351 protein-coding genes, 9 tRNA genes, 1 other RNA gene and 6 pseudogenes (2 of these 367 only partly in view) are annotated in these 461,373 nt (G+C 67.2%); 179 read left to right on the forward strand and 188 right to left on the reverse strand.

The genetic code is table 11. The annotated features are described in order from the left end of the window. The 3 genes from K8O92_08570 to K8O92_08580 form a co-directional block, all read right to left on the reverse strand. Positions 1-55, reverse strand: partial view of a peptidase M13 gene (locus tag K8O92_08570; GenBank protein ID UAK33943.1) — the start only. Its footprint begins 1,964 nt before the window's first position; only the first 55 of its 2,019 coding nucleotides appear in the window; it begins with the start codon at positions 53-55; its stop codon lies beyond the left edge, outside the window. A 73-nt stretch (positions 56-128) separates the two neighbouring features. Further along, a complete protein-coding gene (locus tag K8O92_08575) occupies positions 129-503 on the reverse strand; it encodes a DUF397 domain-containing protein (protein ID UAK33944.1) in 375 nt (124 codons plus the stop codon). 10 nt (positions 504-513) lie between these two features. Beyond that, entirely contained in the window at positions 514-1,365 is an 852-nt protein-coding gene (locus tag K8O92_08580; protein ID UAK33945.1) for a Scr1 family TA system antitoxin-like transcriptional regulator, read from the reverse strand. Between the two features lie 135 nt (positions 1,366-1,500). On the opposite strand from K8O92_08580, the gene K8O92_08585 reads away from it, so the two are divergent. Next, positions 1,501-2,025: a hypothetical protein gene (locus tag K8O92_08585; protein ID UAK33946.1), complete on the forward strand. Its 525-nt coding sequence runs from the start codon at positions 1,501-1,503 to the stop codon at positions 2,023-2,025. Here the strand turns inward: K8O92_08585 and K8O92_08590 are convergent. Together K8O92_08590 and K8O92_08595 are read right to left on the reverse strand one after the other, a co-directional pair. Continuing rightward, positions 1,994-2,497 (reverse strand): DUF4190 domain-containing protein, encoded by a 504-nt coding sequence (locus tag K8O92_08590; protein UAK33947.1) that lies wholly within the window; start codon positions 2,495-2,497, stop codon positions 1,994-1,996. The two genes, K8O92_08585 and K8O92_08590, sit on opposite strands and share 32 nt — an antisense overlap. 114 nt (positions 2,498-2,611) lie before the next feature. Further along, positions 2,612-3,397, reverse strand: coding sequence for a pirin family protein (locus K8O92_08595; GenBank protein ID UAK35540.1), 786 nt, complete (start codon positions 3,395-3,397; stop codon positions 2,612-2,614). A gap of 199 nt (positions 3,398-3,596) precedes the next feature. Here K8O92_08595 and K8O92_08600 point away from each other — a divergent pair, with 199 nt between their 5' ends. Together K8O92_08600 and K8O92_08605 are read left to right on the forward strand one after the other, a co-directional pair. Next, entirely contained in the window at positions 3,597-4,097 is a 501-nt protein-coding gene (locus K8O92_08600) for an NUDIX domain-containing protein (protein ID UAK33948.1), read from the forward strand. 127 nt (positions 4,098-4,224) lie between these two features. Next, positions 4,225-5,517 carry a hypothetical protein gene (locus tag K8O92_08605; GenBank protein UAK35541.1) on the forward strand — a complete coding sequence of 431 codons (1,293 nt, stop codon included), beginning with the start codon at positions 4,225-4,227 and terminating at the stop codon, positions 5,515-5,517. Here the strand turns inward: K8O92_08605 and K8O92_08610 are convergent. Continuing rightward, positions 5,510-5,995, reverse strand: a complete 486-nt coding sequence (locus tag K8O92_08610; GenBank protein UAK33949.1) for a hypothetical protein — start codon at positions 5,993-5,995, stop codon at positions 5,510-5,512. The two genes, K8O92_08605 and K8O92_08610, sit on opposite strands and share 8 nt — an antisense overlap. A gap of 242 nt (positions 5,996-6,237) precedes the next feature. On the opposite strand from K8O92_08610, the gene K8O92_08615 reads away from it, so the two are divergent. After that, positions 6,238-7,917: a DUF4185 domain-containing protein gene (locus tag K8O92_08615; GenBank protein ID UAK33950.1), complete on the forward strand. Its 1,680-nt coding sequence runs from the start codon at positions 6,238-6,240 to the stop codon at positions 7,915-7,917. Here K8O92_08615 and K8O92_08620 read toward each other — a convergent pair. Genes K8O92_08620 through K8O92_08630 form a run of 3 tightly spaced genes read right to left on the reverse strand, consistent with a single transcriptional unit; the run spans position 7,887 to position 10,213 of the window. Further along, positions 7,887-8,744, reverse strand: coding sequence for a biotin-dependent carboxyltransferase family protein (locus tag K8O92_08620; protein ID UAK33951.1), 858 nt, complete (start codon positions 8,742-8,744; stop codon positions 7,887-7,889). The genes K8O92_08615 and K8O92_08620 overlap by 31 nt on opposite strands. Then, positions 8,741-9,448 (reverse strand): allophanate hydrolase subunit 1, encoded by a 708-nt coding sequence (locus tag K8O92_08625; protein ID UAK33952.1) that lies wholly within the window; start codon positions 9,446-9,448, stop codon positions 8,741-8,743. The genes K8O92_08620 and K8O92_08625 overlap by 4 nt, the downstream gene beginning before the upstream one ends. Positions 9,449-9,457: 9 nt before the next feature. Beyond that, a complete protein-coding gene (locus K8O92_08630) occupies positions 9,458-10,213 on the reverse strand; it encodes a LamB/YcsF family protein (GenBank protein UAK33953.1) in 756 nt (251 codons plus the stop codon). A 142-nt stretch (positions 10,214-10,355) separates the two neighbouring features. Here K8O92_08630 and K8O92_08635 point away from each other — a divergent pair, with 142 nt between their 5' ends. Further along, positions 10,356-11,171, forward strand: coding sequence for a hypothetical protein (locus tag K8O92_08635; protein UAK33954.1), 816 nt, complete (start codon positions 10,356-10,358; stop codon positions 11,169-11,171). Between the two features lie 5 nt (positions 11,172-11,176). On the opposite strand, the gene K8O92_08640 is transcribed toward K8O92_08635, so the two are convergent. After that, positions 11,177-12,607 carry a CCA tRNA nucleotidyltransferase gene (locus K8O92_08640; GenBank protein ID UAK35542.1) on the reverse strand — a complete coding sequence of 477 codons (1,431 nt, stop codon included), beginning with the start codon at positions 12,605-12,607 and terminating at the stop codon, positions 11,177-11,179. Positions 12,608-12,864: 257 nt separating this feature from the next. On the opposite strand from K8O92_08640, the gene K8O92_08645 reads away from it, so the two are divergent. The 8 genes from K8O92_08645 to K8O92_08680 all read left to right on the forward strand — a co-directional run bounded on the left by K8O92_08645 (position 12,865) and on the right by K8O92_08680 (position 25,313). Then, positions 12,865-13,401: an NUDIX hydrolase gene (locus K8O92_08645; GenBank protein ID UAK33955.1), complete on the forward strand. Its 537-nt coding sequence runs from the start codon at positions 12,865-12,867 to the stop codon at positions 13,399-13,401. Beyond that, positions 13,398-15,986 (forward strand): DUF6049 family protein, encoded by a 2,589-nt coding sequence (locus K8O92_08650; protein UAK33956.1) that lies wholly within the window; start codon positions 13,398-13,400, stop codon positions 15,984-15,986. Before K8O92_08645 ends, K8O92_08650 begins: the two co-directional genes overlap by 4 nt. Before the next feature lie 838 nt (positions 15,987-16,824). Then, positions 16,825-20,661: a peptidoglycan biosynthesis protein MviN gene (locus K8O92_08655; protein ID UAK35543.1), complete on the forward strand. Its 3,837-nt coding sequence runs from the start codon at positions 16,825-16,827 to the stop codon at positions 20,659-20,661. 260 nt (positions 20,662-20,921) lie between these two features. Then, positions 20,922-21,542 (forward strand): RNA polymerase sigma factor SigM, encoded by a 621-nt coding sequence (gene sigM / locus K8O92_08660; protein ID UAK35544.1) that lies wholly within the window; start codon positions 20,922-20,924, stop codon positions 21,540-21,542. Between the two features lie 102 nt (positions 21,543-21,644). Then, complete coding sequence (locus K8O92_08665) at positions 21,645-22,433, forward strand: hypothetical protein (protein UAK33957.1); 789 nt, start codon at positions 21,645-21,647, stop codon at positions 22,431-22,433. 119 nt (positions 22,434-22,552) lie between these two features. Further along, positions 22,553-23,569: a thioredoxin-disulfide reductase gene (gene trxB / locus K8O92_08670; GenBank protein UAK33958.1), complete on the forward strand. Its 1,017-nt coding sequence runs from the start codon at positions 22,553-22,555 to the stop codon at positions 23,567-23,569. A gap of 58 nt (positions 23,570-23,627) precedes the next feature. Further along, positions 23,628-23,960, forward strand: coding sequence for a thioredoxin (gene trxA, locus K8O92_08675; protein ID UAK33959.1), 333 nt, complete (start codon positions 23,628-23,630; stop codon positions 23,958-23,960). A 159-nt stretch (positions 23,961-24,119) separates the two neighbouring features. Next, positions 24,120-25,313, forward strand: coding sequence for an N-acetylmuramoyl-L-alanine amidase (locus tag K8O92_08680; protein UAK33960.1), 1,194 nt, complete (start codon positions 24,120-24,122; stop codon positions 25,311-25,313). A 71-nt stretch (positions 25,314-25,384) separates the two neighbouring features. Here K8O92_08680 and K8O92_08685 read toward each other — a convergent pair whose 3' ends face one another. From K8O92_08685 to rpmH, 9 genes are all read right to left on the reverse strand, one after another. After that, complete coding sequence (locus K8O92_08685) at positions 25,385-26,110, reverse strand: GNAT family N-acetyltransferase (GenBank protein ID UAK33961.1); 726 nt, start codon at positions 26,108-26,110, stop codon at positions 25,385-25,387. A gap of 243 nt (positions 26,111-26,353) precedes the next feature. Further along, complete coding sequence (locus K8O92_08690) at positions 26,354-27,376, reverse strand: ParB/RepB/Spo0J family partition protein (GenBank protein ID UAK33962.1); 1,023 nt, start codon at positions 27,374-27,376, stop codon at positions 26,354-26,356. A gap of 67 nt (positions 27,377-27,443) precedes the next feature. Then, complete coding sequence (locus tag K8O92_08695; GenBank protein UAK35545.1) at positions 27,444-28,268, reverse strand: AAA family ATPase; 825 nt, start codon at positions 28,266-28,268, stop codon at positions 27,444-27,446. Positions 28,269-30,430: 2,162 nt separating this feature from the next. Beyond that, entirely contained in the window at positions 30,431-31,228 is a 798-nt protein-coding gene (gene rsmG / locus K8O92_08700) for a 16S rRNA (guanine(527)-N(7))-methyltransferase RsmG (protein UAK33963.1), read from the reverse strand. Positions 31,229-31,367: 139 nt separating this feature from the next. Next, positions 31,368-31,874 (reverse strand): protein jag, encoded by a 507-nt coding sequence (locus K8O92_08705; protein UAK35546.1) that lies wholly within the window; start codon positions 31,872-31,874, stop codon positions 31,368-31,370. Positions 31,875-32,034: 160 nt separating this feature from the next. Further along, positions 32,035-33,117: a membrane protein insertase YidC gene (yidC, locus tag K8O92_08710; GenBank protein ID UAK33964.1), complete on the reverse strand. Its 1,083-nt coding sequence runs from the start codon at positions 33,115-33,117 to the stop codon at positions 32,035-32,037. A 4-nt stretch (positions 33,118-33,121) separates the two neighbouring features. Continuing rightward, positions 33,122-33,520: a membrane protein insertion efficiency factor YidD gene (gene yidD, locus K8O92_08715; GenBank protein ID UAK33965.1), complete on the reverse strand. Its 399-nt coding sequence runs from the start codon at positions 33,518-33,520 to the stop codon at positions 33,122-33,124. Further along, positions 33,517-33,948: a ribonuclease P protein component gene (gene rnpA, locus K8O92_08720; protein ID UAK33966.1), complete on the reverse strand. Its 432-nt coding sequence runs from the start codon at positions 33,946-33,948 to the stop codon at positions 33,517-33,519. Before rnpA ends, yidD begins: the two co-directional genes overlap by 4 nt. A gap of 21 nt (positions 33,949-33,969) precedes the next feature. Beyond that, positions 33,970-34,113 (reverse strand): 50S ribosomal protein L34, encoded by a 144-nt coding sequence (gene rpmH / locus K8O92_08725; GenBank protein UAK35547.1) that lies wholly within the window; start codon positions 34,111-34,113, stop codon positions 33,970-33,972. A 632-nt stretch (positions 34,114-34,745) separates the two neighbouring features. Between rpmH and dnaA the strand changes: the two genes are divergently transcribed. The 7 genes from dnaA (at position 34,746) to gyrA (ending at position 47,224) form a co-directional block, all read left to right on the forward strand. Then, positions 34,746-36,683 carry a chromosomal replication initiator protein DnaA gene (gene dnaA / locus K8O92_08730; GenBank protein ID UAK33967.1) on the forward strand — a complete coding sequence of 646 codons (1,938 nt, stop codon included), beginning with the start codon at positions 34,746-34,748 and terminating at the stop codon, positions 36,681-36,683. Positions 36,684-37,583: 900 nt separating this feature from the next. Continuing rightward, complete coding sequence (gene dnaN, locus K8O92_08735) at positions 37,584-38,759, forward strand: DNA polymerase III subunit beta (GenBank protein ID UAK33968.1); 1,176 nt, start codon at positions 37,584-37,586, stop codon at positions 38,757-38,759. Positions 38,760-39,002: 243 nt separating this feature from the next. Beyond that, on the forward strand, positions 39,003-40,283 hold the full coding sequence (gene recF, locus K8O92_08740; GenBank protein UAK33969.1) for a DNA replication/repair protein RecF: 1,281 nt from the start codon (positions 39,003-39,005) through the stop codon (positions 40,281-40,283). Positions 40,284-40,636: 353 nt separating this feature from the next. After that, positions 40,637-41,197 (forward strand): DUF721 family protein, encoded by a 561-nt coding sequence (locus tag K8O92_08745; protein UAK33970.1) that lies wholly within the window; start codon positions 40,637-40,639, stop codon positions 41,195-41,197. A gap of 133 nt (positions 41,198-41,330) precedes the next feature. Next, positions 41,331-42,242: an alpha/beta fold hydrolase gene (locus tag K8O92_08750; GenBank protein UAK33971.1), complete on the forward strand. Its 912-nt coding sequence runs from the start codon at positions 41,331-41,333 to the stop codon at positions 42,240-42,242. A gap of 313 nt (positions 42,243-42,555) precedes the next feature. Further along, positions 42,556-44,601 carry a DNA topoisomerase (ATP-hydrolyzing) subunit B gene (gyrB, locus tag K8O92_08755; GenBank protein ID UAK33972.1) on the forward strand — a complete coding sequence of 682 codons (2,046 nt, stop codon included), beginning with the start codon at positions 42,556-42,558 and terminating at the stop codon, positions 44,599-44,601. A 109-nt stretch (positions 44,602-44,710) separates the two neighbouring features. Further along, on the forward strand, positions 44,711-47,224 hold the full coding sequence (gene gyrA / locus K8O92_08760) for a DNA gyrase subunit A (GenBank protein UAK33973.1): 2,514 nt from the start codon (positions 44,711-44,713) through the stop codon (positions 47,222-47,224). A gap of 108 nt (positions 47,225-47,332) precedes the next feature. On the opposite strand, the gene K8O92_08765 is transcribed toward gyrA, so the two are convergent. Further along, a complete protein-coding gene (locus K8O92_08765; GenBank protein ID UAK33974.1) occupies positions 47,333-47,587 on the reverse strand; it encodes a hypothetical protein in 255 nt (84 codons plus the stop codon). A 21-nt stretch (positions 47,588-47,608) separates the two neighbouring features. On the opposite strand from K8O92_08765, the gene K8O92_08770 reads away from it, so the two are divergent. After that, the gene (locus K8O92_08770; GenBank protein ID UAK33975.1) at positions 47,609-48,517 is read left to right on the forward strand and encodes a DUF3566 domain-containing protein; all 909 of its coding nucleotides are present in this window, start codon (positions 47,609-47,611) and stop codon (positions 48,515-48,517) included. 225 nt (positions 48,518-48,742) lie between these two features. Further along, positions 48,743-48,819 (forward strand) — tRNA-Ile (locus tag K8O92_08775). A 314-nt stretch (positions 48,820-49,133) separates the two neighbouring features. On the opposite strand, the gene K8O92_08780 is transcribed toward K8O92_08775, so the two are convergent. Genes K8O92_08780 through K8O92_08800 form a run of 5 tightly spaced genes read right to left on the reverse strand, consistent with a single transcriptional unit; the run spans position 49,134 to position 51,871 of the window. Further along, complete coding sequence (locus K8O92_08780) at positions 49,134-49,568, reverse strand: YbaB/EbfC family nucleoid-associated protein (protein UAK33976.1); 435 nt, start codon at positions 49,566-49,568, stop codon at positions 49,134-49,136. Then, positions 49,565-49,849 (reverse strand): hypothetical protein, encoded by a 285-nt coding sequence (locus K8O92_08785; GenBank protein UAK33977.1) that lies wholly within the window; start codon positions 49,847-49,849, stop codon positions 49,565-49,567. The genes K8O92_08780 and K8O92_08785 overlap by 4 nt, the downstream gene beginning before the upstream one ends. Further along, positions 49,846-51,255 (reverse strand): hypothetical protein, encoded by a 1,410-nt coding sequence (locus tag K8O92_08790; protein ID UAK33978.1) that lies wholly within the window; start codon positions 51,253-51,255, stop codon positions 49,846-49,848. Before K8O92_08790 ends, K8O92_08785 begins: the two co-directional genes overlap by 4 nt. After that, complete coding sequence (locus K8O92_08795; GenBank protein UAK33979.1) at positions 51,255-51,554, reverse strand: WXG100 family type VII secretion target; 300 nt, start codon at positions 51,552-51,554, stop codon at positions 51,255-51,257. Before K8O92_08795 ends, K8O92_08790 begins: the two co-directional genes overlap by 1 nt. A gap of 2 nt (positions 51,555-51,556) precedes the next feature. Continuing rightward, entirely contained in the window at positions 51,557-51,871 is a 315-nt protein-coding gene (locus K8O92_08800; protein UAK33980.1) for a WXG100 family type VII secretion target, read from the reverse strand. A 661-nt stretch (positions 51,872-52,532) separates the two neighbouring features. On the opposite strand from K8O92_08800, the gene K8O92_08805 reads away from it, so the two are divergent. From K8O92_08805 to K8O92_08815, 3 genes are all read left to right on the forward strand, one after another. Further along, positions 52,533-52,739, forward strand: a complete 207-nt coding sequence (locus K8O92_08805; protein UAK33981.1) for a hypothetical protein — start codon at positions 52,533-52,535, stop codon at positions 52,737-52,739. Next, entirely contained in the window at positions 52,736-55,042 is a 2,307-nt protein-coding gene (locus K8O92_08810) for an N-6 DNA methylase (protein UAK33982.1), read from the forward strand. Before K8O92_08805 ends, K8O92_08810 begins: the two co-directional genes overlap by 4 nt. Positions 55,043-55,423: 381 nt before the next feature. Further along, positions 55,424-56,629: a tyrosine-type recombinase/integrase gene (locus K8O92_08815; protein UAK33983.1), complete on the forward strand. Its 1,206-nt coding sequence runs from the start codon at positions 55,424-55,426 to the stop codon at positions 56,627-56,629. A 670-nt stretch (positions 56,630-57,299) separates the two neighbouring features. Here the strand turns inward: K8O92_08815 and K8O92_08820 are convergent. After that, positions 57,300-57,992, reverse strand: a complete 693-nt coding sequence (locus K8O92_08820; GenBank protein ID UAK33984.1) for a helix-turn-helix domain-containing protein — start codon at positions 57,990-57,992, stop codon at positions 57,300-57,302. Positions 57,993-58,290: 298 nt separating this feature from the next. Between K8O92_08820 and K8O92_08825 the strand changes: the two genes are divergently transcribed. Beyond that, the gene (locus K8O92_08825; protein ID UAK33985.1) at positions 58,291-58,707 is read left to right on the forward strand and encodes a hypothetical protein; all 417 of its coding nucleotides are present in this window, start codon (positions 58,291-58,293) and stop codon (positions 58,705-58,707) included. 54 nt (positions 58,708-58,761) lie between these two features. Next, positions 58,762-59,307 (forward strand): GTP cyclohydrolase I FolE, encoded by a 546-nt coding sequence (gene folE / locus K8O92_08830; protein ID UAK35548.1) that lies wholly within the window; start codon positions 58,762-58,764, stop codon positions 59,305-59,307. 73 nt (positions 59,308-59,380) lie between these two features. Here the strand turns inward: folE and K8O92_08835 are convergent, their stop codons facing one another. Then, entirely contained in the window at positions 59,381-60,184 is an 804-nt protein-coding gene (locus K8O92_08835) for a MerR family transcriptional regulator (protein UAK33986.1), read from the reverse strand. Further along, complete coding sequence (locus K8O92_08840) at positions 60,177-60,713, reverse strand: VOC family protein (protein ID UAK33987.1); 537 nt, start codon at positions 60,711-60,713, stop codon at positions 60,177-60,179. Before K8O92_08840 ends, K8O92_08835 begins: the two co-directional genes overlap by 8 nt. Positions 60,714-61,133: 420 nt before the next feature. Here K8O92_08840 and K8O92_08845 point away from each other — a divergent pair, with 420 nt between their 5' ends. Further along, positions 61,134-61,778 carry a DUF4097 domain-containing protein gene (locus K8O92_08845; protein ID UAK33988.1) on the forward strand — a complete coding sequence of 215 codons (645 nt, stop codon included), beginning with the start codon at positions 61,134-61,136 and terminating at the stop codon, positions 61,776-61,778. A gap of 215 nt (positions 61,779-61,993) precedes the next feature. Here the strand turns inward: K8O92_08845 and K8O92_08850 are convergent, their stop codons facing one another. From K8O92_08850 to K8O92_08860, 3 genes are all read right to left on the reverse strand, one after another. Then, the gene (locus K8O92_08850; GenBank protein UAK33989.1) at positions 61,994-62,362 is read right to left on the reverse strand and encodes a VOC family protein; all 369 of its coding nucleotides are present in this window, start codon (positions 62,360-62,362) and stop codon (positions 61,994-61,996) included. Positions 62,363-62,364: 2 nt separating this feature from the next. Continuing rightward, positions 62,365-62,760 (reverse strand): VOC family protein, encoded by a 396-nt coding sequence (locus tag K8O92_08855; protein UAK33990.1) that lies wholly within the window; start codon positions 62,758-62,760, stop codon positions 62,365-62,367. A 202-nt stretch (positions 62,761-62,962) separates the two neighbouring features. Then, positions 62,963-63,035 (reverse strand) — tRNA-Ala (locus K8O92_08860). A gap of 200 nt (positions 63,036-63,235) precedes the next feature. On the opposite strand from K8O92_08860, the pseudogene K8O92_08865 reads away from it, so the two are divergent. Beyond that, positions 63,236-65,436, forward strand: a pseudogene (locus tag K8O92_08865) (MMPL family transporter). A 19-nt stretch (positions 65,437-65,455) separates the two neighbouring features. Here K8O92_08865 and K8O92_08870 read toward each other — a convergent pair. Beyond that, the gene (locus K8O92_08870) at positions 65,456-66,118 is read right to left on the reverse strand and encodes a TetR/AcrR family transcriptional regulator (GenBank protein UAK33991.1); all 663 of its coding nucleotides are present in this window, start codon (positions 66,116-66,118) and stop codon (positions 65,456-65,458) included. Positions 66,119-66,250: 132 nt separating this feature from the next. Between K8O92_08870 and K8O92_08875 the strand changes: the two genes are divergently transcribed. From K8O92_08875 to K8O92_08910, 8 genes and pseudogenes are all read left to right on the forward strand, one after another. Continuing rightward, on the forward strand, positions 66,251-67,384 hold the full coding sequence (locus tag K8O92_08875) for a VOC family protein (GenBank protein ID UAK33992.1): 1,134 nt from the start codon (positions 66,251-66,253) through the stop codon (positions 67,382-67,384). Next, positions 67,381-68,316, forward strand: a complete 936-nt coding sequence (locus K8O92_08880) for a fumarylacetoacetate hydrolase family protein (GenBank protein ID UAK33993.1) — start codon at positions 67,381-67,383, stop codon at positions 68,314-68,316. The genes K8O92_08875 and K8O92_08880 overlap by 4 nt, the downstream gene beginning before the upstream one ends. Positions 68,317-68,409: 93 nt before the next feature. Next, entirely contained in the window at positions 68,410-69,939 is a 1,530-nt protein-coding gene (locus K8O92_08885; GenBank protein UAK33994.1) for a bifunctional 3-(3-hydroxy-phenyl)propionate/3-hydroxycinnamic acid hydroxylase, read from the forward strand. A 249-nt stretch (positions 69,940-70,188) separates the two neighbouring features. Then, positions 70,189-70,261 (forward strand) — tRNA-Ala (locus tag K8O92_08890). A 176-nt stretch (positions 70,262-70,437) separates the two neighbouring features. Beyond that, complete coding sequence (locus tag K8O92_08895) at positions 70,438-71,193, forward strand: ParA family protein (GenBank protein ID UAK35549.1); 756 nt, start codon at positions 70,438-70,440, stop codon at positions 71,191-71,193. Next, a complete protein-coding gene (locus K8O92_08900) occupies positions 71,193-71,984 on the forward strand; it encodes a hypothetical protein (protein ID UAK33995.1) in 792 nt (263 codons plus the stop codon). Before K8O92_08895 ends, K8O92_08900 begins: the two co-directional genes overlap by 1 nt. Before the next feature lie 434 nt (positions 71,985-72,418). Beyond that, a pseudogene (locus K8O92_08905) lies at positions 72,419-72,505 on the forward strand (hydrolase). Between the two features lie 180 nt (positions 72,506-72,685). After that, a complete protein-coding gene (locus tag K8O92_08910) occupies positions 72,686-73,162 on the forward strand; it encodes a C40 family peptidase (GenBank protein UAK35550.1) in 477 nt (158 codons plus the stop codon). A 23-nt stretch (positions 73,163-73,185) separates the two neighbouring features. Here the strand turns inward: K8O92_08910 and K8O92_08915 are convergent, their stop codons facing one another. From K8O92_08915 to K8O92_08925, 3 genes are all read right to left on the reverse strand, one after another. Beyond that, a complete protein-coding gene (locus K8O92_08915) occupies positions 73,186-73,743 on the reverse strand; it encodes a DUF5706 domain-containing protein (GenBank protein ID UAK33996.1) in 558 nt (185 codons plus the stop codon). Beyond that, complete coding sequence (locus tag K8O92_08920) at positions 73,740-74,018, reverse strand: hypothetical protein (GenBank protein UAK33997.1); 279 nt, start codon at positions 74,016-74,018, stop codon at positions 73,740-73,742. The genes K8O92_08915 and K8O92_08920 overlap by 4 nt, the downstream gene beginning before the upstream one ends. A 265-nt stretch (positions 74,019-74,283) precedes the next feature. Beyond that, complete coding sequence (locus K8O92_08925) at positions 74,284-74,979, reverse strand: DUF1275 domain-containing protein (GenBank protein ID UAK35551.1); 696 nt, start codon at positions 74,977-74,979, stop codon at positions 74,284-74,286. Positions 74,980-75,269: 290 nt separating this feature from the next. Here K8O92_08925 and K8O92_08930 point away from each other — a divergent pair, with 290 nt between their 5' ends. The 5 genes from K8O92_08930 (at position 75,270) to K8O92_08950 (ending at position 80,166) form a co-directional block, all read left to right on the forward strand. Beyond that, a complete protein-coding gene (locus tag K8O92_08930) occupies positions 75,270-76,001 on the forward strand; it encodes an SDR family oxidoreductase (GenBank protein ID UAK35552.1) in 732 nt (243 codons plus the stop codon). Beyond that, the gene (locus tag K8O92_08935; protein UAK33998.1) at positions 75,998-76,483 is read left to right on the forward strand and encodes a pyridoxamine 5'-phosphate oxidase family protein; all 486 of its coding nucleotides are present in this window, start codon (positions 75,998-76,000) and stop codon (positions 76,481-76,483) included. The genes K8O92_08930 and K8O92_08935 overlap by 4 nt, the downstream gene beginning before the upstream one ends. 59 nt (positions 76,484-76,542) lie before the next feature. Beyond that, positions 76,543-77,472: an acyl-CoA dehydrogenase family protein gene (locus K8O92_08940; protein ID UAK33999.1), complete on the forward strand. Its 930-nt coding sequence runs from the start codon at positions 76,543-76,545 to the stop codon at positions 77,470-77,472. An 847-nt stretch (positions 77,473-78,319) separates the two neighbouring features. Continuing rightward, complete coding sequence (locus K8O92_08945; protein ID UAK34000.1) at positions 78,320-79,321, forward strand: ATP-binding cassette domain-containing protein; 1,002 nt, start codon at positions 78,320-78,322, stop codon at positions 79,319-79,321. Next, entirely contained in the window at positions 79,318-80,166 is an 849-nt protein-coding gene (locus tag K8O92_08950; protein UAK34001.1) for an ABC transporter permease, read from the forward strand. The genes K8O92_08945 and K8O92_08950 overlap by 4 nt, the downstream gene beginning before the upstream one ends. Positions 80,167-80,194: 28 nt before the next feature. On the opposite strand, the gene K8O92_08955 is transcribed toward K8O92_08950, so the two are convergent. Continuing rightward, positions 80,195-80,407 (reverse strand): hypothetical protein, encoded by a 213-nt coding sequence (locus K8O92_08955; protein UAK34002.1) that lies wholly within the window; start codon positions 80,405-80,407, stop codon positions 80,195-80,197. 97 nt (positions 80,408-80,504) lie between these two features. Between K8O92_08955 and K8O92_08960 the strand changes: the two genes are divergently transcribed. Further along, positions 80,505-81,041 (forward strand): peptidylprolyl isomerase, encoded by a 537-nt coding sequence (locus K8O92_08960; GenBank protein UAK34003.1) that lies wholly within the window; start codon positions 80,505-80,507, stop codon positions 81,039-81,041. A 4-nt stretch (positions 81,042-81,045) separates the two neighbouring features. Continuing rightward, the gene (locus K8O92_08965; GenBank protein ID UAK34004.1) at positions 81,046-81,918 is read left to right on the forward strand and encodes a rhomboid family intramembrane serine protease; all 873 of its coding nucleotides are present in this window, start codon (positions 81,046-81,048) and stop codon (positions 81,916-81,918) included. A 72-nt stretch (positions 81,919-81,990) separates the two neighbouring features. Here K8O92_08965 and K8O92_08970 read toward each other — a convergent pair whose 3' ends face one another. Further along, positions 81,991-82,476, reverse strand: a complete 486-nt coding sequence (locus K8O92_08970; protein UAK34005.1) for a PH domain-containing protein — start codon at positions 82,474-82,476, stop codon at positions 81,991-81,993. 92 nt (positions 82,477-82,568) lie between these two features. Continuing rightward, complete coding sequence (crgA, locus tag K8O92_08975) at positions 82,569-82,832, reverse strand: cell division protein CrgA (GenBank protein UAK34006.1); 264 nt, start codon at positions 82,830-82,832, stop codon at positions 82,569-82,571. A 97-nt stretch (positions 82,833-82,929) separates the two neighbouring features. Between crgA and K8O92_08980 the strand changes: the two genes are divergently transcribed. Continuing rightward, positions 82,930-83,574 (forward strand): aminodeoxychorismate/anthranilate synthase component II, encoded by a 645-nt coding sequence (locus tag K8O92_08980; protein UAK34007.1) that lies wholly within the window; start codon positions 82,930-82,932, stop codon positions 83,572-83,574. Then, positions 83,571-84,251, forward strand: coding sequence for a dihydrofolate reductase family protein (locus K8O92_08985; GenBank protein UAK34008.1), 681 nt, complete (start codon positions 83,571-83,573; stop codon positions 84,249-84,251). The genes K8O92_08980 and K8O92_08985 overlap by 4 nt, the downstream gene beginning before the upstream one ends. Before the next feature lie 184 nt (positions 84,252-84,435). Here the strand turns inward: K8O92_08985 and K8O92_08990 are convergent, their stop codons facing one another. The 8 genes from K8O92_08990 to K8O92_09025 form a co-directional block, all read right to left on the reverse strand. Beyond that, the gene (locus tag K8O92_08990; protein ID UAK34009.1) at positions 84,436-84,855 is read right to left on the reverse strand and encodes a CBS domain-containing protein; all 420 of its coding nucleotides are present in this window, start codon (positions 84,853-84,855) and stop codon (positions 84,436-84,438) included. A 107-nt stretch (positions 84,856-84,962) separates the two neighbouring features. After that, a complete protein-coding gene (gene pknB / locus K8O92_08995) occupies positions 84,963-86,864 on the reverse strand; it encodes a Stk1 family PASTA domain-containing Ser/Thr kinase (GenBank protein ID UAK34010.1) in 1,902 nt (633 codons plus the stop codon). Continuing rightward, on the reverse strand, positions 86,861-88,381 hold the full coding sequence (locus K8O92_09000; GenBank protein UAK34011.1) for a protein kinase: 1,521 nt from the start codon (positions 88,379-88,381) through the stop codon (positions 86,861-86,863). The genes pknB and K8O92_09000 overlap by 4 nt, the downstream gene beginning before the upstream one ends. 37 nt (positions 88,382-88,418) lie before the next feature. Next, the gene (locus K8O92_09005; protein ID UAK34012.1) at positions 88,419-89,885 is read right to left on the reverse strand and encodes a penicillin-binding protein 2; all 1,467 of its coding nucleotides are present in this window, start codon (positions 89,883-89,885) and stop codon (positions 88,419-88,421) included. Next, positions 89,882-91,366 (reverse strand): FtsW/RodA/SpoVE family cell cycle protein, encoded by a 1,485-nt coding sequence (locus tag K8O92_09010; GenBank protein ID UAK34013.1) that lies wholly within the window; start codon positions 91,364-91,366, stop codon positions 89,882-89,884. The genes K8O92_09005 and K8O92_09010 overlap by 4 nt, the downstream gene beginning before the upstream one ends. Then, positions 91,366-92,865 (reverse strand): protein phosphatase 2C domain-containing protein, encoded by a 1,500-nt coding sequence (locus tag K8O92_09015; GenBank protein ID UAK34014.1) that lies wholly within the window; start codon positions 92,863-92,865, stop codon positions 91,366-91,368. Before K8O92_09015 ends, K8O92_09010 begins: the two co-directional genes overlap by 1 nt. After that, positions 92,862-93,329 carry an FHA domain-containing protein gene (locus tag K8O92_09020; GenBank protein ID UAK34015.1) on the reverse strand — a complete coding sequence of 156 codons (468 nt, stop codon included), beginning with the start codon at positions 93,327-93,329 and terminating at the stop codon, positions 92,862-92,864. The genes K8O92_09015 and K8O92_09020 overlap by 4 nt, the downstream gene beginning before the upstream one ends. 205 nt (positions 93,330-93,534) lie before the next feature. Further along, on the reverse strand, positions 93,535-94,926 hold the full coding sequence (locus K8O92_09025) for a DUF3662 domain-containing protein (GenBank protein UAK34016.1): 1,392 nt from the start codon (positions 94,924-94,926) through the stop codon (positions 93,535-93,537). A 225-nt stretch (positions 94,927-95,151) separates the two neighbouring features. Here K8O92_09025 and K8O92_09030 point away from each other — a divergent pair. Then, positions 95,152-95,234, forward strand: a tRNA-Leu gene (locus tag K8O92_09030). A gap of 106 nt (positions 95,235-95,340) precedes the next feature. On the opposite strand, the gene K8O92_09035 is transcribed toward K8O92_09030, so the two are convergent. The 6 genes from K8O92_09035 to K8O92_09060 form a co-directional block, all read right to left on the reverse strand. After that, on the reverse strand, positions 95,341-95,769 hold the full coding sequence (locus K8O92_09035) for an ester cyclase (GenBank protein UAK34017.1): 429 nt from the start codon (positions 95,767-95,769) through the stop codon (positions 95,341-95,343). A 152-nt stretch (positions 95,770-95,921) separates the two neighbouring features. Beyond that, positions 95,922-97,328, reverse strand: coding sequence for a hypothetical protein (locus tag K8O92_09040; protein UAK34018.1), 1,407 nt, complete (start codon positions 97,326-97,328; stop codon positions 95,922-95,924). Positions 97,329-97,487: 159 nt separating this feature from the next. After that, a complete protein-coding gene (locus K8O92_09045; protein UAK34019.1) occupies positions 97,488-139,667 on the reverse strand; it encodes an alpha/beta fold hydrolase in 42,180 nt (14,059 codons plus the stop codon). After that, a complete protein-coding gene (locus K8O92_09050) occupies positions 139,667-141,364 on the reverse strand; it encodes a hypothetical protein (protein UAK34020.1) in 1,698 nt (565 codons plus the stop codon). The genes K8O92_09045 and K8O92_09050 overlap by 1 nt, the downstream gene beginning before the upstream one ends. Before the next feature lie 125 nt (positions 141,365-141,489). Beyond that, the gene (locus tag K8O92_09055) at positions 141,490-142,098 is read right to left on the reverse strand and encodes a hypothetical protein (protein ID UAK34021.1); all 609 of its coding nucleotides are present in this window, start codon (positions 142,096-142,098) and stop codon (positions 141,490-141,492) included. 287 nt (positions 142,099-142,385) lie between these two features. Next, positions 142,386-142,718 (reverse strand): hypothetical protein, encoded by a 333-nt coding sequence (locus K8O92_09060; GenBank protein ID UAK34022.1) that lies wholly within the window; start codon positions 142,716-142,718, stop codon positions 142,386-142,388. A gap of 647 nt (positions 142,719-143,365) precedes the next feature. On the opposite strand from K8O92_09060, the gene K8O92_09065 reads away from it, so the two are divergent. Genes K8O92_09065 through K8O92_09080 form a run of 4 tightly spaced genes read left to right on the forward strand, consistent with a single transcriptional unit; the run spans position 143,366 to position 147,618 of the window. Further along, positions 143,366-144,415 carry a helix-turn-helix transcriptional regulator gene (locus tag K8O92_09065; GenBank protein UAK34023.1) on the forward strand — a complete coding sequence of 350 codons (1,050 nt, stop codon included), beginning with the start codon at positions 143,366-143,368 and terminating at the stop codon, positions 144,413-144,415. After that, positions 144,412-145,851 (forward strand): pyridoxal phosphate-dependent aminotransferase, encoded by a 1,440-nt coding sequence (locus tag K8O92_09070; protein UAK34024.1) that lies wholly within the window; start codon positions 144,412-144,414, stop codon positions 145,849-145,851. Before K8O92_09065 ends, K8O92_09070 begins: the two co-directional genes overlap by 4 nt. Before the next feature lie 41 nt (positions 145,852-145,892). Beyond that, positions 145,893-146,819 carry a hypothetical protein gene (locus tag K8O92_09075; GenBank protein ID UAK34025.1) on the forward strand — a complete coding sequence of 309 codons (927 nt, stop codon included), beginning with the start codon at positions 145,893-145,895 and terminating at the stop codon, positions 146,817-146,819. A gap of 31 nt (positions 146,820-146,850) precedes the next feature. Beyond that, positions 146,851-147,618, forward strand: coding sequence for an SDR family oxidoreductase (locus tag K8O92_09080; protein ID UAK34026.1), 768 nt, complete (start codon positions 146,851-146,853; stop codon positions 147,616-147,618). On the opposite strand, the gene K8O92_09085 is transcribed toward K8O92_09080, so the two are convergent. Then, a complete protein-coding gene (locus tag K8O92_09085) occupies positions 147,619-148,257 on the reverse strand; it encodes a methyltransferase domain-containing protein (protein ID UAK34027.1) in 639 nt (212 codons plus the stop codon). Between the two features lie 78 nt (positions 148,258-148,335). Between K8O92_09085 and K8O92_09090 the strand changes: the two genes are divergently transcribed. Further along, positions 148,336-149,751, forward strand: a complete 1,416-nt coding sequence (locus K8O92_09090; GenBank protein ID UAK34028.1) for a hypothetical protein — start codon at positions 148,336-148,338, stop codon at positions 149,749-149,751. 812 nt (positions 149,752-150,563) lie between these two features. Here K8O92_09090 and K8O92_09095 read toward each other — a convergent pair. Next, the gene (locus K8O92_09095) at positions 150,564-151,580 is read right to left on the reverse strand and encodes a stage II sporulation protein M (protein UAK34029.1); all 1,017 of its coding nucleotides are present in this window, start codon (positions 151,578-151,580) and stop codon (positions 150,564-150,566) included. Positions 151,581-151,623: 43 nt separating this feature from the next. Here K8O92_09095 and K8O92_09100 point away from each other — a divergent pair, with 43 nt between their 5' ends. Beyond that, a complete protein-coding gene (locus tag K8O92_09100) occupies positions 151,624-152,427 on the forward strand; it encodes an RDD family protein (protein ID UAK34030.1) in 804 nt (267 codons plus the stop codon). Here K8O92_09100 and add read toward each other — a convergent pair. The 6 genes from add to K8O92_09130 all read right to left on the reverse strand — a co-directional run bounded on the left by add (position 152,406) and on the right by K8O92_09130 (position 158,301). Beyond that, positions 152,406-153,425, reverse strand: coding sequence for an adenosine deaminase (add, locus tag K8O92_09105; GenBank protein ID UAK34031.1), 1,020 nt, complete (start codon positions 153,423-153,425; stop codon positions 152,406-152,408). The genes K8O92_09100 and add overlap by 22 nt on opposite strands. A gap of 15 nt (positions 153,426-153,440) precedes the next feature. Continuing rightward, the gene (locus K8O92_09110; GenBank protein ID UAK34032.1) at positions 153,441-154,736 is read right to left on the reverse strand and encodes a DUF58 domain-containing protein; all 1,296 of its coding nucleotides are present in this window, start codon (positions 154,734-154,736) and stop codon (positions 153,441-153,443) included. Positions 154,737-154,739: 3 nt separating this feature from the next. After that, entirely contained in the window at positions 154,740-155,717 is a 978-nt protein-coding gene (locus K8O92_09115) for a MoxR family ATPase (protein UAK34033.1), read from the reverse strand. Positions 155,718-155,784: 67 nt separating this feature from the next. Beyond that, a complete protein-coding gene (locus K8O92_09120; GenBank protein UAK34034.1) occupies positions 155,785-156,876 on the reverse strand; it encodes a DUF4129 domain-containing protein in 1,092 nt (363 codons plus the stop codon). After that, the gene (locus tag K8O92_09125) at positions 156,873-157,655 is read right to left on the reverse strand and encodes a hypothetical protein (protein ID UAK35553.1); all 783 of its coding nucleotides are present in this window, start codon (positions 157,653-157,655) and stop codon (positions 156,873-156,875) included. Before K8O92_09125 ends, K8O92_09120 begins: the two co-directional genes overlap by 4 nt. Before the next feature lie 106 nt (positions 157,656-157,761). Beyond that, entirely contained in the window at positions 157,762-158,301 is a 540-nt protein-coding gene (locus K8O92_09130) for a TetR/AcrR family transcriptional regulator (GenBank protein UAK34035.1), read from the reverse strand. A gap of 87 nt (positions 158,302-158,388) precedes the next feature. Between K8O92_09130 and K8O92_09135 the strand changes: the two genes are divergently transcribed. Further along, on the forward strand, positions 158,389-159,924 hold the full coding sequence (locus K8O92_09135) for an MFS transporter (GenBank protein UAK34036.1): 1,536 nt from the start codon (positions 158,389-158,391) through the stop codon (positions 159,922-159,924). A gap of 41 nt (positions 159,925-159,965) precedes the next feature. On the opposite strand, the gene K8O92_09140 is transcribed toward K8O92_09135, so the two are convergent. After that, on the reverse strand, positions 159,966-161,579 hold the full coding sequence (locus K8O92_09140; protein ID UAK34037.1) for a HAMP domain-containing protein: 1,614 nt from the start codon (positions 161,577-161,579) through the stop codon (positions 159,966-159,968). A 352-nt stretch (positions 161,580-161,931) separates the two neighbouring features. Further along, entirely contained in the window at positions 161,932-163,617 is a 1,686-nt protein-coding gene (locus tag K8O92_09145; protein UAK34038.1) for a DUF4407 domain-containing protein, read from the reverse strand. Between the two features lie 224 nt (positions 163,618-163,841). Between K8O92_09145 and K8O92_09150 the strand changes: the two genes are divergently transcribed. From K8O92_09150 to K8O92_09165, 4 genes are all read left to right on the forward strand, one after another. Beyond that, complete coding sequence (locus tag K8O92_09150; protein UAK34039.1) at positions 163,842-164,417, forward strand: chorismate mutase; 576 nt, start codon at positions 163,842-163,844, stop codon at positions 164,415-164,417. 739 nt (positions 164,418-165,156) lie between these two features. Then, positions 165,157-169,845: a glutamate synthase large subunit gene (gene gltB, locus K8O92_09155; protein UAK34040.1), complete on the forward strand. Its 4,689-nt coding sequence runs from the start codon at positions 165,157-165,159 to the stop codon at positions 169,843-169,845. Next, positions 169,838-171,307 carry a glutamate synthase subunit beta gene (locus K8O92_09160; GenBank protein ID UAK34041.1) on the forward strand — a complete coding sequence of 490 codons (1,470 nt, stop codon included), beginning with the start codon at positions 169,838-169,840 and terminating at the stop codon, positions 171,305-171,307. Before gltB ends, K8O92_09160 begins: the two co-directional genes overlap by 8 nt. Before the next feature lie 326 nt (positions 171,308-171,633). After that, positions 171,634-172,533, forward strand: a complete 900-nt coding sequence (locus K8O92_09165; GenBank protein ID UAK34042.1) for a cutinase family protein — start codon at positions 171,634-171,636, stop codon at positions 172,531-172,533. Between the two features lie 65 nt (positions 172,534-172,598). Here K8O92_09165 and K8O92_09170 read toward each other — a convergent pair whose 3' ends face one another. Together K8O92_09170 and K8O92_09175 are read right to left on the reverse strand one after the other, a co-directional pair. Further along, complete coding sequence (locus K8O92_09170) at positions 172,599-172,904, reverse strand: hypothetical protein (GenBank protein ID UAK34043.1); 306 nt, start codon at positions 172,902-172,904, stop codon at positions 172,599-172,601. Between the two features lie 115 nt (positions 172,905-173,019). Beyond that, on the reverse strand, positions 173,020-173,634 hold the full coding sequence (locus tag K8O92_09175) for a histidine phosphatase family protein (GenBank protein ID UAK34044.1): 615 nt from the start codon (positions 173,632-173,634) through the stop codon (positions 173,020-173,022). A gap of 87 nt (positions 173,635-173,721) precedes the next feature. Between K8O92_09175 and K8O92_09180 the strand changes: the two genes are divergently transcribed. After that, positions 173,722-174,300: a Uma2 family endonuclease gene (locus K8O92_09180; protein UAK34045.1), complete on the forward strand. Its 579-nt coding sequence runs from the start codon at positions 173,722-173,724 to the stop codon at positions 174,298-174,300. Positions 174,301-174,454: 154 nt separating this feature from the next. Here K8O92_09180 and K8O92_09185 read toward each other — a convergent pair whose 3' ends face one another. Together K8O92_09185 and lysX are read right to left on the reverse strand one after the other, a co-directional pair. Further along, the gene (locus tag K8O92_09185) at positions 174,455-174,664 is read right to left on the reverse strand and encodes a hypothetical protein (protein UAK34046.1); all 210 of its coding nucleotides are present in this window, start codon (positions 174,662-174,664) and stop codon (positions 174,455-174,457) included. 101 nt (positions 174,665-174,765) lie between these two features. Beyond that, positions 174,766-178,089 (reverse strand): bifunctional lysylphosphatidylglycerol synthetase/lysine--tRNA ligase LysX, encoded by a 3,324-nt coding sequence (gene lysX / locus K8O92_09190; protein UAK34047.1) that lies wholly within the window; start codon positions 178,087-178,089, stop codon positions 174,766-174,768. A gap of 304 nt (positions 178,090-178,393) precedes the next feature. Here lysX and K8O92_09195 point away from each other — a divergent pair, with 304 nt between their 5' ends. After that, entirely contained in the window at positions 178,394-178,612 is a 219-nt protein-coding gene (locus K8O92_09195) for an RNA-binding S4 domain-containing protein (protein ID UAK34048.1), read from the forward strand. A gap of 53 nt (positions 178,613-178,665) precedes the next feature. Here the strand turns inward: K8O92_09195 and rraA are convergent, their stop codons facing one another. The 9 genes from rraA to K8O92_09240 all read right to left on the reverse strand — a co-directional run bounded on the left by rraA (position 178,666) and on the right by K8O92_09240 (position 184,028). Next, positions 178,666-179,154 (reverse strand): ribonuclease E activity regulator RraA, encoded by a 489-nt coding sequence (gene rraA, locus K8O92_09200; protein ID UAK34049.1) that lies wholly within the window; start codon positions 179,152-179,154, stop codon positions 178,666-178,668. 173 nt (positions 179,155-179,327) lie between these two features. Continuing rightward, positions 179,328-179,693, reverse strand: a complete 366-nt coding sequence (locus tag K8O92_09205) for a DUF5313 domain-containing protein (protein UAK34050.1) — start codon at positions 179,691-179,693, stop codon at positions 179,328-179,330. A gap of 50 nt (positions 179,694-179,743) precedes the next feature. Further along, positions 179,744-180,121, reverse strand: a complete 378-nt coding sequence (locus K8O92_09210; protein ID UAK34051.1) for a DUF5313 domain-containing protein — start codon at positions 180,119-180,121, stop codon at positions 179,744-179,746. Between the two features lie 36 nt (positions 180,122-180,157). Beyond that, positions 180,158-180,610, reverse strand: a complete 453-nt coding sequence (locus K8O92_09215) for an SRPBCC family protein (protein UAK34052.1) — start codon at positions 180,608-180,610, stop codon at positions 180,158-180,160. A gap of 31 nt (positions 180,611-180,641) precedes the next feature. After that, complete coding sequence (locus tag K8O92_09220; protein ID UAK35554.1) at positions 180,642-181,589, reverse strand: CopD family protein; 948 nt, start codon at positions 181,587-181,589, stop codon at positions 180,642-180,644. 11 nt (positions 181,590-181,600) lie between these two features. Then, positions 181,601-182,140 (reverse strand): copper resistance protein CopC, encoded by a 540-nt coding sequence (locus K8O92_09225; protein ID UAK34053.1) that lies wholly within the window; start codon positions 182,138-182,140, stop codon positions 181,601-181,603. Beyond that, positions 182,137-182,793 (reverse strand): YcnI family protein, encoded by a 657-nt coding sequence (locus K8O92_09230; GenBank protein ID UAK34054.1) that lies wholly within the window; start codon positions 182,791-182,793, stop codon positions 182,137-182,139. The genes K8O92_09225 and K8O92_09230 overlap by 4 nt, the downstream gene beginning before the upstream one ends. A 39-nt stretch (positions 182,794-182,832) precedes the next feature. Then, entirely contained in the window at positions 182,833-183,369 is a 537-nt protein-coding gene (locus K8O92_09235; GenBank protein ID UAK34055.1) for a hypothetical protein, read from the reverse strand. 14 nt (positions 183,370-183,383) lie between these two features. Then, on the reverse strand, positions 183,384-184,028 hold the full coding sequence (locus tag K8O92_09240) for a DUF6474 family protein (GenBank protein ID UAK34056.1): 645 nt from the start codon (positions 184,026-184,028) through the stop codon (positions 183,384-183,386). A gap of 245 nt (positions 184,029-184,273) precedes the next feature. On the opposite strand from K8O92_09240, the gene K8O92_09245 reads away from it, so the two are divergent. From K8O92_09245 to K8O92_09255, 3 genes are all read left to right on the forward strand, one after another. Then, complete coding sequence (locus K8O92_09245) at positions 184,274-185,938, forward strand: TM0106 family RecB-like putative nuclease (GenBank protein ID UAK35555.1); 1,665 nt, start codon at positions 184,274-184,276, stop codon at positions 185,936-185,938. A gap of 26 nt (positions 185,939-185,964) precedes the next feature. Then, complete coding sequence (htpG, locus tag K8O92_09250) at positions 185,965-187,923, forward strand: molecular chaperone HtpG (protein ID UAK34057.1); 1,959 nt, start codon at positions 185,965-185,967, stop codon at positions 187,921-187,923. A gap of 167 nt (positions 187,924-188,090) precedes the next feature. Next, entirely contained in the window at positions 188,091-188,909 is an 819-nt protein-coding gene (locus K8O92_09255) for a methyltransferase domain-containing protein (GenBank protein UAK34058.1), read from the forward strand. A 63-nt stretch (positions 188,910-188,972) separates the two neighbouring features. Here K8O92_09255 and K8O92_09260 read toward each other — a convergent pair whose 3' ends face one another. Next, positions 188,973-189,740 (reverse strand): SDR family NAD(P)-dependent oxidoreductase, encoded by a 768-nt coding sequence (locus K8O92_09260; GenBank protein UAK34059.1) that lies wholly within the window; start codon positions 189,738-189,740, stop codon positions 188,973-188,975. A 209-nt stretch (positions 189,741-189,949) separates the two neighbouring features. On the opposite strand from K8O92_09260, the pseudogene K8O92_09265 reads away from it, so the two are divergent. Then, positions 189,950-190,591 (forward strand): annotated as a pseudogene (locus K8O92_09265) (TetR/AcrR family transcriptional regulator). On the opposite strand, the gene K8O92_09270 reads toward K8O92_09265, so the two are convergent. The 3 genes from K8O92_09270 to K8O92_09280 all read right to left on the reverse strand — a co-directional run bounded on the left by K8O92_09270 (position 190,488) and on the right by K8O92_09280 (position 193,018). Next, complete coding sequence (locus K8O92_09270) at positions 190,488-191,264, reverse strand: TMEM165/GDT1 family protein (GenBank protein ID UAK34060.1); 777 nt, start codon at positions 191,262-191,264, stop codon at positions 190,488-190,490. The pseudogene K8O92_09265 and the gene K8O92_09270 overlap by 104 nt on opposite strands. 293 nt (positions 191,265-191,557) lie before the next feature. Further along, positions 191,558-192,085: a peptidase gene (locus K8O92_09275; GenBank protein ID UAK34061.1), complete on the reverse strand. Its 528-nt coding sequence runs from the start codon at positions 192,083-192,085 to the stop codon at positions 191,558-191,560. A 309-nt stretch (positions 192,086-192,394) separates the two neighbouring features. After that, positions 192,395-193,018, reverse strand: coding sequence for a superoxide dismutase (locus K8O92_09280; protein ID UAK34062.1), 624 nt, complete (start codon positions 193,016-193,018; stop codon positions 192,395-192,397). Positions 193,019-193,209: 191 nt separating this feature from the next. On the opposite strand from K8O92_09280, the gene msrA reads away from it, so the two are divergent. Then, positions 193,210-193,890 (forward strand): peptide-methionine (S)-S-oxide reductase MsrA, encoded by a 681-nt coding sequence (gene msrA, locus K8O92_09285; GenBank protein UAK34063.1) that lies wholly within the window; start codon positions 193,210-193,212, stop codon positions 193,888-193,890. Positions 193,891-193,962: 72 nt separating this feature from the next. Here the strand turns inward: msrA and K8O92_09290 are convergent, their stop codons facing one another. Continuing rightward, positions 193,963-194,544 (reverse strand): hypothetical protein, encoded by a 582-nt coding sequence (locus tag K8O92_09290; protein ID UAK35556.1) that lies wholly within the window; start codon positions 194,542-194,544, stop codon positions 193,963-193,965. 384 nt (positions 194,545-194,928) lie between these two features. Here K8O92_09290 and K8O92_09295 point away from each other — a divergent pair, with 384 nt between their 5' ends. The 4 genes from K8O92_09295 (at position 194,929) to K8O92_09310 (ending at position 198,418) form a co-directional block, all read left to right on the forward strand. Then, positions 194,929-195,459: a rhodanese-like domain-containing protein gene (locus tag K8O92_09295; protein UAK34064.1), complete on the forward strand. Its 531-nt coding sequence runs from the start codon at positions 194,929-194,931 to the stop codon at positions 195,457-195,459. 83 nt (positions 195,460-195,542) lie between these two features. After that, on the forward strand, positions 195,543-196,538 hold the full coding sequence (locus K8O92_09300; protein ID UAK34065.1) for a DUF4328 domain-containing protein: 996 nt from the start codon (positions 195,543-195,545) through the stop codon (positions 196,536-196,538). After that, positions 196,535-197,302 (forward strand): glycerophosphodiester phosphodiesterase, encoded by a 768-nt coding sequence (locus K8O92_09305; protein ID UAK34066.1) that lies wholly within the window; start codon positions 196,535-196,537, stop codon positions 197,300-197,302. Before K8O92_09300 ends, K8O92_09305 begins: the two co-directional genes overlap by 4 nt. Positions 197,303-197,497: 195 nt before the next feature. After that, positions 197,498-198,418: a DUF5926 family protein gene (locus tag K8O92_09310; protein ID UAK34067.1), complete on the forward strand. Its 921-nt coding sequence runs from the start codon at positions 197,498-197,500 to the stop codon at positions 198,416-198,418. Between the two features lie 232 nt (positions 198,419-198,650). Here the strand turns inward: K8O92_09310 and K8O92_09315 are convergent, their stop codons facing one another. The 5 genes from K8O92_09315 to K8O92_09335 all read right to left on the reverse strand — a co-directional run bounded on the left by K8O92_09315 (position 198,651) and on the right by K8O92_09335 (position 203,449). Beyond that, entirely contained in the window at positions 198,651-199,199 is a 549-nt protein-coding gene (locus K8O92_09315; GenBank protein UAK34068.1) for a ferritin, read from the reverse strand. Positions 199,200-199,270: 71 nt separating this feature from the next. Then, a complete protein-coding gene (locus K8O92_09320) occupies positions 199,271-199,822 on the reverse strand; it encodes a ferritin (protein UAK34069.1) in 552 nt (183 codons plus the stop codon). A gap of 10 nt (positions 199,823-199,832) precedes the next feature. Continuing rightward, a complete protein-coding gene (locus K8O92_09325) occupies positions 199,833-201,200 on the reverse strand; it encodes an LCP family protein (GenBank protein ID UAK34070.1) in 1,368 nt (455 codons plus the stop codon). A 128-nt stretch (positions 201,201-201,328) separates the two neighbouring features. Continuing rightward, entirely contained in the window at positions 201,329-202,123 is a 795-nt protein-coding gene (locus tag K8O92_09330) for a CPBP family intramembrane metalloprotease (GenBank protein ID UAK34071.1), read from the reverse strand. A 42-nt stretch (positions 202,124-202,165) separates the two neighbouring features. Beyond that, entirely contained in the window at positions 202,166-203,449 is a 1,284-nt protein-coding gene (locus K8O92_09335) for a DUF2236 domain-containing protein (protein ID UAK34072.1), read from the reverse strand. 61 nt (positions 203,450-203,510) lie between these two features. Between K8O92_09335 and K8O92_09340 the strand changes: the two genes are divergently transcribed. Beyond that, complete coding sequence (locus K8O92_09340) at positions 203,511-204,119, forward strand: TetR/AcrR family transcriptional regulator (GenBank protein ID UAK34073.1); 609 nt, start codon at positions 203,511-203,513, stop codon at positions 204,117-204,119. Positions 204,120-204,128: 9 nt separating this feature from the next. Here K8O92_09340 and K8O92_09345 read toward each other — a convergent pair whose 3' ends face one another. Next, on the reverse strand, positions 204,129-204,896 hold the full coding sequence (locus K8O92_09345) for a DUF2470 domain-containing protein (GenBank protein UAK34074.1): 768 nt from the start codon (positions 204,894-204,896) through the stop codon (positions 204,129-204,131). Between the two features lie 188 nt (positions 204,897-205,084). Between K8O92_09345 and K8O92_09350 the strand changes: the two genes are divergently transcribed. The 3 genes from K8O92_09350 (at position 205,085) to K8O92_09360 (ending at position 207,134) form a co-directional block, all read left to right on the forward strand. After that, complete coding sequence (locus tag K8O92_09350) at positions 205,085-205,459, forward strand: hypothetical protein (protein ID UAK35557.1); 375 nt, start codon at positions 205,085-205,087, stop codon at positions 205,457-205,459. Positions 205,460-205,554: 95 nt separating this feature from the next. Then, complete coding sequence (pheA, locus tag K8O92_09355) at positions 205,555-206,469, forward strand: prephenate dehydratase (protein UAK34075.1); 915 nt, start codon at positions 205,555-205,557, stop codon at positions 206,467-206,469. Next, complete coding sequence (locus K8O92_09360) at positions 206,466-207,134, forward strand: histidine phosphatase family protein (protein UAK34076.1); 669 nt, start codon at positions 206,466-206,468, stop codon at positions 207,132-207,134. The genes pheA and K8O92_09360 overlap by 4 nt, the downstream gene beginning before the upstream one ends. Positions 207,135-207,152: 18 nt before the next feature. Here the strand turns inward: K8O92_09360 and K8O92_09365 are convergent, their stop codons facing one another. The 6 genes from K8O92_09365 to K8O92_09390 form a co-directional block, all read right to left on the reverse strand. Then, positions 207,153-207,980, reverse strand: coding sequence for an ESX secretion-associated protein EspG (locus K8O92_09365; protein UAK34077.1), 828 nt, complete (start codon positions 207,978-207,980; stop codon positions 207,153-207,155). Continuing rightward, positions 207,977-209,149 carry a PPE family protein gene (locus K8O92_09370; protein UAK34078.1) on the reverse strand — a complete coding sequence of 391 codons (1,173 nt, stop codon included), beginning with the start codon at positions 209,147-209,149 and terminating at the stop codon, positions 207,977-207,979. Before K8O92_09370 ends, K8O92_09365 begins: the two co-directional genes overlap by 4 nt. Positions 209,150-209,194: 45 nt before the next feature. Then, positions 209,195-209,506 (reverse strand): PE domain-containing protein, encoded by a 312-nt coding sequence (locus K8O92_09375; protein ID UAK34079.1) that lies wholly within the window; start codon positions 209,504-209,506, stop codon positions 209,195-209,197. 163 nt (positions 209,507-209,669) lie between these two features. Beyond that, positions 209,670-210,020 carry a metallopeptidase family protein gene (locus K8O92_09380; GenBank protein ID UAK34080.1) on the reverse strand — a complete coding sequence of 117 codons (351 nt, stop codon included), beginning with the start codon at positions 210,018-210,020 and terminating at the stop codon, positions 209,670-209,672. A gap of 10 nt (positions 210,021-210,030) precedes the next feature. Further along, the gene (locus tag K8O92_09385; GenBank protein ID UAK34081.1) at positions 210,031-211,170 is read right to left on the reverse strand and encodes a septum formation family protein; all 1,140 of its coding nucleotides are present in this window, start codon (positions 211,168-211,170) and stop codon (positions 210,031-210,033) included. A gap of 74 nt (positions 211,171-211,244) precedes the next feature. After that, on the reverse strand, positions 211,245-212,945 hold the full coding sequence (locus K8O92_09390) for an aldehyde dehydrogenase family protein (protein UAK34082.1): 1,701 nt from the start codon (positions 212,943-212,945) through the stop codon (positions 211,245-211,247). Between the two features lie 92 nt (positions 212,946-213,037). Between K8O92_09390 and serS the strand changes: the two genes are divergently transcribed. From serS to K8O92_09420, 6 genes are all read left to right on the forward strand, one after another. Further along, complete coding sequence (gene serS, locus K8O92_09395) at positions 213,038-214,300, forward strand: serine--tRNA ligase (GenBank protein UAK34083.1); 1,263 nt, start codon at positions 213,038-213,040, stop codon at positions 214,298-214,300. Between the two features lie 169 nt (positions 214,301-214,469). After that, a complete protein-coding gene (locus tag K8O92_09400) occupies positions 214,470-216,263 on the forward strand; it encodes a bifunctional diguanylate cyclase/phosphodiesterase (GenBank protein UAK34084.1) in 1,794 nt (597 codons plus the stop codon). Positions 216,264-216,383: 120 nt separating this feature from the next. Next, positions 216,384-217,733 carry an MFS transporter gene (locus K8O92_09405; GenBank protein ID UAK35558.1) on the forward strand — a complete coding sequence of 450 codons (1,350 nt, stop codon included), beginning with the start codon at positions 216,384-216,386 and terminating at the stop codon, positions 217,731-217,733. Between the two features lie 63 nt (positions 217,734-217,796). After that, on the forward strand, positions 217,797-218,753 hold the full coding sequence (locus K8O92_09410; protein ID UAK34085.1) for a DMT family transporter: 957 nt from the start codon (positions 217,797-217,799) through the stop codon (positions 218,751-218,753). Positions 218,754-218,807: 54 nt separating this feature from the next. Continuing rightward, the gene (locus tag K8O92_09415) at positions 218,808-219,827 is read left to right on the forward strand and encodes a redoxin domain-containing protein (GenBank protein UAK34086.1); all 1,020 of its coding nucleotides are present in this window, start codon (positions 218,808-218,810) and stop codon (positions 219,825-219,827) included. A gap of 166 nt (positions 219,828-219,993) precedes the next feature. Beyond that, positions 219,994-220,335: a calmodulin gene (locus K8O92_09420; protein UAK34087.1), complete on the forward strand. Its 342-nt coding sequence runs from the start codon at positions 219,994-219,996 to the stop codon at positions 220,333-220,335. 56 nt (positions 220,336-220,391) lie between these two features. Here K8O92_09420 and K8O92_09425 read toward each other — a convergent pair whose 3' ends face one another. Both K8O92_09425 and K8O92_09430 read right to left on the reverse strand, forming a co-directional pair. After that, positions 220,392-221,930, reverse strand: a complete 1,539-nt coding sequence (locus K8O92_09425; GenBank protein ID UAK34088.1) for a Rieske 2Fe-2S domain-containing protein — start codon at positions 221,928-221,930, stop codon at positions 220,392-220,394. Between the two features lie 41 nt (positions 221,931-221,971). After that, on the reverse strand, positions 221,972-222,790 hold the full coding sequence (locus tag K8O92_09430) for a hypothetical protein (GenBank protein UAK34089.1): 819 nt from the start codon (positions 222,788-222,790) through the stop codon (positions 221,972-221,974). A 224-nt stretch (positions 222,791-223,014) separates the two neighbouring features. Between K8O92_09430 and K8O92_09435 the strand changes: the two genes are divergently transcribed. Both K8O92_09435 and K8O92_09440 read left to right on the forward strand, forming a co-directional pair. Next, a complete protein-coding gene (locus K8O92_09435; protein ID UAK34090.1) occupies positions 223,015-223,764 on the forward strand; it encodes a 1-acyl-sn-glycerol-3-phosphate acyltransferase in 750 nt (249 codons plus the stop codon). An 11-nt stretch (positions 223,765-223,775) separates the two neighbouring features. Further along, positions 223,776-224,519 carry a 1-acyl-sn-glycerol-3-phosphate acyltransferase gene (locus K8O92_09440; GenBank protein UAK34091.1) on the forward strand — a complete coding sequence of 248 codons (744 nt, stop codon included), beginning with the start codon at positions 223,776-223,778 and terminating at the stop codon, positions 224,517-224,519. A gap of 196 nt (positions 224,520-224,715) precedes the next feature. Here the strand turns inward: K8O92_09440 and K8O92_09445 are convergent, their stop codons facing one another. From K8O92_09445 to K8O92_09470, 6 genes are all read right to left on the reverse strand, one after another. Then, complete coding sequence (locus K8O92_09445; GenBank protein ID UAK34092.1) at positions 224,716-225,321, reverse strand: hypothetical protein; 606 nt, start codon at positions 225,319-225,321, stop codon at positions 224,716-224,718. Positions 225,322-225,325: 4 nt separating this feature from the next. Beyond that, positions 225,326-225,865, reverse strand: a complete 540-nt coding sequence (gene dcd / locus K8O92_09450; GenBank protein UAK34093.1) for a dCTP deaminase — start codon at positions 225,863-225,865, stop codon at positions 225,326-225,328. Further along, on the reverse strand, positions 225,862-226,401 hold the full coding sequence (locus K8O92_09455) for a hypothetical protein (protein UAK34094.1): 540 nt from the start codon (positions 226,399-226,401) through the stop codon (positions 225,862-225,864). The genes dcd and K8O92_09455 overlap by 4 nt, the downstream gene beginning before the upstream one ends. Then, positions 226,398-227,003, reverse strand: coding sequence for a hypothetical protein (locus tag K8O92_09460; protein UAK34095.1), 606 nt, complete (start codon positions 227,001-227,003; stop codon positions 226,398-226,400). Before K8O92_09460 ends, K8O92_09455 begins: the two co-directional genes overlap by 4 nt. Continuing rightward, a complete protein-coding gene (locus K8O92_09465) occupies positions 227,000-228,994 on the reverse strand; it encodes a TIR domain-containing protein (protein ID UAK34096.1) in 1,995 nt (664 codons plus the stop codon). The genes K8O92_09460 and K8O92_09465 overlap by 4 nt, the downstream gene beginning before the upstream one ends. Before the next feature lie 1,240 nt (positions 228,995-230,234). Then, positions 230,235-231,104: a helix-turn-helix domain-containing protein gene (locus K8O92_09470; GenBank protein UAK34097.1), complete on the reverse strand. Its 870-nt coding sequence runs from the start codon at positions 231,102-231,104 to the stop codon at positions 230,235-230,237. Between the two features lie 86 nt (positions 231,105-231,190). On the opposite strand from K8O92_09470, the gene K8O92_09475 reads away from it, so the two are divergent. After that, complete coding sequence (locus K8O92_09475; protein UAK34098.1) at positions 231,191-232,054, forward strand: NAD(P)H-binding protein; 864 nt, start codon at positions 231,191-231,193, stop codon at positions 232,052-232,054. Between the two features lie 120 nt (positions 232,055-232,174). Then, the gene (locus K8O92_09480) at positions 232,175-232,504 is read left to right on the forward strand and encodes a hypothetical protein (GenBank protein UAK34099.1); all 330 of its coding nucleotides are present in this window, start codon (positions 232,175-232,177) and stop codon (positions 232,502-232,504) included. A 254-nt stretch (positions 232,505-232,758) separates the two neighbouring features. Here K8O92_09480 and K8O92_09485 read toward each other — a convergent pair whose 3' ends face one another. From K8O92_09485 to K8O92_09505, 5 genes are all read right to left on the reverse strand, one after another. Continuing rightward, positions 232,759-235,008, reverse strand: a complete 2,250-nt coding sequence (locus K8O92_09485; GenBank protein UAK34100.1) for a heavy metal translocating P-type ATPase — start codon at positions 235,006-235,008, stop codon at positions 232,759-232,761. 45 nt (positions 235,009-235,053) lie between these two features. Then, positions 235,054-235,830 (reverse strand): hypothetical protein, encoded by a 777-nt coding sequence (locus K8O92_09490; GenBank protein ID UAK35559.1) that lies wholly within the window; start codon positions 235,828-235,830, stop codon positions 235,054-235,056. 199 nt (positions 235,831-236,029) lie between these two features. Then, positions 236,030-236,239 (reverse strand): heavy-metal-associated domain-containing protein, encoded by a 210-nt coding sequence (locus K8O92_09495; protein ID UAK34101.1) that lies wholly within the window; start codon positions 236,237-236,239, stop codon positions 236,030-236,032. Positions 236,240-236,593: 354 nt separating this feature from the next. Then, positions 236,594-237,310, reverse strand: coding sequence for a sterol desaturase family protein (locus K8O92_09500; protein ID UAK34102.1), 717 nt, complete (start codon positions 237,308-237,310; stop codon positions 236,594-236,596). Between the two features lie 8 nt (positions 237,311-237,318). Continuing rightward, positions 237,319-238,056, reverse strand: a complete 738-nt coding sequence (locus tag K8O92_09505; protein ID UAK34103.1) for a GntR family transcriptional regulator — start codon at positions 238,054-238,056, stop codon at positions 237,319-237,321. Between the two features lie 97 nt (positions 238,057-238,153). On the opposite strand from K8O92_09505, the gene K8O92_09510 reads away from it, so the two are divergent. Next, entirely contained in the window at positions 238,154-238,669 is a 516-nt protein-coding gene (locus K8O92_09510; GenBank protein ID UAK34104.1) for a DUF4240 domain-containing protein, read from the forward strand. A gap of 13 nt (positions 238,670-238,682) precedes the next feature. On the opposite strand, the gene K8O92_09515 is transcribed toward K8O92_09510, so the two are convergent. From K8O92_09515 to K8O92_09540, 6 genes are read right to left on the reverse strand one after another with little or no spacing between them, the layout of a single operon-like run. Further along, positions 238,683-239,300, reverse strand: a complete 618-nt coding sequence (locus tag K8O92_09515) for a hypothetical protein (protein UAK35560.1) — start codon at positions 239,298-239,300, stop codon at positions 238,683-238,685. Between the two features lie 38 nt (positions 239,301-239,338). Beyond that, a complete protein-coding gene (locus K8O92_09520) occupies positions 239,339-241,018 on the reverse strand; it encodes an ABC transporter family substrate-binding protein (GenBank protein UAK34105.1) in 1,680 nt (559 codons plus the stop codon). Positions 241,019-241,050: 32 nt separating this feature from the next. Then, positions 241,051-242,751: an ABC transporter family substrate-binding protein gene (locus tag K8O92_09525; GenBank protein UAK34106.1), complete on the reverse strand. Its 1,701-nt coding sequence runs from the start codon at positions 242,749-242,751 to the stop codon at positions 241,051-241,053. A gap of 13 nt (positions 242,752-242,764) precedes the next feature. Beyond that, on the reverse strand, positions 242,765-244,642 hold the full coding sequence (locus tag K8O92_09530) for an ABC transporter ATP-binding protein (protein UAK34107.1): 1,878 nt from the start codon (positions 244,640-244,642) through the stop codon (positions 242,765-242,767). Further along, on the reverse strand, positions 244,639-245,562 hold the full coding sequence (locus K8O92_09535; GenBank protein UAK34108.1) for an ABC transporter permease: 924 nt from the start codon (positions 245,560-245,562) through the stop codon (positions 244,639-244,641). Before K8O92_09535 ends, K8O92_09530 begins: the two co-directional genes overlap by 4 nt. Positions 245,563-245,587: 25 nt before the next feature. Further along, positions 245,588-246,565: an ABC transporter permease gene (locus K8O92_09540; protein ID UAK34109.1), complete on the reverse strand. Its 978-nt coding sequence runs from the start codon at positions 246,563-246,565 to the stop codon at positions 245,588-245,590. A gap of 155 nt (positions 246,566-246,720) precedes the next feature. Here K8O92_09540 and K8O92_09545 point away from each other — a divergent pair, with 155 nt between their 5' ends. Further along, a complete protein-coding gene (locus K8O92_09545; protein ID UAK34110.1) occupies positions 246,721-247,560 on the forward strand; it encodes an HAD family hydrolase in 840 nt (279 codons plus the stop codon). A gap of 129 nt (positions 247,561-247,689) precedes the next feature. On the opposite strand, the gene K8O92_09550 is transcribed toward K8O92_09545, so the two are convergent. Further along, positions 247,690-250,266: an N-acetylmuramoyl-L-alanine amidase gene (locus K8O92_09550; protein ID UAK34111.1), complete on the reverse strand. Its 2,577-nt coding sequence runs from the start codon at positions 250,264-250,266 to the stop codon at positions 247,690-247,692. Positions 250,267-250,598: 332 nt separating this feature from the next. Between K8O92_09550 and K8O92_09555 the strand changes: the two genes are divergently transcribed. Then, a complete protein-coding gene (locus K8O92_09555; GenBank protein UAK35561.1) occupies positions 250,599-252,128 on the forward strand; it encodes a SpoIID/LytB domain-containing protein in 1,530 nt (509 codons plus the stop codon). A gap of 316 nt (positions 252,129-252,444) precedes the next feature. Next, on the forward strand, positions 252,445-253,203 hold the full coding sequence (locus K8O92_09560) for a MerR family transcriptional regulator (protein UAK34112.1): 759 nt from the start codon (positions 252,445-252,447) through the stop codon (positions 253,201-253,203). 49 nt (positions 253,204-253,252) lie between these two features. Here the strand turns inward: K8O92_09560 and K8O92_09565 are convergent, their stop codons facing one another. Further along, positions 253,253-253,897 (reverse strand): TetR/AcrR family transcriptional regulator, encoded by a 645-nt coding sequence (locus K8O92_09565; GenBank protein ID UAK34113.1) that lies wholly within the window; start codon positions 253,895-253,897, stop codon positions 253,253-253,255. Positions 253,898-254,004: 107 nt separating this feature from the next. Between K8O92_09565 and K8O92_09570 the strand changes: the two genes are divergently transcribed. The 16 genes from K8O92_09570 (at position 254,005) to K8O92_09645 (ending at position 280,239) form a co-directional block, all read left to right on the forward strand. Further along, positions 254,005-254,727 (forward strand): SDR family oxidoreductase, encoded by a 723-nt coding sequence (locus tag K8O92_09570; GenBank protein UAK34114.1) that lies wholly within the window; start codon positions 254,005-254,007, stop codon positions 254,725-254,727. Between the two features lie 263 nt (positions 254,728-254,990). Continuing rightward, on the forward strand, positions 254,991-256,217 hold the full coding sequence (gene glf / locus K8O92_09575) for a UDP-galactopyranose mutase (GenBank protein UAK34115.1): 1,227 nt from the start codon (positions 254,991-254,993) through the stop codon (positions 256,215-256,217). Positions 256,218-256,224: 7 nt separating this feature from the next. Then, entirely contained in the window at positions 256,225-258,159 is a 1,935-nt protein-coding gene (locus K8O92_09580; protein ID UAK34116.1) for a glycosyltransferase, read from the forward strand. Positions 258,160-258,248: 89 nt separating this feature from the next. Continuing rightward, positions 258,249-258,800, forward strand: coding sequence for a phosphatase PAP2 family protein (locus K8O92_09585; protein UAK35562.1), 552 nt, complete (start codon positions 258,249-258,251; stop codon positions 258,798-258,800). Between the two features lies 1 nt (position 258,801). Continuing rightward, positions 258,802-259,728, forward strand: a complete 927-nt coding sequence (locus tag K8O92_09590; protein ID UAK34117.1) for a decaprenyl-phosphate phosphoribosyltransferase — start codon at positions 258,802-258,804, stop codon at positions 259,726-259,728. Between the two features lie 112 nt (positions 259,729-259,840). Further along, positions 259,841-261,661 (forward strand): hypothetical protein, encoded by a 1,821-nt coding sequence (locus K8O92_09595; GenBank protein ID UAK35563.1) that lies wholly within the window; start codon positions 259,841-259,843, stop codon positions 261,659-261,661. Positions 261,662-261,888: 227 nt separating this feature from the next. Further along, positions 261,889-262,956: an esterase family protein gene (locus K8O92_09600; protein UAK35564.1), complete on the forward strand. Its 1,068-nt coding sequence runs from the start codon at positions 261,889-261,891 to the stop codon at positions 262,954-262,956. A 306-nt stretch (positions 262,957-263,262) separates the two neighbouring features. Continuing rightward, on the forward strand, positions 263,263-264,324 hold the full coding sequence (locus K8O92_09605; protein UAK34118.1) for an esterase family protein: 1,062 nt from the start codon (positions 263,263-263,265) through the stop codon (positions 264,322-264,324). A 965-nt stretch (positions 264,325-265,289) separates the two neighbouring features. Then, positions 265,290-266,252, forward strand: coding sequence for an esterase family protein (locus K8O92_09610; GenBank protein UAK35565.1), 963 nt, complete (start codon positions 265,290-265,292; stop codon positions 266,250-266,252). A gap of 222 nt (positions 266,253-266,474) precedes the next feature. Further along, a complete protein-coding gene (locus K8O92_09615) occupies positions 266,475-268,274 on the forward strand; it encodes an esterase (protein UAK34119.1) in 1,800 nt (599 codons plus the stop codon). A 173-nt stretch (positions 268,275-268,447) separates the two neighbouring features. Beyond that, positions 268,448-268,975 carry a DUF732 domain-containing protein gene (locus K8O92_09620; GenBank protein UAK34120.1) on the forward strand — a complete coding sequence of 176 codons (528 nt, stop codon included), beginning with the start codon at positions 268,448-268,450 and terminating at the stop codon, positions 268,973-268,975. Then, positions 268,972-269,958, forward strand: a complete 987-nt coding sequence (locus K8O92_09625; protein ID UAK34121.1) for a cutinase family protein — start codon at positions 268,972-268,974, stop codon at positions 269,956-269,958. The genes K8O92_09620 and K8O92_09625 overlap by 4 nt, the downstream gene beginning before the upstream one ends. Positions 269,959-270,182: 224 nt before the next feature. Beyond that, the gene (locus K8O92_09630) at positions 270,183-271,172 is read left to right on the forward strand and encodes an LLM class F420-dependent oxidoreductase (protein UAK35566.1); all 990 of its coding nucleotides are present in this window, start codon (positions 270,183-270,185) and stop codon (positions 271,170-271,172) included. 189 nt (positions 271,173-271,361) lie between these two features. After that, the gene (locus K8O92_09635) at positions 271,362-273,278 is read left to right on the forward strand and encodes an AMP-binding protein (GenBank protein UAK34122.1); all 1,917 of its coding nucleotides are present in this window, start codon (positions 271,362-271,364) and stop codon (positions 273,276-273,278) included. Positions 273,279-273,388: 110 nt separating this feature from the next. Continuing rightward, on the forward strand, positions 273,389-278,698 hold the full coding sequence (locus K8O92_09640; protein ID UAK34123.1) for a type I polyketide synthase: 5,310 nt from the start codon (positions 273,389-273,391) through the stop codon (positions 278,696-278,698). After that, complete coding sequence (locus tag K8O92_09645; protein UAK34124.1) at positions 278,695-280,239, forward strand: acyl-CoA carboxylase subunit beta; 1,545 nt, start codon at positions 278,695-278,697, stop codon at positions 280,237-280,239. Before K8O92_09640 ends, K8O92_09645 begins: the two co-directional genes overlap by 4 nt. Before the next feature lie 69 nt (positions 280,240-280,308). Here the strand turns inward: K8O92_09645 and K8O92_09650 are convergent, their stop codons facing one another. Next, the gene (locus K8O92_09650; protein UAK34125.1) at positions 280,309-280,806 is read right to left on the reverse strand and encodes a peptidyl-prolyl cis-trans isomerase; all 498 of its coding nucleotides are present in this window, start codon (positions 280,804-280,806) and stop codon (positions 280,309-280,311) included. A 196-nt stretch (positions 280,807-281,002) separates the two neighbouring features. On the opposite strand from K8O92_09650, the gene K8O92_09655 reads away from it, so the two are divergent. After that, entirely contained in the window at positions 281,003-284,368 is a 3,366-nt protein-coding gene (locus K8O92_09655; protein ID UAK34126.1) for an arabinosyltransferase domain-containing protein, read from the forward strand. A 519-nt stretch (positions 284,369-284,887) separates the two neighbouring features. Here the strand turns inward: K8O92_09655 and K8O92_09660 are convergent. Both K8O92_09660 and K8O92_09665 read right to left on the reverse strand, forming a co-directional pair. Continuing rightward, on the reverse strand, positions 284,888-285,097 hold the full coding sequence (locus tag K8O92_09660) for a hypothetical protein (protein ID UAK36117.1): 210 nt from the start codon (positions 285,095-285,097) through the stop codon (positions 284,888-284,890). A 35-nt stretch (positions 285,098-285,132) separates the two neighbouring features. Continuing rightward, entirely contained in the window at positions 285,133-285,534 is a 402-nt protein-coding gene (locus tag K8O92_09665; GenBank protein ID UAK34127.1) for a helix-turn-helix transcriptional regulator, read from the reverse strand. A gap of 98 nt (positions 285,535-285,632) precedes the next feature. Between K8O92_09665 and K8O92_09670 the strand changes: the two genes are divergently transcribed. Further along, on the forward strand, positions 285,633-286,556 hold the full coding sequence (locus K8O92_09670; GenBank protein UAK34128.1) for an NADP-dependent oxidoreductase: 924 nt from the start codon (positions 285,633-285,635) through the stop codon (positions 286,554-286,556). Positions 286,557-286,650: 94 nt separating this feature from the next. On the opposite strand, the gene K8O92_09675 is transcribed toward K8O92_09670, so the two are convergent. From K8O92_09675 to K8O92_09695, 5 genes are all read right to left on the reverse strand, one after another. Next, positions 286,651-289,998 (reverse strand): arabinosyltransferase domain-containing protein, encoded by a 3,348-nt coding sequence (locus K8O92_09675; GenBank protein UAK34129.1) that lies wholly within the window; start codon positions 289,996-289,998, stop codon positions 286,651-286,653. Between the two features lie 11 nt (positions 289,999-290,009). Beyond that, positions 290,010-291,911 carry a glycosyl transferase gene (locus K8O92_09680; GenBank protein ID UAK34130.1) on the reverse strand — a complete coding sequence of 634 codons (1,902 nt, stop codon included), beginning with the start codon at positions 291,909-291,911 and terminating at the stop codon, positions 290,010-290,012. Between the two features lie 124 nt (positions 291,912-292,035). Then, on the reverse strand, positions 292,036-294,072 hold the full coding sequence (locus K8O92_09685) for a galactan 5-O-arabinofuranosyltransferase (GenBank protein UAK35567.1): 2,037 nt from the start codon (positions 294,070-294,072) through the stop codon (positions 292,036-292,038). A gap of 143 nt (positions 294,073-294,215) precedes the next feature. Next, a complete protein-coding gene (locus K8O92_09690) occupies positions 294,216-294,977 on the reverse strand; it encodes a decaprenylphospho-beta-D-erythro-pentofuranosid-2-ulose 2-reductase (GenBank protein UAK34131.1) in 762 nt (253 codons plus the stop codon). Beyond that, positions 294,974-296,338, reverse strand: coding sequence for an FAD-binding oxidoreductase (locus tag K8O92_09695; GenBank protein ID UAK35568.1), 1,365 nt, complete (start codon positions 296,336-296,338; stop codon positions 294,974-294,976). Before K8O92_09695 ends, K8O92_09690 begins: the two co-directional genes overlap by 4 nt. 240 nt (positions 296,339-296,578) lie before the next feature. Between K8O92_09695 and K8O92_09700 the strand changes: the two genes are divergently transcribed. Beyond that, positions 296,579-297,106 (forward strand): GtrA family protein, encoded by a 528-nt coding sequence (locus K8O92_09700; GenBank protein ID UAK34132.1) that lies wholly within the window; start codon positions 296,579-296,581, stop codon positions 297,104-297,106. 257 nt (positions 297,107-297,363) lie between these two features. Continuing rightward, the gene (locus tag K8O92_09705) at positions 297,364-297,669 is read left to right on the forward strand and encodes a helix-turn-helix domain-containing protein (protein UAK35569.1); all 306 of its coding nucleotides are present in this window, start codon (positions 297,364-297,366) and stop codon (positions 297,667-297,669) included. 363 nt (positions 297,670-298,032) lie between these two features. On the opposite strand, the gene K8O92_09710 is transcribed toward K8O92_09705, so the two are convergent. From K8O92_09710 to K8O92_09735, 6 genes are all read right to left on the reverse strand, one after another. Beyond that, complete coding sequence (locus K8O92_09710) at positions 298,033-298,956, reverse strand: RNA polymerase sigma-70 factor (GenBank protein ID UAK34133.1); 924 nt, start codon at positions 298,954-298,956, stop codon at positions 298,033-298,035. Between the two features lie 79 nt (positions 298,957-299,035). Then, positions 299,036-299,803 (reverse strand): SDR family oxidoreductase, encoded by a 768-nt coding sequence (locus tag K8O92_09715; protein ID UAK34134.1) that lies wholly within the window; start codon positions 299,801-299,803, stop codon positions 299,036-299,038. A 292-nt stretch (positions 299,804-300,095) separates the two neighbouring features. Beyond that, a complete protein-coding gene (locus K8O92_09720; GenBank protein UAK35570.1) occupies positions 300,096-300,656 on the reverse strand; it encodes a GNAT family N-acetyltransferase in 561 nt (186 codons plus the stop codon). Positions 300,657-300,847: 191 nt separating this feature from the next. Then, complete coding sequence (locus K8O92_09725) at positions 300,848-301,054, reverse strand: DUF397 domain-containing protein (protein UAK34135.1); 207 nt, start codon at positions 301,052-301,054, stop codon at positions 300,848-300,850. A gap of 74 nt (positions 301,055-301,128) precedes the next feature. After that, positions 301,129-301,335 (reverse strand): DUF397 domain-containing protein, encoded by a 207-nt coding sequence (locus tag K8O92_09730; protein ID UAK34136.1) that lies wholly within the window; start codon positions 301,333-301,335, stop codon positions 301,129-301,131. Continuing rightward, positions 301,332-302,225 carry a helix-turn-helix domain-containing protein gene (locus tag K8O92_09735; GenBank protein UAK34137.1) on the reverse strand — a complete coding sequence of 298 codons (894 nt, stop codon included), beginning with the start codon at positions 302,223-302,225 and terminating at the stop codon, positions 301,332-301,334. The genes K8O92_09730 and K8O92_09735 overlap by 4 nt, the downstream gene beginning before the upstream one ends. Positions 302,226-302,518: 293 nt before the next feature. Between K8O92_09735 and K8O92_09740 the strand changes: the two are divergent. The 3 genes and pseudogenes from K8O92_09740 (at position 302,519) to K8O92_09750 (ending at position 304,130) form a co-directional block, all read left to right on the forward strand. Continuing rightward, positions 302,519-302,959, forward strand: a pseudogene (locus K8O92_09740) (DNA-directed RNA polymerase subunit beta). Positions 302,960-303,036: 77 nt separating this feature from the next. Next, positions 303,037-303,252: a hypothetical protein gene (locus tag K8O92_09745; protein UAK34138.1), complete on the forward strand. Its 216-nt coding sequence runs from the start codon at positions 303,037-303,039 to the stop codon at positions 303,250-303,252. Beyond that, the gene (locus K8O92_09750; protein ID UAK34139.1) at positions 303,249-304,130 is read left to right on the forward strand and encodes an SAM-dependent methyltransferase; all 882 of its coding nucleotides are present in this window, start codon (positions 303,249-303,251) and stop codon (positions 304,128-304,130) included. Before K8O92_09745 ends, K8O92_09750 begins: the two co-directional genes overlap by 4 nt. Here K8O92_09750 and K8O92_09755 read toward each other — a convergent pair. From K8O92_09755 to K8O92_09765, 3 genes are all read right to left on the reverse strand, one after another. Then, positions 304,117-304,749, reverse strand: a complete 633-nt coding sequence (locus K8O92_09755; protein UAK35571.1) for a pyridoxamine 5'-phosphate oxidase family protein — start codon at positions 304,747-304,749, stop codon at positions 304,117-304,119. The two genes, K8O92_09750 and K8O92_09755, sit on opposite strands and share 14 nt — an antisense overlap. Positions 304,750-304,981: 232 nt before the next feature. Continuing rightward, the gene (locus K8O92_09760; GenBank protein UAK34140.1) at positions 304,982-307,168 is read right to left on the reverse strand and encodes a molybdopterin-dependent oxidoreductase; all 2,187 of its coding nucleotides are present in this window, start codon (positions 307,166-307,168) and stop codon (positions 304,982-304,984) included. Between the two features lie 189 nt (positions 307,169-307,357). Then, complete coding sequence (locus tag K8O92_09765; protein UAK35572.1) at positions 307,358-307,849, reverse strand: hypothetical protein; 492 nt, start codon at positions 307,847-307,849, stop codon at positions 307,358-307,360. A 563-nt stretch (positions 307,850-308,412) separates the two neighbouring features. On the opposite strand from K8O92_09765, the gene K8O92_09770 reads away from it, so the two are divergent. Beyond that, entirely contained in the window at positions 308,413-308,991 is a 579-nt protein-coding gene (locus tag K8O92_09770) for a DUF4282 domain-containing protein (protein ID UAK34141.1), read from the forward strand. Positions 308,992-309,200: 209 nt separating this feature from the next. Continuing rightward, entirely contained in the window at positions 309,201-310,076 is an 876-nt protein-coding gene (locus tag K8O92_09775) for a helix-turn-helix domain-containing protein (protein ID UAK34142.1), read from the forward strand. A gap of 23 nt (positions 310,077-310,099) precedes the next feature. Here K8O92_09775 and K8O92_09780 read toward each other — a convergent pair whose 3' ends face one another. Beyond that, positions 310,100-310,528 (reverse strand): MarR family transcriptional regulator, encoded by a 429-nt coding sequence (locus K8O92_09780; protein UAK34143.1) that lies wholly within the window; start codon positions 310,526-310,528, stop codon positions 310,100-310,102. 85 nt (positions 310,529-310,613) lie between these two features. Between K8O92_09780 and K8O92_09785 the strand changes: the two genes are divergently transcribed. Continuing rightward, entirely contained in the window at positions 310,614-312,080 is a 1,467-nt protein-coding gene (locus K8O92_09785) for an MFS transporter (protein ID UAK34144.1), read from the forward strand. A 117-nt stretch (positions 312,081-312,197) separates the two neighbouring features. Here K8O92_09785 and K8O92_09790 read toward each other — a convergent pair whose 3' ends face one another. Beyond that, positions 312,198-312,746 carry a dTDP-4-dehydrorhamnose 3,5-epimerase gene (locus K8O92_09790; protein UAK35573.1) on the reverse strand — a complete coding sequence of 183 codons (549 nt, stop codon included), beginning with the start codon at positions 312,744-312,746 and terminating at the stop codon, positions 312,198-312,200. A gap of 2 nt (positions 312,747-312,748) precedes the next feature. Continuing rightward, positions 312,749-313,621, reverse strand: coding sequence for a glucose-1-phosphate thymidylyltransferase RfbA (gene rfbA / locus K8O92_09795; protein UAK34145.1), 873 nt, complete (start codon positions 313,619-313,621; stop codon positions 312,749-312,751). Positions 313,622-313,849: 228 nt separating this feature from the next. On the opposite strand from rfbA, the gene K8O92_09800 reads away from it, so the two are divergent. After that, entirely contained in the window at positions 313,850-314,839 is a 990-nt protein-coding gene (locus K8O92_09800; protein UAK34146.1) for an alpha/beta hydrolase, read from the forward strand. A gap of 284 nt (positions 314,840-315,123) precedes the next feature. Here K8O92_09800 and K8O92_09805 read toward each other — a convergent pair whose 3' ends face one another. Further along, positions 315,124-315,834 (reverse strand): hypothetical protein, encoded by a 711-nt coding sequence (locus K8O92_09805; GenBank protein UAK34147.1) that lies wholly within the window; start codon positions 315,832-315,834, stop codon positions 315,124-315,126. Between the two features lie 307 nt (positions 315,835-316,141). Between K8O92_09805 and rfbB the strand changes: the two genes are divergently transcribed. Next, positions 316,142-317,158, forward strand: a complete 1,017-nt coding sequence (gene rfbB, locus K8O92_09810) for a dTDP-glucose 4,6-dehydratase (GenBank protein UAK34148.1) — start codon at positions 316,142-316,144, stop codon at positions 317,156-317,158. 58 nt (positions 317,159-317,216) lie between these two features. On the opposite strand, the gene K8O92_09815 is transcribed toward rfbB, so the two are convergent. Both K8O92_09815 and K8O92_09820 read right to left on the reverse strand, forming a co-directional pair. Then, the gene (locus tag K8O92_09815; protein ID UAK35574.1) at positions 317,217-318,647 is read right to left on the reverse strand and encodes a DUF2142 domain-containing protein; all 1,431 of its coding nucleotides are present in this window, start codon (positions 318,645-318,647) and stop codon (positions 317,217-317,219) included. Positions 318,648-318,808: 161 nt separating this feature from the next. Next, entirely contained in the window at positions 318,809-319,801 is a 993-nt protein-coding gene (locus K8O92_09820) for a glycosyltransferase (GenBank protein UAK34149.1), read from the reverse strand. 147 nt (positions 319,802-319,948) lie between these two features. Between K8O92_09820 and K8O92_09825 the strand changes: the two genes are divergently transcribed. Together K8O92_09825 and K8O92_09830 are read left to right on the forward strand one after the other, a co-directional pair. Next, the gene (locus tag K8O92_09825) at positions 319,949-320,485 is read left to right on the forward strand and encodes a GtrA family protein (GenBank protein ID UAK34150.1); all 537 of its coding nucleotides are present in this window, start codon (positions 319,949-319,951) and stop codon (positions 320,483-320,485) included. A gap of 134 nt (positions 320,486-320,619) precedes the next feature. After that, positions 320,620-322,533: a glycosyltransferase gene (locus K8O92_09830; GenBank protein UAK34151.1), complete on the forward strand. Its 1,914-nt coding sequence runs from the start codon at positions 320,620-320,622 to the stop codon at positions 322,531-322,533. Between the two features lie 94 nt (positions 322,534-322,627). Here the strand turns inward: K8O92_09830 and K8O92_09835 are convergent, their stop codons facing one another. The 7 genes from K8O92_09835 to K8O92_09865 all read right to left on the reverse strand — a co-directional run bounded on the left by K8O92_09835 (position 322,628) and on the right by K8O92_09865 (position 329,424). Beyond that, entirely contained in the window at positions 322,628-323,479 is an 852-nt protein-coding gene (locus K8O92_09835; protein ID UAK34152.1) for an NAD(P)-dependent oxidoreductase, read from the reverse strand. Positions 323,480-323,623: 144 nt separating this feature from the next. Next, positions 323,624-323,986: a hypothetical protein gene (locus K8O92_09840; protein ID UAK35575.1), complete on the reverse strand. Its 363-nt coding sequence runs from the start codon at positions 323,984-323,986 to the stop codon at positions 323,624-323,626. 389 nt (positions 323,987-324,375) lie between these two features. Then, positions 324,376-325,422, reverse strand: coding sequence for a ribosome small subunit-dependent GTPase A (gene rsgA, locus K8O92_09845; GenBank protein ID UAK34153.1), 1,047 nt, complete (start codon positions 325,420-325,422; stop codon positions 324,376-324,378). 280 nt (positions 325,423-325,702) lie between these two features. Then, on the reverse strand, positions 325,703-326,581 hold the full coding sequence (locus K8O92_09850) for a glycosyltransferase family 2 protein (GenBank protein UAK35576.1): 879 nt from the start codon (positions 326,579-326,581) through the stop codon (positions 325,703-325,705). Positions 326,582-326,843: 262 nt separating this feature from the next. Next, positions 326,844-327,701, reverse strand: coding sequence for an ABC transporter ATP-binding protein (locus K8O92_09855; protein UAK34154.1), 858 nt, complete (start codon positions 327,699-327,701; stop codon positions 326,844-326,846). Between the two features lie 10 nt (positions 327,702-327,711). After that, on the reverse strand, positions 327,712-328,593 hold the full coding sequence (locus K8O92_09860) for an ABC transporter permease (protein UAK34155.1): 882 nt from the start codon (positions 328,591-328,593) through the stop codon (positions 327,712-327,714). A 225-nt stretch (positions 328,594-328,818) separates the two neighbouring features. Next, positions 328,819-329,424, reverse strand: a complete 606-nt coding sequence (locus K8O92_09865; protein UAK34156.1) for a bacterial proteasome activator family protein — start codon at positions 329,422-329,424, stop codon at positions 328,819-328,821. 252 nt (positions 329,425-329,676) lie between these two features. Here K8O92_09865 and K8O92_09870 point away from each other — a divergent pair, with 252 nt between their 5' ends. Then, on the forward strand, positions 329,677-330,879 hold the full coding sequence (locus tag K8O92_09870; GenBank protein ID UAK34157.1) for a cysteine desulfurase-like protein: 1,203 nt from the start codon (positions 329,677-329,679) through the stop codon (positions 330,877-330,879). 15 nt (positions 330,880-330,894) lie between these two features. Here K8O92_09870 and K8O92_09875 read toward each other — a convergent pair whose 3' ends face one another. After that, the gene (locus tag K8O92_09875; protein ID UAK34158.1) at positions 330,895-331,899 is read right to left on the reverse strand and encodes an NAD(P)H-quinone oxidoreductase; all 1,005 of its coding nucleotides are present in this window, start codon (positions 331,897-331,899) and stop codon (positions 330,895-330,897) included. Between the two features lie 156 nt (positions 331,900-332,055). Between K8O92_09875 and K8O92_09880 the strand changes: the two genes are divergently transcribed. From K8O92_09880 to K8O92_09890, 3 genes are all read left to right on the forward strand, one after another. Then, positions 332,056-333,234 carry a lactate 2-monooxygenase gene (locus K8O92_09880; protein UAK34159.1) on the forward strand — a complete coding sequence of 393 codons (1,179 nt, stop codon included), beginning with the start codon at positions 332,056-332,058 and terminating at the stop codon, positions 333,232-333,234. Positions 333,235-333,365: 131 nt separating this feature from the next. After that, entirely contained in the window at positions 333,366-333,776 is a 411-nt protein-coding gene (locus K8O92_09885) for a MarR family transcriptional regulator (protein UAK35577.1), read from the forward strand. A gap of 24 nt (positions 333,777-333,800) precedes the next feature. Then, positions 333,801-333,885, forward strand: a tRNA-Ser gene (locus tag K8O92_09890). Positions 333,886-333,946: 61 nt separating this feature from the next. Here K8O92_09890 and K8O92_09895 read toward each other — a convergent pair. Further along, positions 333,947-335,020, reverse strand: a complete 1,074-nt coding sequence (locus K8O92_09895) for a nitric oxide synthase oxygenase (GenBank protein UAK35578.1) — start codon at positions 335,018-335,020, stop codon at positions 333,947-333,949. A 527-nt stretch (positions 335,021-335,547) separates the two neighbouring features. Between K8O92_09895 and K8O92_09900 the strand changes: the two genes are divergently transcribed. Together K8O92_09900 and K8O92_09905 are read left to right on the forward strand one after the other, a co-directional pair. Then, positions 335,548-336,579, forward strand: a complete 1,032-nt coding sequence (locus K8O92_09900) for a HoxN/HupN/NixA family nickel/cobalt transporter (GenBank protein ID UAK35579.1) — start codon at positions 335,548-335,550, stop codon at positions 336,577-336,579. 71 nt (positions 336,580-336,650) lie between these two features. Next, positions 336,651-337,724: an esterase family protein gene (locus K8O92_09905; GenBank protein UAK34160.1), complete on the forward strand. Its 1,074-nt coding sequence runs from the start codon at positions 336,651-336,653 to the stop codon at positions 337,722-337,724. Here K8O92_09905 and hisC read toward each other — a convergent pair. Further along, entirely contained in the window at positions 337,721-338,794 is a 1,074-nt protein-coding gene (gene hisC / locus K8O92_09910) for a histidinol-phosphate transaminase (GenBank protein UAK34161.1), read from the reverse strand. The two genes, K8O92_09905 and hisC, sit on opposite strands and share 4 nt — an antisense overlap. A 117-nt stretch (positions 338,795-338,911) precedes the next feature. Here hisC and K8O92_09915 point away from each other — a divergent pair, with 117 nt between their 5' ends. The 5 genes from K8O92_09915 to K8O92_09935 all read left to right on the forward strand — a co-directional run bounded on the left by K8O92_09915 (position 338,912) and on the right by K8O92_09935 (position 341,466). Further along, entirely contained in the window at positions 338,912-339,619 is a 708-nt protein-coding gene (locus tag K8O92_09915) for a dienelactone hydrolase family protein (GenBank protein UAK34162.1), read from the forward strand. Between the two features lie 88 nt (positions 339,620-339,707). Next, positions 339,708-339,797: transfer RNA gene (locus K8O92_09920), tRNA-Ser, on the forward strand. A 34-nt stretch (positions 339,798-339,831) separates the two neighbouring features. Then, positions 339,832-339,904 (forward strand) — tRNA-Arg (locus K8O92_09925). Positions 339,905-340,075: 171 nt separating this feature from the next. Continuing rightward, on the forward strand, positions 340,076-340,822 hold the full coding sequence (locus tag K8O92_09930) for a transposase (GenBank protein ID UAK34163.1): 747 nt from the start codon (positions 340,076-340,078) through the stop codon (positions 340,820-340,822). A 188-nt stretch (positions 340,823-341,010) separates the two neighbouring features. Beyond that, positions 341,011-341,466, forward strand: a complete 456-nt coding sequence (locus K8O92_09935) for a DUF6228 family protein (GenBank protein UAK34164.1) — start codon at positions 341,011-341,013, stop codon at positions 341,464-341,466. Positions 341,467-341,513: 47 nt separating this feature from the next. Here K8O92_09935 and K8O92_09940 read toward each other — a convergent pair whose 3' ends face one another. From K8O92_09940 to dcm, 5 genes are all read right to left on the reverse strand, one after another. Continuing rightward, complete coding sequence (locus K8O92_09940; protein UAK34165.1) at positions 341,514-342,239, reverse strand: maleylpyruvate isomerase family mycothiol-dependent enzyme; 726 nt, start codon at positions 342,237-342,239, stop codon at positions 341,514-341,516. Between the two features lie 71 nt (positions 342,240-342,310). Further along, positions 342,311-342,703 carry a RidA family protein gene (locus K8O92_09945; protein ID UAK34166.1) on the reverse strand — a complete coding sequence of 131 codons (393 nt, stop codon included), beginning with the start codon at positions 342,701-342,703 and terminating at the stop codon, positions 342,311-342,313. Positions 342,704-342,837: 134 nt separating this feature from the next. Continuing rightward, entirely contained in the window at positions 342,838-343,593 is a 756-nt protein-coding gene (locus K8O92_09950) for a DUF998 domain-containing protein (GenBank protein ID UAK35580.1), read from the reverse strand. A 162-nt stretch (positions 343,594-343,755) separates the two neighbouring features. After that, the gene (locus K8O92_09955) at positions 343,756-344,184 is read right to left on the reverse strand and encodes a very short patch repair endonuclease (protein UAK34167.1); all 429 of its coding nucleotides are present in this window, start codon (positions 344,182-344,184) and stop codon (positions 343,756-343,758) included. Next, positions 344,181-345,314, reverse strand: coding sequence for a DNA (cytosine-5-)-methyltransferase (dcm, locus tag K8O92_09960; protein UAK35581.1), 1,134 nt, complete (start codon positions 345,312-345,314; stop codon positions 344,181-344,183). Before dcm ends, K8O92_09955 begins: the two co-directional genes overlap by 4 nt. Before the next feature lie 327 nt (positions 345,315-345,641). Between dcm and K8O92_09965 the strand changes: the two genes are divergently transcribed. From K8O92_09965 to K8O92_09985, 5 genes are all read left to right on the forward strand, one after another. Further along, positions 345,642-346,892, forward strand: coding sequence for a beta-ketoacyl-ACP synthase (locus K8O92_09965; GenBank protein ID UAK35582.1), 1,251 nt, complete (start codon positions 345,642-345,644; stop codon positions 346,890-346,892). Positions 346,893-347,000: 108 nt separating this feature from the next. Continuing rightward, a complete protein-coding gene (locus tag K8O92_09970) occupies positions 347,001-348,929 on the forward strand; it encodes an AMP-binding protein (protein ID UAK34168.1) in 1,929 nt (642 codons plus the stop codon). A gap of 236 nt (positions 348,930-349,165) precedes the next feature. Beyond that, positions 349,166-351,037: an ABC transporter ATP-binding protein/permease gene (locus tag K8O92_09975; GenBank protein ID UAK34169.1), complete on the forward strand. Its 1,872-nt coding sequence runs from the start codon at positions 349,166-349,168 to the stop codon at positions 351,035-351,037. Continuing rightward, a complete protein-coding gene (locus tag K8O92_09980; protein ID UAK34170.1) occupies positions 351,034-353,040 on the forward strand; it encodes an ABC transporter ATP-binding protein/permease in 2,007 nt (668 codons plus the stop codon). The genes K8O92_09975 and K8O92_09980 overlap by 4 nt, the downstream gene beginning before the upstream one ends. A 49-nt stretch (positions 353,041-353,089) precedes the next feature. Then, positions 353,090-353,704 (forward strand): putative glycolipid-binding domain-containing protein, encoded by a 615-nt coding sequence (locus K8O92_09985; protein UAK34171.1) that lies wholly within the window; start codon positions 353,090-353,092, stop codon positions 353,702-353,704. Positions 353,705-353,726: 22 nt separating this feature from the next. Here K8O92_09985 and K8O92_09990 read toward each other — a convergent pair whose 3' ends face one another. Further along, entirely contained in the window at positions 353,727-354,677 is a 951-nt protein-coding gene (locus K8O92_09990; GenBank protein ID UAK34172.1) for a prephenate dehydrogenase, read from the reverse strand. A 58-nt stretch (positions 354,678-354,735) separates the two neighbouring features. Between K8O92_09990 and K8O92_09995 the strand changes: the two genes are divergently transcribed. From K8O92_09995 to K8O92_10005, 3 genes are all read left to right on the forward strand, one after another. Then, positions 354,736-355,275, forward strand: coding sequence for a tRNA adenosine deaminase-associated protein (locus K8O92_09995; protein UAK34173.1), 540 nt, complete (start codon positions 354,736-354,738; stop codon positions 355,273-355,275). 43 nt (positions 355,276-355,318) lie between these two features. Beyond that, positions 355,319-355,753: a nucleoside deaminase gene (locus K8O92_10000; protein UAK35583.1), complete on the forward strand. Its 435-nt coding sequence runs from the start codon at positions 355,319-355,321 to the stop codon at positions 355,751-355,753. A 50-nt stretch (positions 355,754-355,803) separates the two neighbouring features. Further along, positions 355,804-355,891 (forward strand) — tRNA-Ser (locus K8O92_10005). A 39-nt stretch (positions 355,892-355,930) separates the two neighbouring features. Here K8O92_10005 and K8O92_10010 read toward each other — a convergent pair. Next, positions 355,931-357,118: a site-specific integrase gene (locus tag K8O92_10010; GenBank protein ID UAK35584.1), complete on the reverse strand. Its 1,188-nt coding sequence runs from the start codon at positions 357,116-357,118 to the stop codon at positions 355,931-355,933. Beyond that, positions 357,105-357,674, reverse strand: a complete 570-nt coding sequence (locus K8O92_10015) for a helix-turn-helix domain-containing protein (protein ID UAK34174.1) — start codon at positions 357,672-357,674, stop codon at positions 357,105-357,107. The genes K8O92_10010 and K8O92_10015 overlap by 14 nt, the downstream gene beginning before the upstream one ends. Before the next feature lie 121 nt (positions 357,675-357,795). On the opposite strand from K8O92_10015, the gene K8O92_10020 reads away from it, so the two are divergent. The 10 genes from K8O92_10020 (at position 357,796) to K8O92_10065 (ending at position 363,503) form a co-directional block, all read left to right on the forward strand. Then, positions 357,796-357,990 (forward strand): DNA-binding protein, encoded by a 195-nt coding sequence (locus tag K8O92_10020; GenBank protein ID UAK34175.1) that lies wholly within the window; start codon positions 357,796-357,798, stop codon positions 357,988-357,990. A 94-nt stretch (positions 357,991-358,084) separates the two neighbouring features. Then, complete coding sequence (locus K8O92_10025; GenBank protein UAK34176.1) at positions 358,085-358,657, forward strand: hypothetical protein; 573 nt, start codon at positions 358,085-358,087, stop codon at positions 358,655-358,657. A gap of 35 nt (positions 358,658-358,692) precedes the next feature. Next, positions 358,693-359,052: a hypothetical protein gene (locus K8O92_10030; GenBank protein ID UAK34177.1), complete on the forward strand. Its 360-nt coding sequence runs from the start codon at positions 358,693-358,695 to the stop codon at positions 359,050-359,052. Positions 359,053-359,063: 11 nt separating this feature from the next. Continuing rightward, positions 359,064-359,294 carry a DUF6011 domain-containing protein gene (locus tag K8O92_10035; protein UAK35585.1) on the forward strand — a complete coding sequence of 77 codons (231 nt, stop codon included), beginning with the start codon at positions 359,064-359,066 and terminating at the stop codon, positions 359,292-359,294. Next, entirely contained in the window at positions 359,291-361,318 is a 2,028-nt protein-coding gene (locus tag K8O92_10040) for an AAA family ATPase (GenBank protein ID UAK34178.1), read from the forward strand. The genes K8O92_10035 and K8O92_10040 overlap by 4 nt, the downstream gene beginning before the upstream one ends. Before the next feature lie 106 nt (positions 361,319-361,424). Then, positions 361,425-361,799, forward strand: coding sequence for a helix-turn-helix domain-containing protein (locus tag K8O92_10045; protein UAK34179.1), 375 nt, complete (start codon positions 361,425-361,427; stop codon positions 361,797-361,799). Continuing rightward, complete coding sequence (locus K8O92_10050) at positions 361,763-361,984, forward strand: hypothetical protein (GenBank protein ID UAK34180.1); 222 nt, start codon at positions 361,763-361,765, stop codon at positions 361,982-361,984. Before K8O92_10045 ends, K8O92_10050 begins: the two co-directional genes overlap by 37 nt. Beyond that, positions 361,981-362,820 (forward strand): hypothetical protein, encoded by an 840-nt coding sequence (locus K8O92_10055; GenBank protein ID UAK34181.1) that lies wholly within the window; start codon positions 361,981-361,983, stop codon positions 362,818-362,820. The genes K8O92_10050 and K8O92_10055 overlap by 4 nt, the downstream gene beginning before the upstream one ends. A 102-nt stretch (positions 362,821-362,922) precedes the next feature. Continuing rightward, positions 362,923-363,177 carry a hypothetical protein gene (locus K8O92_10060; GenBank protein ID UAK34182.1) on the forward strand — a complete coding sequence of 85 codons (255 nt, stop codon included), beginning with the start codon at positions 362,923-362,925 and terminating at the stop codon, positions 363,175-363,177. A gap of 26 nt (positions 363,178-363,203) precedes the next feature. Then, positions 363,204-363,503 carry a hypothetical protein gene (locus K8O92_10065; GenBank protein ID UAK35586.1) on the forward strand — a complete coding sequence of 100 codons (300 nt, stop codon included), beginning with the start codon at positions 363,204-363,206 and terminating at the stop codon, positions 363,501-363,503. A gap of 275 nt (positions 363,504-363,778) precedes the next feature. On the opposite strand, the gene K8O92_10070 is transcribed toward K8O92_10065, so the two are convergent. Continuing rightward, positions 363,779-363,964, reverse strand: coding sequence for a hypothetical protein (locus tag K8O92_10070; GenBank protein ID UAK34183.1), 186 nt, complete (start codon positions 363,962-363,964; stop codon positions 363,779-363,781). Beyond that, positions 363,961-364,272, reverse strand: a complete 312-nt coding sequence (locus tag K8O92_10075) for a hypothetical protein (GenBank protein UAK34184.1) — start codon at positions 364,270-364,272, stop codon at positions 363,961-363,963. The genes K8O92_10070 and K8O92_10075 overlap by 4 nt, the downstream gene beginning before the upstream one ends. 162 nt (positions 364,273-364,434) lie before the next feature. Here K8O92_10075 and K8O92_10080 point away from each other — a divergent pair, with 162 nt between their 5' ends. Both K8O92_10080 and K8O92_10085 read left to right on the forward strand, forming a co-directional pair. Beyond that, complete coding sequence (locus K8O92_10080) at positions 364,435-365,595, forward strand: helix-turn-helix transcriptional regulator (protein ID UAK34185.1); 1,161 nt, start codon at positions 364,435-364,437, stop codon at positions 365,593-365,595. A 262-nt stretch (positions 365,596-365,857) separates the two neighbouring features. After that, positions 365,858-366,286: a dCMP deaminase gene (locus K8O92_10085; protein ID UAK35587.1), complete on the forward strand. Its 429-nt coding sequence runs from the start codon at positions 365,858-365,860 to the stop codon at positions 366,284-366,286. 5 nt (positions 366,287-366,291) lie between these two features. On the opposite strand, the gene K8O92_10090 is transcribed toward K8O92_10085, so the two are convergent. From K8O92_10090 to K8O92_10110, 5 genes are all read right to left on the reverse strand, one after another. Continuing rightward, positions 366,292-367,242, reverse strand: a complete 951-nt coding sequence (locus K8O92_10090; GenBank protein ID UAK34186.1) for an antibiotic biosynthesis monooxygenase — start codon at positions 367,240-367,242, stop codon at positions 366,292-366,294. A 6-nt stretch (positions 367,243-367,248) separates the two neighbouring features. Next, positions 367,249-368,655, reverse strand: a complete 1,407-nt coding sequence (locus tag K8O92_10095) for an amidohydrolase family protein (protein UAK34187.1) — start codon at positions 368,653-368,655, stop codon at positions 367,249-367,251. 53 nt (positions 368,656-368,708) lie between these two features. Further along, complete coding sequence (locus K8O92_10100; protein ID UAK34188.1) at positions 368,709-369,266, reverse strand: hypothetical protein; 558 nt, start codon at positions 369,264-369,266, stop codon at positions 368,709-368,711. Between the two features lie 64 nt (positions 369,267-369,330). Beyond that, on the reverse strand, positions 369,331-369,639 hold the full coding sequence (locus K8O92_10105) for a hypothetical protein (GenBank protein UAK34189.1): 309 nt from the start codon (positions 369,637-369,639) through the stop codon (positions 369,331-369,333). A 66-nt stretch (positions 369,640-369,705) separates the two neighbouring features. Then, on the reverse strand, positions 369,706-369,990 hold the full coding sequence (locus tag K8O92_10110) for a DUF6191 domain-containing protein (GenBank protein ID UAK34190.1): 285 nt from the start codon (positions 369,988-369,990) through the stop codon (positions 369,706-369,708). 184 nt (positions 369,991-370,174) lie between these two features. Here K8O92_10110 and K8O92_10115 point away from each other — a divergent pair, with 184 nt between their 5' ends. Together K8O92_10115 and K8O92_10120 are read left to right on the forward strand one after the other, a co-directional pair. Beyond that, entirely contained in the window at positions 370,175-370,375 is a 201-nt protein-coding gene (locus tag K8O92_10115) for a hypothetical protein (protein UAK34191.1), read from the forward strand. Positions 370,376-370,649: 274 nt separating this feature from the next. Further along, complete coding sequence (locus K8O92_10120; protein UAK35588.1) at positions 370,650-370,847, forward strand: hypothetical protein; 198 nt, start codon at positions 370,650-370,652, stop codon at positions 370,845-370,847. A gap of 59 nt (positions 370,848-370,906) precedes the next feature. Here K8O92_10120 and K8O92_10125 read toward each other — a convergent pair whose 3' ends face one another. Continuing rightward, complete coding sequence (locus K8O92_10125) at positions 370,907-373,201, reverse strand: MMPL family transporter (protein ID UAK34192.1); 2,295 nt, start codon at positions 373,199-373,201, stop codon at positions 370,907-370,909. Between the two features lie 206 nt (positions 373,202-373,407). Between K8O92_10125 and K8O92_10130 the strand changes: the two genes are divergently transcribed. The 5 genes from K8O92_10130 to tgt all read left to right on the forward strand — a co-directional run bounded on the left by K8O92_10130 (position 373,408) and on the right by tgt (position 379,578). Then, positions 373,408-374,001 carry a TetR/AcrR family transcriptional regulator gene (locus tag K8O92_10130; protein UAK34193.1) on the forward strand — a complete coding sequence of 198 codons (594 nt, stop codon included), beginning with the start codon at positions 373,408-373,410 and terminating at the stop codon, positions 373,999-374,001. Positions 374,002-374,039: 38 nt separating this feature from the next. Further along, on the forward strand, positions 374,040-374,543 hold the full coding sequence (locus K8O92_10135; GenBank protein ID UAK34194.1) for an Rrf2 family transcriptional regulator: 504 nt from the start codon (positions 374,040-374,042) through the stop codon (positions 374,541-374,543). An 89-nt stretch (positions 374,544-374,632) separates the two neighbouring features. Beyond that, on the forward strand, positions 374,633-376,366 hold the full coding sequence (locus tag K8O92_10140; protein UAK34195.1) for an ABC transporter ATP-binding protein/permease: 1,734 nt from the start codon (positions 374,633-374,635) through the stop codon (positions 376,364-376,366). Then, a complete protein-coding gene (locus tag K8O92_10145; GenBank protein UAK34196.1) occupies positions 376,363-378,267 on the forward strand; it encodes an ABC transporter ATP-binding protein/permease in 1,905 nt (634 codons plus the stop codon). Before K8O92_10140 ends, K8O92_10145 begins: the two co-directional genes overlap by 4 nt. Before the next feature lie 66 nt (positions 378,268-378,333). Further along, positions 378,334-379,578: a tRNA guanosine(34) transglycosylase Tgt gene (gene tgt, locus K8O92_10150; GenBank protein UAK34197.1), complete on the forward strand. Its 1,245-nt coding sequence runs from the start codon at positions 378,334-378,336 to the stop codon at positions 379,576-379,578. A 5-nt stretch (positions 379,579-379,583) separates the two neighbouring features. Here tgt and K8O92_10155 read toward each other — a convergent pair whose 3' ends face one another. Continuing rightward, on the reverse strand, positions 379,584-380,363 hold the full coding sequence (locus K8O92_10155) for a queuosine precursor transporter (protein ID UAK34198.1): 780 nt from the start codon (positions 380,361-380,363) through the stop codon (positions 379,584-379,586). 29 nt (positions 380,364-380,392) lie between these two features. Here K8O92_10155 and K8O92_10160 point away from each other — a divergent pair, with 29 nt between their 5' ends. Next, positions 380,393-380,905: a DUF4190 domain-containing protein gene (locus K8O92_10160; protein ID UAK34199.1), complete on the forward strand. Its 513-nt coding sequence runs from the start codon at positions 380,393-380,395 to the stop codon at positions 380,903-380,905. 75 nt (positions 380,906-380,980) lie between these two features. Here the strand turns inward: K8O92_10160 and K8O92_10165 are convergent, their stop codons facing one another. The 3 genes from K8O92_10165 to K8O92_10175 are packed head-to-tail and all read right to left on the reverse strand — an operon-like array spanning position 380,981 to position 383,140. Beyond that, a complete protein-coding gene (locus K8O92_10165; GenBank protein UAK34200.1) occupies positions 380,981-381,637 on the reverse strand; it encodes an RDD family protein in 657 nt (218 codons plus the stop codon). A gap of 46 nt (positions 381,638-381,683) precedes the next feature. Further along, positions 381,684-382,601 carry a tRNA glutamyl-Q(34) synthetase GluQRS gene (gene gluQRS / locus K8O92_10170; GenBank protein ID UAK34201.1) on the reverse strand — a complete coding sequence of 306 codons (918 nt, stop codon included), beginning with the start codon at positions 382,599-382,601 and terminating at the stop codon, positions 381,684-381,686. A gap of 56 nt (positions 382,602-382,657) precedes the next feature. Beyond that, the gene (locus K8O92_10175; GenBank protein UAK34202.1) at positions 382,658-383,140 is read right to left on the reverse strand and encodes a DUF309 domain-containing protein; all 483 of its coding nucleotides are present in this window, start codon (positions 383,138-383,140) and stop codon (positions 382,658-382,660) included. A gap of 424 nt (positions 383,141-383,564) precedes the next feature. Here K8O92_10175 and K8O92_10180 point away from each other — a divergent pair, with 424 nt between their 5' ends. After that, positions 383,565-383,774 carry a DUF397 domain-containing protein gene (locus K8O92_10180; GenBank protein ID UAK34203.1) on the forward strand — a complete coding sequence of 70 codons (210 nt, stop codon included), beginning with the start codon at positions 383,565-383,567 and terminating at the stop codon, positions 383,772-383,774. 97 nt (positions 383,775-383,871) lie between these two features. On the opposite strand, the gene K8O92_10185 is transcribed toward K8O92_10180, so the two are convergent. Next, entirely contained in the window at positions 383,872-385,512 is a 1,641-nt protein-coding gene (locus K8O92_10185) for a cytochrome bc complex cytochrome b subunit (GenBank protein ID UAK34204.1), read from the reverse strand. 168 nt (positions 385,513-385,680) lie between these two features. Between K8O92_10185 and K8O92_10190 the strand changes: the two genes are divergently transcribed. After that, complete coding sequence (locus K8O92_10190) at positions 385,681-387,267, forward strand: WSD1 family O-acyltransferase (GenBank protein ID UAK34205.1); 1,587 nt, start codon at positions 385,681-385,683, stop codon at positions 387,265-387,267. A gap of 10 nt (positions 387,268-387,277) precedes the next feature. Here K8O92_10190 and K8O92_10195 read toward each other — a convergent pair whose 3' ends face one another. Further along, complete coding sequence (locus tag K8O92_10195; GenBank protein UAK34206.1) at positions 387,278-387,916, reverse strand: hypothetical protein; 639 nt, start codon at positions 387,914-387,916, stop codon at positions 387,278-387,280. A gap of 474 nt (positions 387,917-388,390) precedes the next feature. Between K8O92_10195 and K8O92_10200 the strand changes: the two genes are divergently transcribed. Next, complete coding sequence (locus tag K8O92_10200; protein ID UAK34207.1) at positions 388,391-388,615, forward strand: hypothetical protein; 225 nt, start codon at positions 388,391-388,393, stop codon at positions 388,613-388,615. A 302-nt stretch (positions 388,616-388,917) separates the two neighbouring features. On the opposite strand, the gene K8O92_10205 is transcribed toward K8O92_10200, so the two are convergent. Further along, a tRNA-Ser gene (locus K8O92_10205) sits at positions 388,918-389,002 on the reverse strand. A 127-nt stretch (positions 389,003-389,129) separates the two neighbouring features. Here K8O92_10205 and ffs point away from each other — a divergent pair. Together ffs and K8O92_10215 are read left to right on the forward strand one after the other, a co-directional pair. Further along, positions 389,130-389,224: signal recognition particle sRNA small type (gene ffs, locus K8O92_10210), an RNA gene on the forward strand. A gap of 222 nt (positions 389,225-389,446) precedes the next feature. Further along, a complete protein-coding gene (locus K8O92_10215) occupies positions 389,447-390,736 on the forward strand; it encodes an aminotransferase class I/II-fold pyridoxal phosphate-dependent enzyme (GenBank protein ID UAK34208.1) in 1,290 nt (429 codons plus the stop codon). Between the two features lie 115 nt (positions 390,737-390,851). On the opposite strand, the gene K8O92_10220 is transcribed toward K8O92_10215, so the two are convergent. From K8O92_10220 to K8O92_10230, 3 genes are all read right to left on the reverse strand, one after another. Beyond that, on the reverse strand, positions 390,852-391,292 hold the full coding sequence (locus K8O92_10220) for an SRPBCC family protein (protein UAK34209.1): 441 nt from the start codon (positions 391,290-391,292) through the stop codon (positions 390,852-390,854). 8 nt (positions 391,293-391,300) lie between these two features. Continuing rightward, positions 391,301-392,107, reverse strand: coding sequence for a methyltransferase domain-containing protein (locus tag K8O92_10225; GenBank protein UAK35589.1), 807 nt, complete (start codon positions 392,105-392,107; stop codon positions 391,301-391,303). Positions 392,108-392,225: 118 nt separating this feature from the next. After that, complete coding sequence (locus K8O92_10230; GenBank protein ID UAK34210.1) at positions 392,226-392,426, reverse strand: hypothetical protein; 201 nt, start codon at positions 392,424-392,426, stop codon at positions 392,226-392,228. A gap of 418 nt (positions 392,427-392,844) precedes the next feature. Here K8O92_10230 and K8O92_10235 point away from each other — a divergent pair, with 418 nt between their 5' ends. Next, entirely contained in the window at positions 392,845-393,261 is a 417-nt protein-coding gene (locus K8O92_10235) for a hypothetical protein (GenBank protein UAK34211.1), read from the forward strand. A 281-nt stretch (positions 393,262-393,542) separates the two neighbouring features. On the opposite strand, the gene K8O92_10240 is transcribed toward K8O92_10235, so the two are convergent. After that, on the reverse strand, positions 393,543-416,519 hold the full coding sequence (locus K8O92_10240) for a hypothetical protein (GenBank protein UAK34212.1): 22,977 nt from the start codon (positions 416,517-416,519) through the stop codon (positions 393,543-393,545). A gap of 4,146 nt (positions 416,520-420,665) precedes the next feature. Between K8O92_10240 and K8O92_10245 the strand changes: the two genes are divergently transcribed. Then, the gene (locus K8O92_10245) at positions 420,666-421,115 is read left to right on the forward strand and encodes a hypothetical protein (protein ID UAK34213.1); all 450 of its coding nucleotides are present in this window, start codon (positions 420,666-420,668) and stop codon (positions 421,113-421,115) included. A gap of 445 nt (positions 421,116-421,560) precedes the next feature. On the opposite strand, the gene K8O92_10250 is transcribed toward K8O92_10245, so the two are convergent. Further along, positions 421,561-422,940: a hypothetical protein gene (locus K8O92_10250; GenBank protein UAK35590.1), complete on the reverse strand. Its 1,380-nt coding sequence runs from the start codon at positions 422,938-422,940 to the stop codon at positions 421,561-421,563. Between the two features lie 86 nt (positions 422,941-423,026). Further along, complete coding sequence (locus K8O92_10255) at positions 423,027-424,874, reverse strand: hypothetical protein (protein UAK34214.1); 1,848 nt, start codon at positions 424,872-424,874, stop codon at positions 423,027-423,029. A 973-nt stretch (positions 424,875-425,847) separates the two neighbouring features. On the opposite strand from K8O92_10255, the gene K8O92_10260 reads away from it, so the two are divergent. The 3 genes from K8O92_10260 to K8O92_10270 all read left to right on the forward strand — a co-directional run bounded on the left by K8O92_10260 (position 425,848) and on the right by K8O92_10270 (position 428,875). Further along, on the forward strand, positions 425,848-426,423 hold the full coding sequence (locus K8O92_10260) for a Fe-S cluster assembly protein HesB (protein ID UAK34215.1): 576 nt from the start codon (positions 425,848-425,850) through the stop codon (positions 426,421-426,423). Positions 426,424-426,547: 124 nt separating this feature from the next. Further along, positions 426,548-427,258 (forward strand): hypothetical protein, encoded by a 711-nt coding sequence (locus K8O92_10265; GenBank protein UAK34216.1) that lies wholly within the window; start codon positions 426,548-426,550, stop codon positions 427,256-427,258. Positions 427,259-427,600: 342 nt separating this feature from the next. Beyond that, a complete protein-coding gene (locus K8O92_10270) occupies positions 427,601-428,875 on the forward strand; it encodes an ROK family protein (protein UAK34217.1) in 1,275 nt (424 codons plus the stop codon). A gap of 61 nt (positions 428,876-428,936) precedes the next feature. Here the strand turns inward: K8O92_10270 and K8O92_10275 are convergent, their stop codons facing one another. Next, positions 428,937-430,565: a DUF2207 domain-containing protein gene (locus K8O92_10275; GenBank protein UAK34218.1), complete on the reverse strand. Its 1,629-nt coding sequence runs from the start codon at positions 430,563-430,565 to the stop codon at positions 428,937-428,939. Between the two features lie 286 nt (positions 430,566-430,851). On the opposite strand from K8O92_10275, the gene K8O92_10280 reads away from it, so the two are divergent. Beyond that, positions 430,852-431,766, forward strand: a complete 915-nt coding sequence (locus tag K8O92_10280) for a neutral zinc metallopeptidase (GenBank protein ID UAK34219.1) — start codon at positions 430,852-430,854, stop codon at positions 431,764-431,766. A gap of 49 nt (positions 431,767-431,815) precedes the next feature. Here K8O92_10280 and K8O92_10285 read toward each other — a convergent pair whose 3' ends face one another. From K8O92_10285 to K8O92_10295, 3 genes are all read right to left on the reverse strand, one after another. Then, positions 431,816-432,505: a TetR/AcrR family transcriptional regulator gene (locus K8O92_10285; GenBank protein UAK34220.1), complete on the reverse strand. Its 690-nt coding sequence runs from the start codon at positions 432,503-432,505 to the stop codon at positions 431,816-431,818. Next, positions 432,502-434,748, reverse strand: a complete 2,247-nt coding sequence (locus K8O92_10290) for an MMPL family transporter (protein UAK34221.1) — start codon at positions 434,746-434,748, stop codon at positions 432,502-432,504. The genes K8O92_10285 and K8O92_10290 overlap by 4 nt, the downstream gene beginning before the upstream one ends. Positions 434,749-434,829: 81 nt before the next feature. Next, the gene (locus tag K8O92_10295) at positions 434,830-435,648 is read right to left on the reverse strand and encodes a hypothetical protein (protein UAK35591.1); all 819 of its coding nucleotides are present in this window, start codon (positions 435,646-435,648) and stop codon (positions 434,830-434,832) included. A gap of 453 nt (positions 435,649-436,101) precedes the next feature. Between K8O92_10295 and K8O92_10300 the strand changes: the two are divergent. The 6 genes and pseudogenes from K8O92_10300 (at position 436,102) to K8O92_10325 (ending at position 447,635) form a co-directional block, all read left to right on the forward strand. Continuing rightward, positions 436,102-437,446, forward strand: a pseudogene (locus K8O92_10300) (DNA polymerase III subunit gamma and tau). Positions 437,447-437,883: 437 nt separating this feature from the next. Beyond that, positions 437,884-438,810: a hypothetical protein gene (locus K8O92_10305; protein UAK34222.1), complete on the forward strand. Its 927-nt coding sequence runs from the start codon at positions 437,884-437,886 to the stop codon at positions 438,808-438,810. A gap of 292 nt (positions 438,811-439,102) precedes the next feature. Next, positions 439,103-440,317: an acetyl-CoA C-acetyltransferase gene (locus tag K8O92_10310; protein ID UAK35592.1), complete on the forward strand. Its 1,215-nt coding sequence runs from the start codon at positions 439,103-439,105 to the stop codon at positions 440,315-440,317. A 129-nt stretch (positions 440,318-440,446) separates the two neighbouring features. Continuing rightward, complete coding sequence (locus K8O92_10315; GenBank protein UAK35593.1) at positions 440,447-442,582, forward strand: enoyl-CoA hydratase/isomerase family protein; 2,136 nt, start codon at positions 440,447-440,449, stop codon at positions 442,580-442,582. 100 nt (positions 442,583-442,682) lie between these two features. Then, positions 442,683-443,792: an esterase-like activity of phytase family protein gene (locus K8O92_10320; protein ID UAK34223.1), complete on the forward strand. Its 1,110-nt coding sequence runs from the start codon at positions 442,683-442,685 to the stop codon at positions 443,790-443,792. A gap of 264 nt (positions 443,793-444,056) precedes the next feature. Continuing rightward, positions 444,057-447,635: a protein kinase gene (locus K8O92_10325; protein UAK34224.1), complete on the forward strand. Its 3,579-nt coding sequence runs from the start codon at positions 444,057-444,059 to the stop codon at positions 447,633-447,635. A 10-nt stretch (positions 447,636-447,645) separates the two neighbouring features. Here the strand turns inward: K8O92_10325 and K8O92_10330 are convergent, their stop codons facing one another. Together K8O92_10330 and K8O92_10335 are read right to left on the reverse strand one after the other, a co-directional pair. Continuing rightward, the gene (locus tag K8O92_10330; protein ID UAK34225.1) at positions 447,646-448,962 is read right to left on the reverse strand and encodes a class I SAM-dependent methyltransferase; all 1,317 of its coding nucleotides are present in this window, start codon (positions 448,960-448,962) and stop codon (positions 447,646-447,648) included. Then, positions 448,959-450,401 (reverse strand): FAD-binding oxidoreductase, encoded by a 1,443-nt coding sequence (locus tag K8O92_10335; GenBank protein UAK35594.1) that lies wholly within the window; start codon positions 450,399-450,401, stop codon positions 448,959-448,961. Before K8O92_10335 ends, K8O92_10330 begins: the two co-directional genes overlap by 4 nt. A 205-nt stretch (positions 450,402-450,606) precedes the next feature. Here K8O92_10335 and K8O92_10340 point away from each other — a divergent pair, with 205 nt between their 5' ends. After that, entirely contained in the window at positions 450,607-451,041 is a 435-nt protein-coding gene (locus K8O92_10340) for an SRPBCC family protein (GenBank protein UAK34226.1), read from the forward strand. Between the two features lie 74 nt (positions 451,042-451,115). On the opposite strand, the gene K8O92_10345 is transcribed toward K8O92_10340, so the two are convergent. From K8O92_10345 to K8O92_10355, 3 genes and pseudogenes are all read right to left on the reverse strand, one after another. Then, the gene (locus K8O92_10345) at positions 451,116-451,466 is read right to left on the reverse strand and encodes a VOC family protein (protein ID UAK34227.1); all 351 of its coding nucleotides are present in this window, start codon (positions 451,464-451,466) and stop codon (positions 451,116-451,118) included. Positions 451,467-451,481: 15 nt separating this feature from the next. Further along, on the reverse strand, positions 451,482-452,294 hold the full coding sequence (locus K8O92_10350) for a MerR family transcriptional regulator (protein UAK34228.1): 813 nt from the start codon (positions 452,292-452,294) through the stop codon (positions 451,482-451,484). A gap of 50 nt (positions 452,295-452,344) precedes the next feature. Continuing rightward, positions 452,345-452,806 (reverse strand): annotated as a pseudogene (locus tag K8O92_10355) (hypothetical protein). A 523-nt stretch (positions 452,807-453,329) separates the two neighbouring features. Here K8O92_10355 and K8O92_10360 point away from each other — a divergent pair. The 3 genes from K8O92_10360 to K8O92_10370 all read left to right on the forward strand — a co-directional run bounded on the left by K8O92_10360 (position 453,330) and on the right by K8O92_10370 (position 455,008). Further along, the gene (locus tag K8O92_10360; GenBank protein UAK34229.1) at positions 453,330-453,662 is read left to right on the forward strand and encodes a YbaB/EbfC family nucleoid-associated protein; all 333 of its coding nucleotides are present in this window, start codon (positions 453,330-453,332) and stop codon (positions 453,660-453,662) included. Between the two features lie 13 nt (positions 453,663-453,675). After that, positions 453,676-454,284 carry a recombination mediator RecR gene (gene recR / locus K8O92_10365; protein UAK34230.1) on the forward strand — a complete coding sequence of 203 codons (609 nt, stop codon included), beginning with the start codon at positions 453,676-453,678 and terminating at the stop codon, positions 454,282-454,284. Between the two features lie 106 nt (positions 454,285-454,390). After that, the gene (locus K8O92_10370; protein UAK34231.1) at positions 454,391-455,008 is read left to right on the forward strand and encodes a LysE family translocator; all 618 of its coding nucleotides are present in this window, start codon (positions 454,391-454,393) and stop codon (positions 455,006-455,008) included. 6 nt (positions 455,009-455,014) lie between these two features. On the opposite strand, the gene K8O92_10375 is transcribed toward K8O92_10370, so the two are convergent. After that, positions 455,015-455,659 carry a hypothetical protein gene (locus K8O92_10375; GenBank protein UAK34232.1) on the reverse strand — a complete coding sequence of 215 codons (645 nt, stop codon included), beginning with the start codon at positions 455,657-455,659 and terminating at the stop codon, positions 455,015-455,017. Between the two features lie 21 nt (positions 455,660-455,680). Then, the gene (locus K8O92_10380; protein UAK34233.1) at positions 455,681-455,887 is read right to left on the reverse strand and encodes a hypothetical protein; all 207 of its coding nucleotides are present in this window, start codon (positions 455,885-455,887) and stop codon (positions 455,681-455,683) included. 455 nt (positions 455,888-456,342) lie between these two features. Here K8O92_10380 and K8O92_10385 point away from each other — a divergent pair, with 455 nt between their 5' ends. Together K8O92_10385 and K8O92_10390 are read left to right on the forward strand one after the other, a co-directional pair. Next, positions 456,343-459,009, forward strand: coding sequence for a circularly permuted type 2 ATP-grasp protein (locus K8O92_10385; GenBank protein UAK35595.1), 2,667 nt, complete (start codon positions 456,343-456,345; stop codon positions 459,007-459,009). After that, positions 459,006-459,920 carry a transglutaminase family protein gene (locus K8O92_10390; protein ID UAK34234.1) on the forward strand — a complete coding sequence of 305 codons (915 nt, stop codon included), beginning with the start codon at positions 459,006-459,008 and terminating at the stop codon, positions 459,918-459,920. Before K8O92_10385 ends, K8O92_10390 begins: the two co-directional genes overlap by 4 nt. A gap of 271 nt (positions 459,921-460,191) precedes the next feature. On the opposite strand, the gene K8O92_10395 is transcribed toward K8O92_10390, so the two are convergent. Together K8O92_10395 and K8O92_10400 are read right to left on the reverse strand one after the other, a co-directional pair. Further along, positions 460,192-460,902 carry a glutamine amidotransferase gene (locus tag K8O92_10395; protein ID UAK34235.1) on the reverse strand — a complete coding sequence of 237 codons (711 nt, stop codon included), beginning with the start codon at positions 460,900-460,902 and terminating at the stop codon, positions 460,192-460,194. Further along, positions 460,899-461,373, reverse strand: the 3' portion of a protein-coding gene (locus tag K8O92_10400) for a MurT ligase domain-containing protein (GenBank protein ID UAK34236.1). The gene runs 764 nt beyond the window's last position; the window shows 475 of its 1,239 coding nt (coding positions 765-1,239); its start codon lies off the right edge, out of view; the stop codon is at positions 460,899-460,901. Before K8O92_10400 ends, K8O92_10395 begins: the two co-directional genes overlap by 4 nt.

Genomic DNA, 461,373 nt, shown 5'->3' on the forward strand with positions numbered 1-461,373 from the left:
CCTGGTCGAGGTAGGACAGATCGATACCGGAAGGACGGGTCGGTTCGGAAGTCACGGTCTCCAGTATGCCGATGTGGGGGATGAGTCGGCCCCCGGCCGCAGCCGACCGGGGGCGTCGAACAGGGAAATCAGGCAGGCAAGACGATGCAATCGAATTCGCCGTCGTAGGCGCCGAGCAGGAAGGCGTCCCACTCCTCGGGGGTGTAGACGAGGGTGCTTCCGCCGTGACGCAGAGTGGTGTGACCGTTGGCGGCGGTGTGTGCGCGCAGTTCGCCATTCGATCGCCCGCGGGTGCGCAGGGTATCGAGGAACGCGGTCCATTCGGCTGCGGTAACGGTGATGACGGGCTCTTCGGCGGGGCGGTTCGCCGGGTCGCGGCGATATTTGCTGTCACGGATGAGCACCGCATCACCATCGAACCGGACCTCGACGCATTGGTTGCCATTGTTCGATCTGGTCGATGTGAACCAGCCGGTACGTACCGGCCGCGCGGTGATGGCCATGGGCAGGATTTTACACGCCGGAATAGCGTCTGATCAGGGCCAATGAGTCCAACCGTGACAACGATTGGTCCACCGCGCGCAGGTAGGCGAAGCGTAGATCGCGGACCAGATCCGGGTCCTCGACGGCCCCGCCGAACACCGCGCTCTCCACCCAGCCGAAGGTGGGCAGTTGCTCGCCGGCGAAGTCGATGAGGTGGAAGCTGGACCCGCCGAGTACCGCGCCCGCGGTGGCCGCGAACGGGATCACGCGCACCTCGACGGTGTCCAGTTCTTCGATCAGATCGGCCAGGTAGCGCAACTGTCCCCGCAATACGTCCGGGCCGCCGGTCTGCTGGAGCAGAGTGCCCTCACCGAACACCGCGGTCAACTCGACCGGGTCCGCGCCGCGCAGCCGCTCTTGGCGCCGCATCCGGATCGCCACCAGCTGCTCGACCTGGACAGGCCGGATCATCACGTCGGCGCTGATCAACGCGCGAGCGTAGTCCTCGGTCTGCAGCAGCCCCGGAACGACGAGGCTGTCGTAGCTGCGGATGCTCTGCGCACCGTATTCCATGCCGTAGAGCCGCTGCAGCTCCGGTCCGATCAACGCCGAGGACCTCGCCCACCATCCGCGCTGCTTGCTGGCCTCGAGCAAGGCGAGCAGCTCCGCGCGCTCCTCGGCTTCCACCTCCAGCAGTTCGAGCACCGGGCCGATGGTCTCGGTGGTCAGTACGCGCCTGCCTTTCTCCACGTGCGACCAGTTGGCCGGCGTGAAGCCCACCCGCCTGGCGAAGCCCGCGGAGTCGAACCCGCGCTGTTCACGCAGTTCCCGCAGCCGAAGCACCAGTTCCCAGCGGGCAACGGTGGGCGAGACGGGTGCCATGTGTGGGGATGCTACGCCCACTCCGCCGCGCGGTCGTGGTGACTATTGTCAAGTGACTTGCCCAGGACTAGGGTCGGGTCCAGCGATCGATTCTTCCGAGCACGCGTCCACCACAGCGAGGCGAGGTTGTTCGTCATGAGTACATCGCGCATCCAGTCGGGCAGGCATCTGGCGTCCACGGATTTCCCGTCGATCCAGGACGCGTTCGCTCGCTGCCGTCGCTACCGCGATGACAACGGGCTCTACGGTCTCGTTGACCCGCTCCTCGGTCGCATCATGCTGGAAGTGGGCTCGGTCGGCGCGGTCGTGATGCCGAGCGGGTTCGGCCGACAGGTGCGCGAGCGGCTGGCCGCGGGGCCCGAGGCCCGGCCGGGGCCGATCATCGCGCATCCGCGCGCGGATCGCTGGACTTTCCTGACCGGGCCTACAGACAACTCGTACCTGGATACCGGACTGTTCACCGACCTTTTCCGGGTCTGCGCCTCGATCGGGTTGCCGGGCAGCCATATCGTGCTGCCCTCACCCGCCGACGAGCACAGCGGCTACCGAACCTGGGTCGCGGCGCCCGACGGCGACTTCCGCCGTGATTTCGCCGAGGTGATCGCCACGACCCGGGCGTGCGCGGCGGCTACCGGGGCGTCGGCGCGGGCGGTGGAGTGAGCGTGATGCTGAACTTGTCTTCCAGCTTCTGATTCCACTCGCGCTCGCACCGCTCGATCTCGGCCTGGTCGTTGCCCGCCTTGTTCACACAGTCCACGAAGTCTTTTCCGCCCGAGTCGACGAAGAAGCTGTAACCCACGATGGTGAGCAAGATGGCGCCGACGATGCCCAGCGCGCCGAGGACCACACCGGTGATCGCCATCCCCATGCCTCCGGCGGTGCCCGCACGGGCCTTGAACACCGCGACGATCCCGAGGATGACGGCCAAGATGCCGAAGAGATAGCCGCCGACGACCGTCCAGAAGAACAGCAGCGCGAGGATGCCGAGCACCAGCGCGGTGATCGCCAGGCCCCTGCCTTTCGGCGATTCCTGCCAGTAGGCGGGGCCGCCCGGGTACTGGCCGCCCGGCGGCTGCGGATATTGCCCGGGCGGCGGGTACTGGCCGGGCGGCGGGGGCGGATATTGCGACATGGACTTCCTCTCCGTCGGTGCCTCGCGATGCTCGGTCCGGACGAGGTGGTCCGGAGGTGCGCGGCGGTCGCCTACTGATCGCGCTCCCCGCGGACGGATGTTAATGCGAAACGGCTACTGGGCGCCCAGCCTCGCGTGCATCTCCCAAACCAAGATTTCCGAAGGCCTGCGCGCCACCACACGTTGGCCCCCCGACCTGGTCAAACGCACCGCGTCCCCCTCGTAGAGCGGGCCGACACCCTCCATGTCCACCTCCCCGCGCGCCACGAACAAATGCAAGTACGGCGCATCGGGCAGATCGATCACCTGCTCGCCCGACTCCGCGCCGGCCATCCGCGCCACATGCAGCGCCGAATGGCTGCTGTTGATGGCGATGGCAGTCCGATCGCGGTACCGGGGCAGTCCCGAGGCGACCGTCACCAGGCCACCGCCTGCCAGTTCGTCATCGATTTCGAGCTGCTCGTAGCCGGGGGTGAGACCCGGTTCGTCGGGCACGACCCACATCTGCACGAAATGCACGGGCTCGTCGTGTTCGGGGGCTCGGCCGTCCAACCGCCACGCGTCGTTCTTCTCCGAATGCAGGATGCCGGTGCCCGCGCTCATACGCTGGGCCAGCCCCGGATAGATGACGCCGCTGTGGCCCAGGGAATCCTGGTGCACCAGACTGCCCCCTAGCACCCAGGTGACGATCTCCATGTCCCGATGCGGGTGGGTGTCGAAACCCTGGCCCGGGGAGACGACGTCTTCGTTGTTGACCAGCAGCAGGCCGTGGTGGGTGTTGTCGGGATCGTAGTGCTCCCCGAAGGAGAACGAATGCTTCGAATCCAGCCAGGAGACCCGCGTCTTCATGCGGTCGCCGCCACGGTGGACATCGATGTGTGGTGTCGTGAGTGTGGACATCATGGTCCTCCTCTCGGGACCGTGCACCGATCGCCATTCAGGGTAGGAGCACTTCCACCGCGGTACTCCACATTCCTAGTAAATTGTGCCGCACTCGGCATTTTACGCGAGCGACCGGAAGGTGAACGGGAGGCGAGCAGAACCAACCGGTACGTCGAAACGTCGGGCCACCTCGTCGGATATCGCGGTCCGGTCCCGATTGCCAAGCGCCGCAACGCCGCCCGGAGGTAACGACGTGCTCCAGCCCGATGACCTCGCCCGGATCGAGCGGCAACTCCGCAGCGAAGCGCGTCGCGATGGCATCGCGCATTTCGTGGTAGGCGTCGCCGTGTTCCGCGAAAACCGGCTCCTGGTGGTGCGCCGAGTCGCGGACGACTATCACGGCGGTATGTACGAACTGCCCGGAGGAGGTGTCGAATCGGGGGAGACATTCGCCGAGTGCGTCGAGCGGGAATTGCTGGAGGAAACGGGGTTGCGGATGCGCGCCGTCACCGACTTCCTCGACGGATTCGATTACGCGACCCGGACCAAGTCGAAAGTGCGGAAATATTGCTTCGTCGTGGAGGCGGAGCCAGGCGATGTCGCCCTCGCGCCAGGGGAGCACGACGCGTTCGCGTGGATCGACGCTACCGCGCTCGACGAGCTGCCGATGGCGCCGGATATGCGGCGGATGGTGAGCATGCTGGTCGACCGGGTCTGACTCGCGCGCCGCGTCCTTCGCGCCCGACGCGCGAGCGTGCGGCGACGTCGGCGAACGCAGTACGCTCGCGGACGTGTCGACTGGTCCCGCCGAAGGCCTCACTCCCGCGGAGCAACGGCCGGGTGGACTGCGCGCCACACTTCGGGCAAGCCCGGGCGTGTCGCGGCTGGCCGTTGTGCGTTTCGCCGGGCAGTTCGGCGACGGGATGTTCCAGGCGGCGCTGTCGGGCGCGATCCTGTTCAATCCGGAGCGGCAGACCGATCCGACGGCCATCGCGGCGGGCTTCGCGGTACTTCTGCTGCCGTATTCGCTGATCGGCCCGTACGCGGGCGCGCTGCTGGATCGTTGGGACCGGCGCACCGTGCTGCTGGTGGCCAACGTACTGCGCGCCGTTCTGATCGCGCTGGTGAGCGCGGGCCTGCTGGCCGGGGTCGGCGAGACGCCGCTGCTGCTGGCTTTGGCTGTGGTCGGCGTCAGCCGTTTCGTCCTGGCGGGGGTCTCGGCGGCGCTGCCGCGGATACTGCCGCAGGAGTGGCTGGTGCCGATGAACTCGGTGCTGGCCACGGTCGCGTCCGGATGCGCCGGATTGGGCGCGGCCGTGGCGGTGGGAATCATCGGGCTGATCGGGGCGGGAGACTGGGCCTCGGCGGTCGCGGTCACCATCAGCGGCGCCGGGTCGGTGCTCGGTGCGGCCTTGGCGGCGGGGTTCCGGCCGCGGGCGCTCGGTCCCGCGCCGGACGCGGCGAAGGGTGACAACACCGTGCACGCGATCGCCACCGGTCTGCGTACCGGCGCGACGGCGGTGTGGGAGTCCAGAGCGGTCACGACCGCGATGCTGGGCATCGGCACGCATCGGATCGTCTTCGGCGTCAATACGCTGATCATGGTGCTGGTGTTACGCCAGACTCCGATCGACGGCTCCGGACTCAGCGGGGGCTTGGTCGGCTTCGGCGTCGCGATCGCCGCCACCGCGGCGGGCATGCTGGTGGCCGCCGGCGTCGCGCCACTGCTCATCCCCCGGCTGGGACGGGCGCGCACCGTGGTCGTCGGCCTGATCACCGCGATGCTGGTGCAACTGACGCTGGTCACGCCGATCGCGTTCGCAGACTCGGGCGCCGCGGTGGAGCGTGCGCACCAACTTCTCCTGGCCGGCGCCTTCCTCCTCGGACTCGCCGGACAGACGATCAAGCTGACCGGTGACGCGACCATGCAGATCGATATCGACGACGCCCGCCGCGGTCAGGTGTTCGCGCTGCAGGACACCGTCTTCAACGTCGCGTTCGTGCTGGCGATCGCGGCCGCGGCCCTGATCGTTCCGGCCGACGGCCGATCGGCGGGGGTGGTGCTGGCCGGCGCCGCGATCTACGCCGCGGGCATCGTGGCCATCGCGTTGAACACGCGACGCGGCGCGGTCAGCTGAAAGACGGTTCGTCGCCGGATTTTCGCTCGTCTTCGCGGCTCAGCCAGTGCGCGAGGTGCTCGGGCAGCGCGTCTGGCACCGCGCCGCCGGGCCGTGCGGCCGCACGATCGGAATCCGGTAGTCGAGTGTCGCCGAGCAGACGATCCGGCACGTCCGCGTCGGTGCGGACGATCCAGTCGAGCGGCTCGCTGTCCGCATCGCCGGGCAGACCCGTGATCTCGTGGTTCCACGTGCCGAGGCCGGTGGGATCGGTGAAGAAATGGTCGAGCACACCGTCGTCGTCGAGATCCAGCGCCGCGATGTCGGCGCGGCCCGAGCCTGCCGTGTCCCACAGCGCGTCGTCGGCGATGCCGTCGCCGTCGAAATCCAGCCGCACCGCGTCGGCCGCGCCCGTATTGCCGAGTTCCAGATCGGCCTCGCTGGTCCAGACGTGCACGGGTCCGTCACCGGTACCGAACACGTACTCGATCTCGTTCATATGTCTTTGGACGCGCCCGCCGCGACGCCGGTTCCATCACGTGGGCTTTTTCGATTCGCCGTCCCCCGTTCGCGGGCCTTGTTCCGGTAAGTTGACCTGTCAGCGGCCGACCGACAGGAGTCCACACGACATGGGTTTTCCGGTGCACGACCCCGACGCGGTACGACAACTGCTGGGCGCGTGGAAGACTCGGTCCGCCACCGGGCGTCCGACCACCGGATAGCCGCGGCCGGGCGGACCTGATGCGCGAATCCGGAATCAAATCCCCCTGTGCACCGGCCCTGTTCGGCGCACTGCTCGTCGGCGCCCTCACCGTGCCGATGCCCGCCGCGCAGGCCGCACCGTTCCCCTGGGCGCCCCCGCCGGTGAACAGCTGCGGCGAGATCGGATTCGACCCGCTCAACCGCGAGCCGGATCCCGCGCAACCCCCGCCGCCGCCGCTGCCCCCGCAGATCAACATCCCGGTGCCGATTCCGGAACTCACGCCGGTTCCCGTGCCCGATCCGCCGCAGGACAACACACGGATCGTGCCCGACCCGTTGCCCGCGAATCCGTGCGACAACCCGTGCCCGGACATCAGGGACAACCCGAAGCACCCCGAGCCGGATCCCGATCCGAGCCCGACGCCCGAGACCGGGGCCGACGAGGGGACCGGTTCGAGTTCCGGCTCCTCCGGCTCCGCGTCGGGATCCGGTTCGGGCAGTGGTCCAGGCACCGGTTCCAGCTCGGGTTCCGGCGAGCCGGTCAAACTGCCGCGCATCGAATTCGAGCCGGAGGTCGAGCCGATCCCGGTCCCGGTGCCCGGCGGTCCCGGCGAGGAGCCCCAGCCCGCTCCACCGCATGTGGTGCATCCGACCGAACCGGGCCCGCTCGCGGCCCCGGTGGCCGCGCCGATGGTCGAGTCGGTGCGGCTGGTCGAGCAGGTGACCGGGCACGGCTCGCAGAACCGCACCGACATGCGCTGGCAGGTCGACGGAACCGACCTGGGGCTGATGTGGGAGACGGAACCCGGCGAGGTCGCCGTGGTCTTCGGCGACACCTTCGGTAAAGGCTGGGGCGGTGGCGGCGCGGGCAACGACGACCAGGACTGGCGCAGCAACGTCATCGGTTTCAGCACCGACAGCGATCTGTCCGACGGCTTGACGCTCGATACCTTCGCGCAGGACAGCCGGTGCCACGCCGCGGAGATCCTGGGCAGCCGCAAGATCAAGAACTGGGAGACCACCACCATCCCCACCTCCGGTTTCGCCGTCGGGAACCGGCAGTACCTCAGCTACATGTCGGTGAACAGGTGGAGCCGCATCCCCGGCCTGTGGTGGACCAACTACGGCGGCATCGCCTACTCCGACGATCGTGGGCGCACCTGGAAGAAAGACCAGCATGCCAAGTGGGAGAACTTCTTCGGTCTGGGCAGGTTCCAGGTCGCGGCGATGGTGCCTCACGGCGAGCACGTCTACATGTTCGGCACGCCCAACGGACGCATCGGCGTGATCGGCTTGGCCCGCGTGCCCAAGCGCCACATCCTGAACAAGTCCGCCTATCAGTACTGGGTAGGTGGCAGTTGGGCTCCCGCCGCCGAGAACCAGGCCACCCCATTGGTGCTCGGCATGGCCAGTGAGCTGTCGGTGCGCTACGACCAGGAGACCGAGCAGTGGCAGATGGTCTACCTGGATTCGGCGCGGGGCGCGATCGTTCTGCGTACCGCGGCAAGCCCGCAGGGGGCCTGGACGGACGCGATCGCGCTGGTGTCCACCGCCGACTATCCGAAGTCCTACGGCGGGTTCATCCATCCGTGGTCGACCAGCGAGGACCTGTACTTTCTCCTCTCGGAGTGGGACAGCTACAACGTATATCTCATGCACGCCCGGCTGAATCCGAGCGCGAGCCGGATTCAGCCGGCACGCTCGAACCGCACGGGCTGACCCGGGCGCGCCTGCGCGACCGCGTCCACGTCGGCGTCGACGACCACCGCGATCACCGGATACCCGCCCGTGACCGGATGATCGGCGAGGAAGACGACCGGCTGTCCGCTCGGCGGCACCTGGATCGAGCCGAGGGCCATGCCTTCGGTCGGCAGTTCACGAGTGACAGCGCGGGTCAGCGGCTGCCCGGCCCGGCGATCCAACCGTGCGCCGACCCGGTCGGTATCGGCGGAGACCTCCCATTCGCCGTGGAACAAGGCGGTGGCGTCGGTGAACCAATCGTCGCGCGGACCGAGTACGGCGCGCACGGTGAGGACGTCAGCGGGCAAATCGGCGACAGGGGCGAGGTCCACCACCGGAATGGTGCGCGGAGAAGGCCCGACCGGCAGACGATCGCCCTTCGCCAAAGGCTCCGGCCCCAGTCCGGCCAGGGTGTCGCGGCTGCGAGACCCGAGCGTCTTCGGCACATCGATGCCGCCACGCACCGCGATGTAGCTACGCAGTCCGGTGGACGCGTAACCGAGCCGCAGCGCCTGCCCCGGCTCGAGTTCCAGCACGCTCGCGTGGCCGACGGGCCTGCCGTCGACGGTAGCGGGCGCGGGCGCGCCGGTGACGGCCAACATGACGTGCTCCTCGGCGTGCAGGGCGAGCCCGCCGAGCAGCACCTCGATGACCGCGTGACCCTCCGGATTGCCGACCAGCCGATTGGCCAACCGCAACGACCCGCGATCGGCCGCCCCAGCGGGACCGACACCGGAATCGAACCAGCCCGGCCGCCCGAGATCCTGGATGGTCGCGAGCGGCCCCACTTGCTCGACGACGATCATCCGCCACCCCCCGCGTCGACGAACCGGACCGTGACGCCCGCGCGAATCAACGCGGGCGGATCGCGCTCGGCATCCCACATCCTGAGGTCGGTGGTCCCGATCAGCTGCCATCCGCCGGGTGTGCTGCGTGGATACACGGCGCTGTATCCACCGGCGAGTGCTACCGCACCCGCCGGAATCGACGTACGCGCCTGGGCTCTGCGCGGAACCGACAGCCTGCCGTCGGGCGATTCCAGGTAGCCGAAGCCCGGCGCGAATCCGACGAAAGCACACCGCCACACCGTGCCGGTGTGCGCGGCCACCACTTCCGCGGTCGTGAGTTCCAATGCCCGGGCGACGTCATCGAGGTCGGCGCCGTCGTAGCGCACCGGAATCGACACCGGGTCGGCACCGAATGCCAGATCCGGCAATGTTCCACGGGAAACACCGGGCGACTGCTCGGCGTGGAGCGCGACCAGCAGCGTTGTCAACACCCTGCGGACGGCTTCGGCGTCACGGGGTGAATCGAGCGTGAGCAGTACCGTTTCCGCGGCGGGGAGCAGGTCCTGCACGCCGGGCACCGGGCGGTCCCGCAGCGCGGTGACGAGTGCCGCGACCACCTCGCGCCGCTGCGGCGTGATCAGCAGCGCCCGATCACCCGCCGCGCGGATCGCGTCCTCCGCCGCCTTCCGCTCCGCGTGGGTTCCCGCGCCCTTCGTCGTCATATCCAGGCCTCAGCCGAACGGCTCCACTGGCACGCCGACCTCGTCCAGCGCGGTGCGGATGTGCCGCGCCATCTCCACCGCGGCGGGCGAATCACCGTGCACGCAGATGCTCGCGGCACGCACCGCGACCTCCCTGGAGCCATCGGCCGTCCGCACGGCGCCGGACTTGGCGATCGAGACCGCCTGGGCGACGGCCTCCCGCGGACCCAACACCGCCCCGGCCGCACCGCGTGCGGCCAGCGAGCCATCGGGCGTGTAGGCCCGGTCGGCGAAACCTTCGCCGACGAATCGCACTCCGGCTGCCTGGGCCGCCGACTCCAACTGGGTGCCCGCCGGGCCCAGCAGGGCCAGCCGCGGGTCGTACTCCGCGATCGCGGCCAGCACCGCGTCGGCCAGCTGCCGATCTCGCGCGGCCGAGTGATAGAGCGCCCCATGCGGTTTCACGTAGCGGACCCGGTCGCCCGCGGCCTTCGCGAAAGCGTCCAGGCCGCCGATCTGATACAGCACCTCGTCGCGCAGCTCACCGGGCGCGACCGCGATCTCTCGCCGCCCGAAACCGGCCAGGTCGCGATAACCGACGTGGGCGCCGATCCGAACACCCTTCTCGACCGCGAGAGCGCAGGTCCTGCGCATGATCGCAGGGTCGCCCGCGTGGAATCCGCAGGCGATGTTCGCACTGGTGACGATGTCGAGCATGGCGGCGTCGTCGCCCATCGTCCACGGACCGAAGCCCTCGCCGAGATCACTGTTCAGGTCCAGCGCCATGTGCGTCCTCCCAGCAGTGTGTCGCAGGCGGCCTTCCGATTCTCGTGCCCGAGCGTGGCCCTCGGCAAGGACGTCCGGTCCGCGCGAGGTGGATCACAACGCGCGGGTCCGGACCGCCGCGCCAAGTACGCTCAGTCCAATCATGGCCACGTATTTCGATCCGAAGTCCTGGTCGCCCATGCGGGCCGTCGACCTCGGAAAGCGCCTGTTCGATCAATCCTGGCTGGAGCAGTGGGTCGCGCTCAGCACCGCCTGGGTGGATCCGGTCGCCGACCTCGGCGCGGGCACCGTCACGGCGCTGCTGCCGGACGTGCTGATGACCATGCTCAGCGAGGGCATCCTGAGCCGGTTCGGCGGGCAGGAGGTCAGCGCGACCCTGCTGGGTCACGATCTGCACGCCACCTTGCAAGTGCTGAAGGTGCGTCGCCGCGGCGCGCACTTCCAGACCAAGACGGTGCTGTCGCGGCTGCGCTGGGACGATCACCCGATCGAGGCCGTGACCGTCATCGCACACGGCGTCCGCCTGATTCCGGGCGTGCCGACAAAGATCCGTACCGCCCGGCTCGACCTCGACGGCACCGTCACCACCGCGGCGCTGGTCGGATGGCTCAACACCCAGCCACTGGACTGGGCCCTGGACGTGCACCCGAGCGGACTGATCCGAGCCCGGCACCGCCGACGGCTGCTGACCGCCCTGGTGGACGCGTCGATCAGGGACAACCGACTGGCCATCGACGTACGCGCTGCGAGCTGGTTCGGCGTCCGGATACCGCGACGGATGATCGACGTTCCCGCCGTTCCGCTCGAGCACCTGCCCAAGGACGCGCGGATCGCGCGTGCCGATCGGGAGGGCGACCTGATCCGTTTCCGCGTCGAACTGCCGGAGATCACCGGGTCGTTCGACCTGGCCCAGATGCGCTCGGCGATCTTGGCGGGTACCACCCTGATCGTGTTCTGACCCGATCAGCTCTGCGACTTCCACCACTCGAGCAGCGCCGCCTCGGCCTCGTCCCGGCTGAGCGGACCACGGTCGAGGCGAAGCTCCTTCAGGAAGCGCCAAGCCCGGCCGACTTCGGGGCCCGGCGGCACACCGAGCAGTTCCATGATCGCGTTGCCGTCCAGATCCGGACGTACCTTGGCCAGGTCCTCCTGCTCCCGCAACCGCTCGATCCGCGCCTCCAACTCGTCGTAGGTGGCCCGCAGCGCGGCGGCCCTGCGCTTGTTGCGGGTGGTGCAGTCGGCGCGGACAAGTTTGTGCAGGCGGGGGAGCAGCTCGGCGGCGTCGGTGACATAGCGGCGCACCGCGGAATCGGTCCACTGACCTTTGCCGTAACCGTGGAAGCGCAGATGCAGGAACACCAGCCGGGCCACGTCCTCGGTGAACTGCTTCGGGTATTTCAGCGCCCGCATCCGTTTGCGCACCATCTTCGCACCGACCACCTCGTGGTGATGGAAGCTGACGCCGCCGCCCGGCTCGTTGCGCTTGGTGTCGGGCTTGCCGATGTCGTGCAGCAGCGCGGCCCAGCGCAGCACCAGATCGGGGTCGCCCTCCTCCTGGTCGATGGCCTGCTCCAGCACGGTGAGCGAATGCCAGTAGACGTCCTTGTGCTGGTGATGTTCGTCGATTTCCAGCTTCATCGCGGGCACCTCGGGCAGCACCCGCTGCGCAAGCCCGGTCTCGCACATGACGTTGATGCCGTCGATCGGGTGCGCGCCCGCGATGAGCTTGTCCAGTTCGACCCGCACCCGCTCGGCGGTGATGCGATCGATCTGGTCGGCCATCGCGGTGATCGCGGCCCGCACCCGGGGAAGCGGCTCGAAGCCCAGTTGGGAGACGAACCGTGCGGCGCGCAGCATGCGCAGCGGGTCGTCGTTGAACGAATCCTCCGGCGCCGCAGGCGTATCCAGCACACCCTCGAGCAGGGCGTTCATGCCGTCGAGCGGGTCGACGAATTCCAGCGCGCCGTCCGCGCCGATCTTCACGGCCATCGCGTTCACCGTGAAGTCCCGGCGCACCAGGTCTTCCTCGAGCGAGTCACCGAAGGTCACCTGGGGATTGCGGGAGACCCGGTCGTAGCTGTCGGCGCGGAACGTGGTGATCTCCAGCTGGTGACCGGCCTTGGCCGCGCTGACCGTGCCGAACGCCAGACCACCGGTATCCCACAGATGGTCGGCCCACCCGCGCAGGACGTCCTGCACGACTTCCGGCCGCGCGTCGGTGGTGAAGTCCAGATCCGTCCCCAGCCGGCCGAGCACCGCGTCCCGCACGCTCCCACCGACCAAGTACAGCTCGTGCCCCCGCGCCGCGAACATCTCGCCGAGGGGCGTCAGCACATCCGACAGCCCCCCGAGTGTCACCGCCGCGGCGGCCAGCAGTCGGGTACGTCTATCCAGCGCAGCGTCCTTGGACTTCGGCGAAACCACGAATGAGCAGCTTACCGAGCCGCGCGAACGGATATCGCGCCGCAGGCCCACGCAGCAGCCCAGATATATAAGGACACCGGCATCTACCCAGCCAGCAGCCTCCGCACACCCAGGGAGTCACCTGCCCGCCATTCCGCGCTTCACGCGATCCACCGCAGCCCGCAGTGCTGAAGACCACAACACGCCGCGACGCAGGCGGGACAAATTCAACACAGTAGGATTGCCAGGTGTCTCCGGCCGATCGTGCGAACAGTCGACGCCGCCAGCCTCGGCGCCGCGGTTCGGCCGCCAATGCCGCGAAGCCACGGATGCGCACGGTCCGGGAGACCTCGGCGGGCGGGCTGGTCGTCGACGGCTTGGACGGTCCTCGGGAATCACGCAGCGCCGCGCTCATCGGACGCACCGATCGCCGCGGGCGGTTACTGTGGTCGCTGCCGAAAGGACATATCGAAGAAGGTGAGACCGCCGAGCAGACCGCGATCCGCGAGGTCGCCGAGGAGACCGGCATCAACGGCGTGGTGGTCGCCGAACTCGGCAGCATCGATTACTGGTTCGTGACCGACGGTCGGCGGGTACACAAAACGGTGCATCATTATCTGCTGCGTTCGGTCGGTGGCGAACTGTCCGACGCCGACGTGGAAGTGACCCAGGTCGCCTGGGTTCCCTTGACTGAACTGGATTCTCGGCTGGCCTATGCCGACGAGCGGCGGCTTGCGGAGATGGCGAACAAGCTGATCGACCGGATGGAGACCGGCAAGCGATGACGCGTGGACTGTTCCGGATCTTCGTGGCGGTCCTGACCATCCTCGGCCCGGTGACGACGCTGCCACTGCTCGATTCCGCGTCGGCCGTGGCGCAACCGACCGGGTCCGGCGCCACGTCGAATCCCAGATTCCTGAAGCTGTCGCTCGATTCGGTGACGCCGACCACGGTGACCACCACCAGCGATTCGGTGCTCACGGTCGCGGGCACGGTCACCAATATCGGCGATCGCGTGGTGGACGACGTCAGCATCCGCATCCAGCGTGCGGCGGCGATCACGGCGCCGGTGGGGTTGCGCGCCACTTTGCGCCTCGACGAAGTCAATTACGACGTCAACGGCGAGTTCGAGGATGTCGCGCAGCGGCTGAATCCCGGGCAACGCAAGCAGTTCACACTGAGCATCCCGTTGCGCTCCGAGACCGGCGCCACGTCGCTGCGCATCACGGAGCCGGGTGTCTACCCGCTGCTGCTGAACGTGAACGGTGAACCGGCCTACGGCACGCAGGCCAGGCTCGACGACGCCCGGTTCTTGCTCCCGGTGCTCGGCGTGCCGCCCGCGCCCAGCGACGGCGCCGCCTCCGCCGCCCCGCCGGTGTCCGCGCCCACCGACGCGCCGGTGGCGACGACATTGCTGTGGCCGCTGGCCGACCGGCCGCGGCTCGTCGCGGGCCATCCGGGCAGCGTCGACGGCAAGGTGGAACTGACCGACGACGAACTGGCCGCTTCGCTCGGCAAGGGCGGCCGTCTCGATCAGTTGTTGGCCGCGCTGGAGGGAATGTCCGGTCCGGATGCGGTCCGTGACGCCGAACTGGCTTCGGCCGTGTGCGTCGCCATCGATCCCGACCTGCTGCTCACGGTGCGTGCGATGACCAACGGTTATCGCGTGCTCGCCAGCCCGTCCGATCCCGACGGGGCGACGCGGGCGGGCGCGGGCGCCGAACAGGCGCAGATCTGGCTGGACCGGTTGCGCGCGCTGTCCGGGTCGATGTGCACGGTGGCGCTGCCGTTCGCGCAGGTCGATCTCACCGCGCTCGCCGCGGTCGAAGATCCGGCGCTGTCCGCGCGCGCGATCAACGAACCGGCCGAGGTCGTCGACTCGATCCTGGCCACCCGCTCGGTGCGCGGGGTCAGCCTGCCGGATTCCGGCAGCATCGACGCGGGGGCGGGCCAGCTGTTGCGCGACCATGGTTTCGACACCGCTGTGCTCGCCGCGACGGCGGCCGTTCCACAGGGAAGCATGGACTGGGCGCAGTCCAGCAGTGACAGCGGACACACCACAAGCGGTTCGAGCGAGGACGTGACGACCCCGGACCCGGCCATCCCGGAAGTGGTTCGGCTGCCCGAAATCACCGCGAGTCGGCCGCCCGCACCCGCGCCGCCGACGCCGCCGGTCGCGGGCAACCCCGCACCACCTGCCGCGAGTCCACCCATCCCGCCCGCCGACCCCGCGCTGCGCGCGGTGACGTTCGACATCTGGTCCGCGACGGCGCTCGCCGCGCTGGGCTCGAATCCGCCCACCCCGCCGTTCACCCCGTCCCGGGTCCGCTACGACGTCACCAACGACTCGCGCGCGGCACGCTTGCAGGACGCGCTCGGGGCGATCTCGTGGAGCGCGCTGCATCCGGAGACGAACCGGCCGCGTTCGCTGTTACTCGTCCCGCCACAGCAGTGGGGTGCGAACAAGGACGAGGCGACCGCTTTGCTGCGCCAAGTCGACCTGCTGCTGCGCGGCAACCTCGCCACCGCACGTCCGTTCCCTGAGCTGGTGGCGCTGCCGCCGGACTCACAGCCCTACGAGCTGGACTACCTCCCGCAGGCGGCGCAGGACGCGGTCCCGGACCGGTTCGTGCTGCCCGTGCGCGACCAGGGCCGTGGGATCACCGAGATGATGCGCGCGCTGGTGGACGTGCCGGAGGCCGAGCCGACGCCACACGATTTCCTGACGCCGCTGCGCGACGACCTGTTGCGCGTGCTGACCCTCTCGGATCGGCGTACGGGCGACGCCGCGCCGGCGGACACGTTCGCTCAGCGCCGACTGGACCAGAACACGCGGACGATGGACAAGCTCTATCGCTCGGTCACCGTGCTTCCACCGGGCGGGGTGTACACCCTCGCTTCCGAGCAGAGTCCTTTGCTGCTGGTCGCACGCAATGATCTGCCGGTGGCCATCCGCGTCAGGTTCCGGATCGAGGCGCCTGCGGAGACGGAGATCACCGATCCCGGCGAACAGCAGCTCCCGGCGAACGGATCGCGGTCGTTCCAGATTCCGACGGAGGTCAGCGACAGCCGGAACCTGGTCATTCCGATCTCGCTCACCACACCGGAGGGTGTCGCGCTCGGCAATCCCACGCAGGTCTCGGTGCGTTCGAACGCCTATGGTCAGGCCTTGGCGATAATTACGGGATGCGCCGCACTCCTGCTGCTTCTGCTGGCCGGTCGCCGTTTGTGGCGCCGGTTCCGCGGGCAGCCCGATCCGGCGGACGAGGGCTTCGATCCGGGCACCAGACGCCGGGTCAACCGGTACCGGCGCGCGCGCAGGCGGATGCTGCGGGAGCAGGAGCAGGAGCAGCTTCAGGAGACGCGGTGACCGATCCCGCTTCGACGGGGCCGCGCACATTGCGTCTACCTGCGTCGATGTGGTGTACCGCGGTGGGGTGTGGCACGGTGGAGGACAATTACGGTGTTCCCGGGCCCGCCCGGTCCGGGAGGGAACCACTGACAGAATGTTCGCCGATCACGGCGGACCGTTGCGGCGGGCCGCGGCTCACCGCACCGATGGGGGTGCGGATATCCCGGCGGGTACAGGAGGCATGATGAGCGACGATGACATATCGGCTCATCGCCCTCGACCAGGCGAGCGCCTCGACGGGCCGCCGGTTCGCCGAGCTCCCGCCGCTCCGTGGGAACGCGGCCCGGCACAGCCCGATGCGGAGAATCCCGGCGTGAACGGCGGCCCGTACCACGACGGACCGCCGCCTCGGGTACCGCAGGTGAGTCGTCCTCCGGCCGCGCCGCAGCCGCGGCCTGGTCAGCGCATGCCTCCGCCACCGCCGCCACCGCCTGCCGCCCAGCCGCGGCCGCCCGTGCCGCCACCGCCGCGCCCCGGCCCCGCGCCACACCCGAACCAACGGCAATATCCTGCCCCGCCGGCGGGCCCGGCCGGGGGTCCCGCACAACCGCGACCGGTACCGCCTGCCTCCGCTCGTCCAGCGCCCGCCGGCCCATCAGCCGGCGCCCCGAGGCAAGCGCCGCCGCCCGTGCCGCCACGCGCGCCGCGGTCCGGCGGGATTCCGGTCGCACCGCGTCCGCCTCGGCCCGGTGGCATTCCGGCTGTGCCCCGGCCCCCGCAGTCGGGTCCGATCCCCGCCGCGCAGCGGCCACCACACTCCGGGCCGATCCCGGCCGCCGCGCCGGAATCCGATCGAGTGCCGCCGCCCCGCTACGCCCCGCCGCAGCCGCAGCAGTTCCCGCCCCCGCCACGGCAACGACCGGCTGCCCCGGTCCGGCGCGAGCCCGCCGAACCGGGTCGCCCGCGGACCAGGGAGTGGCCCACCGCCACCGCCACCGCGGAGCCGAAGGCGGACGATTCGAAGCAGAGCTCGAGTTCCCGGCTGCTCAGCGATTCGGGATCGATCGCCTTCGCGACGTTGATCAGCAGGATCACCGGGTTCGGCAAGCAACTGCTGCTGCTGACCGTGCTCGGCCCCGCCATCGCCAGTGCGTTCACCGTCGCCAGCCAGATCCCGAACATGATCGCGGAACTGGTGCTCGGCGCGGTGCTCACGGCGATCGTGGTGCCGACACTGGTGCGCGCGGAGCAGGAGGATCCGGATCGCGGAGCCGCGTTCGTCCGGCGTCTGGTGACCGCCGCTTTCGTGGTTCTGGCCACCGCCGCGCTGTTGGCGACGGCCGCGGCGCCGGTACTGACCACCCACGTCTTCCTTTCCGACGACGGCAAGGTCAACACCGCGCTCACTACGGCGCTGGCCTTCCTGCTGTTGCCAGCGATCTTGTTCTACGGCATGTCGGCGCTGCTCACGGCGATCCTCAACACCCAGCAGATGTTCAAGCCCGGCGCATGGGCCCCGGTGTTGAACAACCTCGTGGTGCTCACCGTGCTGGGCTTGTACGTCCTGATGCCGGGAGAGATCACGCTGGACCCGGTCCGCATGAGCGACCCGAAGCTGCTGGTGCTCGGCGTCGGCGTCACGATCGGCGTGGTGGTACAGGCGGTCAGTCTCATCCCGGCGATCCGCAGGGCAGGCATCGACCTGCGCCCCCTCTGGGGCATCGACGACCGCCTCAAGCAGTTCGGCGGCATGGGCGCGGCCATCATCCTGTACGTCCTGATCAGCCAGGCGGGCTTCGTGTTCGCCACGCGGATTTCCTCGCATGCCGACGCGGCGGGCCCGGCGATCTACAACAACGCCTGGCTGCTGCTGCAACTGCCGTACGGCGTACTCGGTGTCACAGTGCTCACCGCGATCATGCCTCGGCTGAGCCGCAACGCCGCCGCCGACGACACGCCCGCGGTGGTCGACGATCTTTCCGCCGCCACCCGGTTGACCATGATCGCGCTGGTCCCGGTGGTCACCTTCCTCACGCTGGCCGGTCCGCAGGTCGGGCAGGCGCTCTACGGCTACGGCAACTTCGGATCCGACGCCGAACGACTCGGGCTCGCGGTCAGCTGGTCGGCGTTCGCGCTGATCCCGTACTCGCTCGTGCTGATCCACCTGCGCGTGTTCTACGCCAGGGAGCAGGCATGGATTCCGACCTGGATCATTCTCGGCATCACCGCCGCCAAGATCGTCTTCTCGGCGCTGGCTCCGGTGCTCACCGACGCCGAGCACGTGGTGATCGCGCTCGGCGTCGCGAACGGCCTCGGCTTCGCGGTGGGCGCCGTGGTGGGCGGTTACCTCTTGCACCGCAGTCTCGGTGATCTTCGGATGGCCAACGTCGGCCGCACAGTGACACGTGTCGTGCTCGCGTCACTCGCGGGCGGGGCGGTGATGTGGATCGTGGACCGGGTACTCGGTCTGGATCGGCTGACCGCGGCATTCCACGGACCGGGTTCGCTGATCCGGGTGGCGATCACCGCGATCGTCATGTTCGCGGTGGCCTTCGGCTTGATGCGACTGGCCGGTATCCCGGAGATCGTCGCCATAACCGTGTCCATCTCCCGGCGTCTCGGCTGGACGCCGCCCGCGCCGGAGCTGGATCTGGAGAGCCCGGCCGAAGACCCGTACGTCACACAGGTACTCCGCAGGCCGGACCCCTACTTGGCGTACCCGCGGTTCGATCCGTACATGGACGCCCAGACCATGGTGCTGCCTGTGATCAGACCCGACGCCGTTGACCGCACCGGCATGGGTGAGTTCCCGTACCCTGTTCGGCAGACAAGCACAAGTGGCGAATTCGCCGGAACCTCGACATATCAGGGCGAAGGAGGACCGAGGGTGAGCGACGACGCGGTGGGCGGCGTCCCAGCCGCCGATTCTTCTGCGACCACGCCCGGCGGACTGTCCACCGATGTACCGCCGACCGCGGGGGAGCCGTTGGATCCCGCGTACGCGAGCAAGGAGCCGGGCACGGCTCCGCCGGATCAGGACGCGCCGAGATCGCAGGAGAACCAATTGCCTGCGCGCGATCCGATGTACGACACCGGGATGATCCCGATCGGATCGCCGGAAATGCCGCCGATGGGTGGCGAGAACCTGGGCGCGCGGCGAGTCCCGCGCGGCCCCAAGCTGATTCCGGGCGCTTCGGTGGCCGGCGGGCGCTATCGCCTGCTGGCCAGTCACGGCGGCGCCCGCGGCTTGAAGTTCTGGCAGGCGCTGGACATCAAACTCGATCGCGAGGTCGCGCTGACCTTCGTCGACGCCGACCAGAAGGCGACCGAGAACTCCGGCCAGGACGGCCCCCAGGCGATCCTGTCGCGGACGCTGCGCCTCGGCCGGATCAACTCGCCGGGTCTGGCCCGCGTCTTGGACGTCGTGCGCGGCAGCTCCGGCGGCATCGTGGTGGCGGAGTGGACACCGGGCCGCTCGCTGCGCGAGATGGCCGAGACGGTGCCCTCGCCGATCGGCGCGGCGCGTGCCATCCGCGCCCTCGCTTCGGCGGCCGAGCTGGCTCACCGCGGCGGTGGGTCGCTGTCCATCGATCATCCCGACCGGGTGCGTATCAGCGCCTCCGGTGACGCGGTGCTCGCCTTCCCCGGCACCTTGTCCGACTCCGACGCGCAATCCGACGTGCGCGGTCTCGGCGCGATGCTCTACGCGCTGATCACGGCGCGCTGGCCGATCCGCTCCGGGGGTGTCACGGGCGCCGCCGCAACGGTCGGCGGGCTCCGGCTGGCCGACCTCGGCCCGGATGGCACGCCGGTGGAACCGCGACAGATCCGTCCCGAGGTACCGTTCGAGATCTCCGCGGTCGCCGTGCGCTCGCTGGAGTCGAACAAGGGCGTGCGCACCGCCGCGACGGTTCAGCATGTGCTGGAGCAGGCGTCGGTGGTCGATCAGAAGACCGATTTCATTCCGGTGCTGCGGCTCGGGCAGCGCGCGCCGGCGAACATGGACGACTCGCTCGCCGATCCGGAACTGCTCGCGGCCGAACGCGAACGCTCGCAGCGCATGATGTGGATCATGGTCGGCCTCGGCATCCTCGCCGCGCTGGTCGTCGGCATCGTGATCTGGTGGATGGTCAGCGTGTTCGCGCCGGGCGCTTCCGATGCGCCGCTGAACGAACAACGCAACATCGGTCTGACGACCAACAACCAGCCCGTGCCGACGCCCGCTGCCGCGGGCCCGAACCTCAATTCGAACGGTGTGCCGGTCCCGGTGACCGGCGTGTCGGTGTTCTCGCCGGAGGGCACCGCCGACGGCGTCGCCAACGTGCAGGCGGTGCTGGACGACGACCCGGCCACCCAGTGGCGCACCGATCAGTACTTCCAGCAGTTCCCGGCGCTCAAGAAGGGGGTCGGGCTGCTGGCGACGCTCCCCGCTCCCGCCAAGCTCACGAACGTCTCGATCAACTCGCCCAGCGCGGGCACGTCGGTGGAGATCCGCACCTCGCCCACCGGTTCGCCGACGCTGGATCAGACCCAGCTGATCGGTTCCGCCCGGCTCGACGACGGCGTCACCGACATCCCGGTGCGGGCCGACCAAGCCGCCCGCTACGTTCTCGTCTGGATCACCGGACTCGGCAACTCCGGAGGACAGTTCCAGACCGCGATCGCCGATATTCGTCTCGACGCCGCACCCTAGCCCGGCTCCGCTTCCGCCGCACACACTCGTTCGTGCAGGCCATTCGTAGCGCAACGCAGAGCGTCGCGTCTTGCTCCGTACCCGGCTCGATCACTTGGTTGCTGCCAAATCGTTACGGACGATATGATCTTCGGGCGCTCTCAGCAGGGGAGCTTCCCAGGTTCCGTGTTTCGATCCTGGATGCTGCGAATCTCGGTGATGGTCAACACTGCCCGTTGCCGCCGTGAGGGCCGTCCAAGGGGTTGGCATTGTCATCCGAAGTGAACGAGGAGTTCGGCGGGGGGTCGTCGCGACCGGTGGTATGTCACGAACGTTCCTTCGTACCCGGTGAATGCACCGATGTGGAGTTGTTGCGGGCGCATGTTCGTGGTCAGCGGCACGCGTTCGCCGAGCTGCTGCGCCGGCACAACGATCATCTGTGGCAGACCGCGCTACGCACGTCCTACACACGTGAGGACGCGGCGGATTCGCTTCAGGACGCGCTGTTGTCGGCACATCGCACGGCTGCCTCCTTCCGCGCGGAGGCGGAGGTCCGCAGCTGGTTGCACGCCATCGTGGTGAACGCCTGCCTGGGCCGGATCCGCCGCAACAAGACCAGGTACGCGTTGTCGCTGTCGCCGGAAACGATGCCCGAGCCCAAGGACACCCGCGACGAGATGGCCGAGGTGGAGATGTCCATGGTCATCGATCGCGCTCTGTTCTCGTTGCCGCCGGACCAGCGGACCGCGCTCGTCGCGGTCGATGTGGAGGGGTATAGCGTGGCCGAGGCAGCCGCGTTGCTCGGTGTGCCCGAAGGAACGATCAAAAGCCGGTGCGCCCGCGCACGGCAGCGTTTGAAAGAGCGATTGGATTTTCTGCGTGATCCGGGGAACCGGAGGTAGTTGGGATGCGTCATTAACAGTGACGAACCACTGAACGATCCAGAGGCCGTCCCCGATGATGAGGGGATCCCCGCGATGTCAGATGCGAACAACGGAGGTGCGATGGCGACCCGGTCCGTACCGCAGCCCCCGTTCACGTCCGAATTGCTGGCCGACCTGCATGCCGGCAATGTGTCACCGGCACAGCGCGAGCAGTTGTGGCCGATGGTCTCGCGAGATCCGGAAGCGATGCGCTACCTGCGCTCCCTCGACAACGTCAGCGCCGAGTTGCGTGCCCTCGGCCGGGACGAGCGCGTCATCCATCGGATGCCCGAGGACGTAGCGGCCCGGCTCGCGCTGTTCGCCGACGAGCTGGAACCGCCCGAGGATGCGCCGGCGCGGGCCGCCACGGTTCATGAGCTGCCGCGCCCGTCGGCGGATGAGATCCCCGACTCGTCAAGGGCTTCCGATTCCGCACCGGTCGCTCTCGACGACCGGCGCCGTAGCAGGCTGCGCTGGTTCGCCGCGGCCGCCGCGGCCATCGTCACCGTGGCGTGCGCGAGTGTCTTCGTTACGACGATGCGCGACGGCGACGCCCCCGCACCCACCGCGCAGCCCACCACCGGCAACGAGGATGTGGGCGACGACCTCACCGCCACGGTCGCCCTCAGCGCGCTCGGCCGCAACAACGTCACCGGATCGCTGGCCCGGCCGGGCGCACTCGAGCGTTGTATCCAGGCGAACGGGCTCGACCGCACGGTACTCGGTTCCACGGACATCAGGTTCCGCGGCGGCAACGCGGTGCTCATCCTGCTCAACGGCCCCCACCCGCCCAAGATCACCGCGCTGGTCGTCGGGACCGGTTGCGCTACAGGCGATCCACAGCGCAGAGCTTTGCAGGACATCGGCTGAGGCGATCCGGCTCCTGCGATCTGGACCACGTGCACGGTGTGACCCCGGTGACGCGGGAACAACAGCCATTACCCTGTTGTTGACCGACACGTCCCAACGAATCCTCCCGGAAGGGCCCCATGAGCGAGCGTAGCGAGCGAACAAGCGACACCGGCGCGCCAGTTCGCGACCTGATCATCATCGGCTCCGGACCTGCCGGCTACACCGCCGCCGTCTACGCGGGTCGCGCCGAGCTCCAGCCGCTGCAGTTCGAGGGGACCCAGTTCGGTGGTGCGCTGATGACCACCACCGAAGTCGAGAACTTCCCCGGCTTCCGCGGGGGCATCATGGGCCCTGATCTCATGGAGGAGATGCGCGAGCAAGCCAAACGATTCGGCGCGGACATCCGCACCGAAGACGTGGATGCCGTCGACCTGACCGGCCCGATCAAGAAGGTCGTCGTCGGCGGGGAGACTTTCGAGGCCTACGCCGTCATCCTCGCCATGGGGTCGGCCGCGCGGTACCTGAACGTCCCGGGTGAGCAGCGGTTGCTCGGCCGCGGTGTCAGCGCCTGCGCCACCTGCGACGGCTTCTTCTTCAAGGGCCAGGACATCGTGGTGGCCGGCGGCGGCGACTCCGCGATGGAAGAGGCGACATTCCTGACCAAGTTCGCCTCCAGCGTCACCATCGTGCACCGCCGCGAGGAATTCCGTGCCTCCCGCATCATGCTGGAGCGCGCGAAGGCGAACGAGAAGATCAAGTTCGTGCTCAACGCGGAAGTGGTCGAGGTGCACGGTGACAACAGCGTCACCCATCTGACCTTGCGCGACACCCGAACCGGTGAGACCTCCGACTTGCCCGCCACCGGCCTGTTCGTCGCGATCGGTCACGACCCGCGCAGCGAACTCGTCAAAGGCCAGGTCGCACTGGACGAGGAGGGATACGTGCTGGTGCAGCACCCGACGACCGCGACCGACATCGCGGGCGTCTTCGCCGCGGGCGATCTCGTCGACCACACCTACCGTCAGGCGATCACCGCCGCGGGCACCGGCTGCCGAGCAGCCATCGACGCCGAGCGCTGGTTGGCCGAGCAGGGCGACATCACCTCGAACACCCTCGCCCACGCGGGCGGGTCGGTGAGCCTCCCCGCCAACTGAGCTCGAGTCCATCGAGCCCGCCCAGCTTTCGTCTCGCTGTATCGCAAGGAGAATATTCATGTCCAAGTCCGTCAACACGGTCGTCGTCACCGACGCGTCCTTCGCCGACGATGTGCTGTTGAGTGAGAAGCCCGTCCTCGTCGATTTCTGGGCCGACTGGTGCGGGCCGTGCAAGATGGTCGCGCCCGTCCTGGAGGAGATCGCGGGCACCCACGCGGACAAGCTGACCATCGCGAAGCTGGACGTGGACGCCAACCCGAGCACCGCCCGCGATTATCAGATCCTTTCGCTGCCCACTATGATGCTGTTCCGCGGTGGTAAGCCGGTCAAGCAGATCGTCGGAGCGAAGGGCAAAGCGGCCCTTCTGCGCGAACTCGAAGACGTCATCTGACGACACGATCCGACGACTCGCCGTAGGATGCCTGGACCCGGGGATTGTCGAAACCCGGTCCAGGTCTGAGACAATCGACCGACGCTCCGGTCGTGCGAAGGTGTATCCCATCGCATGAGTGGGTACCCGCGGGTTGACGGAAGGAAAGGGCTCTCACGCATGCACCGACTTCGTCACGGCGATTCCGGTCCAGCCGTAGCAGAGGTTCGGAGCACCCTGGCAAGCCTCGGGTTCCTACACGCGCACGTCGGTACCGGTAACGCGGACGCACGCGAGTACTGGAAGGACACCGAGGTGTACTTCGACCACCACCTCGACTCCGCGGTACGCGCGTTCCAGCAGCATCGCGGCTTGCTCGTCGACGGAGTGGTTGGTCCGGCGACCTACCGGGCACTGAAGGAAGCGTCCTACCGGCTCGGCGCGCGCACGCTGATCTATCAGCTGTCCGCGCCGCTGTACGGCGACGACGTGGCCACGCTCCAGCGCAGGTTGCAGGACCTCGGTTTCTACGTGCACCGCGTCGACGGCTACTTCGGTCCACACACCCATGACGCGCTGACCGCGTTCCAGCGGGAGATCGGGCTGTCGGCCGACGGCATCTGCGGTCCCGACACGCTGCGCTCGCTCGACCTGCTCGGCGCGCGCGTGACCGGCGGCAATCCCCACCGGATCGCCGAAGAAGAGGTGGTGCACCGAGCGGGTCCGCAGCTGACCGGCAAGCGGATCGTCATCGATCCGGGTCTCGGCGGTCCGGACAAGGGCTGGGCCGTACCGACCGAGTACGGCGACGTCTACGAGTCGGAAATCCTCTGGGACCTGGCAAGCCGTCTGGAGGGGCGGATGGCGGCCACGGGTATGGAGACCTTCCTGTCGCGTCCGTGGGGCGCCAACCCCACCGACGCCGAACGCGCGGACACCTCCAACGCCTTCGACGCGGATCTGATGATCTCGCTGCGCTGCGCCACCAACCCCAGCCCGCTGGCCAACGGCGTCGCCGGGTTCTACTTCGGCAACTCGCACGGCTCGGTCTCCATGATCGGACAGGTCCTGGCGGGCTTCATCCAGCGGGAAGTCGTCGCACGAACCTCATTGCAGGACTGCCGTACTCATGCGCGTACCTGGGACCTGTTGCGCCTCACCAAGATGCCGACCGTGCAGGTCGACATCGGTTACCTGACAAACGGATACGACGCCTCGGTGCTCACCAACCCGCGCATGCGCGACGTGATCGCCGAAGCCATTCTGATCTCGGTGAAGCGGCTGTACCTGCTCGGCCAGGACGATCAGCCCACGGGCACCTATACTTTCGCGGAGTTGCTGGCCGAAGAACTTGCCGCCGCGGATCGCATGTAGCCCCGTACTCTCCGTAACGCGAAGCGCCCCCTGTCCTTTCGAATCCGACAGGGGGCGCTGCTACGTCTGTCTCAGCGTGCCCCGATGCGGGTCGGCGCGGTCATCGATGCCGCCGCGAGCAGCTGATCCAGCGCCCGTTCGACGTCTTCCTTCCAGCCGTGGTCGGAGTCGAGCTCCAACCGCAGACGCGGGAAGCGGTGATGCGGGGCCACCACCTCGAAGCCGACATCCTCCAAGAAGTCGGCTTCGATCATGCACCCCTCGGGTGAGCATTCGGTCGCCGCGCTCGCGCTCGCTCCCTTGATCGGAGCGACGATTCGCTCCAGCAGAGTCATCGAGCCGAAACGCTCCGACAGCGCCTGCGACGACGGTTCGGTGCGGATGCCGAACGCCTCCAGTGCGCGCACACCGCGGCGCACCAGATCGGCTACCACAGCCTGTATCAGGAGATGGGCCACATCGGCATCCTGATAGGGAGATTCGGTCCGCAGCGTGGTCAGCAGGACCGCGTCCGGGCTTACGGGGGAGGTGGGGAAGAGCGTGGCCCGCGGTACCGCGCTCGGGGGTGCGTAGAGGGCACAGCCGGCGACGTTGCCGTCGACATTCGCTACCTGTCCGCACGAACCCCACTCCAGCAGGACCGTGGACAGCCAGGCTTCTTTCTCGAAGACCGGGTCGCTGAAGTTACGCGAGTCCTCCGCCACCGCGGGGTCCATCTCCCAGAAGACACAGCGGCGCGCATGCGCGGGAAGTTTTTCCAGTCCGCCGAGGGTTAGTGCTGTGACGCTGGTCGACACCGCTCTGCTCAGCCTCCAGCTGTCCGATTCATCCACGCTCACGTCGCATCAAAGTTTGCTCGCCAGCAAGAATAAGCGATCAAGGGAAACCCGCCTCATTCCATGTCGCTGTGCTGTTGGTCAGAAGAACTTGTGTTGCTGCGCCGGGGAGCGGCTCACGCTCCACGGCCGCGCGAACCCGAGCCGTCACAGTGACGTTTCGGCCGGGAAGCCGCACCTATTGGAACCACAAGTTACAATTCGTCACTTCTGTCGCACATCGGGTGTGTTCTGCTCCATCAGGGCGACGATTCGTTCGAGGTCTTCGACCGACCCGAACTCGACGACGATCTTGCCTTTGCGCTTACCCATGCTCACGAGTACCCGGGTGTCGAAGGAGCCGGACAACCGATCGGCCACGGCCTTCAGACCCGGCATCTCGATCGGCTTACGACGGGCGACGGGGGAGGGCGCGGCCGCGGCCTGCTCTCGGTTCGCCAGCATGACGGCTTCCTCGGTAGCCCGGACCGAGAGACCCTCGGCGACGATTCGGGTGGCGAGCGCCTCTTGAGCCTCCGCACCTGCCTCGAGACCGAGCAGTGCTCGCGCGTGCCCGGCGGACAGTACGCCCGCCGCGACCCGGCGCTGCACCAGGATCGGCAACTTCAGTAGACGGATCATATTCGTCACAACCGGGCGAGAGCGACCGATTCGGGCTGCCAATTCCTCGTGCGTGACATCGAATTCTTCCAGCAGCTGCTGGTAGGCTGCCGCCTCTTCGAGCGGATTCAGCTGCACCCGGTGGATGTTCTCCAGCAGGGCGTCGCGCAGCATCGATTCGTCCGCGGTCTCCCGGACGATCGCGGGAATGGTCGCCAGGCCGGCCTCCTGACAGGCCCGCCAGCGCCGCTCTCCCATTACCAGTTGATATCGGTCCACGCCCGGTTCGGTGCGTCGTACCACGATCGGCTGCATCAGACCGAATTCGCGGATCGAATGCACCAGCTCGGCCAGTGCGTCCTCTTCGAAGATCGTCCGTGGCTGCTTCGGATTCGGCTCTATCAGGTCCGGCGGGATCTCGCGGTAGACCGCGCCGCCTGCCTCGAGTTCGGCATTCTCGGCGGGATCGGGTACCCGATGCAGGTAGGTGGAGGGGGGCTGCGGCCCGACCGGATCCAAACCGATGACACTCGCGGCAGCACTGCTGAGGCCCGGTGATGCCGTCGGTGCCGTCGGGATCAGCGCGGCGAGTCCGCGCCCGAGCCCACCCTTCTTCGCCTGACTCATCGGTCTACCGACCCCTTCCTCGTTCCGCCAAACCGGACTGTGCCGAGCATCGACTCGGCCGGCCGAGTCACTCCGCCGACTTCGTAGCGGCGGCGTGCGGGGCCACCGCACGGGCCGCCATCTCGCGTCCGGCATCCAGGTAGCTCATCGCGCCCCGGGAGCCTGGATCATAATCGAGCACCGTCATGCCGTAACCCGGCGCCTCGGACACCTTGACACTGCGCGGAATCACCGACCGCAACACGACGTCACCGAAGTGTCCGCGGACTTCCTCGGCAACCTGGTCAGCCAGCTTGGTGCGCCCGTCGTACATCGTGAGGATCACGGTCGAGACATGGAGTTCCGGATTCAAGTGCGCCTGCACCAAGCCGATGTTGCGAAGCAACTGCCCGACGCCTTCCAGCGCGTAGTACTCGCACTGGATCGGAATCAGCACCTCCTTCGCCGCGACGAGTGCGTTGACCGTCAGCAGCCCCAACGAAGGTGGGCAATCGATCATCACGTAATCGATGTCGTATCCGGCGATATTCGCCTCTTGGATCGCGGCTTTCAGCCGCCCTTCCCTGGCCACCATCGACACCAGTTCGATCTCGGCGCCTGCCAGGTCGATGGTCGCGGGGATGCACAGGAGTCGCTCGCTGTGCGGACTCGTCTTGATCGCGTCCTTGACCGAGACCTCGCCGATGAGCAACTCGTAACTGGAGGGGACGCCAGAATGGTGTTCGATCCCCAGAGCGGTACTGGCGTTGCCCTGCGGATCGAGATCGATCACGAGAACCGTCATCCCCTGATGCGCCAGGGCGGCCGCCAGATTCACGGCGGTGGTTGTCTTGCCGACGCCGCCTTTCTGATTGGCGATCGTGATGATGCGTTGCTCGTGCGGTTTCGGCACAGTCACCTTTCCTGGATGGAGGACTTGACTTGCACGCTGGGCTTCGGCGGCTATCGGGGTCTCACTAGGCGAGATGTGCCCGAACGGTGTGCTTCCGAATGCCTCCGTGTCGAAATTGCTGGAGTCCAGCATCCCCGGCACGCGCGACGCCGTTTCCCGTGAAACATTCGCCGGACCGCTCGACATAGACAGCTCCTAACCCGAGAAACTTTCAGAACACGTGCGCGCGAGGGACGGGTCGGCGCCGTGTCTGCAACAGCCTTTGTCGGATCGAACACGATGCACAACCGGGTTCGCAGCGCCCGATCGACCGAGCGGAGCTCCTCGCCTCTGTGACAACCAGATTCCTCCGTGGCATCTACGCTCACGCCCGACGCACACTAGCTTGCCAGCACTGAGCGCTTTAAGAAAGCTGAATCGCGGCGAGGCGCAGAGCGACACGCAAATCCGCATGAATTCACCTCGCCGCGCCCGTTGTTTCACATGAAACATCGCCCTGAACCGACAGGAACCGACAGTCCGGGCCGGTTGATTACACAGCCCTGCACGGTTTCCAGGCGTGCGGCGGTTCCCGAACGTAGAAGGCGACGTTCGTGATTCTCTTGGCTGTCCTTGCCGTCAGCCACCGCGTGAGCTGTACTGCGCCGGACGCGACTCCTGTTCGTCATCTGCGACGCGACCGAGTCCGGTGCCCACGAGCAATGACGGAAAGCATGAACCGGAGGTGCATATGACTGCCGACCAAACCGCCATTCCCCGTAGCTATCCGGTATCCGACGCGCGGGGACACCGAGAGCTCGTCCTGGCACGGCAGCTGCCGAGCGTCAGGGCAGAGGTGTGGCGGCCTTTGATCAGGAACACGACCCAGGGATGTTTCACGTGAATCATGCAATGCGCGAACTGGCTCCCAGCCCAGCGGCGCTCACCTTCCCGGCCCTGCTTACACAGTCACGCGCGGCCCGAACGCCTACATCGCCGCACGCCTACATCGCCGCGTGCATCGCCGGGCGCGGCTTCACTTCGCACCCCACGCTTTACAGCTACGGCGCACACAATCACCAATCTGCCCCTATCCGGCCTGCTCGCAGCTCGTATGCCGGCGGCCGTGGGCCGTGGGCCGCGGGCCGCGGGGCCGCGGGGCCGTGGGGCCGCGGGGCCGTGGGGCCGTGGGGCCGTGGGGCCGACGAGACTACCGACCTACTTCCTAGCCCGGTGCCCATCGTTCGTTGTCAAGCAGAACGGTGATTCGACACCCACGACGGGAGCTTGATTCACGTGAAGCATGCGGCATTCCCGGCAGGTAGGCGCTCACATCCAGAAGTGCCTCTCTGCCGACGATGGGTCTCAGTCCGCGCGCGCGGCGCATCCCGAGATAGAGCTCTGAGTGCTCGCTGCTGCCCACGTAAGCCGGGGGCGTTGATTCACGTGAAACGTTGAATGGCAGCGGCGCCGCGGCCGCAGGGGCGAGCCCCTTCGCTCCGCACCAGAACCAAGCAAGCGGCGCTTCCGCACGCCTCAACCCGCTGCCGAATCTCCTCGTCACCCGAGTGGCTTGTACGGCATCTTCAGTACCGCGTGAGGCCCGCGCGGGCAGCAGATCGAGATTTCCTCAATCACAGGTGATTGACGGCGAGCGACCTCGCCGGTGCAGTGCGCGTCACTGTGCGGCACGTCCGCAGCGCGGGGGTCAGGGGGCGACGCGCAGGAAAGATGGGTGCGCCGCGCTCCGACTCCAGGCGAGAGTGCGCGGAGAAGTAGATAGGCGAGTTTCTGAGTTCGACTGAAAATCGCGGCAGATAGACGCTGAACCGATTCACGTGAAACAAGACGCTGCGGGGAACCGTCGCTACCGCACCCCGGATGTCCCCCGGATGTCCCCGGATGTGAGCTCCGCTGCGCCGCAGTGGTCCTGAAGCGGAATGCGCGGAATGCACGGAATGCTCGGCGGGGCGCATCACCTACCCTCGCTAGTTCAGCTCCACAGCGGCGGCAACCATCTCGCGACAGGATTCGACCAACACTCATCACCGACGTGGGTTGGAAACCGGATTCGTCAGCGCTCGGCGATTACCGTTCCACCGCGTCCCGCTCACCATTCCGTCAGAGTGACGAAACGACTACGGGTCCCAAGGTCCAATCCTCGAGCCTGCTCGGACGAGCTGCTATTTGGACTTACGAGTGGCACGCTTGGTACGCCCACGCTCCGTCGCCGCGGTTTCACCCGTCGTCTTCGCTCTGCGCTCTACCGCTCGCTCGGCGCGCCGACGGGAAGTCCGCTCGGCGCGAGGGAGCCGCTCGGCGCTGATCACCATGGTGGGCGGGGACACCAGCCCGACGCCACATTCCAATACCACCGCATTGCCCGCTCCGGCTTTCGCCAGTGCGTCGCCATCGCGTTCCAATTCCTCTGTTGCGCTGGCGCCCTTGAGCGCGAGCATGTGCCCGTGGTCGCGGAGGAGGGGGAGCGACCACTGGGCTAGCTTCCCGAGTGGGGCCACCGCGCGCGACGTGACCACGTCCGATCCACCAGCTTCCTTCATCACCCCGGATTGTTCGGCGCGCCCGCGCACGACGGTCACGTCCAATCCGATCGACTCGATGAACTCGCTCAAGAAGATGGTTCGGCGCAGCAGTGGTTCCACCAGGGTGATCCGGAGGTCCGGTCGCGCGATCGCAAGCGGGATACCGGGCAAGCCCGCGCCACTGCCGATATCCACCACAGAGGCGCCCTCGGCGATCAACTCTCCGAGAACCGCGCAGTTGAGGATGTGGCGGTCCCAGAGGCGAGGCACCTCACGTGGGCCGATGAGTCCCCGCTCTACGCCCGCGGTCGCGAGCGCCGTGCAATATCGACGCGCGAGATCGAGTCGGTCGCCGAAAACGGTGGCCGCCGACGCGGGTGGCTCCGGTTCCGCGGGCACCGCGGCCGTTCCACCGAGATCTCGTTCCACGTGAAACATCCTTCCGAACTCGGGTCGATCTACGAGCGAGCAATCGGGCTTCGGACACGAACAAGGCCCCCGGTCCGAAAGACCAGAGGCCCTATCCAACCACTACCCATCCGGGCAGCGAAACACACCGTCCGCTTCGAGCAGACGCTCAGCCGGGAACGACCACCACGTGCCGATTCGGTTCCACGCCTTCGCTCTCGCTGCTCACGCCCGCCACGGCGGCCACCGCGTCGTGCACGATCTTGCGTTCGAAGGGGGTCATGGGCGCCAGCGACTCCGGCTCACCGGATTCGAGCACTCGCTGCGCCGCAGCCGCGCCGAGTTCGCTCAGCTCCGATCGCCGCTTGGCCCGCCAGCCCGCCACGTCCAGCATCAGCCGGCTGCGCACTCCGGTCGCCTGCTGGACGGCGAGGCGAGTCAGCTCCTGCAAGGCGTCGAGCACCTCGCCATCGCGTCCGACGAGTTTCGTCAAGTCGCGCCCGCCGTCGATGCTCACGACAGCGCGGTCGCCTTCCACGTCGAGATCGATGTCACCGTCGAAGTCGAGGACGTCGAGCAATTGCTCGAGGTAGTCGCCGGCGATCTCGCCTTCCTCGATCAGCGCCTCCTCGGTATCACTCACGACATCGCCGGTGTCCGCTCCGTCATTCGCCATCGTCGTCGCCACGGTGGCGTCCCCTCCGTCGGTCTCAACAGTCATTTGATTTCCTTCATCTGCTCATCGCGCGCGCCGGGCAATCGCCGCCGGGCGGTACTCGCGATCAAGGGGGTTGCTCAGCGATCGAGGTGGGCGGCTCGAGCCACCCATCGTGTGGTCAGCGCCTGCGCTTCTGATTCGCCCTGCCCCGGTTGCCCGGTCGTTTCTGGCCTGCCGGACGGCGTGGGCCTGCGGCCTGCTTGGACGGCTTAGCGGTGCCATTCGTCGACGGGGCGGCACTGTCGTCGTCCGACGCGGTGTCAGCAGCGGCGGTAGGAGCGGGCTTCTTCTTCACGTTGACGGGTTTGGCGCCGGGCTTCGGCGCGTTCTGCGCGCGCTGCTCCAGCTTCGCCTGCTTCTTGGCTTCGTCTTCCTTCTCCATGCGCCCGAAGACGAGGTGCTGCTGCCCGTAAGTCCAGATGTTGTTGGCGACCCAGTAGAGCAGGATGGCGATCGGCAGGAACGGACCACCGACGAGCACGCCGAGCGGGAACACCCACAGCGCGAGCTTGTTCATCATCGCAGCCTGCGGGTTGGCCGCCGCTTCCGGCGTCTGCCGCGCCACGGAAGCGCGTGCGTTGAAGTGGGTGGCCAGACCGGCGATGACCATCAAGGGGATCGCGACGAGCGCGATGCTCAACCGGCTCGGCACACCGCCGTAGTCGGCGAAGGCCTGCAACTCGGCGACCGGTGTGGTGATGAACGCCGAGATCGGCGCGCCGAAGATGCGGGCGCTCAGGAAAGACTGGACGTCGGCGGCGCTGAACACATAGTTCGCGGTGTTCGCGTTCTGCTCGGGCGTCAGGCCCAGCTGTCCGAAGCCGTGGCCGGTCCGGTTGAACGACCGCAGCACGTGGAAGAGTCCGAGGAAGACCGGTACCTGCGCAAGGATCGGCAAGCAACCCATGAGCGGGTTGAAGCCGTTTTCCTTCTGCAGCTTCTGCATCTCGAGCGCCATCTTCTGGCGGTCGTTCTTGTACTTCTTCTGCAGCTCTTTGATCTGCGGCTGCAGCTCCTGCATCTGCCTGGTGGTGCGCACCTGCTTGACGAACGGCTTGTAGAGCACCAGACGGAGGGTGAACACCAGGAACACCACGGCCAGCGCCCAGGTGAGACCGTTGTCCGCGCCGAACGCGAACCCGAAGACTCGATGCCAGAACCAGAGGATCCAGGACACCGGGTAATAAATGAAGTCGAGCACGGCTCTATGCACTCCCGTCGTTCGTGTCGCCGATCACCGCGTGCGGCGATCCTTTACAAGCGTTCGGCTCCGACCGTGGTCCGGCGGGCAGGCTGGATTCCTGCGCCGCCACATCGGTCGCTGCCCCGTCCGCCGGCTCGGCGCGCAGTGTGCTCCGCTTCCGCTCCGGGACGGGGTCCCACCCACCAGGGTGCCAGGGCGCGCATTTCGCCAAGCGCACGACCGTCAATACCAGCCCGATGAACAGGCCCCGACTGCGCAAGGCGGTAACGGCGTACTCGCTACAGGTCGGGGTGAATCGGCACACCGGCATGCGGGTGGGGGAGACGTAGATCCGATACAGCTCGATCAAAAAGATCAGCGCGTTCGCGGGCAGTCGGGCGAGCTTCGCCGAGAGGCTCATGCCGGACCACCCGTCGGCACGCCCGCCTCGGCGCCGACGCGGAGCTTGCGCAGTGCGGTGCGCAGCTGGCGCAGCAGGTCCTCCGACGACGACGTAGCTGCGCCAGGGAGCGCCCGGATCACAACATCGGTTCCGGGTGGCACTTCGTCCACCACCTGGGCGCACATATGACGCAGGCGGCGGGCCACGCGGTGTCGAATCACCGCGTTGCCCACCGCCTTGCTGACGATCAACCCGAAACGGGGTCCGCCTACGCGGACCAGCACATCGTCCGGGACCTGATCGTGTCGTCCATTCGCGCCCACGACTCCGTCATACCCGTGTGCGAGCGCATGCACGACCAGATCACGCCTCCCGATTCGCTGGCCGCGGCGCACCGTCCGGGAGAAGTCGGCACGATGATGCAACCGATACGGCTCAGGCAACACCCGAGCGTCCGAGAGCGAGGATCAGGCAGTGAGGGAAGCGCGGCCCTTGCGGCGACGCGCCGAGACGATGGCGCGACCCGCACGGGTACGCATCCGGAGGCGGAAGCCGTGAACCCGCGCCCGACGACGGTTGTTCGGCTGGAACGTCCGCTTGCCCTTGGCCACGGTCAACACTCCTCGAGTAGGCGGGCACCAGGTAGTGCCCGAAGCTTGTCGGTGATACGTGTATTGCGCAATGAATCGCAAGTCTGGTCATCATCGGCGCGTGTCGGTCCTGGCGCACAGTCGGTCGATCACGACCTAAACGCGGTCAGCACAGGACCGCCACCGCACCAAGGGGTGACTGTACGAGGGTACTGATCGGCCCGTGACGGGTCAAACTCGCCCCACCTTTCGCGCCGGAGCCGATGACCAGGCAGAATCGGCGCGGTCCGGTCAGGCGTACTCCCATGACCGTGAGTTCGTCCACACCCCTAGCCATCGCACACCTCGGCCACCAGGGTATGTAGCCAGACGATTGCTACAGAAGCGCAGGTCGCGGCGTTGCCGCCCTCCCGCGTATACGCGTTCTCCGGTTCCCCAGGGTTCTCCACATCTGTGGATAATTGTGTGGAAAGACCCCTGGAGTGGCATATTCGTAGGGCCGACGGTGCCGAGCCGCTGTCCAGATGGGGGACCCGGGCAGCGTCCGAACCGGTTACGGACGTACGCAGGATCACGGGACCGACCCCCGAGAATCACACTTCATGCGTGCCCCGGCCGTCTGCTCCCATCGACCTACTCCGGGGAGGAACTGCATGGACGACGAGCAGAACGTGCTGGCCACCGTATGGCCCGAGGTTGTCACCGAGCTGACCACCGGCTCATCGGACGGTGCCATTCCGCCGGTGACCCGAGCACAGCAGGCTTGGCTGAAGCTGGTCAAGCCGCTGACAGTCGCACAGGGGTTCGCCCTGCTCTCGGTACCTTCGTCGTTGGCCCAAGAGGCCATCGAACGCGATCTGCGCGAGCCCATCCTCCGTTCCCTGGCTCGTCGGCTCGGCCCCCAGGTGGAAGGACTCGGCGTCCGCATCGCCGCCCCGACCACCCCCACCGTCGACCGGCAGAGCAACACTCCCCGGCACGCGCGGATGACGAGCAGGCCCGAGCGCCCACGCGAAGGCCGGGCGCCCGCCGCCTACCCGGGTTCGGACTTCCCCGGCCGCGACGCCTACCCGGGGCCGCGTTATGCACAGCCCGCCGACTTCACGCCCGCATCCGCGTATAACGACGGCTCGGATTACCCGAGCTCCGACTACGGGCAGGACTTCGCGCCGCCGGAGGAGTACCGCCAGTCGGAGTACGCCCATGCCGACTACCCTCCGCGCGGCGAGTATTCCCAGACCGGCGAGTTGCCCACGATGTCCCCGCCGGACGTCGCACCGCGCCGAGAACCCGGACTTCCGCCGCGACGAGAGCCTGCCACCCCGCCGGGGCAGGAGTCGCTGTTCAATCCCGAACCGTCCCCGGGCGCTATGCGCGGCCCCCATCGGGCCCCTGTGCGCGAAACCCTCGACGACGACACCGGCCTGGCACACGATTCGGTGCGCGAGCCGGTCGGTGACCACCAGCGCGGCGATCACGACGACGAGCCCGTGGTGAACGTGCGCAACTCCTGGCCCACCTACTTCGCCAAGTCGCAGGAGTCGCCCGCTCCGTCGACGTCCTCGGCCAGCTTGAACGCGAAGTACACCTTCGAAACGTTCGTCATCGGCGCGTCCAATCGCTTCGCGCACGCAGCGGCCGTCGCCATCGCCGAAGCACCTGCCCGCGCGTACAACCCGCTGTTCGTCTGGGGGGCCTCTGGCTTGGGCAAGACGCACCTGCTGCACGCGGCCGGCCACTACGCACAGCGGCTCTTCCCGGGTATGCGGGTCAAGTACGTTTCGACCGAAGAGTTCACCAACGACTTCATCAACAGCCTGCGCGACGACCGGAAGGTCGCGTTCAAGCGGCGTTACCGCGAGACCGACATCCTGCTGGTCGACGACATCCAGTTCATCGAAGGCAAGGAAGGCATCCAAGAGGAGTTCTTCCACACCTTCAACACCCTGCACAACGCGAACAAACAGATCGTCGTCTCCTCGGATCGTCCGCCCAAACAGTTGGCCACACTGGAGGAGCGGCTGCGGACGCGGTTCGAATGGGGACTGATCACCGACGTACAGCCGCCGGAGCTGGAGACACGCATCGCCATCCTGCGCAAGAAGGCGCGGATGGACCGGCTCGATGTGCCGCACGACGTGCTGGAGCTGATCGCCAGCCGGGTAGAGCGCAACATCCGGGAGTTGGAGGGCGCGCTGATCCGGGTGACCGCGTTCGCCTCGTTGAACGGTCAGCCGCTGGATCTTCCGCTGGCCGAGGTGGTGCTACGCGATCTGATGCCGGATACCGCGGCGCTGGAGATCAATGCCGCCACGATCATGGCGGTCACGGCGGAGTACTTCAACACCACCCTGGAAGAACTCACCGGTCCCGGCAAAGCGCGGCCGCTGGCCCAGGCCAGGCAGATCGCCATGTACCTGTGCCGCGAACTCACCGACCTGTCGCTGCCGAAGATCGGGCAGGCGTTCGGCCGCGACCACACCACGGTGATGTACGCGGAGAAGAAGGTGCGCAAGGAGATGACCGAGCGACGCCGCGTCTACGACCAGGTGCAGGAACTCACAGCCCGAATCAAACAGCGCTCCCGCTGAGCGGTATCCACACCCCAGCGCCGCCCCTGACCTGGGGCGGTGCTTTTTTGTGGGCTGTGGATTCCTCGAGGAATCCTTGTGGAGTCCTCGAGGAAACGCTGGTTTGTCCACCGATTCGCTCACAGGCCGGGGCGAGCGCGTGCTCGAGTTTCCTCACAGCCCGTTATGAACAGTTTCCCCAGGCTGGTTTGCACACACCCGCTGACCAGCAGGTGTCCGGATCTGGCCTTGTGGAATCCTCGAGGAGTCCGTGTGGAGTCCTCGAGGATTCCTCGAGCTGTCCACGGTTTCGTGCACATGTGTGAACAACTGGGTGAATCCGGTGGAACAACTCGAGGAGCGCTCGAGGATGACTCGAGGACAACCGAGAAGCCTCCACAGACGCCGGGTGTTCATCCTCGAGACACCCCCTGGCCATCCCCACGGCACCACGCACCCTGAGCAGCGGATTCGGCCGCAGTCCACAGAATCCACAGTGCCTACTACTACTTCAGTTCTTCTCATTAGAGATCTCTCTTCAAAACAGGGTGTGTGGAAAGTCGATCGAGCGACGCACGTTCCGAGCCACCCCGGATTCCCGCAAGGACGACAGCGGCACGAGACTCGGTCCTGTCTGTCCCACAGGGCGATCGGGGGTATGGACACCACTTCGCGAGATACCCGCCACTTCGCGAGATACCCGCCGCCTCCCGCTGTCACCGGCCTCTCCGGCGGTGCTCAGGACGCGGCCATTCGTGGCGCCGGAGGGTCGGGCTAGGTGCACGCCCCGCGCGCGGGTACGGTTTGATGTCGGTCGCCTGTGCCAGACTGCGAAGGCGGCCGATTCGGCAGGACCCTTTCGAGCACCGACACTGACGAGCCGACAACAGATCACGGAACCGGGAGAGGACAGATCGGGCGATGGAGCTTGCAAGCATGAAGTTTCGGGTCGCCCGCGAGGATTTCGCCGACTCCGTCGCCTGGGTGGCGCGCAGTCTTCCGTCCAGGCCTCCGGTTCCGGTGCTCGGCGGTGTGCTGCTGGTCGCCGATGAGGACGGTCTGACCGTCTCCGGCTTCGACTACGAGGTCTCCGCGCAGGTGCGGGTCGCGGCCGAGGTCGCGGGGCCCGGCAAGGTGCTCGTCTCCGGTCGTCTGCTTGCCGACATCACCAAGGCGCTGTCCAACAAGCCCGTCGACGTCTCGGTGGACGGCACCCGCGTACTGATCGCCTGTGGCAGCGCGAAGTTCTCGCTGCCGACCATGCCGGTCGAGGACTATCCCCAGTTGCCCGAGGTGCCGCAGCAGACCGGTGAGCTGAGTGTGGATGTCTTCGCCGAAGCCGTCGGCCAGGTCGCCGTCGCAGCGGGCCGCGACGACACCCTCCCCATGCTGACCGGTATCCGGGTGGAGATCGAGGGATCGCAGGTCGTGCTCGCGGCCACCGACCGGTTCCGCCTCGCCGTCCGGCACATCGAATGGCAGCCCGCGCGCGCCGACATCGAGACTTCGGTGCTCATACCGGCCAGGACGCTCTCGGAAGCCGCCAAGACGCTCGGACCCTCCGACGCGCCCGTCCAGCTGTCCCTGGGCACCGGTGCGGGGGCGGACGGCCTGCTCGGCATCGTGAACGCGGGCCGCCGGACCACCACCCGGCTGCTCGATGCGGAATTCCCCAAGTTCCGCCAGTTGCTTCCCAAGGAACACACCTCGATCGCCACCCTCGCCGTCGCCACGCTGACCGACGCGATCAAGCGCGTCGCGCTGGTCGCCGAACGGGGCGCTCAGGTGCGGCTGGAGTTCTCTTCCGACGGCCTGCTGTTGTCCGCGGGCGGAGACGACGCGGGCCGGGCCGAAGAGTGGTTGGAGGCCGATTTCCGCGGTGAATCGCTCACCATCGCGTTCAACCCCGGTTATCTCGTCGACGGCTTGTCCGCACTGCATGCCGACCGGGTCACCTTCGGATTCACCACGCCGAGCAGGCCCGCCGTGCTGCTGCCTGCGTCCGAAGACGAGCCCGAGGTGCTCGACTCCGGGACGTTCGCGGCGCTGTCGAGCCCGTACATCTATCTGCTGATGCCGGTCCGGCTGCCGGGCTGATCGCCTGTGCATGATCGGATATCGTGCGGATCCGCGCCGCGTGGTCCGGCGCGGGTGCGCGACCATGCCGCCGGAAAATCCCCAGCGACGTCGCGGAGTTCTGTTCCCGCGCAGCTGGGGTCACGCTTTATCCACAGGTGTTCCACAAGGAGACCGCACGCCGCACGAACAGTGACCGGCGCGGTCGCGATGTACCGATCGGCGGAAATGTCCGCTTCGGCCCAGGCAGGGGCGCGATAGCGGATGTTCGTCCGGGCTCTGTCGCTGCGTGACTTCCGCTCGTGGGAGCATGCGGAACTCGAATTATCCCCAGGTTGCACCGTCTTCTTGGGATCGAATGGCAACGGTAAGACAAACCTGCTGGAAGCGATCGGCTACCTGGCCACCCTCGGGTCACATCGTGTCGCCACGGAGGCGCCGCTGATCCGGACCGGTACCGCGCGGGCTCGGATCGGCGCCACGGTGGTCAACACCGGCCGCGAACTGCGCATCGATATCGAGCTGAATCAGGGCAGCGCCAATCGCGCACAGATCAACCGCTCGCCGGTCCGCCGGACCAGGGAAATACTGGGGATCCTGCAAACGGTGCTGTTCGCGCCCGAGGATCTCGCACTGGTCCGCGGTGATCCCGGAGAGCGCCGCCGGTTCATGGACGAGTTGTGCACAACCCGCCTGCCCAGACTGGCCGCCGTCCGCGGCGACTACGACCGGGTACTGCGCCAACGGTCGGCGCTGCTGAAAACCGCCGGTCGGCAAGCCAGGTCGAAGACGGATCTGAGCACCCTCGACGTGTGGGACGGACACCTCGCCGCACATGCCTCCGTTCTACTTGCCCAGCGGCTGCGCCTGGTGCACGATCTCGCGCCGTATCTCACCCATTCCTATGCTTCGATCGCTCCCGAGTCGCGGCCCGCCTCGATCGCCTATCGCAGCGCAGCGCTGCCCCCGGAGTTCCTGGATCCGGCGAGACCACCGGGCCCGGAGGACGCTGGGGAACTGGAGGCGATCCTGCTGCGCGAACTCGCCGCCGCCCGGCCGAGGGAACTCGACCGCGGGGTGTGCCTGGTCGGCCCGCATCGCGACGAATTGGACCTCCTGCTCGGGGATTCCCCCGCGAAGGGGTTCGCCAGTCACGGCGAGTCCTGGTCGTTCGCGCTGGCCCTGCGGTTGAGTGCGTTCGAACTGCTGCGCGCGACCGGCGCCGAACCGGTGCTGCTGCTCGATGACGTGTTCGCCGAGCTCGATCGTCGTCGCCGCGCTGCCCTGGCGGCCGTCGCCGCGGGCGCGGAGCAAGTGCTGATCACGGCGGCCGTACCGGAGGACGTGCCGGCCGAGCTGGCCGCCGTGCCGCTGCGAGTCGAAACCGCCGGCGCTCCCGAAGGCCGTGTGTCCCGGATACTCGCGCAAGACTCGCCCGGCAGCGGCGATCTCGGTGGCGAACAGCCGAACGACGAGGCCGCGTGGCCGACATCCGAGAGGCAAGATGATCCGGTCACCGGCTCGACCGAATCCCGGCCGCCGTAGCTATCCACAGGCGGAATGGACAGGCGATCCGCGCCTCCGCATCCGCCGCCCAGGTCCACTACAGTGACCACTCGTCGGGAACGACGAGGTTGTCAACAGCTGAAACCGATTCCCCAACACCTGTGGAAAACTCGTCCGACCCTGGTGGGCGATGCCGCCGCACTCGATTCAGCAACTGTCAAGCAAGTAGCCGATCTAGTGGAGGAATTCGCCCTTCTGGGCGGCGAGAAGGTGGTCTCGTCAGCCATCTCGGCGCTTCGTGCAGAGATTTCTCGCCCCCGGCAACCTTCGGCGCAGGCTGGGGACAACTTGATCGAAGCTGGGGACAAGGTAGTGCCGCGAAGGGAGAGGCGATGAGCGATCAGCCCGTGGAGTCCGAATCCGCAGGTTCGGAACCCGAATTGCGCGGAATCGACCTGGCGCGGCGTGCCCTGGAGGAAGCGCGCGCCGCGGCACGGGCGAGTGGTAAAGCTGTCGGTCAGGGTCGTTCCTCACCCCAGCGTAGGTTGCGGCCCGGCGCGCGCAGGCGCACCGGATGGTCGGGCGCGGGCCCGGACGACCGCGATCCACAGCCGTTGTCCAAGCTGGCCGGCTCCATCGCCAAGAACCGTGGATGGTCGAACAAGGTGGCCGAGGGCATGGTCTTCGGTCGCTGGTCGAAGGTGGTCGGTGAGGACATCGCCGCGCACGCCACACCCGTCACCTTGAAGGAGGGCGTCCTGAGCATCTCCGCCGAGTCGACCGCGTGGGCGACCCAGCTGCGGATGCTGCAGGGCCAGATCCTCGCGAAGATCAACGCCGCGGTCGGACAGGGCGTGGTGACGTCTCTGAAGATCTCGGGGCCCGCCGCGCCGAGCTGGCGCAAGGGCGAGCGGCATATCAGAGGCCGAGGACCGCGCGACACCTACGGATGACCTATCCGAGAAGTATCTGATACCTGGTGTTACGTTTATCCGAAATCGGCGTTTCACGTGGAACGTTTCGGCACGACGTCGCGCCTCCGGGTTCGCGGCACCGGGGCCGAATCGTCCGGGCGGAAGGGTTTCCATGGCGATCACCACATCGGTCGGACCATTTTCGGCTGCCGCGACCCGGTCGGTTCGCCGGGGCGACGTCGAACTCGCGGTCTACGAGTGCGGCAATCCGGAGGGGGTGCCGGTGCTGCTGATCCATGGTTGGCCCGACACTCATCTGTTGTGGAGCCGGGTCGCGGCCCTGCTCGGCGGTCGGCACCGCGTGATCGCCTTCGACAACCGGGGTGTAGGTGACAGTTCGGCGCCGACAGCGGTCGAGGCGTATCGGATCGAAGAGCTCGCGGCGGATGTTCGTGCGGTCATAGACGCGGTCGCGCCGGGCGAGCGAGTGCACGTACTCGGACACGACTGGGGCTCGGTGATCGGATGGGAGGCGGCCGCCGCCGCTGACGCCGCTTCCGTGATCGCGTCGTTCACCTCGGTCTCCGGGCCGAATCTGGACTTCCTCGGCGCTTATCTGCGTGGCCCGCTCACCCCGGCGCGGCTGCGTGGCGCTCTCGCCCAAGCCGCTGCCTCTGCATACACCGTTGCGTTCCAGATCCCGAGAGTGCCGGATCCGGTGCTGCGGCTGCTGTCCGGCCGCTGGCCGCGCTTCCTCGCATTCTTCGACGGCCTGGATCCCGCGCTGGTGGAGACGGCGCCGACGCTGCGCACCGATATGATCAACAGCCTGAAGCTCTACCGCGCGAATATATGGCCCCACCTGCGTCATCCGCGGCCGCGTCCGATCGAAGTGCCCGTCCAGCTGATCGTCGCCACCGGTGACCGTGCCGTGCGGCCGGTGGCGAACGCCGAAGCCGACCGGTGGGTACGACGTTTGACCCGGGTCGAGATTCCGGCGCGGCACTGGTCGCCGATCTCGCACCCGGCGGAGCTGGCGCGCCGCACCGCCGCCTTCATCGATCGGATCGACGCCGCGTGCTGATCCGCGACGGCCGCCGACAGGGGACCCCGCCAACGCATCTCTCAGCCCAATTCTGATGGATCAAAACCGCCGGAAGGCGGAACCGAGTCGCCGGGATCCGATTTCTCGCATCCACGGCGCTGTGAGGGGTGTCGGAGGTGGGTTGTAAGTTGGGTGTACCAGTAGGATGGTGACGTAACTAGCGGCGATACCTTCGGCGCGTTCCGCACAGTCCGCGCGTGGACCCTATCTCTCGAGCAGACATGATCAGGGCTCACGTGCGCTGTCCGATCGCTCTATGCCGGGATCAGCAAGTAAGGAGAGCTACCGACCAGTGGCTGCCAAAGACTCCAACGCATCGGGTTCGACCAGAGCGACCGGGAAGCAGGACTACGGTGCCTCCTCCATTACGGTTCTCGAGGGGCTCGAGGCGGTCCGCAAGCGTCCGGGCATGTACATCGGCTCCACCGGCGAGCGTGGTCTGCACCACCTGATCTGGGAGGTCGTCGACAACTCCGTCGATGAGGCGATGGCCGGGTACGCGACGAAGGTCGAGGTCACCCTGCTGGCCGACGGCGGCGTCGAAGTGGTCGACGACGGTCGTGGCATCCCCGTGGCGATGCACGCCCAGGGTGTCCCGACCATCGAGGTCGTCATGACCCAACTGCACGCGGGTGGCAAGTTCGACTCGGATTCCTACGCGGTATCCGGTGGTCTGCACGGCGTCGGTATCTCCGTGGTCAACGCGCTGTCGACCCGCTTGGAAGCGGAGATCGACCGGGACGGGTACCACTGGAGCCAGACCTACAAGGACGCCATCCCCGGCAAGCTGACCCAGGGTGAGCCGACCAAGCAGACCGGCACGACCATCCGTTTCTGGGCGGATCCCGAGATCTTCGAGACCACGACCTTCAACTTCGAGACGGTGGCCCGCAGGCTGCAGGAGATGGCGTTCCTGAACAAGGGGCTGACCATCAAGCTCACCGACGAACGCGTCAGTGACTCCGAGGTCATCGACGAGGTGGTCAGCGAAACCGCCGATGCGCCCAAGCACGCCGCGGAGAGCGGTGCGCCCGTCGAGCACAAGGTGAAGACCAGGACCTACCACTACCCGGGTGGTCTGGAGGACTTCGTCCGTCACATCAATCGGACCAAGCAGCCGATCCACAATTCGGTCGTCGGGTTCACCGGTAAAGGCACCGGCCACGAACTCGAGGTGGCGATGCAGTGGAACTCCGGTTACTCGGAGTCGGTGCACACCTTCGCCAACACCATCAACACCCATGAGGGCGGCACGCACGAAGAGGGTTTCCGCGCGGCGTTGACCACGGTGGTCAACAAGTACGCCAAGGACAAGAAGCTCATCAAGGAGAAGGACGGCAACCTCACCGGTGACGACATCCGTGAGGGCTTGGCCGCCATCGTGAGCGTCAAGGTCGGCGAGCCGCAGTTCGAGGGCCAGACCAAGACCAAGCTCGGCAACACCGAGGTGAAGTCGTTCGTGCAGCGCACCTGCAACGAGCACCTCACCCACTGGTTCGAGGCCAACCCGGCCGACGCGAAGACCATCGTGAACAAGGCGGTCTCCTCGGCGCAGGCCCGCGTCGCCGCGCGGAAGGCTCGCGAACTGGTGCGGCGCAAGTCCGCGACCGACCTGGGCGGTCTGCCCGGCAAGCTGGCCGACTGCCGGTCCAAGGACCCGAGCAAGTCCGAGATCTACATCGTCGAGGGTGACTCCGCCGGCGGCTCGGCGAAGTCCGGTCGTGACTCGATGTACCAGGCGATCCTGCCGATCCGCGGCAAGATCATCAACGTCGAGAAGGCGCGGATCGACAAGGTCCTCAAGAACAACGAGGTCCAGTCGATCATCACCGCCTTCGGCACCGGTATCCACGACGAGTTCGACATCAGCAAGCTGCGGTATCACAAGATCGTGCTGATGGCCGACGCCGACGTCGACGGTCAGCACATCTCGACGCTGCTGCTCACGCTGCTGTTCCGGTTCATGCGCCCGCTGGTCGAACACGGTCACGTCTACCTGGCGCAGCCGCCGCTGTACAAGCTGAAGTGGCAGCGCACCGAGCCGGAGTTCGCCTACTCCGACCGCGAGCGCGACGGTCTGCTGGAAGCCGGTCTCGCGGCGGGCAAGAAGATCAACAAGGACGACGGTGTGCAGCGCTACAAGGGTCTCGGCGAGATGAACCCGAAGGAGCTGTGGGAGACCACCATGGATCCGGCGGTGCGGCTGTTGCGTCAAGTGACGTTGGACGACGCGGCCGCGGCCGACGAACTGTTCAGCGTCCTGATGGGCGAGGACGTCGAGGCGCGGCGCAGCTTCATCACCCGCAACGCCAAGGATGTCCGCTTCCTCGATCTGTGAGCCCGTGCACGTCTCGTGACGCGCGAACCCACGATCCCGCACTACACCATCTTGCGGCGCTCATGACGCCCGGCGGACGCCCGAGCAGCCGCAAGACACAGGAGACCTCATGACCGACACCACCCTGCCCCCGACCGGCGGCGAGCGCATCGAGCCGGTCGATATCCAGCAGGAGATGCAGAACAGCTACATCGATTACGCGATGAGCGTGATCGTCGGCCGCGCGCTGCCCGATGTGCGCGACGGCCTGAAGCCGGTGCACCGGCGCATCCTCTACGCGATGCACGACAACGGGTACCGGCCCGACCGCGGTTACGTGAAGTCCGCGCGCCCGGTGGCCGAGACCATGGGTAACTACCACCCGCACGGCGACGTACCGATCTACGACACCCTGGTGCGCATGGCGCAGCCGTGGTCGCTGCGTTACCCGCTGGTGGATCCGCAGGGAAACTTCGGTTCTCGTGGCAACGACGGCCCGGCGGCCATGCGGTACACCGAGTGCAGGCTCACGCCCATCGCGATGGAGATGTTGCGCGAGATCGACCACGAGACGGTCGATTTCGTGCCGAACTACGACGGCCGCTCGCAGGAACCGGTGGTTCTGCCGTCCCGGGTGCCCAACCTCCTGATCAACGGCTCGGGCGGTATCGCGGTCGGCATGGCGACCAACATTCCGCCGCACAACCTCAGGGAAGTCGCCGAGGCGATCTACTGGGCGCTGGAGCATTACGACGCCGACGAGGAAGCCACGCTGGCCGCGTGTATGGAGCGGGTCAAGGGCCCCGACTTCCCGACCGACGGCTTGATCGTGGGCAGCCAGGGCATCCACGACGCCTACTCCACCGGCCGCGGCTCGATCCGCATGCGCGGCGTGGTCGAGATCGAGGAGGACAACAAGGGCCGCACCACGATCGTGATCACCGAGCTGCCCTACCAGGTCAACCCGGACAACCTCATCTCCTCGATCGCCGAGCAGGTGCGCGACGGCAAGATCGCGGGCATCTCCGACATCCACGACGAGTCCTCCGACCGCGCCGGTCTGCGCATCGTGGTCACCGTCAAGCGCGATGCCGTGGCCAAGGTGGTGCTGAACAACCTCTACAAGCACACCCAGCTGCAGACCAGCTTCGGTGCGAACATGCTGTCCATCGTCGACGGGGTGCCGCGCACCCTGCGGCTGGACCAGATGATCCGGCACTACGTCAACCACCAGCTCGACGTGATCGTGCGGCGCACCCGCTACTTGCTGCGCAAGGCCGAGGAACGGGCCCACATCCTGCGCGGCCTGGTCAAGGCGCTGGACGCGTTGGACGAGGTCATCGCGCTGATCCGCCGTTCGGCCGACACCGAGACCGCGCGCACCGGCCTCATGCGGTTGCTGGACATCGACGAGATCCAGGCGACCGCGATCCTCGACATGCAGCTGCGGCGCCTTTCGGCGTTGGAGCGGCAGAAGATCGTCGACGAGCTCGCCAAGATCGAGCTCGAGATCGCCGACCTCAAGGACATTCTGGACAAGCCGGAGCGCCAGCGCGCGATCGTCCGCGACGAGCTGCGGGAGATCGTCGACAAGTACGGCGACGATCGGCGCACGAAGATCATCGCGGCGGACGGCGACGTGGCCGACGAGGATCTGATCGCGCGCGAGGACGTGGTCGTCACGATCACCGAGACCGGCTACGCCAAGCGCACCAAGACCGATCTCTACCGCAGCCAGAAGCGCGGCGGCAAGGGCGTACAGGGCGCCGGCCTCAAGCAGGACGACATCGTCAAGCACTTCTTCGTCTCCTCGACGCACGACTGGCTGCTGTTCTTCACGAACAAGGGACGGGTCTACCGTGCCAAGGCCTACGAGCTGCCCGAGGCCAACCGCACCGCCCGCGGCCAGCACGTGGCGAACCTGCTGGCCTTCCAGCCGGACGAGAAGATCGCCCAGATCATCCAGATCAAGTCCTACAACGACGCGCCGTATCTGGTGCTCGCCACCAAGAATGGCCTGGTGAAGAAGTCGAAGCTGACCGATTTCGACTCCAACCGCAGCGGCGGCATCGTCGCGGTGAACCTGCGCGACGAGGACGAATTGGTCGGCGCCGTGCTCTGCTCGGCCGAAGAGGACCTGCTCCTGGTTTCCGCGCTGGGCCAGTCGATCCGCTTCTCGGCCACCGACGAAGCGCTGCGTCCGATGGGGCGCGCCACCTCCGGCGTGCAGGGCATGCGGTTCAACGACAGCGATGAACTGTTGTCGCTCAATGTGGTTCGAGACGGCACATATCTGCTGGTCGCCACGTCCGGCGGTTACGCCAAGCGGACCGCCATCGAGGAATACACTCCGCAGGGCCGCGGTGGTAAAGGCGTATTGACCATCCAGTTCGACGCGAAACGTGGCACCCTGGTCGGGGCGCTCATCGTCGACGACGAAGATGAGTTGTACGCGATCACCTCCGGTGGCGGCGTCATCCGGACGGCGGCCAAGCAGGTTCGTAAGGCTGGACGACAGACCAAGGGCGTGCGATTGATGAACCTCGCGGAGGGCGATACCTTGCTTGCGATCGCGCGCAATGCCGATGAGCCCGATCCCGATCAAATCGTCGGCGGCGGCGACACCGGCTCCTCCGAGAAGTAACCCAACAGCGGCGGCAACGAACGGATCTAAGGATTCCCATTGACCACTCCGAATCAGCCGAATGACGAGCGGCACCAGACGAACGGTGTGACCGAGCGGATCGCACCGTCACCGATCCCGCCGCGGCCGATCCCACGGCCGGTCGCCTCGGCCGAGAACGGTCAGCCCGGCGGCGGCCCGCAAAGCGGCGGTCAGCCTGGCGGGCACCCTGGCGCCGGGCAGCCCGGCGGCCATCCGGGCGGCCCGCAGCCGGGTGGGCTCCAGGGCCAGCCGAATGGGCCGCAGTCCGGCGGGCACCCGAACGGGCCGCAGCCCGGCGGGCACCCGGGTGGGCAGCCGGCCAACCAGGCCGGTGGCAACCAACCGAACACCCAGCCGCCCGAGATGCGTGATCAGCAGGGCGATTTCGCGCCGCAGCAAGGTGCGCCGGACCAGGGGCCCGGTGGTGACGGCCAGGACCGTTTCGACCAGAAGACGGCGCGGATCAACAATCAAGCCCCGCAGTCCGCGCCCGAGAGCGAGGACAAGCAACCGGTCGGTGCCGCGAACGGCGGGCAGCAGTCGCCGTACCAGGACGGGTGGTCGCAGCTGCCGCAGCGGGAGCCGCAGTCCAACCTGTACCGCCCTGGTCAGGCGCCGGTAACCGGACGCCCGAACTCGGCGGGCGGCGGATCGGTCGGTCTCGGTGGCGGGGCGTCCAACGCCCGCACCACCGCCGACCTGGCGGCCAAGGCGGCACGCAAGGAAGCGGCGATGGTGAAGTCCGTCGGCATCGACGGGCCCACCCGCAGCATCGCGCGGCCGGAGCTGATCAAGGACATGCCCGACCTGTCCGAGATCCGGCATCCGCTGCCGCCGAGCGAAGCCCCCGGTCCGCAGTCCGGGCCGGTTTCGCCCGCGGTTCCGGTCGCGGTCGCCGCCGTCGCCTCCGGCGAGCCCCTGCGGGCCACGGTGCAGATCCGCCGCATCGATCCCTGGTCGACACTGAAGATCTCGCTGGTCATCAGCGTGGCGATGTTCTTCGTATGGATGCTGGCGGTCGGCCTGCTGTACATCGTGCTCGAGGGCATGGGCGTATGGGAGCGCCTGAACAACACCTTCACCGACATGGTGTCCCAGGACAGCGGCTCGGTGGGGCTGATCGACGCGGGCACGGTCTTCGGCTACGCGGGCGTGATCGGCCTGATCAACGTTGTGCTGTTCACCGCGCTCGGCACTGTCGGCACCTTCATCTACAACCAGTGCTGCGATCTCGTCGGCGGCATCCAGGTCACCTTGGCCGACCCCGACTGATCACAGATCGTTCCGGACGGCCGGTACCCGCTCTCACGGCGCGGGTACCGGCCGTTTCCGTTGGTGCTGTCCAGTGCGGCCGACGCTGCCGCCGGGCGCGCCTCGACCGACGCTGCCCCCACTGCCGCGAGCGACGGGCAGTAGGGCCTCTACCAGCCGTTTTGGTTGAGTGAAGAGGTGTTGTGTAGTCTCTACACGTTGTTGTTCACGCGACGACATCGGTACGGGCCTATAGCTCAGGCGGTTAGAGCGCTTCGCTGATAACGAAGAGGTCGGAGGTTCAAGTCCTCCTAGGCCCACCATGTGATTTGGCTATAACACCAGCTGGAATGCTGTTTCTTGTCGGTTCGCTGTCTTTTTTGTCCTGATTTTCTGGTGACATTGTCACCAAACAACCGGTGACGGTCGGCCGAGTGAGCCTTTCCACCTGCTCTTTCACCACGATGGGGTCGGAGGGGCGGGTTCTCCGACCCCCCTGTTCATGGCCGAGGAGTATTCCCCAAGTCCTTGTTTCGTGCGCGAGTATTGGCGCTCAAGAGGGGCTTCGGAACTGCGCGCGAGGGAGTCTGAAAGCCTCATTCGAGGCTGCCGCAGCCTTGGCGACGGTTCAATACCATCACGTGCTCCAGCCGTGTCGGTTCATGCGTTCGAAGTACGCGTCGTCGGCGGCTTGGATCTCCTTTTCAGTCAGAGGAGGTCGGTGTGGCTTTGTCGGTTCGGGCGCGGCCATGTTCCGCAGTTGCTGTAGCTCGGCAGTGATCCGCGGATCGACTGTGCGGGCGGCTTTGCTTGCTCTGGACGCTGCGTCCGCCTGTGCCTGGCGGTGGCATTCCAGGAGTGCATTGGTCAGCTGTGTGCTGGACCATTTCATGGCGCCTGGGGCGATGTGCAGGGTGGTGATGTCGCCGTTGGCGTTGACTTCTATGGTGATGCCGCGGGTTTCGCTGCGGCCGCGCACGGCTTGGATGGCTTTGGCTGCTCGTTGGCTGTTGCGGCGGATTTCGGCGAGTTCGTGCTGGAGGTGCTGTTCCCACTGCGGCAGGTCGGTCATCGGTTCTCCGTGCCGGGTGCGGTCGGGGTGGTTGGGTTGATGAGGCGTTGGCCGATTCGCACGTGGTCGGTGTCGCGGCGGTCGATGACGAGGGTGAATTCTTCGGGTTCACGGCTGCCGTGTAGCTCGAGGCCGAGTATCCGCACTGTTTCGCCGCTGGCTGAGTCTTGGAGGATGTCTCCGGGTCCGATGGTGCCGGAGGTGAGGCGGCCGGTGACCAGCAGGCCGCCGCGGTGGGGGAGGTCCCAGAGGTGGGTGACTGTGAAGTCGACTGGAGTCATCGTTGTGCTCCTCTGAATCGGGCGAGGGGGCCGGCTTCGCTTGCGTAGGCTTCGGCTTCGACGTCGCGGAGTGTCTGGGAGTTGATGGTCAGTCCTTCGCGGATTTGTCGGGTGTGGGTGACTTCGTGGGCGATGGTGGCGACCATGGTTTCCTCGTCCATGAATGAAGCTGGGCCGAAGATGATTTGGCGGCCGCCGAGTTCGTGCGGGGTTTGGGCGCATGCGTCCCAGTAGTCGAAGTAGCGGGCGGTTTCGGCGTCCCTGGCGACGACGATCTCTACTCCGGTCAGGTCGATCCCTGCCCGTTCGGCGAGGGATCTGATGGCGTCCTCGGTCATCGGGACGAGGTTGTCGCCCTTTTCCAGGACTTCGATGTTGTTGCGTGCGGCTCGGCGGGAGAAGAGTTGGGGTGCGGCGTCACCGCTTCGCCAGATCTTGGCCACGGCTTGGTCGAGCCAGCGCCCGAGTCGGGAGAATATAGCTTTGAGCGTGGTGCCGATGACACCGGTCACGCGGCGAGCGATGGCGGTGGTTTTGGTGACCAGTTCGGTGATGATTCTGCCGATCCGCGCGGTGTACATGCTGATGCGTGCGACGACACCGACGTTGCCCAGCTCGGACAGTCCGGCGGTGAAGAACGCGCCGACCTGGATGGCCGCTTCGACCGCCGCGGTTTCGATGAGCATCTTGCGGAGCTCGTCGAGGATCTGATGGTGGGCGTCATCGAGGTGTTGGGCGTACTCGCCGCAGGCATCGCCGATCGACCGGAAGGAGGCTGCCAGCTGGCCGAGGTCGATACCCATCTCGTTGCAGGTTCGGACAGCGTTGGGGATTTCCGGTGATTGCTGGTTCTCCAGCATGTCCACTGCGCCGGGGATCGCAGCGGAGGAGTCGCCGAGCGCGGCGGCAGCGTCGTACCACACTGTTTTGGCGGCTCTGAGCTGGTCTTGGTGACCGTCGGGCCACACCAGCCCGGACACCGCATTGACCAGCGACCACCCGAAAGGCTCGGGCCCGGCCGCGCCGGAGGCGGATGGGACGAACAGCGCCAGACACGGCTCAAAACCCAAGGTCGGTGTCGGGGGCGCAGCGACGGAGGAAGGGTTGGCCGCAGCCTCGCCGGAAGCGTGGTTGTAGGCGCCCGCGGTGAGAAGATCACCGGTGCGTCCACACGCCGAGACCAGTTTGGCCGAGGTTTGCAACGCCAGTCCCGCGGCCTCGTCATAGGCTTTGGCCCATTCGCGGCCCGCGTTGTCGGTGCCGGCCATCCCGCCGTAGCCGGTGAGTGTGCGAACCAGCGCGGCGTGGACCTCGGTGCCGCCGTCTCGGACCGACGCGAAAGCCTCTCCGGCCGAGTGATATTCCCGGTGACGGCAAACGATGATCGGGAATGTGGTAGGGGCCATCAGGGCCACATCCCGAGGTTCGTTTCAGCGACTCCGGTGTAGCTGGTGTGGGCGCGGCGCGCTACCTCACGTAGTTCATCGAGGTTTTCGCGCATCTCCGCCGCGCCGGCCATCCAGCGGTCGTGGGCGGTTCTCTGAGCTTGCGCTGCCGGGCTCGACCAGGACAGCTGTAGATCGGCGATGTGCTGGTCGACCTCTTGCAGCCAGCCCTCGACGTCTTTTCCGAACTTTTCCATCGTCGTGATCGCGTCATCGAGCTGCTGTAGGTCGACTCGGTAGCTGTAGTCGTCGTCAGCCATGGTTACAGCTGGTTTCCCAGTTGGGTGATCGCGTCGCGGTTGGTGGTATCGCGTAGTTCGTACCGGTTGGCGGCATCAGCGAGATTCGCGGCCGAGGTTTCGAGCGCGGCGACGATATCGTCGGCGCCTTGCTTCCATTCGATCCATGACTCGTCGTAGGCCGATGCCGCGCTACCACGCCAGCCGTCGGCGAGGAGTTCTTTGCCTATCGTGTTGTCCAGCTGGGCAACACGATCACAGACGAGCTGGGCTTTATCGGCGATGAACCGCGAGGCATCGCGCAGCCGCTCGACTTCGACCTGGAGTTCATCGGACATGCCGTCTCCCCTCGTAGCGCACTCCACAGATCGCCTACGAACTATAGGACGCATCAGGCGCGCAACAGGTTCCGTTGCCGCCCATCCGTCGTACGGCGGACCGCAGTGATGTAGTCGGCAGACGCGCCTCACGCGATCGGCGGTTGGTGGGAGGACAACCAAGCCAGAATGGATCGGCCGGTCGTATGACCACAGCCCTCGCTGGGGTTCCGTTTTTTCTTGGTGCGCGGACGACGTCCTCAGCGATCGCGCCCGCCGCCGGAGGTTGCGCAGCGGTCACCCTCGTAGGGCTGGAAGACGAGCACACCGGATGCTTTGTGCAGCGGCTCCAGAGCACATCTCAGCGCAGCTTCCTGGGGCTGGCCGATACGTCGAGGCCCGCCTCCGCTCTGCGAGGTCCAGCACTACTCGCGAAGCAAAATGGCATGGAATAGTTCCGCGCACTGTCGGTGCGCAGCTATGCGGTGCAGCGGCAGAGCGGTGTGGAGGTTCAGCTCAAGTGCCAGGAAATGCGAGTTTACCTCGGGTTTTTCGCCTTGAGAGCATCGCGGATTCAGCTGTAACGGTCATCGCGGTTTGAACGGTCTGTCAAGCGTCGTGTCGACTAGTGAGGTTGAAGGCTCTAGTTTGGACGTCGATCCGAACCGAGAGGATAACGACGATGTTCGACATGCTGGCCGGCGGCAAGGCGGCGGTAACTTGTGTACTCGTGTGGTGGGCGTTGGTCACCAGTGTGGTGTTCCTGTTGGCGATTGGCGTCAACTTGTTCCATCCCGATCCGAAACGAAGGCGGGACGCTCACGGCCTTCTGGTATTCCTTCGAGACAGTGTTCGCAGCATGTTCCGTCGAGAGCGCGGCGAGCAGTGAACGATCCCATGTTCACTACGTCGCTGATCAGCCGATCAGAACTCGCTGAACTCGCGGGAGTCAACAGCGCGACATTCAAAATCTGGGAGAACCGCCACCCCGACTTTCCCGGCCCCGTAGCCACCGATGACCGAGGGCGTCAGTACTACGATCTCGCCCGCACGCTCGAGTGGTTGGGCCGACGTCCCATCCCGAGCGGCTTGCGTGACGGCGAGCATGAGGGTTTCACCTACGGGATGCGCGTGCGGCGGGAGCTGGCGGCACAGCAACGCCGTCGTCTGGCCGAGATCGAAGAGCCAGACGATTCCCAAAAGCTTTCCACCGTGGTGCGCGACCTCCTGGAGCTGCTGCGCAAATGGGGTCGGGGCAGCTCCTCATCGAACACCGATCGCATCACTGCGGCGATGTGCATGATCTTCCTGCGCGTCTGCGATCCGGAATCGTGGGAAGAACTCAAGAGACTGGCTCAGACGCCTTCAACTCAACCCCAAGTGCTCACTCGACTCGGGCGGCATCTCGATGCCGCTGTCCGGCGATACGGGATCGCGGTGAACATGTCACCCATCCTCGGCTCCCTACGTCCGCAGCCGTCTGCCGAGGTGAAGCGGTTGTTCGAGATAATTCAGGTGCTCGGACCGCGGGCTGTCGCCTACCTGGTTCAGCGATACGACGCGGAGGCGGAGCTCGGTAGCACGGAGTACTTCACGCCACCCGCCGTGGTCGACCTGATGGTCGGTGCTGTCGTTGACCCGACCGCCGACAGCGCCGTTTTGTACGATCCCCATATCCGCGGTGGGGAACTGCTGCGATCCGCAGCGGGCAGATACCAGCCTGGATGCCTCATTACTGCCCATGGAAGCAGCCCGAATTCCGATTTGCTGCGCCTCGCCGGATTAAGCCTTGCAACTGTCGGCACTGCCGCGACCCTGCGACCCGGCACCTCGGCACCATGGATCACCGATGACAGCGCAGTACACCTCGCCGACGTGGTCATCACCAATCCACCGTTCAACCTCAAGTCCGAGTACCGCGACGACAACACCTCCGTCGCATGGCCTTTCGGCGATCCACCACCGCACAACGACAACTACGCCTGGCTACAGCACGCCATTTCCAAACTGCGGCCGACAGGTCGAGCGGCAGTGCTCATGCCCGCTAGAGCGGGTCTGTCGAGCAATCGCAGCGAGCGCGAGATCCGTCAGCGAATGGTGGAAGCCGGCGCTGTGCAAGCGATCATCGCGCTGCCGGACAGGCTGTTTCGCGGAACCGACCTCGCCGGGACGATCTGGGTGCTGCAACATCCGAAGGGCTCAGCGACGGCAGTAACGTTCATCGACGCTCGGTTGGCGGGAGTCGCGGCCAGTGGAGGCCGCAACCGACTGCCACAGGACGTGGTCGCCGCCGTCATCGAACAGCTCGACGCGGCAGATGCTCTGCCGCCGGGGCCGACTCGTATGTTAATTCCCAACTGCCATGCGATCGTGGTAACCCCCCGGGGGATTCGTGCCGCCGAGTATGCACTCGATCCATCCAGCTATCGTCAGTCGTCCGAGCGACGGCATCAAGGTGAACTGCTCCGGATGGCGAAGGAAGCGCGGACGGTAGCGCACACCTCGGCCGACGTTGTCGCGCGGGCCACAAAACGGATCGATCGAATTGAACTGCGACCGTGGCTGCCGTCGGAATGGCAGGTTCGTCGGTTGGAGGATGTGTGTGACATCCAGCCGGGCCCTTCACCAAGCCACGTTCGGAAGGAGCACCGCACAGCGGAGGGAATCCCGATCATCCTCAACAAGCACCTCCGGGACCGACGTATCGTGCTCGATGAATTCGACTGCCTAGGCCAAGACCAGATGCGTCAGATGGAGCAGTTCATCTTGCACGTTGGCGACATCGTCGTGGTTCGAACCGGTACGGTCGGCGACCCGGTCATCGTCACCCAAGAACACGCGGGCGCGCTACTCGGGCCGAACCTGATTCGGCTGAGAGTACGCGAACCAGATCTCGACCCGCACTACCTGTTGTCCTTCTTATCCCGCCCAGGAATCTTGCGATGGATGCAAGGGCGATCCAGCGGCAGCGTGGTCTACTCGATCACCGCTAAGGCGCTGGGAAAGTTGGAAATGACGATCCCACCGATCGCCGAGCAACAAGCCACCGGGTCAGCGCTCAGCGCCTACGACGAGCAGATCGCGGCGTATCACGATGCGCTCGAGGCGGCCAAGAAGGCCCGCGCTGCGGTAGCCGAAGGCCTCATCGCCGGCGAAATCGGGGTAAGGGAACAGCCCCGAGGCTCCGAATAACCTCCGTGAAAGGTGGACGCTCGAGGAGTTCTCCCGAGCCGAACGGCCGTGAGTGGATGTAGCACGAGGGCCAGGACGCCGACGGCGCGTTGCCGTGGCAGGCCGAAGCCCGATCCACTCGACACCGATCTACCCCGCCCGCAACCGACCTCGAACGGGGGGATCTATGCTGTCGCGGAATCACCACGACTCCCATGGACTACTGCTGCACCCTGGGAGATTCCCCCACTCGCACGCCGAACATGACCGCAACAAGCACGTTGTGGCTGCCGTGATCGTTGCGGTGGGTGACAGCCTGTATCCGACAGTGATGCCTTTCGATCGGACCGGAGGTAACGGATAGTGCGTACTGCTCGTCCTCGTCCGCGCAAGGACGGGACCGTGGCTTGGCAAGTGCCGTTCAGCGTCGATGTCGGCGGTCGTCGGCGCCAGTCGGCTGAGACGTTCGACGACTACGAGGAAGCATCGCGGTGGGCGGCGCTGCTCGCCCGGGTCGGCGTCGAAGTGGCACGGAAGGTACTCGAAGCCCAGCGCGGTAGCCGTCCTGAACACATCACCTTGTCCCAATGGCTGCGTCACTACACCGACCGGCTCACCGGGATCCAGGAAGATGTTCGCCGCAAGTACCACGGCTACATCCGCAACGACATCGACGAGTTCATGGGGCATCTGCCGATCGCGGCAATCACGCAGGACACTGATGCGGCGTGGGTGGTGTATCTGGAGCAGGACAAGGGCAACGCGCCGAAGACAATCCAGAACAAGCACGGATTCCTGTGTGCGGGGATGCGGGCGGCCGCGGAGCAGCGCCCGCAACCGCTGATCCCGTTCAACCCGTGTACGGGCACTCGCCTGCCGCGTCATGATACGCCGGAGATCGACATCTTCGACAACGATGAGTGGGAGTTGTTCGAGCAGTTGATGGCGCCGCGGTGGCGTCCGCAGGCAGAGTTCGGGTTGGTGTCGATGGCGCGACCGAGTGAAGTCGGGGCGTTGCTGGTGCGGGATATCAATCGCAGGACCGGCGCGGTGCGGATCAACAAGGCGTGGAAAGACGCAGGCAGCAAGCTGAAGCTGGGCAGACCGAAGAGCAAGCGGGGTGTGCGGACGGTGAACGTGCCGTTGGAGACCCTCGACCGGCTGAACCTCACGCGTCGTGGCGAGGAGTTGCTGTTCCACACGGTGATCGGCACGCCCATCACCGCGGCCGTCTTCTACAAGGACGCATGGCAACCAGCCCTGCGGCGCCTGGACGCACTCGCGTGCGGCGACTTCTCCCTGTTCACACGCAAGTCGCGCTGGCAGGGCGGCGACCCAGAAGAGTTGCTGGAGCGGTTCGCGTCCACCATCGACAGTCTGCGCGTGAAGCGGTTGACGCCCTACACACTGCGGCACACCGGCATATCGTGGAAGCTGCAGGACGGGGTGCCGCTCTTCGTCGTGTCCCGCGACGCCGGACACGAATCGGTGACTACAACCGATCGCCGATACGGTCACAACGACCGCGCCGCAAGTGAGTCCGCAGCACAGGTAATCGCCAGCAGACTACCGCGAGTGCGATCAGAGATGCTCACGCTGACGGCGTGATTTGCAGCCCCGCTGGTCTGGTTCAGGCTGGTGACGCCGTCACCAACCCTCGCTCCCCACTCGGCGAAATCCCTGGTGACGCTGTCACCACAAATGTGTAAGGTCGGGTACCGAAACGTAACCAAACGTCCTGAGATGTACGTCAGAACCACTGGTGAGCTTGCGAATCAGGGTCTTGACCAGCAGTTTTTACGGGCATGAGGCCTAGGGTTCAAGTCCTCCTAGGCCCACCCATAGAACGCCAAGTCAAGAGCGCGTTCGCCGCAGTAGGCATCGATTTCATGTCACCCTGTTGCCGATAGACGGTTCTCGATCCGCATTCCGAAGTGTTTCCGACGGAGGGAACACCTTCACATGCTCGCCCCACGCCCCCAGGCACCGCACCGACGGCTCCATCGCCTGGCAGGTTCAGTTCCAGTCATACGACAGCGACCGCGTCCGTCACCGCGCCGTGGCGCCGGAGGCTTCCGCCTGACCGACCGGCTGACCCGCCCCACCGGACAGCTGTGGGGCGGCTTCGATCCCGTTCGACGCAAGTAGTACGCCCACATCGGCAACGACATCGAGCCGTTCTTCGGCGACATACCGGCAACGCCGCCACGCTCCGATGTGCCCCCGCGGTCGGCGGAAAGCGGCGCGGCATCCGGTCGAACTGCGGATCGGCGGTGGTTCAGGTTGTCGCGCGCACTTCGACACAGCATTCGCCCTCCCGTGGTGCGAGTACCGCGTGCACGCTGTCGGTGCCGAGACCGGTCAGTATGCCGGAGCAGAAGGCATGGTTCAGACTGCACACCAACTCGGGGGCGGTCGTCGCCAGCGGGTGAAAAGGGCAGTTGCGCAGTCGCACGCAGGTCGGCGCTTCGCGGCTGGGTTCGAAGCCGTGTTCGGCGAGCATGCCCTGCATCAGGGTCAGAGCGCGCTCGACCCCCAGTCGGCCGGGCCTGGTTCGTTCCCGTTCGGCGCCGCCGAGTTCCTCGCCGCGTCGCTGCGCTACCCGCATCGCCGCCTCGCGCGCTGTTTCCTCGTCGCGCTCGCTCAGCACGGCACCCATCAGGATTTCGGCAAGCACCTCGTAGCGGCGATCGGGAATGCTCACCCGGACATCGGCGTCGGTGGGCTCGTAGACCTTCGGGGTTCGCCCGACGCGGCGAACGCCCCCAGGTGCCTCGTACCGAGCGCGCAGCAGTCCGGCGTCGACCAGCTTGTCCAGATGGAACGCGGCCAGTTTGCGGGAGATCCCGACCTCGGCCGCGGCTTCGTCCCGGGTGACGGGCCGACGGGCTCGCCGGATGAACCAGTACATCCCGCGCCGCGAGTCGTCATCGAGAACCGCGACGGCGCCGATCGCCGCTTCGTTGGTCACTAGACCATGATAACGGATATCAGAGTAGGCGAAAATGCCAGTTCCTGCCCAGAATGAGTGATGGGTTGACTGACGTAGTAATTTCGCCAATAATTTTTGGTATTAATGGACCGATGCGGAGGTGCGATGAGCGGCGAACCGCAACAGGGCAAGCAGCCGGTGAGCCCGGCGCTGGCAGTCTGCGGCTATCTCGGCGGAAACTCGCCTACCGCTACGGCGTCCGCGTGGCCGACGAAACCACCCGGGCCGCCGGATTTCGGCACTGCACCATTCGATCCGAACTTCCGAGGAGCAGATCATGGGCATCGCGGCATTGATCACCTGGTTGTCGACAGCCGCCGGTGGGTTCGTCCTGCTGGGCACGTGGATCACCAAGGGCGGAACACGGCAATCGGCTACCACCCATTTGCCACCGCCAGTGGTGTTCGGTCATTTCCTGCTCGCCGTCGCCGGGCTCGTCGTCTGGATCGCGTATCTGGTCGCCGACACCGACGCGCTGGCCTGGACCGCGTTCGCACTGCTGGTGCCGGTCGCCTTGCTCGGTTTCACCATGCTGGCACGGTGGCTTCCGGTCTACCGCGACCGTGCCACCCCAGCGCAGGATTCTCCGGCCGAACGGCATTTCCCCGTCGCGATCGTCGGTGGGCACGGTGTGTTCGCTGTCGCCACCGTCGTGCTGGTGCTGTTGACCGCTCTCGGCGTCGGTGGGAGCTAGCCCGTGTCACGCCCCGCGCTACGCGTTGTCCATGAACCGGTCCACACCATCGACATGCCTGCCGCCGAACGTGCTGCCGGTGAGTTCCTCACCGCGCTCGGTATCGGACTCGACGACGAACATCTGCGTGCCACTCCCGGGCGGATGGCCCGCGCCTACGCCGAACTGTTCACCCCACGGCCGTTCGACCTGACAACCTTTCCCAACGAAGAGGGCTATGACGAACTCGTCCTCGCCCGCCGCATCCCGTTGCGCTCGGTATGTGAACACCACCTGCTGCCGTTCGTCGGGGTCGCCCACGTCGGTTATCTGCCCGGCGACCGCATCCTCGGACTATCCAAACTCGCCCGCATCGTCGAGCACTTCTCCCACCGCCCCCAAGTCCAGGAACGACTCACCAAACAGATCGCAGACTGGCTCGCCGAACACCTGCAACCACAAGGCGTCGGCGTCGTCATCGAAGCCGAACACACATGCATGACCCTGCGCGGCGTCCAAGCCACCGGCGCCACCACCGTTACCTCGACCTTGCTGGGCACCCTGCGGGAAGACGCCCGCTCCCGCCAAGAATTCCTCTCCCTCACCGGAATCACACCCTGATGCCCACCCCCCCCACATGGCCGCGAGCACAAGATCACGGGCATGCCGGGGTGCGGGCTTCCGGACCCGCGCTCTACTGCCAGCTCGCGGTGTCGGGGTCGATGCCGTGGGCGCGGGCGCTGGCGTCGATGATTCGACGCAACCACGTGCCAAGGCCGGCGCGGATGCCGTCGTAATGGGCAGCGAACCCCGGATCGGCTTCGAACATGCGGCCGAGACAGACCTGCATCTGCCTGGTGAGGGGAAAGTACGAAGCGAAAACTTCGCGGTGCCACTCGACGAGTCGATTCGCTTCTGGGCTACCAGGTGTGACGCCGGCGTCCATCGCATCCCCGAGTGCGCGTTCGAGGCCGGCGACGGCGTCGGCGATGGCCTGCCATTCCTCCGGACCGCGAGAGGCTGAGCGTTCGGCGTACTGCTGCCATTGCGTCGTGTCTCCGTAGCGCTGACGGGCTTGGGCGGGCCAGTCCGGGTTCCACTGGGGGCCGAAGATCGCGGCCTGCTGCTCGACGGTGAGCAGCAGGCCGCGCTCGTGGGCATCGATCATCCGATCCAGCCCGGCGCTGAGCTGCTGGAGGCGGTCGATCCGTGCCGCGACCTGGGTGCGCTGCGCGCGCAATGCGCCGGGCACGTCTGCGGTCGAGTCGTCCAAGATGGCCTGAATCCTGTCCAGGCCGAGACCGATCTCGCGGTAGACGACGATGCGGTGTAGGCGTTCCAGATCACCAGCGGTGTAGAGCCGGTATCCGGCGGCCGTGCGCAGCGACGGTCGCGCCAGACCGATCTCATCCCAGTGGTGCAGCGCGCGGACTGTCACGCCCAGACGCGTCCAGACCTGACCGACGGTCAGGCCATCGGCGTCAATGGCATCAGGCATGCTCCGCATTGTCGCCGCGACCGACGCCCGGTGGGGTGATCCCGACGGCTTCAAGGTCGCGTGCCTCCTGACTTGCCGGATCGAAGGGCTTGGCCGCGGTGAGAACGATCCGTGCGTTCTCGGGGGTGATCACCGCCACATCGCGGGTGTTCCAGGAAGTATCCCGTGGGCCATCGACCGAGTTCGGGCGCAAGGCACGACAAGCCTCGACAAGGGAATCGACCTGGTCGAGCACGCACGCGAAACTGAAGCTGATCTCTGGTGTCTGCTCCGGAACGCTCGCCGCCGCGATGAGCAGTACGTCTTGAAACGCCCACCGGCGCAGGTGCACAACCTTGCCGGGAATGCTGAAAAGTTCGATGAACCCGAGCCCACGAATCCAGAAGTCCACCGACTCCGCCAAATCGCTCGTGGGGATCGTCACGAACGCGGGCATTCCATAGATGCCACGGAACGGCTCCGGCGCCACCGCATCCGGGCCGGGAGCGGGCACGGGACTCATCTCGAACGCGTTGTAGTAGTCACTCATGCACCCACCCTGGAGCCTCACGCAGCGTGAGGGTCAACCCCGATTTGTGAATCGCGCCCGACCTCAACGATGTGACCAACGCTGGACGGGTACACCTGGGCTCCGCCGCTCCTCGGAAGCCTTCGGTTTTCGCAGCCGCGGAATGCTGGGCCGAACTCGTGGAGCGCATCGGCCTCGCTGTCGAGCATCATGCTGTCGACGATGCCTTGTTGATACCCAGGCCGGTGCCTTCTCGTCACCTTTATCCACTGTGACCAGGCCGAACTCCGTGTCAGATGGCATGTCAGGTCGGCGTCAGGCCGGTGTCAGCCGGGCTGGCGACAGTATTCATGTGAGCGGCACAGCAAGCGCAGCTCACCGGCTGGGTCCGCTGACCCGCCGTCCGGTTCACAAGCCAACTCGCGCTGAAGGAGAACAGCCATGCCCGCATTCGAGACACCGGAACCGATCGCCGTCACCGTCGAGGTGCTGTCCGGCAACGTCACGGTCATCGCCTCGGACCGTACCGACACCGTCGTCGAGGTCAGGCCGGCCGATGCGTCCAAGACCGGTGACGTGCGTGCCGCCGAGCAGACAGAGGTCGATTTCGCCGCAGGCACACTGACGGTCAAGACGCCGAAAGGATGGCGCACGTACACCCCCTTCGGTGGCAACCCGTCGGTCGAGGTGACCATCGAGGTGCCCACCGGCTCCCGGCTGAAGGGCACCGCCGCTGTGGGCCGATTGCTGGGTAGCGGTGAACTCGGCCAGTGCGACCTGGAGATCTCCGCAGGCGACATCATCATCGAGCGCCCACACGGTTCGGTGACCGCGAAAACCGCGAAAGGCGACATCCGCATCGGCGAAGCGTCGCGCGGCGTGCTCCGGCTGGAGACATCGATGGGCGAGCTGGAAGTAGGTATCCGCCCGGGCAGTGCGGCACATCTGGAGGTCAACGCCCAGTACGGCACCGTGCAGAACCAGATGCAACCGGTCGGCCGGCCGCAGGACAACGAGGAAACCGTGCAGGTGTACGCACGCAACTCCTACGGCAACATCGTCATCCGGCACGCCACCGCCGCCTAGCGCAGCCAGCTCCCATCGACCCAGAGTCGCTCGGCGAGCTGTTCGACCGCGCGACATGCTCCCGGTCATCCGCAGCAAGGTCTTCGGGTGAGCGGGGGCACGCCGCCTGCGGTCACGCTGCCGATCGGGGCGGCCGGCAGCGTGACCGCGCCGGCGGCCGCTGCCGGGCAGGATCTTTCGCAGCTGGATGCGGGACGTGCGCTTCGTCTGGTGGGTTACTGCTGGAGGACGGATAAGACGTTGCCCGCGGGGTCGGTGAACCAGGCGATCAGGGGACCACCTCCGCGGTGTATGCCTTTCTCGTCCTGTTCGGCGAACTCATAGCGCTCGAAACGGACATTGCGGCGGGTGAGCTCATCGACGGCAGCCTCGATGTCGGGGACCGGAAAGTTCAATACCGTGAACGTCGCGGGACTGTGATCGGGTTTCGGGTACACCAGCACCGTGCCCCCGCCGCCGAGGTGCAGCTGGAGCATCCCGTTCTCCTCGGAGACCCGTATCCCCAATGTATCGGCGTAGAAGGTCTTGGCCGCCTCGATATCGTTCACCGAAAACCCGCTGAACGCGCTGCTGTCGGCAAGCATCACTAGCCCCTCTCGGTCATCTCGGCCCGATGCTGCGGGCTCAGCTGGATAAGTTGGACGTAGTTCCCATCAGGGTCTATCGCGGTGGCGAACAGGCTGCCGTCGCGATCATCGAGCTCGGCCAGCCACCGCCCTCCGAGGTCGTCGATCCGCCCGGCTATCGCCCGCGCATCGTCCACGTCGACGTTCAGGATCAGGCGGCCCGGCTCGGGGTTCGTGGGCCCGATGTCGTCGCGGCTGTCGATCAGAACATAGAAACCGCCGAAGTCCAGGACATCGTAGCCAGGCTCGCCCGGCGTGCGGTCCACCTTCAGGTCGAACGCCGCCGCATACCAGTCACGCAGGCGGACCGGGTCGGTGCTGGACAACAACAAACTGCCGATCGTGGGTGTAGTCATATCGGTGCAGACGGCACGAGGCCGACGAACTCATCGGTGCGGACCGACGGTCCGCCCGTCCTCCGCTGACTCGCTATCCGGAGCATCGCAGAGGGGTGCCGATTCCGGAACACGTCGACGAGGCGGCGACGGTCGGCCCGCGTACGGGGAGGGCGGGAAACAAGAAGGCGAGTGCTCTTATGAGCACCCGCCTTCGATTGTGTGGAGCCTAGGGGAATCGAACCCCTAACCCCTGCCTTGCAAAGGCAGTGCTCTGCCAATTGAGCTAAGGCCCCGTCACGGCTTCCGACGTACAGACGCCTCGAAAACGGTACCTTCTCGCCGTTGACGTGGTCAAAACGGCAGGATGGCGCGGCCACAGGAGGGCGATATCGCGGCGATGTCGCCGTGCGGGCCGGTAGGGCCATTTATGGTGGTCGCAGCGTCATGATCCGGCCTTTCGATGTGTCGTCGGTTGCTCGATGAGAGGACCCGCATGTCTCGGTATCTGTTCGCCCTCGGCCGCACGGTCGCTCGTCTGCGTTGGTGGGTGGCGGTGGTGTGGCTGGTCCTGCTCGCCTGTGCGATCGGATTCGCCGCGCTCAGTGGCGGCAAGACCACCGACAACTTCACCATCCCGAACACCGAGTCGCAGGATGCCGTGTCCCTGCTGAAACAGCGGATGCCCGCCTACAGCGGCGCCCAGATGCAGGTGGTGTTCGCCACCCCTGGCCTGGCCAAGGTCACCGACCAGCAACCCGCTGCTCGGATTCAGCAGGTCATGGCCGGTATGCGAGAGCTGTCGCAGGTTGCCACGGTGGTCGACCCGTTCCAGGCCCAGGCGGTATCACCTGATCAGCGGGTCGCGCTGGGAAGCGTGCAGTTCTCGGCGCCGGTGGGGGAGGTCACCGAGGAGACTTTGCACGAGGTCGACCGCATCGCCGCGCCCGTGCGCGAGGCGGGCATCGAGGTGGAGTTCTCCGGAGCCGTGTACCCGGGCTTCACCGCGGAGGTGCCCGAAACGCCGGAAATCCTCGGTATCGCCGCGGCGTTCGTCATCCTGCTGATCACATTCGGGGCGGTGGTCGCCGCGGGGCTGCCGATCGTCACGGCGTTGGTCGGCGTCGCCATCGGTATGACCGGAATCCTCGGTATGGCGGCTTTCGTCGACGTGCCCGCGGCCGCGACTTCCTTGGCGTTGATGCTGGGGTTGTCGTGCGGAATCGATTACGCGCTGTTCATCCTGTCCCGGCATCGCCACAACATCGTGCTGGGGCTGTCCGCGGAGGAGTCGATACCGCTGGCCGTCGGCACCGCGGGCAGTTCGGTCGTCTTCGCCGCGATGACCGTCATCATCGCCCTGTGCGGCCTGGCGGTTGCCGGTATTCCCTTCCTGACGGTCATGGGGTTGACGGCGGCGGGCGCTGTGTTGGTGGCGATGCTGGTCGCCTTGACGTTGCTGCCCGCCCTCCTCGGATTCGCCGGCGACGCGGTCGCGCGCTTCATCTCGCCGCCGCTTCATCCCGGACGTCCTGAGGAGGTGGCGCGGATCGCGGCCTACGAACCGGAGCGCACGATGGGCCACAGCTGGGGCCGGTTCGTCACGCGCTACCGCCTGCCCTTGATCGTGATCGGCGTCGCGGCGCTGGCCGTCTTGGCGGTCCCGGTCGCGCGAATCCATCTCGGGTTGCCGAGTGGGCAGTCGCAACCGGAATCGAACACCGCGCACAAGGCCTACGACCTGGTCAGTGCTTCGTTCGGTCCTGGCTTCAACGGACCGCTGCTGATGGTGACCGATCTGTCCGAGGCCAGGGCCCGGACGTCCCGCAGACCTTGATGGACCGGTTGCGCGCCGAACCCGACGTCGCCGCGGTCACGCCGGTGGGCAGCGGTAACGACCTGTTGCTCATCCAGGTCGTGCCGAAGACCGGGCCGGACGACGAGGCGACCGCCGGGCTGGTCTCCCGGCTACGCGACAACCGCGACCGCATCGAGGCGAACACCGGCGCAACCTTCCTGATCGGCGGTACGACCGCCGCGAACATCGACACCTCCGACCGGCTGGCCGACGCGCTGCCGGTCTTCCTCCTGGTTGTCGTCGGCTTGGCGCTGGTGCTGCTGACAATCGCTTTCCGAACCGTGCTGGTGCCGTTGTCCTCGATCGCCGGTTTCATCCTGTCGGTCTTCGCTGCGCTCGGCGTCCAGGTCGCGGTGTTCCAATGGGGATGGGGAGCGGAGTTCTTCGGCGTGACGAAGGCGCAGACGCTGAGTTTTCTGCCGATCATCATCCTGGCGATCATCTTCGGGCTCTCCAGCGACTACCAGATCTTCGTCGTATCCCGGATCAAGGAGGAATACAGCCGAACCGGAAACGCGATCGGGTCGGTGCAGTCCGGGGTCGCGTATTCGGCGCGGGTGGTGAGCGCGGCGGCGCTGATCATGTTCGCTGTCTTCGTGGCTTTCACGTGGGTCGACAATCCAGTGGTCAAGCCACTGGCGTTCACGCTGGCGGTCGGCGTCGTCCTCGATGCCTTCGTCGTGCGGCTGACGTTGGTGCCCGCCGTCATGGCCGTGGTCGGCGAGCGGATGTGGTACCACCCGCGCTGGTTCGGTCGTTACGTTCCGGATCTCGACATCGAGGGCGCTGAACTGGAAAAAGAGTTCACCTGGAGTGGCGCAGGTAGCACGACTGCCTGACTGCTGAACGCCCGCGCGGTCAGGCGGCGTCGTCGCGCCGCGGCAGCGCGTCGAGGGACAGCAGGGGAAGCGAGCAGATCTCGCGCGCCTCCTCGGCGGGGACGCCGAACATCCGCAGCAGGTCCTGGGTGACCTGATCGGTGGCGGCCGCGTCGTCGCGCTCGGGCTGATCGTGCAGCAACTGGCCCAGGCACAGGGCCGCACCGGCCACTATCGTCATGGCCAATTCCGCGTCGCTCGTCTGGAATCGGCCTGCGCGGGCCGCGGCCTCGATATCGCGACGAGCGCGCGGTGCGAGCCCTTTCTCGGAGGCGGTGAGGGCGAGTCCGTTGTTCAGCAGCACCTTGCTGAGGGTCGGGTTCTTCCGGTGCATGCGTCCGGTCAACCGGAAACTCTGCGCGAAAACTTCGGCCGGGTCATCGATGCCTTCGGTCAGGATGTCGAGGACGGCGCCGTGCTGGTCGAGCGCCTCCTCGACTGCCGCATGGAACAGCTCTTCCCGGCTCTGGAAGTGGTTGTAGAACGACCCCATGCCCACGTCGGCGGCTTGGGTGATCTCCAGGATCGGCGCGTTCAGTCTTCCGTTCGCGATGAACGACTGCGCCGCCGTCACGAGGGCGGCGCGGGTACGGGCTTTGCGGCGCTGCAAGCGGTTGGGTTCCGCACCGGTCTGATCGGTCATGCGCGCTCCTGTCCCTGTCGGTCGTCCGACCATGGTAGCCGCCGCGGCTCACTTATGACGAATTCATCAGAGCTTGTTGACTGAATATCGAGTCGCATGTGACGATATCGTCAGACACGGAGGGAGGGGTCGATGCTCGACCATCACGACCCACACACCGGATTGCACAGCGAGGACGGCGCGGTGGCGGGCGAACATCCGGGCCGAGCGCTCGATCCGATCGTGAAAGTGCACGATCTGGCGTGGCTGGAGTTCGAGAAGCCGGACCTGGCGCGCGCGGAGGTCTTCGCGCGCGCGTTCGGTTTCGCGACCTCGCTGCGCACGGCGGACGAGCTGTACTTGCGCGGTACGGACCCGCAGTCTCCCTGCGTGGTGATTCGCCGGGGCAGGCGCTCGCGGTTCATCGGCCCGGCCTTCCGCGCGGCCGACACCACCGACCTGCTCCGGCTGGCGAACGCCGGTGGAGGCACGGTGGTGAACCTGCCGGAAAGCCTCGGCGGGTCGGCGATCGATCTGACCGACCCGACCGGATTGCGGGTGCGGGTTGTCGCCGATACCCACAAACTTCCCGCCCTCCCCGCGCAAACACCTCACACACTCAACTTCGGACACGAGGTGGCTCGCGCGAATCGGACACAGCGGCCGCCTCGCGAGCCGGCACGGGTGCAGCGGCTCGGGCATGTGGTGGTGCAGACCACCAAGTACCGCGAAACGCTGGATTGGTACCTGCGGCGTCTGGGGCTGATCGTCAGCGACTTCCTCTACTACCCGGGCCAACGCGAGCGCGGTCCGGTGATGAGCTTCATCCGCTGCGATCGCGGCCGGACGCCGGCGGACCATCACACATTGGCGTTGGTGCTCGGGCCGGCGAACCGGTACGTCCATTCGGCCTACCAGGTGGCAGACCTGGATGCTCTGGCCGTGGGCGGCGAGTACCTGCGTGATCGCGGTTACCACCGGTCGTGGGGGATCGGCAGGCACATCCAGGGCAGCCAGATCTTCGACTACTGGCGTGATCCGGACGGGTTGCTGGTCGAGCACTTCAGCGACGGCGACATGTTCGACTGCACGGTGGAACCCGGGTGGGCACCGTTCACCGCCTCCGGGCTTGCGCAATGGGGGCCGCCGGCCAGCAGAGACTTCCTCGGCATAAGACCGGGCCGAGAATCCGTTCGCGAGCTGCGCGCGATGGTCGACGCGCTGCGCGAGGACAACGAATTCGATCTCCGCCGCTTGCGCGGCCTGTTGAAAGTAGCCGGCTCATGAGCATTTCCGTTCTCCGCACCGCCGACGCCTGGTGGGTGGCAACACCAGCGGGCGCCGCCGAGGTCGATACCGCCGCGACCACCACCGGGCAACTGCTGGCCGACCGTCCGGCGATCCGCGCGGCATCCGCGAGCAGCGAGGTCGTGCCGGTCGAGAGCCTGTCGCTGGTCTCGCCGGTGACCGCGCCGTGCCGGGTGGTCGCGCAGATGACGAATTTCGCCTCGCACGTCACCGATTCCGGCGGTGATCCGGAAAAGGTGCCGCTGACGTTCTTCCGCAAGACCTCGGGGTCGATCAGCGGCCCGCACGACGACGTCATCCGGCCCGCGCACGTGCGGCTGCTGGATTACGAGGTCGAGATCGGGCTGGTGTTCGGCCGCGAGATGCCGGTCGGATCGACGATCACAAGCGAGAACCTCGCCGACTACATCGCCGGTCTGGTCGTCACCAACGACATCTCCGCCCGCGACCTCCAGCTGCCGAAAACCCAGTTCTACGAGGCGAAGTCCTATCCGACATTCACCCCGGTCGGGCCCGCTCTGGTGCTGCTGGAGGCAGACGAACTGAAGCGGTTCACCGACCTGCGGTTGCGGTTGTGGGTCAACGGCGGGCTGCGGCAGGACATGACCGTCGCCGACATGATCTACCAGCCGCTGGAAACCCTGCGCGTGTTGACCGGTTTCCAGCGCATGGACGCCGGTGACCTGTTGCTCACCGGAACACCCGTCGGCACGGCGATCAGTGCCCCGCCCAAGCCGGTCGAGATCATCGGCTCGCTGCTGCCGCCCGCGGTGAAGTGGAAGCTTTTCTTCAAAGGCCAGGCGAAGAATATGAAGTACCTGCACGACGGTGACGTCATCGAGGCAACGGTGTCCACCGACGACGGCGCCATCGACCTGGGCCGCCAGCGCACCACGGTGAGGCACCGGTGACCGAGAACGTGCCGACCCTGGACCCGCTGTGGCCACTATCGTGACTCGCCTCGTCACGGTCGTGTCTCTCGAGACGCTGTTCGGAACCGCCCGATGAGCGTTCCGGTCGTGATCGTCGGCGCCGGGCCGACCGGGATCACCGCGGCTGTCCTGCTCGCCCGATACGGTGTCGAGTCGCTGGTGCTGGAACGGTGGGAAGGCATCTACCCGCAACCGCGCGCGGTTCACCTGGACGGGGAGATCCGCAGGGTCTTGGCGAGGATGGGCGTCGAGGAGGCATTCGACGCCATCTCAAGGCCCGCACTCGGCCTGCGCCTGCTCGACCGGAACCTGCGGGTGATGGCCGAATTCCATCGCGATCCGGCGGGCAGCCGCAACGGTTACCCGGACGCGAACATGTTCGACCAACCGGAGCTGGAGGGGATACTGCGGGCCGCCGCGCGTCGCCACCCGGCGGTGACTGTTCGAGGCGATGTCGAAGTCACCGCGGTGACCGTGGAAACCGACGGCGTCCGAGTCGAGTTCACCGATCGGACCACCGGCGCGACGGCGCCGGTTCACGCACGGTACGTATTGGGCTGCGACGGCGCCAACAGCGTGGTCCGCGCCGCCATCGGCGCCGAGATGCGGGATCTGAGTTTCGAGCAACGGTGGCTGGTCGTCGACGTGGCCACCACGGTCGAACTCGGCGCGTGGGACGGCGTACATCAGGTGTGCGATCCGGTCCGCGCCGCGACCTACATGCGCATCGGAAAGGCACGCCACCGTTGGGAGTTCCGGCTGCGTCCCGGTGAGACAGCGGCCCACTACGGCGAGATCGGTCGGATACACGCCCTGATCCGACCGTGGACCGGTGACGTTCCGATCGAGGAACTCCAGTTGCTCCGAGTGGCCGAGTACACCTTCCGCGCCCAGCTCGCCGACCGCTGGCGGGCGGGACCGGTCTTCCTGCTGGGCGACGCGGCTCATCTCACGCCACCCTTCATCGGTCAGGGCATGGGCGCCGGACTGCGCGACGCGGCCAACCTCACCTGGAAGCTGGCCGGAGTGCTCGCCGGAGACCTGCCCGAGCAGGTGCTGGACTCCTACGAGACCGAACGAAAACCGCACACCCGGACGATGATCCGGCTGGCCAAGGTCACCGGGATGGCCATGACCGACGGCGGTGAACTGGGCAACCTGGTGCGCCGACTCCTCGCTCCGCAACTGCGTCGCCTGCCTGGCTTCCACGCTCTGGTCGCCAGCGGGGAGACGCCGCCGCTGCGCCGATCCGAGCTCGTCACGCGGCCGCGTCTGGGTCGTGGCCGGGCGGGGCATTTGATTCCCAATGTGGTCCTGGACGACGGCCGTCGCTACGACGATGTGGCCGCGGGCCGCTATACGATCGTCACCACGATTCAGCCGTCGTCTTTGCAGCGCACCCGGATCATCGAACGCGGCGCGGCAGTGGTGGTCGCGAGTCCCGGAAGCGAACTGCGGCGCTGGCTGCGCCGAGGCGGTACCCGTGCCGCGCTCGTCCGGCCCGACGGCGCTGTCCAGTGCTGCGCCATGGACTTGGAGGCGCTCTGCGCAGTCATGCCTCGATTCGGCCCTGGTTCGCGCCATAGAGGTGAACGTGAATGACTGACGTCTGGATCATGGCTGACGAAATATTCATTCCGAGATCTCGAGGCAGATCGACGGAACGCCGTGTTCGATCCGGGACTCCCGGCTCGAGTCCCCTGGGCGGGCTCTCGGCAGCACAGTAGGGTGGAAACCATGAAAATTCTCCTCACCGCCGGTGTGGTGGTTCTGGTCCTCTTCGGCATCTCCAAGCTGCGCCGGCGTGGCGACGCGGACATGTGGCACGAGGTGACCACCCGCTGATCCCCCGGGGCCTTAGCTCAATTGGCAGAGCACTGCCTTTGCAAGGCAGGGGTTAGGGGTTCGATTCCCCTAGGCTCCACTGGAACGCTGCTTGATTACCGGTTCGGGATGTAAGCGGCAAGTGCGCTACCCGAAAACCGAATCAGCTGAAATTTTGTGTCCAATTGGACACAGAGCGGTGACGCCACAGTCGCTACCAGGCCGGGCAATCAGACGAAATCAGACGTTTCTGTGCCAAACTGGCCTCGCACAGTAATGCACTCCTCACCCTCCGGAGGACCGTCTATGACGAATTCTGTTGCGCCACTCGAATTGCCCGAACCCCTCGTCATCACGCTGGGGAATCTGAAGGGCGGTGTCGGCAAAACGACATCAGCGTTCTTCTTGGCGAGCTACTTCGCTTCGGTTCACGAACTGCGGGTGCTGGTGATCGACGCCGACCCGCTCAGCCAGACCGGATACTCCTGGTACCGCAGGCTGGTCAAGGGGGGCATCGAGGTGCCGTTCGACCTGGTTGCGTTCCCTTCCCGGCATGTCGACGACTGCATCACCGACAATGCCGCCGATTTCGACGTCATCATCGTGGACGCCGGGGGTGAGTCCGCCGAGATCTTCAAGGCCGCGATACCGAAAAGCGATGAGCTCTTGTTGTTGACGAGTGTGAGCCCATCCGAAGTCAAACGAGTGCCGAGTACATTCAAGGCCGCCGAGGAGGCGGCGGCGGGCAGTGACCGTGAAATCCGGGTGCGGGTGCTGATGACCAAAGTTCCGGTGATCATGAAGAAAGGCGTGAACGTCTCCACCGAATACCGGGCGCAGCGGGGGCACCTGGAGAGCGCGGGCTACGACGTATTCAACTCCTATTTGAGCGCTTGGAAATGGTATCGGGAGGCGGCCGATGGGGAGGTCGGTGAGGGCGCCGAGAATCCGATCGAGAATTTGGGGGAGTACCAGCAGGTGGGCGACGAGCTGGTGCGCTCGTACCGGGCACTGATGGAGGTGCCGGCCTGATGCCTCCACAACGCAGGAAAGCCTCTATCGGCGGCGCCAACCCGCTCTCCGACGGCGCCGAGCACACGCCACCGGTCTCGCCGCTGCGCGATGCCGAATGGCGGCGGTCGAAGCCGGCCGTGAGCCCGAACGTCTTGACCATGCCGGTCCCCGATGCGGGCGACGGGCCGCTGAGCGACCGCGAGCGGGCACAGTTGACGGTGTGCGAGTCGTCGATCGATACGCTGCGCATCGCATTCTGGGCGGCAGGGCGCGCACTGCAGATCGTGCGTGACGGCCGGCTCTATCGCGACAGCCACGAGACGTTCGACGAGTACGTGGAACAGCGCTGGGATATGCAACGGTCCTACGCCCACAAGCTGATTCGCGCCTGGCCGCTGGCCGCTCGGTTGCATCCGATAGCGCCCGCGATCAACGAGGGACAAGTTCGCGAATTGCTACCGGTGGTGGCCGAGTACGGCGAAGACGCGGCGGTCACCGTGTACACCACCGTGGCCGCGGGCGCCGATGTCAAGGTCACCGCGGGAAAGCTGCGGCAAGCGGTCGCACTGCTTCCCGAACGCTATGACGAGCAAGAGGTGGTGGAGCGGCTGCGGGCGTGGTTGCGCGGTGAGTTGCCGGACGGCCAGAACGACCGCGCGGCAGACATCTTCACCGCCATGGAGTCTCGGCTCGCCGCGCTGACCAGACGAGTCGTCAAGGGCTCGAGCGGCGACCCCCGCGCCGCACGGGAATTCGCCGCGAAGCTCAGGACGATCGCGAAGCAGATCGAGGAACAGATCATTGTGTGATGCCGGTGAACCAGCGGTGGCCCCGCAGCGGGACGGATTCCCCTGTGGGGCCATTGCGTCGTGGCACAGAATTCCGGGAAGGGAAAGTTCATATTCACGAATGCACGGTATGAACGAGTTATTGTTTCGTTATGAATTTATGGCGTGTTGTGCTTTGCGTGTTGTGCATGATGCCGAAAGGTGAATGCTCGGATCGGATCCGCTGGGACTGAAGAAGCACCGTGATGGTTTTCGAATCAATTCGAGGTCTTCGGTGAAGCCAATCGCGCCGCGAATCGCGGCGTCGTACGGCTCTCCGGAGAACGGCGATATGAGCATCGGAGGACCGCATCATGGCATCAAAGACCGACGTCCGATATACCCGCTACCTGCGACGTGCTGTTTACTGGGTACTCGCCGCCGGGGCGGCCGTACTGCTGGGCATGTTGTTCAACGCCGCGGAGGCATCCGCACAGCCGGTAACCATCCCGGGCGTGGGAACGATCGAGCTTCCCGCCGAAATTCCGCTTCCCGAAGCGCCAGAAGAATTGCTGCGGCACAACGCAATACTTCCGGTCACCGATACGCCGGTGAAGGCCGCGATCTCGGAAATAGAGCACACTGCCGCTATGACGGTCCCGGAAATCGAGATCGCGCCCGCGACTCTCGGCCCGGCGGTCGAATTCCCGGTCTCGGTGGTCGTTCCCGTGATCGAGCTGCATATGCCGACGGTCCTTCCGGCGATCGAAATTCCGCTGCTGGGCGTACTGCCGGAAATCGAGCTGCCCTTCCTCGCCGGGTTCCCGGAGATCATGCCCAGGGCGCCTACCCCGCCCGCGACGGTGGTACCGCAGAAGAGCGCCGGCGAGATGGCAGTCGACGCGGCGCTGACCAAACTCGGCTCGGACTACAGCTACGGCGCGGTCGGCCCCGACTCCTTCGATTGCTCGGGACTGGTGCAGTGGTCCTACGAGCAGGCCGGTATAGACCTGCCACGCACCAGCTACGACCAGCTCGCCGCCGGAACGCCGGTGCCGCTCGAAGACCTGCGGCCAGGCGATATGGTCTCCTACTACGGTGGAAGCCACTCCGCCCTCTACGCCGGCGACGGCAAAGTCATCCACGCGTCCACCTACGGCATAGGGGTGACCACCTCCCCCCTCTCCTCGATGCCGGTAACCGGCGCCCGCCGATTCTGAGACCAATCACCCGACTCAGGCCATCACCGGTTCAGCAGCGACAAGCAAGCGGCCCCAGCCAAGCTCACCATCGCTGCCAGCAGCCACCCGATGGCGAGGTTCGCGTATCTGAACTTTCGACGAGCCACCGCGGCGTTTTCCCAGACCTGCTCGGCCAGCTGATCGATGAGCGCATCGGGATCGCCGGTCAACTCGGCGAGCGCGCGTACGTAGCGATCCCGTGTGAATCCATAGTGCGAGGTAGCGTGATTGAAGTACAACAGGTTCGCCGTCGACCCACGGCTACCGAACTTCGGCCACAGCGCGCAGCCAGCGCAGATGCCGGCCCCCGCTACGCAACCCGCGCACACGCCCGCGCAGACCCACAACACGGCTCCTGCTTTGGTCGTAGACGCTCGAAGCAGCACGAAAAGCACCTCTCCCAGCACGCCCGCGGTAGCCAGCGCGGCGACAGATTTGGTCTCGGCATGCTTGACCAAGCCGATGACCAGCTCCAGGGCTCGCCAGGCAGCGTGAATGCGCTGATTGTCCCGGCCGACCAAGTGGGGCATCCTTCGCCAGTGCCGCGCGGTCCAGCTCATCCGGCAATCCCCCTCTTCCGCAGACGGTTCGCCAGTGTGGTGATCCGGTCGCGCCGGTCGATCTCACGCTGCGCCCGATCGTCCCGATCCGCCTCGTTGATCTTCTCGAGCTCGTTGTGCAGCCACCTTTCCGTGCGACGAGTATCGAGATCTTTCGCGGCGATGTCCTGACTTTCGCGCTTGCTCACGTACCGCTCATGCAGATTCGTTCCGGCCTGTGTCCGGCGGTAAACGCGTTCGTCATAGGCAGTCCTGCCGCTCAGCACCTTGGCCAAGGCAGGCAGAGCTGGTCGCCCACCCGGCAGACGAGTGCCTCATGAGCGCTCGGCTCGAGCAGTTCACCGATTTCCCGCGAACGCCTGTGAAATTTGCGTTTGCGTACGTCGTCGAGGTTGCGTTGCGCGACGATCGGAAAACGGCGGCTTCGGTTCGGCCAGGCTCTGGACCTCGGGCTCTAGCGAATTTCGTATTTCCGGGGTGGAAAGGTCCGGAATCGGGGGAGGCCGGTCAGGTCGGCGACCGCATGGCCGCGGCCTAGGCCTACTGCCTGAGGGGACCGTGCCGGTCCAGGTGCAAGTAGGTGTAACCGGTGACGAGCAGGCACACGACGGTCGCGGTGATCAGCATGGCCCAGCCTGCGACCAGCAGGCTCAGCAAGCCGCCGATCAGCGCGCCGAGCGCGAAGCTCGCGTAGAGCAGGAAATACCCGAGCCAGTCCGCGTAGTCGCCGCCACTGATATGGCGTTCGATGCCTTGGCCCAGCTTGACCAGTGTCCCCGTGACATAACTCAGCGGCACCGACACCTCGCCGTTCTGCACGAACGACGTGTTGAGCGCTCCGACTCCGAAGGCGACGAACATGATCGGCAGCAGGCCGATCGGCTCGGTGGCCGTCTGGTACTCGAGTATGTCGATGACCGAGGCGAGCGCGAGGCAGACGGTGGTGAGCAGGGTGGCTCCGTGCGGGTGGCCGGACCAGTAGCGTCTGCGGCACCACGAGGCCACTACGACACCGGACAGGAACGAGGTCAGCAATCCGGCGGCAGCCAACGCCATGTCCGGCTCGTCATGGAAGTACCCGAGGACGGCCCGTTCGGTATTGCCCGTCATGAAGGTGACGAAGTAGCCGGCCGTGTGCATGAACGCCGCCGCACCGATCAACCCGGCGAGCGCGGCCAGCACCCAGGACAGTCTGGCCTCGGAGTCGAAAAGTGCCTGTTTACGAATTTCTTTCAGTTCCGGCACGGTCGAACTCCTTCCGGTGCGGCGATGCCTCAGTGAACCAGGCCCCTGAGAGGAATACGCCCACGCAGCGCCGAGGGTTGCTCATTGATCGCCGGTACTTCGAACGCGTGCGGTCGCCGGTTGGTTCCCGCGTGGTAACCGAGTGACTTGGAAGTGCCGTCTTCCCTGGTCCGCCCCGGTGACGCAAGATCATGTCGGTTACGAAAAGTAACTGACCGAGAAAGGGATCTCCGATCGTGAACGCAGGAAAGACGGCCGTGGTCACCGGCGGGACGCACGGCATGGGGCTGGCCATCGTCGAGGCATTGCTCGCCGAGGGGGTCGAGGTGGTGGCGACCGGGCGCAACAAGCACACGCTCGAGCAAGCTCGGGCCAGACTGTCCGGCCGGGCTGCCCATGTCGTGCGGTCGGACGCGGTCAGCGCGACGGATATCGAGGCGCTGGGCGACCTCGTCGAACAGCGTCTCGGCAGCATCGACGCGCTGTTCGTCAACCACGGCACGGCCGAATTCCAGACACTGGAACTCGCCACCGGGGAATCGTTCGACCGCCAATTCGCCGTCAACACCAAGGGCGCGTTCTTCACCGTTCAACGACTGGCTCCACTCCTGGTCGCGGGTGGCTCGATCGTCTTCACCACCGTCGCCAACGACGTCGTGTTTCCCGGACTCAGCGCCTATTCCGGTTCGAAGGAAGCGCTGCGGGCGATCGCCCAGGTGCTGGCGGCCGAGTTGCTGCCGCGCCGGATCAGGGTGAACTCGGTGGCGCCGGGGTTCATCGAGACGCCGACGATGGGCGTGGTCGGGCTGACCGAGCAGCAGCGAGCCGAGTTCTTGGAACAAGGTGAGCGCAGTACGCCGTTACGGCGCAACGGAACCATCGAGGAGGTCGCGAAGGCCGCGCTGTTCCTTGCTTTCGACGCCACATTCACTACCGGAGTCGAATTTCCCGTCGACGGCGGCTGGGGGCAGGGGCTCGGGGTGACCGGGTCGGTAGCAGAGGCGGCGGCATGACGCAGAAGGTGGCGACGTTCGCGGAGATCGAGGCGGAATTCGACGCCTACGTCGGGCGCATCGTCTACGCGACCATGGTGACGGTGGACAAACGGAATCGGCCGCGCACCAGGGTGCTGATCCCCATCTGGGAAAACGTGGGCGGGCGCCCGCTCGGCTGGCTGGGGACCTATCGGACGCCGGTCAAGGAAGCTCACATCGCGAACAATCCGCATGTCAACTTCTCCTATTGGGCGCAGGGCACCAACAACTCGGTCGCGGTCGACGCGACCGCGCAGTGGGTGGATACTCCCGACATCCGGGAGCGGGTATGGGAGCTGTACCGCAAGACGAGTCCGCGCGGCGCGGGCTACGACCTGGGACAGTTCTGGCGGTCGCCGAACGATCCCCAATTGCAGATCCTCCGCTTGGAGCCGTGGCGCATCCAGGTGATCCGCGGCATGGATCTGCGGAGCCGGATCTGGCAGGCGCCCCCCGGATAGCGGCGGAGACGCTCGACCGGGCCCGCCCCGAGAAGTCGCTGCTCGGTTACCGTGCTGAGGTGGATACTCTGCTCGACTTCCTGCTGACCGAGCCGGTGGCGGCGGCGCCGCTGGACGATGTCGCCGCGGCGTGGACGCGACATCGCGTGGCGGCGAACAGATTCGACCAGCCGGTGGAGGTGGCGGTCGCGGGCGGCTTCGGGGCCGACCGGCTGGGGTTCGCTTTCCTGTCCGGCTATCAGGAGGCGCTGCGGACGCTGATTCCCCAGCTGCCGGATGACGAGCTGGTGGCGATGTGCGCGACCGAGGAGGGCGGCGCTCATCCCGCCGCGATCCAGACCACGCTCACCGAGCGAGATGGCCTCTGGCTGGTCGACGGCGCGAAGTCGTTCGCGACCATGGGCACGTTCGCGCGAAAGCTGGTGGTGATCGCCAGCGTCGGCACGGGGTCCGACGGGCGAAACCTACTGCGCGCGTGCATGATCGACGCTCGAGCAGCCGGGGTGTGCTTGACCGATCGCGCCGCTCTCCCTTTCGCGCCCGAGGTTCCCCACGCCTCGGTCGTGCTGAGCGGCGTACCCGCGCGAGTACTGCCCGGCGACGGATATCTGGACTACCTCAAACCGTTCCGCACGATCGAGGACATCCATGTGCTCGCCGCCACTCTGGGCTGGTTGACGCGAGTGGCCCGAGCGTCGGACTGGCCGCGGGCGAGCAGGCAACGACTGCTGACCGCCGTGGCCGCCGTGCGCGGACTGGACATCGCCGCGGCGAGTTCTCCGGGCGTTCACATCGCGCTCGGCGGCGTCTTCGAGCTGTTCGGTGGACTGCTGGCGGAACTCGATCCGTTGTGGGAATCCGCGGACCCGGTGACACGCCGGAGGTGGGAGCGCGACCGGCCACTGCTCGCCACCGCCGGGCGCGTGCGCGGGCAACGGCTCAGCGCCGCGTGGCAGGCGGTGGAACCAGACGTCGATCAGCCGGAATAAGCGTCCGAACCGGCCCGGAAATGGGGAGCGGGCCTCGGCGAAGGGGGGGAGTTAGCCGAGGCCCGCGTAGGGTCGGCCCGGGGGGGAGGGGCCGACTTGAACGATGCTACTCGATGATCCGCGATTGTGTGTGCGCGAGGACGTCCACGTTCTCGAGATTTTTCGGGTTGGCTTACCTCCGGGGAGTTCGACCCTCACTGTCGCCGACCGATCGTCTCTCCGTGCCGTTCCTGACCATTGGCCGGGTGTTTGCCAAAACCCTTGGACGACAAGTGGTTCGGTGCTCCGCTGGCGACATGACCTGCCGCGGCGTCAGGTGCCGCAAAGCATGCCGACCAATCGCCACGCGACGAATCGAGGGGGCTTTACGGGGTGTCGATCACGTCGGAACCGGTCGGTCCGCGTGTCGCCGGACTGCGCGTGCCGCCCGAACTTGTCGTACCCCGATGCGAACATGTGTTCGTGTCCACCGACTCGACAACCCGTCCGGCCCATACCCACTCGACGGTACGGTCCGCGTTCCGGCGTTCGCTGTCCGAGTACCGGTCTTCCCCGATTCGGGTAGTCCGCTACGCGCGCTTCGATGCCCGACCGCGCGGGACCATCGAGCAGGTCGCATTCCGATCCGGTACCCCCGAGCACGTACTGGATCGGAATGCGGCCTTCTCGCGCTGGGGCGTCGCTGGATCATTGCCCGGCCATTCGAAACAAATCGGGTGAATCTGTCGGTCGGCGGGACAATACTGACTCGGGTATCGGCCGGTCATCCGACCGGCGAATTGATCGGCGCCCGGGAATCCCGGCCGTCGCAGGCAACCACATCGAACTCATAGATCTCAGGAGAATCATGCCCGACGCAATAGTCGCCGAGGGTCTGGTCAAACGATACGGCCAGCTGGTGGCCCTCGATGGACTCGACTTGAACGTCCCGGAGGGGACCGTCACCGCACTGCTCGGTCCCAACGGCGCAGGTAAGACCACCGCCGTACGTGTGCTCACCACCCTGTTGGTGCCGGATGCCGGGCGCGCGACGGTCGCGGGCATCGACGTGCTGCGCGATCCACAGGCGCTGCGCTCCCGCATCGGGGCGTCGGGCCAGTACGCCGCGGTCGACGAATACCTCACCGGATTCGAGAATTTGGAAATGGTGGGACGTCTCTATCACATGGGCGTGCAGCGGAGTAAGGAACGTGCGCGCGAATTGCTCGAACGATTCCGGCTCACCGACGCCGCCGACCGGCCGGTCAAAGGATACTCCGGCGGTATGCGCCGCCGCCTCGACCTGGCCGGCGCACTGGTCGCGAATCCCCCCGTCCTGTTTCTCGACGAGCCGACCACCGGTCTCGATCCCCGTGCGCGCCTGGACCTTTGGGACGTCATCGAGGAACTGGTCGCCGGTGGGACCACGTTGCTGCTCACCACGCAGTACATGGAAGAGGCGGACCGGCTCGCCGACTCCATCGCGGTGATCGATCACGGCAAGGTGATCGCCAAGGGCACCGCGGACGAACTGAAGACCATGGTCGGCGGCGACCGCATCGAGCTGACCGTCGATCGTGTGGAAAACCTCGCGACGGCCGAGGCCGCGCTGAAGAGCCTGGCCGACGGCGAGATCCATCTCGAGCCCGGATTGCGCAGGATCATCGTCCCGGTCGCCGACGGATCGCAGGCTCTGGTGGAGGCGGTCGGGCGGCTGGCCGAGCACAGCGTGCAGATTCACGATGTCGGTCTGCGGCGCCCGTCGCTGGATGACGTCTTCCTCACCCTCACCGGCCATGAAGCGGCGCGGGCCGCCGACGGCGACAAGAAGATCGGCAAGCTGGAAGCTACGGAAGGAACGACCCGATGACCGCGACGGCCCCTGCCCTGACCAGGCCCTCGTTGGGCGAGCGGCTATCCATAGTGGTCAGCGACAGTGTGACCATCGCGAAACGCAACGTCATCAAGATCAAGCGGGTACCCGACGTCCTGATCTTCTCCACGCTCTCGCCGATCATGTTCGTGCTGCTGTTCGCCTACGTCTTCGGCGCGGCCATCGACGTGCCCGGACTCTCCGGCGGCTATCGCGAGTTCCTCATCGCGGGCATCTTCGCGCAGACCGTGGTGTTCGGCGCGACCTTCACCGGTGCGGGCCTGGCCGAGGACATGCAGAAGGGCATCATCGACCGATTCCGCTCCCTGCCGATGGCAACGTCGGCGGTGCTGGTCGGCCGCACGATCAGCGACGTGGTGATCAACGTGGTCAGCCTGACGGTCATGTCGCTGACCGGCCTGGCTGTCGGCTGGCGGATACGCGGTTCGTTCCTGGACGCGGTGCTGGCTTACATCCTGCTGCTGCTGTTCGCCTACGCGGTGTCCTGGATCATGGCCGTGGTCGGACTGCTGGTGCGGGCGCCCGAGGTGTTCAACAACGCCAGCTTCATGGTGATCTTTCCGCTCACCTTCATCGCCAACACCTTCGTCCCGAGCGAGAAGCTGCCCACCGTACTGCGGGTGATCGCGGAATGGAACCCGGTGTCGGCACTCACTCAGGCGACTCGTGACCTGTTCGGCAACACCAGCCCCCTGGCACCGACGCCGGACGCTTGGTCGTTGCAGCACCCGGTCATCACGTCCCTGGTCTGGGTGGTGGTGATCCTGGTGGTGTTCGTGCCGCTGGCCCTGCGTCAGTACAAGAAGACGGTCAGTCGCTGACCTGCGGTCGCTGACCTGCGAGCCCGTGTCAGCGATCGTGTTCCGCGCCGGCTCCCGCGACGTGGGTCGGCGCGGAGCCGTTGCGGGAGTATCCGATGCGCGGCGGCGCGGGGGCGGGTTCCGGCTGCTGCGGCCGCCGGGCGCGGACCAGATAGGCCACGCCGCCCGCCAGCGCGACGGCGGCCGCGACGATGAGCCGGTTACGTGAACGCGAAGAGACATGCAGGCGCCCCGAGGTCATTGGACCACTCTATGCACAGCCCGGCGATTCGCGCAGGAGGCCCAGCTCACAGCGTGGTGCGGCCCAGTTCGGCGGTCTCGGCGCCGACCGTGGCACGATGGGCGGCGTGACCTCACCGAATCAGACATCCGTGGCAACGCTGCACACGAATCACGGCGATATCAAGCTCGCGCTTTTCGGTAACCACGCGCCCAAGACGGTCCGCAATTTTCTAACTCTCGCCGACGGTTCGGCGCCGTACACCACCGCGAACGCCAGCGGAGGCAACACCGGCCCGTTCTATGACGGCGCCCTGTTCCATCGTGTGATGGCGGGCTTCATGATCCAGGGGGGCGATCCCACCGGTACCGGTCGCGGCGGCCCGGGCTACGAATTCGGCGACGAGTTCCACCCGGAGTTGCGGTTCGACCGCGGCTACCTGTTGGCGATGGCCAACGCGGGCCCTGGTACCAACGGCTCGCAATTCTTCATCACGGTCGGCCCGCAGCCGCACCTCAACCGCAAGCACACGATCTTCGGTGAAGTCGTGGATCCGGACTCCCGCAAGGTCGTCGACGCGATCGCGACCGCCAGGACCGATCGCAACGACCGGCCCATCGAACCCGTAGTCATCACCAAGATCACGATCGAATGAGCTCATGAATCCCCAGCCGCCCGCACCTTCCTGCGTCCGCCACCCGAATCGTCCGACCGGCCTGGCCTGCACGCGGTGCGGGCGGCCGTCTTGTGCCGAGTGCCTGCGTCCGGCGGCCGTCGGCCAGCACTGTGTCGACTGCCTGCGTTCGGATCAGCGCAGCGTCGCGCCGGTGCGCACCGTTTCCGGCGCGGCGGCTGCTCGCACGGCCGCGCCGTACGTGACCTACGCGCTGATCGCGTTGAATGTAGTGGTCTACGCGATCACCGCGGCCCAGGCGAAGAGCCTGATGGACAACCAGCGTGGCTCTGCCCTGTTCTTGGACTGGGTGCTGTACGCGCCCGCGGTCGCGGAGGGCGAATGGTGGCGAGTGCTCGGTTCCGGCTTTCTGCACTACGGGCCGATCCATCTGCTGCTGAACATGTTCGCCCTGTACGTCGTGGGCCGGGACGCCGAACTGGTGCTCGGCCGGCTCCGCTATCTCGCCGTGTATCTGGTCTCGCTGCTCGGCGGGTCCGCCGGGGTGATGTTGTTCGCGCAGAACAGTCTCACGGCCGGTGCGTCCGGCGCGGTGTACGGCATGTTCGGCGCGATCACGGTCATCCTGATCCGGCTGCGGCAGAACCCGAATCAGATGCTCATCATCATCGGCATCAACGTCTTCATCAGTCTGTCGCTGCCCGGAATCTCGCTGTGGGGGCATCTCGGTGGTCTGGCCGCGGGGACACTCGCGACGCTCGGCATCCTGTTCCTGCCCGGTTGGTTGCAAGTGAAGACGCCTGAGACGGCGCGGGCGATCGGCTGGGTGGCGGTAGCGGTCGTCGCGATCGCGGCCCTGGCGACGGTGACTGTGAGTGCCCTCACTTTGGCTGCCTGACAGCGGGATTCGCTTCACGTGAAACATTCGGCGTCCGGCCGCCTCGGATTGCTCGAGGTCCCGGACGCGGAGTCAGCGGGCCTTGTTTTCGGTGAGCCGTAGCGCTTCGACCAAGTCGCGGTAGACGAACTCCGGGTTGGCGCCCAGATCCCAGCGGCCGAAGATCAGCAGTCGATCCGAGCCGTCGCGCTCGACGTCGATCTCCAGCATCGGCATCTTGCGCCCCAATCGCCGGTAGCTCACCACCCGCGCGCGAATGATCTGATCGGGGACGTACTCGTCCGGTCCCGTCAGTGTGCGGACTACCAAGCGAGGGTGTGCCCCGGACACGACGGAGAGGCGAGGGCGTTGCCGGAACCCGAGTCCGGCCAAGGCGAGGAGTCCGACGGCTGCCAGTCCCACGAGCAGACGACTGGGCGCGTCGGTGGTCACGACCGCGGCAACGGCCAGGACGATGCCGCCCACCGTGACCGCGACGAGCGCGGCTGTGGGCGTGGTCCAGGCCAGGCTCGGTTCATCGCGGTCCCGCGGGCCGGGGACCGGGGGCTCCGGATTCACAGCACTCCTCAATCGCTCCTCGAGTTGTCCACAGGCTCATCCACAGGTGTGCATGAATGACACGTCTGTAATCCGTCTTGACGCGGCGGAGCTCAGCGCCAGCGCATCGTCATGATCAGGCCGACCACCATCAGGCCGAAACCGATCAGGAAGTTCCATGCGTTGAGGTCGTTCATCCAGCTGATCTGCTCGGCCGCCAAGTAGTAGACGAGCAGCCACACCAGACCGGCGAGCATGAACCCGAGCATGATGGCGACATACCAGACCGGAGACGGCCCAGCCTTCACCTTCACCGGGGTCCGGCTGGCAGGGTTGATCGTATAGTCGGTCTTCTTACGGACCTTCGACTTGGGCATGACGTCCTCGTATTCGGCGTGCAGGTCGTGGTCTCTAGGCTATCCCAACAGGTAATGGATGCGACGCCGCGCCGGGCAGGGACGTAATCTCGATGCCATGCGTGTTCTGGTCGTCGACAATTACGACAGCTTCGTCTTCAACCTGGTGCAGTACCTCGGTCAACTGGGTGTCGATGCCGTCGTCTGGCGTAACGACGATCCGAACCTGGCCGACGTAGACGCGGTCGTGCGCGACTTCGACGGCATCCTGATCAGCCCCGGTCCCGGTACTCCCGACCGTGCGGGCGCGAGCATCCCGTTGGTGCGCGCGTGCGCCGAACAGGCTGTTCCGCTGCTCGGCGTGTGTCTCGGCCATCAAGCGATCGGCGAGGCGTTCGGCGCCACCGTCACCAGGGCTCCGGAGTTGCTGCACGGGAAGACGAGCGAGGTCTTCCACATCGGCGCCGGCGTGCTGGCCGGTATGCCCGACCCGTTCACCGCCACGCGGTACCACTCGCTCACCGTGGTCGAGGACACCCTGCCGGAGGAGATCGAGGTGCTCGGACGCACCGAGAGCGGGATCGTGATGGCCATGCGACATCACACGTTGCCCATTCACGGCGTGCAGTTCCATCCGGAATCGGTGCTGACCCAGGGTGGGCACCGGATGCTGGCGAACTGGCTCGGCGTGTGCGGGAAGCGTCCCGCCGAAGGTTTGGTGCGGACGCTGGAGGCGGAGGTCGCCGCGCTGGTGCTGCAGTGACCCGTCCGCATGTGCTGCTGTCGGTCGCGGTGAGCCTCGACGGGTACATCGATGACGCGAGCCCCGAGCGGCTGCGCTTGTCCGACGCGGCGGACTTCGATCGCGTGGATCAGGTCCGCGCGGAATCGGACGCGATCCTGGTCGGCGCGCAGACCTTGCGCAGCGACAATCCGCGCTTGCTCGTCGACAGCGCCGAACGCAGGGCGGCCCGCGTCGCGGCGGGTAAACCGGAGTATCCACTGAAGGTGACGGTCTCGGCTGGCGGTGACTTGGATCCTGAGCTGCGGTTCTGGCACCACGGCGGCGACAAGCTCGTGTACACCACGACGGCAGGCGCGCCGGAACTCGCCGCCCGGCTGACCGGACTGGCCGAGATCGTGGATCTCGGTCGCGAACTCGATTTCGGCGCACTGCTGGACGATTTGGGCGGACGCGGCGTCGATCGCCTCATGGTGGAGGGCGGCACCCGCATCCACACCGCGTTCCTCGCCGCCGATCTGGCCGACGAACTGCACCTGGCGGTCGCTCCCGTCCTGGTGGGCGACGCCGCGGCGCCACGCTTTCTCGGCCCGGCCGACTTCCCGGGGGCGCCGCACCGCAGGATGCGACTCGCGGGCGTGACCCAGGTCGGTGATGTCGCCGTGCTGCGATATCTGCCGAAAACCGACCAAGCCTGACGCCGGAGTCGCACGCCGAATATCGCGTGCTGGAGCACGCGCCGACGCGCGGCCGCCCGTGGTCGGCATCAGCTCGCAGCGCATCGACCGGGCGCCGACGAGGCAGTCACGCCGACCGAAAGCGGCGACGGGAGTGACGCGAGGAGGCAGTTTCGCTGAACCGCCCCCTGCGCCGGTCCGAAAGCTAAGGACGCCCGTATACGGCGGTCACGAACTCGCCGAGCTGGTTGTCGTCCAGGTGCCTGGCCAGGTCCGCCTCACTGATCATGCCGACCAGCCGTTTGTTCTCGATCACCGGCATGCGCTTGACCCGGTTGCTTTCCATCTCATCGAGAACGACCTCGATGTCGGCGTTGGCGTCGACCCACCGTGGCGTCGCTTCGCACAGTTCAGACACCCTGCAGGCCGATGGCGACTTGCCCTGGGCGATGCACTTCACGACGATGTCGCGGTCGGTGACGATGCCGCACATCCGCTCGTTCTCGTCCGAGATGATCAAGGACCCGACATCGAGTTCGGCCATGGTGCGTGCGGCCTGCTCGATGGTCGTGTCCTTCTGGATCCACTGAACGCCGGGCTTCATGATGTCCTTGGCAGTGGTCATGAGCTACCTCCTCGTGCTCAGCTGCGCTGATTGGGATGGAGCAGCATCATTCTCCCGCAATTCACACCGGGTGGTCTCGTTTTCTCGATACCCGCGACCGCGGCCGGTCACGGCGGCCCGAGCACCCCCACGCCGACCAGGATGGCACTGTTCTTCTGGATCGAACTGCCCGCCGACGGTTGCTGGCTGAGGATGCGGCCGACATTGCCCGCGTCGAAGGTGCCCTGCGGAGACTGGCTGATCTGACTGGTGCTACCGGTCCAGCCTTCGGCGCGCAGCTTCTCCACGGCCTGCGAGACGGTGAGACCGAGCAGCGACGGCATCTTGAGATCACCCGCGGACACCTGGACGGTGACCGTGGAGCCCTTCTCCGCGTTGCTGCCGCCCGCCGGACTGGAAGCGACCACTTCGCCTTTGGGCTTCGAAGACTGCACCTCTTGGATGACGACCTTGAATCCGTTGCCCTCGATGTTCGGTTGCGCCACGTCGATCGACTGGCCGACGACGTACGGGACGCGGACCGCCTCGGGGCCGGTGCCGATCGTGACGACGACCTCCCAGTCGACGTCGACCTTCGAGCCCGGTGACGGATTCTGCTCGATCACCTGATCCTTCTCGGCGGTGCTCGACGGTATGCGCTCGACGTTCGGGTTCATCCGCAGGCCCTTGGAGTTCAACTCCTGCTCGGCCTGCTGCTGGGTGAGACCGGTGAGCTTCGGCACCTGTACCTGCGCGGGCCCGGTGGATACCTGGACTGTGACGGTGCTTCCCTCATCGATCCGCGAGCCGCCGAGCGGCTGTGTCGCGATCACGTTGCCTGTGGCGACCTTGCTGTCGGGCTTCTGCTGTATCGCCACCGTGAAGCCGAGCTTCTGCAAAGCCTCCTGAGCCTGCTGCGAGGTTTTGTTGGACAGGTCGGGAACGGCGACCTGATCCGGTCGGCTTCCCGGCCCGAGCAGCACCCAGAACAGCGCGAACACCACGGCGACGGCCGCGACGGCCCCGAGGGCGATATAGGCAGGCCGACGCTGGCCGTTCGGTTCGGCCGGATCCTGCTCGGCGGTGTCGTCGTCGCGCTCGACGGTGCGGTAGCTGCGCGGCGGGGGCTCGTCCGCGCCCATGATGGTGGTGCGGTCCTCGTCGGTCATCACCATCGGTGCGCTGGGCTTCTGGCCGCCGAGCACCCGGATCAGGTCGGCGCGCATCTCGGCGGCGGTCTGATACCGGTTGGCCGGGTTCTTGCTCATCGCCTTGAGCACGACCGAGTCCAGCTCGCGCGGTACCCCGGGATGTACGTGCGAAGGCAGCCGCGGATCTTCCCGGACGTGTTGGTAGGCGACGGCGACCGGCGAGTCGCCCGTGAAAGGTGGCTCGCCGGTGAGGATCTCGAACAGCACACAACCGACGGAGTAGACGTCCGAGCGGGCGTCCACGGTTTCGCCGCGGGCCTGTTCCGGCGAGAGGTACTGCGCGGTGCCGATCACCGCCGCGGTCTGCGTCATCGGGTTGGAGCTGTCGGCGATCGCACGCGCGATGCCGAAGTCCATCACCTTCACCGCGCCCGAGCGGTTGATCATGATGTTCGCGGGCTTCATGTCGCGGTGCACGATTCCGGCCTTGTGGCTGAAATCCAATGCGGCGCAGACATCCGCGATGATCTCCATCGCGCGGCGCGGCGGCATCGGCCCTTTGCCGCGCACGATGTCGCGCAGCGTGTCGCCGTCCACGTACTCCATCACGATGTACGGCAGTGGACCACCGTCGATCTCGGCCTCGCCGGTGTCGTAGACCGCGACGATGGCGGGGTGGTTGAGCGCTGCGGCGTTCTGCGCTTCGCGCTTGAACCGAAGGTAGAAGGTGGGGTCGCGAGCCAGGTCCGCCCGCAACACCTTGATCGCCACGTCCCGGCTCAGCCGGACATCGCGCGCCTTGTGCACCTCGGACATACCGCCGAACCCGATGATCTCGCCAAGCTCGTAGCGAGACGAGAGATTCTTCGGGGTCGTCATGGCTGTCCTTGCGAAGGAGTGGCGAATCCGCTGCGGGTAGCCGAGGGACCTCGGGCGCCGGGAATCTCCGGGAATGGTATTTCGATGGTGGGGACGCGCGGCCGGGTGGTGGTGGCCGAGGGCGCGGTTGTGGTCGGCTTCGTCGTGCTCGGTGCCGTGGTGGTGGGCGGCGGGGTGGTCGTCGTCGGCTCCGGGGTCGTGGTCGTCGGCTCGATGGTGGTCGGTTCCGGGGCTTCGGTCACCACCGGAGGAGGTGCGGGCTTGGGTGTGGTGGTGCTGGCAACCGGCGGGGCGGGCTTCGGGTTCGGCACGATCGCCGTGGTCGGCGAGGGCGTCGATCCCGGGTTGGTGTCCCCACCGAACAGCAGGAAGACCGTGAGGGCACCGAGCAGCACGGCGCCGATGCCGAGCCCGGCCAGCCATTTCTGTGTGGGGGTGAAGCGTTTGTCGTCGCCGGGCGGTGGATTGCCCGCCGCGCCACGGCTGAGCATGGTGGCCGGAGCTGCGACCGTACCCGCGCGATTCGCCGCGTCCACCGAGCCGGCCGCGGGCGTCGAGTAGCGCACCGTCGCACCGTCGAAGTCGGCTGACGCGGAGGGGATCACGGCGGTCGGGCCCGGTGGGAGCACCCGCGTGGCGCCGGTCAACGGCGCGGCGGGGTGGGCTCCACTCGGCGGAGGCGGACGCCGGCCCGCGCGCACCGCGGCGGCCGCGTCGGCGAACTCGCCACCGCTGGCGTATCGGCGGGTGGGGTCCTTCTCCATCGTGATCTCGATCAGTTCGCGCACGTTGCCGGGAAGGTCGGCAGGCATCGGAGGCGGAGTCTCGCGAACATGTTTCATCGCGACGGTGAGCGCCCCCTCGCCGGTGAACGGCCGCTGTCCGGCCAGCACCTCGTAACCGACCACGGCGAGCGAGTAGACATCGCTGGCTGCGGTGGCGTCCTCGCCGACCGCCTGTTCCGGCGCGATGTACTGGGCGGTGCCCATCACCATGCCGGTCTTGGTGACCGGGGAGGCATCCACCGCCTTGGCGATACCGAAGTCGGTGATCTTTACCTGGCCGGTGGGGGTGACCAGGATGTTGCCCGGTTTCACGTCGCGGTGCACGACGCCCGCGCGATGCGCCACCTCCAGCGCTCGCCCGGTCTGCTCGAGCAAGTCCAGGCCCTGGGCCACCGACAATCTGCCGAGCCGGTTGAGCACGGTGTTCAGCGGCTCGCCCTGGACGAACTCCATAACCAGATAGGCGATCTCGCTGCCCTGCGGATCGATGGTCTCGCCGTAGTCGTAGATCCCCGCGATACCGGAATGATTCAGCTGGGCGGTGGTCTTCGCCTCGGTGCGAAATCGATGCCGGAACGTCGGGTCGGCCGAGAACTCCGACTTCAGCACCTTGACCGCGACCCGGCGGTCCAGCCGCGTGTCCAGCGCTTCCCAGACTTGGCCCATGCCGCCGGTCGCGATCAGTCGCTGCAGCCGGTACCGGTCGGCGATCATCGCACCGTTGTTCAGCATCGAGGTCCCCGTACCTTCACTCGCACATCCATATCGTTCAGCCCCCTCGAAGACCGGCGTCCAAGACCGCGCGAGCCACCGGCGCGGCCACCGAACCACCGGTCGCGGCAAGCGCCCGGTCCCCACCGTTCTCCACGATCACCGCGATGGCGATCTTCGGGTTCTGGGCGGGGGCGAACGCGATGTACCAAGCGTGCGGCGGCGTGTTGCGCGGGTTGGACCCGTGCTCCGCGGTGCCGGTCTTGGACGCGATCTGATAAGGGGTCCGGCCACCTCCGGCGGTGTTGCTCTCCGACGCGATCATCAGGTTGGTCAGGTTCGACGCTACCTCTGCGCTGACGGCTTGGCCGACCGAGACCGGCTTGGTCTTGGACAGTTCACTCAGATCCGGGCGCTGCAACTGATCGACCAGATATGGCTCCATCCGGACGCCGCCGTTGGCGATAGTCGCGGCGACGACCGCGTTCTGCAACGGCGTCAACGCCACGTCGCGCTGCCCGATGCTGCTCTGCGCCAGCGCCGCGTCATCGGGAATCGTGCCGACGGTGCTCTCCGCCACCGGCATCGGAATCCCGGGGTGCGGTCCGATACCGAACGCGGCCGCTTCGTCCTTGAGTTTCGCGGCGCCCACCTTGACGCCGAGTTCGGCGAACGCGGTGTTGCAGGAGCGCCGGAACGCCTCGAACAGCGAAGCGGTCGGGTCGGGACCACACGTGGAGCCGTTGTAGTTCTCCAGTGTGGTGCTGGTGCCGGGCAGCGTGATATTCGGCGCGGCGGTGAACTGGTCCTCGGGAGTCGCGACGCCGTTGGCCAGCGCGGCGGCGGTGACCACGACCTTGAACGTGGACCCGGGCGGGTAGGTCTGGGAGATAGCGCGATTCAACATGGGATGGCGCGGATCCGCACTCAGGGTTTCCCACGCCTGGGTGCCGCGTGCGCCGTCGTGCCCCGACAGCAGATTCGGGTCGTAGCTCGGCGTGGACACCATGGTGAGGATCTTGCCGGTACTCGGCTCGATCGCCACCACCGAGCCGGTGTAGCCCTTGCTGGTCAACTGGTCGTAGGCGACCTGTTGCATCGCCGGGTCGATCGTGGTGAGCACGTTGCCGCCCCGCGGATCACGTCCGGAGATCAGGTCGACGAGGCGGCTGCCGAACAGTTGGTTGTCGGAGCCGTTGAGTACCGAGTCCTCGGACCGTTCCAATCCGGTGCTGCCGTACTGCATCGAGTAGAAACCGGTGACAGGTGCGTAGGCCTCCGGCTCGGTCGGGTAGGCGCGCAGGTACTTGTAGCGGTCGTCGGTCGCGACCGAGCTGGCCAGCACGGTGCCGCCCGCCGAGATCTGCCCGCGCTGGCGGGCGTACTCGTCCAGCAGCACCCGGGAGTTGCGTGGATCGGAGCGCAGGTCGTCGGCCTTGATCACCTGAACGTAGGTGGCGTTGGCCAGCAGCGCGACGACCATCACCATCACCGCGACCGCGACTCGGCGTAGTGGTGTGTTCATGTCAGGGGCCCCGCCTCGGGTCGTCCCGCGTCGCGGCGCAGCAGTTCCGTCTGCGCGTCGGCGAGTGGTGCCGGCTCCTTCTTCCGCACCGGGGCGGGTGCGCGGGCGGCGTCGGAGATCTTGATCAGCAATGCCAGCAACGCGTAGTTGGCCAACAGCGAAGAGCCGCCGTAGGACATGAAGGGTGTGGTGAGGCCGGTCAGCGGAATCAGCTTGGTCACACCCCCGACGACGACGAACAGCTGGATCGCGATGGTGAACGACAGGCCGGCCGCGAGCAGCTTGCCGAAGCTGTCGCGCACCGCGAGGGCGGTGCGCAACCCGCGCACCACGAAAACCAGGAACAGCACCAGCACCGCGGTGAGCCCGATCAGCCCGAGTTCCTCACCGATGGTGGTGATGATGAAGTCGGTCTTGGCGAAAGGCACCTGGTTGGGCCTGCCGCTGCCCAGACCGGTCCCGGCGAGACCGCCGGTGGCCAGGCCGAACAGTGACTGGGAGATCTGATAGCCGGTGTTGTTGTAGTCGTCGAACGGGTGCAGCCAGGTTTCCACCCGGACCCGCACATGGCCGAACAACTGGTAGGCGAAAACGAATCCGAGGGCCAGCAGTCCGCCGCCGATGACCAGCCAGCCGACCCGTTCGGTGGCGATGTAGAGCATCACGAGCACCGTGCTGAAGATCAGCAGTGAGGTACCGAGATCCTTCTCGAACACCAGCACGCCGATGCAGACGATCCAGACCGCCAGGATCGGGCCGAGGTCGCGGCCACGGGGGAACTCCATGCCGAGCACGTGGCGACCGGCGGCGGTGAACAGCTCACGCTTGGCGACCAGCACCGATGCGAAGAAGATGATCAGCAGGATCTTGGCGAACTCACCCGGCTGGACGCTGAAGCCGGGCAGCCGGATCCAAATTTTCGCGCCGTTGGTCTCGGAGAACTTGCTGGGCAGCAGTGCCGGGATGGTCAGCGCGACGAGACCGATCAGGCCGAGCGTGTAGCTGTAGCGGGCCAGGGTGCGGTAGTCGCGCAGGGCGATCAGCAGCGTGATGAACACGAGCGTGCCCAGCGCGGTCCACAGGATCTGCTGCGTGGCGTCGGGCGAGGGGATCGCCCACGAGTTGTACGCGGCAGTCTGCTGATCGGCCAGATCGAGCCGATGGATCAGCACGAGACCGAGCCCGTTGAGCAACGCGACGATCGGCAGCAGCAGCGGATCGGCGAACGGAGCGAACCGCCGCACGGCCAAGTGCGCGATGGCGAACAACGCCAGATAGGCCAGCCCGTACTTGGCGATGTCCCAGGTGATCGACTGTTCCTGACTGGCCTCGACCAGGAACAGGGACACGGTGGTGATCACCGCCGCCGCCGCGAGGAGCAACAGCTCGACATTTCGTCTGGTGCTCGGCGGTGGCGCGGGAGCGAAGCCGCCCGGGGGACTGGGAAAAGCTCCAGCCGACGGCGGTGCCGGCGCGGACATCAGTCCGTCACCCGGCAGTTCTCCCCCGTGGTCTGGGGGTTCGGCGATGCGCTCGACGGCGCGGCAGGAGCCTCCGACTTCGTCGGCGTCTTGATCTCGGAGCCTCTGGCGTCACCCGGTTCCGGCGCCGGGGCCGGCGCGGGTGCACCGGTTGCCGGGGCGGGCGGCGCGCCGTTGGGCGCGGGAGGTGCGGGCTCGGCGGGCGGGACGATGCCCGGCTGCGGTGCCGTCTCCTTGACCGGGCACGGCGGCAGCAGCTCGCGCTGGGCGAGATAGGTCATCGAGTCTCTGGCCTTGTCCAGCGAACCCGGCGGCAACCCCTTGTCCACCTGATCGCGTCCGGTCTGCTTCAGATCGCTGACCTTCAACGGCTTGCACGAGGACGGCACATCCGCGCCGGGCTCGGTCAGGGTGAGTTCACCGTTGCGGGTGACGCAGCCGACCAGATTCACGTCGTGGATCGAGTAACCGAGGATCGAACCGGGCAGCCCGCGCAGGATCACCACCGAGCCGTCGTCGGCGCCGACGTAGTAGTTGCTGCGAATCATCTTGTAACCGACCACGAGCCCCACGCAGACGGCGACGACGAGCGCGAGTGCGAGCACGATCCAGCGCAGCCGGTGCGACTTCTTCGCGGGCGGTTCGGGGGCGGCGGCGGCCCGGCGCGGCGCGGCGCGCGGCGGACGCAACGCCGACGCCCGGCCCGCGGCCGTGTTGGGCGGAGGCGAGTCCTCGTCGACGCCGGACGCGGCGCCCGCCACGATCGGGTGGCTCTGCCCGTAGTCCAGATCGATGACGTCGGCCACGACGACGGTCACGTTGTCGGGACCGCCGCTGCGCAACGCCAGCTCGATGAGCCGGTCGGCGCACTCGTCGGTGGTGCCCTCGCGCATCGTGTTCGCGATGGTCTCGTCGCTGACCACATCGGAGAGACCGTCGGAGCACAGCAGGTAGCGGTCACCGGCGCGCGACTCGCGCATGATCAGCGTAGGCTCGATCTCGTTGCCGGTGAGCGCGCGCATGATCAGCGAACGCTGCGGATGCGTGTGTGCCTGCTCCGGTGTGATTCTGCCCTCGTCGACCAGCGACTGGACGAACGTGTCGTCCCGGGTGATCTGAGTCAGCTCGCCGCCGCGCAACAGGTAGGCGCGCGAGTCGCCGATGTGCACGAGCCCGAGTTTCTTGCCCGCGAACAGGATTGCGGTGAGCGTGGTGCCCATGCCGTCGAGCTCGGGCTCCTCCTCGACCTGATCGGCGATGGCGGCGTTGCCTTCCCGGGTCGCCGCGTCGAGCTTGCCGAGCAGATCGTCGCCGGGCTCGTCGTCGTCGAGGTGGGCGAGCGCGGCGATCATCAACTGCGAGGCGACTTCTCCCGCGGCATGGCCACCCATGCCGTCGGCGAGTGCCAGCAGGCGGGCGCCCGCGTACACGGAGTCTTCGTTGTTGCCTCGGACGAGACCGCGGTCGCTGCGCGCTGCGTAGCGGAGAACGAGTGTCACGATCGCAGCTCGATCACTGTCTTGCCGACACGGACCGGCGTGCCGAGCGGAACGCGGACGGCGGTGGTGACTTTCGCGCGATCGAGGTAGGTGCCGTTCGTCGAGCCGAGGTCCTCCACGTACCAGTCGTCACCACGCGGAGACAACCGCGCATGCCTGGTCGAGGCGTAATCATCGGTGAGTACCAGCGTGGAATCGTCCGCACGCCCGATCAGCACCGGTTGGGTGCCGAGCGAGATGCGGGTGCCGGCGAGTGAACCCTGAGTCACCACAAGAAATTTGGCGCCCTTCTGGCCCCGGCTGAAGGAAGGCAGCACCGCGGAACCGCGAGCGGCCCTGGGCTGAATCCGAATGCCGGATGCCGCGTAGATGTCGCTGCGCAATGTGCGCAGCACAGCCCACACGAACAACCACAACAGCAGAAGGAACCCCGCACGGGTCAGTTGCAGGATCAGTCCCTGCACGGCGCTCCACCTCCTGTTCGACCGTGTACGTCGGTGCCGTAGGTGCGGTTCGACCACCCCCACCAGCCTGCTGGTCTTGCCGGCCCCGGTGTCGGCGCCGCGCGTGTGTTGGCAGCATCATAGGGCCGTCGGTCGACTTCGATCACGATACGACCGACGAATCCCTCGAGAGCCATGTCGTGACCTGCACCGCGAGCTTACGGGATCAGACGATACGGATCAGGATCTCGGAGTGCCCGGCACGGATGACATCGCCGTCGGCGAGCTGCCAATCCTGCACGGGAGAGCCGTTCACCAGGGTGCCGTTGGTGGAGCCCAGATCGGACAACATCGCGGTCTGCCCGTCCCAGCGCACCTCGATGTGCCTGCGCGAGACGCCCGTGTCGGGCAGGCGGAAGTGCGCGTCCTGGCCGCGGCCGATGATGTTGCTGCCTTCCCGCAGCTGGTAAGTCCGGCCGCTGCCGTCGTCCAGCTGGAGGGTCGCCGAATAGCCGGAACCGGCCTGCGGCGCGGCGCCGTAGCCCGGTGCGCCCGCGTACCCCTGCGGAGCGCCGTAGCCTGGTTGCTGCGAGTATGCCTGACCGTAGCCGCCCTGGTCTTCCTGAGCGTAGCCACCTTGATCGGCGTAGCCCTGGTCGCCGTAGCTCGGATCTGTGTATCCGGACTGACCATAGCCGGGCTGTCCGTAGCCCGGCTGCCCGTAGCCGGGTTCGGCGTATCCCTGCTGCCCGTAGCCCGGTTCGCTGTAACCTTGCTGGCCGTAGCCCGGTTCGCCGTAGCCTGGCTGACCGTAACCCGGCTCGCCGTAGCCCGGCTGACCATAACCGGGTTCGCCGTAGCCCGGCTGGCCGTAACCCCGGTCGGCGTAGCCGCCCTGCTGGCCGTAGCCCGCTTCGCCGTAGCCCTGCTGGCCGTAGCCCTGGCCACCCTGCTGGTAGTCGTAGCCGTTCTGGTAGTCGCCGTAACCCTGCTGCGCGTCCGGGGCCTGGTAATCCGCCCCGTACGCGCCGCCGCGGCCGTAGTCGTCGCGGTACGCGCCGTTCTGCGGACCGCCGCGACCGGCAGGTGGTGGGGCGTACCCGCGGTTGCGTGGATCGGACTCCGCGGGCTCACGGCTCGGGTCGTAGCCTGAGTTCTGCGTCATGGGGCCAGCTCCTGGTTGCGGGTTTGCAGGTCGTTGTGGCGGTGATTCGGGGCCGCGAGCCGCGCTGGCTCTGTGTCCGACGTCGGGATCGACGCGGCCACTCGCCCTGAACTGTCCGGTGTGCAGCGTAGGTGATGCCTCGAACGCCACGTGTACTTCGCCGTAGGTCTGCCAGCCTTGGTCGCGGATGTAGTCCTGGAGGTGTTTGGCGAACGCGCGGGTGGTGAGGTCGTGGTCGGCAGCCAGCTGTTGGTGATCGGAGGAGTTGATCGTGATCACATAGCTGTTGGGTGCCAGCAGATGCCCGCCGCCCAGTTCCTGGACATGGTCGGCGGCCTCGCGTTGCAGCGCCGCCTCCACCTCCTGGGGTACGACACTGCCGCCGAATGCTCTGGCGAACACGTCACCGACGGCGCCTTGCAGGCGACGCTCGAATCGCGAAACGATGCCCATCTCGGCCTCCCTTCGGTGAGCGTCTCTTCCTGATTCGTAACAACGACACGCGAGTATGGCGTGTCGTCAATCGACCACGTTCATTGCATGATATCCACGATCGTCCACACCTGTAACTCTCGGCGACGGCCCGAGGTTCCCAGGTCTGTCCAGCCCCCCGGTCAGGCCTCTGAAATGGCGATTTCGTATCCGGAGCGCGGCCGTGATACTGTCTCCCAGTCGCTCGGGCGAGTGGCGGAATGGCAGACGCGCTGGCTTCAGGTGCCAGTGTCCTTCGGGACGTGGGGGTTCAAGTCCCCCTTCGCCCACAAATTGCGGAAAGCCGCGTATCAGATTCCTCCGATACGCGGCTTTCCTGTTTCGTTGCCCCCGGGCGGTTGCCGATGGAGTTCGTCATCGGCGGCAGGGGACCGGTCACGCCCGTCCCACGGTGGGGAGTACGCCCAGCTGCTGCAAGAACCCGAGCACGTCCTTGTCGGACCACTTCTCGGCGATCTTGCCGTCTTCGATCCGGTGGATCGCGGTTCCGGTCATCCTCAGATCGTGACCCGTCGCCGGGATGCCCGGCAGGTCTCCGGTGTGGCGGCCGTAGGCGGTGAGGCGGGTGACGACCCGGTCGCCTTCGGCGAGTTGGTCCTCGATCTCGTGCCGCCCGGGAGTGGCGTCCCAGAACATGCGGAACGTCTGCTTCAGGCCCTCGCGGCCCGGACCGATGCCGGGGAACGGGGGAGGCGAATGATCGAGGTAGTTCTCGGCGACCAGCTCGTCCATCGCTTCGATGTTTCCCGCGTCGATCTCGCGATAGAACCGGCGGATCAGCGCCTTGTTGGCCTCCAGCGACATGATCGACCTCCTCCTCGAGTGCCGGGCCGTGAGTGGCGGTGGCGGTCACCCGAGTCTCGCCCATCTCTAGCTGCTGCGATACAGCAACACACATTTTCAGCAGCCTAGGACGGTGAATAGGCATAACAGCGAACTGTCAGCAAGGTGTCCGTTCAATTCTGCGGACCGTGGCGGTCGACAAAGCGCTGTTCCAACGCCGCGATGACTCTCGCCTGATCCACCGCCGACGACGAAGGCACGAACTCGCCGTCGTCGGTGATGTAGAAGACGGCTCGTTCGGCTGCCGCCGCGTTCTCGGGCGCGGGCACATACACCTTCCAGCCGAAGCGGAAGCGGTCGGCGTTCAGCTTCGACAGCGGGTAACCGGTGGTGTCCAGCTGCCGTCCGGTGATGTAGTCCCGCACCCGGCTGATCGCCTGCTCGGCGGGCATCGGCTCCGGCGCCGTGGACAGCAGCCCGGCCACCGAGAACTGATAGAGCGCGCCGTCGATGTCGAAACGGCCGTCATCACCGAAGACGGCGACCAGTGCCGCCCGCGTCACTCTCCCCGCCTCTGCGGCGGACAACAAAGCTCCGATCGCCTCGGCCGCGTCCTGGCCCAGGCGGTCGGAAAGGGTTCCCGCTACGATCTTGATCGCCGTCTCGCGCGTCCACACGCCCGGCACCGCGGGCGCGCACTCCTGGGCGGACGGCGACTGCCCGCGGTACCAGCGCCCTGCCTCCCACCAGTAGCAGAACGACAGTAGCCCCGAGGCCGCCCGCGGATTCAACACCGGGTCGGCGACCCAGTCCGGCGCACCGCCGTACAGCTCCGGCATCGGTGCGCCCGCGTTGTAGACAGCGTCCAAGGTGGGTGCGTTCCACACGCCACCCGAGAGCACGGCCCGCCCCGCCGGAAGCGCGTGCAAGGTCGACCCGCCGCGTGCGGTGCCTTCGAACACCCCGACCCAGGGCAGCATCCGCGGCCCCCATTCCGACTTCGCCGCCACGAAGGCCGCGGCGATCGTCGTCCATCGCGCCCACATCTGCGGGAACGGCGGGAACTCGTTCTCCGCCAGCACCGCCCACACCTGTTCGGCCCGGTCTTTACGAGCCTGCGCGGCGGCTTGCTGCGGAGTACGCCGCTGCCGGTCCCCATGTCCGATATACGCCGCCAGCCACACCGGCAGCTTTCCGCGCGGATACGCCTTCAGGTCGGCGCGATATGCCTCCGGCACGAACAGCTGACCGTCTGGGAAGGGCTCGTCGCCGTAGTCATAGGCGACCTCGATGTCTCCGGAGCTGGTCATCGCGATCACCATCCGCCACCACGGTTCCGCACCAGAGCCGGCCGCGATCGCACGCAGCTCCCGAGCGAGGGCAAGCGCAGACTCCGGAGGGTCCACCGTCATCGCCTGCTCGCCGACGGAATACACGAGCTGGACGATCTCGCCCGCCACCGTGACCGCGAACGCCGCGTCTACCCGCGTCCACCCCGTGGGCGCGTGCGCCGCCAGCGCACGAGCGAGCGGGTGTTCGACGGTCAGCCCACCGGGTTCATCCGCCACGTCGTCCTCCATATCGATATCTCGCCTACTGGTCTCGCGTGCCCACCGCCGAGTAAGCAGTGCTCGTCGGCGGTGGCGACGCGAACGTCGAAGATAGCCGGGGCACGACACGACGTGCTCAGCGCAGATCGGTCGAATCCGCGACCTGCGTGTCGGGAACGACGCTTACTTTCACAGTCGCCAGGAGCGGAGAATTTCGAGTTCCGCGCGTGGCGGCAGTAGGTCGGTGTGGCCGGACAGCTGACGCACCTGGATCACGGCCTCGCTGAATTCGGTGTGGATGAATTCGATCTCTCCACGCGTGAGTAGTCCGGCGGCGGCCAACGGCGCCAGCTTGACGGTGTCGTTCATGACCCGCTTGAACTTCTCGAGCCGGGCGAATTTGACCATGTCGGGGCCACCTAGTTCGCGAGGCACCTCGATCTCGGGAATGAGATGGCCCAAACGGGCCCAGTCGTAGGCGCTCGGACCGGTGACGGCGAGCTCCCAGTCGAGCAGTGTTACGCGTAGCTCGTTGCTGATGAGGAAGTTTCCCTCGTTCGGGTCGGCATGCAGGATGTGGTGGCGGGACTCCCGCATCGATCGAGCATCATCGATCAGCGGTTCGAAAGGATTGCCGCCGAGCAGGCCGAACTCGTCGAACAGGTGACCGAAGCGGTCATAGTGCCGTCGATAGAAATTTTCCGTATACCAATCGATATGGTTCAGGTACCACGCGCCGGTGTCACCTCTGGCGACGCCTGGTGGTGCCAGCCGATCCAGCAGTGGATGGTCCTCCGGCATCGCGCGCAGCTGCTCGTGGATGTTCGCGAAGGTCCGCAGTATCAGGCCCTGATGGGACCGGATGGTTCTTCCGTCGGCTCGCCGAAATGTCTCGGCGAGATTGTCTCCCCTCGCGAGCCTTTCGATGAGAATTGGCGCCGATTCGTCGATGAAGCGCCCGTCCGGCATGCGGCCGGTGATGACTTTCAGCAGTTGAGGTGCGTTCCGGACGTATTTAGAGATGACGAGGAGGGTTTCGTGCTCGGGTCCGAAACGGGGGTCGTAGCTGCCGGTATCGGGTATACCGATGCGCAGGACCAAACCGAGGTCTTCGAGAATGACTGTCGTGTTATAGGTTCCCGACAGCGCATCATGGAGCAGTGGTTGTGCTGCTCGGTACACGGTCAGACCCTCGTCGCGAGTCATGGTCCGTCCCCGGATGCCCTCTAGCGGCCGGTATTCGTGCGCTGGGAGCAGCTGAGACAGATCGCGGACGGTGGTGGGGGTCTCGATCAGCGGAGCGGCTGATCGGCTGGAGGCGTGTGTTGCGGATTCGATATCGGATCCGCCTCCGACCATGATCAGTCCGATGGTATCCGGATCGCCGTGCCGGTCGCGGTGCGGGTTGAGCGTGTACACATGTTCGGTGCCGATATCGAGCTGACTGGCGGTGGGCAGCGGGTCGCCGACCGAGCCGGGAACAAGGACGATCTGGTCCACAGCTCGACTCAGCTGCAGTGTATCGGCGGCCGAGCGCAGCACACCGATACCGTCGCCGTGCCCGATCAAGGTCGAGAGACGCACCATTCGATTCCACATTTCTGCGCTGCCGTCGAGGGCCAATTCACGGGTTGCGTCGTAGGTGATGAGTTCCCGCGCCACGAAGTCCCCGGCTATGTCTAGGGCTTCGACGAGGCTGTCCATCGCCGTGGTGTCCGGCTCAGCGGTGTGCGAAGTTGCCTCGATCCCTCGCGGTAAGCCGACTGTGAACATGATCGCCACGCGGTCGCCGCGCGGCGCATGCTGCTGCGCTTTCTCGTACTGCTGGCGAGCGTGCTCCGACCAGTGCGACAGATCGGCTACAGGTGCGTCGGCTCCGGTGACGTTGAATGCCATGAAGGATGCGCTGTCGGCTTCGCCGATCGAGACGACAGCTCGTCCCGTGCCGCCTTCCGCGACGGGATCATAGGAGACCAGCAGCACCGGTGGCGGGCTGGAACCGGGGATGGCGAGTCTGTGGGCACCGCGTCTGACCTCGGCCAGATGGTCGCGCAGCGCGTCGAGTGCATCCCGGCGCTCGGGCGCCACGCGGGGGGACTCGAGGTCCCGGGCGAGCGACAGCCGATTCGCCAGATCCCGTGCCCGGTATTCGATGCCGGGGGCAGCCCCGATGATGTGGGGATACTGTCTCAGCACCGCCAACTGCATCAACGACACCGAGAAGTCCGTGGCTCCCGCAAGCAGACTGCCGATCGTTACGGTCCGGCTGGTCCATCTTCCGAGCCGGTCCCACCATCGCATGTTCGCACCGACGCTGTCGAAGGTGTCCTCGAACAAATCGCTTCGGCATAGCAATGACCGAATGTCGGCCTCGGATCCCCGGACGTTTCGCAGCAAGTCCATCGCGGTTGCGACAAGGGCACGCTCGTCATCGGTGGTATCCCAGTCCCGCGGCAGGTCGGCATTTGGACGGTTTCGCAGAGGGGCGTAGTCGATCCCCGGCTGCTGACTACCCAGCCCCCACAGCGCCCGTACTCCCCAGGAAAACGAATCGGTGATGGCGGAGTCCGAGCCGATGCTGAAATAGTCCGACAGGGTTTCATGTATGCGCCGCGACCGAACTTCGGGCGATCGGCGGGAGTCCGCGGCCATGATGTCTTCGTACAGTCTGTGTATCTTGTCGGCGACGTCTTGGAGCGCGTAGATGGCAGAGCTGTCCGTGAAGCGTGTGGTGGCCTCGGCCAGCAGGCCGTCGACCTGGCTCAGATATTCCAGGCCCGCGGCGGAATTGCTGGTGGGGAGCAGGTAGAACGCCGCATCGAGCAGATCCGGCAGTGCAGTGGCGACAGTCGCGGCGAACAGCCGGTCCGAGCCGGTTCGCGCCCGATCGAGCGCCGCGGCGTGAATGGGCAGCGACTGAAAGATTGCGGCGTACCTCCGAGAGAAGATCTCACTGGATCGCTGCCGTAGCAGCGCGTCCAGAACTACTGCCCAGTCCGTGACCATTCGAGCCGTCGCGTTGGCGCGCACCCCGCTCCGCCGGAACGACTCCACCAGCGGCACATGCTCCGTCGTGAGGGCGGCATCCGGCGGGAATGAGCCTTCCTCGGGCCAAATACTGTGCTGGCCGGCTTCTTCGATATAGCGTGCAATTTCCGCGATATGCGCAGGGACCGTATGGTGCGGAGCAGCCACCGACCAACGGCCCTCAGTAGACGTGCGGGTCACAGCGAACGCGGCGTCGAGCACGGCCGTCATGGCGGCGTGCAGGTCGGCGACGGTGCGACGGTTCGCCCGCAGCCAGGACCCGATAGCGAACAACTCCCGGTAGGTGGTCGGCGCGGTGGTAGGAACGCTGTCGCCGAGCCGGAGAGTCGCTTCCGTCACGAGCGCGCCCAACAGACGCGCCGGATTGGTCACACTGTCTGTCACCGACGGCGGTTTGCCGCGATGGATGGCAGCTATCTGTTCGGTGACCGTGCGGGTGATGCCGACCAGCAGGTGGTGGAGGTTGTCGTCGGAGAGGCGTGCGGCCCAATTCTGGAGGGTGTCGAATGTGGCCTCGACACGGAAGGTCGACAGCGCAGCGCTGGCAATTCGCTCCGCTTCGCTTCGCCCACCGCCGAACGCGCCGCCATCCGGGTCACTCGGATTCGCGGCATGCGCCACCACGCCGTCGGGCACACCGCGCGGCACGCCGCCGAAGGGATCCGCCACTGCCGGTGGCGGATCGAAACCGAGCCCATCCAGACCGCGGGCACGGTGCGGCGGAAGATCCAGCACCGCAGCCGGATCGAGCGGCGCATGCGTGCCGGGGCCGAGCGCTGGCGCCTGCCGGGAGGTCCTCGGGTCGTTTGCCACGACTCCCGAATCGATCAGTGGCGCGGGCAGGCTACCGGCCCTCGGAGTGGTGTTCGCTTCTTCGGGAGGCGACACCTTATCCCCGGACTGCACTGCGACCGTTGGCGCCGGGGTGTGGGCGGTTCTCGCGAAAGCTCCGTCCTCCAAACGGTTCGGGTCGACGGCATGCGTGAACGCAGCGCGTGGCACTCCGCGTGGCACTCCGCTGAGTGGATCCGCCGCCGGGTACAGCGGATCGAAACCCAGCCCATCCAGACCACGGGCACGCTGCGGCGGAAGATCCAGCTCGTAGTCCGGTACCGAGTCCCATCGGCCGCGTGCCCAGTACATCCACTTCGGAAATGGCAGTGGGTCGGATTCGGCGCGCCGGATCGCTTGTATCCGCTGTTCGTCCTGCCGGAAGGCCTTTTTCGCCCACGCGTCTCGTTCGGCACGGAAGTGGCTCGCTATGACGGGCAGCGCGTCCATACCCATCATGTGGGAGACGCCGCGGAAGAGATACAGCTTCGATGTCGGGATCAACCTGGCGTTGTTATGGCTGTGGTCGATAGGTGAGAATTGGTCCGAGGTGCCGTGCACGATGTCTACCGGGACGCGGTACCGGTCGAACCGGATTCCCCAGTGGCCGGTCAGCTGAATGGCGTCGTCGGCCCATGCTTGCAGGTAGTTGCGCAACGCGCGTTGATAACCGCGTGCGAGCTCATCGCGGTGTGTGCCCACCCACATGTGGTCGATCGTGGTGAAGGCATCCTGGTTGTAGCGGAGCAACCACTCCCCGTCCCGCGCGATGTTCTCGGCCATCTCGGTGAGCGTCGCGGCCATGGCTTCGGTGTCGGGCCTGGCATAGATCCGCTGGTTCGCCTCGGCCATGCCTGCCATCCACTCACCCATGTCGTCGAGCCGCGGAGCGGTACCCACGAGGGAGACGACGCGGTCGACATGGTCGGGGTCGAGCGCGCCGACCGCGATGGCCACCGATCCACCGCCGGACCGCCCGAGCACGGAATAGCGGTCGAATGCGAATAGTTCGGTCGCGATGTGAATGATGTCGCGGGCGCAATCGGCCACGGTGCGCCCGGGCAGCGGATCCGAGTCGCCGTAACCGGGTCTTTCTACGACGATTACCGTGAATCCGCGGTCGTACAGTTGCCGATGATCCGGCAGCGGGCCATCGACTCCGACCGGTGTGCCGGGCGAGAGGATGACCGGGTAGCCGTATGGATGGCCCTGTAGGCGGAAGTGAACAGTCCTGCCGTCCGGCATACGGGCGGCGTAGAGCTTCGCAACGCGGTCCAGGTCGGCGGTCTCATCGTGTTCGGGGACAGCTCGTACTACCTCATTCGGCAGTGCGGCTCGGTGGCCTCCATAACGGGCCCGCTCGCGCCGCGCCTCGATCGAGTCGTGTTCCGGCCGAATGTGATTTGCTGGCATAGAGTTTACCGGAGCGTTCTCTGTGGTCGTGCCTGTGTCACTGTCGGCGAAGTCGCTCGCCCTTCTTTTGGCAGCGGCGGCACCCCGCTGCTCCACCTGTTCGTTCTCGGGGAGAAGCAGTCGACCGCCCGCGTCGGCTTGCTCGGTCCATTCGAAAATTGTGACGAGGACTTCGATGTCCCCCACTTCTTCCGCGCGGCCGGCGTCAGCGGCAAGCTCGGCGGTGCGGTCGATCAACCGTCGAACCTCGGCCAGCCGGTCTTGTGCCTCGGCCGGTGCCACGGTCGCGCGGACGAGAGGATAGTCGAGTAGTCCTTTCATGGCGTCACGGTAGGCCCGTTGGTAGGCGCGTTGCGGATGGAAGACAGCGTCCATCGCCAGCTGGTGGTCCGGGCCGGCGACCACCGGCACGTCGTCGATCACCTTGCCGGTAGTGCGCAGGCGGGCGAGTTCAGCCTCGATCTTGTCGTAGGCCCGATTCAACCTATCCGCGCTGATCGCCTTGTCCTCCCGATGGCGTTGCACGGTGATTCTGTTCATCTCGGTCAACCGCGCCTGTAGGGCGCTGATGCGCTGGGTGGCCTCCGGGCTGGGTTCGACCGCTGCACCTCGTTCCGCGGCTGGTGTTTCTGGCTCGCGACCGCGAGGTTCGGGCGCGGTCGGGCGCTTGGAAGCAAGGTGGTGCGCCGTCGAGCCGTCACCGGCGGGGCCGGGCGGAACGATCAGCTCGCCGCCGCCCAGGCGGTTGTCCACCACTGGGAGAGCCGCAGCGGAGTTCCGGCAGGCCGCACAGTTGTCCAGGTGTTCCTCGACCTCTGCCCCCATCTTCCGGCCCAGGCCTCTGAGCGCCCACATGCCGAGCTGCTCCACTGTGGATCGGCATGATTCCGGCAGGTGATGGGAGAGCTCGTGCAGCAATACCCGGCCGGCCGCCACACCCTGACGGCGCAAGTACGGTCGGACTACGTCGTTCAAGTACTGCACCTCGAGCCGCTTGGATGCGATCTTGTCGAATATGGCAACCGTCAGATAGCGCGTGAGCAGGAAGTCGGGGGACTGCGGTTCCAGCTCTCGGCAACCGGGATAGTGCACAGTCCACAGTGCGTCGTGGCTGAACATCAGCCACAATGCGTACTCCTCCGGAGTGAGGACGGGATCGCGGCCCGCCACCATGAGGTTGTAGCCCTCGGCATAACGCCCCGCCACCATGAGGTTGTGCCCCTCCGCGCGTAGCAGGCGTCCCCCGACGTAGGCCAGCTCGCCCCGGCGAATCTGTTTGGTCTGGGGCAGCTCATCCCCGGACACTCCCCGCCAGAACTTCTCGAAGGCCGTCATCTCCTCCAGGTCGGCGCGATTCGACTCGCGTACCGGCGCGTCAGCCCGCATGGTCCGCTTCTTGACGGCATCGATCTCCCCACGGCCCGGAATGACCCGCCGTTGCTGGAGCGTCGCCGGTCCGGAAGTCGCATTGGGAGCCGTCAGCAGTCTCTCGGCCCCGAGGGTCAACCGTACGGCTGCGTCGACCCCCGCATAGAGCGGAGTCCGTCGAATCGCGCGCCTCCTCATCCAAGCTTTTCGCTCGCTGCTTTCGATCCACTCCCGGCCGGACAACTCACCCTCGCGAGGCAGCGGGAATTCCCAGAAATACCAGAAGATTTCCTTCCACGGACGCAGCCGTTCCATGAGTTCTTCCAGCGATGGATCGGCGGGCAGCACGTGCGCGGCGGGCACGATCAGGCTGCGGGTGAGGTCGGCGGGCACTATCAGGCCGGCGGGCGTTATCCGAATAATGCCGTTGCCGGAGGTTTCACCCCTGGCGGGGGCAGAATCGGCGTGGGGCGCCTTGTCCGGCGCGCTTGTGCTGGGGTTGTGGTCGGGAGGGAGTGCGGCCGCGTCGGCCGGCCGTAGCGCCCGCCCGCGGGTCTTGTCGGGGTCGGCGTAAGGGTTGTTCTCACCGAGCTTTTGTTGTCGCGTTTTCAGCGTGCTGCCGCCGTCGCGACGGGTCAGTTGCAGGGCGTGTGTGGTTTGCGCGTCGAACGGTGGATTGTTCGGGTCGAATACTGCTTTGGGCTGTTGTGCCTGCCGGTCGTGGATCCAGATCTGTTTGCCGTCGTTGTACAGCAGGAAGAGGTGTCCGACAGTCGCACCGACTGGTAGGGCGTTGACCAGCATCCCCGCGCCCGGCTCCGAGTTGGTGAGGACTCGGGCTATTTCGGCGAGACCGCCGTCGAACCGCCGGTGGTGCGTCCCGGCCAGCCAGGCCACCGCCGCTGGCGGAACGGGTCTGTCCACGTCGACGGGTTGTTGTACGTCGAACCCGAGATTCTCGGCGTCCGCGAACGCTCCCTGCACACAGATGGGGTTCACAGCACCCTCGGCCAGCACAGCTCGGTATAGCCGATCCTCGAATTGGGGCCGCGGTCGTTGCACCGCGTGAGCTTGTTCGAATGCGTAGGCGTAACCGACCAGCTCCTGCTCTGCGAGGCGCGGTTCCTCCGGGGCATTGCCCGTGGGCTCGTGCGGGATCACGCGTGGCGTTACGAACGCAGCCGTGGGTGTGGAATCCCGCATCAACTCGCCTGCGGCTCGGAAGAGAACCTCCGGGTCGCCGCCGCGGGTGGGGAAGACGGACTCGGTCACCATGCCGGGGCCGACCATCCGCATGCCCAGTTCGGTTTCGTAGAGCGTGTGGTGGTGCGGAATCATGAACGCCGCCACTGCTCCACGGAATGCGTCTGTCCACTCCGGCGGCAGCCCCAGCCAGTTGTACCGCGACATCAAGCGCGCGGCGCTGCCGGAAATCCCCGCCGCGAGCGGAATTCCGCGTGCCATGGCGACTTCACGGAACCAGGGGCTGTCGGTAACGAATTCGACCAGTGCCACGCCGGGGCGCCAAGTCAGGGGAACGGCATAACGCTCCGGGTCCAGGGCAAGCGCCGTCGCGGCGTCTACCACTCCCGCATCACGGAAGACGAGCACAGTTTCCACCACGGCGTTGCCGTCGTCATCGCGGACGCGTCGGCCGTTCTCGTCGTAGCGGTAGATCGGAAGTACGTGGCTGACCGTGTCATCCTCGGCCCGCAACGTGGCTTCCAGCTTCGTCGCATCCACCCGGCCTCCGCGACGAGGAAGCGTCGTGCCGGGATCGAGCCGGTCGATGCGCAACGCGTGCAGTTCATCCGGGACTGCCTCTAGTTCTCGTCGCGACAGTGGCATTCCCAGCAGCGCCCAGTCCTGGACCGTCAGGTGCCTGCGCAGCATCATGTCCGGTGTCCGGTTCTTGCTCGCCTCGCCCCGCAGTTCGTACTCGGTGAACGCCGCACGTGCCGCGGCGCTGCTCAGCACCGCGTGACTCACGTCGCGCAAATCGCCCGCCGAAACCGTTGATTTGTCCCGCAGCACGGATGCCCGCACATCGCGCAGTGCGGCGACGTTCAGCCCCAGTCCGGCCGCCTTCTCCTCCCAGCTGGTCTGATTCAGCAGTTTCGCCAAACCTTCGTCCAGCGTCGTGCCCGCGGCGGCTACTTTCAGCTCCGCGTTGCGTATCATCGCGTTGAGTACGGCCGACATCAATTCGCGGGGATTACCGTCGCGCCGCAGTTCCTCCAACGAAACCGAGCGTTTGACCATGCCGCCCCATAGTTGGTTCTCCGGTGCGTAGAAAGCGGCGTCGATCTGCTCCGGCGTGGCCTCCGGGTGTAGGGCTTTCAGCAGTTCCCGCAGCCGGTCCAGCACCGCGACCGTCACTTCCCTGGTTTTCGGCCGGTGGTAGAGCCGACGCCCCAGTTCGACCTCGACCCCCATCCGCAGTGGTCGCCATCCGGGACCTTCCGAGGTCTGGGGCAGCGTGACGGGTTCGGTCGTTGCCGGATCGCCCTGCTCCCTACCGCGAGCGAATCCACCGCCGTCCGCGTGTGGTTCGGCCAGCCGGTTGATTCGTTGGTGCCGGGGAACCGGGCCGCCACGGTCCCATGGATTGCCGCGGTCGTCGAAGGGATCGACGAGGTCGGGAACGTCGCCGATCAGGCCGACGCGCGGGGGAGCGGCTGGCCTGCGGATCGGGGCGGCGGTTCCGTCGGCCGGTGCGGGTCCCCGCCTCGCGTCCGCTTCGCCGTCGACTGTTGCGGATCGTTGCCGGTCGTCGGAATCGGCGACAGTTTCGGAGGACACCGCCGTTTCCGCATTCTCTGCTGTCGCCTGGAGGTACAGCTGATCCGCGAACTGGGGCCGCGGCCGTTGCACTGCGTGGGCCTGCTCGAATGCGTAGGCGTAGCCGATCAGCGTGGGTTCGCTCCATGCCGCGGCCCGGAAGGTTATGTTGACATGCTCTCCGGCTGGATGGTCGGGAGTGGCCGGCGTGCGGCCCGCTGGGACGATGATGCACGGATAACCGGCCTTGTCGCCCATTGTCGTTCCGTACTCGTAGACGGATACAAGTGCGGTGAGTTCGTGCTCGGCCATCGCCGCGTCGATCCGGATTTTGCTTTCGGCGAGGTCCAATTGGAGGTCTGCCTGGTATTGCGCCGTGTCGGCGCTGTCCGCGCCGAGGTCCTTCGCCTGCGCGGCGATGAGGAGGTCTTGGCCGTATTTGAAGGCTGTTTCGGCGTGGGCGTTGTTGTAGGCGATGATGTCGGTCAAGTCTTTCATCGGAGCGTCAGCGGGGAGCTGTGAAAGATATGTGTTCAGGTCTCGCTTCATTTCGTAGGAGAACACGCTCGAATAGGCCGGGTTGTGGTCTTGAAAGCTGTGTGAGGTGTCCAGATCGACAGTGATCAAGGTGGCGCCCCGGGCCTTCAGCGTGCTCAGCGCCGCATCCCACAACCGACGCTTCACAGTGCCCTCTGGTTCAACCCCTACCGTCAGGACGCCGATGCGGGCACCGCGGAGTGCCTCCGGATTCAGGTCCGCGGTGAAGTCATGGCCCGCAAGGGGATTGTGCGCGGTGGCAGGGTCTCGTGGATCGACGCCGACGAGCGCCGTCAGCAATACCGCGGCGCCGGTGACGTCCGGACTGTGCGCTCCCGGGGAGTCCCGGGTGGTGGACATGGGCACGGCACCCACGCGGGGCACAGCACCGACAGTGGGTTTGAGCCCGACTATCGAGTTCCAGTTGGACGGAGTCGTAATAGAGCCGGACGCTTGGGAGCCGATGGCGAGCGGCACAAGCCCGGCCGCGACACTGACGGCAGATCCTGAGCTGGAGCCCCCCGGGACCAGAGAGACGTCGATCGGATTGAGGGTCTGACCGCCGTAGGAGCTGTACCCGTATGGCAACGCGCTGCTCAGGGAACTCCCGAACTCGGTGAGATTGGAGTGGCCGAGAATCACCGCGCCCGCCTTCCGCAACTGCGTCACCAGCGCGGCGTCCGTGGCGGGGTATGAGTTCGCCAGAGCCACCGAGCCCGCGGTTGTCGGCATGCCCGCGATATCGATGCTGCCTTTGATCAGGACCGGCACCCCCAGCAGCGGGCCGCGCGCGGCGCCGGTCCGCCGAAGTTCGTCGGCGCGGGCAGCCTCCTCGATCGCCCGCGGATTGATGCCGATCACCGCGTTCAACGCCGAAAGCTTCTCGATGCGATGCAGACACCACTGGGTCAACTGCACGCTGGTGATCCGGCCGCTTTCCAGCTGTTCGATCAGCTGCGAGCTAGTCACCGATACGAGGTCTAGCGCTGGTAACGCGTTCGGGCCTGCCGTGCCCTCCGGATCGCTGCCCTCGACGCCTTCGTCGTTTCGCAGCGTGATCGCGGTGACCAAGGTGCCGTGCTGGAGGTGGAAGCGGCCCGAGAGGGTGGTCAGCGATGGGTCGGTCGCCGCGTCGGCTGTCAGCCGCGCTCGGAATGTCCCAGCCGGGGTGTCGGCGGCATCGGGATGGAGGGTGATTTCCACCTGGTTGTGCCCGAGCTGTTGCCCGGTCAGCCGGTGGTACAGGTCGATGACGTTGTCCTTGGCCGAGATCACAACCGAATCCGGCTGGAATCGAGCCGCCGCGTGATTCTTGGCGTCCAGGCTGATCGCTCGGTACGTTCCTGCGGGGGCGAGCGCCACGGCGGCATACTTGTGCGTGCGTGCGGTGGCACCGGTGAGACCTCCCGGCCAGAGCGGTGAACCATCGTCTCCCGTCCGAATCGGCTCGTCGCCGTAACCGAGCGCCTGGAGTGCCTGCTGGGCATTCAGCCATACGCTCAACACGGAGCTGCGCTCGTTGCCGAACGTTTCCACCGCATGGATGTCGTCCGGCAGTACGTGTCGGATCAAAGCCCCGTCGGTCGCAGTTTCGACGGACGCTGGGATTGCGTCGTCCCCCCTTACCCCCTCGGGCGATTCGACGTGCTGTGGCGGCGCTTCCCGCTTCGGGGCCGCCACCGCGTGGTCATCACCGTCGAGTAGTCCGAGGCGCAGTGCTTTCATGAAGCTCGGGATCTTCCCGCGGACGCCGAGTTTCTCGCCCAGACTTACCCGGCGCTCGCTGATGCCGCGTACCGTCAACTGCTGCCTTTCGGCGATCTGCTCATCCGTCAACCCCCCCGCTGTCAGGCGGAGCAATTCCATGTCCTTGGCGTTGAGACCGAAGAGATCCGGTGTCGCGGAGGCGGTGACGACGCTGCTGAGCAGTCCGCGACGGCGTGCCTCGACCACCGTCGGAATCGACTTGCTCACCCCCAGTCTTGTGGCGGCTGTTATTCGGTGGTAGGTGACCATCCGTGGTTCCATGCCGAGCACGGTCGCGATCTCGCTGAGCGACAGACCTTGATAAAGCAGGGTGAGCACGGTGATCTCCGAGCCGGTGAGGCCACCGCGACCGGGCAGCATCCGAATCTCCGGGGCTGAAGTGCTCGTGTCGGTTGCCTCGTCCTCACGCGATTCCGGGGACGTGAGCGAAGGCGAGTCCACCCCGGGCCGGGGATGCAGCTTGGTCCGGATACGTGACTGCAGAACCCGTACAGTCGAGGCGGCGATATGCAAACTCTCTGCGATCTCAGCGACTGTCCGGCCCGCCGCCTGCAGTCGGTTCACCTCGAGTTCTCGATCTGTCAGGGCTCGACGAGGCGTCGGCTCGACCGGCAATGTCGCGCGCACACCCTGTCCGGCGGCGATGGCGATACCCAACGCGCGAGCCGCGCCCCACAGGACCGGAGACTCGTTCGCGGGATCACCGGGCAGACGCAGCTGTGTGGCCGTCGTTGTCCGGTGCGCGGTCTGGAACCGGCGCAGCGGGGCTCGGTGATATGCGGGGAGGGCACCCAATTCCCGTCGCAAGTCCGCGGTGGTCGCCTCGTTCCACGCCGCGATCAACGGGTCGGACTCCGAGAGACTCGCGCCGAGCACCAGAAAATGCTGGACACTCCGCCACATTTCGGCGATCCGGCGATGCTCAGCGATGACGTTACGGGCAACGAGGACGACCCATTCCTCGAGACTCCGATCACCGATCTGGCCGAGATGGGCGACCACATTGCCGGCAACCTCTTCGAGGATCTCAGGCGCATGTCGGCTCCCGAGTGCACTGCCGGCCAGCTGAACGACGCGGTCGCCGAACACTTCCTGAACGCGGTGGGTGGCCTGCTCGGCGTGGCCGTTGGCGATATCCTGCGCGATGAGTTCCTGGAGCTGATGGGACGGCGCCGTGTGCGCGTTGGATTCAGGCGCAGGACTTGTGGCACCGCTTTCAGACGCCAGGATTCGATCAACCGAGTCGTCGCCGGTCTGCCCGGCGCTTCCGGTCGAGCGAGATGCCGACTCGTGTGTCCCGGGACTGGCGGTCTCGGCGCTTTCACTCGAAGTGGGTCGGGATCCACGTCCACCGATCGCCCATCCCTCCGGATGTGGGCCCATCGCGTGGACAAGGCCGGGATCGAACCTCTGCCCACGTGGTTGCGGCACCGTGCCGATGTCCCAGGCTCTCTGCTCGGCAATATCCAGCGCCGACCCGGCGGCGCCTGAGCGACTTTCTCGCCCCGCACTGGGTGGTCGGAGCGAATCAGGCGTCGCAACCGGAAGGTCGGTCACCACCGGGTGGTGGTCGGCCGTCTCGACCGCGGCCGCCCGTGCCGCGGTCGGCCACTGCGTCGCTACGCGGTCTTTTGCGGTCCGGACCAGTTCCTCGTCAGCCGCGGTCGGTGGGTCCGGCACGACGACGACGGTGATGTCGTCGACTTCTCCTTCGGCGTCTGCCCCGTCGACCACCTCGGACGCGATCGCGCCCGGATTACCGGCGTGACGGCTGACGGCGTCGCCGAGCGTCTGGAGGCCCGGCATCGTCTTCACCGCGCCGTCAGTGACTGTCACCGCGACACCGCCGCGCGGCACGGTAATTGTGCTGTCCTCGGCGACCACGGGCGCGTCGATGTCCTCCGACACCAGAACGGTCGTGATGTATTCCCCCGGCGCGGCGTGTTCGTTGGCCCCCGCCGGGATTCGGCCTTCCCGTCCGAGCGCGTATTCGATGGCGTGCCGGTAACCCTCCAGCCACGGGTTCCGCTCGAGCGCCACGCGCTCGGTTATTCCCCTCTCCTTCGCGAACATCCGGATGGATGAGTGGTCCTCGGTCAACCACATCGCATGCCGACCGTCCGTGGACGCCCAGCCCACTCGACTGTCCCCGACCCACCCAATGGTGAACCGATCCGATTCCACGATCACGACCGCGACCGTGCACTGGGGCTTGTCCGGGTGGTCGGCGTACTCCGGCCGTCGGCCCAAAGCCTGCATCTTCGACTGGACATGGTGCAGCGCTTCCTGCAACAGCGCCTCCCGGGTGAGCCTGCGCCCGAACCGCGCCCGTGACCAATGCTCTTCCAGATACGCCCCGAGCTCGGTCGCCGCCTCCTGCGCCGCGCGGTGGCCATCCGGCGCTCCGCTCACCCCGTCGAACACCGCGGCAACCACAACCGGCTTCCCGCGGCGGGTGAACTCGGTGACCACCATCGCGTCCTCGTTGCGGTCGTGGGAAGCGCCCCTCTTGCTGACCCCCGCAGCGGACCGGGATTGCCCGGCCAATCGCTCGGCACGCTCGGGTTCGTCGAGTTCCTCGACCGGTCGGCCATTCTGGTCGCGCAGCCCGTGTTTCGGTCCGAAGGCAGAGTCGCCGCCATTGGTCGATCGCGTCTCCGGGGCCACGTTCTGGGATGCCGATTCCAGGCGGCGAGCCGGATACCGCGCCAGCGCGATGGTGATGTTGCCGAATTCTGCGTTGGCCCGAGCGTGGTCGACCGATGCCCGCGCCGCGCCCGCCCGATCACCAGCACGCTGCCGGACGATCGCGCCGATCGCGTCCGGCAGTGTGCCGGCCAGCCCTTCCGTACCGGCAACCACCGTGCCGTGCTCGGGGATCCGGTGGCTGCGAACAGTGACAGCGCCGTCGCCGTGCCGTCGCCCGGCTCCGCGGGCGGCCGGTTCGGCGACCGCCGAACGCACCGGGGTCAGTGGGCGTGAAGGGGAGTCGGGTTCGGTGGGAACGAACAGCACCTGGCTGTCGCCGATCGCACTGGTGGTGATCCGGTCTTCTTCGACTAGAGCGAGGGCAAGCGAGCATTCCAGCCCGGATTCCGCAACTACCGCCGACCGCTGCGCCGCGTCGATCGCGCCGGCCACCGCCTTCTCCGGATCGAAGCGACGCCGCCGAATTGCGCGCTCCAGGTGAGTCATCGCCTCATCTCGCGCCGCCGCGGCGCTGTGGGCCGAGCCGCCCGCCACGTTGAGCACCAGCACAACCTCGACCGGTTTTCCGTTGCGTCGCTGCAACACCGTGGCCGCCATAGCGGCCTCGCTCTCGGCCGGTGCACCTCCGTTGTCCGGTGGTAGCGCGCCGGCGTCGGCTGGGCGTAGGGCGCGTCCGCGTGCGGGGTCGGGGTCGGTGTGGGGGTTGGCAACTTGCAGTTGGTGTTGTCGTGATTCCAGGGTGCTGGTGCCAGTGAGGCGGGTCAGTTGCAGCGCGTGTGTGGTCTCCGGTGTGAAGGGTGGGTTGTCGGGGTCGTAGACGGTTTCGGGTTGTCGTGCGTGGCGGTCGTGGATCCAGATGTGTTCGCCGTCGTTGTGCCACAGCGTGAGGTGTCCGATCGGTTCGCCGACTGGGCGGGCGTTGACGAGCATTCCGGCGCCGGCTCCCAGGTCGGTGAGCAATTGGGCTATTTCGGTGAATCCGCCGTCGAACCGTTGGTGGTGGGCTCCGGCCAGCCACGCTACTGCTGTTGGGGGCACGGGTCCTGTCACGTCGACTGGTTGTTGGACGTCGAATCCCATGTCGCGGGCGTCGGCGAAGGCACCTACCGCGCAGACGGGGTGCACAGCGCCCTCCGAGGAGTGAGGAACATCGGCGGCGTGTGGGTTGGCCGGTGGTTGTGGCGAGCGTCCCTTGACGACGTTCTTCTCATCGGGTCGGCCGAATGCCGTGCGCAGCCTGTCGCGGGCTTCGTCGAGCAACTGTCCAGCGTAGTCGGTTGTGATCCCCAGTGAAGTGGCCACGTCATCGAGCGACTCGTCCTCCATCAGATGGAGCACTATCTGCTTCGTGAGGTTGGGCTGGGTGAGATCCGACAACGCACTGTCCAGTGTGTCCTCGAATTCCACGTCATAGGATGCAGAAGAGGGCCTGTCCTCGTTCGTGAAAACCGAATGCGCCCTGACATCGTGTCGGCTTGTTCCGGATTCATCACCAATCGGTTCGTCCAACGACCGCACCCGCCGCGCGAGCAAGGTCCTCGCCTCGGTAACCTGGCCTGCGGTTAGGTTCGTGGCCTGCTCAATCTCGTAATTGTCGGGTTCCCGGCCGGTCTCATCGACATGCCGGTTTATATACGCGGACACCGCGCGGAGCATCTCGGCAGTTTTTTTGTCATGATCCGGATCTCGGGACTCGGCGTAGGCTCTGCGCATGGAGAAAAGCGCATCCGCCAATGACAGGGCGCGCAAGTTCGTACCGGGAGTGGCGTTGCGGATAGCAGAGAGAATCATCTCGTTGCCGCGTTGCACGAGATCTTCGTGCTCCCCGGCATTCCGCCATCGTCGGGCGGCGACTTCAGCGATCCAAGCATATTTTTCGAATAGCTGATCGCGAGCTGCCGCTTCCTCCTGTGATCCGACCGGGGCTTCGATGTGCTTCCATATCAAGTCGTCGTCGGTGGTGTGGCCGACAATATCTCGACGCTGATAATAACGCAGCACGGCTGCTCTCATGCTGTCTCGAGGTATACCCAGATTGTCGCGGATTCTACGCAAGTAGGTAAGGAGCGGCCTGTGTCCATCTGCACGCAGGTAATATGCGAGCTTAGCTACTCCAACTTGTGCATCGAATTCGGCTGCAGTCATTCGACGGTACAGCCGCTCTGCTTTGAGCCAATCGTTCACAGAATCGTAAGCCGCCGGATCCGGGTCTGTTTCGCCTGCCGGATCCATCCGGTATTCGTATCCCCACGCTTCGGCAAGCTCGTTCCAAGATCCCGCGCGGTGTAAAACGTGATCGTAGACCTTCAATATCTGAAGCTCTCGACTCCTTCCTATTTGGTTCTCATAGTCGCTCAGCGCGTAGGCTCGGATGGCAAATATCGACGCGGTCTCCGTCTGGGACAAGTGATTGACCGCGCGGAAGTGGAGGCTGTACTCCCCGAATGATCCGGCGACGGATGGGTTCGGGTATCTAAGAGTCGTCCTCCCCAGATGGACATAGCATTCGGCAATTTCGTCTTCGATGACTCCGTAAGGCGGAGGTATTGTGGCGAGCAGCTTTTTTGCGACATCTCCAGACGGGCGGTCTCGGCCCTTCTCGATCTCATCGTAGTAATAAGATGAAATTCCGGCCGATTGTGCGACTTCTGCCTTGGTGTATGTCTCGAATCCAAGGAAATCGCGGGCGGGCTCGAAGAAATCCTTGATACGTTCACTATGGTATCTACGGCAGAACGCCAAGTATTCTCCGATATGCGCATAGCCTTCAGGGTAAGCCGGCTCACCATCTGCTGTCAGCAAAGCGGGATACATTTGTGCCACTTGCATGTAGGTCTCGCGCGCGCCGGGTACTCGGCGCAGGAGGGCTCGGACATGAGTGATCTTTAGCTGCCGGCTTCCCTCTTCTGCTGCTTTCCAAGTCCACGCGGCGTCGATCAGTTCGTCCAAGTGGTGGTGCGGCACGCCGAGATACTCGCGCACTTTGCGCATCCATATCGTCGGGTCATTGCCCTCGGGGCGGGGGAACTGTGCGCCCGGTGCTGATGCGAGTTCTGTCGAGTCGAGTTTCGCGTTGGCCAGCCACCTGTCCACCTGGGATGGCAGCAGGTGGTGCATCTTCATGTATTCGGCAAAGCTCTGCCGTGGTTGTCCGGACTTGTCCGCCAGTCGCCGCCGGAACCATCGGATGAATCGCTGCTCCTCGGAGGATGTGGGAGGGCTCGCCTTCGGCGAGTCGAGTCGTGATTCAGCGACCTGGCCCGAATCATGTTCGTTGGGCGCAACTCGACCGGCGTCATCGTGCGATGGATGCGGTCGTTGTGAGGTATTGCGTACCGGTTCTTCTCGGGTGGGAGCGGGATCGGCCTCCGCATTAGAGGCCGCAAGGTCGGCATCCAAGTTGATGCTGTTGTTCCGTGCGGCCTCTACCAGGTCGGACTCCGGACCTATGCCGAGCTTTCCGCGGATTCTCCGCACATAGGTCAGTACAGTGCCCTTGGCTATTCCGAGCTCCGTTGCGATCTCGCCGTATCCGGCGCCCATCGCAATCCGCCTGAGCACATCGACTTCACGCTCGGACAATTCGGGCGGGCTCGGCTCTTCCGGGTCGGGGATGTCCATGCCGCGACGCCGGGCGGCTTCCATCAATGCTTCCCGAGTCGATGCTCCGAGCTTCCTGTGTACCTTCTGTCGGTAGGCTCCGACGGCTCCGGGCGATAACTCTAGATGCTCGGCAATAGAGGCATTCGTCATACCTCTGGCCAGTAATTCGAGGACCACCGTTTCGCGCTCGGATAAAGTTGTTTCGACGCCGCTCGGATCACCCCACCGCGACCACTCGGAGCCATCGACGTCGAGGATTCCTTCCCGGAGCGCGACCGAAACAATTCCGGCTCGATCGCGAATCCCGAAAGCCCGGCCGACTCGGTCCATGATTCCCTTCACGTTCCCGGGGGAGATAGTTCGGCTCGTCGACGCCGTCATCGTCTTCGCGATCGCCGCGCCGGTGAATCCTTTCGCCGTCAGGATCAGGACGGTCCTGTCGTCGGTCGATAGTGCGATGGGATCCTTCTGTGTAAAGGGAAAATCGAGAATATTCAGAGACCCTCTGCGTGTGGCCTCCGCTACAGCCGCTGCTTTGTTTTCTGCCCTGAATTTCGTGACAATCCCATCGATCACTTCCATTGCGGTTCTCGGAGAACATCCGACCGTTTCCGCAATTTCTGTGGCCGTCAACCCCTGAGCCAACAGCTCGAAGAGTTGGGTCTCGTTCGGGGTCAGCTTGTCGTCTGTGTCGGGAACGCCACGCTCGGCGGCGACCGATCTGGCCAGACGCCGTATCGCACCGGATACCAAGGTTCGTGTCGCGACATCCCCGAGCGGCTTCGTCGGCTCCGCAACCGCGTTCAGCACGTGTGCTGTCTCGGTTTCCGAGCGGCCTTGCTGATATCGAAGGACCACGGCTGCTTGCTGGACCGGCCGAAGTCTATGGAAATGAGCTGCGAAGTCCTCATTGGACGCTTGGAAAAGCGCTTCGACGACAGGGTCGGACTCCTCAACACCTTCGAGATCCGTGTATGCCGCGGTGACGGCCTGCTTCAATTGCCGCAGCACGCCGTCGATGCCGCCAGCGGGCATCCCCGGCGCGGCCTGGAGGGCTGGGCGGCCACCCGAGGACTGTTCACCGGACGGGGCGCGGGAATCTTGTGCCTGGTTGTCGGGAGGTGATGCGCCGGCGTCGGCTGGTCGCAGAGCGTACCGACGTGTCTTGTCCGGGTCTACGTGGTCGGTCGCCTGCTCCGCTCGGTGCCGTCGTTTCGGGTCGTCCCACGGCACGCGGTCACCGGGGATCTCGTCGTTGTCGATACGTCCCAGGTGCTGATTCAGCATGTGTTCGGCCCGGTTCAGGCCGGCGGCGCGGTGGCGTTCGGGGGCGAGGGGGTTGTGTCCGGGGTGATGGAACGCCATGTCGGCGTGCGGCTCGGCGACTGCGGTTCCTCCTGTCGGATGCGTGGTCCCACGCTGCGGGGGTGTCTCGGTGGTTGTATCGGTTGAAACAGCCACCGCGGGTGCGGTCGAGCTGCTCTCCTGCGCCGGCCGTTTCGTTTCACCGGCTGGGGGCTCGCTGTCCGCGTGTGGCTCGGTGCGCTTCCGCGCAGGCGGCGCGGCATCCGGCAGTGGTTGCCCAACAGCGATTCCGGTGAGGATGACGCCGCCGTCGACCAGGAATCGACCGTTCAATTCGGTCAGTGGCTGGCCGTCGAGAGTGGATCGGTTCTCGACGAGCAGCCGTGCGGTGAAGGTGCCTGCATCGAGATCGAACGTGATCAGTGCGTCTTCGAAGTCGAGCGGGCGGTGGGTCAGCGGGTACCACGCCTTGTAGACGCTTTCTTTGGCGGAGAACAGCACTCGGTCCCAGTGAACGCCGCGGTGCGTACCGATGCGGCCGAGCCAACGTTGCTCCTCGGGCAGCGCGATGCGATTCCGCAGCACATCGGAGATCGGCTCGTTGTGCGCGGCATCGATGCCGATCGATCGATGGTGCAGAGATACCGCGGCCACGTAGTAACCGGTCTTCTGGGTGAGGGTGAAACCCAGTGTGTGGCTGATACTTCCCACGATGCCGGGCTGCCATAGAGGCATTCCGCCGGGCACGTTCCCCCCCGCGCGCAACACCGGTTCGACCGGCACGCCCAGGCGCGCCAATGCCCGGTGGGCGCACGTGCGTCCGTACACGATCTCGCGTTCGCGCACCCCCTCCGGATCCGACTGGATCGCCTCGATAAGCACCTGTTCCTGTGGCAGTAGCGCAGCGGTGGGGTCCTCGCCGATGATTTCGGCTGTGGCCACCTCGGCGGGCAAGCCGAGACCCTCGATGATCGTCCGTCCCACTGGAGCGCGCACTTGGCCGGGTTCGACGGCATTCGTCCCGGCTGTTCGCGCGTCGAGTTCGTGATATGTGGTGGTCGCCTCGATCAGGTCGTGGAGTTGGGCCGCGCGCCGACGGTCGGCGCGCTGCTCGTCGGTCAGCTCCGACCGCGGCACACCGGCCAGCGGTGCCAGCTTGGTCCGCAACTCGTTGAGTTCTTCCCGCAGCTCGACGATGCGCAAGGAGCCCGGTTGAAGCTCTGCTGGATTGATCGACAATTCCTCGGCAACGGAGTCGCGACGTCCCCGTATCTGCTGAACCAGATCCCGGTCGGGAGTGACCCCCGCCGCGTCTCGCCCGTGGACTGGGGTCGTTTCGTTCGTTTCGGGACCGAGCTTTTCGGCTGCGCCCATCTGCTCCGCGTCATCGACCGGGTTGTCGGTTGCTCGATGGTCCGGGATTTCGGTCGGTTGAGTGGCGGGTGTCGGGGTTGGGCTGGTGTTCCGTTGCTTATGGTGTGGCTGTTGTAGGTCGTGGGTGTCGGCGATCTCGGCGAATCCGAAGTTGCGCAGGAGATATCGTGCGAAATGAACGGTGGTCGCGACGAAATGTGCCGAGAATTCGGCGGCCCACCACAACTCGTTTCCCCGTAGGTGACCGATCTCGACGAGGACATCACCCGGCATATGCTCCACGGGCACGGTTCGGTAGCTGAACGGGCTCGAGCCGGCGCATCGCGCGGCGACGGTGTCCGGGGCGGCGAGTCCGAAGATGTCGAGCAGGTCACCGTCGGGTGTCCGGACAGCTGTGTGGACGGGCTGCCAAACACCTCTGACCAGACTGTCGATCGCCACAATGTCCCAGCCGGTCATACAGTGCAGGGCGGCGGCCAGCCAGTGACAGTTGTGCGCGCCCAGCAACTCTTGGATCTGCCAGTCGAGTGTGTTCGCGGTAATTTCGAGCACCTCGTGGCCGTGATGGGTGGGCCTCCCCATGGAGAACACCAGGGTGCCATCGAAGTCGAGAAGGAATGGGGTTCGCCGCCAAGGTTCATCGGGGTCGTCGAGCGGGGAGGTTTCTCGGTGCGAGTCGTGGTGTGCCGGTTCGTCACCCTGCTCGTGCCGCCGACCTCCTCCGGGGACCCAACCACCCCCATCTATGTGGGTCTCGCTGAGTTCGTGCAGCCGTCTGCGCACTTGGCGCGGTTTTCCGAGATCCGAGCGGCCACCGTCCGAGTACGCACCGGCGCCGTCGATGTCGTTCCACGGAGGAACGCTCGTGTGCCCGATCAAACCTATGTGCTTCGTGGCTTGCCGTGGCTCGGAGCCGTCACGCTGGTTGGCCGAGCCCTCCGGTTCGTCGCCGGTCGGCGGTTTCCGGCTCTTGTGGCTTTCACCGGAAGCGTTTGGTGCCTCAGGATGGTCGTGGTCGCCGATGATCCGTCTTTGCTTGGCTACCGCCACGATCTCCGCTCGATCACCGCTGAGGCCGAGCTTGACGCGAATACGTTCGAAGCTGTAATTCACCTTGCTCCGAGGGACACCGGCGGCCTCGGCGATCTCTCCGACGGATAGGCCTGCCGCGGTCAGCTCGAGCACTTCGACGTCGAGATCGGACAGGCCATGCCCTCGGGGAGGCGTCGCCGGAGGCGGGGTCGGCCATCGGTTCCGACTTTGAACCGTCGTTCCCAACCCGGGAGTGATGGCTACATACCCCTCCACGCTCAACTGACGGTAAGCCTTCTCCACGGGGCCTCTCGACATATACATAGCGGCGCCGAGTTGCTCTGCCCGAGGCAGCATCCGACCGGCCAAACGATCCGACAGCACCGCTCGGCGCAACGCAGACAGGACCATCACTTTCAAGTTCCCCCCGGCTGCCTGCAACAACTCGCTTATCGGCGCCTCCTCCGTAAAGATTCCCAGCATCTCTTCAGGAGTAATCGGCGAAGCGACCTCCGATGGCGGAGTAGCAGGCCATTGATCGCGGCTCGCTACCTTCGTTCCGACCCCCCCACGGTGGACCACCACATAACCCTCGCGGGAAAGCTGCCGATACGCGCTATCGACAACGTCTCTGGACGAGAGGCCCAAGTGCTTGGCCAATGCGTCATCGACAGGCAGCAAACGGCCTGCGGCCAACCGACCCGACAGGATCGCCGCCCGTAGCGTCTGGGTCAGCGCGGTCTGCCAACTGATCCGGTCGGCAAGCTCCACCAGAGTCGCGTTCGGCGCTGCTGCGTCGAGACTGTCCAGCAACTCTGCCGGGCTTACCGGGAGCACCGCGGCGAGAGCGTGGACGGCGCGGCGCCGTAGCGACTTGGCAGCATCAGCCGTACGGTTGGCGCTGATCGCGGCCGTCGCGTCGGCAACCGTCAGATCCTGCAGGAAACGGAGCTCGAGGTACTGCTCGTAGTCGGGGTTGCCGAGTTGTCGGATGGTCCGTCGCAGCCGTTTGAGCTGGCGCTCGTCCCCATTGGCGGCCGCGTCCAGAGCCGCCTTGGCCGCTGCTTCGACCGCCAGCAATGCCTCGCCGGGGTTGGTGCTGGTGTCCCGAGCGTCCTTCGGATGTGGTTCGCCCCAGAATCGGTCATCGCCGTTGCCATGGTGGTGGAATTCGAGAAGGTGTTGGTTGAGGTTTCGTTGTTTGTTCGCTCCGATGCCGTGTGGGCGGTGTGGGAAGTGGGCGTCGATAGGGTTGGGGTCGACATGGTGGAAGAGTTCTACCCCCGGGGGTAGCGGATTGGGTGGGAGTCCGCCCGAGGTGGTTGACGGTTCAGCCACCTGGCTGGGCGGACGCACCTGCGGCTGTGCCGCCTGCTGCGGCGGCAACTCTGCGGGGGCTTCCTCCCGAGGAGATCCGGGAGCGCGCGTAACGTCGAATGGCGGAACCATGGTGCCGTCCGGTGCCACTTCGATCCGAATACATACATGCCCCTCATCGCTCGTGAGCATGATGTCTCGGCCGCCCCAGACATCCCCTGTGAAACCTTGTTCGTGCAGATAGTTCGACAGCAACCGGTGTGCGTCTCCGGCCGCCGCGCTGCACCCGACCAGCAGCAACTGACTTCCCGGGTGTTGGGCGGAAGCGGTTTGGAAGTAACCACTCGACCATACAATCCGGCCGAATACGATTCCGTCGACGAGGACTCCCCGACGCTGCCCGGTCTGCCGATCTTCGATATTGATCAGATAGCCGTTTTCTTCTGCGTGCGCGAACAAGAAGATCGGCTCAGAATTCGTATCCGCATCGAAGTACGGCGCTTTCTCGGGCTGCGGGTCCTCAGCCCACTGCGATGTCGGAGCTATATCCGGCATTCTTGTTGCCACATCCGACACCGGCCAGACGGGTATGAATTCCCGGTTTCCGGGCCTGTTGTCCGTCAGGCCCCACGCTCGGATCTCATCGGCATTTTGCTCGTCCCCTGGAAATCCTGCGCCGGAGACCTTCCCGTCGGACGAAGACACGGGAATGATCCAAATATCGTCGAACCCGAACTCGATGTAGCCACCATTATCGTCCCAACCGTAAAAAGGAGCCTGCGGTGACGAGCCGGAGTCGACCACCCCGGTGTCGGACAGCGCTGTTTCGCCATACTCCGCGTGAATTTCGGCTTCCCGGGCAATTATGGTTGTGACGGCATCTACGGTGCGGGCTTCCGGTTCCGCGGGCGCAGTCGCATCGATCTGCTGCGCCGATACGCCGCCCGGCCGGCCTGCCGACATGGGTGAGTGGGTGGGCTTGGAAAACGTCACATCGACGATGAGGTGCTCCCCGACGGGGCCGATCAGATGGTTGACGGTCACCTCGGTGAATCCCATGCCACCGGCCATCTTGCCGGTGAACGTCCGGCGTGCCGCATCCTCGGGGGAAAGCCCCAGATCCTGTCTGTACGCGTTGAAGGTGTCGATATTGTCGGAGAACCTGTCGCCCACCGACCATGGAGCACGGATCGCACGCACGTGGGATCCGATTTCGGCCATCAAATCTCGGAACATCTGTTGGCCCGAAGGCGTGCCCTCTGCCGCGCCGATCTGGAATAGGAGGACACCCTCCTGATCCACCCATCCGTGGATGCCGTCGTTCTCGCCGGCGCGGTAAGTGTTCGAGTACGTGGCGATCGCGACATCGGCGTGGCGAGCCAAATGTTGGGCGGGTGTTTCGGAAGCTGGAACGGGTTCCCGGGGGAAGTAACGGTTGCTCCACACCTCACGTGCCTCGGCGCGGGCCGATTGCGGCGCTCCCCGCGAGCCGGACACCTCGGTGGGATACAACTTCGCCAAGGTCGACCATTCGTTTTCCTGCAACGGTCCGTCGATGGTGCGGGGCCGATCGAAGTCCAGTGCCGTAGCCGCGCGGGTGGGCCGGTCGGGAATGCCGTCGGGAAAGTGCTCTGGGAACCTGTCGGAGTCGTGCCGGCCGAGCAGTCTGCCCAAAGCCTGTTCCGCCTCGACGCGATCCGCCTCATCCACCGGCGAGTACACCAGTGCACGCGTCTGCTCCGTAGCGCCCGACCCTGGTACGAATTCGTGAATCATGCCGTCGTCGGTATTCGGATCGCGCACTTCGATGACTCTGCGGCCGTCGTACACCAGCGTTCTGGCGCGGTCCACGCCATCGATGCGCTCCAGTACCACCGCGGTCTGTCCGGGGAGTCCATCCCGCATCAGCTGCTCGGCGATCTGGTCGGCCGAACCGACGTCGCGCAGCTCGGCGCCCGCTGTGTCGAGTGCCGCGTGTGCTTCCTTGGACAGCGCGCTCAGATCCCGGGGCGCTTGGGCTCGACCGTCGCCCTCGGCCCTGTCGCCGCGCTCAGAACCACGCGCACCGGTCCTGAGTGAGTCCAGCGGTTCGGATCGTCCGCCTCCCCGAGGCCATCCCCCGCCGGTCGCGTTCAGTTCGCCGAGCTGCTCTGCCCATTCGTGTCTCGGTCCCGGTGTGCGGCCGCGGTCGGACGCCCTGCCGACGCCGTCGATGGGTTCTTCGGGGTCGGGGACGCCCATGGTTCCGATCAGGGCTGCGGACCGCGTCGATCGAGGCGAACGGTCCGGGGTCTGCGGTTCGGATGCTCTCGCATCCGGCTCCGCCGCTCGAGGCAGCCCGGATGCCTGCATCGTCCTCGACGGCACGCTCGGGTGACGGAAGAAGTGCGACCACGGAATGCCCGCGTGTTCCAGCAGCTCTCGCAGGTGCTGGTCCGGCGCAGACGCGTGGAATACGACGTAATCGATGTCGGCGACCGTGGCGCCATGCACCTGTGCCTCGATATAGCTGTTGGCAGTAAATCTGTCTCCGGCGTAGTCGCGGTCGATGCCCTCCAGTCCGAGATAGCCCAGTGTTCTGTGACCAGATGGGGTGGCGGCGAACGACTCGGGCTGGGGGTCGGTGACCTTGCTGGGGATCGCCGCGACCGATTTGGTGTCGCCGACGTTGGCCGTTGTTCGTTCCTCGACAGTGGTTTTGAAGACGATGTCGATGTCGCCGTACTGGGCGAGGGCATCGCCTGCCGTCACTCGATAGGACGGCGCGGTGCGAATGAACCCGTAGATCGGTCGTGACTCCGCTGGAAGGTCGGGTGGGTATCCGAACAAAGCCTGCTCGAGCATCGCACGGTCTGCCAACAGAGCCCGTCCGATCCCGCGTTTCCCGACGAAGTCGAATTCCGTTTTGAACCTGCCGGTTTCGAGGATGGCTCGCAACGATCCCGCCTTGGTCCGAGTCACGATCTCACCGTCGAATACCTGCCGCAGCTCCTCGGCCATTAACGCCCGGAGCCGATCCAGCGGTACTCCCAACTCGGCGGCGAGGGCGCCCATGCGACGCTCATTTTCGGCGAAACGTCTGGTGTAGGCTCGCTCTGCGGCGTCAGTGGTGCGCTGCTCGGCCTCCACGAGCAGTTCTCGCGCCCGCCCATCGGCAGCCTGCTCCGCATCGAGGTAGCGATGCCACGCTTCCAACGCCGCGTCGCTCGGCCTTTCGCGCGAGATCGGTGCAGCGGGGGTCGACGCCTCGTTCCGCCGGTGCTCCTGCTCCGGCGCGTTCACGTCGTCCGACTCGAGCGTTCGATGGTCGTGGGATGCGTGGTCGTCGAGATCGGAGGCAGGTTGGTCGTGCGCAATGGCCCCTTCGGCCGCCTTCTGCCCAATTCGACCCCAAGGAGTCGCTCCGAGAGTCGTGGCGTTGACCGCGGACTCGGGATCGCCCGAGGTTGCCTGCTCGGTGGGTGCTTTGTCGATGTCGGATGGGGTCGGGACGCGATCACTGCTCCACGGGGTTCTCTGTCGAGGCCCCGGCGCTGACTCCGTTTTACCGACAGGCGGATTCGCGAATCCGTCGCCGGATGCCTGCGGCGTCTCCGAACGGGCCCCACTGCCTTCCGCGGCGATGGAGTGGAGTTCTCGCAGAAGTCGCTCGATCGATTCGGCGACTGCCGGGTTGTGGAAGTGCGCGAGAGCGTGATTGCACGCAATAATGACCTCGTAGCCATCTCGCTCGTCGTGGAATTTGGCAATCTGCTTGTAGAGGGCTCCTATCGTGCGGGCAGCGTCATCCGCGGACTGTGAAGCGCCCAGGCGCGCTGCCGTCGCACTGAACGCTTCCTCTGCTCGGCGCAACAGATCGAACGCATACGAACCGTTGCGGCTGTGGGTCAGGTAGTGCTCGGCGACCCTGGTCAACGCGGGCAAGTAGGCTGCTGCCGCGGCGGCGAAAGCCCCATTCGAGCCGGTCTTCGCCTGCTCGAACGCCCTCGCGTCCGACGGCAATGACCGGAGGGCTCGGATCAAACTCGGGTCGAATTCGGTTTCCAGCCGGGCAACCAAATATCCATCGATGTACTCGGACCAATCCGTCCCGTCGTTTCTGGGTATCTCTTCGAGATGGTGAGAAAGGCCGGATATCTGCGCCAAGGCGGCGGCGGTGCGTCCGATGTGTTCGATGCGCGGGGTGAGATCCCGGGTTCGATAGACCTTCTCCGCGGACCATGGTATTTGCCCCACCGCACGTTCCATGTAGTGGGCCATGCGTCCCACGTGCTGGGGAAGAGTGTGCAGAAAGTTGAGTTCGCCGTCACTGTTCTTCCATCGCGTCGGTAGGTCACTGAAAGCATGCCTGGGCAAGGACCCCGCGACGTCGAACACCGCGCTCGCCGCGGCGTGCAGTTCCCTGGCTTCCGGCAGGCGGGCGGCCAACTCTCGCCCGACGTCGAACAGCGTCGCGTAGTCCCCGAGACCTCGGAGGGGGATGTCTTCCCAGACTCGACGGCTCTGCTCCCATACCAGCACGTTCAATGCCCGTGCCGTGCCGATCATCTCCGCTACGGGCGGCGGCTCACCCCGCGCGAGAGCCTTCAAGTGCGCGGTGCTCCTGGCATGCATATCGGCGATGAGCGCCTCCGCGTCCTCGACGTACAGCGCGGTCGCCCAATTCCGCAACTCCCAGTGGGAGGAGGTGAGCAGATCCGGTACCGGTGGCAGGTCGGTCTCCGCGCCGGTAGACGCACCACCAGCAGGCAGCGGCTGCCGATGTTCGGGAATGTCGTGGCCGGTTCGTCGTTCGTCGGTCGAGGGCGGTGCGTCGGATGCTGAGCGCTGCCTGTTGCGGACGCCGTGCACGGGATCGTCCGGGATGTCTTTGTTGCGTTGGACGGCCAGGATCGGGTTCATCCGGCGAGTCCGCCGGTTCCAGCCGGCGACACCGAGGCGGGTGGGGGCGAACGGGTCGTGTTCGCGGGCGCTGCGCCATGGGGTTCGAGGGTCGACGGGAACCTGGCCGGGTTGTTCCGGAGCGCTTGGACCCCACGGTGTGCTCGACGAAGGACCCTGCTCGGTGTTCTCGGCTCCCGCCCATGGCGTGGCACCGGGCGTGCGATGCGTCGGGAGCGCCGAGGCCTGTCCGGTGTCGGTATTCGTCGGAGCGGATCCGTCGTCACGTGCGGTCGCCGCGAGCCCGGATTTCGCGGTTCCGGTCTCGGTGGAGGGCGTGCCGATCAGTACGGCGGTGACGTTGTCGTATTCACCATTGGCGATGGCGTGCTGGACGAACAATCGCGATGCGCCGAGCAGGCTCCCTGACGATTCAGCCAGCTTCTGTCGCAGTGTGTCGGCGATTCGTTGTTCGGGTGTGTCCGCGCTCGACTCGTCTTCGTAGTAGATATTGACGGCCCCGTCCGAGAACAGCGCCACGAATCCGTCTCCGGGAACGTCGAATGACCTCGGATGCGGGTCACTCAACTCGATGTCACCCAGGTAGTCGTTCAAATTCGAGGCGAGCCAGGAGTGCCTCAGCGCGTGCACGGTCATCCCGAGGCTTTCCGCCAGTTCGACGATGGCCGGGTCGGGCGCGGTCAATTCGATCGCGGGGCCACCATCGTGGGGGATCCAGAACGCGGGTGAATCGCCGCGCGACAAAGTGATGAGCTTTGTCGGAGTAGCGACGGTCAGCACCAGTGTGGTGGCAGGCGGGACATCGGAATCGGCGTATTTCTCCGAGATCAGATCGCGAACGGCTCGGTGAGCAGCCTCGAGTGCCTTTTTCGCAGTCGCGGTAGGGTCCGGCCCGCCGCCGTTTGCGACGCGGCCCGCCGCATGAAGAACAGCCACGGCTGCTTCGGCGGCCGCCTGCGATGCCTCTTCACTGTGTCCCTGGCCGGACACACCGTCGGCGACCGCGGCCAGCGTCCACCGCTCGCCACCGACATCCGCAGTCTCGACCGCGAAGAAATCCTCGTTCGCGTTGTGCTGTTCGCCGGTTCGCCCGCCTCGGTCGCTCACACCGGCCGCCGAGACCAGATCGACTTCGTAATGATCCCGCCACTCGGCTGACTCGGATTCGTTCACCTGCGGCGGCGCGAGGCGCGGGTCAGGTATGCCACCCTGCGTGGATGCGGAAGGCGTGACGGCGAGGGGGTGCTGCGGCGGACTGGTCGTCGGACTCGGTGTGCTTGGTCCGGGTGACGCAGTGGTGCCCTCGCCTGGGCTCGACTCCGGAGGGGGGATCAGTACACCGTTCTCGTCGAACAGGGCGACCCAGGTTTTGCGAACGAAGGAGTCGAAACGAGTTGCCCCCATGGCGCGATCGATCGACTTCAATTGGGCTACAGCGGGATTGATCTGGATGACCGGTCCACCGCTGTCCTTGGTGAGTACCAGCACCCCGTCGGTATTGGCGACATACAGCGCTCGCACGATCGCTGTCGCTCTGGCGGGCATCTGGTCGATGAGGTCGTAAGCTTCGGTCAACGAGGTGAACTGGTGCAGGTTGTCCTCACCCACTGCCTGCGCGAGGTCTCCTCGGGAGTGGATCAGAGCCCCGTCTCGGACATCGGCGGGAATGGTGACGACTTGTCGTCCGTAGCGGTCGTTGACCACCTGAAACGCCAGACGCGCCTCTTCGGGCTGCATCATCGAGTCGGAACGCGCCTCAGGAGGCGTCCCACGCAGAGCCGCTGGGCCGGTGTGCCTCGGGGCCAGCGCGCGGCCCGCGCGATCGACCTCGGCCCGCAATTCGTCGCGTCGACGGGTCAGGTCGGCCACAGCGGCGGAGGAGAGGTCCGGTGCGGCCAGTCGATGTTCCAAGGCGAGCGCGCTGAGTTCCAACGTGAGCCAACGGTGGGCCAGTGCGTCGAGTCGATCGACCTCGGCGGCCAAGCGTTCGTGCTCGGGTGTCCCGGGCTGAAGTTGCCCGAGCTGGATATACGCGTCCAGCCGCTCGCGCGGTATGTCGGTCTGCGGCGGGCCGTCCTGCGCCGGCGCCGGAGGTACGACGGGCGACGCGTTCGCCGAAGCGCTGCCCGCCTCCGCCGGACCACGACGGCCGGACTCGATATCGCCCGGCTCGGTCTCGTCGAGCGCGGTTTGGAGTTGTGTGACGCGGGTGTCGGCGGTGCGGTAGCGGTCGAGGGCTTCGGTTGCCGCTCGGATTTTCCTCGGGAGGTCCGGGTAGATCTGTCCGTTTGCCGTGTTGTTGGCGTCTGTCAGCGCGGCCAGCCATTCTTTGGCTGCGTTGTAGTGGTGGACCAGGAGGGTGAGGCGTTCGCGGGGGAGGGTTGTGTTGGCCTGGCGCATCGCGGCCATCAACTCGTCGAGGTGGGCGAGGATGTTCTGAAGTTTCTGGTGTTGTGCCGCCTGGGCGTCTGTGTCCGGGGAGTTCGGGGTGGTGGTGTGGTGCTGGGCGGCGATGCCTTCGCGTACCAGCCGGAGGGAGTCCGCGTCGACGGTGGTCAGCAGGCTGAAGAACCCGAGGCTCGGTTGCGCCTCTGTTGGTGCGGCTTTCAGCGCGGCGATGATCTGCTCGATGCGTTGGTCGGCGGTCCGGTAGCGGTCCAATGACTGCGTCGCGTGCTGTTTTTGTTGCTGGAGGTCGGGGTGTACTTGTCCGTCGGTGGCGTGGTAGGCGTCGGTCAGGGCGGCGAGCCATTCCGCGGTGGCGTGGAAATGGTGGACCAGCAACCGAAGCCGATCCGGTGCGATGGTCACCTCCGTTTGCGCTAGCACCGCTTGCAACTCGTCTAGGTGCCCGAGCATGTCGTCCAGGCGTCGGAAGCGGGCTAGGTCGGCGGGTTCGGCGGCCGCGCCGGTGTCCAGGAGGGCGGCGTCACGTTCTGCTGTGATGCCTTCGCGAACCAATTCCAGCAGTGCGGAATCGACCGCCGCCAGCAACTGCCCCGCCGAGAAATCACCCTCCGGCGGCAGGGCATTCGCCGGTGCCTGTTGCCTGAGCCGATCATCGTTCCCCGCGGGCGTGGAGCGTTCGGTCCCGTGGGCCGGTGCGGTGGGTGACGGTAGGCCCGCTGCGGGCGGGCTAGGTGGTACGGCTTGCCCGTAGGGCCGGCCCAGCGGATCGTTCTCGTCGTGGTGGAAGACGCGGAGGTCGGGTCCCACCCGGCGGCCGAAACGCCGGTTCCGGACCGGGATATCGAGTACCGCGTGTGGATCGACGTCGTCGTGGAAATGCGGTTGCTCGCGTGGAGATGACGCCGCACCGCCTCCGGCTCGCCGGCCGGGCGTCGGAACCTCGCTGTCATCAAGCTGCTCGGACTCGGTCGCTTCCCTGGCTGGTTTGGTAAACAGCACCCGGACGTGGGAATAGTCACCGAGAGAGCCGATCAGTCCTTCGAAAGAGACATGGGTGAACCCGTAACGGGCGGCGATCTTTCCGGTGAAGGTCCCGCGCGCCGCATCCTCCGGGGACCACCACAGATCCTGGATCAGCGCGTTGAACGTGTCGAGGTTGTCGCGTTCTCCAAGACCGACCTCCCAGACTCCACGGATACCTCGCACGTGATGGCCTATCGCGTCCATCATGTGGCCGAACATCACCGTCCCGCTCGGCGTGCGTTCGGTTGCGTAGACGTTGGCTTCCAGCACTCCGTCACGATCGACTTCTCCTGCGATTCCTTCGGGAGGGTGGAATTCGTCGATGGGGGTGTTCAAGCCGTACCTGTTGACGTACCGGTCCAGCGGGGCCTGTCGGGCAGCCTGGCGCATCTGCTCGATGACCTGTTCATGGAACGCGCCCGCACCTCCGCTCAGCAAAGCGAACTGCTCTTGATAGACCTCGATCTCCGGCTGTGTCAGGCCGTCGGCATCGAAGGTGGCACCGCCGCGGCCGTCGAAGCCCAATCGCTGGGAGATCTGGTCGAGCACCTGCCGCACGTCGAAGTGCGCAGTGAGAGGGTCGGAACGCAGCCCGGCCTGTGGTTCAGCATTGTCCGGCGCACCCAGGTGGGATGCGGAGTGTGCCGATCCGCCCTCTGGAGTGGGCGCGGCGCCGAGGCTGGGCGGTGTCGCAGCGCGGTCGTCATGGACGACATCGGGTGCGTTCACCTGTGGTGGCACGAGGCGAGGGTCAGCTGCGCTGTCGGGCGAGGATGCGGAGGACGTAGTGGGGTGGGGGACTTGCTGCGGCTGGTCGTCCGCCTCGGCTGATTGCCTGCGTTGCTCGAGGTCTGTGATTATGGCGTCGACGAATTCATCGAGCGGCAGCGTTCGATCGTCGCGTCCGGTCAGGTTCAGCTGACTCAGCCCGCTCCGAAAATCCTGGTCCCAGAACGGGTAGATATTGAGTTCCACGACGGAGTCGCCGGACCTGTACACCGTGGGCTCGGCCAGCACATTGCGCAACGACGCGTGCAATCTCCCGCGATTTATCCGCGCCCGATGACGCAATCCGCGGTCGATATCGTCCTGTGCGACCTCTGCCGGGGCACCCAGATGGTTGTGCGGCGCGAGTGCTTTGGCGATCTTGGGGATGTCGCGAAAACGCACTGCGATAGCGAGCTCCCCTGGGACGTTCAAGCGCAGGTGACGTACTGGTTCGATGATCTCGGCCAGCCACTGCGGCAGCTCGTGAGCTTCCCGTGATTCGAAGGTCGAATCACCCACTGTCACACGTACAAGGCGATCACCCGGGCTACCGCTTTCCTCCACTACAACCCGAACGGCGCCGTCATGACTGTCCTCCAGGGCGGTCACCACACGCTCAGCGAGTTCCAGCCCTATGTCGTCGACCTTGTCGGCGGGCCAGTCGAACAGCAGCTCATTCAGCTGATCCCAGGCGTGCGAGCCCGCACGCAACCGTGCCGATTCGTCCCGGGCGTCACGACCTTCACGCACCGTGAACTGTGTGTTGTGGGCAGGTGGGCCGGTGATGGTGTCTTCGCGGGGGACTGGTTGCCGGTTCGCTCCGGCGAGCCCGGATGAGGGTTCGGGCTGGGGACCGTGTCCACCGACCGCCCATCCTTCCGGGTTCGAGCCGATGGCATGGACCAAGCCCGGGTCGAATCTCTGTCCGCGTCGCGGCGGCACCGCCCCTACGTCCCAGGCTTCCCGCCCGGGAGTGTCCGGTCCGTACCCACTGGGATGGTCCGCCATTGCTCCCGGATGCCCGGCGCGCGTGCTGGACCACCGAGCCGGATTGCTGGTTGGCTCACCACGTTCAGCCGACACCTGGCCGGATCGTGGGTCCGAAGGGAGCTGGGGAGCCGCCGGGGAGGCGGCTGGGGTTCCGGGGTCGGTCTGGGCCGTGCCCGGTGGGATGTTCCGCCGCACTTCGAACCAGATCGTCTTGCCCCCGGTGCGGACCAGGTCTACGCCCCACGCGGCGGCGATGTCGTCCAGCAGCCCGTAACCGCGGCCACGCATGCCAGGTTCTCGCCGACCCGCCATCAGCGCGTCCAGATCGATGGCATTCAGGAAGTCGTCCACGTCGAATTCGGCCGACGCATCGTCAGGGCTGCTTTGGGCGGTGTCCTTCAGAGCGGCGAAGTTGCTCTCCGGCTGCCACTTCGGCAAACCTCGGCTCTCGTCGGCGACCTCTACCCGCAACACGTCGTCGAACAACCAGTACCGGACCTCGGCGTCCCCCGCTTCGTGCACGTGCACATTGGTGACCAACTCGGTCACCGAAAGCTCCACGTCTTCGATCTGGTCGGTGTCCTGCCAGCCCGCGCCGGTCAGCACCTCGTGGGCGGCATGGCGCGAGGTCCCGACTCCACGTGGCACCGACTCGTGTGCGAATTTCAGCTTCACGATCGGGTCGGGCAGCACATTCGACGGGTCGTCCTGCCCGGGAGATTCGAAAAGCTTGAACCACCTCTTCCTTCTTCCTCCGTGTCCGCTGCGGGCGTGCTGCCCGAGGTGATTCAACTCGTAGCCCCAAGCTGCGGCGTTCTCGTCGAGCAAGGCTGTGAGCCGGCCCGATTCCGTCGATTCGCCGGGTGCGTCACGCACGGGCAGCGCTGGTTCGGACGCAACGTCGAACGTCGCGTCGAATTCCTCGATCACCTCGACTACTACCCACCGGTATCCCGGCTCTCCGAAAAGGCCGTGCCACACCCGTGTACGCCCATGAGTCGACGCCAGCAGCGCGGCCAGCATCGCTTCGGCGGCCTCGATGTGTCCGTCCGGGAAATCGGAGAGAGACGCACGGATCGGGGCGAACTGGCCCGCTACCGGATCATCGTGAGCCCTGTCGTCCTGTCCCGGGGCGGGGTCACCATCGCGTTCGGCGACGTAGACCTGCCGGATGCTTTCGGTGGCCCTCGCTATCAGGCCGTGAGCCGATTCCGTTCCGATATCCAGTCGCGTGCACATCTCGGCCAGCGAGATGTCCTGGATGAGGTAGAGCAGCACGGCGCGCCGCGCAGCCTCGGACAGGTCGGGCAGGGCTTGTCTCAGCTTCGCCGCGAAGTCGTCGTCCAAGAGTTCTCCCGAAGGGGAATGGGTGCCCTCGGGTGCCGCGATGTCCACCGGGGATGTGTCGTCACTCCCGTCTCGGTCGGTGCTGTGATTCGAATGATCCAGGAATACCGGTTTGCGCAGCTGGATCCACTGCTTCGCCCGCTTGACGACGGCGAGATCCAATCCGAGAGCCGCACTGATCTCGGCGTCATCCGGCTCGGCTGATCCGGGGACATCGGTACGATTCCTGATGTACGTATCCACGGTGTAGACCAGTTGGAAATCCTTCGAACCGAAGTTCGGATACATTTGCTTGTAGTAGGTGTATTTCATGGCCCAGCGAGCATTCGCCATGGCGGCCCGGGGGAATTCGCCGGGCGGAACAAAGGTACTGGCCGCCGCCGCGATGGCCTCGAGGGCTCGATGGACGAGGTCTTGGTAATCTTCTCTCGGGACTGTCCAATACCGAGGCGCTGCCTCCGCGATCCAGAGATATTTTTCCAGAATCCGGCTTCGAATCTCCCGCTCCTCGGGAGAGCCGGGGCGAGTCGCGATCAGGTCCCAGAGTAGGCGAGTATCTTCTTCCTCTCCGATTCCCACGTCCTGGCGGGCGTAGAATTGCTGCAAGGCCTTCACCAGAGTGTCGTTTGTGAAGGGTTCTCCCGGTAGTTGCTCGTCCAGACTCTCGAGAACGTCCCGAAGTTGCCGTAGAGCCACAACGCTCGGTGTGGTTCGCGTCTCTCGTCGTGCGACCGTGTTCTTCGTTATTCCGATTCGTGAGGCGAACTCCGACCGGCTCATTCCGTAGTAAAGACGTACCGCGGCCAGCCAATCGTGGACTGTCGGGAAAAATGCGGGGTCGGGAACGGTCTCGCCTGCCGGGTCCATACGGTAGGTGAGTCCCCACGCCTCGCCCAGGTCATTCCATCGGTCGACCCCGCGTTCCCGCAGCACACCACGGTAGATTTGCAGCATCGCCAATTCGTCTATCTCTGCGCCTTTTTTGAGACGCCCGATGTGCACCCGTGTGAGTCCGAAAACGCGCGCAGCGTCAGCGTCCTTTGTGTGGTTCACTCGGAGGAAATATCGGATATACTCGCCGAAGGAGGCGGTGGCACGCGGGTCAGGGAATATCAGGGTGGCCCTGGGAAGATATGTAAAACACTCCGCAAGTTCGTCATACGCGGCATTGTGCGAGAACGGCGCGTTTTCGGTGATGATTTGAACCGCTGCTGCCGGAGGCCAGATATCTCCTATCTCCCATTTCTCGACCGTGCCGCTCGACTTGCCTACCGCAGCAGCCAAGTCCTCCTTCGAGAGGCCGGATTCGGTGCGCAGGGATCGAATGTATCTCCCGATATCCGGATAGCCTTCAGGATATGCGGCAGCGCCGTTGCCGGTGAGTAGCTCCGGATAATAGGATGACGCATCCGCGTACATTCTCCGGGCGTGTGGCACCCGACGTAGCAAGGCCCTGATCTGCTCGAGTTCGAGGTCCCGGGTTCCCCGCTCGATTTCCTCCCAGGTGCCATGCGCCGCATCTACCAGTGCGTCCATCTCCACTGGTGCTACCCCGAGATATCGGCGCATTCCGGATAGCCACGTCGTCTTGTCGCCGTCGCCCGGCCACGGAAGCTGCCCGATCGGCTCCGCCGCGTGATTACTCGCCTCGATACCCGCTCGGGTCAGCCATCGTCGCACCTGTTCGAGCTCGAGGTGGCGCATTTCGACATACTCCGCCAGGCTTTGGCGGGGCAGTCCTGATCGATCAGCCAGCCGCCCTCGGTACCAGTCGAGGAAGCGCTGTTCTTCGGGAGCCTGACGCGGCTGCTCGATGTCGGTGGACGCGTGCTGTGTGACAGCCGTACTGGCATCCGAGATGGAGGTGGGCGCGGGGGAGTCGTCCGCGCGGGGCGACTGCTCCGCAGCATCCTGCCGCGGGAAGCTGGGCGGCTGGAAACCGATAGGCGGCGGGTGTTGTGGTTGCCGGGAGCTTTGGTCGGCAGGTGCGGCGGGTGGTCCGCGGGGGGTGGTGTCGGTGGTGTGGTCGGTGGGGGAATGAGCGTGCTGGTGTACGAGAGCCGCGACTTCTTGGAGCGGGTCCACGAGGGCGCGGAGGTAGTCTTCGGCCTGGGTGAGCGCGCTCTCGGTTTCGTGGGTCGGTTGGGTCTGATGTTCGGCGGCCGCTTGGGTGTACTGGACGACGACAGTCTGTACGAGCGGATGAGGGGACAAGGCGTAGAGGTCGTCTTCGGGTGAGGTGTAGTAGCGGGCGCTGCCCGGGTCGCCGTTGCGGGCCGAGCGGTTCTCGGCCTGGATGTCGATGTCGCGGGAGCGGGCGGAACGGCCGGTGACGATGACGTGCAGGCCGCCGAGTTCGCGGATGGCGTCGGAGATCGGGATGTCGACGCCGCGAGCGCCTTGCATGTTGATGACGAGGACTTTGCCGTGTTCGCCAGCGTGATCGAAGATCGCTTGCAGGTCGGCCTCGGCATCGGTGCCGTGATCGAGGAACCATTTCGCGTCGACGGCAGTGTGTGCGACATCGAGGTCGTCCAGGAGGGCGGACAGCGGATCGACGAGATCGTTGCGGTCGGCCAGGACCAGTTGCGGTCGGCCGGTTTCCTGCATGGCCTTGATATCGGCGGCGGCGGTCCGCAGCTTCGAGGCCTCGTCCGGGGAGATGCTGTCGGTGTGGACGATGAGCTGGGATTCGTGGAAACGGTCGATCTTGGCGACCTCGCCCATGCCGTAGCGCTGCTGTAGCTGAGTGGCGGAACCCTCGGCGGTGCCGGAAGCGCCGGTCACGTGGTCGTAGTTCTCCTGGCTGAACAGTTGCTGCGCCGTGATGGATTTCGAACTGGCGGGGTCGTTGCGGATTCGCAAGCCGTGTTCGGCCTCGATGGCTTGCGCGAGGCCGCCGTTCCAGCGGCTCTCGGAGGAGGTCTGAGGATCGAAGAGGACTTTGTGGGTGGTCTGATCGATGATGAACACCCTGTCGTTGTGCACGACGTAGTGCACGTTCTCCACGTATTCCCACCGGGCTGCGGCGGCCATGGCGATGCGGGTCGATTCGGTCTCGGTGGGCGCACGACCGAGCAGTTGCTCCAGCTTTTGCCTACCGTCCTCGGTCAGCCGCGCCGGTCCGCCGCGTTGGCCGGGGGTGCGCCCGAAATCGGCTTCGGTGAGCCGGTTGTCGCGCAGTGCCGCGGTGAGGAAATCGCGGGCATCGGTGACCTGGGCGGCGGTGGCGGCGTCGGCGAGCTGGTCGGCGCCGTCGGAGAGGATGTACTGGGTGTCGGCGTGGATGAGGGCTTCGTCGATCTCGTCGATCGCCGCACTGCGACCGGGAACCCAGTTGTCGCGTAGCGCGGCGAAGCCGACGTCCTGCTGGGTGCCGATGTAGATGGTGGGCCGGCCGGGTTCGGGGGGCCGAGGGGCGTGGTCGGGATTCATGCGGACGATATCGATGCCGTACTCGGCCAGAACCGCGACGTATCTGGCAACTTCGCGGTTGGCGAGGTTGTCACGGGTGGTGATGACTTGTACGGCACCGTGTTCGATGGCCTCGCGGATGGCATGGGCGAGGAAGACAAGGGATTTGCCCTCTCCGGCGTCCATGTTCACCGGGACTCGACGCATCTCCGTCACGGCGGCGACCTGGGTCCAGCGCAAGATCTTGTCTTCGCCGCGGCGAATCACCTCGATCACCGCTGCCGTGGCGTCGGCTGGGTCCTCGCTGCGGAGCATCTCCGCGAGCGTGGCGGCCGGAATGTTGTTCAGCCGGTCGGCCTCTGGAATATCGGGTCCGGATCGGGCGTAGTAGTCCGCGAGCACCGCTTCCGCGGCCTGGCGCATCGCATCGACAACTTGGTCGGCGCCCTGTTCAGCCTCCGGTGAGTTGTCGACCGGGGGCTGATCATTCGCGGCATCGCCGAATTGATCGTCGGGAGTTGCCAGGGGCGCGTTTTCGACGTCGGGCGCGTGCGCGCCGTACGACGGGCCGATCGCGGTTTCGTTCGCGAGGGCAACTGCTTGGGCGACCGGGGCGGCAGGACGCCCCACGTCCGTGGTGGCGTCCACCGGGTTACCGGACTCGATGGCAATGGGGCTTCCGGTGGAGACCTCGTGCAGGTCGGTGGGCGCGGCCGATTCGGCCGCCGCTGTGTCCGGCATTCCCCCGAGGACGCCGGATTGGATGACCGCATCATCCGCGACGCGGCGCAACCAACTGCCCACATCCTCCCCTCCGGGGACAGGCCACCGCTGTTGTTCCGCGAACCGGAACACGGTGCCGTTGATCGCCCCTGCCGCCTGCGCTAATTGCTCGTCCTGGTCGGTCGACTCCGACTCGGACACCCCGAGTGCCCGGCGCACGTGGTGGAGGGTGTCGAGTCCGTACTGCTCGCGCAGCTCGTTGAACGCTTCCGGGTCGCCCTGCTGTGCCCGTTGCAGGAGCGAACGCGGATCCGGTTGTCCTGCGGACGTTCCCGGACTTACACCCGAATGCGGACGTTTACGGTCAGAGCCGTCGCGCGCGGTCGTGGAGGCGCGCTGACCTTTCGCACCGACCGCTCCGGTCGCTTCGGCGCCCTCGCGCTCCACCAGCTGCTCAGGGACCGGCGGTGTGGAGGGCTGGCCACGCGGCTTCGGCTTCGGCTTCGGCCGCGGATCCGGTTTCGGTGTGGGTCTCGGGGGTTCGGGCGTCGGCTGTGGTGGTGTGGGCGTCGGCTCCGGTTCGGGTGAGGGTTGTTTCTTGCGCCGTCGGGGTTTGTCGCCGCCACCCATCTGGGCGATGAGGCGCTTATGCTCCGTCTTTCCACTCGGTTGGGGGGCAGGTTGGAGGTGCGGAACGCCGCCTACGGCGGGTAGACGGCTGGGGTCCTGGTGATACTCGAGGGAATGCGGGTTCAGGTGCGGCCCCGCGGGTGTCTGCGGAGCACCGGGGGTCCCGGGGTTCGGTTCGGTGGCATACCGCGTGGCCATGGTGGGTGACGCGGGCGGTTTGTCGAGCCCGGCGTCCAGACCGGTTTCCGGTGCGGCGACGTGGCGATCCGACAGGGGGTTGGCGATGTCCGGAGGGCGTGGTGACGCGGAGTCGGGGTTGTCGGGGTTCTGGAAGGCACGGCCCAAGCCGACGGAATCGACAGGCAGCGGACTCAGCGCGGGTGTGCGCGGGATGACAGGTATGGCGTCGGCGGGTGGTTCGTCCTCCAGCGGGTAGGAGACACCGGGAATGGTGACGTAACCTCCCGCCGGCTTTTTCTGGACGCTGTGGTCCCGGGGGTCTTCCCAAACGCTGTGCTCCCGCGGGTCTTTCCAGACGTTGTGGTCGCGGGGGTCGTCCACGACGGTTCCCGGTGGCGTGGGGAACTCCTCTGGATCTGCATCGGGTTCGTCGGCGTCTGGACGGCCGGTCGCGGCGATGGGATCCGGTGGCGTTGCGGCTGGCTGGGGGGTTTCTCCGGGGTTGTTTGTCAGGAATCCTGTGGGTTGAGTCGACGTGCTCGTGTGCGTGGCAGAACTATCCGGTGTGTAACCCGACAGCGCCGCCGGTGCGGCGTAAGGGATGGGGTTCGGCGGGGTTGCGCCAGAGGGTGTTCTGCCCGCCGTAGCTTGCGCGGAAGCGGTAGAAGGGGCTTGCGGTGACCTCGTCTGTCGCGCAGGGTCGCTCGTTTCGGCCCCGCCGCGGCCAAGAGGCTGCGGATGGCCCGGGGACGATGGGGGGTGCGTGGCGGAGTTGTTTGCGCCCGGGGCGGAAGCGGTCGACGCCGATGGTGTGGGGGCGGTATCCGATTTCGACGAGACAGGGGGGGTGCCGGAGCTGTTCGTGTCGGTTCCGGGGCGCGTCGGCGACGGCGTGGCATCCGGAACCGGCTGCGGTGGGTTCGTATGACCGACTGGGTTGTTCGCCTCTGCGGTGGGGCGTGCGGTCGCCGCCGTTGGTGTGACCTCTTGCTTCGGTGTGCTCGGCGGTACTTGGGGATTGCTCGTATCGGGAGTCGGTGATGCCTGCGGCGTGACGTCGACGGCTTGTTTCCGCGCATCCACCGAGGCGGTGGGATCGCTCGAATCCGTCTTGTCCGCGGTCGCCGTGAATTCCGCTGCCATGCGCGCGAATTCCGCGTCGACGTCGAGGAGCGGATGTTCCTCGGGGGCGGTGGTTCCTTCCTCCAGCGTTTTACCGGCAGGCGGGGGTGCCGTCGTGTCCTGAGCGGTGCCACCGGCCGTCTGCTCCGGCGACACCATGTACAGGCTTCCGTCAGGCCCGTGCTTGATCATGTACGGACTTTCATAAGTACCGCTCCCGTCGGCGAGCACTTCGGCGCCGAACGTGGGCGTGTCCGGTTGGGCGACGGTTCCTTCGGTGATCACCGTGATCCCCCTTTGGTCCGGACGGACCTGAGGATCGCTGATCTGGAACTGACGGGTCTGCATCGGTGTCGCCGAGCCGCCCTCGGGATGTGGGACCACGGCGGACGAGGTACGTGCGACTGCGGTATCTCCCCAGGCGGGGAAGGGGCCGCCGCGTCCAGAAGACGAGGGTGACGAGGGATGCGCTGGCCCTCCCGACGGGTGGTTCGGCGCGTTCCCGGGCAATGTGGTTCCGCCGCTTCCGTCCGGCAGCTGCCCAGGGCCGTCGCTGTCCAGGAACCGGGCGAGGTCGTTGCGCTCCGACACCGTCGCGTTGTCGAACATATCGCGGAAGATCTGCTCGCCCTCCGCCATCAGCTCGGGAGTCAGGCCGTCCGGCGGCGGCACGGAGCCATCGAACCCGGCCGCGGGCCGCCCCGGTTGCGGCGGGCCTACCTCGCTGGTGGTGGAAATACCTTCAGGACTCGCCGCCAGCGTTTGCGGCGGCTGACCATCTCCGGGCGCGGAGATCCCGGTCAGTGGCCCGGCAGCGTCCGGGGGCAGCGCCGGATTCTCCGACGCGATCCGTTCGGGCGAACCCATGTACGCACCGGTCCGAGCCGCCCGCACCGATGCCCCGAGCGACCCGACGAGGCCGGAGCCGAACCCCGTCCACACCATGGTGGCCAGGTCCTTGCCGCGCAGTTCGCCCTCTGTCAAAGCGAATGCGGTCAGGCCGCCCGCCAGACCACCGGCCATACCACCCACGCCGCCCGCGGCCACGGTGCCGAGCACCCGGCCGCCCACTCGCATCACCGCGGGCGCGACGCGACGACCGACCTCGACACCGACCAATCCACCGACGGCGCCTGCTGCCGCCCCGATCTTGACCTGCTGCCAATCCACCACCTGCCGGTGGCCTTGCGCCATCTGAACGCGCTGCGCGACATAGGGAACCCCACCACCGACGGCCGTCCCGAAGAACACACCTTTCGTGGCGAGCGCCAGCCGTGGATGCTCCGCGACGAACCGCGCGGCCTTTCCCAGCATGGCCAGCACCAAGTCGCGCTTGGCGAGTTCCATCCCCGCTCTCGCCTCGGCGCGATCGGCGATCGCCTTCACGATGCTGCCGGGCGGAGGCATCGCCATATCGATGATCACCTGGGCCAGCAGCGCTCCCGCGATGCCGATGATGACGTACTGCTGGTACTCGATGGCCGTCGCGTTGTCGTACAACTGCTTGGCCATGGTGTTGTTGAACTCGATCTGCGACTGGGTGTGGGCGATGATCTTGCGGTACTGCTCTTGGATCGCCGCGCCGGTCTCCCCTTCGACCGCCCTGTCCAACCGCTCCGCCGCCGCCCGGGTCCGCTGCAGCACCACCACGAGCGTGTTCGCCGAGTCCGACCAGGCGTCCCCGTCGCGCCGCATTGCCTCCGGGTCCCCCTCCGGAAAGTGACCCAGCACCATGGTGGTCAGCCACTCGGGAAAATAGTCCGGGATCTGTACCACTAGCCGCTCGATCGCCCGCGTGCGTGCTCGATGAGCAATCGGTGCAGCACTTTCGCCGGTGCGCACGCATTGTCGCCACGTAATTCGACCTCGGTGAACGCTTCCACCACCGCCGTCAGCGGATCGAAAAGGCCGTCTGGGAAGCAGGCCCGGATCAATTGGGCGCGCCACTGGCGGTACCCGCGCACGACCTCCGCCAAAGTGTCGCCGCGGTCCCACGGACCGCTGATGCGCCGGTACTCCATGACCAACGACCGGTGCGCCGACTGCCGGACATGGGGACCAGCGCCCGCTTCGAGTATCCGGCCGAGATCGCGCACGACGGTCGCATACATCGGCCGATCCTCGGACCCGGCCACACGCTCGCCCGACCGAATTGCGGCGCCGACCTTCTCGGCCAGCAGCACGGGACTGGCCGCTGCCACGCGGTCGAGCAGGATCCATCCGCCGGGGACCGGCTCTTCCCCCTCAACGATCTCGCGATCCCAGACCACGCGGGACACGGCGCTATCCGGCAGATCGGTGATCTCGATTCCGGCCGGCTGGACGAACGGGTATTTGCCGAGGATGGTGTCGACGGCAGCCGCGATCTCCTCGACCGTGGGCTTCGCTACGCCGGAGGTACCGAATCCGGCGATCCGCAGCTTACGGCGGGCCGCGAGCGCGTCGGCGGCGGCCACGGCATCGGGGTCGGTCCGCACGCGGGAGCGCTTCGCTCGCGTCGAGGTCGGCTTCGGCTTGCGCTGTTTGCCTTCCTTGCCGGATTTCGCCGGTCTCGCCGCGTCGGACTGGGGACCCCGGCGGTGCGGAGGGGGGACCTGGCCGGGTGTGGAGCCGCCGCGCGACCACGGCGTGCCGGGGGTGTTTCGCAGCCAAGGTGAATCGGCGGGTGGCCGCGACCATCGGTTCTCCGGCGGGCGGCGCACGGCTGCCTGGTCGGGTGCCCCTGGTTTGGGGGTCGCTGTCGCGGCGGGTGGGTTGGCCGGGGGTGGCGTCGCGGCAGGACGTGCGGCAGCAGGAGGTGCGGAAGCGGTGGGTGCCGTCGGTGTCCGGGCGCTCGGGGCGGGGTTCGGAGCGCTCTGCGTCGGCCGGTCGGGGAACGATGGTGTGGGTGTGGAGTTGGAAGACGGTTGCTGGTCGGGACTGTTGTTCGGGCCGTACTCGCCGGGGTACGGCTGCTCCGGCATCACCGGGTTGCTGCCCGGCTGAGAACCGGACTGGTTCGATGTCTGGACGGCGTCGGGGTCGGGAGTCCGGCCGGGTGCGGCGGTGCGGGGGGCGGAATCCTGGCCGATGACATCCGGCGCGACGACGGGCTGGGTCGCCGGGCTCTGCCACAGCGGTTGGTCATAGGAGGGGCTGATAACCGGGACGGAGGAGAACGGGTCCTGCTCGCGGAGTTGCGAGCCGAAGTTCTGGTCCTGATCCTGCAGGTTGTGGCCGGCGTCCGCGACGCTGCTGCTCATTCCGCGCAGATTGTGGACCAGGTTCTCGAATCCGGTGATTCCCTTCTCGGCCGCGGGTTCGTAGCTGTCACCGAAGACCCGGCCCGGCTCGTCCTGGCCCCAGCACTTGCCCTCGCTCGCCAGTCTTTCCTTCAGGCGCGCGAGTTCCTGCTGTGCCGTTTCGGCGATGGCGGCGAGTTCCGGGGTCAGGGCTCGCAGCAGGTCCGCATCCACCCGCAACGATTGAGCCATACCGCGGCAAACCCTTCACCCTGCGTCAACGACACCGAGAGAAGACATTGTCCTATTGGAACTTTTTTGGCGGCGCGCTACCTCTTCCCTCATGTGGGAATGACTCGACCGGGGTCGGCAAGCCACTACTTCTGGGGTGAACTCAGCTGGGGTTCATGCAGGTCGAAGTAGGTGGCGTCGCCCATCAGCGCGTTCTCCTCCTCGAACAGCGACCGCAGATCGTCCGGTATCTCCATCTTCTCGTGTTCGCGGGCTTCGGCTTCGGAGGTGAAGTACACCGTCTCGACGAATCCGTCGTCGCCGAAGGTGGCCAGCGTGCCGCCGAGAATCTCCGGGCGTACTTCGTGCACCCGATCGCCCGACTGCGCCAAGATCTCGCGCATCCGGCGCGCGTCACGCGTGTGACCCTCGATGACCTGCACGAATCCGGCGCGGTCCGAGCCGCCGCCCATCCACTGCGTGACATCGGCGCAATCCATGAAGGTGACCGGGCCGTCGAAGCATTGCTTGGTCTCCTCCCACCAAGCGCCCTGTTCGGGACGCTCGCTGTTGCGGCGGGCGGCCTCCGCGGATTCGAATCGGGCCAGCGCGATGAAGGTGCCGTCGTCGCACAGTCCGCTCGTCGTGCCGAGATAGCCGACGGCTCCCGGCTGCAGTTCCTCGTTCCACCGATCCATGCATCGGCGCAGGCGGGCGGGGTCGGCGGTTTTTCCTTGAATGACTTGGATGAACATCGGTTCCTCCTGGGGCGGAGTGACCACTCCGCGGTGTCGCCGGCCCGTCACATCGTGGTCCACCGAGGGGCGGGACACCGCACGGCCCGCGATTGCGGCCGGCGCACAGTCAATCGTTCGCCGCTCGGTGGCCGCACGCAAGTGCCGGACGCCGGTGCACCGATGAGGCATCGGCCCAGCGGAGAATCGGGCGACGCGCCCGCCGAAGTCGTGCGGCAAGCAGGACGAATCGGGGCGGAAGCGGCGGCCTGGCCGCTCGCATTTCCGGCGGTTCTCCACCAGGCCGCTCAGGCGGCGGAAAGAGGCGTTTCGGCGCAGCGGGCTGCCGCGTTGTCGCGTTCGGCGATGCGGGCGTACAGCCGGATCAGCACCTCGCGCAGGGTGAGGCCCAGCTCGGCGGCGTGAATGGCGGCCACTTCGAGGGCGAGGTCGCTGGTGAGCGTGCGGGGATCGCTGAGCATTTCGTCCAGGACCATGCCGCTGACTGCCTGTGCGCGAGTCCAACCTACGGTGGGCAGCCAGCTCAGTTCCCAGACTTCGCCGGAGGAAAAGGAAAGCAGCCGCGCGCTTTCCGGGGTGATGTCGCTGGTGATGATCGAATCGGTGATGTCGAGTGCCATGATCCGCTCTCATTCACTCTGTTCCGGGATGACGCGGACCCGCCGCTCGTCACGGGGACGGTGGCCGTGCTCGGCCACGGCCCGAACGCGGCGGAATCGTCCGTGCCTGAATTGCTCGGGCCCGAGGGTCTCGGGCAGATCGGCGCGAGCGGCGGAAGTCGGTCGATCACGCCTGGCCGCAGGTGCGGCCCGGCCCGCGCCATATCGAGGTATCCGTGTCCGGCACCTCCTAGAGCTATCGGGCCACCGAGGTCGGCGAATGTAGGTGGAACACGTTGCGCCGAAATCGAATTGCGGTGGCTTTGACACAAGGCTAGGTAAGGACACCTCGTGCTGTCAATGAAGCTTCAACGCTTTATGAAGATACTTCTTAAGCGTCAGAGTTCGAGAATGGTCATATGGCTCAACAGATGTCACGATCTGTGGTTTCTCATCACTGGGCGGACCTTGTGAAGCGGAAATTCGAGCTTGTGTGGCAGTCTGGCTTCACTCGGCTTCGGGTCGCTGCTCGTGCGGTCGAATCTCTTGTTGACAACGAAATTCGGCGAAAGCGTTTCATCCGACGCCGCTTGACACTTGATGATTAGAATGTCGCAACGTGACACTGCGTGAGCATGCGTACGCAAGGTGCAGGATGGAGGCTCGGTATGGCTGGCTCCGGCTCCCATGAGCAGGTCGGCAACTTGGTTCGCAGGCTACGACTGGAACGCGGCTACACCCAGGCGACGCTCGCCACCAGGGCGGGCTGCTCTCGCAGTCTCATTCAGCAGATCGAGAACGGCAGCCGGATTCCGCCGCTCGCACTGCGGGAACGTCTGAGCCTCGCCCTCGGCGCGGAATTGCCCACCGACGGCAGCGCCGATCCCGCGACCGATCCGACCAGTAGCGCCTACTACGACCTGCGAATGCGATTCAACGTGCTGCTGGGCAAAGATCCCGAATTGGTGGAGCGGGCGCTGGGTATAGCGCAGAGCCTGATCGACGCGTCCGGGGCGCGAGAGGAGATCGAGCCGCTGCGATCGATCGCCGATCGGCAGTTGGAACGCGCCGAAGAGATTCTCGCGCAGATTCCCTCACGCAGTGCCACGGTGTGGGAGTGGAACACCGTCATCGACTGGCTGACGATCCTCGAGCAGGCCACCACGTCGGTTCGTGCGATCCATACCGCGGACTTGGGCACGATCGGCGGGGACGTCGGCGACGACTATCACGCGGCGATCCTGCGCCTGGCCGACAAGGCTCATCCGCCGAAAATCGATGTGCGACGGATGTACGTGCTCGACGACATCTCCGATGTGTGGCCCTATGACGACAAGTTGTGGAAACAGGCGCGCTCGGGCGTGGAAAGCGTGCTGGTCAAGCGCGAGTACGCGCGCAACGCGCAGAGCATGCTGGTGGTCGACGACCGCTACGTCGCGGTGGGCGAGTACGACTACTCGCGCCAAGCTCGGGTGGCGACGCGCTTCTCCGCGCTGAAGCACGACGTCGCGTTCGCGGTCCGGCGGTTCGAGAAACTCTATGACCTCCGACGCGCCGGATCGGCCGTCGTGGTCGACCAGATCGTCGCGCAGCCGCCCTTGGCGGAGTTCGACCGGCTCTCCGACGGGGACTGCCGCACCCGGTTTCGCGCCGCGCTGCAAGACAAATGGAACACCGTGCCCGCACCGGGAGACTATTCAGAAGGCGAGGTTCCGTGACTCAGAGCCAGGTGCTCACCGATCCGCTCGCCGACCTGGCGACGCTGACCAATCGTTCCGAGGCCAGGAAACGGGAAGTGCGCGGGCGGATTTCGCGGGACGCGTGGTTCGCGGGCACCGGCGGCCGCCGCTATTCCGGCGTCATCGACGCCTACCACGGCGAAACGGGCCGGGCGCCGGACGCGCACGCCGTCGCGGCGCTGGATCGAGCGTGGCGGGAGAGCCTGCACATCGCGCCGTCGGCGGAGTATCTCGACGGCAGGCTGTACGACAAACGACAGCCGCTGATCCTGCGCGAGCTGGCGGCCCGCAGGCTGTTCGACCGGCTGTCGCACCCGGTGGAAGGTGTGCCCGGCGTCCGGGTGCGCGCCGAAGAGGTGATCGTCTGCCCGTACTCGAGCACGATGCTCCTGGAGGAGGCCGTGGCCACCCTGGCCAGGCCCGGCGGGGTCATCGTGTGCCCGGAGGGGTTCTACAAGAGCTCCAGCATTCACGTGGAGAAATCCGGCTTGCGGATCGTGTCGTGCCCGGTAGCCCCGGACGACGCGTTCAAGATCGATCCCGCCCGGCTGGCCCGCTGCCTCGACGAGCTGCGTGCCACAGGCGAACTGTGCGGCGTGCTGCTCACGCTGCCGGGCAATCCGGTGGTCGCGGACTACACCGCGGCCGAGCTGGCGCAGATCGGACGGGTGCTGCTCGACTGCGGCGCTCCGGTCATCTGCGACATGGCTTTCGACCGGCTGGTGGCCTCGCACATCCCGATCGCCGCGTTGCACGTGGAGACCGAGCAGGGCATCCGGCGACTGTATGACGTCATGCTGACCATCACGGGAAACTCGAAGGGCTACAACGCCTTCGGTCCCTGCAAGATGGGTGCGGCGTGCACCGGCGATATCGCGTGGCTGGAGCGTATCCGCAAACGGCTCACCATCTCGTTCCAGCGCGAGACCACCCATCTGGCGCGTGCGATCCTCGAGCACACTCCCGAGGATTACTTCGACCGAAATCACATGCTGATGCGGGCGCAGATCGACCGGGCTCGCGGTCACATCGCCGCGATCAACAACCGGTTCGGGGCCGATGTGCTGCGACCGCTGGGCAACCCGGAAGGGATGTTCGTCTCGCTGGTGTTCGATCGCATTCTGCTCGACCGGGCGGGCGTGCACACGAGTGCGCAGGTGGAGGACATGGTGCTCGCCGTGGCCGGTGTCGACAGCGTCGCGCTGGACCGGACCGGCTCGCTGCGTCCCGGCGTCCGGTTGAACGTCCTCGCTCCGCGCAAAGCGCCCCGCCACGAATCGCCCGCTCTGATCGAGGAACTCTTCGACCGGCTCGAGCAACTGATCCGCGATATCGCAGGCGGACTCACCTATCGCGAAGCGCTGGCCGATCGCGGCCTGACCGCCCTCGTGGCGGAATCCGGGGCCACGCGGTGATCGTCGGGGTGCTGCGTGAGACGGCTCCCCGGGAGACCCGCGTGGCGCTCACACCGGAGGGCGTGCGCACACTTTCGACGGCGGGACTCCGAGTCGTCGTGGAGGCGGGCGCGGGGCAGGGTGCGGGGTTCGCCGACGCGGCCTACCGCGCGTCCGGGGCGGTCGTCGCGGATCGCGCCACGGTATTCGAGCGCGCGGGCATCGTGGTGTGGGTGAAACCCCCAGCGTACGAATTGGACTCGTTGCCGCTGCGCGCGGGGACGACGCTGGTGGGCTTCCAGGATCCGCACTACCGCCGCCACGAGATCGATCGGTTGCGCGCCCGCGGTATCGAGTCGGTCGCCTTCGACCGGGTGCCGCGCGACGAGACGACCACCGAGATCGACGCGCTGACCACCATGAGCCGGATCGCGGGCGGGGTGGGTTACGCCGAAGGCAGGCGATTGCTCTCCCCGTCGCGGCGCACCGGCCCGGTCCGGGCTCTCGTGCTGGGGTGCGGGGCGGCCGGGCTCGCCGCGATCGCGGCCGCGCGCACGTTCGATGACGAGAAACCGACGGCGGTCGGTAATCGCCTCGCGCAGCGGGACGCCGCGTTCGAGGCGGGCGCCGGGCGTTTCGTGCCGAACCGGGACGACAACGCGGCACTGCTGGAATCGCTCGCCACGACGACGCCCGACCTCGTCGTCTGCACCGCCGTGCACCGTGGCTCCCCGGCCCCCCGTCTGCTCGACCAAAAGGCTTTGGAACTGCTCGGCCCGGGGGCCGTGGTCGTGGACCTCGTGGCCAAGGCGGGCGGCAACTGCGTCGCGACCGTCGCGGACCGGACCGCCACCCTGCCCAACGGCGTCGTCGTCACGCATCGCTCCAACTATCCGGCCAGCCGTCCGGAGCCGGCCAGCCATGCCTACGGTGCGGCGGCGGCCGCCATGGTGCTGCGGATCGCCCGGGGAACGGCGGATGTCCCTTGACGCTGGATGAGAACGTGTTCTAATTTTTGGCATGCGCAGATTTGACGGCCGCCGCGTGGTGGTGACGGGAGCTGGATCCGGCATCGGTCAGGGCATCGCCCTGCGGCTGCTGGACGAAGGGGCGCAACTGGTCGCCGCCGACATCGACGCGGCGGGCCTGGCGGCCACCGCGGAAAAGGCGGGCGACGGCGCCGAACGACTGCGAACGGTCGAGGTCGATACGTCCGATCCGGCTTCGGTGCGCACCGCGACCGCGGCGGCGCTCGACTTCCTCGGCGGACTGGACGTGCTGGTCAACGCGGCGGGCATCCTGCGCCCCGCGCGCACCCACGAGATGCCGCTCGAGGTGTGGGACCAGGTGATCAGGGTGAATCTCACCGGTACGTTCCTGATGACCCAGGCCGCGCTGCCCGCCCTGCTGGACACCGGCCGTGGCGTGGTGGTCAACATCTCCTCGACGGCGGCCTTCAGCGCGGCCCCCTACCTCGCCTCCTACGCGGCGTCCAAGGGCGGCGTGACGGCCTTCACCCACGCCATCGCCCTGGAGTACGCCAAGCAGGGCTTGCGCGCGGTGAACATCGTTCCGGCGGGCATCACCAGCGGTATCACGACGAAGTCCATCCTGGATCAGCCCGAAGGGTTCGACCCGCAACTGTTCTCCCGGATGACCGGATGGCTGAACGGGGGAGCGCTGGGCAGCCCGGAGGACATCGCCGGGGTGGTCGCCATGGTCGCCTCCGACGACGGGCGGTACATGACCGGCACCGAGATCAGGGTCGACGGCGGCGCGCTGATGTAGTCAGCGGGGCGTCGCCACCAGCAGGTGATGTGGGATCGGCGTATGCGCCGGCCGCCGGTGCTCGACGTCGCAGCCCGCCTGTTCCAGCGCCGCGATGACCTCCGGCACCGGACGCAGCGTGAAGCCGTAGGACGTGAACGGGAGCTTCGCCATCGCGTCCGGGTCGCCGATACCGATCACCAGACGGCCGCCCGGCCGCACCACCCGCGTGAGTTCGGCGCAGGCCGTCGTGAGATCCGGCACGAAATAGACGGTGTTGACGGTGATCGCGGCGTCGAGACCGTCGTCGGGCAACGGCAGCGCGGTGAGCGAACCCTCGATCAGCCGCAGGCGACCGGCTTCGATATCGCGCGCGTGGCCCGAGCGGGCTCGCGCCAGCATGTCGGCGGAGATCTCGACGCCGTGCACCACGCCGTCGGCCCCCACCCGCTCGAGCAGCAGGGAAAGTCCTGCTCCTCCACCGAATCCCACGTCCGCGACGGTGCTGCCCGGCACGATGGCCGCCGCCTCGACCGCCCCGGCGATCGCGGACTTGTTGCCGCGATTGAGCGCGAAGGCGATACCTTTGCCGAGCACGCCGTGGGGATTCCCGAGCTGGCCGGCCAGGGCGGACAGCAGACGGGCCCGGACAGAGTTCATGGCGCCCATCGTAGCGAGCGGGCTGTGCCGCCTCGCGCCCTCGAAACACCGATTACCGCCGAGCGAAGGATGATCCGAATGCGCCGACCGGTGATGCTTCTCGCCGCCTGCCTACTGGCCTTGCTGCCCGGTCCGTCCGCATCGGCGGCCGAGCGTTGGGGGCCGCTCGCTGCGCCGAATCCTTTCCTCGGACCGTCCGGCACCGCCACCATGCACGGCGACGCGGGGTCCTCGGACGTGACGCCGCTCGCCGGTCCGGCCGCCCGCGCCGCAGTGGTCGGTGCGTATCCGCTGGCCTCCGCCTGCCCCACGCTGTTGGAAGGATCGGACCGTCTCGTGGTCGCCCTGTGCACCGCTATCGCGGGACAGATCCCCACTGTGCATCTGCTCGACCCCGCGGCGCCGGGGCCGTTGGCGCACTCGCTGGCCGCGCTGCCGTTGACCAGAGGCAGCCTCCTCGGCGGGGTGTACGCCTACCTGGATCAGGCCGACCGCCTGGTGGTCGTGGACGGCTCCGACCGGTTGCTGCGGGTGCGGCACGAGCGTGACGCGGCAGGGACATGGCGGCTGATCGCCGAACACTACGCCGATCTCGGCTCGGTGATCCCGTCCGCGGACAGCGTGACCGGCCTCGTGCCGGACTGGTCGGGCAATGTGTGGTTCGCGACCGGCCAGGCAGTCGTCGGGTTCGTCACCACGACCGGGCGGGTCACGGCGATGGCGCTGCCCGCGGGAGAACACGTGGCCAACAGCATCTCCGCTGCGCCCGGCGGGCAGGTCGCGGTCGCCACGACGCACGCGTTGTACGAAATGCGCGTCGGCGCGTCCGGCGGTCCGGAGATCGTGTGGCGTGCGGCGTACGACCGGGGATCGGCGCGTAAGCCGGGGCAGCTGAGTTGGGGGACCGGCTCGACACCCACCTACTTCGGGCCGGAGACCGGCGCCGACTATCTGACCGTCGTGGACAACGCCGACGAACAGGTGCACGCCCTTGTATTCCATTCGGGTAGTAGCCGATTGGTGTGCTCGGTTCCGGTGCTCGGCGCGGGTGGTGCGGGGAGCGAGAACTCGCCGGTCGGGATCGGCCGCTCGGTCTTCGTGGCGAGCACCTACGGTTATCCGTACCCGGCACTGCCCGAGGGAGCCGGTCCGGCGGTGCCGCCGAGCGCGCCGTTCACCGGCGGGATGACGCGGATCGATGTGGCCGCCAACGGATGTCGCGTGGTGTGGGAGAACACGGTTCGCAGTGCGGCCGTACCGCGTTTGTCCACCGCCGACGGCGCGCTCTACACGGTCGCGCGCATCGGCCCCGACCACACCACACCGATCGACGGATACGCCTTCACCGTCCTGGACCCGGAAACCGGTGCGGTCACCGCGTCGCACCCCCTCCCCGGCACCGTCGTCGACGATCCACTTCAGACCGCGCCGCTGATCACCCACGACGGCCGCCTGCTGCAAGGCACGGTCACGGGAATCCTCCGCATCGGCTGAGCCCGATGACGGGAGAAGGTGACTCGGGTCACCAAGCGTCGAGTGGTCCGTGGCTGTCTTTCCGGTTCCGGACCCGCGCATTGCGCGAGCGGTCTTCGGCGGTTGTGGCACTGTGACGAGCGTCTCTCGAAGCCGGTTGTGGCCGAGGTGATTTCGCGCGGTCCCGGCTGATCCGGGCGGGGGTGAGGCGAAGATCACATACCTCGTTGTGGTTGCGGCCGAGGTGCCGACGGGGTGCGCGAAGCGGGGATGCGCGGGCACTTTTTCGCAGCCGGTTAATCCGGAGCCTGTCGGGGAACTGGCCGGTCTTCCTCGGGAGCCACTATGTCCTTACCCGGTTTATTACCGCGTAAACAAACTTGTGGTCTCTTTCCATTCCTCGGTTGTCAGCAACTGTCAATTTGTGCATATGAACGTGCAGGTGGGAGCGGGTGCCAGCAAACCGTAGAGGGGTCTATCTCGATGCTCGGCTAACTGCTGGGAAGAGTTCCGAACCGTTGCCGAGCGCGATTCCCGACGATCTTTCGGCGGCTTCGCCGGGACGGCGCGCACCCAGTGAAACCGCTATTTCGCGGGTCGCATGCGGTTAGCTGGCACGGGGCGAAAGGGTGGCTTCGCAAGGGTTTGCTGGAGTGCTGCTTTATACGCTTGACCTCGGCGGGGAGGGTTGCGTAGGGATAACGATTGTGTAGAGTTGACGGTAACGCTGGCCGCAGCTCGAGCACGACTCGCTGCGGCCAGCGGAACTCAATCGGGGGAGTTCTCAACCGATCTGGAAGCCACGTAGCTACCGATTGTCCCAGCGGCGCCACTCAGGGTGTGCTGATTGTTGGCTGTGTCACAGGTGATGGTTGCCCGCTCGATACCGGGGCCTTCGGGTTCGCCGGCTCGATGACGGCTCGGCGGCCCAGCCCGAACACGTACACCAGGAACAACGCTTCGGCGGTGAACCCGATGGCGATGCGGATCGGGGCGGGCAGCGGGCTCGGCGTCACGAATCCTTCGATCCAGCCGCAGACCAGCAACACCCCGACCAGCCCGAGCGCCACGGTTGCGGTCGCCCGTCCCTGCCTGGCCACCGCCTCCACCCGGCTGTGCCGGCCCGGATCGATCAGCGTCCAACCCAGTTTCAGGCCGACGCCGCCCGCGACGAACACCGCGGTCAGCTCCAGCGTGCCGTGCGGAAGGATGAAGCCGAAGAACGAATCCAGCCGCCCCGCGTCGGACATAAGCCCCGCGGTGACACCCAGATTGAGCGCGTTCATGAACAACAGGTAGACCGCGGGAAGGATCAACACTCCGGTGAACAAGGCGATCGCCGCGACCCACGCGTTGTTCGTCCACACCTGCGCGGCGAAGGCGCCCTGCGGATGCTCCGAGTAGTACGTCTCGAACGCGCCGCCGGGCGCGGTGAGACCAGCGGTGTCGCTCGGAATGCCGAGCACGTCGCGCGCCGAATCGAACCGGTCCACCCAGATGGCCAAGCCGGCCGAGACGAGTAGGAACGCCGCGGCGACGCCGACCCACCACGGCCAAGACCGGTACAGCGCCGCCGGGAAGCGATGGCTGAAGAACCGGCCGACCTCCAGCCAGGTGTCGGCTCGCGTCCCCAGCACCCGGCCCCGCGCACGCGCCAGCAGTGCACTGAGCCCGGCGATCAACTCCGGGTCCGGGCTGTGCGACTGCAGTCGCGCCAGCTGCTGGGACGTGCGGCGGTAGAGCATGACGAGTTCGTCCGCCTCCGCGCCGGTCAGCTTGCTCCGCTTGGACAAGTAGTCGAGCCGGTCCCACGCCCTGCGGTGCGCCAGGCTGTATGCGTCCACGTCCATTCGGTTGCCTCCCACTCCCACCGGTCGCAAGAATGCTATCGACATGGCTGAATTCACCACCGGCGAAGCAGTGGCCCTGGAGCTGCCGATCGCTCGCATCCCCACCAGGGCCACCGCGTTCCTGATCGACGTGCTGGCCCAGTGCACGCTCGGGTTCGTGCTGCTGCTGGCGATCGTCACGTTGCTGCTGCCCGCGGGTGTGGACTCGGCGTGGCTGGAAGTAGTGACGCTGGTCACCATCGTGACCGTGCTGGTCGGGTACCCGGTGACCTGTGAAACCGCCTGGCGCGGGCGGACCCTGGGCAAATTGCTGCTCGGGCTGCGCGTGGTGCGCCAGGACGGCGGGCCGATCGACTTCCGGCACGCGCTCACCCGCGGGCTGGCGGGCGCGATCGTCGACTTCTGGATGCTCGGCGGGTTCGGCGCCATCGCGGTGGTGACCTCGATGTGCTCGCCCCTGGCGCGGCGCATCGGTGACGTGGTCGCCGGCACCGTGGTGGTGCACGCGCAACGACCACTGCCGCCGCCCGCGCTCGCGATCGCGCCGCCGTGGCTGGCCGCGTGGAGCGCCCAGCTCGACCTGGCAGGGCTGCCGGAGGATCTCGCGTTGGCGGTGCGGCAGTACCTGACCCGTTTGCGTACTTTGACTCCCGCGGCGCGGCATCATCTCGGCACGGCGCTCGTGGCCGAGGTGTGCGGCCGGTTGCGCGTCGCGCCCCCGGCCGAGTGCCCGCCGGTGCAGATCCTCGGTGCGGTCATCGCCGAACGACAGCGCCGGGCGCTCCCGGCGCCGCTGTTCCCGCCGCGGCTGCCGGCGCCCGCAGGTCAGCCGTTCGCGGCGACGTAGTCGTCGATCTCGCGGAGAAAGGTGTCCTGACGAGCGGGCGTGATCCAGGAGGCGCGGAAGGAGTTCCTGGCCAACTCGGCCAGCCGATCGGTCCCGAGACCGGCGTGCTCGGCGAGTGCGAGGTAGTTGTCGGCCACGTACGCGCCGAAGTACGCGGGGTCGTCGCTGTTGATCGTCACCGTCAGCCCACGGTCGAGCAGGCCGACGATCTCCTGCGCCTTCATCTGCGCGGTGACGAAAGAGTTCGACACCGGACAGCAGGTGAGCGCGATGCCGTTGGACCGGGCCAGGTCGACCAGGCGATCGTCCTCCACGATGTTCGTGCCGTGGTCGAGGCGGTCGACGGCGATGTCCTCCAGCGCCTGGCGGATGTGTTCGATCGAGTTCGGCTGGTCGATGTCGCAGTGCATCGTCAGCAGGAAGCCTTCCGCGCGGGCGCGCTCGAAGACGCCGGCGAACTTGCTCGGCGGGTTGCCGCGCTCGTCGGAGTCCAGCCCGACCCCGAGGATCCAGCTCTTGTACGGCAGCGCTTCCAGCAGCGTCGCCATGGCGAACTCCGCGGAATGGTCGCGCAGGAAGCACAGGATCAGCTCGGCGGAAATCCCCAGCTCCCGCCGCGCCCGGGCGATCGCCGACCGATATCCGCTGATCACTGTCGGGAACGGAACCCCGCGCCCGGTGTGCGCCTGCGGATCGAAGAACAGCTCGACATGACGTACGCCTTGGGCGTGCGCCCTGCGCAGATAGTCGTAGGCCAGGTCGTGGAAGTCCTGCGGGAGCAGTAGTACGCGCATTGCCGGGTAGTAGACCTGGAGAAACGACGTCAGGTCGTGGAACCGATAGGTCTGCGCGACCTCGTCCACGTTCTTCTCCGGCAGTTCGATGCCGTTGCGCCGAGCCAGGCGGAACTTCAGCTCCGGCTCCAGCGTCCCTTCCAGATGCAGGTGCAACTCCGCTTTGGGCAGTCCGCGGACGAAGGCGGCGAGATCCGGTGCCATGGGGACATGATCCTCCTAGAGGGCGCCGGACTGCTTCAGTTCCAGGTATTCGTCCGCCAAGGCCTCCGGCAACCGTTCCGGGGACGCGGCCACGACCGCGATCCCGATGCGGCGCAGGGATTCCTGGACCAGCGCGCGTTCGGCGAGAACGGATTCGGCCGCGGCCGCGGCGTAGAGGTCGGAAAGGTCGTCGCGCCGGGTGGCGGCCGCGGCGATATCGGGGTCGGTCACCGAGACGATGAGCACTCGGTGCCGCTGCGCGAGCACCGGCAGCACGGGCAACAGGTTCTCCTCGACCGCGGCGCCGTCGAGGCTGGTGAACCAGACGACCAGGCTGCGCCGGCGGGTGCGCTGAATGGCCGCGCGCACCAGCGCGGCGCTGTCGGTGTCGACCAGCGCCGGGGTGACCCCGGCCATCGCGTGCATGAGCTTGTGCTGCAAGCGCTTTCCGCCGACACCGCGGACCTCGGCGCGCGGCTGCCGGTCGAAGGCGAGCAGGTCGACCGAGTCGCCCGCGGCGGCGGCCAGACCGCCGAGCAGCAGGGCCGCCTCGATGCTCGCGTCCAGGCGCGTACCGTCGCCGACCCGACCCGCGCTGACCCGGCCGGTGTCCAGCAGCATCAGCATGTGCCGGTTGCGCTCGGGCCGCCAGGTGCGGACCAGGACGTCGGTGGCGCGTGCGGTGGCGCGCCAGTCGATGGCGCGCACGTCGTCACCGGCGACGTACTCGCGGAACGAGTCGAATTCGGTGCCCTGGCCACGCAAGTTGGCCACATTGCGGCCTTCGAGATGTTGCAGCCGTTCGACTTTCGACCGCAGCAGCCGTTCGGCGCGGAACGCGGGCAGCGCGCGTACCCGGGCGGGCACACCGCGCCGTGTCTGCCTGCCTGCCAACCCGAGGGGGCCGAGCAGGCGCACCGTGACCGGTCCCGCGACCCGATCGCCACGGTAGGTCGGCGTGAGCGTGGTGCGGAAACGGACTTTGGTGCCGGGGGCGAGTTCCAGCCGGTGCGTGCGGTTCTCGGGACGGGCACTGTCGGGCCAGTCGTCCCACACCGTGCCGCGCAGCACGCGTGTTCCGGCGTTGACCGCGACGAGTTCCACCTCGGCGGAGCGCCCGAGCCGCACCGTGGTCAATGCCTCGCGGGAAAGCGTCAGATCTCGCGCCCGGCCCACGGTTAGGAGATCGAAGAGCACCCCGGCCGTCAACACACACGTCACCACCACGACGCCGAGCAGGGACGGCAGGACCAGAGTGACGAGCAGGGCCGCCACGCCTGCCGCGGCGGCCAGCCGACCGGTGACGACCATCCGCTACACCGGGACCGGAACCGACAGCAGCAGCGACGACAGCACGCCCTCGGTGGTCACGCCGTCCAACTCCGCCTCCGGGCGCAGGTGCAGGCGGTGCCGCAACACGGCCACCGCGACGGCTTTCACGTCGTCCGGCGTGACGAACCCGCGACCGTTGAGCCAGGCGAACGCGCGTGAGGCCGCCATCAGCGCGGTCGCCCCTCGGGTGGAGGCGCCGTGCTGCACTGCGGGGGAGGTGCGGGTGGCCCGGCACACGTCGACGGTGTAGGCGAGCACCTCGGGGCTGATCGTCGTCTTCGCGATCGCGGCGCGCGCGGCGCTGATGTGCGCCGGTCCCGCCACGGGACGCAGGCCGGCGGCGGTCAGGTCGCGTGGATCGAAGCCCGCGGCGTGGCGTTGCAGGATGCGGAACTCGTCGTCGCGGCCGGGCAGGTGGATGTCCACCTTGAACAGGAACCGGTCCAGCTGTGCCTCCGGCAGCGGGTAGGTGCCCTCCTGTTCGATCGGGTTCTGGGTGGCGACCACGACGAACGGATCAGGCAGCGGCTGCGGCTTGCCGTCCACCGAGACCTGTCGTTCCTCCATCGATTCCAGCAACGACGACTGGGTTTTCGGCGGCGTGCGGTTGATCTCGTCGGCGAGCAGTAGGTTGGTGAACACCGGACCCTGCCGGAAGGTGAACTCGGCGGAATGCGGATCGTAGATCTGCGACCCGGTGACGTCGCCGGGCATCAGATCCGGGGTGAACTGCACTCGCGCGTGGTCCAAGTCCAGTGCGGTGGCCAGCGCCCGCACCAGCAGGGTCTTGGCGACCCCCGGCACGCCTTCGAGCAGCACGTGGCCACGGCACAGCAGCGCGAGCACCAGGTACATGACCGCGCTGTCGTTGCCGACCACCGCTTTGCCGATCTCGGCGCGCAGGGCGTGGAACGCGGCGCTCGCCTGCTCGGCCGTCGGGGTGGTCTCGGTGCTGGTCATTCGATCTCCTGTGGTTCGCGGGCGCTCCGGCACGCGGGGGGCCGGACAAGAATTGGGCGAGAGGGTCTCATCCGACCTCCGATTCGATCCATTCGAGCTGAGCGGCGACCACTTGTAAGGTCCCCGGATCGGGCACGGGGCCGAACAGCGCGGCGCCGATCCGGGCTGGGTCGGCTCCGATGCGAGCGGCGACCACGGCGACGATCCGGTCCGGCGGCGTGTCCGCCGTGATGCCGAGCGGGGAGCGGACGCGGCGCAGCGTGGCCGCCCGCAGCTTCCCGGCGACGTGGTCGTGGTCTTTCGAGCGCCGGTAGAGGGCGGCCTGTCCGGCGAGCAGTTCGTTCGCCGCCACCTCGACCGGACGTGGCTCGCGCACCAGAGCGCCCCGCCTGCGGGCACGCCACCACACCACCAGCGCGGCGGCGATCAGGAACTGCAAGCCGCCATAGAAGACCGGTGCGGGCAGCCGATCCCAGAGCGGGTCTTCGCCCGCTCCGAAACCGGGGCCGTCGTAGGAGTCGTCCGGCGGAGGGGCGTCGGGCAGATCCGGCGGCGGTTGCGGTTGCGGTGCGGTCGGCGCGCCGCACGATTGCAGTGCGCCGTAGGCCAGCACCAGCAACGCGGCCGTCGCCGCGAGTACGCCCCAGAACCGTGGGTCGCGCAGCAGATTCGGCAGCGGTGGTAGTTTGCGCCTGGTGCGCGGCGCCTTCTCCACCGCTTCGACCTCGGTCGGTTCCGGTGCGGGCGGCGGCGCGGAGGCGGAGAACCGGTCGGCGTATTCCAGCCTGCGGTATTCGTCCTCGGTGGCGCGCCGTCCGCCGTACACGACCTCGTCGAAAGTGTGCGCGGCGGGCTGGATCTCGGTGGCGACCTCGAGCGGCAGCACGGTCGTCACGTCGTCGGCGGTCTCCCGCGCGGTGCGCGAGCGCCGGATCTCGAGCACGCCGCCCTGTTCCAGGCCGCGCAGCACGGCACGGAAGCGTTCTCGCAGGGCACGGTCGAAATCCCGGTGCCGGGCGGCCGTTTCCGCCGCGGCGCGATGGTCGGCGGCGGCGCCGAGCCACGGTGTGCCGGGAGCCGGATCGCCTGCCGTGTGAGGACCTTCGGTCAGAGCGATCTCTACCGGGTCCGGCGCCGGTGGGATCCGCGGATCGCTCATCGCGTCTCCTGCCGGGGGATGCGAATGTCCATTCCCTCCCTGCGGCAACGACGGTCGACGTAGCAGACCACCCGTGCGGAAGCCTCGACCACTTCGCCGAATGCCGTCAGCAGCAGCACCGCCGACGTGGCCAGCACGATGACCGGCCACCGGTGGGTGCCGGAGAAGTCCGAGACGAACAGCGGGATGGCCAGCAACGGGATCGCGAGCAGCCCGAACAGTGCGCGCTGGGCGATCCACAACCCGGTTATCGACCACTCCGCGCCCTCGGCGAGCAGTTTCGCGCGCGCTACGCCGTGGCGGTGCGAGGTGTGCTCGGCGAACAGCACCGGCGCCGCGACCCAGCGGCGGGCGCGCAACCAGCCCAGCCAGATCGCCGCGAGCGGCAGCGTCACGATCAGCACGCCGCCCACCGCGAGGACGCCGAGGCCCACCAGCGTGAACAACAGCTGGAACACCAGCAGCGGGCCGAGGGTCGCACCGAATCGGCGCAGGGCGGTCCGCAGGCCGATCGGTGCGCCGCCGACGGTCGCGAGTCCGAGCGCCACGGTCGTGCCGCGCAACGCGAACCGCAGCAACCACGCACAGGCCGCGGTGGACAGGATCGCCGCCCAGGCGGTGCCGGCGTCGGAGCCCTCGGTCAGCCCGGAGACGCCCGCGGTCACCGCGACGACCACGGCCTCGGCGATGAACAAGCCCGTCACACCCGATCCGGCCAGGGCCCGGATGTTGGCCTGGATCAGCGCGAACGGCACATCGAGCAGTTCACGGAAACTCAGCGGTCGGATCGGCACCGTCGTTCCAGGAGACCCCGGTACCGGATCTGTTCCCGCCCCGACGGCGCCGGCCGGTTCGGCGGCTGGCAGCACGGGCCGAGTCTAACCGTCACCGCCGCAGCAGGCGGTCCACCACGTGCCGGTAACGGGCCGGATCGATGGACGGAAGGCCCAGTAGCGCGCGCAGGTATACGCCGTCGCCGACCAGCCGGATGATGTCGGCCTGGACCGGGTCGGCGACCTCCTCGTCCAGACTGTCCGACCAGGAGTTCATCAGTTCCACCAGCGCCTGCTGTACCTCGTCGGGCTCCGGTGTGGCATCGATGGTGCGCATGGTCGCGAGCATGGATCGGTAGAGCTCGAGTTCGACCGCTTCCGCGGCGTCGTCCGGGTTCGGCGTCTGGAGGTACCACTCGGCTACCGAGCCGCCTTTGGCGACGGCGCTGTCGAGTTGCTTGCCCGCCCGCTCGGCCAGTCTGCGCACCAAGCCCGCCAGCAGCGCGTCCTTGCTCTTGAAGTGGTAGAGCAGGCCGCCTTTGGAGACGCCCGCCGTGGCCGCGACGTTCTCCAGCGTCACGTGCGACATGCCTTTTTCCAGCAGCAGGGTCTCGAGCGCGTCCAGGATGCGGTCGCGGGTGTCAGCCGTCACGCATTCGACTATACCGTCTGGACGGTCGGTCGATTACTATACCGTCTGGACGGTAAGAAGAATTGACGACGGAAGTCGAGAAAGACCATGATCACCGAGACCGCGCACATCCCCGGACGATCGGCCGGTCCGCCCCGAGCGGGGACCCGCGAGTGGGCCGGATTGTCCGTGCTCGCGCTCGCCTTGCTCCTACTCGCCGTCGACGCGACCGTGCTGGATCTGGCCGTGCCCGCGATCAGCGCCGATCTCGCGCCGACCACGCCGCAACTGCTGTGGATCATCGACGTCTACTCGTTCGTGCTGGCCGGGTTGCTCGTCGTCATGGGCAACCTGGGCGACCGGATCGGGCGGCGCAGGTTGCTGCTGCTCGGCGCGGCCGGATTCGGTATCGCCTCCGCGCTCGCGGCGTGGGCGGTGACGCCGGAGATGCTGATCGCGGCACGCGTGTTGCAGGGTGTCGCCGGCGCCACGCTGATGCCCGCGACACTGGCCCTGATCAGGTCGATGTTCCTCGAACCGCGCCAGCGGACCGTCGCGATCGCGGTGTGGAGCGCGATGGCGGGCGGCGGCGCCGCGGCCGGACCGCTGCTGGGCGGCTGGCTGCTCGAGCACTACTGGTGGGGTTCGGTGTTCCTGGTGAACCTGCCGGTCATGCTGGTGCTGATCGGTCTGGGTCCGGTGCTGATCCCGGAGTCACGTGATCCGCGGCCCGGTCGCTTCGATCTGGTCAGTGCGGTGCTGTCGATGTCGGCGCTGGTTCCGGTCGTGTACGCGGTGAAGGAGTTCGCGGCGCACGGTCCGAGTCTCGGCACCGCCGTGACCGGCGCGATCGGTGTGCTGGCCGGCGTGTGGTTCGTACGCAGGCAGCGACGGCTGGCGCAACCGATGCTCGACCTGGCGTTGTTCGGGCTGCCGAAGTTCCGTACGGCGGTGCTGACCAATCTGCTGGCGGTGTTCGCGCTGGCGGGTGTGCTGTTCGTCGGCTCGCAGTACCTCCAACTGGTGCTCGGCCGCTCACCCATGCAGGCGGGATTGCTGCTGCTGCCCGGTCTGCTGGCCGGCATGATCGCCTCGCTCGTCGCGGCATGGTTGGTGCGGCGCCTGCGGCCGGGCGCGGTGCTCGGCGGTGCGCTGATGACGGCGGCGGTGGGCGCCGCCCTGTTCGGACTGCTCGGCCCCGACGCGGCCACCAGCACGACCCCGTTCGTGCTCGGCTTCCTGTTCATCGGGGCAGGTGTCGGTGTCGCGCTGACCGTGTCCTCGGATCTGGTGGTCGGCTCGGCGCCGGCCGAGCGCGCGGGCGCGGCCGCCGCGGTGTCGGAGACCGCGTACGAGGCCGGCGTCGCTTTGGGCGTCGCGGTACTCGGCAGCGTGGTCATGGCGATCTTCCGAAACGGTCTCGACCTGACCGGCGTGCCGGGCGATCAGGTCAGCGTCGCCTCCGAATCCCTGGGCGCTGCCACCGCTTTCGCCCGTGAACTGCCGGAAGCCACCGGGAAGGCGTTCCTCGTCTCGGTGCACCAGTCCTTCGTCTCGGGCATCCACTTCGCGGCGATCGGCACCACGTCGATCCTGTTGATCGCCGCGGTGGTGGCGTTCCGATTGCGCAACGCTCGTGCGTAGTGGATCGCACGGTGAACGAGAGCGAGGCGCTGAACCAGTGGTCAGGAGCCGTCCGCGGACCGGGTGCCCGAGTCGGGTGCGTACTCGGTCTGGAGGGGCGGACCGGGAAGCGGCCGCGCGAGCCGGGTCGGAGCGAGGCGGCCGCGCAGGGTGACGGATTCGCCGAGCTGCCAGCGTCCGGCTTCCGGTCCCGCGGCGGCTTCCACCGTGGCGCCGGACGCGAGCAGCAGGCCCTGGTGCTTGGCGAGTTCACACAGGCGAGCGGCCTCGTTCACCGCGTCGCCGATGACGGTGAACTCGTAGCGTTGATGAGCGCCGACATTGCCGGCGACAACTCGCCCCGCGGCCACTCCGACAGCGGCCGCGAAGTCGCCTGCGGTGGTGTCGAGCCGGGCCCGGATCGCGCGGGCGGCCGCCAGCGCCGCACCCGCGGCGTCGGACAACGGCGTCGGCGTGCCGAACACGGCGAGGGCGGCGTCACCTTCGAACTTGTTGATCAGCCCGCCGTGACGTTCCACTTCGTCCACCACGATCCCGAAGAACCGGTTGAGAAGGGCGACCATCTCCGGCGCCGGAATGGTCGCGGCCATCGTCGTCGAGCCGACGATGTCGATGAACAGGGCCGCCGCGTCGGTCTCCACGCCGCCGAGGGTCGGGTCACCCGCCAGCGCGGCCGCGGCGACCTCCCTCCCGACGTGCCTGCCGAACAGGTCCCTGATCTGCTCTCGCTCGCGCAGCCCCTCCACCATGTGGTTGAAACCGCTCTGCAGCTCACCCAGTTCGGTGCCGTCGTAGACGGCCAGCGCGACATCGAGATCGCCGTCCTCGACCTGACGCATCGCCCGGCGCACGCCGAGGATGGGGGCCACCGTCGCGGCCAGGGTCTGCGTCATCAGCAGCAGACCGAACACCAAGGTCGCTCCGCCCAGGGACAGCACACAGACCGCCAGCCGGGCTTTGGTGACGTCGTCCATCACGAGCGCAGAGACCGCGAGCACCATCATCCCGGCCACCGGAACGCCCGAGCCGACCACCCAGACCACCAGTGCGCGTCCGAAGACGCCGATGCCGCGGCGTCGGCCGGAAGCCGCGGCTTCCAGCACCCGGGCCGTGACGGGACGCAACGCGAACTCGATGATCAGATAGCTGTTCGCGCAGACGACGATGGCGCTGATCGCGATGCCGAACGCGACCTTCGGAATCAGCCGCGGCTCGGCCAGGCCGTACAGCGTCGTCAGCAGGACGAGTCCGCCGAACCACAGCAGCGCTTGATCGCGTACCAGCCTGCGCGGTATCGCCGTGGTCGCGGCCTGCTCCTCCTCGGTCGGCACGCGCTCCGGGTCGGTGGCCCACCGCAGCGCACGCAGCCCGCGCGTGGTGCCCCACCAGAGCCCGATCAACAGCGCGCAGGCGGCGTACAGCGGTGCGGCGAGCACGTCGAGCAGTAGGAGGTCGCGACTGAACACCGACGGCCCCGGCAGTACGAAACCGACCAGGACGATCGACACGACCATGCCCGTCAGGTTTCCCAGCAGAGTGGGGACGGTGAGCAACAGCTGGATGCGGACCCGTCGCAGCCCCGAGGACTCCTCAGCGGACCCGAGCAGTCGCGACCCCCATGGCGCCGCGGCGAGCGTCGCCTCCCTGTGTTGCATGGGTGAAGCGTAGGCCGCCCGGCGACCCACCGCCGCCGGTCGTGCCCGCCCTGGCGTGGCCCGCGCTCAGGGCGGTCGAGCAGCCCCATCCGACGCGGCGCGTTCGACTTCGCGCCGCACAGCGGCGGGCCAGGGAGCGGCTGCGCCGATCGAACGAGCAGTTCGTCCGCCGGTAGGCAATCGACGCTTCACGTGGCTGCCCCCGCTCTCGCCGCCACAGACCGAGCGGCTCGACCGCCAACTGTTGCGAGCTGATCAGCGGCCCGGCGGGGTCGGAGCCGGGAAGTTCTGCGCGGCGGCCGAGCAGTTCATTCCGGTGGGTGCTGGTGAGCCGGGGCGTTGGATCGCTGCCTCAGCGGCCCGGCGGCAGCTCGCGGCGGTCGGAGCCGGGGAGTTCAGGGCGCTGCTGTCCCGGCAGCTCTTCTCGGCGGGCGCCGGTGGGCAGACCGTAGCCCGCGGCGCCGGTCGGCGGAAGCGAGGAGTACCGAGGGGTCGGCGGCGCGGTGTAGTCGGCGTCGACAACGGTTGCAGCGACGTGCTGGGCGTGCGCGATCTCGGGCGAGCCGGGCTGAAATGGGTAGCCGACGGCCTGCGGATGCGAACTCTGGCCGTCGACGGTGACCTTGCGGGTGCGCCGCAACGTGAAGGTGATCTCCTCGACTTCCTCGAATGCCTGCCGCGCGGTACGCAGCGGATGCGTCGCCGTGTCGAGCGCGTTGGCGACGAACGACGGGACCAGCGGCCGGATGAAACGGGCCGCGGTGTCGGTGAACGGCACCGTGCCGATCAGCGGCAACTCGAGACCGCCGCCGCTGGGCGGCGCCGCCGGTGTGGCGGCGACGGTCACGGGGGCCGGTAGGTTCGGCGTCACCTCGGGGGGCATGGCGCTGTCCTTTCGATCGTCCGCCGTAGCGGCGGGAAGTTCGGGGCGGCGCGGCGGCTCGGTGATACCGATCTCGATGCCGCCGATGGCCGCGATGATGCGAGTGCGCTGCCGCTCCCGGTCGATGGCCGTGTCCGCCTCCACCGCGAGGCGGGCGGCGGTGAGCTGCTGTTCGGAGCGCAGGGCCTCGGCCTCGGCGCGCACTTCGGCCTGCTTGACCGCGATAACCGCATCGGCTTCGCGCTCGGCGCGGTCGTACACCGTGCGCGCCGCGTTGTGCCGGTCGAACGACGTCTCTCCCCGCCACCACCGCAGCACCAGAGGCAGCAGGGCCAGCGTGACGAACGCCACGATGAGGAGAACGCGCAGCGGCAGCGCGTCGTGCATCGTGTAGTCGTTCATCGCTTGCCAGCGTGCGCCGAGCCCTCGGTCGGCGTCGTCGAAGGCGGCGGTTCGTGCGGCCGAGAGGTCGTTCTGATCGGCGGCGATCCGGCGGTCGGCGGCGTCGACCCGGCCCTGCGCGGCAGCGAGCTGCTTGCGGGCGTCGTCGAGCATGTCGTTGGCCGTCTGCGTCTCCGGGCCGCGGCCGGGCACACCGGTGATCCTGGTGCGGGGGCACTCCGGGGCCGGGTTGTACTCGCAGCGGGCGATCACGAGGGCCTGGTCGATATCCGTCTGTGCCTTGCCGATCGCCTGTTCGAGGGCAGCCCGGTCGGCTTTCGCCCGGTCCAGTTCGCCCTGCGTCGCGACGACCCGTGGCGCCGAGTCCACCGACCGTTGCGCCTTCTCGTCCAGCAGCCGATCGACGGACCCGCTGAACAGCACGACAGCGGCGAGTTCGGCGATCAATCCGCCCGCCAGCACGGCCACCGCGACGCGCGCGGTCATCCCGAGCCGATCCGGTCCTCCGCTCGGCCGCGCCGTGGCCAGAGCCCGCGCGAGCGTGCCGGTCAGTGTGGCGACCAGGATGCCCGCCGCGAGCGCGACCCACCACGGCCACGTGGACGCCGCGGCCGCGGCGCCGACCGCACCGGAGATCGTCGCGAACAACGCCACCACAGCGCCGGTGACCGCATACCCGGCGCGCTCGTGGCGATCGGTGATCGCGCTGGTCCGACCCCCGCCGAGCCAGGTGAACAAGCCGGTGACGGTCATCGGAATGCACATCCTCTACGTCCCAGGCGCTTTCGCGGGCGCGACGAAACTGTCACGGATTCGTTGTGACAGCGTGACAGGCGCGCCGGGCTCGCAGCGAGCAGGGGCGGCCGGATGTGTCCAGGCTCACAGATCGTCCGAAGCGGGACGGGGCGTGGCGGGTGGATGCGCCTACGCTGGCGCGGTGATTCCGTTCCGTGCGAGCCATCTCGGGAGGTCAGGGCGTGCGCAGAGTCGGGTTGACGTTGCTGGCCGCGGCGTTGCTGATGTGGCCGGCTAGCGCAGGGGCCGCCCCGGCCGACCGGTCACTGGACCGGCTGGTCGCCTTGGTGGTCGAGCGCTTGGACACCGCCGACGCGGTGGCCGCGGCGAAGTGGATGGCCGCCGGTGAGCGCGGCATCGAGCCGACCATCGATGATCCGGCCAGAGAAGCGGAGGTCTACGACGCGATGGCCCGGCTCGGCAACGGTCGCTATCTGCCGGAGAATTGGGTGCGGCAGGTGTTCTTCGGACAGATCGAAGCCAGTAAGACGGTGCAGCGCGGATTGATACTGCGGTGGCGTTTCGACCCCGCCGCCGCGCCCACCGCACCGGCAGGCCTCGCGTCGGTGCGCCCGATCATCGACCGGGTGAACGTCGAGATCCTCGACGAGTTGACCGCGCGCCGGGCCGAACTGGTCGCGCCGGACTGCCCGGAGCGATTGGCCCGCAGCGTCTTCGGTGTGTTCACCACCGGCCGCGGCGACGCCCTGCACCGGGCGGCGCTGGTGCGGGCCTCCGCATCGCTCTGCCCCGTGTAGTGCCGGTCGGCGCCGCCCGGAGGGCCGTGCCGGAAAGATGTGTCCAACACCACTTCCCGATATTTGCTGGTTATGTGCTGAATCCCACATCGGACAAAAGAGTCCGGACGGTCGGATCCTATTAACGGCATGTCACACCCGTGTCGTAAATATCTCACCGGCCGGATCTCCGAGTTAGCCGCCGCCACATGGTTTGCCGGGCACCGGCCGGGGGAAATCCATTTCGATGCAGGTGAGGGCGGTTTCCCGGCCTGGTGAGGAAGGTCTCGGGTCGGTGTCGCGCGTCGGTTTCCCCAGCTGGCACCGGGTGCCATGGGGATCGATCGCACGGCAGGCGCTGCTTTACACTGGACAACGCGCACACGTGGAGGACCCAATGCAGAAGCCCAGCTAAACCTGGTTATTAGCGAAACCTAAGTTGGTTGGGCCCTGGACCTGACTTATCGTTTGCTCTTACGCCGAACACAGAACGTTCGGCTACCTCGCCCGCTCGGGCAGCCCCTAGCCGGTGCTCAGCGTAGCGGGAGGGCACCTGCTCGGAGGTAAGGATCTTGTTAGGGATCCGTTACCGAAGGGCACCCACTACGTCACAGAAGCGGGTGGAAACAACTGCAGACCTGACTGCACGCCGAAGACCATCAGCGCGGCTGGCTTCGGAACGTACGGGCGCAGTCTTGTACGGAGGCGTTCGACGAAAGGCCGTTTTTCTTCGAAGGCCCACTTTCTTGAAGGCAGAGGCATGACGCAACTTCCTGGCCACCGGTCACCTGGACCCATGGGGCTCTACGACCCGGCGAACGAGCACGACGCCTGCGGCGTCGCATTCGTCGTCGACATGCACGGCCGCCGCAGCCGCGACATCGTCGACAAGGCTATTACGGCTCTGTTGAACCTGGAGCACCGTGGCGCCGCGGGCGCCGAGCCCAACAGTGGCGACGGCGCGGGCATCCTGATCCAGGTCCCCGACCGCTTCTTCCGCGCCATCGTGGACTTCGAGTTGCCTCCGGAGGGCTCCTACGCCACCGGTATCGCCTTCCTCCCGCAGGCCCGTCGCGAAGCCGCGCGCGCCGCCTACGGTGTGGAGAAGATCGTGAAGGAAGAGGGTCTCGAGGTCCTCGGCTGGCGTGAGGTGCCGATCGACGAGTCCTCGCTCGGCGCCCTGGCGCGCGACGCCATGCCGACCTTCCGGCAGATCTTCATCGCCTCGCCGAAGAACGCTTCCGATCCGCTGTCGGATATGGATCTGGAGCGCCGCGCCTATGTCGTGCGCAAGCGGGTCGAGCGCGAACTCGGGTCGGCCGGTGCGGGTGAGGGCGCGGTCGGCAGGGAGTCGGTCTACTTCCCGAGCCTGTCCGGGCAGACCTTCGTCTACAAGGGCATGTTCACCACGCCGCAGCTGCGCGCGTTCTACCTGGATCTGCAGGACTCCCGCGTGGAGAGCGCCCTGGGCATCGTGCACTCCCGGTTCTCCACCAACACCTTCCCCTCCTGGCCGCTGGCGCACCCGTTCCGCCGGGTGGCGCACAACGGTGAGATCAACACCGTCACCGGCAACGAGAACTGGATGCGCGCCCGCGAGGCGCTGCTGCGCAGCGATGTCTTCGGCGTCGACTCCGCGGGCAAGAACCGGCTGGAGAAGATCTTCCCCATCTGTACTCCGGGGGCGAGCGACACCGCCCGGTTCGACGAGGTGCTGGAACTGCTGCACCTCGGCGGCCGCAGCTTGCCCCACGCCGTGCTGATGATGATTCCCGAGGCATGGGAACGCAACGAGACCATGGATCCGCGGCAGCGGGCCTTCTACGAGTACCACTCGATGCTGATGGAGCCGTGGGACGGCCCCGCATCGGTGTGCTTCACCGACGGCACCGTCGTCGGCGCCGTGCTCGACCGCAACGGCCTGCGGCCCAGCCGCATCTGGGTGACCGACGACGGCTTGGTCGTGATGGCCTCCGAGGTCGGCGTGCTGGACATCGACCCGTCCAAGGTGGTCAAGAAGGCGCGTCTGCAGCCGGGCCGCATGTTCCTGGTCGACACCGCCCAGGGCCGCATCGTCGGCGACGACGAGGTCAAGTCCCAGCTCGCGGCCGAGCACCCGTACCAGGAGTGGCTGGACGCGGGTGTCTCCCGCCTCGCCGACCTGCCCGACCGCCCGCACGTGCACATGTCGCACGACCGCGTGCTGATCCGTCAGCAGATCTTCGGATACACCACCGAGGAGCTCAACCTGCTGATCTCGCCCATGGCCAAGACCGGCGGCGAAGCGCTCGGCTCGATGGGCACCGACACTCCGATCGCGGTGCTCTCGGCTCGCCCGCGCCTGCTGTTCGACTACTTCTCCCAGCTGTTCGCGCAGGTCACCAACCCGCCGCTGGACGCGATCCGGGAAGAGGTGGTCACCAGCCTCAAGCGCAACATCGGCCCGGAGGCCGACCTGCTGCACCCGGGGCCGGAGTCCTGCAACATGATCGCGCTGGAGCAGCCGATCCTGGACAACGACGAGCTGGCCAAGCTCGTCCACATCAACGACGACGGATCGCACCCCGAGTTGCGCTCGGTGGTCGTGCGCGGCCTGTACCCGGTGAAGAAGGGTGGCAAGGGCCTGCGCAAGGCGCTGGAGGCGATCAACACCCAGGTGTCGGCCGCCATCGACGGCGGAGCGCGGATCATCGTGCTGTCCGACCGCGAGTCCAACGAGAAGCTGGCGCCGATCCCGTCGCTGCTGCTCACCTCCTCTGTGCACCACCACCTGGTGCGCGAGCGCACCCGCACCATGGTCGGCTTGGTCGTGGAGGCCGGTGACGCCCGCGAGGTGCACCACATGGCCACCCTGGTCGGCTTCGGCGCGGCCGCGATCAACCCGTACATGGCCTTCGAGACCATCGAGGACATGCTCGAGCGCGGCGCGCTGGAGATGCCGGGCAGCACCGGCGGGCAGGAGCGCAGCGACCAGGGGAGAAGTGCTGCCGATCTGCGCGCCGACTACCGCAAGGCGGTCGCGAACTTCAACAAGGCCGCGGGCAAGGGCGTGCTCAAGGTGATGTCCAAGATGGGCATCTCCACCCTGGCCTCCTACAACGGCGCCCAGCTGTTCCAGGTGATCGGCCTGTCGCAGGACCTGGTGGACGAGTACTTCACCGGTCTGCGCTCGCACCTGGACGGCATCGGCCTGGACGAGATCGCCGACGACGTCGCGCAGCGGCACCGGGTCGCCTTCTTGGAGAACCGCAACGAGCGCGCGCACCGCGAACTCGAGGTCGGCGGTGAGTACCAGTGGCGGCGTGAGGGCGAATACCACCTGTTCAACCCGGACACGGTGTTCAAGCTGCAGCACGCCACCCGGTCCGGTCAGTACTCGATCTTCAAGGAGTACACCAAGCTCGTCGACGACCAGTCCGAGCGGCTGGCCTCGCTGCGCGGTCTGTTCAAGTTCAAGCACCGTGCGCGCAACCCGATCCCGATCGAGGAGGTCGAGCCGGCTTCGGAGATCGTGAAGCGGTTCTCCACCGGCGCGATGAGCTACGGCTCCATCTCGGCCGAGGCGCACGAGACGCTGGCGATCGCGATGAACCGCCTCGGCGGCCGGTCGAACTCGGGTGAGGGCGGCGAGTCGCCGTCGCGCTTCGAGCCGGAGGAGAACGGCGACTGGCGGCGCAGCGCGATCAAGCAGGTGGCCTCCGGCCGCTTCGGCGTGACCGCGCACTACCTGACCAACTGCACCGACATCCAGATCAAGATGGCCCAGGGCGCGAAGCCCGGCGAGGGTGGGCAGCTTCCGGCGCACAAGGTGTATCCGTGGGTCGCCGAGGTGCGGCACTCGACGCCGGGTGTCGGCCTGATCTCGCCGCCGCCGCACCACGACATCTACTCGATCGAGGATCTGGCGCAGCTGATCCACGACCTGAAGAACGCCAACCCGCAGGCGCGCATCCATGTGAAGCTGGTCGCCGAGCCGGGCGTCGGCACCGTCGCGGCGGGCGTCTCCAAGGCGCACGCCGACGTCGTGCTGATCTCCGGTCACGACGGCGGCACCGGCGCCTCGCCGCTGACCTCGCTGAAGCACGCGGGCGGTCCCTGGGAGCTCGGTCTGGCCGAGACCCAGCAGACGCTGCTGCTCAACGGGTTGCGCGACCGCATCGTCGTGCAGGTCGACGGCCAGATGAAGACCGGTCGCGACGTGATGATCGCCGCGCTGCTCGGCGCCGAGGAGTACGGTTTCGCCACCGCGCCGCTGGTGGTCTCGGGCTGCATCATGATGCGGGTCTGCCACCTGGACACCTGCCCGGTCGGCGTCGCGACGCAGAACCCGGTGCTGCGCGAGCGCTTCACCGGCAAGCCGGAATTCGTCGAGAACTTCTTCCTGTTCATCGCCGAAGAGGTCAGGGAGCTGCTGGCCCAGCTGGGCTTCCGCACGCTGGACGAGGCCATCGGCCGGGTCGACCTGCTCGACACCTCCAAGGCCAAGCAGCACTGGAAGGCCAGCAAGCTGGACCTGTCGCCGATCCTGGACGACGTCGAGACGGCGTTCATGTACCAGGACCGCCGCTGCACCAAGGCCCAGGACCACGGCTTGGACAAGGCGCTGGACCAGCAGCTGATCGTGCAGAGCCGCGACGCGCTGGAGCGTGGTCAGGCGGTGAAGTTCGAGACCAAGATCACGAACGTGAACCGCACCGTCGGCACCATGCTCGGGCACGAGGTGACCAAGCTCTACGGCGGCGCGGGCCTGCCCGACGACACCATCGACATCACCTTCACCGGGTCGGCGGGCAACAGCTTCGGCGCTTTCGTACCCGCGGGCATCACGCTGCGCGTGCAGGGTGACGCGAACGACTATGTCGGCAAGGGCCTTTCCGGCGGCCGGCTGGTGGTGCGCCCGTCGCTGGACGCGCCCGGCGAGTTCGCCTCGGAGCAGAACATCATCGCGGGCAACGTGATCCTGTTCGGCGCAACCAGCGGTCAGGTCTTCCTCAGCGGTGTGGTCGGCGAGCGGTTCGCCGTGCGCAACTCCGGCGCCACCGCGGTGGTCGAGGGTGTGGGCGACCACGGCTGTGAGTACATGACCGGTGGCCGGGTGGTCATCCTCGGCGAGACCGGACGTAACTTCGGCGCCGGTATGTCCGGCGGCGTGGCGTTCGTCTTCGACCCGAACGGCACCTTCGCCGCGAAGCTCAACCCCGAGCAGGCCGACGCCGTCGAGCAGCTGGCCGGTGACGACTTCACCTGGCTGCACGACATCATCACCCAGCATCGTGACCAGACGGGTTCCGCGGTGGCCGATCGCATCCTGAGCGATTGGTCGCAGCAGGTGAACCACTTCGTGAAGGTCATGCCGCGCGAATACAAGAAAGTTTTGCTCGCCATCTCCGAAGCTGAGAAGAGCGGCAAGGACGTGGACGAGGCGATTATGGAGGCCGCACGTGGCTGACCCCCAGGGTTTTCTGAAGCACACTTCACGGGAACTGCCCAAGCGGCGACCGGTGCCGCTGCGCCTGATGGACTGGAAAGAGGTCTACGAGGAGAACTTCTCCCATCAGACCCTGCGCACCCAGGCCAGCCGGTGCATGGACTGCGGTATCCCGTTCTGTCACAACGGCTGTCCGCTGGGGAACCTGATCCCCGAGTGGAACGACTTGGTCTACAAGGACCACTGGCGCGAAGGCATCGACCGGCTGCACGCGACCAACAACTTCCCGGAGTTCACCGGGCGGTTGTGCCCCGCGCCGTGTGAGGCGTCCTGCGTGCTCGGTATCAACCAGGATCCGGTCACGATCAAGCAGGTCGAGGTCGAGATCATCGAGAACGCCTTCGACGAGGGCTGGGTGACCCCGGTCTACCCGACCCGCCTGACCGGCAAGAAGGTCGCCGTCGTCGGTTCCGGCCCGGCCGGTCTGGCCGCCGCGCAGCAGTTGACCCGCGCCGGGCACACCGTGACCGTGTTCGAGCGGGCCGACCGCATCGGAGGTCTGCTGCGCTACGGCATCCCGGAATTCAAGATGGAGAAGCGCTTCATCGACCGCCGTCTGGCGCAGATGGAGGCCGAGGGCACCATCTTCAAGACCGGCGTGAACGTGGGCGTGGACATCACCGCCGAGCAGCTGCGCGAGCGGTACGACGCGATCGTGCTCGCCGGTGGCGCCACCCTGGCGCGTGACCTGCCGATCCCGGGCCGCGACCTGGACGGTATCCACCAGGCCATGGAGTTCCTGCCCTGGGCCAACCGGGTGCAGCACGGCGACGACGTCACCGACGAGGAGGGGCTGCCGCCCATCCACGCGAAGGGCAAGAAGGTCGTCATCATCGGCGGTGGCGACACCGGCGCGGACTGCTTGGGCACCTCGCACCGGCAGGGCGCGGCCAGCGTGCACCAGTTCGAGATCATGCCGCGTCCGCCCGAGGAGCGGGCCGACTCGACCCCGTGGCCGACCTACCCACTGATGTACCGGGTTTCCTCGGCGCACGAGGAGGGCGGCGAGCGGGTGTTCTCGGTGAACACCGAGCGCTTCGTCGGCGCGGACGGCAAGGTGACCGGTCTGGACGCGCACGAGGTCAAGATGGTCAACGGCCGCTTCGAGAAGGTCGAGGGCACCGACTTCACCCTCGAGGCCGACCTGGTGCTGCTGGCCATGGGCTTCGTCGGTCCCGAGAAGCCGGGCCTGCTCACCGATCTCGGCGTCGGCTACGACCAGCGCGGCAACGTGCAGCGCGACAAGAACTGGGCGACCAACGTTCCCGGCGTCTTCGTCGCGGGTGACATGGGTCGCGGCCAGTCGCTCATCGTCTGGGCCATCGCCGAAGGCCGCGCCGCGGCCGCGGGCGTCGACCGGTACCTGGAAGGCGAGACCGCCCTTCCGGCGCCGATCACCCCCACCATGGTGGCTCAGCGCTAGATCCCCTCTCTTACCGGAGCGGAAACAAAGGCGCCTGTGGACAACTTGTCCGCAGGCGCCTTTTCGCGGTCGACCGCCGGTTTCGCCCGGTTGCCATCGGACCGGTGACGGGAATTCGACACACTGCGAGGTTCGAATGGCATTGCAGTGGTTGTGGCCCTATTGTTATCTCGGGCGCGTTGCTGATCTTGGGATGTGGGTAAGGGTGCACGTCATCCGTCCGGATGACTCGTGTTCACCTGGCGTGCACTGGAACGACATCCGGTGAGTTCAGCATTGACGCGGCAACTCGGCGGGAGTTCGACGAGGGCGAGGTTTGGAGCGGTATGCAGTGGAAGAAGATCGTCGCGGCTCTGGGCGCGTCCGCGACTGTGATGTCCGGCTTGGTTTTAGGCAGCGGTTCGGCGAGCGCCGCTCCCGGATGCCCGAGTCTGTACGTGGTGGCGATCCCCGGCACCTGGGAGACCGGGCGGGACAAGACCCCGCAGCCCGGCATGCTGTCCGGCGTCACGCGGGGCCTACCGTCCTCCGCAAAGGTCGACTACGTCACCTACGCCGCCACCGCCTTCCCCTGGGAGGGTGAGGTTTACGGCAACTCCAAGAAAGAGGCGGTCGACACCGCGCGCGGTCTGATCGCGAACATGGCGCAGGAGTGCGGCGCCACCAAGATCGCGCTGGTCGGCTACAGCCAGGGCGCGGACGCCGCCGGCGATCTCGCCGCCGAGCTCGGCACCGGTCTCGGTGTAGTGCCGCCCGACCGCGTCGCCGGTGTCGGCCTGATCTCCGATCCGCGCCGTTCGCCCACCGACATCCAGGTCGGCCCCGTCGCCGCGGGCGCGGGCGCGGGCGGTCCCCGGGTCGGCGGCTTCGGCTGGCTCAGCGACCGCACCCGCACCATCTGCGCGCTCGACGACCTCTACTGCGCGACCGCGACCGACGATTTCGTCACGCGGTTCGCAGGCTTCCTCGCCCAGGCGTCGGATGCCAACCCGGCCAATATGTGGCGCTACCAGATCGAGGCGGGCAACATTCTCGGCGACCTGATGACCTCGGGCGGTGTCCCGATCCTGCAGGCGCAGCTGACCGACTCGGCCAACCAGAAGCGCGCCAAGGACCTGGAGCGCTTCTACAAGTCGCAGGCGCACACCCTGTACGGTAGCTACCCCGTGGGCGGCGGCCAGACGGCCATCTCCTGGATGCACAACTGGATCGCGGGCATGGCCTGAGTCATCCGAAACCCAGGGCCCACCTCCGAGTTCGGAGGTGGGCCCTTTTCGATGTGGTCGACCGACTAGCTCGACCCGGTCGGCGGCAAATCGTGCCGGAAGTGTTTGATCACCGGACCATCAGGTCCCGGGCAGTCGCCCGGCCCGCGGCGCGGGCCGTCATGCCGTTCGTGGCGTTCGAAATGGCGGGGGCGACCATCGATCTCGGCGCCCTGCTGCGGCGCGTCCACCACTTGTACCTCGCCACGATCGACGGGGGTTTCAGCGGACGCGGTCGCCGCGAGGGCGGCGAGCGGGACGGCGATCAGCGCACCGGCGACGGCGACCCTGGTGAGACGCCGCAGCGGCGTAGCGGTTTTGGAGAGCGACATGGAATTCCTTTCTCTCGAACGGTGAGCCGCTGTTTCGCCAGCGGCTCACCGGTCCCATCGAAGGTTCCGTCACTGGGACACCGGTGCGATGGTCCTGGCAATCGGCTGTGAAAGCTCAGCGCGTCGCGATATTGCGCGGCAACAGGTCCCAGACATGCCCGTTCTCGTTGACGGTGGCGGCCGTGCGGCGTCCGGTGCGGGAGAACAGGATCCGGGTGATCGAGCAGTAGTCGACGGGAAAGGTCAGCGGCCTTTCCAACCCGAGGACCTCTTGCAGTAGCACGTTGACCACACCGCCGTGTGCGAAGGCGACGACCGTGTCGGCCGGATCGGCGGCCGCGACGATATCGGCGACGGCGGCGTGCACCCTGGCCTTGAACGCCGCACCGTCCACCTGCAGCGGGAGATGCCCGGCCTTGATCCGCTCATAGGCGTCGCGGAACTCGACCTTGGCATCCTCGATCGGAATGTAGGCGGGCAGATCGCGATCGTATTCGGCGAGATCGTCGACGATCTCGACGCCGAGTCCGAGTTTCGCGGCCGTCGGCGCCGCCGTTTCCCGAGCCCGCCGCTGCGGGCTGCTCACCACCCGGGAGACGCGATGATGACCGAGCGCCCCGGGCACCCGCTCGGCTTGCTCCAACCCCACCGGGGCCAACTCCGGATCGGCCGGCCCGCCCGAACTGAGCATCCGGACCGGCTGGGCGTGGCGAACGAGAATCAACTGCACCCGTCTCACTCTGCCGCATGCCCCTGACCTGTTCCATCCGGCCCTGTGGAGCCTGCGTCCGGCTCTGTCGGGTGACATACTCGGAACATGACCGTCGAGCCGTTTCCGCAGTGGCTGCGTCCGCCGCCGGGCGGATTCGTCGCCGAGGATCTCGATCGCCTGCCTGATCTTCCCCCCCACACGGAGCTGATCGACGGGAGTCTCGTTTTCGTGAGTCCGCAGGCGAAGTTTCACATGCTGGTCATCACCCTGCTCGACTCCGCGCTCCGTCATTTCGCTCCGGCTCACCTGCGGGTGCGGCGGGAGATGACGGTGACGCTCGGGCGGGATCAGCGTCCCGAACCCGACCTGCTGGTCATCCATGCTGACCGGGACGGCGGTCCAGAGCTCACTTCCTATCGAGCCGACGACGTCGTCTTGGCGGTCGAAGTCGTGTCGGCGGAATCGCGTACTCGGGATCGAGAGCGTAAGCCACAACTGTATGCCCGAGCGAGGATCGCGCATTTCTGGCGAGTCGAGAATGCAGAGGGCCGCCCGGTTGTCTATGCCTACGAACTGGATCCGGCCACGACGACATACGCGCTCACCGGCATCCACCACGATCGCCTGAAGCTGACCGTGCCGTTCGATATGGATATCGACCTCACCGAGATCGATCGGCTGTAAACCCGGTCGCCGGGCTCGGTCGGACGAGTACTCCGGCGGGACCGCCAACTCGGCGGTTCTTCGCTGCGGTATGGCACGCCGGCTCTCGACATCCGGCTCACACTGCGCTGACGGCCCGGTTCGCGTCGTGCGAACGGGCCGTCGACGTCTGCCGCTACTGGCTCTTCTTGCGCTTGGTCAGCAGGTAGATGCCGCCGATGATCAGCGCGACCACCAGCAGGCAGCAGATCGCACCGAAGATCAACCCGCCCCTGCTGCTCTTCTTCTTTTTGGCGGCGAGGTCGAGCGCGGAGTTCCATGTGTCCGGGCTCGCCCACACGGTGTGGTCCAGCAGGCTCGCGTTCGTCAGCAGGTCAAGGTACATATCCGAACCCCTTAAGGTGTATCGGCCTCCTCCCGGAGCCGAATCTCCAAGGGTAGCCGTCCGATTCGCTCGATGAGAACTCTTCCATGGCGAAGGCTCGGTCAGCGTGGTTTTACCAACGGGAACGGCAAGGTCTCGCGAATGCTGCGTCCGGTGATCAGCATGACGATCCGGTCCACGCCCATACCGAGCCCACCGGTCGGCGGCATGGCGTGCTCGAGCGCCTGCAGGAAGTCCTCGTCGAGTTCCATGGCCTCCGGGTCCCCGTTGGCCGCCAGCAGTGACTGCTCGGTGAGCCTGCGTCGCTGGTCCACCGGGTCGGTGAGTTCGCTGTAGGCCGTACCGAGTTCGACGCCCCAGGCGACGAGGTCCCATCGCTCGGCGACGCCGGGGATATTGCGATGCTGCCTGGTCAGCGGGGACACCGAGGTCGGGAAGTCGATGTAGAACGTCGGCTCCTCGGTGCGGGATTCGACCAGGTGCTCGTACATCTCCAGCACCACTTGGCCGGCGTCCCAGCCGTGCTGATAAGGCACTTCGGCCCGCTCACACAGTTCGCGCAACTCCTCGACCGTGGTCTGCGGCGTGATCTGCGCTCCGATCGCCTCCGACACCGCGCCGTGCACCGTCTGCACACGCCACTCGCCGGAGATGTCGACCTCCTCGAAGGTCCCGTTCCCATTGGGCCGCAAGGCCACCATCGCGCCGTTGGCGGCGATCGCGGCGTTCTGGATCAGCGTGCGGCAGGTGTGCATCATGCGCTCGTAGTCGCTGTGCGCCTCGTAGGCTTCGAGAATGGTGAACTCGGGGTTGTGGCTGAAGTCGACGCCCTCGTTGCGGAAGGTCCGCCCGATCTCGAACACCTTCTCCATACCGCCCACGCACAGCCGCTTCAGATAGAGCTCGGGCGCGATCCGTAGGTACAGGTCGAGGTCGTAGGCGTTGATGTGGGTGACGAACGGCGTGGCGTTGGCGCCACCGTGCACCTGTTGCAGGATCGGCGTCTCCACTTCCAGGTAACCCCAGGAGTTCAACGAGTCCCGCAGTGAGCGCACCACCGCGCTCCGCTTGGCCAGCACCTCGCGGATCTCGGTGTTGATCGCCATGTCGACGTAGCGCTGCCGCACCCTGGCCTCGGGATCGGCCAGCCCCTTCCACTTATCCGGCAGCGGGTGCAGGCACTTGCCCAGCATTCGCCAATCCGCCGCGAGCAGCGAGAGCTCACCACGCCTGCTGGTCCCGATCTGGCCGCTCACCTCGATCAGATCACCGAGATCGAAGAACTCGCCGAACTCGGCGCTGCGGTCGGCGCCGACCCGGTCGCGATCGATGACCAGCTGGATGTCGTCGGTCCAGTCGCGGACCACCGCGAAGATCACGCCGCCGTAGTCGCGGATGCGCAGCAGCCTGCCGCAGACCCGGACCGTGGTGCCGCGCGGGGAACGCCGCGCGTCGGCGACGGTATGCGTCGGCGGATAGGCGACCGGGTAGGGCTCTATACCGGAATCGGTGAGCCGCGTCAGTTTGTCCATGCGCACGCGGACCTGTTCGGGCCTGCGCGGCAACTGCTCCTCACCCTCGATCTCCGCGATGTCCGGCGGGCTGCCGTCGGCGTGCAGGCCCGTCACGGTCGCGGGCACGGCGGTGTGCACGCCGGTGTGCGTCGCGGTGTCGGGCTCTTTGCCGAGCCGCGGCAGGAAGCCCTCCGCCAAGGCGCTGGCCACCGCGACCCGCGGCAGCTGCCTGCGCTCTTCGAACAGGAAGAACCGGGGCACCCAGTGCGGCTGATACTTCACGTTCGAGCGATACAGCGCCTCGAGCTGCCACCAGCGCGAGAAGAACAGCAGCACGCCCCGCCACAAACGCAGCACGGGACCGGCCCCGATCTGGCCGCCCTCTTCGAACACCGAGCGGAACACGGCGAAGTTCAACGACACCTTGGTGATGCCGTACTGCTCGGAATTGAGCGCGAGCTGCGAGATCATCAGCTCCATCACGCCGTTGGGGCCGCCGGGGTCGCGGCGCATCAGCTCCAGCGAGGCGCCGGTGCGGCCCCACGGAACCAGCGACAGCATGCCGAGCACCCGGCCCTGCGGGTTGACCGCCTCGACCAGCAAGCAGTCGCCGTCCAGCGGATCGCCCAATCTGCCCAGCGCCATGGAGAACCCGCGCTCGGTCTCGGTATCGCGCCAGTGGTCCGCGCGGGTGATGATCCGGGGGAACTCCTCCGCCGGTATATCGCGGTGCCTGCGAATGCGCACCCCGACACCGTGTCTGCGCAGCCGGTTCGCGGCCTGACGCACCGGCTTCATCTCCGGACCGGCCAGCGAGAAGTTCCTGGTGTCCAGAATGGCTTCGTCGCCGAGGCGCAGCGCGGACAGACCCGCGCGCCGGTACGCCGTCGCACCGAGTTCGCTCGCTCCCATCACCGCGGGAGCCCACCCGAATCGATCCGCTTGCCGCAGCCAGGCGTCGATCGCCTGCGGCCACGCCTCGCGAATGCCGACCGGATCGCCGCCGGCCAGGCAGACACCCAGCTCCACACGGTAGGTCACCGCGGCCTTGCCGCTCGGGGCGAATACCACCGCCTTGTCCCGGCGTGTGGCGAAATAGCCGAGGGAATCCTCCACGTCCGAGCGCTCCAGCAATCCGCGGATCGCCGACTCGTCGGTGCCGGTCATCGCGTTCGCCGCCCGCTGCGAGCGCAGCAGGACGATCACCGCCGCCAGCAGCGCGGCGGCGCCGAACAGGCCGAGCAGGAAATTGACGAACGGCGGAGGATGCCCGTCGAAGTGCTCGTTGTCCGCCAGCACCGCCGCCGTCACGCGGTAGATCGCCCAACCCGGTCGCTGCACGCCCGGCGGGAGGCTGCCGGGGAACAATTCCACCAGGCCCCAGCCGAGCAGCGCGCCGCCCGCGAGACCACCGGCCAGCACGCCGAGCGCCTTCCACCCCGCGCCGCGGCGCACCTTGGTGTAGAACTCCGGCCATGCCGCGATCAGCACGCCGATGACGGCGAGGTGCACCACCATCGCCACCAGCGCGTGAATGCTGCCCCGCTCGGCGAAAGTGACGCCGTTGATCACCGCGTAGATGGCGAGATAACCGACCAGCAACCACCAGGCGATTCGTTTGCGGCTGGCGATCGCGCCCGCCGTCAGGCCGACGACCAGCGCCCACATCAGATTCGTGTCCGGCGCGTCGAAGTAATAGGTATCGATATAGTGGCGCGGCACGTGGGTCAGGAAACGCAGTCCGGGCGAGAGGCTCCACAAGAAGCACAGCACCGCGAATACACCGAGCGTCGACCCCGCGATATGCGGCACTTCCGAAAGGCGTCCGTGACCCCGGTGTGGAACCGGTGGAGCCGGTTTTTCCGCGGGTGGTCCGGTGTCGAGATGTTGCTGGGCTTGCGTGGAGGTCACGGAACCAGTGTGTACGTGAGTGTGTCAGATTTGCCAAGCCTGCGGCGCGCGTGTTTGTGCGGTGTTTGCGCGGGCGGGACTTCCTCGCGGCGTCTGCCCTGCCTGGGCGAGCCGAAGGCGAACTTTCCTGATTCCGCTGTGACCTGGGCGAATGAGTCGGCCAAATCGGCGTGAATTCGATCTGTGTGGTCGGGACGGTGGGATTTCCGTTCGGTGCGTGAGGTACGGCTCGAGTTGCCCGGAGATCGCCGCGGCTGTGGGGCGGTGTTCGGCGAGTTCGAATGGCGTAGTAGATATTTAGTCCATGTCGGAACCAGTCGAAGTACCGATCGATGAGGACGTTATTCGGCTCGGCCAGTTTCTGAAGCTGGCCAACATGATCGAATCCGGTTCGGAGGCGAAGACGGTGATCGCCGCCGGATTGGTGCGGGTGAACGACGAGGTGGAACTGCGGCGCGGGCGCCAGCTGCACGTCGGTGACGTGGTCGCCCTCGCTGGGCACAAGGCCATCGTGTCCGCCTGAGCGCCCGGATGCTGGCGGCGGCCGGCGAAGACCCGGCGCGCCGCCGAACCGGCTCAGTCCTCGGCGCGCACGACGATGCCGTCGTGGTCGCTGTAGAGCATCTCGCCGGGCACGAAAGTGATCCCGCCGAACTCGACCGGCACATCGCGGTCACCACTACCGGTCTGCGTGCTCTTACGCGGATTGGTGCCCAGCGCCTTGATGCCGATGTCCAGGGTGCGCAGGATGGCGGAGTCGCGGACCGCGCCGTTGACGACGACGCCGGCCCAGCCGTTCTCGACGCCGCGCCCGGCGATGATGTCGCCGACCAGCGCCGTGTGCACGCTCGCACCGCCGTCGACCACCAGCACCTTGCCCTCGCCCGGCTCACCGAGCGTCTGCTTCACCAGCAGATTGTCCTGGAAGCAGCGGATGGTGGTGATGCGTCCGGAGAACGCCGCACGCCCGCCGAACTGGATGAACTGCGTGTCGCAGCTGCGGATGTCCGGGCCGATCTCGTCGGCCAGGTCGGCGGTGGCGATTACATTCTGCGATTCGGTCACCGGGCTATTTTGCCGCGACTTCGTCACGGCGAGTTCGCGGCCCCTTCATGGCTCGCGTGCGAGCGACCGATGAGCCGGTGGACCGCCACAGATGGCTTCGGCGCCGTGCGGTGCGCGGAGTTGTCCTCGCGCGTCGTCGCTCGACGCGTGCCATATCTCGGCGGTCCGCGGCGCTATCGGTGTCCGTAGCGCAGTTCGTAGAGGTCGCGGTCGTGGTCGGTGATCTTGCCGTGGTCGACCAGTTCGGGGTTCAGGCCGTGCTGGACCAAGCGGAAGCGGCGCCAGACGTAGCTGAGCGCGACCGTGAAGACGACCAGCGGAATGATCATCATCACGATCAAGCCGATTTTCAGGGGCAAAGGCCCGGGGAACAGCAGCACCAAGGCGAAGAACGGGATGATCGGCCCGAGAAAACGGACGAGATATCGCTCCATGGCCCCGTGTCCGACGAGGTCGTGGATGACCCACTCGTGCAGCTCCTCGGGGAGCTCGCGGCCCAGATCGTAGGCGATCCGTTGCCTTAACGTGGGGGCTTTCATACCTCCAGGCTATGCCCGTGAGATAAGTCACCGCTAGGTCCCGATGCGGCTCAACCTCGTCCGTGCCTGCGCTCGTAGTCGAGGCGTTCCCGCTCGTCCCGTAGGCGGGCGTCGGCGTCCGCGAGCGCGGGATCGAGACCGTGCTTGATCAACCGGTGACGCCGGTAGACGTACAGCAGCGCCACGGTGAAATAGATCAGCGGGATGTACAGCAGCGCCATCATCGCCAGCCCCATCCACAACGGGCCGGGCAGCAACAGGAACAGCATGAGCACCGGCAGCACCGGAACCAGGAACCGCAGCAGATAACGCCGCGTAGCGCCGGGACCGACCAAATCGTCGCGCACCCAGTCGGACATCGATTCCGGCAGCGTGCGGCCACAGATGTAGCCGATTCGCTGACCGAACGAAGGTTTGGCGCTCACCACTTCAGCATCCCGACCGCGCTGTCACACGCGCAACTCCTATCTTCGGGCGTGAAATGCGGCTATCTGGGTGACCAGGTTGTGCGTGGTGTGCTGCACGGCGATCTTGACGAACGGTTCGATGGTCTTGCCCAGCGCTCGCCCCGCCAAGCCTCCGGGCACCCGGTAGTCCACGATCGCGTCGACCGTGCACAAGCCCTCGCCCTTGTCGTGGAACAGGAACGTGGACTCGACATCGAAACCCTTGATCGACTTGACGCCGATCGCGTAGTCCTTCTCCCAGCGGACGACCTCGATCCGCGACTTCAGCGAGGCGGGCCCCAATTTCATGTGCCCGTCGAAAGTGGCGCCGAGTCCTTCGGTCCGCGCACCGACCGGGGTGAAGGATTGAATGCCGTGCAAGAAGCGCGACAGGTTCTGGTAATCGTTCACGTATGCGAACGCGGACTCCGCCGAGGCCGCGCAATCCTCGACGATCTTCACTTCGGTCATGCGCAAACACTAACCGGCGTGGCGATTCGGCTCAGGCGGTGACCGCGAGCGTCGCGGCCAGACCGAAGGCGAGCGCCATCACGACCACCTCGGTGACCGCGCGACGCAACGAGTCCTTCGCGTCCATCCGGTGGCCTGCCGCCCGCGGCACCCAGCTGCGCCGCCACCACCAGCCGAGCGCGAGCAACGCGAGCAACACCGCGGTCTTGGCGAGCAGGATCCGGCCGTAGCCGGTGCCGACGAACGCACCCATCCCACCGACTCGGACCAGTCCGTTGAGCAGCCCGGTCACCGCGACGACCGCCACCAAGGGCAGCGCCACCGCCGAATATCTCGGCAGCGCGACCGCCCACTCGCCGCGGGTCCGCACGACCAGTACCAGTGCGATCAGCAGCCCGAACCAGGCGCCCGCCGCCAACGCGTGCACCGCGGCGAGCACCGAGCCGAACGCCTGCTGCGACATGTGTCCGGTGATCGGCCGCAATGCCAGCGCCACCGCGGCGAACACCAGGACCAGGTCGGCGGAGGTGGACTCGGGCCGCCGGAAGGCCAGCGCGGACCCGACGGCCACCGTCGCCACGCCGACCAGGATGGCGATCCCCACCTGTCCACCGCTGACGTCCACCAGGTAGGTGCCGAAATCCGCGGCGCCGAGTTCGCTCACCGGAACGCCGACCACTTCGGCCGCCTCGAAGATCAGCACGGCGAACTCGGCGACCCACCAGATCCCGGCCAGGACCGCGAGCAGACGCCACGGTGTCCGCAGGCGCGGCGTCACCCTGGGCAGAGCGGCCAATCCGAGCGCGGTCGAACCGACCCCGTCGGCCACGACCCGGACCACCGCCTCCCCGGGCAGTGGCCCTGGCAGAATGAGCACCCAGGCGAGTGCGACCCCGAGCAGCGCGGCGGGGACGGTTGGTAGCAGTGCGGGCCAAGGCGTGACGCGGGGAGCGCGCCGAGCGCCGCCCCGGCCGCCGATCTTCACCTCGCTCACCGCTTCGCGCCGCGGCTCCTGCCGCCGAACAACGCGAACGCGAGTCCGCCGCCGAACAGCGCGACCGCGCCGGCGACGAACACCCACAGCGGAATCCCGCCCGAGTCGTCGGAGCTGTCGCCGGCTTTGGCGTTCGGTTTCGGTCCCGGCGCGCCGTTGCCCGGCTTACTGAGCGTGAACTGGCGCTTGCCGCTGACCGGGTGCCCGTCGGCCGAGGTCACGCGGTAGGCGATGGTGTACTCGCCGACCGGACCCAGCTCGCCCAGAGCGACGCTGACCGTGTTGCCCTCGACCACCGGCTCACCCTTGGACCACAGATTGCCGTCCGGCCCGACGACGGTGAGCGACGGGAAGCTGGGTTGCAGTTCCTCGTTGAACATGACGCTGACGCGCGCCGGGCCGCTGTCCACCGTCGCTTTGTCCTCCGGGACGCTTCCGGTGGCAGCGGAGTGCGCGGCGGCGACTCCGGTCGCGGCGATGCCGAAGCCGAGCAGGAACAGGCCCGTCACGAGGGCGCTGAGCAGGCGGCGGGTCATGCGCGCCGCCCGCGGATCACGTTCCCGAGGCCGAGCGCGACGCCGAGCAGGCCGAGCGCGAGGCCGATGCCGCCGAGCCAGCGGGCCGTGTCGTCGCTGTGGTCGACGTCGTCGTCGGCGGCTTCGCTGCTCACCTTGTGCCCGTCCGCGTCGTGTTCTTCACCGGCGGTGAGGGTCATCGACGGGGCGGGACGCTCGGGTTCCTCGCCGTCCTTGTCGACCGGCTGGTCCCACTTGACCACCTTGCCGTCGGAATAGGTCTGCTGGGCGGGGAAGCTGACCGAATCCAGTTCGGGCAGCGGACCGAGGGACACCGCGAAACGCTGGAACTGACCGGGCGGAATGCCCGGGGCGCCCGGGTCGGCGGTCCAGGTGATCGCGGTGACCTCTTTCTTGTCGTTGCGTTCGACCTTGGCCGACCATCCGGGAATCGGTTCGGTGCGAGCGGATTTCAGGTTGGGCAGGGTGACGGTGAGCGCCGTGGTGCTCGCGGTGTCCGATTCGGTGGGGACCCGGAAGGTGGCGACGGTGTATCCGCCTCGGGCCGCGCCGGGGGCGTCCACCGTGACGTGTGCCGCGGCGGTGCCGCCTGCGAGCAGAACGAGAGCCGCGGTGGCCGTCGTCGCGACGGCGCGCGAAATCGAGCTGTGCATGCTGAAGCCTTCTGTGCGAAAGGAATGGATGTCGGAGGATCAGCCCGACACCGGCGGGGCGCGGGGGCCGAGCGCACCGTGGGGAGCACAGCGATATGGCGGAAGGCCGGGATCCGGCCGGTGCGGCACGATGGTGATCCGCGCCCGCCGCGGCGGTGCGAGGATCGCGCGCAAGGCACCGGAGGCGGCGGTGTAGAGCCGCTCGGCAAGCACGATCAACGCCGCGCAACCGACCGTCGCGACGGTATGCGCGAGCAGCATTCCTCCGGTCGGCAGCGGCGGATGCGTCGCCGCGGTGGCGCCTGCGGGGTGGGCATGGTCGAGGAGTACCGACAACGCGGCATGACTGAACAGCTGACCGGCGCCGAGCAGTCCGGCGACGACGGACGGCCGCGAGCGTCCTCGCACGGCTCCCGCCGCGGACCCCACGGCGGCGGCGATCGACAACAGCAGTGTCAGCTCGGTGGAGCCCGGCGCACCTCCACCCGCGGCCCCGTGTGCCGCGACGGCGAGCACTCCGACGAGCACGCCGATCAGACCACCGCGCAGGTGGCCGGTGATCGGGTGCGGGGACATCGGTACGAGGAAGGTCAGCGCACGCCGAGCCGGGCCAGGATGTCGGACTCGATCCCGGACAGCTCGTGGGAGATCGACGCGTGCACCGACCGGCGACGGTTGGCGGGCATCTGGTCGGAGGTGTGCACGGCGGCGGTCAGGCTGCCGAGGCGGTCCTTGGTGGCGGCGACGAACTTCTGCGTCTCGCCTTTGTCCTTGCCGTTCTGCCCGCTGATCTTCTCCAGCGCCGCTTCGGCATTCGTGATGCGCGCCTGGAGCTTGGCGCCGTGCCCGGAGAAGTCACCGAGCTGGTCGATCCCGACGCCGAGCTGCTGGGCGCGGCGGGTGTCGAGCTGCCCGCGCAGGAGGGTGGCGCCGCGATAGGCGAGCGGGGCGAGCACCGGGATGAGCACGCGCGCCACGCCGAGGTACTTTTTCACCTGGCCCGCGCTGAACGGATCGCGTTCGGCCTTCGCCGCCAGCTTCAGCGCGGCTTTCTCCTCCGCCTGGAATGCCGCGATCTGCGCTTTGGCGACCTTGCGCTGGGTGCGGGCCTCCGCGCGGCGAGCCTTGCGGTCGTTCTTCGCGGCCAGCTTGGCCTCGATCGCGGCCTTGTGCTTGAGGGCTTTCGCCTCGGCCCTGCGGCTCGGCCGCCGCTTGCGCTTCGTGAACAACCCCATCGAAGGCCCTCCGTCATGCTGGTTCGCCATGGCAGTACGACGCCGGGGAAGCCCGTCCGCCCATGTCACACGCTTTGCCGTTACCCTATCGGGTCCATGGTGGCAGCTGCGAGGGTAGTGCGGTCCGCAGGCGCTGGAATTCAACACTGTCGGGGGTAGGGACCATACTGCATAGCGTGGATTCGGACATCGGTGACCGGGATGGTCGCAAGCGCAACGGAACGGCCGTCGATCGGGCCACCGACGTGCCGACCGCCTTCATCGATGCCAGGGCGTTGATCGGTTGCCGCCACCGCCTGCGTCTGGACGCCACGCACCCCGAAGCGCTGGTGGGCATCGCCGAGGACGCGGGCGTGCGCCAGCGCCGGGATGCCGCCGCAGCGCACCGCAGCCGGGTGCGCGACGCGCTGGTCGGCGCGGACCCGGACGCCTGGGTGGTGATCGATCCGGGGCTGCGCGCCGCCGAGCGTGCCGCGGCGACGATGCGCGCGTGCGAAGACGGCGCGCGACACATCTGGGGCGGACTACTACCGCAGGAGCCCGACACCGGTAGGCGCGGGGGCGCGGAGATCCTGCTGCGCGACGCCGAGCGCGGCGGATACATCCCGATCATCGTGGTGAACCACAAGGTGACCGACCCGCGCCAACCCGAGCCCGCCGACTTCCACCCCACCACCTCCGACCCCTATCACTGGAATCCGCAGCCGGATCCGCACCGCAAACTGCGTCAGCAGCCCCGCGACCAGCAGCGGCTCGCTCATTTGCACCGGATGCTGCAACGTCACGGTCTGGCCGGCCCCGCGCTGCTCGGCGGCGTGATCGGCTTCGACTTCGACCGCATCCTGGTGCACGATCTGGCTCCGTTGCTGGCCGACTACGACCGCCGCTACGCCGACCGGATCGCGGTGGTGCGCGGCGAGCTGCCGACCGTTCCGTCGAAGGTGCCCGAGTGCAGGCAGTGCCCGTGGTGGACGCGGGGGATCGAGGGTCCCGGCTGCGAGGGTTGGCTGATCGAACATCGCGACGTCAGCCTGGTGGCGCCCGGCTCGCGCGCCGAGGTGCTGCGCAGGCACGACGTCGAGACCATCGACGAACTCGCCGCCTGGGTGGGCGATGATCCCGAGGACTGGCAACACGGCCCGTTCGACGAGGCCGTGGTGACGGCGCGAGCGTGGATCGCTGGGGCGCCGTTGGTGCGGCGGGTCGAGCGGGTGCGGGTGCGACGGGCGGACGTGGAGGTCGACGTCGACCTGGAGAGCTTCCAGGAGTACGGCGCGTACCTGTGGGGAACGCTGCTGAACGGCGTATACCGCCCCTTCGTCACCTGGGACCCGTTGCCCACGGAGGACGAGGGCCGCTCCTTCGGCGAGTTCTGGACTTGGCTGATGAGGGTGCGCGCCGAGGCGGCCGCGGCGGGTAAAACGTTTGCCGCGTATTGCTATTCGCGTACCGCCGAGGACAAGTGGCTGTACGAGTCGGCACGCCGGTTCGCGAGCCGCCCCGGTGTGCCGACGGTGGAGCAGGTGCGCGCGTTCGTCGACGGGCCGCAGTGGGTGGACATGTTCCAGGCCGTCTCCGACCAGTTCATCTGCCCGAATGGCAAGGGGCTGAAGAAGATCGCTCCGGTCGCCGGGTTCTCGTGGCGCGATCCCGAGGCGGGCGGCGAGGCATCGATGAGCTGGTACCGACGCGCGGTCGGTTACGACGGCGCCACGCCCGACCAGACCCAGCGCACCCGATTGCTGGAGTACAACGAGGACGACGTCCGCGCCACCCAGGTGCTGCGCGAATGGATGACCACCCGCGCCGACGAAGAGGTCCCCGGTCTCGCCGATTTCCGGCAGGTTCCCCTGTTGCGGCCGCACGCGGCCGTTCCGGGTGGCGCCGTGGTGCCTCCTTCGGCCACGTAGTTCGGGCGCGGCGGTACGATCGCGACGTGACAGAGCACGTCGAACAACTCGAGTTCCAGGCAGAGACCCATCAGCTGCTCGAGCTGATGATCCATTCCGTCTACTCCAACAAGGACACCTTCCTGCGGGAGCTGATCTCGAATTCCTCCGACGCGCTGGACAAGCTGCGGCTGGAGTCCTTTCGGGACAAGGATCTGCACGTCGACACCTCCGACCTGCACATCGAGCTGGAGGTCGACAAGGACAACCGGATCCTGACCGTCCGGGACAACGGCATCGGCATGTCGCGCGCCGAGGTCGTCGACCTGATCGGCACCCTCGCCAAGTCCGGTACCGCAGAACTGCGCAAGAAGCTGAACGAGGCCAAGTCCGAGGCCGCGGCCGAGGAGCTGATCGGCCAGTTCGGCATCGGTTTCTACTCGACTTTCATGGTCGCCGACAAGGTCTCCCTGACCACCCGCCGGGCGGGGGAGACCACCGGCACCCGATGGGAATCGAGCGCGGGCAGTTCCACCTACACGATCGAAGAACTCGACGAGGCGCCGCAGGGCACCTCGGTCGCGCTCCACCTCAAGCCGGTGGACGAGGAGGATCACCTCTTCGACTACACCCTGGAGTGGAAGCTGCGCGAGATCGTCAAGAAGTACTCCGACTTCATCGCTTGGCCGATCCGCATGCAGGTCGAGCGGACCGTCACCGAAGGCGAGGGGGAGGACGCCAAGGAGACGACCATCCTCGAGGACCAGACGCTCAACTCGATGAAGGCGCTGTGGACGCGTCCCAAGAGCGAGGTCTCCGACGAGGAGTACAAGGAGTTCTACAAGCACGTCAGCCACGGCTGGGACGATCCGCTGGAGATCATCCCGTTGAAGGCCGAGGGCACCTTCGAGTACCAAGCGCTGCTGTTCATCCCCTCGCACGCGCCCTTCGACCTGTTCACCCGTGAGCACAAGCGCGGTGTCCAGCTCTACGTGAAGCGGGTGTTCATCATGGACAACTGCGAAGAGCTGATGCCGGAGTACTTGCGCTTCGTCAAAGGCGTGGTGGACGCGCAAGACCTGTCGCTCAATGTCTCGCGGGAGATCCTGCAGCAGGACCGGCAGATCCAGATGATCCGCAAGCGGTTGGTGAAGAAGGTGCTGTCCACCGTCAAGGATCTGCAGGGCGCGGAGGACCAGACGAGCTACCAGACGTTCTGGAAAGAGTTCGGCCGCGTCCTGAAGGAGGGTCTGCTCTCGGACTTCGACAACCGCGAGACCATCCTGCAGGTCTCCTCGTTCGCCTCGACGAACTCCGAGACGGAGTTGACCACGCTCGCCCAGTACGTGGAGCGGATGCCCGAGGGGCAGGACACGATCTTCTACATGACCGGCGAGACCCGTCAGCAGGTCGAGAGCTCCCCGCATCTGGAGGCGTTCAAGGCGAAGGGCCGCGAGGTGCTCATCCTGACCGACCCGGTCGACGAGATGTGGGTCGGCTCGGTGCCGGAGTTCGACGGGAAGGCGTTCCAGTCCATCGCCAAGGGCGAGGTCGATTTGGAGACCGAGGAGGAGAAGAAGGCCTCCGAGGCGCTGCGTGAGCAGCAGGACAAGGAATTCGCCGACGTGCTGGCGTGGCTGGGCAAGACGCTGGAACACAGCGTCAAGGAGGTGCGGCTGACCAACCGGCTCACCACCTCCCCGGCGTGCCTGGTCGGTGACGTGTTCGACTTCACGCCGATGCTGGAGCGGATGTACCGGGCCTCGGGTCAGGCGCTGCCGGAGAGCAAGCGGATTCTGGAGCTCAACCCGACGCACGCGCTGGTCACCGGCCTGCGCGACGCGTACGCGGCCAAGAAGGAGGAGGCCGAAGCGGGCACGGCGACCGAACTGTCGGAGACCGCCGAGCTGCTGTTCGGCACGGCGGTGCTCGCCGAGGGCGGCGAGCTGAAGGATCCGGCGCACTTCGCGCACATCCTCACCGATCGGCTCACGCGCACGCTGTGAACCGTTCGCGGCCGGAGGACCACGCCGAGGTCCTCCGGCCGCGCGCCGGGTCATGTTTCGGCCATTTTCCGGTTACGGTGACCGTCGAGGTGGCATATTCGCAGGACTGGGGAGTTCGCCCCCGGGTGGCGCGGTTAGATGTGGATGCCTGAAAGGATTCTCACGACATGTCCGCAAACCCGCTCGCCGTCGCGGAGCCATGGGATCTCGTCGCCGACGGATATGCCGAATTCGCGCCCGCCATCATGGGACCGTTCTCGGCGCGTGCGCTCGAGTTCGCCTCGCTCACACCCGAGTCGCGGATCGTGGACGTGGCGGCGGGACCGGGCACGCTGAGCCTGCTGGCCGCTCCTCATGTGGCGCACGTCGAGGCCATCGACTTCTCCGAGTCGATGATCGCGCGCTTGGCGCAGGACGCCGCCGCCGCCGGGCTGGCGAATATCCGTGCGCGAGTGGGTGACGGACAGGATCTGCCGTACGAATCCGATCAATTCGACGCGGGCTTCTCCCTGTTCGGACTGATGTTCTTCCCCGAGCGCGCGCGAGGCTTCGCCGAGTTGTTCCGCGTGTTGCGTCCCGGCGGCACGGCGGTGGTGTCGAGCTGGGCGCCGATCGCGGACTCGCCGCTGATGCGGATGATGTTCGGCGCTTTGACCGCGGCCGATCCGAATATCCAGGAGCCGCAACCGAACTTCCTGAGCCTGGAGAATCCCGAGCTCTTCGAATCCGAGATGCGCGGCGCGGGTTTCGAAGCCGTGTCCATCCAGCGGCATTCGATCGCGCTCACCTTCGACAGCCCCGAGGAGATGTGGGAGACCATGGTGCGCAGCAGCGCCCCGTTGGAGCTCATGCGCCACAGCGTGAGCGCGGAGGTCTGGGCTCGGCGCGCCGCGGTGATGAAAGCGTTTCTCGCCGAGAAATACCGACCGAACTATCCGTTGTCCACCACGGCGTATCTCGGTATCGGACACAAGCCGCAGGGGTGAAAGACTGCGGCGCGCGGTCCTTCCGGGGGAAGGACCGCGCGCCCGCGGGATGGTGGCGTGCGATTACCGCGGAGCCATGCGCAGCGCGCCGTCCATGCGGATGGTCTCGCCGTTCAGGTAGTCGTGCTCGACGATGTACTGCGACAGCTGCGCGTACTCGTCCGGGCGGCCCAGGCGGGACGGGAAGGGCACGCCCGCCTCGAGGCCCTTGCGGTACTCCTCGGTGACGCCGGCCAGCATCGGGGTGTCGATGATGCCGGGGGCGATGGTGTTCACCCGGATGCCGAACTGGGCCAGGTCACGCGCGGCCGGAACGGTCATGCCGTGCACGCCGCCCTTGGAGGCCGAGTAGGCGATCTGACCGATCTGGCCTTCGAACGCGGCGACCGAGGCGGTGTTGATGATGACGCCACGCTGGCCGTACTCGTCCACGGCGTCGGTCTTGGCGATCGCGTCGGCGGCCAGCCGCATGACGTTGAAGGTGCCGAGCAGGTTCACCGTGATGACCGTGCGGAACAGCTCCAGGTCGTGCGGGCCGTTCTTGGACAGGATGCGGCCGGCCCAGCCGACACCGGCGCAGTTGACCACGATGCGCAGCGGCGAGCCGGACTCGACGACCTGCGCAACAGCGGCGCTGACCTCGTCGTTGCTGGTGACATCGGCGGGAATGAGGGTGACCCCGGCGGGGACGTTGTCGCCGGCGCGCTCGATCGACTGCGGTACGTCGAGTCCGAAGACGGTGGCGCCGAGATCGGCGAAACGCTTGGCGGTGGCGGCGCCGAGGCCCGATGCGCCTCCGGTGACAATGGCGGCGGAACCCGAAATCTCCACGATGGTCCTCTCGTTCGTGACAGCCAGTTGGCCTTTCGTCAATTGCACCCTAACCGGTGCTCGGCGCGCGGCCCTGCACGGCTCCCTCGCCCGCTGCCACGGCGCGTGAACCCGTGTCGCCGACGCGCACCCCTGTCCCGTGAACCGGCCGAACCGACCGCGCAGAATGGAGCAGCCCAGTCAGCTCGACCGGATAGCGGAGTCACCGTATGACCGAATCGGCCCTCAGCGCACGCCTACCCCGGGGCAGGCACGGCCTACCCCGAGAGCAGGTGATCGCCTCGCAGCGCGAGCGGATCCTCGTCGCGACGGCGGAGGCCATGGCCGAGAACGGGTACATCGGAACGTCGGTCGCGGCGATCCTCAAGCGGGCGGGCGTGTCGCGGGAGACCTTCTACGAGCAGTTCCGTTCCAAAGAGGACTGCTTCGAGGCAGCTTACGAGCGCGCTGTGCAGCTACTGCTCGATCGGATCGCCGAAGCCACCGATACCGAAGAGAGTCCGGCCGACGTGGACGCCATGGCTCGAATGGATCGGATCTTCTGCGCCTATCTGCAATATCTGGTGGACGACCCGGCCAGCGCGCGGCTGTTCTTGGTCGAGGTCTTCGCGGTGGGGTCCGCGGCCATCGCGCGCCGGGCCCAGCTGCAGGAGCGGTTCGTGGAGCTGATCGCCGCCGTGCTCGACGCGCGGACCGAGCAGCAGCGTTTCGCCTGTCAGGCCTTGGCGGCCGCGATCGGCTCGATGGTCACCGCTCGGATCGCGGCAGGAGACTCCGACGGTCTGCTCGCGCTGCGAGAACCACTGCTGGATCTGCTGCGCCGGGGTGGCGGACTGTATGGAGCTGCGCTGTGCTCGTGCGGCGAGCCATCCGCGTGAGCAGCAGCGCCGCACCGGCCAGCGTGGGAGCGAGCGCGGCGAGCCCGGCGACGGCGGCGCCGCCGAGGGCCGGTGCGCTCGCGCCGAGCAGGGTCGCCGCACCGAAGTAGAGGAACAGCAGTCCAGAGCCGATGCCGATCGCGTGCTCCGGCAGGTGCTTGCCGACCAGGATGCCTGCCGCGATGGCGAGCGCGTCGGCGGCGACCATGCCGATGGTCGAGCCCAGCCAGACGCCCACCCAGTCGTAGTCGGTGGCAAGCGCGGCGGTCGCGAACATGGTCCGGTCGCCCAGTTCGGCGAGCAGGAACGCCGACAGCACCACGAGGAACGGCGCGCCGGCGGCCCTCGGCGTCTTGGGCGCGGGATCGTCATCGCCGGGGCCGAAGTGCTCGCGCAGGGTCCACAGGCCGACGGCCAGGAAGGTGATCGCGGCGATCAGCGAGATCGCCCTGGTGGGCAGGGCCGAACCGAGGAAATGGCCGACGCCGACCGAGATCAGGTGTACCGCGGCCGAGGCCGTCGCGATGCCGCCGAGCACCACCCACCAGCGATAGCGCAGCGCGAACGTCAGCGCCATCAATTGGGACTTGTCGCCCAGCTCGGCGAGAAAGACGATGCCGATACTCAGCAAGACGGTGGCGATCATGTGTGGCGGCTCCCAGGTCTCCGGCCTGCCGGTCGGAGAGATGGATGGCCTCCGGCCGACAACGAAAGGTTGTCCAGGCCGAAGGTCTCGCCCACCGACGGAAGCCGGTTCACACAGCCGGACCCGGCCCATGGCAGGGCGGCGGGTCAGTATGTCGACTGTGCGATTGGGGGCTACTCCCCTTCGCTGCTCCCGACTCTACCCGGCGGGCTCAGCTCTTGCCAACCCGTTGTAATCGAAATCGCAATGCGCACAATAAGTTTGGCGATCCACGTGGCAAGTTTCGGTTACCCTCACGCGGCCAGCAGCATAGCCAGAACCGCAGTGTCGGGATCGCTGATCGGGTCGAGTCCGACCCGGCTGACCAGGGAGGTGACCGTTCCGTCCGACTCCGCCTCGACCCAGGCGGCCCGGTGCTCCAGCCCCAGATGGGGCACGCCGGGCAGCAGGACGCAGCCGGATGCCGCGCCGGCGCATTCGGGCAGCGACGGCCGGGTTTCGGAAGGAGGATGCAGCACCAGCAACGCCGGTGGCACATGCTCGGCGAACCGGCCCGGCTCCAGCGCTTCCTCACCCACGACGGGACCTTCGGCCAGCACCAGGCCGACGGTGCCCGGAGCGGGGTCGTCGGGCAGGTCCTCACGGACGCCGAACACCGTGGAGGTCGTGAGCAGCCCCGGCAGCGTGGCCACACGCACCGCGAGCACGAGTACTTGCGCCCACTCCTTGGTGGTGTCCGGCCAGCGTCCGGAGATCACGAAGCCTCGCAGGGATCCGCGCGCGTGGAACGGCGTGATGCCGATCGGTTCGTTCGTGCGCATTTCTGCCTCCCGTCGTCTCACCGGGGGCGACCTTGCCCGTCCATTTGGTCTGGATTCCCGAATATGAACCACGAGTCACCTGGCACACAAGTACCAAAGAGTGCCAATCGGACACTCGGAGGCCGTGGGGGCAGCAATCGCGCTGCGTACCCGGCGGAGCGGGCTCGACCTCGCCGGCTTCCGATTCGTGGTGGGTGGACGGATGTTGCGGGCAAAGTGCCCGCGCAGCCGGGAAACAGAACGGGTCCGCGAACCCGGCCGCGCGTGGCGCGACGGATTCGCGGACCCGTTCCGGTGTGCCGAGCGGGCTCAGCCGAAGATGAGACCCTTGGCCTGCGAAGTGGCCTTGGCGAAGCGCTCCTGCACGTCGGCCCAGTTGACGACGTTCCAGAACGCGGTGACGTAGTCCGCCTTCACGTTCTTGTACTGCAGGTAGAAGGCGTGCTCCCACATGTCGACCTGCAGCAGCGGGATGATGCCGAGCGGAACGTTGGCCTGCTGGTCGTAGAGCTGGAAGGTCAGCAGCTTCTGGCCGAGGGTGTCGAAGCCGAGCACCGCCCAGCCGGAGCCCTGCAGACCGTTGGCCGCCGCGGTGAACTGCGCGCGGAACTTGTCGAACGAACCGAACTGGTCGTCGATCGCCGCGGCCAGTTCGCCGACCGGCTTGTCACCGCCGTTGGGGGAGAGGTTCTTCCACCAGATCGAGTGGTTGACGTGCCCACCCAGGTGGAACGCGAGGTTCTTCTCGTGCAGGAAGATGGCGCTGTGATCGCCCGACTCGCGAGCGGCTTCCAGCTTCTCCAGTGCGGTGTTCGCACCGGCGACGTAAGCGGCGTGGTGCTTGGAATGATGAAGCTCGTTGATCTGCCCGGAGATGTGGGGCTCCAGGGCGCTGTAGTCGTAATCCAGATCTGGCAGCGTGTACTCAGCCACGATGTCCCTTCCTATGTCGGGCTGGTTGTGCCCGTTGTTCCGCGCACAGCCAACCATCATTCGTACACCCGGTCGATTCCAACCTGGGCCGACGTTCGCGCATTCCGGTGACGCCGCTCACACCCGGCGGGTCGGGCGTCGTCACATCACGCACAACGGCACCACAGGAAACGCACGCGTAGCATCGAACCATGTCGTGGTACGACGAACTAGTGGGGCGTCTGAGCCTCCCCGAACCCGCCGTGGTCACTCCCGAACAAGCCTTGCCCGGCCGGCCGGAACCGCTCGACGTGCCGGATACCCATTACGTCAACGGCCACCCGATCTGTCCGCCGTTTCCCGATGGGCTGCAACTGGCGGTCGTCGCGATGGGCTGTTTCTGGGGCGCCGAGAAGAGTTTCTGGGAACTCGACGGCGTCTACACCACAGCAGTCGGTTACGTCGGCGGGTACACGCCGAATCCCACCTACGAAGAGGTGTGCAGCGGGCGGACCGGTCACACGGAAGCGGTGCTCGTCGTATTCGATCCGGCGGTGATCGATTACGCGGGCATCCTCAAGCACTTCTGGGAGAACCACGATCCCACCCAGGGGATGCGCCAAGGCAACGACCGTGGCACCCAATACCGGTCGGCCGTCTTCACCTTCGGGACCGAGCAGGCCGACCTCGTCCGCTCGACGGCGGAGGTATACGGCAAGCGTCTGGCCGCGGCGGGATACGGCCGGATCACCACGGAGGTCGCACCGCTGCCCGGACTGGCGGCCTTCTACTACGCAGAGGGCTATCACCAGCAGTACCTGGCGAAGAATCCCGGCGGATACTGCCCGGTGCACGCGACCGGCGTGAGCTGCCCTGTGGGCTTGGAAGCCTGATCGCCCGACAAGGGAGAACCGCGCATTCGAGCGCGGATGCGCGGTCCCCGCGACGAGTAGCAACCGGGCCGATTACAGCGGCGGAGCGATGCCTGGACGAGTCGCACGTGGATCGCCCGCGTCGTGCGCCTGCCACCATCGCGCACCGCCCGCGATGAAGTCTTTCAGTGGGATCTGCTTGCCTCGCGCGTCGTACACGACGATGTCGTCGAACCACACCCGGACATCCAGCTCGCGCGGATCGATACCCTCCTCCTGCGAGAACTCCAGAACGTGCGCGGACTCGTGATCATCGATCCGGGTGTCGAAGCTGAGCAGCTCGCTCCACAGCGCCCAGCCGCTGTCATCGATATCGATGAACTCCCAGCCGTGCAGCCGCCCGCCGCCGAAGCTGCGGATGGCCTGGTCCAAGCCGTCCAGGCGCAGCGGCAGCACCCTGGGTGCCAGGTCGTCCCAGTGCTGGGTCCGCAGTGAAGCGGCGACCCGGCTCACGCCGGTCAGTGTCACCTGCACCCGGTAGTCGTCGGCCGCTGTCCCCTGCTCCGGGAGAGTCAGTACTTCCAGGTCGAGCCGCAGTTCGTCGGCAGCCTCGTCGACGGCGAGACCGAGGCACGCGGCCTCGGACAACGCGACGTTCAGCCCTGCGGTGTCCATTCCGTGGCGAAGCCCCCTGCTCACGTTCATGCGCCCAGGCTAGGCGATCGCCGTCGCCGAGACGGGTTATTTCCGCGGCGATCCGGATTTCATGGAACCGAATGCGCCCCCGCCCCGTCCAAGTAGATATCGGAGCCTCCTCGGCCGCAGGTTCCGAGGTCGGCGACGAATGGCCGCTCCGGGATGGACATGGAGGGGAGTCCCGGATCGGTCATTCGCATCGCGCGTTAGGGAGTGAAGCGGGTCACCCGTCAGGTAAAGGGTCCAGTTACGGACCGAAAGCCCGAAAACGGCCCGAAATAGTAGCTACTCGGTTGCCTGGGCGCCTGACCATTGCGGCGGAGTGTCCTCGACGGCCGCGCCTTGTGGATCAAACTGTGGATTATGTGGATAACTTCGACGGAGTTATGCACAGGTCGCATCGAGCGGGCGCGCGGTCGAGTTTCGGAGAGGAGAACATACCTGAAGTCGAAGGTCGCTGTCGAGGGCGTCCCCGGGCATGGAACTGCACGGCGGTCCGCCGCCCATGGCAGGATCGAAACTGTGACGAGCCCCCACGTTCCGTCGGTCACGGTGGAGGACCTGCCTGCCGTATTCGACAGCAGCGCGCCCGCGTCGGCCGACCAGCCGCGACCGGTCCTGCTCGACGTCCGTGAGGACGACGAGTGGCAGCTGGGGCACGCTCCGGGTGCGATGCATATCCCGATGGTCGACGTGCCCGCCCGGATCGATGAGCTGGAGTACGACGCGGATCTCTACGTCGTCTGCAGGCAGGGCGGCCGATCCCTGCAGGTGGTCGAATACCTCACGCACATCGGGTATCAGGCCATCCAGGTCCGAGGCGGCATGGTGGCGTGGCAGCAGGCAGGCCGCCCGCTGGTCGCGGAGGGCGGCCACGAGGCGAAGATCTACTGACGAGAGAACGAGGTGCGCGGGTGAGTACGGTGGTGCAACCTTGTGCGCGTTGCGGTGCGCGCTGGGCCGTGCAAGGGGCGCCGATGCACTGGTGCCCGCGTTGCCGCGGCGTGCTCCTTTCGCCCGCGCCGATCGACGCGCCCGCCGCCCGCCGCAACTACCGCTGGGTGGCGCGTAAACCCGACCACCGCGGCCGCCGAGCGCAACCGCCCGCCCCGACGATCACGGAGAGCCGGACGCCCCGGTACACGCAGATCCCGCGCTGGGGTCTGATCGATCCGCCCCCGCAAGCCAAGGGCGCGGTACGCCGTCCGCTCGGCAAACTGACCGACTCGGTGACCGGACTGCTCCTCGCGACAGTGTGCGTGTTCGCGCTCGCGGCTGTCGCAGAACTGGTGCGCTACGCGGTCTTGTTGCACAACCGGACGCGCCTGATCCACCCCGCCGCGCTCTTCGCCTCGGACGCGTTCGTGATCGGCACCGCGGTGCTCGGGATCGTGCTCGCGCTGCTGGCTGCGTTGGCCACGGTCGGAAGGTTGATCGAGATCAGGCGGTCGGCCTACGCCGCCGCCGGGCGGCGCGACCCGCGTTCGCCGCGAGCGCTCGCGGCCGGGTGCCTGGTCCCGGTGGTGAACCTGGTGTGGCCGGGAATCTTCCTGAGCGAAGTGGCCGCGCTCCAAGGCGACCCCCGTGCGCGCGGTGCTATCCGGATCTGGTGGGCCGCCTGGGCGTTCAGCGGCCTCCTCGCGGCCGCCGCGCTGCTGTGGCGTTCCGCGGATTCGTTGCAGGCCAAGGCCGACGGCGTGCTGTTCACCGCCTTCACCGACGCGGTCGCCGCGGCGGTCGCGCTCCTGACCCTCTGGGTGCTGCGCACGATCGAGGGACGTGACCTGCTCGGTCGTACCCGGTCCACGCGCCGCTGGTTGATCGCGGTCGATCCGGCCGTGCCGGTGATCGAGCCGGTGCATCCCGGCGGACGGGAAACCGCGGCCGAACCGGCGCGCGCCGAGCTGGACGCCGCGACGCACGAGGACAACGGTGCTGAGGACCGTGAGCAGAAGGAGGTCATGGCCAAGTGAGCCACGGCAGTCGCGCGCCATTCGTCGTCGCGCATCGAGGCGCCTCGGCGGCGCGTCCCGAGCACACGCTCGCCGCCTACGAGCTGGCGCTCCAGGAAGGCGCCGACGGCGTCGAATGCGATGTCCGGCTGACCAGGGACGGGCATCTGGTGTGCGTGCACGATCGCACCGTCGACCGGACCTCCTCGGGCAGCGGGCTGGTCAGCGAGATGACGCTGGAGGAACTGCGGGCCCTCGACTTCGGCTCCGACGGCGCGCCCGCCTCGGTGCTGACCCTCAGCGAGTTGATCGGCCTGGTGCTGGACTGGCGCAGCAGGCCGACCAAACTGTTCATCGAGACCAAGCACCCGGTCCGATACGGCGCGCTGGTCGAGAACAAACTGCTCGCCGAGCTCCAGCGGTTCGGCATCGCCACCCCCGCCTCGGCCGACCATTCCCGCGCGGTCGTGATGTCGTTCGCCGCCACGGCGGTTTGGCGCATTCGCCGCGCCGCGCCGCTGCTGCCCACCGTTCTGCTCGGTGAGTCGTCGCGCTACCTGGGCGGGTCGGCCGCCACCACTGTCGGCGCGACCGCCGTCGGCCCCTCGGTGAAGACCTTGCGTGAGCACCCCGAGTTGGTCGACAAGGCCGCCGCCGCGGGCCGTGCCACCTACTGCTGGACCGTCGATGATCCGCACGACGTCCAACTGTGCGCCGACCTCGGTGTCAGCTGGATCGCCACCAACCATCCCGGCCGTACCAAGTCGCTGCTCCCCGCTGCCTGAACCGGATCCGGGTGACTCTCTGTCGAGGCTTACCCGCAGTCGACCACCACCGCACGCGATAACAGCTGCCCCGAGTGCCCGCCGCGTCCGCGCCGAAGTCGCCGACGGCGGTCGATTCCACGCGAGCCATAAAGGCCGCGAACACCCAGCGCCACAGGCGCTGGAGGAACGAACACAGGTGTAGGTTGACCCCTCGTGGGTAAAAGCAAGCGCAACAGTCCTAAGCCCGGCGGAAACCGGGCGCAGCGTCTCGCCGAGCGGCGAGCGGCGCAGGAGCAGGCGGCGCAGGCCGTCACGCGTCCGTTCGAGGGCTTGGCCGCGGAGTGCGATCTGGTCGCGCTGCGCGAATTCGTTCCGTCGGCCACCGCGCAGCTGACGCTGTCGCCCGCGATCGCGGCCGAGCGCTCGGTCGTGCTCGGCACGGTGCTGCCCGGCGCGGTGGCCGCGCTGGTGCGCGCCGGTGACGAGCCCAGCGGCTACGTCGGCGCGCAGGTGCAGTTCCAGGGCGCGGACCCGGCCGCCGACCTGGCCGCGGCGATCCTGTGGACCCAGTCCGCCGAGCCCGGTGATTCGCTGACCTCCGTGGAGAGCGTCGCGGGCGGTCCGCGGCTGGCCGATGTCATCGATCCCGCGGCGAGCCTGGAGCTGACCGTCCACCAGGACTTCGACTGGTGGGTGCCCGCGGGCGTCGAGCCCGACCCGCAGGTCGCCGCCACCATCGAGCAGGCCAAGCAGGCGATCATGCCTTCGGCGCGGCTCGGGCTGGACGCGGACGCGATCGGCGCCGCCTGGTGGGTGGACGCGGGGGAGAAGGCGCATATCCGCTGGGTGCGCCCCGAGGACGAGGACGCGCTCATGCTGGCGCTCGCTCGCGTGCACGCCGCGGGCGGTCTGCATCTGGGTGAGGGTTCCCGCTTCGCCGGGTCGTTCCGCACGCACGGCGTGCTGGTCCCGGTGTTCGACCTGGACCACGAGCGGCACCCCGACGAATGGGTGAAACCCGCGGCCGAATTCGGTGCGCGCCTGTCCGAGGCGCTGGCCGTCGACGCGCCGTTGACGGCCGAGGAGCGGCGCTCCCGCGACGGCTTGCGGTCGCGTCAGGTCACTTTGCGCTGAGTCGCGATCCCCGGCATTACGTGAGAAACTTCTGCGTCCTCGGCAGCTGATCCGTATTGCGATTGCCGCCGATACTGCTGGAACTTAGGGAAGACTCACCGAACTGCTGTGTAATGTGGCGAAACCGTCGTCGCGATGCCGCGGATCGACTCGACGCCGATAGCAACCATGAATAGCGATAGGCCCGGTTCCGTGGCGGAAACCGGGCCTATCGGTATTTCGGCGATTTCCGTCAGACGGAGCCGCCTGCCACCGAAGGCGCACCGGAGGCATCGCTCGGGCCGCTCATTTCCCGGGCGACGAAATCCTCCAAGTCGAACAGGTTCGACCCGGCGCGATCGGCGATCGTGAGGAGGGTGGTCATGTTCGCGACTTCCTCGACCTGTTCCTTCAGGAACCATTGCATGAACTGTTCACCGAGGTAGTCGCCTTCTTCTCGAGCCGTGCTCGCCAGCTGGATGATCTGTTCGGTGACCGTCTTCTCCTGGGCGAGCGCCAGCGCGATCGGCTCCCTGGCAGTCTCGAACCGCGATTTCGCGGCGTCGATACCGGAGATCTCGATGCTGATATCCCGGTCCAGGAAGTACTGCACGATCATCATCGCGTGATTGCGCTCTTCGACCGCCTGCTTGTAGAACCGCTTGGCCAGCTGCGGCAGATCGGCATTGTCGAACCACACCGCAATCGCGATGTACTGATGCTCGGCATTGAATTCGTGCCGAATCTGATCGTGCAACAGGCTATGGAATTTGCTGCGTGGGGATTCCGGATGGCTTGACATGGCATCGACATTAGCGCTGGTCAAGTCGCGTGTCATCCAAGTGCAGCCTTATTGAGGCTAGTGTTGCCTAATTAATTCCGCGCTGTTCCAGCCATTTTCGGCGCCGGGATATCGGTGCGCGGCCGCGTCCGCATCTCGCGGGCCACGAACTCCTCGACGTCGAACAACTGCCCGTCGGCGCGGTCCAGGACAGCCAGCAGTGTGGTCATCCCGGCAACGCTCTTGACTTGTTCCTCGAGGAACCACCGGATGAATCGTTCGCCCAGATAGTCGCCGGAGGTGCGGGCAGCACGAGCCAGCTCACCGATCTGAGTGCTGCGGGCCTGCTCGATTCGCAGCAGCACAGCGACTGCGCCGCGCGGGCTTTCGAAGATCGATTCGATCTCGTCCAACCCGCCGATCCGCACCGGGAGGTCCCGGTCGAGCAGGTACTGCACCATGCGCAGCGTGTTGCCGTGATGCTCGCGGGACCTGGCGTAGGCGTGCCCGGCCAGCTGCGGCAGCCTGCGTGAGTCGAAGTACACGGCGGCGGCGAGATATTGCTGGGCAGTGGTGAATCCGTGACGGATCTGCGTGCGCAGCAAGTCGGGGAAGGACTCGTCGGCATCGTCGGTGTCCGGCATGGCACAGACGCTACCGCGTCAGCAGATCCTCCGGGATGGCGCGGTCGTCGGCCAGCGCGTCGAAGAACCGGCTCGCCTTCTCCTTGTCCCACAGCACGACATTGCCGCTGGCGGTGTCGTCGAATCCGCCGACCGGCACCGCCGTGGCGACGGTCTCGCCCCGCAGCGCCCAGCCCAGCCCGCCGAGGTGCCAGATGTGGTCGCCGTTGTCGACCTTCAGCGACTTGGCGGTGTCGGAGGCCAGCGGCCAGAGCTTGAAGGGATTGGCCAGGGTGGCGCCGCTGGTGGCCTTCTTCAGCAGGGCGGCCATGAAGATCCGCTGGTTGTTCATCCGGTCCAGATCGGCGAGCGCGGTCGCGCGGCTGCGGACGAAACCGAGGGCCTGCGGGCCGTTGAGGCGCTGGCAGCCCGCGGGCAGGTCGATGCCGGCGAGCGGGTCGTCGATGGGCTTCGGGACGCAGACGTCGATGCCGCCGAGCGTGTCGACCACGCTGGCGAAGCCACCGAAGCCGATCTGCGCGTAATGGTCGATGCGCAGGCCCGTGGCGATCTCCACGGTCTGCACCAGCAGCGCGGGGCCGCCGATGGCGAACGCGGCGTTCAGCTTGTCCCTGCCCTGGCCCGGAATGCTGACGTACGAGTCGCGCGGCAGGCTGACCAGGGTGGTCTTGCCCGATTTCGGCACATGCACGAGCATGATCGTGTCGGTGCGCTCGGGGCCGACCTCGCCGCCGGTGGCGAGTTCCCGCTCTTGCTCGGGGGACAGGCCGCCGCGGCCGTCGGAGCCCACCAGCAGCCAGTTCGTGCCGGGGGTGTCGCCGACGCGCTGGGCGTAGTTCGCGAGCGCGGGGATGCGGTTGAGCGAGTTGTCCAGCTTGATGACGGCGCCGACGGCGGCGAGCACCAGGACCAGCACGATCACCAGGAACCAGCGGAAGGGGTGGCGCTTGCGGCGCGGTCGTGGCGCCCGCGCCGGGCGCGCGCCGCGCGGCGGCACCGGCGGCGGGCCTTCGCGATACGGGCGCGGTTTGCGGGTCGGTGCGTGAGGCGGCTCGTCGTCGTAGCGGACCGGCCGCTGGGTGGGGGCGTGAGGTGGACCTTCCTGATGCGGGACCGGGCGCTGGGTAGGGGCGTGCCTGCGGGCCGGGGCAGGCGGCGGCATGCGTCGTGGCGGTTCCGGGGGGACCTGCGAATATGCCAACGGGTGCGCGTGCGGGCCGGCCGTTCCGTCGCGCCGCATGACCTGCGTGGGCTCGATCTGCGGCGGGCCACCGGGTGCCGGAGGGGGCATGCGGCGGGGCATCGGAGGTTCACCGGGCCTGCCGGGCGGCGGCATCCGGCGCGTACGCGCGTTGCGCTGGGGGTCGTCGCCATTCATCACTGTGACTCTACTTATCCGGCCGTTGTGAGGTGCCGCATGTGGACACCGGGCGCACGCGGAAACGGCGCTGCTTCGTAATTCGCCGACCGCACCGGACCGTTAGCGTTCCGGAGGGCACAGTTGCGTCACGGGAGCCATGAAACATGGCCGCGCAGAACGGTGTAACCGATGTAGGCGACCGCGTCGATGGTCGCGTGCGCGAGAACCAGCGGCCACAGCCGGTTCGAACGCTGCCAATAGCGCCCGAATATGACGCCCATCACAAAATTTCCCAGGCCGCCGCCCAGTCCCTGATACAGGTGGTAGCTGCCGCGCAGCAGGGCGGAGGTCAGCAATGCCGAGTTCGCCGACCAGCCGAGCTGACGCAGCCGAGTGAGCAGGAACGCCACCACGATGATCTCCTCGGCCAAGGCGTTCGCGCAGGCCGAGAGGATCAGGGCGGGCAGCCGCCACCAGTAGTCGCCGAGCGAGGCGGGCACGATCGTCACGCTGATGCCCAGGGCGTGGGCAACGAGGTACAACCCCAATCCCGGCAATCCGATGAGCGCGGCGAGCGCCGCGCCGGGCAGCACGTCCGCGCGCCAGCGAATCCGGTTCGCCAGCCCGATCAGCCGCGGTCCGAGGCCGCCGCGCCACAGCAGATACAGGCCCAGCGCCGCCCACCCCACCAGGCGCAGCACGCTGAGCAGCTGGAACAACAGGTCGATGGTGGACTGCGTGGATCGAGAGGGGTTCAGCGCGACCGTTCGACCGCCGACCCCGCCCGGGGCCAGCGCGCTCTCCACCAGCGAGAGCGCGGCACCGAGTCCACTGAGCCCGAACGTGACCAGCAGCACCACGGCGATCTCGAGTTTGATCGCCAGCCGTTGCCGATCCGTCGGCTCGGCCTCGTCCCACTGGGCATCGGACTCCGCGCGCATGGGTCGAATCTATTGCGCCCGTCCGGCGCGGTGTGCGGCGCGTCAGCGTCGGAACTCCTCCACCGGCCGGAACTCGGCGACGGTGTCGCCCACTTCGTTGCGGTACCACGTCTCGCGCCGCGATCGCTGGACCCGGTCGGCCAGCTGGTCGAGACCGGGCACCAGTCTGCGTGCGGTCTCCAGCGCGAACAACACCGGCCACTGCGCGATCGGATGCAGCACCCAAGGGAAGCGCCGGGGCATGCGGTGACTGCGGTAGGTCGCGGGCGGCAGCCAGAATGCCGTATAGCCGATCTGCATCCGGTAGTTGATCTCGTCGCGGATTCGCTTGCGCCACGGCGTGTTCGTCTTCGGCGCGAAGGCGGGTAGGTACGACTCGACCAGTTCCGCGCCGTCCGCTCCGGCGGTGCGGGCTCGCTTGACGAACGCGGCGAACATCAACTGCACGGATTCGCGAAAGTTCGCCGGATACCAGTCCGGCTGGACGCCGAGCAGGTGACCGACATAACGCCAGAAGTGCAAGGTCGCCTCGATCTCGCGGATCGTGGTCTGATGACCCACGCTCCACAGCGCGAGGCCGGGCACCAGGCAGCCCGCCATCAGCGTCAACGTCGCGTCGCCCACGCTGATCGGCACGCCCCACGCCGCGTGATCCCATTCCGGCCGCTGCATCAGCTTGCGCCGGATGAACACGTGCATGATCCGCACGCGCATGGCTGTCTGCCTGCCGCGGGCGCCGGGCGCCAACCCGCCCGGCTCGGAGACGTCGATCCAGAAACGAACCGTCTCCATCTGCCGTTTGTGCGCCCGATCCCCGGCGTAGCCGCCGGTGTAGGACAGCGGTTTGGTGATCGAACTCTCCGAGTACATCTCCAACGTGCTGGTCGTCGCGAAGCTGAATACCGAAGTGCCCCAGCGTCGGAACACCTTCGCGCCGTGCTCCACCGCGGCGAGGTCGAGCCACGCGGGCGGGGTCTCGAACTCTCCGAACAGCCGGATCAGTGAGGCGGGCGCGTCCGGGACCGCGGCGACTCCGTGCGCGAGCGCTCGGTCCAGCATGGCCCGCCCCGCTTTCGGTCCGATCGGCCCGAGGTAGACCTCGTCGACGAATGCCTCGGCGACCGGATCGACCTGGTAGTAGGCGGCAGCGAAACGCTGAACCAGTTCCTCGGACGGTTGCGGGTCGAACCGGAAAACGGCGCGCCACAGCTTGCGCGCTCGTTGGACGCGCGGGTCGCCGAGTTGATCCCAGTAGCGGAATTCGGTGGGAACGGTGCCGTCGGGGACGGCGGCGATCGTCGCGGGCGCCGTGCTGTCCTGAGCCATGACCCAGCCTAAAATGAGCTAATGCTCACCTTCTACTCGCTTTTCGACCAAGAACCCGCTGATGTCCGCAGAGGGTGATATCCGGCGAAAAAGCCCGAAACAAGAGCGAGCTAGAGAAACTCGCGATCGCATACTGCACTCCGCTACTCAGCTTTTCGCCGAGCGCGGCGTCGACAACACCTCGACCAACCGGATCGCGGCCCACGCCGGTATGAGCATCGGTTCGCTCTACCGGTACTTCGCCGACAAGGAGGAGATCCTCGCGGAGTTGCGCACCCGGTTGCTCGCCGAGCTGGAGGAGCAGTTCACCGCGGCGGTGCTCACCGGGCTCTCGCTGGACCCGGGCGAGTCGTTCGCGCTCAGCCTGCGCGGCATCGTGCACGCGCTGATCGAGCGTCGCGCGCTGGTGCGCGCCCTGGCCGCGCGGGCGTCGCTGGACGGGCTCGGCTTCGGCGAGCTGGAACGGCGACTGCTCGTGCTGACCAGGGCTTACCTGCTGCATCTGCTCGGACCGCTGCCCGACGACGAACTCGACGTGAAGGCGTACGTCATGGTCAGCGTCGGCCTGGCCAGCAGCCTGCGGATCGGGCTCGACCCGCCCGCGCACCTGGACCGTGAGCGCCTGGTCGAGGAAACCGCGGCCATGGTCGGGGGCTGGTTGCGCCCGTGAACCGAGGGATCAGATACGGCGCAGGCCGTTGAGGAACGGGCAGCCGGCCAGCATGCGTACCGCGCGGCTGAGCGCCTCGATGTCGTCAGCCGGCGCGCTGAACGGCAGGCGGAAATCGTGGTCGCCGTCGTGCCCTTCCACCCGCAGGGTGAGTCCGTAGCGGTCGATGGCCAGCGGGTGCACGACGCCGTGCTGCAGACGCGGCGGCAGGTGCCTGGCCAGCTGGGCGACGACGTCGGCGTGGTCGGCCTGCATGTGCTGTAGCCACGCGGATTCCATGGCGCAGAACGGGTCCGGCGCGGCCAGCCGTAACTCCTCGCTGCTCACCGATTCCGCGCCGGTCGAGTCGGCCACCACCGCGGAGTCGATCACCAGCCGCAGCAGGGTGGCGCCGAAGCCGATGTCGAGCAGTGCGGGATGCGGGTGCTCCTTGGCCACCTCGGTGGCCAGTGCGCGCTGCGCCTGCGTGGGCACCGCGCGCACCCAGCCGCGCAGCCAGACCAGTGCGCGCACCGGCTCGCGCAGCGGCAGCGGGGCGTGGTCGGTGAGCTCCAGCACCGCGGGCGCACCCTGCTCCCCGGAGTTGCCCGCCAGGAGTGCGGCGACCGAGGCTGTCGGCACGGCGATCACCGCGTCGCCACACTGCCGTACGTGGTGCACGGACGCGGGTGTCGGATCGATGCCCGGCATGGCCAGCACCGCTTGCTCCGCGTGGGCGCACGCGCTGCGCACCCGCTCGGCGGTGGACGGTGCGACGGTCGGGGTCGGACGCGGCATACAAACCTCCGTGGAGCGAGCGGCGCTTCAGCGTATTGATTAGGTTACCCTAAGCTAAGTGACGTTGTCCGCTTCCGCAAGCGTTCCGATCGACTCGAGCGCGACGAACTGGGTCGAGACGGCTGGGTCGGGGTTGTTACGGTGAGGGCGTGTCGGAAGGGTCGGAATCCGGAGAACCGGTGCTGGTGATGTTGTCGACGCCCGCGCGGCGCAGTCTGGTCGACGGATTGGTTCGCAACATCGGCGCAAGCCCCGCCGCGCCGACTCTGGAGCTGGACGCTGCGGACAACGAGATCGCCGACTTCCTCGCGCACGTGGCCCACTCCGATACCGGCTTCGTCGCGCGCACGTCCTCCGGCGAGCGCGCGGTGGCCATTGTCGCGGCCACGGCCGCCGTCCTCTGCGGTGACGACATCGGCACCGCGCTGCGCAACCCCGATATCGCCTTTCTGACTTCCCTGAAACCAGCGGCCGTCGAGGCGGTCCGCTCCGTCCTTCTCGCCGTCGAGACCGAGACAGGCGACCAGGTGAACGACGCGTTGCGCGTGCTCAACGGAGGCTGAACGCCGCTCGGGCGGCCGTCGAACAGATACCGGGCGTGGGCTTGGCCCTTGCAATCGGTGGGGAGCCGGGCGGGTGCGCAAGTAATGTCGTAACCGTGCCGCGAATCGCGTACTTCGGGCCCTCCGGAACCTTCACCGAGATGGCCCTCGCAGAACTCGAATCCTCGGGAGCCTTCGACGGACCCGTCGAGCGGATTGCCGCGCCCAGCCAAGGGGCCGCGCTGGACCTGATCCGCTCCGGTGACGCGGACGGCGCCGTGGTGCCGATCGAGAGTTCCGTCGAGGGCTCGATCTCGGCGACGCTCGACTCGCTGGCAATCGGCCCGCGTCTGCAGATCGTGGCCGAGACCGAACTCGAGGTGAGCTTCACCATCCTCGGCAAGCCGGGCACGGCGCTGCCGGATGTGCGCACCCTCGCGGCGTACCCGGTGGCCGCCGCCCAGGTGCGGCTGTGGGTCGCGCGACACCTGCCGCAGGCGCGGTCCTACATCTCGGCGTCCAACGCCGCGGCCGCCGAAGACGTGGTGGCGGGCCACGCCGATGCCGCGGTCTCCACCGCGCTGGCGGGAGAACGGCTGGGGTTGATCGCACTGGCCTCCGGGGTCGCCGACCACGAGCAGGCGATCACGCGTTTCGTGCTGTGCACCCGGCCCACGGTGGCGCCGCCTCCCACAGGAGCCGACCGCACCTCGATCGTGCTGGAGTTGCCGAACATACCGGGCTCGCTGATGCGCGCCTTCGCCGAATTCGCCACGCGCGGCATCGATCTGACCAGGATCGAGTCCCGGCCCACTCGAACCGGTATGGGCACCTACCGTTTTTATCTCGACTGCGTCGGGCACATCGACGATACGGCGGTGGCCGAGGCGCTCAAGGCGCTGCACCGCACCGCGCGGATCCGTTATCTCGGGTCCTGGCCCGCGACTTCGGCCGGGGGCACGCCGCCACCGTCGGACGAAGCGGCGGCGGAGTGGTTGATTCAGTTGAGAAAGGGGATGGCGGACCTATGACCGGCAGGTTGATTCTGGTCCGGCACGGAGAGACCGAAGGTAACGTCGCCAAGCTGCTGGACACCAGGATTCCCGGATTGCCGCTGACCGAACGCGGTGCGGCACAAGCCAAAACGTTCGGTGAGGGTCTGCTGCGCCCGCCGAAGGTGTTGTTCTCCTCTGCGGCGCTGCGTGCGCGTCAGACCGCGAGCTACATCGAGGCGGCGACCGGTGTCGCGGCGATGGTGCTCGATGGATTGCACGAGGTACAGGCCGGTGACCTGGAGGGACAGCACAGCGAGGAGTCGCACCGAACCTTCCAGCGGATCTACCGTGCCTGGCACGAGGGCGATCTCACGGTTCGGGTACCCGGTGGCGAATCCGCGCAGGACGTCTTGGACCGTTTCCTGCCCGCGATCGCCGAATTGCGGGACACCTATCTTTCGCCCGACGACGACGGGCACGGCGACGTGATGGTGGTCACTCACGGCGCCGCCATGCGGCTGGTCGGCCGCACGCTCGCGGATGTACGCCCGCCGTTCACGACGAACAATCACTTGGACAATACCGAGACCATCGAGTTGGTACCGATGCCCGATGGTGGGTGGGAATGCATTCGCTGGGGCAGGTTCACGCCGCCGTTCGGATATGACGTCTCGCCGACCTCCGACGATCCGATGGGCTAGCGACGGTTGCTCGGTGGTTCAGGAAAGCTTCGGATTGGTCGGGAAATCCTCGCGTTCCGGCAAAGAGGTGATCAGATCTTGCACCGCCGTGCGCAGTCGCGCGGGGGTTCCGCTGCTGAGTGACGTCCACTTCACGCCGTCGTCGGACTTGCTCGCGGTCGCGATGAATCGTCCTGCGCGCGTATTGAAGACGGCGATGTGGTTGTCTGCCACGTCTCGGGTGCCGTCCCCGTAGATCACCCCGACGATCTCGGCGTACGAGTGGATCTCGACCAGGGCCGCGGCCAAGGTCTTCGCATCGTGCGTGGGGTTGCCGACCTTCGTCAGCCGTTGCGCGGTGGCCGCGGCGTCGCCGGTGTCGCCGAAGATTGTGGCGAGCTCTTCGGTCGGAGCGTTCATCCCGTACAACTCGAGCGGCTCGGCGTAGCCGAGTGCCGCGAGAACCGTACCGGGCAGATCGATTCCGGCCTCATCGATGACATAGGAGTCCTGTCCCCGAAGGGCGACGACCGGGAGGTCGGCGCCCTTCGCCAGACAGAAGCGGCTGACCCACCCGTCGACGACCAACCGCAGCGCGATGATCCAGTGAGGCCGGTTCAGCGCGCGCAGCCGATTCTCCAAGTCGCGGTGCAGCGCGCCATCTAGGATCAGCTCCCGCTGCGCGAGCGACTCGGCGGCCGCGTCCATCGCCGCTCGGTGATCGGTCACGTTGTCGTAGCGTGCGCGAGCGTTCAACACGACGGGAACTTCGATCTGCAGTTTCTCGATCAGAAACTGCATCTCGTCGAGCGACAGGACGACCGACTCAAGCGTCGACGGGCCGCGGCCCGCACCGAGTACGGTCACCTACCCGTCCCGCTGAAGTCACCGCCGATGACTCCATCGGCGGTGAGACGGCCGTCGTTGAAGTGCTCGGTCGACCGCAGGTAGTCCCGACCGTCGTGCTCGGTCTCGTCGTCCTCGTCGCTGCGGACCTGGTTACCGAGCAGGGGGTTGCCGTTGCCGGTGTTCGCGGGCCGGACCGGCGCCGCGTCGACGGCCTTGACCGCGACGGTTTCCTGCACCGGAGCGGAGCCTCCACCGATCGTGCCACTCGAGCCCCAGCCTTCCGGCAGCTTGAGCGAGCCGTTGCTGATGCCTGCCGCCGAGCCGAGGCCGGAGAAGGACACCGCGCGGGTCGCCGCGCCGGCAGCGGTGGCCGCCGCCCCGGCGCCCATGGCCATCGGAGCCATACCGGAGAAGGCAGGCGCGGAGGTGCTGGTCGCCGCCGCGATCGCGCTGCCTGCGACATTTCCGACGGTGGAGACACCGGTGGTGGCGATCGAGCCGACGGCCTGAGCGGCTTGGGTGGCAGCGCTCGCCACGCCGGGGTTGCTCAAGAACGCCTGGGTGGCGGCGACGGCCGCCTGGATCGGATCCGCCGGGACCTCGCCGGCGGTGTCCGCCGCCTGTTCGGGGCTGGCCGTTCCGGCGCCCTTGGCGATCGGCGGCGGCGGCGCGAACTCGGCAGGCGTGGCGACCATGGCGCTGGTCGCGGCCTCGTAGGTTTCCATGACCAGCGCGGCTCGGATGTCCATGGCGTGCCTGGCGACCTCCGCGACCTCGAACGCGCCGCTCAGCACGCCCGGTGGGTTCGCCGACGCGGCCAAGGCGGTGTTGACGGCCGCGATCTCGGGTGGGCTCGGCATCGCCAGCGAGGCGACGGTGTAGGCGGTGGCGTTCGCCGCGGCCTTCGCGCCCATCGCGGCGGCTTGGACGCCCTGCTGCTCGGACCAGCCGAGGAAACCCGTGAGCTTGCTCAGCGCGGCGATACCGTTGATGCCCTGCATTCCGACGCCGAGTTCGGCCATCACCCTGGCGACGGTCGTCGTAGCGTCGACCCAGGCGGCGGTGAGACCGCCCCAGGCGGTGGCGGCGGCCGAGATCGGAATCGCGTGCGCGCCCGCGTGAAGGGTGGCCGAATTGATCTCCGACGGGCGCGCAGCCCAGATCACCCCGGTGACTCCTGCAACCATGTTCGATTTCTCCCCTGCTTCAGCTGATGGAACTGTATGCCCGAACTACACCTGGATGGCGCTGATGCCGGCGGCGCGCACCACATCACCGGCGACATGCTGCGCCAACTGCGTGCGCAGCGTCGCCGCCGCGTGGTGGCATTCCAGGATTGCCTGCGCGATCGCACGGTCGTGCGACATCGCGCCTTGGTTGAAATGGCTCGCGCTGAGGAAGGAGACCTCCTCGGCGCCGGAGGGCAGCACGTGCGTCGCGGGCGCGGTGATCGCCGCGGCGGCGGCCAGACGTTCGGCGACGAGGTCGAGTTCGGCCGCGGCGGCGAGAATGGCTTCGGGTGCGATCAGTACATGTCCAACCATGACTCGACTCCTTCTAGTGGCTGTGGGGCGGAACCACGAGAATTCCCCCTTCGAGTGATAGGACGCGACAGCAACGCGATCGGTTCCATCGAATCCCCAATTTTTCGATCTCCGTGCCGATTACACACCCCTCGCCAGGGGCGCGCAATACAGCTCGTTCAGACTAGCCCCATCCCAGCTGATGCAGGCGGTCTTCGTCAATGCCGAAATAGTGTGCGATCTCATGGATCACGGTGATCGCGACCTCTTCCACCACCTGCGACTCGTCGGCGCAGAGTTCGAGAATGGCGTCGCGGTAGATGGTCACGGTGTCGGGAAGCGCTCCGCCGTATTGGCTGTCGCGTTCGGTGAGGGCGATGCCGTGATACAGGCCGAGCAGATGCGGATCCTCCGGATTGCGCGGCTCGATCAGCACGACCACATTCTCGATCGCGCGCGCCAGCTCGGGCGGAATGAGATCCAGTGCGTCGCCGACCAATTCCTCGAACCGGTCGGCGGACATCGAAACGGGCATCGGCGCTCGGCTATCTCGGCTGGGGCTGCGGCGGCAGTGGGGCGGCGCCGGGCAGCGGCGTGGGCGTGGAACGGCCGCTGTTCGGCGGCGGCACCGGAGCCTGGCCGTTGATCAGGATGTCGCCTCTGGCCGAACCCGTGATCGGCGCGAAGCCTTCCCGATCAGCCCCCTTGCCGATCATGCAGTCCAGCTTGCGGCTGCCCGCCATCCAACTGCGGGCGTCGATGTAGTCGAAGAACAGCGTGAGCGTCTTGTTGCGGATCACGTCCGGCGCGCCCAGGTACTCGGTCGAAGTGCGGCCGCACTCCTCCTCCATGAACTTGTCCTGGTCGTCTTTCGCGGGCGGGCCGCCGGTGAAGTGGGCGCCCAGATCGATGGTGGAGACGATCTCCACGGCGTGCGGCTGGGCGCAGTCCACGGGATCGGTGGGCAGGTTCTGGTTGATGCCCAGGCACACGCCCGGCCCGTACACCCTGGACTGATCGTGCTCGGTGGCGCTGCCCGCCGACGGCGGGGTGCCCACGCTGGCCGCGACCTGCAAGCCGCAGCGCAGCGTTCGGTCACCGTGCTGCCAGCCGTCCGGGCTGGGGTACATCAACCCGACGATGTACTTGCCGCGCGGATCGAAGCGGCCGGACATGTACTCCTGCACCGCGGGCACGCAGTGCTCTTCCTTCAGCTCGGTGAGCCGCAACGAGTCGGGGAACCGCGATCCCGGGCCGAACTCCTTGCCCGGATAGCGACTCATATCGATGTCGGCCGCGACCTCGAACATGTGCTTGTTCGAGCAGTTGACCTTGACCAGGTCGGACCGGTCGGGCTTGGTCCAGCTCAGGCAATCGCCCGTGGCGGCGGTGCCGAACTCCTTGTCCAGGACGGGCAGCGCCGGCGCGCCGGGATTGTGCGCTTCCAGGCCCTTCTCGTTGTCGAAGCCGGTCACGAACAGCGTCACCAGGGCCGCGACGACGGCGCCGACGGCTACCGCGAGCAGGCCCCAGCGCAACGTGTGCGCCGAGAGATGCAAGTCGCGCAGCTTGCTGTCGGCGAGCGCGGCCTTGGCGGAGTCGAACGAGCGCCGTACCGAGTCGGCGCGCGACGACGCGCCGCGCTTGGGCGCCTGCGGGGACCGGGACACATGTTCGGAGGACATCGCGGTCCATCATGGCAGCGTCCGTGCCGGGGTGCCACGACCTGCCCGATCGGCGCGGCACCGGCGCGTCGCGGTCAGCCGCGCAGCGCCGACAGGAAGACCCCGGGCAGCCGGGCGGGGTTGGCATCGGCGTAGAACTCGGTGAGCCTGCGCCCGGTGATCGCGGCGGTGGCGTTGTCGACGAACCACGGCGGCTTCGGGGAGAGTGCGAGTTCGCCGCCCAGCAGCGAGCGCGGCGCGGGCCGGAACGGTCCGCGCACGATCGTGCGCTCGACATCGTCGAGCAGCAGGGCGTTGTGCACCACGCCGATCCCGCTCTGCACGTCGTCTAGGGTGTGCCCGGGAAAGGCGCCCCAAGCGGCCCGCGGCGTCAGGAAAGCCAGCCCGGTCCAAGTGTTCACCGCGATCGCGCCGTAGCGCAGCCGCTCGATGGCGCGGTCGAAGGCGATGCCGAGCCTGCGAATGGTCGTCGGATGGGCGATCACGTTCGCGCCGAGCGTCCCGGTCAGCTCGGCATTCGCGAAGTCCACCGCGCGCTGCAAGAACTCACCGCCCGCGTAGGGCAGCTCCACCACGCCGAGCACGGGGGAGAAGTACTCCGTGCGCAGCAGCGGCGTGCCGGTCGGCGGCAACCCGTCGACCAGCACCCGCCCCGCGCCGAGACGCTCGGCCTCCGGATACGAGGCCAGCGCCCCGGCGACACGGGCGTCGCTGCCCGGGTAGTACGCCGTGCGTTGTGGCGCTCGTTCCATCGCAAGGCGCAGCTCGGCGAGGAATTCGTCCTTGCGGTCCCACTCGGAGCCGATCACCACCGCCTGCGCGGCCACACAGTTGTAGCCGCCGTTGTGCAGCCGCTGCGTCGCCACGTGCTCGGCCTGGTAGCGCAGGTCGGCGGCGGACCAGTCGCCGGGTACCACGATGGTCGGCGAGACGCCGCCCAGCTCGCTGGTGATCGGTTTGTCCAGCAGGGGCCGGTTGTCCTTCTTGCGCTGCGCGCCCTCCGCGCCGGGGCCCCACACGATGGCGTCGTGGGTCTGCGCGCTGCCGGTCATGTGCACGTGCGCGACATCGGGGTGGCGCACCAGGTAGCCGCCCTGCTCCGCGCCGCCGGTGAGGATTCGCAGCACGCCCAGCTCCAGCAGCGGTTCGAACACCATCTCGAACACGGTGAACAGCGGGTCGGTGATCGGGTTGAGCTTCAGCGCGACCACCCGGTTGTGCGCGAACAGTTCGTAGAGCGCGTCCAACGGCGGAATCGAGGTGATGTTGCCCGCGCCGAGCACGGCGCCGATCCCGCCGGTCGCGGTGGGATCGAGCTGGCCGAGTCCGGCCCGCTTGCGCGCGGTGCCCGCGTCGACGCCGGGCCGCAGCCACACCTCGCCGCGGAAACCGTTGAGCAGCAGCCGGTCGTAGACGCCGAGCGGAAGGATCGGCACCGCGACCCGTCCACCCGGAGCTTCCCGCAGCGTGATGCCGGTCAGCGGGCTGCGCCCGGTCTCCAGTGCGGCGAGGGTCGCCGACAGCGCGGCGGTGGCCTGGAGCAGGGTGAGCGGGCCGGACATCCATTCCTCGCCCGCCGACGGGGAGTTCTCGTCGAGGTCCTTGACGACGCACGCGGCCCGCACCCAGTCCTCGGCGAAGCGACCGGTCCGGGCGTGGATCTCGTCGAGCAGTTCGCGGCGGCGGCGCAGCGGGGTCGCGGCCCAGGCTTTCTCGCCCGCCGCGAGGTCGGCCAGCGCGTTGTCGATGGCGGTCTCGTCGAAAGGGGTGCCCACAAGCCCACTATGCGCGCGATCGAGCGCCGATGGACCGCATCCTGGGATATCGGGGTGAAACGGCAACACACCGACCACTAGGCTGGTGGCCCATGATCGACCTCCGATTCCTGCGGGACAACCCCGACGCGGTCCGCGCCTCGCAGCGGGCCCGCGGCGAAGACCCCGCCCTCGTCGACGCGCTGCTCGAGGCGGACGCGGCGCGGCGCGCCGCGGTGGCCACCGCGGACAACCTACGCGCCGAGCACAAGGCGATGGGCAAGCTGATCGGTAAGGCGAGCAAGGAGGAGCGGTCCGCGCTGCTGGCGCAGGCGTCGGAGATGTCGGTCAAGGTCAAGGAGGCCGAGGCCGCGCAGCACGCCGCCGACGCCGATCTGGACGCCGCGCACCGCGCCATCTCGAACGTGGTGCAGGAAGGCGCGCCCGCGGGCGGCGAGGACGATTACGTCGTCCTGCAAACCATCGGCACGCCGAGGGAATTCGACTTCGAGCCGAAGGATCACCTGGAGCTCGGCGAGTCGCTGGGCCTGATCGACATGGAGCGCGGCGCGAAGGTATCGGGCGCCCGGTTCTACTTCCTGACCGGTTACGGCGCGCTGCTGCAACTGGGTCTGCTGCAACTGGCCGCGCAGAAGGCCGTGGCCAACGGCTTCACCATGATGATCCCGCCGGTGCTGGTGCGCCCCGAGGTCATGGCGGGCACGGGGTTCCTCGGCAGGCACTCGGCCGAGGTCTACCACCTCGCCGACGACGACCTCTATCTGGTCGGCACCTCGGAGGTGCCGCTGGCGGGCTACCACTCGGACGAGATCCTCGACCTGAGCGGCGGGCCCAAGCGGTACGCGGGCTGGTCGTCGTGTTTCCGCCGGGAGGCCGGCAGCTACGGCAAGGACACCCGCGGCATCATCCGGGTGCACCAGTTCGACAAGGTCGAGATGTTCGTCTTCACCACGCCGGACCAGGCCGACGCCGAACACAAGCGCCTGCTCGCCTGGGAACAGGAGATGCTCGCGGCGATCGAGGTGCCCTACCGGGTGATCGATGTCGCGGCCGGTGATCTCGGCAGCTCGGCGGTGCGCAAGTTCGACTGTGAGGCGTGGGTGCCCACCCAGCAGACCTATCGGGAACTCACCTCGACGTCCAACTGCACCACCTACCAGGCTCGCCGACTGAGCATCCGCTATCGGGACGCGAACGGAAGGCCGCAGATCGCCGCCACTTTGAACGGCACGCTCGCGACCACCCGCTGGATCGTGGCCATCCTGGAGAATCATCAGCAAGCCGACGGGTCGGTTCGTGTGCCGCCCGCGCTCGTCCCATTTGTCGGCACCGACGTGCTCCAACCGTCGAACTGACTACGCGCGAATGACGTTCAGATGAATAGCCAATCGTTCGCCATGCCGGATTCCCGGGATGTGGCAACCGGCGGGATTCCTTATGTTTAGGCTATTCATCGTGCGAGGAATCGGGTCTCGCGGCGATACCCGAACCCGGGTGCGGGCCGCGTCTGCGTTGGCGACGGCTATGGTCATGGCTCGGACCACCGGGGCGTTCTACGTCATGGGCGGTGTGCTCGGTTTACTGATCACCGCCATCGCCCCTGGCGAGGAGGGTAATCGGCCGCTGGTGGGCGGAGCGGCGGCGGTAGCGCTGGCGCTCGGTTTGACGCTGCTCGCGTGGGGGCCGCGCCTGCCGCATTCGATCCATCACGTCTACGTGGCGATCGCGACGGTACTGGTGACGATCGCGGTGCACTCGTTCCCGAACACCGTGGGCGCGATCAGCCTCGCGGCGTTCTACGTGTTCATCGCCTGCGATGCCGCCCTGTTCTTCGCCTGGTCGCAGGCGGCAGCCCATATCGCGTTCGCCTTGGCGCTGTGCCTGTGGGTGCTGCCCGCGCGGCCGGTGACTCCCGGGCTGCCGTGGTGGTCGGGGCTGATCCCGGCAGGCGTGACCTTCGGCGTCGGCGTCGTCGTCGGGATCCTGACCAGGATGGCGTCCGAAGCCGACATCGATGTGCTCACCGGCCTGCTCAACCGCCGCGGCTTCGACCGGGCGCTGAACACCGCGATCCAGCAGGCCACCAGGACGGAGCAGGGACTCGCGCTGGTGCTGGTCGACCTCGACCGCTTCCAGAAGATCAACGACCATCTCGGTCACCGCGCCGGTGACGCCGTCCTGCAACGGGTGGCCGACACCTGGTCGAAACTGCTTGCCCCCGACCAGCGCCTTGCGCGCTACGGCGGCGACGCGTTCGCGTTGCTGCTGCCGAACACCACCGAGCAGGCCGCGATCCTGCTCACCGAACAGCTGCGCGCGGCGGTGACCACCGGCTGTTCGGCAGGCGTGACCTCCTGGCAGCCGGGGGAGTCCGGGTCGCTGCTGGTCAGCCGTGCCGACGTCGGCCTGTACCGGGCCAAGCAGGCCGGACGCAACCGGACGGTGCTGGAGTCCTCCCGGCAGTTGCCGCTCGCGGTGGAGCTGCGCGAGGCCATCGACCGCGGCGCCCTCGACGTGCACTACCAGCCGATCGTCAGTCTGACCGAAGGCGGCGGCAAGGCGGTCGGCGTGGAGGCGTTGCTGCGCTGGTCTTCCAGCGCGCAGCCGGACGTCACCACCGAGGGCTTGATCCGCGTCGCCGAGGAGTACGACCTCATCGCCGATCTGGACGAGCTGGTGCTGCGCCGCGCCTGCGCGGACGCGGCACGGTTGCAGGAAACCTTCGCCCAGCTCGACCTGACGCTGAACGTGAACGTCAGTGGGCTGGAGCTGGCCGAAGCCGGCTACGCCGACCGGGTGGCGGGCATCCTCGCGAGCACCGGGTGGCCCGCCGATCAGCTGGTGCTCGAAGTGACCGAGAGCGAGCTGGCCGCCGAATCGCAGACCGCGATCGAGAATCTGCACACCCTGCGCGACCGGGGCGTGCGCATCGCCATCGACGACTTCGGCACCGGCTACTCCTCGCTCAGCAGGCTTGCCACCCTGCCGAGCGACATCCTCAAGGTCGACCAGTCCTTCGTCGCGGCGATCCGCTCGGACTCGCCCGCGCCGCCGTTGCTCGGCGTGATCGCCGCCCTGTCCAATGCGCTGGACTTGCAGGTCATCGCCGAGGGCGTGGAGACCGAGTACCAAGCCGCGGTGCTCACCGAACTGGGCTTCGCGCTCGCGCAGGGCTACCACTACAGCGATTCGCATCCGGTGTCGGAGCTGATCAGCGACCTGAACGAGAACAAGGGCCGGGTCGGCCCCGGCGTCACGGATCGGGAACTCGGCGACGGGGACTCGGTCGCCGCCAACGGCTGGGTGCCGCTGCCGTAATTCGCTTGACGGCGCGAGCCGACCGTGAGCATGCTGTTGCACATGCGTTTGCTCATCTATGGCTGTTGATTCGCCCGATCGCTGCGCGCCCGTTCAGCGGGTAGCGCGCGCACGCTCGATCTGCGCTCGCTGACGGTTCGGGCGGTGCTCTTCAAGAGCATCGGTGAACTGATTCCGCTGTACGCGCTGTATGCCCTGCTGTTCGCCGACCACGGCACGAGCACGGGGCAGATCTCCCTGCTGTTCGCGATCTGGTCGGCCACCTCGTTCCTGCTCGAGGTGCCCTCCGGTGCGTGGGCCGACACCGTCTCGCGGCGTGGGCTGCTCGTGCTCAGCGGCGTATTGCTGACGGCAGGCTTCGCGCTGTGGACCGTAGCGCCCTCCTTTGCCGGTTTCGCTGCCGGTTTCGTGCTGTGGGGTACCTCGGGCGCTCTGGCCTCCGGCACGTTCGAGGCGCTGCTCTACGACGACCTCGCGGCCCGCGGTGAAGCCGCGGCCTACCCGCGCATCCTCGGTTACACCCGCGCGGGCGCGGAAGCGGCCGTCGTCGTCGCCATCGTCGCCGCGACGCCCCTCTACCTCTATGGCGGCTATGCCCTGGTCGGCTGGTCGAGCGTCGCGGTCGCGGCCCTGCACACGCTGATCGCGCTGTCGCTGCCCACGGCGCCCAAGGCGGTCTCCGCTACGAATGTGGACGATCTGGAAGACGAGGAGCAGGCATCGCCCGCGCAGCCCGCTGGCGTGTCCGGTGCTCTGGTCGTGGATGAGCGCACCGGAGAAGGCGAGTTCGCCTCCGAGGTCGCGGTGATCGAGCCGGGAAACCTCGCGAAGCCCGCGCGGCCGTTCGCGCGATACCTCACCATGCTGAAGGCCGGTGTGGGCGAAGCGGTTCGGGTGCGGGCCGTGCGCTGTGGCGTGCTGCTGGAGGCGCTGTTGTTCGGGATCACGGCGTTCGACGAGTACTTCGCCCTGCTGGCGGAGGAAGCGGGCGTCTCGACAGCCGTGGTGCCGCTGCTGGTCGGTCTCACCGTGCTGGGTTCGCTGACCGGTTCGGTACTGGCGGGGCGCACCGAAGGGATGTCGGGCCGGACGATGTCGGTCGCGGTGGGTTTCGCGGGTCTGCTGTTCTTCGCCGGCGCGTTGGTCGCCGGGCTCGCGACCGGCCGTCCGGACGCTGTTTACCCGCTGACCGGTCTCGGCTTCACGGCGATCGGAATCTCCTACGGCATCGTCTACAACGCCGGAATCGTCGCGGGAGCCCGTCTTCAGGACGCCATCGAAGGCCCGGCCAGGGCCACCGTCACCTCCGTCTCCGGGCTCCTCGGGGAGGTGTTCGCCCTGGTGGTCTTCGGTTTCGCCGCCCTGGTGACGCTCTGGTTCTCCATGTCCACCCTCCTGGCCCTCCTCGGTGGGTCCATCCTTGCCATAGCCACCCTCGCCCCGCGCTGGCTTCCTTCCCATTCCGACTGACCGCGAGTGGCACCGCGAACATGAGCCGCTCGTCGCCGGGGTCCGTTGGGTAGCGTGCGGGTCGTGAGTGCGCAGGCGAGGGTGGGACTGGTTTTCGGGTTCGGGATCGGTGCCGGTGTCGCGGTGCAGGGGCGGATCAACGGCGCGCTCGGTGCGCGACTCGACGACGGGATCGCCGCCGCCACCATCAGTTTCGCCACCGGACTGCTGGCGCTCGCGGTGGTGTTCGCGGTGAGCGCGCGCCAGCGGGACGGCATGCGGCAGGTGCGGCTCGCGTTGTCCGACGGCGCGTTGCGGCCGTGGCAGTTGCTCGGCGGTCTGTGCGGCGCGTTCTTCGTCGCGTGCCAGGGTCTGACGGTCGCGGCCATCGGGGTCACCGCGTTCACCGTGGCGACCGTCGCGGGCCAATTGCTCAGCAGCCTCGTGGTCGATCGGCTCGGCCTCGGCCCGAGCGGCCGCACGCCGGTCACCGCGGTACGTCTGGCCGGTGCGGCGCTCGGCGTGGTCGCGGTGCTGATCGCCGGATCGGGCAACACCGGCGCGACCGATGGTGGTCTCTCGGTTCCCGAAGCGCTGCGCGGCACCCCGACGGCGTTGCTGATCGTGCTGCCCGCGCTGGCAGGCATCGGCCTGGCGTGGCAGCAGGCGGTGAACGGCAAGGTCGGCGCCGTCGGCGGATCTCTCTCGGCGGCGATGGTCAATTTCTGTGTCGGGTTGGTCGCTCTGCTCGTCCTCGCGGCCGTGGTGACCGCCGCTACCGGCGGTCCGGCCGAATTCCCCGCCGAGCCGTGGCTGTATCTGGGCGGGCTCATCGGCGTCGCGTTCATCGCGCTGGCCGCGCTGACGGTTCGCTGGATCGGTGTCCTGCTGCTGGGGCTCACTTCGGTGGCGGGGCAGTTGCTGGTTTCGGTGATCCTCGACGTACTGGCCCCGACCAGCGCGGGCCTGTCGGTCACCGCGGTCATCGGCTGTGTGCTGACTCTGGTCGCGGTCGCCGTCGCCACTCGCTCGCAGTCCTGAGGACACTCCTCGCGCATTCATGTCCGAAGCGCATGAATGTGGGAGGGTGCGCTCATGCTGATCGAATACGGTGTGTGGGTTTCGCGGCTGGGTCTGTGTGTCGTTTTCGGGCTGTCGGCGTGGGGCAAGCTGGCGGATCGGAGTGCGACGCGGCAGGCGGTGGGCGATTTCGGGATACCGTTGCGCTGGGCGCCGACGGTGGCCTGGGGGCTGCCGATCGCCGAGTCGATCATCGCGGCCGGCGTGTTGCTTCCGCGGGTATCCGGCGTGGCCGCGCTGGCGGCGTTGCTGTTGCTCGCCGTGTTCACGGCGGCGATCGCTCGCTTGCTGCGGCGCGGTGAGCATCCGTCGTGTTCCTGCTTCGGTGGTGTTAGCGCCGCGCCGATCGGGCCGAAGACGCTGGTACGCAACGGCCTTCTCGCCGCGCTCGCCGTAATCGTCGCCCTCGGCGCGCAGACACATCCACGGGTGCCGAGGAGCCTGCCCGCCGACAACGCGATCGGCTGTGCGGTGGTGGCCGCGCTGGTCGCGGTGCTGGTATGGCTGGCGGGTGAGCTGCGCATCCTGCGCCGCCGGGTGGACGAGCAGGCGCTGTCCACCTTGGGGGCGGAGGGCTTGCCGGTCGGGGCGGTGGCGCCGGAGTTCGAATTGCTCGATACCGATGGCAGGAAGACCACGCTCGAGGATCTGCTGGCCGCGGCGAAGTCGGTACTGCTGGTCTTCGTGCATCCGGGCTGCGAGCTGTGTGCGGCGCTGGCCCGGGAATTGCCCCGCTGGCACGCGCGAACAGCACACGCGCTGACGATTGTCGCGGTCGGCAACGGCGATGCCGCCGAGCAAGCCGCCTGGGGTATCGAGCAGGGATTGGGCGCGATCCCGTCTCTCGTGCAGCAGGGCAACGCGGCGGCCCTGCGCTACCGGGTGCGCGGCACCCCGTCCGCGGTGCTGATCGACCCCGAGGGACGTGTCGCTGCGCCGGTCGCCAGAGGTGGCATTGCGATCCGGGAGCTGATCGGCAAGGTGCGATCAGCCCCGCGCAAGCCGGAGCGCAGCAGGATTACGGCGGGAATCTAGTTTCGGGGCGTACCTCCTTTTCGCCGCCGAGACCGACCCGAGCCCGGTTATCAGCTGGTTGGCAAATTCTCAGCAAATATCAGGCTCGGCGCGGATAGGATCGAGTCGCACCGGTGCGGAATTCGCCATCCATCGACAAGAGGACCCACCGACAAGAGGGGAAGACATGGCGCTCTTCGCATTCACCGACTACTCGGGCAAAGAGTTCATCATCCAGTTGAACAACCAGCAGCGGATCGAGGAAGCCCGCCGCATCCTGACGGGTGACGAACAGATGTCCGTGCACGTCATGGGACGGATCCGGAAGCTTCCGGCCCCCTACAACCCGGGCTGGGACTTCCATCTGGACCCGGAGACCATCACGTTCTTCACCATGGCGATCGAGGTCTGCGACGCCAGCATCATGTACGTCAACGACCACCTGGACGAGGCGTGTGGCGCATTCCTGCCCGGCTGTATGTGGTGCCCGTGGTCGTCGAGGCTTGTCCGCGAAGTCACCAACATGTAGCAATCTCTCGGCAATCGGTTCCGGCCGGCGTGTACGCGCCGGCCGGAATGCGGGGTTCAGTCGAGCTTGCGCGACCGCAGTTCGTGCCCCTTGGACGTCTTGCAGCGACCCGACTCCAGGTCCCACTGCCAGCCGTGCAGGTTGCAGGTGAGGGTATTGCCCTCTACAACTCCGAATTTCGACAGGTCCGCCTTCAGGTGCGGGCAGCGGCGCTGCACCTCCCATCCACTGAGCTCGGTGGAGGCGGAATCGTCGTGCGCCTCGGCGAACCAGCCGTCGGCGTAGGCGATGCGCTCGTCGGTGAGGCACTTGAAGAAGGTGTAGAGGAACTCGTTGTACCCGCCGATCCGCCAGGCCTGGAAGCGGGTGGACAGGAAGATGGTGTTCACCCAGTCCGGCTCGCGGTCGCGCAGCACCGTGCGCACGAGTTCCGGCGCGATGCGGAAGCCGTAGCGGTAGCGGCCCTCGCCTTCGATCGGCTCGCGCACCGTGCGCTTGGGAAAGTCCAGCACGATGGTTTCCTCGCCGATCACCAAGCCGACCGGGTAGCCGATGCCGTCGCAGATCACATCGCTCTGCGACATGATCGGCTCGAACAACTTCCGCAACGGTTCCAGCAGCGATCCCTCGCCGCGTTCCCACGTCGCCTTCTCGGCCTCCAGCACCGGCGCGAGCCGCTGCGCCATCCGCTCGATGTACTCGGCCTTGTTGTCGTAGATCTCGGCGGGGTCACTGGGATGGGTCAACGTCAGCTCGGCGCCGCGCACGTCGGCGACCGAACCCGGGATCATGAGGATGCCGCCCGCGTTTCCGTGGATCTGCATCTGCTCCAGGAACACCTTCTGGTCGGGGAAGATGTTGCCCTCGTCGCCGCGATCGTCGTTGAGGTAGCGCAGCTCGTCGTCCAGGAACACCGGCGGACCGGCCGAAGGCACCACCCAGGTCGCGCCGACCTGCTCGATGTAGCTGCGGGCCCGGTCCATGCCGCGCTGACGCTTCTGCTTGCCGAAGTTCGACTTGGTGCGGGCCGGGATGTCGTAGACCATCGGGTACCAGATCGCACCCGAGTACTGCAGCAGGTGGATGTCGACGTGGCCGAACGCGTCGTGCAGCACGTCCATGTCGACCGGTCGCGCGTCGTTCATGTTGAAGCAGGTCGTCTCGCCGTCGGAGACGACAAGCCCCGAATCGCCGATCGGGCCGTCGGCGGGCGCGCGCAGCGCGATGATCATGATGTCCAGGTCGCCGCCGGGACCGGTCACTGTGTGCTTGACCGAGTCCTCCGTCTCGAAGAATTTATGGAAGCCCAGTTGTTCGAGCTCGCGCCGCAGGTCGGGCACCGGGTAATCCGGCAGCAGCACGGTCGCGTCCTTGTTCACGTGCTCGGTCAGCGTCCGGGCGTCGAAGTGGTCGCGGTGTAGATGCGAGACGTACAGGAAGTCGCATGCCCCCAGCTCGTCCCAGTCCAGCTGGGTGTTGTCGGGGAATGGGAACCAGGAACCGAAGTACGCGGGGTTCACCCAGGGATCGCAAAGGATCGACCCGGCCGCGGTGCGGATATGGAATCCGGCGTGTCCGACGCTGGTGATCTGCACTAGCTGCTCCTCCTGCTGTTGCCAGCCAACCAGGGTAGTAGTTATGGCGAGACGTCGCCGATGCAGTAGCCGTCCGGCTCGGACCGCAAGGTGAAGGTGCGGGTCTGCGTCACACCGGAGGAGTTGGTCACCGGTACGAGCACCGCGATGTAATCGGTGTTCACCTGCTCCGACCGGATCTGCTGGTCGGCGAACTCGGTGGCCCCGGTGAGCACGCCCTGGTTGTCGGCCAGCGGGGCGGGGCTCGGACGCCCGGTGCCTTTGGGGTCCCAGGTCGCCGGGGACGCCTTACAGATCAAAGGGTAGTCGCCCTCTTTGTCGGCGGGGTCGAGCGGAGTGCCGACGAAGCGCGACAGGTACCGGCGCACCGTGTGGCGGGCATCGGCGTCGTTGTAGGCGATCTCCGCGCCCGCCGCGGCGACGCGTGGGCAGGCATAGCCGGTCTCGATCTCGGCGCGATCCGCAGCGACCGTGGTCGTCGAGCTCTTCCAGACGACCGCCTGCTCGGTCGCCGTGCCGGGCTGCGCCAAAGCGGTGAGGATCTCCTGCTGGTCCTGGTACATGTCGGCCACGTTCTTGGGCGCGACGGTCCAGCACTTCTCCTGCATTTCGGCGATGGTGTGCGATCGCAGGTCGGCCGCCCAGCGCTGCATCGCGGTGGCGGCGGCGGGCAGCCCGGTGACCGCGCCGACCGGTGGAGCGTCGGCGGGGACCGGGGGCAGCGCCGAGGTGCTCGGTGGCGGCGTGGTCGGGACGGCGGCGGGTGGTGTGGTCCGGACGGCCGCCTGCGGCGCGCTCTCCTCCGGAATGCCGACCACGGAGTCGCAACCGGTCAGGGCGACCGTTCCGATCAGGATCAAGCCGCCGATGAGCGCACCCCGGGCGGCTCGCCCGGCGGACGCCCGAGTCCGAACACTCGCTGAACGGCGGTCGTACTCGCGCGGTACCGGTCGGGCGCGTTCCACTTCGACGATCCTCTTCTCTCCGGGCGTTCGGTTCGGGCTGCTCACGCGTCCTGGCTCCGGTGCGGCTCGATGGCGGCGATCTGCCGGTGGGGGCGGGCAGCGACTACGCTAGCGGACTTGTGGAACCCGTCTATCGGACGATCATCGGGCTCGCCCGAACCGTCTTCTTCATCGAAGGTCTGAAGTTCACCGTCAAGGGTGATGAACACATTCCCGCCCGGGGTGGCGCCGTGCTGGCGGTGAACCACACCGGCTACATGGACTTCACCTACGCGGGCCTGCCGGTGCGCACCCCGAAGCGCTACATCCGGTTCATGGCCAAGAAAGAGGTCTTCGACGACAAGATCTCCGGTCCGATCATGCGGGCGCTCAAGCACATCCCGGTCGACCGTTCGGCGGGCGCGGACTCCTACAAGGCCGCGGTGGAATATCTGCGCCGGGGCGAACTGGTCGGCGTGTATCCCGAAGCGACGATCAGCCGCAGTTTCGAGATCAAGGAATTCAAGTCCGGCGCGGCGCGCATGGCCATCGAGGCGGAGGTGCCGATCATCCCGATCGTCATCTGGGGCGCGCAACGGGTGTGGACGAAGGGTTTCCCGAAACGGCTCGGTCGCACCAACACGCCCATCTCGATCGCGGTCGGCGAGCCGATCCAGCCATTCGAGCCCGCCGCGGAACTCACCGCCGAGCTGCGCTCGACCATGCAGGAGATGCTGCTGGACCTGCAGAAGGACTACGTGCACGAGCCCCGTGCGTACTGGGTTCCGGCCCGACTGGGCGGCAGCGCTCCTACCCTGGAAGAGGCGGACGCGATGGACGCCGCCGAAGCCGAGGCGAAGGCCGCCCGCGAGGACGCGGCGGATCAGTAACGGGAGCTGTGATGGCGCGGGAACCGGTCTACGACATCCTCACCGGCTTGGCCCGCGCCATCTTCTTCGCCCAGGGTCTGCGCATCGATATCGAAGGGCAAGAGCACATTCCGCGCTCCGGCGGCGCGGTGCTGGCCGTGAACCACACGGCCTACCTCGATTTCATGGAGGTCGGACTGGTCGGGCGGAAGTCCGGCCGCAATGTCCGGTTCATGATGAAGGCAGAGCTCGAGCACGGCATCGTGGGCTTCCTCATGAAGCGCTGCAAAGCGATCGGCGTCGACCGCACGGCGGGCGCCGAATCGTATGCCCGCGCGGTGACGGCGCTGCGCGAGGGCGAGCTGGTGGTGGTATATCCCGAGGCGACGATCAGCCGTAGCTTCGAGCTGAAGGAATTCAAGTCCGGCGCGGCGCGCATGGCGGTGGAAGCCGACGTCCCGATCGTTCCGCTGGTCATCTGGGGCGCCCACCGGATCTGGACCAAAGACATTCCCAGACAGCTCGGCCGTCACAAGTTCCCGGTGCACATCCGCATCGGCGACCCCATCCCGCCCAACCGACCAGCTCGAGACCTCACCGCAACGTTGCGGACCCGGATGAGAGAGCTTCTGGAACGCGCCCAACGCAACTACCCCATGGTCGAAGGTGCACGGTGGGTACCCGCGCGGCTCGGGGGGAGCGCTCCGACTCTCGCGGAGGCGGCTGCGCTGGAACATGAGGAGATGGAGAGGCGCCGGCGAGCAAAGGCACGCTGACACCCCGCTGTACGTACGAAGCCCGATAGTGACTGATCGTTCACGCTGTATCAGGCTTCGAACTATGTTCGACAACTATCAGAGATGACACACCATCCGAGGGGTTGGCGATCGAGCATCATCCCAGGTGCCGCCGCTGGTGTGCGTTTCGCTGCGAAGGCAGTTGCCGATTCAATATGCAAGTCGGATGTGATCTTCACACGGGAGCTACGAGCGGCCCGGATTTCACTTCGCCGCGGCCACCGAAGTAGGGCGCGGGGAATTTGAGATTCGGACCCATGACGTCCAGTTGCCCAGCGTACTGCGTCTGTTCGTCGGCTGGGTCGACCGGCTCCGAAGCTTGGATGAACGTCAGCATGCCTACACCGTATCCGTAAGGTATCTTGACCGTGAATGCGGAGATATTTTTGAGTTCCAGAACGACAGCGCGATGCTCGCTGTTGTTGTTGTCGATCGTTTCTGCAGTGCAGTGCACCATCAATCCGAGACGCGCAAGCGTGCTTCGCCCATCCAGCCGGCACGCGAGTTCTGGATCAACCATAAAGGACTCGATGGTTGCGCCCAAGGCGAACTCGCCTGGCGCGAGCACCAATCCCTTATCCAGGATCGACTCACGACGATACAGGTTGTCGATTTCTGTTTCCACCGACAAGTCGACATCCATAGCGACCGGTCGAAGAATATCCGCACCGAGATGGACGCGGATGCCGAATGGTCGAACCTGGGCGGCGTCGAAGGATGGCCGCATTGAGATACGCCCGTTGTAGATGTAGTTTATGATGGTAGGCCTGGAGAGGATCAATGTATTACTCCCTTTCTCTGTGTCCTTCGGTGAAATCTAAGTGGACGAGCGATTCGACGGGACCCATAGAGCCTTGATATTTTCCGGTGTATAGAGTGATTTCACCGGTCACCTTCCAGAACGTAACTTGGCCGATGAGCATACCAGGATAGACACGCACTGGCTGAACAGGATTCAGTTGCAGGGTCCACTGGTTATGGCTCCCTATATCAATGATATCTGCAGTAACATGAACAAATAAACCCAGTCGTGCTGTCGACGACTTTGCCCTGATTATCGGCACGTAGTAGTCACTGCCCATGATCTCGGCAGTATGGCCCAGATAGATGCGCCCTGGATTCAATACAAGTCCAGAAGCTGGTATAGAGGTCGTCGACGTCAGATTCTGCCGCTGCGGGTCCAAAACATAATCAGTATAAACTTTGAGGGTCGACCCGAGTCGGAAATCATAACTGTTCGGATTTACCTGGCTTTCATCGAAAGGTCGGATGTCGATCCTTCCGAGTGCGCGCTGTCGAGATATTTCACTCCCGGTGAGAATCATTGGATCTTCTCCCCGGCATCGCTGGCAAGCAGTTGGGCCATGTGCTCTTTGGGGCCCGACCAGTCCCCATACAGCCCGTTATAAAGAGTTGACTTCCCGTGCGGTACCCAAAAGCTCACCTGTCCGATTGTCATGCCTTGGTATACACGCACGGGTTGTACGACGGTAAGCTCCAACGTCCAAGAATGCACCGCACCTTGATGACCGAGATCCGCAGACACCTGCAGGAAGAGACCGAGCCGCCCGACGGATGATCGACCAATCAGAATAGTCACAAAGTCGTGGCTGCCGATTTTTTCCCAAGTGTGTCCCAGGTACAGTCGACCTGGTTCGAGCAAGGTACCCGTTTCCGGTATCTCGAACTCAGGCCACTCGATATGATCCCGCGGGTCCAGTACCCCTGCTGGACTGGGCTTCAAGAAACGGCCGAGCCGATAATTGTAGCTGTTCGGATTCAATAGACGTAGCTCGAACGGGTCGATAGTAATCGTATTTTTCTGCACTGCTTCGCGTATTGCGTTTCCGGACAGGATCATGTCAGAAGCCCCACCACAAGTCTCTGAACTTCCCGCTCGAGGTCTTGTATCGAACCAGAATTATTTACCGTGAACGCCGGCACGATCGCGTCCAGATTCCGCTCATGCCATGAGGGCGTCAGGCTGATGTTGTAGTCGCCGCGGAGCTGCCGCCGACGTCCACACTGGTCGGGGTGGGCTATAACTCGAATGGGAATGAAATCGAGCTGGTGGAGATCGTCCCAGTCCGGAAAACGCATATCGTCGCAAAGGATCACCATCCGCTCTCGTCCTTCGATGCGGATGCCGGCCAGCAACAGCTCGAGCCGAACACGGAATGCGTCGACCAAAGCTGTCGGATTTATCTTACGCAGATGGCTTCCAAGGAATGAGAGTAATTCCCCGTCCTGTGTGTACTTGTCAGCAAGAGGTCGTCCCGCGATCTCGTATATAGCATGCTGTGCCTCGTACAGAGGCTCAGCGAGTCTAAGCCGTGCGAAACCGATTCCAAGTGTTTCGCATGTCGATTCGATGAATCGACCTGTTGTACTTTTTCCGGCTCCGGCGTCCCCAAACAATGCGATCCGGATTTCCCCGCTCTTTGAGTATTCGATTTGGCTCATTGTTGTTTCGTCTCCGAGCTGGCCTCGACTTCGTGGTCAATGGCTCGGAGCATTTCATCGACTGACTCGGCAACCTCATCCCGAGGGGCGGACCTGAGCGGTCTTCCTACGAAAGGCGCTTCGTCGAGCTTGAACGCTGCTCGCCAGGGCAGGCCGCCTTCGATTTCTTTCCAACTATCGGCAGAAAGTATTACGAAGGGTAAGGAACCTGCAGCAAGGCGGTTGCTGATGGCAAATACTTCTGTCGATATGTATCCATCAGGTTCCTGATTATATCGGGCAATATAGTTCGTCGAAGCAAGTATCATCACTGCGTCTGCCACTTGTACCCCCTGCGCGCTGTTGTGATATGCAGTGTCACCAACCCCCTGGAACCTCCCCGCATAAAAGAAATAACGGCGATTTCGTCGTTGCAACTCCGATGCAATACGTCGAACGATCGCTAGATCGGCACCCGCGAAAGAAATAAATATTGCCGGGCCACTGAATCCGGGCAAATCCCGGGTATCTGTTGGAAAATCGACCGTCGTCAGAGGGTCGTTCGCCATCAAAACTTGATACAGTCGCTGCTCACCGAGCGCTTTTGTGAACTGCGCCCATGCTCTGCCGTGCTTGACATCCGGCTCGAACACCAGGATGCAATCCTTCATAGGCAGGGTTGATGTAGGTGACTGGAACATGGCAGTAAAGGGCCCAGCACACTGCTCCAAGGGGACAGGACCTGCAGCAAATCTTAGACTGTCGTTCTTGATTCTCACCGCACCCGCATGATAAATGGGCCGTTGTTGGTCGCTGAACGTATCGAAGAACAATTCGCTAGGGAGGGAGAAATCTTCGGTCGCCGTACTTATGCCGTTGCTCGACGGGAAGATCCAAAAATGGTTGTACTCGTGAAACTTGCCTGCGAATATTTCCAGTGCGCTCCGTGACCGATCGTCAAGTCGTCGCGAATCTGCAGATCGAGCTAAGTGATGCAGTCGCGAGGTCAGTGAAACCTCGTCCAGCTCCAAAAAGTCGTCCAGCGACAGCTCGTTTCCATTGGAACCAAAGATTTGCTCTGCGCATCCCTTATCATCACGTATTCCCCTCAGCGCTGTGAGGAGAACATTCAAACGAAATCTATTGGCGGGTGAGAGATAGACTGTCGAATAGAGTCGGGCACGGGTGACCAGAAAATTCGAGATCGGGCTGGCGTCTGTCATCACGGGCCCGGAGGCGTCGTAGTAGTTGAGCGTGTCGATCACCGCATCTACGGTTCCGGTCGTGCCGATAGTATGATGCGCGTCGCGAAATACGTAATCCAAGCGATCCGCATCGAGAGTGCCATCGACCATTTGCCTGAGTGGGGCGAGCTTCTCATTCGATCTGGTCGAAGGGAGGCCGGTTATCAGAAAGGCTAGAAAATCGAGGTCGATGCCCTGAATCGATTGCACGAGAGACTCGCTGTAGATACAAGCCAATGTGAATACGTCTTTCGGCTTGATCGCTTCCACAGGAATACCCGTCTTGTGTGAAATTTCTTGACGCAATGCGAATCTTGGACCACATATGTGGCGTGTGACTTGAGCAAAGGGCAGTTCACCCAGATCTTGTAATAGGCCTGCGAGAAGCATATGTTGAAGAAGCTGCGCACGATCCGCTTCATCGTCTCCGTGAAAACACGATGGGTAACTCCCTCGAAGTAGCGGAAGTTCTGCCTCGCCCAGATGACCCATATCGTAGAGTTTGGTTACAAGCTTCCGCATTACGTGCATGGTCCCGAGCGCGTGTGCGAATCGGGAATGGTCGGCGGCCGGGTATGCCTGCGAAGCGAAGTCCAGCTGTTTGATCCGTCGCAGCCTTTGAACCGGTGTCGAAATCAGTGCTCGCGGAATTACCGGTGCATGAGTGCTGGCGGCGGCGTCGCGGGCATCGATCGTTCCATGCACGGCATCGAACACAATGTGCAGGGCAGAACTTGGGCCGGTGTGGGGTACCGGAGAAAAATTCATCGTGGCCCTTTATCTTGATCGCTGCGCTTGCGGCTGCCGCTGACCGCTGTCCACCCCGCCTTCGCATGTTAGATCATAGTACTGACTGTGCCGGGTCGGGCCAGCCTCGGACACGCACATTGGGTGAGCATCCTTTTCAGCTGAGTCTAGAAATAGACCGAAAGGTTTTATTCTTGCGTTCTTCATATCACGGTACGGTGAATGCTTAACAGTAGCCACGCTCGCCTGGATCGCCCTGAGAATGCAGCTTGGTGCATCGCAAAGAACATCACTACTACGTGGTCGTATGCCCCGGCTGGTGGATTCGGACACTCGATTCGAGAGCTAGCCGATAATGTGCTGGCACGCGTGCTGCTAGTTCACCGACATGGCTCCGCGCACCTCATATCGTAGTGATCGCTCGGACTGACAGTGGTTGACAGGCAAGCGGCTGTGCTCAGCCCGGGTACGGCTGCGTCCTACGGCCGAAGTGGTGGCGCGATCGGAGGCGGACTGCTTCGTGAATCAGTCTGCGTCGGAGTCGTTCCGGAGGAGGAAGCGTGCGTCGGTGGATTCGTCGCTGACCGCCAACCGCCGCCGATCACCCTGCCGTGGAAGGTGACGTCGAATTCCTGGCATACCTCACCCCCGCAGTAGGCGATTCTGTGGTTCCTCAGCGTCGTGGAGTTGCGATACCGGGTCGCGCACGATGACCCGCACTGGCCTGTCTCCGATCCCGAGAGTGCGAGGCAGGCGCTCGAGCTGCACCGTGACTGCGATTTCCTCTCCTGCGCGACGCTCGTCGCGGCCGTGATCGTCAGCCGTGAGAACTACCGATACTTTCGCCGCGCCCATACGAACGCCGTCGAAGCTCGACGGCATCGCTCGGCGCCAACTCTGGGATCAGGTGCGTGATGTGCGGCGATTCATCCACGAATTCATCGGAGACGGACGTTCACGTCAGTGTGTTCTTCCACGGTCTGAGGCTGGAGTTCGCCGCGTGTGTCACGGCGGCGATGACGTTCGCGCGGGAGTGGCGGCACGCGCATTACCCGGACGCGGTGGAGATCTTTCTCGATGGAGTAGCGGGCTTACCTCGTTTACCTTGCGAACGCTTGTACTGCGCGCGTCCGCTATACCCGCCGACCGGAGGCGAGCGAATGCCGACCGCCCGTGCCGCTACGCCGACTCCGAGTCCGGACAGCCGGCAAATCCGGAAATGTCCGGAGTCGAACTTCGAGATTCGCCAAATTGGGTCCGATCAGCGCAGATGAGTGAGGGCACGACAAGGAGAAGGGGTGGGGATCTCACCCCGAAGGAACGAGGTCGGCGCGACGCCCATCAGCCTGCGGAAGTCGGCCGTCATATGGGACTGGTCGTAATAGCCCGTGGCGGCCGCGAGGTCGGCCCACGGTGTGTCTTCGGCTCGGGAGAGAACGCGCCGAAGGCGGGCGATACGGACGAAGTGCTTAGGAGAGACGCCGATTCCGCTGGTGAACAGGTTGCGGAGCTGACGCTCGCTGACGGAGAGTCGCGCGGCCAGCGCGGCGATCGGGAGTGGGTGGTCGGCTCCGATGGCGGCCACGGCGGCGGTGAGCAATCGGCGGTGGGCGCGGTGGGCCGGGTTGTCGGGAATGCGGCGCGGCAGCTCGTCCTCGAGGTACGCGACGACCTCGTCCTGTTCGAGTTGGACCAGCTCGGTGGCCAGGTGAGCGGCAGGACCGGGCAGGTCGCGCAGTCGCACCACGCGATCGGTCAGGTCCGCCGCCGAAACCCCGAGCAGGGCGGGGACCGCACCCGGGGCCAACCGCAGCCGGAGGCAGCCCGCGGGTTTGCTCGCGCGCGAATAGATCGCCTTGGTCTGCGGCCCGACGACGAGCGCGACACGGGTATCGCCGGTCTGCGTCCGCATGTCGCGGGGGTCGCTGTCGGCGTCCCCGCCCTCGCTGTGCTCGGCGCGGAGCACGATCGTGGCCGCCGTCTGCGGAATGTGCGCGAACGACTCGGGCAGGTCGCGCACCGTCGGGATGCGGCCGGATTCGGTCAGCCAGGCCCGCAGCGAGTCCGGCGCCGGTGCGGACTCCTCCATCAGCTCGGCGGTCACGACGGACGGGCGCAGCAGGGTGGTCACCGCATCCACTGTAGGCAGCGCAGGCCCGGCGAGGTGTGCCGAAATTTCCTAGAGACCAGGGCGTATGCCCCGGCACGGTGGTTCGCATGATCGTGATCACCGGTGCCACGGGCACCATCGGAAGTGAAATAATCCGGCAGCTCGCCGAACGTGGTGAGCCGGTCCGGGCCGTGACGAGGGACCCCGGTCGTGCCCGGGTTCCGGCGGGCGTCGAAGTAGTGCGTGGTGACTACCTCGACCTCGCGTCCATCGCCGAGGCGATGAGCGGCGCGCGGGCGGCCTTCTTCGTCGGTGTGCTCGGACCGGAGTACGTGGAGGCCGATCGAGCCCTGATCACCACCGCTCGGGACGCGGGGGTCGGCCGCCTCGTCAAGCTCTCCGCCATCGGTACCGGCGATGCCGGACTCGGCCGCGTCGGCACGTGGCATCTATCCGGCGAGCAGGCCGCGCGAGACAGCGGCGTCGAATGGACGATCCTGCGTCCGAGTTCCTTCGCTTCCAATACGTTGAGCTGGGCTGATGCGATTCGCTCCGGGCAGCCGGTGCCGAATATGACCGGTGATGCCGCCCAAGGGGTGATCGATCCCCGCGATGTCGCCGGGGTCGCCGTCGAAGCATTGGTGTCCTCTGGGCACGCGGGCCGGATCTACGACCTCACCGGTCCGGAACTGCGCACCACCCATGATCTGGCCGCCACCTTGGCCGCCGTCGCGGGTCGTCCGGTGGATGTCGTGGACATTCCGGAAGCAGAGGCGCGCGAATACATGCTGGCGTCCGGAATGTCCGTCGAATACGCGGACGGGGCACTGGCGGGCCAGGCCTACGTGCGCGCGGGAGGCAATGCGATCGTCACCGCGAACGTGGCCCGAATTCTCGGCCGCGCGCGGACATTCGCCGAATGGGCGACCGACCATGCGAGTGCGTTCGGCGCTGTCGAAAGCGCACAGTAAGCTGTCTGTGATTGGCATCACATCGAATTGCCGAATGCTGCCTGCTCGGCAAGGGTGACATGACCGGCCGAAGGGCCGGTGCGCTTACATGAAAAGGGGATTCGGATGCGTCGACGGGTCATGACCGTCTTGGTAGCGCTCGTTGCGGGAGGTTCGGCCGCCGCGTTCGGTGGCGCGAGTGCATCCGCGGTGGCGGTGAACCCGTTCCCGGGTGGCACGGAGGTCTACTTCGACAACAACGAATCCGCGGCGATCGCCAACCTGAACCTCGGGCCCGCGCTGAGCCAGGTAGCCGTCGCTTGGTCGCCTGGAGCGAAAGCGCTGCTCGCGGAGGGCATCACCGAGCACGCCCGGTGGGCGGGCGAATCCCCGACCGGCGGGGTGTCGATCGAGGTGTACGGGTCGTTCCTGCGGCCCGATCTGGTCACGGTGACCACGCTGCGCGGCTGAGCTGTTTTTCCATTTCGGATTTCGGTGTGCCGGGGGTACGCTCGCCCATGGCGTTATGCGCATGCTTTGCCGGAATCGGCGTCACTCGGGCGTAGAGCTCGGCCGGCGGCTGCGAGCAGGCATGCGGCGACGCACCTGGCCGCTGGATGCCGCGCAACCTGCGCTGCGCGTTCGGCGAATGCCCACATGGAGACCTCCTGGCGGTTGCCCGGACGGGACGACACTACGCGTGCCGTCCCGTCCGGTGTTTTTCGTTATCGCGCTGTCGATCGGAAGCTACGCAGCCGCAGGCTGTTGCTGACCACGAAGACCGAGGAGAACGCCATCGCCGCGCCCGCGAGCATCGGGTTCAGCAGGCCCGCCATCGCCAGCGGGATCGCCGCCACGTTGTAGGCGAAGGCCCAGAACAGATTGCCCTTGAGGGTCGCGAGCGTGCGGCGGGACAGGCGGATCGCGTCCGCTGCCGCCCGCAGGTCACCGCGGACCAGGGTCAGATCGCCCGCTTCGATGGCCACGTCGGTGCCGGTGCCCATGGCCAGCCCCAGATCGGCCTGGGCGAGTGCGGCGGCGTCGTTCACGCCGTCGCCCACCATCGCAACCACTTTGCCCTCGGCTTGCAGCCGCTTGACCATGTCGACCTTGTCCTGCGGCAGCACTTCCGCGATCACCTCGTCGATGCCGACCTGCGCGGCGATCGCGTCGGCGGCTGCCCGGTTGTCGCCGGTCAGCATGATCGGTGTCAGGCCGAGGGCGCGCAGTTGGGAAACCGCCTCCGCCGAGGTCGCCTTCACCGCATCGGCCACCACGAGCACCCCGCGGGCCTTGCCGTCCCAGCCCACCGCCACGGCGGTCTTTCCCTCGGCTTCGGCCGCGCGCATCGCCTGGGTCAGGTCGTCGTCGAGGTGCTGTGACCAGTCCGCCAGCAGCCGGGCCCGCCCGACGAGCACCGCATGGCCGTCCACCATCCCCTGCACACCCAGGCCCTCGACGTTCGCGAAGCCCTCAACCGGCTTCAGCGAACCCACCCGCTCGCGGGCACCCTTGGCGATGGCCTGGGCGATCGGGTGTTCGGACGAGTCCTCCAGCGCTCCGGCCAGTTCCAGGATCCGCGAGACCTCCTCGCCTTCGGCGGGGACGACCTCGAGCAGGGTCATCTTGCCTGCGGTGATGGTGCCGGTCTTGTCCAGCACGATCGTGTCGACCCGCCGCGTCGACTCCAGCACCTCGGGGCCCTTGATCAAAATGCCCAGTTGCGCCCCGCGTCCCGTGCCGACCATCAACGCGGTGGGCGTGGCCAGACCGAGCGCGCACGGGCAGGCGATGATCAGCACCGCCACCGCGGCGGTGAACGCCGCGGACACGGACCCGCCGGCGCCGAGCCAGAATCCCAGCGTCGCGACCGACAGCGCGATCACGATCGGCACGAAGATCCCGGAGATCCGATCGGCCAGCCGCTGCGCCTGTGCCTTGCCGGTCTGCGCGTCTTCCACCAGCTTCGCCATCTGCGCCAACTGGGTGTCGGAGCCGATCCTGGTCGCGCGCACCACGATCCGGCCGCCCACGTTGACGGTCGCGCCGACCACGGCGTCGTCCGCGCCGACCTCCACCGGCACCGATTCACCGGTGAGCATCGAGGCGTCGACGGCCGAGGAACCTTCCACCACGATGCCGTCGGTGGCGATCTTCTCACCGGGCCGCACCACGAACCGATCGCCGACCGCCAATTGCTCGACGGGAACGCGCTGCTCGGTCCCGTTGCGGAGCACGGAGACCTCCTTGGCCCCCAGCTCGAGCAATGCCCGAAGCGCGGCACCCGCACGCCGCTTGGCGCGCGCCTCGAAGAAGCGCCCGGCCAGGATGAATGTGGTGACGCCCGCCGCGGCTTCGAGGTAGATGCTGCCGGTGCCGTCCATCCGGGAGATGGTGAACTCGAACGGATGTGTCATGCCCGGGGTGCCCGCGGTGCCCCAGAACAGCGCGTACACCGACCAGCCCAGGGCGGCCAGCGTCCCCATCGACACGAGGGTGTCCATGGTCGCGGCGCCGTGGCGCAGGTTGGTCCACGCCGCGCGGTGGAACGGCAGCGCGCCCCACACCACCACCGGCGCGGCCAGCGTCAGCGACAGCCACTGCCAATTGGTGAACTGCAAGGCCGGGATCATCGCCATGGCGATCACCGGCACCGACAGCGCCAGCGAGACCAGCAGGCGGGTGCGCAGGGCGGCGGCGAGGTCGTCCTCGGCGACGGCCTCCTCCGACCGTTCCGGCTGGGCGGGAAGGGCGGCGGTGTAACCGGCCTGTTCGACGGTCGCGATCAGCTCGTCCGGTGAGACGTCACCGGTGACTTCGACGCGGGCCTTCTCGGTGGCGTAGTTCACGGTGGCGGTGACACCGTCGAGCTTGTTGAGCTTCTTCTCGATGCGCGCGGCGCAGGACGCGCAGGTCATTCCACCGATCACGAGTTCGACCTGCCCGGAGGGCGGCGGTTGTGTCGCGGTGGTCATCGTGGTTGCTCCGTTCTGTGCGACGCGGTGCGGACGGTCGGCGGGTCAGTGTCCGTGACCGTGCGGCGCCGGCTGCTGACCAGTGTCTTCTTCGTGGGTCGATGCGTCCACGGCGGGGGTGCCCGGCGCGACGGTCAGGGTGAATTCGGCGGTACGGACCACGCCCTCGTGCTGGAAGTCGAGGAACAGGCGGTAATCGCCCGCGCTCGGCGCCGTGACGGCGAAGGTGATGTTCGGCCCGGCCGCGGTGACACCGTCGCCAGGGTGGCCTTCGGGATGGACGTGCAGGTAGCCCAAGTCGGCGGCGCGCAGTGCCACGAGGTGGCCGTAAGCCCCGAGGTAGGGCTGCAAGTCGGTCACCGGTTTGCCCGCGCGGCTCACCGAGAGCGTAACCGTCGAGGTCCGGCCGGGGACGACGACGCCGTCCAGCGTGATGGTGTAGTCGCCGACGGCGGCGGTCGAGGTCGCGGCAGGCAGGGGCCGGGGGTCGTAGGCGCCCGCCACCCGCAGGTCCGCGCCGAGAGTCAGGTTGTCGCCGCCCTCGGGAGTGAAGTCGGCGAATACCCGGTAGTCGCCGCCGCGTGGGAGATCGAGCGGGACGCTCCAGGTTCCGTTGCCGTCGAGCACCGGATGCACGTGCTGGTAGCCGACCATGTCGCGCCGCACGACGATCAGGTGCAGATCCTTGTCGTGGGTACGCACGTAGCGAGTGACGGCCTTTCCGTCCCGGTCGAGGATGCGCAAGTGCAGCGGCGCGTTCGCCGCGGCGGTGGTCTGGGTCGTGTCCAGCCGCAGGGTGTAGCCGCGGTCGGTTGCCATCATTCCTCCAGGTAGTGCGTCGGGGTGGACTTCACCCCGGTCGGCGGGGCCACCCTCGTGAGCTGCCGCGTCATGGGCGGCGGATTCGGTGGGCTCCGGCCCGATGACCGAACCGGTCGCGAGGGCGAGCCCGAAGATCGCGGCGAGGCCGAGGGCGAAGCCGCCGAATTTGGTGGATGCGTTCATCGGTGTGCTCCGTCCGTCAGTCGGTGACCGCGTAACCGGCGCGCTCCACGGCGGCGGTGAGTTCGGTGCGCTCCACCGGGTTCGCGCTCTCGACGGTCACCAGTCCGGCGGCGAGATCGACGGCGACGGATTCGACGCCGGAGATGCGGCCGATCTCGGTGCGCACCGAAGTGGCGCAGCCCCCGCAGGTCATGCCGGTGACGGTCACGGTGGTGGCGGTACTCATGGTCGTTCTCCTTGTGCGGTTGTCCGTGCTTGCTCATTACCTTACCCCCCTAGGGTATATTTTCGTCAAGCCCGGCGCAGACGAAAGCCCGGTCCGCGACGAAGGTCACGGGCCGGGCTCGGCGTGCGGGTCCGGAGGACGATCCGCATACTGCGGTCTTCCTGCTCTCTGCGTCCTGGATCCGTTTCAGGTGCCAGGCAGGCGGCGGATGAAGATGTGGCCCTGCTCGCGAGTGCCGCCCCGTTGTCGCGGGACGGCAGTTGCTCGGTTCGAGTGGAATGGTCGGGCGCGAGCGGTGGCTGAGGGCGCTGCTCACGGATGCCGCCCCGCTGGGGTGTCGCGGGGCGGCAGTGGTCAGGTCGAATGCAGGTTGCGTGCCGTGGGTGAGGTTTCGGTCGTGGCCGGGTCGGGATAGGTGCCGAACAGGCGGTCGGCGGTGCCCGAGCTGGTGACCGTGAACCAGTAGTGCTCGTTCTTGTAATGGTGATGGCGATGGTTGCGCCAAACCGCCCGGTACAGCGCGCGTTTCGGCTTGTAGTCGGTGTGGATCAGGTAATGCGTCCACTCGTAGCCGAGGCCGAGCAGGGTGATGGTGATCAGGAAGGTCAGCCCGAGGCCCAGGCGCGGGAAGGCGAACACACCCAGCGCGATGAGCACGACGACCAGCACCGACAGCGTCTTCGTCGGGATGAAGATCAGCGGGATGTCGCGCGGATCGACATGGTGCTCGCGATGCTTGCGGGCCAACTCGCTGTCGATCGCGATCGGACCGAGCCGCCGTGGCCGCCAATGCAACACGGTGACGTGCACGATCCACTCGAAGACCGGGAAAGCCGCCAGCATCACGGCGGGAACCAGCAGATCCGTCGGCTGCCAATCGCCGACGACGAGCCGGGCGATCAGTGCGCCCACCAGCGTGGTCCCGATCATCCACGGCGAGGGGTGGCGGAGGAATTCGGCGAAAGCCTGGCCGAGGGTGAGTCCACGGCGCAGCGCCCGCTCGTCGCGGCGCACCCGCGCCCGTGCCTGGACCTCGACCGGATCGCGATCGGATGCCTTGGGTTTCGTCATGGTGGTTCCTAGCTGTGCGTGACCGGCGGTCCGCCGAGGACCTCGATCAGAGCGGTGGTCGCCGGCTCGAGCAGCGCTCGAGCGCTGGTGGCGGCCTTCTGTGGCCGGCCCGCCACGATGGCGGCGGCCAATTCGCGGTATGCCTCGACGTTGCCCACCTCGGCGGACATGATCGGGGCCAGCGCCGCGAGCGCCGGTTCATAGGCGGCGCGCAACATGTTGAACATCAGCCGGAACACGATCGAGTCGGCGGCGTCCACCACGTGATCCCAGAACTCCATCGCGTGCCGCTGCTGGGCGATCGGATCTTCTTCGGCGGCGAGCGCGTCGACCGAGGCCTCCAGCAGCGGGCGTACCTCGGTCGCTCCGACCGCTCCGACCCGGCGCGCGCCCAGCTCCGCCACCTTCGGCCCGTTGTGCAGCCGGGCCTCCAGAATGCTGCGCGCGACGGCCGGGTCCAGTTCCCCGGCCTGTACGAGCAGCCTGGGCAGCACCTCCAGCCCCGCGCCGCGCCGATAGTCCAGCACCGTCGTGGCGTCTCCCTGCCGCACGGAGACCAGCCCGGCGGCGGCCAGCCGCTGTAGCGCCTCTCGGACCGCGGGCCGGGACACGCCGAGCGCCTCGGCCAACTGCCGCTCACTGGGCAATGTGGCTCCGGGCGCCAGCTCGCCGCTGAGCACGTCCGCGGCGATCTGTTCGAACACATCCGCCGACACCGACCGCTTGACCACAGGTTGCAACGCCATGGCTCCACTGTGCGCCTTACTGGTCAGGAGGTCAAGTGGTCAGACCAATTTTGTCGCGGGCGTTGTCGGACGGGCTGCTCTGGTAGCGTCCGGCGCCGTGAGTGAAATCCCCACCGCCGCTGACGAGTCGCGGTTCTGGAGCATCGTCGAGTCGGCGTGGGAGCGGACAGGCGCCGAGCCTGCCGCGCTTCGGAAAACATTGTTCCACCGGGAGAACGACGACGAGGCATACGCCATCGACGAGCATCTGAACGCGTTCCTCGACCATCTGCGTGCGCTGAGTGCGGGGCTGTCGGCCGAGGAACTCACCGTGCTGGACCGGGTGCTGGAGCGGAAACTGTACGACATCGACCGCGCCGACATCCAGCAGGTCACGGACGGCTCGGACGACGGCTTCCTGTACTGCCGGGGGTTCATCGTCGCGATGGGTCGTGACTTCTACGACGCCGTGGTGGCCGCCCCCGAAGTGGCTGTGCTCGACGCGGAGTGCGGGGCCATGTGCTACTTCTTCGCCGATCTGCACCGAGAACGGTTCGGCGGCTTCCCGGCCACCGGTTCCGGCATTTCCCGGGAGAGCGTTTCCAATCCGGCCGGTTGGGGACTGACGAAGTAGCATCCGCCCGATTTCACGTGGGGTCGGAGCCTCCGATGGCGGAGAGCCAGATCGAGCACCCGGCGGCGACGGTGGTGGCGGCGAGGAAGACGGGAAGGCCGCCCCCGTCGAGGTAGACCCACGGGAGCGCGGCGATGGGGGCGGCGACGGTGGATTGCGCGTCGAGCAGGAGTCGGCGGCGCAGCCGGGTGGACTTCGCGATGAGAACGGGCGCGTCGGGGTCGGGACGGGTGGGGTTGTCGATGAGGCGGCCGGGCGGCTCGACGTCGCGGATGCGTCCGGACGGGTAGAGGCGTCGCCCGTCGACGTGGATCGCGCGGTCGAGTTCCGCCTCGTTCTCGGTAAGGGTGACCAGTGCCGGGTCGAAGTAGACCGGAAGCCAACGCGGGCGGCTGGTGCCGTCGACCTGCAACCACGACCGGCTGACCAGGCGATGTTGCTGTCGGAGGCGAGTCACCCGCGCCGTTCGCGCGCTGCCCGAGCGCCAGAACGGAAGCGCGCCGAAGGCGACGGCGAGCCGATACCCCGTGTAGCCGACGATGCCGAGCGCCACGGCCGAAATGGCCGCCACTTGATCCAGAGTGCCGAACGGCGCCCAAGCGGCACAGACCGCCAGGGCGCCGAACGTCACCGTGAGCGGATAGGCCAGCGGGTGGCCCGATCCGGAACTCACTTCAAGAAACCGATTTTCGTGTAGTCCAGTGACGCCAGACCCGCTGCGCCGTAGTTCGCCAGGTCGGCGCGCACACCGACGTTGCCCGCAGACTGCATCAGCGGCAGCGAATGGCCTTCCTCGAACACCGTGCGGTCGACCTGGTTCGCCAGCTCCATCGCCTTCTTCGGGTCGAGTTCGGACACCGTCTGCTCGATCAGCGCGTTCAACTCCGGCGACCCGATGCGGCCGTAGTTGCCCTGCAGATCGTTCGGGTTGTAGCCGTAGATCTGGTTCAGGCTGCCGAGCGGGAACGGGTCACCCACCCAGGTCCACTGCGCGACGTCGAAGTTGCCCGGCTGGATCACCTCGGTGAAGAAGCCCCTGCCCGGCTTGGTCTCGATGTTCATCTTGACGCCGATCGCGGCCAGGTTCTGCTGGATGATCTGCGCGATCTGCACCCAGGTGTCCTCCTGGTACATGACGTCGCGGAACTCGAGTTTGCGGCCGTCCTTCTCGCGGACGTCGCCGTTGAGCTTCCAGCCCAGGTCGTCGAGTTCCTTCGCCGCGGCCGCCGGGTCGAAGCCGAGGCTGTTGTCCTGGTAGCCGGCCTGACCCTGGATGTACACGTGGTTGTTCAGTGGCTTCGGGTTCTCCACCAAGCCGTTCTGGATGGCGGTGACGATGCCCTGCCGGTCGATCGCCTTCGAGATCGCCACGCGCAGCTTCTGGTCGGCGAGGATGGAACCGGGAGCCCCGTTGAACGTGAAGTGGTTCCAGCTGTTGCCGGGAGCCCGCCGGATGGCGATGCCGGGGGTGTCGCGCGCGGTGCGCAAGTCGTCGCGCGTGCCCAGCCCGACCGCGTCGATCTCGTTGTTCTGCAGCGCGGGCAGTTGCGCGGCGGAGTCGAGCACGCTGAAGGTGATCGTGTCGAGCTTGGGAGTGTCACCCCACCACTTCGGGTTGCGGCCGAGCACGATGCGTCCCTGCGCCCGGTCGGTGGACTGCACGATGAACGGTCCCGCGGTCAGCGTGATGCCGTCGACGAGGCTCTTGTTGAACGCCTCGGGCGTAGCGGTGACGGACTTGGGGAACAGGAAGGTGTTGCCCGCGAATTGTCCCCGCCACTCGGCGTAGTGCTTTTTGAACGTGATGATCGCCTGCCGGTCGTCGACGCCGCGTTCGACCTTCTCGACCCGGTCGAAGCCGCTGTTGTTGGCGATCAGGAACGACTTGTCCGCGCCGCTGAGCGCGTTGGCCTGGGACTGGATGTCCTCCCAGGTGATCGGGGTGCCGTCGGACCACACCGCCTTGGGATTGATCGTGTAGGTGACCTGCTGCGGTTCGGTGCTGGTCAGCTGGATGTCGGTGAAGTAGTCGGTGTTGATCGACAGCTCGCCCGCCGCGTTCGTGCGGAAGGCGCGTGGCATCATCGGCCGTTCGAGGGCGCCGGTCTCGGCGTCGTTCCCGTCGTTGGACAGGGCGTTCCAGTTCGCGGGGAACGCCGAGATCGCCAGCCGCAGGTTGCCGCCGTCGCGCAGCTCGCCGACGTCGTGCGGGTTGATGTCGTTGGTGGTGCCGAGTTCGGCGGCAGAGCCCGCGGGAGCGCCCTCGTCGTCCGAACTACATCCGGAGGCCACCAATCCGATCGCGACGGCGGCGACCGCCAGTCGTGTCGTCAGTGAACGAATCCGCATGGTCCGCTCCTTCCCGCAGCGCTGCTGCGTGTCTACTTCAGGAAACCGATCTTGGTGTAGTCGTAGGACGCCAGTCCGGGAGACCCGTAGTTGGCGATGTCGGCGCGAACGCCGAAGTTTCCCTCGGATTGGGTCAGCGGTAGTGAGTGGCCCTCTTCGAAGACCGCGCGATCGACCTGATTGGCCAGTTCGATGGCCTTCGCGGGATCCAGCTCCGAAAGGGTGCGATCGATCATGGCGTTCAGCTCCGGCGACCCGATGCGACCGAAGTTACCTTGTAGGTCGTCAGGGTGGTACGCGTAGATCTGCGGGAGGCTGCTCAGCGGGAACGCGTCGCCCGAGAAGATGAACTGGGCGGCGTCGAAATCACCGGGTTGGATGACGTCGGTGAAGTAGCCCGCGCCCGGCCGGGTGTCGATCTGCAACCCCACCCCGACGGCCGCCAGGTTCTGCTGGATGATCTGCGCGATCTGCACCCAGGTGGGGTCGTTGTACATCACGTCGCGGATGACCAGCTTGCGGCCGTCCTTCTCGCGGACGTCGCCGTTGAGCTTCCAGCCCAGATCGTCGAGTTCCTTCGCCGCGGCTGCCGGATCGTAGCCGAGACTGTTGTCGCGATAGCCCTCCTGCCCTTGCAGGAAGACGTGGTTGTTCAACGGCTTCGGGTTCTCCACCAGGCCGTTCTGGGTGGCGGTCGCGATGCCCTGCCGGTCGATCGCCTTCGAGATCGCCACGCGCAGTTTCGGGTCGGCGAGGATGGAGCCGGGGGCCCCGTTGAACGTGATGTGCCGCCACCGGTTACCCGGCGCCCGGCGCACGACCAGCCCCGAGGTGCTGCGGACGGTCTTGACGTCGTCGATCGTGCTCAGCCGCACCGCGTCGAGTTCGTTGTTCTGCAGTGCGCCCACCCAGGCCACTCGATCGAGCACGCTGTAGGTGATGGTGTCCAGCTTCGGCCGCTCGCCCCACCACTTCGGGTTGCGAGCCAAGACGATGCGGCCCTGGGCACGGTTGGTCGACTCGACCACGAACGGGCCCGCCGTCGGACCCATGCGGTCGACCAGGCTGTGGTTGAACGCCTCGGGATCGCCGGTCACCGACTTCGGGAACAGCGCCATGTTGCCGGCGAACTGGCCGCGCCACTCCGCGTACGGCTGCTTGAACGTAATGACGGCTTGCCGGTCGTCGACGCCCCGTTCGACCTTCTCGACCCGGTCGAAGCCATTGGAGATAGCGATCAGGAAGCGCTTGTCGGCGCCGCTCAGCGCGTTGGCCTGAGAGCGGAGGTCCTCCCAGGTGATCGGGGCGCCGTCGGACCACACCGCCTTCGGATTGATCGTGTAGGTCACCTGCTGCGGATCGGTTCCGGTCAACTGGACATCGGTGAAGTAGTCCCTGTTCACCGTGAGCTGGCCCGCGGCGTCGGTGGTGAACGCGCGCGGCATGAGCGGCCGCTCGATGTCGCCGATCTCGCCGTCGTTCCCGTCGTTGGACAGCGTGTTCCAGTTCGCCGGGAACGACGTGGTGGCCAGGCGCAGGTTGCCGCCCTCGCGCAGTTCGTCCGGGCTCCTCGGATTGATGTCGCTGGTGGTGCCGAGCGCGTCGGACAGCCCCGTCGCCGACTCGGCGCCGTCCGCGCCGCACCCCGCTACCACGAGTCCGAGCGCGACGACCGGAACCGCCCAGCGCGCCGAGCGTGGCCGGGTGCAGCCTCGCGTGGATCGGATTCGCATCGCGCTCTCCTCTCTACCGACTCACGGCCGGCACCGGCACCGCATCGATCAGCGCCCGCGTGTACTCGTGTGTGGGCGCCGCGAAAATCTGCTCTGCCGAACCGTATTCCACGATCTTGCCGCGATACATGACGGCGATGTCGTGCGCCAGGTTCCGCACCACGGACAGGTCGTGCGAGACGAAGAGGTAGGACAGGCCGCGCTCGGTCTGCAGGTCGCGCAACAGGTTCAGCACACCCGCCTGGATGGAGACGTCCAGGGAGGAGACCGGCTCGTCCAGCACCAGCAGCTCCGGATCCAGCGCGAGCGCGCGGGCGATGCTGATGCGCTGCTTCTGGCCACCGGAGAAGTCGGCGGGGTAGCGGTCGGCGTGTTCCGGGCGCAGCCCGACCTGCTCGAGCAATTCCGGTACCCGGCGAGCGATTTCGGCCCGTGACCGCCCGTCGATGCGCAACGGCTCGGCGAGCGCGTCGAAAACCGGCAGGCGCGGGTCCAGCGAGGCGGTGGGATCCTGGAAGACGATCTGCATCTTCCGGCGGATCTCCCGCCTGCGCGCCTTGCTGAGCGAAGCGACGTCGCTGCCCATGATCTCGATGGTGCCCGCCTGTGGGGAAACCAGGTCGAGGATCTGCGTGAGCGTGGTGGATTTACCGGAGCCGGACTCGCCGACCAGCGCCAACGTGCGCCCGGCACGCACCTCGAAGCTGATGCCGTCGACCGCCCTGACCTCGCCCTTGCGACGGCGCAGCAGCACACCCGAGGTGATCGGGAAGACCTTCACCAGGTCCGAGACCCGCAGCACCACCTCCGAATCCACCTCTGCTTCGGCCTCCGGCTCGGCGATCTCGCGGCGATAGGCCTCGAACAGCGCATCCGTGCCCACCTCGGCAGTGCGTATGCAGGCCGCGCCGTGCCCGGGATCGATCGGCTCCAACGGCGGTTCCGCGGCCCCGCACTCTTCGATCGAGATCGGGCAGCGCGGTGCGAACGAGCATCCTGGCGGCAGGGCGTGCATGGCGGGCGGCGCACCGACGATCGGGATCAGCGGACGCCGCGGCGGGCCGTCCATACGCGGGATCGAGCCGAGCAGTCCGACGGTGTAAGGCATCCGCGGCGCGTTGAACAACGCCGTGGTGGTAGCGGTTTCGACGATCTTGCCTGCGTACATGACCGCGACGCGGTCGGCCAGCGTCGCGGCGATGCCCATGTCGTGGGTGATCATGATGACACCCGCTCCGGTGATGTCGCGCGCCTTGCGCAGCAGGTTCAGGATCTGCTTCTGCACGGTCACGTCGAGCGCGGTGGTCGGCTCGTCGCAGATGATCAGCCCCGGATCGTTCGCGATCGCCATCGCGATGACCACGCGCTGGCGCTGGCCACCGGAGAACTCGTGCGGAAACGCCTTGGCCCGCACCTCCGGATCCGGGATGCCGACCAGGTCGAGCAGCTCCACCGCCCGCTTCGCGGCTTCGCTCCTGCCCATCTTCCCGTGCGCGAGCAGGGCTTCCGCGATCTGCTCGCCCACCCGGTAGACCGGTGTGAGCGCGGAGAGCGGGTCCTGGAACACCATGCTGATGGAACTGCCGCGCAGCTTGGACAATTCGCGATCGCCGAGACCGAGCAGCTCCCGGCCGCGGAACCGGATCGACCCGGTGATCCGCGCCTGCTCCGGCAGCAACCCCATCACCGCCAGCGAGGACACCGACTTGCCCGAACCGGACTCACCGACGATGGCGAGCACCTCGCCGTCGGACACCGTGTAGGTGACTCCGCGGACCGCGTCGATCCGGCCCTCCTCGCTGGGGAAGGACACCCGCAGATCGGTGATCTCCAGCAGTGGTGCGGCCGCGGTCGTCTCGGCCTTCTTCTCGGTGGCGCCCGCGCCTGTCATGCTCGATCCTTCTTCTTCTTCGACCGTGCCCCCTTGGCGCCGGGATCGAACGCGTCGCGCAGTCCGTCGCCGACCAGGTTCGCGCAGAGCACCGTGAGGATCAGCAGACCGCCGGCGAACAGGAACAACCAGGGATAGGTCAGCGCCGATTTGGTGCCCGCCGCGATCAGCGAACCCAGCGACACGTCCGGCGGCTGCACACCGAAACCGAGGAAGCTCAACCCGGTCTCGGCCATGATCGCCGAGCCGACGGTGAGGGTGGTGTCGATGATCAGGATCGAGGCGATGTTCGGGATGACGTGGCTGAGGATCACCGTGCGGGTGGGCGCACCCATGTACCGTGCGGCCCGGACGAATTCGCGATCACGCAGACTCAGGGTCAGGCCGCGCACGATCCGCGCCGAGATCATCCAGCCGAAGCAGGACAGCAGGACGATCAGCAGCAGGATGGAACCGCTGCCCTTGGTGCGCGGCGCGAACAGCGCGATGATGATGAAGCTCGGCACCACCAGCAGCAGATCGACCAGCCACATGATCGCGCGGTCGGTCCAGCCGCCGAGCAATCCGGCCAGCGAACCGGCGGTGGCCGCGATCGTGGTGGACAACAGCGCGACGCACAGGCCGATCACCAGGGATTTCTGCAATCCGCGCAGGGTTTGCGCGAGCACGTCCTGACCGATCTGGGTGGTGCCGAACGGATGATCCAGGCTCGGCGGTTGCAGCAGGGCCGTGTAGTCCAGTTGCTGGTAGTCGTAGGGCAGCAAGGGCGGCAGCGCGAAGCTCGCGACGAACAGCGCGATCAGGACCAGGCCGCCCGCGACGGCGGGCTTGTTGCGCAGGAACCGCCGCAGGACCAGCTTGCGCCGTCCGGTCGCGGTGACCTCCGGAGCGCCCTGGACGATGATTTCGGCTTCGGTCATGCTGCCCCTCCTACGGGCCGGTCGCTCATCCCACACGCACCCTGGGGTCGAGGAACGCGTACACGATGTCCGACAGCAGACCCGACACCAGCACGACCAGTCCGGCGAACGCGGTGACCGTCACCACCACGTAGAGGTCCTGGGCGTTGATCGAGTCGACCAGCCATTCACCGACGCCGTGCCAGCCGAAGATCTTCTCGGTGAACGTCGCTCCGGTGATCAGGCCGCCGAGGCTGTAGGCGAACAGCGTGGCCATCGGGATCAGCGCCGTGCGCAGGCCGTGCTTGTACAGCGCCTTGCTGCGAGTGAGGCCTTTCGCGCGGGCGGTGCGAATGAAATCGCTCTGCAACACATCCAGCATGGCATTGCGCTGGTACCGGCTGTAACCGGCCATGGCGCCGAGAGCCAGCGCGGTGGTGGGCAGGATCAGATGCTGGACGCGGTCGAGCAACTGCGGCCAGAACCCGTCGATCCTGCTCGCCGACGTCTCGCCGGTATAGAGGAAGATCTGCGATCCGGTGAGCGAATTGATCTCCAGCGCACCATATTTCAGCAGCGTCGCGAGCAGGAACACCGGCGTGCTCAAAACGAGCAGCGACACCACCGTCGTGAAGTAGTCGCTGAATTTGTATTGCCGGATCGCGCCCGCCGCGCCGATCAGAACGCCGAGCACCGTGCCGACCAGTGAGCCGACGATCAGCAACCGCAGGCTCACCGCCACCCGCCGTGGCAGCTCCTCGCTCACCGGCTGACCGGCGAGCGTGGTGCCGAAGTCGCCGTGCGGGATCCCTTTGATCCAGGTGAGGTAGCGCTCCGGAATCGGGTCGTCGAGATGCAACTCTTCGGCCTTGGCGTCGATCACTGCCTGTGGCGGGCGCGGATTGCGTTGTTCGAGACTGTCCAGCGGCCGGAACGTCAGAGACGCCAGACTGAACGTCAGGAACGAAGCCAGCAGCAACAGCACGACATAGTTGAGCGCGCGTCGTAGCAGGAAGCCGGTCATCAGTCCTCTGGTCTTTCGGCTGGACGTGCCAGCGTCGGTATTAGTCCCCGATCATAAGGACGTGCTTGCGGGCGCGCGTGCCACATGACATCCGGGCATGTCCGAGTATCGTCCGGCCACGGGGGCCGGGCACGGGCCCGGAGTCGTCCGGCAGGATGGAATGGGTGACGCCCCCGCACCTGCCCAAGCCGAAGATGGTCGCCACCGATGTGGACGGCACGCTCATCGATCACGACGAGCGGGTGACCGCGCGGACCAAGGCGGCGGTAGGCGCCCTGATCGCCGACGGTGTGCCGTTCGTGCTGGCCACCGGGCGGCCGCCGCGCTGGATCGATCCGGTGGTGCAGGGCCTGGGCTACGCGCCGCTGTGCGTGTGCGGCAACGGCGCGGTGATCTACGACAGCGCCACCGACCGGGTGCTGGCCAGCATGACGTTGGACGTGCCGACGCTCGCCTGGCTCGCCGACCTCGCCGAGCGGGCGTTGCCGGGCTGCGGTCTCGCGGCCGAACGCGTTGGTGAGAGCGCGCACGACGCGGTGACGCCGCAATTCGTCAGCTCGCCCCAATACGAGCACGCCTGGCTGAATCCCGACGACACCTCGGTCGCCCGCGAGGAGGTCATCGACGCGCCCGCCATCAAGATGCTGATCCGACTACCGGGCGCGCGCAGCTCGGACATGCGCTCGGTGCTCGCGCCGCTGATCGGCGAGCGAGCCGACATCACCTACTCGACCGAGCACGGGCTCATCGAACTGTCCGCGCCCGGCATCACCAAAGCCGCCGGTCTGACCGTGGTCGCCCAGCGGCTCGGCGTGGACGCGGCCACCATCGTCGCGTTCGGCGACATGCCCAACGACGTCCCCATGCTCACCATGGCGGGCCACGGCGTCGCCATGCGCAACGCCCACCCCGAAGCCCTGGCGGCCGCCGACGAGATCGCCGAATCGAACTCCGACGACGGCGTCGCGCGCGTCCTCGAACGCTGGTGGGTATGAGTTGTGTTCGATTCGCCGCGCTTTCGCGCTGCCTGTCCGCGGCCCTGACGCGGAACGCGTTCGAAACGACTCGGAGCCCGGCGTATAGCCGAGCTCCGAACCGTGTGTCATCTGCGAAGTTGTTCTGGTTCAACCCTCGGGTGAGGGTGAAGCGGCTGGGGCCACCGCGGCCGGGTCGGTGACTGCGGGTGCCGAGCCGTGAGGGGTGTGAACGGCAGCCGGGTCTTGTGTGTTCGCGGGCGCCGGACCGATCGGGGTGGGACTTCCCGCCGGCGCGGGTGGCCGGGGGAGCGGGGTACGCGCCTCTGGAACCTGGTTGACAGCTGGTGCGGGGGCACTACCGGGAATAGAGACCGACGGGGCCGAGGCATCGCCCGGAACTGGGGTGCCGCCCGGAGCGGGCGCATTGCCCGAAGCCGGGGCACTGCCGGGAGCCGGGGCACTGCCGGGAGCTGGGGCACTGCCGGGAGCTGGGGTGCTGCCAGGGACCGGGCCGCTCCCGGGAACTGGGGTGCTGCCGGGAGCGGGGGTGCTGCCAGGGGCCGGGGCACCGTCCAGAACCGGCGCGCTCAGGTGAGCCGGTTCGCGGTCAGGAGCGGGGGCGCTCACCTGAGCCGGGGCGCTGCCCGGAAGCGGGGCGCTCACCTGAGCCCCGACCGGTTCGCGGCCCATCTGTTCCTGGTAGGTGTCGTTGTAGGTCTTCCACACTGTGGTGACGATGCCGGTGAGCTGGTTGAGGATCAGGGAGCCGCGCTCGAAGTCCGCGCGCAGGCCGTCCGGGACCGGGTAGGCGTTGCGCAGCGGTAGCCCGAGGACGCCCGTTTCGGCGCCGAGTTGCAGGAAGCGGTCCAGGATCGTGCCGAGAACCTCGACGACCCGACCGTCCGCCGCGGTGTAGACGTATCCGTTGGAGAACTTCGCGTACTGCCGGCCCTGTGCGGTGGGCAGCACGTCGGACCGGGCGGTGCCGAGTGGTCCGTTCGGTCCGCCGGAGTGCGACCAGTGCCTGGCGATGATGTTGTCGTGCACCATGTTCAGCAGCTTCGTGGTCAGCGCCGCGAGATCCGCCACGTCGGATTCATCGATCGCGGGAAGTTGGCTGTTGTGTCCGCCCGAGGCGCCCGGAGTGCCTGCGGCGATGTCGCGGATCCGATCCATCAGCGCGTACGCGGCGTCGCCGGGGCAGGTGGTGTTGCCGACGTCGCGGTGTGCGAAGACGATCGGCAACCGCACCGCCTCGCCCCGGGCATACGGAGTGAACGAGGTGCCCTCCGAGTACATCGTGGTGGAGCCTTTGGGGTCCAGACCGGCGACCTTGGTGCGCCAGCCCACGAAAGCCCCGATCGCCTCGATCGCCGCGTCCGTCGGTTGTTCGGACTCGTAGTTGCCCATCAGCGCGACGCCCGAGGTGTTCTCGTTGAAGCCGCCCGCGTGTGCACCCTGCACGGGCCGGTCGAGGCCGCCGGAGCGTCCTTCGAAGACCTGACCGTACTTGTCGACCAGCGCGTTGTACCCGATGTCGCACCAGCCCAACGTCTTCGCGTGATAGGTGTAGATCGCGCGGACGATCCCCGCCGACTCGGACTTGCTGTAGTCGTTGCGGCCCGCGGTGTGGTGCACCGTGACGCCGCCGAGGTTGTCGTCATAGGTCGGCTGGTCACAGCGGATGGACTCGTCGGCGCCCCACTGGGCGCGGGTGATGACGCTCGGCCCGCCTGGCAACGGCGCGGCGACATCGTGCAGCGAACCGTCGACGGCGCCGCGGCCCGGATCGATGAGCACGGCGGTCAGGTCTGCGACCTGCTGGGCCGGATCGTCCGGCCGCGGGACGGGTTGTCCGGCCGGAGTGTCCGGCTGGGCCGGATCGTCTGCGATCGGGCCAGGCTGCGCCACCGGCCGGATCGTCGGAGCCGCTGATTGCTCGCGGGTGACCAGCACCTGTACGGCGTTCGTGTTGCCGACGTAGATCGGTTCGGTCCCGTCGGTCGCGCCCGGGCCGGAACGGTCGGTGCGATGGGTGTCGACCGGTTCGGTCTCGTACCACGGCCCCCACGTGCCGTCGGGCTGCCGAGCGCGGATCGTGGCCTTGGTGTCCGCCAGCTTTTCGGCGGTGAGCGCGACCATGCTGAACGGCGTGTCGCTGGAGAGTTCTTTGACCTGGGCCCCCACCTGACTCATCAATTCGGGGGTCACAGCCCCAGGAGACAGCGCGGGAGTGTCGGGCGTGGTTCCGGGCTGGAGCCGGCCGGGATCCGCGATGAATCGGACACTACCTGTGGTGGGTTGGGAAATTGTCTGAGCAGGAGAATTCGAGTTTTCGGCCCGCTGGCTCGAAGCGATCTCCGGGACGGAGGTTTGGTCGGAATTCGAGCTGGGTAGTCGTATTCGCTCGGATAGCCGTCCATCCGGTGGTAGCGGTGGTCGGTCCGGCATCGCGATGGACTCCGGAGTCGGCAGCATGCGCAGGTCGGAAAGGCGCAGCTCAGGCAGGGCCAGCCCGGTGAGTTCGCGCAGCGGTAAGACGATATCGGGAGCCTGCGTGAGCGCTACCTCGGCCAGTTCGGCCGATACGGCGGCCAGTTCGCTGTTGGTGGCGGTGCGGTAGTCGGTGGAATCGCTGGGCGCGAGCGTGGCGAGCGGGGCCGCGACCGCGAGGGTGGTGACCACCGGGAGTACGTAGGGACGTTTCGGTTTGCGGTACCGCACGAGCGTCTCCAATCAGGTCGAACCAGTGATCATGAGTGATTCCGGGGTTACTTCCTGATGTATCAATGGTCACAATAGCCACAATTGTCACATTGCTAAACCTCTTGTTGAGGATTATGTGATTGCCTGAATGTAGCTCGTTGATTGCGCGTGGTCGGAGAACGTGTCCGAAAGGTTACGGATCAACCCCGTCCTGGAATGTCCTGGCAAGTGAACGAATGCATCGTAGAGCGAGCGTGCAGGGGACAAGAGTGCTGGTAATAAGGAGTTTCTTCGAACGTCGATCCCGGATGCGGAGTCGGCGAACCATCCGCCGCGCAGCGCTGAACTCCATGTTGCTCAGCGGCATCGGGCTTATCGCTGGCACAGTGCTGTCCAGCTGGCCGGAAGGGGCTCCCTACCGACCTTTGGTCGGGCCGGGGCACGGGCGCGGCATGAGTCAGGTCGGTGCGTTCGAGAGCGCGCGGCAGGGCTGGGGAGCCGAACGCATCCTCGCGCGCTACTACCCCGGTGCGGCGCTCGCCACCGTCGCGCCCGCAGCCGTCCGGGTGCGGCTCATGGCGCAGGACGACTCGTCCCTGGACGCCTTCGCCGCCGCCGGTGCGCGGGTGGCGGGCCGAGAAGTCACACCCGGCCAGGCCGCGCACCTGACGCCTCTGCCGGGCGGTGGCGCGAATGTGGTCGTCACGCACGGCTGCGACGGCGAGGTGCTGTGGCAGGCAGCGACCGACGACCCCTGGATTCACCCGATCGATCCCAGCCCGAATCGCCCTGCGGCGGAACATCTCACGCTGTGTGGTGGTTCGGCGTATCGCGGTGCGCTCGGCGTCGCCCTCGAGGACGGCGCGGCCCGCACGGTCAACCAGGTGGACGTCGAGGACTATCTGCTCGGTGTGGTCCCGGCCGAGGTGCAGGCCAACTGGGCGGACAAAGGCGCGGCCGAGGCGCTGCGCGCCCAGGCGATCGCGGCGCGTTCGTATGCCCTTGCCGAACAACGTTATCCGTACGCGCGGACCTGCGACACAACTGCCTGCCAGCGGTATCCGGGTACCGCGAAGGAGGATTCGCGAACGTCGGCAGCGGTCGCGGCCACGGCAGGCGCCGTATTGCTGCGCGAAGGCCGGATCCTGCGGGCGGAGTACTCCGCCGCGCCGGACGGTGCGGAACCCGCCGGCATCGACACTCTCGACGTCGGCCCCGCGCCCGGTGAGCCGGTGACCACCGCCCCCACCGAGGATCCGCGCGAGCAGGCGTCGGTTACCGAGTCGGCGATCGACGCCGAATACCGCCGCATCGGCGGCGCGAGCAGCGGAATCGGTGCGCCGCTCGGTCCCGAGATGATCCTGCCGCAACGGGCGGGCACCTACCGGCACTACACCAACGGCGTCATCGTGGTGACGCCCGCGCTGGGCGCGCAGGTCGTCGACTACTCGCGGATGTTGCAAGTGGTGCCGGAAGCACCAGGAGCACAGGGGATCCCGCCCAGTCACGCACCTGCTGCGGGTGACTCGCCTCGACTTGGCGGTGCGGTGGGACTTGGTGGTGCGGCGGGATTTGGTGGTGCGGCCCAGCCTGGTGGGGCGACGCAGCCCGGTAGTGCGGCCCAGCCTGGTGGGGCGACGCAGCCCGGTAGTGCGGCCCAGCCTGGTGGTGCGGCCCAGCCTGGTGGTGTGGCGCAACCCGGTGGTGTGGCGCAACCCGGTGGTGTGACGCAACCCGGTGGTGTGACGCAACCCGGTGGTGTGACGCAGCCTGGTGGTGCGGCCCAGCCCGGAGGGGCGGCCCAGCCCGGAGGGGTGACTCACCCCGGCGACGCGGCCCAGCCCCGGAGGGCGACTCAACCGACGGTGTCGCCGCACTAGGCGGTACAACGACGTCCGCTGGGCGTCCGCCAATGCCGGGGCGGTGCCCGGTGATGGCAGCGGCCGTAAGCGGGCATGGCCTCTGGCAGGCCGATGATCCGCCAACCGAGGTTCCAGCCGATCTGATGTCTAGGGCACGGATTCTTTTGATGCGGCTAGTGGTGGCGCGGAACTCACATAGCGGACTTTCGGCAGCCGCGTCCACGTTCGCGCTGCGCTGGCGGTCGAGAAATCGCGGCGAATCAGGGGTTGACCTTGACGTAACGTCAACTTGCATGCTCGTTATACCGACGAGAGCAAGGAGGGAGGACAGGTCATGGTCACCGGGGAATGGTCCATTCAGGATCTGGCGAAGGCGGCCGGTACCACCAGTCGCACGCTGCGTCACTACGGGCAGCTCGGGCTGTTGCCGCCCAGCCGGATCGGCGCCAACGGGTACCGCTACTACGACCAGGGCTCCCTCGTGCGGTTACAACGCATCCTGCTGCTGCGCGAACTCGGCCTCGGCCTTCCGGTCATCGCCGAAGTCCTCGCCGGAGAGCAGGACACCGCCGCCGCGCTGCGCACGCACCTGCAACTGCTTCGGCAGGAACAGGATCGGATCCGGCGGCAGATCGAGTCGGTGCAAACCACGCTGCACAAGACGGAAAGAGGTGAACAACTCGTGGCAGCAGAAGTTTTCGACGGCTTCGACCACACGAAGTACAAGGACGAGGTGATCGAACGCTGGGGCAAGGAGGCCTACGAGAGCGGCGACCGCTGGTGGCGCTCGATGTCCGACGCGGACCGGAAGGCCTTCCAGCAGACCCATCTCGACATCGCCGCCGACTACGGCCGGGCGCACGCCGACGGGCTCGCGCTCGACAGCGACGAGGTGCAGGCCATCGTCCAGCGCCACTACGACTGGATCGGCGTCGGCTGGCAGGGGCGGCCGGTGGTGAAGGAAGCCTTCATCAACCTGGGCGAGATGTACGTCGCCGACCCGCGCTTCGCGGTCAACTACGACGTGCACGGCGCGGGCACCGCCGAGTACGTGCGGGACGCGATGAAGATCTACGCCGAGCAGCGGCTGTAGATCCCGCCTTACCGACGGCCGGTACGCGCACCCGCGTACCGGCCGTCATTCATTCCGGGGTCGAAGTGCGGTCGCCCCGTCCGAGCGCGTGCATCAGTTGGTCTTCGGTGATCGGGGGGACCGGGAGTGGATGGGCGGCCTCCGCGCGTAGGCCGTCGAGTACCAAGCCGAGGTGGCGCCGCCAGGCTTCGGGGGCGATGTGACCGGTCGCCTCGACGATTCTGGTGTGTGACCAGGTGATGAAGGCGATGTCCTCGAGTACCCAGTCGGCGCGCAGGACGCCGGCTTCCTGGGCGCGGGCGATGATCCGGCGCATCAGGCCGTGGCCGTATTCCTGTGCCCGAGCGATGGCGCGGCTGGGGGCGGTGCGAACCGCCAGTTCGCTGAGTAGCCGGTCGGCGGCTTGCAAAGCGCAGACCCGCTCCACCAAGTAGACGAACGACTCCCAGGGATCGTCGATGGCCAGCGCGTCCTCGGCGATGCGGCTGCCCGCTTCGATCCGGTCCTCGACCGCGGCCGCGATGAGGTCGTCGCGGGTGGGGAAGCGGTTGTACAGGGTGCCGATGGCGACTCCCGCGCGCGCGGCGATCTCCTTCAGCGGTGCGTCGAGACCGCGTTCGGTGAAGACCGCGCGGGCGGCGGTCACGAGCGCGTCCCGATTGCGCTGGGCGTCGCTGCGTAACGGCTTGTCCACGGCCCGATCCTACAAATCCGGGTCACTCCATATGTTGAGCATAGGTTCAAGTTGCGTTAGCCTCGGGCGTGAACTTGAACCATAGCTCAACTTAAGCGGGAGTGAAAATGGCCGAGACGATCGCGATCTTCGGGTACGGCCCCGGGCTCGGTGTCGGCACGGGACGGCGATTCGGACGCGAGGGATTCCGGGTGGCGGTCATCGGGCGTGACCCCGAGAAGGCGCGGCGGCACGCCGAGGAGCTGCCGGCCGAAGGGGTCGAAGCCGCCGCCTTCCCCGCGGACGTCACCGACGCCGCGCAGGTCACCGGGGTGATCGAGAACATCGAGGCGACCTTCGGGCCGATCGACGTGGCGATGCACGGCGCGGCGGGCAACATGAGCGACCGGCTGCCATCGACGCTGGAGGTGGACGTCCCCTCCCTCGCGGTGCCGATGGCGCTGAAGCTGCACTCACCGATCCTGGTGACAAGGGCCCTCGCGCCGGGAATGGTGGAGCGCGGCGACGGCGCGCTGCTGTTCACCTCGGGCTCGTCGGAGCATTTCCCGGCGCCCTATCTGGCCAATTTCGGCATCGCCCTGGCGGCGCAACGCGGTTACCTGCGCCAGCTGGAGATCGAACTGCGCGGCACCGGCGTCTACGTCGGATTGCTGAACATCGGCGCGCTGATCGAAGGCAGCAAGGCCGCGCAGATCGTCGACGAACATCCCGAACTGATTCCCGAGGGTCTCGAGCTCGTACGGATCAGCGCGGACGAACTCGGTGACCACTACTGGCGGCTGTACACCGAGCGGGACGAGGTCGAACTCGACGTCGGCTTCCCGGCCTGAGCCCTGCCCACGCGTGGGAAAGCCGCCTTGATCGCGCCACGGCTCGAGGCGGCTCGCGGGGCGCTGCGAACACCGCGGAACCGGGCGCGACGAGCCGGCCAGGGGAGTAAACAGCCGGTCAGTTGCCAGCGGAGTCCTTTTCAGCGAACAACCGGCGAAATCCAGAGGTCGAGGGCGTGAAACCGGGTGCGGCGAGCGGTGCCGCTCAGCGCAGTTCCGACTCCACCCGGACGCGCCGGGGACTTCCGATACTCTGGGCTCCCGTGACCGTCGCATCGTCCCCCGGTAACTCCGTCCATTCCGCCTCACAGTTCGATCTGATCGTCGTCGGCTCCGGATTCTTCGGGCTGACCGTTGCCGAACGCGCCGCCACCGTGCTGGGTAAACGGGTTCTGGTGATCGAACGGCGCCACCACCTCGGCGGTAACGCCTACTCGGAGCCGGATCCGGAGACCGGGATCGAGATCCACAAGTACGGCGCGCACCTGTTCCACACGTCCAACAAGCGAGTGTGGGACTACGTCACCCAGTTCACCGAGTTCACCGGCTACCAGCACCGCGTCTTCGCGATGCACAAAGGTCAGGCCTACCAGTTCCCGATGGGCCTGGGTCTGGTCTCCCAGTTCTTCGGCCGCTACTTCTCGCCGGAGGAAGCGCGCAAGCTGATCGCGGAGCAGGCCTCGGAGATCGAGACCAAGGACGCGCAGAACCTCGAGGAGAAGGCGATCTCGCTGATCGGCCGCCCGCTCTACGAGGCGTTCGTGCGCGACTACACCGCCAAGCAGTGGCAGACCGACCCCAAGGAACTGCCCGCGGGCAACATCACCCGGCTGCCGGTCCGCTACACCTTCGACAACCGCTACTTCAACGACACCTACGAGGGCCTGCCGCGCGAGGGCTACACGAAGTGGCTGGAGAACATGGCCGCCTCCGATCTGATCGAGGTGCGGCTGAACACCGACTGGTTCGAGGTGCGCGAGCAGCTGCGCGCCGAGAACCCGGACGCGCCGGTCGTCTACACCGGGCCGCTGGACCGCTACTTCGACTACAGCGAGGGTGAGCTGGGCTGGCGCACCATTGATTTCGAGACCGAGGTGCTGCCGGTCGGCGACTTCCAGGGCACCTCGGTGATGAACTACAACGACGCGGACGTGCCCTACACCCGCATCATCGAGCCCCGCCACTTCCACCCCGAGCGCGACTACCCCGCCGACAAGACCGTGATCATGCGGGAGTACTCGCGGTTCGCGCAGACCGGTGACGAGCCGTACTACCCGATCAACACACCGGAGGACCGGGCGAAACTACTGGCCTACCGTGAGCTGGCCAAGAAGGAGACCGCGGCGGCGAAGGTCGTCTTCGGCGGCCGCCTCGGCACCTACCAGTACCTGGACATGCACATGGCCATCGGCAGCGCGCTGAGCATGTTCGACAACGTGCTCCAGCCGCACCTCGCCGACGGCGCGCCGCTCGTGGACCAGGAGGCTTAGGAGCACGATGACCGCCCAATCCATTCTGGAAGACATGACCACCGAGACCCGTGCGAAGTCGCTGTTGCAGCGCATCATCCTGCCCCGGCCGGGTGAGCCGCTGGACGTGCGCACGCTCTACGTCGAGGAGTCGCAGACCAACGCCCGGCGCGCGCACGCGACCACGCGCACGTCGCTGTCGATCGGCGCGGAGTCCGAGGTCTCGTTCTGCACCTACTTCAACGCGCTGCCCGCGAGCTACTGGCGGCGCTGGAGCATCCTCTCGTCGGTGGTGCTGCGGCTGGAACTGGCCGGTCACGGCCGGGTGGACATGTACCGCTCCAAGGCCGACGGCTCGCGAATCCACGTGCAGGGCAAGGAATTCGCGGTCGCGACCGGCGCCGACTCGGTGGTGGTGGAATTCGAGACCGACCTGGCCCCGTTCGAGGACGGCGGCTGGATCTGGTTCGACATCACCACCGACACGGCCGTCACGCTGCTGTCCGGCGGCTGGTACGCGCCGGTCGAGGCGCCCGGCGAGGGCAGCATCGCGGTCGGCATGCCCACCTTCAACCGGCCCACCGACGCGGTGAAAACTCTCGCCGCCCTCGGCTCGGATCCGCTGGTGCTGGAGAAGATCGAAGCCGTCATCATCCCCGACCAGGGCACGAAGAAGGTCGTCGACGAGCCCGGATTCGCGGAATCGGCGGCGGCGCTCGGTGATCGCCTGTCCATCCACGACCAGCCCAATCTCGGCGGCTCCGGCGGCTACAGCCGGGTCATGTACGAGGCGCTGAAGACCACCGACGCCGAGTACATCGTCTACATGGACGACGACATCGAGATCGAGCCCGACTCGATCCTGCGCGCGCTGGCCTTCGCCCGCTTCGCCAAGTCGCCGGTGCTGGTCGGCGGCCAGATGCTCAATCTGCAGGAGCGCTCGCACCTGCACGTGATGGGCGAGGTCGTCGACCGCGGCATCTTCATGTGGACCGCCGCGCCGAACGTCGAGTACGACCACGATTTCTCGAAGTACCCGCTCAAGGACCGGGACAACTCGAAGTTGCTGCACCGGCGCATCGACGTCGACTTCAACGGCTGGTGGACCTGCGTGATCCCGCGCCGCGTCGCCGAGGAACTCGGCCAGCCCCTTCCGCTGTTCCTGAAGTGGGACGACGCGGAGTACGGACTGCGCGCCCGCGCCGCCGGATACCCGACCGTCACCCTGCCCGGCGCGGCCGTGTGGCACATGGCCTGGAGCGACAAGGACGACGCCATCGATTGGCAGGCGTACTTCCACCTGCGCAATCGCCTGGTCGTCGCCTCGCTGCACCTGCCGGGTAACGGGCGCGCCATGGTCGTCAACACGATCAAGGCCACGCTGAAGCACTTGCTGTGCCTGGAGTACTCGACGGTCGCGATCCAGAACCTGGCCATCCGCGACTTCCTCGCCGGACCCGAACGGCTGTTCCAGCTGCTGCCCAGCGCGCTGGGCGCGGTGCACGAACTGCGCAAGCAGTACCCGGACGCGGTGATCCTGCCCTCCTCCACCGAACTGCCGCTGGCCAGCCACATCGGCGTCGGAGCTGTCGGCGAGCCCGCCAACCCGATCGCCAAGGTAGTCCGGCTGGCCAAGGGCGTGGTGCACAACTTCCGGCCCGCGCACACCGATCATCACCAGACCCCGCAACTGAACGTGCCGACGCTGGACGCGCGCTGGTTCCTGCTCTCGCAGGTGGACGGCGTCACCGTCACCACGGCCGACGGCCGCGGCGTCGTCTACCGCAAGCGTGACCCCCGCCAGGCGCTCGGCCTGTTCAAGGAGGCCATGCGCCTGCGCAAGGAGCTGGCCGCCCGCTTCCCGGAGATGCAGCAGCGCTACCGCGCCGCCCACCCGCAGCTGACCAGCACCGCGGCGTGGGAGAAGGTCTTCGGCATCGACACGAAGGGTGAGCAGCAGTGAGTCTCGGAGCGAGCGCGGCCGACGACGCGGCGGTGAGCCTGCCGCCGCAGCGCGCGAACGGCCACGGCGGCCCGGTATCCGCGCCTCCTCTGGACGAGCGTGCCACGACCGCGCCCCCGGAAGTCGCGATCATCAACGCCGTGCAGGCCGCCCTCGGCGGCAAGCCCGCCGTGGTGTCCGCCGCGCGCGGCATGTCGCACTTCGGTGAGCACGCGCTCGGCTGGATCGGCATCGCCGCCGCCGGCTGGCTGGTGGACAAGCCGCGGCGCAGACAGTGGGCCGGGGTAGCGGTCGGGGCGGTCGGCGCGCACGCGGCCTCGATCGTGATCAAGCGCGTCGTTCGCCGTCCGCGCCCGAACGACCCATCGGTGCAGGTCAACGTGGGGACGCCGAGCAAGTTGAGTTTTCCGTCCTCGCACGCGACCTCGACCACCGCGGCGGCCGTGTTGCTCGGCAGATTGACCGGGCTACCCTTGCCAGCGGTGCTCGTCCCCCCGATGCTGCTTTCCCGGGTGGTCCTCGGGGTGCACTACCCCTCCGACGTGCTCGCCGGTTCCGCGCTCGGCGCCGCGTCCGCCGCCGCCCTGCTCGCCGCCGAAAAGAGACTCGACAGTGACCGCACAAGAAAGAGCCTTGGTTGACATGAGTGAAGAGCCGACCGGCGCCGACCTCGCCGAGGCGGTAGTCAAGGGTCCGCCCAAGACGCTGGCCGGCGGTCTGTTCAAGGCAGTCCGTCCGCGGCAGTGGGTCAAGAACGTCCTGGTGCTCGCCGCCCCACTGGCCGCGGGCACGGCCACCGACGTCAACGTGCTCGCGCCCGTCGGCATCGCCTTCGTGGTGTTCTGCATGGCGGCCTCGGGCATCTACCTGGTGAACGACGCGCTCGACGTGGAAGCCGACCGGGCGCACCCGACCAAGCGGTTCCGGCCGATCGCCGCGGGCGTCGTCCCGGTGAACCTGGCCTACCTGCTGTCGGCGGCGCTGCTGGCCGGATCGATCGCGGGATCCTTCCTCGCGTCCTGGCAGCTGGCCGTCGTGATGGCGGTCTACATCGGTATCCAGCTGGCCTACTGCTTCGGACTCAAGCACCAGGCCGTGCTGGACATCTGCATCGTGTCCTCGGGCTTCCTGCTGCGCGCCGTTGCCGGTGGCGCGGCGGCGGATATCGAGCTGTCGCAATGGTTCCTGCTGATCATGGCGTTCGGCTCGCTGTTCATGGCGGCGGGCAAGCGCTACGCAGAACTGCAGATCGCGCTGGGCACCGGCGCCAAGATCCGCAAGTCGCTGGAGTACTACACGCCCACCTACCTGCGCTTCATCTGGACCCTGGCCGCGACGGCGGTGGTGGTGTTCTACGGGCTCTGGGCGTTCCAGCAGGACGGCATCAAAGACACCAACTGGTTCGCGATCTCGATGATCCCGTTTACCATCGCAATCCTGCGTTACGCGGTCGACGTCGATGGGGGCGAGGCCGGAGAACCAGAGGAGATCGCGCTGGGGGACCGAATCCTCCAGTTCCTCGCAATCGCCTGGATCGGAGCGGTAGGTGTCGCTGTCTATCTCACCTGACGAGATGCTGGTGGCGGAGCAAACGGAATACGCGGCGGGGCGGTCGGCCGATGAGCCGACGGGCTCCGTGTCGCGGTTCGTACGTCTATCCCGAGCCACGTTCGTCGGTGGGATCGTCCTCACCGTTGTCCTTTTCGCGATCGGAGGCTGGCAGCGGCGGTGGATCGCCGACGACGGTCTCATCGTGCTGCGCACCGTGCGCAACCTGCTGGCGGGCAACGGTCCCGTCTTCAACGCGGGCGAGCGCGTCGAAGCCAACACCAGCACCGCGTGGACCTATCTGGTCTGGTTCTTCAGCTGGCTGACCCAGGCGCGGCTCGAGTACGTGGTGCTGGGCGTCACGCTCACGGTGTCGCTGGCCGCGGTCGTGTTCGCCATGCTCGGCTCGGCGCGGCTGTGGGGCGGCACTCGCGCCGGGCTGTTGCTGCCCGCCGGTGTGCTGGTCTACATCGCACTGCCTCCGGCCCGCGACTACGTCACCTCCGGCCTGGAGAGCGGTCTGGTGATCTGCTGGATCGGCCTGCTGTGGTGGCAGCTGATGCGCTGGAGCCAGGCGAAGAGGGTGCGCCTGCCCGGCCTGCTCGGAGTGGTCTTCCTCGCCGGGCTCGCTCCGCTGATCCGTCCGGAGATGACGCTGGTCGGCGCGCTGGCGCTGTTGATGATCTTCCTGGCCCCCATGCCGGAGAGCAGGCTGCGGCCGATCGTGCTGCGCGCGGCGATCGTCGCGGTGGCCGGGCTGGTCCCGCTGGGCTACCAGATCTGGCGGATGGGCTACTACGGCCTGCCCTACCCGAACACCGCCGTCGCGAAAGACGCGGGCGGCGCCAAGTGGGGGCAGGGATTGACCTACCTCTGGGACCTGGTCGGCCCGTACTTCCTGTGGGCGCCGCTGCTGGTGCTGTTGCTCGCCGGTGTGCTCGCCGCACGCGGGCGCGCGGGCGGGACCGCGGACTCCGATGGCGAACAGACGCGCGGATGGTCCGTCGGCCGAGTTCGGGAGCGGCTGCGCTCGCCGGGTGCCGTGGTCGCTCTGGTCCTCGTGAGTGGTTTTCTCCTGACCTTGTACGCGCTGCGGGTCGGCGGCGACTTCATGCACGGCCGAATGCTGCTGCCGCAGCTGTTCCTGCTGGTGCTTCCGGTCGCGGTCCTTCCGATCCGGGTGCCCGTCGGCGGTGTGCGCGCGGACTGGTCCTTCGCGGCGCTGGCGGTCGCGTTCGTCGGCGTCGCGGGCTGGGCGCTGTTCGCTGCCGACACCACCGCGATCAAGACCGGCACCAAGATCACCTCGACCGGCATCGTCGACGAGCGCGTGTACTACGTGCTCAACACCGGGCACGATCACCCGATCCTGGCCGAGGACTACCTGGACTATCCGCGCATCCGCGCGATGGTCAACGACATCACCGCCAGCCCGAACGGCGGCCTGCTGCTCAATTCGCCCTCGTTCATGTTCTGGTATGTGGCTCCGCCGCCCCAGCCCATTCCGGCAGGTGGCGCCGGGCACACGGTCTACTTCCTGAACCTCGGGATGACCAGCATGAACGTCCCGCTGGACGTGCACGTGATCGACCCGATGGGCCTGGCCTACCCGCTGGCGGCGCACACCGACCGGCTCGTCGACGGCCGGATCGGGCACGACAAGAGCCTGTACCCGGACTGGGTGGTGGTGGACACCGGCATGGTGGACAAGAAACCGTGGATGCCCTGGTATCTCGACGAGAAGTGGGTGACCCAGGCGCGCACCGCGATGTCCTGCCCCGATACCCAGGCGCTGCTGATCTCCTCCCGCGACCCGCTCACCTTCGAGCGCTTCCGGCACAACGTACGCAACGCGCTGCGGTTCGCGAAGTACCGCATCGACCGGGTACCGAAGTACGAGATCCAGCGGTGCGGACTGGCCGATCCGTTCCCGCAGCCGATCGCGCAACGCTGAACCGAGGAAGTACGCCGGGCCCGGAGCACGCCGCCCCATGGCCCGTCGTGCGGGTTCGACAAAAGTGGCGTACGCCGCTTTATCTCTTTTTGATAACGCCGCCGTGTCGGTACCGATATACGCTACGACCGTATGCCCGGCCTGGCGTCCATGGGTCGCGGGCATCGGCGGGTTACCGTGTGGACGGCTTGCCGCTGTCGCTTGTGAAAAACGAAAGGTCGAAACTGATGCGAGGCGTTAACGGGCGTCGTCTTAATACTCGAAAAGCAGGGTCCTGGCTCAAGCGGTCCGTGCTGGTGTCGCTGGCTGTTCTGCTGCCGCTCGGGGCGTCGGTGGCAGGCCCCGCCGTCCCGGCGTCCGCGGCGTTCAATCCGGATGGCTTCGACTTCTGGGTCGATTCCGAGATGGGGCCGATCAAGTCGCGCGTCTTCCGCGCCGCCGACGGCAACACCGGGCGCGTGGTGTACGCGCTGGACGGTATGCGGGCGCGCACGGATCTCAACGGCTGGGAGATCGACACCGAAGTCGTGCGCGAACTCACCAAGTGGAACATCAACGTGGTCATGCCGGTCGGCGGCCCGTCCAGCTTCTACGCCGACTGGAACGGTCCCAGCGACTTCTTCGGCCTGGGCAGCTCGGGCTCCTCCTCCACCGGCTCGGCGAACTCCGGCTCCGGCCTGCTGACCGGTTCCGCGGGCGGACCGGGCAAGGCCAGCACCTACAAGTGGGAGACCTTCCTCACCAACAACCTGCGCTGGGCGTTGCGCGACCGGCTCGGGTTCAACCCGAACGGCAACGGCGTGTTCGGCCTGTCCATGGGCGGCAGCGCCGCGCTCACCTTGGCGGCCTACCACCCCGACCAGTTCCGTTACGCCGGTTCGTACTCCGGTTACCTGAACATCTCGGCGCCGGGCATGCGCGAGGCGCTGCGTGTCGCGATGCTGGACGCAGGCGGTTTCAACATCGACGCGATGGCGCCGCCGTGGGGCCCGCAGTGGCTGCGGATGGACCCGTTCGTGTTCGCGCCGCGACTGAAGGCCAACAACACACGCCTGTGGGTCTCCGCCGGTAGCGGTCTGCCGACCGCGGCCGACGGCCTGAGCTTCAACACGCTCAACGCGATGGGTCTGGAAGCGCTGGCGCTGGCCAACACCCGGGCCTTCCAGGTCCGCATGCTGACTCTGGGCGCGAACAACGTCACCTACGACTTCCCGGCCGTGGGTGTGCACAACTGGAACTACTGGGCCGAAGAGGTCTACCGGATGATTCCGGATCTGTCCGCGAACATCGGGTAATAAGCCCGTAGTCGAGACCCGAAGACCGCTTTGCGCCACTGGCGCAAAGCGGTCTTTTCGGCTTTCGGAGGGTGATCCGTGGCTACGTCGGCAACGAATGGAAGAGAAAACGGCTTCGGTAGTTGTGGTCTGGATCACCGTCCAGCAACATGAAGGCATTCGTCGCCGATTGATAGGCGAACAACATGCACTGAGGTCGACCCGTCCGCGACTCGGTGGAGGTCGCGTCCCGGTGTCCGATGAGGGTGCTGGTGCAGATCGCTAGATATTTGCCGATCAGGCCGCCCGAGGGAAAGGTCGAATGTGATGCGAAGTGCGGGCAGGAAGCGCGGACCCGATAGGTCCCGAACCGCCGGTTCGTGGTTACGGCGGTCCGTCCTCGGCGTCGCGGTCGCGATGCTCTTGCCGCTCGGCACGACCATCGCGGGCACCGGTGCCACGGCGTCGGCGGCGTTCAACCCCGCCGCCTTCGACTTCTGGGTCGAATCCGGCATGGGGCCGATCAAGACCAGGATCCTGCGCGCCGCGGACGGCAACACCAATCGCGTCGCCTACGTGCTGGACGGCATGCGTGCGCCGGAGAATCTGAACGGCTGGGAGATCGAGACCAACATCCCGGAAGTACTGGCCAGCTGGAACATCAACGTCGTCATGCCGGTCGGCGGCATGTCGAGCTTCTACGCCGACTGGATCGCGCCGAGCGAATTCTTCGGCATCCCGGCGGGCAGCGGCTCCAGTAGCGGTTCCGGCGGTCTGAACGGGTTCGCGGGCGGGCCGGGCAAGAGTTACCGGTACCAGTGGGAGACCTTCCTGACCAACAACTTGCGCTGGGCGCTGCGCGACCGGCTCGGGTTCAACCCGTATCGCAACGGCGCCTTCGGTTTGTCGATGGGCGGCAGCGCCGCGCTGACCCTCGCGGCTTACCACCCGGACCAGTTCAGCTTCGCGGGCTCGTTCTCCGGCTACCTGAACAACTCGGCGCCGGGCATGCGGGAGGCGATTCGCGCCGCCATGTTGGACGCGGGCGGCTACAACGTGGACTCGATGGCCCCACCGTGGAGCCCCCAGTGGCTGCGCATGGACCCGTTCGTGTTCGCGCCCAACCTCGTCCGCAACGGCACCCGCCTGTGGGTCGCCGCCGCCAGCGGCCTGCCCGCCGCCACCGACCCACCGAGCTTCGGAACCCTCAACGGCATGGGACTGGAGACCCTGGCGCTGGCGAACACCCGCGCGTTCCAGGTCCGTATGTCGACGCTGGGCGGCGGCAACGCGGTCTACTCCTTCCCCCCGTTCGGAATTCACGCCTGGAACAACTGGTCCGACGAGGCCAAGCGAATGATCCCGGATATGTCGGCGCACATCGGCTGAGTTCGATTCGCGGCGTGTGTTGGTTTCGCGGCGCCTGTGTGGGTTTGCAGCGCCTCGGCGCTGCGTGTTCGCGGCCCTCTTATGGCTCGTGTCCGAACGGGCGAGATTCGCGACTTCGTCGCATGCGCTTCGCCCGCCCGGACACGAGCCGGCCGCGAACGGCGCTCGTAAGACTCGCACCCGAGAGGGTTCCGATGGTGCGAATCTCGCGCTTTTGCTCAGGTTTACCGGCAAGAACGGCGTTCGTTGGATTGTCGGATTGTGCTGGTCGGTGAGCCCTACTCGAGAGTTGATGCCGGAGGCGCTGGATGACGCATGGGTGCCAGGAGTGGTCGAGCTACGGGCTCGGCCGCCCCGGCGGGGCCTGCCTAGCGTTTGCTATGTGATCGCTGATGTATGGTCATCGGTGGTAGTAGTTGTTTGCTCGAGGTTCGCAGCGTGGCAATCACAGCAGATCTCGGGCCCGATCACGGTCCGGTCACGGGCCGGAAGCGGGAATGCATCCCGGTCTCCTGGACGCGCGTCCGGGCAGCCTGGTGTGGCCGATGTCGGGATTGCGAAGATCTCGGGTCGGTGACAGTTCTCGCCCGGAGCGCAAATATCTTGCGATCCAGGACGACATCACCGGGAGAACGCGATAAGGTCACCGCATCATTACCTTGCGTGAACGGATGGATTTCGGCCAGTGGAAAGACCCCGGATCTTGCTAAAGCGATGGGCGTCGAATATCGTCCAGCGAGCGCAAGTGTGACCAGATCGTTGTAGCGCCGTCACGGAATCGGATTGTCGGGACCGGGTCCGTGACGCGCGTCTCGTTGGCAACACGGGTGCCGCTTCGCCCCTCGGGTGGCGGATGGCACCACAACAGCAGAAAGAGAGCAGGATTCATGCGTTTCGGCAGGGCGGCCGCGCCGAAGAGAACACCGTCGGGACGGCGAGGCGCGCCTCGTAGTTGGCGTAATCGAATTCTGGCTGTCGGTGCCGCCGTACTGGCGCTACCGACCGCCGCAGGCCTGGCGACCCCGACTCTCGCCACCGCGGCGCCGTCGGCGCACGCACCGGTGTTGCGAGCACCCGCGGGTGGCTTCGAGGATCTGATGGTCCCCTCGAGCATGGGCCCGATCAAAGTCCAGGTGCAGTGGGCCTCGCGCGGCGGCAACGCGGCGCTCTACCTGCTCGACGGTCTGCGCGCTCGCGACGACCGCAACGCCTGGTCGTTCGAGACCAACGCGTTGCAGCAGTTCGCAGGCGACAACATCACCCTGGTGATGCCGGTCGGCGGCCAGTCCAGCTTCTACACCGACTGGTACGCGCCGTCGAACCTCAACGGCCAGAAGACCACCTACAAGTGGGAGACCTTCCTCACCAAGGAACTCCCTGCCTTCCTGGAGGGCTACGGCGTCTCGCGCACCAACAACGCGGTCGTCGGCCTGTCCATGGGCGGTAGCGCGGCGCTCGCTCTCGCGGCCTACCACCGCGATCAGTTCAAGTTCGCCGCCTCCTACTCGGGCTACCTGAACATCTCCGCGCCGGGTATGCGCGAGGCGATCCGCATCGCGATGCTGGACGCCGGCCGCTACAACGTCGACTCGATGGCGGCGCCGTGGAGCTCGCAGTGGCTGCGGATGGACCCGTTCGTGTTCGCGCCGCAGCTGCGCGGTCTGCCGATGTACATCTCGGCGGCCAGCGGCCTGCCGGGTCAGTTCGATCAGCCGAACTCGGCGGTCGGGGTGTTCAACACCGGTAACGCCATGGCGCTGGAAGCCCTGTCGCTGGTGAACACCCGCGCGTTCCAGGCTCGCCTGAACTCGCTGGGTATCCCGGCCCGGTTCGACTTCCCGGCCGCGGGCACCCACTCCTGGAAGTACTGGGAGGGCCAGCTGTTCGCCTCGCGCAACATGATCCTGGACGCCACCGGCGCCTGGTGATCTGAGCCACCTGCACGCATTCAGGCCGCACCGATTCGGTGCGGCCTGAATTGCGTTCGGGGGCAGTCCCGATCGCGACATAGCGAACAGAGTTTGCTGCGCAGCGCGTGTCTTCAGTGATCATTGCTATAACGAGAGTACAAAGCTCTTGTGGCAGGGATTATGCGCGGTAGCTGGGGCACATGTGGGCGTCTCGGCGTTCGGTCGGCACGCGAGCGGCTCATGCTGCTCGCCACCGCACTGGTTGTCCCCCTAGCCGCGAGCATGTCCGTCGAGGCTCCCGCCGCCGCGGAACCCACGGTGGCCGCGGCCGCGCCCGCGCTCGAGAAGGTGCGGTGGCTCAGTGACCGTCGCGTCGCGGTGTGGGTGACCTCGCCGTCTATGGGCGTGCCGATCCAGGTGCAGCTGCTTCTGGCCAGGGACTGGAACGCCCGCCCCGAGGCCCGTTTCCCCGTCCTGTTCCTGCTCGACGGCCTGCGTGCGACCGAGGACGAGAACGGTTGGACGAAGGAGGCGGGGGCGGTCGATTTCTTCGCCGACAAGAACGTCACCGTCGTGCTGCCGGTCGGCGGGCAGTCCAGCTTCTACTCCGACTGGCTCGAGCCGGACAACGGCCGCACCTACAAGTGGGAGACCTTCCTGACCAAGGAGCTTCCGCCGCTGCTCGAGAGTCACTGGCGGGCGACGAACGTGCGGGGAGTGGAAGGTCTGTCGATGGGGGGCACGGCCGCGATGTTCCTCGCCGCCCGCAATCCCGGGTTCGTGCGGCACGCCGCGTCGTACTCCGGCTTCCTGACCACGACGACGCTGGGCATGCCACAAGCTATCGAGTTCGCCATGCGCGACGCGGGCGGATTCGACTCCGCCGCCATGTGGGGCCCGCAGACCGGCCCGGCGTGGGAGGCACACGACCCGTACGCGCTGGCCGACAAGCTGCGGGGGGTCAGTCTCTACGTCTCCAGCGGCAGCGGCGCGATCGGTCCCTACGACCAAGCCCTGGGCATTCCGGGAATCAGCACCAACGTCGCGGGCATGGGATTGGAGATCCTGTCCCGGCTCACCTCGCAGAACTTCGTGACCAAGCTGTCCAAGCTGGCTATCCCGGCCCAGGTGAACTACCGCCCCTCCGGTACCCATTCCTGGCCGTATTGGGATTTCGAGATGCGTCAGTCCTGGAACCAGGCGGCGCTCGCGCTGGGCGTCGACCAGGGCAAACCGAACTGCCAGACCAGCGGCGCGATCGGTGCGGTGGCCGCCGCGACCGGCTGGCTCGGTGAATGCCTCACCGGCGAGTACGCGGTGGCGGGTGGAACGGCTCAGGACTTCAAGGGCGGCCGGGTGTTCTTCACCCCGGACAGCGGCGCGTACCCGGTCGGCGGCGTGCTCGGCGCCGGTTACCAGGCGGCCGCCGGACCCACCGGCGCGCTCGGGTTGCCGACCAGCGAGGAGCGCGCGCCGGCGGACGGCCGCGGCAGGTTCCAGACCTTCCAGCACGGCTCGCTGTACTGGACGCCGCAGACCGGCGCGCACATGGTCCGTGGCGCGATCCTCGAGGAGTGGGCCAAGCAGGGGTTCGAGCGCGGCCCCGCCGGCTACCCGATCGCACCGGAGATCAGGACGCCGAGCCGCGACGGTGCGGTGCAGGCGTTCGAGAACGGTCCGTTCTACTACAGCCAGGGCACCGGCGTGCACCGTGTCCAAGGACTCATCTTCGACAAATACGCCCAGTTGGGCTTCGAGAACAGCCCGCTCGGATTCCCGCTCGCCGAGGAGCAGGCGCTGAGGGATCTGGGCCGGTTCAGCCGCTTCGAGGGCGGCAACATCTACTGGAGCCCGGTGTCGGGCGCGTGGGCGGTCCGCAATGGCCCGATCCTGGACGCCTGGCGCGAGACCGGTTACGAGAACGGCAAACTGGGCTATCCCACCGGTGACGAGTTCCCCATCTCCGAGGGCTTGCAGCAGAACTTCCAAGGAGGATTCATCACGGTGCGCGACGGCAAAACGGAAGTCCACAGCCTGTGAGAGCCGGTCGAGACACGATGCGAGATCACCCGCCACGTGACGGACGCAGCCCGGCTCGAACACGAGCTATGAGAGGCCCGCGAACGCGCCGTGCGAGGGCGCGGCAAATCAGACACAGCTAGCCTGGGGGGCGACCCGACCCCCGCTCAGCGACAGATCGAGGACAAGAATTCATGCATCGGACCCGTGGAAAGGTATTCGGCGTGGTTGCGGCGATCGCTGCGACCGGCCTGCTCGCCGCGTGCGGCGACAATGATTCGACCGCGACGAGCACGCCGACGCCTACCCGCACCACGGCGGCGGCGACAACGACGCCGTCTGCCGCGCCGTCGCCCGCCGATACGGGGCAGCCCGCTCCCGCGCCGGAGGAGCCGCCCACGACGACCGTGGCGCCCGAGCGCCCGCAGCCGGTGCCGACCGAAGCCGTCCCGCCCGCGGACACCTCCAAGCTCACCGACAAGGACAAGCGGTTCCTCGACGAGCTGTCCAAGCAGGGTGTCACGCCCTCGACCCCGGACATCGCGCTGAGCATCGGCGCCTACGTCTGCCAGGGCACCGCCGCAGGCGCGTCCGACCAGGATCTGATGACCTTCGTCAACGCCATGGCGGGTTCCGATCCGTCCTTCGATCCGGCCAAGATGCCGGTGGAGAAGGCCGGGCAGATCTACATCTCGACCGCTCGCGCCACGTACTGCCAGTGAGTTCGCGTGCCCGTTCGACCTCCCGCCGGTCCAAGCCGGCGGGATGTCTCGTCGCGGTCGGCGTCGTCCTGCTGATCGTTCTGGTGGTCCTGCTGCTGTGGTATCTGCTCGCGGGGCGTTTGCGCCCGCCCGGCCCGGGGCCGAAGCCGCCGGAACGGCCGACCTCGCAGCCCGCCAGCTGTCCGGACGTGCAGATGATGTCGGTGCCCGGCACCTGGGAGTCGAACAGCTTCGACGATCCGCACAATCCGACCGCCAATCCGGTGTCGCTGATGCTCAATGTCACCGGCCCGATCGCCCAGCGGTTCCCGAGTGACCGGGTGGAGGTATACACCGTTCCGTACGTCGCGCAGTTCTCCAATCCGGTCGCGATTCCGCCGGACGGCCAGCAGTCCTACAACAACAGCCGATCCGAGGGCACGCAGCGGATGATCGACGTCATGGCGGCACGTCACCGGGAGTGCCCGTTGACGACGTACGTGCTCGCGGGATTCTCCCAGGGCGCGGTGATCGCGGGTGACGTCGCCGCGCAGATCGGCGCGGGCGACGGCCCTGTGCCCGCCGACCTGGTGCTCGGCGTGGCTTTGATCGCCGACGGACGCCGCACCGGGGAGAACGGTCCGGGCCACGCGATCCAGATCGGCACGCCTCCGCCCGGGGTGGGTGCCGAAGTAGCGCTGAGGGGGTTGAACGTGCCCGGCATCACGATGACCGGTCCGCGTCAAGGGGGCTTCGGCGCGCTGGCCGATCGCACCTACACGATGTGCGCGCCGGGCGATCTGATCTGCGACGCGCCGCGGGAGGCACTGAGCCCGTGGAACATCCTCGGCAGCGTGAACGCCCTGGTCCGCGCGGCGGGGAACCCCGTGCACGCCCTCTACAACGGTTTCGTCGTAGACGGCGACGGCACCACCGCGACGCAGTGGACGGCCAACTGGGCCGCGGGTCTCATCGAAGCAGCGCCGCATCCCCCTCATTCGTGAAAATTCACAGGCCGTGAGATACCCCGCACCCGATTGGCGTGACAAGCGCAACTCGAGTCGGGAAGCACGCTGTAAAGTGCGCTGGTGATCGCGACGCCGGGCGCCAGCGCAGCGCAGACCGAGGGCGGGCGTCGCGCCCGTATTTTCCTTACAGCCAGGAGCATGAGTTCATGACAGAAGCCGCCGCACCGGCCACCACGGAGAGCCGTGACGCGGATGCTGCGTTGACCGCGCTGGGCACTCCGCTGCGCCCGTTCCGCTTCGCGGCGGCCGGCGAGGGAAACAAGCAGGAGGGCGGTGCGCGCAAGTTCGTGCAGACCGCTCAGCAGGCCGAGGAGTACGGCTTCGACACCTTCGTGGTGCCCGATCACCTCGGCGAGCAGATCGGGCCGATCGCGGCGCTCGGCGCGCTGACCCAGGCCACCGAGAAGATCCGGCTCGGTACGTCGGTGCTGGCGAACGGCTTCCGCTACCCCGTCGTGCTGGCCAAGGATCTGGCGACCATCGACGTGCTGTCCAAGGGCAGGCTCGAGGTCGGCCTCGGTGCGGGCTGGATCAAGGAGGAGTTCGAGAACGCGGGCATTGCCTACGAGTCGCCAGGTGTCCGGCTGGAGAAGCTGGACGAGGCGCTCACCATTCTCGACGTGCTGCTGCGCGGCCAGGAGTGCACCTTCGAGGGCAAGCACTACCAGGTCCGCGGCATCAAGGGGACGCCGCGGCCGCGGCAGGGCCCGCGCCCGCCGATCTGCACCGGCGGCGGCGGTCCGAAGATGCTGCGCCTGGCCGCCAAGCACGCCGACATCGTCTCCGTCGTTCCGGTGACCACCAAGAACGGCAAGGGCCTGCTCTCCGGCATCACCATCGAGAAGGCCGTGGAAAAGGTGAATCTGATCAAGGAGGCCGCCGGTGACCGGTTCGCCGACATCGAACTGAACTGGGCCATCACCGCCGTCGTGATCACCGACGATCGCGAGAAGACCGCGGAGATGGCGTTGTCGGCGTTGGACCGGGGACTGCACCCGAACCTGGAGGTCGACGTTCAGCTGTCCGTCGAGGACATCCTGAACTCGCCCTACGTGGCGATCGGGACATTCGAGGAGATCGCCGAGCAGATCCGCCGTGTGCGGCAACTCACCTCGATGTCCTACGTCGGTGTATTCCCCACCCAGATGGACGCGTTCGCCCCCGTTATTCCCCTGCTGCGGGACGAGTGAGCCGGTCTTCTCTGTAACATGACCCTGGTTTGAGTACATCTAGCCGATAGCGGTCACCGCGCAGACCGCACAAAATCTGCAGGCCGGCTCTGCACTTGGAGCACCCGCGGGCGAAAGCGAGTCGGGGCCTCACAGGTAAAAGCGGCGTTCTCGCCGTCTTGCTGCGTGTGCCTCGGAGGAGAAGAAGGAATGGAAGAGACTTTCGACGACTACCTGGACGAAACCGGGAACATCCGCATTCCCGAGGATCACACCCTGGTTGATCACGTCGAGAAGCACACCCGGAACGACGCGAACACCCTGGCGTATCGCTACATCGACTACTCGCGCGAGCGCGACGGCGAGGCGCAGGAGCTGACGTGGCGTGAGTTCGGTATTCGGCTGCGCGCGGTGGCCGCTCGACTGCAGCAGGTGACCAACCCGGGCGACCGGGTCGCGATCCTCGCGCCGCAGGGCTTGGACTACGTGATCTCCTTCTTCGCCGCGATCTACGCGGGCACCATCTCGGTCCCGCTGTTCGACCCGGACGAGCCCGGTCACACCGATCGCCTGCACGCGGTGCTGGGCGACTGTGAGCCCTCGGCCATCCTGACCGCGAGCTCCTCCGCGGCCGGGGTCCGGCAGTTCTTCCGCTCGCTGCCCGCCGCCCAGCGCCCGCGCATCATCGCGGTGGACGCGATCCCGGACAGCGTCGGCGAGAGCTGGGTGCGGCCGGACATCGCGATCGACGACATCGCCTACCTGCAGTACACCTCGGGCTCCACCCGGGTGCCCGCCGGTGTCGAGATCACCCACCGCGCGGTGGGCACCAACCTGCTGCAGATGGTCGACGCGATCAACCTGGACTGGAACTCGCGCGGCGTCACCTGGCTGCCGCTGTTCCACGACATGGGCCTGCTGACGGTGATCCTGCCCGCCGTGGGCGGCAAGTACATCACCATCATGTCGCCGAGCGCGTTCGTACGCCGCCCCTACCGCTGGATCAAGGAACTGGCCGCGGTCTCCGACGGCGCCGGAACCTTCGCCGCCGCGCCGAACTTCGCGTTCGAGCACGCCGCGGCGCGTGGTCTGCCGAAGAACGGCGAGTCGCTGGATCTGTCCAACGTCATCGGCCTGATCAACGGCAGCGAGCCGGTGACCACCTCGTCGATGAAGAAGTTCAACGAGGCGTTCGCCCCCTACGGTCTGCCCAAGACCGCGATCAAGCCCTGCTACGGCATGGCCGAGGCGACGCTGTTCGTCTCCGCCACCAAGGCCGAAGACGAGGCGAAGGTCACCTACGTCGACCGCAAAGAGCTCAACGCGGGCCGCATGGTGAAGGTCGACCCATCCCACGAAGACGCGATCGCGCAGGTGTCCTGCGGTTATGTCGCGCTCTCGCAGTGGGCGACGATCGTCGATCCGGAGTCGGTGGAGTCCGGTGGCGGCGGCCGGGAGCTGCCCGACGGGCACGTCGGCGAGATCTGGCTGCACGGCAACAACATGGGCATCGGCTACTGGGGTCGTCCCGACGAGACCGCGGCGACGTTCCAGAACAAGGTCACCGAGCGCCTGCCGGAGGGCAGCCACGCCGAAGGCACCGAGCCGGACGCGAACTGGATGCGCACCGGCGACTACGGTGTGTACTTCGAGGGCGAGCTCTACATCACCGGCCGCGTCAAGGACTTGGTGATCGTGGACGGCCGCAACCACTACCCGCAGGACCTGGAGTTTTCCGCGCAGGAGGCAAGCACCGCGCTGCGGCCCGGCTTCGTCGCGGCCTTCTCCGTGCCCGCCAACCAGCTTCCGCCCGAGGTGTTCGAGCAGGGCAGCCATTCCGGCCTCCAGTTCGACGCCGACGACGCCTCCGAACAGCTGGTCATCGTGGGCGAGCGGGGTCCGGGTGCGGGTAAAGCCGATCCGCTGCCCATCGCCGACGCGGTGCGCGCGGCGGTCTCGCAGCGCCACGGCGTGACCGTTCGAGACGTGCTGCTGGTGCCCGCGGGCTCGATCCCGCGCACCTCCAGCGGCAAGATCGCCCGCCGCGCCTGCCGGGCGGCCTATCTGGAGGGAACGCTGCGGGGTGGTTACACCCAGCAGGCTTTCCCCGATGCACCGGAAGAGTAATTGCCAGGGGCGGCCTCGGACCGACCATCGACGCTCGGCGCCGACCTTCCCACGCGCCGGGCGTCATTTCACGGTACGCCCGGTACGCAGACAGGTAGCTTGAGGAATTGATGGCTGACAACGAGGGCACGCCCCCCCAGACGACCGACACCCCGTCCGCGGAGACCGTCGCCGACGCGGCGGCCCCGGCCGCGTCCGCCACGGGCGGCGCGCCGACCGACATGTCGGTGGCGGAGCTGCGTGAGTGGCTGCGGCGCTGGGTCTCCGAGGCGACCGGGCAACCGATCGAGCAGATCACCGTCGACCGGCCGATGGAGGAGTTCGGGCTCGCCTCGCGCGATGCCATCGCCCTCGGTGGCGACATCGAGGAACTGACCGGCGTGATGCTGAACGCGACGATCGTGTACCAGCATCCGACCATCGCCGCGCTGGCCGAGCGGATCATCAACGGTGAGCCGGACGTGCCGGAGGAATCCAAGGACGACGCCTTCTACACCGCGGGCTACCGTCCCGGCGAGGCGCACGACATCGCGATCGTGGGTCTGTCGACCCGACTGCCCGGCGCGGGAGACACCCCCGAGTCGACGTGGGATTTCCTCATCGGCCGCGGTGACGGCATCCGGGAGCGGCCGGAGGGACGCTGGTCGGAGTTCATGGCCGAGCCGCAGCTGGCGGAAGCGATCGAGAAGGCCAACACCAAGGGCGGCTACCTCGATCAGGAGGTCGTCAAAGGCTTCGATGCCGAGTTCTTCGCCATGTCGCCGGTCGAGGTCGAGCGGGTCGATCCGCAGCAGCGCCTGATGATGGAGCTGACCTGGGAGGCCCTGGAACACGCCCGGATTCCGGCCAGCGATCTCAAGGGCGAGCCGGTCGGCGTGTTCATCGGCTCCTCGGGCAACGACTTCATGCTGCTCGCGGCGCTCGGGCTGGGTAGCGAGCGCGATCCGAACGTGCCTGCGTCGGCCGAGGCGTACGCGATCATGGGCAGCGTCAGCTCCATCATCCCGAACCGGGTCTCCTACTTCTTCGACTTCCGCGGCCCGTCGGTGGCTGTCGACACCGCGTGCTCGTCGACGCTGGTCGCCGTGCACGAGGCGGTGCGGGCGCTGCGCAACGGCGAGGCCGACCTGGCGCTGGCCGGTGGCGTGAACATGCTGCTCGCGCCCATGGCCACGCTCGGTTTCGACGCCAACGGCGGCGTAGCCAAGGACGGCCACATCAAAGCGTTCTCCAGCGACGCGGACGGCATGGTCCGTTCCGAGGGCGGCGGGCTGGTGGTGTTGAAGCGCCTGGCCGACGCCGAGCGCGACGGCGACACGATCTACGCCGTGATCAAGGGATCCGCGGTCAACAACGACGGCCGGTCCAACGGCCTGCTCGCCCCGAACCCGGACGCGCAGGCCGAGGTCCTGCGCCGCGCCTACCGGGACGCGGGCATCGCACCGTCCTCGGTCGACTACATCGAGGCGCACGGCACCGGCACGCTGATCGGTGACCCGATCGAAGCGGACGCGCTGGGCCGGGTGGTGGGCCGGGGGCGTGACGCCGACAAGCCCGCGCTGCTCGGTTCGGCCAAGACCAACTTCGGTCACCTGGAGTCGGGCGCCGGTGCGGCGAGCCTGGCGAAGGTTGTGATGTCGTTGCAGCACAACGTCATCCCGCCGAACATCGGCTTCGCCGGCCCGAACCCCTACATTCCATGGGACCAGGCGCACCTGAAGATCGTCGACGAACCCACCGAGTTCCCGCGCTACAGCGGCAAGGCCACCATCGGTGTCTCCGGCTTCGGCTTCGGCGGCACCAACGCGCACATCGTCGTGCAGGAGTACGTGCCTGCCGCGGCCGAGACCCAGGCGCCGTTCTCCGAGCTCGAGGCACAGCTGGACGAGGAAGCGCTGGAAGACCGGGAAGCGGAATCCGACGCCATCGACGCGGTGGCCGAGGCGGCCGTCGAAGCCGCCGCGCCCGTCGCCGAATGGACCTCCGAGCGCACCGAGCCGCTGCCGCAGATTCTGCCCGTGTCGGGTTACCTGCCGTCGCGTCGCCGCCGCGCGGCCGCCGAGCTGGCCGACTGGCTGGAGTCCGAGGCGGGCGCGCGAACCCCGCTCGCGGACGTGGCGCGGTCGCTGGCCAAGCGCAGTCACTGGCGTTCGCGTGGCGTGGTGCTCGCCAAGACACACGAGGAGGCGATCGCGGGACTGCGCGCCATCGCGGCGGGCAAGCCGGGTCCGGGCGTCTTCACCGCCGACGCGCCCGCGGCCATGGGACCCATGTGGGTGCTCGCCGGTTTCGGCGCGCAGCACCGCAAGATGGGCAAGCAGCTCTACCTGGAGAACTCGATCTTCGCCGAGGCCGTCGACGAGGTCGACGAGCTGGTGCAGGACGAGGCCGGATACTCGGTGCGCGAGCTCTTCCTGGACGACAGCCAGGACTACAACGTCGGCACCTCGCAGGTCGGCATCTTCACCATCCAGGTCGGCTTGGCGGCTCTGCTGCGCGCGCACGGCGCGGAGCCCGAAGCGGTGGTGGGCCACTCCATGGGCGAGGTCGCGGGCGCGTACATCGCCGGTGGTCTCGCACTCGAGGACGCCGTGCGCGTGATCTGCGCCCGTTCCCGCCTGATGGGCGAGGGCGAGCAGATGATCAGCGACGACGACGTGCGCAACATGGCGCTCATCGAGTACAGCGCCGACGATGTCGCGAACCTGCTGCCGGACTACCCGGACGTCGAGGTCGCGGTGTACGCGGCGCCGACCAACACGGTGATCGGCGGCCCGCAGGAGCAGGTCGCGGCGATCGTCGCGCAGGTGGAGGCGGCGGGCAAGTTCGCAAGGGTGCTGCAAACCCGCGGCGCGGGCCACACCTCGCAGATGGATCCGCTGCTCGGCGAGCTGGCCGCGGAACTGGCCGGCATCGAGCCGACCAAGCTGAAGGCCGGTCTGTACTCGACGGTGCACAAGGAGCAGTACTTCCGCACCGGCAGCGACCCGATCCACGACGAGGACTACTGGGTCAAGAACATGCGCCACAGCGTGTACTTCACCAACGCGGTGAAGCTCGCGGTGGACGCGGGCCACACCACGTTCCTGGAGCTGGCGCCCAATTCCGTCGCCCTCATGCAGGTGCTGGGCACCACTTTCGCGGCGGGCGTGCACGACGCGCAGCTGATCCCGACGCTCAAGCGCAAGGAGGACGAGTCCGCGGGCGTCATCGCCGCGCTCGCCCAGCTGTACGTGCACGGGCACAAGGTGGACCTGTTCTCGCTGCTCGGCCCGGGCGATTACGCCGACGTGCCGCGAACCACGTTCGTGCGCAAGGAGTACTGGCCGAAGGTCCGGTTGTCCACGGGTGGCAACGGCCGGGTTCCCGGCGCGCACGTCGCGCTGCCGGACGGCAGGCACGTGTGGGAGGTGCAGGCGTCCGCCGTGACCGATCTCGCCGCGTTGGTGACAGCCGCCGCGGCGCAGGTGCTCGGCGACGTCTCGCTGGGCGCGGCGATCCCGCACGCGCCGATCCCGGCCGCGGGCACCCTCACCACCACGCTGACCCCGCATCCCGGCGGCGCCTCGGTGCAGGTCCACGCCAAGGAGGGCAACGCCTTCCGCTCGGTGTTCGACGCCGTCGTCACCTCCGGCGCCCCGCTGCCGGAACTTGTTGCGGCCGAGCCGATTCCGGCGATTGCCGCGCAGACGCAGGGCGATGCCGACATCGAGGTCGTGGAGACCTTCGGTGACCGCTGGGATCCGAACGGCACGCAGACCGTCGAGGAGCGGCTCGCGCTGATCGTCGCGGAGTCCATGGGTTACGCGGTCGAGGATCTGCCGATGGAGATCCCGCTGATGGAACTCGGTCTGGACTCGCTGATGGCGATGCGCATCAAGAACCGCGTCGAGTACGAGTTCGACATCCCGCAGTTGCAGGTGCAGGCCGTGCGCGACGCCAGCCTGCACGAGGTCGGCAAGGTGCTGCGGTACGCGATCGAGCACCGCGACGAGGTGCAGGCGATCGCCGAACAGCAGGCCGCCGACAAGGCGGCGGGCGGCGCCGGCGAGTTGACCGTCGATGCCGACTTCATCGCCACGGCTCGTGCCGCCCTGGCCACCGGAGCCGACCCGGTCGCCGCGGTGGCGGGCGCGTCGCCGGACGCCGGTACGGCCGGGGAGGTCGATGCCACACCGGAAAGCGCGGTCGCAGAGGCCGATTCGGCTCCCGCGGCAGCGACTACGCCGGATGCGAACAGGGCTCCCGAAACCGACACTGCTCCCTCCGCCTCACCGGTTGCCCAGGCGGCTCCGGCGGCGGTGTTCGGCGGCGCGCAGCAGCCCACCGACGAGGACGACGTCCCGCCGCGCGACGCCGCCGAGCGCCTGACCTTCGCCACCTGGGCGGTTGTCACCGGTAAGTCGGCCGGAGGCATCTTCAACACGCTGCCGATCCTCGACGAGGACACCGCGGAGAAACTGGCCGCGCGCCTGACCGAGCGGGTCAAGGCCGAGGTCACCGTCGACGACGTGCTCGACTGCGAGACCATCGAGCAGCTCGCCGACATCGTCCGCGAACTCCAGGACAGCGGCGCGGATGTGGACGGTTTCGTCCGTCCGTTGCGACCGCGCGCGGAGGGCTCGAACGCCGTGCCGGTGTTCGTGTTCCATCCGTCGGGTGGGAACACGCTGGTGTACGAACCGCTGATGAAGCGACTGCCCGCCGAGACGCCGATGTACGGCTTGGAACGGGTCGACGGGTCGATCGAGGAACGGGCGCGCCAGTACCTGCCCGAGCTGCGCAAGATCCAGGGTGACGGTCCGTTCGTGCTGTACGGCTGGTCGCTGGGTGCGGTGCTGGCCATGCAGACCGCCCAGTTGCTGCGCGCCGAGGGTGCGGACGTGCGCATGGTCGGCCTGATCGATCTGGCCATCCCGACTCAGGGCGAGGACAACAGTCCCGAGGAGCGCGTGCGCCGGATCGAGCGCTACCAGGCGTTCGCCAAGAAGACCTACGGTGTCGACGGCGAGCTGGACCGTGATCAGTTGGAGACGCTGGCAGCGGCCTCCGACGAAGAACAGTTCAAGATGATCAGCGACCTGATCAAAATCAGTGGCGCGAAGATCCCCGGTGGCGTGCTCGAACACCAGCGCACCTCGTGGATCGATAGTCGCCATCTCGCTCGGACGCAACCCTCGCACTACGACGGCAACGTCGTGCTCTACCTCGCCGATCGCTATCACGACGGGATGATCGAGCTCGAGCCGCGCTTCGCCGACCGAGTGCCGAACGGCGGCTGGGACGAGTACATCCCGAATTTGGAGGTCGTCCACATCGCCGGCGACCACCTGCAGATCATCGATGAACCGCGGATCGGGAAGATCGGAGCCGACCTGACCGCGAAGCTCGCCGCGATCGAGGCGAAAGGGGCCAAGTGAGCACTACTGCCGAAAAACTCGCCGACCTGCGCAAGCGACTGGAACTAGCGCAGGAACCGGCGGGTGAAGCGGGGGTCGCCAAGCGAGCGAAGAAGGGTATCCCCAGCGCCCGCGACCGGATCAACATGCTGCTCGATCCGGGAACCTTCGTGGAAATCGGTGCGCTGGTGCGCAAACCGGGTGATCCCGCCGCGCTCTACGGCGACGGCGTGGTCACCGGGCACGGCCTGGTGGAAGGCCGGCCGGTGGCGGTGTTCTCGCACGACCAGACCGTCTACGGCGGTTCGGTCGGCGAGATGTTCGGGCGCAAGGTGGCCGGGATCCTCGAGTACGCGGCCAAGGTCGGGTGCCCGGTGGTCGGTATCAACGACTCCGGCGGCGCGCGCGTGCAGGAGGCGGTGACCTCGCTGGCGTGGTACGCCGAGCTGGGGCGGCGGCAGGAGCCGTTGTCCGGTCTGGTTCCGCAGATCTCGATGATCCTCGGCAAGTGCGCGGGCGGCGCCGTCTACGCGCCCATCAACACCGACGTGGTGGTGGCGACCGAAGAGGCGTACATGTTCGTCACCGGGCCGAAGGTGATCCGGGAGGTCACCGGCGAGGACGTGAGCCTCGAGGAACTCGGCGGCGCGCGCAGCCAGGCGGAGTACGGCAACATCCACCACGTCGCCAAGGACGAGACGGCCGCGTTCGAGTGGGTGCGCGATTACCTGAGTTACCTGCCCACCAGCTGCCAGGAACTGGCGCCGATCGTCAATCCCGGCTTGGAGCCGGAGACCACCGACAGCGACCTGGAACTGAACTCGATCGTCCCGGACTCCGACAACGCCGGGTACGACATGCACGAGATCCTGTTGCGCATCTTCGACGACGGCGCCTTCCACGAGGTCGGAGCGTCGGCGGGCCGCAACGTCATCACCGGGTTCGCCCGGGTGGACGGACGCAGCGTCGGTGTGGTCGCCAACCAGCCGATGGTGTACGCGGGCGCGCTGGACGCGCGTGCCTCGGACAAGGCAGCGCATTTCGTGCGCCTGTGCGACGCGTTCGAGATCCCGCTGGTGTTCGTTGTCGACACGCCCGGCTTCCTGCCCGGCGTGGAACAGGAGAAGATCGGCGTCATCAAGCGTGGTGGCCGCTTCCTGTTCTCCTACGTCGAAGCGACGGTGCCTAAGGTCACCGTGGTGATCCGCAAGTCCTACGGCGGCGGTTACGCCGTGATGGGCTCCAAGCAGCTGGGCGCCGACGTCAATTTGGCCTGGCCCACCGCGCGGATCGCGGTCATGGGCGCCGAGAGCGCGGTCAGCTTGATCGGGGCCAAGCAGATCGACGCCGCGCCGGAGGACCAGCGCGCGGCGATTCGCCAGCAGATGATCGATTTCTACAACGCCACGGTGGCGACGCCGTGGGTGGCCGCCGAGCGCGGATACATCGATGCGGTCATCGAGCCGTCGACGACCCGGCTCGAACTGCGTCGCGCGCTACAGCTGTTGCGGGACAAGTCGCTTGCCCGTAACCCGCGCAAGCACCACCTGCTGCCGCTGTAGCATCCGGAACACGATCGGGCCGCAACCCCTCTGAGGTGCGGCCCGATTCGCGTCGTATGTGCCGAAAGATCAGCCGACGGTGGCGGATTCGATGACGACGTCATCGACCGGCACGTCTTGGTGCATGCCCGCCGAGGACGTGGCGACGCCCGCGATCTTGTCGACCACCTCGGTGCCTTCGCTCACCGCACCGAAGACGGTGTAGCCCCAGCCCGCGGGGGTGGGTGCGGAGTGGTTGAGGAAATCGTTGTCGGAGACGTTGATGAAGAACTGCGCGGTGGCCGAGTGCGGGTCGTTGGTACGCGCCATCGCGACGGTGTACTTGGTGTTCTTCAAGCCGTTGTTCGCTTCGTTCTGGATCGGGGCGTTGGTGCCCTTCTGGCGCAGACCGGGCTCGAACCCGCCGCCCTGGATCATGAAGCCGGGGATGACGCGGTGGAAGATCGTGCCGTTGTAGTGGCCCGCGTTCACGTAGTCCACGAAATTGCGCACCGTGTTCGGCGCTTTCTGATCGTCCAGTTCGAGGACGATCGGTCCGTAGTTCGTCGTGAGATTAACCTTGGTCATAGGCCCACCTTTCCATTGTGCTCGTCATCGGTCAGCACTACGGGGTCTGTTGGCCGCCCATAGCGGGTTCCGGACGACATTTTCCAGCCCGTCGGCACAACATTCTGGCAGTCTGTTCCGAACATACTGAGGACCCGGGATTTCTCCCGGCCACGCGCCGCCCGCGCGAACAGACGGGCAGATAGCATTGCCAACCGTGCCCGACGCCGCAACCGCTGTTCTGACGAAACCACCCGCTGCCCCGGTGGTGAACCCGAACGATTTCCGGACCGCCCGCCTCATCGCACTCCTGGCCGGGTTGCTCGGCGCTCTGTTCGCATTGGCGACGCCGTTCTTACCGGTCACGCAGACCACCGCGGTGCTGAATTGGCCGCAGGGTGGCACGATCGGCAATGTCCAGGCGCCGCTGATGTCGCAGGTCCCGATCGACCTGAAGGCGACGATCCCGTGCGAAACGATCGCCCAGCTGCCCGAGCGGGGCGGCATGCTGCTGGCCACCGCGCCGCCGCAGGGCGACCGGGCCGCGCTGGAGGCCCTGTTCGTGCGGGTCTCGGAGACCTCGGTGGACGTGATCGACCGCAACGCGGTCGTGGTGTCCGCCGACCGGAGCCGCATGGGCGAGTGCACGTCGCTGAGCATCAGCTCCGACAGCGAACGCACCTACGGTGTGTTCAACGGGCTCACCAAGCAGGTTGAGCGGCCGGTCGAGGGTGGGGCGCCCGGGGCGAGCGAGCTGGTCACCGTACCGGTGGAGGGGCAGCTCAGCGGCGATCTGCGGCCCCAGGTGGTCGGCGTGTTCTCCGATCTGAAGGGCGCGGCGCCCGCCGGACTGGCGTTCGACATGACGGTCGACACCCGGTTCTCCTCGAGCCCGACCGCGATCAAGCTGATCGCGATGATCGCGGCGGTGCTGTGCACCTTGATCGCGCTGGCGGCGCTGGCCCGTCTCGACAGCAGTGACGGGCGCGGGCACCGCCGGTTCCTGCCCGCGAACTGGCTGAAGCCGACCTGGGCGGACGGCGCGGTGGTCGGCACGCTGCTGCTGTGGCACTTCGCGGGCGCGAACACCTCCGACGACGGCTACATCCTCAGCATGGTGCGGGTGGCCCCGCACGCGGGCTACATGGCCAACTACTTCCGCTGGTACGGCGTGCCGGAGGCGCCGTTCGGCTGGTACTACTACGTGATCGAGGTCTTCGCGGAGATCTCGACGGCCAGCCCCTGGGTGCGGTTGCCCGCGCTGGCCTGCGCGATCCTGTGCTGGCTTGTGATCAGCCGCGAGGTCGTGCCCCGCCTCGGCCGCGGCGTGCGCACCAGCAAGGTGGCGCTGTGGACCGGCGGACTGGTGTTCCTGGCGTTCTGGCTGCCGTTCGACAACGGCCTGCGCTCGGAGCCGATCGTCGCGCTCGGCGCGCTGCTGACCTGGGTGTCGATCGAGCGGGCCATCGCGACCGGTCGCCTGCTGCCCGCCGCGGTGGCCATCCTGGTCGCGGCGTTCACGCTGGCCGCCGCGCCCACCGGCCTGATGTGTGTGGCGGCGTTGCTGGCCGGTATCCGTCCCATGGTGCGCATCGTGGTGCGCAAGCATCGGCGGTTCGCGGCGGTGGGCGCGGGACGGTGGGGTTCGACGCTGCCGCTGCTCGCGCCGATCGCCGCCGCGGGTGTGCTCGTGCTGACCGTGGTCTACAGCGACCAGACGTTTGCGGGCATTCAGGAAGCCAACCGAGTGCGTCAGGTGACCGGGCCGAACCTGGCCTGGTACGAGGACTACCTGCGCTACTACTACCTGTTCGTGGAGACGGTCGACGGCTCGCTGTCGCGCCGGTTCGCCTTCCTGGTGATGCTGCTGTGCCTGTTCACCACCATGCTGGTGCTGCTGCGGCGCAGGCAGGTGCCGGGTATCGCGAGCGGGCCGACCTGGCGGCTGATGGGCGTGGTCTTCGGAACCATCTTCTTCATGATGTTCAACCCGACCAAGTGGACCCACCACTTCGGCGCCTACGCGGGCATCGCGGGCTCGCTGGCGGCGGTCACCGCGGTCGCGGTCTCGGCGAGCGCGCTGCGGGCCCGTAAGAACCGGGCGATTTTCCTGGCCGGGTTGCTGTTCGTGCTGGCGGTGGCGTTCTCCGGCATCAACGGCTACTGGTATGTCTCCAGCTTCGGCGTGCCGTGGTTCGACAAGCGCATCTCGCTGCACGGTTACCAGTCGAACACCATCATGCTCATGCTGTTCGGCTTGGCGCTCGCGCTGGTCGGCTGGTACACGCTGCGGGAGGACTACACCAAGCCGCAACCGTCGGCGAAGACGGCGCGCGGAAGGCGCATCCGCCGGTTCGCCGCGATTCCGCTGACCGTGGTCGCCGCGCTGATGGTCGCGCTCGAGGTGCTCTCGCTGGTCAAAGGCGCGGTCTCGCAGTATCCGGCGTACTCGCTGGCCCGGTCGAACATCGACGCGCTCGGCGGAAGCACCTGCGGCCTGGCCAACGACGTGCTCGTGGAGCCGGACCCCAACGGCGGCAAGCTGGAGCCGATCATCGATCCCGCGCGGCCGCTGACCAATCCGGCCGACCCGCTCGCGGGCGTCGATCCGGTCGGATTCGACCCCAACGGCGTGCCCAACGATCTGTCCGCCGACAGTGTCGAGGTCAAGCCGGGCACCGGCAACACCTCCACCCAGTCGGTCGGCGCGGCGTTCGCGGAGGGGCAGAGCGCGGGCACCGGCGGCGGTCAGGGCGCGCTCGGCGTCAACGGCTCCACCGTCGCCCTGCCGTTCGGCCTGGACCCGGCGACCACGCCGATCCTCGGCAGCTACCAGAACGGCGTGCAGCAGCCCGCGAACGTCACTTCGAGCTGGTACCAGCTGCCCGCCCGTTCGGCGGACAAGCCGCTGGTGGTGATCTCGGCAGCGGGACGCATCCTCTCCTTCGACGACACCGGCGCGATGAAGTACGGCCAGTCGCTGACCGTCGACTACGGCAAGCGGCTGCCCGACGGCAGCGTGCAAAAGCTCGGTACCTACCTGCCGCGCGACATCGGCCCGTTCCCGTCCTGGCGCAACCTGCGGGTGCCGGTGGACGAGATCGCGCCCGACGCCGACGCGGTCCGGATCGTCGCCAACGACCCGATCCTGATCGGGGATCAGTGGCTGGCGTTCACGCCGCCGCGGATGCCGGAGTTGCGGTCGCTCAACAGCTTGCTGGGGTCGCTGCAGCCGATTCTGCTCGACTGGGCGGTGGGCTTGCAGTTCCCGTGCCAGCGGCCGTTCGATCACCGCAACGGCGTGGCCGAGGTGCCCGGTTACCGCATCCTGCCGGACCGTCCGCTGGCCATCAGCTCGACGAACACCTGGCAGGCCGAGGAATTCGGCGGCCCGCTCGGGTTCGCGCAGATGCTGGCGAAGTCCGTAACCATGCCCACCTATCTGAAGGACGACTGGGCGCGTGACTGGGGCTCACTGGAGCGCTACGACCAGTACGACCGCAACGCGGCCCCGGCGAAGCTGGACACCGGCACGGTGACCCGCTCGGGCTTGTGGTCCCCGGGCAACCTGCGAGTGTTCTGATCCACCGGGGGATCCCGGACAGCACAGGGCCGTCGCGTCGGTATAACCGCCGATCCGACGGCCCTGTCGTTGTCACCACGCGGCCCGAGCCGCCCGCCCGCTGAGCGATTTATACACACATCAGTGTGTACGCGCTGGGGAGACTGAACCGAGCGGGCGATTTGACCGATACCGACGTCGAAACCGCACTCAGCCGCCTCGCGCGCGCCACTGACTCGCCATCCGCTACTGAACCTGACCAAAGGTGCCTGGACCCGGCGGGCTGCGTTCAGGCTGAGCGATGCTCTCTATGTCGAGTTCGCCGAGCAACTGGACATCCCGTTGATCACCACAGACGGCCGCCTCGCTCGAGCATCCGCACGCGCCGAGGACATCCGCGCTGCGGCGCACTCGCGGGAATAGCGTCAGCTGCTAGCCGGCTATCGGGCTGAGCGGCGCCCGAGCCCAGACACAGGGCCGCCGCGCAGGAGAATCCCGCGCGGCGGCCCTGCCGTGTTACGCCGGTGCTGTACCGGGCGCTCAGACCTTCAGTCGAAGACCGAGCTCGCGCCGGAGCACTTCTTGCGCAGGGAGGCGGCCGAGCACGCGCAGCACCGCAGGCCGCAGCTCCCGTTGTTCCTCTTCGCTGAGCAGTCCGACAAGATCGCGCAGATCCATATCATCGAATGCCGTTGTCATGGCATTCAGATTAAGGCCGGCGACCCGATTCGTCCTGCGATGCATAGCCACAGGTGGGAGCATATTTTTCAGACCGGACAACCGGTTTACTGCCCGGAACGGTCGTAACGCGCCCGCGCGGCGATCACCTCGTCCATGCGCGCCTCCGCCCACGCTTTCACCGCGCTCATGACGGGCTGGAGGCTGTGGCCCAGCGCAGTGAGTTCGTATTCGACGCGAACCGGGACTTCCGCGGTGATCCGCCGCTCCACCAAGCCGTCGCGCTCCAATACGCGCAGCGTCTGAGTGAGCATCTTCGGGCTCACGCCCGCGATGGTCCGGTTCAGCTCCGCGTAGCGCAGCGGGCCGTCGGCGAGCGCGGCGAGCACCAGGCTCACCCATTTGTCACTGATGCGGTCCAGCAACTGCCGGGTGGGGCACTCGGCGATGTACGCGTCGTATCGCTGTTTGGCCATGTCACGGCGCTGCGCCGCAGTCATCGTCGCCATCGGAGCACCTCGCTGTCTCTAATGCACTTCCAGGTAACTACTACCCGACAGATAGTAACTGCTCTTAGGTTGGTCGGCGGACGAGAGAAAGGAACGTCATGCGTGCAGTAGTAGTCCGCCGGACGGACGTGGTGGAGATCGTGGAAGTGCCTACGCCGCAGCCGGGTCCGGGCACGATCCGCATCGCGGTCGCGGCGGCGACGGTGAATCCCGTGGATTTGATGGTGCGTGCGGGTGTGGGCGGCACGCCGTTCGCCGCGCCGCGCGAGCAGTGGGGGATCGGCTGGGATGTCGCGGGCACGGTGGACGCGATCGGAGCGGGTGTCACGGAGTTCACCGTGGGTCAGTCAGTGATCGGCATCAGCGACCGGCTCGACGTCTCTCTCGGCGCGCAGGCCGACTACGTGGTGCTGGAGGCCGGGAACGTCGCGCCCGCTCCGCTTTCGGTGTCCGCGGTGCAGGCGGCCACGATTCCACTCAACGGTCTCACCGCGATCCAGGCGGTGCGCGCGCTGGATCCGGCGTCCACCCACACGCTGCTGGTCACCGGAGCGGCCGGAGGGGTAGGCGGTTTCGCCGTCGAACTGGCGGCGGCACGCGGAGTCCGGGTGGTCGCCTCGGCCTCGCCCGCCGACGAGGACACCGTCCGTGCGCTGGGCGCCACCGATTTCGTTCCTCGCGAGGCGTCCCTCCCCGATGCCGTACGCACGCTGATCCCCGGCGGCGTCGATGCCGCCCTGGACACCGCCGCACTCGGCCCGCAGACCCTCGCGGCAGTGCGCGGCGGCGGGCGGTTCGTGTCGATCAGCGTTCCCAACACCCCGATCCCGTTGCGTGGCATCGATGTGCGCACGGTCCTGGTCCGGGCGGACCGTGCCCAACTCGACGACTTGGTCGCGCGAGTGGATGCGGGCGAACTCACCCTCCGCGTAGCCGAGACCCTTCCCCTCACCTCCGTCGCCGACGCCCACCGACGCCTGGCCGCCGGAGGCCTCCGCGGCCGCCTGGTTCTAGTGCCCTGATCAGCCGTTACCGGGCACACGGCCGCGTAGTCAGTGGAGTCATCGACGGTGGGACGCTGTGCGATTCGGTGCGCATCAGCGTCCCACCGCCGGATCAGCGGATGCGGATGGGGTCGTCGTTGGAGAGGCCGTCGCGAGTTTCGACGGTGACGTCGATGGTGGCGGGTTCGGCGTCCGGATCGTAGAGGGTGAATCTTTCGAGGGAGCCCCAGTCGCGTGCCCAGTCGCGGTCGAGGTAGGTGGGGACGGTCTGGGATTTCAGAAGCAGGCCGGTCCAGCCGAGTGGGCCGCCGCCGATGTCGTCCTGCCAGGCGTTGGAGGCGTCGGAGCCGACGCGGTCGGGCAGGATTCGCCACTGCGGGATCTCGCCCACGCCGTCCTTGTGGTCGAACGGCCGCTGGCACGGGAAAGCCAGACCGACGTGCCAGTCGAGCAGCACCGGATCCCGCGATCCCACCACGGAATTCAACGTCGCCAGCTTGGGCAGCCGGGGCGGGGTGACGGCCAGCCACTGCTTGGGCGTGATGTCGTTGTCGACCGCGATCAGCCGCACCGCGTTCACTTCCACCGGCAGCTGATCCAGCGGCACCCGCAGGTTGCGCCAGGACGGCGCGGGACCGATGTCCAGCGGATCGATCGAGCCGAGCGTGCGCACCTCGCCGTCCGCGCCGCGGACGCCGTACTCCAGGTGCAGTTCCTGCCCGTAGGTGAGCACGCCGTCGGCGTCGACCGACCGGATCCGGCCCGCAGCGGTGATCGCGAGCACCTGGTAGGTGGGGTCGTGGCGCATGCTGTCGGTCAGGTCGAGCCGGTACCACTGGGTGGTCAGCTTCGCCTGCTGCTGTTCGCCGTCCTGGTAGCTGCCGAGCACCGGGGTCTCGGCCGGGTCCAGGCCGAACGGCAGCGCGACGGAGCTGCCGTTGACGCCCACCTGCTCGGTGGTGCCGCCTCCGGTGCCCGCGCCGGTGGTCTTGGTGGTCTTGTTCTCGGAATCCCCCTCCACCGAGTTCGCGCCGCCGCTGACCGTTTCCTCGGCGTCGGCGGTGAGGTCACGCGCGACCCCGTTCGGTGTGAATCCCTTGTTCTGCGCCGCCAATCCGTCCGCGGGCGATCCGGTCAACGGTTGCAGCAGCGAATCGGCGGTGTCGGTCTCCACCAGCACTTCGTTCGCCAGGGCGCACGAATCCCCGCGCATCGATTCCACGTTCGACTTGGTGATCGAGTACGCGGGGTACTGCGTGGCCGCGGCTTTGGTGAGTGAGGCGATCTCGAATATCACCAGCAGTGCGGCGGCCACGGTCAGCGGTGCCGACGCCCAGCGATCGAATCGGCGTGGCGCCGAGGCGTTCTCGCGCCGGTACGGCTCGCGGTAGTGCTGCCAGATGGCCACCAGCAACGCGACGCCGCTGAGGCCGAGGAACAACGTGGACAGCCCCTTACCGGCGATCAGCGGCGCTTTGTCCCACCACGGCACACCGTAGCTGGACACGTACCACCACCCGTTCGATCCGGTGAAGGTCACCGCGAGCAGGAACAGCACGGCGGCGGCGAACAGGGCGCGGTTGCGCGGCGAGCGAATGCCGGTGGTGCCCACCGCGACCGCGGCGAGCGCGGCCAGCGATCCGGCCAGTCCGGCGTACACGCCGAAGTGGTGCGTCCACTTGGTGGGGGTGAACATCATCAGGAACAGCGACGCGAACACGATGCCGAGAATGCGCACCGAAGGGCCGCGAGAGGTGCCGGGAATCCGTCCTTTGCGCAGTACTTGCAGCACGCAGACCAGCAGGCACAGCAGCATCACCAGCACGCCGAACCGCCGCGCCAGCGAACCGTCGGGCGAAAGCATGAGCAGCGAGTCCCAGCGGGTGCGCTCGTCGAACCACGCGACGTTCGGGCCGACGATCGTGCGAACGCGGGTGGCCTCGAGCACCGTAGCCAGCGTCTGGTCGGCGAAGATCACGATGAGCACCAGCGTGCCCGCGGCAAGGCCCGGTGCGAGCAGCGCGGCGAATCGGAAGATCGTGGCAGCTCGGGACGGCTTGCGCACGTCCGCGGGCGCGTTCACCGCGGCCGCGGCTTCGGCGGAGCCGGCCGCGGCCGCGTCCGCGTCGGGGCCGGTCCGGACCGGGACGACCCCGCGCGCACGTTTGATGAAGATCAGCAGCACCGGTCGCGAGCCGGCGATCAGCGCCGCGATGCAGATCAGGCCGGTGGGACCCGCCGCGAGCGAGAACGCGGCGATCAGCACGGCCACCGCGGCGGGCAGCAGCCGTCCGGTCGCGATGGCGCGTTCGATCGAGCACCAGGTGAGCAGCGCGCCCGCGGCGATCAGCGGCTCGGGGCGCAGACCGTTGTCGTAGGGCAGCCAGAAGGCGAGGAACACCAGGCCCGCCGTCCACAGCGCGACCTTGTTGCGCCGCACCCTGGCGCCGAGGCGCGGCAGCACCTCCCGGCTGATCACCAGCCAGCAGATCACCCCGGCCAGCAAGGTGGGCAGCCGCATCCACAGGCTGGCGTCGGAGATCCGCGCCATCCAGGCCAGCACCTCGTAGGACCAGCCGAACGGAGCCTCGGGCACCGCGAACCATCGGTAGTAATTCGCCATATAGCCCGCGTGCTCGGAGGCGCGCGCCATGTTCAGGATGTAGCCGTCATCGGAGGTGTTCGCCCCGATGACGTGCCACAGCGCCAATATCCCCAGCACGACGCCGTCCGCGGGAGTGACCCGCCACCAGTGCGCGGGCAGGAACCGCCGCGGTTTGCGTCCGTCGGTTGTGTCCAGCAGATGCAGTGCGACGAGAGCGACCAGCGTGAATACGGCGGCGGCGATCATCGCGGCCAGCTTCAGCGGCGACGGCGTCGAGGAGAAACGGGAGTCGATGTCGGCGTGCACCTGCGCGCCGGTGAGCCGCCCGGCGTCCAGATCGGTGAACACGCCCACCATCTGCGGCCGGATGTCCCGGGTGACCGTGGACCGGAACGGCGTGCCGTCCTGCCGGGTCACGCCGGTGAGTTCGGCGGTCGTCGCGGCGGCGTTCGACTCGATGTCTAGCGTGGCGCAGGAGCCGACCTCGGCCAGCGGCGCCGACAGCAGTGGGACGTCCCGCAGCACAACCGACAGCGCTCCGTCGGCGACCGAGACCACCAGCCCCTTGGTCGCCGCCTGACCGGAGGCCACCGGAGCGGTGGACAGCAGGGTGCCCGCCGCTCCGATCTCGCCCGTCAGCGAGCAGGGCAGCGTCGCGCGAAACCGCAGCGGCTCGTAGGACACCAGCGGCGCCGCGACGCTCGCCGCGCCGGGCTCGGGCCAGTCGAGGCTCGCCCGATCCTGCCGTACCGGCAGCAGCGGAGCCAGCAACGCCAGCAGGAATCCGAGAAGCCCGGAGACGAGGGCGATCCAGCGGATACGGGTGAACGCTCGAGAAGATCGGTCCGGTCGCACGGTGGTTGATGCTAGCTACCGTCCGGTGTGATCCCGACTGCCCCCGACGAGCGCAGCGTATGAACGTCCCAAAGCCATACGTCCTCGACTCGCGTCGGCGTGAATCCGAGCAGCTGGGTGACGGTCTCGCGCAGCACATCACCGTTCTTCGTCGCGGGCAGCACCAGGACGTCGGCGTGCCAGTACCGCAGGTCCTCCAGCGCGCGGGCACGCACGTCGGCGTCGATCGGCGGCACCACGCCGGTGTCCTGCGCCTGTACCAGCAGCGCGGTGGTCGGGCGGGTCTCGGGGCCGTAGATGCCTTTCCCGGTCGTGCTGGTCGGGCCGACGAAGTAACCACCCGCCAAGGGGAAGGAGAAGCCGGCGTCGGCTTGCCACCGCAGCGCCCGCGCGTCGGGCGGCCGGGGCGGCGGCACCATGACCACCGAGCCGTCGCCGACGTAGCGGCGGACCGTGCCGTCGGCGAAGAAATCCGGCGTCGGTGCGCGTTCGACCACCGGGAGGATGGTCGGCGTCAGCGGCAGCAGCGCACAGGCGACCGCGGCGAACCACGCGAGCGGCATCCAGTCTCCGGCCGATTGCCTCCAGGTGCGCACCGCCTGTTCGCTCGCCAGCGCGAGCACCACCGCGATGGCGGGGATCGCGGCCATGCTGAGCCTGCTCTCCAGCACCGTGTTCAGCAGCGGCACCTCTTCGGCCCACCGCCACGGCAGTTCGATGCCGGTCGGCTGTTTGCCGATGGTGGCGACCGCGCCCAGCGACAGCACGCCGAAGACCGCGATCACCACGCCCGCGGCACGCACCACACGGTCGCGCCACAGCAGTCCCAGCGTGAACACCACCACGAGCAGCAGCGGCCAGCCGAAGTACGCGTTCTGCTCGGTCGGGTTGATCGCCACGTTCTCCCCGGGCGCGAACACCCCGCCCAGCGATTCGGACGGGAACTGCACCAGCGCTTCGAGGTCGTTGCCCATCGGCCCGTGGTCGATCGAGCGATAGCTCTGCGGACCGAAGAACTGCCACCACAGCGGGATCTCGGCCAGCGCCAGCGTGATCACGGCGGCCAGCCCGAGGGTGGGGGTGATCCGCCGCGTCACGCGCAGCGCGGTGCCCGGCGCATGCAGGTAGTAGACGACCGCGAACAGCGAGAACGCGAGCACGAAGATCAACAGCGGTTCCTCGCCGAGCGCGATCTGCATGGCCACCAGCAGTCCGAGGACGACGGCATCGCGCACCCGTCCGTGCGGCCGGTCCGGCTCCGTCCCGGCCGCTCGTCGCGCCATCCGGATCAACCGGCCCGCGATGATCGGGAGCAGCAGCAAGACGACGAAGTTCGGGTGCGCGTTGGCGTGCGAGATCATTCCCGGCGCGAAGCCGCAGAACAGTCCCCCGATCACCGCCGCGACCCGTGCGTCGACGAGTTCCCGGGCGAAGAGGCGATACCAGGCGAACGCCGTCCCGGCCAGGCCGAGGGTGAGCACGAGCACGAACGTGACAGTGGGTCCGAAAAGCAGGGTGATCGGTGTGAGCGGCACGCCGACGCCGAACATGGCCGTATTGGCCATCATGTTCACCCCGGCCGGGAAGTTCTGCAGGTGCGTGCCGAGGGGGTTGCTCAGAGTCGCCACCGAGTGCGCCGTGACGGCGAAGAACCACTCCCACATCGTCTGGTCCTGACCGCTTTTGATCAGGTATCCGCTGTCGGTGTCGCGCCACTGGCCCGAGAGCACCGCCGCGGCCAGCGCAAGGTAGCCGACGCCGACGAGCGGATTGCCGCTGGTTCGAAGGCGGGGCGTCCGGCGGGCGCGCACGGGGCGGGTGAGCACTCCGGCCGCCGTCGCCTCGTCCGCCGCGACCGCGACCGCCGCCGATCCCGCCTCTTCGCCGGTCTCGACGTCCTGTGCTCGTGTCACCCGGGCATCACTCCTCGACAGCGCCTCCGTACCCAACCACGCTGTGCGTGGACCGACAAACGAGAGGAGTAACCACTTCGCGCGAGTTCAATCGCGGCGAATTCGGGGAGTGGCGGGGGTCAGGTCAGCGGCGGACGGTGACGAGGGTGAACGGCCCGATGTCGGTGGTGGTGAAACGCGCGTCGGCGAACAGTTCCTTGGGGAAGCTCACCGTGTAGCGGGCCACGTTCGGGTCGTTCGGGTAGACGTCCTTGGCCAGCCGCAAGGTGTAGGCGTCGCCGCTGCGCCGGAACAGGAACGCGTCCGGCGCGCGCCACGGGCTCGCGGCCAGTGCGTCGAGCAGTTCCTGCGGCGTCTTCAGCTTGCTCCAGCCCTCGATGGCTCCCGCGCGGCCGGTGAAGTCGGCGAGCGGATTGGCGTAATGCGAGGTGAGCGCTTGGAAGCCGAAGTAGGGATAGAAGGACAGGAAGCTGGTGTCGGCGGTGAGCACCACCGTGTCCGAGCGTGGTCGACCGGTCTGCGCGGTGAGCGCCGCGTCTACCTTCGGATAGAACGACACCGCCGAAGGGGCCCGTTGATCGGCCCGCTTTCCGTCGCCGTCGGTATCCGTGTAGGCGGTGGTGATCTCCGAGGCCAGGACGTGCGGGATGTGCTGGGCGAAGGCCAAGGCGCCGATCGTCGCGACGACGATCGCCATCAGCCGGAACCGGGCGGGCTCGTTCAACGCCTGATAGATCGCCCGCGCGCCTTCGACGAACCCGAACGCGCCCGCGACGGACAGCAGCACCAGCAGCACCGGCTCGAGGCGGAACGACAGCAGCGTGGTGCCCGCCGCGGTGACCGCCATGGACAGCAGCGTCCAGAGGTAGATCGCCGCCACCCCGATCCCCAGTGCCTGTGCCCGTCGCGACGACGCGGCGCGCAGCACCAGCCACACCGTGCCGAGCAGGCACAGTGCTCCGAGCAGGGAGAACTCGAACATCGGCAGCGGCAGCCGCGCGCCCGCTTCCGGCAGGTAGTGCAGGGCGGTGCCAGAACTCGCGGTCGTGCTGCGCAGCGCCTTGGCCAGGTACGGCGCCCACACGAGAAGGGCGACGAGACCGGAGATCATCGCGATCACCACCAGCCGAGACAGCGGCGGCACCGCCGCGCGCCACGCGGGTCGGCCCGAGCCGGTTGCCGCGCGGGCGCGGCGTGGATGGTCGGCGGCGCGCTGCGAACGCACCGCGAGCACGGCCGCCAGCAGCCCCATCACAGCGACCGCGAAGGCGGCGACCAGGAAGTAGAGGGTGTAGAACGTGGCCGCCCAGCCGAGAAACAGTCCGGTGCCGACGACCGCGCCCCAACCACCGGCGGTGCGATCGGCATCCTCCGCCGTCGAGCCCGACCGGACGTCCTCCTGCGGCCGGTACAGCGCGCCCCAGGCGAGCACGAGCACGGGCGGCAGCAGCACCACGATGACCGCGCTGTACGCCTCGGGCGCGGCATAGGCCACCGTCACCGCTGTGCTCGCCGCCGCGACGCCCACGGCCCAGTCCGCGCGGATCAGCTGCGACCACAGCACCAGCGCGACGACCGCGGCCACCGCGAGTAAGCCGATCGCGTACGGCTTGAACACCTCCCAGCCGTCCATGCCGAGCAGATTCGCCGCGCGCCCGCCGATCCAGAACCAGCCCGCGGGGTAGAACGGCGGCAGATCCGCGTACGTCATGTCGCGCAGCGCCGCGGAATCGGTGAGCCGGGTGAGGAATCCGGTGCGGAATTCCTGATCCACCGAGACGCCGAACAGATACAACTCGGTCGCCGCCAGCGGCATGCCGAGGGTGAAGGTGACGAAGGTCGAGATCCCGGCCCAGGACAGCAGTTTCGCGGCCCACGGCCACTTGTGCAGCCGTAGCAGCGCGATCGCGACCGCGAGCATCACCGCCGCGCCGACCTGCCCCACCGTGGTCAGCGCCCTGGTCACGTTCGAGGAGTTGAACGCGGGCCACTGCACCATCGAGAACGCGACGAGCCCGGCGGCGGCCACCACCGCGGCGACGGTCGCCGCGAGCGCGGCCTCACCGGCTCCGGAGGCGACCTGCCGCAGCAGCAGCGCCGTCCGGCTCGGCGGGCGCACCGGCTCGGCGGGGCGCGGGGGCGCGTCACCCGTCGTGGTCACCGTGCTCAACGGACCGCTCCGCGCTCGTCACACTCGATTACTCGCATGGCGCCTCCGGAATCACTGGGTCGACTCGTCGAACGATAAATGCCCGCGTGATCGATGACCACGCGGGCACCGGGTCCGAGCCCGTTCGCCGAGACTCAGATCGGCAGTCGGCGGAAGATCGCGCGCGGGACGTGCCGCAGCACCATCATCACGTAGCGGAAGCCGCCTGGCGCCCAGACCAGTTCCTTCCCCTTCTGGGAGGCCGCGACCGCCAGCGCCGCCACATCTTCCTTGTCGACGGTGAGCGGGGCCTCTTTGACATGCGCCGAGAACTTGGTCCGCACCATCCCCGGCCGGATCACCAGCACGCGCGGGCCGTGCGGGCGCAGCGCCTCGCCGAGGCCGAGGTAGAAACCGTCCAGGCCGGCTTTGGTCGACCCGTAGACGAAGTTCGAGCGCCGCACCCGTTCACCGGCGACGGAGGACAGGACGATGATCCGCCCGAAGCCCTGCGCCTTCATCTTCTCGCCGACCAGCACGCCGACCGAAACCGCGGCGGTGTAGTTGACCTGGGCGACCCGCACCGCCTTGCGCTGGTTGCGCCACAGTTCCTCGGGGTCGCCGTCGAGGGCGAAAGCGACGATGGCGACGTCCACGTCGCCCGTGTCCCACGCGGCGTCGATCACCTTGGGGTGCCCGTCGGTGTCGAGCGCGTCGAAGTCGACGACGTTGACCTGGCTCGCGCCCGCTGCCTTCATCTGGGCGACCGCGGCCTCACGCAGCGGATCGCCGGGCAGCGCCGCGAGGGTGATGCGCGCGGGCCCCTTCTTCAGGTACTCCGCGCAGATTGCCAAGCCGATCTCCGAGGTGCCACCCAGCAGCAGAATCGACTGCGGGTTACCAACGGCATTGATCACTGCAGCTCCAGCCTTCTCGCCATATCGGACATGAAAACGCCTGTGGGATCGACGCTGCGGCGGACCTTGATCCACTCGTCGATCCGGGGATACATCTTGTGGAAGGTCTCGGCGGTTGTCCGCGAGTCCTTCGCCGTGTACAGCCGCCCGCCGAACTCGAGCACCCGCCGGTCGAGTTCGCCGACCAGCTCGTTGAGGCCCGGCTTGATCGGGAAGTCGACGCAGATGTTCCAGCCCGGCATCGGGAAGCTCAGCGGGGCCTGGTTGCCCGGCCCGAACAGCTTGAACACGTTCAGCGCCGAGTAGTGCCCGGACGCCTGGATATCGATGATGATCCGCTTGAACTCCTCGACCGCCTCGGTCGGCACCACGAACTGGTACTGGAGGAAGCCGTTGGAGCCGTAGCCGCGGTTCCACTCCGCGATCATGTCCAGCGGGTGATAGAACTGCGTCAGGTTCTGCACCTTGCCGGTGTAGTTGCCGCCCATCCGGTAGTACGCCTCGCCGATGGACATCAGCGTCAGCTTGTTCATCGTCCAGTTCGGGAAGATGTCCGGGACGGTCATCAGCTGCGGCGCGTCGAACTTCAGCGGCTTGCTGCGCAGCCGCTTGGGCAGTTCGTCGAGCTTGGCCAGCCTGCCCCGGGTGATCGTGGCGCGGCCCAGCTTGGGCAGCGGACTGATCACGTCGAACCAGGCGCTCGAGTAGGTGTAGTTCGACTCGCTGCCGTCGCTGTGCGCGGCGATGGTCTCGTCGAGGGTCGTGGTCTTCACGCCGTCGTTGAGGAAGTAGGCGGTCTCCGTCGGCACCATCTCGATGGTCGCGCGCAGGATGATGCCGGTGAGCCCGTTGCCGCCGACGGTGGCCCAGAACAGCTTGGCGTTGCGCTTCGGCGTGATGTGCTGCACCTGCCCGTCGGCGGTCAGCAGATCGATCGAGCGCACGTGGTTGCCGAAGCTGCCCTCGCTGTGATGGTTCTTGCCGTGGATGTCGGAGGCGATCGCGCCGCCGATGGTCACCTGGCGGGTGCCGGGTAGCACCGGCACCCAGAGCCCGAACGGCAGCGCGGCCTTCATGAGCTGGTCCAGGCTGACGCCGCCGTCCACGTCCACGATGCGGGTGTCGCGGTCGATGCGGTGGACGTTGTTCAGCGCGGTCATGTCGACGACCAGGCCGCCCGCGTTCTGCGCGTGGTCGCCGTAGGAGCGGCCGAGGCCGCGGGCGATCACGCCGCGCCGCAGGTGGGCGGGCTTGCCGTCGTTGTCCTCGGCGACCATGGCCACAGCCTTGGCGATCAGTTCGGGATCGCTGGTCGAGAGCACTTCGGAAGAGGTGGGTGCGGTGCGACCCCACCCGGTCAACGTACGGGTGCGCGTCGGGAGAGTGAACGCGTTCCCGGCGGCGGGGTCGTCGTTCGTGACGCCGGCGCCCTTGTCGTTCCCGGTTGTCTTGGTGGCGGTCGGAGCTTTCGTGGACATCGGCATAGAGGCTACAGGTATGACGGCAGATGGGGACGGGGTCGCTACACCCATGGGTAGTGACGTACGCGTCGTTTAGAACCGAATCCGTGCGGTCGCCTGTTCGCCGCTACGCTCATCGGCGTGCAAGCCGAACCCCACCTGCCGCTCCCGGCAGAGTTGCCGCTGGTCGACGAGCCTGGCGGCGCGAGCGACGGGCCCGAAGGAGGCAGCGTGCGTAACCACGCAGGGTCCCGGGAGCGCCGAATCGAACAGAGCACCGATGTCGACCTCAAGACGCAGATCGTCCGGTTCACCCTCACCGGCGGATTCTCGGCCGTCGTCGACTACGGGCTCTACAGCCTGCTGCTCAATCTCGTCGGCCTCCCGGTCAACGTCGCCAAGTCAATCGGATTCGTGGCGGGCACCACGACGGCCTACCTGATCAATCGCCGCTGGACCTTCCAGGCCCCGCCCAGCCGCGCCCGCTTCCTCGCCGTCGTCCTGCTCTACGCGGTGACCTTCGCGGTGCAGGTCGGCATCAACGCGGGCCTCTACTTCACCCTCCCCGAGGAATGGTGGCGTCAGCCGCTGGCCTTCGTCGTCGCCCAGGGCACCGCGACCGTCATCAACTTCGTCGTCCAGCGGTTGGTGATCTTCAAGATCCGCTAGATCGGGGACGAACCCGGGCTCGGAGCGATTGCACTTATAAGTGCAAGAGGTTACGTTGGGTAGTACCTGCGAGAGCGGAGAGGAGTTCGAGTCCCATGGGTGCATCCGGCATTCGCCACGAAAAGGCAGTTCTGTCGATCAGTGCCAGTGAGGTGGAGCAGGCTCGGGCTTTCAAGGATCGTGTGGAGAAGGCGTGCGGCGCCGCATCGGCGCACGCGACTATCGCAGTCGAAGTCCGGGATGGGGAGTCTGTGGAGATGCCCGCCGAACTCACCGCGTTGATCGCTCAGATCCTCGACCTCATCAGCCGAGGCTGCACCGTAACCGTGGGCGGTCTCCCGAACGAGGTGACTACGACTGTCGCCGCCAAGATGTTGGGTGTCTCGCGACCGACCTTGATGAAGCTGGTGAACGAAGGCAGGTTGCCATCCCACAAGGTTGGTTCGCACACGCGGCTTTTCAGCAGAGATGTTCTGGCGCACAAAGAGATTCAGCGTGCTGCGCAGCGGAAGGCGTTTGATCGGCTGCGCGAACTCGAGGACGAACTCGGAGTGGTCTACTGACCGCCCAGGCGCTATCTGATCGATCCTGTAAGCGCTGAAGTGGCGCCCCGTTCGCTTGTGCGATGTCCGTCATGGTCAGCGGGCGGGGGGCGAACGTTCTTGTCGATGCCAACGTTTTGTTCTCCCGCACGCTACGGGACTGGCTGGCGCTGCTCTACCTTCATCCAGGCAATGAGATGTTCGAGGTCATATGGACCGACGACATCATGGTGGAGTTCCACTATCACTTACGTAAGAAGAATCCCTTGCTGGACGACGCCCAAGCTGGACATCAATGCTCTTCTCCGCGAGCCGACCTGACACGGGGTCGCCGTGGCGATCGAGTGGCGTTGACCGGCAAAAAGGGCGTCGGAGTGTCTCAATTCATGAGCCCGTCTGTCCGGTCTGATTCACTTCACGCAGCGCCGCCCAGGCGTCCGCTACGGGACCAACGTGCCCGAGCTTGTCGGGATTGTTCACCGTGCGGATCGTCTGGATCTGTCCGTCGAGGATGTCGAGCGCCCAGGTGTTGAGGACCTTGCCGTCCCGGTCGCGGAAGATCGCGCCCGGCTGGCCGTTCACCTGGTGCGGCTCCACATGCGCTCCGATCCGGGCGAACAGCGGGAAGAGCGCGGCGAGCGCTCGGGCCACGTTCTCGGCGCCGACGAAGCGGTCGGCCCATTGCGGGGCCTTGCCGCCGCCGTCGCCGACCATCTGGACGTCGGCGGCCAGCAGCGCGGTCAGCCCGTCGACGTCCCCGTCCCGGAAGGCGTCGAGGAACCTCCCGGCGAGCTTCTCGCGCTCGGTTCGGTCGGCTTCGAATCGGGGCCTGCCGGTGTCCATGTGGCGGCGTGCCCGCACCGCGAGCTGTCGGCACGCGGCCTCGGAGCGCCCTACGGCGGCGGCGACTTCGCCGAATCCGAACCCGAATACCTCCCGCAGCACGAACACCGCGCGTTCGAGCGGGCTGAGCCGCTCCAGCAGCAGCAAAGCCGCCATCGACAACGAGTCGGCCAGCTCCGCCGAGCGCTGTGGGTCCTGATAGGGGTCGGCCAGCAGCGGCTCGGGGAACCACGGCCCGACGTAGTCCTCCCGGCGAACGCGTGCCGAGCGCAGCACATCGATCGAGATCCGGCTCACGGTGGCCGACAGGAACGCCTTGGTCGAGTCGGGTTCGGTCGGGGAAGCCGCGAAGCGCAGCCAGGTCTCCTGGACCGCGTCCTCGGCTTCGCTCACGCTGCCCAGGAGCCGGTAGGCGATGGAGAACAGCAGTGGCCGAAGCTCCTGGAACTCCTCGATCCGACTCACGCCTGCTCCTTCTCGATCCTTGGTAGCCACGGGGCGCGGCGTGGCTGTCGCCCGCGCCCCGGTCCATAGTGGGCAGGCCTCACCAGGGCACCGGGCCTTCGGCGCTGAAGAATCCGCCGGTCGGTCCGTCCGCACCGAGCGTGGCCAGGCGCACCAATATCGCGGCGCCCTCCGCGACCGTGAGGAACCCGGTGTGATTGTTGCTGTCGGTGTCGACGTAGCCAGGGGCGACGGCGTTGACCAGGATGCCTTCCTTCCGCAGCTCGTTGGCGTAGTGCACGGTCAGGGCGTTCAGCGCGGACTTGGACGGCGAGTACGCCGCCGACGGCAGCAGCGCCGCGAAGGGGCCGTCCGGGTCGCTCATGAGGGTCAGCGATGCGGCGTGACTGCTGACGTTGACGATCCGCGGCGCCGGTGACCGTCGCAGCAGCGGCAGCATGGCATTGGTCACCGCGATCACCCCGAAGACGTTGGTCTCGAACACCGTCCGGACCATGTCCAGGTCGACGGAGCTGGGGACCTGATCATAGGCGTCCGTGGGGGAGACCTGTCCGGAGCCGGTGATGCCCGCGTTGTTGATCAGCACGTCGAGGTGGCCGAAGCACTCCTCGACCTGCCGCGCGGCCTCCTGGACGACGGTCTGATCGGTGACGTCGAGGGTGACCGCGTGCGCGTCGCCGCCGGTCGCTCGCACCGCCGCGGCGGCCTCTTCGCCGCGCCGGGAGTCCCTGGCGCCGATCAGAACCGTCAGGCCCAGCGCGGCGAGTTGTTCGGCAGCCCCACGGCCGATTCCCTTGTTCGCTCCGGTGACCAGTGCCACCTTCTGGTGTGTGATCTGCTCGCTCATAGTCTGCTCCTTGCTCGGGGAGGCGCGTTCTTCTCAGAACCTGTCGGAACCCGAGACGAGACAGCTCGACCGCCTGTGACATGCGGACGGAAAGCGGACCGGTCGGCGTCAGTAGATGACCAGCCGTGCCCTTACAGATGGGACCGTCCCCGCTGTCCGTGCCGAACTCGAGGAGCGTGTGAACAGGCCGATCGCGGAGCCTTACCGACCGCTACGAACCCCCCGCCGCTCGAAAAACTCTTCGCATACTGGACGGAGATATGGATCAGCGACGCATCTGATCCGGGTGGAATCAGACCTTGAATGAATGCAGGCGTGCGGTCGCGAGGGTCTGTAGTGCGCCGAATGCTTCGAACGTGCCCACAGGTTGAAAACCGAGACGGCTCGCGAGTTTCAATGAACGGTCGTTGGCGGTTTGGGTGACGATCAGAACCGGCTGGTCGGGCAGTTCGGTGGCGGCGGCGCGCAGCACGGCGGACGCGGCTTCGAACGCGAACCCGGCACCCCAGGCATCGCGGCGAAGGACATAGGTCAGTTCCAGTTCTTCGCCGTCCTCGGTCACGTGTCCGGGTTGATCGGCAGACCGGCGGCAGAGCATCAGCGTCCCGATGAGGAGATTCGTGTTGTTGTCGGCGATGACGTAGACACCGGGAGCGGCTGTCACGTTGGCGATGCCGATCGCGTTGAGGTACTGCTCGACGTCGCTGCGAGAGCGTGGACCACCGAGGTAGGTCCGAACCGCGGGATCGGTCTGTAGCTCGATGAGTCCCACACGGTCATTGTCATGCGCTTTGCGCAGCACGAGACGATCTGTAGCGATCTCCGGGGCGGACAGCGTAGGAAGTCGGCTCATGGGAACCATTCTGTTCGACGCCGAATGTTGAACCGCATCAACCTGTCACGCACTGGGAAGGAGCGGCGCTGTGTACGACCTGGCTCAGGAGCGGTCGAACTCCGGTGCCATCCTCGCTCAACTCCACGGCGGAGCATGCAACACGGCCCGACCTGACCGTCGAGTCGGACCGGGCCGTGTTGGTGGTGTGGCTAGGGGCGGTCGAACTCGCCGTCCGTCACGCCTGCGGTGAAGGCGTCCCATTCGCTGGGGGTGAAGACCAGTGCTGGGCCGGTGGGGTTCTTCGAGTCGCGAACGCCGATCTTGTCACCGTCGAGGAATGCCACTTCGACGCAATGCTGGCTGGCTCCGCTGCGGGTGCTCTTGAACCACCGTGCTTCCGATAGGTCACTGACCACGCCCATACTCCTTTTCCAGCTTCGTGAAAGTCTGCGGTTCTCCTGAACGTTCAGAGCCGTGTTGGTTGGTGCCGCTAGCGCCAGTCGAACTCGCCGTACGTGACGCCTGCGGTGAAGGAGTCCCATTCGCTAGGGGTGAAGACCAGTGCGGGGCCGGTCGGGTTCTTCGAGTCGCGAACGCTGACGTGTCCTTCGTCGAGGTAGGCCACCTCTACGCAGTCCCCGCCAGCCTGGCTGTAGCTACTCTTGAACCAGTTCGCGCTGGATAAGTCCCTGGTCACGCGGCATACTCCTCTGCAATCTCCTGCACCAGAATCCTGGTGTCACTCTCACTCAACGCTACCTGGCGGAGGGTCTCTGCTGTCGCTCTGTGGCGCTCGATCACCGGGTCGTCTTCCAGGAACAACGCACCCGTAAAGCCTTCCACGAAGACAACCGGTGGCTCTGGCGCTCGGCTGGTATGTAGGGCCGGGAATTCGAATAGGGTGAACGACTGAACAACCAATCCGGGGTGTCCACCTGCATCGAAGGGAATCACGCGGATAGAAACGTTCGGCAGGCTTCCGACACTGAGGAGGTGGGGCAACTGCTCCGCCATCACATCCCGTCCACCGATCTGATTTCTCAGCACGGACTCCGACACCAGCACTTCCAGCCAGAAGGTCGGGTCTTCAACAAGCCGACGCTGTCGCCGCGGGGTCAACTCGAGCCGTCGCTCCACGTCCACAGCTGACATGGCTGGATCGGTCGTTTCGGCAATCCATCTGCGATAGGCGGCAGTTTGCAGCAGGCCGGGCAGAAGCGTGAGTTGAAAGGCCGTCATGCGCGAGCATGCCTGCTCCAGGCTCATGAAGTGATCGAAGTGGGGGTTGACCACATCGGCATATGCGCGCCACCAGCCACTGGAAGGATCGCCCTTGGCTGCCTTGACTTCCTGGAGCAGGCCGAGCACTTCAGCTTTGGCATCTGCATCTGCCTCATAGAAATCGAGTAGGTCCCGCAGCTGGGCGGTGCTGATCCTGACTCTCTGACCGTCTTCCAATCTGCCGATGCCCTGCTTGGACACCTCGATCGCCAGCCCTGCCGCAAGCTGACTCTTTTTGGCTTTGGCGCGCAAATCGCGGAGTCGACGTCCGAGCGCACGCCGGGGAAGGGTGGACCCTCCTGCCATTGCTTAGCCTCGCTATCTGATGTGACCCGTACTGGACCGAATTTCTTGGGCTGCTTCGCAGAGGACCGTCTTCAGCTGGTCCGTCCCATGCTGGTCCTCCAGTGTAATTGATGGAATGGCCAGAATGGACAGTCCAGTTGAGTCGAATTGATGTGTACTGAGTACGCGCCCGGCAACGAGAGCTATTGAGCCACCGACCAATTCGGTCTCGTTCGATCAGCCGTTGCCAACGCCATCCGGCCGGGTCCGGGCGCGCTCCACATGACGTTCGATCCGAGTAGGGGGCTTTCGAGATGGACCATGAGCCGTTCGAGGACACTCCGGTGTCGCGGTGCCAGTTCTACCGGCGGGCATGCGGTTTGCCCGCTGTCATCGACCCGCCTGGGCTAGGGCGGATCGTTGTGCGTGCGGGGAGCGTCTGGGGCATCACGATGCCCGCGCGGCTGGGGCAGGCGGTGCGGGCGCACCTGCACGGCCAGGGCAATTCCGTAGGCCCGATCGTCGGTCATCCGCGCTCGGGCAGGTGGACGTTCCTGATTCGGCCCGATCTCGGTGAGACCGACGATATGCGGCTGTTCGCCGAGCTGTTCCGGCTGGATGTGTCGGTTGCGCGTGCGGGGGCGACTATTGCGCTGCCGTCGCCTACCGCGTCGGCGGGGGCGATTCGGCAGTGGATCGAGCCGCCTGCCAACTCGTTTCGCCCCTCCGGCGTCGCTGTCGTGCGGGCGATCCGGGCGTGGGCTGATCAGATGCCCTGGCGTGGCTCGCGTTCGATGCCGCGAAGCGGTGACCAGCCGTTCGAGGTTCGCGGGTGATGGTCGCGAGCGTCATCGCCGGGGTCGCCGTCCTGTGGTTCACGGCGAACTACTTGATCGCGATGGCGGTGCTGGAGCGTCGCATCGCTCACGAAAGGGTGTGCTGCGAGCGTCCGCGCGCTGCCGAGGTGGCGGGCACTGTGACGTGGATGCAGGCCCGGACGTTGCCCACCACCTGCCCGCTGGTCGTCGAGCGTCGAGTGTCGGCGTGAACGGCCCCTGGTCCCGCCTACCGGGAGAGGAGGGGACGGGATCATCGCCCGTCCCCGGAGTGCGTTCGCCGGTCGGGCCCGACCCCACCCGCCCCAGCATTGCCCGCGTCCACGACTACAGCCTGGGCGGTAAAGACAACTACGAGGTCGACCGCCGTTTCTTCCACGACATCCTGCGGATCGCCCCCCGGATGCGAGAAGTGCCGCTGACGACACGGCGTTGGCTCGACCGCGTCGTGCGCTATCTCGTCTGCGAAGCGGCAATCGACCAGATCGTGGACATCGGAGCCGGACTGCCCGCCCTCCGGAACATTCACGAAGTCGCGCATCAGCACGAATCGCGAGCGCGGGTGGTGTACGTGGACAACGACCCGCTCTGCTGCACCCACGGCCGTGCGCTGCTCGCACGGCATGCGGGCGTCCGATACGTGCAGGCCGATCTCACGCGACCGCGAAACGTCCTGTCCGAGACCGCCGATCACCTCGAGCGAGATCGGCCGCTCGCGGTCATCCTGTCCAGCGTCCTGCACCATGTGCCCGAGGGACTCGACCCCGCCCGGATCGTCCGCGAGTACACCGAGATCCTGCCGCCCGGTTCATATATCGCGCTCAACCATTACCTCGACCCGGCCGACAATCCCGTCGCCCATCGGCTAGCCCGTGAACTCGAGAACCGCTTCGTCCACGGGCTGGGTTCGGGCTGGTTCCGCCCTCGCGAACGGATCGCCGCCTTGTTCGACGGTCTGGAACTGGTCGAACCCGGTCTGGTCGAGCTGGGCGACTGGTGGCCTCACGGCCCCGCGTTGCGCCCGCGATCTCCGGAGGAACGGCTGATGCTGGGCGGGCTGGGGCGCATTCCGGCTCTCAGGCACCGGTGAACAGCGAGCCTGCCAGTTCGGTCTTCTCTGCCTTCGCGCCGAAGTAGTCGCCGCCCTTGGCGCGGACGTTGTCGGTGCCCCACTCGCGCTGTTCGCGCTGGGCGGGCACCAGGTGCGGGATGTGCTTGCGGCAGTGGATGTACGCCTCTTCCACGTCGACCACCACCCAGTGTTCGGCGGCGCGGCCCTTGTGGTTGACGGGCAGGTCGGGCACGACGCTGCGGAGGGCGGGGTCTGAGACGATGTGTGCCGAACCGTTGATGTGCAGTCCGATGAGGTCCCGCACGAAATCGATGAGCAGGATCCCGACGTGCGGGTTCTCCAGAATGTTGCCGAGACTGGCCATCACGCCGTTGCCACGATATTCCGGGTAGGCAATTCGGCGCTCATCGATGACGTGCAGAAAACCGGGTAACCCGGCCCGGAAAGTCGAGTCGCATTCGCCGCGTTTGTCCGCTGTGGCGATGAACGCCATATCCATCCGGCCGATGAATTCGATCATCGTCGGATTGAGCCGATCGAGCACCTGATCGTCGTAGAAACGCTGGGCTCGATCTTGTGTTCCGTACCGTTCCTGCAGCTCACGCTCGCCATCGCTGCCGTTGTGTGTGCCGGGCATTGCCGCCCCCTCTGGTCGCCGGAATCCGGGGTCCGCCAGGCTCGACGTTGAACCGCGGCCGCACCGAGATCGCGCCAATTTTAGATGAGGGGCGCACGGTAAAACGTCGAAATCCACGTAGATGATGCCCGCGAATCCCGTGTCACGCAAGGATCTCCATAGATTAGCTAAGAGCCGACCGGCCGGAATTATTTCCGGCCGGTCGGGATTTGCCAAGTGATGTGCGGTGCCCTCAGGCGGGGATCAGGGTGACCGGAACCCCGTTGAACACGGCATTGCCGGAGGGTGCGTCGATCACCGAATCGTCGGTGAGCACATTGGCGTTGACGCCCGCGTGCTCGCGGGCCACGGTCTGCGTGCTGTCGACATGGCCCCAGCCGTGCGGCAGGCTCACCACTCCGGGCATGATGGCCTCGGTCGGCTCCAGCGGGACCGTCAGCGTCCCGGCGGCGGACTTCACCACCGCTCGGTCGCCGAGCCCGAGTCGCGCCACGTCGGCCGGATTGATGTGCAGGGTGCAGCGATTCGATCCGCTCACCAGCGTCGCGATGTTGTGCATCCAGCTGTTGTTGGACCGCAGTTGCCGCCGCCCGATCAATACGATCTCCGGGGCGGCGTCGGACAGACGCGCCCGCATCCGTGCCACGTCGTCGAGCAGTGGCTGCGGGGCCAGGTCCACGCGTCCGGTCGCCGTGCGCAGCACGCCCGGCAGGCGCGGTTGCAATGGACCGAGGTCGATGCCGTGCGGGTTGTCCAGCAACACTTGCAGGTTGAGTGTGCCGCCGTTCCATTCGCCGTGCGGCCCGAGGCGCAGCATCAGGTCGATGCGCTGCTCGGTGCTGGTCTCCCCGATCAGGTCGCCGCGCCGGTCCGCGAGCCCGGCCTTCTGCAGCAGGCCCGCGATCACGAATTCATCCACAGCGGTGAGCGGATCGATCCCATCCGAGCCGCGGTGCGGCCTGCCGGTCAGCGCGGCGGCCAGACGAGCCAGCACGGCAGGCTCCGACGGCCGGTCACCCAGCGGCACCAGCGGCCGCGAGTAGCGGGCGTAGTTGCGCACGGCGAACTGCAACAGCGCGAAATCGTAGTGCGCGGACTGGGTCGGGCGCGGCGGCGGGAGGATGACGTCCGCGTGCCTGGTGGTCTCGTTCACATAGCGGTCCACGCTGACCATGAAGTCGAGCTGGGCGAACGCTTCGTCCAGGCGCGCCCCGCTCGGCGCGGACAGCACCGGGTTCCCGGCGACTGTGATCAGCGCGCGGATCTGGCCTTGCCCCGGTGTGATGATCTCGTCGGCGAGCGTCGCGACGGGCAGTTCGCCCATCGCCTCGGGCAGCTCGCGAACCCGGCTGGTCCACCGCCCCGTGCGGAACGGCCTGGTGCGCGGGATGCCGCCGGCCGCGGCGGTGGCGAACATCGCGCCGCCGGGGGAGTCGAGGTTTCCGGTCAGCGCGTTGATCGCCTCGACGAGCCACTGGGTGATGGTGCCGAATTCGGCGGTGCAGGTGCCGATGCGGGCGTACACCGCCGCGGTCGGGGCCGCCGCGAGCTCGCGGGCGAGCCGCACGATCGTGGCCGCCGGGACGCCCGTGCGGGCCGAGACCGTTTCCGGGTCGAACGCGGCGGCGGCCGTGCGCAATTCCTCCAGCCCGGTCACCTCGACGCGCAGGTCGGTCAACTGCTCGGCGAAAAGCGTGTGCACGATGCCGAACAGCAGGTAGGCATCACTGCCCGGCCGGATGAACAGGTGCTCGTCGGCCAGTTTCGCGGTGCGCGTCACCCGGGGATCGACCACCACGAAACGGCCGCCCCTGCTACGTAGCGCCTTCAATCGGCCCGGAAAATCGGGTGCGGTGCACAGCGAGCCGTTCGACTCCAGCGGGTTCGCACCGAGCATCAGCAGATAATCGGTGCGGTCCAGGTCGGGCACCGGCACGGTCAGCGGGTCACCGAACATCAGCCCACTGGCCACCTGCTTGGGCATCTGATCCGCGGTGCTGGCCGAATAGATGTTCCTGGTGCCCAAGGCGCGCAGCAGGATCGGCACGTACAGCGTGCCCGCCACAGTGTGAGCGTTGGGATTGCCCAAGTAGGCCGCGGCCGACTGGTTTCCGTGCTCGGCCACGACGGCGGGAAACCGCTCGGCGATGTAGTCGAAAGCTTCGTCCCAGGTCGCGGTGCGCCAGGTATCGGTCACGCGATCACGGATCAGCGGTTCGGTGACCCGGTCTGGGTCCTCGTCGAGATGGCCGAAGCTGGCCCCCTTGGGACAGATGAAGCCCTTGCTGAAGGGATCGTCGCGGTCGCCGCGGACGGAGGTCACGTGGTCGCCTGGGTCCAGGGTGATTTCCAGGCCGCAGACCGCCTCACAGAGCGGGCAGGTCCGCAGCAGATTGCGCGATTGCGTGATCGGGGCCATACCCCATCTTGGCGTCCGGCGGTGGAACTGAAAAGAGGACGCTTGAAATCGGCGACGCCAAACGACCGGTACCCGGCGGCGCTCCGGGGTGGGGATCCGGAGCGCCGGGACGGATACCGGTCGCAAACAGGCCGGGTAGCGCGGCCCCGACCCGCGATCAGCAGGCGAAGTCGATCAGAAACGCGTCGTTCAGCAGGCGATGGTCAGCTTCGCGCGGCGCGACGCGGTGGCGGCGCGTACGGCCGCGGCGATCGCGACGACCGGCGGCACCCAACGGGCCTCGGCGGGCGACACGCCCCAGCAGGCCGAACCGACCGAGAGCTGGGTGGGCGGCAGCGGGATGCCCGCGCCGTCGGTGTACACGGTGGCGCCGGCCTCGCGCAGCGCCTGCAACGCCATCTCGGCCTTGCGGACGCCGGTGACGAGGTGGATCTCGCGTCGCTCCGAGCCGGGAATCTCGATCACCGCGCCGGAGAGGTTGTTCGCCCGCAGAAAGCGGCGGACCTCGCCGGCCAGTTCGCCGGAGACCTCGATGCCGGACAGGTCGTCGTCGGTGATCAGGCTCAGACCGTTGGCCGTTTCGGCGACCGTCCACCCGCGCTGGTTGTAGTCCTGCGCAGCGGCGGTCAGCTCGGCCGCCGTGACGGAAGTCGGAAACGTGGTGCGCACTGTCTTCTCCATTCCCCGGTAGATCTCTGGGTCCTGCATTCATGGGTCGTATCGGCGGGGGCCGCCGCGAGCGTTACGCGATCTTCGGAAGAATTTCCGGAGTGTCGCCTACGTCTCATTTCCGAGGGGGTTCGTCCGCGTGCGGCCGGGCATTTCGAGGTGGCTCGCAATGGCTGCCACGCAGCTGGTTTCGGCCGCGAGCCTGACCGCTCGCTGTGCCGGAGCTGCGAGGCTGCTGTGGATGGTGTGATTGATGTTTCCGTGCGGGAGTTCCCGGTTCCGTGCGTTCCCGGCTGGATCCGGTCGCCTCGGGCGAGGAGGATTCCGGCATGAGCGTCAGGCCCGGAGGCGGTAGTTCACGTGACCACGGAGGGCCCGCGCATGCCGAGGAGGACACAGCATGAGCGTCAGGCCCGGAGGCGGTAGTTCACGTCACCACGGAGGGCCCGCGCATGCCGAGGAAGACACAGCATGAGCGTCAGGCCCGGAGGCGGTAGTTCACGTGACCACGGAGGGCCCGCGCATGCCGAGGAAGACCCAGCATGAGCGTCAGGCCCGGAGGAGGAGGACACGAGATGAGTGACGAATCCGACGGCATCGGTGCGCCCGTCGAGGGCCAGGCGGCGGACGCGGCGGAGTTCGAGGCCGAATCGCGCTGGCTCGCGTGGAAGGAGTCGGCGGCCGAGCGGCGGTCGGGGGCCGCCGCCGACGAAGAGGAGCACCCCGAGCCGTTCCGCAGCCCGCGCGCGTTCGTGCAGTGGAGCTCCGCGGCCGCGCGCGCCTTGGTGGACGTGCAGTTCCACCGCCCGGCGACCCGCACGCTCTTGCCGCTGGCCTACATCCTGGGGCTGGTGTTCGCCTTCGCCGTCCCCATCACGCTGACGGTTTCGGCGTGGCGGGTGTCCGCGGTGCTCGGCGTGCTCGCGGCGGTGCTCGGCGTGCCGCTCGGCCTGACCATCGCGGCCGCCGTCCGGCTGATGCTCGAGTTCCTGGTGAACGCCTCCCGCCTGGCGACCAGGGTGGAGCACATCAGCGAGCTGGCCGATGATCTGTTCCAGGCGTTGTCGGACGTGGCCGAGCCGGTCAACCAGTTGTCCGAAGACGTTCGGGCGGTGCAGTTCTGGCGCTTCCGCAAGCGAAACCCGCGCAGGTAGGGGACGAAAACGCGCCGTCCGGAAGTGTTTTGACTCGCTGGAGACAACGACCTAGCTGAGACACGCACAGTGACCAGCGTGAGTTTCACTGTCGACAATGCTGTTCGGATACCCGGCACATCCACCGTGGGTGTCCGGGAGGGTGGGTCGCGTCGCAGACCGGGCATGGTTCACGGTGCGGCCGGACAAGGGCGAAACAGGGGGGAAGCATGGCTTTACCGCAAGGGACGACCGGTTCGACCATGCCGAGGCGGCAGCTCGGCAGGCAACTACGCGATCTGCGCAATCGGGCCGGGATGACCACTCGGGTGGCCGCGCAGCAGCTGGAATGGTCGGAGGCGAAGATCTGGCGGATCGAGACCGGGCAGACCTCGCTGCGCGGCCTCGATGTCGAGGCGATGTGCAAGGTCTACGGCGCGCCGCCCGAACTGCTCGAACCGCTGCGCGCGTTGGCTCGCGACACGAAGGCCAAGGGATGGTGGACCTCCTTCGGCGACGTGATCCCGGAGGGCTTCGACGTCTACATCGGGCTGGAAGAGGCGGCCACCAGGCTGTTCACCTACGAGAACGAACTCGTCCCCGGCCTGCTGCAGACCGAGGGCTACACCCGCGCGGTGTTCGCGGCGGCGTATCCGGAGTTGTCCGCCGACGAGATCGACCGCAGGGTGGGGTTACGCCGGGCCCGGCAAGCACTGGTCACCCGCTCCGACGCGCCACTGCGCCTGGACGCGCTGATCGATGAGGCGGTGCTGCTACGGCGCATCGGCGACCCGGCGGTCGCCGCCGAGCAGCTCGACCACCTGCTCCGCATGGGCGAGTTGCCGAACATCCGGATCCGGCTGGTGCCGATGGACTGTGGCTATCACCACGGCTTGACCTCAGGCCGATTCGTCTTGTTGCAGTTCCCCGGAGTGCGTTCCGGCGAGCCGCCCGAACCGCCGGTGGTGTACGTCGAGGCGTTCACCGGGCCGGTGTATGTGGACAAAGAGCCTGAGATCGCGCGTTTCCGCAGGGCATTCGCGAGTATCGAGGCGGCGGCGGTCGACGCTCGCGCGGGCATCGAGAAGGCACGCGCGTCGCTGTGAACCGGACCTCTATCCGGCGCTGATCAGCACTTCGGCGGGCCCGGCAGATCCCAGGTATCGCTCAGCACGGCCCGGTGGGTGGGCAGGGCCTGTTCATAGACCTCGCGGCCCTTCTCGGTGAGGCAGACGAACACGGCGCGACGGTCTTGCGCGCACATGGTGCGCCGGACGAGACCGTCGCGCTCCAATCGGGCGACGGCCCGCGACAGCGCGCTCTGGCTGAGGTGGATGTCGCCGGCCAGATCGCTCATCCGGTAATCGCCGCAGTTCGCGTCGACCAGCCGATCCAGAGTCTCGAATTCGCTCAGCCCGATGGAATGACCGTTCTGCAGCGCCTTCTCGAGCGCGCAACTCACCGCCGCGTGCCGGTCGAGCAGCTCCCGCCACTCCCCAACCAGCCCGGTGGGCGCGGCAGCGCCCCGGGCCGTTTTCACGGTGGTCGGCTTCGACATGGCCCCATCTTAGTGGGCACGCCATGTTCATGCAACTGCATCTTATGTGTTGGCATTTAATGCGCACGCATGTAATCTTCCCCGCATGACTTCACCGGCAACGCTCTCGGCCGCGCAGGCGACCGATCCGACCAGATGGTCAGCCCGGCTTTGGGGCATGCTGATCACGCTGTGCATCGTGCTGTTCCTCGACGGCCTCGACGTTTCGATGATCGGCGTCGCCCTGCCGTCCATCGGCGCGGAACTCGATCTGTCCACGTCCACCCTGCAATGGCTGGTCAGCGGGTACGTGCTCGGTTACGGCGGTCTGCTGCTGCTCGGCGGCCGCACCGCCGACCTGCTCGGGCGGCGCAAGATCTTCCTGATCGCGCTCGCGGTCTTCGCGGTCGCGTCGCTGGCAGGCGGTCTGGTCAGCTCCGGCCCGCTGCTGATCCTCACCCGCTTCATCAAGGGCCTCGCCGCCGCGTTCACCGCGCCCACCGGCCTGTCCATCATCACCACCAACTTCGCCGAAGGACCGGCCAGGAACAAGGCGCTGTCCATCTACACGGTGTTCGGCGCGGGCGGCTACTCCATGGGCCTGCTGTTCGGCGGGCTGATGACCGGCGTCGGCTGGCGCTGGACGTTCCTGCTGCCGGTGCCGATCGCGGTCGCCGCGCTGGTCGCCGCCTACGTGCTGGTGCCCAAAGACAAGCCCGCCGAGGAAGGCGGACACGACCTGCTGGGGGCGCTGCTGTCCACCGCGGCCATGCTGCTGCTTGTCTACACGGTGGTGGCCGCGCCGGAAGCCGGATGGGCGTCGGCGCGCACCATCGGCTCGTTCCTCGCGGTCGTCGCGCTCTTCGCCGGATTCGTCGCGGTGGAGAAGCGGGTGCGCTACCCGCTGGTGCGCCTCGGGATCCTGCGCAAGTCCTCGCTGGTCCGCGCCAGTCTCGCGATCGTCGCGGTGGCGGGCTCCTACTTCAGCTGGCAGTTCATCGTCACCCTCTACATGCAGGACACCCTCGGCTGGTCGCCGCTGAAGCTGGCGATGGCGCTGCTCCCGGTCGGTCTGCTGGTCGTGCTGTCGGCGTTCTTCTCCGACAAGCTCGTGGATCGTTTCGGCACCGGGCCGGTGATCGCGGTCACCATGGTCGTGATGGCCGTCGGCTACCTGCTGTTCCTGCGGCTGGACACCGCGCCCTCCTACCTGACGATGCTGCTGCCCGCCGTGCTGCTCATCGGCATCGGCTGGGTCGGTTTCCCCGCCATCAACATCCAGGCCACCAACGGCATCGATGACGACGAGCAGGGCCTCGCGGCCGGGGTGTTGCAGACATCCATGCAGGTCGGCGCGGCCATCGTGCTGGCGGTGACCACCGCGATCATCGCCTCCGGCGCGCACGCCGACATCTCCGCCGCCGGGATGCTCGACACCTACCGCCCGGGCCTGGAGTTCGCCGCGGGCGTGTCCATCGTCGGCGCGCTCGTCGCCCTGCTCGCCTTCACGCCGCGGTCGCGCGGCCGGGAGCGGGCGGCGGAGGAGACGAAGGAGCTGGAACTCGTCAGCTGACCGTCGTACCGGTCGCCGAGCGCCGTCACCACACCGGGTGGCGGCGCTCGGCGCTGTCTCGCAGTCGCTCTGCCGGTGCGGGTTTCGACCGGCTATGTCCGCTGTGCCGTCAGCGGCTCAGGAAAATGGCGGCGCGACAGTGTCTTTCGCGGAGCGGACGAAGGTGAGTTCACGGCCGTCCCGCCCCACCCGCGGCCACTCGATGCTCAGCGTGGGATCGAACGCATCGATGTCGTGGTCGAACTCGGGCTGATATTCCAGGGAGCACAGGTAGGTGACCGTCGATCCGTCTTCCAGGGACAGGATCGCGTGGCCGAGTCCTTCGGACAGGAACACCGAGCGGCGGTCGACGTCGTCGAGCAGCACGCTGTCCCAGCGCCCGTAGGTCGGCGAGCCGCGGCGCAGATCCACGACCACGTCGAGGAACGCGCCGCGCACACAGGTCACGTACTTGGCCTGACCCGGCGGGTCCTCGGTGTAGTGGATGCCGCGCAGCACCCCGGCCGCCGACACCGAACAGTTCACCTGCCGCAGGTCGAACGGCCGCCCCGTCGCCTTCTCGAACTCCGAGGCCTTGAACCCTTCGAGGAACATGCCGCGATCGTCACCGTGCTGGCGCGGAGTGATCACCCACGCGCCGGGCACCGCGAGTTCCCGGAATTCCATGCTCACCAGTCCCGTCCGCGTTCGAGCAGATCGAGCAGGTAGCGGCCGTAACCGGAACGGACCATCGGTTCGGCGAGCCTGCACAACTGATCGTCGTCTATGAAGCCCATCCGCCAGGCCACCTCCTCGGGCACGCCGATCTTCAGGCCCTGCCGCTCCTCGATGGTGCGCACGTAATTGGCCGCGTCGAGCAGGGAATCGAAGGTGCCGGTGTCCAGCCAGGCGGTGCCGCGGGCGAGCACGTCCACACTCAGCCGATCCTGCTCCAGGTAGGCGCGATTGATGTCGGTGATCTCGTACTCGCCCCGCGCCGACGGACGTAGCGAACGGGCGATCTCCACCACGTCGTTGTCGTAGAAGTACAGGCCGGGAATGGCGTAGTTCGACCGCGGGACCTTCGGCTTCTCTTCGATCGACACCGCGCGTCCCTCGGTGAACTCCACGACGCCGTAGGCGGTCGGGTCGGACACCCAGTAGGCGAACACCGCGCCGCCGTCGATCCCGTGGAAGCGATTGAGACTGGTGCCCAGGCCGGGGCCGTGAAAGATGTTGTCGCCGAGTACCAACGCCGCGCAATCACCGCCGATGTGGTCGGCTCCGAGGACGAAGGCCCTGGCCAGGCCGTCCGGCTCCGGCTGGATGACGTAGCTCAGCGACAGCCCGAGCTGGGCGCCGTCGCCGAGCAGCCGCCGGAACGCCGCTGCGTCCTCGGGGGTGGTGATCACCAGGATGTCCCTGATCCCCGCGAGCATCAGCGTGGAAAGGGGGTAGTAGACCATCGGTTTGTCGTAGACCGGGACCAGCTGCTTGCTCACCCCGCGCGTGATCGGGTGCAACCGGGAGCCGGTGCCGCCCGCCAAGATGATTCCGCGCATGCATGGAGTCTGCCAGTTTCACGGCGCCGGGATTCGGTGAGGTTCCGAGTAGTCCTCGATTCGGTCACGATCGTTTCGCTTCCGGGGGTATCGAGCGATTCTGTTGCGTAGGTCACGGTGCGCGTGGTGTTCTGAAAAGACACTGCGTGAGATGTCAGCGCCGACAGCTCGCTTGGGCGACCTCGGTCCGGTCGTGATTCGGCGCGCCAGTTGTTAGGTAGGTGCGCGATGGCGAGCAGAGACGGCGAGCCCGGCGTGGTGATGAATCCAGAAGGCCCCAGCGCGCAATCGCGCTTGCTGCTGGCCGCCTGCATGGGCGTGGTGCGGCCGATGCTGCGGACGCTGCCGGTCACCAGGGCGACCATTCCGTTCGGCGCCGCCACGGTGGACGGGCTGGCGCGATTGCGTCCGCAGCCGCAGGGCATCGATCGAGAACAGGTGACGCTGCACGGTCTGCGCTTGGAGATCCTTCGCCCGGCCGGTGCGGCGCGTGCGCTACGCCACGGCGCGGTGCTCTACATGCACGGCGGCGGCTTCGCGATCTGCAGTACCCGCAGCCACCGGCCGATCGCCGGGAGCCTGGCCCGCCGCACCGGGCTGCCGGTGATCAACGTCGAGTACCGCCAGTTGCCCGGCACGCGCATCACCCACTCGGTGCACGACTGCCTGGCCGCCTACCGCTGGCTGCTGCGCCATGGCGCGGATCCGGCGCGGATCGTCTTCGCGGGCGACTCGGCGGGCGGATACCTCACCTTCGCGACGGCGCTGCTGGCCCTGGAGTCGGGACTGCCCGCGCCGGCCGGGTTGGTCGGCCTGAGCCCGCTGCTCGACCTGGACTACGCGGCGAAGCGGGACTACGTGAATGTTTCGCGAGACCCGTACATCCCGTTGTCGGCGTTGCAAGCGGTGGTGCGCATCGGCGCCGAGGTCGACGGGTTGCTCGATCCGAGTCTTTCGCCGGTCAACGCGACGCTGTCCGCGCTTCCGCCCGTGCTGCTGGTCGCGGCGGAGGACGAGGTGCTCCGGTTCGATTCCGAGTTGATGGCGCAGCGGCTCACCGCCGCGGGCGTGCCGAACGCGCTGGAGCTGTGGCGCGGCCAGGTCCACGCCTTCATGAGCATCGCGCCGGGCCTGCCGGAGAGCAGGGCGGCGTTGGCGCGGGTCTCGCGTTTCGTGCGGGCCCGCGTCGCGGACGACCAACAGGCACGAACGGCTTGACCGTTCGGCCTTTCGAGGCGAGCCTCGCCCCGCATCGCGCCGGGACGGGGCTCGCGTCCTGTCCAGGGTGCGCCGTTCGGCGCGTGCGCCCAGGGCACTCTGGATTCGGATCGATGTTATCTGTTCTTGATAGTGCAGGTCAGCCCGGGGAAAATCAATAAGTTCCATTTTGTTCAGCGAGTGTTCACCTTCGGGCCAGCGATAGGAATAACGGAGCCCCGCCCGCGTGATAACGCGGACGGGGCTTCCGTTTTCGGATTCAGTTGTGTGCGTTCAGCCGATGCTTACTTGGTGGGCGTGAACGGCTGGTTGATCGTGGTGAAGTACTGGATCGCCGCACCGATCGCGACCGGGGCGGTGATCAGCAGCTGGCCCGCCAGGGTGCCGAGCGCGCCGATGGCGAGGATGCCGCCGAGGCAGCCGATGGCGGCGGCCGGGATGAACGGGCCGAACAGGCCGATGATGGTCGCCGAGGCAACGGTGGCGCCGGCGATGCCGCCGAGCACGCAACCGACGGCGCCGCCGCCGATGCCGCCGACCAGGGTGCCGATGGCGGCACCGGTGGAGATGGTGTCCTTCAAGCGGTTGAACGCGGCGACCTCACGGTCGTACTCGCTCTTCCACGGCGCCTTGTCCTCGAATGGGAGGGCGACCGGCTTGTAAGTCGCGTGCGCCAGGTCGAACTGCGGGGTCAGGGTGGCGGTGCGGTCCGCGATCTCGGCAGCGATCGGGAACTCGAACTCGTCCACCCGGAAGGTCAGCGGCATGCCGGTGAGGACATCACCGTTGGCGGCCTTGACCTTGAAGACACCATCCTCCACGACCATGGAACCGGCATCGGTCGAGATGATGGACTGGGTGTCGGTGGTCTGCGCGGTGAAGTTCACCGCGCCGTTTTCGGCTTCGGCGGCCGGAGCCGCGTTCACGGTGCCGGCGGTGACGCCGAGGGCCGCGATCAGCAGGGCCGACGTCGCGGCGAATTTCCTCATCAGCATTTGTTTGGAACCTCGATGTGAAAGCGTTCGGAGGGGACTAGATGAGCAAAATCTAGACCAGCTAACGAGTGGTGAACCCGTTGTGACTATTTATTCAAATTTTGTTCACCGCCGTGACTCACGACATGGTGGGGTCGCGGAAATGTGGGGGCTGACCGGGGATTTCCAGAAATAGACCGCTCCGCGCGTTCCAGCCGCTGGGAACAAGGTGAGACGAAGGTCACAGTTGGAAAACCTGGTGGGCCTTCCGCCGCACCGGTTCCCGAGTCCGTCGTCGGGGCGACCCGGCCCCACGTACAGTCATGGGGTGCGATTGCTCGTCACCGGCGGCGCCGGGTTCATCGGCGCGAACTTCGTCCAGCAGCTCGTGTCCGACCATCCGGATACGACCGTCATCGTCCTGGATGCCCTGACCTACGCGGGGAACCGGGCCTCGCTGGGGCCGGTGGCCGACCGCATCGACTTCGTGCACGGTGACATCGCCGACCTCGACCTGGTGGACGAACTGGTCAGCGGGGTCGACGCGGTGGTGCATTTCGCCGCGGAGTCGCACAACGACAACTCCCTCGCCGAGCCGTGGCCGTTCGTGCAGACCAACATCATCGGCACTTACTCCTTGCTGCAAGCCGTGCGCAGGCACGATGTGCGCTACCACCACGTGTCGACCGACGAGGTCTACGGCGACCTCGCCCCGGACGACCCGGCGTTCACCGAGACCACGCCGTACAACCCGTCCAGCCCCTACTCGGCCACCAAAGCCTCGAGCGATCTGCTGGTGCGCGCGTGGACCCGCTCGTTCGGCGTGCGGGCCACGATCTCCAACTGCAGTAACAACTACGGGCCCTATCAGCACGTGGAGAAGTTCATTCCGCGCCAGATCACGAACTTGATCGATGGCGTGCGTCCTCGGCTCTACGGGGCGGGGCACCAGGTACGCGACTGGATCCACGTCGACGACCACAACCGCGCCGTGTGGGAGATCCTGCGCCGCGGCCGGATCGGGCAGACCTATCTGATCGGCGCCGACGGCCAGCTCGACAACAAGTCCGTGGTGCGGATGATCCTCACGGAATTCGGCCGCGACCCCGACGATTTCGACCACGTGACCGACCGGCCCGGCCACGACCAGCGCTACGCCATCGACGCCACACTGCTGCGTTCCGAACTCGGTTGGCGGCCCCGGTACGCGGACTTCCGCGCCGGCTTGGCGGCGACCATCCGGTGGTACCGGGACAACGAAGCCTGGTGGCGCCCATACAAGGCCGACACCGAGCGCGCCTATCTCGCGGCAGGCGAGCGGACGCTCAGCACGGCGGGCGACTGAACGACAGTGGCGCCCCGGGGACCAGCCCCGGAGCGCCACTGTCGAACTCTCCTGCCGCTCAGCCCCACACGATGGTGTAGTACTTCGCCGCCGCCGCGACCAGCGCCACACTCGTCGCCACCAGTACGGTGACGGCCGGGCCCAGCGCGGGGGTCTTCCCCGCGGAATCGGTGAGCCGCAACGGCATCCAGCGCAGCAGCACCGCGAGCGCGACGATCGCCAGCGGCACGAAATAGCGGCCCTGCACGCCGTCGACGATGTAGTAGCCGACCGGCGTGAACGACATGTAGAGGGTCACGTAGATCATCGCGACGCTCGCGGCCATGGTGAGCGCGACGATCAGGGTGCGGCGGAAGGCCGGAGCGGTCATCCGTTCGGCGATGCCGATGCTCACCGCGAACGCCAGCAGGCAGGCCAGCATGGAGAGGGCGGGCACGTCGACGTAGGCGAAGCCGAGTTCCCCGAAGAACTGACTGAACCAGCGCTGGTCACGCAGCGCGATGCTCTCGCCGAACACGTGCGCGAACTCCGGTGGATCGCGCAGGATGCCGCTGAGCTGGTCGCCCGGACGCACCGAGTGCCACTGGTGCTGCGGCCGCATCAGGCCCATGCCGTCGCCGGTCGGCGCCGCGATCTTCATCCACACCGCGAAGGCGAGCGCGCCGGTCGCGGCGAACGCCCAGGGGATCCCGCGCCGCCAGCCACTGAACCCGAACCGATCGGCGGGCACCAGGGCCACCAGCAGCGCGAGCAGCACGTAGGTCGGCTTGCTCACCGGCAGCAGGATCGTCGCGGCCAACAGCGCGCCGATCTCGACCCGGTTCAGTCGCTCGCCGAGGAACATGGCTTTCACCAGCAGCGCGGAGACCATGATGGCCAGCGCGTTGGTCATCGTGTCGGCGGTCACCGTGCCCGCTTGGAACACCGCGATCGGCAGCGCCGCGACGGTGAACGCCAGCCATTGCACCCGGTGGGCGCGCAACGCGTACAGCCCGAACCCGACCACCGCGAGGTAGGCCACCAGCCCGGCGAGGCGGGTGAGCAGGAGCAGGCCGCCCACGTCGAGTCCGAAGAGCTCGCCGAGGCGGATGCCGATAGCGGCCGGGATGTAAGGGACCGGCGAGTAGGCGGCGGTATTGGTGAACCAGACCGGTTCGGTGGCGTCCGAGACCGCGGCTCCGGTCAACTGGTCGTAGCGGCCGGGGTCGCCCACCATGGGGTCGGGCTCGTCCGGGTTGGTGGTGTAGTCCTTCAGCGCGTAGCCCATGAGCACGGTGATGCTGGACGGGACATCGCCGCCGTAGGCGACACCACGATCGTCGTGGATCCGCTGGGGCAGCAATCCGCCGTGCGCGACTTGGTAGGCCCGGCCGAACTGCGTGATCTCGTCATGACCCCAGAACGGCGGGGTGAGGACGGTGAACAGCGCGCCGAAGATCGTTGCCAGCAGGGTGAAGGCGATCGTCGCCCCGCCTAGTCGCGTCACCATTCGGTGTGCGAAACCTCGGGCCGCCCGGTCCGTGCCGGTGGCCTTCGCGGCCTCGGCGTCCACCGCCGGTAGCGGTGCGGTGTCGGTCGCGGGTAGCGGTGCGGTGTCCGCGGGCTCGTTCAGATCTTTGTCCGGCGTCGCGGTCGGATCCGCCGAGGTCGTCAACGCAGGGCTCCGCCGTCACGGGCAGCAGCGCCGTCGCCGGAGGTGCGGAAGTCCTCCGCGCCCACCGCGGCGTAGCGCAGGTAGACCAGGCGCGCGGCCTCGTGACGGGAACGGCGGATGCCGTCGAGGATCAGGCCCGCGGTCCACGCGAGGCTGCCGAGCAGCAACAGCGTGAAACCGAGGAACAGCGTCGGGAATCGCGGCACCTCGTGGGTGTTGTAGAACTCGACGACGATCGGAATGGTCAGGATGATCGACACCAGCCAGCTCAGCGTGCCGAACAAGCCGTAGAACGCGACCGGCCGCTCGTGCCGGGCCAGCCCGATGATCAGGGCGAGGATCTTGAACCCGTCGTGGTAGGTGCGCAGTTTGCTCTCGCTGCCCGCCGGGCGATCGCGGAAGCCGACCGGAACGGCGGTCTGCGGCACCCGCAGGTGCAACGAATGCACGGTGAGCTCGGTCTCGATCTCGAACTCGCGCGACACGGCGGGGAAGCTCTTGACGAACCGCCGGGAGAACACCCGGAAGCCGGAGAGCATGTCTTCGACGTTGTCGCCGAACACCTTTCCGACCACGCCGTTGAGCACCTTGTTGCCGGTCTCGTGTCCCGTGCGGTAGGCCGAGGCGCCTTCGTCCTGCTTGCGCACCCCGAGCACGTGGTCGTAGGGGCCGTCCAGCAGCGTCTTGATCATCAGCGGCGCGGCGGAGGCCTCGTAGGTGTCGTCGCCGTCGATCATCAAGTACACGTCGGCCTCGATGTCGGCGAAGGCGCGGCGCACCACATTGCCCTTGCCCTTGGTGTGCTCGTGCCGCACGATCGCCCCGGCCTCGCGGGCCCGTTCGGCGGTCTTGTCCGTGCTCAGATTGTCGTAGACGTAGACGACGATTCCCGGCACAGCGGCCTGCAGATCGGCTACGACCTTGGCGACCGAAGCCTCTTCGTTGTGACACGGAACCACGGCGGCAATACGGAGCTCGGTGGAGTCCACCCGGGTCAATCCTCGCGATCGGTGGTGAATGTGGGAACACGGGGAGGGTACAGGCAACTCACAGCTCGTGCGTGGCCGACCTCACCGCGCGCGGGAGCGGAATTCACCCTCGCGGGCGGTTCCCCGAGCCTGCGGTACCGTCGGGCGGTGCCATCCAGTGAGTCCACCGCACCCGCGGGCGAGCCAGTCACGCAGGAGACCGCAACGGTCCTTCGCAAGGTGCTCACCGCGCTGCGCAGAGGCGGCGCTTTCCTGGTGGTCGGCGCGATCGGTTTCCTGGTCGACGCGGGCACGTACAACCTCCTGGTCTTCTGGGGTGGCGAGGGCGTGCTCTATCACTACCCACTCCCGGCCAAGATCATCGCGATCGCGGTGGCGACGGTGGTGACCTATTTCGGTAACAAGTGGTGGACCTTCGCGCACAAACAGACCGACAATCCCGGGCGCGAATACCTGTTGTACGCCGTGTTCAACGTGGTCGCGATCGGCCTGCAACTGGGCTGTCTCGGCTTCTCCCGGTACGTGCTCGACCTGTCCAGCCCGCTGTCGGACAACATCTCCGGTACGTTGATCGGGCAGATCGTGGCCGTGGTGTTCCGGTACTGGGCTTACGACAAGTTCGTCTTCACCGGGGCGCGCGCAGGCACGGGCAGCGCCACCGAAAACGAATCGGCGAACGTTTAGCAATTGTTCGAGCACACGTCGGCGTGGCTGTACGGCGGGCAAGCGCAGAGGGCGGTTGATATCCTCACCCCCGCCGTGAAGGCATCGAGGGGCGTGTCTGTCCCGTCCGGCACAATGAGAATTTCGAGGATTTCATGGATCAGTCGGCTATCGAGGCCGTTACCGAAACAAACGATCGCTCGACGGCCGCTGAGGCGCCTGCCGCGCTGCGGGCCGACCATCGGGCGCCGGACCGGCTAGTACTGCAGCGCGGTATCTTCACCGGTCCGTCGGCGCGAGTGAGCGACGAGCTGTACGCCGTCGTGAAGGGCGGCGCGCACCGGGAACGCCTCACACTGAGATTGGACAAGGGCGCGACCGCGCACACGAACACCTACTTCGGCCGGTTCGCCGCCAGCTACTGGCAGCGCTGGACCACGGTCACCGAAGTACGGGTCACCATGGTGCTCGACGTGGTCGCCAAGGCGAAGATCCGCCTGGTGGCCTCCGACATCGCGGGCCACCGCAGAATCATCGACAACGCCCGGGTCGACGCGAGCGGCTCGGTGACGCTGAGCGCCCCGCTCGACCAGTACGTCGACGGCGGCGCGCTGTGGCTGGAGTTCGACGCCATCGGCGGCGCGCTCGGCATCGCGGAGCTGACCTGGACCGCCGTCGCGCCGGAGCGCGTTCGCCCGGTCGCCATCGCGATCTGCACCTTCAACCGCGCGGCGGACTGCGCCGAGACGGTCGCGGCGCTCGCCTCCGACCCGACCGTGCTCGCCGCGATCGACGCGGTGTACGTGGTCGACCAAGGCACCGATCTGGTCGAGAACCGGCCGCGCTACCAGGAGGTCGTGCCGGTCTTCGAAGGAAAGCTGCGCTACCTGCGCCAGCCGAACCTCGGCGGGGCGGGCGGCTTCACCCGCGGGCTCTACGAGGTGTCCGCGGTCAACGAGCACGCCGACGTCATCCTGATGGACGACGACATCCTGTGCGAGCCGGAGACGGTGCTGCGCCTCAACGCGTTCGCCAACCTGACGGTCGAGCCGACGCTGGTCGGCGCGCAGATGCTGTTCCTGCTCAACCCCGACTACCTCAACGTCGGCGCGGAGGAGGTGCACCTGCACCGGCTGCGGCACGGCCAGAAGGTGCCGAAGGCGCTGCGCAACACGAGCATGCTGAAGAAGAACCAGGAACGCCGCGTGGACGCTGGCTACAACGCGTGGTGGACCTGCCTCATCCCGGCCGAGGTGGTCGCGAAGATCGGCCTGCCGATCCCGATCTTCTTCCAGTGGGACGACGTGGAGTACGGCGTCCGGGCGCGCGAGCACGGTTTCGTCACCGTCACGCTGCCCAACGCCGCGGTCTGGCACGCGGACTTCTACTGGAAGGATTACGACGACTGGGCGCGCTACTTCAGCACGCGCAACTCGCTGATCGTCGGTTCCATGCACGCGGAACTGGATGGGAAGGAGATCAGCCGAAAGCTGTTCCGGGAGATGTCCGAGCAGCTGGTGGCGATGCAGTACGGATTGGTGCACACCACTTTGCAGGGCATCGAGGACTTCCTCGAGGGCCCGAAGGTGTTGCGTGACGGCGGTATCGAAGCGCTGGCCGCCGCGCGCACCAGCCGGGCCGACTACCCCGAGACGATCAAGCACCCCGCTGCGACGCCGCCGGTCCGCTCGGCGGACATCACCCTGCGTCGAGCCGGTGGGGAACCCAGCCGCGCGCTGCTGGTGCTGATCAAGCGCGCGATCAACCAGTGGCTGGGCCGCACCCAGCACGGCATCATCGGCGTCACCAGGGAAGACGCCTACTGGTGGCATGTCTCGCTGTTCGACCACGTGGTGGTCACCGACGCCTCGCAGTCCGGCGTCCGGGTGCGCAGGCGCGACAAGGCCCGCGCGATGCGGTTGCTGCGCCGCATGGTGCGCGTGCTGCGTCGTTTGCGCCGGGAACTGCCCGCTTTGCAGGCCCAGTACCGCGCCGCCATGCCGGAGCTCACCAGCCGGGAGAACTGGGAGCGGTTGTACGGCATCGAGAATTCCCGACGCGACAGCTGATCGGCGTTGGTACGTGGGGGACGGGCTGACTTGCCCGTTCCCCACTGCCGGCCGCCGTCGCTGCACCTGACTGCGGCCTGGAGGCGGTCAGAGGTCAGAGAAAGAGGTCGGTGGTGAGTTCGCCGTCGCCCGGGGTGACGCGGTACCTGTCCAGGTCGGTGATGCCGTGGGCGGCCAGGACCTCGTCATCGATATAGAAGTTGCCGCTGTTCTCCTTGCCGGGCGAGGTGAGCACCAGGTAGGCGGCGTCGGCGTAGATGTCTGGGGTGCGCGAGGTGGAGATCATCTCCTCGCCGCCGAGCAGGTTCTTCACCGCGGCGGTCGCGATGGTGGTGCGCGGCCACAGCGAGTTGACGCCGATGCCGTCGTTCTTCAGTTCCTCGGCCAGCCCCAGCGTGGTCAATGACATTCCGTACTTGGCGATGGTGTAACCCAGCGCCATGCCCGCCCACTTCGGGTCCAGGTTCAGCGGCGGGGACAGGGTGAGAATGTGCGGGTTGCGCCCCGCCTTCGCGGATTCGCGCAGATGCGGGATGCTCAGCTTGGACAGCAGGAAGCTGCCCCGGCAGTTGATGTCCTGCATCAAGTCGTACTTCTTCATCGGCAGCGCGTCCGTGGGGGACAAGTCGATCGCGGAGGCGTTGTTCACCACGATGTCGATGCCGCCGAAGCGCTCCACCGTCTGCCGGACCGCCTCGGCCACCGACTCGTCGATCCGGACGTCACCCACGAACGGCAGTACCTGCCCGCCCGCCGCCTCGAGCTCCGCGGCGGCGGTGTGGATGGTGCCGGGAAGCTTGGGATGCGGCTGATCGGTCTTCGCGATCAGCGTGATGTCGGCGCCGTCGGCCGCGGCCCGCTTGGCGATCTCCAGCCCGATGCCGCGGCTGCCGCCGGACATGATCATCGTCCGGCCCGCTAGCGGCTTGGATCCCGGTTCCGTCATGTGACCTGCTCCTTCGTTTCCGCCGCGGGCAGCAGCCAGCGGCTGTACGCGCTTGCAGACCAATCGTAAACCACCACCCTATGCAACCAGTTGCATAGGGTGTGCGAAGAGAGGGCACCGGCGCGCCGGTGCCCTCTCCGCGATTCAGATCGTGGCGATGATCAGGATGTTCAGCAGGAACATCACTGCGACCAATGCCCAGACGATGTACAGGAACAACATGCCCGGCGCCTTCTGCGGAACCGGTCCGATCGCGCCGTTGAGGAAGATCACCACCGGCGCTTTGTAGTAGAACCGCGTGGCCTGTCCCTCAGCGATCGGCACGGTCACATTCGCCGGACCCATGTCGAACAACCACGGGGTGGTGACCCGGACGTGATACTGGCCGGGCCCGACCGGGATGTGATTCGCGCCCCAGCGGGTATTGGGCACCCGCTGGCCGTTGACCAGGATCTTCGGCTTGGTCAGCGCGAGCAGGAACGTCCAGATCGAGTACGAGGCATCGATGGTGATGCCGGGCGGGTCGGCGGGCTGGCCATAGCCCTGCTGCGGAGCGAACTGCTGGGGCTGGCCGTACGGTTGCGGCTGCCCGAACTGCTGGGGCTGACCGTATGGCTGCGGCTGGCCGTATTGCGGCGCGGGTTGTCCGTACGGCGGCTGCCCCAGCTGGGGTTGAGCGAGATGCGGTTGGCTCGGATGCTGCCCCGCGGGCGGCCCGTACTGCGCGGGCGCCTGCGGAGGCGGGTACTGGCCGACTGCCGGCTGCTGACCGAACGCCGGCTGCCCAGGCCATTGGCCGGGCTGCTGGCCGTGTGGCGGGTACCCGCCGGGTTGACTCATCTATCCCTCCCAGATAGCGAACGATGCGAGGGGCACCCTACCGTGCCCCCGCTCGATCAGCGTCGCGAGTTCTTCTCCCGGAACATCTTGCGGTGCTGCTTGGTGATGCCCCGCCAAGCCCGATCGCGTTCGGCTTGCAGCCGCTTGTCGGTGCGCGCCTGCATCCACTCGTTCTCCCGCGCCAGCTTGTTGTAACTGTCTAGCCTGCGCTGGGTGAGCTCGCCGTTGTCGATCGCCTCCCGCACCGCGCACCCCGGTTCGCCGCGGTGTGCGCAATCGCCGAAACGGCACTGAGCGGCAAGGGATTCGATGTCGCTGAAGGTCTTCTCGATCCCTTCGGTCGCGTCCCATAATCCGATACCGCGCAGCCCAGGGGTATCGATCAGCGTGCCGCCGCCGGGAAGGGGGCGCAACTCCCGGTGCACCGTGGTGTGCCTGCCCTTCTTGTCCGCGTCGCGGACCGCGTTGGTGGCGAAGATCTCCGCGCCGAGCAGTGCGTTGGCGAGGGTCGACTTCCCAGCACCGGAGGGCCCGATCAAGGCGACGGTGCCCCCGAGCATCGCGGTGAGCACATCGAGGCCCGCGCCGGTGTTCGCGCTCACCTCGAGCACGGCCGCGCCGGGCGCGACGGCGCGCACCTCCTCGACCGGGACGTCATAGGCCGCGTCGGCTTTGGTGAGCACCACGATCGGCTGGGCATCGCTTTCCCAGACCACCGCGAGCATGCGTTCGATGCGGCCGAGGTCCACGTCGCCGTCGGCGGCGGTGCAGATCAGAACAGTGTCGACATTGGCGGCGAGCACCTGGCCCTGCGACCGGCCGGATACCGACGACCGCACGATCGCCGACCGGCGCGGGAGCAACCCGCGTACCGCCGAGGTGGCGTCGACGGTCACCCAGTCTCCGGTGCACAGCCCGCTGACCTCGGAATCCGGGCGCGGGCAGCGGGCGCGAGCGAGCCCGGTCGGCGTGGCCACGTCGCATTCACTGCGATCCATGCGGATCACTCGCGCGGGCACACAGCCTTCCTCGATCATCGAGGCGTACCGGGCGGAAACGGCTTCGGTCCAGCCGTAAGGGACGAGAAGGTCGTGGTCGACCATGATGGAAGGAATCCTTCGTCGGGCGCTGAACCCGACGAGGGGTTCAGCGAGCGGAGAATGAGCAGGAGTTTCGTGTGGCGGCATGACCGAGGTCAGCTCGCCAAGACACGACAAACCGAACGTTCCTCGACACGGTCCACACCTCCTTACTTCTCTCGCAGTGCACCAACTCTGGCACTCGCCCGCGCTCCGCACAACCGAATTTCCGTTCCATCTATCGGAACGTGCGCCTCGCACCCCGCTGAGCCGATGGCAGGGACCGAGTGTGCGAGTCCACCGATCAGTCGGGCTTGCCGAACTGCTCGTGGCGACCGAGGGAGCGGAGGTGGAACCATTCCTTCAGGCCGGCCGGGTCGCGACGGGTGACCAGGAAGAACCAGGAGAAACGGATCCATTCCTGCGGCAGCAGTTTTCGCATGCCGGGCTGGGACATCAGGTAACCGCGGTTGCGGTAGGTGAAGTAGCGCTTCACCGGATCGTCGGGGTACTGCGTATGCATCCGGCCGCCGAGAATCGGCTTGAACTCGGCCACGCCGTTGGGATGCAGATACGCCGTCTGCAGGCAGGTGCCGAACGGCAGCCCGGAACGCACCAGCCTGCGATGCACCTCCACCTCGTCGCCGCGCACGAACAGGCGCAGATCCGGCACGCCGATCACGTCGACCGCCTGCGCGGAGATGAGCGCGCCGTTGAACAGCGAGGCTATGCCGGGCAGGAAATCCTCGTCGCCGAGTTCCGACCGCAGCCGTCGCCAGACCACGCCGCGGCGCAGCGGGAAGGCGAGGCGGTCGGGTTCATCGATATCGCAGACCACGGGTGAGACCTCGACCAGGCCGTGCCGGTTCGCGCAGTCCAACAGGACCGACAGCACGTCGGGACCTTCGGGCCTGCCGTCGTCGTCGGCCAGCCACACCCAGTCCGCGCCCATGCTCAGCGCGTGCAGCATGCCGAGCGCGAATCCGCCCGCACCGCCGAGGTTGTGCGCCGAGCCCAGGTAGGTCGATTCCACCGGCTGGTCGCGCACCAGGTCGGCGACCTCCGGCTCGTTGCCGTTGTCGACCACGATCAGGTGATCCACCGGCCGGGACTGGGACGCGACGACCTTCAGCGACTCGGCGAGCAGTTCGCGGCGCTTGTGCGTGACGACGACGGCCACGATGCGCTGCTGCGAGTCCGGCTTCGGCGTCGCGGATTCCGTCGGGAGCGGGGCGGTGAGGTCGTCGAGTTCGACGCCCTCCTCCGGCGCGGAGCCGATCCGGGCTTGCGCCCCTTCGTCGATCGGGGTGTCCTGCCCGGTCGGCTCGCTCATGCTGTCGCCTTTCGCTGCCGCCTCCGGGCCTGACCACTCATGCTGTGCCTGTTGTCGGCATGAGTGGGGCCCTGCGTGGTCACACTTCGCTGCCGCCTCCGGGCCTGACCACTCATGCCTGGTTCCGCTCCAATTCTCGTTCGTTCGCCCCGGCCTCCGGCTCGGTCGAGGCGGCCCGTTCTGCTTCCATTTCGCGCAACACGGTCGCGACGTGATTCCCCGCCTCCGGCCCCTCATAGGCTCGCACCACTTCTTCGATGCCGCCACGCAGGCGGATCTGACCGTGATCGATCCACAGCGCCGTATCGCACAGCTGCGCGAGGAATTCGTTGGAATGGCTGGCGAAGACCAGGATGCCGGAACGCGCCACCAACGACTGCAACCGCAGCCGGGCCTTCTTCATGAATTCCGCGTCCACCGCGCCGATGCCCTCGTCGAGCAGCAGGATCTCCGGATCGATCGAGGTGACCACGCCCATGGCCAGGCGCACGCGCATACCGGTGGAATAGGTGCGCAGCGGCATGGACAGGTACTCGCCGAGCTCGGTGAAATCGGCGATCTCATCGATCTTCGCCAGCATCTGCTTGCGTGTCTGCCCGAGGAACAGGCCGCGGATGATGATGTTCTCGTAGCCGGAGATCTCCGGGTCCATGCCGACGCCGAGGTCGAACACCGGCGCGACCCGCCCGCGGATGCGCGCGCTGCCGCGCGAAGGTTCGTAGATGCCCGAAAGCAGGCGCAGCAGCGTCGATTTGCCCGCCCCGTTGTGGCCGACCAGGCCGACCCGGTCGCCTTCGCGCAGCGAGAGGTTGATCTCCCGCAGTGCCTCGACCACGACGACGTCGGACTTGTTGCGCCCGATCGCGCCGCCCGCCTTGCCGAGGAACGCCTTTTTCAACGACCGCGATTTGGCGTCGAAGATCGGGAATTCGACCCAGGCGTCCTGGGTTTCGATACTCACACGACTCATCGGGGCGCTCCTATACCCAGTACGGCACGCGCGAACGGTACTGCTTCATGGCGAAGATCGCCACGACCCAGCCCACCAGGGTGATCGCGCCGACGATCAGCCAATGCCGCAGTTCCTGCGGTTCGCCGAGCAGGGGCGCCCGGACGATTTCGAGATAGTGGAACGTCGGCACGATCTCGGCCAGTTTCGCGCGATCGCCGGTGCCGATCTGCGATTCCAGGGTCTTCGTCGTCCACATGACCGGAGTCAGCACGAAAAGCATCAGCGTGGTGCTGCCGAGAATCGGCGCGATATCGCGGTAGCGGGTGCTGAAAATGCCGAACACGATCGACACCCACATGGAATTCAGGAAGATCAGCACGATCGCCGGGATCGCCATCAGGCTGGCCACACCGAGATTGCGCCAGACGCCGAACGCGGCGAGCATCACCACGTAGATGACCATGTTGTGGGCGAAGAACAGCAGCTGCCGCCACACCAGCCGGTAGACGTGCACGCTCAGCGCGGAAGGGAGCTGTTTGATCAGGCCCTCGTTGGCGATGAAGACCTCCGAGCCCTCGAGGATGCTCGCCTGGATCACATTCCAGATGATCAACCCGACGGTCACGTAGGGCAGGTACTCGCGCAGCGGCTGGCCGAGCAGCGCCGCGTACAGCACGCCCATCGCGATGGCTTGCAAGCCGGTGGCGATGGTGATCCAGAACGGGCCGAGCACCGAGCGGCGGTAACGCTGCTTGATGTCCTGCCAGCCGAGCGAAAGCCACAGCTCACGCTGGGAGAATCCGCCCGCGAAGTCCTGGAACGCCCGCCGGAACGTCTGGGAGTCCGAGACGATCTTCGCCTCGGTGGCTCCGGAGTGCAGGGTCTGCGCCTGCGGCGCGGCCGCGCTCACCGGAGACTCCGGTGAGTCGTCGCCGGAACGCACCGTGTGCTCGGCCGAGGAGGTCGGCGAGCTGTCATCTGAACGCGCTTGGTCATCGGAACCAACTGAGCTCTCTTCAGGACGCACCGCACCCGGGTCGGAGACCGAGTCGGAGCGAGCGGCAGCGGCGGGCACGGTGCACGAGACTACCCCTGCGGCTGACGACCACCGTGTGGCACACGCGCGTCGCCGGTCTCACAGGTACTGGCCGGAACCGCCGGTGACGTGGCTCGTCTGGCCGCCGCGCGGGTCGGCGGCGTGGATGCCGGGCGGCAACGCGCCCTGACGCATCTGTTCGAGCTGGGCGCGGGCCGCCATCTGCTGGGCGAACAGCGCGGTCTGGATGCCGTGGAACAGGCCCTCCAGCCAGCCGACCAGCTGGGCTTGGGCGATCCGCAGCTCGGCGTCGGTCGGGGCGGTGTCGTCGGTGAACGGCAGGGTGAGCCGCTCGAGCTCCTCCCGCAGTTCGGGGGCGAGCCCCTGCTCCAGCTCACGCACCGAGGACTTGTGGATCTCCTTGAGGCGAATGCGGCTGGCGTCGTCCAGGGGAGCGGCCCGTACCTCCTCCAGCAGCTGCTTGATCATCGTGCCGATCCGCATGACCTTCGCGGGCTGCTCGACCATGTCGGCGAGCGCTTCGCCGGAGTCGCCCCGGTCGTCCGACTTGTCCTTACTATCGTCGTCGGTCATCACCTGCGCGGTGAAGGGCGCATCCGATCCGGCTGCCGCCGGGATGGCCAACGGCCTGCCGTCGGGTCCGACAACGACGATGTGGTCCGGTGCCTCATCCGAGTGCGTCATGGTCCCTATCATGTCGTGTCCGGTCCGAACGCGCTAAGCCGGTGCTCCCGCGCCGGGCGTCGGTACGGGGTTCGGCGCCCGTCACCGGTCCACGCCGCCGTGCGAGGTCGGCGTTCTATTCTGTTCGGGTCGTGTGGTTCGGATTTGTCGAAAGTCGGTCGCCATGCTGAGTCCCAGGTCGCTGTGCTCTCGCCACGATGCGGAGGGGAACGCGGTTACACAGGCTCGCCCGCTGCCCTTAGAGTGGCCAGCATGACTTACGACGTCGCGCGGGTTCGGGGCCTGATACCGTCCCTGGGCGACGGCTGGATCCATTTCGACCCGCAAGCCGGCATGCTGGTTCCGGACGCGGTATCCCGCGCGGTTTCGACGGGTTTTCGAACCTCTTCCTTTTCGCATATCGGACGCCACGGCGCGGCCGTGCGCAGCGCAGCGATCCTGGACGCGGCCCGCGAAGCGGTCGCGGACCTGGTCGGCGGAGATCCGGCGGGCGTCGTGCTCGGTCCCGACCGCGCGGTCCTGCTGGCCTGGCTCGCCGAATCGCTGAGTTCCCGGCTCGGCCTCGGCACCGGCATCGTGCTGTCCCGGCTGGACGACGAGGCCAACGTCGCGCCGTGGTTGCGCATCGCCAACCGCTACGGCGCGCACGTGCGCTGGGCCGAGGTGGAGATCGAGACCTGTGAGATGCCGTCGTGGCAATTCGAGGAACTGATCGGGCCCACCGCGCGACTGGTCGCGCTCACCGCCGCCTCGCCGATCGTCGGCTCCGCTCCCGCCGTGCGGGTTGCCGCGGACCGGGTGCACGAGGTGGGCGGTCTGCTGGTGGCCGACGCGTTCGGCGCCGCGCCCTACGCCCTGATCGACATCGATGAACTGAATGCCGACGTCGTCGCGTTGAGCGCACCGGCATGGGGCGGTCCGCAGATCGGCGCGCTGGTCTTCCGCGACCCCGCGTTCTTGGACCGGATCCCGTCCATGTCGTTGAACCCTTATGCGAAGGGCGCCGAAAGACTCGAGGTCGGCGGGCATCAGTACGCGCTGCTGGCCGGCCTGACCACCTCGATCGACTTCCTGGCCGGGCTGGACGAGCGAGCGCGCGGCACTCGGCGCGAACGCCTGGAGATGTCGATCACCTCGTTGCAGGACTATCACGACCAGCTGTTCGAGCACTTGATGAGCGTGCTCGACTCGATCCCGAGTCTCACCGTGATCGGCCGCGCGTCCACCCGCATCCCCACGGTCAGCTTCACGCTGGCGGGCATGCAGGCGGAGAAGGTCGCGGCCAAGCTCGCCGACAACCGGATCGGCACGGTCAGCGGCGTGCACGGTGGCAGCAGGCTGCTGGACGCGCTCGGCGTCAACGACGAGGGCGGCGCGGTGACCATCGGCCTCGCGCCCTACACCACCAAGTTCGAGATCGACCAGCTCGGCAGAGCGTTGCTGGCGCTGGAGTGAGCGGCGCCGCCGCCCTCAGAGTTCCTTCACCCGCAGCACCACCTTGCCGAACACCTCACCGGAGTCCAGCAGCCGGTGCGCCTCGGCGGCCTCCTCGATCGGCAGTTCGGCGGCGATGACCGGCGCGACCGTGCCGTCGGCGATCAGCGGCCACAGCCGGCCGCGCACCTCGGCGACGATCTCGGCCTTGCTGCCGATACCGGTGGCGGGCCGCGCGCGCACGTTGGTGGCGTGGACGGTGCCCCACTTACGCAGCAGCGCACCCAGATTCAGCTCGGCGTTCACCCCGCCCTGCATGCCGATCACCACCAATTTGCCGTGCTCGGCCAGCGCGTCGACGTTGCGCCCCAGATAGGCCGCGCCCATGTTGTCCAGGATGACGTCCGCGCCGGGGCCGCCCGCGCCGGACTCCTCGGCGCGCACCGCCGCGACGAAGTCGTCCTCCTTGTAGTTGATCAGCACGCTCGCCCCCAGCTCCGCGCAGCGCGCCAGCTTCTCGGCCGATCCGGCGGTCACCGCCACCCGAGCGCCGAGGGCGCGGGCGACCTGGATGGCGTGCGTGCCGATCCCGCTGCCGCCGCCGTGGACCAGCACCAGCTGGTTCGCGCGCAGATCGGCGGTCATCACGAGGTTCGACCACACGGTCGCCGCCACTTCGGGCAACCCGGCCGCCGCGCCCAGGTCCATGCCGTCCGGAACCGCGAGCACCTGCGTCGCGGGCACCACCACCCGTTCGGCGTAACCACCGCCGGAAAGCAGCGCGCAGACCCGATCGCCCACCGTCCACTCACGCACCCCGTCGCCGATTTCGGCGATGACACCGGAACATTCGAGGCCGGGGAACGGGCTGGCGCCGGGCGGCGGCGGGTAATAACCCTGACGTTGCAACAGATCGGCACGGTTGACGCCCGCCGCGGCCACCTCGATCAGCACTTCCCCAGGTCCGGGCGCCGGATCCGGCACCTCGGCCCAGGACATCACCTCGGGGCCGCCGAAACTCTTCAGATCTATCGCGCGCACCGTGCCATAGTGCTCCGCCGGTACGCGGCGCTGCGCGCGGACCCCCGAGTCGGACCGATGGGCGCGGTGCGGCGAGCGTGGCGCGGAAACGGAACGCGGGAACGCAATCTGGCAAGCGGCCTGCGGTGACCGGCGTCACGGACTACCGTTCCGGGGGTGAGCGGCGGCTTCATCGACTTTCAGAACGAGATCTACCTGGGCGGGCTGGGTGGCGTGACCCCCGAGTTGCCCATGACCGCCGCGGGTTTGGAATCGCTCGCGCGGGAGCGGCTGGATCCGGTCGCCTTCGCGTACGTCGCGGGCAGCGCGTCCGCGGAGCGCACCGCCGCGGCCAATCGGTCCGCCTTCGACCGCTACCGCCTGCTTCCCCGGATGCTGCGCGGCTCCACCGGCCCGGGCGCCCGGGATCTGTCGGTCGAGGTGCTCGGCACCAAGCTGGCCGCGCCCGTGCTGACCGCGCCGATCGGCGTCCTCGAACTGTTGCACGAGGGCGGCGAGGTGATCGTGGCCGAGGTCGCCAAGGAACTCGGCATCGGCACGGTGCTGTCCACCGCGGCCTCCTCGACCATCGAGGACGTGGGCGCGGCGGCCGGTGCGTGGTGGTACCAGTTGTACTGGCCTGCGGACGACGAACTGGCGTGCTCGTTCGTCCGGCGTGCCGAGCGGGCCGGAGCTTCGGCGCTCGTGGTCACCGTGGACACCCCCACCCTCGGCTGGCGGCCGCGCGACCTGGAACACGCGCACCTGCCGTTCCTGCACGGCAAGGGCATCGCCAACTACCTGTCCGACCCGGTGTTCCGGGGCAAACTCGCCGCCGCACCGGAGGAGAGCGACGAGGCGATGCGGACGGCCATCCTCATCTGGGCCGGGCTGTTCGGCAACCACACGCTGCGGCTCGCCGATCTGGCGCGGCTGCGCGAATGGACCGACCTCCCGATCGCGGTGAAGGGCATCCTGCATCCCGACGACGCGCGCCAGGTGGTGGACGCGGGCGCCGACGCGGTGGTCGTGAGCAATCACGGCGGCCGTCAGGTGGACGGCTCGATCGCGGCGCTGGACGCGCTCCCCGCGGTGGTCGCCACCATCGGCGACCGTGCCGACGTGCTGTTCGACTCCGGAGTGCGCACCGGTTCCGACGTGCTCGTCGCGCTGGCCCTGGGTGCGAAGGCCGTGCTGTACGGGCGGCCGTGGGCCTATGGCCTCGGCCTCGCCGGCGCCACCGGGGCTCGGCACGCGCTTCGAATCCTCCTCGCCGATTTCGACTCCGCGCTCGGCCTCTCCGGCTGCACGAACCCGGCCGCGGTGAGCCGCGCACTGCTGTCCATGGTGCGCTGACCTGCGGCAGCCGATCATTTACGCAGTTCGCCGGGCATAGAATGGCCACCGTGCATCCCGAACCGAGCGGTCGTGTCGTGGCCGAGCCCCGCTGGCTGACCCCGGCCCAGCAGCGTGCCTGGCGCGCGTACATGGACGGCCACCAGCGCCTGATGACGGCGCTGAATCGTCAGTTGCAGCGGGATAGTGACCTGACCGTCGCCGAATACCGGATTCTGGTCCTGCTCTCCGAGGCGCCCGACCGCTCGTTGCGGATGAGCGAGCTGGCCGACGGCGTGTTGTCCTCACGCAGCAAGCTGACCCATCAGATCCGGCGGCTGGAGGCCCAGCGGATGGTCCGCCGCAACACCTGCCTCGAGGACGGCCGCGGGGTGCTCGCCGAACTCACCGACGAGGGCATGCGCCGCCTCGAAGCCGCAGCGCCCGGCCACGTCGAAGCCGTCCGCCGCCACTTCATCGACCTGCTGGCCCCCGCCCAGCTCGAAGTGATCGGTGACGTCTTCGAACGCGTCGACGAGGAAATCGGCAAGCACTCCGGCTGAGGCGTCCGCTACGATCAGGTCCCTGGAGACGTGGCAGAGCGGCCGAATGCACTCGCCTTGAAAGCGAGCGTCGCGAGAGCGACCGGGGGTTCAAATCCCTCCGTCTCCGCAAAGGAACCGGCACTTCGATCTTCGTGGCATGGACAAGCACCGGGCTTCCAGCAATGTGGTCACAGCCCTATGTCGGCATCGAAATCCCTGCGGACGAAGTTCGGCCGGATGTCCAGGTCGGGCGGGTCGTAGTAGCGGTGGAAGGTCGGGGTCAGCCCGGATGAGATCGGCGGGTTGATCCAGGACCAGTCGGTGGGGCAGGCGCGGCCCGCGGCCTCCTCGCGCTTGACGTGATCGCAGAACTGCTTGGCGACGGTGTGGTGGTCGACGATGTACACGCCCGCCTTGCGGAAGCTGTAGAGCACCGCGCGGTTGAGCTCGACCAAGGCCTGATCGCGCCAGAGATTGCGCTCGGCCCTGGTGTCCAGGCACATCATCTCCGCGATCAGCGGGAGCATGTTGTAGCGGTTGGCGTCGCTGAGATTGCGCGCGCCGATCTCCGCGCCCAGATACCAGCCGTTGAACGGCGCGAACGGGTACGTCATGCCGCCGACCTCGAGATTCATGTTCGACACCGCGGGCAGCGCGTGCCAGCGCAGTCCGAGACCGGCGAACCACTCGAACTCCGGGTGCTCGAGTTCCACCTCGCGCGCGAGCTCGGGCTGGATCTCGAACCAGCGGACCGGCTCGTCCGGCGTGCTGATCAGCAACGGAAGGATGTCGAAAGGCGTTCCGGCCCCCTGCCACCCGAGCTGCACGGCGAATTCGGTGAGCTCGATATTGGCGGCGTCGCCGGTGACCGTGCCATCCCCGTTGCGATAGCCCGCGTATCGGATGATCTGCGGGCTGACGATGCGGAACTCGCGGCCGTCCGGTTGCCGCGGCGGGCCGACGGTGATCATCGACTGGATGGCGCCGCCGTTGGTGGCCATGTGCAGGTGCTGCCAGCAGACCTCGGCCAGCTCGCGGGCCGAGCGCACGCGGCGGGCGTCGAGCAATTTGAGGGAGCGCCAATGTTTCCGGCCGACGCAGCGCGCGTGATTTCGCCAGGCGAGTTTGGCTCCGATCAGGATCTCCTCGGCGGTCTGCAGATAGGCGCCGGTCTGTTCGAGCTGCTCGAGCGCGCCGCGCCTGCGCTGAGCGCTCAGGTGCGCCAGTTCGGGCAGCCGGAAGAACTCGTCGCACTCCCGCATCCGGCGTCGCAGATCGGGGATGAAAGGTTCTGTGTGCGATTCGTTCTCGATCGAGGAGACGGGTGACACTGGATTCACGATTTTCTCCGGTCGGGCATTGGTGCTGCGATGAAACAGGCGAGTCGAGCAGAGAATTCGCGCGGAAGCGCGGGCGGCAACGATTCGCGGCAGGTGGCCCACGACGGCACTCGGAACGGATGCCAGAAAATAGCCTCGGAACGGGACTTACTCGAATACCGGCGCGATGTCCACGACTGGAAACCGGGCGGACGGTCCACTTCGGACACCACGGCATACTGCGATGACCTCGGTGCTGATGGTATGGATGCGCGATCATGCCCGTCCTAGTTCGATACCCGGAGGAGGCTCGCCGCACAGCGTACGGCGGGTGTGCTGACGGTGTGCCATGATTTGCTGGATTTGCTGGGTCGGCAGAAGAAGCGGGCCCGAATCGGCGGTGTCCAGTATCGTTGACCCGATCTGCTTTTCGAGGGTTGAGGGGTTCGCTCGTGCGCAGTGTCATCGGTATGGCGATCACCGTCGTCGTGCTTCATATCCTCGGCTGGGGGACGCTTCTGCTGTTCGTCGTGCCGGGCCACTATGTGATCGGTGGTTCGGTATTCGGCGTCGGCCTGGGAGTGACGGCGTACACGCTCGGCATGCGGCACGCGTTCGACGCCGACCATATCGCCGCGATCGACAACACCACGCGAAAGCTCGTGGCGGAGAGTGGGAAACAGAAGGTCCAGACCGTCGGTTTCTGGTTCGCGCTCGGCCATTCCACCGTAGTTTTCGTACTGGTGGCTTTGCTCGCCTTCGGCGTGCGGGCGCTGGCGTCCGGGTTGGAGGATGAGGACTCCGCCCTGCAACGCTGGACGGGCCTGTGGGGAACCGGCGTGTCAGGTGCGTTCCTGATCCTGATCGGCCTGCTGAATCTGGCCTCGCTGGTAGGCATCTGGCGGGTGTTCCAGCAGATGCGCCTCGGCGAGTACGACGAAGCGCAGCTGGAACGACAGCTGGACAGCCGTGGCCTGCTCAACCGGGTGCTGCGGCCGGTGATCGGTCTCGTCCGCGAGCCGCGGCACATGTATCCGGTGGGCATGCTGTTCGGCCTCGGTTTCGACACCGTCACCGAAGTCGGGCTGCTGGTGATCGCGGGCGGTGCCGCGGCGACCGGGCTGCCCTGGTACTCGATTCTGGTGCTGCCCGTGTTGTTCTCGGCGGGCATGGCGCTGTTCGATTCGCTGGACGGGTCGTTCATGAGCTATGCCTACGACTGGGCCTTCGCTCGGCCGGTGCGCAAGATCTACTACAACCTGGTGATCACCGGCCTGTCGGTCGCGGTCGCGCTGTTGATCGGAGGGCAGGAAATCGTCTCCATCTTCGCCGAGAAACTCGAAGTAGAGTCGGGTGTGGTTGCCTGGGTCGGGAATCTGGATCTGGGTGATCTCGGCTACATCATCGTGGGGCTGTTCGTGCTCACCTGGGCGGTCGCCGTCGCGGTCTGGCGATTCGCCGGAGTGGAGCGACGCTGGCAGGACGGACTGGCCGCGCGATGAGCGCCACATGCGTGCCCCGCCAGGGCGACGGCTGTCGTCCCACCTGCGGGGGCTCTGGCAGGATGGGTCGCATGCTGTCTCGGCGCGCGGTGCGGCGTTGGGTCTCCAGCGCCCTGATAAGCGCCGCACTTGTCTCCGGTGCGGTGGGATTGGGTGCTTCCCAGGTAACGGCGGTCCCCGGGAAACCGCCGCCGGTGAACAGTGGGTCCTCCGACGGTCCCGGCCCGGCCGAGCCGACCACCAAGCGACCCTCCATCGCGCGGATCGAGCGCATCGAACCGATCCACGATCGGTGGCTACGGGTCTACGTCGCCTCGCCCGCGATGAGCCGGGTGGTCGAAGTGCAAGTTCTGCTGCCGCGCGACCAGTCGCGCCCGCGTCCGACCGTGTACATGCTCGACGGCCGCAGCGCGAGCCCCGACAGCAACAACTGGACCGAACTCGGGCACGCCGACCGCTTCTACGCGGACAAGGACGTCAACGTCGTGCTCACCGTCGGCGGTCCCGCCAGCTTCTACACCGACTGGCAGCAGCCCGACCCGGTGCTCGGCACGAACAAGTGGGAGACGTTCCTGACCAAGGAGCTGCCTCCGCTGATCGACGCGGAGTTCGACGGCAACGGCACCAACGCCGTCATGGGCGTCTCGATGGGCGCGGAGGCGGCGATGATGCTGGCGTTCCGGCAACCGGCGCTCTACACCGCGATCGCGGCGCACAGCGGCTGCTTCTCGATGGGCACCGACATCGGCCAGGCGCAGGCGCGCGCCGTGGTCGCCACCTACATGGGCGAGCCGGACAACATGTTCGGCAAGCAGGACGATCCGGCCTGGCTCGCGCACGACGTCACCCTGCACGCGGACGCGCTGCGCGGCAAGACGATCTATCTTTCGGTCGGCAGCGGCCTGCCCGGCGTGCACGACGTGCCGGGCAACCCGAACGTCGACCTTCCCAGCGCCATCACGTTCGGCGGGCCGCTGGAGGCCGCGACCAACGCCTGCACCAGGCGGCTCACCGATCGACTGCGGTCCCTCGACATTCCGGTCACCGCGCATTTCCGGGCCACCGGTACGCACTCCTGGCCGTACTGGGAGGACGAGCTGGCCCTCTCGTGGCCCACGATCGCGCCCGCGATCGGCGTTCGTTAACCCAGGAACCGCGCGAGCACATCCGGCGCACCGGCGAAGCTCAGGAACAGGTCGTTCTCGTGCGGGTCACCGATGGTGACACGCACCCCGTCGGTTCCGTACGGCCGCACCAGCACGCCGGCCGTCGCGCTCGCCTCGCCGAACTCGGCGCTGCGCGCGCCCAGCGGCAGCCAGACGAAATTCGCCTCGCTCGGCGGCACCGGATAGCCCGCCGTCACCAGCGCGTCGCGCACGCGCGCGCGTTCGGCGACCAGAAGGTCGGTGCGATCCAGCAGCTCGTGACGGGCCTCCAGCGACGCGATCGCCGCCGCCTGCGCGAGCCGGTTCACGCTGAACGGGATGTGCACCTTCAGTAGGGCCGTGATCACGGCCGGGTCGCCCACCGCGTAGCCCACTCGCAGCCCGGCCAGGCCGTACGCCTTGGAGAAGGTGCGCAGCACAACCACATTGGGCCTGGTCCGGCCGAGCTCGACGCCGTCAGGGCGGTCGGCCAGCCGGATGTATTCGTAGTACGCCTCGTCCAGCACCACCAGCACGTGCGACGGCACCGCGTCCAGGAACCGGACCAGCGCCGCCTTGCCGACGGCGGTGCCGGTGGGATTGTTCGGGTTGCAGACGAAGATCAACTTGGTCCGCTCGGTGACGGCGGCGGCCAGCGCGTCCAGATCGTGAACCTGGCCGGGTGTGAGCGGCACCTGCACGGCGGTGGCGTTGCCCACCTTCGTCACGATCGGGTACGCCTCGAACGAGCGCCACGCGAACAGCACCTCGTCGGACGGCGACGCGCAGGTGATCTGCACCAGCTCCTGGCACAGCGCGACGCTGCCGCACCCGACCGCGATATTGTCGAAGCCGACCCCAAGGAACTCGGCCAGCGCCGTGCGCAGCTCGGTGACCTGGTTGTCCGGATACCGGTTGGCCAGCTCGGCCGCCTCGGCGATGGCTTTCGCGGCGGCGGGCAGCGGACCGACGGTCGTCTCGTTGCTGGCCAATTTGACCGCGCCGGGATTGCTGCGGCCGGGGGTGTACGCCGGGATCGATTCGAGGTCCGGCCGGATCTGCGCTGTCACACTCCAACCCTAATCCGTGCCGTGGAAGGCCTGATCGGCCTACCGGAAAATCTCTGGGCGATAGGCCCTCACGTGCAATTTCTACCGAAGATCAGCAACTCGCCCTAGGCTGGATTCATGTCGGGCACCTACGACGATATGGCCCCGCTGCGGGGTAGCGACCGGGAAGAAGTGCGGCCGACCAGCGGTGGGCAGGTGCCCATCACGGTGATGGAGCCGGAAGGAAATGCCCGTGGCGGAATCGTGCTGCTGCACGAGTCCGGCGAGTTCACCGGCGCGTTACGCGACCTGATGAACGCACTGGCCGGCGAGGGATGGACGGTGGTCGCACCCAAACTCTTCCATCGCGAGGACGGCCAGGCGGGCGGCGGGGTCTTCGGCGACGAGCTGTTCGAAGACTTCGACGCCTGCTTCGACTGGCTCACCCGGCGCGGGGTGTTTCCCGACACCATCGGCGTGCTCGGTTTCGACTCCGCGGGCACCGCCGCGTTCCTCGTCGCGACCAATCGTCCGATCGGCGCCGCGGTGAGCGTAGCCTCGCCCGGCATCATCGAGCCGCTCACCGACCAGGCCGACGCCTTGGTGCGCGCCGCTCCCCACCTACAGGCGCCGTGGCTCGGCCTGTTCGGCGTCGACGACCCGGCCACCCCGCCCGCCCAGGTCGACCAGTTGCGTGACGCGACCGCCCGCGCTGCGGTCGCCAGCCTGGTCGTCACCTACCCCGGCCTGCACCACCGCGCCGACACCCCCGAGGCGGACGAGGACATGGCGACCGTCGATTCGCAGACCAGAATCTTCGACTGGTTCGACAGCAACCTGCGCTGACCAGCCGTTTTGTGATCTGAACGGTAGCTGCTGTAACCTTTGGGCTCGGCGGTTCGAAAGGACCGGTGCCCTCGAAGAGAAGGCTCCAGGAGGCGTGCCAGAGCGGCCGAATGGGACTCACTGCTAATGAGTTGTCCCTTCAAGGGGACCGGAGGTTCAAATCCTCTCGCCTCCGCCACGCCCGGGAAACCGGGTACAACTGAATAACACATGCGCCCGTAGCTCAACGGATAGAGCATCTGACTACGGATCAGAAGGTTGGGAGTTCGAGTCTCTCCGGGCGCACCGAACTGAGGCTTTCGGCGGTCACGCCGGGAGCCTCGGTGCAATTCTCATTACGTTGGAGCGTGGGCGGGAGCTTGCCAGCGGGGCGACTCCGCGGCAGTGGGACCCAGACGCGAAGGTAGGGGAACGAGTTCGGGGGCGTAATCGGATATCGCTATACGGGGGCGGCGTATGAGTGTCAGCGATGACGTGCTGGTCGTACATGTAGTGCAGGCATATCGCTTCGCTTTGAATCCGACCCCCAGTCAGGTGGCAATGTTGCTCTCCCACTGCGGGGCGCAGCGATTCGCGTTCAACTGGGCGCTTGACCTGGTTAGCGCGAACCTTCGGCAGCGAGCGGCGGAGCGTTCCTACGGCATCGCAGAAAGCGAGCTGACGCCAGCGGTGGGATGGTTGCGATCCACCAATCGCCGGATCGCGAGGTTGCACGCGAGGGTAGTGCGGGCACGAGTTGATGGACTGCACAAACTGACGACCGCGCTCACCGCCCGCTACGGGACGATCGTCGTAGAGAATCTGAATATCGCCGGAATGGTGCGTAACCGCCGTTTGGCCGGCTCTATCGCCGACGCGGGGTGGGGTGAATTAAGGCGGCAGCTGGACTACAAGGTTCGATGGAACGTAGGAACACTCGTCGTCGCCGACCGCTGGTACCCATCATCGAAAACCTGCTCCAACCCTCGCTGTGGTGCGGTGAAAGCCAAGCTGCGTCTCAGCGAGCGCGAGTTTCGATGTGAGCACTGCGGTCTGGTGATCGATCGCGATCGCAACGCTGCGCGAAACCTGGCCGGTTTGGCGACGCGACGTCCTCCCCGAGTTGCGGGGCGACGGAAAACGAGCCTGCTGGAAATCCGCGCAAGCCCGGTCGCACGGTCGGCGGAGGATATTGCCACGGGAACGCCTCACCTGGTGAGGTGAACGTCGTGTGAGTAATCACGCGACTGCCGTCTGCATGTCCGATGACATCCGACGGCAACGGTTCGAATCCCTTCGGGCCAGGCCGTCACGTTTCCAGCTTGTCCGGGAACGCTGGTCAGACGCCGTCCTCGCCGAGCAGTTCTCGGAGCTAGCCTGAGTCCGTGGGCTGCGAATTCGACTCGGAGTCGGTGGAAGCCGGGCAGGCCGTGGAGTTGGTCTGTCCCGATCCGGGAAACAGAGTCAGGCTCTGGAACCGTGTCGCGCCCTATGGGGACGATGTCGTGGCGTTGTGTGCCGAATTCTCCGGCGATCAGATGCGTGCCGCGGTTCATGGGCTCACTGTCGATTTCTATGGGGGCGGCTCACTACCGCTGTACCTGGACGGGCTGGCGTCGGAGTTCGCTGGCTGGCAGGGGGTTCAGAGCTGGGAAAGCCTGGATCACGATCTGCGAGTCGATGCGCAGCACGATCCGCGTGGCTACGTCGAGATGACCTGGACGTTGAGCCCACGCAGCTGCTCGCGCCCGGACAGCTGGACCGCAACCGTGGTCACGGCGCTGGAAGCAGGCGAGGAGATGCGCCGACTCGCCGACTCGGTCCATCGGTTCCTTCGACCCTCGTCAACCCAACCGATGGGTCGATGAGCCACTCGGTGCATCGGAACAACCCTTCGTAGCCGGCGGTGCGGGATCTACTTCCAGGCGGGCAGGCTCGGCAGGTCGCCGGTCAGATCCGAACCGGTGCTGCGGCCGATCAACCACGCGGCGAGGGACGAGGACGGGCCTGAGATGGTGTGGGTGGCGGGGGAGCTTCCGATGGTGGCGGTGTAGTCGGAGTCCATGGCGCGCAGGGTGAACGGCTCGAGGGGGGTGTCTGCGGTGAGGCGGGTGAGGTCGGCGGTGACTTGGGAGAGGATGCGGGTGACGAAGGAGGCCGGCCAGTCGGAGGGGTGGTAGTTCGCGTTCAGGTCGACGTGGTGGATTTCGACCTCTTGCAGACGCATCCACAGGATTTCGGTCGCCGGGATCGGCCGGCCCTGGCGGGTGCGGACTTGCGCTCGCCAAGCGTCGTCGGTGAGCGAGCGTGCGAGGGCGAGGAAGCGGGTGGCGGCAGCCTCGTTGTCGGCCAGATGCTCGGTGAGCGGACGGGCCGCGCCCGCCTCGATGTCGTGGTCGCGCAGGAAAGCGCTGGCGTATTGCGGGATCTCGACGTCAGTGTGCGCCCACAGCAGCAGGTTCACCAAGCTGTCGGCGTTGCGGGCGAGATGAGCAAGGACGTGGCCGCGGGTCCAGCCGGGCAGTGCGGAGGGGCCGGTGACGGCGTGCTCATCGAGGCCGCGGATGGTGTCGAGCAGGCGGGCGGTCGCCTCGGCGACGGTGTCGAGTTGCACGGGGGTCTGTGAGGCGGCGGTGGTCACGGTTTCGACCCTAGCGAGGGAGAACCCGGTCCGCCGCTGACGACAGGCCGGGTTCGCCGAGGAGGGGCGGACTACCCGCCGACGATCGCGTCGGCTTCGATCTCGACCAGCAGGGCCGGGGTGATCAAAGCCTTGATCTCGTACATGGCCGTCGCGGGACGGATCTCGCCGAACACCTCGGCGTGCGCCTTGGCGACCTCGGGCCAGCGTGCGATATCGGTGACGAAGATGCGGGTGCGCACCACGTCGGCCAGGCTCGCACCCGCCTCCTCCAAGGCGGAGCCGATGCGCCGCAGCGTTTCCCTGGTCTGCTCGCCGATGTCGTCGCCGCCGACCGCCGTGCCGCCGGGGGCCGAAGCGGTGGTCCCGCTGACCGCGATGACATTGCCGAGCCGGACCGCCCGCGAGTAGCCGACGATGTCTTCGAACTCCGAACCCGAGGAGATGTTCACGCGATCGCTCATGGGCGAAAGCATCGCACGCCGCCTCGCGTTCCCGTATCCACCGAGGTCACCGGCCCGCTCCGAAGACCGCAACGCTCCGCTCGCCGCGAGGGTGGCCGACATGTTGCCACACGATGTGCGGCAATGGGTAGGTATCAGCCCGGTTCGGTCCGCTCCCGTTCTTCCACGACGACCGCCGCGGCCAGCGCGATCAACCACAGCGACATCGCGCCCACCTGAATGCGCTGCGCGATCCCGAGGGCGTGGTTGCCGGGCAGGTTGTCGGCCACCAGCATCCACACCGTCGCCAGCGACCCGATCACCAACACCACCAGGCCGAATTCGCGGAGCACCCGAAATCGCCGGTAGCGGAACGCGGCCAGGTCGAAGGTGAACGCCGCGACCGCGATCGAGGTGACGGCCAGTGTGCTCGTCAGTGCGTGCGGCTGGTGCAGTTGCGGGAACAGTTCACTCGGGCCGCCGCACCCGCTCTCGCCGGGAGTGCAGTCGCGCAGCGGCAGCAGGGCGTCGGCGATGGTCGCCGCGCCGAAGCAGAACAGCGCGATCCAGCCGACGGTGGTCAACCCGCGTCGGGGAAACGACAGGAGCCCCGCGATGGCCGCGGGCATGAGCGATGCGCCCACGATCAGGTCCGCGGTCGCGAACACCTCCCGGTACGGCTTGCCCTCCGCGTCGAGTTCGCTGAGGAAGGAGTCGAGGGGGTCGAGGTCGATTTTCAGCGCGAATTGGAGGACCCAGGACGAATAGCAGAGCCCAGCGAGTGCGATCGCGGCCGCGACCAGCACCGATGCCGGTCGGATACGCCGAACGGAGGTCTGCGAGCCACCCGCCACGTTTCCATTGTGCGGCGTGTTCGAGCGCGCCGGGCAGCGGCGGGCCGCACACGTCATTACCATCCGGCACACAGGGTCTTGTCAGCTTCGCCCGGCACGCTGGACGACAGCTGCAACTCGAGGAGGTTCCCCATGCTCGGCTTCGCGACCGCCGCCGCCGGAATCGCGGTCATGACGGTGATGGTGGTGTCCGGCTACCTGGCCGCCCACGCTCCACGTTCACTCGTGCGGGTGCGACGCCGCTGACAGCGCGGCTTGGACGCGGTCGGCCGCGCTGACGGGATCCTCGTGCTCCCAGACGCGGATCACGTGCCATCCCGCCGCGATCAGCGCGGCGTCGGTGGCTCGATCCCTGGCCACGTTTCCGGCCAGTTTGGCCGCCCACCAGTCGGCGTTGTTCTTCGGATCGGTGGCGTGCTGCGGGCAGCGGTGCCAGAAGCAGCCGTCCACATAGACGGCGACTCGCCGGCGCGGGAACACCAGGTCGGCGCGTCGTCGCTGCCCGCGGATCGGTGCGCGGTCGACGTAGTAGCGCAGCCCGCGGCGGTGCAGTTCCCGGCGCAGCGCGAGTTCGGGATCGGTGCCGGTGCGCCGCTGGCGCGCCATCCTGGCGCTGGTGGCGGCGTCGGTAGCGGGCCGCTGGGTCATGCCGCCCAACCGCCCATCCGGTCCAGATGGCTCTCCACGTCGGCGAGGAATCCGGGCGGAAAACGCAGACTGCCCATGGTGGTCCGGCGCAGGAATCCGGCTGTCGCACGGGCGGAGAGCAACTGCGCGTCGGTGAGGAAGTGGGTCAGGTCCTCGTAGGGCTCGTGCACCGGCCAGGTGGAGACGGGCACGCGATAAGCCGCACCGTTGTGACCCCACGCGGCGACCGGCCACGGCGTTCCCGGAGCCAGCGGCTGATCGCCGGGGATCGGATCGAGCGGAGCGGCCAGCCGCGCCCCCACCCAGGACGCCATCCGAACGCTCACCGCGTTGCCGACCAGCTTCCAGCGGTGGCCCTTCCGCACACCCGGCACGTCGGTCGCGGGCGCCGTCCAGCCCGCGTCGAAGCCCTGGAGGCGTTCGGCGTCGGCGATGCCGGGCGTGACGATCTCCCCGGACGGCAGCCGCACCGCGGGCGGGCTGGCGATGCCGAGCGCGGAGCCGCCCTTCAGCGTCGGCACCGCGTTCACCGCCCAGCCGAGGCCGCGCACCCCCTCGGTCCAGTAGAAGCCGCACGGGTCGAACGCGGGATCGCCGACGGTCCGTGGACCGGCGTCTTCACCGAACAGCACGCCGCGCGGGTCCTCGGTGCGGGAGGCCAGCATGAGCACTCGCTGTCTGCGCTGGGGCAGGCCGAACGCGCGGGCGTCCACCACCCGGTAGGCCCAGGTGTAGCCGAGTTCGTCGAGCGCGCCGGTGATGTGCCGCATGGCCGCTCCGCGGCCCAGCTGCAGCATGAACGGCACGTTCTCGATCAGCAGCCAGCGTGGGCCGCGCTTGCGGCGCACCAGCCGGAATACTTCGTCGACCAGACCCGAGCGCGTGCCGGTGATTCCGGCGGTTCGTCCCGCCTGGGAGAGGTCCTGGCAAGGAAATCCCGCCGCGACCAGTTCCGTCCTCGCCGGGATGGCGCGCAGCCGGGTGATGTCGGAATGCAGCGGCACGTCCGGGAATCGGGCGGCGAGCACGCCTTGGGCGCCGGGCTCGATCTCGCACAGCAGCTCGGTGTGCCAGCCGTGCCTGCCGAGGCCGAGCTCGAGTCCGCCGATCCCGGCGAACAGCCCGACCATCCGCACGCCCGTCAACGACCTTCCCTTTCTCGCGTCCACACCGGACGCCCCCACGCGTCCCGTGCCCGGGGAGCAGGTTACTCGAGTCGGCCCGGGGCGATCCCCGAACATCGGGACCATCGTCCCCGGCACCTGGTACGGTCCGCGTGTCACGCGGTGCGATCGGTGCGTTTTTCCAATAATGCACAGGGGTGGTCGCACAGGACGTGATGACCGGTCGATCCGCCTGCGTTCCACCGCGGGCCGCCCACGATCCTGGTGGCGCGCTCGCGCATTGCTTTTGCTCGACGAAGTTCCAGAGCGACGCTAGGGAAAGTGAGCGAAAACATGCCTTTGCCTTCCAGCAGGAACGGACAATTCCCCTCCGTTGTGGTCACCAGCCTGGCGGCGACCACGTCTCTGGCGGCCGACGTGGACTCCACATGGAAGGGCCTGCTCAACGGCGACAGCGGCATCGACACCCTGGATGACGATTTCATCGACCAATTCGAGCTGCCGGTGCGCATCGGCGGGCATCTGAAGGTGCCGCCCACCGCGTACCTGGACCCGGACGAGCGCCGCAAGCTCGCCTACGTGGAGCAGCTGGCCATCGTGCTCGGGCGCGAGGTCTGGCGCAACGCGGGCAGCCCCGAAGTGGACAAGCACCGTCTCGGGGTGTCCATCGGCACCGGGCTCGGCGGACCCGAGGCGCTCATCCACGCTCGGGACAAGCTGCACAACGGGGGCTACCGCAAGGTTTCGCCGTACACCGTCCAGGCCATGATGCCCAACGGCGCCGCGGCATGCGTCGCGCTGGAACTCGGTGCCCGCGCGGGGGTGTCGACGCCGGTGTCGGCCTGCTCGTCCGGCGCGGAGGCGATCGCCAACGCGTGGCGGATGATCGTCATGGGTGACGCCGACGTGGTGGTCACCGGCGGCGTCGAGGGTTCGATCCAGGCCATCGCGATCGCGGCGTTCACCATGATGCGCGCCATGAGCACCCGCAACGACGCGCCGAAGAGCGCTTCGCGTCCGTTCGACGCCGACCGCGACGGTTTCGTGTTCGGCGAGGCGGGCGCGCTGATGGTGCTGGAAACCGAGGAGCACGCCAAGGCGCGCGGCGCGACCATTCATGCCCGGCTGATGGGCGCGGGCGTCACCTCCGACGGCTTCCATCTGGTCGCGCCCGACCCCGAGGGCGTCGGCGCCGCGCGCGCGATGACGCGGGCGATGCGGACGGCCGGTCTGGCCAAGGGCGACATCACGCACGTCAACGCGCACGCGACAGCCACGCCGATCGGCGATACGGCGGAGGCGCGCGCGATCCACCAGGCGGTGGGCGACCATGCGTCGGTCTACGCGCCGAAATCGGCCCTCGGTCATTCCATCGGCGCGGTCGGCGCGCTCGAATCGGTGATCACGGTGCTCAGCGTGCGGGACGAGATCGTGCCGCCCACGCTGAATCTGGACAATCAGGATCCGCAGATCGAGCTGGACGTGGTGCACGGCGCGGCCCGGCCCGGCCGTATCGATTACGCCCTGAACAACTCCTTCGGATTCGGCGGGCACAATGTAGCGCTCGCCTTCGGCCGGTACTGACCGCCAGGTGGCCGGGACACCTGCTAGCCTTCCCGACGCTTCGTTATCGACCTGTGTTCGGTGTCATTGCACGGCCCGAGTGTCTGTGCGCTGGAAAAGGATAAGGCGATGATCGACGAAACCTTCGACGACTTTCTGAACGATCAGGGCAAGATCGAAATCCGCGGGAACAGGACCCTGATCGACTTCGTCGACAAGCACAGCACCGAGAACGGCGATGGCCTCGCCTACCGCTTCATCGACTACTCCAGGGAACAGGACGGCGAATACCACGAACTCACCTGGCAGCAGTTCGGTGTGCGCCTGCGCGCGGTGGCGGCCCGGTTGCAGCAGGTCACGCAGCCGGGGGACCGGGTGGCGGTTCTCGCCCCGCAAGGACTCGACTATGTCGTCTCGCTCTTCGCCGCGGTGTACGCGGGCAATATCGCGGTTCCGTTGTTCGATCCGGAGGAACAGGGTCACACCGATCGCTTGCACGCGGTGCTCGGTGACTGCAAACCCGCCGTGATCCTCACGACGGGTTCCGCGGCAGGCGGTGTGCGGAAGTTCTTCCGGCACCTGCCGCCGCCGGAGCGGCCGCGCATCATCGCGGTGGAGGCGATCCCGGACAGTGTCGGCGTCTCCTGGGTGCGCCCGAACATCGACATCGACAGCGTCGCCTACCTGCAGTACACGTCGGGATCCACCCGGACGCCCGCGGGTGTGGAGATCACCCACCGCGCGGTGGGCACGAATCTGCTGCAGATGATCGACGCCATCGGCGTCACGGAGAACTCGCGCGGAGTCACCTGGCTGCCGCTGTTCCACGACATGGGCCTGCTCGCGGTGATTCTGCCGACCGTCGGCGGTGGATTCATCACGATCATGTCGCCGAGCGCGTTCGTACGCCGGCCCTACCGCTGGATCAAAGAGCTTGCCGCGGCCTCCGACGGCGCTGGAACCTTCGCCGCCGCACCGAATTTCGCGTTCGAGCACGCCGCAGCGCGCGGCAAGCCCAAGCCCGGCGAGGAATTGGACCTCTCCAATGTGATCGGGCTGATCAACGGCAGCGAGCCGGTTTCGGTGTCGTCGATGAAGAAATTCAACGACGCGTTCGCGCCGTACGGATTGCCGGAGACGGCGATCAAGCCGTGCTACGGCATGGCCGAGGCGACGGTGTTCGTCTCCGCCACCAAGGCCGAGGACAAGGCGAAGGTCGTGCATGTCGATCGAGCCGAGCTGAACGCGGGGCGGATGGTCGAGGTCGCGCCGGACGCCGACAACGCGATCGCGCAGGTGTCCTGCGGTTATGTAGCGCGGTCACAGTGGGCGGTGATCGTCGACCCGGAGCACGGCACCGAGCGACGCGACGGTGAGGTCGGCGAGATCTGGCTGCACGGCGAGAACATGGGCATCGGTTACTGGGGGCGTCCCGAGGAGACGAAGGCCACTTTCCGCGCGAAATTGGCCGAGCGGCTGCCGGAGGGCAGTCACGCGGAGGGCACGCCGCAGGACGCCAACTGGATGCGCACCGGCGATTTCGGCGCGTATCTCGACGGCGAGCTGTACATCACCGGCCGGGTCAAGGACTTGGTCATCGTGGACGGCCGCAACCACTATCCGCAGGATCTGGAGTTCTCGGCCCAGGAATGCAGCACGGCGCTGCGCCCCGGCTTCGTCGCGGCGTTCTCGGTGCCTGCCAACGAATTGCCCGCGCTGGTCTTCGAGCAGGGCAGCCACTCCGGTCTGACGTTCGACGCCGAGGACACCTCCGAGCAGTTGGTGATCGTCGCGGAGCGCAACACCCGTGCGGGCAAGCTCGAGTCGGAGCCGGTCGCCGACACCGTGCGCGCCGCGATCGCGCGCCGTCACGGCGTCATGGTCCGGGACGTGCTGCTGGTGCCCGCGGGCTCGATCCCGCGCACCTCCAGCGGCAAGATCGCCCGCCGCGCCTGCCGGGCGGCCTATCTGGAAGGGACGCTGCGCGGCGGTCATCAGCAGCAAGCGTTCCCGGACGCGCCGCAGGAGTGGGAGTCCGAGAGCGTGGTCGTGAACTAGAACCGGAACGGGGGGAACGACACCACCTCGCGGTAGCGGTCGGGGTCGGTGACCAGCGACGATCAGCACACGACCGGGTGTAGATCCGCGCGGCTTGACCTCGAGCTCGCTCGAGGTTGTTGGCTTGGTGAATGAGTGTCGAACCCGGCGCCTCGACGAGCGCGGATGTCCGGCGGCGGCCGGAAAATCGGTTGGTCGAGGCACGCCGCGGTGCGACCCTGGAATGTCGGACTCCGATGCCAACATCACCGGAGGTCCCGCTCTCTGCCGCCAGTCACATACCTCGAGGGGGAGTTTTGTCTGTCGCGCTGCACGTTTCGTCGGCCGAACCGGAGGTCGACAGAACGCGGCGGCCCGCCGCCACGGGCCGCCTGCACTCACTGCGCCGATTCTGGCCGTACCTGCGTCCGCACGTCGGCATCCTGCTCGCCGCCAGCGGACTCGCACTGCTGGCCGGCCTGACCGCCGTCGTGATTCCGCTGATGATCGCGCGGATCATCGATGGCCCGGTCGCACATCGTGATTTCGCGGGCGCGCTCGGGCCGGTGGCCGTCGTCCTGGTGCTCGGCCTGCTGGAGGCGGCCGGCGTGTGGGGACGCCGCTGGTTGATCGCCGCTCCGGCCACTCGATTCGAGATCACTCTGCGCGCCGGGATCTTTCGCAAGCTGCAGGCGCTGGCGATCGGCAGGCACGACGCGTGGGAGTCGGGGCAGTTGCTGTCGCGTGCGATCGACGATCTGGCCACCCTGCGCCGGTTCGTCTCCTTCGCGGGGCCGTTCTTGCTCATCCACACCGTGATCATCCCGGTCGGCCTGCTCGTGTTGATCGCGCTGAGCCCGCAGATCGGCCTGATCTTCGTGGTGATCTCGATTCCATTGGCCGCCATCTGCATTCGCTTCGAGCGCCGGTATTCGCTGGCCTCGCGGCGATCGCAGGACCAGTCCGGCGACCTGGCCACCACGGCCGAGGAGTCCGCGCAGGGCGTGCGGGTGCTCAAGGCGTTCGGGCGTGGCGTGTACTTCGGCCGCCGTTTCACCGCCCAGGCGCACGAGCTGCGGCAGACCGAGTTGCTGAAAGCCCGCCTGGACGCGACGCTGTGGTCGAGCATGGTGAGCCTGCCGCAGCTGGCCATCGCGTTCGCCCTCGGCTACGGCGGTTACGCGGTGGCGCACGGCACGATGACGCTGGGCACCTTGATCGCGGGCATCACGCTGGCGACCTTCCTGCAGTGGCCGATCATCTGGACCGGCTTCCTGCTCGCCGAGCTGAACGACGCGCGTACCGCTGCCGATCGGTACTGGGAGATCATCGACACCCCGGTCGATATCACCGACCCGGCCGACCCGGTGGATCCGCCCGAGCATATTCGCGGCGAATTATGTTTGGACGAAGTGCATTTCGCTTTTCCGGAGGCCGAAGGCGAGGTACTGCGGGGCGTGTCGCTGCGAGTGCGTCCCGGTGAGACGGTGGCGCTGGTCGGTGCGACGGGTAGCGGCAAGACCGCACTGCTGAACCTGATCCCACGCCTGTACGACGTGACGGGTGGCGCCATCACCATCGATGGCATCGACATCGCGGCGATGCGAGTCGCCGGCCTGCGCTCGCTGGTGTCGGTCGCGTTCGAGGACCCGGTGCTGTTCTCCGCGAGTGTGCGGGAGAACGTCGCGCTCGGCGACCCAGCGGCCACGGACGCCGACGTGCGCCGCGCGCTGGATGTCGCGCAGGCCACCGAGTTCGTGGACGACCTGCCCTGGGGCCTGAACACGAGGATCGGCGAGCAGGGCCTGAGCTTGTCCGGCGGCCAGCGGCAGCGACTGGCGCTGGCTCGCGCGGTGCTCACCGGTGCGGGCGAGCGCAGCCGGATCATGGTGCTCGACGACCCGCTGTCCGCCCTGGACGTGGAGACCGAGGAGCGGGTGCAGGAACGCCTGCGCACCGTGCTGGCCCATGCGACGACGCTGCTGGTCGCGCATCGTCCGTCCACGGCGGCGCTGGCCGACCGGGTGGCGGTGCTCGCCGACGGCCGGATCGTCGCCGAGGGAACCCACGAGCATCTTCTGCGTACCAGCAGGAACTACCGAGAACTCATGGGAGGTGAGCAGCGATGAGTACCACGGCGGTCGACACGGAAGACGTCACTCCGCAGAGTGATCCCGCACGCGCGGACGAGGCGGGGGACTGGCGCGGCATCGCGAGCGAGGACAAGGAGGTCACCCAGACCGGCAACTTGGTGCTGGCCGGTCGTTCCCGGCGCCTGCTGCTCGATCTGGTCCGGCCCTACCGCAAGCTGGCCGCGCTCGGGCTGTTGCTCATCGTGCTGGACAACGCCGCGATGGTGTCGGCGCCGCTGTTCGTCGCCTACGCGCTGGACACCGGCATCGCGCGCGGTGCCGAGGGGAACTGGGCGCCGTTGGCCTGGACCGTGACCGGCTACCTCGGCTCGGTCCTGCTGAACGTGGTCAGCACGTTCACCTTCCTGCGCGTGTCCGGCAGGCTCAGCCAGAGCGTGCTGTTCGATCTGCGCGTGCGTTCGTTCACGCACATGCAGCGACTCAGCGTGGCCTTCCACGAGAAGTACACCTCGGGCAAGGTGGTCGCGCGGCTGACCGGTGACATCGAGACCTTGCAGGAACTGCTGGAGAGCGCGCTCAACCAGGCGCTCAGCGCGATCCTGTCGGTGCTGACCATCGCGGTGCTGCTGATCTATCTCGACCAGGCGCTCGCCGCGATCGTGCTGGCCGGTTTCGTCCCGCTGGTGGTGGTCACCCGCTGGGCGCAGCGCAGGCAGCGGGCGGGCTATCGCCGCACGCGCGGCGCGATCGCCAAGGTGGTCGTGCAGTTCGTCGAGTCGATGGGCGGCATGCGGGCGGTGCAGGCGTTCCGCCGGGAGCAGCGCAACGAGTCGGTGCTCGCGGTCGAGGACGCGGAATACCGCCAGGCCACCACCGCGGCCATGCGCGGCATGGGTGACTACGCGGGCCTGACCAAACTGCTCGGCAACCTGACCACGGTGACCGTCATCGTGGTCGGCGCCTGGCGGGTGATCGAGGGTGACCTCGCGGTCGGCGTGCTCGCGGCCTACCTGCTGTACCTCAACGAGTTCTACGGTCCGCTGGACCAACTCGCGCAGGTGTTCAACGCCTACCAGTCCGCGGCCGCCGCGCTGGAGAAGATCTCGGGTGTGCTCGAGGAGGAGCCGTCGGTGCCCGAGCCCGCGCACCCGGTGGCGTTGGACAAGGCGTCCGGCGCGGTGCGGATGGAGAAGGTGTGGTTCGGCTACGGAAGCGCGCCCACGGCCGATTCCGGTGGTGGCGATACCGGTCATGCCTCGGCCGGGGCGCCGAAGGCGGGGGAAGACGCCGAGGCGGTGCCGTCGGACTCGGACTCGGACTCGGGAATCTTCGGCAAGTCCGACCGCCGCACGCGACCGGTGCTGCCGGAGTTCACCCTGGACATTCCCGCCGGGCAGGTGATCGCGCTGGTGGGTGCGACCGGTGCGGGCAAGTCGACACTGGCGAAGTTGCTGACGCGGTTCTACGACCCGTCCGGCGGCGTGGTCACCCTGGACGGCGTCGACCTGCGTGATCTTTCCGACGCCGACCTGCGCCGCAACGTGGTGATGGTCACCCAGGAGTCCTACTTGTTCTCCGGTTCGGTGGCCGACAACATCCGGCTGGGCAGGCCCACGGCCACCGACGCGGAGGTGTACGCCGCGGCGCGCGCGGTCGGTCTGTACGACTTCGTGCAGGCGCTGCCCGAGGGCTTCGCCACCGACGTGCGCAAGCGCGGCGGCAGGCTCTCGGCCGGGCAGCGGCAGCTGGTCGCGTTCGCACGGGTGTTCCTGGCCGATCCCGCCGTGATCGTGCTGGACGAGGCCACCTCGAGCCTGGACATCCCCAGTGAACGGCTGGTGCAGCGGGCGCTGGAGACCGTGCTGCGCGGGCGCACGGCGGTGATCATCGCCCACCGGTTGTCCACGGTGGCGATCGCCGACCGGGTGCTGGTGCTCGAGTCCGGCCGGATCGTCGAGGACGGCGCGCCGGAAGCCCTGATCGCGGGGACCGGCCGGTTCGCCGACCTGCACGCCGCCTGGCGGGAGTCGCTCGTGTGATCAGCGACGGTTGTGCGGGCCGGGGCCGGGTGTCGCTTACGGTAGATACGTGACGACCCCAGCCTCCGACCCCGAGCGCCCCGCCGCGAGCCCGCAGGAATCCCGGTGGCCGGCGATCCTCACCTGGCGCGCCCACGACGCGACGCGGATGGAGTCGGTGCGGGTGCAACTCAACGGCAACCGCATCCGCGCCGCCGGGCGCATGATCGGCGGCGCGAGCGCGGACCACCCCGCGTTCAGCGCCTCCTACGACCTGGTCACCGACGAGAACGGCGCGACCAAACGACTGTCGCTGCGTACCACGACCGCCGCCGGTGAGCGGCACGCCTCGATCGCCCGCGACGAGGAGAACTACTGGCTCGTCGACGCGGGCGGCAACCACGTCCGCTCCACCTTCGCCGGGGCACTCGACGTGGACGTGGTGCTCAGCCCGTTCTTCAACACCCTGCCGATCCGGCGCTACGACCTGCAGCACGCGGTCGAGGAAGTCCAGGTCCCGGTGGTCTATGTGCGCCTGCCCGACCTGCTCGTGCAGGAGGCCACGCTGATCTACAGCAGCGCCGCCGGCGGCATCAGCGTGCTGTCGCCGGTCTCCAGCGCGACGGTCACGGTGGACGCGGACGGTTTCCTCCTGGACTACCCGGGCCTGGCCGAGCGGATCTGAGGCGGCGCCGGTGGGCGGAAGGTCAACTCAGTTGAGTGATGACGCCACCGCGCTCGCCTGCCGCCCGCAGGTCTTCCAGCCAATCCCGCTCGCCCGGTCGGATGTCCGTGATCGGCCGTCGTCGCGCGGAGTCGTAGCGTCGTCGCGCGTCGTGCCCGGCCTCGACCAGATCCGCGAGGGACTGTTCCTCGCGCAGGCTGTCGCGCGCGTCGCCGAGGACCGTGAGGGTTTCGTCCAGCACTTCCAGCAACGCGGCCGAATTCGGTTCGCAGATGGCGCGAACCAGATCGGGGGCGGTACCTGCGACCCGGGTGCCGTCCCGGAACGACCCGGCCGCGAGTCCCAGCGCGAGATCACCCCCCGCGGCGCCCGCCAGCGCCAGTGCCTCCGCCAGCACATGCGGCAGATGGGAGATGCGCGCGACGGCGCGGTCGTGCTCCGCGGCCACCACCGGTACGACCACCGAGCCACAATCCAGCGCCAGGCGCACCACGCGGGTCCACGGGTCGACCTTCGTGCCCTCGTCCACGCCGACGGCCCACACGGCATCGCGGAACAACGCGGGATCGGTGGCGGCCCACCCCGATTCGGAGGTGCCCGCCATGGGGTGACCGCCGACGTACCGGTCGGCGAGACCGCGGGCGCGCACGGCGGCCGCGACCGGCGCCTTGACGCTCACCACATCGGTGAGCGCGCAGTCCGGCGCGTAGGTCGCGATCGCGGAGAGCATGTGGTCCACCGCGGGCATCGGCACCGCGACGACGATCAGCGCGTCGGTCTCCGCGGCGCGGCGCAGCGCGGCGGGCAAGTCCTCGGTGACATCGAACCCGTCGGCGCGCGCGGCCTGCGCCCCCGTCGCTGAGCGGTTGTATCCCCAGCCGTCGTAACCCGCGGCGACGGCCGCGCGCAACAGCGACCCACCGATCAAACCGGTCCCGAGGACGCATACGGGTGCTTTCTTCGCCGAAGTCACCGGAACAGATTGGCATACGACTTCAACATTTCAGCTCGAGCAGACTACCGTTGCGGCCATGGCAGCACAGCGCTCGGGCACGAACAGGGCGGCGTCGGACGATTACGACGACGTGGAAGGGTTCGCAGTGGCGGTTGTCCGCGAAGAAGGCAAATGGCGGTGCAGTCCGCTGAGCCGGGACGCACTCACCGATTTGTCCGCCGCGGAAAACGAACTGAAGGCTTTGCGCAGCTCCGGAGCGGTGTTCGGCTTACTCGACATCGACGACGAGTTCTTCATCGTGCTGAGACCCGCGCCGAGTGGGACCCGGATGCTGGTGTCGGACGCCACGGCCGCGATCGACTACGACATCGCCGCGGACGTGCTCGAGGCGCTCAACGTGGAAATCCCCGATATCGACCCGGACGAACTGGACGACGTCGAGCCGTGGGAGGAGGGCGACCTCGGTGTGCTGGCCGATCTCGGCCTGCCCGAACCGGTACTGAGCGTCATCCTCGCCGAGACCGAGCTCTATCCGGACGAGCAGCTCGGCATGATCGCCCAGCGTCTCGGCTTCGCCGACGAACTCGCCGCGGTGCTGGACAAACTGCCGCGCTGACGTGGGCGTTCTACCGGACGGCCCGAGCCTTTCGGACGCCGAAATGGTGCGCGCCGCGATCGACGCCGCGGCGGCCGCCGGGGATCGTGACGTGCCGGTCGGCGCCGTCGTGTTCGACTCCACCGGAAGGGAACTCGCGCGCGCCGCGAACGCGCGAGAAGCGCTCGGCGATCCGACGGCGCACGCGGAGATCTTGGCGTTGCGACGTGCCGCCGCGGTACACGGCGACGGATGGCGGCTGGAGGGCGCGACCCTCGCCGTCACGCTGGAGCCGTGCACCATGTGCGCGGGCGCGCTGGTGCTCGCGCGGGTCGGCCGTCTGGTCTTCGGTGCGTGGGAGCCGAAAACCGGCGCCGTCGGGTCGCTGTGGGACGTGGTGCGTGACCGTCGTCTCAACCATCGGCCCCAGGTGCGCGGCGGCGTGCTGGAGGACGAATGCGCGGCGCTGCTCGACGCGTTCTTCCGCACCCAGCGCTGATGCCTCCTGGCGATTTAGTGATCCGGCGAGGGTCCGGTATGGTTGTCGGCGGTGGCGTGTCCGAGCGGCCTAAGGAGCACGCCTCGAAAGCGTGTGAGGGGTAACCCCCCTCCGAGGGTTCAAATCCCTCCGCCACCGCTCCAGCCCCTTACCTGAATCGCCAGGTAGGGGGCTTTTTCATGCCGCAGTAGCGGCAGTTTCCTCGGCCGTGGGCACATTTTGGGCACACTCGCCCGGTCCGTACGCCTGGTCAATGGCATCGGCAAGCTTGTCGAGGTCGTCGTCGAACAAGTCCGCGTAGGTGTTCAAGGTCTCTTTGGCGTCCTTGTGACCGAGCAGCCGGGCAAGCGCCAGCACGTTTGCCCCGGCCGACACAGCCAGCGACGCGCAGGTATGCCGTAGATCGTGCGGGGTGATCGGCTGCACCTGCGCGCGCTTCACCGCACCGGTGAACCATCCGCCCTCCGTCTTCGGTCGCGGCAGGAACTTGGTCGCGTCGTCGGGATGCGGGAAGACCAGCGCGTCACCATCGCGCCCGGCGACGCGCACTGCGAGTTCGGAGAGGATGAACCGGGGGACCGGGACGCTTCGAATCTCCTTGCCCTTCGTCTGGCCCTCCGCGTGGTCGACGCCGAGCTGCACCGCGTTGTTCTCCACAGTTATGCGCCTGCGCGGGACGTCGATGTCGCGGACGCGCAGCGCGATCAGTTCGCCCCACCGTGGCCCGCAGTAGGCGAGCATCAACACCAGGAGCCGATGTCGTCCTGCCTCATTCGCAAGCCGCTGCACGTCATCGGCATTGAGGTACACGTGCCGCTTCTTGGTCTTCGTCGGCAGCACCTTCGAGACCTGCTTGCCCCTAGCGTGATTCTTGGGAAGCAGCCGCTTCGTATCCACGGCCATATCCAGCATTCCCGCGAGAACACCGAACGCCCGAATGATCACGGTCGCCCCTGCGTTGATGTCCGGCTTCCCCTTCTCTGCGGCGCGTTCCTGTGCGGCCAGGCGCATATCAATCACCCACTCACGCACCGAATCTTGCGTGACATCACCGATTCGAACGTGTCCCCAATGTGGCTGTACATGGTTGCGCCAGGCCGCGTCGAGCGTCCGGAAATTGGAGGGCGCCACGCTCGCCTTCTTCTCTTTCAGCCAGTCCGGCGCCAGCTCGTCGAACGTGACCCTGCCCAGGCTCGGCGCGACGTAGTTGCCTTCCAGTTTCGATACCTCGACCGTGTTCGCGAACCTCTCGGCGTCGACCTTGCGCCGAAAACCGCGGCGCTTCGTCTGCTTGCCACTCGGAGCGCGGTAGCGCACCATGTACCGCTTCCCGGACTGCGTTTCGTACGGCTCAATCGTCGCCATCGCCGCGCCCTCGGCTGTACTTCTTGACGATCGCTTCGCGTTCTTCTTCGGTGCCGAAATCGAGCGCCGCGATATCAAGTAACCCCTCTGCGATCTGCTCCGCCCTCCAGAGCGGCAGTGCCTTGGCGAAAAACGAGAGCAGAGATCGCCGCTCCGCGGCCCGCTCCGCTGGCGTCTGCTCGTCTACGCGATCAACGAGGTCGACTGGCGCATCGGCTCGAAGCCAGTCCCAGAGTTGTTTGGCGGTTACTGAGTCATCCAACCCTGTTGCGGTTAAGGCTGTTTCGGAGGTTGCTCCTTGAGGATTGGGCATCAACAGGGTGATCGGGGAGACCTCTAAGGCGAGGGCAAGGGCAACTAGGTCGTCGGAATCTACACGCCGCTCTCCCTTCTCGATCCTTGACAGTCCAAGTACCGGGATGGGGCGGCCAGCAGCCTCGAGCCGCCGAGACAGGTCGGCAAACTTCAGGTTCAGCCGCTCTCTGTGAAGCCTGACGTTCTCGCGCACGGTCTCGCCCGTCGCGCCTAAAGGATTCTTCTTCTCGGTCTGCGCCATGGTCGGGGAGTCTATCAAAGTGTTGTCTCTCGAGATCATCTTGACTCATCGGCAACCGTCGGGCATCATGGCCATATCGTAACAAAGTGATGCGATAGCACATCAAAGTGATAGGAGAGCCATGGATCAGGCCCTGGCTACGCCAGCCGAAGTGGCGAAGTTCCTTCGCACGACCACGGCGCGGCTGGCCAATGACAGGTATCGCGGCGTCGGAGTCCCTTACGTCAAGTACGGGCGGACCGTCATCTACAAGTGGCAGGACGTCTACGACTGGCTTGAGGCGAACACGTCCAGCACGGCGCCCGGAGCTGCCTAGTGCGATTCACCGGTCATCGAAACGGAAGCGACCCGGGAGCGGGTGGAGCCGCTCACCGGGTCGAAAACACCAATCCTCACCACAAGGAAGTGTCATGAACAACTCTATCAACCCCGTCCCCCAGCCCACGTTCCGTATCGGCGACCAAATTCGGGTGCTGACATCCGGGGAACTGGCCACCGTCAAGGCGCTCACCGGGCACTCTGTTGTCGCCACCATCGAAGGGTTAGAGGACAACCTCGTCTTCAATCGCACTGAGGTGGAGGCGGCGGTACGCGCCTTACTCTGCTCCATCTGCAACGCGACCATCGGCACCATCTCTGTGCCGCTGCCGGACGTCCCGGTCAAGTGCTCGCAGTGCAGCCGGGCCGAAAGTTGCGCGTTGTTCTGCAATCTGGGCACCGGTCACCTGGACGAGATGTTCGCCGCCGACCGGGTCTGCTGGGGGCCCGACCACCTGATCCCGCTGACGCTGGAACGCCAGACCCACGCCGAGAACATCCCGGCGTGCGAGGTGTCGGCCCGGCGGCAGTGGGGCGGTCCCGATTCCGTCTACGTGTGCGCCTTGGGCGGCGACATGGACTTGACGCCCGTCGAGGCGCGGCAGTTGGCCGGGCTCCTGCTCCAAGTCGCCGAGCAGGTCGAAAACGAGGGGGTGCGGCCGTGACCGATTCGCAAGACGCGCAAAGGAGGGAAGGCGCGATGACCGCACCCGGAGGTCTCGGCGACCACGTCATGGTCGTAGGTGACGACGGATTGCCGCGCAGCGTCGTCGACATCGCCAGCATGCAGGCCCATGCAACCCGGTTGATGTACCAAATGTCGGCCGCGGCGAGCGATGACGGTGCACTTGACCGGATCGGCACCGAATGGGCGGAAGCCCTCGACCCCGATTTCTTCGGGTACGTCGCCGCGGGTGCGTTGTCGCTGATGGCGCGCAACGTTCTGCGGCCACTGCTGGAAGTGCTCGACGCGCTCTCACCTGCACTCGGTGCCGACCTACGGGCCAAGCTGATCGAGTCGCGAGACCACGCCGAGCTGACCCTCGGAGGTGGCCGTTGAGTGAACACGAAATGACCCAGGGCGCGACCGGATCGGTCGCGCCTTCGGGCGTTCCCGAAACGGAGTTGTACCAGGACAAGGCTGACGCGGCAGTTCTCGCCGCTGCGCGTGAGCGTGGATTCCGGCTCGCGGTCCGCTGCCAGCGCTGCGGGCAATGGGTTGTTGCCGCGGAGTCTGTTGCGTGGCATTTGGGTCCGGTTTGCCGTCGCAAGCTCGCGATCGACAAGGAGGCTGCCGCATGACCGATGCCTACAGTCGTCTCGTCGCCGCGCTGCGCGACCACGGTTGCATCGTCGACGACAAGGGCGATCATGGCGCAGCATCCACGCCGGGACACAGTCACCAAGACCGCGGTACGACGTTCCGCAAGACCGAGGACGGTGTTGTCGTCTACTGCCACAACGGCGACGTCGACAGGGTTCTTGCCGACCTTGGCCTGAGCAAGCCCGAGCTGTTCGATTCCCCGCGGCCGCGCTACCAGTACCCGGACGGCCGGATCGTGGAGCGCCGATACCGCGACGGTCGCAAGACGTTCCATCAGTCCGGGAACAAGGTCGGTACCGCGTTGTTCGGGTCCGATCGTCTGCCGGAGAACCGTGGTGTGCCGGTGCTGGTCGTCGAAGGCGAGAAGGACGTGATCGCCGCCCAGTCGGTCGACGCGTTCGCAGTCAGCCAAGCCCAGGGCGCGAGCACACCGCCGGACAAAGCGGATTGGTCCCCGCTGCGCGGCCGCCCGGTGCTCGTCGTCGCCGACAAGGACGGCCCAGGGCGTGAGCGCGCCGAGAAGGTAGCCGCACATTTGGCAGGCATCGCCGCCCGGGTGACGGTGACCCAGGCGAAGAACGGCAACGATCTGGCCGACCATATCGCCGCCGGTCACGATGTGGGAGACCTGGTCGTGCTGGCAGAGGTTCGACCGCCGCGGCGGTTGGTTGTAACCCGCGGCTCGGAGGTGAAAACCAAGCGAGTGCGGTGGGTCGACCAGGATTGGATGCCGGAGGGCTCGCTCGTACTGCTGGCTGGTCGCGAGGGCCTGGGCAAGTCCACCATCGCGTGCGAGAAGTGCGCTCGGGTGACGCGCGGCGAACTTGAGGGGGAATGGTTCGGGCAACCGCGCAATGTGCTGTACCTGCACACCGAGGATGCCCGAGAGTTCACCGTCGCGCCGCGGCTGCGTGCCGCGGGTGCCGATATGGATCGCGTGTTGTTCGTGGACGTGCAGACCGAGCACAGCGATACCGGGACGCTGATTCTGCCTGCCGATGTCGGCGCGCTCGAGGATCTGGTGGTGGAGCATGAGGTGTCGCTCATCGTGCTCGACGCCGCGACATCGGCCATGTCCTCGGAGCTGTCGGGCAAGGACGATCGGCAGGTGCGCCAGTTCCTCGAGCCGCTGGCCCAGCTCGCCGCGCGCCGCGGGTGCGTGGTGCTCGGGCTGTGCCACTTCGGCAAGCGCGACGGCAGCGACACCGGCAAGTTGATCCTTGGGTCCATCGCGTGGTCTCAGGTGGCCCGGTCGGTGCTGTCGGTCGCCAAGGACGAGGAGTCCGGCAACCTGATCGTCACCAACACCAAGGCGAATTTGGCGCCGCGGGTGCGCTCGATGGAAGCAGTGATCGAATCCGCGACCATCCCCACCGAGGACGGCACGGCCGATGTCGGGGTGCTGCGGTGGCTTGGCGAATCCGAGCGTGACGCCCGGGAATTGCTCGCCGGAGACGAAGCCCCGGATGCCGAGGAGCGCACGGCTGCCGAAGCATGGCTGGAGGACTACCTCACTCAGCACGGCCAGACCGCTGCGAAGATCGTCAAGGCGGAGGCACGCAAGCAAGGACTGTCGGACGCCACGATCAAACGCGCCGCGAAATCGATCGGTGTCGCCTACGAAATCACGGGGTTCCCACGCACATCTGTGTGGCGACTCCAGTCGGCTCAGTCGGATCAGGGCACACATACACGTGAGCCGAATGAGCCCACTGAGCCAACTGGGCGCGACCAGCACAAACACAGTGAGCCCACTGAGCGGAAACTCCAGTCGGCTCACGCTCCCGTGAATGAGCCCACTGGTGAACCGACTGAGTCGGCACCGCCCGTCCGCACTCCGGGCCGCATGGTCGGGCAGTGGCTCGGATCGGGTGAACCCGTCGCCACGGTCACCCCGTTGACCCTCGCCCGCCACACCGAACACCAACACCGCACACGTGTCCGGAAACGCACACGCGGCGGCCGTCCGATCGAGAGTGGAGGGACCGGTGAACCCGCATGACCGACACCCCGGGGGAGGTAACCCCATATTCGCCAACCGCACCCCTCGGGATAGGCGGGTTTCTCTCCCCGGCGTTTTTTCCACAGCACACCGACGGGGGTGAGCGATGACCGTCGAACCTTGCGTCATCACCTCCGGCGGTGTCGTCGTGCTGACTGGGACCGCGGTCCACGATGTTGCCCACCTCATCGGGGAAGGCATCATCCGCCGTCGCGGTACCGGTCGCGCGATCCCTGCCCGGTACCTCCAGCTCCGCGACACCCTCACCGCGGCCGCCGCGACGATGGCGCGTCACCACGACACCGACCCGGCGACAACCCCCGGCGAAGGCGAGACGCTGGACTCGCTCACTTCCACGGCTGAGCTCGCCGAGACGCTCGGTTGCAGCCTGCGCACCGCGCAGCGACGCGCCGAGCGGCTCGGCGGTCAAAAGATCGGAGGGAAATGGATAGTCCCGAAACCGGCGACTCCGGCGGCCTGATCGACCTTCTCGCCGGACTCGACGACAACACCGCAAAACAGCTCATCGTCCAATCCCGGCAACGCCGAGCCGAATCCGTCCGGCGGCAAGCCGTCGACAGCTTGGCCGAACTGTTCGACCGCACCGAACAGGCCACACGCGAATTCGCCGCCGAACTCGAACAGGGCAAGGAGAACAACCGGTGATCACCCTCAACACCAACCCCCGCGCCAGCATCCGCGCCGAAGCCGTCATCCGCCAATTCGGCGCCACCCACCCCGAGGACGTGACACGGCTCGCCGACACCCTCGCCGCCGCGGCACGGATCCCCGCCGACTACGCCGTCGACTACCGCGCCGTTGCCGCCGCCATGGGGAACACACCACCCTCGGAATGGGACGCGCTACTCGCCGACGCCGCGGCACGCGAAGCCAAGCACGCGGCAGCGCAAGCCGTCATCGGCGCCGGGTTGAAATCCAGCCTCATCGCCAGCCTGGACGCGACCGTCACCAGCAACCTCGACCACTACCTTGCCCAACTCACCAACCACCTCGACACCGCCGAGCGGACCCTCGTCGAGCACGCTGCCCGCGTACCCAACCTCGACCCACAGCACGCCGTTGACCACGGGTACGGCGACAGCCTCACCGCTGTGTACACCGCAGCACGCACTATCAGCCTGATCGCCAGCGTCCTGCCCACACCACCGAGCGGTACACCACAGGCAGCCACGTGGCTCGAGCCACCAGCCGATGCCGGCCACGTCATCCTCGACGCTCACGCGCTCAGTGACCGCATCATCAACGGCGAGACAGGACAGCTCGGTCGCGCGGCACAGAACCTCGTGCACCACATCAAGCAGGACCCGAACAACACCGTGCTCGCCATCGCACGCGGACAGCACAACGGGTTCCGCATCCACGTGCCCCGCAGCCTCGCCGAGACGCGAGCACGCTACGCGCATTGGGCAGACATCAACCGCACCATCCGTGACACCGACACGAGCAGCAACCGTCGCGGCAAGCGCGTCACGCTGATCTGACCCAGGCGGGTATACCCCCTCGGGGGTAGCGAAGCCCGCCCGGTAGGCATAGGGCCTGACTGTCCGTGCAGTGCAACGGGGATTACCGGAAGGAGGTAGGTGGTGGCCCGTATGAAGGATCCGCAGGGTGCCCGGCCGCCTGTCCGTGCGTTCGCCCCCGGCGAGCTGGCGCGCATTCGTGAGTTGATCGAGGCGTCCCCGGCTCGGCAGCATCCGTCGCCGATCGGTTCGGAGCTGGACCGGATTCACGCTGCGGCTGGTCGACAGCGCGGGTTCAAGCTCTGGGAGCTGGATCCGGTGACCGACGTCGGTGCTGCCCTTGCCGAAGAGATCTCCGATCGGAGGTGGAGCGAATGAAGCCGTCGACCGCGCTGCGCAAGCGCATGGACGCCGCTCTGGCGCCGGGCCATGAATGGACCGAACACGAAGAGGAGTACCTCACTCTCGCCGGGCGTGCGGCCGACCGCGCCGAGGTCGTGCAAGACCAGTTGGACGCCGAGCTGTCGCGCGATGAGCCCCGACCGAACTCGGTGGTGCGGCTGTCGGCGGAGTTGCGCGCGCTGGAGCGTGCACAGGCGGATTTGCTGGCTCGGTTGAACCCCGCCGCGGAGGGCGCCGCGAAGTCGGAACGTCATCAGCGCGCCGCCCTGGTCCGCTGGGACCGCGAGCGGCACCGCGGCTAGCCGGATGGGTAGGGGGAGTACCCCTCGCCGTGACGGGCGCTGCACCTGCGGGGAGGGCGCTCGGGGATGCGGAGAGTTCAAAATGGGCGACTCGGGGCCAGCGTGCCGACGTCGGCAAAATCGCTGGTACCCGCCGGAACTCGGGCGGGAGTCCGACTCCCTCGCAACGGCGGAACCGGGGGTACTCGAAGATGAGGACCCCCGGCTGAAAGTGCGAAAATTCCGCACTTTTCGGAGCGCCTCTGTCACGTGACGCAACCGGCGGAGGTGGTTGGTTACGCGATGTCGTCGTCTTGCCGGTCCAGCAGATCATGTGCCCGGTCGATCGCCTCGTCTTCGAGGATCTCCGCGTGCTCTTCGGGCGTGCGCGGCCAACCGTCCGGGCCGACGTATTGCGGGGTGCCATCGGCATCGAACCCGCGGAACCGGAGTGCATCATCGTCCGGCCTGGCTGCGTTCACCTCAGCGCCTTCGCGGGCCTCACGAGACCAGCCTCGACGAGCACCCGGAACGCAGCCGCCTTGCAGTCGCAGCGCTCGGCATCGCACCTAATGAGCTTCTGCATGACGATCCGGGCCTGAGCGACAGTGAAGGGCACCACCGGCGCTGGGTGGCAGGCGTATTCGAGGCGATCGGCTGGCTTAGCCTCGATTGAGGCTGAATCAGGATCGCCGCGTTCGATCAGCCACGGCAGCACCCAGAACAGGAGTAGCAGCATCCCGACGACGGCGGCTACGACGATCAGTACGACTGCGAGTTCTTCGGGCATCTCGATACCCCCGGGCGCGTTGTGGTGTGTTGGGTAGCACCCGACGCCGGGGAGTTCGGGGGCTCATCCCGGCGTCGGGGCCTGCCAAAAACGTTCGCGTACGGCAAGATCACCGAGGGACAGTGAGGGGACAGCGAGCCGCGATCGATCTACCCTCGGGACATGAGCGACAGCGTGGGGCAGCGGATCGCATCCGAACGCAAGATTGCCGGGCTGAGCCAACGGGCGCTGGCCTCCCGGGCCGCCTACAGCCTGAGCATGGTGAAGGCGGTGGAGCAAGGGCGGGAGCCTGCTTCTCCTGGCTTCATCTCGGCGGTAGCGCGTGCTCTACGGATCACCCCAGAGCAGTTGACCGGCGCCCCCTACGACGATGGAAAGCCGCTATCCGATGCGGTCAACGAACTGTCGGTGCTCTTGACCGAGGGTCGGTACGCCCGCGCGGTCGACCCCGGTCCGCTGCCACAGCTCGAGGCCGACCTCTCGGCCGCGCAACTGCTGTACCGCCGCGACCGGACACGGCAGACCATCGCGGCATTACCGGGCATCATCCGCCGATTGCACGGCGCCGTGCGCGAGCTGTCCGGCGACGAGCAGGCACGCGCCTACACGATGCTGACGGCCGCGTACGTGCTCGCGGAGTGGTCGGCCCGGCGAACCGGGCACCTTCTGCTCACGCTGCCCGCGCTGGACCTGGCCGACACCTATGCGCCGCTGGCCGATGATCGCAACTGGGGTGCGTTCTCCGTCCTGGCACGGGCACGAGTCCTCACTCACTATGGAGAATCGGAGGTCGCCGGCCAACTCATCGACACGGCGATTTCTACTGCCGACGAGACTCGGCCGGGGCTGATCCTGGGCGGGTACTCGCACCTTGCCGGGGCGGTGAACGAGGCACGGAAGCTGAACCACACGGCCGCGGTCGACCACATCAGCGCCGCGCGCGAGATTGCGGCCCGCACCGGCGAAACCGACCTGTACATGGTCGACTTCGGGCCACTGAACACCGAGATCCACTCTCACGCCGTCGAGCTCGAATCCGGCGACCCGAACCGGGCCGCGATTGAAGGCGCCGAACTGGCGTACTCGGTCGGAGCGCCGCCGACCCGGATAGGGCATCACTGGCAGGACAACGCCCGCGCGTGGTTGATGTCGGGCAAGCCGGACAAGGCCCTGGTTGCGTTGAACAAGGCCCGCGCTGCGGCGCCGCAGCAGACCCGCTTGCACCCGGGGGTACGGGAGACGGTTCACGGGATCGCGGCGGCGCAGCGGCGGCAGAGTGAGGGCCTGGTGGGGTTCGCGTCATGGCTCGGTACGACGCTGTGACCTGATCCCCGCTCAGGGCATCTCGACGTGGGCACATTTTGGGCACAAGTGCCCGTGATTTAGGGTGATTTGGAGTTAGTTACAGAGATGTGTTTTCGCAGATCAAAGCAGGCTTGAGGGCCTGGCCAGGGTGGCGGAAAGGGTTCAAATCCCTCCGCCACCGCTCCAGCCCCTCATCTGTTCGCCCAGGTGAGGGGCTTTTCTTCTGCATAGACCGCTGAAGGAGGTCGTCCCGGTGACCGAGTCCGACCACCACTACTGGATGAACCGGGCGATCGCGCTCGCGCGACTGTGCCCGGTGGCCGAGGGCGCGTTCTCGGTGGGTGCGGTGATCGTCGCCGACGGGGCGGAGATCGCGACCGGCTACTCCCGCGAGTCCGACCCGAAGCAACACGCCGAGGAGGCCGCGCTCGGCAAGCTCGATTCGGAGGATCCGCGGCTGGGGCGGGCCACGCTCTACAGCACGCTGGAACCCTGCTCGGAACGCGCGACGAAGGACCGGTTGCCGTGCACCGACCGGATACTGCGGGCACGCATCCCGGTCGTGGTGATCGCGTGGCGTGAGCCGTCCACGTTCGTCGTGAATTGCGTCGGTGTGGAGAAGCTGCGGCAGGCGGGCGTGACCGTGCTCGAGCTCCCCGAACTGGCCGAGGCGGCGATGTCCATGAACCGCCATCTCGACCTGTCCTGAGCCGTTCAGTCGTTGTAGTCCCAGTACTGCAACCATCGCACCGACGCGAACAGCAGCAGCGTCAGCGCGTAGAGCGCGATGATCACCGCTGCCCCGGCGATGCTGATCCGGCGGCCCGCACCGTCGACCGGATCGAGCCACCGGCGGAAATAGGTGGCGACCGCAGGCGACAGGAAATAGCTCATCAAGCCCACGCTCACGATCTGGCTCAGCCACAACGCCAGCCACGGTTGCGCACCGAGCCGGTCGAGCACGGGCCCGAAGAAGCGCGACAGCACCATCACCGTCGGGTACAGCACCAGCAACACCAGCATCGCGGTCTTCCACGTCGGGGTCATCCTGGTCTCGCCGCCGACCGTTCGCACCGTAGAGCCGAACGGCGTGGTGTGCGCGTCCACGGTGAAGTCCTCGGTCAGCTTCGAGCGCAATTCCGGCAAGGCGGCGGCGCGTTCGTCCGAGCGCATCCATTCCGACAACTGCCGTGCCGTGCGGAAGCGCAGCACTGAAAACCACCGACCTCCGTCGGACGGGAACAAGGCGGCGCCTTCGAATCCCGGGAACTTGGAACTCGCGGCGACGAGACGCGCCTCGGTCGCCTGGAATTCCGCTTCCTTGCCGGGCGCGACGTTGTGCCGGAATACGCCGATACCGGGCGGCGGTGACTCGCCTTCGACGATGATCAGATCCGCACTCTTGCAGTGGAAGCCGAGGGATTCGCCCTCGGAAAGGACGCTCGACCGTTCGGTCGAATCCAAGTATTCGTGCAGCGACGGCTCGGATCGGAAGGTTACGCTGAATCCCGGCTCGAACAGCGGGTGTTCGGTAACCGACACAGAGGAGTTCACGAATCCGTCTACACATCGGGCGATTTCGGTCATCCTGGCCGACCACGCCCGGAAATCCGCGTCGTGCGCCGGTCGGTGAAAGACCGTGACGGCGGTGGCGGTGGCGGTCATCGAAAGCTATCGGACGTCGATGCGTCTACCCTGCACGTAGACCTCGGCGATCGCGGGCTCGCGGATGCCCATCAGCAACGCGAACAGCGTCTGATCCCGGGCCAGTGCGGGGTCTTCGGAACGAATGCCGTGCGCCAGCATTCTTTCCAGCGCCGGAACGCGCGCCGGTTCGACAACGACGAAATCGGCTTCCTTACCGACGTCGAAATTCCCGAACCGATTTTCCATATCCAAGGCACGCGCGCCCGCCAGCGTGCCGGTGAACAGCATTTCCGCCGGGTGCATCGAGACGCCGTGCTCGCCCGGTTCGGAAATGTGCACTTTGAACGCGGCCGACAGCACCTGGGGAATCAGCCATTCGTCGCCGCCGCCGTAATCGGTGCCCGCGGCCACCGTGACTCCCGAGGCGAGCGTCCGCTTCCACGGCATGGTGCCCGAGCCGAGGAACTGCTGGGACACCGGACAGTGCGCGACCGACGTGCCGGTTTCGGCCATCCGCCGCAGCTCGACGTCCTGGCAGTGCACGCAGTGGGCGAGGATGCTGCGCCTGCCCAGCAGGCTTTTGCCCCCTGCCGCGGAACCGGGCAGGAACTTGCCGTCATAGGTGTCGAGATAGGTGGCCACGCCGTACGCCTGCTTGGTGGCGTCGACTTCGCCGGTTCCCGGACGGTTGTTCTCGTTGAGGTGACTGTGGAAATAGACGCCGCGTCCGCGCACCGAATCGTACAATTCGCCGAGGTTTTCCAAGGTCCGGCGAGTCACCGCCAGAGAAAAGCGTGGCACGATCGCCACGTGCAACAGCGCGGTGTTCATGTCACCGGTGTCGGCCGCGTGCCATTTGTCGATCTCCTCGCTCGTCAGCCGGATGGCGTCGTCCTCGGTGGTGGTCAGGGCTGCCGCCGAGCGCTCTCCCGTCGTTTGGATACCGCGCCCGCCGACCATCCGTAGACCACACCTGCGCGTCTCGGTGAACAGCGCGTCCTGCGCCTGTGGAAACGCCGAGCCGAAGACCATCGCCGCCGTGGTGCCCGCGGCGATGCGCCGTGTACAGAATTCGGCGGCCGCCGACCGTGCGAATTCCGGGTCGGCGTACCGGGATTCCGCGGGATAGATGCACGATTCCAGCCACTCCAGCAGTTGGCCACCGCCGTAAGCGTCACCCGCGAAGGTCTGGGGGAAATGAACATGGGTGTCGACGAACCCGGGAAGCAGGAATCCGGGCCGATGATCGAACACTGTTTCGACGCGATACTCGGCCGGGATATCGGAGCGTGATCCACAAAATGCGACCCGGCCGTGAACGTCGATTATCAGTGCCCCGTCCGGCACGTCGACCAGCGCGGTCGGAACATCGTCGGCAGCAGGACTGCCGGCGATGTGAAAAATGTGCCCCAAGTGGACTTGGCTCACCATTCGAGGAGAACACAAAACCATCCGGTACGCGAGCGGATCGCTCGAAACGCCGGTCAGACCCCGCGTGAGAACAATGTCACCGGCGCCGGCATGCGGTAGCCGGCGAGTTTGATGAATCGGGCGCTCACGCTGGGCTGCCTGCCCTCCAGCGGGCCCGCCCCGACCGCGTTCATCATCCGATTGATCACGTTGAAGTACGTGCCCACCCAGACGGCCTCGTCGAACGCATCTCGGGAAACACCCGCCAGCCGGACCACCGCGGCGTCCTCGGGAGTCAACCCGTCCGGGTCACGGGCCATTTTCGCGAGGAAGCCGAGCATGACGCGCGCTTCGGGGCGCAGGGGGGAGTCCGCGCCGTCGGCCAGCGCGCGGGTCACCACGTCGGCGTCGACGTACGCGCCCGCGATCGCCTCGTGCGAGGTGGCGCAGAACGGGCACTCATTGGCCAGGGAGGTGTGCGTCGCGAAGATCTCGCGTTCGGCGACGGTCCAGTACGAAGGTCCGCGCATGACGTCCTGGATCGACTCCGACAGCGGCGAGCCGAAGAACCGATGCCGATAGAAGAGCACTTTCAGCACCGCGGGGACCTCGACGCCACTGAACCGCCGCATCGTCCACAGCATGAATCTGGTCGGCCGGTCGTGCCCGGACCGTACAGCCTCGAGCCACATCTTCTTATCCTTCCCACGCTCGGCGCGCGGCCCGCAAGCGCCGATCCGCCGCGCCGTAGGCGGCGACGGCGGTCGCCTCGAAGATCTCGTCGTCGTCGTGCCCGGCGGCCTTCAGCGCCGCGATGTCCTGCTCGGTGACCCGGTAGGACCGGTCGGCCACGAGTTCGGCGAAGGCGGCGAGTTCCGGCGCGATGTCCTCGTGCGAGTCCGCGGTCGCGGCGGTTCTCGCGCGCAGGACTTTGCGGACCCCGCTCGGCAACCGCCCCGGCGCGGACTCGAGGTGCTCGCCGAACCGTTGCCATCTCTCACTCATCGAGCCACGCATGGGCCTCATTCTGCTCCGAGCACCGTCGCCTTCGCAGGCGTGCAGGGGAATTCGCTATCCGCTCACGTTCCTGCGCAGCACAACCTTGCGGCGGTCGAGGTCGATCGCGACCAGTGGGGGCGCGTCCCCCTCCTGCTCGTCGCGCAGCATGGACACCGATTCCCGGTGATCCAGTTCCATACGTTTGGTCGCGTAGAACAGCGCGGTGAACTCGTCGGTGAACGTGCCGGAAACCGGAGCGCGGCGGCGCCTGCGGCGTTTGTTCACGGTCAGCTCGTAGACCGCCACTAGCACGAGAAGGATCACCCACCCGGGAATCGACCACTGCAGCAGCGCCACGCTCGCCGAAGGTACCAGCGGACGACCCACGCCCGCCCGTACCCCGACAAGGCCCGAAAATTGCCGTGCGGCGACGGATATCGGACGGAATCCGGGGTATACGCCCGATACGGTAAGTGCGGGAAGGACGCGATGCCAGATGCGCCGTCGGACAATCCGCGCGGGAACGATGCGCGAGAGAAACATGAGAATTGGAAGCATAATCGTTTTGGTCTGGTTGCTGATCGGCGTGATCGCCGCGGCACAACGCAACTATTTCGACAGCGGGCCGGTCAACTGCGCCGGTTTCGGCACCGTCGTCGTCACGGTCATCGCGGGGCCGCTCAACTACATGGGCGTGAACCCGAAGGTGGAGGACTGCAACGTCCCACAGCCGAGTCCGTAGTCGAGCGTCACTGAGGACGGACGGCCAGGCGCGGTGCGCCGCCTGGCCGTCCGTTGTCGTGTGAGGTGTGGCGGCAAGTGACACGGTCGGGTCTCGCATTGCGTAAGCTGAATATTAGCTAAAGATGCACTCATGCGGTTTTACCAGTGATTATTTAGGTAACTGTGTGCATTCCGGGTATCCGCCCCATGGGAGGAGCACGGAAGGAGCCGATGAGATGCGCGATTACGAACGCCGTGCGCGTGCCAGGCGCGGTCCAGGGGCGGGCTCCCAACTGTTCGGGTTCCTGCTGCTGGCATGGCTGGCGATCGGGTTGCTGGCAGCCGGTCAGCGGCATTATTTCGACAGCGGCCCTCCGATCAACTGCGCCGGTTGGGGCACGATCGGTCTCACCGCCCTCGCCGGTCCGCTCAACTACGTCGGGGTGAACCCGAGAGTCGGCGCGTGCGAACTTCCGCAACCCAGCTCCTGAAACGCACTCGGCCCCGCGCCCGAGAGATCCGGGTGCGGGGCCGAGTGACGGTTGTCGGATCAGCCGACGCCGACCGGCTGCTTCGCCGTCTCGGCCGAACGCTGCTGCAACTCACGCAGCTTCGTGCCCTCGACGTCGATGTCGGGCAGGATGCGGTCGAGCCACTTCGGCATCCACCACGACCACTTGCCCATGATCACCAGCAACGACGGGATCAGCACCATCCGGACGACGAACGCGTCCAGCAGCACGCCGACCGCCAAGGCGAAGCCCATGGACTTGGCCGTCACGTCGGTCTCCATCAGGAACGAACCGAACACCGAGATCATGATGATCGCCGCCGCAGTCACCACGCGGGCGCCGTGGTGGTAACCGGCGACCACCGCGTCCGTCGGCGACTTGCCGTGCACGAACTCCTCGCGCATCCGGGTCACCAGGAATACCTGGTAGTCCATCGCCAGACCGAACACCAGACCGATCAGCATGATCGGCAGGAAGCTCACCAGCGGATGCGGATCCTCGATCAGGCCGAGCGCGCCTTCCTGGAAGACGAGCACGGTCGCACCGAAGGTCGCGGCCATCGACAGCAGGAAGCCGAGCGCCGCGGTGAGCGGCACCAGGACCGAACGGAACACCAGGATCAGCAGGACGAACGCGGCGCCCGCCACGATCGCCAGGTACGGCACGATCTTGCTGAGCAGCACATGGTCGATGTCGGCGTAGATCGCCGTGGTCCCGGTGACGCCGTACTGGATGCCGTACTCGGCCCGCAGCGCGCCTTCGGCTTCACGGGCGTCTTGCACCAGGTCCTTGGTGGCCTGGTTGTTCGGTCCCGACTTCGGCACACCGTCCAGTAGCGCGCCCTGCTTGTCCTCGCTCCACTGCGGCGCGGTCACGTAATCCATGCCCGGGTACGACGCGAGCTTGGTGCGCAGCGCCTCGACCGCCGCATCGCGGTTGTCGGCGGGGACGTCGGCCAGATCGACGGCCACGTTCAGTATGCCGTTACTTCCTTCGCCGAAGCCCTCGGTGCGCAGCTCGTAGGCCTTGCGGACGGTCGAGGTCTTCGGCATGCTGTCCTCGCCGGGCAGGCCGAGGTTCAGGCCGGTGGCGGGGGCGGCGAGCGCGCCGAGCACCACGATGCTCAGCAGCAGCGCGGCCCACGGCGCCTTGCCGATCAGCCTGCCGAAGCGCATGCCGTTGGTGACCGAGTTGTCGTCCTCGGGGTCGTGCTGGGCGATCAGCGGCAACTTCGGCTTGAACAGGAAGCGGCCGAACGCGCCGAGCAGGGCGGGCATCAGCGTGATCGCGGTGAGCACCGCGAAAGCGGCGGCGATCGCGCCACCCAGACCCATGAACGTCATGAATTTGACGCCGACCACGCTCAGGCCCGCGAGCGCGATGATGACCGTCAGGCCGGCGAACACCACAGCGGAACCGGCCGTGCCGAGGGCGCTGCCCGCGGCCTCTTCCGGCGAATCCTGCACCGCCAGTTCGTGCTTGTACCTGGAGACGATGAACAGCGCGTAGTCGATGGACAACGCGATGCCGATCATCGAGGCGAGGAACGTGGTGAAGCTGGGCACCTCGATCACCGAGGTGCCGACCATGATCAGCGAGGTGGCCGCGCCGAGGCCGACGATCGCGGTGACGATCGGCACGAAAGCGGCGACGATCGCGCCGAACGCCACGATCATCACCAACAGTGCGACAGCCATGCCGATCATCTCGGACTTGCCGCTGGGGGCTTCCTGCTTCTGCGCGATAGAGCCGCTCATCTCCACGGTGAGCCCGGCGTTGCGCGCGTCGGCGGCCACGTCGTAGGCCGCCGCGCGATGCTCGTCGGTCACGTCGGTGAATGTCTTGATCGTGAACGGCACGTTGATCACCGCCACCGTCTCCGGCGCGGTCTTGCTGAGCACGTTCAGCGGCGCGCCACTGCACTGCGCGGGATCAGGGGCGGACAGGCAGCCCATCTGCTCGGCCGCTTCGACCGGGTCGACCACCGGCTTGCTGTGATCGACGATGTCGAGCTGGCCCAGCTTGGCGATGAACGCTTCCAGCGCCGCACGGCTCGCCGGGTCGGTCAGCTTCTGCCCCTCGAGCGCGCCGATGACGTATGTGCCGGTGACGGCGTCGAACTTGAACGCGGCGGAGGCGCCGGGGAAGTGCTTGTCGAGGATCTCGTTGGCGCGTTCGGAGGGCAGGTTCGGCAGGCTGAAGTCGTTCGTCATCGGCTTGCTGAGCTGTGCTCCGAGGCCACCGAGGAGCACGAACAAGACGAGCCAGACGGGAAGGACTATCCATTTCCTGCGGAAAGCGAACTTTCCCCATCTATACAGATAAACGGACACGAGTGGTTTCTCCTAGCGATGACTGGGATCGTGCTGGTTCTGCGTGTAGACAGCACTCTCGCGGAGATGCCCTGCCTGTCTCCGCCTCCACTGACGCTTTCTGCCTACCGTGCGGTAGGTAGACTACCCAGGAGCTAAGCGGAGGTACAACCTCTATTCTGCCGGGCGATATTCGCTCGATGTGAAGGTGATGAGAGGATCATCGGATGTCTGTGCGTGACACACCCGGCGCTGTCGCCGCAGGTGGAGGCACTAAAAGCGCGATTCGCGAGGCCGCGATGAAGCTGTTCGGCGCCAAAGGATTCGAGCAGACCAGCCTGCGCGAGGTCGCGGATGCGGTAGGAATCACAAAGGCGTCACTCTACTATCACTACGCGTCGAAGCTCGATCTGCTATTGGCGATCATCGATCCGATCGTCGATCACATGCGTTCGGTAGTCGACGATCTCGACCAGGTGCCGCACGACGCCGAGAGCATTCGCCAGGTCCTGCGGGTCTACTTGCGCGGCCTCATCCATCACCGTGACGCCGGTGCGCTCGTCGTGCGCGACACCGTCGCGATCGTCAACGTCATGGCGGATCGCTATCCGGATCTGATGGACGCCAGCCGGGCGCTGCGCGAGTGGCTGGCCGGACCGGACGCCACCGACGAGGCGCAGTTGCGCGCCTGCGCGGCGCTCGAGGTGATCGGGGTGGCGCTGGTGTCCAAGGAACTCGTGCCTGGTGCGGACGATTCGGTGGTGGAATCCTCACTGCTGGATGCCGCGACCTGCGTGCTGGCAGGTGGCGGCGCCGCGTAGATTCGAGCTATCCCACCTCGACGCCAGGAGTCATCGCTGTGCACATCACCGCGAAGGTCGATTACGCGGTGCGAACGCTGCTCGAAATCGCAAGTGCGCCGCGGCTCGACCAGTCCGCGCTCGGGCTCGGCGCACCGCTCGTACAGGTCGCACCGGTGGTGAAGGCCGAAGCGATCGCGACCGCCCAGCGAATTCCACCCAAAGTGCTCGAGTCCGTGCTCGGCGAATTGCGCCGAGCCGAACTGGTGATCAGCAGACGCGGTCCGGACGGCGGCTATTGGCTGGCCAGGCCCGCCGCCGAGATCTCCATCGCCGACGTGATCCGCGCGATCGAGGGCCCGCTGGCCTCGGTGCGCGGTGCGCGACCGGAGGACGTCCACTATTCCGGCGCGGCCGAGCCGTTGCAGCGGGTGTGGATCGCGCTGCGGGTCAACATCCGGGCGGTGCTGGAGAACGTCACCATCGCCGACATCGCGAGCAACCGGCTGCCCGGATTCGTCGAAGCGCTCACCGGAGATCCCGGCGCCTGGGCGCGCCGCTGACTCCGCGCACACCCCGACGGGAGAGCATTCATGCAGGTCAGGAATCTCCACGACGTATCGCGCCGACAGCCGGTAGCCTGCGATTCATCATGCTGACCAGACTGCTACGCACACATCTGTACCCCTACCGCGCCCAGCTCGCGGGGGTCGTTGTGCTTCAGCTGATCTCCGTCATCGCGATGCTGTATCTGCCCAGCCTGAACGCGGACCTGATCGACAACGGCGTCACCAAAGGTGATATCGGCTACATCTGGACCACCGGCTTGTGGATGCTCGCGGTCACGGGCGTGCAGATCGTCGCGTCGGCCGCCTCGGTCTATCTCGGCGCGCAGGCCGCCATGGGCGCCGGCCGCGACCTGCGCGGCGCGCTGCTGCACCGCGTCGGCACATTCTCCGCGCGGGAAGTGAAGATGTTCGGCGCGCCCTCGCTGATCACCCGCAATACCAACGATATTCAGCAGGTTCAGCTGCTCGTCGTGATGTCGGCGACCATCCTGGTGATGGCGCCGATCATGTGCGTGGGCGGCATCATCATGGCGTTGCGCGAAGACCTGGGTCTGTCCTGGCTGCTGCTGATCGCGGTGCCCGCGCTGGGGCTGTCCATGGCCGTGCTGATCTCCAAGATGGTGCCCGGTTTCCGGGACATGCAGGCCAGGATCGACGAGGTGAATCGGGTGCTGCGCGAGCAGATCACCGGCATCCGCGTGGTCAGGGCGTTCGTGCGGGAACGGCAGGAGACCTGGCGGTTCGGCCTGGCCAACACCGAACTCACCGATACCGCGGTGCGCGTCGGCCGGTTGATGGCGCTGATGTTCCCCACAGTCATGCTGATCAGCAATGTCACCGCCGTCGCGGTGATCTGGTTCGGCGGGCACGCGATCGACGAAGGGCATATGCAGATCGGTTCGCTCACCGCGCTGCTGTCCTACATCATGCAGATCCTCACGGCCGTGATGATGGCCTCGTTCCTGGCCATGATGGCGCCGCGCGCCGCGGTCTCCGCCGACCGGATCGGCGAGGTGCTCGACACCGAATCCTCGGTCCACCCGCCGCGCCTGCCGCAGCCGTTCACCGACGACCCGGCCGTCGTGGACATCCAATTCGCCGAGTTCGCCTTCCCCGGCGCGGAGAAGCCGGTGCTGAGAGCCATCCGGTTCCAGATGCGTCCCGGCACCACCACCGCGATCGTCGGCTCCACCGGCTCCGGGAAAACCACGCTGGTCAACCTGATCCCCCGGTTGATGGACGTCACCGACGGCGCGGTCTACGTCGGCGGCACCGACGTCCGCCATATCGACCTCGAGGTGTTGCGTGCGCAGATCGGCCTCGTCCCGCAGAAGGCGTATCTGTTCTCCGGCACGGTCGCGAGCAATCTGCGTTACGGCAATCCGCACGCCACCGACGAGGAACTATGGCGTGCGCTGGAAATCGCGCAGGCCGCCGATTTCGTGCGGGAGATGCCGGAGGGATTGCAAGCCTCCGTCGCCCAAGGCGGCACAACGGTTTCCGGAGGTCAGCGTCAACGGCTGGCCATCGCGCGAGCGCTGGTGAAGAAGCCGAGGGTGTACCTGTTCGACGACTCGTTCTCCGCGCTCGACGTCGCGACCGACGCCAGGCTGCGCGAAGCGCTGAAGCCGGAGACCGCCGACGCCTCGGTCCTGATCGTCGCCCAACGGATAGCCACCATCCGGGACGCGGACCAGATCGTGGTGCTCGAAGACGGCGCGATGGCGGGTGTCGGCACCCACGAGCAACTCATGCGGGATTGCTCGGAATACCGGGAGATCGTCGAGTCACAGCTGAGTGCCGAGGAGGCGCGATGAGACCCGGAATGCCCGGTCCCGGTGCTCCGGACAGCAAGGCGAAATCGTTCGGACCATCCCTGAAACGACTGCTGCGCAGGCTCGCCCCGGAACGGTTGCAGGTCGGGCTGATCATCGCGCTCGTCCTCGCGTCGGTGGTGCTGAACACCCTCGGCCCCTACATTCTCGGCAAGGCGACCAACTTGGTCTTCGACGGCGTGGTCGGCAAGCAACTGCCGCCCGGCATGACCAAGGAACAAGCGATCGAAGCGCTGCGAGCCGAGGGCGACGACACCTTCGCGGACATGCTCGGCGCCATGGACGTGGTCCCCGGCGTGGGAGTGGACTTCGGCGCGGTCGGCAGGGTTCTCGCCGTGGTGCTCGCGCTGTACATCGGCGCCGCCGTCTTCGGGTGGTTGCAGGGGTACCTGCTCAACATCGTGATCAACCGGACGGTGAAGCGGCTGCGCAGCGACGTCGAGGACAAGATCCATCGGCTTCCGTTGCGCTACTTCGACTCCGCGCCGCGCGGTGACGTGCTCAGCCGGGTGACCAACGACGTGGACAACGTCTCCCAGAGCCTGCAGCAGACCATGAGCCAGCTACTCATCTCGGTGTTCTCGGTGCTCGGCATCCTGGTCATGATGTTCTGGATCTCGTGGGTGCTCGCGGTGATCGCGTTGCTCACCGTCCCCGCCGCGATCGTGGTCACCGCGCAGATCGCGAAACGGTCCAAGCCGCACTTCGTCAACCAGTGGAAGTACACCGGACTGGTCAACGCCCAGGTCGAGGAGGCCTACACGGGGCACGAGGTGGTCACCGCGTTCGGCCGCAACCGCGAGGTCGGCAAGGAGTTCGACCAGCGCAACGAAGAGCTCTACCAGGCCAGCTTCAAAGCGCAGTTCATCTCGGGCCTGATCATGCCCGCGATCATGTTTTTGGGAAACGTGAACTTCGTGCTGGTCGCGCTGGTAGGCGGCCTCAAAGTCGCGACGGGCAGCCTCTCGCTCGGTGAGGTGCAGGCGTTCATCCAGTACTCCCGCCAGTTCAGCCAGCCGCTGACCCAGCTCGGCGCGATGGCCAACCTGTTGCAGTCCGGCGTCGCCTCGGCCGAGCGGATCTTCGAGATCCTCGACGCCGAGGAGCAGAGTCCGGACCCGGTGATGGCCGACGCCCGCCCGGTCGACCGCGGCCGGGTGGAATTCGAGGCCGTCTCGTTCCGCTACGAACCCGACAAGCCGGTGATCGAGCGGCTCTCCCTGCTGGCCGAGCCCGGCCATGTGGTCGCCATCGTCGGCCCGACCGGCGCGGGCAAGACCACGCTGGTGAACCTGCTCATGCGGTTCTACGAACTGGACGCGGGCGCGATCACGGTCGACGGCGTCGACATCACCGAGATCACCCGGGACCACCTGCGTTCGCGCATCGGCATGGTCCTGCAGGACACCTGGCTGTTCCGCGGCACCATCCGGGAGAACATCGCCTACGGCAACCCGAACGCGAGCGAGGAGGATATCCTCGCCGCGGCGCGCGCCGCCTACGTCGACCGCTTCGTGCACGCCCTGCCCGACGGCTACGACACGGTCATCGACGAGGAGGGCTCCGGGGTCAGCGCGGGCGAGAAACAGCTGATCACCATCGCGCGCGCGTTCCTGGCCAAACCGTCGATCCTCATCCTGGACGAGGCGACCAGCTCGGTGGATACCCGCACCGAGGTGCTGGTGCAACATGCCACCGCCGCGCTGCGTCGCGACCGGACCAGCTTCGTCATCGCCCACCGCCTGTCCACCATTCGCGACGCCGATCTGATCGTCGTCATGGAAGCGGGCCGGATCGTGGAACACGGCACGCACGAACGCCTGCTCGCCGAACGCGGGGCGTACTACCGCTTGTACAACGCCCAGTTCGCGGGAGTGGTGTGATCCGGCCACCGGCGCCGACCGGCGGCCTGCCGCGGTCTGCGATCGGCGAACTGCGAGGATAGCGGGGTGCCCGGTCCCGAATCCTTCTCCTTCACCGTCGGTACGCGCCTGGACGGGCGGCACGGCCGGTCCGGGGTGATCGCCACGCCGCACGGTCCGATCGCCACGCCCGCCTTCATCCCGGTGGGCACCAAAGCGACGGTCAAGGCGGTGCTGCCGGAGACCATGCGTGAGCTCGGCGCCCAGGCGCTGCTGGCCAACGCCTACCACCTCTACCTGCAGCCGGGCCCCGACATCGTGGACGAAGCGGGCGGGCTGGGCGCGTTCATGAACTGGCCGGGACCGACCTTCACCGACAGCGGCGGGTTCCAGGTGATGTCCTTGGGTGTGGGCTTCAAGAAGGTGCTGGCGATGGAGGCGGTCGACGTCCGCAGCGACGACGTGATCGCACCCGGCAAAGAGCGGTTGGCCACCGTGGACGACGACGGTGTCACGTTCCGCTCACACCTCGACGGCTCGGCGCACCGGTTCACCCCCGAGGTGTCGATGGGCATCCAGCACCAGCTCGGCGCCGACATCATGTTCGCTTTCGACGAGCTCACCACCCTGCTCAATACCCGTGCCTACCAGGAGCGCTCGGTGCAGCGAACGCACGAGTGGGCGCAGCGCTGCATCGACGAGCACGAGCGGTTGACCGCCGCCCGCACCCACCGCCCGTACCAGGCGCTGTTCGCCGTCGTCCAAGGCGCGCAGTACGAGGACCTGCGCCGTAAGGCATGTCGCGGGCTCGAGTCGATTCGCGCGAGCGGGGGAACGGCATTCGACGGTTACGGCATCGGCGGCGCGCTGGAGAAGCACAACCTGGGCGCCATCGTCGGATGGTGCTGCGACGAGCTGCCCGAGGACAAACCGCGTCACATGCTGGGCATCAGCGAACCGGAGGACGTCTTCACCGCCGTCGAGAACGGCGCGGACACCTTCGACTGCGTCAACCCGTCCCGGGTTGCCCGCAACGCCGCGATCTACATCGACACCGGCCGGTTCAACATCAACACCAGCCGTTTCCGTCGCGACTTCACCCCGATCGACGAGAACTGCGACTGCTACACCTGCGCCAACTACACGCGCGCCTACCTGCACCACCTGTTCAAGGCCAAGGAGATGCTCGCGGCCACGCTGTGCACCATCCACAACGAGCGATTCACGATTCGCCTGGTCGACCGTATCCGGGACAGCATCGAGGGCGGCTACTTCGATGAACACAAGGCCGAGACACTGGGCCGCTGGGGGAGTGGGAGAAGTTCTATGTGATTTCGTCAGGTGCGCAGCGGATCGCCTTGCGTGGGCGCGTAGGTGGGTTCGTGCTTCTTGAGGAACGCGATGACCCGGTAGGTGATCGGAAGCACAATTACCTCGCAGAGCGTTTTCCAGATGAAGCCGACGATCACGTAGTTGACGAACTGCTGCCAGGTGTCGATACCGATGGCGCCCGCGGCGATCGAGCAGAAGATCAGCGTGTCGGCGAGTTCGCCGACGATGGTCGACCCGATCAGCCTGGCCCACAGGTACTTTTCCTTCGTCCGCTCCTTGATCAGCACCAGCGTCGCGGAATTGAGCAGCTGGCCGACGAAGTACCCGGCCAGACCCGCGACGACCAGGCGCGGCGTCGTCCCGAGGACGGTGCGGAACGCCTCTTGGTTCTCGTAGAACCCCGCGGCGGGCAGCCGGATGGCGATGGCGAAGCAGACGACCGTCAGCAGCAGTCCGGCGAAGCCGTAGTAGATGGCGCGCCGAGTGGCGCGGAAGCCGTACACCTCGCTCAGTACGTCGCCGAGGATGTAGGCCAGCGGGAACAGGAAGAAGGCGCCGTCGGTGGCGATCGGCAGGATTTGCAGCGGCCCCAGCGACACCGAGCGATCGCCGAGGAACTCCACCCCCTTGGTGGCGCAGATATTGGAAATGATCAAGGTCGCAGTGAACAGTGCCACGATCGGTGCGTAGTACCCCCGCGCCACCTGGGCAAATGCCGCATGGTCCGCGGGGCGCCCAGGCCCGCCGTGCTCTTGGGTGGTTTTCGACTCACTCACCCGCATCATCCAACCAGGTTGTGGAATACGCTGTAGCAATGACGAATCCCGGCGATTCCGACGAGTGGTGGAAGCAGTACGGCGGCCAAGGCGTGTCGCCGGAGTCCGGTGGGCAGAGCTCGGTGCCGCAGTACCCGAGCCCTGAGCAGCCGCCGTCGGGTTACCCGTCGGCGCCGCAGTACCCGGTACAGCCGCCCTCGCAGCCGATGACGCCGCCTCCGCAACCGCAGTACCCGCCCTATCAGCAACAGCCGTACCCCCAGCCGAACTACGGCTATCAGAGTCCCTATCAGCCCTACGGCGTCCCGGCGCAGGGCACCAACGGCTTGGCGATCGGTGCGCTGATCTCGTCGCTGGTCGGGTTCGTCACCTGTGGGCTCGGCTCGATCGTCGGCATCATCCTCGGCGTGGTCGCACTGAACCAGATCAAGCAGAGCGGTCAAGAAGGGCGCGGCATGGCGCTGGCCGGCATCTGGATCGGCGTCGGCGCGATCGTGCTCGGCATCCTGTGGTTCGTCGTCGTGATCATCGCGGGAGCGACCAGCGCGTAGCGGCGCGGGCCGGGAAGCAGCAGGGGCGCACCCGATTCGGGTGCGCCCCTACGCATTCGGTGCCGCTGTGGCGGATCAGGCCTTGACGACCTGGGTGCCGCCCGCGAACTTGTCGTGCCAGCCCTGCTTGTTCGGGTCCTGCGAGATGGTGACCATGATGTAGATCGCCAAGCCGAGCGAGACGAGGCCGCCGACGCACGGAATGATGTTCGCCGCGACGAACACGTTGCGCTTCAGCGAGGTGACCGGGTCGATCTTCGCGGCGCCACCGGGGGCGAGCACCTTCAGGCCGAGGATCTTCTTGCCGAGCGTGGTGCCCTGCGAGGTCTCCATGCCGACGAAGTAGCCGAGCTGGACCAGGGTCCAGACCAGGCCGAGACCGATGGTCAAGCCCACCGAGTTGTTGACCAGGAGGTAGAGGATGAAGTACGGGATCATCAGGATGATCGCGTCGATGACGCGGGCGCCGATGCGGGTGCCGAGATCGCCCGGCTGGCCGCCGTAGTTGTTGAACCCGGGCTGCTGCGGGTACTGACCGTAGGGATCCTGCCCGTACTGCGGCTGCTGGCCGTACTGCGGCTGTTGCTGCCCGTACTGGGGCTGCTGCCCGTACTGCGGCTGCTGACCGTACTGAGGCTGCTGACCGTACTGGTCGCCGCCCTGCGGGTACGGCTGCCCGTACGGCTGCCCGCCCTGCGGATACTGGTTGGGGTCGTACCCACCGCTTGTCATAGTTGTTTGTCCTCGTCGATTGATCAGTAGTTGGACGATGCGTACGTTACGGACATCGGCTGCGTTGCAACAACCCATTCACGTCGAGTATCCATGGTTCGCGGGGTAGCCGCCCGGCGTCGAAACGCGCGAGTAGCTCGGACGACGATGTCGCGGCGCAGCCGAGCGAAGCGGCCAGTGCCGAGACTACTTCCTCCGGCGTGTTGCCGAGCGCCAAGCGTTCGCGGAGTGTCACCGCCCCATCCCGTTTCGCCAGTCGCCGCCGTTCGGTGTTGAGCACCAGCGGCACGTGGGCGTAGCGCGGCACCGGAAGGTCGAGCAGCGTCGCGAGGTACGCCTGTCGCGGGGTCGACGGCAAAAGGTCGTCACCGCGCACCACCTGGTCCACGCCTTGTGCCGCGTCGTCGACCACGACGGCGAGGTTGTAGGCCGGGATGCCGTCGCCACGGCGCAGCACCACGTCGTCGACCGGACCGCGGTAGCGACCGTGCAGCTCGTCGTGCACTTCGAACTGCGTCGCGGTGGCCCGCAGGCGCAGCGCGGCCGGGCGGCCCTCGGCGCGCCACCGGTCGCGCGCCGACGCGCTCAGCGTGCGACAGGTGCCGGGGTAGGCGCCCGACGGCCCGTGTGGCGCCGACGCGGCCTTCTGAATTTCCCTTCGGGTGCAGAAGCATTCGTAGGTGAGCCCGGCGGCGGTGAGGCGTTCGATGGCCGCCTCGTACCGCGGCAATCGATCGGACTGGCGTACCACCGGTCCGTCCCAATCCACGCCGATCGCGGCGAGATCCTCCAGCTGCCGCTGCTGCGCACCGGGGCGCACCCGGTCCAGATCATCGATGCGGAGCAGGAACCGGCGGCCGGTGGAGCGAGCGAACGCCCAGGCCAGCAGCGCGGTGCGGAGATTGCCCAGGTGCAGGTCCCCGGACGGGCTCGGCGCATACCTGCCCGCGCCCGGCTCAGGCACGGGCCCGGCTGGTAGACGATGAGGTGCGCACGTCGGCCATGGTAAAAGCCGGGCGGTCAGACGCACAGACGCGGCCGCAGGTCGGCCTCGGACGGTTCGTCGCCGGCCGCCAGCGTGGCGAGTAGTGATTCGGCGTGCGCGACCAGTCCGGTGAGGTCGATATCGTAGGGCGCCTGCCCACTCTCGGGGCGGTATGCCGTCAACCGCGACACAGCGCGGGCGAGCAGTGTACGCGCTCCCTTGGGATTTCCGCGCTGTATGTGGGTTAGCCCGACAGCGAACTGCGCGAGCGCCTGCCACAGCATCCGCTCGGCGAACGGTCCGTTCTTCCACGCGGCCTCTAAAACCTCGTGTGCGTTGAATGCTAGTCCGTCGTCCAGCAGTTGCTGGGCGAAGGCCAAGGTTTGCTGGGGTGGAAGATCGAGATCATCGGGAATTCGGGCAACTCCGGTGCTGCCGGGAGGCAGTGGACGCCCGAGGCGGTCGCGCGGACGGGCATTACGGGCACGACCTGCGTCGTCGCGAGCGCGTTCGACCATAGGTTCCATCATGCACGGCCGCCGCCGCGGCGTCGACGCGGCCCGTGGCCGTGCGCGAATTGTCGTCCGATAACAGAGCAATCACATCCGTTAAATACATTGTGGTACGCCGGTGCTGGGAATGAATGCCACGGGCTGGCAATGCTCCCGCAACTTCCCTGCTTCGCAAACGTGTGTGGTTGCGATGATTGAATAGGCAAGAGCCCGGCAAACTTTCGAGGGACCTGCTAGTGTTACCGCGCGGGGACAGGCCCCGCGCGAGGTTAATTTCCTCTCGAACTCGATGTGCGATATCGACGCACCGAGAATGTGCGCTCCGGCGAGGAGTGCACCACGGGATTCGGCTTCCGGAGTCGGGTACCGATGCTAGCTGGAACGATGTCAGGAGAAATCTCGCTCTCGACGCAGCAAAGGAGCTAGTGCCGTGGAGGTTGATTGGACGGGCGCTGTGTGGCGCAAGAGCACATACAGCGGTCCGGATGGGAACTGCGTGGAAGTCGCTTTTCTCGTCGACGGCAGTGTCGCGGTTCGTGACACCAAGGACAGTGGAAGTGGCCCGGTCTTGGCGTTTGCGCCGGGTGAGTGGGATGCATTCCTAACGGGGGTCTCGACGGGAGAGTTCCGGCGCGGCTGAACCGCTCCAGAATCGCCTGAACAAGGCAAAGCGGGCCCCGGGTCGTGCGGACTCGGGGCCTTCGCGATTTTCGAGCAGGAGGGGCGGTGCCCTCGAATCATCGGTGGCCGGAGCCGTTTCCGTCACCGTTCGCTCGTTGCTGAACCGTGCGCAGCACGGCGAGCTGTTTGCGTTCCTCTTCGTGCTCGGTCGCGAAGTGCCGCTCGCTCTCCTCGCGCGGATCCGCCCGCAGGAAGCTGCCCGTGCCCGGCTTGCCCGCCGCGCCCAGCTTGCTCATCTTCTTCGGTACCGGCGCGCCCTGGTACTCCAGCGGGATCGGGTGACCGTGCTCGTCCACCGGGCCGAGCGGCTGGTGCACCTCGATGTACTCGCCGTGCGGCAAGCGCTTGACCACGCCGGTCTCGATGCCGTGCTCGAGCACCGCGCGGTCGCTGCGCTGCAGCCCGAGGCAGATGCGGTAGGCCAGGAAGTAGGCCACCGGAGGTCCGAGCAGAATGCCGATCCGGCCCACCCACGTGGTCGCGTTCAGGGAGATATCGAACTTGTAGGCGATGATGTCGTTGACGCACGACAGGGTCAGGACCACGTAGAACGCGATCGCCATCGCGCCGATCGCCGTGCGAACGGGCACGTCACGCGGGCGTTGCAACAAGTTGTGGTAAGCCCGGTCGCCGGTGAGCCGCTTCTCGATCCACGGGTAGGCGATCAGGACGGCGAACACCAAGCCCATGATCAACGCGACCCAGAACACCGCGGGCACGGTGTAGTTGCCGATGTACAGCTCCCACGGCGGCATCAACCGGGCCATGCCGTCGGTCCACATCATGTAGAAGTCCGGCTGCGAACCCGCCGACACCTGCGAGGGGTTGTAGGGACCCAGGTTCCAGATCGGGTTGATCTGGAACACCCCGCCCATGATGCCCACGATGCCGAGGGTGAAGGCGAAGAACGCGCCCTGGTCGGCGGCGAACACCGGCACGATCCGCGCGCCCACCACGTTGTTCTCCGTGCGCCCCGGGCCGGGGAACTGGGTGTGCTTCTGATACCACACCAGCGCCACGTGCGCGGCGATCAACGCCAGGATGATGCCCGGGAACAGCAGCACGTGCGCGATGTACAAGCGCGGGATGATGATGTCGCCGGGGAAGTCGCCGCCGAACATCAGCCAGTGCATCCACGTGCCGATGATCGGGATCGAGATCGTGATCCCGGAGAACGCCGCCCGCAGACCCGTGCCCGAGAGCAGGTCGTCCGGCAGCGAGTACCCGAAGAAGCCCTCGAACATCGCCAGGATCAGCAGCAGCGATCCGATCACCCAGTTCGCCTCCCGCGGCTTGCGGAACGCGCCGGTGAAGAAGATCCGGAACAGATGCACGATGATCGACGCCGCGAACAGCAGCGCCGCCCAGTGATGCACCTGCCGCACGAACAGGCCGCCGCGTACCTCGAAGGAGAGGTTGAGTGTCGTCTCATACGCCCGCGACATGGTCACACCGCGCAGTGGCTGGTAGGAGCCGTCATAGACCACTTCCGCCATGGACGGGTCGAAAAACAACGTCAGGTAGACGCCCGACAGCAGCAGGATGATGAAGCTGTAGAGCGCGATCTCGCCCAGCAGAAACGACCAATGCGTGGGGAAGACCTTGTTGATCGATCGCTTCATGAACGCCGCGGCGCGATATCGCTCGTCCATATCATTGGCTTGCTTGCCGATTATGCGCGCTGAATCCATAGCCATGGCCGACACCCCGCCCTGGGTGAGAGTGGTATGCGTTCCTACTACAGACGGTAGCAGAGCTGTGCGGCGGAATCGAGGGGATTTTCCGCGCCAAACTGTGAAACAAGATCATTCACATCACCCGGGCTCGCCGGGCGCCGCCGGATCCGAGTCGATATCGTTTTACTCGTGAGCGCGATGGCACCGCAGGACGCGACGATGTATTGGCTGTCCAAACGCACACGCAACGACCTTTTTCTGCTGTATTGCTTCGCCGATCGCGGACGACCCACCGAAGAACTACGCGCGGTCGTCGCCGAACGGAGCGCGCGGATCGCGGACCTTCGGGTCCGGCTGCGCGAACTGCCCTCGGACGTCGATTACCCGTCTTGGAAGCGGTGCGAATCCGGCTCCGAGCAATTCGTGGAACACGAACTGGCGGAGCGTAATTGGTCGCATCTGCTGGACGTCCTCGGCGATCTGCTCGGCACCGGCGTCGACGCCGCCGTACAGCCGTGGCGGCTGCACGTGTTCCGCGGCATCGTCGACGCGCCGGGACAGGAGGGGGAGCCCGCGCTGGTGGTAGTACTCCAGATGTCGCATGCCCTGGCCGATGGCCGGCGTGCTTCGGCGATCGCGCGTGCGCTGTTCAGCGCGTCGGGGGACCTCGCAGCACAGCACGGAAGCCGAGCCGCGTCGGTGTCGCCCGATGGAGTACGGGCCGCGGGCGAGGACGATGCCGCAGCGGCGGGCGGCTCGATTGGCGACCGGCGCACGTCCGGTCATCCATCATGGTGGAAGCCACCCACACAGAGACTGTCCGCGCTGCTTGCTGATCGTCGCGGCGTCGGCTCGGCGGTAGGGGCTCCTCTGCGGATGACCGGCTCCGCGGTGCCGGCGAGTGCAACGGCGGCCGGAGTGCTGGCCGACACGGCTCTCGGTGTTCTGCGTACGCCGGTTCGGTTGGCCGTGACCGCGGTGCGCGGTTACGAGGCGTTTCGAGCGCGGCAACGGCTGGATCATTTGACCGAGGCCGGTGAGGTGCCGCCACCCGGAACGGGTTATCCGCCGAGCGTGCTGAATCGAGCCGCCGCGGAAGCGGCCTTGCGGCACGAAGCCCGGGTGCTCGTATTCCCGGCCGAAGACCTGCGCGTTCCCGGCCGTACCGTCACGGTCGTCGCCTTGACCGCGGTGTCGCTGGCGCTCGCTCGCTACCTGGCCGACCGAGGTGAGCCGGTCGAGCGTCTCGGCGCGCAGGTTCCGATGGCCCTTCCCGAGCTCACCTACCCTCGCAACAACTATCGCAGTCTCGGCGTCGACCTCTTCATCGATGAACCGGACCTGCGTGTACGCGCCGACAAGATCGCGGCGGCGCTCGTCGACCGGCGTGTCCGAGCACGGCATCCGCTGCTGTCCGCGCAGGACCGGGTCACCTCGACCATCCCCGCTCCGATCCTGCGCCGGGATCTGGACCGCTATCCGGTCGACACCGTGCCCGACTCGATCTCGGGCCACACCGTCGTCTCCAGCGTCGACCGCGGCCCTGCGGACCTCGCCTTCGGCGGCGGCGCCGTGCGTTTCACCGCGGGCTTCCCGGCCCTCGGCTCCGTCATGCACCTCACGCACGGCGTGCACGGCTTGGGCGACACCGTCACCATCTCGCTGCACTCGGATCCGGCGGTGCTACCTGACCTCGACGCCTACGCCGCCCACCTCCGTGCCGCGCTGCTCGAAGTACACCGCACCCGGCTGGACTCCGCGTCCCGGCCGGTGTGATCGCCGGCGCTCAGGAGCGTGCGAGGGCCGGCTGCGGCGTGGCCTGGTGGACTTCGGCGGAGATCTTGATCTCGAGCTCGAGCCGGGTGGCGTTGATGACCGAGCGTTCTTCCTCGACGGTGTTCTCGATCGCCCGCGACCACAGCGCCTGGATCTCGCTGATCTCTTCGGCCGTCGCCTCGCCGTCGAGTTCGATCCGTCGGCGCTGCAAGCTGATGTTCAGCGCCGCGGTGAGCGTACGCATCAGGTCCTCGCAGCGATTGGGAATCTTGCGATGCGCCACGACGCGCAGACTGCTGATGAACCCCCGCGAACCCTCGACGGCCTGCCGGATCTCGTCGTCCACCTGATCCAGTTCCTCGGCCTCCCAGCGATCACAGTGCAACAACTGCAGGCGGACGTCGCTCGAGATGGCCAGCACCGAGGAGACCGCGCTCAGCACTGATTCCCGCCGCCATTTGTCGTGCTCGCGCCGCTCGGCCGCCGCGTTGGTCAACTCCACGTTCCGCTGCGCCGCGTCCAAGGTGACCCGGTTCCGCTCGTCCGCGGCGGTGAGCGCCGCCCGGTTCGTGCGGTTGTTGACCAGCACACCGACCAATGCCGCGACGGCGACGATGAGAGAACCGAAAAGCGGAAGCCACTGAGTCACGGGGAGATCATTCCATCGGAATCGTCGGTCGCACAGCCTGGATCGGGCGAAACGAGTTCGCCGTGCTACCGGGAGCCGAGGGTTCGGTCGGCATCGCTGTAGTGACATCTCGCCATAACCGGCGGTGCCGGTGCCGGTGCCGGTGCCGACCGACGGGCGGCACCTTCGTGTGATGGCCGACGACTTCGATGGTGGCAGAGCGTGTCCCGAGTAGGTGGCTTACCCTGCATCCGATTCGTAAGCGCCCGAGCGGGATTCGTCCGCGTTCGCCTCCTTGTCACAGTCTCCACTCTGTAACGTGTTGCGACATAACGTCGATACATCCCATGTAATCGACCCAAACGACAATCGGAGTCCAGTATGCGAACCTCGATTCGAGCAATAGCGATGTGCCTGGCAGCTCCCGTTGTGGCAGTCGCTCTCACGGGGACGGCCACCGGCACGGCCGCCGCCCAGCCCGGCTGCTCAGGATCGATGAACGGTCCATGGTCCTACAACGGGATCTGCCAAGGCGATGCGGGCAACTACCGACTCGAGATCGACTGCATCGGATACAACTTCACCGCCAATCCGCCGATCTTCGGCCAGTACACAACGCGCCAAGACCTGCCTGTCGGACAGGCGGGCACGGTGGCTTGTTTCGGCCCCAACTGGTCCAGCGCCGGGTGGGGAGTGGGGGCGCGCATCTTCCGGCTCTGACTGCCGGAGGGTCCAGAGGGCCGGCCTGCGCGGTAGCCCGCCATGGCATGCGCCGGCTGGATGTGGGCACCGTGGCCGTCGCGCGTTTGCCGCACGGCGGCGATCGAATGCGACTCTCGGCTGCTTGCCCTCGTGGCGGTACCGGATTCAGTAGTACAAGGGACGATGTTCGCCACCATGCGGCTGCTTCGGTTGGTCGGAGCCGTGTCCGCCGACAACCCTCAGCGGCATGTTCGATCGGTGGGGTCGCCGTAGGTCCAGGTCAGGAGGGTGTAACTGCTCCTGACCTGGACTCTCTCCGGCGGAGGATAGGGGATTTGAACCCCTGAGGGCGTTAACCCAACCCGCGTTCCAGGCGAGCGCCATAGGCCACTAGGCGAATCCTCCGTGGAGCAGCATACCGGTAGCCCCCCGTCGGTCGCCAAATAGGGGCGGGGTTGGGGGTGAAGTGCCTGGTCGCGTGTGGGTGTGGACCCGGAGGATGGGTTTGGCGGCCGGAGGCGCTACACTGGCCGACGGATCCCGCGCGGCGCGCATCCTGTGAACTCCCCCAGGGCCGGAAGGCAGCAAGGGTCAACGGGCTCTGCCGGGTGCGCGGGGTCCCCTTCAAATGGGGTCGCTCGGGCGCATGCGCTGTTGCCTCGCCGTCGCCCGGCGGTGCGGGTCACCCTCATCCCGCCTCCGATAACGCCTCCAATTCCGGGCAATGCACGGGTAACGTGAACCCCGTCCGCGGATGCACATGCGTCTGCACGGACAACTGTTCGGCCGCCGCCGCACATCGGTCCGGCCAAACCCATCGTCCCTTCGCTGCTTGAAAGGCTGCCCAGGATGCCCCGGCAAACGCAGATCGGTTTGATGAGCCATGAGGAGCTCGTGCTCGAGCACGAGACCCAGACCGCGAACTACGCGACGCTCGAGACCGAGAAGCTCACGCTGGACCTGACCCGGGGGAAACCTTCGCCGGAACAACTCGATCTGTCCGCCCCGCTCCTGCAGCTGCCCGGCGAGGGCGATTTCCGCGACGGCACCGGCACCGACTGCCGCAACTACGGTGGCCTGCACGGTCTGCCGGAACTGCGCGCGATCTTCGGCGAGCTGCTCAACATCCCGGTGGACAACCTGCTCGCGGGCAACAACGCCAGTCTCGAGCTGATGCACGACGTGATCGCCTACGCGATGCTGTACGGCACCAACGATTCCGAGCGTCGCTGGGCCGCCGAGGACACCCTGAAGTTCCTGTGCCCGGCTCCCGGTTACGACCGTCACTTCGCGATCACCGAAGCGCTCGGTTTCGAGATGATCCCGATCCCGATGCGCCACGACGGTCCCGACACGCACGCCATCGCCGAGCTGCTGGCGAACGATCCGCAGATCAAGGGCCTGTGGGCAGTGCCGAACTATTCCAACCCGACCGGCGTGGTCTTCTCCGAAGACGTTGTCCGCGAACTCGTTTCGATGCCCGCCGCGGCGCCGGACTTCCGGCTGTTCTGGGACAACGCGTACGCCGTGCACCCGCTCACCGACACCGCCGCCCCGGTGATCGACGTGCTCGGCCTGGCCGCCGCGGCCGGAAACCCCAACCGGCCCTTGGTGTTCGCCTCCACCTCGAAGATCACCTTCGCGGGCGCGGGCGTGAGCTTCATCGGCGGTTCCACCGCGAACCTGGACTGGTACCTCAGCCACGCGGCGAAGAAGAGCATCGGGCCGGACAAGATCAACCAGCTGCGCCACTTGCGCTTCTTCGGAGATGCCGACGGCGTGCGGGCGCACATGCAGAAGCACCGCGCGATCCTCGAGCCGAAGTTCGCCTTGGTGCTGAAGATCCTCGAGGACCGGCTCGGCGCTTCGAAGGTGGCGTCGTGGACCGAGCCGAAGGGCGGCTACTTCATCAGCCTGGACGTGCTGGAGGGCACGGCGGCGCGGGTGATCGCGCTCGCGAAGGAGGCGGGCATCGCGCTCACCGCCGCCGGTTCGGCTTTCCCGTACCGCAACGACCCGGAGGACAAGAACATCCGGATCGCGCCGAGCTTCCCCAAGCTGCCCGAGCTGGAGAAGGCGATGGACGGCCTGGCCACCTGCGTGCTGCTGGCGGCCACCGAGAAGCTGCTCGGCAAGTAGAACGCAACGGGCCTGCCCGGCACGAATCCGTGCCGGGCGTTCCCGATGGTCCGGCCTCGGCTCGGTAGCCGATGCCCTCGGCCCGTGTCCCTCCGAGCGAAGGCGCCGCAGCCTCCTACCCGGTCTCCAACAGCTCTTTGAGCCGGGTCAGGTCGGCGCGGTTCGCCCGTCGGATTGCCGCCTCCAGTGCAGGTGCGGCCAGTTTCCCGAATCCGCTCGGTTCGCCGCGGTTGCGCAGTGTCATGCGGGTACCGCCCTCCGGGGTGTCCGCCCAGGTGTAGGTCGTCTCCATCGGAAACGGCCCCTGCGCGGTGCGCATCACCAGCAGTGAGCCGGGGTGGTAGTCGACGACCTCATAGGTGTAGACCAGCTTGCTGCCGAGGAAGCGGGCGACGAATGCCATCCGTGAGCCGACGCGCAGCGGCGGCTCCGTCTCCCAGGTGACGCCGTGAATGCGCGAGTACCAGGCGGGCGCGTGCGCTGGATCGGCCGCGTATGCCGCGACCAGCTCGCGAGAGCGGTCGATCACGACGTCGGTCAGCACGTCGACGGCCATCGGGCGGTTCAGCGCGGCTTGTGCGCGAGGACGGCGAACATGGTGACCGAGAGGTGGATATCACCGTTGGCGGCGGCCGCCTCGAGATCGGTGAGCAGTCGGTCGCGCTGAGCCTCGGTGATCGCACCACGTGCGACGGCCATGGCCGAGACCCTGGTGACCAGAGAGCCCGCTCCGACGCCGCGATCCTGCACCAAGGCCTGCGAACCGATGTCGTCGACCACCAGGCCTGCCTTGGTGAGCAGACCGGGGAGCCGGCGGCCGGAGAGCGGATTGGTGGTCGCCGAAACCAGCGTATCGATCACCTCGCGGACGACCCCCCGGTCCCCGGGGTGCATGATCGCCGTGCCCCAATCGCTGTCCACGACGACGACGCGTCCGCCCGGACGCAACACGCGCGCGATCTCGTTGGCCGCCCGGGCGGGGGCGGTCAGGTGCTGGAAGACCCGCTCGCACAGGACGGCGTCGAAGCTTTCCGCGCCGAAGGGCACGCCGTAGGCGTCACCGGAGTGGAATCTGGCCGTCGACCCGGCCTGGGCGGCGCGGCGTTCGGCGGAGGCGAGCAGATGCGGGTCCGGTTCGACGCCGATCGCGCTGCCGTCCGGGCCGACCGCTTCGGCGAAGGTCATGACCTCCGTTCCGGTGCCGGAGCCGATGTCGACGGCGTGTTCGCCGGGCCGCAGCGCGAGTGCTTCGTGCGCCCAGGCGCGCAAGCGGCGGATGCCGGGCAGCGCGGCCTGTAGGTCACGCACGTCGACGAGCTGGTCCTGGCCTGCTCGGTCGAACCGATCGGGGCGCAATGCGTAGGTGTTCATGAGCCCGTTTCCATCCCTGGCCGTTGCCGTCGTCTTGGTCGGTGTCGCCGTCGTCTGAGGCATGGCCTGGAGCCTACGCGGCAGGTCATCTACCCGCGCGTAGGCACTGTGAGGTGAGTCACTTGTTGATCAACTGCGCGCTTCGTGCGTACCTGGGTAACTCAATGTACGCCCATCGCGCCAACTTGCGGTGGACATCGTGTGGGATCCAGTTGGTGGCGTCGGGGTCGCTGATCTGCGGATACAGCCCCATCTGGGTGACGACCACTTGCTCGGCGTACTCCGGTGCGGCGGTGAGCAGAGCCGCCAGCTCGGCCATCGGACCGGACCCCACCCACGGCAGAGGGTGCCTTCAGCCGAGGCGATCATGTCGGTGCGGACATCGATCATCGCGCGGTGACGATCCTCGCGTTCCTCGGGCGTCGGGCGGATGTAGTCGAGATCTGCTGGTCGGGATCGGTTAGGGACCGGCGCTTGCCGCCGAGGCGGATACCTTCGATGACCGATACCTGCCTGCGGTCCAGCGAGTCCAGCACACGGCGGGCGAACTGCGCGCGCAGGCCGCCGGACAGTCATCACGGCCTATGGTCTGATCGACAGGAGGGTATCGAGTCCAGAACCGGTCGAACTCGAGAACTGGGCGGTCCACCCGAATTACCTCGAGATCCGGCACAAGTCACGGTGCCTACGACGTGGTATACCCCCGATCGGGAGCGCTTAGAAAGGAACGACTGGCCGTGACGGTCGACAATGGTTCCGAAGACACGCCACCATCCGGTCGGTGGAGGTCGACGATAGACATCCTCGCCGATAGCCTCGCCACTCACCTCGGCGAGCGGGTGACCGTCGTCGACCCAGGCGAAACGGAGGACGGGTTCTCCTGTCTCGTCCGAGGTCCTGAGCCGTCCAGTCCAACGCTCCAGCTGGCGTGGGAGGGAATACTCGGTATGCAGTACAGCGACGGGCAGCCGGACATCAGCGTGTCGCTGTTTCTGTATAGCCGAGGCCGCCGCCTCCGGCTCGACGACCAGCCCGGCAGCTATTTGGAGATCGTCTATGAGGGCCCCCTCGACGGCTCGGGAAGCTGGCGCGATCTGGGCTGGCTGCGGGATGACTTCGGCGAGTTCGAGGCACACAATCATCACGGCCGTTGACCGCCCACCGCGATCAGAACATGGGCGCCCGTCCCGTCCCAGTGATCTTCTACTTCAAACCGACCGCACGAACGCGATGATGATGTGGCGTCGCAGTAGCAGGTACATCAGCTGCACGGGCAGGTGAGGCTGGCCATCGAGGCGTTCGGCGAACGGAGTGGCGGCTGATTCGGACCGGAGCCAGTCGAGCCCCCGAATGTGTCCGGCCCGGCGAGCGGATCCGCGGCGGGGTCACCCGTGGACCCGTCGGCGGACGGTCGAGATCACGATCGTTGCCTCGATCACCGATCGGCGGACCCTGCCCCGCTGTCGGTTTCGGCTGCGTGACCTGGTGACCGTCGGCTCGGCCGCGCGCCGGGCTCTGCCGGGTTCTCCGGCGGCGCGTCGACGGTCTCCGGCTTGTCACCAGCGGAGGGTACGGCTTCTAGTATCCGGGCGGCTGCCCTGCTCAGGACATTGTCCAGTTCATCGTCCAGTTCGGTGACCACCCGATCGTACTCGCGGAATTCTTTCGCGAGCTCGAAGAATTTCGGATCTCGGAGGGCGTTGGCGGCCGGTTGATGCCTATGTGTATCGGAGGGAGAGATTTCGACATGGCCGATGTGGAGAACACGGGGATCGAGGCTCGCTGCGATGGCTTGACGGACCAGTGCTTCCCCGGCGTCGGCCAGCCTGTCACGCAGAGCGGAGATCGGAGACCGACCCGATCTCGCAATGCCGACCAGGTCGATGTCTTCTAGAGCGTAGGTGAATTTCCAGTGACTATGACCGCGAACCCGCGCGAGGGTCGACGCCGCGTGGGCACGCAGGTCGTCATGAGGTGCTGATCGGAAATCACGGAACGGACCTGGATCGAGACCCTGCTCGACCATCAATTCGAGCAGGCACTCCGCCGCATCGTCGAAGAGACTGTTCAGCAGCGTGAGCGGATATTCGGAATTGCGGAGATCTTCTATCAAATCCGCTGAGTGTATAATCAGAAAAGCCTGATCGCGCAGCCTGTGAGCGATGGCCATATGCTGAATATCCCTTTCCCATATGCCGCGATGATTCACTATTTCGTAGGAAAGTTGTAAGGGGTATGCCTGCAACCAGTCGGTGAACAGATTCGGATTTATGTTCCAATCCGCAAACCGGGTACGGATCTTTTCCCGCCGGGACATTGCCCGATCCCATTTTCGAGCGAGTTGGTCTACCGTCGCCGCACACCGACGCAGTTCGCTCAGTGCCGATTCTCCGATCCCAGTGCCACCCTGAGCCGGATCGATCGCCGCGTCCAGCGCGCGAATAGCCCACTCCCACCTGCTGTAGCGGTGGAATCGGCGAGCATCGGATTCCGCTGAATGCAATGCCAGGTAGTCATGTACTAGTCTGGCGGTGGGCGCTGCGTGGGTGCCGGGGAATGCACGCAGCCTGCGCACCCTCTCAGGCGTGACCTCGGCGTATGACAGTCCTCTCCGCTCGACGAGTTTGTCGACGACATTCCGCAGGCACATTGCCAGAGTACGCTGCCCTTCCGAATTCGGTTGAACCTGCCAGATCGACTGATTGTTCCTCCCTCGTCGCATTATCAGCTCCCGTTCGGTCACGCTGACTGATTCGAGATCCCGATCGAATGCCTTTTCCATGTCATGACACTGGAACCACGCCCACCTGTGCAATGCCCATACCGGTTTGCTTAGGCTTGCGGAACGACTCTCGATGACTCGAGGGCCTTGCTCGAGCAGATTAAGCCCACCGTAAACAGCTCGAACCGCGTTCTGCAGAATGCGATCGACCTCACCGTCCAGGCGATCCATCTCTCCCAGCGAAAGATACAGAGTTTCCAATTCGCGGAGCTCTGAGAACTCGGAGATCAGCGCCATCAGCCGACCCAGATCCTCACCGGAGAGAGTAACCGTGCCTTCGGACACCTTGCCGGATTCCCCGTGCCGCCGGACTTTCGCCTGGTTCGAATCCCACAGGTTCGCTCTAATTGATTTCAGCTCGGCATCGGTGACGGTATTCGGATCGAGCTGGAGACCAGAACTGATACGTAAAGAGACAATATTTCTCCGGGTTACTATTTCTTGATACTCGGACCTGTCCAACTGGAGCAGCAGCTTCGAAAATCCATGCTTCTGGCAGAGGTGGGAGAAGCGTCTGTAGCTCGTTCGGGAACCCTTGTATATAAAAGGATGCAGTACATGTAGTCGCTGGACCGTATCGAAAACTAGACGGAACTTTCTGGCCAGGATATCAGCCGAACTCATCCGAGCGTCGATCCATTCACGCATATCTCGAAGCGGCGGCAGCAGCAGATCGACACGCGCTGCCATCAGCTCGACCCGATCGTGAACGCGCTGGAATAATTCTGTCCACCGGCCGGTGTCCGGCGATTCCTCGCTCTGGTTGATCAGAGCGCGACGATTATGCAGCCGGTTCTCGAGCAATATTCTCAATTCATATAATTGATGCGGGATGGTATCTATATCATAGATATTTCGACTGTCCTCGGAATCGTTGATGGAGTCGATGTCCGTTCGGCCCTCGATGCGAGCGATAGTTTCGTCGAAAGATGCAAACGGAAACTCGAACAGAGCCGATTCCGGTTCCCTCCCCGCCCTGAGTTCCCTTCCTGCTATGAGTAACGTATCGAAACGGACCAGATCCGCTTCCGTCTCGAGTTCGCGAATAACATGAGATATGTTGTGAGCCCGACTTTCGTAATGCTGGTGGTCGATTTCTGCAGTGATCACCGCGTCCAGAGCATCCAGCTGGGAATCGATCGCAGCTTCGTCTTCGGTCAACGCAGACGAGTCCTTTTCCTGAAGTCGATCGCGGCGGTGGCGCAAGTCCACGCGCAAAACTTCTAGGAACGCGGGGTCGAACGATCCCGTCCGATCGGCTCGCACATCAAGATCACGCCATGCAGCCCTACGCGTATAGAGCACATCCTCCGCATGCTCCTGCCGCCGCCACGCATCGCGCCACGCCTCTTCCAGGTTGTTCAGGCGTTGGACCCGCTTACTCAACAGGCTCCGTTTGCTGGCGCCCAGGGCCGCGTCGCGATCATTCAGCGCTTCCTGCGTGACAGAACGGATCCACCGGAGACCAGGCCCGAAGGGCGACTCTCCGCTGTCTGATTCTGTCGAGGAGCTCTGCTGAGTCTGGAGATGTTGTCCCCGAGCGACAACATCCACCTTGTCGAGAATATCGCTCAGCTCGCCGTTCAGATCGCGGAGTTCAGCGTCGAGTTCGGTGAAGATCTCCGGCCTGGCGGCGGGGTCCGGCACGACACCGGCCGGGCCGTCGCCGCAGGACAGAACACGCATCTGTTCGACCAGATCCGCGGTCGCCATCCACTGCGACTGCTCTATCTCGTCGATGCCGACACCCAACTCATAGATTCGCTGTGCCCAGCCCTCGATCTGCTCTGCGAGATATTGTGCCGCCCCCCCACCCATCGGGTTGTACCGTTGCCATTTGTTGAATAGCTCCGAGACCACCTCGGCCAATCGCTCTGCGTCGGCGAGGCCTCGCCGTGACCGACGCAGGCGGCCGATCTGGTGGATGAGATCGGTCATCTGCAGTACTTCGAGGTATTCAGATGCGGCAGCGGCAAACTCGCCGGTCACCTGCCCGGAAGCGACAAGTCGAGCCACTGACATACGGATCACGCCGTCATCGATAGAGGGGTTGTCCGGACCGATACTCCGCGAAGCGGCAGGCCACAGCCGGATCAGCCGCACGCGCGCGCCGTCCAGCGCGTCGTGCCACAGCGCCGCGTCGTCGTCGAGCACCTGGTCCGGGTCCACCTCGTACGGGGCCACCATCCGTCTCAGACATTCCATCCGATAATCGAACGGATCCAGCCGGCGTCGCCACATCGAGTGCAGGGCCGTCAGACCGGCCAGCCACAGTCTTCGCTGCGCCGAGTCCAACAGAAGCCGCGTGATGTACTTCTCCGTTCCCCGCGGCACCGGCACTTTCAACCGCCCGGGCATTTCGATCCCCGGCCCAGGCTCCCACAGCGGCGTGGCCGCCCGCCGCAAACGCCTCGTATCCGGCAGCGGTTTCCTGAACTCCCGCATGAAATCGGACAGCAGAGCTTGCCTTTCCGGAGCGATCCAGCGCCGCTCCTGTATCAGGTCCGCTGTCGAAATCCTCCACTGTCGCAGCTTTGCCCTCGGGGCTGACGAGTACCAGGTGAAATGCAGTGATCCGAGACGGTCCGCCAGGATGCTCATACTGCGGCTCACCAGTGATTCCACAGCGCGTAGGTCCGTTCCGGTCACCAGGTCCCGGAATGCGTCCGGGTCACGGCTTCCGTCGACGCTGAACCCACCCTCCTCGCGGAGTTCCCTGTACCAACGCTGCACGATATCGTCGGAAAGGTTTCGCGACCGGCAGAATTCGGAATAGATCTCGGCGATTTTTCCGGATTCGCGGCGTCGCCAGAAGTACTCGACACCGAACGCAAACAGTGCTTCCGCCAGGCGCATGAAATCATCGGCGGGCGTAATTCCCTCGGTGCGGATGCCCGTGCGCTCACGCACCTCGTTCAACCAACGCTCGATAGTCTCCAATGCATGCATTTCTCCTTCGGCCACCTCTGTAACCGAGTCCACGATCTTGTCCATCACATGTTCGGATGTGATCTCCCACCGCGCCCGTGCTGCCCGGTAATCGGCATCCGAGTCATCCTGTCCCCGGTCGGCGACGAGTGCCGCGCGTACCGAGACCTCTACCCAGGCCAATAGCATGCCGATCGAGTCGTACACATTGCCGCGAAGCTTGCCGAGTGCATAGTCGATGATAAGGCGGTTCGCTGTGGCGAAATCACTGTGCGTACCCTCACCGACGGTACCGTCGGCGGACGCACCGACAGCCGATAGCGCGGCCCCGGAAAGGGATTGCCGCATCGTTCCGTCCGCTGTGGAGACATCCGCGTCAACAGCGGGATTCCCGGGATGCTCGAGTTCGGGCGAATCCGGCGTGTCGGCGTAAGACATACCCGGACGGGGAACGGGCGCGATCCACGGCACTGATATCCGGTCTCCCCCGATGCCCAGGAAGCTGCGCACATGGTCCGATACCTCCTCGCTTCGTACGAGATCCGTCCATCCGATCAGCGACGAGGCATATCCGCGCAGGGCCGCCTCCGCGTTCCGGGTGATTTCTTCGACCGCCAGCAACGCGGACACGTTGTCAATGTGTATGTTACCGAATTCGTGTTCCCGGATCGCGAAGTTCTCCGCCCAGCGCTGGGCAACTTTCCACGCATACTTACCACAATGCGACACCGCATTTCGGAGGAGCTCGGAAACATTATCTGCCCCCGCACGGCCGGCTTCCAGGACGGCGAGCAGGGAGACAATTCCGTACTGTTGCCGCAATGCGACATCCAACTCGATGTCCCGGTCGTCTCCGGTATGCAGCGGGCTGAAGTCCTTGGCATCCAGAACGTACCCGAGAGCCATCCATATCGCCATGACGAAGTTGTCTTCGCCGTACCAGTGAGGAAACGGAACCTCGCCGAGCAAGCGGAGGTCGGTCAGCAGAAAGGCCCCGCTGGCATCTATTCCACTGTGGAGATAGCTCTGCCCCTGGATTACGGTGCCGACGGTGGCAGCCGCATCCTCCACGTGATTGACGTCCTTTTTCCCCGCGTAATGGCCGCCGATCCCGATGAACTTCCCATCCGGAACAGGAGTCGACAGCAGTTCGGTCACCACCTGCGAATCGACCGAAACCAGTTCCCCTCGGAATATCCCGTCCCGCAACCGGATATCGTCATCGAGCAGCAGCGCTCGGTCCGACGGCGCCCCGCAAACCACCGCCACAAATTGCAGCAACGTCAGCACGCCCGGCTTGTTCCACTCCGGACGCCCTAGGACCTTGAACGCCGACTCGGTGAACCGTCTGGCAGCTTCGGAAGGCCAGGGCATACTCGCCAACAGCGCCGTACGTCGTTCTTCGTCGACGTACACCACATCGAACGAGGCATTGTCGATGATATGTCTGTTCCTGGCCCGATTCTCCGGGTCGACGGAGTCGTCGTAGATGAACACCGTGAACCTTCCCGGAACCACGGCGGCGATATCGTCCAGTAGCGCTGCCATGCGTTCCGGTCGGTCTTTGGTGCAGAAATGGATCGTCAGGGGCGGCAGAACCCCGGCGGATTCACCGGCTTCCGGCGGCACCGGCTCGTCCCCGTCTCCTTTCCGGCCTTCGGCGGTCGGTGCGGTCGTGGACTCGGCACCCGAACCGGACGGCTCGGGAGCCTTCGACCAGGGTGTCGACCCTGGCGAGGGTTTCGACAGTCGATCGGCAGGATCGCGGCCTCCGGTCCGCTTGCCAACAGCTCCGGTCACATTGACACGATCCGATGTTCGGCCCGACCACGGTGTCGGCGAGGCAGAGCGCGGGGTTTCACTCGAATCATCACCCATCGCCTCACGGATTGCCGTGGCGGCCTTGTCGTGATCAAAAGGTTCGGTTCGGGCGAGCGAATCGGCGAGGCGTGCCCCACGCTCGGAATTGGATGGTTCGCCTACACCGTGGGGAGCCAACGAGCGATCATCAATCGAGTCGCTGACGTCGTCCGTTCCTGATTCCTCGTCGCTCTGGCCGATCCGCAAGTCATCCGGCGGTACCTCGTCGACACCGCCGGGCAGCCGCAACGGGTTGCGGTGCTTGTCGTAGGCCTGGGCCCACAAACCGTTCAAGTCGGAGGCACGGGTCAGATCGTCACGCACCCCGCCCTCACGCACCCCGTTCTTAAGCCTCTTAGCCGGATCCTGCAACACAAGACGAACATTGTTGCCCTGCTCGTCACACCGATACTCCAACCGACGAGTGTGCGCGTTCACCCCCTCCCCATCCACCACATGCGTGCCCTCGATAATGACAACCGAAACACCATTGCGCTCAGCCGCAGGAAACCTCGCCACCATCGCCAACAACGCCTGAACCACAAAACGCAACGGAAGAACACGGTCGATCGGAAACTTCTGCGGCCGACCACCCCCCAATACCGCCAGATACGGCTGCCAAAACACACCACCCAAACCCACATCATCAAGCCCCTCCGCATCCGGCGAACCAGTGTTGTCCAGATGTGACCTCGACACCCACGCCGCACACTGATTACGAGCATGACCATCCGGCCGCCGATAGGGCGCCTCACCATCTCGATCCGGACCATCCCCGCGGACCGAAATCCTCCCAGCCGTCCCCGCGCTGCCGACCATGGACCGAGCGCCCGGCTCCGCGCGCTCGGCCAATATCGAATGAAATTCCACGCTTCGCAACTTTTCACCGGCAACCGCAAGAAGGTCCCGCGCAGCCTCCACACTCAACTGCAGCCGGACAGCAGCCGCCGCCACCGAAACGCCCTGCAAATAACACCAAAAAACCAGAGCGGCCGCAACATCGGGCTCCGACACATCCGCCAACGCCGCCCGGATGGCACGTGCCACAGACATGTCATACACCTCATCCGTTGCCGGCCGGGAGGTATCGGCTACATCGAACCCCTGCGGCCGGCCCGCATCGTCGACTTCACCAGTTCCGATCTTGGCAGCCTCAGTCCCAGTCACAAACCTGCCTGTCGGGTCCCGATCAGCTACCGGTTGATTAATCGAAATCTCCGACAGCGACTGCAGCCGTCTCGCCTCTGCCACCTCCGAGATGGTGAGGCCGAGAGCCCGCGAAATTTCCTCGTCGTCCGGCGCAACTCCGGTTTCCTCGAAACGACTCGAGGTGTAAGCACGAACCCTTCCGACCAGCCTGCCGACACCCGGGCCGAGATTCCCGTACGACTTGTCGCGGTAGTAAAAGGATACGCGACAACTCCCTGATGCGTGAGCTATGAAACTCTGAAAAGGTACATGATTCGCGATCGCACTCAAAATTCTCTCGCGAAAATACTGAGTGAGTTCGTCTCGTTCATTACCTGGACGCGCCCATCGGCGTGCCACCGCTACGGCCAGCCAATCGAACCGTTCGTAGATATGATTCCGGATCTGCCGTTCCTCTGCCGACCCCACGGCCGTTTCGATGTATCGCCAGAACTCCGCCTCCTCGTCCGGTCCAGCCGGCGTGCGATCCGGAGCGTCATAGAATTTCTCTATTGCTGCACGCAGAATTCTGTTCGAAAAAAGACCGGCATCACGCCCTATGCGCAGGGTCACCAATCGCGGAACAGAAGTCTCAGTCCATCGAAAGTTGTTGAGCCAAATTTTGTTTCGACCCATCGCCTGCGAAAATATCGCTCGGGATTCGCGATGAAACAGCCGAGTAGCTTCCAGCCATTTATATACTGAATCGAATGCTGCCGGATCCGGCATCAGTTCGGCACGAAGCCTTTCGATGAAGTGCACCATACCGTTTCGGTATGACGAACGCACCGTCGTAGCGGTGACACCAAGCTCAGCCGCCACCTCATCGGGACTTCGATCCCGCAAAATGCAGTCCTCGAAACAGATCCGCTGCTGCTCGGCCAGCCCCTCGAGGCTACGCTGCGCCGCCTCCTGATACACGGTTGCGGCCTCGCGGGCCACAATGAGCATCTCGTCCCAGGTCAGTGAACTCGCGCGCACAATCAATTTGCTTACCGACGGTCGTTCGATTTCGACCGGTAGCATCGCGACCAGTTGAGTCATAACCGCAGACTCCATTTGGCTGGCCGCGTGCATCGTTTTACCCAGTTCCTTCGCGGCCCGATCGACAGTGCGATCTTGCAGCCACCGCGCCTCCGCCCACTTGCGCTGCTGTCTCGGCAGCTGGTGCAGGCAACGCCGCAGCACCTCCCGATGGAAAAACGCGGCCTCGCGAATCAGCATCGATGCCTCGTCGGAATCGAGCGATCCGACACGAGCGAGCAAGTCCGCGAACCGAGCGGGCCGGTCCAGTTCGCCGGGAAGCATCCTGACGAACGGAAGCAACCCTCGACGTTCCGTCTTCTCGACCGCAATACGTGTCTTGTTCAACTGCCTCGCCACGTAGCCCACGTCGAAGCCACGCCCCAGCAGCTCCAGGCACTCACGTTCCTGGTCAGAGAGCCGGGCCAGGCAGCTGTGGGCAACTGACGGATAGAGGAACAAGGCGTCCGCCAGCAAAGTCCTCGCCTCGGAAATGTGCAACGACCCAGCGCGGTTCAACAACTCGGCAAAGCGACCGAAACGGTTGAGTTCGCCGGGAAGCACCTTGATGAAACGATATACTCCCTTACGCACGGAATTCTTGACCGAAGACTCTGTCTGGTGAGACTGTTCTGCTATGTCGGCGCGGCTCAGACCATCTCGGAACCGCAGCTGTAGACATCGACGCTCCTCCGGGGAGAGCTCGGCGAGACAACGATCTGCCAGCTCCGGAAGGCGATGTAGCACATCGCGGATCAGATCCGATTTCTCGGAATAGCTCGACACTGCGGCACGATCCAGCAAGGCGGCGAGCCACCCGAACCGGTCAGTTGCATCGGGCAGCAGCTCGGCTACTCGCCTCACCGCGAATCGAGCGGAGTTCCCGACTCCAGCAGCGGTTATGCCCAGCTGTTTGGCCACTCGCTCCGAGCTGCGCCCCTGGAGCACCCGCAGATCTATACATCTGCGCTGCCGCTCGGACAACTGGCCAAGGCAATGGCCGAGCACCGCCGGATACACGACCATCGCGTCACGGATCGCGGTGACGGCCTCGTCGCTATCAAGAGGTTCGGTTCGGGCGAGCGTATCGGCGAGCCGTGCCGCGCGCTCGGATCTGGATGGTTCGGACACGCCATCGGGAACCGGCGAGCGATCATCAATCGAATCGCCGACATTGTCCGGTGCCGACTCCTCGTCGCTCTTACCGATCCGCAGATGATCCGGCGGTGCCTCATCAACGTCGGGCTCAGAATGCGACTCGACCGCTGCCTCGTCCACGTCTGCGGGCGGGGGATTCGACAGCGCACCGTATTCGACGATTGCGGCTCGAAATGTTCGATTCGAGATGTAACCGTTGTCGCGCATGGTTCGCAAGGTCTCGGAACGAACAGGTCTCCTGGTGCGCAGAATGTGCTGAAGCGCAGCGTAACTCAGACCTATACCGACCGAGAATTCCCTACGTGATTCGCGATGGAACAGCCGGGTAGCTTCCAGCCAATCATATACCGAATCGAGCTTCGCCGGATCCGGAACCAATTCGGCACCGAGCCGTTCGACGAAGAGACCGACACCATATCGGTACGTCGCTCTGACCGATGCATCGGTGATACCCAGGTGGGCAGCCACCTCATCCGGAGTTCGATCCTGCAAAATACATAATTCGACACAAATGCGCTCCTGCTCGGTCAACCCTTCGAGACAACGTTGCGCCGCCTCCTGATACACGGTTACGGCCTCGCGGGTCACAATGAGCATCTCGTCCCAGGTCAGGGAACCCGCGCGCACAATCAACTTGGCCAACGACGGCCGTTCGAGCTCGACCGGAAGCATCTCGACCAGCTGGGGCAAAGCCGCACGTTCCAATTTGCTGGCCGAGTTGCCCGATTTGGCCAACTGTTCTGCCGCTTGATCGACAGTGCGATCCTGCAGCCACCGTGCCTCCGCCCACTTACGTTGCTGTCGTGGCAGCCGGTACAGGCAACGGCGCAATAGCGCTGGATGGACGAACCCGGCATCGCGGATCAGCATCGATGCGTCGTCGGAATCGAGCGATCCGACACGCGCGAGCAAGTCCGCGAACCGAGCGGGCCGATCGAGTTCACCGGGAAGCAATTCGGCGAACCGACGCAACCCTCGATACTCCGACTGCTGGACCGCCTTCGGCGTCTTACCCAACCGCTTCGCAACGTGGACCACGTCGTAGCCACGCCGCCGTGCCATCACACACTCACGGTTCTGATCGGCGAGCTGAGCGAGACAACTGTGGGCAATCTCCGGATAGAGGAGCAATGCGTCCTCGAGTAGAGTATCCACCTCAGAAATGCGCAACGACCCAGCGCGGCCGAGCAACCCGGCAAAACGACCGAAACGGTTGAGCTCACCAGGAAGCACCTCGATGAAGTGATTGACCGCCCGACGTTCGGACGACTCGACCGAAGTCACCGTCTTGTTCAAATGTTCCGCAATATCGGCGCAGCCGAGACCCTCCCGGAACCGCAGCTCCGCACATCTACGATCACCCGGAGGGAGCTTATCGAGACAACGATAGGCCAACTCCGGAAGGCGATGCAGCACCTCGCGGATCAGATCCGATTTCTCGGAATAGGTCAACACTGCGGCGCGGTCCAGCAAGCTGGCGAGCCACCCGAACCGGTCGATTGCATCGGGCAGCAATTCGACTACTCGCCTCACCGCCGATTTGACACATCTGCCCACCGCATACGTTGTCGCACCCAACTGCTTGGCCACTCGCTCCAAGCTGCGCCCTTGCAGCAGCCGCAAATCTATACACCTGCGCTGCCGCTCGGACAACTGGCCGAGACAATGGCCGAGCACCGCCGGATACACAACCATCGCGTCACGGATTGCGGTGACGGCCTCGTCGGTATCAAGAGGTTCGCTTCTGGCAAGCGAATCGGCGAGCCGTGCCGCACGCTCGGATCTGGATGGTTCGGTCACACCATCAGGAGTCGGCGATCGTTCATCAATCGAGTCGCCGGGGTCGTCCGGTCCCGACTCCTCGTCGCTTCTACCGATCCGCAGATCATCCGGCGGCACCTCATCAATACCGCCGGGCAGCCGCAACGGGTTGCGGTGCTTGTCGTAGGCCAGGATCCACAGGGCCTTCAGATCGGACGCACGAGTGTCGTCCTCATCCGCGGTGCCGAAAAGCCCTTTGCCCGGGTTCTGCAACAGGATCTTGACGTTGTTTCCATGCTCGTCGCACTGATACTCCAAGCGACGGGTGTGCGCGTTCACCCCGTAGTCGTCCACCACATGCGTGGCTTCGATCGTGACCACCGAAACACCGCAGCGCTCAGCGGGATCCAATTTCGCCACGGCCGCGAGCAAAGCCTGCACAACGAGACGGAGCGGGTGAGGGGGATCGATCGCGAACCGCTGCGCCTGACCACCCCCCAGTACCGCCACGTACGGCTCGAACGACGCGCCGCCCAGACCCCCGTCACCAAGCCCCTCCTCATCCGGCGAGCCCGTTCGCTCCAGATGCAACCTCGACACCAACGCCGCGCACTGATTGCGATCGTGGCCGGAGGGTTCGGGTTCGGGGGCCGAGGGCGTGTCCTGTTCCTCGACTCCCATTCGCACCGCGAAGGCGACCGACGAATCGAGAAGGTTGGCGAATTCCTGGTCGATGTCGGCTGGTGCGCGGAATACATCGATCTGCTCCGCAGCGGCGACCATCAGGCACAGACGCAGACATCGCTCAGCCCGCCGCCGCACCTCGTCGTAACCCGTACGTCGCTCCAAGTCGAGGACGGAATTCATCACCCCGGACATGATCCGGCGCACGTCCAGTTCGTCGGGTGACGCCTCGGCCTGCGAACGCAGAAACGCACTGGCGTTGGTCGCGCGGACCAGCTGATGCACGGCGCGCGAGAGCATTCGCCGCAACGCGTGCGGGTGACCACCGGCCGGACCAGACCGATTCGGCTCCGTCTCTACGTTTTCCGCCTGATCACGAGACAGCTGGCGCGCCCGGTCCAGCCACCGCTCCGCACTGCGCCGAAGTGCACAGTAGTCGTCGAGCGCCTGCATCCGGATCTTCAGGCCGTGATACCACGCGATCGACCGTTTTCGTTCGTCGAACGCCTTCCGCAGCCCGATCAGCCCGACGTATCGCTCGGCGAGAGCGGCCAAGCGGATCGCTTCGGCGTCAGCCCCCGAATTCGGCTGTGCGCTCGCGTCAATCAGCAGCCGCAGCTCATCGACCTCCGCCGATTCGTCCCAGTTCCCAGCGCCCAACTGGGCACCGGCCGAGGCGATGGCGCGGTTGAGCGCGTGTGCTTCCAATCCCGAGCTTTGCCGTACCGCCCGGCCGTCCAGCGGAAACCGCCGCACATGGTCTTCCGACAACTGTTTGTAGTGCTGGTAGCTCCGGTCCTGCCGGCGATCGGCCGCATCGAATGCCGCCGCCAGAATGTCGATCGCGCTGATCTCGGCGGTCCTGCGTGTGACCACGCGAACGAGGTCGATCGCGATGTCGAGCTGCCGCACTCGCTCGCCTTGATCCGGCGCGCCTGCCAGCTGCGCGCGCAGGCTCGTCAGCCGGGCCACCTGGTTCTCGCCGACCTGGGCGTCTGCCAGGCTCGTCGGATCGATACCGAACTGTGCGCTCGGTTCGGCGGTGAGGGCGGTGCCGGCGCGGCGACGGCCGGCCAGGACATGGAGGCGCAGCGAGGCCACCGTTTCCCACACCTCGTCTGTTCCCGAGACCCAGCCGGCGTCCTCCTCGGGCCGGGGCGCCCGGTGGGACACACCGGAGAGTGTCAGCGCCGCTTCTTCCACAGCGGTGTCCAGATCGACGTTCAGCCAATACAGTTCGTCGTCCAGCCGGACGAGAATGGTCGATTCCCAGATCAGCTCGCTCAGATCCCGGACCGGCTCGGCGACGCCGGGCGCTGCATGCCCGGGGTCGGTCACCGGGGCGGCCGCAGACGGCGACGCCGACGGTCGGCGCAGCTCGGCCAGGTGGCGCAGGCGAGCGTGCACGAAGGATAGTTCCGGACGTGAGACGGGCGAGTCGAGCCCATATGCCCGGACCGATGAGCCGAACCGGCCGCGGGTCGGCTCGAGCGAGCGGATCCGCCGCTCGATGTCAGCCACCGCGATGACGAGTCGATAGAGCCGGTCTGCCTGCGCATCCAGGCGTCGCAGCGCGCTGCCCAGCCGGATCACCTCAGCGGGCGCGTTCCGGGTGCCCAGCTCTGGCACGTCGGCTCGCGGCGCGCCGTGCGCCTGTGCCAGCAGTCGCTGGTATTCGGCGGACCGCCGCGTCAGCTCCTCTTCCATCGACTCGATCGTTCGCGCCAACCGGTCCAGCCGGCCGACGCCGCCCACCAGCTTCCAGACCGCATAGGACTCGCTGAATCGCTGCGCTGCCGTGGCGAGTTCGGCAGACATGTCGCCCCACGCCAGACGGTGAACCACGACCGGGTACAACCACTCGTCGTCCACTCGGTCCGGCTCGCGCCCCAGCAGCCGGACCAGCTCGGCGCGCGCCTGGGCGTGCTGGCGGAACCAGTGCTCCCACACGGCGGAGCCGATGTCGAGCAACTGCCCTGGATCGACGCCGTGCGGCCGGAGCAGTTCATCGAGTTCCCGGCGTAGCAGGGCGCGCTGCTGGTCGACCCGGCGGACGATCGCACGTCGGACATCCGGCGGCAGCGGCTGCGCCGCGTTGTCGTCCCTGTCCACGTCGTGCTCGGCCGAATCAGCTGTCGCATCCCCGCGGATGGCGATCTGCGCCGCCAGTTCCCCGAGCAGCCGGTCGAGGTCGGCGTCGCGTGCTTCGACATCGGCGGTTCGCTGCTCGGCCGCGGCCGCCGCCCGCGCCGCCGCCACATCATCGAGCAGATGCGCCAATTCGATCAGCCGACGGGTCCATGCGGCACGCTCCTCGCGCCGATTGCGCGCCGAGTGATGCGCGGGTTCCATCAGACCGTTGGCCTCGTCCCACAGCGCCGCATTGATGGCGTCGTCCAACGCATCGATGGCGCGCGTCCACGCGTCGTGGCGATGGAACCGTTCAGCGCCTCCGATCACCGGCTCGAGAGCCCGGATCTCCGCGGCGGCGGCTACCTCGGCCGGGGCGGCCGACTCGGGGCCCAGTTCCGCGTGCCGCTGCTCGACCCGCTCACCGGTCACCGCCGCGGGCGGGCACTGCCAGTGCTCGGCCAGGACAGTGCGCGCGCGCTCGAGGCGGGCGTTCAACAGTGTCGTCACCTCGGAGCCCGGCGAAACCTGCCATACCGACTCGACCTTCAGTGCCCGCCCGCGCGAGACGACGACCCGCTCGGCGGCCGCGCGCTGCTCGACCGACGTATCGCGCAGTCCGGCCAGATGCTTGCCCAGCGTGAAAGTGCGTTCCACCGGTCGTGATTCGCCGCCGTCGGTGAACCGCATGCCGCGCAGACCGCGGACCGCGTCGGCCAAGACGGCGTCCCACTCGGCATCCAATCGCCGATGATTCTCGGTCAACTCGGCATACTCGGCGATTCGGCGCAGCTGCAGATACCACTGTGCCGACATCGCCCGCAGGAATTCCACCAGCTGCGCGGGAATCGAGTCGGCGCTGTCCCGGTACAGCTGCCCCAGTTCCGTCAGCTCCTCCTCGCCGACCCCTTCGAGATCCCGCCCGAGCACCGATCCCAGGCTCGCACGCATCGAGTCCCGTTGGTTCGCCGGCCGAGTCCACCTCTGCTCGTAGTCTTTCGCCAGTCCATCAGCATCGCCGGGCCGGAGTTCCCGCCCGAGGAACGACTCCACCGCGGTACGCATCCGGTACACCGCGCGGTCGAGTCGCTGCTGTGCTCGACGGCCGGGCCGCAGTTCCCAATGCCGGAACCCGCGCAGCGCAGAGAGCGTCGCGAATTCGATGTCGTCCACTTCCGGCAGGCGATTCTTTTCGCCGGTCAATCGGTCGAGCCGGTGGGCAAGCATGGCCATTCGATCGAACACCCGAGTCAGGGCGTCGACGGGGCGGCCATTGTCCCTGGCCTCGGCAAGCCACGAGCGGATGTCTCGCAATGCCGCACCGAGCGCATCAATGCGCTCGGCTCGACGCTCCACCCGGTCGATGCCGTCGAGCGCGCTCAATATGTCGAATCGAGCGACGAAATCCATGACTGCCGTGGAATATTCGGCCAACGCCGCGCTGTCGGTGAGATCCGCCGCCATCGAGCGCATGCGGTCCAGCCGGGCTGCGACCTCCTCCGGCGGGTCCGGCGCGAGCCCCAGCAGCTGGTCGTACTGTGCGTCGAGTTGACGGTTCCATTCGGCACGGACCGGCGAGTCTCGGCGCCGCAGCTCCGCGAATTCCGGTTCCGACAGCGAATATCGGCGATACGAATCCGACTCCCGGAGCCATTGGGTGAGATCGAAGGCATCGAACCGAGCCTGCTCACGCTCATTCGTCAACCGGCCGCCCACGTCGGCGTGGCCACCGTTCACGTAGCGGTGCACGATCCGGTGCAGACGGTCGTCGAACGCCGAGTGGTGGTCGCGCAGTCGGTCTTGCAGTTCCGGCGTCGAGCCGAGGCGCGTTCGCAGCTCGGCGAGCTCATCCTGCGTACTGCGGATGACTCCTGCGCCGGTGTCCAGCTCGACCAGCTCCTTCTGGAGCAGATCGAGCAGGTGCCTGCGGTACTCGTAATCCGCGTTCGCCTGAACGACTTCGTCGAGCTCCCGGAGCCATGCGGTGGCATCGGCTACGTCGCCGTCGGGCGCATCCGTCCGGTGTAGCAGGGAAGCGAGCACATTCTGGACGGTGTCGCGCCGTCGCCGTACCTCGCGCAGCTCGCCCGATCCCGGCCGCACCTCTCGCTCGTTCAGGTCCCGGCATCGGGTGATGCGCCGGGTGAGATCGGCTGCTGCCCGCTGATACTGCGCGTGCGCATCGGCCAGTGCCGCTGCCAGGGCATCCAGATGCTCGACACGGTCCCGCAATCGGGCCGGGGAAACCCCGTTCGGCTCCGGCGCGGGCTCGATCTCGGAGTGCGAATTCCGGGCGTTCGCTGCGTGCCTCGCGAGCTCAGCCGCCGCGTCGGCGCGCAGCCAGCGCAAAGGTTCACTCAGCTCGGCCCATGGCCTCGGTTCCGGTGGTCCGCGTTCGGGCGGGCGGGCCTTGATCGGGTGGATCGGGAACTCCACACCGGGGCGGCCCGTGGGCTCCTGATCGGGCAGCAACGGATTTTCCGCGTTCCCATCGGATTTGAACGCCAATCCATGATATGTCGCGCCAGGTCCCGCGACCTGCGATAAATGATCGGCCCACAGGTCCACCGCCTGGTCGCCTCGCACCGTCCGTTTCTCGGCGACCGCGACCCCTCGCTCATCGAGTCGCACGACTTGCTCCTCGACCATGATCACGTCGCGATCCCACTTCACCGTGAACGCGTGCGCACCGGCGTCCTCGAATTCCACAGCGCCGATGACGGTTCCGCGGCTACGTCGCACGTGCTCGATAACCGCCGCGGCATTCTTGTATCCGCCCGAATGCCAATTCGCACGGGCCCACCGGGCCGCGTCCCTCCCGTCGACTCCTGCCAGTTCGGCCTCGGGCAGGCGATTGGGTGGAATATCCAACTTGGGCCGCGGGCCCGGTCCGGCCTCCGCGGATTGCGCAGCGACCAAGAAGCATGTCTGCGGAACCCAATAGGTAAGCGGATGCGAGTCGTAGGCGTCGAACGGGGCTCGGCCTCGCAAGAACGTTTCGACCTGTTTGACCAGCCCACGCTGCGTCTTGGCGGTCATATTCCCGAGATGGCTCGCCAGCACGCCTTGGATCCGATCGCCCGGTGACAGGCGCCACCTTCCATGGCTGCGCTCGAGCCGCAGCACCTCCGACATGGTGTCGCCCAAATTCGTCGCCCACACTTTGGGTGGCGGACGCTGCGGGTCAGGGACGGACCAGGCCAGCGGCGGTATCTGTCGGGTCCGCAGCCGGAAGAGGACGTGTGCAGGATGGGACAGCCCGATCGTGGGATCGGCGACCACCATGCGGTATCCCAATTGCAGGAGATGGTGTCCGCCGGCCAGGGGCTTCTGTACCGCGGTCGGACGCCCGAACAGGTCACGCCCCGCGGAGGAATCGAACGCTGTCGGGCCGAGTTGATCGAGCCACTCGCGTAACCCCGCGCTCGTCAGGCCTGCCTGGCGGTAGAGCAAGTAATGATGCAGAAGCTGCGACGGAACTTCTTCGGGTAGTGGTCGGCGCCGCGGACCTTCCGCCTGCTCCGCGGAAATCGTCGTAACGCCGAGCCGGCCCTCCGGCTGCAGTGTCACCTCCAGGTACCTCTTGTCCAGCCCGTCTCGCCACAGAGCGTCGGCGAACTCGGGGTTATCCGCCGCCAATCGCAGCAGACTTGTCATGTGCCCGCCCTGCGGGGCGGCGACGACCAGCACACCACTCGCCGCGTCGGGCACGTACCCGATGCGATTGTTGAGTCGGCGCGCATTGCTCCGGCCTTCCAGTTCCGCATCGACGACGCGACTGGTCAAGAATCCGTCACGGGTCTGCTGCGCGCGGGACAGGGCCGTGCTCAATTCTCCATGCCGGTCGTGGAGCTCGATGAACGCCTGGATGCGCCGCAAGTTTTCCCTGCGGCGAGCAGCGGGCTCGCCGTCGGGCAACCGGACCGATGCCAACTCCATCGGATCGACCTGCACGCTGTCGGCCAACGCTTCCCAGTCGAGGTTCGCGCGTTCCTGCAACGCCCGCCGGGCTTCCTGGTCGAGTGGCGCGACCGGGCCGTCCGGATTCCCGACACCCAGCTGACGGGCGAGAGTTTCGCATTCTTGTGTCCAGATGCGGAGACGTTCACCGGCCTCGTTCGCATCCTGCACAAGAGCGTGATAGCGGCGAAGTTCGTCCGTCGACAGCAGGACGTCGAATGTGCTGGGTCGGCGAACAGATTGGTCCACATCCGCGTCACGGAGCCGCTCGGTGACCTCCCGTAGCAGCGGCACCAAGTACTTTCCCTGGATGAAGTGCGGGTTCTCGCCCTTCCCGACGATGCTGGGCCAGTGCACGCCGTGGTTGAAGATTGTCTGGTTCAACGAGTCGCCGACCTGCTGGCCTTCCGACACCCGAGCACGCCAGTCGCCGTCCCCACGCCTGATATCGACGACCAGGGGCCGGCCACCGACAGACGCGATCAGTTGCCAGGAACTACGTGGTGTGCCGGAGGCTCGGATGGGAACCGGGAGGCCGGTGCCTGCCGACTGGACCGCGCCGACCTGCGGGTCCGCTATCGCCAGATCCTCCGTGACCCGCTGCAGCAGCCGATCCGGATCCAGGTCCGCCATCCCCCCGAACCATCGACTCACCACGTCACCCGCATCGCCGTGCCCGTGGGGCGGTGCGATACGCCAACCGTGTCCGTTGTCCGTTAGCTCGACCACTGCGGACAGGCCGCCGAGGTCGACCTCACCCCGCACGACGAGCGATCCACCGATCGGCCCGGGCGGCTCGGCCGCGTCCGGCAGGGCGATCTGCCGGGTGATGATCCTGATCAGCACCGCGGTGGGGTGCGGGAGGTCCACATCCACCGCGGACTTTTCCTTCGCCATCGCGTAGCCGAACGCCTGCAGTGTGCCATCGTGCTCGCCCACCCCGGCCAGCCAGCCGCCGAACCCGGTCTGGACCAGTCCTAGCTGACGAAAGCACAGGTATTCGTCGAGCAGAATGCCCTCGATCTCGGCGATGGTCGCTTCGCGATACCGCCCCTCCGCCTCGCTCGCGCCACAGATCTCCGTGGCGACCGAGCCATCCGCTCCCGGCGTCACCCGCACGTATTGCCGGTCGAACTCCCGTCGCCACAAAGCCCCGGCGAACCTGGCGGGGTCGGACACCGCCAGTTCGCTCAACGCCCGCAGGTGCAGCCCCAGGGGCGCGGCGATGACCAGCGTTCCGCCACCGGCGCCGTCTGGAAGGTAGGCCACACTGTCGGTAACGCGCTCTCCTGCCAATCCTTGGTCGTGCCATTCCGCGATCGTGTCGTCGATGGCGGCGCGGACCGCCTGCCGCACCTGCTCGCCCGCCGCAGGCGCCTTGGCGCGGGCGGATTCCGGCGCTGTCGGCGCGATCGCTCCCGGCTGATCGGGTTCGGGGGCCTGGCGGCCGACAGGTCGAACTTCTCGAACATGAACTCGGCCGTTCTCGTCAACGACGATCTCGCGGAAGTGGCACTGTGCTTGGCCGGCATCCAGTTCGGCGCGAATCTCCGCGGGGACGTCGGCCAGCGCCCGATGGAGCCCCCACACCGAGCCGGCGATGAACACCTGCGGTTGCTCGCCCGCGGGCGCCACGACCGCGACTCCCGGTGCGCGCATCTGCCCGCCGAGCCGATCGATCACCTCATCGCGCAGCACAACCTCTGCGATGGCAGTCGCCGCCTCGGCTCTCGTGGCGCGCTCGACGGTTTCCACCTCGAAGAACAGGGGGAAGTAGCCCTCGACCACGAGCGGACCGAGATCCTCCAGGTGGGAGGCGGCCCGACTATCGGCACTATCCGCAAACCGCGAGCCCGCCCGAGCGTGGAAGGCCACGGCCCAGTCGATCAGGGCATCGACCGTATCCCGCAGCTCACGTGGGCGTAGCTCATCGACTCGTTCGACCTCGAGCTGCCGTGCGCGTCGCAAAATCTGATCGAATACTCGACGTCGTCGGTCAGCGGCTGCCGCGACCCGGCCGCCCCACTCCCGAAGCGTCGCATCGTCCTGCTCGGCGGGCTCGTAAACCCGTGTCGTACCGACCTGTTCCCATCCCTGCGGCGGCGGCCTGTGCGACGAGTCCGCTGCCCATCGGACCGTCAGATCTTCGGCGACGCCGTGCACTCGCTCGGTGTCACGGTCGAGCAGTCCGGAAAGGCGGTCGCATTCTTCGACATAGTGGAGCAGGTTGCTGAGCCTGCGGAAGCGCACTACCTGTCTGTGCCACTGCTCGAGTTCGGTCTTTCGCTTCTTTGCCGCTTTTCTGGACAATGTCTTCTGCTCGGCCGTCAGCTCGCGCAGACTCCGCTGCGCCCGGCCCACCGTGAGCGCGGTCTGGTTGGGGATGAGAGCGGGGTCGACCAGGCGATTGATGCGAGTCTGTGTCAGCAGCGCGATCTCGTTTCGCAACTTCGGCAGCTCGGACGACAGATTCGACGGCTGCACGTGACACAGCTTCATCCACTCGCCGCGCAGGCGGTGCGCGCGAATCAACGCGTCCAGTGTGTCCAGGCCCGCGTGAACCGCCCGATCGAGGTCGATTTCGCCGGTGTCGGAATCGGCGTGCTGGTCCGGTACCTGCTCCTCGCCGGATTCTGCGTCTGCCATCGACTCCCACAGGCGATTTCTTTCCTCGACCGCTGACACGTGATCCTCGAATGCCGAGGCCAGTTCCTCTATCGTTTCGGGCGGCATGTCCGAGCTGGTTCGGGTCTCATCGATCAGCTCCCGCAGCTTCGACAGATGGTATTTTTTCGTCTCGATACCGAACTGTCCGGCGATCAGTTGCAGCCTGAGCCGGTAATGCCATTCGAGATTCCGGGCGCGCCTCAATGCCAACCCGGCGATCTCGCCCGCGGTCGCGTTCTGTTCGTTCAGCCGCAGCAGTTCCAGCCGCTCCTGTTCGGCGCGGAGCCAGGCGACCTGCGTGCGCGCCGAGATGAGCAGGCGCGGCATGGCGATCAGTCGGCCGATTTCGAGGTATGCCAGCGTGGTCGTCAGCAAGTTCCCGACCCATGCGGACGCAAGCCGCTCGCTCAGCAGCCGCGACTCGGCGAACGGATCGGGCCCGCTGGCGTGCGGACCATCCCACCGCGGCAACAGCTCTGGTACGCCGAGCAAGTCGGCCAGCCGGCGGTCGAGTTCGCTGGCTGCGTGGCTCGGTGCTCGGTGCGATTCCGAGGCAGCGGTCGAATCCGCAGGCGGGAACACCCGCCCCTCGGTGTCGAGGATAACCCTGCGCATGATCCCGTGCAGGTCTGCCAGAGTGTTGTCCTGGGAAGGCGTCGTGAGCCGCTGCCATGTCGGGCCATCCGTGACCTGCAGCCCGCGTTGGAAACGATCGATCAGCTCCGACATCCGCTGGCGCACTCCCGGCCGCAGCAACTGCCGAATCAACTCCGCCCGCGTGTCTTTCCACTCACGACGCTGGGCCTCGAGCCCCGATTCGTCGGACGGATGCGCGGCGCTCATCCATTCACGTTCGGCGATCAGGTCGGCCAATTTCTCGGCCTTCGCCTGGAACTCACTGGTCCACTCCGCCAATTCGTCCGAACCCGGCATGAGTTTGTCGGGATCGATACCCAGCACTGCGCTCAGCCGAGTCAGCTCGTCGCGCAATCGGTCCGCGCGGGCGACGGCGGCGGCGTGGGTCTCGGCCAGCTCATGTTGGTGGGTGTCGAGGTCGCGGTCATCGATTCGGCCGCCCGGTTGTCCAGGGGCATCGGCGCCCGATACGGCACGTCGCGGCGACGCTTCGGCAAGATCGCCGGATCCCGTCGAGGATTCGCCGATGTGGTGGATGTTGCCTTCGGCGTCGTAGACGACAGCGAACATGAAGAGGCCGGAGGGGAGTTTGCGGCGTTCGAATACTTGCTTGGCGCCAGCGTCGACCAGCGCGTCACGCCATTTGATCACGCCTGGTTGCGCACGGTCGTGAAACACCAATAGCGCATGCCCTCTGCCCGCGACACGGCGGGCGTGCCTACTCTCGGTCACCACGTAGGCGGCCGCGCCGGGACCCAGATCGTCGAGCAGGTCGGCTATCTTATCCCAGGCGAAGAATTGGTCCCAGTGGTCGCTGCCCAGGGCGGCAAGTAGCTGTTCCGGGATCGTCCCGCCGAAGTCGGCGTCAGGGACCGGTGGTGTGTCAGCGAGAGTTTGCGCGGTGTTGGGGTTCTCCTCCTGCAGGTACTGGAAAGTCAACAACGCGCAGTCGATTGGTGCCGGGGTGCGTGGCAAATCCGGGACGTGAAACTCGCTGTCGCCGTCTGGTTTTCCGGCAAGCTCGGAACCGGCGACCGGTGCGAGCGGTCGCGGGCGGTGCGAATCCTGTCGTGTTCGCGCAGCGACCGGCCCGGTCGTAGCTGGTCGCGCCGGCCCTACCGGCGGGCGGACGCGTCGATCCGCTGCCGGGCCACGCCGGGCCGCCGGAGCCGACACCGCGTGCGGGCCATCCGATTTCATCACCCACCCAGAAGAATTCGCCGCTTGGGAGCCGGACGCGCCGCCCGGCGGCTCGGCCGAAGGCGTCGACGGCCAGCGCGACCTTCCCGGTGGCCGCGGCGAATCGGTCGGGATTCCCAGTAATTGCAGGCGCCTGTTCAGATCGCCGGGGGCCATCCGCACCAACCGGTCCAGCCAACCCTGGCCTGCACCGGATCCGCGGGGACCGGCCGTCCAGACCCGAGCAGACAACCGGTTGAACTCGATGGCCGTGTCGATCAGCGAGGCGAGCAGCGACCGCGAGTCGGCGAGGTCGATCAGCTGCCGGACCTCGGCCGGTATCGGCGTTGACGTCGCCGAACCGGACGGCTCGTGGGATTCGGTCAAGGCGGCGAGCTCCTGCTCGATCCGCCGGATGCTCAGTTCTTCGGGTGCCAGGCCGAGCCGTCGCGCCAATTCGGCTGTCCGCGCCTCGAATTCGGCGCGCAAGCGGGCGAGTTCAGGGGAATCGGGGCCCAATGCCCACTGCTCGACCTCGATGCCGTGCCGACGCGCGAGTTCCCGGCTGAGTTCGCCGCGCGCGAGCCCCAACCGAATCCACTCCGGTCGCAGTGGGGAGGCGAACCACCACGACTCGCCCATCGCCTGCCTCGGCCGCACGGGGCTCGATGTTGGCGCGGAGGGCGTCGGAGGTGCCTGCTCCGAATGGTCCGTCGACCTCTCCGGTACCGGGGGCGAAGCCCCGACCTGCGCGTCGAGCGTCAGGTACCGATCGAGAGCGTCGATGAGCTCATGCAGCGGTGATGTCGGTCCGTCGGGGTCGGCCAGCCGCCGCAGCTCCGTGAACCGTCCCGCGGGCACAGCGGTGCCGTCCGGTTCCAGCCCGGCCGCACGCAGCCAGTCCAGCGCCGCGCCCGCAGCACGCTGCGCCTGTTGCTGATCACGCAGCATCTCGCCCAGCAACCGCCCGACATCGGCCAGCAAACCTGCCTGTGCCTCCGGACTCAACCCAGCCCACCCCTGGGCACCCAACGCGGCCAACCGGACTTCGAACCGGTCGATCACCCGCCCCAGCAGATCCGACCCCGCCGACCGCACCTCGGGCAACGCGACCCGCAACAAATCCGCCACGCGCTCGGTCGCCTCGACATGCGACTGCCGCCGATCCTGCGGTCGAACCGAATCCTCGTCCACGGTCGCTGAGGCGGTGCGCGGGGGTTCAGCCGAATCCGAGACGGACTCCGTGACAGGTTCCACCGCAGCGGCGCTCGACGTCGCGTCCGGTGGTAATGCTGACGCAACGGCCGCCTCGTCGTCCTCGGCCCCCTCGTCGTCCTCGGCCCCCTCGTCGTCGTCGGCCGACAGACCAGTTTCCAGAATCGCGGCGCTCGACGGCGTCGGGAAATCCCGAATGCCCGGCGCCGATCCGGGCACGGACGACTCCGGCGCAGTGTGACCGGCTTCCGGACCCGATGCCGATCCGCCCCCCGCAACCACCTCGGTTGCTGACGCCGATTCGCCTCGCGAAGACCCCGCGCCAGTACGCCCGCCGGACCCATCGGCGCCGGCACGATCCGTCGTATCGTTGGGTGCGGTGAAGGATTCGGGTGCCCGGGAAGGGGCCTGCGCCGGATTCGGCGACGTCGCCTCGTTCGCACCCGCCGGTGTCGCCGAGTGCGCCGCGCCCGATCGCGTCGACGTGCCAGTCCCGGAATCGCGCTGCGGGGACTGGGTCTCGGCTATCTCTCGCTCGCGCGCTTGCCGCGCCCGCTCGAGCGCGGCCGACCTTGCGGGATCGGTCCGGTCCGACAGCACATCGGTGAGTTCGCGTGTGAGCACCGCCGTCTTCGATGATCCCGCCGCCTCGGACCGCACGCCAGACGACGACTCCGGAGCCGAATACGCCGCTGTCCCATCGCTTTCCGCTCCACCTCCCGGCGTGGCAAAGATCGCGGCGGAGGACCTCGGGCCGTCCGGTGCCACCAGCCCCGGACCGGCCGGAGTCGGTGGCATCATCCCAATTCCGGCCAATAGCGCGGCGGCCTCAGGGGTCAGCGCACTCGCGTCTGTTCGGCTCGGCCGCCGCGCCTGAGCCACTTCCCTGTCCCGCAACTCACGCGCCCGCTCCAGCGCCGCGTCTCTGACACGGTTGCGTTCGGCCGTGCTCGACGGCTCGGCAGCCGAAAGCCCAGTAGTCCCATGGACCGCACGCCCATCCGTCCCGGCGCTCGACGACGACCCGTCCGGGCTTGCCCGGCCTGCCGTACCCCCCACGCCCTCCGACGGCACCTCAGCCCCCGCGTACACCCGAACCGGTACGGCCACAGCGGTATCCCGCCGCAACAAGGAACTCGCCGCATCCAGCACCCGTTCACCGATGGCCTGCACCTGCTTCAACCGCTGCTGCAACGCCCCGGCACTCGCGGCCGCCAGTGCGGACTCTGCCGGACCGGCGTCCAGGTGCAACATCAACCCTGGCGTGCCCAGCAGCCGGTCACGCAGCGCATGCACCTCCATCCACCTCTCCACCACCACCGCCGCATCATCACCCGCCCACTCCCGCAACCTGTTGCGCAGATCCGCCGGCACTGCCTGCGCGGGATTCACCCCGTCACCGACCGGCTCCCTACCGTTCGCGATATCGGCTGCCATGCTGCGGCGCACGCTGTCCCCGATCAACCCGCCTGCGTCCGCGTGGGCCTGCTCCGCCCATTCCGGCAAACGTTCTGCCCGCTCCACCTGCAACTCCACCGCGTCACGCAACCTCGACGGGCTCATTCGGTAGAACTCGGTATCCGTGAGCCCGAGCCACCGCGCCAACGCCGACCCCCGCCACGCCGTCTCCTGTGCCAGCACCTTGAAATCCGCCGCCCGCATCTTCGCCACCGCATCCGCCGACGCCGTGGCGGCGAACTCCCCGATCGGATCCCGCGTCGTCACAGTCCGACCGGCCCCGGCCTGCGCATCGGCCTCGCCGATCTCGGACGCGGACTCAGCACTTCCCGCTGGGTCCGCGGCGGTCCGGTCCGCACCACCGGCAGCAACCTCGCCACCCCTGGAGGCGGGTTCTCCGCGACCCGGCGCATCGCCCGTCTGCCGTACCTCGGCTGTCTCGGCCCTCGCGCCGCCGTGGTCGGAGACCTGCACTTCATCTGCCGGGTCGGGTTGGCGATAACGAGGGTGCGCCGAATCCCAGGTCCCGTCACCGGCTCGCGGGTCGATCGCGGTGACCCGAGCGTCCGCGCTGCGGTACCGCTCGAGCTCGTCGAGCAAGCGGCCGACCGACGGCACCCGCTCCCCAGACCCGGCAGCCCGCACCGCCGGCCACCGCGGTCCATCCGGCACGCTGCCCGGCTGCTCGGCGAATCCCGCCTGCCGCAACCACTGCCGCGCGGAGACCATCTCGCGCCCCTCGGCCACGTACGCCTGTGCGCGATGGGCCACCTGTCCGTTCAGATCAGACAGCGCACTGGTGAGCACTCCCGGCCGCATCCCGGCCACGCCCCGATCACCCGGGGCTGCCACCCACGCCTCGACTTCACCGACCGCATGCTCCAAGGGCTCCGGCCCCCACCACCGCACCTCCTCCGGCGATCTCCCCAGCAACCGCGCGACCTCGCTCCGAGCCGCGTCACGCTCGGCCACCGCCTGGTCCAGCCCGGCCGCCTCGCTATCGGGCTCGGGGCCCCCGGACACCCCCGGACCAGCGGCGGGTTCCGTCTCGTCGCCGCCCCCCGGCCGCTCGGCGCCCCCCGGCAAGTCCGCCGATACCGAATGCGCGCTCTCGCCCGCCGAATCCGACGAAACTTGGACCGCTACCGGCTCGCCCGAAGCCGCGGGAGCAGTCGCCGATGCCGCAGCTGGGATCTGATCGGCGGAACCAACTCTGGTCTCGGCGAGTTCTTGCTCGCGCAATTCGCGGATTCGCTCGAACAGCGCCGCATCCGGATCCTGCGGGTCAAGCGAATCCTTCGACGCCGTGGCATCGTCGAGCCGTACACCGTCCCGGCTCCCGATCGTGACCGACTCGACACGACCCACCGAACCGTCGATCGTCATCCCGGGCTCGCCGACGACGAGTTCCCGCTGCGGATCGGCCGCTGCCGCCAGCGTGCGGTCGCGTGTGCTGGGAGCAACCGGCAGCATCGTCCCCTGGGGAGCCCCCGCCAGCCGCAGCACGGCATCCTTGCTGAGACTCATCGTGGACAGATCCGGAGGGACGTGGGCCCCGCTGCCGTCGACCACCTCCCCGCTGGACGAACCGAGAGGTCCGCGGCCACCGCCGTGGACAGCGACGACTCCGGCGAATCCGCCGTTGAGCAGCGACGCCAAAACGTCCTCTGGGCGTTGCGGCCAGCCCGTGATCAACGCCGCCGCACCCAGACCGGACACCGCGCCCGCGACCCCCTGCACCAGCCCGAGCGCCGCTCGGCTGGTCTCCAGAAGGGGAAAGACTCTCGGCGCCATAGTGCCCGCGGCAATGCCGCCCAACGCACCGCCGGCACCCGATACTCCTGCGGCGGCGACGGACTTCAGGTCGATACCCCTCGGGTTCTCCCCGTTCGGGCCCTTGACAGTCGAATTCCGGTCTCCGGAGGCGACTTGCACAAGCTGGACCCCGAGATCCACACCGGCGGGCAGCGCGGCGGCCGTGCCGACCGTCACCGCGAACCGGGCCGGCCCCAACGCCGACAGTCGGGCCGCCGTGCTCGCCGCGCCCACCTTGTAGGCCTGCTCGAGGCCCGCGCGCATCAGCGCGACCTTGCCCCGGCCCTCGACCAGCATCGACTCCACAACCGGAGCCGCCGCAACCTGAGCGGCCGGACCGGCCGCGGCGGCTGCCGCCAGCGTCCTGAAGATGCGCCAGGCCAACTCGACGCCGAACGCGAACATCACGCACAACGTCTTCTCCGCATCGTTGGCGGCCGCGTGCGCCTGATCGGCCAAGGCCAGCGCTTCCTCCCGCAGCCTGGCCGCGCCCTCCCGGTGCAGATCCAATATCTCGCGCACTCGATCACCCAGCGCGCCGAGCGAATCCTCCTCTGCCAGTAGAGTTTTTGCGTCGTCCGCATGACCGTTCATGGCGGCGGCCTCGGCCCGCAGCTCCGCGGCCACCCACCGCATCCCGGACACGTCGGCGCGCGGCAGGTCTCCACCGAAGACCACCAGTTCGATCGAGCGCCGCACCGGGGTGGGCAAACCCTCGAACATGGTACGCAGCTCCACGACCCGGTTCAGCAACCACGAACCGTCCACCGGCACCGCCTACTCCTGCCGCGACGTCGCGTCGACCAGCACAGCGTGCAGTGCTCGCGCCTGCACGCTCGCCTCGGGGTCGCGCAGCACGACATCGGCGAACGCGGCGCCGAGGGCCCGGCTCACATCGAAGAGGCTGCCCGTCGACGTTGTCTGTGCCGAAGGATAAAAGCGCGACACGGCCTCGGCGGCGCCACCCGTCCCCAATCCTGGAGGTACCGGATCGCCCACCATGACCGGCTCAGGTGAGTGCACCCTGCCGCCGCCGATAGCGCCGTTCGAAATCGGCCGCGTACGTCGAGGGCGGCGTCGAAGACGAAGATTGCTCCACCACACCGTCATCGGCGATGTAGAAGATCGCCCGCCCGATCACGATCTCGCCGGGCGGCACCGGCACGTACACCATCCAGCCCGCGCTGATTCGATCGGCGCGCAACTGGTCGAGCGGGTAGCCCGTCGTATTCAGCTGCCGATCGGTGATGTACTCGACGACGCGGGCGATGGCGTCCGGCGCCGTGATCGTCTGCCGGGTCTGTTGCCCGATCGAACCGGCGATCGAGAACTGGTACAGCGCACCGTCGATATCGAAACGCGCCGGGTCGTCGAAGATCTCGGCCATCAGGTCGCGCGTGACGACACCGGCGTGCGCCGCCGACACCAGCGCGTCCGCCGCCGCGCGCACTGGTTCGGCCGGCCGATCGGGCAGCAGGCTCACCACGATATCGATCACCGTATCCGCGGTCCATACGCCGGGAATCGCCGAAGCGGACCGCTCCGCCGAGGGCGACTCACCCCGATACCATCCTCCGGAATCCCACCAGTAGCAGAACGAGAGCAGACCCGCTGCCGCGCGCGGATTCAGGACCGGGTCGGCTACCCAATCCGGTGCCCCGGCATAGAAATTCGGCATTTCGGCACCGTCGTTGTACACCCCGTCCAGCGCGGGCGGGTTCCAGACACCGCCCGACAGCACGGCCCGCCCCCCGGGCAGCACGAACAGCGTGGACCCGGTCCGACGGGAACTTTCGAACCACCCGAGCGACGGCAGGATTCTGGGACCGCGCTCGGAGCGCACCGCGACGAAGGCGGCCGACAGCACCGCCCATCTCGCCCACAGCACAGGCAGATCCGGCAGTTCATCCACGATCGGCACCGGCCGCACCCCCGCGTCCCGATCGGCACGCACCCCGGCGACGGCCTGCTGCGGGCTGCGCGTCTGCCGATCGGCATGCTCGAGATACGCCGCCAGCCAGATCGGCAACCGGTCCCTCGGATGCTCCGCGAGATCGGCCCGATATGCCTCGGGGGAGAACAATTGGCCGTCCGGGAACGGCTCGTCACCGTAGTCGTAGTCGAACTCCACCTCGCCGTCGGAGGTCGACGACATCAGCAGCCGCCACCACGGCCCTCGGTCTCGACGCGCCGCCAGCTCGCGGTGCTGCCGAACCAGTGCTCGCACCGACTCCGATGGTTGCGTCCACACCGGTTGCGCCGCAACGAGGTAGGCGATGTCCGCCACGTCTTCGGTGACGGTCGACGCGAAGGCGGCATCCCACGACCGCCACCCCGGCGGCCCCGCTGCCGAGATCTCCGCGGCAATCTGACGCGCCAGCCGCGTCACCTCGTCGTCGGCCGGATTGACCGTGCCCGCACTCTGCATTCGATATCCCCTTGCTGCCCTGGTCCGCGAAATCCTGTTCCGAGCCGTCACGCCTCGTCTCGCGTCGCCGGTCGTCGCGCGGTGTCGACGTGCAGTCGGCACAGTGTCTTCACCGGTTCGGTGGCGCCCTCGGCGTTGAGCACGACGTCGGTGAACGCGTCGGGGAGCGCCGCGGCGGGATCGAACCGTCCCATGTCGACACAGCCGCCGCTCAACCGATCTCGCCCGTATTGGTAGCCGTGCACCACCCGAGCCGGACTCACGCGGCGGTACGCGCCGTGGTCGCCGAGGTATTCCGCGATCAGGGCACGTTGCGCGCGAGCTCGCGCCTGCCGCGCGCCGGCGCGATCGATGGCCCACGCGAGTTCGCGGAGCGTCGCCGCGTAGATTGGGCGCGTATCCGCTTGCGTCACAACCGCTGCCGGGTGTCCGCTCGCTGGAATCCCGTCGGGTAGCCGTGCAGGATCCGTGAGCTGAACAATATCGACGACCGCCGACCAGGTGAGCGCCTGTTCCTGTGCACCAAAAGCGGACTGCTGCTCGACGCGCACGATCTTCCGCTGCTCCAGCTCAGCGATCCCGACGCGCCGCACTTCGATGACCGGAGACTTCGTGAGCACGTCGTCGGTATCCGCGAGGAACCCACCGACGGCGTCCTCATCGATTCCGGGCGCATCGAGTCCGGTCACCTCGACGCGGTGCCGATCGGCCAATTCTCGTACGAGCCGCACGGGGTCGCTGTCGGTGTTCGACCGGTTCACCGGTTGCGGTGTTCGCTCCGGCCGGTCGCGGTCGGAGCGTTTCGCGCCCGGCGCGGAACTTCTGTCTGCCGCAGACTTTCCGGCGGAGATGCGGTCGGGCCGCCCAGCGGGTGGCGCGGCGCAGATCGTGTCCGACCACGGCGTACCCGGCGGTTTGCGGCCCATCGGCGCACTGACAGCGGCAGGAGGCGCGCTGGCCCGCGCGGGGCCTGCCGCCCTGCTCGGCCCGCCCCGCGCAGGCTCGGTCGCACTGCTCGGCGGGCCCCGCGTGGGCGGTGTCGCTACCCTGTTCTCGTCGCCAGAGGGCCCGATGGGTCGGCGGCGGGTACCCGGGGTAGTCGCGCTGGATGTCCGGGCGGAGTCGGCCGATTGGCGTCCATCCGGGCCGGCAATGCGATCACCGCTGTTCGCGGCACTTCCCGAAGCTGTTTGCGAGCCAACAACTCCGGGACTATTGGTTTCACCGCCGGAATCCGGTACGTCATCGGGAGCGCCGATGTGTCGAGCGGGTGCCGCCTCGGTTCCGATCGGCACGAATTCCACCGGTCGCGATACCAGGTAGGAGCTCGGCGCAGCGTAGGAATTCGGCTTGGCCGCAGCCGGTGTGCGAGCGGGCTCGGCGGACATGTCACCGACCGAACCGGACGTACCTTCCGGCTCGAGAGTCCGCTCGACACGCCTGCCGCCCTCGTGATCGGTGGATCGGAAGGTTTCGGCGGCAGCCTTCACCTCGGTGCCGAAGCCCTGCCCGGATTCGGCGAAGTTCTGCAGCGCCACCAGCCCCTGCCCGGCATCCGGTTCGTAGGTCTTCGCGACCGCCTCACCGGCCTCGTCGTCACCCCACCACCGGCCTTCGTCGGCAAGCACGGCCCAAGGCCGCACCGCCACCTGACCGACCTCGACGCCGATCTCTTGCCACGCCGCACCCCGCCCCCCGAGGTCCTTCGGATCGATCCACAGCGCTCCGCTCACCGGGACGCCCCCTCGGCATCCGCTCAGCGATCCGGCAGGTCCGTCGTCATCGTCGATGTCCGTCCACGGCAAGCCGCCCGCGCGACCGCAGATCGGCCGGAGCCCGTCACCGCAGAACCGGTCCGTCCGATCACCGTCGAGGCTGCCGGAACGACCTGGCACGCCCGCTGCGGAACATTTCAACGTGTGCCCTTCCTGCACCCCGTCGGATCAAACCTATGACGTACTGACAACGGTATGTCGACGCCGGAGAACACAGCCCGAGAAGACCCCCCAGCACTGAGAGCTGAGCAGCAGGCAATTCGTATCGGACCGTCTCCTGGCCCTCAGCCGCGACTGCGGCCACGCCGTCGGCAGCGGCCCAGTCCGGCATAGCGCCAGTGACATCACTCGGTGCGGATTGCGACTCAGCCCGGGATCGGCTGCGGCAGGCATTTGCAGCGCAGCGCGGTCGAGAAGACCCGCCCGTCGCGCGGTATCAACCCACTCGATCAACACCGCGCCGTTGCCAGATCCTTGACCCAGGCGAATGCAGTCACATCGACCGCCTGATCGAGCTCGAGGACCCTATCGTCCTCCTCGAGGACGCCCAGCGGGTACTCGCTGGGTGGGACGACCGGGCACTCGACGGCGAACGGTGAGAGACTCAGCGGGCGCTGCCGTAGCGTCGCCAGCACCCGCGCGTCATCGCGTGCACGCCCCGGCGGCGATGCCGCACGACCGGCACAGCGGCGACGGCTGACCGCCAACGCACCCACCCCGGCAGAGGCGGGTACCACGGCCTGCCGTTCGGCGACGTGGGCGACCTTGGAGCAACCACAGGCGTGGCGATGAACCTCGGGTGCGTTCCGGCGACACCGCATACCGCCACCAGCCCGGCCTGACCGGGCGAGACCAGTGCACGGCGTCATTTCAGTACCGCCCTACACACGTCGGCCGGATTCTTGACGACCAGATGGCAATTTGCCACACAGCACGCGGTGCTGCTGGCGCCATGACCAGTAGCGATGCGTTCTGGAAGCACACTGGTAAATTGTCGGGCGCGCCCGAAACGGATGTGGCACCGAACGCGGGACCCGAGCGCGGGTCCTACGACGCCTACTGAGTTGGCCCGAACACCCGGAGAGGCGGGACAGTGACTCGCACGCTATGCCTGGCGCAGGACGCCGAGGCGGACAAGCTACTGACCGAGGACCACTTCGCCATACTGCTCGGAATGCTCCTGGACCAGCAGTACCCGATGGAGCACGCCTTCCGTGGCCCGAAGAAGATCGCCGACCGGATGGGCGGCTTCGACATCCAGCGCATCGCCGAGGCCGACCCCCAGGAGTTCGAGGACTTGGCCGCGAGCCCGCCCGCGATCCACCGCTACGGCCGGTCGATGGCCCGCCGCGCGCAGGAGCTGGCCCGCTACGTCATCGAGCACTACGACGGCAAGGCCGAGAACATCTGGACCGCGGGCGACCCGGACGGCAAAGAGGTGCTGCGCCGCCTGAAGGACCTTCCCGGCTACGGCGAGCAGAAGGCGAAGATCTTCCTTGCCCTGCTCGGCAAGCAGCGCGGCGTGCGGCCGGAGGGTTGGCGCACGGCCGCCGGCGCGTACGGCGAAGAAGGCTCGCGCCGTTCGGTTGCCGACGTGACCGACGCCGAATCCCTGACACAGGTAAGGGAATTCAAGAAGCAGGCGAAAGCGGCGGCCAAAGCCGAGTAGCCCGGCTACCGTAACTCTCTTGTTGCCTATTTGAAATCTGGGTGCTTTTTTTCCTCGTTTCCCCGGAGTTTGTGCCGGATGCTTTGCCTCGAACAGCTCCACCTGAGATGAGGGATTGCAGGACATGAGGATGAGGAAGTTTGCCGTGGTGGCCGCGCTGGTCACCATCGCGACCGGAGTGGCCGCGGGGACGTCCGGTGCCGCGCCGGCGGAAGGAGGCACCGAAAGCGCAGTCAATTTCACCGCGTATGCCACTGATACCCAGTCGATCATCGAAACCGACTCGGGTTCGCTGATTGTGGAGGACGGGGTGTTCAAAGTTAAGGCATCTAACGGTACCGTCCTGGCGGGCCATCCGCTGCGGTTTCAGCTCGACGATTTCGAATTCCCCATCGCCGCGCAGATTTCCGGCCGCAGCGCGACGCTGACCCCGCTGTTCGACCGGGAACACGCGGTCTACAAGCCGGTGGCGCTGCCGTACGAGGACAAGGCGCCGTGGAAGACGGAGTACGACCGTGAGGTCGCCGCTTGGACCCGCCTGACCAGCACCATCACCATGGGCGCCGCGATCGGCACCCTGGTCGGCGGCATCGGTGGCGCTGCGGTCGGCTGCGTGCTCGGCGGCATCGCCGGCGCGACCATCGCGGCGGGGACCATCGCGGGCCTGTTCGGTCCGTTCATCCCGGCCGCGGGCGTCGGCTGCCTCGTCGGCATCGCCGGGATCGGCGCGCTGGGCACCGTCGCGGGCCAGATCCTGATCACCGCCCCGGTCGCGATCGGCGCGGCGATCCAGTACTTCACGACGGTCAATCAGCCGTTCAACGCTCCGAAGTAATCCTTCCGCGTGAAAAGACCTCGCCCCGTGGACCTCTCCGGGGAGCGGGGTCTTTTTGTGTCCTCGCGACCTGGGGAAACAATGTGGGTGTACACACAACGGCGCGTCGGGGGTTGGTGCGTCGCGGAAATCGGTGTTAATTTCAATGACATGTCCGCCAGCCGATGGAACCACCTGCGGGTCACTTACGTGACCGCCGCGCTGGGTCTGCGGCTGCCGTTGACCCGCGAACTGTGTCGCCTCTCTTGCTGCAGCTGAGCTGGTTTTCCTGCTCATTTGCTGCCTCGCCGCCCATGTAGGCACGTCCCGTTCGATTACGGGACTTCAGCAAGGATCTGCACAATGTCCCTTCCCACCCTCGAACGATCCGTCTCCAGGGTTGCGGGCAGCCGTACCCGCGTCCCGCGTCCGGTTGTCGCTCCCGAACTGCGCATCGCCGACAATCCGGCGGCCGCGGTCCTGCGCGCCGCCACCGGCGGTCCTGTCTCCCGCGACAATGCCGCGCGCACAACCGGTTTGAGCATCGCCACCGTCAATCGCCAGGTTTCCGCACTGCTGGCGGCCGGTCTGCTGCGGGAACGCCCCGACCTGACGGCCTCGGGTGCGGTCGGACGTCCCCGCGTCCCGTTCGAAATCAACCACGACGCCTACCTGACCATCGGCGTCCACATCGGCGCCGCGGTCACGAAGATCGTCGCCGCCGATCTGCGCGGCCGCATCCTCGGTGGTCTGGCGATCGCCACCCCGCAGACCGGCCAGGAGTTCGCCACCACCACCGTCGCCCGCAGCGCGAAGGCGTTCCTGCAGCGCTGGCACCGGCGCAAGGCCCTGTGGGCGGGCGTCGCGATCGGCGGCCGGGTCGACCCGCTGACCGGCGTCGTCGACCACCCCAAACTGGAATGGCGTGGCGCTCAGGTCGGTTCGGTCCTCGGTGAGGTGCTGGAGTTGCCCGTTTCGGTGGCGCCGCACGTCGAGGCGATGGCCGGCTCGGAGCTGTTGCTGCCCACCGGCGAACCGAAGGACCAAGCCCGCGTGAAGCGGGGCAGCAGCCTGTACTTCTACGTGCGTGAGACCGCCGGTGTCGCGGTGACGCTGGACGGGCGCGTGCACACGCCGAGCAACGGCCCCGGTTCGATCGCGCATCTGCCCACCGGTTCGAACGTCGAATGCACCTGCGGACGGCGTGGCTGCTTGGAGGTGACCGTCGGCGATCGGTCGCTGCACTCCAGGGCTGTCGGCCTCGGCATCATCCCGGCGTACAACGGCACCGCGGGCTCGACCATCGCCGACCTGTACCGGGCCGCTGAGGCCGGTTCGGAACCCGCGCACGAGCTGCTCGCCGAGCGGGCCACGATCCTCGGCCACACCGTGGCGATGGTGCGCGACATGCTCAACCCCGACCGGGTGATCCTCGGTGGCCAGGCCTTCACCGGCTACCGCCCCGCGGTCGCCCATGTGGCGCGGGCGTTCAACCAGGGTTCCACCTTGCCGCCCACCGACATCCGAATCAGTGGATTCGGCGGCAAGGTGCAGGAATACGCCGCTGTGGTGACCTCGCTGAGTGTCCTCTACGCCGATCCGCTGGCCGCGGTCCGGCGAACCGCACTGAGCGACTGAGCGATACGACGAAGGGCGACCGGCCGCCGAGCGGCCGGTCGCCCTTCTCGTGTGCGTGACGCTACCGGTGCGGATCGCCCGCAGTGGTGAAAAGTCCTTCCAGCGCCGTGATGAAGAACGGGAAGTGGCTCGCGAAGCGCTGGAGGTTGCGGTCGCGTTCGAAGCCGCCGAACCAGTAGAGGCCCGGTTGCGCGTCGGCCGAGGGATCGAGGTCGCGGAAGACGCGGATCCAGTTGTCGGCGCGGGCGCCGAGCACCGTGAACGGCAGGGCGCGGGAGAACACGGTCTCCTGGTCGATCGGCGGGATATGTTCGCGCCGAGTCGTTTCCAGTCCACGTTGCAGGGCGCGGATCTGCCGGGCGAGCTCCAGGCCGCGCGCCGTCCGCATCGGCAGGTACTTCGGCACGAGCAGGGTAGCGACGCCACCGAGCGCGATGGCGACACCGACCAGCGCATGTCCGGACGTGAGCGCGAGCACGACCGTCGCGGCGACACCCGCCACCACCAGCGCACCACCGAGCCACACCGGGAGGCCTGGGCGGCGGCGATCGAGGAAGTTGCCTCGGCCGACGGCGTCGGCGACCAAGGCGGTGCGTACCGGACCGGCGGCCACGCGACCCGGCTTGCGCAACTCGCCTACCGTCACCGCGTCGGCGCCTTCGGGCAGCAGCGCCTGGTAGACCGCCTTCTCATAGTCGCGCAACTGATCATCGGGGGCGTTGACCCGGGTGATCCGCCAGTCGCTGTCGCTGAGCGGGATGATCCGGATGTACCGGCGCACCGCGAGATCCACCACGGTAGCCGCGATGTCGACCGGATCGACGTACCCGTCCAGCAGCAGACCCGCCTCGCCGGGCAGCGTGCCGTCGGGCGAGGTGAACTGCACCCGATCGCCCTCGCGCAGCAAAGGGTCGATCGTTTCCGAACCGCCGCCGATCGCCGCCTCCTCGCGACGGGCGCGCAGCACGAAGGCGACCAGGCCCGCCAGCGCGAGCAGCAGGACGCCGAACGCGACGAGCGCCGGAGTGGTGATCGCGAAGGGGCCCGCGTCGCCGCTGTCGCGCACGTCCGCGTTGCTCGGCACGGTGCCGGGTGGCAGTTGCAGTGTCAGGTCGATCGCGTCGCCTTTGCGCAAGTCGGTCTGCTCGAGGAAGAGGACGCCGTCGGCCTCGATCTTGACGTCGGCACACGGGCGGGTGTTGCCGGGCGGGCCGAGTTTGCAGTCGACGATGCCCATTTCGAAGCTCGGGCTGATGAGCGAAGCGCTGATGGACGCGATATCGGTGTTCAGCACACCCAGCCAATGGAACACCTGGGTGCCCGGGGCATCGCTGACGGTGTTCTGCACGGAGTACTCGAAGGTGGATTCGCCCGGCCGGGCCTCGATTGTGAACTGGTCGTTCGCGACCGTCGCGGTGCCCGCGCCCTCCGTGTTCACCTCGGTGACCCGGAAGAGGCGCTCGGCGTCGTCACCGACCTTCAACCGCAGTGGAAGCGACATCCGGAACGAGCCGTCCGGCGGTACCGAGACCTTTTCGACCACTTCGAGGATGCCCTCGCGGCTCAGCTTCAGATCGGCGGTGATGGTCACGCCCGGCGCGGGCTGGGCGTGGGTGACCGGGGCCGTCGCGAACAATCCCGCGATGGCGAGAAGCAGCGCGCCTAGGGCGGCCCCCCGAAAAGTCAGCATGGCTGCCTACTCTAGACAGCTTGCTATCCTGCGTCAGCGGCTGTCGGCGATCATCGAGACGAGGGGGTACGGGGGCGTGACTCAACCACCGTACGGACACGGACCGGTCCCGCACGGGGGGCGTCCGGTTCCTCCGCCGCCCGGCTACGGTGCGCCCTATGGTTCGCGACCGGGGTACGGTCCGCCACCTGGATACGGCCCTCCTCCCGGATACGGTCCGCCGCCGGGATACGCCCCGCCCGCCTACGGTCCGCCGCCGGGTTACGGCCCGCCGGTCCCACCGCCGATGCCCTATGGCCCGCCCGGGCGCCCGCCCTACCCGCCACCGCGCAAAAAGGGTGGTGGCGGATGGGTGGTGCTGCTGGTCGTCGTCGTGTTCCTCGTCGCGGCGGGGCTGGTGCGCAACGCGATCGCGGTGGGACGCGACAGCGACGCGTCCGGCCCGCAACCGAGTTTCACGTTCGACGCCCAGCCGGATGGCTCCGCACCGGCGGCTACCGGAAACAACCCGCTGCTGACCGACCCGAACGCGACGCTGCTTCCCGCGCGGTGCGATTACTCGCCGTGGGGCACCCAGGTGGACGCCGCCCGTAAATTCTTCGAAAGCGCCGCGTCGTGCCTGGAGACGGCGTGGAAACCCGTGCTGCGCAAGGCGAATCTGCCGTTCCAGCCGCCGTCGCTGAACGTCAGCGCGACCACGGCGGGCATCACCACGCCCTGCACCGGCTCGACCAGCAACTTCGCTGCCTTCTACTGCCCGGCGAACAAGACCATCTACATGCCGATCAGCCAGTTGCAGACCGATTATTTCAAGGACAATTGGGTGGTCTACCTGTCGGTCTTCGCGCACGAGTACGGACACCACGTGCAGGCGATTTCCGGCATCCTGCGCAAGGCCAACAGCGAGCGCGCCGACGCGGGGCCGCGCAGCGCCAGGGGGCTGGAGTTGTCGCGTCGCGTCGAGTTGCAGGCCAATTGCTTCGACGGCATGTACCTCTCCTCTTCATCGGAGGGCGGCTCGCTGAGCGACTCGCAGCTGGCCGTGGCACGCAAGGACGCCTACGGGCGCGGCGATCAGGCGGGGGACATGCGCGACCACGGCTCGTCGGAGAACGGTGGGCAGTGGTTCGAGACTGGTTTGGACAATAATCGTGCCGCCCAGTGCAATACGTTCACCGCGTCGGCGAGCTCGGTGAGCTGAGGCGAGGACGTGGACGCCCGGCAGTCGATCGGTGAAAGGGTGCCACCTCTCACTCCGGGGACTGATCCGTCCGAACCTTCCGCAGCCACGCCGTGACCGTGTCCGGTGTGGGCGGGTCCGCGCCGATCTGGTCGAGCACGCCGTAGCCCAGGCAGGCGGCGCCCATCACGCGCGATGCGACGGCTTCCGCGTCGCCCCAGGGCAGGAAGGGCTTGGCGATCAGCAGTGAGGCGATGCCGTGGGCGACCGACCACAGTTCCAGCACGATGGGCAGCGGATCGCGCGGCGCCATCGTCCCGGCGTCCATGCACTTGCGCACGGTGGCCGCGAAATGCTGGAAAGCCCCGCTGGTGAGCACCTGGTCCACCGCGCCTCCGGTCTCGGCGGGCACGGTCGCCAGCCGGTACTGCTCGGGATGCTCGAGTGCGAAGCGGACGTAAGCCATGCCTTGGTCGTGCAGCTGCGCGACCGGGGAGGCCGCGGGGTCGGTGGCCGCGCGCATCGCGTCGGCGAGGTCTTCGAAGACCTGGGCGACGACGGCCTCGATGAGCTCGTCCTTGTCAGCGAAATGCCGGTAGATCGACGGCGCGCTCACCCCGACCAGCTTGCTCACCGCGCGGATCGAGACGGCGTCGGCATGCCCGGTACTGGTGAGCAATTCGGCCGTGGCGCGCAGGATCTCCTCGCGCAGCTGGGCTCCGGAACCCCGCGGTGACCGCGGACGCCTGCCACCGATCATGCCCGTCCCGCGGTTTCCAGCGGGCGGGCCGCGGGGTCCTGCTCGTCCTCGGTCAGCCCGATCTTGGCGTGCAGGCGGGCCAGCGGGGCGGGCGCCCACCAGTTGGCCGGACCGAGCAGGCGCATGAGCGCGGGCGCGAGCAGGCCGCGGATGATCGTGGCGTCGGCGAGCACGGTCAGCGTGAGGCCAAGGCCGAGCAGCTGCATGAAGGAGACCTTCGCGGTTACCAAGGCGCCGAGCACGATGGCCATCAACACGGCGGCCGCGGTGAAGATCCGGCCCGTGCGGGCCAGGCCGACCGCCACCGCGCGGGTGTTGTCGTGGGTGGCCAGCCACTCCTCGCGCACCCGCGACAGCAGGAAGACCTCGTAGTCCATGGACAGGCCGAAGGCCAAGCAGAACATCAGGATCGGCATGGTCGGCACCAAGTAGCCCACCGGGGTGAAACCGAGCAGCCCGGACAGGTGGCCGTCCTGGAACACCCACACCATCGCGCCGAAGGCGGCGGCCAGCGACAGTGTGTTCAGCACGAGCGCTTTGATCGGCAGCACGACGCTGCCGGTGAACAGGAACAACACGACGAACGTCGTCAGCGCGATCAGCGCGGCCGCGAGTGGAAGCCGGTCGGCCAGCGCCTTCAGCGAATCGGCGTTGGCCGCCGCGGCGCCGCCGTAGAGGGCCTCGCCCGGCGCCGGGATCGCCCGGATCTCGGCTAGCTGCCGGTCCCCGGCGGGCGAGAAGGGATCGACCTTGGTCGCGACGCTCAGGTAGGTCCCGGTGTCGTTGACCATTCCGGTCGGAGGCGGCGCGATTCGCGCTCCGGTCACGTAGATCCCGGCTGCGGAGAGCACGGCGGGCACGCCTTCGACCTTGGACAGCTCGGCGGCGTACCCCCCGAGCGCCGCGTAGTCGCCGTGGTAGCCGTCCAGCACGATCGTGGTGTTGGCGACCGGGTCGGCTTGGGGGAACTCGGTGCGCAAGGCGTCGCCGACCTGGCGGCTGGCGGCGCTGTCGGGCAGTACCCGGTCGTCGGGATAGCCGAACTTCACCGAGAGGAACGGAGCGCCGAGTGCCAGCAGCAGCGCGATGATCACGATGGCGACCGGCGCGGCGTGCCGCATCACGCCACCGGCCAGCCGATACCAGCCGCTGTCCTCCGGCGCTTGCGGGCCGGGTGCGGGCGCGCCGCGGCGGAACAGGCGCCGCAACGGAGCCCGCAGATCGAGGGAGTTCACCCGGTGTCCGAGCAGGACGAGCGCCGCGGGCAGGACGACGATGGAGGCGGCCGCCGCCGCGGCGACGACCGCGACGCCGGCGTAGGCGAAGCTCTTCAGGAAGTACAGGTCGAACACGCTCAGCACGGCCATCGAGAGTGCGACGGTGAGCGCGGAGAACAGCACGGTGCGTCCCGCGGTCTGCACGGAGCGGATGGTGGCCGCGGCCGGATCCAGCCCGTTGGCGAGTTCCTCCCGGAAGCGGCTGACGATGAACAGGCTGGAGTCGATGGCCAGCGCCAGACCCATCGCCGTCGTCATGTTCAGCGCGTAGATCGAGACGTCGGTGAACAGTGTGAACAGGCGCAGGATCGCCAGGGTCGCCAGGATGGCGAAGACCCCGATGGTCAGCGGGAGGGCGGCGGCGATCAAGCTGCCGAACACCAGGATCAGCACGATCATCGACAGCGGCACCGCGACGCCCTCGGCCAAGGCGAGGTCGCGAGTGGTCTGCTCGGTGACGTCGTGGTAGATCGCGGCGATGCCGCCTTGGCGGACCGTGACGCCGTCGGAGACGCCCGCGAACTGCTCCTCGAGTTCGCCCGCGGTGTGCTGGACTTGCGTCTCGTCGCCGTCGAGGTAGGCGACGACCAGGGCGCTGTTGCCATCGGTGCTGCGCAACGCGTTCGCCAACGGCTGCTGCGCGGTCCAGTAGGACTGGACGCCCTGCACATCCGAGCGTGCCTTCAGCGCGTCCGCCAACGCGGTGCCGACCGCCTTGGTTGCCGGATCGTCCGCGCCCGCGTCCGAGCTGACCAACAGGACGAAGTTGGGGGCCGCGCCGGCGAAGTTGTCCGCGATCACTTGGTTGACGCGGGCGGATTCGGCATTGTCCGAGGTGAACCCGCCGGACTTCAAGTGGGCGGGCGCGGTGGCGCCGAAGATGCCGCACAGCACGGCGATGGCCAGGGCCGCCGCCAGTACGGCGCGCGGAGATCGTGTGGTGAATCGGGCAATCCGGGTCAGCATCGCGGCTCCGCTCGAGGGGTTAACGGCGTTAGAGTAACGCTGTTAACCTATTGGTGTCGAGCCCTCGCGACGCGCCGGAGGTCAGCCGCGGAACTTGCGGATCGCCCGCAACCCCCGCCGCCCGGGCACGGGGAGGTCGTCGCGCATCTCCACCCATTCGGCGGTGGTCAACCAGAGCTGCTGGACGCGGGCGTCGGCGGTGTTGTGGAAAATGCGGCGGCCCCGGTCGTCGCGCAGTTCTTGCGCGACCACCGACCAGCGCGGCGCGCGGCCGTGCTCGTCCAGGTAGTCCGCCAGGTACGTCGCGATCGCGGTGCCGATCATGTTCACCGGGCGCAACGACACCCGGTTGCCGTACTGGGCCGCGTAGAAACGCCGTCCGGCGCACAGCGATCGAGGGTTGGCGTTGGAGGCGATCCACCCGGCGCGCTGGGCACGCTCGATCAGCCAGAGGTGTTTGACCGCCGACGGCGCGATATTGCCGACGCGGGTGCGGATCAGCGTCATGATCTGCTCGCTGCACAGCACGTCGCGGCGGGTGGGCCCATAGCCGTGCGCGGTCCAGTGCGCGTCGGCCAGTTTGGCCAGGGCCCGGCCGAAATCATCGATGCTGCGCTGGGCGCGGCGTCCGAGGCGTTCGATGCGCTCGGCCTCGCGGCGCATCTCGTTCTGCGCGGTCAGAGTGCGGATGGCGGCCATGGTGGGCACCTGGCCGCGCTCGAGCAGTTCCAGGATGGCGGCGGCGGTGGCCGGATCGGCTGCCGCGGTGACCGGCAGCGAGTCGCGCTTGATCGCGAACTCCTGCGGGCTGATGGCGCGGCTCAAGAGGGCGACGGCGGAGCGGTCGCCCGCGAAATCGGTGCTGGACAGCCAGGCGGCGGCGATGTCGTCACACGACACGGTGGACGGTCCTCCGGTGGAAGTGGGGGAATTGGCGCTGGTCACCCGTGGGCCGAGCTTTGTTGGTTGTGCCCCGGTCGGGATGAGGGACCGGCCGGGGTCACCAACCTGATGAAGGTTTGGCTACCGAAGTTGCCGACTGCCACGTTAGCCAGACGATTGCATCGGTGTCACCCATGGTGACGGTTTCGTTATATCCAAAAAGTCGAGGTAAACCGGGGTGTGAGTTCATATTTTCCGGCGCATGAGGGGTGTGGCGGCGGCCTGGTCCGGTCTTCGCCCGAGCAGCATGAGTGATAGCTCAAATGTTGCCACCTTGGATGCCATGGCGGGCTTCCGAAGAAGGCGGCGCGCATGTTGTGACTTGGATCACATATTGGCTCATCGGTTCGGCGGCGACCGGCGCACCAGGCGGGAATGTCCTTTGTCGGTGCGCGCCGGTAACCTCTGGCCGTGGCTCTGTACCGAAAGTACCGACCGGCAACGTTCGCTGAGGTGGTGGGTCAGGAGCACGTCACCGACCCGCTGAGTATCGCGCTCGACACGGGGCGGATCAGTCACGCCTATCTGTTCTCCGGTCCGCGCGGCTGCGGCAAGACCTCCTCGGCGCGCATCCTCGCGAGGTCGCTGAACTGCGCGCAAGGGCCCACTTCGACGCCGTGCGGCACCTGCCCGTCCTGCGTGGCCCTCGGCCCCGGTGGGCCGGGCAACCTGGATGTCATCGAACTCGACGCCGCGAGCCACGGCGGCGTCGACGACACCAGGGAACTGCGCGACCGCGCCTTCTACGCACCCGCCGAGTCCAGGTACCGGGTGTTCATCGTCGACGAAGCGCACATGGTCACCACCGCCGGGTTCAACGCGCTGCTCAAGATCGTCGAGGAGCCGCCGGCGCATCTGATCTTCATCTTCGCGACCACCGAGCCCGACAAGGTGCTGCCCACCATCCGTTCGCGCACGCATCACTACCCGTTCCGGTTGCTGCCGCCCGCCACGATGCGCGGGCTGCTCGGCCGGATCTGCGAACAGGAGCACGTGCCGGTCGAAGAAGCGGTCTATCCCTTGGTGATTTGCGCGGGCGGCGGTTCGCCGCGCGATAGTCTGAGCGTGCTCGACCAGCTGCTGGCGGGGGCGGGCCCCGAGGGCGTCACGTATAACCGCGCGGTCTCGCTGCTCGGCGTCACCGACGTGGCACTGATCGATGACGCGGTCGAGGCGCTGGCCGCCGACGACGGCGCCGCGTTGTTCGGCACCGTCGACCGGGTGATGGAGGCGGGCCACGACCCGCGCCGTTTCGCGGTCGACCTGCTCGATCGCTTCCGCGACTTGATCCTGTTGCGCGCGGTGCCCGACGCCACCGAGCGCGGGCTGGTCACCGGCCCCGGCGACGTGCTCGACCGGATGCGCGATCAGGCCGCGCGATTGGGCCCGGCCACCCTGACCCGGTATGCAGAGTTGTTGCACGAAGGTCTCGGGGAGATGCGCGGCGCCACAGCGCCGCGGCTGCTGCTCGAAGTCGTCTGCGCGCGCATGTTGCTGCCCTCGGTGTCCGATGCGGAATCGGCCACGCTGCAGCGGTTGGAACGGCTGGAGCGCGGCCTGGCCGGTGGCTCCTTCGCCGCCGCCCCCTCCGCGTCCTCGTCGCCTGCTTCCGCCCAACCCGCGACAGCGGCCGGATCACCGTCCGATCCGCCCCGCCGCCGGGGTGCGGAGGCGCTGGCGGCGATTCGTCGCGAGACCCGTGGAGGTGGCAGTGCGGAGGCGGGTTCGGGAAGAGGCCCCGAAGCCGCTGGTGCCGCGCCTGCCGAAATCGCCGGACCTGTCGCCAGTGCCGAACCAGCGGTAAGTCGACTTCCCGGTGCGGCCGGTTCCGCGGCCACCGGGCCGGGCGGCCCTTCCGGTGGAGATGAGAACGACGCCGGTGCCGGAGACCCACACCGCGCAGCGCGCGCCGATGCCGAATCTTCGGTCGCGTCGCCCGAGAGTGCCGATCGGCCTGCGCCTGCCGGGGAACCGGCTGCCGTCTCCGGCGGTAAGCCGCCGGGCACGGCGGAGGGATCGGCGGCGTCGCGGAGTGATGCGTCCGGTTCCGCAAGGTCCGGATCGACGGATATCGCTGCTGCGCGTGGTGAAGCCCCCGGTTTCTCCTCCGCAGGCGCACAGGCGTTCTCCGGAGACGAGGCGAGTCCCGGCGCCGCCCCGTCGACGGCGGGTGCCGCGAGGTCGGGCGGACCGGTGGCGTCACCCTCCGCCGAACCGGTCGAAGAACGCGGCGAGGTCGCCGATCCTTCCGCCGCCAAGAGTGTGCCCGGCGACCAGGATCGATCCGTGGCGCGCGATCGTCGCGCGCCGGAGACGGGGCCGCAGGAGTCCGGAGCCGATCGATCGTCCTCGGTCGCGCCGAGCGGTGATCTGCTGCGCGAAGTGGAAGCCGCTTGGATGGACATCCGCGCCAAGGTGCGCGAGTTCGGCGCGGCGGTGCAGGCGATGCTCGCCGGTGCCTCGATTGCCCGGGTGGAGGGCGAGGTCATCGTCTTCGCGCATCAGCACGCGCCGCTTGCCCAGCGATTGTCCGATCCGCGCAATCTGGAAGCGGTCCGCTCGGCGGTGCGGGCGGTGCTCGGCCGTGACCATGAGGTGCGCTGGGAAGCGGGCGGCGCGGCGCCACGGCCCGCGGCGGCGCCACGGTCCGGCGGTGCGGGGAATCGCACGCGCGGACAGGCGGGCAATCAGCCTGGACGTGAATCCGGCAACGCGGCCGGCCGGGCTTCGGACGCCGCCCCGCCGCGGTTCTCGCGCCCGAGTCAGGCGAAGAACGCGAGCACCGACAAGCCGGGGAACGGGGGCCGTGCGCGCGCGAGCGGCGCCGAGCCGCGCCCGTATCCCGCGGACGACGACATCCCGCCGCCCGACTACCCCGACCTACCGGACGACCCGGGTCCCGCGGATTATCCGCGGTACGACGCCGAGCCGGGCGGCAACAGCAGCGCGGCCAAGAGGTGGGACGGGGAGGGTGTGATTCCCGCCCCGACGCCGGAAGAGGAGCAGGAGATGCTGGCCGCCGCGGCCGATCCGGTGGCTCCCGGCGATCGGCGCGACCCGGACGAGGTCGCCCTCGAATTGCTGAAGAGTGAGCTGGGTGCCACACGGCTGGATGGTTGACAACCACCGCTCCTACGACGTTAAGTTAACCGGAGTTCGCACCCCACGGTAGTATGAACGGGTAGCCGTGAGCTTCGGTACACCGACGTTCTATGGTATGCCCAGGCGTACGGACGACCGGAACGTGCGTCCGCTGTTGCTTGCCTGGTTTTGTACAGCGTTAGGAACGGTCGGCCGCAAGGCCGGTCGGCGAGGTCAGCCGCAGCCACGCCGCACCCGCGGTGTCGCCGCACACCAGCGCTCGGACGGACGAGGGTCCGGCCGCCGCACATTGAGGAAGGAACACTCCGATATGACCACAGAGGCCTACATTTACGAGGCCATCCGCACCCCGCGCGGCCGTGGCAAGAAGAACGGCTCGCTGCACTCGGTCAAGCCGATCGACCTGACTGTTGGTCTGATCCAGGAGCTGCGCGGCCGCTTTCCGAACCTCGACGAGGACCGGATCTCCGACCTGATCCTCGGCGTGGTGGCGCCGGTCGGCGACCAGGGCGCCGACATCGCCCGCACCGCGGTCACCGTGGCAGGCCTGCCCGACACCGTCGGCGGATTCCAGCTCAACCGCTTCTGCGCCTCCGGCCTCGAGGCCGTCAACCTGGCCGCCCAGAAGGTCCGCTCCGGCTTCGACGACCTGGTCATCGCCGGTGGCGTCGAGTCCATGTCGCGCGTGCCGATGGGCTCCGACGGCGGCGCCTGGGCGCTGGACCCGGCCACCAACTACGACACCTACTTCGTCCCGCAGGGCGTCTCCGCCGACCTGATCGCCACCATCGAGGGCTTCAGCCGCGACGATGTCGACGCCTACGCGGTGCGCTCGCAGGAGCTGGCCGCCAAGGCCACCACCGGCGGCTACTTCGCCAAGTCGATCGTCCCGGTCAAGGACCAGAACGGCATCGTCGTGCTGGACAAGGACGAGCACATGCGTCCCGGCACCACCGCCGAGGACCTGGCCAAGTTGCAGCCGTCCTTCGCCGTGATCGGTGAGATGGGTGGCTTCGACGCGGTGGCGCTGCAGAAGTTCCACTTCGTCGAGAAGATCAACCACGTGCACCACGGCGGCAACAGCTCCGGCATCGTCGACGGCGCCGCGCTCGTGCTCGTCGGTACGGAAGAGGCGGGCAAGGCCTCCGGCCTGACCCCGCGTGCGCGCGTCGTCGCGACCGCCACCAGCGGCGCCGACTCCACCATCATGCTCACCGGTCCGACGCCGGCCGCCAAGAAGGTGCTGGCCAAGGCGGGTCTGACCCTCGACGACATCGACCTGGTCGAGATCAACGAGGCGTTCGCCTCCGTGGTGCTGAAGTTCCAGAAGGATCTCAACGTCCCGGACGAGAAGCTGAACGTCAACGGCGGTGCGATCGCGATGGGCCACCCGCTGGGTGCTACCGGCGCGATGATCACCGGCACCATGGTCGACGAGCTGGAGCGCCGGGGTGGCCGCTACGCGCTGATCACCCTGTGCATCGGCGGCGGCATGGGCGTGGCCACCATCATCGAGCGGGTCTGACCCCAACCGACAGCTGAAGATTTACGGCGGCGTGAGCGTCAGCCCGGAAGCGGCAGCCTGCGTAACCCACGTAGGGCCGCGAACGCCGCTAATTCACCTAGGAGACATAAAGCTGTGAGCGAAACCAACATGATCGGTTGGGAGCAGGATTCGGACGGCATCGTCGTGCTGACGATGGACGACCCGAACCAGGGCGCCAACACGATGAACGAGCTGTACAAGAAGTCGATGACCGCCACCGTCGACCGGCTCGAGGCGGAAAAGGACAACATCACCGGTGTCGTCCTGACCTCCGCGAAGAAGACCTTCTTCGCCGGCGGCGACCTGAAGAACATGATGAAGGTCGGTCCGGAGGACGCCCAGGCGCTGATGGACGAGCTGGCCGAGATCAAGGGCGCGCTGCGCCGCTTGGAGCAGCTGGGCAAGCCGGTCGTCGCCGCCATCAACGGCGCCGCGCTCGGCGGCGGTCTGGAGATCGCGCTGGCCACCCACCACCGCATCGCGGCGGATGTGCCCGGTTCGCAGATCGGTCTGCCGGAGGCCACCCTCGGCCTGCTGCCCGCGGGCGGCGGCGTCATCCGCACCGTACGCATGCTGGGCCTGCAGAACGCCCTGATGCAGGTGCTGCTGCAGGGCCAGCGCAACAAGCCGGCCAAGGCCAAGGAGATCGGCCTGATCGACGAGCTCGTCGGCTCGGTCGAGGAGCTGGTCCCGGCCGCCAAGGCGTGGATCAAGGCCAACCCCGAGGCCTGTGTGCAGCCGTGGGACAAGAAGGGCTTCAAGATCCCCGGCGGCACCCCGTCCTCGCCGGCCTTCGCGGCGAACCTGCCCGCCTTCCCGGCCAACCTGCGCAAGCAGATCAAGGGCGCGAACATGCCCGCGCCGCGCGCGATCATGTCGGCCGCGGTCGAGGGCTCGCAGGTCGACATCGACAACGCGTCGCTGATCGAGTCCCGCTACTTCGTGCATCTGCTCACCGGGCCGGTCGCGAAGAACATGATCCAGGCGTTCTTCTTCGACCTGCAGACGATCAACAACGGCGGTTCGCGTCCGAAGGACGTGCCGAAGAAGGAGATCAAGAAGGTCGGCGTGCTCGGCGCGGGCATGATGGGCGCGGGCATCGCGTACGTCTCGGCCAAGGCCGGCTACGAGGTCGTGCTCAAGGACGTCTCGATCGAGGCGGCCGAGCGCGGCAAGAACTACTCCGAGAAGATCGAGGCCAAGGCGCTCTCGCGGGGCAAGACCACCGAGGAGAAGTCCAAGGCGCTGCTGGACCGGATCAAGCCGACCGCGGACGCGGCCGACTTCGCCGGCGTCGACTTCGTCATCGAGGCCGTCTTCGAGAACACCGAGCTGAAGCACAAGGTGTTCCAGGAGATCGAGGACGTCGTCACCCCCGACGCGCTGCTCGGCTCGAACACCTCCACCCTGCCGATCACCGGTCTGGCGACCGGCGTGAAGCGCCAGGAGGACTTCATCGGCATCCACTTCTTCTCGCCGGTCGACAAGATGCCGCTGGTGGAGATCATCAGGGGTGAGAAGACCTCGGACGAGGCGCTGGCCCGGGTGTTCGACTACACCCTCGCGATCAAGAAGACCCCGATCGTCGTCAACGACAGCCGCGGCTTCTTCACCTCGCGCGTGATCGGCACCTTCGTCAACGAGGCGATCGCCATGCTGAAGGAGGGCATCGAGCCCGCCACCATCGAGCAGGCCGGTCTGCAGGCGGGCTACCCCGCCGCGCCGCTGCAGCTGTCGGACGAGCTGAACATGAAGCTCATGCAGAAGATCGCGAAGGAGACCCTGGAGGCCGCTCAGGCGGGCGACACCACCCTGGGCGTCAAGCGGCACCCGGCGCAGGACGTCATCGACTACATGGTGTCCGAGGGTCGTCCGGGCCGCTTGGAGAAGGCGGGCTTCTACGAGTACGACGAGAACGGCAAGCGCACCGGTCTGTGGCCGGGCCTGCGTGAGCACTTCAAGACCACGACCGACTTCGGCGTCCCGATCCAGGATCTGATCGACCGCATGCTGTTCGCGGAGGCGATCGAGACCCAGAAGTGCTTCGACGAGGGCGTGCTCACCTCGACCGCCGACGCCAACATCGGCTCCATCTTCGGCATCGGCTTCCCGGCCTGGACCGGTGGTGTGCACCAGTTCATCGTCGGTTACCCCGGTGGCCAGGAGGCCTTCGTGGAACGCGCCGACTACCTCGCCAAGACCTACGGCGATCGCTTCGAGGTCCCGGCCTCGCTGCGCAAGTAGTCTCGCGCCGTACGCATCGGCGAAGCCCGCCACCGCTTTTCGCGGTGGCGGGCTTCCGTCGTTTCCCCGCCCGTTCACCCGCGCGCCCTTTCGGCCGGATATGTTGGCAGCCGTGCCGAGACGTAGTCACCGTGTTCTGATCGCCAGTTGTGCCCTAGCGCTCGCCTCGGCGCCGTCGGCTGCCGCCGATCTCGCGGGCGGCCACTCGGTGCGGTTGCTGGGCGAGCAGGTGATCGCATCGGGCCTGGAATTCGAGGGCACCACCGTCGGTGGGCTCTCCGGGATCGATTACTCGGCACACACCGGTGCATTCGTGCTGATCAGCGACGATCGGTCGAACAAGGACCCCGCCCGGTACTACACCGCGCGTATCGAGGTCGGCGATCGCGGGGTCGGCCCGGTCACGTTCACCGGCACGCGACCGCTGCTGACCGTTAGGGGCGCCCACTACGCGCCGATGTCGGTGGACCCGGAAGAGATCCGGGTCGATTCGTGGACCGGCGACTACTACTGGACGCAGGAAGGCGAGCGGGACGGCGCCGTGCTCGCGGACCCGTCGGTGCGGATCGCGCACCCGGACGGCTCGTATGCCGGTGAGCTGCCGATTCCGGAGAACGAACGGATGCGGGCAGGCTCGGGTCCCCGGCAGAACCAGGCGCTGGAGGCGGCGACCTTCCTCGCCGCGGGCACGCTGTTCGTGACCGCCACGGAAGGGCCGCTGTTGCCGGACGGACCGGCGGCTACCACCACGAACGGAGCGCGCGCGCGGATCACCGTCCAGGCTCGATCCGGACCTCTGCTCGCCCAGTACGCGTATCCGATGGAGCCGGCCTTCGCCGGGGCGAGTCCCGAGCCCGCCCGTGGCGGGAACGGGATCGTTTCCCTCCTTGCGGCCGATCCGCTGGATCCGGCGAAAGTCCTTGTGCTGGAACGCTCCTACGCTCCTGACGCAGGAAACAAGGTTCGCCTCTACGAGGCCGATCTGAGTGCCGCGACCAATATTCTCGATGCCCCGATCGGTCCCGCCCGCCCGGTGGCCAAGCGGCTGGTCGTCGACCTCGACCACGTCGGACTCGCCGCCATCGACAATGTGGAGGGCATGACCTGGGGTCCCCGCCTGCCCTCCGGCGAGCGAACCCTCGTTCTGGTCAGCGACGACAATTTCGACAGCCGCCAGGTCACCCAGGTCATCGCCCTCGCCCTCGCCTAGGCCGGGGCTGCTCGAGGCGGCCTGACATGCGGCGGTGACGCTGCGGGCCGGCCGCTACGCGCGCCGATTCCACGATCGAGCGTCGAGCGGCGTGCGAACAGGCGGAGTGGGGGGACACGCGCTGTCCTGTTCGGAAACACCTCCCGCGTGCTCGCGCACCGCGCTACGTTGGAGTATGCGCAGACATATCGGACACCGCGTCCGGGGGTCGGCGCGGAGTTGGTCGCCGATGTCGCCGATTCGAGGTGAGTGCGAGGTGATCACATGAATCCACAGACGCGTTCGGGCCGGGTGGGTCCCGATGCGACTGCGGCCGAAGCGAACACACAGCGGCAGCCGCCTCTCGCGATCGCCGACGAACTGGAGGCGATGGGCCTGTCCGGTGCGGTGGAAATCGGCCGCGGCGGGTTCGGGGTGGTGTATCGCTGCGTTCAGACCGCGTTGGACCGGGTGGTCGCGGTCAAGGTCCTCTCTTCGGAGATCGACGCGGAGAGCCGGGAGCGGTTCCTGCGCGAGGAACAAGCCATGGGCAAGCTGTCCGGCCACCCGAATATCGTCGACATCCTCCAGGTGGACGTCACGCTGACCGGAATGCCGCTGATCGTCATGCCGTACTGCACTCACGGGTCGCTGGAGAAACTGATCCGCGATCAAGGCCCCTTGACCTGGGCCGACTCTCTGCGAGCCGGTGTCAAGCTTGCGGGCGCGATCGAGAGCGCGCACCGCGCCCGAATCCTGCACCGGGACGTGAAACCGGCCAACGTCCTGCTCAGCGGCTACGGCGAGCCGCAGTTGACCGATTTCGGCATCGCCCGCATCCCGGGCGGGTTCCGCACCTCGAGCAGCATGATCACCGGTTCGCCCGCGTTCACCGCGCCGGAGGTCCTCAAGGGCGACGAGCCGACCATCCGCTCCGATGTCTACGGCCTGGGCTCGACGTTGTTCGCCTTGCTCACCGGGCACGCGGCCTTCGAACGGCAGGCGGGTGAGCGGGTGGTCGCGCAGTTTCTGCGCATCACCACGCAGCCGGTGCCCGACCTGCGCGAACAGGACATTCCGCCGGATGTGGCCGACGTCATCGAACAGGCCATGTCCCCGAATCCGCGGGATCGCCCGGCCAGCGCCTACGAGTTCGGCGAGATGCTGCGCGCGGTGCAGCGCAGCCACGACCAGTTGCCGGACGATATGGCGCTGCTGGACACCACGCAAGAGCCCGAACCGACGACCCATACCGCTGTCGGCGGTCCGACCGTGGCGTGGACCGGCTCCCGCCCCGCTGTCACCGCGCGGCGCAGCTGGCCGCTGACGCTGCGGCCGGTCGTCTCGCAGCATTCGGGCGCGACCACGACGCCGCCGACGGCCGTCACCAAATTCCGTCCCCCCACACCGACACGGGAGCCGATACCGCGGCCGCGTCTGCTGGACATCCTGCGCGGAGGCGGGCGGCGCAGGCTGGCGGTGATCCACGCTCCCGCGGGATTCGGCAAGAGCACGCTGGCCGCGCAGTGGCGCGCCGAACTCGCCGAAGGCTCAGCCGCGGTCGCCTGGATCGGCATCGACCGCGACGACGACAACGAGATCTGGCTGCTGGCCCACCTCATCCAGGCGATCCGCCGGGTGCATCCGGACGTCGGCGCCGGTCTGGACCAGGTACTGGAGGAGCGGCCCGCCGACGCCGTCGCGTTCGTCGTCCCCACGCTCATCGAAGAGATCCATACCGCGGGCAAGACGGTCGTGGTGATCGTGGAGGACTGGCATCGGATCACCGACGCGGGCGCGCATCGCGCGATGGAGGCCCTGCTGGACAACGGCTGCCACCACCTGCGTTTCGTCGTGACCAGCCGGGAGCAGTCCGGCCTGCCGACGGGGCGGATGCGGGTGCACGACGAGCTCGTCGAGATCGGCTCGGCCGCATTGCGCCTGACCGAGGCGGAGACCCGGCAGATCCTGGTCGACCGCAACGGGTTCGACCTGACCCCGGACCAGGTGACCGAGATCCACACCGCCACCGATGGCTGGCCCGCTGCCATCCAGCTGGTCGGGCTGTCCCTGCGCGGCAACGCCGACCCCGCCCAGCTGATCGCCACACTCTCCGAGGGCAATCACGGCATCCGCGAATACCTCGCCGAGAACGTGCTGGACACCTTGGAACCGAGGATGCTCGAGTTCCTGATGTCGATCGCGGTGACCGAGCGGGTCTGCGGTTCGCTCGCCGCGGCGCTGTCCGGGGAGTCGGACGCCGAACAGTTGCTCGAGCAGGCCGAGCAACGCGAGCTGTTCCTGCGGCGCATCGAGCACGACCCGGAGTGGTTCCGGCTGCAGCCGCTGTTCGCCGAGCATCTGCGCACCCGGCTCGACCGCGTCCACCCCGGGAAGCTGAAGTCGCTGCACCGCAAGGCTTCGCGCTGGTACGCCGAGCATCAGCTGTTGCGCAAGTCGGTCGATCACGCGCTCGCCGCGACCGACCTGAAGATGGCGTTGGACCTGCTCGAGAGCGGCGGGATGGACCTGATCGACGGTTCCCGGCTGGCCACGCTGCTGGGCAGCGTTTCGAAACTGCCCATGCAACAGGTCGCGTCGCGCTCCAAGCTGTTGATCGCGGTGGCCAGGGCGAACGTCAACTTGCAGCAGTCCGGCGCGGCGCGCAACGCGCTCGGCAGGCTGTCGAACATCCTGGCCCGGGGCTCCACCGGTGACGCCGACGTGCGCCTGCAGCGCTGTCAGGCCGCGGTGCTGGCCGCTTCCGACCAGATCGCGCGCGACCACACCGAGGGCGTCCTGGATCGGGTCGCCGACTGTCTCCAGCATCCGGACGACCTACCCGCATGGACGGTCTCGACCGCGGCGAACCTGACGACGTTCGTGCACCTGTGCGGGTTCGACTTCGAGGGCGCCAGGCAGACACAGGCTTGGGCGCAGGAGTACCACGAACGCTCGAAGGATCCGCTGGGCCTGGTCTTCGGCCGCTGCGGCGAAGGCGCGGCTGCCTACGAGCAACTCGACGTCGCCACCGCCACCCGCTGCTTCCAGCAGGCCTGGGATTCCGCGCACGAGCGCTCGGGTCCGCGCTCGCACGCGGTGCGCGTGACCGCCGCGCTGCTCGGCGAGATGAGCTACCGCCGCGGGGATCTGGAGACCGCCGACCGGCTGCTCGACGAGAGCCACGAACTGGTCACCCGGGTCGGACCGGTGGACTTCCTGATCTCGACCTTCGTCGTCGGCGCCCGGGTCAAAGCGGTCCGCGGCGATCTGTTCACCGCCGCCACGCGGCTGGACGAGGGCGCGCGCATCGCCGCCGACAACAGGCTGCCGCGGCTGGCCGCGCACATCCGGGCGGAACGTCTGCGGCTGGGCATGCCGATGGAGGCCGCGGATCGCCGATACACCGATCCCAGCGAGCACACGCCGCTGCAAGCGGGTCATCGGCTGACCGGCGCCGCCCTGCTCACCGCCGAGGCGGAGGAACTCGCCGCGATCCGCGTGCTGCTCGTCGAACATCGGATCGGTTCCGACGACCGGGCGGTGCGCCGTGCCCGCGCGCTGTACGGCCACACGCTCGAGAAGGACCGCCCGCGCGCGCAATTGGACGCCGCGCTACTACTCGCGGAATGCCTGGCCGCCTCGGGCTGGGTGGGCGAGGCCACCAACCTGCTATTGCCCTCCGTCGCGACCTGCGCCGACCTCGGCTGGACCAGGCCGCTGCTGGACGCGGGCCCCGGCGTGGTCGGCATCCTGCGCGTGCTGCACGCCGACCTGCCCGCGTCGGCGCAGGTCGGTGACATCGAGCTACCCGCCCCGTTTTTGGCCGAACTCCTGAACGAGGCGGGCAGCCAGGCCTACTGAACGAAGCGGGTTACGGCTGCCACCACGGGCGCAGCGGTACGGTCCAGTCGCCGTCGGCGGGCAGTTTGACGCCGAGCACCTGGTGCAGCTGAACCACGTTGCGCTGGAAGCCGAGCCGGCAGCCCGCCATGTACAGGCCCCACACCTTCGCGGTGCCCTCGCCGACCTCCGCGACGCAGGCGTCCCAGTCGGCGACCAGATTCTTGCACCATTCGTGCAGCGTGAAGGCGTAGTGCTCGCGCAGATTCTCCTCGTGCAGCACTTCCAGCCCGATGTTCTGGATCTCGGAGATGATCCGGCCCGAACCGATCAACTCGCCGTCCGGGAACACGTAGCGGTCGATGAAATCACCCGCCTTGGTGGTGCGGGTGTTGTCCGGGCGGGTGATGCAGTGATTGAGGAACAGGCCGCCGTCGCGCAGCTTGCTCTTGATGTAGTCGAAGTAGAACGGGTAGTTGTGCACCCCGATGTGCTCGGTGAGCCCGATCGAGGACACCGCGTCGAATTCGCCCTCCGGCACGTCGCGGTAGTCGGAATGACGCACTTCCGCCAGGTCGGTCAGGCCTTCCTCGGCGATCTTCTTCTGCGCCCAGTCCGCCTGCTCGGCCGAGAGCGTCGCACCGATCACCTTGACGCCGCGCTTGGCGGCATAGCGCACCATGCCGCCCCACCCGCAGCCGATGTCGAGCAGTCGGTCGCCCTCCTTCAACCGCAGCTTCTCGAACACCAGGCGGTATTTGTTCTCCTGCGCTTGCTCCAGCGTCCAGTTCTCCTCGCCGTAGACCGCGCAGGTGTAGGTCATCGACGGGCCGAGTACGTACTCGTAGAAGGTGTTCGAGACGTCGTAGTGATGATGGATGGCTTCGGCGTCGCGGGTCTTGGAGTGGCGCAGGCCTTCGAAGGCGATGCGGCGCCAGCGCGGCAGGGTCTCCTGGGGCGGCGGGGCGACCGGCTTGAGCCGCTCCCAGCCGAGGGAGCGCGCGATGGTCACCAGAGCCAGCGCGGAAGGCCGCCGGAACTTCAGCCCGTCCAGCGCCTTCAGGATCTCGTACGGATCACCGGGGTGCACGCCGGTGATGGTCATGTCGCCGGCGATGTAGGCGCGGGCCATGCCCAGGTCGCCGGGAGCCGTCGCCAGATAGTTGATGCCGCGCGGGGTCCGGATCTCCAGTGTGTACTGCGAGTCCTCCGGGCCGGTCGCGCTGCCGTCGTAGGCCGTCAGCCGGATCGGCACCGGGCCCTCGACGAGGGTCTCGAAGATCTCGGCAATGCTGAGCTTGGTCCCGAGATCGGCGAAGACATCGGAACGGTCCTTGAAAGTCGTCATTTGCGTTGCACCGCCTTCGAATACAAATCCAGCAGGCGCTGGTCCGGGTCATAGCGTTTCTTGAGTTCGGTGTAGGTGGTTCCGCCGTAGAGCGCCGCGAACTCATCCTTGCCGTAGAAAGAATCCGAGTACAGCGACTTATGACCGTCGAACTCGGTCACCGTGCGTTCGATGGCGCGGTTGGCCGCGCCTTCTTGCTGCCCGGGGACGGTGGGCACGGCCGACCAGAATCCGACATTCACGTAGGTCCGGTCCGGCTCCAAGGGATACAGCGGCCAGGTCCGTTCGCCCGGCAGATTCGTGGCGCCGGTCTCGCGCAAACGCAGCGGGCACAGCCAGATCGGCTCGATCGGGACCTCGCGCAGGAACCATTCCACGAAGTCGGCGGTGCGTTCCACCGGCACTTCGACGTCCTGCACCACCCGTTCGCGCGGAGGGTTGCCCTTGCGGGCTTCCAGCCTGTCACCGATGTGGTACTTGTGGTCCAGCGCCACGAGCTTCCAGTAGAAGCTGCTGCGCCGGTAGCGTTTCGGCCAGAACCGGCGGATCTTGGGGTTCTGCGCGCCGAAGGCGCGCGAGCACCAGAACCAGTCGGTGTCCCAGCGCCACAGGTAGTCGTGGATGGTCAGGCGGTCGCGCTTGGGCGTGTCGCCGTCGTGCTGGATGGACCGGTAGTAGATGTCCATCCCGGTGTAGTCGCCGACCGGGCCCGGCTCGTCGGTCCCGCGGCCCAGTGTCAGGTAGCTCTCCTCGGCGGAGAACACGACGCCGTCGAGGTAGTCGACTCGCTCGCCCTCGTAGGTCCGGTCCGCGACGATCGTCGCGAGGGTGGCTTCCAGTGCGCGCAGATCACGAAAACGCACGTGCCGCAGCGCGACGTACGGCTGCACCCGTTCCAGTTCGATCTTCAGCCGGACCGTGTAACCCAGCGTGCCGTAGGAGTTCGGGAAGCCGCGGAACAGATCGGCGTGCTCGTTGTCCGGCGTCGCGGTGAGGATCTCGCCCGCGCCGGTGAGCACGTCCATCTCCAGCACCGACTCGTGGGGTAGACCGCTGCGGAAGGAGGTCGACTCGATGCCGAGGCCGGTGACCGCGCCGCCCAGCGTGATCGTCTTGAGCTGTGGAACGACCAGCGGCACGAGCCCGTACGGGAGGGTGGCGGCGACCAGCTCCTCGTAGGTGGTCATGCCGGCGACGTCGGCGGTCTCGGCGACCGGGTCCACCGCGATGACCCGGGTCAGCCCGGAGACATCGAGACCGGGCGCGGGGTTCGCGGCCCTGGCGCGGAAGAGGTTCGAGGTCTTCTTCGCCAACCGGACGTTGGCGTGCTCGGGTATCGCGCGGTAACTCGCCAATAGGCGGTCGACGCCCGCTCGATGCGCGGCAAATCCTGATTCGCGTGCGGCCGGTGCGTGTCCGGCCTTCCCCAACAGACTCACTGCCACCCCTCGACGCTAGTACGGACGATACGGCGAGGCCACCGCGCGGCCACGGTCGTGGAGAAATGTCACGCATATGTTGCGAAAGGTAATACCGAATTGTCCGAAGAAGTTCGCCACACGGTCTGCCCTCGGCGTTTTCCCCCCGACCCGGACAGGGCAGGATGGGTCTGTCGAGACACCGCATCCGGACAAGGAGCTCATTGTGGGACAGGTCAGCGCCAGTAGTTCGATCGACGTGGCAGCGGATCCGCAGCGCGCGCTGGAGGCCATCGCAGACTACGACACGGTGCGTCCGCGCATTCTCTCGTCGCACTACCGCGACTACAAGGTGGTCGAAGGCGGCAAGGGCGCGGGAACCGTCGCGGAATGGACTTTGCAGGCCACCGAGAAGCGCTCGCGTAACGTGCACGCGGTCGTCTCGGTATCGGATTCCATTGTCACCGAGCGTGACTCGAATTCGACCTTGGTGAACACCTGGACCGTCACCCCGGAGGGCGCGGGCGCGCGGGTTACGCTGCGGACCACCTGGAAGGGTGCGGGCGGCGTCAAGGGCATTTTCGAGGGCATCTTCGCGCCGCTGGGCCTGAAGAAGATCCAGGCCGAGGTACTCGCGAACTTGCAGCGCGAACTGGCCTGATCACGCGGCGGCGACGACGGTCCGGTTCCGGCCGTCGTCGCCGCCGGGATCGGGCGTTCCATTCGGCGCCGGTTCTATTCGGCGGCGATATCGAAGAGATTGCCTTCCGGGTCGGCCAGTGTCGTCCACTTCGTGCCCCACTCGTCGAAGTCGCCGATGTGCTTCGCGCCGAGGTCGATCGCGCGGCGCACCTGCTCGTCTCCGTCGGGAGCGTGCAGATCCAGGTGGATCACGTTCTTGCCCGGGTTCTTGTCGGGCACCCGGATGAACATCAGCACCGGGGTGGCGCCCGCGGTCCGGCCGACGGTGGCGAACTCCCGGCTCGCGTCGGGGTCGACGGGAGCCTCGAGCAGTCGTGCCCAGAATTCGGCAAGGGCGCCCGCATCGTCGCAGTCGACGGTGACGTGGGCGATCGAGAGCGTCATGGATATCTCCTTTGTTCACGGTTGGGCGATGGGCCAGCACAGTTCGGTTCGGTAGGCGGCGGGATCGTCGGACACGTCCGGGCCGAGCAGGTACAGCTCGCGGATCGGTTCGGGCAACGCCACATCGTGTTCGGCGACATGACTGCCCAGTGCGCCGTAGGTGCGGTCCAACTCGTCGAACGAACCCTCGTGCACGGTGACGGCGAACCGGCGCTCGGGCAGTTCGACGGCGCAAACCCCTGAGGGCAGGACGATGCCTGCGTCGGCGACCGGAACGAACGCGACGACCTCGCCCTCGTCCTCTTCGAAGAAGCCGGTGCCGTAGGTCGCCCCGCCGACACCGGCGGGCGCGATCCCGGCGGTGGCCAGCGCCTCGTACAAGGTTCGGAATGCCACTTCGCACCATGCGTCGATGTGTTCCCCGGCCACCACCGCGCGCAGGGCCGCAGCCGGGAACGCCGGAACTACGCGATATTCCACGGCGATCGGGGCCGAGGGGGTCAGCAGCGAACGCAGCGATGCCACGACCGCGCGGGTACGCATCAGCTCCGCCTCCATGCGCTCCAGATGCTTACGCAGCGCGGTGTCGCGGGCGTCCTCGTCCGGCGCGGCGAGCACGGCGCGAATCTCCGGTACCGGCATGTCCAGTTCGCGCAATCGCCGGATCAGCTGTGCCTGCGCCACCTGCGCCGTCGAGTACCGCCGATAGCCCGAACTCGCGTCGACGCCGACCGGAGCGAGCAGGTCGATCTCGTGGTAGTAGCGCAACGTCTTCACGCTGAGGTGGCTCAGCCTGGAGAACTCCCCGATGGGGACGGTTGCCGTCATGGCACCAGCCAACACCCTCCAGCGGCGGGAGGGTCAACGGCGCCCGGTGTTCAGGCGAGCGCGAAGGTCAGCAGGAGCGTGGTCTGCAACGCGCCGCGCCACCAGGAGTAGCCGAACCACACACCCGGGGTGACTTCCCGGATCTCGTCGTAGACCTGCGGCGACGGGGAGGGGGTGTAGTTCAGCGCCCAGATCGGCTGCCCGTCGGTGAGAGCGGGGGCCACGTAGACGTCGGCGCGCCAGCCCTCGATGCCCGCGCCGGTGAGGCGGTTCATCAGGTAGCCGCCGTCCGGGCCGGTGTAGAAGGTCTTGCCGATCCACAGCGGGGGTGCGATGGCCTGCATGACCGGCGGGCGGGTCACCCAGCCCGCCTTCACACCGGTCGGAACCGCGCCCAGCGGCGCGGCGCGGAAGATGGCGTCCTGCTGCTGCGCCGAGCACCGCGAGCGCAGTGAATCGAGCGTCGCGGCCTTGTCGTCCGGGTAGAGGACGCAGCCGTTCCCGTAGTCGGCGACGGCGGGGGTGGTCTCGGCCTCGATGGCCTCTTGCCCGTCGATCACCTCTGTCGACTCGACGATCTCTGTCGACTCGACGATCTCTGTCGACTCGACGATCTCTGTCGACTCGACGATCTCTGTCGACTCGACGATCTCTGTCGACTCGACGATCTCTGTCGACTCGACGATCCCTGTCGACTCGACGATCTCTGTCGACTCGACGATCTCAGCCTCGACGATCCCCGTGTCGGCGGTGGCTGCCGGCCCGGCGGCGCCGAGAAAGACACTGGGAACACCGAGCGTGAGCACCAGGGCGCTCAGCAAACGTGCACGGGCTGCGATCATCTTCGTCTCCAGATTTGGCACACCGGTCTCGATCCGGTGTCGATGGTAGGGCGCTGTCGGTCGATCTCCACCGGAACTACCCAACCTGTTATCGACCATGCGCCACGCACATCAGGACTGTCGGGCCGCGCCGGGGGCGCGGTGCGGCAGGACTAGGCTGGCCGATGACACCTTCTCCAGAGAGGACCCTCCCGTGCAGCCAGGTGGTCAGTTCGACATGCAACAGTTGCTCGCTCAGGCGCAGCAGATGCAGCAGGCGGTGATGGAAGCCCAGGCCGATATCGCGGCGACCGAAGTGGAAGGCGCGGCGGGTGGTGGGCTGGTCAAGGTCACCATCAAGGCCAGCGGCGAGGTGCTGTCGCTGACCATCGACCCGAAGGCCGTGGATCCCGACGACGTCGAGACCCTGCAGGATCTGGTCATCGGCGCGGTCAACGACGCGATGTCCAACGCCCAGCGCATCGCCGCCGAACGGCTCGGACCGCTGTCCGGCGGCCTGGGTGGCGGTTCGCTGCCCGGTTTCTGAGCCGAGGTAGCAGTTGTACGAGGGTCCGGTCCAGGATCTGATCGACGAATTGGGCAAGCTGCCCGGCGTCGGTCCGAAGAGCGCGCAGCGCATCGCCTTTCACCTGCTCGGGGTGGAACCGCCGGAGATCGACCGGTTGCAGGCCGCGTTGCAGAAGGTGCGCGACGGTGTGCAGTTCTGCGTGACGTGCGGAACGGTCTCCGACGGGCAGCTGTGCCGCATCTGCGCCGATCCGCGCCGGGACCGGACCATGATCTGCGTGGTCGAGGAGCCCAAGGACGTGCAGGCGATCGAGCGCACCAGGGAGTTCCGCGGCCGCTACCACGTGCTCGGTGGCGCGCTCGACCCGCTCAGCGGTATCGGTCCCGACCAGTTGCGGATCCGGGAACTGCTGGCGCGCATCGGAAACCAGGAGGACGGCGTCGACGTCAGCGAGGTGATCATCGCGACCGATCCGAACACCGAGGGGGAGGCCACCGCCACCTACCTGGTCCGGATGCTGCGCGACTTCCCCGGCCTGAGCGTCACCAGGCTGGCGTCGGGCCTGCCCATGGGTGGCGACCTGGAGTTCGCCGACGAACTGACCCTCGGACGCGCGCTGTCCGGGCGGCGCGCGCTGTAGCGGCCTCGCCCGTTCGGCCCGCGGGAAGACAACGCGTCCGAACTCGGTGAACGCGAGTCCGGCGAGCGGTATTGCGCCCTGCCGCGGGTGGGTTACCGTGTCGTGGATGAGCATCGAATTCCTGCTGACGACGCTCGTCATCGTCGCCACTCCCGGCACCGGCGTGCTGTTCACGTTGGCCGCCGGACTGTCCCGCGGCGCGCGGGCCAGCGTGATCGCGGCTCTCGGCTGTGCGCTCGGAACCGTCCCGCACATGGTCGCGGCGATCACCGGCCTGGCCGCGCTGCTCAACGCGAGCGCGGTCGCCTTCCAGACGCTGAAGTACCTCGGCGTCGCCTATCTGGTGTACATGGCCTGGACGACGTTCCGGGATAAGGGCGTGCTCGCGATGCCGGAGCCCACCGAGCCGACGGCCCCCTCGGCGCGGAACGTGATCACCTCGGCGGTGCTGCTCAACCTGCTCAACCCGAAGCTGACCATCTTCTTCTTCGCGTTCCTCCCGCAATTCGTGCCCACCGGCGCGCCGAACGCGTTGGCTCGCATGCTCGAGCTGAGCGGCATATTCATGCTCGCCACCTTCGTGGTGTTCGCGGTCTACGGCGCTTGCGCCGCCGCCGTCCGCGACCAGGTCGTCTCCCGCCCCGGAGTCGTCACCTGGATGCGCCGTGCCTTCGGCGCCTCGTTCCTCGCGCTCGCGGGCAGGCTGGCCGCCCAGAACCAGTGACCGGGCTCAGACGTCGACGCGGGACCAGGGCAGGCCGGGGAAGCGGGTGCGGTCGTCGTTGGCCCAGTCCCAGATGAGGGCGGCGACGGTGGCGGGGTCGGGGACCGTGGTACCGAAATGCTTGTCGGGTGCGCCGTCCCGGTATTCCAGGGTGTAAGCGCCGGAGTTCTCCCGGTAGGTCTGGATGTAGAACTGCTCACCGCGTTCGACGACGAGGTACGGGTTGGGTGGGCTGAGCTCAGGAATCCACTGCTCGATCAGCGCTTTGGTCAGGTAGGGGAACTCGCCCGCGCCGCCGTGGGTGACGGTGGCCCTGACGTGCCCGGCGGGATCGATCAGCCAAGCCAGTTGCGGGTCGTAGACGGCGTAGTTCAGCGGTGTGGCGAGTTCGAACAGCAGGTGCCGCACGAAGCCGATCGCGTCGTAGGGACACGGCACGTAGAGCGCGGCACCTGTGGCCGCCCCGCCGACCGGAACGGTGCTGAGAAAGCTGTCCTCATCCGGCAGTTCCGCGTTGCGTCTGTTCAACTCGGCCGCGATCCGCGCGACCGCGCCCGACTCGGGGACGCCCTGCTGGGTGCTCAGGTAGGCGTCGACCTCCGCGATCGACGACGCGACACCGGACGGCAGCAACACGTGGTCATAGCTCACCGGGCCAGGGTACGGAACCGCTCAGGCGCGCCGGGTGACCGCGTCGTCCTCGGTGCACCGGCAACCGCCTGCGAGGGCGCGGCAATCGAGGACGAACGTGTGCCGGACATGGCTGAAATCGAGGCAGTGTTCGTCGGTGCATTCGGCGATCCGGCTCGCGTGGACGATCAAAGTTCCGTGGCAGTGGTCGAACGCGGATTCGCAGGATGAACAACCTGGTGTACGCATGGGACCTCCTGACGAGATCTGAGTCGTGATTCGGTGATACCACCGGCCCGGCCGATGCGGGGGGACCTGGAGCCCGTGTGTCGCGTGCTCGCGTTTGCGCAATTTCACTGCAACCCTGTGGCCAACAGTGTGGGGAGGGCTGCGGTTCGCCTATCAAATGCGGTACTACATGCGAAAATGTCCACACAGCCCACGAATGTGGAGCGGTGGAGGTGATCGTTCCTATTCGGGTGCGAAGCATTCGGCGACCGTTGGGCACACCTGGCGGCGGAAGTGAGGTCGGCGCAGTGACGTTGCGCGATGAGCCGCGGGAAACCGCGCCCGGCACGACCGTGCGCGAGCAGATCACGCGCTACCGCAGAGAGGGCGCCGACACCGCCGCGTACGACGAATGCGGTGCGCCCGTGGCGGGCTACTACGACGAATTGATCGACGCCAACGGCACAGTGCGCCGAATGTGGTCGGCATTGTCCGCCGACTTCGCCGAACTCGGCGGTGCGGGCCTCGACAGGCTGGACAGCCGGGTGCGCAGGCTGATCGATGACGACGGCATCACCTATCTCGAGACCGGCCCTTCGGCCGAGATCACGGCGCCGGCGCCGTGGCGGCTCGACCCGATTCCCTTGCTGGTCGCCGCGGACGATTGGACCCGGCTGGAGGCCGGGTTGGAACAGCGCTCCCGCGTGCTCGACGAAGTGCTCACCGATGTCTACGGCCCACGCAGGACGCTCGGCTCCGGGCTGCTCGCACCGGAAGTCGTATTCGGCAACCGCGGCTACGTCCGGGCCGCGCACGGCATCACCGTGCCGGGCCGGCATCAGCTCTTCCTGCACGCCTGTGATCTCAGCCGCTGGAGCGACGGGCAGTTCCGGGCGCTCGCCGACTGGACGCAGGCGCCCTCCGGCGCCGGATACGCGCTGGCGGACCGCAGAGTGGTGTCGACCGCTATCCCGGAGTCGTTCGAGCACGCCAATCCGCGTCCGCTGACGCCTTTTGCCAGGGCGATGCGATCGATGCTGATCGAATCGGCGCAGGCCGACGACGAGCCGGTGGTCGTGGTACTCAGCCCCGGCGTTCGATCCGAGACCGCTTTCGATCAGGCGACGCTGGCCTCCACGCTCGGCTTTCCGCTGGTGGAGAGCGCCGACCTGGTGGTGCGGGACGGTTCGCTGTGGATGCGCTCGCTCGGCACGCTGGAACGGGTGGACGTAGTGTTGCGCCGGGTGGACGCCGAGCTCTCCGATCCGCTGGACTTGCGGCCGGATTCGCGGCTGGGTGTGGTCGGACTGGTCGAAGTGCTGCGCCGCGGCGCGGTGACGGTGGTGAACACCCTCGGCAGCGGGCTGTTGGAGAACCCCGCGCTGGCCGGCTTCCTGCCCGGGCTGTCGCGCGCGCTCCTCGATGAGGACCTGCTGCTGGAGGGTGCGCCGTCGTACTGGGGCGGTCACGACCGGGAGCGCGAGCATCTGATCGCGAATCTGGAAAAGTTGATCCTCCGCTCGGCGGTCGACGGGGGCACGCTGTTCGGCCCCGAGCTGAGCCGGGCACAGCGCGACGAGGTGAAGGCCAGGATCGAGGCGCACGGGTGGCAGTGGGTAGGCCAGGAACCGGCGCAGTTCTCCGTCGCGCCCGCCGTTCGTGATCACGACGGACTCGCCGCCGCTCCGGTCGGCATGCGACTGTTCTCGCTCGCCCATCGCGGCGGCTACACCGTGATGTCCGGTGGACTCGGCCAGTTGCGTCAGCGCACGACCGAGCGCGCCGCGATCAAGATCGCCGCCAAGGACATATGGGTGCGGGCCGCGCCGACGGCCGCCGCCGCGATCGGCATCGAGCCGCCGCGCGCGGAGCGCGAACGGCGCACCGCACCGCCGGTGGAAGCGATCAGCTCTCCGCGCGTGCTCAACGATTTCTTCTGGATGGGCCGCTACGGCGAGCGCGCGGAGGACACCGTCCGCCTCCTGATCGCCACCCACGAGCGCTACCAGGAGTTCCGGTATCGCCCATGGCTGGAGGGCGCGCAGGCGATGCCGATCCTCTTGGCCGCCCTCGGCCGCGCCACCGCCACCGCGGCGCCGACGGAGGGCCTGTTCGGTCCGGAGGTGCGAGCCCTTGCGCCGCAGCAGAGTTCGGTCGATCGCGGCATGCTCTCGCTGTCGGGCCGCGTGGAAGGTGAGGCGGGCGTCGCGCATTACGGCGACGATCGATCGCACGCCTCGGCCGGATCCACCGCGCATCACGCTCAGGAGTCGAGTGCCGTTGCGGCGCCAGGGTCGGGCAAAACCGCGGGAGGGGAGGTGGACGCACCGGTGCCCGGCGCGTCCCGCGAGGGCCACGACTACCTCGTCACCCTGACGATCGATCGGGAGCTGCCCGGATCGCTGGCCTTCGCGATCGATCGGTACGGCAGCGCCGCGCGCGCGGTACGCGACCAATTGCCGGTGGACACCTGGATGATCCTCGGCGCGGTCGACCGTGCGCTGGCCGGCTATCCGGCCGCGACCGACGACCTGGAGGCGGAGCTGTCGGAGGTGCATTCGCGAACCCTGGCCGGGCTGCTCGCGCTGTCCGGGATCGATGGAGAGTCGCTGCTGCGCGACACCGGGTGGTACGTCAGAGACATCGGCAAGCGAATCGAGCGCGGTCTCGCCCTGACCGCGTTGCTGTCGGCCGCGCTCACCAAGCAGTATCCGGACGAGACCGAGCGGGAGGTCACCGATTGGGTGCTGCGGGTCAGCGAGTCCTCGGTGAGTTACCGTCGACGCCACCGCGATTCGGTGCGGACCGCGAACGTCGCCGAACTCCTGCTTTTCGACACCGCCAACCCGCGATCGCTGGCCTATCAGCTCGACCGGCTCCACGCCGATTTCCACGCGCTGCCCGGAGCGTCGGGCTCGTCGCGTCCGCAGCGGCTGCTCGCGGACGCGCGACGCATGCTGCGCCGCCTCGACTCCGACGATCTCGAGGTGACCGATGCCGACGACCGGCGCACCGAACTGGCCGAGTTGCTGGAGGGAGTGCATCTGCGCCTGCGCAAGGTTTCCGAATCGTTCGAGACCACCACGCTGTCGCTCCCGGTGGGCATCCAGCCGCTGTGGGGCAGCGCCCAGGTCGTCGGATGACCGGCCCCGGCGCTGCGGCCCGGCGCTACCGGGTGGAGCATCGCACCAAGTACGCGTACTCCGGGGAGGTCACCAGCTCCTACGGTCGCGCGTACTTGACGCCGCGCGATCTGCCGGGCCAGCGACTGCTCGCCCACGACATCCGGATCGACCCCGCACCGTCGGACCGGTCGGTCGGCGGGGACGTGTACGGCAACACCACCTCCTATTTCCATGTCACCAGCGTGCATCGCGCCCTGACGGTCATCGGCGAATCCCTGGTGGAAGTCGATGCTCCCGGCCACGATCGCACGGGACCGGCCGCCGAGCGATGGGAGAAAGCGCGCCCGACCAGCGCGACGAGGCCGTTCGCGCGGGAGTTCGCCCTCGACCTGCATCCGCCCGAGATCGCCGCGGAGATCACCGGGTACGCGGCCGAATCCTTTCTGCCGGGCAGGCCGCTGCTGGACGCGGTGGCCGAGCTGAACACCCGCATCTACACCGACTTCGCCTACCGGTCCGGCGCCACGACCGTGTCCACCCGAGTGGCCGACGTGTTCGCGGCCCGTGCGGGCGTGTGCCAGGACTTCGCCCGCCTGGCCGTCGCCTGCCTGCGCTCGCACGGCCTCGCCGCCAGGTACGTGTCCGGCTATCTGGCCACCGATCCGCCGCCGGGGAAGGAGCGGATGGTCGGCTCGGACGCCACACATGCCTGGGCGGCGGTGTGGATGCCCGGTGCGGACGAGGACGATCGCGCGGGCCACTGGATCGACCTGGACCCCACCAACGACCAGTTCGGCGACGAGCGGTACATCACCGCCGCCTGGGGCCGGGACTACGCCGACGTCCCTCCGCTGCGCGGCATCATCTACACCGACGCGAAGGACAGTGCGATCACCGTTTCCGTCGATGTCACGGAGGTCGGCGGCTGATCGGCGACGCTCGGCGCGGCCGGCTGATCACGATCGAGCTGCCGCCGAGTTCCGAGAGACGGTCCGGCGCGCGGCACATCCGTGTCCCAGAGCTCGGTGGCGGCGACCGACTTATCGAACCGGGGTCCGACGCAGGCCGCCGACTCGCAGCCGCATGCGACGACTCGGACGATCGTCGCGCGGGGGTAGACACCGTTGCTCACCGGCCGCGTCCACCGTGTTCGCCGGGCCGGCCCCGGAGGGAGGACGCCGAGATCGCGGTCCGGCCGATTCAGGCGCGCAGCCGCTCCCTGCGCAACTGGTCGACCTCGGGGAGGTCGAGCGGAGCCAGCTCGCTGACGCCGAGTGCGCGCATCAGCAGCAGGTCGGCGAGTTCGGGATTGCGGGCCAGCGCAGGGCCGTGCATGTAGGTGCCGATCACCGACTCCTGGACGACGCCCTCGAGCCCGTCGCCGACGCCGTTGCCGACGCCTCGGGTGACGCGGGCCAAGCCGTGCGCCTCGCCGCCGAGTTTGGTGCCGCCCCGGTGGTTCTCGAAGCCGGTGAGCGCCGCGGTGAGCCCGTCGAGCAGGGGTGTGGTCGTCACCTCGCCGATGGCGCGCTTGTGCTGCGGCGACGTGGTGACGTCGATCAGGCCGACGCCGTCCACCCGCTCGCCCGCGGAGGTCTCGTACCACTGGCCGAGCACCTGGATGGCCGCGCAGATCGCCAGGACGGGAGCGCCTTTCGCGGCGGCGCGCTGCAAACCGGGGTAGCGCTGCAGGTGCCGGGTGGCCAGACGCTGAGCGGAATCCTCCGCGCCGCCGAGGGTGTAGATGTCCAGGGAATCCGGCACCGGTTCCGGCAGCGTGATCTCGACGATCTCGGCGTCGTAGCCGCGCATGCGCAGCCGCTGGCGCAGTACGAGGGCGTTGCCGCCGTCGCCGTAGGTGCCCATCACGTCCGGCAGCACCAAGCCGATGCGAATGGTCGACTCACTCATGATGCCCGCTCCTCGAGGTCACGGTTGAGATCACGGAAGGCGGTGTAGTTCGCGAGCACTTCCACATGGCCCGCCGGACACGACGCGATGGCGCGCACCGGATCGGGCACCGTCGTGTGCTCCACGCCCGCGTAGGTCAGGCGCACCGCGAGATCGGTGGCGCGCTCGCCCGCCGCCACCACCTGCACGCCTTCGAAGTGCTCGAAGCGCACGTCCCACAGCCACGACAGGTCCTCGCCGTCGGGCACCTGGCCGTTCACCGCGATCACCAGGCCCGCCGAGGTCGGCTCGATCATCGACAGCGCCTCCTGCCACCCGGCCGGGTTCTTGGCCAGCAGCAGACGCGCGTCGTGCTCGCCGACCTGCACGGTGCGGTAGCGGCCCGCGATCTCACGGACCGTGCCCGCGGCCGCGACGGCCTCCCGCGCGTCGGCGCCCAGTGCGACGGCCGCCGCCACCGCCTGTGCGGCG

It is taken from the genome of Nocardia asteroides, from assembly GCA_019930625.1.
GTDB lineage: Bacteria > Actinomycetota > Actinomycetes > Mycobacteriales > Mycobacteriaceae > Nocardia > Nocardia sputi.

Excerpts from the sequence above, each read along its gene's own strand:
- K8O92_08575 (UAK33944.1), bottom strand. The coding sequence starts at position 503 with ATGGCCATCACCGCGCGGCCGGTACGTACCGGCTGGTTCACATCGACC.
- K8O92_08580 (UAK33945.1), bottom strand. The coding sequence starts at position 1,365 with ATGGCACCCGTCTCGCCCACCGTTGCCCGCTGGGAACTGGTGCTTCGG.
- K8O92_08585 (UAK33946.1), top strand. The coding sequence starts at position 1,501 with ATGAGTACATCGCGCATCCAGTCGGGCAGGCATCTGGCGTCCACGGAT.
- K8O92_08590 (UAK33947.1), bottom strand. The coding sequence starts at position 2,497 with ATGTCGCAATATCCGCCCCCGCCGCCCGGCCAGTACCCGCCGCCCGGG.
- K8O92_08595 (UAK35540.1), bottom strand. The coding sequence starts at position 3,397 with ATGTCCACACTCACGACACCACACATCGATGTCCACCGTGGCGGCGAC.
- K8O92_08610 (UAK33949.1), bottom strand. The coding sequence starts at position 5,995 with ATGAACGAGATCGAGTACGTGTTCGGTACCGGTGACGGACCCGTGCAC.
- K8O92_08615 (UAK33950.1), top strand. The coding sequence starts at position 6,238 with ATGCGCGAATCCGGAATCAAATCCCCCTGTGCACCGGCCCTGTTCGGC.
- K8O92_08620 (UAK33951.1), bottom strand. The coding sequence starts at position 8,744 with ATGATCGTCGTCGAGCAAGTGGGGCCGCTCGCGACCATCCAGGATCTC.
- K8O92_08625 (UAK33952.1), bottom strand. The coding sequence starts at position 9,448 with ATGACGACGAAGGGCGCGGGAACCCACGCGGAGCGGAAGGCGGCGGAG.
- K8O92_08630 (UAK33953.1), bottom strand. The coding sequence starts at position 10,213 with ATGGCGCTGGACCTGAACAGTGATCTCGGCGAGGGCTTCGGTCCGTGG.
- K8O92_08635 (UAK33954.1), top strand. The coding sequence starts at position 10,356 with ATGGCCACGTATTTCGATCCGAAGTCCTGGTCGCCCATGCGGGCCGTC.
- K8O92_08650 (UAK33956.1), top strand. The coding sequence starts at position 13,398 with ATGACGCGTGGACTGTTCCGGATCTTCGTGGCGGTCCTGACCATCCTC.
- K8O92_08665 (UAK33957.1), top strand. The coding sequence starts at position 21,645 with ATGGCGACCCGGTCCGTACCGCAGCCCCCGTTCACGTCCGAATTGCTG.
- trxB (UAK33958.1), top strand. The coding sequence starts at position 22,553 with ATGAGCGAGCGTAGCGAGCGAACAAGCGACACCGGCGCGCCAGTTCGC.
- trxA (UAK33959.1), top strand. The coding sequence starts at position 23,628 with ATGTCCAAGTCCGTCAACACGGTCGTCGTCACCGACGCGTCCTTCGCC.
- K8O92_08680 (UAK33960.1), top strand. The coding sequence starts at position 24,120 with ATGCACCGACTTCGTCACGGCGATTCCGGTCCAGCCGTAGCAGAGGTT.
- K8O92_08690 (UAK33962.1), bottom strand. The coding sequence starts at position 27,376 with ATGAGTCAGGCGAAGAAGGGTGGGCTCGGGCGCGGACTCGCCGCGCTG.
- rsmG (UAK33963.1), bottom strand. The coding sequence starts at position 31,228 with ATGTTTCACGTGGAACGAGATCTCGGTGGAACGGCCGCGGTGCCCGCG.
- K8O92_08705 (UAK35546.1), bottom strand. The coding sequence starts at position 31,874 with ATGGCGAATGACGGAGCGGACACCGGCGATGTCGTGAGTGATACCGAG.
- yidD (UAK33965.1), bottom strand. The coding sequence starts at position 33,520 with ATGAGCCTCTCGGCGAAGCTCGCCCGACTGCCCGCGAACGCGCTGATC.
- dnaA (UAK33967.1), top strand. The coding sequence starts at position 34,746 with ATGGACGACGAGCAGAACGTGCTGGCCACCGTATGGCCCGAGGTTGTC.
- dnaN (UAK33968.1), top strand. The coding sequence starts at position 37,584 with ATGGAGCTTGCAAGCATGAAGTTTCGGGTCGCCCGCGAGGATTTCGCC.
- recF (UAK33969.1), top strand. The coding sequence starts at position 39,003 with ATGTTCGTCCGGGCTCTGTCGCTGCGTGACTTCCGCTCGTGGGAGCAT.
- K8O92_08745 (UAK33970.1), top strand. The coding sequence starts at position 40,637 with ATGAGCGATCAGCCCGTGGAGTCCGAATCCGCAGGTTCGGAACCCGAA.
- K8O92_08750 (UAK33971.1), top strand. The coding sequence starts at position 41,331 with ATGGCGATCACCACATCGGTCGGACCATTTTCGGCTGCCGCGACCCGG.
- gyrA (UAK33973.1), top strand. The coding sequence starts at position 44,711 with ATGACCGACACCACCCTGCCCCCGACCGGCGGCGAGCGCATCGAGCCG.
- K8O92_08770 (UAK33975.1), top strand. The coding sequence starts at position 47,609 with ATGCGTGATCAGCAGGGCGATTTCGCGCCGCAGCAAGGTGCGCCGGAC.
- K8O92_08780 (UAK33976.1), bottom strand. The coding sequence starts at position 49,568 with ATGACCGACCTGCCGCAGTGGGAACAGCACCTCCAGCACGAACTCGCC.
- K8O92_08785 (UAK33977.1), bottom strand. The coding sequence starts at position 49,849 with ATGACTCCAGTCGACTTCACAGTCACCCACCTCTGGGACCTCCCCCAC.
- K8O92_08790 (UAK33978.1), bottom strand. The coding sequence starts at position 51,255 with ATGGCCCCTACCACATTCCCGATCATCGTTTGCCGTCACCGGGAATAT.
- K8O92_08795 (UAK33979.1), bottom strand. The coding sequence starts at position 51,554 with ATGGCTGACGACGACTACAGCTACCGAGTCGACCTACAGCAGCTCGAT.
- K8O92_08800 (UAK33980.1), bottom strand. The coding sequence starts at position 51,871 with ATGTCCGATGAACTCCAGGTCGAAGTCGAGCGGCTGCGCGATGCCTCG.
- K8O92_08805 (UAK33981.1), top strand. The coding sequence starts at position 52,533 with ATGTTCGACATGCTGGCCGGCGGCAAGGCGGCGGTAACTTGTGTACTC.
- K8O92_08825 (UAK33985.1), top strand. The coding sequence starts at position 58,291 with ATGGGCATCGCGGCATTGATCACCTGGTTGTCGACAGCCGCCGGTGGG.
- folE (UAK35548.1), top strand. The coding sequence starts at position 58,762 with ATGCCTGCCGCCGAACGTGCTGCCGGTGAGTTCCTCACCGCGCTCGGT.
- K8O92_08835 (UAK33986.1), bottom strand. The coding sequence starts at position 60,184 with ATGCCTGATGCCATTGACGCCGATGGCCTGACCGTCGGTCAGGTCTGG.
- K8O92_08840 (UAK33987.1), bottom strand. The coding sequence starts at position 60,713 with ATGAGTGACTACTACAACGCGTTCGAGATGAGTCCCGTGCCCGCTCCC.
- K8O92_08845 (UAK33988.1), top strand. The coding sequence starts at position 61,134 with ATGCCCGCATTCGAGACACCGGAACCGATCGCCGTCACCGTCGAGGTG.
- K8O92_08850 (UAK33989.1), bottom strand. The coding sequence starts at position 62,362 with ATGCTTGCCGACAGCAGCGCGTTCAGCGGGTTTTCGGTGAACGATATC.
- K8O92_08855 (UAK33990.1), bottom strand. The coding sequence starts at position 62,760 with ATGACTACACCCACGATCGGCAGTTTGTTGTTGTCCAGCACCGACCCG.
- K8O92_08870 (UAK33991.1), bottom strand. The coding sequence starts at position 66,118 with ATGACCGATCAGACCGGTGCGGAACCCAACCGCTTGCAGCGCCGCAAA.
- K8O92_08875 (UAK33992.1), top strand. The coding sequence starts at position 66,251 with ATGCTCGACCATCACGACCCACACACCGGATTGCACAGCGAGGACGGC.
- K8O92_08880 (UAK33993.1), top strand. The coding sequence starts at position 67,381 with ATGAGCATTTCCGTTCTCCGCACCGCCGACGCCTGGTGGGTGGCAACA.
- K8O92_08885 (UAK33994.1), top strand. The coding sequence starts at position 68,410 with ATGAGCGTTCCGGTCGTGATCGTCGGCGCCGGGCCGACCGGGATCACC.
- K8O92_08895 (UAK35549.1), top strand. The coding sequence starts at position 70,438 with ATGCACTCCTCACCCTCCGGAGGACCGTCTATGACGAATTCTGTTGCG.
- K8O92_08900 (UAK33995.1), top strand. The coding sequence starts at position 71,193 with ATGCCTCCACAACGCAGGAAAGCCTCTATCGGCGGCGCCAACCCGCTC.
- K8O92_08910 (UAK35550.1), top strand. The coding sequence starts at position 72,686 with ATGCCGACGGTCCTTCCGGCGATCGAAATTCCGCTGCTGGGCGTACTG.
- K8O92_08915 (UAK33996.1), bottom strand. The coding sequence starts at position 73,743 with ATGAGCTGGACCGCGCGGCACTGGCGAAGGATGCCCCACTTGGTCGGC.
- K8O92_08930 (UAK35552.1), top strand. The coding sequence starts at position 75,270 with ATGGGGCTGGCCATCGTCGAGGCATTGCTCGCCGAGGGGGTCGAGGTG.
- K8O92_08935 (UAK33998.1), top strand. The coding sequence starts at position 75,998 with ATGACGCAGAAGGTGGCGACGTTCGCGGAGATCGAGGCGGAATTCGAC.
- K8O92_08945 (UAK34000.1), top strand. The coding sequence starts at position 78,320 with ATGCCCGACGCAATAGTCGCCGAGGGTCTGGTCAAACGATACGGCCAG.
- K8O92_08950 (UAK34001.1), top strand. The coding sequence starts at position 79,318 with ATGACCGCGACGGCCCCTGCCCTGACCAGGCCCTCGTTGGGCGAGCGG.
- K8O92_08955 (UAK34002.1), bottom strand. The coding sequence starts at position 80,407 with ATGACCTCGGGGCGCCTGCATGTCTCTTCGCGTTCACGTAACCGGCTC.
- K8O92_08960 (UAK34003.1), top strand. The coding sequence starts at position 80,505 with ATGGGCGGCGTGACCTCACCGAATCAGACATCCGTGGCAACGCTGCAC.
- K8O92_08965 (UAK34004.1), top strand. The coding sequence starts at position 81,046 with ATGAATCCCCAGCCGCCCGCACCTTCCTGCGTCCGCCACCCGAATCGT.
- crgA (UAK34006.1), bottom strand. The coding sequence starts at position 82,832 with ATGCCCAAGTCGAAGGTCCGTAAGAAGACCGACTATACGATCAACCCT.
- K8O92_08980 (UAK34007.1), top strand. The coding sequence starts at position 82,930 with ATGCGTGTTCTGGTCGTCGACAATTACGACAGCTTCGTCTTCAACCTG.
- K8O92_08990 (UAK34009.1), bottom strand. The coding sequence starts at position 84,855 with ATGACCACTGCCAAGGACATCATGAAGCCCGGCGTTCAGTGGATCCAG.
- pknB (UAK34010.1), bottom strand. The coding sequence starts at position 86,864 with ATGACGACCCCGAAGAATCTCTCGTCTCGCTACGAGCTTGGCGAGATC.
- K8O92_09000 (UAK34011.1), bottom strand. The coding sequence starts at position 88,381 with ATGCTGAACAACGGTGCGATGATCGCCGACCGGTACCGGCTGCAGCGA.
- K8O92_09005 (UAK34012.1), bottom strand. The coding sequence starts at position 89,885 with ATGAACACACCACTACGCCGAGTCGCGGTCGCGGTGATGGTGATGGTC.
- K8O92_09010 (UAK34013.1), bottom strand. The coding sequence starts at position 91,366 with ATGTCCGCGCCGGCACCGCCGTCGGCTGGAGCTTTTCCCAGTCCCCCG.
- K8O92_09025 (UAK34016.1), bottom strand. The coding sequence starts at position 94,926 with ATGGGCATCGTTTCGCGATTCGAGCGTCGCCTGCAAGGCGCCGTCGGT.
- K8O92_09035 (UAK34017.1), bottom strand. The coding sequence starts at position 95,769 with ATGTCGCTGGAGGCCAACAAGGCGCTGATCCGCCGGTTCTATCGCGAG.
- K8O92_09040 (UAK34018.1), bottom strand. The coding sequence starts at position 97,328 with ATGGAGGACGACGTGGCGGATGAACCCGGTGGGCTGACCGTCGAACAC.
- K8O92_09050 (UAK34020.1), bottom strand. The coding sequence starts at position 141,364 with ATGGCTCAATCGTTGCGGGTGGATGCGGACCTGCTGCGAGCCCTGACC.
- K8O92_09055 (UAK34021.1), bottom strand. The coding sequence starts at position 142,098 with ATGTTCATCCAAGTCATTCAAGGAAAAACCGCCGACCCCGCCCGCCTG.
- K8O92_09060 (UAK34022.1), bottom strand. The coding sequence starts at position 142,718 with ATGGCACTCGACATCACCGATTCGATCATCACCAGCGACATCACCCCG.
- K8O92_09065 (UAK34023.1), top strand. The coding sequence starts at position 143,366 with ATGGCTGGCTCCGGCTCCCATGAGCAGGTCGGCAACTTGGTTCGCAGG.
- K8O92_09080 (UAK34026.1), top strand. The coding sequence starts at position 146,851 with ATGCGCAGATTTGACGGCCGCCGCGTGGTGGTGACGGGAGCTGGATCC.
- K8O92_09085 (UAK34027.1), bottom strand. The coding sequence starts at position 148,257 with ATGAACTCTGTCCGGGCCCGTCTGCTGTCCGCCCTGGCCGGCCAGCTC.
- K8O92_09090 (UAK34028.1), top strand. The coding sequence starts at position 148,336 with ATGCGCCGACCGGTGATGCTTCTCGCCGCCTGCCTACTGGCCTTGCTG.
- K8O92_09095 (UAK34029.1), bottom strand. The coding sequence starts at position 151,580 with ATGGACGTGGACGCATACAGCCTGGCGCACCGCAGGGCGTGGGACCGG.
- K8O92_09100 (UAK34030.1), top strand. The coding sequence starts at position 151,624 with ATGGCTGAATTCACCACCGGCGAAGCAGTGGCCCTGGAGCTGCCGATC.
- add (UAK34031.1), bottom strand. The coding sequence starts at position 153,425 with ATGGCACCGGATCTCGCCGCCTTCGTCCGCGGACTGCCCAAAGCGGAG.
- K8O92_09110 (UAK34032.1), bottom strand. The coding sequence starts at position 154,736 with ATGGTCGTCACCGGTCGGCTGGCCGCCGCGGCAGGCGTGGCGGCCCTG.
- K8O92_09115 (UAK34033.1), bottom strand. The coding sequence starts at position 155,717 with ATGACCAGCACCGAGACCACCCCGACGGCCGAGCAGGCGAGCGCCGCG.
- K8O92_09120 (UAK34034.1), bottom strand. The coding sequence starts at position 156,876 with ATGAGCGATCCGCGGATCCCACCGGCGCCGGACCCGGTAGAGATCGCT.
- K8O92_09135 (UAK34036.1), top strand. The coding sequence starts at position 158,389 with ATGATCACCGAGACCGCGCACATCCCCGGACGATCGGCCGGTCCGCCC.
- K8O92_09140 (UAK34037.1), bottom strand. The coding sequence starts at position 161,579 with ATGCAACACAGGGAGGCGACGCTCGCCGCGGCGCCATGGGGGTCGCGA.
- K8O92_09145 (UAK34038.1), bottom strand. The coding sequence starts at position 163,617 with ATGACCGTCACCGGCTTGTTCACCTGGCTCGGCGGGGGTCGGACCAGC.
- gltB (UAK34040.1), top strand. The coding sequence starts at position 165,157 with ATGACGCAACTTCCTGGCCACCGGTCACCTGGACCCATGGGGCTCTAC.
- K8O92_09165 (UAK34042.1), top strand. The coding sequence starts at position 171,634 with ATGCAGTGGAAGAAGATCGTCGCGGCTCTGGGCGCGTCCGCGACTGTG.
- K8O92_09170 (UAK34043.1), bottom strand. The coding sequence starts at position 172,904 with ATGTCGCTCTCCAAAACCGCTACGCCGCTGCGGCGTCTCACCAGGGTC.
- K8O92_09180 (UAK34045.1), top strand. The coding sequence starts at position 173,722 with ATGACCGTCGAGCCGTTTCCGCAGTGGCTGCGTCCGCCGCCGGGCGGA.
- K8O92_09185 (UAK34046.1), bottom strand. The coding sequence starts at position 174,664 with ATGTACCTTGACCTGCTGACGAACGCGAGCCTGCTGGACCACACCGTG.
- K8O92_09195 (UAK34048.1), top strand. The coding sequence starts at position 178,394 with ATGTCGGAACCAGTCGAAGTACCGATCGATGAGGACGTTATTCGGCTC.
- K8O92_09205 (UAK34050.1), bottom strand. The coding sequence starts at position 179,693 with ATGAAAGCCCCCACGTTAAGGCAACGGATCGCCTACGATCTGGGCCGC.
- K8O92_09215 (UAK34052.1), bottom strand. The coding sequence starts at position 180,610 with ATGACCGAAGTGAAGATCGTCGAGGATTGCGCGGCCTCGGCGGAGTCC.
- K8O92_09225 (UAK34053.1), bottom strand. The coding sequence starts at position 182,140 with ATGACCCGCCGCCTGCTCAGCGCCCTCGTGACGGGCCTGTTCCTGCTC.
- K8O92_09230 (UAK34054.1), bottom strand. The coding sequence starts at position 182,793 with ATGCACAGCTCGATTTCGCGCGCCGTCGCGACGACGGCCACCGCGGCT.
- K8O92_09235 (UAK34055.1), bottom strand. The coding sequence starts at position 183,369 with ATGTCCCCGCACCCGATCACCGGCCACCTGCGCGGTGGTCTGATCGGC.
- K8O92_09240 (UAK34056.1), bottom strand. The coding sequence starts at position 184,028 with ATGGGGTTGTTCACGAAGCGCAAGCGGCGGCCGAGCCGCAGGGCCGAG.
- K8O92_09255 (UAK34058.1), top strand. The coding sequence starts at position 188,091 with ATGTCCGCAAACCCGCTCGCCGTCGCGGAGCCATGGGATCTCGTCGCC.
- K8O92_09270 (UAK34060.1), bottom strand. The coding sequence starts at position 191,264 with ATGATCGCCACCGTCTTGCTGAGTATCGGCATCGTCTTTCTCGCCGAG.
- K8O92_09275 (UAK34061.1), bottom strand. The coding sequence starts at position 192,085 with ATGCGCACGAACGAACCGATCGGCATCACGCCGTTCCACGCGCGCGGA.
- msrA (UAK34063.1), top strand. The coding sequence starts at position 193,210 with ATGTCGTGGTACGACGAACTAGTGGGGCGTCTGAGCCTCCCCGAACCC.
- K8O92_09290 (UAK35556.1), bottom strand. The coding sequence starts at position 194,544 with ATGGACACCGCAGGGCTGAACGTCGCGTTGTCCGAGGCCGCGTGCCTC.
- K8O92_09295 (UAK34064.1), top strand. The coding sequence starts at position 194,929 with ATGTGGATAACTTCGACGGAGTTATGCACAGGTCGCATCGAGCGGGCG.
- K8O92_09300 (UAK34065.1), top strand. The coding sequence starts at position 195,543 with ATGCACTGGTGCCCGCGTTGCCGCGGCGTGCTCCTTTCGCCCGCGCCG.
- K8O92_09315 (UAK34068.1), bottom strand. The coding sequence starts at position 199,199 with ATGTCAAGCCATCCGGAATCCCCACGCAGCAAATTCCATAGCCTGTTG.
- K8O92_09320 (UAK34069.1), bottom strand. The coding sequence starts at position 199,822 with ATGCCGGACACCGACGATGCCGACGAGTCCTTCCCCGACTTGCTGCGC.
- K8O92_09325 (UAK34070.1), bottom strand. The coding sequence starts at position 201,200 with ATGAATGGCGACGACCCCCAGCGCAACGCGCGTACGCGCCGGATGCCG.
- K8O92_09330 (UAK34071.1), bottom strand. The coding sequence starts at position 202,123 with ATGCGCGCGGAGTCCGATGCCCAGTGGGACGAGGCCGAGCCGACGGAT.
- K8O92_09335 (UAK34072.1), bottom strand. The coding sequence starts at position 203,449 with ATGGCTCAGGACAGCACGGCGCCCGCGACGATCGCCGCCGTCCCCGAC.
- K8O92_09340 (UAK34073.1), top strand. The coding sequence starts at position 203,511 with ATGTCCGCAGAGGGTGATATCCGGCGAAAAAGCCCGAAACAAGAGCGA.
- K8O92_09345 (UAK34074.1), bottom strand. The coding sequence starts at position 204,896 with ATGCCGCGTCCGACCCCGACCGTCGCACCGTCCACCGCCGAGCGGGTG.
- K8O92_09350 (UAK35557.1), top strand. The coding sequence starts at position 205,085 with ATGTTGTCGACGCCCGCGCGGCGCAGTCTGGTCGACGGATTGGTTCGC.
- K8O92_09360 (UAK34076.1), top strand. The coding sequence starts at position 206,466 with ATGACCGGCAGGTTGATTCTGGTCCGGCACGGAGAGACCGAAGGTAAC.
- K8O92_09370 (UAK34078.1), bottom strand. The coding sequence starts at position 209,149 with ATGGTTGCAGGAGTCACCGGGGTGATCTGGGCTGCGCGCCCGTCGGAG.
- K8O92_09375 (UAK34079.1), bottom strand. The coding sequence starts at position 209,506 with ATGGTTGGACATGTACTGATCGCACCCGAAGCCATTCTCGCCGCCGCG.
- K8O92_09380 (UAK34080.1), bottom strand. The coding sequence starts at position 210,020 with ATGCCCGTTTCGATGTCCGCCGACCGGTTCGAGGAATTGGTCGGCGAC.
- K8O92_09385 (UAK34081.1), bottom strand. The coding sequence starts at position 211,170 with ATGTCCTCCGAACATGTGTCCCGGTCCCCGCAGGCGCCCAAGCGCGGC.
- serS (UAK34083.1), top strand. The coding sequence starts at position 213,038 with ATGATCGACCTCCGATTCCTGCGGGACAACCCCGACGCGGTCCGCGCC.
- K8O92_09400 (UAK34084.1), top strand. The coding sequence starts at position 214,470 with ATGGTCATGGCTCGGACCACCGGGGCGTTCTACGTCATGGGCGGTGTG.
- K8O92_09415 (UAK34086.1), top strand. The coding sequence starts at position 218,808 with ATGCTGATCGAATACGGTGTGTGGGTTTCGCGGCTGGGTCTGTGTGTC.
- K8O92_09420 (UAK34087.1), top strand. The coding sequence starts at position 219,994 with ATGGCGCTCTTCGCATTCACCGACTACTCGGGCAAAGAGTTCATCATC.
- K8O92_09440 (UAK34091.1), top strand. The coding sequence starts at position 223,776 with ATGGCGCGGGAACCGGTCTACGACATCCTCACCGGCTTGGCCCGCGCC.
- dcd (UAK34093.1), bottom strand. The coding sequence starts at position 225,865 with ATGATTCTCACCGGGAGTGAAATATCTCGACAGCGCGCACTCGGAAGG.
- K8O92_09455 (UAK34094.1), bottom strand. The coding sequence starts at position 226,401 with ATGATCCTGTCCGGAAACGCAATACGCGAAGCAGTGCAGAAAAATACG.
- K8O92_09460 (UAK34095.1), bottom strand. The coding sequence starts at position 227,003 with ATGAGCCAAATCGAATACTCAAAGAGCGGGGAAATCCGGATCGCATTG.
- K8O92_09465 (UAK34096.1), bottom strand. The coding sequence starts at position 228,994 with ATGAATTTTTCTCCGGTACCCCACACCGGCCCAAGTTCTGCCCTGCAC.
- K8O92_09475 (UAK34098.1), top strand. The coding sequence starts at position 231,191 with ATGATCGTGATCACCGGTGCCACGGGCACCATCGGAAGTGAAATAATC.
- K8O92_09480 (UAK34099.1), top strand. The coding sequence starts at position 232,175 with ATGACCGTCTTGGTAGCGCTCGTTGCGGGAGGTTCGGCCGCCGCGTTC.
- K8O92_09485 (UAK34100.1), bottom strand. The coding sequence starts at position 235,008 with ATGACCACCGCGACACAACCGCCGCCCTCCGGGCAGGTCGAACTCGTG.
- K8O92_09490 (UAK35559.1), bottom strand. The coding sequence starts at position 235,830 with ATGATGGCAACCGACCGCGGCTACACCCTGCGGCTGGACACGACCCAG.
- K8O92_09495 (UAK34101.1), bottom strand. The coding sequence starts at position 236,239 with ATGAGTACCGCCACCACCGTGACCGTCACCGGCATGACCTGCGGGGGC.
- K8O92_09500 (UAK34102.1), bottom strand. The coding sequence starts at position 237,310 with ATGACGAAACCCAAGGCATCCGATCGCGATCCGGTCGAGGTCCAGGCA.
- K8O92_09505 (UAK34103.1), bottom strand. The coding sequence starts at position 238,056 with ATGGCGTTGCAACCTGTGGTCAAGCGGTCGGTGTCGGCGGATGTGTTC.
- K8O92_09520 (UAK34105.1), bottom strand. The coding sequence starts at position 241,018 with ATGCGGATTCGTTCACTGACGACACGACTGGCGGTCGCCGCCGTCGCG.
- K8O92_09525 (UAK34106.1), bottom strand. The coding sequence starts at position 242,751 with ATGCGAATCCGATCCACGCGAGGCTGCACCCGGCCACGCTCGGCGCGC.
- K8O92_09530 (UAK34107.1), bottom strand. The coding sequence starts at position 244,642 with ATGACAGGCGCGGGCGCCACCGAGAAGAAGGCCGAGACGACCGCGGCC.
- K8O92_09535 (UAK34108.1), bottom strand. The coding sequence starts at position 245,562 with ATGACCGAAGCCGAAATCATCGTCCAGGGCGCTCCGGAGGTCACCGCG.
- K8O92_09540 (UAK34109.1), bottom strand. The coding sequence starts at position 246,565 with ATGACCGGCTTCCTGCTACGACGCGCGCTCAACTATGTCGTGCTGTTG.
- K8O92_09545 (UAK34110.1), top strand. The coding sequence starts at position 246,721 with ATGGAATGGGTGACGCCCCCGCACCTGCCCAAGCCGAAGATGGTCGCC.
- K8O92_09555 (UAK35561.1), top strand. The coding sequence starts at position 250,599 with ATGTTGCTCAGCGGCATCGGGCTTATCGCTGGCACAGTGCTGTCCAGC.
- K8O92_09560 (UAK34112.1), top strand. The coding sequence starts at position 252,445 with ATGGTCACCGGGGAATGGTCCATTCAGGATCTGGCGAAGGCGGCCGGT.
- K8O92_09570 (UAK34114.1), top strand. The coding sequence starts at position 254,005 with ATGGCCGAGACGATCGCGATCTTCGGGTACGGCCCCGGGCTCGGTGTC.
- K8O92_09580 (UAK34116.1), top strand. The coding sequence starts at position 256,225 with ATGACCGCCCAATCCATTCTGGAAGACATGACCACCGAGACCCGTGCG.
- K8O92_09590 (UAK34117.1), top strand. The coding sequence starts at position 258,802 with ATGAGTGAAGAGCCGACCGGCGCCGACCTCGCCGAGGCGGTAGTCAAG.
- K8O92_09600 (UAK35564.1), top strand. The coding sequence starts at position 261,889 with ATGCGAGGCGTTAACGGGCGTCGTCTTAATACTCGAAAAGCAGGGTCC.
- K8O92_09605 (UAK34118.1), top strand. The coding sequence starts at position 263,263 with ATGCGAAGTGCGGGCAGGAAGCGCGGACCCGATAGGTCCCGAACCGCC.
- K8O92_09615 (UAK34119.1), top strand. The coding sequence starts at position 266,475 with ATGCTGCTCGCCACCGCACTGGTTGTCCCCCTAGCCGCGAGCATGTCC.
- K8O92_09620 (UAK34120.1), top strand. The coding sequence starts at position 268,448 with ATGCATCGGACCCGTGGAAAGGTATTCGGCGTGGTTGCGGCGATCGCT.
- K8O92_09635 (UAK34122.1), top strand. The coding sequence starts at position 271,362 with ATGGAAGAGACTTTCGACGACTACCTGGACGAAACCGGGAACATCCGC.
- K8O92_09640 (UAK34123.1), top strand. The coding sequence starts at position 273,389 with ATGGCTGACAACGAGGGCACGCCCCCCCAGACGACCGACACCCCGTCC.
- K8O92_09650 (UAK34125.1), bottom strand. The coding sequence starts at position 280,806 with ATGACCAAGGTTAATCTCACGACGAACTACGGACCGATCGTCCTCGAA.
- K8O92_09665 (UAK34127.1), bottom strand. The coding sequence starts at position 285,534 with ATGGCGACGATGACTGCGGCGCAGCGCCGTGACATGGCCAAACAGCGA.
- K8O92_09670 (UAK34128.1), top strand. The coding sequence starts at position 285,633 with ATGCGTGCAGTAGTAGTCCGCCGGACGGACGTGGTGGAGATCGTGGAA.
- K8O92_09705 (UAK35569.1), top strand. The coding sequence starts at position 297,364 with ATGCCCGCCGAACTCACCGCGTTGATCGCTCAGATCCTCGACCTCATC.
- K8O92_09715 (UAK34134.1), bottom strand. The coding sequence starts at position 299,803 with ATGAGCGAGCAGATCACACACCAGAAGGTGGCACTGGTCACCGGAGCG.
- K8O92_09720 (UAK35570.1), bottom strand. The coding sequence starts at position 300,656 with ATGAGCCGACTTCCTACGCTGTCCGCCCCGGAGATCGCTACAGATCGT.
- K8O92_09735 (UAK34137.1), bottom strand. The coding sequence starts at position 302,225 with ATGGCAGGAGGGTCCACCCTTCCCCGGCGTGCGCTCGGACGTCGACTC.
- K8O92_09755 (UAK35571.1), bottom strand. The coding sequence starts at position 304,749 with ATGCCCGGCACACACAACGGCAGCGATGGCGAGCGTGAGCTGCAGGAA.
- K8O92_09760 (UAK34140.1), bottom strand. The coding sequence starts at position 307,168 with ATGGCCCCGATCACGCAATCGCGCAATCTGCTGCGGACCTGCCCGCTC.
- K8O92_09765 (UAK35572.1), bottom strand. The coding sequence starts at position 307,849 with ATGGAGAAGACAGTGCGCACCACGTTTCCGACTTCCGTCACGGCGGCC.
- K8O92_09770 (UAK34141.1), top strand. The coding sequence starts at position 308,413 with ATGAGTGACGAATCCGACGGCATCGGTGCGCCCGTCGAGGGCCAGGCG.
- K8O92_09775 (UAK34142.1), top strand. The coding sequence starts at position 309,201 with ATGGCTTTACCGCAAGGGACGACCGGTTCGACCATGCCGAGGCGGCAG.
- K8O92_09780 (UAK34143.1), bottom strand. The coding sequence starts at position 310,528 with ATGTCGAAGCCGACCACCGTGAAAACGGCCCGGGGCGCTGCCGCGCCC.
- K8O92_09785 (UAK34144.1), top strand. The coding sequence starts at position 310,614 with ATGACTTCACCGGCAACGCTCTCGGCCGCGCAGGCGACCGATCCGACC.
- K8O92_09790 (UAK35573.1), bottom strand. The coding sequence starts at position 312,746 with ATGGAATTCCGGGAACTCGCGGTGCCCGGCGCGTGGGTGATCACTCCG.
- rfbA (UAK34145.1), bottom strand. The coding sequence starts at position 313,621 with ATGCGCGGAATCATCTTGGCGGGCGGCACCGGCTCCCGGTTGCACCCG.
- K8O92_09800 (UAK34146.1), top strand. The coding sequence starts at position 313,850 with ATGGCGAGCAGAGACGGCGAGCCCGGCGTGGTGATGAATCCAGAAGGC.
- K8O92_09805 (UAK34147.1), bottom strand. The coding sequence starts at position 315,834 with ATGCTGATGAGGAAATTCGCCGCGACGTCGGCCCTGCTGATCGCGGCC.
- K8O92_09815 (UAK35574.1), bottom strand. The coding sequence starts at position 318,647 with ATGGTGACGCGACTAGGCGGGGCGACGATCGCCTTCACCCTGCTGGCA.
- K8O92_09830 (UAK34151.1), top strand. The coding sequence starts at position 320,620 with ATGGATCAGTCGGCTATCGAGGCCGTTACCGAAACAAACGATCGCTCG.
- K8O92_09835 (UAK34152.1), bottom strand. The coding sequence starts at position 323,479 with ATGACGGAACCGGGATCCAAGCCGCTAGCGGGCCGGACGATGATCATG.
- rsgA (UAK34153.1), bottom strand. The coding sequence starts at position 325,422 with ATGGTCGACCACGACCTTCTCGTCCCTTACGGCTGGACCGAAGCCGTT.
- K8O92_09855 (UAK34154.1), bottom strand. The coding sequence starts at position 327,701 with ATGAGTCGTGTGAGTATCGAAACCCAGGACGCCTGGGTCGAATTCCCG.
- K8O92_09865 (UAK34156.1), bottom strand. The coding sequence starts at position 329,424 with ATGACGCACTCGGATGAGGCACCGGACCACATCGTCGTTGTCGGACCC.
- K8O92_09870 (UAK34157.1), top strand. The coding sequence starts at position 329,677 with ATGACTTACGACGTCGCGCGGGTTCGGGGCCTGATACCGTCCCTGGGC.
- K8O92_09885 (UAK35577.1), top strand. The coding sequence starts at position 333,366 with ATGGACGGCCACCAGCGCCTGATGACGGCGCTGAATCGTCAGTTGCAG.
- K8O92_09895 (UAK35578.1), bottom strand. The coding sequence starts at position 335,020 with ATGCGGGAGTGCGACGAGTTCTTCCGGCTGCCCGAACTGGCGCACCTG.
- K8O92_09900 (UAK35579.1), top strand. The coding sequence starts at position 335,548 with ATGGCGATCACCGTCGTCGTGCTTCATATCCTCGGCTGGGGGACGCTT.
- K8O92_09905 (UAK34160.1), top strand. The coding sequence starts at position 336,651 with ATGCTGTCTCGGCGCGCGGTGCGGCGTTGGGTCTCCAGCGCCCTGATA.
- K8O92_09915 (UAK34162.1), top strand. The coding sequence starts at position 338,912 with ATGTCGGGCACCTACGACGATATGGCCCCGCTGCGGGGTAGCGACCGG.
- K8O92_09930 (UAK34163.1), top strand. The coding sequence starts at position 340,076 with ATGAGTGTCAGCGATGACGTGCTGGTCGTACATGTAGTGCAGGCATAT.
- K8O92_09945 (UAK34166.1), bottom strand. The coding sequence starts at position 342,703 with ATGAGCGATCGCGTGAACATCTCCTCGGGTTCGGAGTTCGAAGACATC.
- K8O92_09950 (UAK35580.1), bottom strand. The coding sequence starts at position 343,593 with ATGACGTGTGCGGCCCGCCGCTGCCCGGCGCGCTCGAACACGCCGCAC.
- K8O92_09955 (UAK34167.1), bottom strand. The coding sequence starts at position 344,184 with ATGACCCAGCGGCCCGCTACCGACGCCGCCACCAGCGCCAGGATGGCG.
- dcm (UAK35581.1), bottom strand. The coding sequence starts at position 345,314 with ATGGTCGGGCTGTTCGCCGGGATCGGCGGACTCGAGCTCGGCCTCGGC.
- K8O92_09965 (UAK35582.1), top strand. The coding sequence starts at position 345,642 with ATGCCTTTGCCTTCCAGCAGGAACGGACAATTCCCCTCCGTTGTGGTC.
- K8O92_09970 (UAK34168.1), top strand. The coding sequence starts at position 347,001 with ATGATCGACGAAACCTTCGACGACTTTCTGAACGATCAGGGCAAGATC.
- K8O92_09975 (UAK34169.1), top strand. The coding sequence starts at position 349,166 with ATGCCAACATCACCGGAGGTCCCGCTCTCTGCCGCCAGTCACATACCT.
- K8O92_09980 (UAK34170.1), top strand. The coding sequence starts at position 351,034 with ATGAGTACCACGGCGGTCGACACGGAAGACGTCACTCCGCAGAGTGAT.
- K8O92_09995 (UAK34173.1), top strand. The coding sequence starts at position 354,736 with ATGGCAGCACAGCGCTCGGGCACGAACAGGGCGGCGTCGGACGATTAC.
- K8O92_10000 (UAK35583.1), top strand. The coding sequence starts at position 355,319 with ATGGTGCGCGCCGCGATCGACGCCGCGGCGGCCGCCGGGGATCGTGAC.
- K8O92_10010 (UAK35584.1), bottom strand. The coding sequence starts at position 357,118 with ATGGCGACGATTGAGCCGTACGAAACGCAGTCCGGGAAGCGGTACATG.
- K8O92_10015 (UAK34174.1), bottom strand. The coding sequence starts at position 357,674 with ATGGCGCAGACCGAGAAGAAGAATCCTTTAGGCGCGACGGGCGAGACC.
- K8O92_10020 (UAK34175.1), top strand. The coding sequence starts at position 357,796 with ATGGATCAGGCCCTGGCTACGCCAGCCGAAGTGGCGAAGTTCCTTCGC.
- K8O92_10025 (UAK34176.1), top strand. The coding sequence starts at position 358,085 with ATGAACAACTCTATCAACCCCGTCCCCCAGCCCACGTTCCGTATCGGC.
- K8O92_10030 (UAK34177.1), top strand. The coding sequence starts at position 358,693 with ATGACCGCACCCGGAGGTCTCGGCGACCACGTCATGGTCGTAGGTGAC.
- K8O92_10035 (UAK35585.1), top strand. The coding sequence starts at position 359,064 with ATGACCCAGGGCGCGACCGGATCGGTCGCGCCTTCGGGCGTTCCCGAA.
- K8O92_10040 (UAK34178.1), top strand. The coding sequence starts at position 359,291 with ATGACCGATGCCTACAGTCGTCTCGTCGCCGCGCTGCGCGACCACGGT.
- K8O92_10045 (UAK34179.1), top strand. The coding sequence starts at position 361,425 with ATGACCGTCGAACCTTGCGTCATCACCTCCGGCGGTGTCGTCGTGCTG.
- K8O92_10050 (UAK34180.1), top strand. The coding sequence starts at position 361,763 with ATGGATAGTCCCGAAACCGGCGACTCCGGCGGCCTGATCGACCTTCTC.
- K8O92_10065 (UAK35586.1), top strand. The coding sequence starts at position 363,204 with ATGGACGCCGCTCTGGCGCCGGGCCATGAATGGACCGAACACGAAGAG.
- K8O92_10075 (UAK34184.1), bottom strand. The coding sequence starts at position 364,272 with ATGCCCGAAGAACTCGCAGTCGTACTGATCGTCGTAGCCGCCGTCGTC.
- K8O92_10080 (UAK34185.1), top strand. The coding sequence starts at position 364,435 with ATGAGCGACAGCGTGGGGCAGCGGATCGCATCCGAACGCAAGATTGCC.
- K8O92_10085 (UAK35587.1), top strand. The coding sequence starts at position 365,858 with ATGAACCGGGCGATCGCGCTCGCGCGACTGTGCCCGGTGGCCGAGGGC.
- K8O92_10090 (UAK34186.1), bottom strand. The coding sequence starts at position 367,242 with ATGACCGCCACCGCCACCGCCGTCACGGTCTTTCACCGACCGGCGCAC.
- K8O92_10095 (UAK34187.1), bottom strand. The coding sequence starts at position 368,655 with ATGGTGAGCCAAGTCCACTTGGGGCACATTTTTCACATCGCCGGCAGT.
- K8O92_10100 (UAK34188.1), bottom strand. The coding sequence starts at position 369,266 with ATGCGGCGGTTCAGTGGCGTCGAGGTCCCCGCGGTGCTGAAAGTGCTC.
- K8O92_10105 (UAK34189.1), bottom strand. The coding sequence starts at position 369,639 with ATGAGTGAGAGATGGCAACGGTTCGGCGAGCACCTCGAGTCCGCGCCG.
- K8O92_10115 (UAK34191.1), top strand. The coding sequence starts at position 370,175 with ATGAGAATTGGAAGCATAATCGTTTTGGTCTGGTTGCTGATCGGCGTG.
- K8O92_10130 (UAK34193.1), top strand. The coding sequence starts at position 373,408 with ATGTCTGTGCGTGACACACCCGGCGCTGTCGCCGCAGGTGGAGGCACT.
- K8O92_10140 (UAK34195.1), top strand. The coding sequence starts at position 374,633 with ATGCTGACCAGACTGCTACGCACACATCTGTACCCCTACCGCGCCCAG.
- K8O92_10145 (UAK34196.1), top strand. The coding sequence starts at position 376,363 with ATGAGACCCGGAATGCCCGGTCCCGGTGCTCCGGACAGCAAGGCGAAA.
- K8O92_10155 (UAK34198.1), bottom strand. The coding sequence starts at position 380,363 with ATGATGCGGGTGAGTGAGTCGAAAACCACCCAAGAGCACGGCGGGCCT.
- K8O92_10160 (UAK34199.1), top strand. The coding sequence starts at position 380,393 with ATGACGAATCCCGGCGATTCCGACGAGTGGTGGAAGCAGTACGGCGGC.
- K8O92_10165 (UAK34200.1), bottom strand. The coding sequence starts at position 381,637 with ATGACAAGCGGTGGGTACGACCCCAACCAGTATCCGCAGGGCGGGCAG.
- K8O92_10175 (UAK34202.1), bottom strand. The coding sequence starts at position 383,140 with ATGGTCGAACGCGCTCGCGACGACGCAGGTCGTGCCCGTAATGCCCGT.
- K8O92_10185 (UAK34204.1), bottom strand. The coding sequence starts at position 385,512 with ATGGCTATGGATTCAGCGCGCATAATCGGCAAGCAAGCCAATGATATG.
- K8O92_10200 (UAK34207.1), top strand. The coding sequence starts at position 388,391 with ATGAACGGTCCATGGTCCTACAACGGGATCTGCCAAGGCGATGCGGGC.
- K8O92_10215 (UAK34208.1), top strand. The coding sequence starts at position 389,447 with ATGCCCCGGCAAACGCAGATCGGTTTGATGAGCCATGAGGAGCTCGTG.
- K8O92_10220 (UAK34209.1), bottom strand. The coding sequence starts at position 391,292 with ATGGCCGTCGACGTGCTGACCGACGTCGTGATCGACCGCTCTCGCGAG.
- K8O92_10225 (UAK35589.1), bottom strand. The coding sequence starts at position 392,107 with ATGAACACCTACGCATTGCGCCCCGATCGGTTCGACCGAGCAGGCCAG.
- K8O92_10230 (UAK34210.1), bottom strand. The coding sequence starts at position 392,426 with ATGGCCGAGCTGGCGGCTCTGCTCACCGCCGCACCGGAGTACGCCGAG.
- K8O92_10265 (UAK34216.1), top strand. The coding sequence starts at position 426,548 with ATGAGGATGAGGAAGTTTGCCGTGGTGGCCGCGCTGGTCACCATCGCG.
- K8O92_10270 (UAK34217.1), top strand. The coding sequence starts at position 427,601 with ATGTCCCTTCCCACCCTCGAACGATCCGTCTCCAGGGTTGCGGGCAGC.
- K8O92_10275 (UAK34218.1), bottom strand. The coding sequence starts at position 430,565 with ATGCTGACTTTTCGGGGGGCCGCCCTAGGCGCGCTGCTTCTCGCCATC.
- K8O92_10280 (UAK34219.1), top strand. The coding sequence starts at position 430,852 with ATGCCCTATGGCCCGCCCGGGCGCCCGCCCTACCCGCCACCGCGCAAA.
- K8O92_10285 (UAK34220.1), bottom strand. The coding sequence starts at position 432,505 with ATGATCGGTGGCAGGCGTCCGCGGTCACCGCGGGGTTCCGGAGCCCAG.
- K8O92_10290 (UAK34221.1), bottom strand. The coding sequence starts at position 434,748 with ATGCTGACCCGGATTGCCCGATTCACCACACGATCTCCGCGCGCCGTA.
- K8O92_10310 (UAK35592.1), top strand. The coding sequence starts at position 439,103 with ATGACCACAGAGGCCTACATTTACGAGGCCATCCGCACCCCGCGCGGC.
- K8O92_10315 (UAK35593.1), top strand. The coding sequence starts at position 440,447 with ATGATCGGTTGGGAGCAGGATTCGGACGGCATCGTCGTGCTGACGATG.
- K8O92_10320 (UAK34223.1), top strand. The coding sequence starts at position 442,683 with ATGTTGGCAGCCGTGCCGAGACGTAGTCACCGTGTTCTGATCGCCAGT.
- K8O92_10325 (UAK34224.1), top strand. The coding sequence starts at position 444,057 with ATGAATCCACAGACGCGTTCGGGCCGGGTGGGTCCCGATGCGACTGCG.
- K8O92_10330 (UAK34225.1), bottom strand. The coding sequence starts at position 448,962 with ATGACGACTTTCAAGGACCGTTCCGATGTCTTCGCCGATCTCGGGACC.
- K8O92_10345 (UAK34227.1), bottom strand. The coding sequence starts at position 451,466 with ATGACGCTCTCGATCGCCCACGTCACCGTCGACTGCGACGATGCGGGC.
- K8O92_10350 (UAK34228.1), bottom strand. The coding sequence starts at position 452,294 with ATGACGGCAACCGTCCCCATCGGGGAGTTCTCCAGGCTGAGCCACCTC.
- K8O92_10370 (UAK34231.1), top strand. The coding sequence starts at position 454,391 with ATGAGCATCGAATTCCTGCTGACGACGCTCGTCATCGTCGCCACTCCC.
- K8O92_10380 (UAK34233.1), bottom strand. The coding sequence starts at position 455,887 with ATGCGTACACCAGGTTGTTCATCCTGCGAATCCGCGTTCGACCACTGC.
- K8O92_10385 (UAK35595.1), top strand. The coding sequence starts at position 456,343 with ATGTGGTCGGCATTGTCCGCCGACTTCGCCGAACTCGGCGGTGCGGGC.
- K8O92_10390 (UAK34234.1), top strand. The coding sequence starts at position 459,006 with ATGACCGGCCCCGGCGCTGCGGCCCGGCGCTACCGGGTGGAGCATCGC.
- K8O92_10395 (UAK34235.1), bottom strand. The coding sequence starts at position 460,902 with ATGAGTGAGTCGACCATTCGCATCGGCTTGGTGCTGCCGGACGTGATG.